At 55.3% G+C, this 461,373-nt stretch carries 438 protein-coding genes, 2 tRNA genes, 3 pseudogenes and 1 other annotated feature (2 of these 444 cut by a window edge); of the genes and pseudogenes, 356 read left to right on the top strand and 87 right to left on the bottom strand.

All coding sequences use genetic code 11. The features are described 5' to 3' along the window. The 3 genes in view from proC to proB are tightly spaced (at most 39 nt apart) and all read right to left on the bottom strand, a layout consistent with a single transcriptional unit that may run on beyond the window. Positions 1-164, bottom strand: the beginning of a protein-coding gene (gene proC / locus BMW84_RS08395) for a pyrroline-5-carboxylate reductase (protein WP_091066574.1). 709 nt of this gene lie to the left of the window's left edge; 164 of the gene's 873 nt are visible here — the first part of the coding sequence; its start codon is at positions 162-164; the stop codon falls past the left edge of the window. A 27-nt stretch (positions 165-191) separates the two neighbouring features. Beyond that, the gene (locus BMW84_RS08390) at positions 192-1,439 is read right to left on the bottom strand and encodes a glutamate-5-semialdehyde dehydrogenase (protein ID WP_091066571.1); all 1,248 of its coding nucleotides are present in this window, start codon (positions 1,437-1,439) and stop codon (positions 192-194) included. Positions 1,440-1,478: 39 nt separating this feature from the next. Continuing rightward, the gene (gene proB, locus BMW84_RS08385; RefSeq protein WP_091066569.1) at positions 1,479-2,582 is read right to left on the bottom strand and encodes a glutamate 5-kinase; all 1,104 of its coding nucleotides are present in this window, start codon (positions 2,580-2,582) and stop codon (positions 1,479-1,481) included. Between the two features lie 471 nt (positions 2,583-3,053). On the opposite strand from proB, the gene BMW84_RS08380 reads away from it, so the two are divergent. After that, positions 3,054-3,251, top strand: a complete 198-nt coding sequence (locus tag BMW84_RS08380) for a hypothetical protein (protein WP_091066567.1) — start codon at positions 3,054-3,056, stop codon at positions 3,249-3,251. An 83-nt stretch (positions 3,252-3,334) separates the two neighbouring features. On the opposite strand, the gene BMW84_RS08375 is transcribed toward BMW84_RS08380, so the two are convergent. Continuing rightward, entirely contained in the window at positions 3,335-4,255 is a 921-nt protein-coding gene (locus tag BMW84_RS08375; RefSeq protein WP_091066563.1) for a LysR family transcriptional regulator, read from the bottom strand. Positions 4,256-4,437: 182 nt separating this feature from the next. Here BMW84_RS08375 and BMW84_RS08370 point away from each other — a divergent pair, with 182 nt between their 5' ends. Then, positions 4,438-4,857: a hypothetical protein gene (locus BMW84_RS08370; protein ID WP_091066560.1), complete on the top strand. Its 420-nt coding sequence runs from the start codon at positions 4,438-4,440 to the stop codon at positions 4,855-4,857. 229 nt (positions 4,858-5,086) lie between these two features. On the opposite strand, the gene BMW84_RS08365 is transcribed toward BMW84_RS08370, so the two are convergent. Then, positions 5,087-5,317, bottom strand: a complete 231-nt coding sequence (locus tag BMW84_RS08365) for a YuzF family protein (RefSeq protein WP_091068187.1) — start codon at positions 5,315-5,317, stop codon at positions 5,087-5,089. A gap of 250 nt (positions 5,318-5,567) precedes the next feature. Here BMW84_RS08365 and leuC point away from each other — a divergent pair, with 250 nt between their 5' ends. The 16 genes from leuC to BMW84_RS08285 all read left to right on the top strand — a co-directional run bounded on the left by leuC (position 5,568) and on the right by BMW84_RS08285 (position 28,520). After that, positions 5,568-6,992, top strand: coding sequence for a 3-isopropylmalate dehydratase large subunit (gene leuC, locus BMW84_RS08360; RefSeq protein WP_091066557.1), 1,425 nt, complete (start codon positions 5,568-5,570; stop codon positions 6,990-6,992). Between the two features lie 38 nt (positions 6,993-7,030). After that, positions 7,031-7,633, top strand: coding sequence for a 3-isopropylmalate dehydratase small subunit (gene leuD / locus BMW84_RS08355; protein WP_091066556.1), 603 nt, complete (start codon positions 7,031-7,033; stop codon positions 7,631-7,633). Positions 7,634-7,803: 170 nt separating this feature from the next. After that, a complete protein-coding gene (locus BMW84_RS08350; protein ID WP_091066553.1) occupies positions 7,804-9,348 on the top strand; it encodes an N-acetylmuramoyl-L-alanine amidase family protein in 1,545 nt (514 codons plus the stop codon). A gap of 119 nt (positions 9,349-9,467) precedes the next feature. Then, positions 9,468-10,883: an N-acetylmuramoyl-L-alanine amidase family protein gene (locus BMW84_RS08345; RefSeq protein WP_091066551.1), complete on the top strand. Its 1,416-nt coding sequence runs from the start codon at positions 9,468-9,470 to the stop codon at positions 10,881-10,883. Between the two features lie 164 nt (positions 10,884-11,047). After that, complete coding sequence (locus BMW84_RS08340; protein ID WP_091066548.1) at positions 11,048-11,683, top strand: GerMN domain-containing protein; 636 nt, start codon at positions 11,048-11,050, stop codon at positions 11,681-11,683. A 176-nt stretch (positions 11,684-11,859) separates the two neighbouring features. Beyond that, on the top strand, positions 11,860-14,604 hold the full coding sequence (locus tag BMW84_RS08335; RefSeq protein WP_091066545.1) for an S-layer homology domain-containing protein: 2,745 nt from the start codon (positions 11,860-11,862) through the stop codon (positions 14,602-14,604). A 95-nt stretch (positions 14,605-14,699) separates the two neighbouring features. After that, entirely contained in the window at positions 14,700-15,377 is a 678-nt protein-coding gene (nth, locus tag BMW84_RS08330; protein ID WP_091066542.1) for an endonuclease III, read from the top strand. A gap of 248 nt (positions 15,378-15,625) precedes the next feature. Beyond that, positions 15,626-15,892, top strand: coding sequence for an NAD/NADP transhydrogenase alpha subunit (locus BMW84_RS08325; RefSeq protein WP_091066540.1), 267 nt, complete (start codon positions 15,626-15,628; stop codon positions 15,890-15,892). Between the two features lie 180 nt (positions 15,893-16,072). After that, positions 16,073-19,747 carry a dynamin family protein gene (locus BMW84_RS08320; RefSeq protein WP_091066537.1) on the top strand — a complete coding sequence of 1,225 codons (3,675 nt, stop codon included), beginning with the start codon at positions 16,073-16,075 and terminating at the stop codon, positions 19,745-19,747. A gap of 358 nt (positions 19,748-20,105) precedes the next feature. Continuing rightward, complete coding sequence (gene purT / locus BMW84_RS08315) at positions 20,106-21,296, top strand: formate-dependent phosphoribosylglycinamide formyltransferase (RefSeq protein ID WP_091066536.1); 1,191 nt, start codon at positions 20,106-20,108, stop codon at positions 21,294-21,296. After that, positions 21,286-21,750 (top strand): GNAT family N-acetyltransferase, encoded by a 465-nt coding sequence (locus BMW84_RS08310; RefSeq protein ID WP_091066533.1) that lies wholly within the window; start codon positions 21,286-21,288, stop codon positions 21,748-21,750. The genes purT and BMW84_RS08310 overlap by 11 nt, the downstream gene beginning before the upstream one ends. Before the next feature lie 107 nt (positions 21,751-21,857). Beyond that, positions 21,858-23,507 carry a response regulator gene (locus tag BMW84_RS08305; protein ID WP_091066531.1) on the top strand — a complete coding sequence of 550 codons (1,650 nt, stop codon included), beginning with the start codon at positions 21,858-21,860 and terminating at the stop codon, positions 23,505-23,507. Positions 23,508-23,510: 3 nt separating this feature from the next. Continuing rightward, on the top strand, positions 23,511-25,340 hold the full coding sequence (locus BMW84_RS08300) for a sensor histidine kinase (protein ID WP_091066529.1): 1,830 nt from the start codon (positions 23,511-23,513) through the stop codon (positions 25,338-25,340). Beyond that, positions 25,337-26,359, top strand: coding sequence for a substrate-binding domain-containing protein (locus BMW84_RS08295; RefSeq protein WP_254772897.1), 1,023 nt, complete (start codon positions 25,337-25,339; stop codon positions 26,357-26,359). Before BMW84_RS08300 ends, BMW84_RS08295 begins: the two co-directional genes overlap by 4 nt. 230 nt (positions 26,360-26,589) lie before the next feature. After that, positions 26,590-27,642, top strand: a complete 1,053-nt coding sequence (locus tag BMW84_RS08290) for a galactose ABC transporter substrate-binding protein (protein ID WP_091066526.1) — start codon at positions 26,590-26,592, stop codon at positions 27,640-27,642. 89 nt (positions 27,643-27,731) lie between these two features. Then, positions 27,732-28,520 carry a TetR/AcrR family transcriptional regulator gene (locus tag BMW84_RS08285; RefSeq protein ID WP_091066524.1) on the top strand — a complete coding sequence of 263 codons (789 nt, stop codon included), beginning with the start codon at positions 27,732-27,734 and terminating at the stop codon, positions 28,518-28,520. 59 nt (positions 28,521-28,579) lie between these two features. Here the strand turns inward: BMW84_RS08285 and BMW84_RS08280 are convergent, their stop codons facing one another. Together BMW84_RS08280 and BMW84_RS08275 are read right to left on the bottom strand one after the other, a co-directional pair. Continuing rightward, on the bottom strand, positions 28,580-29,365 hold the full coding sequence (locus BMW84_RS08280) for an ABC transporter permease (RefSeq protein ID WP_091066522.1): 786 nt from the start codon (positions 29,363-29,365) through the stop codon (positions 28,580-28,582). Next, entirely contained in the window at positions 29,362-30,249 is an 888-nt protein-coding gene (locus BMW84_RS08275) for an ATP-binding cassette domain-containing protein (protein ID WP_091066519.1), read from the bottom strand. Before BMW84_RS08275 ends, BMW84_RS08280 begins: the two co-directional genes overlap by 4 nt. Positions 30,250-30,491: 242 nt before the next feature. Here BMW84_RS08275 and BMW84_RS08270 point away from each other — a divergent pair, with 242 nt between their 5' ends. The 8 genes from BMW84_RS08270 (at position 30,492) to BMW84_RS08235 (ending at position 41,738) form a co-directional block, all read left to right on the top strand. Further along, the gene (locus tag BMW84_RS08270; RefSeq protein WP_091066516.1) at positions 30,492-32,453 is read left to right on the top strand and encodes a WG repeat-containing protein; all 1,962 of its coding nucleotides are present in this window, start codon (positions 30,492-30,494) and stop codon (positions 32,451-32,453) included. Between the two features lie 259 nt (positions 32,454-32,712). Next, positions 32,713-33,453 (top strand): CAP domain-containing protein, encoded by a 741-nt coding sequence (locus tag BMW84_RS08265; RefSeq protein WP_091066514.1) that lies wholly within the window; start codon positions 32,713-32,715, stop codon positions 33,451-33,453. 182 nt (positions 33,454-33,635) lie between these two features. Next, positions 33,636-34,457: a GDSL-type esterase/lipase family protein gene (locus BMW84_RS08260; RefSeq protein ID WP_091066511.1), complete on the top strand. Its 822-nt coding sequence runs from the start codon at positions 33,636-33,638 to the stop codon at positions 34,455-34,457. A 30-nt stretch (positions 34,458-34,487) separates the two neighbouring features. Further along, positions 34,488-35,465 (top strand): ABC transporter ATP-binding protein, encoded by a 978-nt coding sequence (locus BMW84_RS08255; RefSeq protein ID WP_091066508.1) that lies wholly within the window; start codon positions 34,488-34,490, stop codon positions 35,463-35,465. Continuing rightward, positions 35,458-36,447 (top strand): ABC transporter permease subunit, encoded by a 990-nt coding sequence (locus BMW84_RS08250; RefSeq protein WP_091066506.1) that lies wholly within the window; start codon positions 35,458-35,460, stop codon positions 36,445-36,447. Before BMW84_RS08255 ends, BMW84_RS08250 begins: the two co-directional genes overlap by 8 nt. Positions 36,448-36,640: 193 nt before the next feature. Further along, positions 36,641-38,623: a DNA topoisomerase IV subunit B gene (gene parE / locus BMW84_RS08245; RefSeq protein WP_091066503.1), complete on the top strand. Its 1,983-nt coding sequence runs from the start codon at positions 36,641-36,643 to the stop codon at positions 38,621-38,623. A 63-nt stretch (positions 38,624-38,686) separates the two neighbouring features. Further along, complete coding sequence (gyrA, locus tag BMW84_RS08240; RefSeq protein ID WP_091066500.1) at positions 38,687-41,128, top strand: DNA gyrase subunit A; 2,442 nt, start codon at positions 38,687-38,689, stop codon at positions 41,126-41,128. A gap of 178 nt (positions 41,129-41,306) precedes the next feature. Beyond that, complete coding sequence (locus tag BMW84_RS08235; RefSeq protein WP_091066498.1) at positions 41,307-41,738, top strand: MarR family winged helix-turn-helix transcriptional regulator; 432 nt, start codon at positions 41,307-41,309, stop codon at positions 41,736-41,738. Between the two features lie 87 nt (positions 41,739-41,825). Here the strand turns inward: BMW84_RS08235 and BMW84_RS08230 are convergent, their stop codons facing one another. Then, positions 41,826-42,407, bottom strand: coding sequence for a YitT family protein (locus BMW84_RS08230; protein ID WP_368086710.1), 582 nt, complete (start codon positions 42,405-42,407; stop codon positions 41,826-41,828). Between the two features lie 78 nt (positions 42,408-42,485). Further along, a complete protein-coding gene (locus BMW84_RS08225; RefSeq protein ID WP_091066495.1) occupies positions 42,486-43,364 on the bottom strand; it encodes a helix-turn-helix transcriptional regulator in 879 nt (292 codons plus the stop codon). A gap of 137 nt (positions 43,365-43,501) precedes the next feature. Here BMW84_RS08225 and BMW84_RS08220 point away from each other — a divergent pair, with 137 nt between their 5' ends. Further along, on the top strand, positions 43,502-45,469 hold the full coding sequence (locus BMW84_RS08220) for a glycoside hydrolase family 127 protein (RefSeq protein ID WP_091066493.1): 1,968 nt from the start codon (positions 43,502-43,504) through the stop codon (positions 45,467-45,469). Between the two features lie 727 nt (positions 45,470-46,196). Beyond that, positions 46,197-46,928, top strand: coding sequence for a ZIP family metal transporter (locus tag BMW84_RS08210; RefSeq protein WP_091066488.1), 732 nt, complete (start codon positions 46,197-46,199; stop codon positions 46,926-46,928). A gap of 164 nt (positions 46,929-47,092) precedes the next feature. Here BMW84_RS08210 and BMW84_RS08205 read toward each other — a convergent pair whose 3' ends face one another. Together BMW84_RS08205 and BMW84_RS08200 are read right to left on the bottom strand one after the other, a co-directional pair. Further along, entirely contained in the window at positions 47,093-49,528 is a 2,436-nt protein-coding gene (locus BMW84_RS08205) for a glycoside hydrolase family 94 protein (protein ID WP_091066485.1), read from the bottom strand. A gap of 138 nt (positions 49,529-49,666) precedes the next feature. Then, complete coding sequence (locus BMW84_RS08200; RefSeq protein WP_091066482.1) at positions 49,667-50,728, bottom strand: LacI family DNA-binding transcriptional regulator; 1,062 nt, start codon at positions 50,726-50,728, stop codon at positions 49,667-49,669. Between the two features lie 143 nt (positions 50,729-50,871). Between BMW84_RS08200 and BMW84_RS08195 the strand changes: the two genes are divergently transcribed. From BMW84_RS08195 to BMW84_RS08170, 6 genes and pseudogenes are all read left to right on the top strand, one after another. Further along, positions 50,872-51,321: an ASCH domain-containing protein gene (locus BMW84_RS08195; protein ID WP_091066480.1), complete on the top strand. Its 450-nt coding sequence runs from the start codon at positions 50,872-50,874 to the stop codon at positions 51,319-51,321. Positions 51,322-51,353: 32 nt separating this feature from the next. After that, the gene (locus tag BMW84_RS08190; RefSeq protein WP_091068180.1) at positions 51,354-52,268 is read left to right on the top strand and encodes a helix-turn-helix transcriptional regulator; all 915 of its coding nucleotides are present in this window, start codon (positions 51,354-51,356) and stop codon (positions 52,266-52,268) included. Positions 52,269-52,342: 74 nt separating this feature from the next. Further along, positions 52,343-52,873, top strand: coding sequence for a DinB family protein (locus BMW84_RS08185; protein WP_091066478.1), 531 nt, complete (start codon positions 52,343-52,345; stop codon positions 52,871-52,873). Continuing rightward, entirely contained in the window at positions 52,860-53,459 is a 600-nt protein-coding gene (locus tag BMW84_RS08180) for a YdeI/OmpD-associated family protein (protein WP_091066476.1), read from the top strand. The genes BMW84_RS08185 and BMW84_RS08180 overlap by 14 nt, the downstream gene beginning before the upstream one ends. 73 nt (positions 53,460-53,532) lie before the next feature. Further along, positions 53,533-54,269, top strand: a pseudogene (locus BMW84_RS08175) (tRNA(His) guanylyltransferase Thg1 family protein). Positions 54,270-54,271: 2 nt separating this feature from the next. Then, a complete protein-coding gene (locus BMW84_RS08170) occupies positions 54,272-54,715 on the top strand; it encodes an ATP-binding protein (protein WP_091066474.1) in 444 nt (147 codons plus the stop codon). A 95-nt stretch (positions 54,716-54,810) separates the two neighbouring features. Here the strand turns inward: BMW84_RS08170 and BMW84_RS08165 are convergent, their stop codons facing one another. Beyond that, entirely contained in the window at positions 54,811-55,179 is a 369-nt protein-coding gene (locus BMW84_RS08165) for a helix-turn-helix domain-containing protein (RefSeq protein ID WP_091066472.1), read from the bottom strand. A gap of 196 nt (positions 55,180-55,375) precedes the next feature. Here BMW84_RS08165 and BMW84_RS24730 point away from each other — a divergent pair, with 196 nt between their 5' ends. The 8 genes from BMW84_RS24730 to BMW84_RS08140 all read left to right on the top strand — a co-directional run bounded on the left by BMW84_RS24730 (position 55,376) and on the right by BMW84_RS08140 (position 60,342). Next, positions 55,376-56,086 (top strand): hypothetical protein, encoded by a 711-nt coding sequence (locus BMW84_RS24730; RefSeq protein WP_175498707.1) that lies wholly within the window; start codon positions 55,376-55,378, stop codon positions 56,084-56,086. Then, on the top strand, positions 56,034-56,573 hold the full coding sequence (locus tag BMW84_RS08160; RefSeq protein ID WP_175498706.1) for an accessory gene regulator B family protein: 540 nt from the start codon (positions 56,034-56,036) through the stop codon (positions 56,571-56,573). Before BMW84_RS24730 ends, BMW84_RS08160 begins: the two co-directional genes overlap by 53 nt. Next, positions 56,570-56,701, top strand: a complete 132-nt coding sequence (locus BMW84_RS25145) for a hypothetical protein (protein ID WP_302848090.1) — start codon at positions 56,570-56,572, stop codon at positions 56,699-56,701. The genes BMW84_RS08160 and BMW84_RS25145 overlap by 4 nt, the downstream gene beginning before the upstream one ends. 78 nt (positions 56,702-56,779) lie before the next feature. Beyond that, entirely contained in the window at positions 56,780-57,424 is a 645-nt protein-coding gene (locus BMW84_RS08155; protein ID WP_175498705.1) for a hypothetical protein, read from the top strand. Between the two features lie 393 nt (positions 57,425-57,817). Next, entirely contained in the window at positions 57,818-57,979 is a 162-nt protein-coding gene (locus tag BMW84_RS24725) for a hypothetical protein (protein ID WP_175498704.1), read from the top strand. A 107-nt stretch (positions 57,980-58,086) separates the two neighbouring features. Further along, complete coding sequence (locus tag BMW84_RS08150) at positions 58,087-59,646, top strand: glycosyltransferase family 39 protein (protein WP_091066464.1); 1,560 nt, start codon at positions 58,087-58,089, stop codon at positions 59,644-59,646. Positions 59,647-59,677: 31 nt separating this feature from the next. Then, entirely contained in the window at positions 59,678-59,914 is a 237-nt protein-coding gene (locus BMW84_RS08145) for a hypothetical protein (RefSeq protein ID WP_091066461.1), read from the top strand. Positions 59,915-60,090: 176 nt separating this feature from the next. Next, entirely contained in the window at positions 60,091-60,342 is a 252-nt protein-coding gene (locus tag BMW84_RS08140; protein ID WP_091066459.1) for a YolD-like family protein, read from the top strand. Between the two features lie 79 nt (positions 60,343-60,421). Here BMW84_RS08140 and BMW84_RS08135 read toward each other — a convergent pair. The 3 genes from BMW84_RS08135 to BMW84_RS08125 form a co-directional block, all read right to left on the bottom strand. Continuing rightward, a tRNA-Val gene (locus BMW84_RS08135) sits at positions 60,422-60,493 on the bottom strand. 275 nt (positions 60,494-60,768) lie between these two features. Beyond that, positions 60,769-62,052: an ammonium transporter gene (locus BMW84_RS08130; protein ID WP_091066457.1), complete on the bottom strand. Its 1,284-nt coding sequence runs from the start codon at positions 62,050-62,052 to the stop codon at positions 60,769-60,771. 138 nt (positions 62,053-62,190) lie between these two features. Continuing rightward, positions 62,191-62,538, bottom strand: coding sequence for a P-II family nitrogen regulator (locus tag BMW84_RS08125; protein ID WP_091066455.1), 348 nt, complete (start codon positions 62,536-62,538; stop codon positions 62,191-62,193). Positions 62,539-62,882: 344 nt separating this feature from the next. Between BMW84_RS08125 and BMW84_RS08120 the strand changes: the two genes are divergently transcribed. From BMW84_RS08120 to BMW84_RS08090, 7 genes are all read left to right on the top strand, one after another. After that, on the top strand, positions 62,883-63,407 hold the full coding sequence (locus BMW84_RS08120) for a cupin domain-containing protein (RefSeq protein ID WP_091066453.1): 525 nt from the start codon (positions 62,883-62,885) through the stop codon (positions 63,405-63,407). 266 nt (positions 63,408-63,673) lie between these two features. After that, on the top strand, positions 63,674-64,759 hold the full coding sequence (locus BMW84_RS08115) for a site-2 protease family protein (RefSeq protein WP_254772896.1): 1,086 nt from the start codon (positions 63,674-63,676) through the stop codon (positions 64,757-64,759). An 89-nt stretch (positions 64,760-64,848) separates the two neighbouring features. Then, the gene (locus tag BMW84_RS08110) at positions 64,849-65,061 is read left to right on the top strand and encodes a hypothetical protein (protein ID WP_091066449.1); all 213 of its coding nucleotides are present in this window, start codon (positions 64,849-64,851) and stop codon (positions 65,059-65,061) included. Between the two features lie 112 nt (positions 65,062-65,173). Then, positions 65,174-65,626 (top strand): GNAT family N-acetyltransferase, encoded by a 453-nt coding sequence (locus tag BMW84_RS08105; protein ID WP_091066446.1) that lies wholly within the window; start codon positions 65,174-65,176, stop codon positions 65,624-65,626. Between the two features lie 67 nt (positions 65,627-65,693). Next, positions 65,694-65,936, top strand: a complete 243-nt coding sequence (locus BMW84_RS08100; protein WP_091068177.1) for a DUF3892 domain-containing protein — start codon at positions 65,694-65,696, stop codon at positions 65,934-65,936. 189 nt (positions 65,937-66,125) lie between these two features. Next, on the top strand, positions 66,126-66,668 hold the full coding sequence (locus BMW84_RS08095; RefSeq protein ID WP_091066443.1) for a copper amine oxidase: 543 nt from the start codon (positions 66,126-66,128) through the stop codon (positions 66,666-66,668). A gap of 104 nt (positions 66,669-66,772) precedes the next feature. Continuing rightward, positions 66,773-67,096, top strand: coding sequence for a DUF1292 domain-containing protein (locus tag BMW84_RS08090; RefSeq protein WP_091066439.1), 324 nt, complete (start codon positions 66,773-66,775; stop codon positions 67,094-67,096). Positions 67,097-67,190: 94 nt separating this feature from the next. Here BMW84_RS08090 and BMW84_RS08085 read toward each other — a convergent pair whose 3' ends face one another. Next, positions 67,191-68,666, bottom strand: coding sequence for an aminotransferase class I/II-fold pyridoxal phosphate-dependent enzyme (locus BMW84_RS08085; protein WP_091066437.1), 1,476 nt, complete (start codon positions 68,664-68,666; stop codon positions 67,191-67,193). An 89-nt stretch (positions 68,667-68,755) separates the two neighbouring features. Between BMW84_RS08085 and BMW84_RS08080 the strand changes: the two genes are divergently transcribed. From BMW84_RS08080 to BMW84_RS08065, 4 genes are all read left to right on the top strand, one after another. Further along, the gene (locus tag BMW84_RS08080; protein WP_091066434.1) at positions 68,756-70,048 is read left to right on the top strand and encodes an MFS transporter; all 1,293 of its coding nucleotides are present in this window, start codon (positions 68,756-68,758) and stop codon (positions 70,046-70,048) included. A gap of 265 nt (positions 70,049-70,313) precedes the next feature. Next, a complete protein-coding gene (locus BMW84_RS08075) occupies positions 70,314-70,910 on the top strand; it encodes a hypothetical protein (protein WP_091066432.1) in 597 nt (198 codons plus the stop codon). A 344-nt stretch (positions 70,911-71,254) separates the two neighbouring features. After that, positions 71,255-72,667 carry an NADP-dependent phosphogluconate dehydrogenase gene (gene gndA, locus BMW84_RS08070; protein WP_091068175.1) on the top strand — a complete coding sequence of 471 codons (1,413 nt, stop codon included), beginning with the start codon at positions 71,255-71,257 and terminating at the stop codon, positions 72,665-72,667. A gap of 153 nt (positions 72,668-72,820) precedes the next feature. Next, complete coding sequence (locus tag BMW84_RS08065; RefSeq protein ID WP_091066429.1) at positions 72,821-73,339, top strand: shikimate kinase; 519 nt, start codon at positions 72,821-72,823, stop codon at positions 73,337-73,339. Between the two features lie 15 nt (positions 73,340-73,354). Here BMW84_RS08065 and BMW84_RS08060 read toward each other — a convergent pair whose 3' ends face one another. Further along, the gene (locus BMW84_RS08060; RefSeq protein ID WP_091066427.1) at positions 73,355-73,663 is read right to left on the bottom strand and encodes a rhodanese-like domain-containing protein; all 309 of its coding nucleotides are present in this window, start codon (positions 73,661-73,663) and stop codon (positions 73,355-73,357) included. A 115-nt stretch (positions 73,664-73,778) separates the two neighbouring features. Here BMW84_RS08060 and aroA point away from each other — a divergent pair, with 115 nt between their 5' ends. The 6 genes from aroA to BMW84_RS08030 all read left to right on the top strand — a co-directional run bounded on the left by aroA (position 73,779) and on the right by BMW84_RS08030 (position 81,594). Then, entirely contained in the window at positions 73,779-75,071 is a 1,293-nt protein-coding gene (gene aroA / locus BMW84_RS08055) for a 3-phosphoshikimate 1-carboxyvinyltransferase (protein WP_091066425.1), read from the top strand. Positions 75,072-75,103: 32 nt separating this feature from the next. Then, the gene (locus BMW84_RS08050; RefSeq protein ID WP_091066423.1) at positions 75,104-75,538 is read left to right on the top strand and encodes a CoA-binding protein; all 435 of its coding nucleotides are present in this window, start codon (positions 75,104-75,106) and stop codon (positions 75,536-75,538) included. Between the two features lie 271 nt (positions 75,539-75,809). Beyond that, positions 75,810-77,696 (top strand): glucose PTS transporter subunit IIA, encoded by a 1,887-nt coding sequence (locus tag BMW84_RS08045; RefSeq protein WP_091066420.1) that lies wholly within the window; start codon positions 75,810-75,812, stop codon positions 77,694-77,696. Beyond that, complete coding sequence (gene ptsP, locus BMW84_RS08040; protein ID WP_091066418.1) at positions 77,693-79,459, top strand: phosphoenolpyruvate--protein phosphotransferase; 1,767 nt, start codon at positions 77,693-77,695, stop codon at positions 79,457-79,459. The genes BMW84_RS08045 and ptsP overlap by 4 nt, the downstream gene beginning before the upstream one ends. 174 nt (positions 79,460-79,633) lie before the next feature. After that, a complete protein-coding gene (locus tag BMW84_RS08035; protein WP_091066416.1) occupies positions 79,634-80,173 on the top strand; it encodes a sigma-70 family RNA polymerase sigma factor in 540 nt (179 codons plus the stop codon). Beyond that, positions 80,170-81,594, top strand: a complete 1,425-nt coding sequence (locus BMW84_RS08030) for a DUF4179 domain-containing protein (RefSeq protein WP_091066414.1) — start codon at positions 80,170-80,172, stop codon at positions 81,592-81,594. Before BMW84_RS08035 ends, BMW84_RS08030 begins: the two co-directional genes overlap by 4 nt. A 210-nt stretch (positions 81,595-81,804) precedes the next feature. Here the strand turns inward: BMW84_RS08030 and BMW84_RS08025 are convergent, their stop codons facing one another. Next, complete coding sequence (locus BMW84_RS08025; protein WP_091066412.1) at positions 81,805-82,329, bottom strand: type 1 glutamine amidotransferase domain-containing protein; 525 nt, start codon at positions 82,327-82,329, stop codon at positions 81,805-81,807. Positions 82,330-82,518: 189 nt separating this feature from the next. Here BMW84_RS08025 and BMW84_RS08020 point away from each other — a divergent pair, with 189 nt between their 5' ends. The 3 genes from BMW84_RS08020 to BMW84_RS08010 all read left to right on the top strand — a co-directional run bounded on the left by BMW84_RS08020 (position 82,519) and on the right by BMW84_RS08010 (position 85,032). Further along, positions 82,519-82,965 carry a hypothetical protein gene (locus BMW84_RS08020; protein WP_091066409.1) on the top strand — a complete coding sequence of 149 codons (447 nt, stop codon included), beginning with the start codon at positions 82,519-82,521 and terminating at the stop codon, positions 82,963-82,965. Positions 82,966-83,252: 287 nt separating this feature from the next. After that, entirely contained in the window at positions 83,253-84,263 is a 1,011-nt protein-coding gene (gene ccpA, locus BMW84_RS08015) for a catabolite control protein A (protein ID WP_091066406.1), read from the top strand. 64 nt (positions 84,264-84,327) lie between these two features. Further along, positions 84,328-85,032 carry a 5'-methylthioadenosine/adenosylhomocysteine nucleosidase gene (locus tag BMW84_RS08010; RefSeq protein WP_091066403.1) on the top strand — a complete coding sequence of 235 codons (705 nt, stop codon included), beginning with the start codon at positions 84,328-84,330 and terminating at the stop codon, positions 85,030-85,032. 2 nt (positions 85,033-85,034) lie between these two features. On the opposite strand, the gene BMW84_RS08005 is transcribed toward BMW84_RS08010, so the two are convergent. Then, entirely contained in the window at positions 85,035-85,667 is a 633-nt protein-coding gene (locus tag BMW84_RS08005) for a GNAT family N-acetyltransferase (protein ID WP_091066402.1), read from the bottom strand. A 279-nt stretch (positions 85,668-85,946) separates the two neighbouring features. On the opposite strand from BMW84_RS08005, the gene acsA reads away from it, so the two are divergent. Beyond that, on the top strand, positions 85,947-87,671 hold the full coding sequence (acsA, locus tag BMW84_RS08000) for an acetate--CoA ligase (protein ID WP_091066399.1): 1,725 nt from the start codon (positions 85,947-85,949) through the stop codon (positions 87,669-87,671). Positions 87,672-87,764: 93 nt separating this feature from the next. Here the strand turns inward: acsA and BMW84_RS07995 are convergent, their stop codons facing one another. After that, positions 87,765-90,716 carry a transglycosylase domain-containing protein gene (locus BMW84_RS07995; RefSeq protein ID WP_139209598.1) on the bottom strand — a complete coding sequence of 984 codons (2,952 nt, stop codon included), beginning with the start codon at positions 90,714-90,716 and terminating at the stop codon, positions 87,765-87,767. Between the two features lie 135 nt (positions 90,717-90,851). Continuing rightward, positions 90,852-91,095 (top strand) — a binding site (T-box leader). Positions 91,096-91,191: 96 nt separating this feature from the next. Between BMW84_RS07995 and tyrS the strand changes: the two genes are divergently transcribed. Next, a complete protein-coding gene (gene tyrS, locus BMW84_RS07990; protein ID WP_091066398.1) occupies positions 91,192-92,445 on the top strand; it encodes a tyrosine--tRNA ligase in 1,254 nt (417 codons plus the stop codon). A gap of 175 nt (positions 92,446-92,620) precedes the next feature. Here the strand turns inward: tyrS and rpsD are convergent, their stop codons facing one another. After that, positions 92,621-93,220: a 30S ribosomal protein S4 gene (rpsD, locus tag BMW84_RS07985; RefSeq protein ID WP_091066395.1), complete on the bottom strand. Its 600-nt coding sequence runs from the start codon at positions 93,218-93,220 to the stop codon at positions 92,621-92,623. Positions 93,221-93,609: 389 nt separating this feature from the next. On the opposite strand from rpsD, the gene BMW84_RS07980 reads away from it, so the two are divergent. From BMW84_RS07980 to BMW84_RS07960, 5 genes are all read left to right on the top strand, one after another. After that, positions 93,610-95,628: a sensor domain-containing diguanylate cyclase gene (locus tag BMW84_RS07980; protein WP_091066392.1), complete on the top strand. Its 2,019-nt coding sequence runs from the start codon at positions 93,610-93,612 to the stop codon at positions 95,626-95,628. A gap of 125 nt (positions 95,629-95,753) precedes the next feature. Further along, positions 95,754-96,596: a hypothetical protein gene (locus BMW84_RS07975; RefSeq protein WP_139209597.1), complete on the top strand. Its 843-nt coding sequence runs from the start codon at positions 95,754-95,756 to the stop codon at positions 96,594-96,596. A 76-nt stretch (positions 96,597-96,672) separates the two neighbouring features. Continuing rightward, on the top strand, positions 96,673-97,788 hold the full coding sequence (locus tag BMW84_RS07970) for an aminopeptidase (protein WP_091066389.1): 1,116 nt from the start codon (positions 96,673-96,675) through the stop codon (positions 97,786-97,788). Positions 97,789-97,893: 105 nt separating this feature from the next. After that, entirely contained in the window at positions 97,894-98,142 is a 249-nt protein-coding gene (locus BMW84_RS07965) for an HPr family phosphocarrier protein (RefSeq protein WP_091066387.1), read from the top strand. 161 nt (positions 98,143-98,303) lie between these two features. After that, on the top strand, positions 98,304-98,606 hold the full coding sequence (locus tag BMW84_RS07960) for an Fpa/YlaN family protein (protein ID WP_091066384.1): 303 nt from the start codon (positions 98,304-98,306) through the stop codon (positions 98,604-98,606). Between the two features lie 98 nt (positions 98,607-98,704). Here BMW84_RS07960 and cax read toward each other — a convergent pair whose 3' ends face one another. Beyond that, on the bottom strand, positions 98,705-99,775 hold the full coding sequence (gene cax, locus BMW84_RS07955) for a calcium/proton exchanger (RefSeq protein ID WP_091066382.1): 1,071 nt from the start codon (positions 99,773-99,775) through the stop codon (positions 98,705-98,707). Between the two features lie 155 nt (positions 99,776-99,930). On the opposite strand from cax, the gene BMW84_RS07950 reads away from it, so the two are divergent. Next, positions 99,931-100,296 carry an Asp23/Gls24 family envelope stress response protein gene (locus tag BMW84_RS07950; protein ID WP_091066379.1) on the top strand — a complete coding sequence of 122 codons (366 nt, stop codon included), beginning with the start codon at positions 99,931-99,933 and terminating at the stop codon, positions 100,294-100,296. A gap of 124 nt (positions 100,297-100,420) precedes the next feature. On the opposite strand, the gene ftsW is transcribed toward BMW84_RS07950, so the two are convergent. Together ftsW and BMW84_RS07940 are read right to left on the bottom strand one after the other, a co-directional pair. After that, complete coding sequence (ftsW, locus tag BMW84_RS07945; RefSeq protein ID WP_091066377.1) at positions 100,421-101,668, bottom strand: putative lipid II flippase FtsW; 1,248 nt, start codon at positions 101,666-101,668, stop codon at positions 100,421-100,423. Then, positions 101,665-102,012 (bottom strand): YugN family protein, encoded by a 348-nt coding sequence (locus tag BMW84_RS07940; RefSeq protein WP_091066375.1) that lies wholly within the window; start codon positions 102,010-102,012, stop codon positions 101,665-101,667. The genes ftsW and BMW84_RS07940 overlap by 4 nt, the downstream gene beginning before the upstream one ends. Positions 102,013-102,230: 218 nt before the next feature. Here BMW84_RS07940 and BMW84_RS07935 point away from each other — a divergent pair, with 218 nt between their 5' ends. The 13 genes from BMW84_RS07935 to BMW84_RS07875 all read left to right on the top strand — a co-directional run bounded on the left by BMW84_RS07935 (position 102,231) and on the right by BMW84_RS07875 (position 115,164). Continuing rightward, a complete protein-coding gene (locus BMW84_RS07935) occupies positions 102,231-103,376 on the top strand; it encodes a M20 family metallopeptidase (RefSeq protein ID WP_254772895.1) in 1,146 nt (381 codons plus the stop codon). Between the two features lie 61 nt (positions 103,377-103,437). Continuing rightward, positions 103,438-103,866, top strand: a complete 429-nt coding sequence (locus BMW84_RS07930; RefSeq protein ID WP_091066371.1) for a CBS domain-containing protein — start codon at positions 103,438-103,440, stop codon at positions 103,864-103,866. A 102-nt stretch (positions 103,867-103,968) separates the two neighbouring features. Further along, positions 103,969-105,660, top strand: coding sequence for a DNA repair helicase XPB (locus BMW84_RS07925; RefSeq protein ID WP_091066369.1), 1,692 nt, complete (start codon positions 103,969-103,971; stop codon positions 105,658-105,660). Next, positions 105,657-107,765 carry a helicase-associated domain-containing protein gene (locus tag BMW84_RS07920; RefSeq protein WP_091066367.1) on the top strand — a complete coding sequence of 703 codons (2,109 nt, stop codon included), beginning with the start codon at positions 105,657-105,659 and terminating at the stop codon, positions 107,763-107,765. Before BMW84_RS07925 ends, BMW84_RS07920 begins: the two co-directional genes overlap by 4 nt. 94 nt (positions 107,766-107,859) lie before the next feature. Further along, positions 107,860-108,300: a YlbF/YmcA family competence regulator gene (locus tag BMW84_RS07915; protein WP_091066364.1), complete on the top strand. Its 441-nt coding sequence runs from the start codon at positions 107,860-107,862 to the stop codon at positions 108,298-108,300. A 39-nt stretch (positions 108,301-108,339) separates the two neighbouring features. Further along, positions 108,340-108,603, top strand: a complete 264-nt coding sequence (locus BMW84_RS07910) for a YlbG family protein (protein WP_091066362.1) — start codon at positions 108,340-108,342, stop codon at positions 108,601-108,603. A 229-nt stretch (positions 108,604-108,832) separates the two neighbouring features. Then, a complete protein-coding gene (locus BMW84_RS07905; RefSeq protein WP_091066359.1) occupies positions 108,833-109,741 on the top strand; it encodes an EAL domain-containing protein in 909 nt (302 codons plus the stop codon). Then, positions 109,722-110,699 carry a GGDEF domain-containing protein gene (locus BMW84_RS07900; protein WP_091066357.1) on the top strand — a complete coding sequence of 326 codons (978 nt, stop codon included), beginning with the start codon at positions 109,722-109,724 and terminating at the stop codon, positions 110,697-110,699. Before BMW84_RS07905 ends, BMW84_RS07900 begins: the two co-directional genes overlap by 20 nt. A gap of 128 nt (positions 110,700-110,827) precedes the next feature. Further along, complete coding sequence (locus BMW84_RS07895) at positions 110,828-111,265, top strand: hypothetical protein (protein ID WP_091066355.1); 438 nt, start codon at positions 110,828-110,830, stop codon at positions 111,263-111,265. 76 nt (positions 111,266-111,341) lie between these two features. Continuing rightward, a complete protein-coding gene (locus BMW84_RS07890) occupies positions 111,342-112,259 on the top strand; it encodes a LysR family transcriptional regulator (protein WP_091066353.1) in 918 nt (305 codons plus the stop codon). Then, on the top strand, positions 112,249-112,851 hold the full coding sequence (locus BMW84_RS07885; RefSeq protein WP_091066350.1) for a GNAT family N-acetyltransferase: 603 nt from the start codon (positions 112,249-112,251) through the stop codon (positions 112,849-112,851). The genes BMW84_RS07890 and BMW84_RS07885 overlap by 11 nt, the downstream gene beginning before the upstream one ends. After that, entirely contained in the window at positions 112,838-113,707 is an 870-nt protein-coding gene (locus BMW84_RS07880; RefSeq protein WP_091066347.1) for a PHP domain-containing protein, read from the top strand. The genes BMW84_RS07885 and BMW84_RS07880 overlap by 14 nt, the downstream gene beginning before the upstream one ends. A 914-nt stretch (positions 113,708-114,621) precedes the next feature. Further along, positions 114,622-115,164, top strand: a complete 543-nt coding sequence (locus BMW84_RS07875; protein ID WP_175498703.1) for a GNAT family N-acetyltransferase — start codon at positions 114,622-114,624, stop codon at positions 115,162-115,164. A 391-nt stretch (positions 115,165-115,555) separates the two neighbouring features. Here the strand turns inward: BMW84_RS07875 and BMW84_RS07870 are convergent, their stop codons facing one another. Then, positions 115,556-117,418: an Rqc2 family fibronectin-binding protein gene (locus BMW84_RS07870; protein ID WP_091066343.1), complete on the bottom strand. Its 1,863-nt coding sequence runs from the start codon at positions 117,416-117,418 to the stop codon at positions 115,556-115,558. A 189-nt stretch (positions 117,419-117,607) separates the two neighbouring features. Between BMW84_RS07870 and BMW84_RS07865 the strand changes: the two genes are divergently transcribed. Beyond that, a complete protein-coding gene (locus BMW84_RS07865) occupies positions 117,608-120,430 on the top strand; it encodes a calcium-translocating P-type ATPase, SERCA-type (protein WP_091066338.1) in 2,823 nt (940 codons plus the stop codon). Positions 120,431-120,521: 91 nt separating this feature from the next. Continuing rightward, positions 120,522-121,358, top strand: coding sequence for a diaminopimelate epimerase (gene dapF, locus BMW84_RS07860; RefSeq protein WP_091066336.1), 837 nt, complete (start codon positions 120,522-120,524; stop codon positions 121,356-121,358). 127 nt (positions 121,359-121,485) lie between these two features. Here dapF and BMW84_RS07855 read toward each other — a convergent pair whose 3' ends face one another. Continuing rightward, complete coding sequence (locus BMW84_RS07855; protein ID WP_091066334.1) at positions 121,486-122,325, bottom strand: GNAT family N-acetyltransferase; 840 nt, start codon at positions 122,323-122,325, stop codon at positions 121,486-121,488. A 61-nt stretch (positions 122,326-122,386) separates the two neighbouring features. Further along, positions 122,387-122,668: a GNAT family N-acetyltransferase gene (locus tag BMW84_RS07850; protein ID WP_091066332.1), complete on the bottom strand. Its 282-nt coding sequence runs from the start codon at positions 122,666-122,668 to the stop codon at positions 122,387-122,389. 288 nt (positions 122,669-122,956) lie between these two features. Here BMW84_RS07850 and BMW84_RS07845 point away from each other — a divergent pair, with 288 nt between their 5' ends. From BMW84_RS07845 to BMW84_RS07825, 5 genes are all read left to right on the top strand, one after another. Further along, a complete protein-coding gene (locus BMW84_RS07845) occupies positions 122,957-123,577 on the top strand; it encodes a 50S ribosomal protein L25 (protein ID WP_091066330.1) in 621 nt (206 codons plus the stop codon). A 627-nt stretch (positions 123,578-124,204) separates the two neighbouring features. Then, a complete protein-coding gene (locus BMW84_RS07840) occupies positions 124,205-124,822 on the top strand; it encodes a DUF4004 family protein (protein ID WP_091066327.1) in 618 nt (205 codons plus the stop codon). Positions 124,823-124,869: 47 nt separating this feature from the next. After that, a complete protein-coding gene (locus BMW84_RS07835) occupies positions 124,870-125,556 on the top strand; it encodes a hypothetical protein (RefSeq protein WP_091066324.1) in 687 nt (228 codons plus the stop codon). After that, the gene (locus BMW84_RS07830; RefSeq protein ID WP_091066322.1) at positions 125,549-126,217 is read left to right on the top strand and encodes a hypothetical protein; all 669 of its coding nucleotides are present in this window, start codon (positions 125,549-125,551) and stop codon (positions 126,215-126,217) included. Before BMW84_RS07835 ends, BMW84_RS07830 begins: the two co-directional genes overlap by 8 nt. Positions 126,218-126,245: 28 nt before the next feature. Continuing rightward, positions 126,246-127,799, top strand: coding sequence for an MDR family MFS transporter (locus tag BMW84_RS07825; RefSeq protein ID WP_091066319.1), 1,554 nt, complete (start codon positions 126,246-126,248; stop codon positions 127,797-127,799). 129 nt (positions 127,800-127,928) lie between these two features. On the opposite strand, the gene BMW84_RS07820 is transcribed toward BMW84_RS07825, so the two are convergent. From BMW84_RS07820 to BMW84_RS07810, 3 genes are all read right to left on the bottom strand, one after another. Further along, positions 127,929-128,555, bottom strand: a complete 627-nt coding sequence (locus tag BMW84_RS07820; protein WP_091066317.1) for a GyrI-like domain-containing protein — start codon at positions 128,553-128,555, stop codon at positions 127,929-127,931. Further along, a complete protein-coding gene (locus BMW84_RS07815) occupies positions 128,552-129,052 on the bottom strand; it encodes a YbaK/EbsC family protein (protein ID WP_091066315.1) in 501 nt (166 codons plus the stop codon). Before BMW84_RS07815 ends, BMW84_RS07820 begins: the two co-directional genes overlap by 4 nt. Before the next feature lie 159 nt (positions 129,053-129,211). Beyond that, complete coding sequence (locus BMW84_RS07810) at positions 129,212-129,634, bottom strand: MarR family winged helix-turn-helix transcriptional regulator (protein ID WP_254772894.1); 423 nt, start codon at positions 129,632-129,634, stop codon at positions 129,212-129,214. A 175-nt stretch (positions 129,635-129,809) separates the two neighbouring features. Here BMW84_RS07810 and BMW84_RS07805 point away from each other — a divergent pair, with 175 nt between their 5' ends. Next, positions 129,810-131,270, top strand: coding sequence for an MFS transporter (locus BMW84_RS07805; protein WP_091066311.1), 1,461 nt, complete (start codon positions 129,810-129,812; stop codon positions 131,268-131,270). Positions 131,271-131,348: 78 nt separating this feature from the next. Here the strand turns inward: BMW84_RS07805 and BMW84_RS07800 are convergent, their stop codons facing one another. Beyond that, positions 131,349-132,707: a PFL family protein gene (locus BMW84_RS07800; RefSeq protein WP_091066308.1), complete on the bottom strand. Its 1,359-nt coding sequence runs from the start codon at positions 132,705-132,707 to the stop codon at positions 131,349-131,351. A gap of 16 nt (positions 132,708-132,723) precedes the next feature. Further along, complete coding sequence (locus BMW84_RS07795; RefSeq protein WP_091066306.1) at positions 132,724-132,993, bottom strand: ACT domain-containing protein; 270 nt, start codon at positions 132,991-132,993, stop codon at positions 132,724-132,726. A 222-nt stretch (positions 132,994-133,215) separates the two neighbouring features. Between BMW84_RS07795 and BMW84_RS07790 the strand changes: the two genes are divergently transcribed. The 4 genes from BMW84_RS07790 to BMW84_RS07775 all read left to right on the top strand — a co-directional run bounded on the left by BMW84_RS07790 (position 133,216) and on the right by BMW84_RS07775 (position 139,594). Then, the gene (locus tag BMW84_RS07790; protein WP_091066303.1) at positions 133,216-134,847 is read left to right on the top strand and encodes a diguanylate cyclase; all 1,632 of its coding nucleotides are present in this window, start codon (positions 133,216-133,218) and stop codon (positions 134,845-134,847) included. Positions 134,848-134,887: 40 nt separating this feature from the next. Then, complete coding sequence (locus tag BMW84_RS07785; RefSeq protein WP_091066300.1) at positions 134,888-135,268, top strand: response regulator transcription factor; 381 nt, start codon at positions 134,888-134,890, stop codon at positions 135,266-135,268. Continuing rightward, on the top strand, positions 135,246-138,494 hold the full coding sequence (locus BMW84_RS07780; protein ID WP_139209596.1) for an ATP-binding protein: 3,249 nt from the start codon (positions 135,246-135,248) through the stop codon (positions 138,492-138,494). Before BMW84_RS07785 ends, BMW84_RS07780 begins: the two co-directional genes overlap by 23 nt. 125 nt (positions 138,495-138,619) lie before the next feature. Next, positions 138,620-139,594 (top strand): aldo/keto reductase, encoded by a 975-nt coding sequence (locus BMW84_RS07775; RefSeq protein WP_091066296.1) that lies wholly within the window; start codon positions 138,620-138,622, stop codon positions 139,592-139,594. Between the two features lie 158 nt (positions 139,595-139,752). Here the strand turns inward: BMW84_RS07775 and BMW84_RS07770 are convergent, their stop codons facing one another. Next, on the bottom strand, positions 139,753-140,436 hold the full coding sequence (locus BMW84_RS07770; protein WP_091066294.1) for a DUF421 domain-containing protein: 684 nt from the start codon (positions 140,434-140,436) through the stop codon (positions 139,753-139,755). Positions 140,437-140,739: 303 nt separating this feature from the next. On the opposite strand from BMW84_RS07770, the gene BMW84_RS07765 reads away from it, so the two are divergent. The 7 genes from BMW84_RS07765 (at position 140,740) to BMW84_RS07735 (ending at position 149,712) form a co-directional block, all read left to right on the top strand. Next, the gene (locus BMW84_RS07765) at positions 140,740-142,626 is read left to right on the top strand and encodes an assimilatory sulfite reductase (NADPH) flavoprotein subunit (RefSeq protein ID WP_091066292.1); all 1,887 of its coding nucleotides are present in this window, start codon (positions 140,740-140,742) and stop codon (positions 142,624-142,626) included. A 34-nt stretch (positions 142,627-142,660) separates the two neighbouring features. Continuing rightward, entirely contained in the window at positions 142,661-144,379 is a 1,719-nt protein-coding gene (gene cysI / locus BMW84_RS07760; RefSeq protein ID WP_091068173.1) for an assimilatory sulfite reductase (NADPH) hemoprotein subunit, read from the top strand. Positions 144,380-144,595: 216 nt separating this feature from the next. Further along, on the top strand, positions 144,596-145,342 hold the full coding sequence (gene map / locus BMW84_RS07755) for a type I methionyl aminopeptidase (protein ID WP_091066289.1): 747 nt from the start codon (positions 144,596-144,598) through the stop codon (positions 145,340-145,342). 176 nt (positions 145,343-145,518) lie between these two features. Then, positions 145,519-146,946, top strand: a complete 1,428-nt coding sequence (locus tag BMW84_RS07750; RefSeq protein WP_091066287.1) for a PAS domain S-box protein — start codon at positions 145,519-145,521, stop codon at positions 146,944-146,946. 42 nt (positions 146,947-146,988) lie between these two features. Next, a complete protein-coding gene (locus BMW84_RS07745; RefSeq protein WP_091066285.1) occupies positions 146,989-147,426 on the top strand; it encodes an ATP-binding protein in 438 nt (145 codons plus the stop codon). Beyond that, a complete protein-coding gene (locus BMW84_RS07740) occupies positions 147,423-149,432 on the top strand; it encodes a methyl-accepting chemotaxis protein (RefSeq protein WP_091066282.1) in 2,010 nt (669 codons plus the stop codon). Before BMW84_RS07745 ends, BMW84_RS07740 begins: the two co-directional genes overlap by 4 nt. 1 nt (position 149,433) lies before the next feature. Continuing rightward, positions 149,434-149,712: an STAS domain-containing protein gene (locus BMW84_RS07735; protein ID WP_217646119.1), complete on the top strand. Its 279-nt coding sequence runs from the start codon at positions 149,434-149,436 to the stop codon at positions 149,710-149,712. A 66-nt stretch (positions 149,713-149,778) separates the two neighbouring features. Here BMW84_RS07735 and BMW84_RS07730 read toward each other — a convergent pair whose 3' ends face one another. Together BMW84_RS07730 and BMW84_RS07725 are read right to left on the bottom strand one after the other, a co-directional pair. Continuing rightward, on the bottom strand, positions 149,779-150,183 hold the full coding sequence (locus tag BMW84_RS07730) for a CBS domain-containing protein (protein ID WP_091066280.1): 405 nt from the start codon (positions 150,181-150,183) through the stop codon (positions 149,779-149,781). Between the two features lie 170 nt (positions 150,184-150,353). Continuing rightward, positions 150,354-150,764, bottom strand: a complete 411-nt coding sequence (locus BMW84_RS07725; protein ID WP_091066277.1) for a VOC family protein — start codon at positions 150,762-150,764, stop codon at positions 150,354-150,356. A 140-nt stretch (positions 150,765-150,904) separates the two neighbouring features. Here BMW84_RS07725 and BMW84_RS07720 point away from each other — a divergent pair, with 140 nt between their 5' ends. Both BMW84_RS07720 and BMW84_RS07715 read left to right on the top strand, forming a co-directional pair. Continuing rightward, positions 150,905-151,381: a heme-degrading domain-containing protein gene (locus BMW84_RS07720; RefSeq protein ID WP_091066276.1), complete on the top strand. Its 477-nt coding sequence runs from the start codon at positions 150,905-150,907 to the stop codon at positions 151,379-151,381. Positions 151,382-151,511: 130 nt separating this feature from the next. Further along, positions 151,512-156,944, top strand: coding sequence for a diguanylate cyclase (locus tag BMW84_RS07715; RefSeq protein ID WP_091066273.1), 5,433 nt, complete (start codon positions 151,512-151,514; stop codon positions 156,942-156,944). Between the two features lie 176 nt (positions 156,945-157,120). On the opposite strand, the gene BMW84_RS07710 is transcribed toward BMW84_RS07715, so the two are convergent. From BMW84_RS07710 to BMW84_RS07700, 3 genes are all read right to left on the bottom strand, one after another. Then, positions 157,121-158,413, bottom strand: a complete 1,293-nt coding sequence (locus BMW84_RS07710) for an MFS transporter (RefSeq protein WP_091066271.1) — start codon at positions 158,411-158,413, stop codon at positions 157,121-157,123. Then, complete coding sequence (locus BMW84_RS07705) at positions 158,388-159,080, bottom strand: ArsR/SmtB family transcription factor (RefSeq protein WP_091066269.1); 693 nt, start codon at positions 159,078-159,080, stop codon at positions 158,388-158,390. The genes BMW84_RS07710 and BMW84_RS07705 overlap by 26 nt, the downstream gene beginning before the upstream one ends. A 176-nt stretch (positions 159,081-159,256) precedes the next feature. Then, a complete protein-coding gene (locus BMW84_RS07700; protein WP_091066265.1) occupies positions 159,257-160,294 on the bottom strand; it encodes an asparaginase in 1,038 nt (345 codons plus the stop codon). A gap of 169 nt (positions 160,295-160,463) precedes the next feature. Here BMW84_RS07700 and BMW84_RS07695 point away from each other — a divergent pair, with 169 nt between their 5' ends. The 5 genes from BMW84_RS07695 (at position 160,464) to BMW84_RS24720 (ending at position 165,562) form a co-directional block, all read left to right on the top strand. Further along, a complete protein-coding gene (locus tag BMW84_RS07695; RefSeq protein ID WP_091066262.1) occupies positions 160,464-161,570 on the top strand; it encodes a sugar ABC transporter substrate-binding protein in 1,107 nt (368 codons plus the stop codon). 92 nt (positions 161,571-161,662) lie between these two features. Next, positions 161,663-163,180, top strand: coding sequence for a sugar ABC transporter ATP-binding protein (locus tag BMW84_RS07690; protein ID WP_091066259.1), 1,518 nt, complete (start codon positions 161,663-161,665; stop codon positions 163,178-163,180). A gap of 11 nt (positions 163,181-163,191) precedes the next feature. Next, complete coding sequence (locus BMW84_RS07685; protein WP_091066256.1) at positions 163,192-164,367, top strand: sugar ABC transporter permease; 1,176 nt, start codon at positions 163,192-163,194, stop codon at positions 164,365-164,367. 162 nt (positions 164,368-164,529) lie between these two features. Next, positions 164,530-165,324, top strand: coding sequence for a class I SAM-dependent methyltransferase (locus BMW84_RS07680; RefSeq protein WP_091066254.1), 795 nt, complete (start codon positions 164,530-164,532; stop codon positions 165,322-165,324). Between the two features lie 67 nt (positions 165,325-165,391). Next, positions 165,392-165,562 carry a hypothetical protein gene (locus BMW84_RS24720; protein WP_175498702.1) on the top strand — a complete coding sequence of 57 codons (171 nt, stop codon included), beginning with the start codon at positions 165,392-165,394 and terminating at the stop codon, positions 165,560-165,562. Positions 165,563-165,661: 99 nt separating this feature from the next. Here the strand turns inward: BMW84_RS24720 and BMW84_RS07675 are convergent, their stop codons facing one another. Continuing rightward, positions 165,662-166,342 carry a Crp/Fnr family transcriptional regulator gene (locus BMW84_RS07675; RefSeq protein ID WP_091066251.1) on the bottom strand — a complete coding sequence of 227 codons (681 nt, stop codon included), beginning with the start codon at positions 166,340-166,342 and terminating at the stop codon, positions 165,662-165,664. Between the two features lie 131 nt (positions 166,343-166,473). Between BMW84_RS07675 and BMW84_RS07670 the strand changes: the two genes are divergently transcribed. The 12 genes from BMW84_RS07670 (at position 166,474) to BMW84_RS07615 (ending at position 175,449) form a co-directional block, all read left to right on the top strand. After that, a complete protein-coding gene (locus BMW84_RS07670; protein WP_091066249.1) occupies positions 166,474-166,932 on the top strand; it encodes an OsmC family protein in 459 nt (152 codons plus the stop codon). Between the two features lie 74 nt (positions 166,933-167,006). Further along, positions 167,007-167,471: a hypothetical protein gene (locus BMW84_RS07665; protein WP_091066246.1), complete on the top strand. Its 465-nt coding sequence runs from the start codon at positions 167,007-167,009 to the stop codon at positions 167,469-167,471. A gap of 159 nt (positions 167,472-167,630) precedes the next feature. After that, positions 167,631-168,197 carry a polymer-forming cytoskeletal protein gene (locus BMW84_RS07660; RefSeq protein WP_091066244.1) on the top strand — a complete coding sequence of 189 codons (567 nt, stop codon included), beginning with the start codon at positions 167,631-167,633 and terminating at the stop codon, positions 168,195-168,197. Between the two features lie 212 nt (positions 168,198-168,409). After that, a complete protein-coding gene (locus tag BMW84_RS07655; protein WP_091066241.1) occupies positions 168,410-168,760 on the top strand; it encodes a GntR family transcriptional regulator in 351 nt (116 codons plus the stop codon). 3 nt (positions 168,761-168,763) lie between these two features. After that, complete coding sequence (locus tag BMW84_RS07650; RefSeq protein WP_091066238.1) at positions 168,764-169,660, top strand: ABC transporter ATP-binding protein; 897 nt, start codon at positions 168,764-168,766, stop codon at positions 169,658-169,660. Further along, complete coding sequence (locus tag BMW84_RS07645) at positions 169,657-170,337, top strand: hypothetical protein (RefSeq protein ID WP_091066236.1); 681 nt, start codon at positions 169,657-169,659, stop codon at positions 170,335-170,337. The genes BMW84_RS07650 and BMW84_RS07645 overlap by 4 nt, the downstream gene beginning before the upstream one ends. 236 nt (positions 170,338-170,573) lie before the next feature. Beyond that, on the top strand, positions 170,574-171,125 hold the full coding sequence (locus BMW84_RS07640) for a polymer-forming cytoskeletal protein (RefSeq protein WP_091066233.1): 552 nt from the start codon (positions 170,574-170,576) through the stop codon (positions 171,123-171,125). Between the two features lie 146 nt (positions 171,126-171,271). Continuing rightward, on the top strand, positions 171,272-172,153 hold the full coding sequence (locus tag BMW84_RS07635) for an AraC family transcriptional regulator (protein WP_091066231.1): 882 nt from the start codon (positions 171,272-171,274) through the stop codon (positions 172,151-172,153). 165 nt (positions 172,154-172,318) lie between these two features. Further along, positions 172,319-172,765, top strand: a complete 447-nt coding sequence (locus tag BMW84_RS07630) for a DinB family protein (RefSeq protein WP_091068169.1) — start codon at positions 172,319-172,321, stop codon at positions 172,763-172,765. After that, positions 172,765-173,595, top strand: coding sequence for a helix-turn-helix domain-containing protein (locus BMW84_RS07625; protein ID WP_091066228.1), 831 nt, complete (start codon positions 172,765-172,767; stop codon positions 173,593-173,595). Before BMW84_RS07630 ends, BMW84_RS07625 begins: the two co-directional genes overlap by 1 nt. Before the next feature lie 97 nt (positions 173,596-173,692). After that, positions 173,693-174,880, top strand: coding sequence for a multidrug efflux MFS transporter (locus tag BMW84_RS07620; protein ID WP_368086709.1), 1,188 nt, complete (start codon positions 173,693-173,695; stop codon positions 174,878-174,880). Next, positions 174,868-175,449: a hydrolase gene (locus BMW84_RS07615; RefSeq protein ID WP_091066222.1), complete on the top strand. Its 582-nt coding sequence runs from the start codon at positions 174,868-174,870 to the stop codon at positions 175,447-175,449. Before BMW84_RS07620 ends, BMW84_RS07615 begins: the two co-directional genes overlap by 13 nt. Before the next feature lie 16 nt (positions 175,450-175,465). Here BMW84_RS07615 and BMW84_RS07610 read toward each other — a convergent pair whose 3' ends face one another. Then, the gene (locus BMW84_RS07610) at positions 175,466-175,705 is read right to left on the bottom strand and encodes a hypothetical protein (RefSeq protein WP_091066219.1); all 240 of its coding nucleotides are present in this window, start codon (positions 175,703-175,705) and stop codon (positions 175,466-175,468) included. Positions 175,706-175,796: 91 nt separating this feature from the next. Here BMW84_RS07610 and BMW84_RS07605 point away from each other — a divergent pair, with 91 nt between their 5' ends. From BMW84_RS07605 to BMW84_RS07595, 3 genes are all read left to right on the top strand, one after another. After that, on the top strand, positions 175,797-176,780 hold the full coding sequence (locus BMW84_RS07605; RefSeq protein ID WP_091066217.1) for an aldo/keto reductase: 984 nt from the start codon (positions 175,797-175,799) through the stop codon (positions 176,778-176,780). Between the two features lie 159 nt (positions 176,781-176,939). After that, positions 176,940-177,779 (top strand): DegV family protein, encoded by an 840-nt coding sequence (locus BMW84_RS07600; RefSeq protein ID WP_091066215.1) that lies wholly within the window; start codon positions 176,940-176,942, stop codon positions 177,777-177,779. Positions 177,780-177,860: 81 nt separating this feature from the next. After that, positions 177,861-178,223 carry a hypothetical protein gene (locus tag BMW84_RS07595; RefSeq protein WP_091066213.1) on the top strand — a complete coding sequence of 121 codons (363 nt, stop codon included), beginning with the start codon at positions 177,861-177,863 and terminating at the stop codon, positions 178,221-178,223. A 138-nt stretch (positions 178,224-178,361) separates the two neighbouring features. Here the strand turns inward: BMW84_RS07595 and BMW84_RS07590 are convergent, their stop codons facing one another. The 3 genes from BMW84_RS07590 to BMW84_RS07580 form a co-directional block, all read right to left on the bottom strand. Further along, positions 178,362-178,649: a YxcD family protein gene (locus BMW84_RS07590; protein WP_091066210.1), complete on the bottom strand. Its 288-nt coding sequence runs from the start codon at positions 178,647-178,649 to the stop codon at positions 178,362-178,364. Further along, the gene (locus BMW84_RS07585) at positions 178,649-179,092 is read right to left on the bottom strand and encodes a hypothetical protein (RefSeq protein ID WP_091066209.1); all 444 of its coding nucleotides are present in this window, start codon (positions 179,090-179,092) and stop codon (positions 178,649-178,651) included. The genes BMW84_RS07590 and BMW84_RS07585 overlap by 1 nt, the downstream gene beginning before the upstream one ends. Before the next feature lie 151 nt (positions 179,093-179,243). After that, a complete protein-coding gene (locus tag BMW84_RS07580; protein WP_091066206.1) occupies positions 179,244-179,822 on the bottom strand; it encodes a beta-class carbonic anhydrase in 579 nt (192 codons plus the stop codon). Positions 179,823-180,126: 304 nt separating this feature from the next. Between BMW84_RS07580 and BMW84_RS07575 the strand changes: the two genes are divergently transcribed. The 10 genes from BMW84_RS07575 (at position 180,127) to BMW84_RS07535 (ending at position 187,156) form a co-directional block, all read left to right on the top strand. Continuing rightward, positions 180,127-181,641, top strand: a complete 1,515-nt coding sequence (locus BMW84_RS07575) for a carboxypeptidase M32 (RefSeq protein ID WP_091066205.1) — start codon at positions 180,127-180,129, stop codon at positions 181,639-181,641. Positions 181,642-181,676: 35 nt separating this feature from the next. After that, a complete protein-coding gene (locus BMW84_RS07570; protein ID WP_091066202.1) occupies positions 181,677-182,324 on the top strand; it encodes a PAQR family membrane homeostasis protein TrhA in 648 nt (215 codons plus the stop codon). A gap of 114 nt (positions 182,325-182,438) precedes the next feature. After that, positions 182,439-182,795 (top strand): putative DNA-binding protein, encoded by a 357-nt coding sequence (locus tag BMW84_RS07565; protein WP_091066200.1) that lies wholly within the window; start codon positions 182,439-182,441, stop codon positions 182,793-182,795. 20 nt (positions 182,796-182,815) lie between these two features. Beyond that, positions 182,816-184,204, top strand: a complete 1,389-nt coding sequence (ffh, locus tag BMW84_RS07560; protein WP_091066198.1) for a signal recognition particle protein — start codon at positions 182,816-182,818, stop codon at positions 184,202-184,204. 265 nt (positions 184,205-184,469) lie between these two features. Beyond that, a complete protein-coding gene (rpsP, locus tag BMW84_RS07555) occupies positions 184,470-184,742 on the top strand; it encodes a 30S ribosomal protein S16 (protein ID WP_091066196.1) in 273 nt (90 codons plus the stop codon). A gap of 23 nt (positions 184,743-184,765) precedes the next feature. Further along, a complete protein-coding gene (locus tag BMW84_RS07550; RefSeq protein WP_091066193.1) occupies positions 184,766-184,996 on the top strand; it encodes a KH domain-containing protein in 231 nt (76 codons plus the stop codon). 104 nt (positions 184,997-185,100) lie between these two features. Then, positions 185,101-185,625, top strand: coding sequence for a ribosome maturation factor RimM (gene rimM / locus BMW84_RS07545; RefSeq protein ID WP_091066190.1), 525 nt, complete (start codon positions 185,101-185,103; stop codon positions 185,623-185,625). After that, on the top strand, positions 185,625-186,371 hold the full coding sequence (gene trmD / locus BMW84_RS07540) for a tRNA (guanosine(37)-N1)-methyltransferase TrmD (RefSeq protein ID WP_091068166.1): 747 nt from the start codon (positions 185,625-185,627) through the stop codon (positions 186,369-186,371). Before rimM ends, trmD begins: the two co-directional genes overlap by 1 nt. Positions 186,372-186,600: 229 nt before the next feature. Continuing rightward, on the top strand, positions 186,601-186,729 hold the full coding sequence (locus tag BMW84_RS25140) for a hypothetical protein (RefSeq protein WP_302848089.1): 129 nt from the start codon (positions 186,601-186,603) through the stop codon (positions 186,727-186,729). 348 nt (positions 186,730-187,077) lie between these two features. Next, positions 187,078-187,156 (top strand) — tRNA-Pro (locus BMW84_RS07535). Between the two features lie 60 nt (positions 187,157-187,216). Here the strand turns inward: BMW84_RS07535 and BMW84_RS07530 are convergent. Continuing rightward, positions 187,217-187,429 (bottom strand): hypothetical protein, encoded by a 213-nt coding sequence (locus tag BMW84_RS07530; RefSeq protein WP_091066188.1) that lies wholly within the window; start codon positions 187,427-187,429, stop codon positions 187,217-187,219. 218 nt (positions 187,430-187,647) lie between these two features. Here BMW84_RS07530 and BMW84_RS07525 point away from each other — a divergent pair, with 218 nt between their 5' ends. Beyond that, positions 187,648-187,899 carry a hypothetical protein gene (locus BMW84_RS07525; RefSeq protein ID WP_091066186.1) on the top strand — a complete coding sequence of 84 codons (252 nt, stop codon included), beginning with the start codon at positions 187,648-187,650 and terminating at the stop codon, positions 187,897-187,899. A 74-nt stretch (positions 187,900-187,973) separates the two neighbouring features. Here BMW84_RS07525 and BMW84_RS07520 read toward each other — a convergent pair whose 3' ends face one another. Further along, positions 187,974-188,915 (bottom strand): DUF4097 family beta strand repeat-containing protein, encoded by a 942-nt coding sequence (locus BMW84_RS07520; RefSeq protein ID WP_091066183.1) that lies wholly within the window; start codon positions 188,913-188,915, stop codon positions 187,974-187,976. Positions 188,916-189,555: 640 nt separating this feature from the next. Here BMW84_RS07520 and rplS point away from each other — a divergent pair. The 9 genes from rplS (at position 189,556) to BMW84_RS07470 (ending at position 197,838) form a co-directional block, all read left to right on the top strand. Continuing rightward, a complete protein-coding gene (gene rplS, locus BMW84_RS07510) occupies positions 189,556-189,900 on the top strand; it encodes a 50S ribosomal protein L19 (RefSeq protein WP_019910375.1) in 345 nt (114 codons plus the stop codon). Positions 189,901-190,106: 206 nt separating this feature from the next. Continuing rightward, positions 190,107-190,727: a signal peptidase I gene (lepB, locus tag BMW84_RS07505; protein WP_091066179.1), complete on the top strand. Its 621-nt coding sequence runs from the start codon at positions 190,107-190,109 to the stop codon at positions 190,725-190,727. 37 nt (positions 190,728-190,764) lie between these two features. Further along, positions 190,765-191,625: a ribosome biogenesis GTPase YlqF gene (gene ylqF / locus BMW84_RS07500; protein ID WP_091066176.1), complete on the top strand. Its 861-nt coding sequence runs from the start codon at positions 190,765-190,767 to the stop codon at positions 191,623-191,625. A gap of 175 nt (positions 191,626-191,800) precedes the next feature. Beyond that, positions 191,801-192,412, top strand: coding sequence for a ribonuclease HII (locus BMW84_RS07495; RefSeq protein WP_091068165.1), 612 nt, complete (start codon positions 191,801-191,803; stop codon positions 192,410-192,412). 81 nt (positions 192,413-192,493) lie between these two features. Continuing rightward, complete coding sequence (locus BMW84_RS07490; RefSeq protein ID WP_091066174.1) at positions 192,494-194,767, top strand: hypothetical protein; 2,274 nt, start codon at positions 192,494-192,496, stop codon at positions 194,765-194,767. Next, complete coding sequence (locus BMW84_RS07485) at positions 194,764-195,081, top strand: EscU/YscU/HrcU family type III secretion system export apparatus switch protein (protein WP_254772893.1); 318 nt, start codon at positions 194,764-194,766, stop codon at positions 195,079-195,081. Before BMW84_RS07490 ends, BMW84_RS07485 begins: the two co-directional genes overlap by 4 nt. Beyond that, positions 195,078-195,464, top strand: coding sequence for a YraN family protein (locus tag BMW84_RS07480; RefSeq protein WP_091066173.1), 387 nt, complete (start codon positions 195,078-195,080; stop codon positions 195,462-195,464). Before BMW84_RS07485 ends, BMW84_RS07480 begins: the two co-directional genes overlap by 4 nt. 154 nt (positions 195,465-195,618) lie before the next feature. Next, entirely contained in the window at positions 195,619-196,029 is a 411-nt protein-coding gene (locus tag BMW84_RS07475; RefSeq protein ID WP_091066171.1) for a hypothetical protein, read from the top strand. A gap of 147 nt (positions 196,030-196,176) precedes the next feature. Next, a complete protein-coding gene (locus BMW84_RS07470; RefSeq protein WP_091066168.1) occupies positions 196,177-197,838 on the top strand; it encodes a YifB family Mg chelatase-like AAA ATPase in 1,662 nt (553 codons plus the stop codon). Between the two features lie 235 nt (positions 197,839-198,073). Here BMW84_RS07470 and BMW84_RS07465 read toward each other — a convergent pair whose 3' ends face one another. Then, positions 198,074-198,502: an organic hydroperoxide resistance protein gene (locus tag BMW84_RS07465; RefSeq protein ID WP_091066166.1), complete on the bottom strand. Its 429-nt coding sequence runs from the start codon at positions 198,500-198,502 to the stop codon at positions 198,074-198,076. A 140-nt stretch (positions 198,503-198,642) separates the two neighbouring features. Between BMW84_RS07465 and BMW84_RS07460 the strand changes: the two genes are divergently transcribed. From BMW84_RS07460 to BMW84_RS06980, 98 genes and pseudogenes are all read left to right on the top strand, one after another. Continuing rightward, entirely contained in the window at positions 198,643-199,110 is a 468-nt protein-coding gene (locus BMW84_RS07460) for a MarR family winged helix-turn-helix transcriptional regulator (protein ID WP_091066164.1), read from the top strand. 263 nt (positions 199,111-199,373) lie between these two features. Further along, positions 199,374-200,531, top strand: coding sequence for an ADP-forming succinate--CoA ligase subunit beta (gene sucC, locus BMW84_RS07455; protein ID WP_091066162.1), 1,158 nt, complete (start codon positions 199,374-199,376; stop codon positions 200,529-200,531). Positions 200,532-200,564: 33 nt separating this feature from the next. Beyond that, positions 200,565-201,494, top strand: coding sequence for a succinate--CoA ligase subunit alpha (sucD, locus tag BMW84_RS07450; protein ID WP_091066159.1), 930 nt, complete (start codon positions 200,565-200,567; stop codon positions 201,492-201,494). A 200-nt stretch (positions 201,495-201,694) separates the two neighbouring features. Beyond that, entirely contained in the window at positions 201,695-202,813 is a 1,119-nt protein-coding gene (gene dprA / locus BMW84_RS07445) for a DNA-processing protein DprA (RefSeq protein WP_091066157.1), read from the top strand. Between the two features lie 57 nt (positions 202,814-202,870). Further along, positions 202,871-204,967 carry a type I DNA topoisomerase gene (gene topA / locus BMW84_RS07440; protein WP_091066155.1) on the top strand — a complete coding sequence of 699 codons (2,097 nt, stop codon included), beginning with the start codon at positions 202,871-202,873 and terminating at the stop codon, positions 204,965-204,967. Positions 204,968-204,985: 18 nt separating this feature from the next. Then, the gene (gene trmFO, locus BMW84_RS07435; RefSeq protein ID WP_091066152.1) at positions 204,986-206,320 is read left to right on the top strand and encodes an FADH(2)-oxidizing methylenetetrahydrofolate--tRNA-(uracil(54)-C(5))-methyltransferase TrmFO; all 1,335 of its coding nucleotides are present in this window, start codon (positions 204,986-204,988) and stop codon (positions 206,318-206,320) included. Between the two features lie 21 nt (positions 206,321-206,341). Further along, positions 206,342-206,884 (top strand): ATP-dependent protease subunit HslV, encoded by a 543-nt coding sequence (gene hslV / locus BMW84_RS07430; protein ID WP_091066149.1) that lies wholly within the window; start codon positions 206,342-206,344, stop codon positions 206,882-206,884. 35 nt (positions 206,885-206,919) lie between these two features. Further along, on the top strand, positions 206,920-208,317 hold the full coding sequence (hslU, locus tag BMW84_RS07425) for an ATP-dependent protease ATPase subunit HslU (protein ID WP_091066147.1): 1,398 nt from the start codon (positions 206,920-206,922) through the stop codon (positions 208,315-208,317). Positions 208,318-208,696: 379 nt separating this feature from the next. Further along, positions 208,697-209,104 carry a flagellar basal body rod protein FlgB gene (gene flgB, locus BMW84_RS07420; protein ID WP_091066144.1) on the top strand — a complete coding sequence of 136 codons (408 nt, stop codon included), beginning with the start codon at positions 208,697-208,699 and terminating at the stop codon, positions 209,102-209,104. A 6-nt stretch (positions 209,105-209,110) separates the two neighbouring features. Next, complete coding sequence (gene flgC, locus BMW84_RS07415) at positions 209,111-209,557, top strand: flagellar basal body rod protein FlgC (RefSeq protein WP_091066142.1); 447 nt, start codon at positions 209,111-209,113, stop codon at positions 209,555-209,557. Positions 209,558-209,586: 29 nt separating this feature from the next. After that, complete coding sequence (gene fliE / locus BMW84_RS07410) at positions 209,587-209,895, top strand: flagellar hook-basal body complex protein FliE (RefSeq protein ID WP_091066140.1); 309 nt, start codon at positions 209,587-209,589, stop codon at positions 209,893-209,895. A gap of 34 nt (positions 209,896-209,929) precedes the next feature. After that, on the top strand, positions 209,930-211,519 hold the full coding sequence (fliF, locus tag BMW84_RS07405) for a flagellar basal-body MS-ring/collar protein FliF (RefSeq protein WP_091066137.1): 1,590 nt from the start codon (positions 209,930-209,932) through the stop codon (positions 211,517-211,519). Between the two features lie 4 nt (positions 211,520-211,523). Then, positions 211,524-212,543, top strand: a complete 1,020-nt coding sequence (fliG, locus tag BMW84_RS07400) for a flagellar motor switch protein FliG (protein WP_091066135.1) — start codon at positions 211,524-211,526, stop codon at positions 212,541-212,543. Further along, positions 212,536-213,384 (top strand): FliH/SctL family protein, encoded by an 849-nt coding sequence (locus tag BMW84_RS07395; RefSeq protein WP_091066133.1) that lies wholly within the window; start codon positions 212,536-212,538, stop codon positions 213,382-213,384. Before fliG ends, BMW84_RS07395 begins: the two co-directional genes overlap by 8 nt. After that, a complete protein-coding gene (gene fliI / locus BMW84_RS07390) occupies positions 213,377-214,690 on the top strand; it encodes a flagellar protein export ATPase FliI (RefSeq protein WP_254772892.1) in 1,314 nt (437 codons plus the stop codon). Before BMW84_RS07395 ends, fliI begins: the two co-directional genes overlap by 8 nt. A 6-nt stretch (positions 214,691-214,696) precedes the next feature. Continuing rightward, complete coding sequence (fliJ, locus tag BMW84_RS07385) at positions 214,697-215,140, top strand: flagellar export protein FliJ (RefSeq protein ID WP_091066128.1); 444 nt, start codon at positions 214,697-214,699, stop codon at positions 215,138-215,140. A gap of 17 nt (positions 215,141-215,157) precedes the next feature. Next, the gene (locus tag BMW84_RS07380; protein WP_091066125.1) at positions 215,158-216,102 is read left to right on the top strand and encodes a MotE family protein; all 945 of its coding nucleotides are present in this window, start codon (positions 215,158-215,160) and stop codon (positions 216,100-216,102) included. Between the two features lie 23 nt (positions 216,103-216,125). Beyond that, positions 216,126-217,616: a flagellar hook-length control protein FliK gene (locus BMW84_RS07375; protein ID WP_091066124.1), complete on the top strand. Its 1,491-nt coding sequence runs from the start codon at positions 216,126-216,128 to the stop codon at positions 217,614-217,616. 28 nt (positions 217,617-217,644) lie between these two features. After that, positions 217,645-218,103, top strand: coding sequence for a flagellar hook assembly protein FlgD (gene flgD / locus BMW84_RS07370; protein WP_091066121.1), 459 nt, complete (start codon positions 217,645-217,647; stop codon positions 218,101-218,103). Continuing rightward, positions 218,100-218,489 (top strand): TIGR02530 family flagellar biosynthesis protein, encoded by a 390-nt coding sequence (locus BMW84_RS07365; protein WP_091066120.1) that lies wholly within the window; start codon positions 218,100-218,102, stop codon positions 218,487-218,489. Before flgD ends, BMW84_RS07365 begins: the two co-directional genes overlap by 4 nt. A 122-nt stretch (positions 218,490-218,611) precedes the next feature. Continuing rightward, on the top strand, positions 218,612-219,430 hold the full coding sequence (flgG, locus tag BMW84_RS07360; protein ID WP_091066117.1) for a flagellar basal body rod protein FlgG: 819 nt from the start codon (positions 218,612-218,614) through the stop codon (positions 219,428-219,430). Between the two features lie 118 nt (positions 219,431-219,548). Further along, a complete protein-coding gene (locus BMW84_RS07355) occupies positions 219,549-219,773 on the top strand; it encodes a flagellar FlbD family protein (protein WP_091066115.1) in 225 nt (74 codons plus the stop codon). Next, positions 219,770-220,237, top strand: a complete 468-nt coding sequence (locus tag BMW84_RS07350) for a flagellar basal body-associated FliL family protein (protein WP_091066112.1) — start codon at positions 219,770-219,772, stop codon at positions 220,235-220,237. Before BMW84_RS07355 ends, BMW84_RS07350 begins: the two co-directional genes overlap by 4 nt. Before the next feature lie 37 nt (positions 220,238-220,274). Beyond that, positions 220,275-221,273, top strand: a complete 999-nt coding sequence (fliM, locus tag BMW84_RS07345; RefSeq protein ID WP_091066109.1) for a flagellar motor switch protein FliM — start codon at positions 220,275-220,277, stop codon at positions 221,271-221,273. Continuing rightward, positions 221,263-222,576 (top strand): flagellar motor switch phosphatase FliY, encoded by a 1,314-nt coding sequence (gene fliY, locus BMW84_RS07340; protein ID WP_091066107.1) that lies wholly within the window; start codon positions 221,263-221,265, stop codon positions 222,574-222,576. The genes fliM and fliY overlap by 11 nt, the downstream gene beginning before the upstream one ends. Positions 222,577-222,603: 27 nt before the next feature. Further along, positions 222,604-222,969 (top strand): response regulator, encoded by a 366-nt coding sequence (locus tag BMW84_RS07335; protein ID WP_090713483.1) that lies wholly within the window; start codon positions 222,604-222,606, stop codon positions 222,967-222,969. A gap of 7 nt (positions 222,970-222,976) precedes the next feature. Next, positions 222,977-223,513: a flagellar biosynthetic protein FliO gene (locus tag BMW84_RS07330; RefSeq protein WP_254772891.1), complete on the top strand. Its 537-nt coding sequence runs from the start codon at positions 222,977-222,979 to the stop codon at positions 223,511-223,513. Next, a complete protein-coding gene (fliP, locus tag BMW84_RS07325; RefSeq protein WP_091066104.1) occupies positions 223,510-224,277 on the top strand; it encodes a flagellar type III secretion system pore protein FliP in 768 nt (255 codons plus the stop codon). The genes BMW84_RS07330 and fliP overlap by 4 nt, the downstream gene beginning before the upstream one ends. A 19-nt stretch (positions 224,278-224,296) precedes the next feature. Beyond that, a complete protein-coding gene (gene fliQ, locus BMW84_RS07320) occupies positions 224,297-224,566 on the top strand; it encodes a flagellar biosynthesis protein FliQ (RefSeq protein WP_091066101.1) in 270 nt (89 codons plus the stop codon). Between the two features lie 10 nt (positions 224,567-224,576). Further along, on the top strand, positions 224,577-225,362 hold the full coding sequence (fliR, locus tag BMW84_RS07315) for a flagellar biosynthetic protein FliR (protein WP_091066099.1): 786 nt from the start codon (positions 224,577-224,579) through the stop codon (positions 225,360-225,362). A 22-nt stretch (positions 225,363-225,384) separates the two neighbouring features. Beyond that, on the top strand, positions 225,385-226,479 hold the full coding sequence (gene flhB / locus BMW84_RS07310; protein WP_091066097.1) for a flagellar biosynthesis protein FlhB: 1,095 nt from the start codon (positions 225,385-225,387) through the stop codon (positions 226,477-226,479). 21 nt (positions 226,480-226,500) lie between these two features. Beyond that, on the top strand, positions 226,501-228,534 hold the full coding sequence (gene flhA, locus BMW84_RS07305) for a flagellar biosynthesis protein FlhA (protein ID WP_091066095.1): 2,034 nt from the start codon (positions 226,501-226,503) through the stop codon (positions 228,532-228,534). Next, the gene (flhF, locus tag BMW84_RS07300; protein ID WP_091066092.1) at positions 228,531-229,976 is read left to right on the top strand and encodes a flagellar biosynthesis GTPase FlhF; all 1,446 of its coding nucleotides are present in this window, start codon (positions 228,531-228,533) and stop codon (positions 229,974-229,976) included. Before flhA ends, flhF begins: the two co-directional genes overlap by 4 nt. Beyond that, positions 229,977-230,855, top strand: a complete 879-nt coding sequence (locus BMW84_RS07295; RefSeq protein ID WP_091066090.1) for a MinD/ParA family protein — start codon at positions 229,977-229,979, stop codon at positions 230,853-230,855. It abuts the gene before it with no gap. A 37-nt stretch (positions 230,856-230,892) separates the two neighbouring features. Beyond that, on the top strand, positions 230,893-232,302 hold the full coding sequence (locus BMW84_RS07290; RefSeq protein ID WP_091066087.1) for a protein-glutamate methylesterase/protein-glutamine glutaminase: 1,410 nt from the start codon (positions 230,893-230,895) through the stop codon (positions 232,300-232,302). A gap of 34 nt (positions 232,303-232,336) precedes the next feature. Then, complete coding sequence (locus BMW84_RS07285) at positions 232,337-234,400, top strand: chemotaxis protein CheA (RefSeq protein WP_091066083.1); 2,064 nt, start codon at positions 232,337-232,339, stop codon at positions 234,398-234,400. A 27-nt stretch (positions 234,401-234,427) separates the two neighbouring features. After that, complete coding sequence (locus BMW84_RS07280; RefSeq protein WP_091066081.1) at positions 234,428-234,889, top strand: chemotaxis protein CheW; 462 nt, start codon at positions 234,428-234,430, stop codon at positions 234,887-234,889. Between the two features lie 3 nt (positions 234,890-234,892). Next, entirely contained in the window at positions 234,893-235,519 is a 627-nt protein-coding gene (locus tag BMW84_RS07275) for a chemotaxis protein CheC (protein ID WP_091066078.1), read from the top strand. Continuing rightward, positions 235,512-236,009 carry a chemotaxis protein CheD gene (locus BMW84_RS07270; RefSeq protein ID WP_091066077.1) on the top strand — a complete coding sequence of 166 codons (498 nt, stop codon included), beginning with the start codon at positions 235,512-235,514 and terminating at the stop codon, positions 236,007-236,009. Before BMW84_RS07275 ends, BMW84_RS07270 begins: the two co-directional genes overlap by 8 nt. 2 nt (positions 236,010-236,011) lie before the next feature. Further along, positions 236,012-236,425: a hypothetical protein gene (locus BMW84_RS07265; RefSeq protein ID WP_091066074.1), complete on the top strand. Its 414-nt coding sequence runs from the start codon at positions 236,012-236,014 to the stop codon at positions 236,423-236,425. Positions 236,426-236,532: 107 nt separating this feature from the next. Next, on the top strand, positions 236,533-237,291 hold the full coding sequence (locus BMW84_RS07260) for a FliA/WhiG family RNA polymerase sigma factor (protein ID WP_254772949.1): 759 nt from the start codon (positions 236,533-236,535) through the stop codon (positions 237,289-237,291). Between the two features lie 30 nt (positions 237,292-237,321). Next, complete coding sequence (locus tag BMW84_RS07255; protein ID WP_091066070.1) at positions 237,322-238,725, top strand: DUF342 domain-containing protein; 1,404 nt, start codon at positions 237,322-237,324, stop codon at positions 238,723-238,725. 75 nt (positions 238,726-238,800) lie between these two features. Then, the gene (locus BMW84_RS07250; RefSeq protein ID WP_091066067.1) at positions 238,801-239,112 is read left to right on the top strand and encodes a hypothetical protein; all 312 of its coding nucleotides are present in this window, start codon (positions 238,801-238,803) and stop codon (positions 239,110-239,112) included. 43 nt (positions 239,113-239,155) lie between these two features. Then, the gene (locus BMW84_RS07245; RefSeq protein WP_091066065.1) at positions 239,156-239,722 is read left to right on the top strand and encodes a hypothetical protein; all 567 of its coding nucleotides are present in this window, start codon (positions 239,156-239,158) and stop codon (positions 239,720-239,722) included. After that, complete coding sequence (locus BMW84_RS07240) at positions 239,719-240,330, top strand: hypothetical protein (protein WP_091066063.1); 612 nt, start codon at positions 239,719-239,721, stop codon at positions 240,328-240,330. The genes BMW84_RS07245 and BMW84_RS07240 overlap by 4 nt, the downstream gene beginning before the upstream one ends. A gap of 172 nt (positions 240,331-240,502) precedes the next feature. Then, on the top strand, positions 240,503-241,204 hold the full coding sequence (rpsB, locus tag BMW84_RS07235) for a 30S ribosomal protein S2 (protein WP_091066060.1): 702 nt from the start codon (positions 240,503-240,505) through the stop codon (positions 241,202-241,204). Positions 241,205-241,422: 218 nt separating this feature from the next. Beyond that, positions 241,423-242,073, top strand: coding sequence for a translation elongation factor Ts (tsf, locus tag BMW84_RS07230; RefSeq protein WP_091066059.1), 651 nt, complete (start codon positions 241,423-241,425; stop codon positions 242,071-242,073). Between the two features lie 93 nt (positions 242,074-242,166). Beyond that, a complete protein-coding gene (gene pyrH / locus BMW84_RS07225; RefSeq protein WP_091066056.1) occupies positions 242,167-242,895 on the top strand; it encodes a UMP kinase in 729 nt (242 codons plus the stop codon). Next, positions 242,895-243,449: a ribosome recycling factor gene (gene frr, locus BMW84_RS07220; protein ID WP_091066055.1), complete on the top strand. Its 555-nt coding sequence runs from the start codon at positions 242,895-242,897 to the stop codon at positions 243,447-243,449. The genes pyrH and frr overlap by 1 nt, the downstream gene beginning before the upstream one ends. Before the next feature lie 78 nt (positions 243,450-243,527). Then, entirely contained in the window at positions 243,528-244,298 is a 771-nt protein-coding gene (locus tag BMW84_RS07215; protein WP_091066052.1) for an isoprenyl transferase, read from the top strand. Positions 244,299-244,316: 18 nt separating this feature from the next. Then, positions 244,317-245,120: a phosphatidate cytidylyltransferase gene (locus tag BMW84_RS07210; RefSeq protein ID WP_091066050.1), complete on the top strand. Its 804-nt coding sequence runs from the start codon at positions 244,317-244,319 to the stop codon at positions 245,118-245,120. A gap of 30 nt (positions 245,121-245,150) precedes the next feature. Further along, a complete protein-coding gene (locus BMW84_RS07205; protein WP_091066048.1) occupies positions 245,151-246,290 on the top strand; it encodes a 1-deoxy-D-xylulose-5-phosphate reductoisomerase in 1,140 nt (379 codons plus the stop codon). Between the two features lie 146 nt (positions 246,291-246,436). Next, positions 246,437-247,711, top strand: coding sequence for an RIP metalloprotease RseP (gene rseP, locus BMW84_RS07200; protein WP_091066046.1), 1,275 nt, complete (start codon positions 246,437-246,439; stop codon positions 247,709-247,711). A gap of 51 nt (positions 247,712-247,762) precedes the next feature. Then, positions 247,763-249,211 (top strand): proline--tRNA ligase, encoded by a 1,449-nt coding sequence (proS, locus tag BMW84_RS07195; protein ID WP_091066044.1) that lies wholly within the window; start codon positions 247,763-247,765, stop codon positions 249,209-249,211. 351 nt (positions 249,212-249,562) lie between these two features. After that, on the top strand, positions 249,563-253,894 hold the full coding sequence (locus BMW84_RS07190; RefSeq protein WP_091066042.1) for a PolC-type DNA polymerase III: 4,332 nt from the start codon (positions 249,563-249,565) through the stop codon (positions 253,892-253,894). Positions 253,895-254,189: 295 nt separating this feature from the next. After that, positions 254,190-254,657, top strand: coding sequence for a ribosome maturation factor RimP (gene rimP / locus BMW84_RS07185; protein ID WP_091066040.1), 468 nt, complete (start codon positions 254,190-254,192; stop codon positions 254,655-254,657). Between the two features lie 26 nt (positions 254,658-254,683). Next, positions 254,684-255,781, top strand: a complete 1,098-nt coding sequence (gene nusA, locus BMW84_RS07180; RefSeq protein WP_091066037.1) for a transcription termination factor NusA — start codon at positions 254,684-254,686, stop codon at positions 255,779-255,781. Positions 255,782-255,807: 26 nt separating this feature from the next. Continuing rightward, positions 255,808-256,122, top strand: coding sequence for an RNase P modulator RnpM (locus BMW84_RS07175; protein ID WP_302848088.1), 315 nt, complete (start codon positions 255,808-255,810; stop codon positions 256,120-256,122). Next, a pseudogene (locus tag BMW84_RS07170) lies at positions 256,115-256,433 on the top strand (YlxQ family RNA-binding protein); the annotation flags it as partial. The gene BMW84_RS07175 and the pseudogene BMW84_RS07170, both read left to right, overlap by 8 nt. Then, positions 256,431-259,121, top strand: a complete 2,691-nt coding sequence (gene infB, locus BMW84_RS07165; protein WP_175498763.1) for a translation initiation factor IF-2 — start codon at positions 256,431-256,433, stop codon at positions 259,119-259,121. The pseudogene BMW84_RS07170 and the gene infB, both read left to right, overlap by 3 nt. Before the next feature lie 18 nt (positions 259,122-259,139). Next, entirely contained in the window at positions 259,140-259,493 is a 354-nt protein-coding gene (gene rbfA / locus BMW84_RS07160) for a 30S ribosome-binding factor RbfA (protein ID WP_091066033.1), read from the top strand. Positions 259,494-259,509: 16 nt separating this feature from the next. Then, the gene (locus tag BMW84_RS07155) at positions 259,510-260,487 is read left to right on the top strand and encodes a DHH family phosphoesterase (protein WP_091066031.1); all 978 of its coding nucleotides are present in this window, start codon (positions 259,510-259,512) and stop codon (positions 260,485-260,487) included. Further along, complete coding sequence (gene truB, locus BMW84_RS07150; protein WP_091066028.1) at positions 260,484-261,401, top strand: tRNA pseudouridine(55) synthase TruB; 918 nt, start codon at positions 260,484-260,486, stop codon at positions 261,399-261,401. The genes BMW84_RS07155 and truB overlap by 4 nt, the downstream gene beginning before the upstream one ends. A 31-nt stretch (positions 261,402-261,432) precedes the next feature. Then, entirely contained in the window at positions 261,433-262,380 is a 948-nt protein-coding gene (locus BMW84_RS07145; protein WP_091066025.1) for a bifunctional riboflavin kinase/FAD synthetase, read from the top strand. A gap of 150 nt (positions 262,381-262,530) precedes the next feature. Next, the gene (gene rpsO / locus BMW84_RS07140) at positions 262,531-262,800 is read left to right on the top strand and encodes a 30S ribosomal protein S15 (RefSeq protein WP_091066023.1); all 270 of its coding nucleotides are present in this window, start codon (positions 262,531-262,533) and stop codon (positions 262,798-262,800) included. 216 nt (positions 262,801-263,016) lie between these two features. Continuing rightward, positions 263,017-265,119, top strand: a complete 2,103-nt coding sequence (pnp, locus tag BMW84_RS07135; RefSeq protein WP_091066021.1) for a polyribonucleotide nucleotidyltransferase — start codon at positions 263,017-263,019, stop codon at positions 265,117-265,119. A 192-nt stretch (positions 265,120-265,311) separates the two neighbouring features. Continuing rightward, positions 265,312-266,298, top strand: coding sequence for a polysaccharide deacetylase family protein (locus tag BMW84_RS07130; protein WP_091066019.1), 987 nt, complete (start codon positions 265,312-265,314; stop codon positions 266,296-266,298). 76 nt (positions 266,299-266,374) lie between these two features. Beyond that, entirely contained in the window at positions 266,375-267,643 is a 1,269-nt protein-coding gene (locus tag BMW84_RS07125) for a M16 family metallopeptidase (protein ID WP_091066015.1), read from the top strand. Beyond that, positions 267,615-268,064 (top strand): dUTP diphosphatase, encoded by a 450-nt coding sequence (dut, locus tag BMW84_RS07120; RefSeq protein ID WP_175498762.1) that lies wholly within the window; start codon positions 267,615-267,617, stop codon positions 268,062-268,064. Before BMW84_RS07125 ends, dut begins: the two co-directional genes overlap by 29 nt. Before the next feature lie 234 nt (positions 268,065-268,298). Beyond that, the gene (gene dpsA, locus BMW84_RS07115; protein WP_091066009.1) at positions 268,299-269,195 is read left to right on the top strand and encodes a dipicolinate synthase subunit DpsA; all 897 of its coding nucleotides are present in this window, start codon (positions 268,299-268,301) and stop codon (positions 269,193-269,195) included. Beyond that, positions 269,196-269,792 (top strand): dipicolinate synthase subunit B, encoded by a 597-nt coding sequence (locus BMW84_RS07110; RefSeq protein WP_091066006.1) that lies wholly within the window; start codon positions 269,196-269,198, stop codon positions 269,790-269,792. A 101-nt stretch (positions 269,793-269,893) separates the two neighbouring features. Beyond that, entirely contained in the window at positions 269,894-271,114 is a 1,221-nt protein-coding gene (dapG, locus tag BMW84_RS07105; protein ID WP_091066004.1) for an aspartate kinase, read from the top strand. Between the two features lie 16 nt (positions 271,115-271,130). Then, positions 271,131-272,006 (top strand): 4-hydroxy-tetrahydrodipicolinate synthase, encoded by an 876-nt coding sequence (gene dapA / locus BMW84_RS07100; RefSeq protein ID WP_091066002.1) that lies wholly within the window; start codon positions 271,131-271,133, stop codon positions 272,004-272,006. Positions 272,007-272,495: 489 nt separating this feature from the next. Then, a complete protein-coding gene (locus BMW84_RS07095) occupies positions 272,496-274,175 on the top strand; it encodes a ribonuclease J (protein ID WP_091065999.1) in 1,680 nt (559 codons plus the stop codon). A 207-nt stretch (positions 274,176-274,382) separates the two neighbouring features. After that, positions 274,383-275,159: a ClpP family protease gene (locus BMW84_RS07090; protein ID WP_302848087.1), complete on the top strand. Its 777-nt coding sequence runs from the start codon at positions 274,383-274,385 to the stop codon at positions 275,157-275,159. Continuing rightward, the gene (locus BMW84_RS07085) at positions 275,156-275,371 is read left to right on the top strand and encodes a YlzJ-like family protein (RefSeq protein WP_091065998.1); all 216 of its coding nucleotides are present in this window, start codon (positions 275,156-275,158) and stop codon (positions 275,369-275,371) included. Before BMW84_RS07090 ends, BMW84_RS07085 begins: the two co-directional genes overlap by 4 nt. A gap of 91 nt (positions 275,372-275,462) precedes the next feature. Beyond that, entirely contained in the window at positions 275,463-278,174 is a 2,712-nt protein-coding gene (locus BMW84_RS07080) for an FtsK/SpoIIIE family DNA translocase (RefSeq protein WP_091065996.1), read from the top strand. Between the two features lie 193 nt (positions 278,175-278,367). Next, positions 278,368-279,213 carry a spore cortex-lytic enzyme gene (gene sleB / locus BMW84_RS07075; protein WP_091065993.1) on the top strand — a complete coding sequence of 282 codons (846 nt, stop codon included), beginning with the start codon at positions 278,368-278,370 and terminating at the stop codon, positions 279,211-279,213. 149 nt (positions 279,214-279,362) lie between these two features. Then, complete coding sequence (locus tag BMW84_RS07070) at positions 279,363-280,643, top strand: EF-P 5-aminopentanol modification-associated protein YfmF (RefSeq protein ID WP_091065991.1); 1,281 nt, start codon at positions 279,363-279,365, stop codon at positions 280,641-280,643. A gap of 2 nt (positions 280,644-280,645) precedes the next feature. After that, the gene (locus tag BMW84_RS07065; protein ID WP_091065988.1) at positions 280,646-281,926 is read left to right on the top strand and encodes an EF-P 5-aminopentanol modification-associated protein YfmH; all 1,281 of its coding nucleotides are present in this window, start codon (positions 280,646-280,648) and stop codon (positions 281,924-281,926) included. After that, positions 281,926-282,693, top strand: coding sequence for an elongation factor P 5-aminopentanone reductase (gene fabG, locus BMW84_RS07060; RefSeq protein WP_091065985.1), 768 nt, complete (start codon positions 281,926-281,928; stop codon positions 282,691-282,693). Before BMW84_RS07065 ends, fabG begins: the two co-directional genes overlap by 1 nt. Positions 282,694-282,793: 100 nt before the next feature. Further along, positions 282,794-283,054: a DUF3243 domain-containing protein gene (locus tag BMW84_RS07055; RefSeq protein WP_091065982.1), complete on the top strand. Its 261-nt coding sequence runs from the start codon at positions 282,794-282,796 to the stop codon at positions 283,052-283,054. A gap of 282 nt (positions 283,055-283,336) precedes the next feature. Beyond that, positions 283,337-284,104: a DUF3388 domain-containing protein gene (locus BMW84_RS07050; RefSeq protein WP_091065979.1), complete on the top strand. Its 768-nt coding sequence runs from the start codon at positions 283,337-283,339 to the stop codon at positions 284,102-284,104. A gap of 29 nt (positions 284,105-284,133) precedes the next feature. After that, on the top strand, positions 284,134-285,054 hold the full coding sequence (locus BMW84_RS07045; protein WP_091065976.1) for a helix-turn-helix domain-containing protein: 921 nt from the start codon (positions 284,134-284,136) through the stop codon (positions 285,052-285,054). Positions 285,055-285,136: 82 nt separating this feature from the next. Next, a complete protein-coding gene (locus BMW84_RS24715) occupies positions 285,137-285,298 on the top strand; it encodes a hypothetical protein (protein WP_175498701.1) in 162 nt (53 codons plus the stop codon). Positions 285,299-285,485: 187 nt separating this feature from the next. Further along, positions 285,486-285,977, top strand: coding sequence for a YajQ family cyclic di-GMP-binding protein (locus BMW84_RS07040; RefSeq protein ID WP_091065974.1), 492 nt, complete (start codon positions 285,486-285,488; stop codon positions 285,975-285,977). Positions 285,978-286,029: 52 nt separating this feature from the next. After that, positions 286,030-286,617 carry a CDP-diacylglycerol--glycerol-3-phosphate 3-phosphatidyltransferase gene (gene pgsA, locus BMW84_RS07035; protein ID WP_091065971.1) on the top strand — a complete coding sequence of 196 codons (588 nt, stop codon included), beginning with the start codon at positions 286,030-286,032 and terminating at the stop codon, positions 286,615-286,617. Positions 286,618-286,658: 41 nt separating this feature from the next. After that, the gene (locus BMW84_RS07030; protein ID WP_091065968.1) at positions 286,659-287,948 is read left to right on the top strand and encodes a competence/damage-inducible protein A; all 1,290 of its coding nucleotides are present in this window, start codon (positions 286,659-286,661) and stop codon (positions 287,946-287,948) included. A 319-nt stretch (positions 287,949-288,267) separates the two neighbouring features. Continuing rightward, positions 288,268-289,332, top strand: coding sequence for a recombinase RecA (gene recA / locus BMW84_RS07025; RefSeq protein WP_091065965.1), 1,065 nt, complete (start codon positions 288,268-288,270; stop codon positions 289,330-289,332). Positions 289,333-289,456: 124 nt separating this feature from the next. Continuing rightward, positions 289,457-290,197 carry a regulatory protein RecX gene (locus BMW84_RS07020; RefSeq protein ID WP_091065962.1) on the top strand — a complete coding sequence of 247 codons (741 nt, stop codon included), beginning with the start codon at positions 289,457-289,459 and terminating at the stop codon, positions 290,195-290,197. 296 nt (positions 290,198-290,493) lie between these two features. Next, a complete protein-coding gene (rny, locus tag BMW84_RS07015; RefSeq protein ID WP_091065960.1) occupies positions 290,494-292,035 on the top strand; it encodes a ribonuclease Y in 1,542 nt (513 codons plus the stop codon). Positions 292,036-292,105: 70 nt separating this feature from the next. After that, a complete protein-coding gene (locus BMW84_RS07010; RefSeq protein ID WP_091068153.1) occupies positions 292,106-292,900 on the top strand; it encodes a TIGR00282 family metallophosphoesterase in 795 nt (264 codons plus the stop codon). Positions 292,901-293,099: 199 nt separating this feature from the next. Continuing rightward, on the top strand, positions 293,100-293,360 hold the full coding sequence (locus tag BMW84_RS07005; RefSeq protein WP_068723905.1) for a stage V sporulation protein S: 261 nt from the start codon (positions 293,100-293,102) through the stop codon (positions 293,358-293,360). A 156-nt stretch (positions 293,361-293,516) separates the two neighbouring features. Further along, the gene (locus BMW84_RS07000; protein WP_091065958.1) at positions 293,517-294,473 is read left to right on the top strand and encodes a dipeptidase; all 957 of its coding nucleotides are present in this window, start codon (positions 293,517-293,519) and stop codon (positions 294,471-294,473) included. A 186-nt stretch (positions 294,474-294,659) separates the two neighbouring features. Beyond that, entirely contained in the window at positions 294,660-295,232 is a 573-nt protein-coding gene (gene pduL, locus BMW84_RS06995) for a phosphate propanoyltransferase (RefSeq protein WP_091065955.1), read from the top strand. A gap of 196 nt (positions 295,233-295,428) precedes the next feature. Continuing rightward, a complete protein-coding gene (locus BMW84_RS06990) occupies positions 295,429-296,217 on the top strand; it encodes a Nif3-like dinuclear metal center hexameric protein (RefSeq protein ID WP_254772890.1) in 789 nt (262 codons plus the stop codon). A 23-nt stretch (positions 296,218-296,240) separates the two neighbouring features. Continuing rightward, positions 296,241-298,331 carry an alpha-glucuronidase family glycosyl hydrolase gene (locus BMW84_RS06985; protein ID WP_254772889.1) on the top strand — a complete coding sequence of 697 codons (2,091 nt, stop codon included), beginning with the start codon at positions 296,241-296,243 and terminating at the stop codon, positions 298,329-298,331. 197 nt (positions 298,332-298,528) lie between these two features. After that, entirely contained in the window at positions 298,529-299,716 is a 1,188-nt protein-coding gene (locus BMW84_RS06980) for a winged helix-turn-helix domain-containing protein (protein ID WP_091065950.1), read from the top strand. Between the two features lie 121 nt (positions 299,717-299,837). Here BMW84_RS06980 and dapA (BMW84_RS06975) read toward each other — a convergent pair whose 3' ends face one another. Beyond that, positions 299,838-300,728, bottom strand: coding sequence for a 4-hydroxy-tetrahydrodipicolinate synthase (gene dapA / locus BMW84_RS06975; RefSeq protein ID WP_091065948.1), 891 nt, complete (start codon positions 300,726-300,728; stop codon positions 299,838-299,840). A gap of 164 nt (positions 300,729-300,892) precedes the next feature. Between dapA (BMW84_RS06975) and BMW84_RS06970 the strand changes: the two genes are divergently transcribed. Next, positions 300,893-301,789: a LysR family transcriptional regulator gene (locus BMW84_RS06970; RefSeq protein ID WP_091065944.1), complete on the top strand. Its 897-nt coding sequence runs from the start codon at positions 300,893-300,895 to the stop codon at positions 301,787-301,789. Between the two features lie 26 nt (positions 301,790-301,815). Here BMW84_RS06970 and BMW84_RS06965 read toward each other — a convergent pair whose 3' ends face one another. Further along, complete coding sequence (locus BMW84_RS06965; protein ID WP_139209594.1) at positions 301,816-302,700, bottom strand: glycosyltransferase family 2 protein; 885 nt, start codon at positions 302,698-302,700, stop codon at positions 301,816-301,818. Positions 302,701-302,858: 158 nt separating this feature from the next. On the opposite strand from BMW84_RS06965, the gene BMW84_RS06960 reads away from it, so the two are divergent. The 3 genes from BMW84_RS06960 to BMW84_RS06950 all read left to right on the top strand — a co-directional run bounded on the left by BMW84_RS06960 (position 302,859) and on the right by BMW84_RS06950 (position 306,138). Then, a complete protein-coding gene (locus BMW84_RS06960; RefSeq protein WP_091065940.1) occupies positions 302,859-303,497 on the top strand; it encodes a DUF1796 family putative cysteine peptidase in 639 nt (212 codons plus the stop codon). Between the two features lie 113 nt (positions 303,498-303,610). Beyond that, positions 303,611-305,488: a molecular chaperone HtpG gene (htpG, locus tag BMW84_RS06955; protein WP_091065937.1), complete on the top strand. Its 1,878-nt coding sequence runs from the start codon at positions 303,611-303,613 to the stop codon at positions 305,486-305,488. Between the two features lie 83 nt (positions 305,489-305,571). After that, positions 305,572-306,138 (top strand): dihydrofolate reductase family protein, encoded by a 567-nt coding sequence (locus BMW84_RS06950; protein WP_091068147.1) that lies wholly within the window; start codon positions 305,572-305,574, stop codon positions 306,136-306,138. A 108-nt stretch (positions 306,139-306,246) separates the two neighbouring features. Here BMW84_RS06950 and BMW84_RS06945 read toward each other — a convergent pair. The 5 genes and pseudogenes from BMW84_RS06945 to BMW84_RS06925 form a co-directional block, all read right to left on the bottom strand. After that, positions 306,247-306,585 (bottom strand): annotated as a pseudogene (locus tag BMW84_RS06945) (type II toxin-antitoxin system death-on-curing family toxin); the annotation flags it as partial. Positions 306,586-306,617: 32 nt separating this feature from the next. Next, positions 306,618-307,469, bottom strand: coding sequence for an AraC family transcriptional regulator (locus tag BMW84_RS06940; RefSeq protein WP_175498700.1), 852 nt, complete (start codon positions 307,467-307,469; stop codon positions 306,618-306,620). After that, a complete protein-coding gene (locus BMW84_RS06935) occupies positions 307,456-308,010 on the bottom strand; it encodes a GyrI-like domain-containing protein (RefSeq protein ID WP_175498699.1) in 555 nt (184 codons plus the stop codon). The genes BMW84_RS06940 and BMW84_RS06935 overlap by 14 nt, the downstream gene beginning before the upstream one ends. Before the next feature lie 118 nt (positions 308,011-308,128). Continuing rightward, entirely contained in the window at positions 308,129-309,844 is a 1,716-nt protein-coding gene (locus BMW84_RS06930; RefSeq protein WP_091065927.1) for an ABC1 kinase family protein, read from the bottom strand. Beyond that, complete coding sequence (locus BMW84_RS06925) at positions 309,841-310,179, bottom strand: AbrB/MazE/SpoVT family DNA-binding domain-containing protein (RefSeq protein ID WP_254772888.1); 339 nt, start codon at positions 310,177-310,179, stop codon at positions 309,841-309,843. Before BMW84_RS06925 ends, BMW84_RS06930 begins: the two co-directional genes overlap by 4 nt. A 157-nt stretch (positions 310,180-310,336) precedes the next feature. Here BMW84_RS06925 and BMW84_RS06920 point away from each other — a divergent pair, with 157 nt between their 5' ends. The 3 genes from BMW84_RS06920 to BMW84_RS06905 all read left to right on the top strand — a co-directional run bounded on the left by BMW84_RS06920 (position 310,337) and on the right by BMW84_RS06905 (position 312,117). Further along, on the top strand, positions 310,337-310,792 hold the full coding sequence (locus BMW84_RS06920; RefSeq protein WP_091065921.1) for a VOC family protein: 456 nt from the start codon (positions 310,337-310,339) through the stop codon (positions 310,790-310,792). Between the two features lie 133 nt (positions 310,793-310,925). Beyond that, the gene (locus tag BMW84_RS06915; RefSeq protein WP_091065919.1) at positions 310,926-311,249 is read left to right on the top strand and encodes a hypothetical protein; all 324 of its coding nucleotides are present in this window, start codon (positions 310,926-310,928) and stop codon (positions 311,247-311,249) included. A gap of 304 nt (positions 311,250-311,553) precedes the next feature. Then, complete coding sequence (locus BMW84_RS06905; RefSeq protein ID WP_091065915.1) at positions 311,554-312,117, top strand: GNAT family N-acetyltransferase; 564 nt, start codon at positions 311,554-311,556, stop codon at positions 312,115-312,117. On the opposite strand, the gene BMW84_RS06900 is transcribed toward BMW84_RS06905, so the two are convergent. Together BMW84_RS06900 and BMW84_RS06895 are read right to left on the bottom strand one after the other, a co-directional pair. Beyond that, positions 312,114-312,884 carry a DUF6544 family protein gene (locus BMW84_RS06900; RefSeq protein WP_091065913.1) on the bottom strand — a complete coding sequence of 257 codons (771 nt, stop codon included), beginning with the start codon at positions 312,882-312,884 and terminating at the stop codon, positions 312,114-312,116. The two genes, BMW84_RS06905 and BMW84_RS06900, sit on opposite strands and share 4 nt — an antisense overlap. Before the next feature lie 4 nt (positions 312,885-312,888). Then, the gene (locus tag BMW84_RS06895) at positions 312,889-313,365 is read right to left on the bottom strand and encodes a MarR family winged helix-turn-helix transcriptional regulator (protein ID WP_254772887.1); all 477 of its coding nucleotides are present in this window, start codon (positions 313,363-313,365) and stop codon (positions 312,889-312,891) included. Between the two features lie 159 nt (positions 313,366-313,524). Between BMW84_RS06895 and BMW84_RS06890 the strand changes: the two genes are divergently transcribed. Together BMW84_RS06890 and BMW84_RS06885 are read left to right on the top strand one after the other, a co-directional pair. Further along, the gene (locus tag BMW84_RS06890) at positions 313,525-313,980 is read left to right on the top strand and encodes a DUF3888 domain-containing protein (RefSeq protein ID WP_091065911.1); all 456 of its coding nucleotides are present in this window, start codon (positions 313,525-313,527) and stop codon (positions 313,978-313,980) included. Positions 313,981-314,037: 57 nt separating this feature from the next. Beyond that, entirely contained in the window at positions 314,038-314,769 is a 732-nt protein-coding gene (locus tag BMW84_RS06885) for an MOSC domain-containing protein (RefSeq protein ID WP_254772886.1), read from the top strand. A gap of 75 nt (positions 314,770-314,844) precedes the next feature. Here the strand turns inward: BMW84_RS06885 and BMW84_RS06880 are convergent, their stop codons facing one another. Further along, positions 314,845-315,705: a lipase family protein gene (locus BMW84_RS06880; protein ID WP_091065907.1), complete on the bottom strand. Its 861-nt coding sequence runs from the start codon at positions 315,703-315,705 to the stop codon at positions 314,845-314,847. Positions 315,706-315,757: 52 nt separating this feature from the next. After that, positions 315,758-316,639 carry a LysR family transcriptional regulator gene (locus tag BMW84_RS06875; RefSeq protein ID WP_091065904.1) on the bottom strand — a complete coding sequence of 294 codons (882 nt, stop codon included), beginning with the start codon at positions 316,637-316,639 and terminating at the stop codon, positions 315,758-315,760. A 147-nt stretch (positions 316,640-316,786) separates the two neighbouring features. Between BMW84_RS06875 and BMW84_RS06870 the strand changes: the two genes are divergently transcribed. Together BMW84_RS06870 and BMW84_RS06865 are read left to right on the top strand one after the other, a co-directional pair. Then, positions 316,787-318,553 (top strand): ABC transporter ATP-binding protein, encoded by a 1,767-nt coding sequence (locus BMW84_RS06870; RefSeq protein ID WP_091068143.1) that lies wholly within the window; start codon positions 316,787-316,789, stop codon positions 318,551-318,553. Next, positions 318,550-320,289, top strand: a complete 1,740-nt coding sequence (locus BMW84_RS06865; protein WP_091065902.1) for an ABC transporter ATP-binding protein — start codon at positions 318,550-318,552, stop codon at positions 320,287-320,289. The genes BMW84_RS06870 and BMW84_RS06865 overlap by 4 nt, the downstream gene beginning before the upstream one ends. Positions 320,290-320,306: 17 nt before the next feature. Here the strand turns inward: BMW84_RS06865 and BMW84_RS06860 are convergent, their stop codons facing one another. Then, the gene (locus BMW84_RS06860; protein WP_091065899.1) at positions 320,307-320,891 is read right to left on the bottom strand and encodes a LysE family transporter; all 585 of its coding nucleotides are present in this window, start codon (positions 320,889-320,891) and stop codon (positions 320,307-320,309) included. Between the two features lie 125 nt (positions 320,892-321,016). Between BMW84_RS06860 and BMW84_RS06855 the strand changes: the two genes are divergently transcribed. From BMW84_RS06855 to ybaK, 4 genes are all read left to right on the top strand, one after another. After that, complete coding sequence (locus BMW84_RS06855) at positions 321,017-321,571, top strand: helix-turn-helix domain-containing protein (protein ID WP_091065897.1); 555 nt, start codon at positions 321,017-321,019, stop codon at positions 321,569-321,571. Positions 321,572-321,658: 87 nt separating this feature from the next. Next, positions 321,659-322,750: a copper amine oxidase N-terminal domain-containing protein gene (locus tag BMW84_RS06850; RefSeq protein ID WP_091065894.1), complete on the top strand. Its 1,092-nt coding sequence runs from the start codon at positions 321,659-321,661 to the stop codon at positions 322,748-322,750. Then, positions 322,750-322,881 (top strand): hypothetical protein, encoded by a 132-nt coding sequence (locus BMW84_RS25135; RefSeq protein WP_302848086.1) that lies wholly within the window; start codon positions 322,750-322,752, stop codon positions 322,879-322,881. Before BMW84_RS06850 ends, BMW84_RS25135 begins: the two co-directional genes overlap by 1 nt. A gap of 30 nt (positions 322,882-322,911) precedes the next feature. After that, a complete protein-coding gene (ybaK, locus tag BMW84_RS06845; protein WP_091065892.1) occupies positions 322,912-323,388 on the top strand; it encodes a Cys-tRNA(Pro) deacylase in 477 nt (158 codons plus the stop codon). A 66-nt stretch (positions 323,389-323,454) separates the two neighbouring features. On the opposite strand, the gene BMW84_RS06840 is transcribed toward ybaK, so the two are convergent. Together BMW84_RS06840 and BMW84_RS06835 are read right to left on the bottom strand one after the other, a co-directional pair. After that, entirely contained in the window at positions 323,455-324,132 is a 678-nt protein-coding gene (locus BMW84_RS06840; RefSeq protein WP_175498698.1) for a YdcF family protein, read from the bottom strand. A 135-nt stretch (positions 324,133-324,267) separates the two neighbouring features. Next, the gene (locus BMW84_RS06835) at positions 324,268-324,600 is read right to left on the bottom strand and encodes a winged helix-turn-helix transcriptional regulator (RefSeq protein ID WP_091065887.1); all 333 of its coding nucleotides are present in this window, start codon (positions 324,598-324,600) and stop codon (positions 324,268-324,270) included. 210 nt (positions 324,601-324,810) lie between these two features. Between BMW84_RS06835 and zwf the strand changes: the two genes are divergently transcribed. From zwf to BMW84_RS06780, 11 genes are all read left to right on the top strand, one after another. After that, entirely contained in the window at positions 324,811-326,349 is a 1,539-nt protein-coding gene (zwf, locus tag BMW84_RS06830) for a glucose-6-phosphate dehydrogenase (RefSeq protein ID WP_091068142.1), read from the top strand. 67 nt (positions 326,350-326,416) lie between these two features. Further along, entirely contained in the window at positions 326,417-327,310 is an 894-nt protein-coding gene (gene gnd, locus BMW84_RS06825) for a phosphogluconate dehydrogenase (NAD(+)-dependent, decarboxylating) (RefSeq protein ID WP_091065885.1), read from the top strand. A 310-nt stretch (positions 327,311-327,620) separates the two neighbouring features. Further along, positions 327,621-329,204: a tRNA (N6-isopentenyl adenosine(37)-C2)-methylthiotransferase MiaB gene (gene miaB, locus BMW84_RS06820; protein ID WP_091065882.1), complete on the top strand. Its 1,584-nt coding sequence runs from the start codon at positions 327,621-327,623 to the stop codon at positions 329,202-329,204. Between the two features lie 30 nt (positions 329,205-329,234). Then, a complete protein-coding gene (locus tag BMW84_RS06815) occupies positions 329,235-329,687 on the top strand; it encodes a YlbF/YmcA family competence regulator (RefSeq protein WP_091065880.1) in 453 nt (150 codons plus the stop codon). Positions 329,688-329,827: 140 nt separating this feature from the next. Next, positions 329,828-330,601: an NUDIX domain-containing protein gene (locus BMW84_RS06810; RefSeq protein WP_175498761.1), complete on the top strand. Its 774-nt coding sequence runs from the start codon at positions 329,828-329,830 to the stop codon at positions 330,599-330,601. A gap of 18 nt (positions 330,602-330,619) precedes the next feature. Then, positions 330,620-331,162, top strand: a complete 543-nt coding sequence (locus BMW84_RS06805) for a cysteine hydrolase family protein (RefSeq protein ID WP_091065874.1) — start codon at positions 330,620-330,622, stop codon at positions 331,160-331,162. 52 nt (positions 331,163-331,214) lie between these two features. Next, the gene (locus BMW84_RS06800) at positions 331,215-332,681 is read left to right on the top strand and encodes a nicotinate phosphoribosyltransferase (RefSeq protein ID WP_091065872.1); all 1,467 of its coding nucleotides are present in this window, start codon (positions 331,215-331,217) and stop codon (positions 332,679-332,681) included. Between the two features lie 460 nt (positions 332,682-333,141). Next, positions 333,142-334,152, top strand: coding sequence for a 2-oxoacid:acceptor oxidoreductase family protein (locus BMW84_RS06795; RefSeq protein WP_091065870.1), 1,011 nt, complete (start codon positions 333,142-333,144; stop codon positions 334,150-334,152). Between the two features lie 28 nt (positions 334,153-334,180). After that, positions 334,181-336,487, top strand: coding sequence for a thiamine pyrophosphate-dependent enzyme (locus tag BMW84_RS06790; RefSeq protein ID WP_091065867.1), 2,307 nt, complete (start codon positions 334,181-334,183; stop codon positions 336,485-336,487). Positions 336,488-336,993: 506 nt separating this feature from the next. Next, a complete protein-coding gene (locus tag BMW84_RS06785) occupies positions 336,994-338,019 on the top strand; it encodes an ROK family transcriptional regulator (protein WP_091065866.1) in 1,026 nt (341 codons plus the stop codon). 14 nt (positions 338,020-338,033) lie between these two features. After that, a complete protein-coding gene (locus BMW84_RS06780) occupies positions 338,034-339,230 on the top strand; it encodes an MFS transporter (protein ID WP_091065863.1) in 1,197 nt (398 codons plus the stop codon). Positions 339,231-339,299: 69 nt separating this feature from the next. Here the strand turns inward: BMW84_RS06780 and BMW84_RS06775 are convergent, their stop codons facing one another. Then, positions 339,300-339,824: a MogA/MoaB family molybdenum cofactor biosynthesis protein gene (locus BMW84_RS06775; protein ID WP_091068139.1), complete on the bottom strand. Its 525-nt coding sequence runs from the start codon at positions 339,822-339,824 to the stop codon at positions 339,300-339,302. A 151-nt stretch (positions 339,825-339,975) separates the two neighbouring features. On the opposite strand from BMW84_RS06775, the gene BMW84_RS06770 reads away from it, so the two are divergent. The 3 genes from BMW84_RS06770 to BMW84_RS06760 all read left to right on the top strand — a co-directional run bounded on the left by BMW84_RS06770 (position 339,976) and on the right by BMW84_RS06760 (position 342,176). Further along, positions 339,976-341,049, top strand: a complete 1,074-nt coding sequence (locus tag BMW84_RS06770; RefSeq protein ID WP_091065861.1) for a CobW family GTP-binding protein — start codon at positions 339,976-339,978, stop codon at positions 341,047-341,049. 83 nt (positions 341,050-341,132) lie between these two features. After that, positions 341,133-341,480 (top strand): four-helix bundle copper-binding protein, encoded by a 348-nt coding sequence (locus tag BMW84_RS06765; RefSeq protein ID WP_091065857.1) that lies wholly within the window; start codon positions 341,133-341,135, stop codon positions 341,478-341,480. Between the two features lie 231 nt (positions 341,481-341,711). Then, positions 341,712-342,176: a hypothetical protein gene (locus tag BMW84_RS06760; RefSeq protein ID WP_091065855.1), complete on the top strand. Its 465-nt coding sequence runs from the start codon at positions 341,712-341,714 to the stop codon at positions 342,174-342,176. A gap of 100 nt (positions 342,177-342,276) precedes the next feature. On the opposite strand, the gene BMW84_RS06755 is transcribed toward BMW84_RS06760, so the two are convergent. Both BMW84_RS06755 and BMW84_RS06750 read right to left on the bottom strand, forming a co-directional pair. Then, entirely contained in the window at positions 342,277-344,361 is a 2,085-nt protein-coding gene (locus BMW84_RS06755; protein WP_091065852.1) for an ABC transporter ATP-binding protein, read from the bottom strand. A gap of 11 nt (positions 344,362-344,372) precedes the next feature. Further along, positions 344,373-346,118 carry an ABC transporter ATP-binding protein gene (locus tag BMW84_RS06750; protein ID WP_091065849.1) on the bottom strand — a complete coding sequence of 582 codons (1,746 nt, stop codon included), beginning with the start codon at positions 346,116-346,118 and terminating at the stop codon, positions 344,373-344,375. Between the two features lie 468 nt (positions 346,119-346,586). Here BMW84_RS06750 and BMW84_RS06745 point away from each other — a divergent pair, with 468 nt between their 5' ends. Continuing rightward, on the top strand, positions 346,587-346,904 hold the full coding sequence (locus BMW84_RS06745) for a HesB/YadR/YfhF family protein (protein WP_091065846.1): 318 nt from the start codon (positions 346,587-346,589) through the stop codon (positions 346,902-346,904). 118 nt (positions 346,905-347,022) lie between these two features. Here the strand turns inward: BMW84_RS06745 and BMW84_RS06740 are convergent, their stop codons facing one another. From BMW84_RS06740 to BMW84_RS06730, 3 genes are all read right to left on the bottom strand, one after another. Next, positions 347,023-347,538, bottom strand: a complete 516-nt coding sequence (locus tag BMW84_RS06740) for an ADP-heptose synthase (RefSeq protein ID WP_091065844.1) — start codon at positions 347,536-347,538, stop codon at positions 347,023-347,025. A 106-nt stretch (positions 347,539-347,644) separates the two neighbouring features. Next, complete coding sequence (locus BMW84_RS06735; protein WP_091065841.1) at positions 347,645-348,088, bottom strand: DUF441 domain-containing protein; 444 nt, start codon at positions 348,086-348,088, stop codon at positions 347,645-347,647. A gap of 31 nt (positions 348,089-348,119) precedes the next feature. Beyond that, on the bottom strand, positions 348,120-349,097 hold the full coding sequence (locus BMW84_RS06730; protein WP_091068137.1) for a YpdA family putative bacillithiol disulfide reductase: 978 nt from the start codon (positions 349,095-349,097) through the stop codon (positions 348,120-348,122). Positions 349,098-349,242: 145 nt separating this feature from the next. On the opposite strand from BMW84_RS06730, the gene BMW84_RS06725 reads away from it, so the two are divergent. The 5 genes from BMW84_RS06725 to rsgA (BMW84_RS06710) all read left to right on the top strand — a co-directional run bounded on the left by BMW84_RS06725 (position 349,243) and on the right by rsgA (BMW84_RS06710) (position 352,757). After that, complete coding sequence (locus BMW84_RS06725) at positions 349,243-349,839, top strand: DUF2087 domain-containing protein (protein WP_091065839.1); 597 nt, start codon at positions 349,243-349,245, stop codon at positions 349,837-349,839. 120 nt (positions 349,840-349,959) lie between these two features. After that, positions 349,960-350,415, top strand: a complete 456-nt coding sequence (locus BMW84_RS06720; protein WP_091065838.1) for a DUF3939 domain-containing protein — start codon at positions 349,960-349,962, stop codon at positions 350,413-350,415. A 99-nt stretch (positions 350,416-350,514) separates the two neighbouring features. Then, positions 350,515-351,186, top strand: coding sequence for an HAD family hydrolase (locus BMW84_RS06715; protein ID WP_091065835.1), 672 nt, complete (start codon positions 350,515-350,517; stop codon positions 351,184-351,186). A gap of 258 nt (positions 351,187-351,444) precedes the next feature. Next, on the top strand, positions 351,445-351,672 hold the full coding sequence (locus tag BMW84_RS24435; RefSeq protein WP_139209593.1) for a hypothetical protein: 228 nt from the start codon (positions 351,445-351,447) through the stop codon (positions 351,670-351,672). Then, complete coding sequence (gene rsgA / locus BMW84_RS06710; RefSeq protein WP_091065832.1) at positions 351,669-352,757, top strand: ribosome small subunit-dependent GTPase A; 1,089 nt, start codon at positions 351,669-351,671, stop codon at positions 352,755-352,757. The genes BMW84_RS24435 and rsgA (BMW84_RS06710) overlap by 4 nt, the downstream gene beginning before the upstream one ends. A gap of 331 nt (positions 352,758-353,088) precedes the next feature. On the opposite strand, the gene BMW84_RS06705 is transcribed toward rsgA (BMW84_RS06710), so the two are convergent. After that, complete coding sequence (locus tag BMW84_RS06705; RefSeq protein ID WP_091065831.1) at positions 353,089-353,715, bottom strand: FMN-dependent NADH-azoreductase; 627 nt, start codon at positions 353,713-353,715, stop codon at positions 353,089-353,091. Positions 353,716-353,991: 276 nt separating this feature from the next. On the opposite strand from BMW84_RS06705, the gene BMW84_RS24710 reads away from it, so the two are divergent. Continuing rightward, positions 353,992-354,162 (top strand): hypothetical protein, encoded by a 171-nt coding sequence (locus tag BMW84_RS24710; protein WP_175498617.1) that lies wholly within the window; start codon positions 353,992-353,994, stop codon positions 354,160-354,162. Between the two features lie 45 nt (positions 354,163-354,207). Here BMW84_RS24710 and BMW84_RS06700 read toward each other — a convergent pair whose 3' ends face one another. Beyond that, positions 354,208-354,447, bottom strand: a complete 240-nt coding sequence (locus tag BMW84_RS06700; protein WP_091065828.1) for a hypothetical protein — start codon at positions 354,445-354,447, stop codon at positions 354,208-354,210. A gap of 156 nt (positions 354,448-354,603) precedes the next feature. Here BMW84_RS06700 and BMW84_RS06695 point away from each other — a divergent pair, with 156 nt between their 5' ends. Next, entirely contained in the window at positions 354,604-355,275 is a 672-nt protein-coding gene (locus tag BMW84_RS06695) for a hypothetical protein (RefSeq protein WP_091065825.1), read from the top strand. On the opposite strand, the gene BMW84_RS06690 is transcribed toward BMW84_RS06695, so the two are convergent. Continuing rightward, on the bottom strand, positions 355,262-356,989 hold the full coding sequence (locus BMW84_RS06690; protein ID WP_091065822.1) for an alpha-amylase family glycosyl hydrolase: 1,728 nt from the start codon (positions 356,987-356,989) through the stop codon (positions 355,262-355,264). The genes BMW84_RS06695 and BMW84_RS06690 overlap by 14 nt on opposite strands. 378 nt (positions 356,990-357,367) lie before the next feature. Here BMW84_RS06690 and BMW84_RS06685 point away from each other — a divergent pair, with 378 nt between their 5' ends. The 12 genes from BMW84_RS06685 to BMW84_RS06625 all read left to right on the top strand — a co-directional run bounded on the left by BMW84_RS06685 (position 357,368) and on the right by BMW84_RS06625 (position 374,798). Then, the gene (locus BMW84_RS06685) at positions 357,368-358,390 is read left to right on the top strand and encodes an ABC transporter substrate-binding protein (protein ID WP_091065819.1); all 1,023 of its coding nucleotides are present in this window, start codon (positions 357,368-357,370) and stop codon (positions 358,388-358,390) included. A gap of 11 nt (positions 358,391-358,401) precedes the next feature. Beyond that, positions 358,402-359,181, top strand: a complete 780-nt coding sequence (locus BMW84_RS06680; RefSeq protein ID WP_091068134.1) for an ABC transporter ATP-binding protein — start codon at positions 358,402-358,404, stop codon at positions 359,179-359,181. Then, positions 359,178-360,014 (top strand): ABC transporter permease, encoded by an 837-nt coding sequence (locus BMW84_RS06675; RefSeq protein ID WP_254772885.1) that lies wholly within the window; start codon positions 359,178-359,180, stop codon positions 360,012-360,014. Before BMW84_RS06680 ends, BMW84_RS06675 begins: the two co-directional genes overlap by 4 nt. Positions 360,015-360,107: 93 nt before the next feature. Beyond that, a complete protein-coding gene (locus BMW84_RS06670; RefSeq protein WP_091065816.1) occupies positions 360,108-361,100 on the top strand; it encodes an aromatic acid exporter family protein in 993 nt (330 codons plus the stop codon). Positions 361,101-361,240: 140 nt separating this feature from the next. Further along, entirely contained in the window at positions 361,241-362,260 is a 1,020-nt protein-coding gene (locus tag BMW84_RS06665; protein ID WP_091065814.1) for an HD-GYP domain-containing protein, read from the top strand. A gap of 260 nt (positions 362,261-362,520) precedes the next feature. Further along, positions 362,521-363,078, top strand: coding sequence for an outer spore coat protein CotE (locus BMW84_RS06660; RefSeq protein WP_091065812.1), 558 nt, complete (start codon positions 362,521-362,523; stop codon positions 363,076-363,078). 963 nt (positions 363,079-364,041) lie between these two features. Beyond that, on the top strand, positions 364,042-364,923 hold the full coding sequence (locus BMW84_RS24705) for a putative amidoligase domain-containing protein (RefSeq protein WP_175498697.1): 882 nt from the start codon (positions 364,042-364,044) through the stop codon (positions 364,921-364,923). A 1,264-nt stretch (positions 364,924-366,187) separates the two neighbouring features. Next, positions 366,188-368,986: a DNA mismatch repair protein MutS gene (gene mutS / locus BMW84_RS06645; protein WP_091065806.1), complete on the top strand. Its 2,799-nt coding sequence runs from the start codon at positions 366,188-366,190 to the stop codon at positions 368,984-368,986. 745 nt (positions 368,987-369,731) lie between these two features. Further along, a complete protein-coding gene (mutL, locus tag BMW84_RS06640) occupies positions 369,732-371,828 on the top strand; it encodes a DNA mismatch repair endonuclease MutL (RefSeq protein ID WP_091065803.1) in 2,097 nt (698 codons plus the stop codon). Positions 371,829-371,856: 28 nt separating this feature from the next. Continuing rightward, positions 371,857-372,636 carry a class I SAM-dependent methyltransferase gene (locus BMW84_RS06635; RefSeq protein ID WP_091065801.1) on the top strand — a complete coding sequence of 260 codons (780 nt, stop codon included), beginning with the start codon at positions 371,857-371,859 and terminating at the stop codon, positions 372,634-372,636. After that, on the top strand, positions 372,626-373,585 hold the full coding sequence (miaA, locus tag BMW84_RS06630) for a tRNA (adenosine(37)-N6)-dimethylallyltransferase MiaA (protein ID WP_091065799.1): 960 nt from the start codon (positions 372,626-372,628) through the stop codon (positions 373,583-373,585). The genes BMW84_RS06635 and miaA overlap by 11 nt, the downstream gene beginning before the upstream one ends. A gap of 433 nt (positions 373,586-374,018) precedes the next feature. Next, on the top strand, positions 374,019-374,798 hold the full coding sequence (locus tag BMW84_RS06625; RefSeq protein ID WP_091065797.1) for a class I SAM-dependent methyltransferase: 780 nt from the start codon (positions 374,019-374,021) through the stop codon (positions 374,796-374,798). A 2-nt stretch (positions 374,799-374,800) separates the two neighbouring features. On the opposite strand, the gene chrA is transcribed toward BMW84_RS06625, so the two are convergent. Beyond that, positions 374,801-376,018: a chromate efflux transporter gene (gene chrA / locus BMW84_RS06620; protein ID WP_254772946.1), complete on the bottom strand. Its 1,218-nt coding sequence runs from the start codon at positions 376,016-376,018 to the stop codon at positions 374,801-374,803. A gap of 40 nt (positions 376,019-376,058) precedes the next feature. After that, complete coding sequence (locus BMW84_RS06615; RefSeq protein ID WP_091065793.1) at positions 376,059-376,997, bottom strand: VanZ family protein; 939 nt, start codon at positions 376,995-376,997, stop codon at positions 376,059-376,061. Between the two features lie 162 nt (positions 376,998-377,159). On the opposite strand from BMW84_RS06615, the gene BMW84_RS06610 reads away from it, so the two are divergent. Genes BMW84_RS06610 through BMW84_RS06595 form a run of 4 tightly spaced genes read left to right on the top strand, consistent with a single transcriptional unit; the run spans position 377,160 to position 379,578 of the window. After that, the gene (locus tag BMW84_RS06610; protein WP_091065792.1) at positions 377,160-377,501 is read left to right on the top strand and encodes an ArsR/SmtB family transcription factor; all 342 of its coding nucleotides are present in this window, start codon (positions 377,160-377,162) and stop codon (positions 377,499-377,501) included. Between the two features lie 54 nt (positions 377,502-377,555). Next, positions 377,556-378,614, top strand: coding sequence for an ACR3 family arsenite efflux transporter (gene arsB, locus BMW84_RS06605; RefSeq protein ID WP_091065789.1), 1,059 nt, complete (start codon positions 377,556-377,558; stop codon positions 378,612-378,614). A gap of 36 nt (positions 378,615-378,650) precedes the next feature. After that, on the top strand, positions 378,651-379,070 hold the full coding sequence (gene arsC / locus BMW84_RS06600; protein ID WP_091065786.1) for an arsenate reductase (thioredoxin): 420 nt from the start codon (positions 378,651-378,653) through the stop codon (positions 379,068-379,070). Beyond that, positions 379,024-379,578: a protein-tyrosine phosphatase family protein gene (locus BMW84_RS06595; RefSeq protein ID WP_139209592.1), complete on the top strand. Its 555-nt coding sequence runs from the start codon at positions 379,024-379,026 to the stop codon at positions 379,576-379,578. Before arsC ends, BMW84_RS06595 begins: the two co-directional genes overlap by 47 nt. Before the next feature lie 6 nt (positions 379,579-379,584). Here BMW84_RS06595 and BMW84_RS06590 read toward each other — a convergent pair whose 3' ends face one another. From BMW84_RS06590 to BMW84_RS06575, 4 genes are all read right to left on the bottom strand, one after another. Then, on the bottom strand, positions 379,585-380,079 hold the full coding sequence (locus tag BMW84_RS06590; RefSeq protein WP_091065783.1) for an arsinothricin resistance N-acetyltransferase ArsN1 family A: 495 nt from the start codon (positions 380,077-380,079) through the stop codon (positions 379,585-379,587). A 21-nt stretch (positions 380,080-380,100) separates the two neighbouring features. Further along, positions 380,101-380,904: an arsenite methyltransferase gene (locus tag BMW84_RS06585; RefSeq protein ID WP_091065782.1), complete on the bottom strand. Its 804-nt coding sequence runs from the start codon at positions 380,902-380,904 to the stop codon at positions 380,101-380,103. Positions 380,905-380,932: 28 nt separating this feature from the next. After that, on the bottom strand, positions 380,933-381,385 hold the full coding sequence (locus BMW84_RS06580) for a MarR family winged helix-turn-helix transcriptional regulator (protein WP_091065779.1): 453 nt from the start codon (positions 381,383-381,385) through the stop codon (positions 380,933-380,935). Positions 381,386-381,659: 274 nt separating this feature from the next. Continuing rightward, positions 381,660-382,325, bottom strand: a complete 666-nt coding sequence (locus BMW84_RS06575; protein WP_091065775.1) for an SOS response-associated peptidase — start codon at positions 382,323-382,325, stop codon at positions 381,660-381,662. Between the two features lie 156 nt (positions 382,326-382,481). Between BMW84_RS06575 and BMW84_RS06570 the strand changes: the two genes are divergently transcribed. Genes BMW84_RS06570 through BMW84_RS06560 form a run of 3 tightly spaced genes read left to right on the top strand, consistent with a single transcriptional unit; the run spans position 382,482 to position 384,404 of the window. Then, positions 382,482-382,679 carry a hypothetical protein gene (locus tag BMW84_RS06570; RefSeq protein ID WP_091065774.1) on the top strand — a complete coding sequence of 66 codons (198 nt, stop codon included), beginning with the start codon at positions 382,482-382,484 and terminating at the stop codon, positions 382,677-382,679. Next, on the top strand, positions 382,672-383,928 hold the full coding sequence (locus BMW84_RS06565) for a DNA polymerase IV (RefSeq protein ID WP_091065771.1): 1,257 nt from the start codon (positions 382,672-382,674) through the stop codon (positions 383,926-383,928). Before BMW84_RS06570 ends, BMW84_RS06565 begins: the two co-directional genes overlap by 8 nt. 35 nt (positions 383,929-383,963) lie before the next feature. After that, positions 383,964-384,404: a YhjD family protein gene (locus tag BMW84_RS06560; protein ID WP_254772884.1), complete on the top strand. Its 441-nt coding sequence runs from the start codon at positions 383,964-383,966 to the stop codon at positions 384,402-384,404. A gap of 103 nt (positions 384,405-384,507) precedes the next feature. On the opposite strand, the gene BMW84_RS06555 is transcribed toward BMW84_RS06560, so the two are convergent. Further along, positions 384,508-386,613 carry a peptidoglycan D,D-transpeptidase FtsI family protein gene (locus tag BMW84_RS06555; RefSeq protein ID WP_254772883.1) on the bottom strand — a complete coding sequence of 702 codons (2,106 nt, stop codon included), beginning with the start codon at positions 386,611-386,613 and terminating at the stop codon, positions 384,508-384,510. A gap of 252 nt (positions 386,614-386,865) precedes the next feature. Between BMW84_RS06555 and BMW84_RS06550 the strand changes: the two genes are divergently transcribed. After that, positions 386,866-387,492 carry a TetR/AcrR family transcriptional regulator gene (locus BMW84_RS06550; RefSeq protein WP_091065766.1) on the top strand — a complete coding sequence of 209 codons (627 nt, stop codon included), beginning with the start codon at positions 386,866-386,868 and terminating at the stop codon, positions 387,490-387,492. Between the two features lie 28 nt (positions 387,493-387,520). Further along, entirely contained in the window at positions 387,521-389,020 is a 1,500-nt protein-coding gene (locus BMW84_RS06545; protein ID WP_091065762.1) for a DHA2 family efflux MFS transporter permease subunit, read from the top strand. A 78-nt stretch (positions 389,021-389,098) separates the two neighbouring features. Here the strand turns inward: BMW84_RS06545 and BMW84_RS06540 are convergent, their stop codons facing one another. Next, on the bottom strand, positions 389,099-389,899 hold the full coding sequence (locus tag BMW84_RS06540) for a class I SAM-dependent methyltransferase (protein WP_254772882.1): 801 nt from the start codon (positions 389,897-389,899) through the stop codon (positions 389,099-389,101). A gap of 612 nt (positions 389,900-390,511) precedes the next feature. Here BMW84_RS06540 and BMW84_RS06535 point away from each other — a divergent pair. Beyond that, the gene (locus tag BMW84_RS06535) at positions 390,512-391,102 is read left to right on the top strand and encodes a hypothetical protein (protein WP_091065760.1); all 591 of its coding nucleotides are present in this window, start codon (positions 390,512-390,514) and stop codon (positions 391,100-391,102) included. Between the two features lie 37 nt (positions 391,103-391,139). Here the strand turns inward: BMW84_RS06535 and BMW84_RS06530 are convergent, their stop codons facing one another. Further along, on the bottom strand, positions 391,140-391,757 hold the full coding sequence (locus BMW84_RS06530) for a nitroreductase family protein (protein WP_091065757.1): 618 nt from the start codon (positions 391,755-391,757) through the stop codon (positions 391,140-391,142). Between the two features lie 316 nt (positions 391,758-392,073). Here BMW84_RS06530 and BMW84_RS06525 point away from each other — a divergent pair, with 316 nt between their 5' ends. The 12 genes from BMW84_RS06525 (at position 392,074) to BMW84_RS06470 (ending at position 403,850) form a co-directional block, all read left to right on the top strand. Then, positions 392,074-392,496 (top strand): helical membrane plugin domain-containing protein, encoded by a 423-nt coding sequence (locus tag BMW84_RS06525; protein WP_091065755.1) that lies wholly within the window; start codon positions 392,074-392,076, stop codon positions 392,494-392,496. Positions 392,497-392,536: 40 nt separating this feature from the next. After that, positions 392,537-393,715 carry an NAD(P)/FAD-dependent oxidoreductase gene (locus tag BMW84_RS06520; protein WP_091065752.1) on the top strand — a complete coding sequence of 393 codons (1,179 nt, stop codon included), beginning with the start codon at positions 392,537-392,539 and terminating at the stop codon, positions 393,713-393,715. 123 nt (positions 393,716-393,838) lie between these two features. After that, positions 393,839-394,468 (top strand): SGNH/GDSL hydrolase family protein, encoded by a 630-nt coding sequence (locus BMW84_RS06515; RefSeq protein WP_091065751.1) that lies wholly within the window; start codon positions 393,839-393,841, stop codon positions 394,466-394,468. A gap of 127 nt (positions 394,469-394,595) precedes the next feature. Beyond that, complete coding sequence (locus BMW84_RS06510) at positions 394,596-395,399, top strand: AAC(3) family N-acetyltransferase (protein ID WP_091065748.1); 804 nt, start codon at positions 394,596-394,598, stop codon at positions 395,397-395,399. Between the two features lie 71 nt (positions 395,400-395,470). Continuing rightward, a complete protein-coding gene (locus tag BMW84_RS06505) occupies positions 395,471-396,475 on the top strand; it encodes a hypothetical protein (protein ID WP_091065745.1) in 1,005 nt (334 codons plus the stop codon). Positions 396,476-396,478: 3 nt separating this feature from the next. After that, positions 396,479-397,225, top strand: coding sequence for a type I methionyl aminopeptidase (gene map, locus BMW84_RS06500; protein WP_091065743.1), 747 nt, complete (start codon positions 396,479-396,481; stop codon positions 397,223-397,225). Positions 397,226-397,315: 90 nt separating this feature from the next. Beyond that, on the top strand, positions 397,316-397,738 hold the full coding sequence (locus BMW84_RS06495; protein ID WP_091065741.1) for an Rrf2 family transcriptional regulator: 423 nt from the start codon (positions 397,316-397,318) through the stop codon (positions 397,736-397,738). Between the two features lie 416 nt (positions 397,739-398,154). Beyond that, a complete protein-coding gene (locus BMW84_RS06490) occupies positions 398,155-399,036 on the top strand; it encodes a beta-1,6-N-acetylglucosaminyltransferase (RefSeq protein ID WP_175498696.1) in 882 nt (293 codons plus the stop codon). A gap of 29 nt (positions 399,037-399,065) precedes the next feature. Next, positions 399,066-399,701 (top strand): NAD(P)-dependent oxidoreductase, encoded by a 636-nt coding sequence (locus tag BMW84_RS06485; protein WP_091065735.1) that lies wholly within the window; start codon positions 399,066-399,068, stop codon positions 399,699-399,701. 249 nt (positions 399,702-399,950) lie between these two features. Then, entirely contained in the window at positions 399,951-401,195 is a 1,245-nt protein-coding gene (locus BMW84_RS06480) for a cation:proton antiporter (RefSeq protein WP_091065733.1), read from the top strand. A 127-nt stretch (positions 401,196-401,322) separates the two neighbouring features. Further along, positions 401,323-403,341 carry a Na+/H+ antiporter gene (locus BMW84_RS06475; protein WP_091065731.1) on the top strand — a complete coding sequence of 673 codons (2,019 nt, stop codon included), beginning with the start codon at positions 401,323-401,325 and terminating at the stop codon, positions 403,339-403,341. A 2-nt stretch (positions 403,342-403,343) separates the two neighbouring features. Further along, on the top strand, positions 403,344-403,850 hold the full coding sequence (locus BMW84_RS06470; RefSeq protein WP_091065728.1) for a GNAT family N-acetyltransferase: 507 nt from the start codon (positions 403,344-403,346) through the stop codon (positions 403,848-403,850). 66 nt (positions 403,851-403,916) lie between these two features. Here the strand turns inward: BMW84_RS06470 and BMW84_RS06465 are convergent, their stop codons facing one another. From BMW84_RS06465 to BMW84_RS06450, 4 genes are all read right to left on the bottom strand, one after another. After that, the gene (locus tag BMW84_RS06465; protein ID WP_091065726.1) at positions 403,917-404,342 is read right to left on the bottom strand and encodes a threonine/serine exporter family protein; all 426 of its coding nucleotides are present in this window, start codon (positions 404,340-404,342) and stop codon (positions 403,917-403,919) included. Between the two features lie 34 nt (positions 404,343-404,376). After that, positions 404,377-405,159, bottom strand: a complete 783-nt coding sequence (locus BMW84_RS06460) for a threonine/serine exporter family protein (RefSeq protein ID WP_302848085.1) — start codon at positions 405,157-405,159, stop codon at positions 404,377-404,379. A 171-nt stretch (positions 405,160-405,330) separates the two neighbouring features. After that, the gene (locus BMW84_RS06455; protein WP_091065724.1) at positions 405,331-406,080 is read right to left on the bottom strand and encodes an RluA family pseudouridine synthase; all 750 of its coding nucleotides are present in this window, start codon (positions 406,078-406,080) and stop codon (positions 405,331-405,333) included. A 2-nt stretch (positions 406,081-406,082) separates the two neighbouring features. Next, positions 406,083-406,946, bottom strand: a complete 864-nt coding sequence (locus BMW84_RS06450; RefSeq protein WP_091065722.1) for a class I SAM-dependent methyltransferase — start codon at positions 406,944-406,946, stop codon at positions 406,083-406,085. 177 nt (positions 406,947-407,123) lie between these two features. Here BMW84_RS06450 and BMW84_RS06445 point away from each other — a divergent pair, with 177 nt between their 5' ends. The 5 genes from BMW84_RS06445 to BMW84_RS06425 all read left to right on the top strand — a co-directional run bounded on the left by BMW84_RS06445 (position 407,124) and on the right by BMW84_RS06425 (position 412,375). After that, positions 407,124-407,576 carry a flavodoxin gene (locus BMW84_RS06445; protein ID WP_091065719.1) on the top strand — a complete coding sequence of 151 codons (453 nt, stop codon included), beginning with the start codon at positions 407,124-407,126 and terminating at the stop codon, positions 407,574-407,576. A 2-nt stretch (positions 407,577-407,578) separates the two neighbouring features. Next, positions 407,579-408,298 carry a hypothetical protein gene (locus BMW84_RS06440; RefSeq protein ID WP_091065718.1) on the top strand — a complete coding sequence of 240 codons (720 nt, stop codon included), beginning with the start codon at positions 407,579-407,581 and terminating at the stop codon, positions 408,296-408,298. A gap of 119 nt (positions 408,299-408,417) precedes the next feature. Further along, a complete protein-coding gene (locus tag BMW84_RS06435; protein WP_091065716.1) occupies positions 408,418-410,055 on the top strand; it encodes a spore germination protein in 1,638 nt (545 codons plus the stop codon). Continuing rightward, complete coding sequence (locus BMW84_RS06430) at positions 410,045-411,256, top strand: Ger(x)C family spore germination protein (RefSeq protein WP_175498695.1); 1,212 nt, start codon at positions 410,045-410,047, stop codon at positions 411,254-411,256. Before BMW84_RS06435 ends, BMW84_RS06430 begins: the two co-directional genes overlap by 11 nt. Before the next feature lie 18 nt (positions 411,257-411,274). After that, on the top strand, positions 411,275-412,375 hold the full coding sequence (locus BMW84_RS06425) for a GerAB/ArcD/ProY family transporter (protein ID WP_091065710.1): 1,101 nt from the start codon (positions 411,275-411,277) through the stop codon (positions 412,373-412,375). Here BMW84_RS06425 and BMW84_RS06420 read toward each other — a convergent pair. After that, positions 412,348-412,605, bottom strand: a complete 258-nt coding sequence (locus BMW84_RS06420) for a hypothetical protein (protein WP_091065707.1) — start codon at positions 412,603-412,605, stop codon at positions 412,348-412,350. The genes BMW84_RS06425 and BMW84_RS06420 overlap by 28 nt on opposite strands. A 165-nt stretch (positions 412,606-412,770) precedes the next feature. On the opposite strand from BMW84_RS06420, the gene BMW84_RS06415 reads away from it, so the two are divergent. The 16 genes from BMW84_RS06415 (at position 412,771) to spoVM (ending at position 430,005) form a co-directional block, all read left to right on the top strand. Further along, positions 412,771-414,642: a bifunctional homocysteine S-methyltransferase/methylenetetrahydrofolate reductase gene (locus tag BMW84_RS06415; protein ID WP_091065704.1), complete on the top strand. Its 1,872-nt coding sequence runs from the start codon at positions 412,771-412,773 to the stop codon at positions 414,640-414,642. A gap of 38 nt (positions 414,643-414,680) precedes the next feature. Further along, a complete protein-coding gene (locus BMW84_RS06410) occupies positions 414,681-415,577 on the top strand; it encodes a YicC/YloC family endoribonuclease (RefSeq protein WP_091065701.1) in 897 nt (298 codons plus the stop codon). A gap of 46 nt (positions 415,578-415,623) precedes the next feature. After that, the gene (remA, locus tag BMW84_RS06405; protein WP_006209218.1) at positions 415,624-415,884 is read left to right on the top strand and encodes an extracellular matrix/biofilm regulator RemA; all 261 of its coding nucleotides are present in this window, start codon (positions 415,624-415,626) and stop codon (positions 415,882-415,884) included. A gap of 18 nt (positions 415,885-415,902) precedes the next feature. Beyond that, the gene (gene gmk, locus BMW84_RS06400; RefSeq protein ID WP_091065699.1) at positions 415,903-416,472 is read left to right on the top strand and encodes a guanylate kinase; all 570 of its coding nucleotides are present in this window, start codon (positions 415,903-415,905) and stop codon (positions 416,470-416,472) included. 24 nt (positions 416,473-416,496) lie between these two features. Continuing rightward, positions 416,497-416,697 carry a DNA-directed RNA polymerase subunit omega gene (gene rpoZ, locus BMW84_RS06395; protein WP_091065694.1) on the top strand — a complete coding sequence of 67 codons (201 nt, stop codon included), beginning with the start codon at positions 416,497-416,499 and terminating at the stop codon, positions 416,695-416,697. Between the two features lie 194 nt (positions 416,698-416,891). Further along, on the top strand, positions 416,892-418,124 hold the full coding sequence (gene coaBC / locus BMW84_RS06390; protein WP_091065692.1) for a bifunctional phosphopantothenoylcysteine decarboxylase/phosphopantothenate--cysteine ligase CoaBC: 1,233 nt from the start codon (positions 416,892-416,894) through the stop codon (positions 418,122-418,124). Beyond that, positions 418,124-420,652: a primosomal protein N' gene (priA, locus tag BMW84_RS06385; protein WP_091065690.1), complete on the top strand. Its 2,529-nt coding sequence runs from the start codon at positions 418,124-418,126 to the stop codon at positions 420,650-420,652. The genes coaBC and priA overlap by 1 nt, the downstream gene beginning before the upstream one ends. A 504-nt stretch (positions 420,653-421,156) precedes the next feature. Further along, entirely contained in the window at positions 421,157-421,642 is a 486-nt protein-coding gene (def, locus tag BMW84_RS06380) for a peptide deformylase (RefSeq protein WP_091065687.1), read from the top strand. Positions 421,643-421,646: 4 nt separating this feature from the next. Next, positions 421,647-422,582: a methionyl-tRNA formyltransferase gene (gene fmt / locus BMW84_RS06375; protein ID WP_091065685.1), complete on the top strand. Its 936-nt coding sequence runs from the start codon at positions 421,647-421,649 to the stop codon at positions 422,580-422,582. After that, on the top strand, positions 422,579-423,955 hold the full coding sequence (gene rsmB / locus BMW84_RS06370; RefSeq protein ID WP_091065682.1) for a 16S rRNA (cytosine(967)-C(5))-methyltransferase RsmB: 1,377 nt from the start codon (positions 422,579-422,581) through the stop codon (positions 423,953-423,955). The genes fmt and rsmB overlap by 4 nt, the downstream gene beginning before the upstream one ends. Before the next feature lie 160 nt (positions 423,956-424,115). Then, the gene (gene rlmN / locus BMW84_RS06365) at positions 424,116-425,156 is read left to right on the top strand and encodes a dual-specificity RNA methyltransferase RlmN (protein ID WP_217646118.1); all 1,041 of its coding nucleotides are present in this window, start codon (positions 424,116-424,118) and stop codon (positions 425,154-425,156) included. A gap of 6 nt (positions 425,157-425,162) precedes the next feature. Further along, positions 425,163-425,939 (top strand): Stp1/IreP family PP2C-type Ser/Thr phosphatase, encoded by a 777-nt coding sequence (locus BMW84_RS06360; RefSeq protein ID WP_091065678.1) that lies wholly within the window; start codon positions 425,163-425,165, stop codon positions 425,937-425,939. After that, positions 425,936-428,113, top strand: a complete 2,178-nt coding sequence (gene pknB / locus BMW84_RS06355) for a Stk1 family PASTA domain-containing Ser/Thr kinase (protein ID WP_091065675.1) — start codon at positions 425,936-425,938, stop codon at positions 428,111-428,113. The genes BMW84_RS06360 and pknB overlap by 4 nt, the downstream gene beginning before the upstream one ends. A gap of 53 nt (positions 428,114-428,166) precedes the next feature. Then, positions 428,167-429,075, top strand: coding sequence for a ribosome small subunit-dependent GTPase A (gene rsgA, locus BMW84_RS06350; RefSeq protein WP_091065673.1), 909 nt, complete (start codon positions 428,167-428,169; stop codon positions 429,073-429,075). A 3-nt stretch (positions 429,076-429,078) separates the two neighbouring features. After that, positions 429,079-429,747, top strand: coding sequence for a ribulose-phosphate 3-epimerase (rpe, locus tag BMW84_RS06345; RefSeq protein WP_091065670.1), 669 nt, complete (start codon positions 429,079-429,081; stop codon positions 429,745-429,747). A gap of 177 nt (positions 429,748-429,924) precedes the next feature. Beyond that, positions 429,925-430,005, top strand: coding sequence for a stage V sporulation protein SpoVM (gene spoVM, locus BMW84_RS06340; protein WP_006675261.1), 81 nt, complete (start codon positions 429,925-429,927; stop codon positions 430,003-430,005). 100 nt (positions 430,006-430,105) lie between these two features. Here spoVM and rpmB read toward each other — a convergent pair whose 3' ends face one another. Continuing rightward, complete coding sequence (rpmB, locus tag BMW84_RS06335) at positions 430,106-430,294, bottom strand: 50S ribosomal protein L28 (protein ID WP_091065669.1); 189 nt, start codon at positions 430,292-430,294, stop codon at positions 430,106-430,108. A gap of 191 nt (positions 430,295-430,485) precedes the next feature. Here rpmB and BMW84_RS06330 point away from each other — a divergent pair, with 191 nt between their 5' ends. The 6 genes from BMW84_RS06330 to BMW84_RS06305 all read left to right on the top strand — a co-directional run bounded on the left by BMW84_RS06330 (position 430,486) and on the right by BMW84_RS06305 (position 439,043). Beyond that, positions 430,486-432,270, top strand: coding sequence for a DAK2 domain-containing protein (locus BMW84_RS06330; RefSeq protein ID WP_091065666.1), 1,785 nt, complete (start codon positions 430,486-430,488; stop codon positions 432,268-432,270). A gap of 29 nt (positions 432,271-432,299) precedes the next feature. Then, entirely contained in the window at positions 432,300-433,160 is an 861-nt protein-coding gene (locus tag BMW84_RS06325) for a DegV family protein (RefSeq protein WP_091065664.1), read from the top strand. Positions 433,161-433,176: 16 nt separating this feature from the next. Beyond that, positions 433,177-435,225 (top strand): ATP-dependent DNA helicase RecG, encoded by a 2,049-nt coding sequence (recG, locus tag BMW84_RS06320; protein ID WP_175498694.1) that lies wholly within the window; start codon positions 433,177-433,179, stop codon positions 435,223-435,225. Between the two features lie 65 nt (positions 435,226-435,290). Continuing rightward, positions 435,291-435,578 (top strand): stage VI sporulation protein F, encoded by a 288-nt coding sequence (locus BMW84_RS06315; protein ID WP_091065659.1) that lies wholly within the window; start codon positions 435,291-435,293, stop codon positions 435,576-435,578. A gap of 227 nt (positions 435,579-435,805) precedes the next feature. Next, entirely contained in the window at positions 435,806-436,210 is a 405-nt protein-coding gene (locus BMW84_RS06310) for a DUF2500 domain-containing protein (RefSeq protein WP_091065658.1), read from the top strand. A gap of 100 nt (positions 436,211-436,310) precedes the next feature. Beyond that, positions 436,311-439,043, top strand: coding sequence for a calcium-translocating P-type ATPase, SERCA-type (locus tag BMW84_RS06305; protein ID WP_368086708.1), 2,733 nt, complete (start codon positions 436,311-436,313; stop codon positions 439,041-439,043). A 66-nt stretch (positions 439,044-439,109) separates the two neighbouring features. On the opposite strand, the gene BMW84_RS06300 is transcribed toward BMW84_RS06305, so the two are convergent. After that, entirely contained in the window at positions 439,110-440,036 is a 927-nt protein-coding gene (locus BMW84_RS06300) for a C40 family peptidase (RefSeq protein ID WP_091065655.1), read from the bottom strand. A gap of 329 nt (positions 440,037-440,365) precedes the next feature. Between BMW84_RS06300 and BMW84_RS06295 the strand changes: the two genes are divergently transcribed. From BMW84_RS06295 to BMW84_RS06260, 8 genes are all read left to right on the top strand, one after another. Then, the gene (locus BMW84_RS06295) at positions 440,366-441,439 is read left to right on the top strand and encodes an ABC transporter substrate-binding protein (protein WP_091065654.1); all 1,074 of its coding nucleotides are present in this window, start codon (positions 440,366-440,368) and stop codon (positions 441,437-441,439) included. Between the two features lie 67 nt (positions 441,440-441,506). Then, a complete protein-coding gene (locus tag BMW84_RS06290) occupies positions 441,507-442,436 on the top strand; it encodes an ABC transporter permease (protein WP_091065651.1) in 930 nt (309 codons plus the stop codon). Next, a complete protein-coding gene (locus BMW84_RS06285; protein ID WP_091065649.1) occupies positions 442,420-443,214 on the top strand; it encodes an ABC transporter ATP-binding protein in 795 nt (264 codons plus the stop codon). Before BMW84_RS06290 ends, BMW84_RS06285 begins: the two co-directional genes overlap by 17 nt. A 256-nt stretch (positions 443,215-443,470) precedes the next feature. Then, entirely contained in the window at positions 443,471-444,196 is a 726-nt protein-coding gene (locus BMW84_RS06280; RefSeq protein ID WP_254772881.1) for an MgtC/SapB family protein, read from the top strand. Between the two features lie 84 nt (positions 444,197-444,280). Next, positions 444,281-445,270: an aldose 1-epimerase gene (locus BMW84_RS06275; protein WP_091065646.1), complete on the top strand. Its 990-nt coding sequence runs from the start codon at positions 444,281-444,283 to the stop codon at positions 445,268-445,270. Between the two features lie 93 nt (positions 445,271-445,363). Continuing rightward, a complete protein-coding gene (locus BMW84_RS06270) occupies positions 445,364-447,172 on the top strand; it encodes an LTA synthase family protein (RefSeq protein ID WP_139209589.1) in 1,809 nt (602 codons plus the stop codon). A gap of 48 nt (positions 447,173-447,220) precedes the next feature. After that, positions 447,221-447,850, top strand: coding sequence for a TraX family protein (locus BMW84_RS06265; protein WP_368086714.1), 630 nt, complete (start codon positions 447,221-447,223; stop codon positions 447,848-447,850). A gap of 86 nt (positions 447,851-447,936) precedes the next feature. Beyond that, positions 447,937-449,448 (top strand): copper amine oxidase N-terminal domain-containing protein, encoded by a 1,512-nt coding sequence (locus BMW84_RS06260; protein WP_091065642.1) that lies wholly within the window; start codon positions 447,937-447,939, stop codon positions 449,446-449,448. Positions 449,449-449,530: 82 nt separating this feature from the next. Here BMW84_RS06260 and BMW84_RS06255 read toward each other — a convergent pair whose 3' ends face one another. After that, positions 449,531-450,928, bottom strand: a complete 1,398-nt coding sequence (locus BMW84_RS06255) for a metallophosphoesterase (RefSeq protein WP_091065640.1) — start codon at positions 450,926-450,928, stop codon at positions 449,531-449,533. Between the two features lie 225 nt (positions 450,929-451,153). On the opposite strand from BMW84_RS06255, the gene BMW84_RS06250 reads away from it, so the two are divergent. The 8 genes from BMW84_RS06250 (at position 451,154) to mmsB (ending at position 460,533) form a co-directional block, all read left to right on the top strand. After that, a complete protein-coding gene (locus BMW84_RS06250) occupies positions 451,154-451,759 on the top strand; it encodes a nitroreductase family protein (RefSeq protein ID WP_091065637.1) in 606 nt (201 codons plus the stop codon). Positions 451,760-451,827: 68 nt separating this feature from the next. Then, positions 451,828-452,022, top strand: a complete 195-nt coding sequence (locus tag BMW84_RS06245; RefSeq protein WP_091065636.1) for a DUF2188 domain-containing protein — start codon at positions 451,828-451,830, stop codon at positions 452,020-452,022. 172 nt (positions 452,023-452,194) lie between these two features. Continuing rightward, positions 452,195-453,208, top strand: coding sequence for a substrate-binding domain-containing protein (locus tag BMW84_RS06240; protein ID WP_091065633.1), 1,014 nt, complete (start codon positions 452,195-452,197; stop codon positions 453,206-453,208). Positions 453,209-453,264: 56 nt separating this feature from the next. After that, positions 453,265-455,088: a cache domain-containing sensor histidine kinase gene (locus tag BMW84_RS06235; protein WP_091068116.1), complete on the top strand. Its 1,824-nt coding sequence runs from the start codon at positions 453,265-453,267 to the stop codon at positions 455,086-455,088. A gap of 21 nt (positions 455,089-455,109) precedes the next feature. Then, complete coding sequence (locus BMW84_RS06230; protein ID WP_091065630.1) at positions 455,110-456,339, top strand: response regulator; 1,230 nt, start codon at positions 455,110-455,112, stop codon at positions 456,337-456,339. Between the two features lie 305 nt (positions 456,340-456,644). Further along, positions 456,645-457,751 (top strand): multiple monosaccharide ABC transporter substrate-binding protein, encoded by a 1,107-nt coding sequence (chvE, locus tag BMW84_RS06225; protein ID WP_091065628.1) that lies wholly within the window; start codon positions 456,645-456,647, stop codon positions 457,749-457,751. An 83-nt stretch (positions 457,752-457,834) separates the two neighbouring features. Beyond that, positions 457,835-459,364, top strand: a complete 1,530-nt coding sequence (gene mmsA / locus BMW84_RS06220; RefSeq protein WP_091068115.1) for a multiple monosaccharide ABC transporter ATP-binding protein — start codon at positions 457,835-457,837, stop codon at positions 459,362-459,364. Positions 459,365-459,369: 5 nt separating this feature from the next. Continuing rightward, positions 459,370-460,533, top strand: coding sequence for a multiple monosaccharide ABC transporter permease (gene mmsB, locus BMW84_RS06215; RefSeq protein WP_091065625.1), 1,164 nt, complete (start codon positions 459,370-459,372; stop codon positions 460,531-460,533). Positions 460,534-460,628: 95 nt separating this feature from the next. On the opposite strand, the gene BMW84_RS06210 is transcribed toward mmsB, so the two are convergent. Further along, positions 460,629-461,373, bottom strand: partial view of a peptidylprolyl isomerase gene (locus tag BMW84_RS06210; protein WP_091065622.1) — the 3' portion only. It continues 473 nt past the right edge of the window; the window shows 745 of its 1,218 coding nt (coding positions 474-1,218); its start codon lies off the right edge, out of view — the gene reads right to left on this strand; its stop codon occupies positions 460,629-460,631.

Genomic DNA, 461,373 nt, shown 5'->3' with positions numbered 1-461,373 from the left:
AGCTCGGCAAGCCGTTCGCTGCCGCTGCGGTTCAGCATGATGATATTTCCGGAAGAGACAACGCTGCGGGCGATCATGCCGCGCACGATGGCTTCAGCCATGGAGCCTGCGCCGTAAAAAACAATCGGATGATTAAGAAGCGGAATGGAAGGCTGCTGACACATGAATGAGAATCCCCCTTGGACTGGATCTTAGCCCCGGATTTGTCCGGTGCCTCGGATGATATATTTGCTGGATGTCAGCGCAGGCAGTCCCATCGGACCGCGGGCATGCAGCTTTTGGGTACTGATGCCGATTTCGGCGCCGAACCCGAACTCGAAGCCGTCGGTAAAGCGGGTAGAAGCATTGTGGTACACGGCGGCGGCATCGACTTCCTGAAGGAAGCGTGCGGCATGTTCAACCGTTTCTGTAACGATGCATTCGGAATGCTTGGTGCCGAATTTGGCGATATGCGCCAGGGCTTCGTCCAGGCCGCCGACGATTTTGACGTTCAGGATATAGTCGTTATATTCGGTGGCATAATCCTTCTCCGTTGCTGGCAGCGCCCATGGGATCAGGGCGACGGTCTCTGCGCAGCCCCGTAGCTCGACATTGGCTAAGCGGAAAGCTTCGGCCAGCGCTTGCAAATGCAATGCCGCGTACCCGCGATGGACGAGGAGCGTCTCCATCGAGTTGCAGACGGACGGACGCTGAACCTTGGCGTTCAGACTGATGTTCTGCGCCATTTCCGGATCAGCCGTAGCGTCCAGATAAGTATGGCATATGCCCGCACCCGTTTCAATGACGGGCACGGTGGCGTTCATGACGACATTCTGGATCAAGGAAGCGCCGCCGCGCGGGATAATGACGTCCAGCAGTCCGTTCAGCTTCAGCATTTCATCGACCGAGGAGCGGTTCGGATCTTCGATCAATTGCAAGGCATTCGCCGGAATCGCCGTACGCGCCAGCGCGCTGTGCAGCACTTCGACAATTTTGCGGTTCGAGGACAGGGCGGAGGAGCCGCCGCGGAGCACCACCGCGTTTCCGGTTTTCAGGCAGAGTCCTGCGGCATCGACCGTAACGTTCGGACGCGCTTCGTAAATGATGCCGATGACGCCGAGCGGTACGCGGACCTTGTCGATCGACAAACCGTTCGGCCGCTCAAACGATTCCAGGCTGTCGCCGACCGGATCGGGTAGAACGGCGATTTGCCGCAGCCCTTCCGCAATGCCGTCGATTCGCGCCGGGTTCAGCGCCAGCCGGTCGAGCAGCGACTCCGGCGTGCCGCCGAGCCGTCCGCGCTCCAGATCCTCGGCATTGGCAGCGATGATGGCATCCGCTTCGGCGCGGAGCGCATCCGCCATAACCAGAAGCGCCTCGTTTTTTTGGCCTGTCGTCAGATTGGCCAGAATCCCCGTCGTTTCTTTGGCCGCCTTTGTTTTGTTCACTACTTCGCTCATGCCTGTTCCTCCTCTAAAGTAATGTTCCCGATATCATGTTCAGCGCAGCGTAATCCATTCGTCGCGGTGGATGACCTCCAGCCGGTGTACCTCGCCGAGCTTCGGCACAATCTCCCGGCTGGGCAAGCCTTGGATGGCCCGGAGCTGGGCATCGTCATAGTTGACGATGCCTCTGCCGAGCAGCCGGGCATCGGGGCCGAGCACTTCCACGACGTCGCCGGAGTGGAAGCTGCCTTCGATCCGCTTGACGCCGACCGGCAGCAGGCTATGGCCCCCGTGCAGCAGGGCCTCCACCGCGCCGTCGTCCACGTAAAGCGAGCCGAGCGGCGTCGACATAAAGCCGAGCCACTGCTTCTTGACCGGCAGCGAGGAGAGGGTGGTGGCAAAGTAGGTGCCTTTGCCGCCGCCTCCGGCCGCGAGCTGCAGGTCGCCGGGTTCGGTAGCCCGGCCGACGAAGACGGGCACACCGCCGCGGGTGGCGATTTTGGCGGCGTCGATCTTCGAGCGCATGCCGCCCGTGCCGACGCTGGAGCCTGCGCCGCCGGCGATGGCGTAAATCTCCGGCGTAATCTCCGCTACATGCTGGTAGCGGACCGCATCCGGAGATTTGCGGGGATCGGCGCTGTACAGGCCGTCCATATCGGTCAGGACGAGCAGATGCGACGCCTTGACCAGATTGGCGACCAGCGCCGACAAGGTATCGTTGTCGCCGAATTTCAATTCGTCGACCGAAACGGTGTCGTTTTCGTTAAAGACCGGAATGGCGCCTTGGCGCAGCAGTTCTTCGACGGTCATTACGGCGTTGTTCATCGCCCGGCGGCTGCAAAAGTCCGTCCGGGTGAGCAGGATTTGCGCTGTGGCGATGCCGTGGCGCGCGAAAGCTTCCTGGTAGGCGCGCATCAGCAGCACTTGACCGACGGCCGCGGCCGCCTGCTTCTCGTGCAGCAGCTTAGGCCGCGCGGCGTAGCCGATGCCGCGGAAACCTGCGGCGACGGCGCCGGAGGTGACCAGCAGCACCTCGCTGCCGCCTTGCCGCAATGCAGCAATTTCTGCGGCGAAAAAAGCCACAGCCTCCAGATTAAGTCCGCCTTCGGGGCCGGTCAGCGAGCTGCTGCCGATTTTGACCACGATGCGAGTTGTCATTAGCTTCACTTCCCTCAAAAGTTAAATCGAAACAGGCTGAAAATGCAAAAAAGCTCCCATCCTTAGACAGAGCAAAGGACGAAAGCTGATTAACTTCCGCGGTACCACCTTCATTGATGAGGGTTCATCCGACTTCATTCTCGTAACGGGAGCTTCCGTCCTGCATCGGCAGGCCGCTCGGGGGTAGGATTCAGAAATGACAACCGCGGTAAATTCTCTCAGCCTGCCGGAATTTACTCTCTGCTCACGGATAGAGGCATATTCTTACTGGTCCCGTCTGCACGTTTCGCTATTTGACAACTAGAATACCATGGAGCGATCGGCTTTGCAAAGGAGGAGCCCGCTATTTTTTTTATGGAATTTTTTTGTGGAATTTGTTTTGGTTTTTTTCGTCCGAAATTTCATCCATCCTGTTTATCCCGCTGGCGAACGGGTAATAACGGTTAATCTGTTGCCAGGAGGTGCTTACACTTGGGTAAAAAGGGTAATGTCCAGCAGGAACAGAATCAGAATGTCCAAGCGGCCGCCGAGTTCCAGAACAACGCGATCCGCGACTTTGTCGAAGAGAAAGCCGGAGTTTTCAGAACCAAGGGAACCGTGGACGAGAGTACGGCCCGTTTGCCGGACGACCAGAACCGTATGATCACCCAGCATAATTTGCGGAAATAAAATATACGATAGATGCTGGCAAAGCCCGTTCGTATCCCTGTAGGGAGCGGACGGGCTTTTTCACATTTACTTATGGCGGCTGATCAGCGCGCTTCCCCGGCGGAGAGGGCGGCGATCGTCGTTTTGAATGTTTCGATAAACGCGTTGGCCGCCTTCGACAGATAACGCCCGCGGCGGTAAGCGATGACAAGCGTCCGGCTGGGCACCGGCTCGGCCAGCGGCAAATACACCGGTACGAATTCGCTCCGCGGCGCCCGGGCGATAAAATGCGGCGTAAGCGTCACGCCCATCCCTGTGGCCACCAGCGACTGCACCGTCTCCATATTGTTGCTCTCAAAAACGATACGCGGCACAAACCCCGCTTCCCGGCATAAATCCATCGTCATTTTGCGGAAGCCCTGTCCCTCTTTCAGGACGATGAACGGCTCATCCTTCAGTTCCGCCAGGGAAGTGCGGATACCGGTGCCGAAACGCGCCGCCAGGGGATGCTCCGGCGGTACCGCCAGGTCGATCCGCTCATCGCCGAGTACTTCGTAGCTCAAATTCGGAATTTCCAGCGGCAGCGACAGCAGGCTGAGATCGGTCTGGCCGCTGGCGGTCAGCTTTTCCAGATTCATCGATGAATCTTCCAGTAACGTGATTTCAACGTCCGCATAATTCTTCTTGAACGCCGGCAGGACATGCGGCAGCAGATGCGCTCCTGTAATCGGCATACTGCCGACGACTACCCTGCCCGTGCGGAGCTGGGAGATGTCGGCCATCTCCTGGCGCAGCATTTCTACCGCGCTCATAATGACGCCCGCCTGTTCGATGAACTTTTGCCCGGCATAGGTCAGCTCGACCGAACTTGTATTCCGCTGAAACAACATTACCCCAAGCTCCTGCTCCAGCTTCGAGAGCTGCTGGCTGAGCGACGGCTGGGCGATATGCAGCTTGTCCGCCGCGCGGGAAAAGTTTCGTTCTGCGGCAATCTGCAGCGCATATTGCAGTTGTCTGAGTTCCATAACCATCCTCCAACAATTGGTGTTCTTATAATTATAACCTATCAGGAAGAGAAGTTGCATAGGAGAAGGCGCAATCAACAGGGAGCCGAAAATGGTGATATTTTATATCGAACAGCCATCCATACCGAATGGTTCGGAAGTTCATAGAATAGAGCAGGAAGATGAAGGGAGAGGATTTGGACATGGCATTGCCTATTCTGAGTTATGATGCGCGAGTAGTCAGCCCGGTGACGAACGGCCTCGATTTGCCGGTACCCAATAACGGCGGAGGGATGGAGATTGCAACGGCCGCGTTATACCTCGACCCTGCCGATCCCGCTTCCCGCAACAACCGCGTCGAACTGGAGGGCACCATCGGCATCCGGCTGGAAGGCCCGGGCAATATCCGGCTGCTGGTGCGAATCTGGCGTGCGGGTACAGAAATCTATTACAGCCTGGTTACCAATCTGCTGGACAATTATGTCCTGCTGAATGTCTCTTTTGCCGAATCCGCCCCGCCCGGGCTGCAAAACTACCAGCTGATTATCGAAAATCAAACCCCGGACACCACGGCTTTTGTAGCCGGTCCCGTGGTATTTACGGCAATTGCCATCGGCAAATAAGCCAGGGCAAGCGCGTCCGGCCATGTCTGAATGCGGAGAAAGAGAAGGTGAATCATATGCCTTTTGCAATCGATTCAGGTATTATCGTCAATTCTTGAATTCGCCCTAGGCCGCACGGCTGGATGCCGGAGATTTTAACAGCTTTATCTTTGATGTAGCCTGATCGGTTGGAAGGATAAACCGCCACTTTCTGTGGCGGTTTATTTGTGCAAAAGCTCATACTTAAAACTTATTCAGGCATGATCCACACAATTTCACTAATGCGAACAAAGAATTTTGCGCCTCTGGTATCCAATACAACATGGTCCGGCTTAACATCCGCCACACAGCCGCTAATCCCGCCACGAGTGGTTTCAATCAATACACGCTTACCCTTTACGGACATCAAGGTCTCAACGACATAGGGATCAATAGGATAGACCATAACAGCTTGCGGCATTTGTTGCTGGATTGGATACATATGATTGTTCAGCACATTGTTTCCTCCTAAATGGGAATACATCATCCTATGCGGATGCCTAGCCGTTGTTCTGGGCGGGTAGATGATTTTATCAGGCTCAATAGCTCGTCTCACTGATAGGTACAAACTATAAACGCTATAGAAATCATATCTTGGAATTATAACGTGACGGGTGATATATTTAGATCATTCAAGAGAGACTCCACGCTCTCGGCCAGGAACGATTCTATTTTTATTATGAGGTGAAACCATGGGCAACAAGACAATGTTTGAGAAGATTTGGGAAAATCATGTGATCCACAGCGAAGAAGGCAAACCGAGCATCATTTACATCGACCTCCACCTTGTACATGAAGTGACGTCGCCGCAAGCCTTCGAAGGCCTTCGTCTCAGCGGCCGCAAAGTGCGCCGTCCGGAACTGACCTTTGCCACGATGGACCACAACGTACCGACGAAAGACCGCTTCAACATCAAGGACCCGATCTCCAAGCAGCAAATCGACACGCTGTCCAAGAACTGCGCCGATTTCGGCGTAAGGCTGTTTGACCTGAACGATATCGACCAGGGCGTCGTACACGTTATGGGACCTGAAATCGGATTGACGCATCCGGGAAAAACGATTGTCTGCGGCGACAGCCACACGTCCACGCACGGCGCTTTCGGCGCTTTGGCATTCGGGATCGGAACAAGCGAAGTGGAGCATGTGCTCGCGACCCAGTGTCTTCAGCAGTCCAAAGCCAAAACGATGGAAGTCCGTTTTACCGGCAAACGCAATCCGGGCGTAACGGCCAAAGACATGATCCTCGGCGTCATCGCCAAATACGGCACCGACTTCGCTACAGGATATGTTATTGAATATACCGGCGAAGCAATCCGCGAGCTGTCGATGGAAGAGCGCATGACCGTGTGCAATATGTCCATCGAGGGCGGAGCCAGAGCCGGCCTGATCGCTCCGGACGAAACGACGTTCAATTACCTGCGCGGACGCCAATACGTACCGCAAGGCGCAGCGTTTGACGCTGCCGTTGAATCGTGGAAAGCGCTGGTCAGCGACGAAGGCGCTGAGTACGACACTGTAGTGGAGTTCGACGTCGAAACGCTCATCCCGCAAGTGACCTGGGGCACCAGCCCGGGCATGGGTACCGACATCTCCGCGTCCGTGCCGAATCCGGCTGATTTTACAACCGAAAATGAACGCAAAGCCGCCGAAAAGGCGATCGAGTATATGGGACTCGTTCCGGGCACGCCAATGTCCGAGATCGGCATCGATTACGTATTTATCGGCTCCTGCACGAACGGCCGGATCGAAGATCTGCGCGCCGCCGCCCAGGTTGCCAAAGGCCACAAGGTTTCCGACAAAGTAACGGCAATCGTTGTGCCGGGCTCCGGACGCGTGAAGCTGCAGGCTGAAAAAGAAGGCCTGGACAAAGTCTTCACCGAAGCGGGCTTCGAATGGCGCGATGCGGGCTGCAGCATGTGCCTGGCCATGAACCCTGACGTTCTGCAACCGGGACAACGCTGCGCTTCGACATCGAACCGTAACTTTGAAGGCCGTCAAGGACGGGGCGGACGCACGCATCTCGTTTCTCCGGCAATGGCTGCCGCAGCGGCCATCAAAGGCAGATTCACCGATGTGCGCGACTGGAACTACAAAACCGAAGCCGTAAATTCCTAATACTATAATCGAGCGTTTAAGAGCGGGAGGATAAATCAATGGAAGCTTTCAAAAAAATAACCGGCATCGTCGCACCGGTGGACCGGGTCAATGTCGATACGGATGCCATCATTCCTAAGCAGTTTCTGAAACGGATCGAACGGACCGGTTTCGGGCAATTCCTGTTCTACGAATGGCGTTTTGATGAAGCGGGCAACGACAATCCGGCTTTTGAAATGAACAAGCCGCGTTATCAGGGCGCTTCAGTGCTCATTTCCCGGGCCAACTTCGGCTGCGGCTCCTCGCGTGAGCATGCGCCTTGGGCAATTATGGATTACGGCTTCAAGGTCGTTATTGCTCCATCTTTTGCCGATATTTTCTATAACAACTGCTTCAAGAACGGCATCCTGCCGATCAAGCTGTCGGAAGAGCAGGTGGACGATCTGTTCAACCGCACGGCTGCACAAGAGGGCTATGAACTGACCGTCGATCTGGAAAATAATACACTCAGCGACGGCAACGGGCTGCAGATCAAGTTCCAGCTTGACGAGCACCGCAGACAGTTCCTGCTGCTCGGCCTTGATGATATCGGTTTGACGCTGCAGCATGACGATGAAATTGCCGCTTATGAAGAGCGTCACGCCGCCAAGTTGTTCGGCTAAAGCAAACCTTTCATATTTTACACAAAACTTCTATTTCCGCCTGTCGGAAATAGAAGTTTTTTTGCTATAATCGAGATAATCGCAAAGGGAAAAGGCAACTTTTGGTGTTTTCTGTCGTCTATCATTTATCTATGCTTTTTTCTATCATTTGCCAAAGAGGAGAGGAAAGGATGAGAAGTGCCGGAATACGGGTGTTACTGCTGTTGTTGCTGCCGCTGTTATTGCTGACCTTCACCGGCCATGAGGCCGCTGCCGCCGGGAACGGCACCGGCCGCATTGTAATGGACAACCAGGAGCTGGCTTTGCCTCAGGGCGTCAGTCTCGAAAACGTGAATGGAAGCGTTATGATTCCGATCCGGGTGGTTGTCGAGAATTTGGGTTTTAAAGTGTCCTGGGAACAGACGACGCGCAAAGTCACCGTCCAGCAGGACAACAAGAGCGTCCAGCTTGCGGTCGGCAGCATGACTGCCCAGGCGGACGGTGTCGCACTGACGTTAAATGCCGCACCTAAGCAGACGGGCGGAACCGTGCTTGTTCCGATCCGGTTTGTGAGCGAGCAATTCGGACTTAAAGTCGGCTGGGACAACAGCGATAAGACGGTTTATCTTACCGGCGGTCTGCCAACGCCGACGCCTCTTCCTTCTCCGGCCTCCTCTCCGCAGCCAACCCCAACGCCGTCAAATGCGGCGGGAGAAGGCGAAGGCAGCCTGTCCGGCAGCGCGACGAGCACCCCTTCGGCTTCACCGGGAACGGTTCAGAGGCCAGAAATTAAAGGTGCTGTCTTCAGCGGAAACCAGTTGATTATTGCAGCAAGCAGCGGTGCTAAGCCGGTTGTTAGCCGAATGAGCTCGCCTGATCGCATCGTGATCGATTTTGTCGGTGCGGCATTTGCGGCTGATTTCGGAAATACCGCGCAGGGAACCGGAAGCCTCCAAACCTCCGGACCTTCAATCATTCCGCAAGGAAAGCTTGATGTCACCGGCTATCCGCTGGTGAGCGAAATACGCTATGCCTTGTTCAGCAACAGTCCCTCCACGGTGCGTTTTGTCATCCAGACGGTCGGCAACCAGCCGTACACGCTCAGCACGGATGACAGCACGGGATTAATCACCGTCGATTTGAATGCAGTACAGGGCGGCATACCAGCAACCGGAGGCTTGAACGGCAAACCGGTCGTTGTCATCGATGCGGGACACGGCGGATCGCAGCCGGGCGCAATCAGCCTGACGGGTAAGCAAGAAAAGGATCTTAACCTGGCCGTAGCCTTGAAAGTCGGGGCGATTCTACAGCAGGAGCAGCAGGTAAATGTGGTCTTCACCCGCACGACCGACATTACGCTCGGTCTTCAGGATCGCGTGAATATTGCCCAAGCGGCCCAGGCCAATGTATTTGTCTCGATCCATGCCAATTCGCTGGCCGAAAATGCGGCGAACCGCAGCAAAATCAACGGCAGCGAGACGTATTACACGCGCAGCGACAGTCTGCCGCTGGCACAGATCATGCATAAGCATCTGGTCGCCGGAACGGGCTTTAAAGATAACGGTGTGCGGAGCCAGAGCCTGCATGTCACCCGGGAGACGACGATGCCGGCGGTACTCCTTGAATTGGGCTATTTAACGAATGCCGCCAATGAAGCGGCGCTGTATACCGATGCCTTCCAGAACAAGCTGGCGCAGGAAATCGCGGCCGGAATTAAGGAGTTTCTTGGCCTTTAATGGAATAAAATCGCAACTTTTAAGGAATTCAGGCGTCTAAACAATGTCGCAGGCTGTCCAAGGCCCTATCATCACGAACGCCAGACATTGGCGGAATACTAGATTCTTAGAGGTGAAGAATGAAGAAATTTGCTTTTATGTTTTTGCTGCTGATCTTTGTTCTGGTATTGCCGGAACATGGACATGCAGCCGCCGGAGCGAACAAAATCGTTCTGGACGGCCAGGAACTGACCGCGGGGCAGGATGTGCCCGTGGAGAACGTAAATGGCTCTGTCATGGTCCCCCTAAGAATGATTGCCGAGAACCTTGGGTACAAGGTCACCTGGAATCAGCAGAACAAAATCGTCCGGATCGAAAATTCGGGCAAGACCATTGAGCTGGTGGTCGACAAAACGACAGCCTCGGTTAACGACCAAACCGTGATCTTGGCGAACGCCCCGCTGCTGCGCGGCGGCACGACGATCGTGCCGATCCGCTTTATCAGCGAGCAGTTCGGTTTGAAGGTCGACTGGGACAATACCCAGAAGGTCGTAAATATCATTACCCCGGAGAGCACGGGCGGTAACACCGGCACGGGCGGAAGTTCCGGCGGCCAGCCGGCAGTCGATCCCGGATCGATCGCCAAGGTCAACGGCATCAGCTTCAACGAAAACCGGCTGACGATTGCACTGGACGGGAATGTAACGCCGAAAGTATCGAAATTGGGAACGGATCGTATTATCATTGATCTGCCCTATGCGACCTTCTCCGACGTGTTCGGAACGGGGCAGGAGCTAGATCCGAACCTGAATGGCAAGATGACCATAACGGATTACCCGGATGTCAGTGGAGTGAGATATTCGCTGTTCAGTACCACGCCTTATACCGTCCGTTTTGTCATCGATTTAAATCAGCCCAAGGATTACAGCGTTGAAGTGTCGGGCGATGCCTCCAAGCTGATCGTCGTCGATTTGAATGCCCAAAGCTCCGGTGACACCTCAACGCAGCCTGGAAACAACGGCCGCAAGCTGGTCGTACTAGATGCAGGGCACGGGGCGAAGGATTCCGGCGCCATCGGCGTTACCGGCAAGCTGGAGAAGAATTTTAATCTGGCTGTAATTCTGAAAGCGGCCGAGCTGCTCAAGAAAGAGAACAAAGTGGATGTGGTGCTGACCCGCAGCGACGATACGTTCCTGGAACTCAAGGACCGGGCGGGAATGGCTAACAACCTGAAAGCGGATCTCTTCATTTCGGTACATGCAAACAGCAGCAATTCAGCGGCCGCGAGCGGTTCCGAAACGTATTACCAGCGCGATTCAAGCATCCCTTTAGCGAAGGTGATGCACAAATATTTGGTTCAGGCAACCGGTCTCAGCGACCGCGGCGTACGTTACGGCAACTTCCATGTTATCCGGGAGACGACCATGCCGGCGGTGCTGCTGGAGGTCGGATATTTAAGCAATAAAGGCGACGAGGCGAAGTTGTTCACCGAAGCGCTTCAGAACAAAGTGGCAGCAGGAATTGTCAGCGGCATCAAAGAATATCTCGGATTATAACAGCAGCCAAGCGGCAGGAAAAAGCCGCAAAGCCGGTTTTATCAGCCCGCTACCAAGGAGTTGGCTCCCGCGTCCGCGGGGGGATATCGGCCCGGGTTTTGCGCCGGGACAAGCCGAACTTTGCCTTTTTTCTGCCCGTATTCATCTAGAGGGGGTAATTGTTGATGTATAAAAAACTGACTATTGTCGGCCTGTCGGCGCTGCTGCTTCTTGTCGTTGCAGGCTGCGGCAATAAACCGGAGGCCGCCCCGGCGGCAAACGCCGGCGCGGCCGGCAGCGAAACGGTTACCGGCGCAGGAGGCAATAACGCCAGCGCGGCGAATGCCGAAGCAACGGCGTCGCCTACGGCGAGCGCGGACACGGCGGCGCCAACCGCCGCGCCGACGCCGGAAGCAAAGCAAAGCCAGACGATCGATGTGTATTATACCGATCCGGAGCAATCGGATCTCGTAGCCGCCAAGGCGGAGATCAGCTTTGCGGACGATACAGAGAAATACACCGCAGCATATCAGGCGCTGCAGACCAGCACATCCGAGCAGCAGGTTCCGCTGTGGAGCAAAATCGAGCTGCTGAAGCTTGACTTCAAGGACGGGCAAGTCACGTTGAACATTCATAAGCCGGATGAAGCGCAGCTCGGCGCCGGCGGCGAAGCGCTGGCGATCAGCGCACTGGCCAAAACCTTCTTCCAGTTCGATGACGTGAAGTCGCTGGACGTTCTGGTGGACGGCGAGCAAGTGGAGAGCTTGATGGGGCATGTGGACCTTGAGCATCCGATGACCAGAGACAACAGCGGACTTTAATCCATCCGCCGTAAGCAAGATAGACCCTGCCAGACGCGAACGGATGGATGTTTGCGTAGGGCGGGGTCCGGTTTTCTTTAAAGCCGTTTTCCGCTTCCTGGCAGGAATACACCGGATAAACGGCGAATATATGTTTGTACACATTTATATGGAACATTAGAGAGGGGAACAATCCATTGTCCGGTCAAAAAAAATCGTTTAAAGCCTACTCGTCAATGACGGCTTCCGCCGTTCTTGCCGCTTCGATGGTGCTTGGCGGCGCGGGAGCCGCGTTTGCAGCGGATACAACCACAGTCGCAGCTACTACCACAACGACGCAAACCAGCACAACGGCCGCGGCTGCAGCAGGCACGTTCGGCGATGTGAAATCGGGCGCCTGGTATGAGAAGCACGTATACAAACTCGCGGCGCAAGGCATCGTAATCGGCAACAACGGCCTGTTCCGCCCCGGAGATTCCGTAACCCAGCAGGAGGCCGTTCTGATGGCTCTGCGGTTCATGAAGCTTCAAGACAAGGCAAGCAACGCGACGGGCGTCGTTTTGCCGACCAATTTTCAAGTGAACAATTACTATAAAAATTACGTCATTCTGGCATTCCAGCAAGGTCTGCTGGATAAAACGACCGAAATGGCCGCCGATAACCTCAAAACCTCCTGGGGGGACCGCAAAGCTTCGCGCGAATGGATCGCCCAGCTCCTGGTACGGGCATTGGGCAAAAGCGCCGACGCCGCTGCCGTAGCCAGTGAACCGACCGGGTTCGCGGATGACGAGAAAGTATCGGCGAACAAACGGGGTTATGTCAACGCCGCCGTCGATCTGGGATTGGCCAACGGCCTGGACGGCAACCGCTTCGATCCGCAGGGCGCCGTTACCCGTGCGCAGCTTGCCACGTTTTTCAGCCGGGCTGAAGCACAAACAACTACGGTTTATGATAATTCGGTGAGCGGCATTGTCACCTCGCTGAAGGATGGCAAATTGTCGGTCTACAACAATGTATCGACTGCCGTTTACACGCTGGGAGCCGGAACGGGTTATTTCACCTCGGCATCGGATAGCAAGATTACGCTTGCTGACCTTAAACTCTACACCAAAGTCACGGTAATCGGATCTTCAGGCAATGCCGTTTACGTTGAAGTGACCGACCCTACAGTTCAAGCGGAGAGCAAGGAAGGCGTGTTTGCCAAGCTGACCTCCGGCGTGATCTGGCTGGATTCCTCCAATGGCTATGACCAATACAGCTATGATGCAAACACGGAATTTGTAGACGTGAATGGCAATGCCATTACAGCGTCCTCGATTACGGCTGGCAGCAAATTGACCTTGCTCCGCGAAACGTACAGCGGCGCGCACAAGGTGCTGAAGGTTCAAGTCACTTCCGGGGTCGTCAACAAAACAGCGACGGGGACCATTCAAGCGATTGACCTGACAGCTAAAACGATTACGTTCAAAAATGCCGACGGCACCGTCGAAACCTTCAAATGGGAGGATGGCTCCTCTTTGTTCAGCTCGCAAAATGCTAAGCTGCTTCCATCGGAGCTGAAAGTGAATTATGGCGTCAAGTATACAATCAAAAACAACTTGATTCTCTCGGTGGAAGTGACCTCGGCCGTAGAACGTACGGTGCAGGGAACGATTACCGAGCTGACCAGTTCCAGCGTTGTTTACAAAAAAACCGACGGCACCAAGGAAGCCAAGGTGCTAGCGGCGAATCCGGTGATTGCGATCTCCGGCATAACCGCTCCGGCGTTGACCGATTTGGTTGCAGACGCTACCGGCGGTGATATCGTGCAGCTGACGCTGAACTCCAGCGACCAAGTCACCAAAATCGAAGTGCTCAGCCGGCAGATCGAGCAATATGCAGGCGCCGTTATCAGCAGCTACACTTCTAAAACCCAGCTGCTGACCTTTACAGACAGCAGCGGCAAACCGCATGTCGTGCTGCTGGATTCGAATACCAAGCTGCTTTTTGATGGTACAACGGCTGTTACGCTGGCGTCACTCAGTACCAGACTTTACGAAAATGTCAGAGTCAATGTGGTCTCCATCGGGCAGCGGACCTTGTCCCTGGAGCTTACAACGAAGTACAGCGGCACGCTGTCCGCAGTGAATACTACAAGCCGAACGATTAGCATCAAGCTGAGCAGCGGCCAGACGGTTACGTTGCCGATGCCGGCAGTCATTGATCTGTACGGCAAATCCGGAGCCACGATCGCAGACATCGCGTTGAATACTCCGGTAACTGCAATGCTGACCAGCAGTCAGGATTCCATCTCGGTATTAAAAGCGGCAAGCGCCGTACAGCTGCTTGTAACGTCGGTCAACAGCTCGAACGGCAAGATCGTTGTCAGCGGTGCTTCCGGCAGCACCGAGTTCTATGCGTCCGGAGTGCCGATCACTAATGAAGCGGGACAAACGCTGACCGTTACGGATCTGAAAGCCGGAGATTACATCAATGTCAAATTCGACGGCAGCAACCCGTCGGCTATCCAAATCGTGAAGGTTACGCTGGGCCAAGTGACGGCGGTGGACGCCAACGCCGGTACACTTACCGTTAAAGATTATGCTGGAGCGGTTCAGACGATTTCGGTCAGCAGCAGCGGCGTACGCATTATTCGCGATGGCGTCACTTCTACGGGACTGGCCGGGCTTACGGCAGGAGACCGTGCGGATGTCCGTAAGGATGCAGACGGCGTGATCACCGTTCGCGTATTGACCAAAGCCAGCCGGACGCTTTCCCGTATCGATGACGGCGTGCTGACTGTCAAACGGGCAAACCTGACCGAGAACAACCAGTTCCCAATGGCAAACAACGTATATATTCATCAAGGTGACACGACATTACCCGTGCAATCTCTCAAAGAAAATGATAATATTATGTTGTATTTCAACAATAACGTCGTTATTGAAGTCGTGAAACAATAAGGACTGAGGCTGTTTTTCCAAGTGTTACACCGTCTTGATGCGGGGTTAACCTGCATCAGGACGTTTTTTTTGAACTTACCGTGGAGGGGAACGTTATGAAAGCCGCAGCGGTCCGCCACATTCTGGACACGATGGGCGGAATGTTTCCCGATGCGCATTGCGAGCTCAACCACAGCAATGCCTTTGAGCTGACGATCGCCGTGCTGTTGTCCGCCCAATGTACGGACGCAACCGTAAATAAGGTAACCGAGGATCTGTTCCGCAAATACAAGACTCCCCGAGATTATTTGTCCGTTCCTTTGGAGGAGCTGGAGGGAGACATCCGGAGAATTGGCCTGTTCCGCAACAAGGCGAAGCATATCCAGAGTATGTGCGCGATTCTCGTTGAACAGTATGGCGGCGAAGTGCCGCAGTCGCATGACTTGCTCGTAACGCTTCCGGGAGTCGGCCGCAAAACGGCGAATGTCGTGGTCTCCAACGCGTTCGGGGTTCCGGCGATCGCCGTAGATACCCATGTGGAGCGGGTGGCCAAAAGACTCGGTTTTGCCGGCGCAGACGACTCTGTGCTGGAAGTGGAGAAAAAGCTGATGAAGGCCGTCCCCCGCGAAGAGTGGACGCTGACGCATCACCGGCTCATTTTCTTCGGCAGGTATCATTGCAAGGCGCAGAATCCGCAGTGCCAAGTATGCCCTTTGCTGGACGTTTGCAAGGAAGGCAAAAAACGTATGAAAACGTCGACGATCAGGAAAGCTAGTGAACAAAAGAACAAATAAAAACTATATTAGTTAAATTAAAAGTATTTACAGCGAAAGGATTGCAGGAGAAGTTTGGAAGTGTAGGAGCGTATGCGATCGCCTTTGTCTACGGATTTAACCGTGCCAGTGGTACAATAAGTGGTACAATATAAGAAATCAGTAGACAACAGCGGCTGGAAGTCCAAACATTCTCCGGAGTGACATTAAAGCTGTTAATTGAATTTTGATTAAACCTAATATAGAGACGAAGAAGAGGATGGGATGAGATGAAGTGCATTTCTGTTTACACGGACAATTTTGAGGCGTTCTCCGATATTTTCGACCGCGTGGTGGACAACCCGCTGCAAGAAAACGAAGAGCAGGAAGTGGAAGGCATCACGATCAGCCACTCCGGCGATGTTCCCGAGCATTACCTGGAGCGCATGGCGCAGAAGCCTGAAGTGGTCGTCATGAAGGACAAGTCCCGCGGTCTGACCATTCTGCAGCATGGCAAAGTGTTTGAAATCTTGCTGCCTGTACTGGAAACAGCGTAAGCGATAGCCTTACATTTTACAGACCCCAAAGATGTTTTCTTTGCCATTCCACAGGAACTGGCGGAGAAGACATCTTTTTTTGTCAAAATAGACAATGTTTTTTACTTTTGAATTAAGATATATTTATTTTAATTACATAATTCGCAGGAACTTGTACATGTTACGGCGGAGGTGGAATGGATGAATATGAAGCCAATAGAAGCATTGTCCCTTAGACACCGTTCTTTAGGCGGACTCCAAGCGCTGTTGCAGCGCTGGAATCAGCAGGGAGCGGAGCAGGTTATTCAGGATTTGTCCGTTAAAGAGGCGTCGGGCGAGTTGACTCTGGCCTTTTGCGGGCATTTTTCTGCAGGCAAGTCCAGTATGATCAATGAGCTATGCGGTAGCCGGGTGCTGCCGTCGGGGCCTGTTCCGACCAGCAGCAACGTTGTTTCCATCCGCAGCGGCCAGCCCCGCATCTTGCTGCACCCCCAAGGCGGCGCTCAACCGCAGGAGCTGCATACGGCTTCGCCGGAAGCGGCGGCGCAGCGGTTGCAGGCCTATTGCCGCAGTGGCGAGGACTATGCCGCCATCGATATTTGGGCCCCGATTCCACTGCTTGGCACGAGCGGGGTGCTTATGGATACCCCGGGCGTCGATTCTACCGACGACGGACACCGGGCGGCCACCCATTCGGCGCTGCATCTGGCCGATGTGGTCTTCTATGTCATGGACTATAATCATGTCCAGTCCGAGAACAACCTGGCTTTCGCCAAGACGCTCAGCGATTGGGGCAAGCCGCTGTATCTGATTATCAACCAGATTGACAAGCACCGCGAGGACGAGATTCCGATCCGCGAATACCGGCGCCAAGTGGAAAGCGCTTTCGATGCCTGGGGCGTTCGTACCACAGGCATTCTGTATACCTCTCTGAAGCATAAGGATCATCCGCTGAACCAGTGGGATACGCTGCTGCAAATAATTTCGCAGCTATTGAAGATTAAAGATGAGCTCCTGCAGTTCAGCATCTCTGCTTCGGCCTATCATATGGGAGATGCGGTGCTCGCGGAGATCGACGGCGAAAGCCGGGACGAGCGGGAGGCTTGGCAGGAAGCCAGTGGAGGCGAGAGCGAAGCGGTTCTGGAACAGAAGCTGCGCAGCTTGAACGAAGAGCAGGCGCTGCTCGGTGAGATGCCGGAGCAGGCCCGGGCCGGGCTGCGCGGCGCGCTGGATGCGCTGCTCGGCTCCGGCAACCTGATGCCCGCCGACGTGCGCGAGGCGGCGGGCGCCTATATTGAAAGCCGGAGCCCGGGCTTCCGCGGCGGCTTGTTCGCGACCGCGGCCAAACGCGAGAAGGAGCGGGAGAAGCGGTTAGCGGCCTGGCACCGTCTGCAGCAACGGGAGATCGAGGCGCAGCTGGAGTGGCATCTGCTGGCCGCAGTCCGCCAGTGGGCGGAAGGGCTGGAGCTGTGGGAGGAAGGCGCCGAGCAGGCGCTGAAGGCCGGCCTTCCGGTGTACACGCCGGAGCTGCTGGCCGCCGCCGTCAAGCCGGAGACCGGAGGGACCGGCGATGCGCTGCTCAACTTCTGCCGGATGCTCGCGGCCGAGATCAAGGCCGCGTATCGGCGCGCCGCGCTGGCCTTCGGCGATACGCTGCTTGCGCAGCAGCTGCCGCCGCTCCTCGCGGCGCGCGGAGCGGAGCTGGCGCAGCGCGAAGCGGCGCTCCGCCTGCAGGCCGGCGCCGCCGCTGCGCTGGCCGCCGCCGCGCGGGCCGCAGCCGCCCGCGCGCAAGAGCTCGCGGCGCAGCTGCCGCCGCGGCTCGCGCTCGCCCCCGGGCGGCTGCCGGGGGCGGGGGACCCGCCCGATGCGGCGGCTGCAAGAGCCGCATCCCAGGCCCGGCCGCCGCAAGCGGCAGCGGCCGGAAGCGCCGCCCCCGGCTGGGGGGCGGCAGCATCGCCGGCGGGCGGACGCCGCCGGCTGGGCGAAGCCGCCGCGGTGCTGCAAGCCGCGGCGGAAACGCTGCGCGGCGAGCCGGCGATGGCGTCGGCCGCGCGCAGCTTGGCGGCCCGGGCGGAGTCGCTGGCCGCCGGGCGGTTTACGCTGGCGCTGTTCGGGGCGTTCAGCGCCGGCAAATCCTCCTTCGCCAACGCCTTGCTCGGCGAAGAAGTGCTGCCCGTGTCGCCGCATCCCGCCACGGCCGCCGTGGGCCGGATTCTGGCCCCCGAGGGCGAATATGCGCACGGCATGGCGGTCGTGCGCCTGAAATCCCGCGAGGAGGCATGGGAAGATATTGTCCACGCGTTCGGCGTACTGCAGCTGCCTGAGCCGCAGCCGCAGACCTGGATCGGGGCCGCCGAATCGCTGGCGACGGCGCACACGCATCCTTCGGCGCTGCCGCATGCCGGATTTCTGCGCGCCGCGGCCAGGGGCTGGGCGGAAGCCGAGCCGCAGCTTGGCACGGTGCAAACGGTAGGCTTGGCCGAATACCGGCGTTATGCAGCGGAGGAGTCGGTGTCCTGTTACGTGCAGGGCATCGACCTGTATTACGACTGCCCGCTCACCGCCGCAGGCATCGTGCTCGTCGATACCCCGGGCGCCGATTCGCTGCATGCGCGCCATACCGGGGTCACCTTCGGCTATATGAAAAACGCCGATGCGATCTGCTTCGTCACCTACTATAACCATGCCTTCTCCAAAGCGGACCGCAGCCTGCTGGCGCAGCTTGGACGGATCAAGGACAGCTTTACGCTGGATAAAATGTTCTTTGTCGTCAACGCCTCCGACCTGGCGGCGGACGAAGCCGAATTGGCCGAGGTAACCGGCCATGTGGCGTCCAATCTGCGGGCAAACGGCCTGCCGAATCCGCGGATTTTTCCGCTCTCCAGCCTGCTTGGCCTGCAGGGCAAAACGCAAAATGACCGCGGACGCTACGAAGCCTCCCGGCTGGGCGCCTTCGAATCGGCGTTGGCAGAATATGCCGGCGGCGAGCTGCCGCGTCTGGCGTTGGCCTCCGCCAAGGAAAGTCTCGACTCCGCAGTGCAGCGGGCCGAAGAGTGGCGGCAGCTGGCGCTTATGGAAGGGGACCGCCGGCTGGAGGAGGAGCGCCGCTTCCAGGCCAAGCGAAGCCGCGCGGAGTTGCGGCTGGCTGCGCTGCCGCAGGACGATCGCCCGCAGCGCGAACTGCGGCGGGAAGGCGAAGAGCTGCTGTACCATGTGCGGCAGCGGATCGGCTTTGCGCTCGGCCGTTTCTTCCAGGAGTCGTTCCATCCGTCGCTATTGCGCGAGGAGAACGGCAAGCTGAAAGAGGCGTTCACCGCCTGCGGCCGCGAACTGGAGCGCTCCATCCAGCGCGAGCTGGAGCAGGAGTGGTGGGCGACGACGCTGCGGCTGGAAGCCGCCGGCCGGCGGTTTGCGGACACCGCCGCCGCTTCGGCGGCGGCGGAGCTCGACATTCCGCTCCGCGAGCTGGGCCTGCAAGCCGGAGCGGAGCAGCGCTGGCCGGTCCCGGATTCGCTCTCCGGGCGGCTGGAGCCTGTGGACTGGGCAGGGCTGTGGAGCCACTTCAAATCGCCGCGCCACTTCTTTGAAGGCCAAGGCCGTGCCGACCTGCGCGCCGAAGCGGAGCCGCTGCTTAAGGAGGCTGTCGCCATAGCCTCGAGTGTGCAGGAGGAAGCGTTGCTCGCCTTCTACGCCGCAAGCTTGCGCACTGCGCTGGCCGATGCCGCAAGCCGCCTGCACGAAGCATTGGCCGAAGAGGAGGAAGCGCTGAATGCCCTCGCGAAGGGAGGTGAAGCTGCGCAGCACTGGCAGACGCTCGCCGCGGAGCTGCGGCGGCAGGAGCAGGAGTTTCAGAACATGATGAATTTGGAAGTGTGAAGTTTGTAGGAAATTGTCGGAATATACTTGCATTCTCACGTTTGATGGAAGAAAATAAGAGAGCACTGAAAATTTCCATCGAAATTGCCTTGATTTGCAGAAAAATTTGTATGGCAACGTTGATTTAGCTATCTGATTAACTTTTTATTGTCTATAGAAGGCGGAGGGTCGGGGGGATTCTGGAGAAACAGAGTGCTCGCCTTTAAAGCCCGATTTCAACCTTGAAACTTTCTTAATTAGAAATCGGGCTTTAACAGCGATCGGAAGAACCCTCCGAACCCGTAGCAGCCGTAATAGACGAGTTATTCATCTTTAGAGCCGTTTACTCAAATTCGCGAAAAAGAGGTTGGATTACACGATGTGGGGAGCTCCTGAATCAGCCCATAGCCGCAAGCTGCTGCTCCTGGGCAGCGGGGAATTGGGCAAGGAAGTTATTATCGAAGCCGCGCGTTTCGGTCTGGAGACCGTGGCCGTAGATCGTTACGAAGGCGCTCCGGCGATGGCTGTGGCCCATCGCTCGTATGTGATCGATATGCTGGATGCAGCAGCGCTGAAAGACCTGATCCGCAAGGAACGGCCGGACTATATCGTGCCGGAGATTGAAGCCATTGCCACCCAGGCGCTGGTGGAGCTGGAGGCCGAGGGCTATAACGTCGTTCCGACGGCGCGCGCGGCGCGTCTGACCATGGACCGCGAGGGTATCCGGCGGCTGGCTGCGGAAGAGCTGGGACTGCCGACGGCAAAATATCAATTTGCCGACAGCCTGGAAGAATTGCGCCAAGTTATTGACGAGCTGGGTACGCCTTGCGTAATCAAGCCGATTATGAGCTCATCCGGCAAAGGCCAAAGCGTCTGCAAGACGCCGGAGGATGCCGAAGCCTGCTGGAATACCGCCTTGGAAGGCGCGCGGGCCAAGGGCACACGCGTTATAGTTGAAGCTTTTGTCACCTTTGAGAGTGAAATTACCTTGCTTACGGTGCGTTCGGCCAGCGGAACGGTATTCTGCCCGCCGATCGGCCATATCCAGAAAGACGGCGACTATGTGGAATCCTGGCAGCCGCATCCGATGAGCGCTCAGCAGCTCGCGGAAGCCGAAGCCATTGCCCGCAGCGTCACGGAACGGTTGGGCGGCTTCGGGATTTTCGGCGTCGAACTGTTTTTGACCAAAGACGGTGTGCTCTTCAGCGAAGTGTCGCCAAGGCCGCATGATACCGGCATGGTGACGATGGTTACGCAGGATCTGTCGGAGTTTGCGCTGCATGTGCGCGCCATTCTCGGATTTCCCATTGAAGGCGTTACGCTGTTGACTCCGGGAGCGTCGGCGACGCTCAAGGCCGAAACGGCGGGACAAGCCTTTGTCGTATCCGGAATCGCGGAAGCCCTGGCCCTGCCGCGGACGCAGGTACGGGTATTCGGCAAACCGGAAGTTCGTCCGGGACGGCGGATGGCGGTAGCACTGAGTGCGGCGGAGAATGTCAATCAGGCGAGGGCGGCGGCCAAGCAGGCGGCGTCCATGCTAAAAGTGGAGGTTAAAGGTGATGAACAGTAGTACTCAGGAGCAGGTACTGCAAATCCGCAAATGCGGAATGCGTGATCTGGAGCAGGTTACGGCGCTTTTGCGGGAATTCGGCTATCCGACAACACCCGGCGTAATGAAGGAAAGAATGGAAACGATGGAGCAGGACCCGTATCATTGCACACTGGTTGCGGAGCTTGACAACGAAGTCGTGGGAATGATTGGCCTCCGGCAGGTGAAATCCTATCATAAGGATGCAGAGAGCAAAACGGAAATCACCTCGCTGATCGTCGCGGAGGAACTGAGAGGGAACGGTTTGGGCAAACGCCTCGTCGGCGCAGCGGAAAGCTGGGCCCGGGAAAAAGGCTGCTGCCAGCTGTATTTGCGCAGCGGCAACCGGATCGAACGGGCGCCGGCGCATGCTTTTTACCGGCATATCGGCTTCGAAAAGAAACCGGGTTATCTGTTTAACAAACCGCTCTTGTAGATTGCATTCATAACCGATCATTCCATCCCGTGACAATGGGATGGTTTTTTTTTGCTGGCGCGGCTAGAATGAAGAAGTACGAATCGAAGGGCAAAGAGGGATAAACCATGTATAAACTGTTGCTGGTGGAAGATGAAGAAGACGTAAGGGAAGGCATTGCCCAGCAGATCGATTGGGCACGCCACGGATTTGAAATCGTGGACCAGGCGGAGAACGGCCGCGAAGCCGCGGAGATGATCGACCGCCTCCAGCCGGATGTCGTCGTGACCGATATCCAGATGCCGTTCATGAACGGACTGCAGCTGTCCGAATGGATCCGCAGCCGTCATCCGAATACCAAGATCATCATCCTGACCGGATATGATGAATTCGAATACGCCCAAAAGGCGATTAAACTGCATATTGACGAATATATTTTGAAACCGTTTTCCTCGCAGGAGCTGGTGGATGTGCTGCTCAAGGTGCGTGGCGCGATCGAAGCTGAAATCGCCGAGAAGGAAAACGTGTTCGTGCTGAGCGAGCATTACCGCAAAAGCCTGCCGGTGCTGCGGGAGCAGTTCCTATCCTCGCTCGTTTCCCGCCGCCTCCGCCCGGTAGAGATTGCCGCAAAAAGCCGCGAATACGGCATCGACCTGTCAGGCTCGCTGTTCCAGTCTTCGGTGATCGGCATCGACCATATCCGGACGGGCGAAGAAACGCTGCTTGCCGGTAGTGCTCCGGTATCCTTGCGGGATACGGGCGATTTGAATCTGCAGTTGTTTGCCGTCCTGAATATTGCCGAGGAAATATGCCTTAAACACGGCTTCGGTAAAGTGTTCATTCATCGGGACGACGTCGTGCTTCTGTCGCAGACCGCAGAAAAAGACGAGAGCGCCATCGCCGTCAAAACGCTGGAGGTGCTTGAGGAAATCCGCCAGAATGTGCGCCATTTCCTCAAGCTGACCGTAACGGCGGGGGCCGGCGCGGTGTGCCCGTCGCCGTCGCATTTGTCCAGCTCTTTCGCCGACGCACTGCAGGCGCTGGATTACCGGCTCATCCTCGGCAACGACCGGGTCATCTGGATCGAGGACGTCGAGTCGCGGTCGGGCCAGACGCTTGTATTTGACGAGTTGACCCAGCAGTCGCTGATCCGCACCCTCAAGCTGGGCACGCTGCCGGAGCTGAAGACCGTGGTGGACGAGCTGTTCGGCGGTCTGGATGCCGGGCATGTGTCGGCGCAGGACTATCAGATTTTTCTGCTGGAGATCGTGACATCTATCCTGCGGGTTGCCAAGGAATCGGGCAGCGAAGCCGCCGACTTTATCGGCACGGGCATGTCCGCGCTGAGCGAGATTTACCGCTTCAACAACATGGGCGAAGCAAAGGCATGGATCATAGAAATTTGCGGCAGGCTGATGGACACGATCGCGTCGGAACGGCAGTCGAGCTACCGGGTGCTGATCGAGGACGCCAAGGAGTACATCCGCAGCCATTATGAAGAGGCGGACATTTCCATCGGCAAGGTATGCCAGCATCTGCACATCAGCACCGGGTATTTCAGCAGCATTTTTAAAAAAGAAATGAAGATGACCTTTGTCAGCTACCTGCTGCAAATCCGGCTGGAAGCGGCCAAGGAGCTGCTGCGCTCCACGGAACTGAAGGCATTCGAAATCGCCGAAAAAATCGGTTTTTCCGATCCGAACTATTTCAGCTTCTGCTTCCGCAAAAAATACGGCCAATCTCCCAAAGAGTACAAGAACAGCTCCCGGGGAGGCTAGGTCATGAATAAGCCAAAGACGTCGATCTTTCCGCTGCGTCCCGGGTCGCGGACCGGGCGTGGGCTGCGGCTGTCGTCCAAGCTGCGGAGCATCCAGGTGATCATTACGCTGACGTTCACCGCCGTAACGGTACTGGTCGCCGTCATCGTCAGCTTTATGCTGTACAATAAATTCTCCAGGACGGCGGAGGAGAACGCCAGCCTCAACATGCAGCAGATCATTGAGCAGGTCAACCAGAATCTCGGACTATACGTAAAAGGGATGGGCAATATATTCGAGAGGGCCGCAGATCAGATTAGCTCCAGCGCTTCCATCGATTCGGAGCTGCTGAGTGAGCGGATGAACACGCTGATGAGCAGCCGGGAGGATCTCGTGTCCGCGGCGGTGTTCACGCCGGAGGGCAAATTCGTCGTCGGCACGCCGGGCCTCTCCATGCGTCTGAACACCCAGCTGGAGAATCAAAGCTGGTTTACCTCGGCCGTCAAATCGGAGGACATCTCCTATTCGGCGCCGCATATCCAGAATCTGTTCAAAGGCCGTTACACGTGGGTCGTTTCGGTCAGCAAAATGGTCAAGTACCGGGAAGCCGGTTCGCTGAAAAACGGCATTCTGCTGCTCGATTTCAACTTCAGGACCATTGACGAGCTGAGCCGGCAGGTCAAGCTGGGCAAACGCGGCTACGCGTATATATTGGACTCTATGGGCAATATCGTATACCATCCGCAGCAGCAGTTGATCTATGCCGGGCTGAAATACGAAAACGTCGAGCCGGTTCTGGAATACGCTTACCGCAGTTATCTCGACGATTCGACGGGAGAGAAGCGGTTTATTACGGTACGCACGCTCGCCCAGACCGGATGGAAAATCGTCGGCGTCGCCTATTACGACGAGGTCGTGACGACCAAACAGGATTTGAACCGCTTCCTGATCTGGTTTCTGGCCGTCGTGCTGCTCTGCGTCATCGCGGTTTCCGTGTATTTGTCTTGGCTGATCGCAAGCCCGATTCGCAAGCTGGAACGGACGGTGAAGCTGGTCGGGGAAGGGGATCTCAACACCCCGATCAACGTCAGCGGCGCCTATGAGGTGGAGCAGCTGTCGAAGCGCTTCAACCTGATGCTGCAGCGCATCCGCCAGCTGATGGACCAGATCATCTATGAGCAGGAATCCCAGCGCAAGGGCGAGCTTGAAGTGCTGCAGTCGCAGATAAATCCGCACTTCCTGTACAATACGCTCAATTCCGTCATCCGGCTGGCCGAACGCGGCAAAAACGACGAGGTGATCACGATGATCCAGTCGTTGTCGAAATTTTTCCGCATCAGCTTAAGCAAAGGCAAAAATTTTATCACGGTGCAGGAAGAGTTGGACCATATCCGCCATTACCTGGTTATCCAGAGCTTCCGCTTCAAAAATAAGTTCCGCTACGAAATCAAGGCGCAGGACGAAGTGCTGCAGTACCAGACGATCAAGCTGATCCTCCAGCCGATCGTGGAGAACGCCCTGTACCACGGTATCGAAATGCTGCCGGACGAAGGATTTGTCTCGATTACCGCGGAGCTGGTGCAGGGCATCATCGTCATTAAGGTCAGCGATAACGGCATCGGCATGTCCCGTGAGACGCTCTCCACGATTCTCAGCGGCGGGGTCAAAAACGGCGGCGGCTCCGGCGTGGGCGTACGCAATGTGAACGAACGCATCGGCCTGTATTACGGCCGGGAGTTTGGGCTGGCTTTTGAAAGCGAGCTGGAGGAGGGTACGACGGTCACGATTATGTTCCCGGCCGCCCGGCCGCCCGAACCGCCGGAGGAACAGAAGGAGGAGGACGCGACATCATGAGAACGAAACGATTCTGGCTGACCCTGCTGATGTGCGCCCTGCTCTGGCTCACTGTCACCTCCTGCATTTACACTTCGCCGAAGTATATCGACACGGATAAGACGCGAAACGTACATCTGATCGTCAAAATGAACCAGGGCGACTACTGGAATACGCTGAGGCTCGGAGCGGAGGCGGCGGCCCGCGAATTCAATGTCAACCTGACGTTCAAAGCGCCGGATACCGAGAGCGATATCGACGGGCAAATCGCCATGGTCGAGGATTCGATCAAGGAGAAGGCGGATGTCATCATTCTTGCGGCCAGCAGCTATATGGGGCTTGCCCAGGTTGTCGACCAGGCGGCTTATTCGAAAATACCGGTCATTTCGGTGGATGCCGAGGTCGGTTCCGCGCGGGTCCGGACCTATATCGGCTCGAACGGTTATGAGGCCGGGCAAAAATCGGCGGAACGCCTGATCGGGCTGCTCGGAGGATACGGCGAAATCGGCATTATCAATTTTACCAATTCTTCGCAAAGCGGCACGCCGGGGTTGTCAAGCGGAATCGATTACGGCGCACGCGATGCGGATGAGCGGGAAAAGGGCTTTTTGAACTATGCCGCCCGGTTTCCCGACGTCAAAGTCGTACAGATCTCCTATACCACATCCAACATTACCGATGCCGAGCAGCTGACCCGTGAAATGCTGACGAACCATCCTGGTATCCGGGGGATCGCCACCTTGAATGAAATTGCTTCGCAGGGCGCGGCCGAAGTGCTGGAGAGCCAAGGGCTGCATAAGATCAAGATGGTTGCCTTCGACAGCTCGCCTTCGATGATGGAGCTGCTGCAGAACGGCACCGTTCAGGCGACCGTCATCCAGAATCCGTTCAGCAACGGTTATCTCGCCGTGAAATGCGCCGTGGAAGCCATTGAGGGCATTTCCGTACCCGAACGGGTAGATACCGGGACAAAACTGATCGATCTGGACAATATGCTGTGGCCGGAAAATCAGAAGCTGCTGTTTCCGTTCGTACGCTGAACGGGCAGACTGAGGAGAATTTTGCTAGTTTTCCGCAGCAATTTGGATTCGCAGCCGGCAAGCGGTGAGGCATAATACAATTACCCCACAAAATGGAGCCTTGGCTTCGAAGCTTAATCAGGTACTTTGCGGGGACTCCGGAAATATATAAATTCTATAATGTTAAGAAAGAGCACCGCGGCTTCCGGAACGAAGGCGGACGCTGCAACAGAATTATCCCGTGGAGGTTCATGACGATGAAGACAATCGCCAGCATTCTGGCTGCCGGCATCCTGCTGGGCGCCGGGTTATCCGGCTGCGGCGGCAACGCTTCAAACGCCGGCAACGACAATCCGGATAATCCCGGCGCCGCCATTCCCAAGGTTGGGGTCGCCATTTACAATTTTGACGATACGTTTATGAACATCGAACGCAAAGCGATCGATAAGGAAGCGAAGAGCATTGCCAAGGCGGAAATCGTCGACAGCAAAAACTCCCAGCTGCTCCAGAACGAAAAGGTCGATCAGTTCATCGAGAAAAAATACGACAGCATGCTGATCAATCCCGTGGACCGCACGGCTTCCGGCATGATTATCGATAAGGCGATCACGGCGGACATTCCCGTCGTCTTCCTCAACCGCCAGCCGCTGCCCGAGGATATGAAGAAATGGGATAAGGTTTATTATGTCGGTGCCAAAGCCGAGGAATCCGGCACGATGTCCGGGCAATTGCTCGCCGACTATTGGAAAAGCCATCCGGAAGCCGATAAGAACGGCGACGGCGTCCTTCAATACGCGATGCTCAAAGGGGAACCCGGCCATCAGGATGCCGAGCTGCGCACGACCTATTCCATTCAGGCTATCGAAGATGCCGGAATCAAGGTCGAGAAGCTGGCCGAGGATACGGCCATGTGGAACCGGGAGAAGGGCAAGGAGAAAATGGCCTCGTTCCTGGAGGTCCATGGCGACAATATCGAAGCGGTGCTGGCCAACAATGACGATATGGCCTTAGGCGCGATCGAGGCGCTCAAGGCAGCCGGATACTTCAAGCACGGCAAATACATGCCGGTGGTCAGCGTCGACGCCACCGCGCCGGCGGTGAAGGCGCTCAAGGAAGGCACCATGCTCGGCACGGTGCTGAACGACGCCGTCGCCCAGGGCAAAGCCGCTATTCGTCTCGGCGCGGTGCTGGCCCGGGGCGAAAAGCCGACCAGGGAGAATGTAGGTTATGAGATTACGGACGGCCAGTATATCTGGATTCCTAACCAAAAAGTAACGAAGGAAAATATGGAGACTACCAAATGAGGCCTTACCCCCCGGGTTTGGACGCCTCGCCGTGCTGTGTTATACTGTTTATTGTATAAACAATTGTTGTCTCCAGGAGGAACAGACGGATGGGTAAGGAAGAAACGGCGGATAGAGAAGTGATTGGCAAGCTGCCGCCGGGGGCCGCAATCAGCTGGGGGCTGGTCAAACCTCCCAAGCGGGGGCCAAAACGGGAAATGAGTATCCAGCAGATTGTCGCCGCTGCGGTTGACCTTGCCGACAAGGAAGGGCTTGGCGCGGTATCCATGAACCGTGTAGCGGCCGAACTGGGATATACGGCGATGTCGCTGTACCGGTACATTCCGAGCAAAAACGATCTCCTTTTACTTATGCAGGAAGCGGTGTGCACCTTTGAGGTTCCGGCAGAACGGGAGCAGCCGGACTGGCGCCAGGATCTGCGGGATTATGTTGCGTTCGTGGTAGATACATTCGTGAGCCATCCTTGGTTTGGGGATGTCCCGATTAGCAGCATCCCCATCACACCCAATAATCTGGATTACGTGGATTGGGTGATGCGGACGCTGCGCGATTTTCCGCTAAACGACTTTGAGAAGATGTCCATTCTGCTGCTGCTGAGCAGCTACGCGCGGGCGGTCGGCATCATTCAGCGGGATATGCGCCGCGCGCTGGCAGCGGGGACAAGCTCCGAGGAATTTATGGGCGCGGATTACGGCGAAGCCTTGAAGCAGCTCGTTAAGCCCGACCGGTATCCGAATCTGTACCCGATGATCATGTCGGGAATTTACACCGGCGAGATGGAAATGGACAATCCGGTCCCGGACGACTTTGATTTTGGGCTGGAGCGCATTCTTGATGGGATTGAGGCTTATTTGGCGGCCAGACAAGGCCGGCCATAAGCAAACAGGACCCGGCAGGTCAAAAATGACTGCCGGGTCCTGTTATTTTATGCGGCGATTTACCGCCGGCCCGCTTTTCGCCGGAAGGTCCTCAGGCTCCAAAGCGCGGAGACAAAAACAATCAGCAGGCACCAGCCGGCAGCCGGCCATACTTGATGATGCAGGTCGCCCCCGGTCAGCAAGCCGCGGACGGACTCGATCACAGGGGTGACCGGCTGATGTCTGGCAATGCCTTGCAGCCATGTAGGCATCGAATCAATCTTGACGAAAGCGCTGGACAGGTACGGAAGAAACAGCAGGACGAATCCGTAGCTGCTGGCCGCAGCAGGATTGGCAGCCGCAAGGCCGATGGCGGCAAACAGGCAGGTAAAGGCAAGAATGAACAGGGCGATGATGCCCAGCGCTTCGGCCCATTCCTGGAAACCGGCGGACGGCCTGAAGCCGACCGTAAAAGCCACTCCGATGACGATGCCGGTCGCGAACAGGTTGCGGACAACGCCGGCAACGATATGTCCTGTAATGACGCTCAGACTGGAGATCGGCATCGTCCGGAAACGGTCGATGATCCCGTTGGTCATGTCGGTCGCGACATCGACGCCGGTGCTCGTCGACCCGAAGCCTGCGCAGAGCAGGATGATTCCCGGCACTACATAATTGACGTAGTGTCCGTCCGGCGACAGCGCACCGCCAAAAACATACGTGAAGAGGAGCATCAGCATTACAGGCAGCATAACGGCCATTATCATGGCTTCGGTATTGCGGATGCTGTGCCGCAGGCTACGGACGATAAAGGTGAACTGGGTCACGGCCAGGGAAGCCGCTTTGGGGCTGGCGGAAGAAATCATACGGATACGCCTTCTTTCGTTCGGGTAGTCAATGCCATAAATACGTCATCCAGGTTCGGACGGCGGAGTCCGATCCGCGTTCCGGCGGGAACAGTGGGCAGCAAAGAGGCCAGCGTCCGGTGCACGTCCGCAATATCGCCGGTGGTGGGAATCCGCAGGAACACCTCGTCGTCTTCATCCCGCAGCTCAATGGTCTCGATGCCTACGCGGGACTTAAGCTCTTCGGCCGTGCCTTCGGCTACAATCGTCCCGTTCGCGATCACCGCGATGCGGTCGGCCAGTTCATCCGCCTCTTCCAGATACTGTGTCGTGAGAAACACGGTAATGCCTTCCCGCTTCAGTCCGAGCACCATATTCCAAAGCTCCCGGCGGCTGTGGGTATCAAGGCCCGTAGTCGGCTCATCCAGAAACAGTACTTTCCGGTTCACCGATAAGCTAATGGCCAAGTCCAGACGGCGGCGCATGCCTCCGGAATAAGTCTTGACGCGTTTGCCGGCATGTTCCTCGAGACCGAACAGCCGCAGCAGCTCCGCGGTGCGAACGCGGGATTCCGACGCGGTAAGCCCGTTTAACCGGCAGATCATCCGCAGATTCTCCTCGGCGGTCAATACCTCATCCACGGCTGCGAATTGGCCGGTAAGGCTGATGTTGTATTTCACCTTTTCCTTTTCGGAGGAAAGATCGTAACCTGCAATGCAGATCGATCCGCAGTCCGGGGAGATCAGCGTCGAAAGAATATGGATCAGCGTCGTTTTTCCTGCACCGTTTGGACCAAGCAAGGCAAAAATACTGCCGGCAGGCACCTTGAAGCTGACGCCTTCCAGCACCTTCTGGGCGCCGAAGCTTTTATGCAGCCCCTCCACTTCTACCGCATAATGGTTCATGGCAAACACATCCTTTTAATAAATGGTATATTATATAAACAGTTTATTATGGAAACAGTATATAACGTAAACATATAAACGTGCAATCTCTTTTTGCTCGGCGCCAGGATTAAAACCTCCAATGGTGGCTTTTTTTGCAGCGGCCTGTGGGGGATATCCAAATTTCCCGCTGCCGGGCTACACCCTTTTGCCCAGAATCACATATCCTGTAGGCAAATGCCTGGATAAAAGGGGAGAGTAAGTTGCTGAGGATTAGGCTGAATGAACTGGCGCAGGACAACGACAACGGCCTCGTGCAGACGGAAGTGTGGAAATGGGACGGCATCGGATGGAACGAGCAAATCGCCCAGCAGGAGCAGGAGTTTCTTCGTGCGGACGAAGAACCTTTTGTCACGCTGCCCGCGGAAGCCGGACTGTACCGCGTCGACATTTGCAAACGGCCGCTGGAGACCCTGTATCTGCTGCATGAGAGCGAAGAAACCGGCCTGCGGGCGGAGGTGCTGCATCCCGCACCGTTCCGGACGAAGGATGGCACCTTTTGGGGCTACATCGACAACGAAGGACGTACGGCCATCGAACCGCGGTATGATTATGCCGAAGAGTTCCAGAAGAACGGCCTGGCCATCGTCAACCGCGGCAACGGCAGCGGCCTGATCGACAACAGGGGCAAGGAAGTCGTCAAGCCGGTATACAGCGCGATTATGCCGTTTTCGGAGGGCCGAGCGGTCGCTTCCGATGCCAAAGGCTACACCTTGATCGATGAAAAAGGAAAACCCGTCACCTCGGCGCGTTACGAGTATTTGAACTCGCTGCATGAAGGCCGAGCCGCATTTACGAAGCCGGGAAGCAGCGGTCCCCAGCTATACGGTTACGTCAACGCGCAAGGCAAAGAAGTAATTCCAGCCGTCTATTTGGACGCCGGCGACTTCAAGAACGGGGAAGCATTGGTCAAAATCAAGGAAGGCGAATACGCGCTGATCGACACGGGCGGCAAGGTGAAACATACGTACAATCACGCGTTCGTCGGTTCGCCCGGCGACGGCTTGCTCGCTTATCAGGAGACGGACAACGGCAAATACGGTTACTTGCGCATCGACGGCAGCGTGGCCATCGAGCCGCAGTTTACGATGGCGTTGCCCTTTTCCGAAGGCCGGGCGGTTGTGAACACGGCTGCGGATTACGGCAATGCGTTCGGATTGATCAACGAACAAGGCAAATGGGTGATTCCGCCGAATTATTACGAAGTGTCGCAGCTCGGCGAGCACCGCGTCGCGCTGGGAACGCCGCTGGATGCCTCGGCGCCTTACCGCGGTTCAAGATATGTCGTTGCCGACGGGGATACGGGCCGAATTCTGAACGATCATCCGCTTTTGGCTGTCAACCACTATGACCAGGGATTCGCTTCCGTGTCGGATGCCAAAGATACGTACTTCATCGATAAATCCGGCAAAAAAGCGGCGGCGCTGCCCCTTACGCTGCCCGGAGCGGGAACGCTTTCCTTCAGCGGCAGCCTGATCCGTGCGGACATTGACCAGCGCACGGCGTACTATGACCGCAGAGGCAAGCAGGTATGGAGCGAGAACACGGTCATCCCGCTCCGTCCGCCTTACTCCGTGCTAGAGAAGAAATACAAGCCGAACAAGGATTACTTGGTGTATTATCCCGTAATCGAGGGCATTTCGCTTCCGGCTGTGGCCGGGGAAGTCAACAACAAGCTGCGCAAGCTGTCGCATGCCGATGCGGAGAGCAGCCTGGCGTCGCCGGATGCCAGCTACACCGGAGATTTTTCTATCGAATTTTTCCGCAAAAATCTGCTTGTGCTGGAACTGGTAGGCTATAATTATCCTTTTGGTGCGGCGCATGGCATGCCAACGAAGGTATATCCGCATATCAACCTGAAGAACGGCAGGTTTTATACGCTGTCCGACCTGTTTAAGCCCGGCAGCAAATATGTGGAGAAACTCAGCGACATCGTCGGCAAGCAGATCGCAAATGACCCGCAGTACAGTTACGTTTTCCCGGATACTTATAAAGGAATTAGAGCGGATCAGCCGTTTTATGTGGATGGGGAAGCGCTGTACCTTTATTTCGAACCTTATGAAATCGCGCCGTATGCGGCAGGCTTCCCGACATTCCGCATTCCTTACGCCGAGATTATGGGCCTGATTTCGACGGAAGGCGAGTTCTGGCAATCGTTCCACTGATCCCGGCAGTTGTGGCCTGCCGATCATCTCTATAGAGCCGATTAAGGCTGCCGGCCTCTGGACCGGCGGTCTTTCTTTTGGCATGAATCCTCAGAGATGGTTAAAATTTGTGGCATCTTTGTGGCTTCAAGGAATTGGCAGTACCACAGGAACCGAATTGTGTTACAATGACGTAGGAACAGATTACAACTTTGTAACTACTACGCCGCTAGCCGTACCCGGCAGCCAGAACATACATCATGACTAAGGAGATGGCAGAATGAAAAATACGATGATGAACAAACTTTTGGGTGGAAGCATCGCCGCCGTTATGGCGCTGGGCATTTCTCTTCCATCGCATACCCAAGCCGCATCGGCTACGGAGACAACCGTGACGAGCGTCAATCTTGCGCAGTTCCTTCAAGCCCTTCAGCAATATAACTTCAACGGTCTCACGTTTACCTATACAGGTGCCGCCCCGACAACGACCAAACCGGCTGCAACGCCGGCGCCGGCAGTAACCGCCAAACCGGTTGCCACTGCGAAACCGGTCGTTACGGTTAAACCAACAGCTACACCTGCGCCTGCTGCAACGGCCAAAACTGCTGCAACGCCGGCAGCGACCGCTGCACCGGCTGCAGGAAGCTCCACCGCAACCTTCGAGCAGCAGATCGTTTCGCTGGTCAACAAGGAACGTGCCGCCGCAGGCCTCAAGCCTGTCGCCGGATTGGACAGCCTCAACAAAGTGGCCGAAGCGAAAGCGACCGATATGCGGGCCAACAACTATTTTTCGCATACGTCTCCGACTTACGGATCGCCGTTTGACATGATGGCTTCGTTCGGCATTACGTACCGCGCGGCCGGCGAGAACATCGCCATGGGCCAGAAGACGCCTCAGGAAGTGATGACCGCCTGGATGAACAGCGCCGGACACCGCGCGAACATCCTGAGCCCGAACTTCAATTACATCGGCGTCGGCTTTGACAACAACTACTGGGTACAGGAATTCATCGGTAAATAATGGATTGCAGCATGATAAGATCGACCGTTCTCCGGCGCTGCCGGGGGACGGTTTTTTATTTGGGACCGACGCTTGGCGCACATTTGCAAATTGTAAAGGGAACATTTATGTTTATCTACATAGTTAAGAAGTTTGTAAAAAGTGGAACAATGATGGGTAGAACGGCAGACGGAGGGATAGCCTTGAACAATGCCAAATGGATATGGCGCAGCGTATGGATCGTCTCCATTGCGGCGACGCTTGTTTTGATAACCGGTTTTGTGTATGCGGTAAACGATGTACTGTACCCGAAAGGGGAGGCGCTGGCGGGTGTTTTGCCCCAAGCGACCGAAGCTCCGGCGCCGGAAGACGGCACCCTCCGCATCGTAGCGTTGGGCGATTCGCTGGCCAAGGGAACCGGCGACAATTCCGGCAAGGGATTTGCCAAACGCACGGTCGACCGGCTGACGTCGGGCGGCGCCAAAGCGGAGCTGATCGGCAATATGGGCATCAACGGCCTAACGACGGCCGGGCTGCAAACGAAGCTGAAGGAAGAGGGCATTGAGTATGCGGTGAAGCAGGCGAACGTCGTGCTTGTCTCGATCGGCGGGAATGATCTGTTCCGGGGCTCAGAGCTGCTGAACGGTGCCAATGCCGCTCCGGAGGAAGGAATGGAGGAGATCACGCCCGAGTCGCTTCTGGCGGCCCTGCCGGAGGCGCCGAAACGGCTGGACGGCATTCTGGAGCGTATCGCCGGTCTAAATCCAAAGGCGAAAATATATTATGTCGGATTGTATAATCCGTTTGGCGACTTGGAGAAACTGCTGACCCCGGGCAATCAGGCGGTAACGGCATGGAACAACGCGGCGATGGACCTGATCAACAAACATCCGAATATGACGCTCGTTCCGACCTTCGATTTGTTCAGCGGGCATTTGGACAGTTATTTGTATACCGATCACTTTCATCCGAACGGCGACGGTTATGAACGGATCAGCGAGCGGATCGTGCAGGCCATCCGGTAATTTTTTGGTGAGAAAGCGGGGAGCTGGACTATGAACATAAGACATCATCAGGCGGGCAATGTAGTGTTGTCCGTGGAGGGCGTCCGCAAAAAAATCGGCCGCAAATGGATCATCGATAATGTAAGCTTCGACGTCAAGGAGGGGGAAATCTTCGGTTTCCTCGGGCCGAACGGCGCTGGAAAAACAACGACCATCCGCATGCTGGTGGATCTGATCCGCCCCAGTGCGGGCATCATCAAGGTCTGCGGCTATAACGTCAACCGCGATCCGGAGCATGCGCTGCGTTATGTGGGCTCCATCGTGGAAAATCCCGAAGTGTATTCGTATTTGACCGGCTGGGAGAATTTGCAGCATTTCGCGAACATGCAACCCGGCGTCGGCCCGGACCGTATCGCCGAGGTGGCGGAAATTGTGCGGCTGGATCAGCGCATCCACGATAAGGTCAGCACGTATTCGCTGGGCATGCGCCAGCGGCTCGGCATCGCGCAAGCACTGCTCGGGCGCCCAAAGCTGCTGATTCTCGACGAGCCGACGAACGGGCTGGATCCGAAAGGCATCAAGGAGCTGCGCGAGTTTATCCGCCGGCTCGCCGGGGAAGGCATGGCCGTATTCGTCTCCAGCCATCTGCTGAGCGAAATTCAGCTGCTCTGCGACCGGGTGGCCATCATCAGCAAAGGCCGCGTTCTGGCGGTCGGGGGCGTGGAGGAACTGGTTTCGCGCAACGCACCCTATGTCGTTTGGGAGCTTGAACCTTATGAGCAGGCGGTGTCGCGGCTGAGCGGAATTCCCGGCATCCAGGTGCTTGAGGAGGAGCAGGTCACGCTGGACGATACGGTTACGGCGGGCATGGGCGAACATGCTTTGATCACTTCCATGGCCTTGGAGCGGATACCGGATATCGTCTCGGAACTGGTCGCCGCCGGCCTGGAAGTCCAGGCCGTGCATAAAATCAATCCTACACTGGAACAGCTATTCTTGAAGCTCACGGAAGGTGAAACCATTGATTAACATCCTGCCGCTTGTCCGCAACGAGTGCCTAAAGATCATTAAGAAAAAGCGTTTTTACGTCATCCTGCTCATTCTGGCCGTTCTGGTGCCGATGTTCACGTATGCACAGATGCGTATCTCCGAACGCAGCCGGGAGAAGTTCCATTCCGATTGGCGGCTTGAAATCCAGCAGCAGATCAGTGATAATCAAAATTCCCTGAGCAGCGACCGGATTCCCGAGGAATGGAAGACGTACCGGAAAATTTTCGTCCAGCAGCTGCAATATTATTTGAAGCATAACGTCAACCCGAACGAACCGAGCGGCGTGACGTTCACCCGCGAATTTCTCGACAATTCGGTGAACCTCTTTATTCCGCTGTTGATCATGGCGGTTGCTTCCGACCTGGTATCGGGAGAAAGGACGAGCGGAACGATCAAAATGCTGCTGACCCGGCCGGTCAAACGCTGGAAAGTGCTGCTCAGCAAGCTGGCGGCGCTGCTGATGTTCGTATCGCTGATCGTGCTGGCCGTATTCGTGATGTGCTACCTGATATCCGGACTTGCCTTCGGCTATAAAGGCTTTAATATACCGGTTTTTACCGGCTTCCAGATCAACGGGGAAAATGTGGACATGTCCGCCGTCCATTCCGTGCCGCAGTGGAAGTATCTGCTGATGCAGGGCGGCCTTGTCTGGTTCGTCAGCGTCATTGTCGCCGTGTTGGCCTTTATGGTCTCCGTGCTGGTGCGCAGCACCGCGGCCAGCATCGTCGTCATGATGGCCGCGCTGATCGCCGGCTCCATCCTGAGCAACATGGCATCGGCGTGGACCACGGCCAAATACCTCTTCATGGTCAATTTGGAATTGACCGATTATCTGGCGGGTACTCCGGCCCCTATCCAGGGCATGTCGCTGCCTTTTTCCCTGTCCGTTCTGGGCATCTGGGGCGTGCTTGCGATAATCATTTCATTCGCCGTCTTTACGAGAAGGGATATTTTGAATTAGAATGTACAAAGTGAACGAAACGTTTGTTTGCATTTTTTAGCGGTTTAAGCTGATCATCGAATGCGGAGATATGCGTAGGGGGAACAGCAAAGGGGAAGTCCAAACATTCCCTGCAGCTGCGACCGGCCTGATTCTCCGATTGCTGTGGTTCAGTTTATCCCGTTTTGATTGAGCAAAAAAAGGAGGAGCATGAATGCTCGAACAGATCGATATGTTTGCAAATGTCTCCGGTGACGGCAAGGGAGCCCAGTCCGGATACGATGCTGACGACATTCAGGTACTCGAGGGGCTCGTCGCGGTCCGCAAGCGCCCCGGTATGTATATAGGCAGTACAAGCTCATCCGGGCTGCATCATCTCGTATGGGAGATCGTGGACAATGCGGTGGATGAACATTTGGCCAAATTTTGCAACAAAATCGATATTACGCTGCGCAAGGACGGTTCGGTTACCGTCATCGACAACGGCCGGGGCATCCCGACGGGGATGCACAAGACGGGCATTCCGACGCCGCAGGTCGTATTCACGATGCTGCATGCCGGGGGCAAATTCGGGGGCGCAGGCTACAAAAAGTCCGGCGGTCTGCACGGCGTAGGGGCCTCGGTCACCAATGCGCTGTCCGAATGGCTGGAGGTCGAGATTTACCGCGAAGGTAAAATCCATCGCCAGCGCTACGAATATTGGGTGGACAAAAACGGCAAGGAGCATGTCGGCGAGCCGGTAACCGGGCTGGAAGTGCTGGGCAATACGAATAAAACCGGTTCGAAGATCACCTTCAAGCCGGATATTCGCGTGTTCTCGGGCGGCATCTCCCTGAGCTACGACGTCCTTGCGGAGCGGGTGCAGGAAATCGCGTTTCTGAACTCGGGGCTGCGTATCGTTCTGACCGACGAGCGCAACGGAAGACAGGACGAGTTTTTCTACGAAGGCGGCGCCAGCCAGTTCGTTCAGTTCCTGAACGAGGGCAAGGACGTGCTGCATGACGTTGTCCATTTCAGTGCCGAAAAAGACGATATCGAGGTTGAGGTGGCGCTCCAGTACAATGCCGGATACACCGAAACGCTGGCCTCTTTCGTCAATTCGATTCCGACGCGCAGCGGCGGTACCCACGAGACCGGGTTCAAGACGGCGTATACCCGCGTCATGAACGATTACGCCCGCCGGACGCAACTGCTGAAGGAGAAAGACAAAAATCTCGAAGGCAACGATCTGCGCGAAGGCATGATGGCAGTCATCAGCGTCAAAATGTCCGAGGTTGAATTCGTCGGCCAGACGAAGGACCAGCTCGGCAGCGCTTCGGCGCGCAGCGCGGTCGATTCCATTGTCGCTGAGCAGATCGCCCGTTTCCTGGAGGAGAATCCGCAGGTGGGCCAAAGCCTGCTGAAGAAATCCATCCAGGCAGCCAAAGCCCGCGAAGCGGCCCGCAAGGCACGGGACGAGATCCGTAGCGGTAAGAAACGCAGCGAGAGCTCGAACCTCGGCGGCAAGCTGTCGCCGGCGCAGTCCAAGGACGTGACGCGTACCGAGCTGTTCATCGTCGAAGGCGATTCCGCCGGCGGCTCGGCCAAGCAGGGCCGCGACTCCAAGCTGCAGGCGATTTTGCCGCTGAAGGGCAAGCCGATGAATCCAGAGAAAGCCAAGCTGCTCGACATTCTGAAGAACGATGAATACAAAGCGATTATTTCGGCGATCGGCGCCGGCATCGGTTCCGATTTTACGGTGGAAGACAGCAATTATTCCAAAATCATAATCATGACGGATGCCGACACGGACGGTGCGCATATCCAGGTGCTGCTGTTGACCTTCTTTTACCGGTACATGAAGCCGCTGCTTGACGCAGGCAAAGTGTTTATCGCCCAGCCGCCGCTGTACAAGCTGACGCGTAAATCGGGCAAGCTCGAGACGGTGCGCTATGCGTGGAGCGATGAAGAACTGCAGAATTACCTCAAGGAATTCGGCAAAAATTTCGAGCTGCAGCGCTACAAGGGACTTGGGGAGATGAACCCCGAGCAGCTCTGGGAAACGACCATGAATCCGGAAACACGGACGCTGCTGCAGGTGCAGATCGAAGACGCAGCCAAGGCGGAGCGCCGGGTGTCCACGCTGATGGGCGACAAGGTGGATCCGCGCAAGCGCTGGATCGTGGAGAACGTCGATTTTACCGAAATCGCGGAGTAACGGCGGATTAGCGGCGCAATCCCGGTCATGCCCAAGAGATTGCGATTATAGGAGTGAGCGAACGTGAGCAGTTTATCAGAACAATTTAGTCCGGCTTTTCTGGAAGAGGTCGTCGGCGACCGCTTTGGCCGGTATTCCAAATACATTATTCAGGACCGGGCGATTCCCGACGTGCGCGACGGGCTGAAGCCTGTGCAGCGGCGCATTCTGTACGCGATGTACGATTCGGGCAATACGCCGGACAAGCCTTACCGCAAGTCGGCGAAGACCGTCGGCGACGTTATGGGTAACTATCACCCCCACGGCGATGCTTCAATTTACGACGGGATGGTGCGGATGGCCCAACCTTGGAAAATGGGGCATGTGCTCGTCGACGGCCATGGCAACTGGGGTTCGATGGACGACGATCCGGCGGCGGCAATGCGCTATACGGAAGCCCGCCTGTCGAATATCGCGATGGAGATGATGCGCGACATCGAGAAGCGCACCGTCCTGTTCAAGGACAATTTCGACAACACGGCCAAGGAGCCGGTCGTCGTTCCCTCAAGATACCCGAATCTGCTCGTCAACGGGGCATCCGGCATTTCTGCGGGTTTTGCCACGGAGATTCCGCCGCATAACCTGCGCGAGGTCATCGACGCCTGCATCGCCGTGATGCAAAAGCCGGATATTCCGCTGGAAGAGATCATGACCTTTATCAAGGGACCGGATTTCCCTACCGGGGGTACAATCATGGGCGGGGACGGCATTCTTGAAGCGTACCGCACGGGCAAAGGCCGCATCTATCTGCGCTCCAAAGCCGAGATTGAGAACTTACGCGGCGGCAAGCAGCAGATCGTCATTACCGAGGTGCCGTTCCAGGTCGTGAAATCGCGCCTCGTGACTGCGATGGAGAATATCCGTCTGGAGAAAAAAATCGAGGGCATCGCCGAAGTCCGCGACGAAAGCGGCCGCGACGGCCTGCGGATCGTCGTAGAGCTGAAGAAGGAAGCGGATGCCCAGGGCGTGCTGACCTATCTGCTCAAAAAAACCGATCTTCAGGTCACATACAACCTGAACATGGTGGCCATCGTCAACAAAGCCCCGCAGCAGCTGGGCTTGAAGCCGATTCTTGAAGCATACATCGCGCATCAGCGCGAGGTCGTGACCCACCGCACCCAGTTTGACCTGGAGCGGGCAGAGGACCGGGCCCATGTTCTGGAGGGACTGGTCAAGGCGCTGAACATTCTGGATGAAGTGATCGCTGCGATCAAGGCCTCGAAGAACCGCCAGGATGCGCAGAACAATCTCGTCTGGATGTTCGGCTTCAGCGAACGACAGGCCGATTCGATTTTGACCCTGCAGCTCTACCGTTTGACCAACCTCGAGATCCATTCGCTCCAAAAGGAGCTGGATGAGACACAGGCGCGCATAAATACGCTGCGCGGCATTCTGGAGAGCGACAAGAAGCTCGTAGCAGTGATCCGCAAGGAGCTGCTGGAGATTCGGGACAAATACGGCATCGAACGCCGCTCGCAGATCCAGGGCGAGGTGGAGGAGCTGAAGGTGAGCCTGGAAGTGCTCGTCAACGCGGAGGACGTACTGGTGACTTTGTCCGCGGACGGCTACATCAAGCGGACGGGGATGTTGTCCTTTACCCGCTCCGGCGGGGAACGCCAGACTTCCGGCGTCAAGGAAGGCGACCACATCGTCAAGCTGCTGGAGCTGAATACGAGAGACAGCCTGCTGGTCTTTACCCGCAAAGGCCAATATTTCCTGCTGCCGGTCCATCAGATTCCGGATTTCAAATGGAAGGACCCCGGCACGGCGATCGTCAATGTGATCGGCCTCGCCAAAGGCGACGGCATCGTCAGCCTGCTGCCGGTTAACAATTTGGAAGAGTCTCAAGCCAGCCTGGTATTCTTGACCCGCAAAGGCCAAGTGAAACGGACCGAGCTCAAAGAGTATTCGACCACCCGTTCCGGTGCGATAGCAGCCTGCAAAGTTGCTGAAGGCGATGAAATTATCAGCGTTACCCTCAGTCATAACGACAAAGACCTTGTGCTGATTACCAGCGAAGGCATGAGCATCCGGTTCCGCGAAAATGAAGTGAATCCGATGGGCCGCGTCGCCAGCGGTGTACGGGGCATCCAACTGCGCGAAGGCGACGAGGTGATTGCCGGCTTCTTCGTTGCCGAGGACGAGGGCGAAATCCTCGTCATCTCCGACCTTGGTTACGGCAAGCGGACGCTATTGCTCGATTACCCGTCGCAAAGCCGCGGCGGCAAGGGCATGCAGACCTTCGAGTTCAAGGAAGGCAAGCGGGTGCGTCCGAACGGCAGCCGCCTGACCGGCGCATTCTACTGCCGCGAGGCGCTGGAGTTAACCGCGATTACCCAAAGCGGGCTTGTACACACCTTCACTTCGGAAGCTGCGCCCCTTGGCGAGCGCAAGTCTATCGGCAAGGCGCTTGTACCAGTGGAGAAGAAAGACGAGATTATCAGTTTGTTCCCGGCGATACAATAATTCATTTGCATTATCATCGAACGGTGTGTTGCCTGCTCTCCGGAGCCGGCGACGCGCCGTTTTTTTAATTCCATGAACTTTTCTTTTTCGTTTTGCAGGAAATGGAAGTTTTTTCGCGAAAATGTAGAGAGGATGAAATCGTGATGTTCATTTTTGGCAAGGAAAGGAAGGAAGAAGTGTGCACTCCGTTGAATTCAGTAAAATTTGGCAGAAACTATTGAAGGAATATAAGCTTCACATGGAAAGCAAGCTGGCTCCGACATTGACGGATTCCCAATTGACGGTTCTTGAATTGCTGCAGGAACGCGATGCAATGAAGCCTTCCGACCTCGCTCCGCATCTGGCGACGAGTCCCGCTGCCGTGACCATGCTGCTGGACCGGATGGAGAAGCATGGATTGATCGCCCGTGAACGCGATGAAGCCGACCGCCGCATCGTCTGGATCAGCATTACGGATAACGGAAAACGGGAAACCGAGCGCGGCCTGAAGATCCGCAGCGACTTTTTTGCCGAAGCCCTCGATCCGATCTCTTCGCATAATCAGCAGCTGCTGCTCTATTTGATGGGCAAGCTGGCGGTGGCGCCTGCTGCCGAAGGAACGACCTCATAATCTTCTACATAGGAGCAGGATTAAAATAACCAGCACGACCGGCATACGCACCGGTGGCTGGTTATTTTTTGCCGGATCTGAACGTTCTCAAGATTCCAGCGTACATAACCCCGTTGCCACGCCGCCCGCCGCGATCGTCAGAATGGAATGAAAAAAGGTCTCCTTCGAGATCAGCACGCCCCCCGCCCCGATGATAACGGCATCCGTCGCGAAAATAATCAATCCCATATTAACCGGAACGTAACGCCGGATCAGCCTGGCGAGCAAATCGGTTCCGCCGGTGCTGGCCTTGAAGCGGAGCATGATGCCGAGGCCGCTGCCCATCAAGAAGCCGCCGATGATTGCACTCGAGATCGACCCCAGCTCGATGTAATAGAGAAAGTAATATTGCAGCGGACCCAGCGCTTCGATGCAGAAGGATGAGACGATTAGGCCAAGGACGCTGCTGTAGAACACCTCGCGCGCTTTATACCATGCCAGGGCAAAGATCGGGAGACTGCAGAGAATGACAGCCTGGCCGATTTTGGCGCCGGTCATGTAATTCAGAATGAGCGCGATGCCGATGATGCCCCCGTCCAAGATCTTATAAGGAACCAGAAAGAAGTTCGTTCCCGCCCCGATCAGCAGGCTTCCAAGCATGATGACGAGCAGTTTGCCAGACAGTCGCATATCCAACATCTCCATGAATAAGGCATGTCTTCATTTATATGCTAGTCCAGTCCAAAAAATGGCAGGCGATTCCTAATTTTACGTTCCTCGCGAGAACTGTTTGCGGAATTGCAGCGGCGAAATGCCGGCCTTGGCGGTAAAACGCCGCGAGAAGTAGGCGATGCTCTCAAACCCGGTGCGTTCGGCGACGGCGGACACGGGCAGCTCGGTTTTGAGCAGCAGCAGCTTGGCCTGCTCCAGCCGGTAGTCGGTCAAGTATTCCATCGGTGTCACGCCGTAGACCCGCTTCATGCATCTTGCCAGATAGTTGTAGTGAAAATGCAGTGCCTCCGCCAGCCGGCTGTTGGTCAGCGCTTCGTCATAATGGGCCCGCAGGTAAGCTTCGGTTTGTTCGGCCAACTCGACCGTATGGCTTCCGGTCTGATCCCGGCGGGCGAGATCCATCATCCGCAGCATTTCCTCGAAGATCCGTTGCTGCTGCCAGACGGCGCTGGAACGCCGGCCCTGGTGCAGTTGAAGCAGGAGCTCACTTTGTCCGCCGCCTTCGGGCGAGGCTGGAAGGACACCGGCCTTCGGCACACGGATCGTATACGGATGGGTGAAAAAGCGGCGGAGATGCCCTTCACGGTTCATATGCCGGGCATCCCCCTCCGCTTCAAACCATTCGCCGACGGTGTGGAAATGGACCCAGACGAAAACCGTCTCCTCCTCGCAGGGCTTGACTGCATAATGATCGCGGTCGGGCAGCAGCAGCAAGGTGTCGCCGGCCCTCAGCGCCCATTCCCTGCCGGCTTCGCCGATGAACAGGCATCCACGCTCCACGAGGAGCAGGTCGAAGAAGCCGAGGCTGTCGCGGTCCGGATGCTGATCGCCCGGCTGGTATACGGTCCGGCCGCAATCCAAAAAATAAGGGAACGGCGGGGCGGCCAGATGGACATACGCCGGATTGCCATTCAAGAGGAGCACCTCCAAAAGTGTTAATTTTCAGTGTGAAATAATACAAAAAATCAGTTGTCTTTCCTGATGTTATTTCTCCATTCTAGCCGATATAATTGCAATTGAAAAGAAACGGAGCCAACGGGAGGACACTAAAAATGGTCAAAAATGCAAGCGCCGCCCCAAAAACGGCAAGCCTGAAATCCGTCATTCGCGACAATTTCTGGGATCAATATATTAAGCTGGTGCAGGATGTGGTTATTCCCTACCAGTATGAAGCGCTGCATGACCGGGTTCCGGATGCCGAGCCGAGCCATGCGATCGCCAACTTCGAAATCGCGGCAGGACGCCGGAGCGGGGAATTCCACGGCTGGGTGTTCCAGGACAGCGATGTTGCGAAATGGCTGGAGGCGGTGGCCTATTCGCTCCGCATCAAACCGGATCCCGAGCTGGAGCGGCAAGCGGATGAAATGATTGACCTTGTCGGCGAAGCCCAGCAGCCTGACGGATATTTGAACACGTATTTTACGATCAAGGAACCGGGCAAACGCTGGACCAATCTGGCCGATTGCCATGAGCTGTACGTCGCCGGGCATTTTATCGAAGCTGCCGTCGCTTATTATGAGGCCACCGGCAAGGACAAGCTGCTGAACATTATGATCAAGATGGTTGATTATGTATCCGAGGTCTTCGGGCCGGAGGAAGGTAAGCTGAAGGGCTATGACGGCCATCAGGAGATCGAGCTGGCGCTGGTGAAGCTGTACCGCCTGACCGGCGAAGAACGTTATCTGGAGCTGGCCCGTTTCTTTATCGACCAGCGCGGGCAGCAGCCGAACTTTCTCTATGAGGAATGGGAGCGGCGCGGCCGTTTGACGCACTGGAGTCCGAATCCGACCTCAAGCTTTGATCTGCGTTATCTTCAAGCCCATGTGCCGGTAACCGAGCAGACCGAAGCATCCGGCCATTCCGTCCGTGCCGTATACATGTATACCGCCATGGCGGACCTGGCTGCTTTATATCATGACAATGCCCTGCGTGAAGCCTGCGAACGCTTGTGGAACAACACGACCGAAAAACAGATGTACATCACGGGCGGCATCGGCTCTACCCATCACGGCGAAGCGTTCACCTTCGATTATGATCTGCCGAACGATACGGGCTATGCGGAGACCTGCGCTTCGATCGGGCTGATCTTTTTCGCGCGGCGCATGCTGGAGCTGACCCCGGATGCCCGGTATGCGGAAGTAATGGAACGGGCACTGTACAACAATGTGCTTGGTTCCATGGCCCAGGATGGCAAACATTATTTCTACGTGAACCCGCTGGAGGTCTGGCCGCAAGCCTGCCGTCACAATCCGGGCAAACATCACGTGAAGTCTGAACGCCAAGGCTGGTTCGGCTGCGCCTGCTGTCCGCCGAATGTGGCCCGCCTGCTGACCTCGCTGAACGAATACCTCTATACGGTGCATGGCGATGTCTTGTACGTGAATCTGTTCATCGGCAGCGAGACTAAGGCCCGGCTGGGCGGCGTCGATACGGTGATTGTCCAGCACAGCAACTACCCTTGGGAAGGCAAAGTGTCGCTTGAGATCCGCCCGGAAGCTACTTGTGAATTCGGCATCGCATTGCGCATGCCGGCATGGAGCGAAGGTTTTGCACTGAAAGTTAACGGCGAAGCACTCGAAGTCGCTGGACATATTGAGCAAGGATATGTAGTTATCCGCCGCACCTGGAAGGCCGGCGATGTGATCGAAGCAATGATGCCCATGACGACGCACCGTGTCTACGCGCATCCAAGCCTGCGCGCAGATGCCCACAAGACGGCCATCCAGCGCGGCCCACTGGTGTACTGCCTGGAGGAAGCCGATAACGGCGAGCCGCTCAGCTCGATTGCCTTGAAGGAAGAAGCAGCCTTCAACGAGTCATTCGATCCGTCCCTGCTTGGCGGCGCGATCGTCATCGAAAGCGAAGGCCTACGGACGGATGAAGCCGCGTGGAACGGCGGCTTGTACGCCAAGGCGAAAGCGCCGCTCCGGCCGGTCAAAGTGACAGCGGTGCCGTATTACCTGTGGGGCAACCGCGGCAGCGGCGAGATGAGCGTTTGGGTGCCAGAAGCGAAGGCGTAAAGAGGTAAGGGGAGCATGGAGCGGGGGAGCTGGCTCTTGGAGGAGCACCGGACGAGAAGCCAGTGGCGAGCGGCTTTTGCGTGGATCAGGGCCGTAGAGGCTCGGAAAGGGGACCCCTTCTGCATATCGCTCGGCTCCCGACCGCAGCGCTCCACTCATCGCCAGCTCGTGACCGCACAGGCTCGGGGAGACAGCGCTACCGTATTTCGCGCGGCTTTTGGCCACAGGCTCCGCTCATCGCCCGGAAGACGCGGCGCTCCGATCCCGTTCGTGTGTAACGGACCTGAGCGCCTTTATTTCCGCAAAAATCGCTTATTTCCCGCTGTAACGGACTCCAGCGCCTTTATTATGGATATGTGGCCTATTTTATAGCCTCATATCCAAAAATAACGGCGCTTAGGTCCGTTATCCTGGAAAAAAGGCGATTTTCAGCTAAATAGCGCCTCCTGTGTCCGTTAGGCCAGCAGCGGCTCATCCAAGCACATGTTTTTTGCGCAGCATGAGGTTTGAAGTGCGATGCATGAACCAGATGGAGGTAGCCTTCGAAAATGCTTAATTTTAAAGCTCACACGGTTAGTTTCAAAGCTCACGTATAGTTAGTCTCAATACTTACAGTTTGAGCGAATGGGTCTTCGGGTTGACGTAGACATTTTGGCAGGACCTGTCCTGTTTTTCCGCTTCGCGCATAGGATGAACCAATAAGGTTTGTTGAAGCGGGGAGGAAATGATGAATACGGCGATAATGGGAAGTCTGGCGACTGTCCTGTGCACGGCATTCGGGGCGATCCCGGCCACATGGTTCACCCGGATGTCGCACCGGGCCAAAGATATTTTGCTCGCTTTTACGGCCGGCATTATGGTCTCTGCTTCTACGTACGGGCTGATTCCGTCCGCTTTGAAGCTGTCCAATCTGTTCGTGTTATCCGCCGGCGTTCTGGCAGGAACTGCTGTATTGCTGCTGATGGAGCTTTTTGTGCCGCATGAGGATCCCCGCCACGGTGCCGCAGAGGCCGCCTTGCCGTCCGGCTCGGCTTTCTTTCTGCTCGCTATGGCCCTGCACAATCTGCCTGAAGGCCTTTCGGTAGGGGTCAGTTACGGAAGCTCCAGTCAGCAGCTTGGGGCTATCGTTGCGCTCAGCATCGGGCTGCAGAATATACCCGAAGGTTTTCTGACGGCATTGTTTCTGATAACCCGGGGGATGGGAAAAAAACAAGCGATGGGCTGGACCGCCCTGACCGGCGCGGTGGAGTGGGTCTTTTGCGGAATCGGCTACGCATTTACGGACGGATTTGCCGCGGTCGTTCCCTACGGCCTGGCGTTTGCGGCAGGAGCGATGTTGTTCGTGGTGTACAAAGAGCTGATTCCGGAAAGTCACGGGGACGGGAACGAGCGGGCATCTACATTGGCGTTCATCGTCGGGCTTTTGTTCATGATCGGCATGACGCATGTATTGAAATAGCGATAAAAAAGCAGAGGTCCGCATCTTGAACATGCGAACCTCTGCTTTTTGGTTTGAAAAGGGTACTGCCGCGCTGCAGGGCGCCTCACGCGGCAGTTTTTTGCAAAGGGCCTGATCCATCTTCTAAGTCCAGACCTCACTTTGCGGGCCAAAACTTAATTAACTTAACCCAATTCTACAACGACTTGGTGCACGGCGCCGTCGCCCACAGGAGCGATAACGTTGCCTTCCACTTTGTTGCCGTCCAGCGTCAGGCTGGCCACGCCTTTGGAGACATGGTTCGGGTTCTTGATTTCGATAACGTACGTGTCGCCGCGGAAGACGCGGGTAATTGTAAAGCCATCCCATGCAGCCGGGATACAAGGATCTACCTTCAGGCCGCCGAAGTCAGGCTGAATGCCGAGGATCGCTTGCGTAATCGCTACATAGTTCCATGCGGCTGTACCGGTCAGCCAGGAGTTTTTCGCTTCGCCGTGGCGTACTGCATCTTTGCCGGCGATCATTTGCGAGTAGACGTATGGTTCCATGCGGTGCACTTCGCTGATGTCTTCGAGGTACGCCGGAGCGATCTTGGAGTACACTTCGAAGGCTCTGTCGCCGTGGCCCAGAACGGTTTCACCGATCATGATCCATGGATTGTTGTGGCAGAAGATACCCGCGTTTTCTTTGTAGCCTGGAGGATAAGTGGAGATTTCGCCCAGGTTCAGGTAGTACTTGGAATACGGCGGCTGTTGCAGCACGATGCCGTATTTGGTGTCCAGACGTTCAGCTACGGAAGTCAACGCTTTGGCAGCTTGACCGCCTTCCACGCCGATGCCGGCCATGACGCAGATGCCTTGCGGCTCGATGAAGATTTGGCCTTCTTCGTTCTCTTTGCTGCCGATCTTGTCGCCGTAATGGTCGTAAGCGCGCAGGAACCAGTCGCCGTCGAAGCCGTGGGTCAGCGTGATTTGGCGCATGTTTTCAATCTTCGCTTCCGCGTCAACCGCTACGTCGCTCAGACCGCGCATGCGGCAGATTTCGGCATAATCCGGTCCAACGAAGACGAACAGACCCGCGATAAACACGGATTCGGCTACGCGGCCTTCGATGTTGGCGGTCGTTTGGAACGATTCGCCCGGCTCGGTGGAGAAACAGTTCAGGTTGAGGCAGTCGTTCCAGTCGGCGCGGCCGATCAGCGGCAGGCCATGCGGTCCGAGATTATTCGTGACATGCTCGAAGGAACGTTTCAAGTGTTCAAACAGCGTAGCGGTGTTGTCCGGGTTGCTGTCGAACGGCACTTGCTCGTCCAGGATCGACATGTCGCCGGTTTCCTTGATGTAAGCAGCCGTACCGAGGATCAGCCAGAGCGGATCGTCATTGAAGCCGGTGCCGACTTCGTTGTTGCCTTTTTTGGTCAGCGGCTGATATTGGTGGTACGCGCTGCCGTCTTCGAATTGGGTTGCGGCGATGTCCAGGATACGCTCTTTGGCGCGTTCCGGAATTTGATGCACAAAGCCGAGCAAATCCTGGTTGGAGTCGCGGAAGCCCATGCCGCGGCCGATGCCGGATTCGAAGTAGGAAGCGGAGCGGGACATGTTGAACGTAACCATGCATTGGTATGGATTCCAGATGTTAACCATCCGGTTCAGCTTGTCGTCGCCGCTGTTGATTTGGTATTTGGACAGCAGGTTATCCCAGTGCGCTGCAAGTTTAGCCAGAGCCGCGTCGACTTGCTCGTCGGTCGCGAAATCCGCGATCACGGACAGAGCGCGTGTTTTGTTGATGACGTTCAGGGATTCCCATTTCTCTTCTTCCGGATTTTCGATGTAGCCGAGTACGAAGATGAAGCTTTGTTCTTCGCCTGGAGCCAGGTCGATATTCAGGGCGTGGGAGCCGATCGGCGACCAGCCGCTGGCAACAGAGTTAGCCGCTTCACCGGAAGCGACAACCGTCGGGTTGTCCAGGCCGTTGTACATGCCCAGGAACGTATCGCGGTCCGTATCGAAGCCGGCGATGTCTTTGTTGACCGAATAGAACGCATAGTGGTTTCTGCGCTCGCGGTATTCGGTTTTGTGGTAGATTACGGAATTCTCCACTTCAACCTCGCCGCAGCTCAGAAGGCGTTGGAAGTTGGTCATGTCATCTTGTGCGTTCCACAAGCAGAATTCGGCGAAGGAGAACAGTTTCACCGATTTTTGCGCGGTGCCTGTATTTTTCACGGTCAGGCGGTGAACTTCGGCATTGTAGCCCATTGGAACAAAAGCAAGCTGGTTCACGGAAATTCCGTTGCGCTCGCCGGTAATGGACGTGTAGCCCAGGCCGTGGCGGCATTCGTAGAAATCCAGGTCGCGTTTGACCGGCATCCAGCCCGGTGTCCAGAAATCGCCGTCGTCATGCAGGTAGTAGTAACGTCCGCCATTGTCGAGCGGGATATTGTTGTACCGGTAACGGGTCAATCTTCTGAGGCGGGCGTCGCGGTAGAAGGTGTAACCGCCGGCAGTATTGGAGATCAGGCCGAAAAATTGCTCATTGCCGAGATAGTTAATCCACGGATATGGGGTTTTTGGCGTGTTGATGACGTACTCTTTGCGAAGGTCGTCAAAATTTCCGAATTTCATGAGAGAAAAGTCTCCTTTCAATTGTGAACGCGCGTTTATGGATTTGAATAAAAAATTCCCCGGGGCCTAGGGAGGTACTCCGGTTTCATCCGGAAAGAGAATAGCATTTTGCCCGGCTATGCTCTTTCGGTGGAACCCTTACTGCTCCGGCTTCGGCGGCTGGCAGGAATCCCTGAGCACTAGCCGTGCCGGAAAGCTGATTGTGCTGAAGGTCGGCTGCTGCGAATCGCACAGCTCGATGATCTTCTCGACGGCAGCCTTGGACATCTCATAGATCGGCAGTCTTACGGACGTGAGCTTCGGATGAATGCGGGAAGCAAGCTGCACATCGTCGAAGCCCACGATGGACATTTCCTCCGGGACCGAGATGCCGAACTCCGAGAACGCTTCCATGGCGGAAATAGCCATATCGTCGTTGGCGGAGAAAAAGGCGGTGGGCAGCGGGAGGCCGGAGGCCAGCAGCTGCTTGACTTCAGCATATGCTGCTTCCTTAAGGAAGTCTCCCTTGAGGATGTATTCCTCTTTCGGCGCAAGACCGTGGCGTTTTAAAGTATCCACATAGGCGCTATAGCGTTCCCGTCCGGAATAGGTGTTCATGCGTCCGCAGATCATGCCAATTTCGGTGTGGCCGAGGCCGATCAGGTATTCGATGGCTTCGACTGTACCGTCATAATCCTTGGAGTTGACAATGGCCAGATGATTGCGGTCCAGATGCTCCGACATAATCTCCGAAATGTCGTAATCGATCAGCACGAGTGGTGCTTCGAGACCGACCATCTCCCGGACGATATCGATATCCTTCTGGGTACCGACGATGATGCCGCCGTCGATGCGCTTTTGCAGAAACGCCTGCTTGACCTTCGGGAAATCATCGGGAGAGTACACCGTATGAATCAGTACGTAACAGCCGCGGGCATTCGCCGTGTCAACGACGGCATCGACGAAAGGCGCAAAATAGTTGTTCTGATAAATCCGGGTCGTATTCTCTTTCTCGTTCATGCTGACGGCAAAAAGTCCGATCGTATCCGTCTTCTTGCCGGCTAGCGCCCGGGCAAAGCTGTTCGGCTCGTATTGATGCTGCTCGATGATCTTCAGCACCTTGGCCCGGGTTTCCTCAGGGACATTGGAATAATTGTTGATCACGCGGGAGACCGTGCTTCGGGACACCCCGGCGAGTCTGGCGATATCTTCGCTGCGCATAAATTGCCCCCTTAATAAACGCGCGTTTATGAGCCTATTTTAAAATAGATTCCGGAGGAAAGCAATGGCTTTGCACAATAATCTTTGCCGATATACTATTAAAACAATAGTTTGTAAAAACGACCGCTTAGGAGAATCTTTACATGCGATGCATTACGATACGCCAGCCCTGGGCGACGCTGGTCGCTCTGGGAGAGAAGCATTACGAAACACGCAGCTGGGCCACCCGGTATCGCGGCGATCTGGCGATCCATGCCGGAAAAGGCCTTGACCGCAAAGCTTGCCTAGCAGAGCCTGTGCGCAGCATACTCGCCAAACACCGATATCATGCGGACAATCTGCCGAGAGGTGCGGTGGTGGCTGTAGTTACACTTGTCGACTGCTGGACGGCTGAAGCCGGAAGTTCCGGCGAAGGGGCTGTGCTGCGCAAGGAAGCCCTATCCGAAAGCAGACCGTTATCGGTTCAGGAACAAGCCTTCGGCGATTTCGCCCCCGGCCGAAAGGCATGGGAGCTTGCCGGGGTCCGCCCGCTGCAGGCGCCGGTCCCGGCAAATGGACGGCTTGGACTCTGGGAGTGGGAGCCCGTCCTTTAATGATTCTAATCGAAGCAGGCGGGGGGATAAGTATGAAACTGGAACGTTTGATTTCCATCATTTATAAGCTGCTGAATCACGAGGTATTGCCGGCCTCCGCGCTCGCGGAAGAATTCCAGGTCTCTCCGCGGACGATTTACCGGGATATCGACGCGATTTGCGCGGCAGGTTTTCCCGTGGTCTCTTATCAGGGGACGAAGGGCGGGTTCGGCATGATCGAAGGGTACAAAATGGATAAAAGCCTGCTTCGCTCCTACGATGTCGATGCGTTGATCACCGTGCTTCACGGCCTTTCGACCGTGTTTGACGATGACCAGGCATTGGGTACCATTGAACGGCTGCAAACCGTCGGCCCCGAACGGCATACGCCGAACCTATCGGTCAACTTCACGACTCGGCGAAACGATCCAGAAGCGCTGCGCCTTCTGCGTACGGGCATCACGGAACAGAGGATTATCCGGTTTGATTACGTCAATGCCAACAACGAGCGGACGACCCGAGAGCTGGAGCCGGTCCGGCTGGATTTTAAGTACAGCAACTGGTATGTGTACGGCTTTTGCCGAGCCCGCCGGGAATACCGGGAGTTCCGGCTGTCGCGGATGCTGAATCTGAAGCTTACCGCCGGATTTTTTGCAGCACATAACGTATCCCGGGAAAATCCGGCCAACAGCTTCGATGTTCAGACGTCGATGGAGGAAGTGGTCATCCGGGCCCGTCCGGAGGCGCTTTCGGAGGTGCTGGACCACTTTCACCTGAGCGAAAAGCAGTTTCACGAAGACGGAAGCTTAACGCTGCGGATTCTCGTAAGCCAGCCGCTTGAAGCCAAATGGCTGTGGGCGATCCTGCTCAGCTTCGGCAGCGGGGCGGAGGTGCTGGAGCCGCCGGCGCTTCGGGGCATTCTTAGGGAACAACTGCAAAAGGCGCTTCAGCAATATAAGGAAGTATGACGGTCTGTTGTCATACTTCTTTTTTTATGATGGAGACAGATCACACACATCAGAAATGAAAGGAGAAGATGAACATGAGTTATCCCGCTGAAATGTACCGTTATCACGACTGGGCCAACCAAACTTTATTGAACCGCATTCAGGAGCTTCCCGTTTCCGTGCTGGGCCAGGAAGTAAACAGCTCGTTTCCTACGCTGGCGCATGCCTTGAGTCATATCTATGCAGTCGATAAACTGTGGTATATGGTCTTGACCGGCACCGGCATGCCGGAGGCGCTGCAGGCCACGTATCCGCTGAACGGACAAATTGTTCCTACTGTTGAAGAGTATCGGCGTCGTTTTGCGGAGCTGGCCGGTGAATTTGAAGTTTGGTTCCGCGAACCCCGGGATCTGGAGCAGACGATCGTGCTGAATAATCCTTATGCCGGCGTGCGCAATACCCGCTTGGCCGAGATTGTGCTGCATCTGGTGAATCACGGAACGTACCACCGGGGGAATGTGTCGACGATGCTGCGCCAGCTTGGCCATGCGTCGACCATGACGGACTATATCTTCTATTTATATCAGGCGGGAGAGGCGCAGTTTCCACAGCATGAAGTACGATAACGAACCGCTGCTTGTGGCCCAGTCCAGGGAAGAACTAAGATCGTGGCTTATAACTAATAGCACGGTCGAGCGCGCCTGCTGGGTTTCTGTCAGCATCACTCCGCAGCCCAGAACGCTGCTCTACCTGGATGCGGTCGAAGAAGCATTGTGTTTCGGATGGATCGACGGGATCAAGAAAAAGCTTCACGACGGGGTTTTGTCGCAGCGGCTGTCACCCAGAGCTCCCGGAAGTTCATGGACCGAGCTGAATAAGGAGCGCGTCCGTAGGCTTCAGCGGCTGGGGTTAATGCGTGATGAAGGAAGAAGGGTGCTCCCCGATCTGGGGGAAGCATCATTCCAAATCGATCCGGGGATTGAGCAGGCGCTGCGGGAGGACCGCGAGGTATACGAGAATTTCATGGCTTTTCCGGCGCTTTACCGGCGGGTACGGATCGACACCATCCAGAGCGCCAAGAAGCAGCTGGAGGTATTCAGGAGCAGACTGGAGAAGCTGATTGCCTGCACGAAGGCAAATAAACTGTACGGGCAATGGAATGACGGGGGCCGATTGTTGCCAGCGCTCGAACCGTGGGAGAGATTCTGTTGATTACCTTTTCCAATATCTCTTATAATTGGATAAGCCGTAATGGCGGAATCTCACGGATAGTAGAGGGGCAGATATGAAAAAAGACGATTTTGGCAACCGGATGAAGGGTTACGAAAATATTTTCAGGCAATCTTTGCCTGAGCGGATGCCGGTCATCATCCGGATCGACGGCTCGCATTTCCATAGCTATACACGCGGTATGGTTAAGCCATTCGACGAAAGCTGATCCAGGCTTTCTGGAAGACATGCATCTACCTGGCGCAAAACATTATGGGCTGCAAGTTGGTTTACCATCAAAGCGATGAGATATCCATACTCCTCACCAACTATGACAAATTGACGACACAATCGTGGTTCGACAATAATCTCCAGAAGATGGTTTCGATCTCTGCGTCCATGGCTACGGCCAAATTCAATGAGATCGTCAGGGAGGTTTATCCCGGCAAACCGCTTGCAACGTTCGACAGCCGGGCATGGGTGCTTCCACAGGATGAAGTGACAAATTATTTCTTGTGGAGACAGCAGGATGCCTCCAAGAACAGTGTTTCTATGGTTGCGCAGGCGCATTTTCCCCATAAGGAGCTTCAAGGCTTGGATAGCAAACGGCTTCAGGATAAGTTGTTTCTGGAGAAAGGGATAAACTGGAACGACCTACCTGTCTGGCAAAAGAGAGGGGCCTGCATCATCAAGCAATCCTATACCAAGGGAGAAGCAGTGCGGAGCAAATGGGATGTCGATGATCATATCCCTGTGTTTAGCCAAAACAGAGAATATATTAACCAACATGTCTATCTTTCAAAGGGCGAATAAACATGGAATGTATCATTTTGACCGGCATCCAAGCCTCCGGAAAGTCGACATTTTGTAAAGAAAGGTTTTACAACACGCATATGCGGATCAATCTGGATCTGCTGAGGACCCGGCATCGCGAGAATGTATTTCTTGAAGCCTCGTTTCGTACCAGCATGTCTTTTGTAGTGGACAACACGAATCCTACAGTAGAGGAACGAAAGAAATATATTGATCTGGCCCGGAAATACAATTATAAAATCATTGGATACTACTTCGAACCCAATTATGAACTATCGTATGAACGGAACGAGCGTAGACAAGGTAAAGAAAAGGTTCGCGAGGCGGGCCTCAAGAGTACTTTGAAAAAACTGCAAATGCCTGCTTACGCTGAGGGTTACGATGAACTTTATATTGTAAGATCTACTCAAGACAGATTTGACATCGAAGCATTGCCTAATGAATGAAAAAAGAGCATCTTATACTGCGTTCCGACAGTAAACGTCCGGACATCAAAAAAGCCTTGAAGAATCAAGGCTTTTTTGGTGTGCGCTGTGTGCGCTCAGTCTTTTTCCGATTTCTTCATGTCCCAGAACATGCCTTCCAGCACCCGGCTGATCCGCTCCCGGTCATCGTCGTCGATGGGGACGCCGTCAAACATGATCGGCAGCGGCTGGTCCAGGAGCACTTTGAAATCGAGCCTGTCTTTATCCGTGGCCCAGTCCGGAACAAATTCATCGGAAGTAATATAATCAAGGGGAATATCGAAATAATCGGCAATTTTTTGCAGTGCCGCCACTTGCGGATCTTTCGTCCGCCCGTTCAGAATTTGGGTGAGTGTCGTATAAGGGACGCCGCTTACCTTGGATAGCTTGTATCGGGTAAGCTTATTCTCATTCATAAGAGCCATGATATTATCGGATATGCTCATCTGTCACCTTCATTCATTGTCAATGATTTATCACTCAATGGAGATAATATAACTCAATCACGTTAGGGTGTCAAGAAATCGCGGGACAGTACGCAAATTTTATGCAACTTTCCAAAAAAATTAACCCTATAAAATTCAGCTTTATTCTATAATTAGATTTGAAGATTTTAATATTTGTTGGATGGTGGCTAAAGGAATGGATAATGTGATTTTTATTGGTATCGGGGTAATTGACGCGTTTGCAGTGTTGACGCTGATACTGAAGCTTTTCATGCTTCCCGTGGGAGAGTACCGCAATAAACTGCTTATTTTCGCAACTTTTATTTCCCTGTTTTCGTTTACAATGCGTATGGTGCTGGGTATCCCGGCGTTTGACCTGCCTCTGCAGTATGTTCTTTTTGTTTTGTTTTACCGTTTCGTTATGCAGATTAAAGTCCATATTGCCACGTTTATCGCCGGGGCCGGAATCAATGCCTACGCGATTATACAATTGTCTGTCTATTATCTCTACGTATGGTCCGGGATAACGCATACCAAGATTTTAAGCGAGAACGTAGGATTGCAGGTGTACATTGTACAAGCCACCGCAATTCTTGTCACGCTGCTTATCTCTTTCGCGCTCAGCAAACTGGGGTACGGGTTCTCGTTCATTATTGTGCCGCCGCATGACTTCCTGAGAAAAGAAAATTATTTCTCGAACAAAAATCTGGCGATGATCGCCACAAGCACAATATCGTTATTCACTGTATTTGTAATGATGGTGCTGCTTTATGCCGCTGAACCTTTGGGTCTCTTGGCAGCTGCGGCCGTTGCGTTTGGGCTGTCATTTTATTTTTCCAGATGGAGTGACAAGGATGACACTAGAAAAGCTGTCGAGGCATATCGCGCTAAAAATAAAGCAGTATGATCCCGACGGTCCGGGATCCGTCGAAGTTCTCGAATACGGGATCGGCCTGAAGCTGAACCTCTACGCCGGCATATTGTTGACGGTTCTGTTCGGTGTACTATTCAGCGATGTTCTTAGCGCCTTGCTGGCGCTGGGAGCGTTTATTGCCCTGCGAAAATTTTCCGGCGGCGTTCATTTGCCGATTACAGTTTGTTCGATCGTGACCGGATTAGGCGCCGCAATCCTTCCGTTGATTGGCGTAGACGGCAACATGCGCTTGATCCTTGATACCGCGACCATCGCCGCGCTATTGGCGTTTGCTCCCCATCATTTCGAAGTTGTGTACCGGGCACGCGAGGAGAACGTCATGCTCGCCAAATTGACGGCTATCGGGCTGGTGCTTCTCAATCTATTGTGGATTCAGTCATCGATCATCTCGATGGCTTTTGCAATCCAGGCAGTTCTGATCCTGCCCATTTTCCCCAAGAAAGGAGGTGTACCCTCATGAAGAAGCTCGCCCGCTTTCTGGCGGAACGGATCGATAAGTCCGCGCGCAAATCCGTCGGCACCAATAAAACCATTATCGGGAGCCTTAAGGTTCCGGCCGAACTCATTCCGGTTAAAAAGAGCGAATAGGTTATGAAGGAGCCGAGGAAAATCGCTGCACTGAAGGTTGGCGGGGATGGGCCGCATTATTTCTATGAGCCTCATCTTATGAACATCGAAATGTGGAGGCCGAAGAGCAACTACAACATTCCAATCTTTTACACCTTGCAGGGGACGTATACCGTTCCCACCACGCTGGAGGAATGTGCGGTTGTTTTTCGGTCCTTCGCATCCCTTGATGGCCCCGCCCTGGTTAATATGTCGAATATCAATAGCTTCAGCCCGGGGAGCTTTGGGGGCATTGCCTATTTTAAGGACGGTTCCGGCAGTACTGGCGTCAATAAGAAAAATGCCGATATGTGGGATCAGATCGTCGCTATGCATACGGCGGAGGAAAACCATTTGCATGTCATAGCCGAAGCGATTCTTGAGGGTAGAGGCCTGAGTGAGGGGCTTTTCTTGCCGGAGAAAGAGATTTTATTGCTTGATCTATGGGAGCCGAAAAGCAACTATAAAGTTCCAAGGTTTAATACCCAAAACGGGTTGTATTCCGTAGCCCTGACACTAGGATCTTGTAAAGAAGCCTTTCCCTATTTGTTTCCGGCACACAGCGGAAGCTTGATCAACCTGGAGCTCGTGGAGAGGATCGACAAGGAAATCTTCGGATTTAAAGTCCGTTATAAAAATACAGACTACAGCTCGGATGTTTCCGCCGCCAAAGGAAAATACTTAAAAAAGAACTTCGGATTATAGCTCTCTGCATTGGATGCAGGGGGCTATATCATTTTATGGAGATAAAGTCAAGATAAATCTATACTAGGTAGCCAGAAGAACTTTAAACGTCAATATTCGACAAAATCACCCTGGGACCAAATGGTATAATTAGGACAAGCAGGAGGGGAAAGGGTTAAAAGTTCCCTGAATCATTTTTGGGGCAGTGAGGTGATGTTTCATCCTTAAAGCATCGGCAAAAACAAACAACGGCACGCCCTGGCCGGCGCACCGTTGATTAAAAGCTGGTTAATGCGTTCAATCTTTACTTTACCATATTTTTCGGCAAAACATACCTGATTCTATAAAGTTTATTTTCCGTTGACATTGCGTTAACGATCCGCGGAGCAGGGTATGGAGTGAGGAGGAAATATAATGGAATCATCCTATACAATCACTTATAACGGCACGCCTTTGAGCAAGCGTTACATAGAGCTTCAGATAAAGTCGACGCTGCTCATCAAGCAAATTAAACTGCCGGCTTTGGTCAAAGTGATTACACCGACCGTATTGATGCAATTTGTCATTCATGAATAGTGAATTAAGATCATCGGAGACGATGATCTTTTTTTTGTGGGCTTTCATCGGATTTTCAGCTAGGGCAAGTATAATGCCTCCATAAGATTGCCTTAAGGAGGTTATTCATGGGAAAAGGAATTCAAAAGGGCTTGTATCTCCTGCTGGCCTTCTTTATCGCGCTGTTTATCGCATCCTCCTTTTTTATCAGGGCGAAATATGTTTATTTCGTGTATGGCGACACGCCGGTGCTGGAGAAGCAGCAGCCCTTAATCTTCATTCTGTTGATCATTGCCGTCCTTGCGCTAAGCGTTATCCTGTTTATGCTAAGCCGGAAGTTAAACGAGTATAGCGGGAAAATCGTTATCCCGGCGGTGCTGTTCCTATCTTGCGCCATTCAGGTGGCGATCATATTCCTGTTTACCCGGTTGCCTACGGACGACTCCGAGACGGTGCTGTCGTTGGCCAGGAGCATGCTGTACAATCATGACTATTCGACCTTCGAAACCACGGGTTACCTGCATATGTTTCCGTTTAATTATTCGATTGTCCTGTATTTGAAAACATTGCTCCAGCTGTTCCCGGATAATTATCTCGTGATCAAAGGCTTTAATATCCTGTTCTCGCTGGTCACGACGCTGACGGCGTATCTGTTGTACAAGGAGCTGAACCGGGGAGACAAAGGGAACGACTACGGCGTTCTGGTCATGGCCGCAACCTATGTGCCGTCCTTGTTTATGAGCAATTTCATTTATAATGATGTGATTGCGACTTCGTTTCTGACCAGCGCGCTATATTTCGCCGTACGGTTTCTCCGTACAAGGGCCATTAAGGATATCGCGATCGCGGCCGTATTGCTTGCAGCCGGGTACTATTTCAGAAGCACCGGCGTTATTATGCTGATCGCTATCGTTCTAAGCTTGCTCTTTCGAATCCGGTCCCTTGGCGTGAAAAAAACGCTGATTGCCATCGGCGTTACCGGGCTGTTGTTCAATGTGCCGAACTGGACGCAAAATATCGCGCTGCAGGCTTCGCATATCGTGGACGAGCCGGTGACGGCCAACTCCGCTCCGGTATACATGTGGCTGAACATGGGGATCAACCAGGAGACGTTCGGGTTCTGGGACAACCGCCAGAGCTACAGCATCTACCAAAACGATGCCCAGTATAATAAAGCCGAGAGTACGGAGCTGTTCAAGGCGTCGATCCGCAGCAAGCTTTCCGGGGCGTCAGCCGGGGACTTGGTCAAAATGTATTATAAGAAGCTGATTTGGACCTGGACGGAAGGGACCTACCAGATGGAACGCTACGGCATCGGCAATGACGGCTCCTCCTCCAGCGGCGGGGGCCGGATGAACTTCGTGATGGATCGCTATATGTATGCAACCTTTGCCACGGATTTATTCAGCGGCGGCTCCGGCTACCGGATCGGTCTGATTTGGCTGGTATACACGTTCAATATCGTCATGTATGCCTGCATTCTGGTAAGGCTGGTCGGCAGCATCCGTGCCAAACGTTACACGGAGACACCGCTCATTCTGGTCATGCTCGGCTTCATCAGCTTCTATCTGCTCTGGGAGATTAAATCGCGGTACATTTACCCGGTTTATCCGCTCATCCTTGTGTTGTCTTACCTGGGCTTTAAAGACGCATACAGCTATACCATGAAAAAATTCGTCGGCCGCTAATCCTATTGAACCGGAAAGAGGTGATCCACACATGCGGATCAAGCGATATACCCTCATTGGAATCCTGCTTTTGCTCGTTTGTTCCGTCCTGCTTGTCTCCTGCGATGCCATTACCGCCCAAAAGATTACGGATACCGGCTCCGGCTCAGGGGGGAACGGGCGTCCGGGTTTTGGGGGCGGCCAGGGCATGCAGGGCGGGTGGGGAGGCCAAGGCGGCTTTGGCACAGACGGGGGCCAAGGCGGCACGCGGCCGAACGGCAGGCGGTGAGTCTGGGGGCGGGGATCGATTCTTCTATAATAGGAAGAATCGATCCCCTGCTTTTTTTTAACAGAAGAAACTTTAATCATTTCGGTTCCCATTCCATCACAAAACTTCTATAATATAATTTTAGGCCAAACTTCCATTGAATAGAGAGTCACCAATAAGACAGCGAGGGATAACTGATGGCAAAAAATAAAGTACCAAAGCGACCCACCAGAGATGAGTTTGTGCTTGAGGAATTAGGGAACCAGCTAACGGAAGCGTACCAAGAAGAATCTATTGTGCTGCTTAATGTATGGGGCTGGGAAGAGGCCTGCAGAGGCCAAATCATACATATGGATTCTAGAACGGGGAGAGTCCATGTAAGAAATGATGAAGAAATCTTAAAGATCCCCTTCATGGACATTATGGATATCAACTATCCGCGGGATTAGCGGGGGCAATAAACAGGAAATAAGATCATAAAAAAAGCAAAAACCCTTATAAAATAAGGGTTTTTGCTTTTAAATCATATAGGACGGATGGGGTTCGAACCCATGACCCCTACCCTGTCAAGATAGTGCTCTCCCGCTGAGCTACCGTCCTGCAACGAAATTTATAATACCACAGGAGGTCAGGTGAGCGCAATGTTTTTTTTCTGATACCTGTTACCGCTCGACTCAATTTGTTCAGCGGTTCTGTTATCAAGAACTTCCGATTCCGTAAAGATTCATCAGACAAGGAACCTGAGCCTACAATGAAGCGCTTATCTTGAAGCAGATGCACACTCTCACCCGCATAACAAAAAGAAACCTCGCTTTAGAAAGGGTGGCCGTACTCCATTTTCTAAAGTGAGGTTTCTTAATTGTACTTGCAATCAGCTAATTATCCGAACCGGTTCTAAGGAGCAATGCTTCATCCAGTCCTGGCTGATCGCTGAACCGTTCCAGCTCGTTATATGCAGGGATACCGTGCATAGCCATATCCAAGCCTTCTTCCTCCTCAGAGGCACTGACCCGCAGACCAACGGTTTTGTGAATCAGCTTGGCCGCAGCGTAGCTCATAACAAAGCCCCATACCATGACCACGATTACACCAAGCAGCTGAACACCCAGCTGATGAAACTGTCCTGTGGTGAACAAGCCTTCCTGTCGATCAAAAAGCCCCACAGCCAGCGTACCAAATGCTCCGTTGATTCCGTGTACCGCAACCGCTCCGACAGGGTCATCCACCTGCAGCTTATCGATGGCAAGCGTCCCCCAAATTACCAGTATACCGGCAATCAGGCCAATGAGAATGGCTGAGTAGGGAGTTATAAACGCACAGCCAGCTGTAATTGCGACCAGACCGGCCAGTGCGCCGTTCATGGTCATGCTCGGATCCGCTTTGCCAAAACGGAACATCGTGTAGACCATGGCGGAAGTCCCTCCGGCAGCAGCAGCCAGCATCGTATTCAGGGCAATCACGGAAAGGCTGAGATCTGCAGCATTCAAGGTGCTTCCGGCATTAAAGCCAAACCAGCCGAACCATAGGATAAAGGTACCTGCTGATGCTAGCGGAATATTACTCGGTGCAAACACGTTTACGCTGCCATCGGTGTTGAATCTTCCGCGGCGCGGACCCAGAACTTTAGCGAAGGCAAATGCGGCTGCTCCCCCAAGGGCATGTATGGCGGCCGACCCGGCGAAATCCTTCATACCTAGTCCGGCAAGCCAGCCATTCGGGTTCCAGACCCAGTGTCCGGAGACCGGGTACAATATCGCTGCCACAAAAAAGGCGATGAGGATATAAGCTTTAAAGGACATCCGCTCAGCTACCGCACCGGAGATAATCGAGATGGCTGCGATGGCAAAGCCGATCTGAAATAATACGTAAGCTGATAATGGGAGATTTAAATCTATAGGCAGAGACTGGGAAGCCCCCCAAAAATTAAAGCTAATGATTCCGGCAAAATCTTTTCCGAACATAATTCCAAAGCCAATCAGGAAAAACGCCAGAACACCGACTGTAAGATCCACAAAAATCTTCATGGTGACATTCACCGCGTTCTTCGTTCGCACTAAACCTGCTTCGAGCAGGCTAAAGCCGCCCTCCATAAACAAAACCATAGCAGCAGCAAGCACTACCCAAACCGTATTTAATGCTATATCCGTTCCGGCGTTCATGATGTTACCCTCCCTGTCACTTTTACAACATAGTAATGATATAAGGAGAGTGTGGAGAATGTCAACTTCAAATGTTATGTTAGCTTACATAGATTTGGGTTAAAATCGCCTGGCGATTTGCACTTTTTAATAGATGGGTTATTTTAAATCGTCGATCGTATCATCGGTTTTGCCAGTTCGGATATTGTACATTTCAAGGAGGGGCAGTACGAAAATTTTGCCGTCTCCCATTTCTCCGGTCTGGGCGGTAGCAATAATGGTCTTAATCGTTTCTTCGACTTTATGGTCGGAAACAACGATTTCTAGCTTTATTTTGTAGTGCAAATTGACAGTATATGATTTTCCTCTATACACTCCCGTTGTGTTTTTTTGCTGGCCGCGCCCTTGGGCCTGGGTAACCGTAAATCCGGTGACTTGAATTGTACGGAGTGCATCGATGACTTCTCTTAGTTTCTCGGGGCGAATAATTGCTTCAACTTTTTTCATATGAATCCTCCACAATCAGTGTTCTGATAAGTGAATTGTACCACAAGATTTGCACTCATAGGTATTTCGAAAAAGGTGACTTTAGCAATGAGAAGCGTTAAAAATTTTTCTTGGCAGCGCTATCAACAGAGCTGAATTTTGAGTGAAATTGGTGCACGGTGACGCTAACGCGCAGTATAAAATGAATAAATTTCTTGGCCAACATTCCCCCCATCATCTACAAGACAGTTGGGGAGGCAAAAAAGAGCGCAAGAACTTTTTATCACAGTATAAATGATTTTTCCCATTACAAAATATTCCCAACTTATATATGGTACTATTATCTGGATGCAGGAGGGATAACCATGCCAAAAGTATTTCGAATGGAAGAATTGAACATGAAGCCGCGGTTGTCGCCGGTTCCCGAATTTGCCTGGCATACGACCCGGGGCTTATCGGAGCTCGCCGGTGCGAAGCAGCTGTTGTTTGAAATCCGCTCGCTTGACCCGGGTAAATATTCGTACCCCTACCATTTTCACCGGAGCGCCGAAGAGTTGTTCGTTATTTTGTCGGGTCACGCCATGCTGCGGACGCCTGCGGGCTTGCAGGAAGTGAAGACGGGCGATACGGTCTTTTTCGAGTGCGGGGCGGACGGGGCGCATCAATTATATAATCATACGTCTGAGCCGTGCTGCTATGTGGATCTGCGGACGACGTTTGGGATTGACGTGGCGGAATATCCGGATTCGGGGAAAATCAATATTTTGCCGTACGAAGAGCTGTACCAGGCGAAGGACAGGGCCGACTACTATCTTGGCGAAGACCGCACGGCGGAAATTTGGCGGCAGCTGCTGGGTGATGCAAAGACGGAAGGCCAGGAACAAGAATGACAGGAGGCAAACGGAGAAGCAATGCAAAGCAATGAGATGATTGTAGAGATGCATGATCAAGGAGTACCGGGCGCCATTTTGCGGTAACCTACCCGCAGATTTATCCGCATCTGATCGCGAAAGCCAGAGAATGGCTGTCCCATAGCGATGAAGCGGCGCTGCCAAGGCCGTAGGATTTTGAATGTTCCGGGCAACGGGCTGAAACGAAACATGTACTCCGGGCGTAGAAACCGATTATTAGTTAAAGGTAAAGGGGTTTGATGCGATTGGCTGGGAAAGAGCAGAGCGACTCAAAAAATATCAAGAAGGGAACCTGGACGTGGCTCGGCGGAGTTGCGGCAATGCTGCTGGTGAAGGGAAAAGCGATTTTAGCCCTGCTGAAGCTAAGCAAAATCGCCAGCCCGTTCATTTCCATGCTGATCTCCATCTGGGCTTATACCCTGATTTATCCTTGGCAGTTCGCGATCGGTTTCGTGCTGCTGCTGCTTATTCATGAGACGGGCCATGTCATCGCCGCCAAAAGAATCGGGCTGCCGGTAAGCGCCCCGTTGTTCGTTCCTTTCATGGGCGCGCTGATTACGATGAAAAAGCAGCCTCTTGACGCCAAGCAGGAGGCTTATCTGGCCTTCGGCGGCCCGCTGCTGGGTTCGCTTGGCGCCGCGGCCTGCTTTGCGCTGGGGTATGTGCTGGACAGCCCGCTGCTGTATTCGCTGGCGTACATCGGGTTTCTGCTCAACCTGATCAATCTTCTGCCGATTCATCCGCTAGACGGCGGCCGGATTGTTACGGCGGTGTCGCGCTGGCTGTGGCTGGTCGGTTTGATTGGCGGCCTGGCAGTGATCATCTACATGCAATCGGTGCTGTTTTTCATCATCTGGGTATTGTTTGCTTACGACTTGTACGGCAAGTACGTCAAACGGAGAAAAAACAGCAAGCTCAACTCCGTTACGTTCAACTTTACCATTCCGGCGGATTCCCTGCGCGAGCAGGGGTACTTCATTCCGGGTCCGGATCACCGGCGGGAGCTTCCTTTTACAACCTACTCTAACCTGGAACGGCAGCAAATCCTCGAGATTCATTGGGATAGCCTGAATTACAGCGGCACGGCGGCGCTTCCAGTTCAGTGCCTGGTTGAGAAGGTGGAGGTTAAGGGCGTCGATCAGCTTGAAACCTATAACGGTTTTCAGCTCAAGGCCCGCTGCGAAGTGCATTTCAAGTTGTATGAGAACGATAAATATTACGATGTGCCTGCAGGTACGCGCTGGAGATACGGCGTGGCGTACTTTGCGCTGGCCAGCATTCTAGGGGGCATGATCTATCTGGTTCATGTCGTCGGGAATATCAATGTATAATCTTTCCTCCGTTTAGGAAAAAGCCGATTCGTCAAAGATGGTATTGTCACAGGCAATTCCGCACCGATCGGTAGTACAGGAGGGATCACATGCATCAGAAATGGGTACGACGGGGATTGGCCGGCATGCTGCTGATGAGTCTTGCCGGATGTTCCGCTGAAAGCGAGGCCCCGGCGGATTCGGAAATTTGGGATCGCGGCACGGGCAAAAGTCTGGATGGCGGTGCTTATGGGCCGCTGTCGCCGGTCATGAGCGACGTGTACGACCGTTCGATACCGGCTGAAGTATATTCGCTGGACTGAGGAAATGGAGCGCCGCTGAGCCTTAAGGTTCTGCACCGCTGTACAGCGCCGGCGGTTTTTCTGTATAATAGGACATCTATGGTAGTTGAACACAGGGAGGGACCTATTGCAGATGGCGGCAGAAATCGTGCATGTAAAAAACGAAGAACAGCTTCAGCTGGGGCTGGATATCCGAAAAAAAGTGTTTGTAGAAGAGCAAAAGGTGCCGGAAACCGAAGAAATTGACGAATACGATGTAATCGGCGACCACTCGCATCACATTTTGCTGATGGAAGACGGCTTGCCGGTTGCGACCGGGCGCCTGATTTATTACAAAGCCGGCACCGCCAAAATGCAGCGGATCGCCGTGTCCAAGGAATACCGCACCAAAGGATACGGCAGGGTGCTGCTGCTGGCGATGGAAGAGCTGGCCCGGGAGCTGGGGCTGGAATCGTCCATACTCGACGCTCAGTGTCAGGCGGAACCTTTCTATAAGAAGCTGGGTTATGAAGTAATCTCCGAAGCGCCGTTTTACGACGCGGGCATTTTGCATGTGCGTATGCAGAAGCCGCTAACGGCCCACTAGGTTTCAGCGTATATTCCTTTTAAGTAGGAGCCATCCTATGCAGGATGGATTCCTAACCGAAGGAGAGATGGCGAAGATGGAGCAGGAACGCGAACGTTTTATCGCCGCGCAGCGGAACAATGACGGAGATTTGATCCGGTTCAGAACATCGGCCGGACGGGAGCTGGACTACGGGCAGGCGCTTCAGGAGGTTCAAGCCGGCCGGATTGCCGGAGTGAACGCGTTTAAAGCCAAGGACGGGCAGCTGCATATCCGCGGCGACGCCGACGGAGATCCTACGAATAATCTCTCGGAATTGCCGCAATTCTAAGAGGGCTACAATCGCATAGACGGAACAAGCCGGATCACTCGCCTCGAAGGCGCTGGGCTCCGGTTTTTTTGTATTTTTCCCGAATCCGGTTTCGAAAAGAATTGTAAAAATTAGCTTCAAAGCGCCGCAACTTGTGGCAACATTGGTAGTATATATTAACAGCATGAATTATTTGGAGGGTCTTTGGCGATGAGATGGAAAAAAATAGCGATCTGTGTAGCTGTATTCTCCTTGATGGGCAGCTCATTTTTGTACGCGGATGCGGTAAGCCAAAAAATCAGAGTATGGAGCAACGGCAAGGAAATTGCCGACGGCGGATATTTAATGGACGGAAAGGCTTATATCCCGGCGAGAGAAGCGGGGGGAATCGTCAGTTGGGACGGCTCGGGTAAAGTGACGATTTTGAAGCCGAACGTACAAATTGTATTGTTCAGCGACGGTAAGGTGTTTGGCAACGTGAATATCGGCAAGCTGAAGATCAAGGTGCTGGCCCAGGTGGACAGCCTTACCGATGATGTGGCGGCGGTTAAAGTAGCGGTTACCGACCCTTCGGGCAATACGAAGGACATTTCCGAGGATACCAATGGTTCGTCCAAAGAGGATTTTTGGTTCTCGACGCCCGAGTTTACGTATGACTTCAAAGACGCAGGGAAATATCATGTCGGTTTCTATATGAAAACATCCAAAAGCGACTATACGCTGGTCGCCGATAAAGTGATTACCGCACGTTGATTCAGCATGGATTCCCCCGCTTTATTTGCATAAATTGACCTGAGCCAAGCAACCGTGTTACGATACCTGTTGTAGGATAATTCAACTTAAAGCGAGGTATTTCAATGAGCGATCACAAACATGAGCATGGCCATGAACATGGTGAAGCATGCGGTTGCGGACATGATCACGACCATGAGCACGAGGAGTTTGTGCTGACTCTGACCAACGAGCAGGGCGAAGATGTGGAAATGGTGCTGGTAGAAACGTTTGACGTCGGCGAGAAATTGTACGCGCTGTTGCTCGAACGCGAGAATCCGGAAGCGGACGGCATTATTTTGCGCATGGAAGAAGAAAACGAAGAAATGGTGCTTTACAATATCGAAGACGAAGCAGAATGGAACGCCGTAGAAGCCGCTTATAACGAGCTTCTGGCGCAACAAGAATAGATTCTTTTCCGGTTATTGCCGGCTGCAAACAAACAGTCCCATCCTCCACGTCCGTGGATCATGGGACTGTTTTTGATTGCATAAAAAAAGCCGATCAGGAGATCGGCTTGGCTTCGACAACAACTTTGACGAAGTTGATGCTGCGGTCCTCGGGCCCTTTTACCGGGAGGCCGATTTCCACGTGGTCACGGATATAATCGATATTATCCTGGGTGATGACTTCGCCCGGCAGCAGGATCGGAATCCCTGGCGGATACACGTAAATGAACTCGGCGATGATGTAGCCTGCGGATTCGCGGAACGGTACCACCTGCGTATCGGCATAGAAGGCGTCTCGCGGGATTAAGGCGAGCTGCGGAATTTCCGGCACCTGCACCTTAAGTTCATAAATTTCGCCTTTGCTGTAGTGGATCGCCGAGAGCACGCGCATGGCTGAAATCAGCTTATCTACCGATTCCTGGGTATCCCCAGGCGTAATCAGGCAAAGAATGTTATACATATCGCTAAGTTCGACTTCGATGTTGTACTTGTCGCGCAGCCAGTTTTCGGTCTCGTAACCGGTGATGCCGAGATGGCGTACGTGAATGTTCAGCTTGGTCGGATCGAGGTTGTAGGTCGCTTCCGTGCCGATAATTTCCCGGCCGAAGCTGTACAGGCCGTCGATGGCGTTGATTTGCTCGCGGGCGTAGTTGGACAAGGCGATCGTCCGCTCGGCCATTTCATGACCGTGCAGCGCCAGATTGCGTCTGGAGGTGTCCAGCGAAGCCAGCAAAATATATGATGTCGATGTGGTTGTCAGCATACTGAGGATCGTTTGCACCCGCTGCGGGTTTACAAGGCCGGTTTTGGCGTTAACGTTAAGTACCGAGCTTTGGGTCATGGACCCGCCCAGCTTGTGAACGCTGGTTGCCGCCATGTCTGCGCCGGCTTCCATAGCCGACACCGGCAAATCCTCGTGAAAATGAATCAGCACTCCATGTGCTTCGTCCACCAATACGGGAACTCCGTAGCTGTGGGCCAGATCGACGATCGAACGAAGGTCGGCGCATACGCCGAAATACGTCGGATTGATGACAAGGACTCCTTTGGCATCCGGATGGCGCTTCAGCGCCTTTTCCAGCGAACTGGTGGTAATGCCGTGGTCTATCCCAAGATTCTCATCCCGTACGGGTGAGATAAAAACAGGCTTCGCTCCGGAGAAAATAATGGCCGACATCACGGATTTGTGAATGTTGCGCGGCACAATGATTTTGTCTCCTTCCGAGCAGACAGAGAGGATCATTGTCATGATGGCATTGCTCGTGCCTTGTACGCTAAAATACGTATAGTCGGCACCGAAAGCCCTCGCGGCCAGCCTTTGCGCTTCAAGAATTACCCCGTTGGGTTGATGAAGATCGTCAAGCGGCGCGATATTGATCAAATCTATGGATAGAGCGTTATCGCCGATAAACTCACGGAATTCGGCATCGGTTCCTAGCCCCTTCTTATGCCCGGGAATGTGAAACTGTACAGGGTTTCCGGCGGCATGCTTTTTAAGAGCGGTGAAGAGGGGAGTGCAATTCTGATCCATTTAATGCTGTCACAACCTTTCGTGAAGAGTTTTTTTCAAGCAAGCATCAGTATAACAAATCAATCACCATATTACTAGGATGTGATATTATGTCGGGAAAAATCGCTCAGCGGATGCATATTAGCCTGGCCTCCCCGTTTATTGTCGAAATGTGGATCATTATTTTTTTGGTCGAATTCGTAAAAGGTTCCTTGCTTGTCGCCCTACTGCCCGTCTATATGGAAAATCATCTGGGCCTCTCGGTAACGGTCGTCGGCCTGTCGTTTGCACTGCAGTATCTCGGCGATAACCTGTTCCGCGGCCCGTTCGGCTGGGTGATGGAGCGCATCGGTTACCGCTGGACAATGGCCGGGGCCCTGATGCTGATCCTTGTAGCTGTAGGCATCATAATCTATGCCGAAAATCCGGTTTCGTTATCTGCGGCCTGCCTGATTCTCGGCATCGGCACCTCGCCGCTGTGGCCGTGCACGATGACCGGCATTACGGAGCTTGCCGGCTCCACGCAAAGCGGCAGCAGCGGCGCGGCGATGGGCGCGGTGGAGATGGCCTCCCTGGCCGGTACCGGCATCGGTCCGATCGTCGTTAACTTTATGATGGACCACGACGGGCAAAATTACCGCGCGGCCTTTCTGGTACTTATGGCCTGTGCTGCACTCGTCACCGCGGTTTCGATGCTGCTGCCGTCGCGGATCGGCAGCGAGGCGCCCCACGCGGTGGTGCGCGGCAACGAGCCGGCGCATGCGGAAGGGCGCAGGCTCAGTCCCTGGGCGAGCCTCAAACGGACGGCCCGCCAGATCCGCGGCTCCCTGACGGTGAGCCGGTGGTTGTTTCCGGCTCTCTTCCTGCAGGCGTTCGCGATCGGACTGATGACGCCGGTCGTGACGCTGTTTGCCCGCAATGAGCTGCACGTGACGCCGATCCAGTTTAACCTGCTGCTGATCGCCGGCGGCGGCATCACCGTGCTGACGCTGATCCCGGCCGGCAAGCTGGTCGACCGGATCGGCACGAAGACGTTCCTGAACATCGGCTTCCTGCTAGGCGCGGGTTCGCTGGCCTTTTTCTCGCAGGTGCGGCAGCTTCCGCTTGTCTTTATCGCCGTTGCGCTCGTCGGCATTAGCTATGCGCTGATTCTGCCCGCTTGGAACGCTTTTGTTGCCAAGCAGGTGCCGAAAGGCGAGCGGGGCACGGTCTGGGGGCTGTTCCTGACGCTGCAAGGCTCAGGGATGGTATTCGGCCCGATTCTTTCCGGCCGCCTGTGGGATTCGGTCAGCCACAGCGCGCCGTTTATCGCCAGCGGAACGGTGATGGTACTGCTGTTCGGCTTGCATCTGCTGATCGTCAAGCGGACCGGAGATAAGCAAAAACGGCACGGGGCGGCGTAAGCTCCTCTGTGCCGGTAAATATTTTATGGAATGGACAGGCGGCGCAGCGCATATTTTTCCGTAAAGCAGGCGTTTGGAATGCGCAGAACGCGGGTAAAAATAGTCAATAAACCAAGTTACCGCTACATAAACTGAAGTATAAAATAAGAGTAAAGCGAACGTATAATCAGAAGGCTTTGACGGTGGACGGCGGTCTGTTTTTTTCAGGTGTGGGCTTAACCAAGCAGGCTTTGCCAAAGGCAGGGTCACCCGAGGGGGGAGTGCCATGAACAAAAACGACGAAGTGGAATATTGCAATCTCGAGCTGCGATTTGACAGACATCACATTCAGGAATTGATCAAGGATCTGATTAAAGATGGCTATTCCCTTTACTGGAGCGAAAATGAGGAGCTGTTTCTGATCTCGGTGCGTACCGGACGCAAGCTCGTCAAACTCCGGTTTCAGCGAATCAAGGAAGGCTACAAGCTGGTGGGCGACTATATGATCCGCGACGCGCGGCTTTCCGAGTGGATGGAGAAGCTGATCGGGGATATGCGGGGCCACGCCGTCGTCAAGCGGTTCCGCGACCGCCAAATTATCATCGAAAATATTCTGTTCGGCGAAGTCATTCGCCTTGTCGAAATTTCCGGCTACCAGCAGCGCGTGCTGTATCAGAAAGGGCCTTTGCTGACCGATCAGGAGCTCAGTAAGCTGTTCTACTCCGGGGAGGGCGAAGAGCGGATCCGGCGCTGCCGGATTGAGGTCGACGAGCAGCTTGACCGGCTGAATGAGGCGCTGCGGAGCAAGGACAAGAGGCTGGAAGCGGATTGCCGCACGAAGCTAACGGCGCTGACCTGGGAGCTGAATTTGCTGGAATGGTGAATACTTCCCGTAACCTGATGCTTTGGCGGCTTCGAAGCTTTGTCAGATCCTTCGCGGGGATCCCCGATAAATAAATGCATACGCCCGGCTTTCGTTAGAGCATCCCGGAGTTCCGGGGTGCTCTAAACTTTTGAATTCCAAGCGAATTACAGGGGGTTCACTTCTGCCCGCAAAAACGTTAATATAGTCATTGTGAGCAATATCCTGAAACCACAGGGATTTTGTCAATAAAATTGATCTCTTAATCGCAGCGATAATTTTGCTGAATCTGACAAAGGGTGGTATTCTTATTCTGCGAAGATCGGTTTTACAAAAATATATGGAAGCAAAGGATGGAGGACCAGATGGCTAAACAACAAATCGGCGTTATCGGCTTGGCAGTCATGGGCAAAAACTTGGCTCTGAACATCGAGAGCAAAGGATTTACGGTGTCGGTGTTCAACCGTTCCCCGGAGAAGACACATGAGCTTCTTAAAGAAGCGGAAGGCAAAAACCTTACAGGCGCGTTCACCATCGAAGAATTCGTGCAATCCCTGGAAACGCCGCGCAAAATTCTGATCATGGTTCAAGCGGGTAAAGCAACCGACGCAACGATCGAATCGCTGCTGCCTCACCTGGATCAAGGCGATATCATCATCGACGGCGGCAATGCTTATTTCCCTGACACGGTACGCCGCAGCAAATACCTCGAGGAGCGCGGTTTCCGTTTTGTCGGAACTGGCGTATCCGGCGGGGAAGAAGGCGCACTGAAGGGTCCTTCCATCATGCCTGGCGGCCAAGAAAGCGCCTATCAGCTGGTTGAACCGATCCTGACGGCCATTTCCGCAAAAGTGAACGGCGAACCTTGCTGTACATATATCGGACCGGACGGCGCCGGACATTATGTCAAAATGGTGCATAACGGTATCGAATACGGCGACATGCAGCTGATCTGCGAAGCTTACCAACTGCTCAAAGACGTTCTCGGCGTCGGCGCCGAAGAACTGCATCAAATCTTCAGCGACTGGAACAGCGGGGAGCTGGACAGCTACCTGATCGAAATCACGAAGGATATCTTCGCGGTATATGATGAAGAAACCGGCAAACCGATGGTTGACGTGATCCTTGACTCCGCCGGCCAAAAAGGCACCGGCAAATGGACAAGCCAAAGCTCGCTCGACCTGGGCGTACCGCTGTCCATGATCACCGAATCCGTCTTCTCCCGCTTCCTCTCGGCCATGAAAGAAGAACGCGTGGAAGCCAGCAAAGTGCTGAGCGGCCCGGCTGCCGAACCTTTCCAAGGCGACAAAGCCGAGTTTATCGAGAACGTGCGCAAAGCGCTGTTCGCCAGTAAAATCGTGTCCTACGCCCAAGGCTTCGCCCAACTCCGCGTAGCGTCCGACGAATACGGCTGGAACCTGAAATACGGCAACCTGGCCAAAATCTGGCGCGGCGGCTGCATTATCCGTTCCCGCTTCCTGCAAAACATCACCGATGCTTACGAAAACAATCCGGAACTGAAAAACCTGCTTCTGGATCCGTTCTTCAAAAACATCATGGATACCTATCAATCCGCATGGCGTAAAGTGGTATCCGCCGCCGTGGCCCAAGGGGTTCCGGTTCCGGGCTTCTCCAGCGCGCTGGCGTACTACGACAGCTACCGTACGGAGCGCCTGCCGGCCAACCTGCTGCAAGCGCAGCGCGACTATTTCGGCGCGCACACCTTCCAGCGTGTAGACAAAGAAGGCGTGTTCCACCACAACTGGATCGGCGAATAATCGCCGCATTCGGATAAGCCTATGAACCGCCGCCCGTTAAGCCCGCTTCCCGCGGAGCTTCACGGGCGGTTTTGCTTGGCGCAAGCTTTTCAAGGAATCACACCCTGTGTTATGATATGACAAAACTCGCGGGCAGAAGGGTAGGGTTCGTCTTTGAAACGGGAGAAGGACAGAAAAAGCATTATCCTCGTCGGCATGATGGCAACCGGCAAATCGACGGTCGGCGTGCTGCTGGCGGAAGCGCTGGGCTATGAGCTGGTGGATCTGGACCGGGTCATCGTAGAGCGGGAAGGAAAAAGCATTGCCGAGCTGTTCGCCGAAGGCGGAGAAAGCCATTTCCGGAGGATCGAGAAGGAAGCGTTGGAACGCGAGCTGCAGGGGGAAGGTAAAATCATCTCCACCGGAGGCGGAGCGGTGCTGGCACCGGGAAACGCGGAGTTGATGCTGGAAGGCGGTTATGTGGTTGCCTTGACGGCCACGGAGGAAGCTATCCTGGAACGGGTCAGCGGAGATAAAAACCGTCCGCTGCTGGCCGGAAACGCGCAAGAACGGGTACGTACTATAATGGAAGAGCGCCGGGACGCATACCGGTTCGCCCATTGCACCGTGGATACGACGGCGCTGGATGCGGCGGAAGTGTCCCGACATATTTTAATGCATTACCGCGGTTGAGCTTTTAAGCGGGAGCTATTCATCCGCCGTTTCATACCAGTCGATCATGCCGCCGCTTAGGTTGGCGCTGCGGAAGCCGAGCTGCTGCAGATATTCGCAGACCCGCTGGCTGCGGGCGCCGGAACGGCAAATAAAGATGATCTCTTGATCGTGCGGAAGTTCTTCTGCGCGCTGCGGGATTTGTCCCATCGGAAGATGCTGCGCTCCGGGTATCATGCCAAGCGCAACTTCTTCGTCTTCGCGGACATCGATCAGGACGGGCTTATCGCCGGATGCCAGGCGCTGCCGCAGCTCTGCTGCCGTAATTTGGGGGATATCGTTCACTTTGCTTATACCTCTTTTCTTCAGAAGAATGGTTTTATGATACACAGACGGAGAATGCCGTGTCAAACCGGCTCCCGCATCGCATACTACACTACATATAAGGAGAGCTTACATTATGGATGTTATTGTTCGGCCGACGCTAAACCTGCAAGGCGAGATTGGAGCCTTGTCCTCCAAAAACTACACGACACGCTATTTGCTGGTCGCTGCCCTGTCCGAGGGCACAAGCACCATTTATTACCCGGCCCATAGCGAGGACAGCGACGCTATCCGCCGCTGCATTGCCGATCTTGGCGCCGAATTGACGGAGGACGACGAGAAAATCGTCATCCGCGGCTTCGGCCGCCATCCGCGCGACGTCGCCGAGCTGAACGTCGGCAACGCCGGGGCTGTGCTGCGCTTCCTGATGGGCGTGGCCGCGCTTAGCTCGGAGATCACGTTCGTGAACACGTATCCCGATTCGCTCGGCAAACGCCCGCATGATGATCTGATCCAGGCGCTGGGTCAACTTGGCGTACAGGTCGAGCATCATAATGGCCGGCTTCCGATCACGATCCGCGGCGGCAAGCCGAAGGGCGGAAAGATCAGCGTATCCGGCGCGGTTAGCTCGCAGTATCTCAGCGCACTGCTGTTCCTTGCGCCGCTGCTGGAAGAGGACAGCGAGATTACCGTTCTCGACGACCTTAAATCCAAAGTCGTGATCGGGCAGACACTGGAGGTGCTGGAGCAGGCGGGCATCGTGATTCATGCCGCGGACGACTACATGTCCTTTAAAGTGCCGGGCCGTCAAGCTTATGCCGCCAAGGAATACACGGTGCAGGGCGATTACCCGGGTTCCGCAGCGGTGCTTGCTGCGGCTGCAGTTACGCAATCGGACGTGAAGATCCACCGGCTGGCCGAACGCAGCAAGCAGGGCGAACGCGCCATCGTCGATGTGCTGAAGATGATGGAGGTTCCGCTCACCCATGAGAACGGAACGGTGCATGTGCTCGGCAACGGCAGGCTGAAGGCCGTGGAGTTCGACGGCGACGCAGCGACCGATGCGGTGCTGGCGATGGTGGCGGCGGCCGTGTTTGCCGAAGGAACCTCGCGGTTCTATAATGTAGAGAACCTGCGCTACAAGGAATGCGACCGGATTACCGATTACCTGGCCGAATTAACACGTGCCGGCGCCAAAGTAGAGGAGCGCCGGGACGAAATCATTGTCCATGGTACGCCGGAAGGCGTTGAAGGCGGCGTGACGATCAACGCCCATTATGACCACCGGGTCATCATGGCTTTGACCGTCGTCGGGCTTCGCGCCCGCCAGCCGCTGCGGATCAAGGACGCCCATCATGTGGCCAAATCGTATCCGCAGTATTTCGACCACCTGCGCGCGCTTGGCGCGGATGTGGAGTGGGTACAATAATTGAAGTAAGGCAGAGGAAAGGAGCGATGATCATGAGCTTTGAAAATCCGGACCGCGACAAGATCGGCGACATTCTTGCAAATGCGGGCAACATCGCCGTTGTGGGGCTGTCCGACAAATCGGACCGCACCTCCTATATGGTAGCTTACGCCATGCAAAGCCGGGGCTACCGCATAATCCCGGTGAATCCCACCGTGGACGGCGAGATTCTTGGCGAGAAATGCTATCACACGCTGGCCGAAATCCCCGAACCGGTGGATATCGTCAACGTGTTCCGGCGCAGCGAATTTTGCGCCGAGGTGGCCAAGGAAGCCGCCGAGATCGGCGCGAACGTGTTGTGGCTGCAGCAGGGCATCATCAGCCAGGAGGCTGCCGACATCGCAGCTGCAAACGGCATGATCGCAATCATGGACCGCTGCATTAAGGTCGAGGAAGCCATTACGCAGCACGGGCGGAGCCGGGCGTAATAAATACTTTTCCATGCGGCAATAAATTGCTTACTATAAAGCTTACCAAATATCGCAGTGGCGAAAAGCGCCCTGGATCCGTTACGGAAGATTCTTCCGATTGGATGCGGGGCGTTTTTATTGCGCCGGATTTTATTTTTCGCCGGACAAAGTCCCGTTTCATTGCACAAAATACAACGGGACGGGAGGAGTCGCTGCAAGGCGCATAATCTTTTGACAAAACCAGCCCGAGCGCTTACCATTCAATATAGAATGAAAGGAGAGTGTCGCCTTGAATTGGCTCGGATCTTTGCAGCAGCTCGGCAGGGCCGTCATGCTTCCGACGATGGTACTTCCGGCTGCAGCGATTTTGCTCAGTCTGGGCAGCCTGCCTTGGGACTCATGGGGACTTTCTTCGGTATCTGAAGTGACCACTTACGCAGGGCAGGGAATCTTTTATTTCATGCCTTATTTGTTTGCGGTCGGCGTGGCCTGGGGGCTGTCCAATCAGGCGGGGCCGGCCGGTCTCGCAGCACTTGCGGGAATGTTCACTTACGACCGGATCGTCACGAACATGGGCAGCGGAACGGTACAGCCGGCAACGCTGATCGGCGTAATCCTGGGGATTGTCGCCGGCGTGGCGCATAACCGGTTTAAAAATATCAAGCTTCCGGAGGCGATCCAGTTTTTTGGCGGGTCGCGTTTTGTCTTGCTGTTTATGGGGCTGTTTTCGGCCCTCTTTGCCTGGGTCATGCTGGGCGTGTCCCCGCTGGTACAGGATGTGCTGGACCTCTTATACAAGGACATCCAGCATTCCGGCGGCTACGGCGTGTTCGTGTACGGCGTACTCTACAGGTTACTGACGGCTTTCGGGCTGCATCATATTTTGAACAACGTTTTCTGGTTTCAGCTCGGCACCTTTACGACGCCGGACGGCAGCACGGTGGTGCAGGGCGATTTGCCGCGTTTTTTTGCCGGCGATCCAACGGCGGGCGTCTTTATGGCCGGGCTTTACCCGATCATGATGTTCGCGCTGCCGGCGATTGCGTTTGCGATCATCCAGGAGGCGCGCGAGGACCTGAAGCCGAAGATCAAAAAAACCTTTGTGCGCGCGGCGTTGGTCTGTTTTCTGACCGGCGTGTCGGAGCAGATCGAATTTGCCTTTTTGTTCGCTTCGCCGTATCTGTTTGCGCTGCATGTGGTCATGTCGGGCCTTGCCATGGTGCTGACGTATGCGCTGGGCATTCATCACGGCTTTTCGTATTCTGCGGGGGCCATCGACTTTTTCCTCAACCTGCATTTGTCGCAGCGTGCGTGGCTGCTGATTCCGATCGGAATCGGATATTTCGTCATTTACTACAACATCTTCAGGTGGGCGATCCGCCGCTTCCAGATCCCGACGCCGGGGCGTGAGGAAGGCTCGGAGCTCGGTGACTGGGCGGGCAACATACCGTACCAGGCTCCGCTTATTCTTGAGGCGCTGGGCGGCAAAGAAAATATCGTGCAGGTCCAGGCCTGCATCACGCGTCTAAGATTAACGGTGCACAATGACCGATATATAGATACGGGAGCTTTAAAAGGCCTTGGCTCTGCAGGCATCATCAAGCTGGGCGGTGGTAACGTTCAGGTTGTATTCGGCACATATTCGGAGCTGATCCGCGAGGAGATCAACAAGCTGCTGCTCCGCGATCTGCCGCAGGTGCTGTTCAGTTCCCCGATTCAGGGCCGGATGATGCCGATCGAGGAAGTGCCGGACCATATTTTTGCCGCGAAGCTGGTGGGGGACGGCGTCGCTTTCGTGCCGGACAAAGGCGAGCTCGTCTCGCCGGTATTCGGCAAAGTGATGCATGTGTATCCGACGATGCATGCCGTAGGCATTTCCACGCCGGAAGGGCTGGAGGTACTGATGCATATCGGCATTGATACCTCTCAGCTCAAAGGGCCGTTCGAGGCCCTGGTGCAGGAAGGGGACAGTGTGGAGCCCGGGCAATTGCTCGTCCGCTTCGATCTGGGGTATTTGCGGGAGCATGCCGCTTCGCTGGCGACCCCGATGGTCATCACCAATCCGGACCGGGTGAAATCGTGGAGCTACGCTCCGTTCAAGAATGTGAAAAAGGGACAGTCATCCGTCATGTCTGTCGTGTTACATGAAAGCAATGTTGGAGGGATTGAATCATGATTCAAGGCATTGGCGCTGCAGCAGGTGTTGCCATCGGGAAGGCCTTTGTCTTGCCGAACTGGGAGTGGAGCATGCCGGATACGCAGGTGAATCCTGTGGATCTGGCCAAAGAGTTCGAACGGCTGTATGAGGGCATCCGCACCTCGAAGGACGAAATCGAATTTATCAAAAAAGAATTCCGGGAAGTCGTTGGCGTCGAGGAGTCGAGCATTTTTGACGCGCATCTCGCCATTCTGGACGATCCGGTGTTTATGAGCGAAATCCGCGGCATCATCGAACGGCAGTACAAGGCGGCCGAGGTAGCCGTCAAGGAAGCGATCGACCATTTCGTCGCCATGTTCGATTTGCTCGACGATGAATATATGAAGGAACGGGCGGTCGACATCAAAGATGTCGGCAACCGGCTGCTCAAGCATCTGCTGGGGGCGCCGGAAGTGACGCTTCCCGCCGATACGCAGCCGTACGTGCTGGTGGCCAAAGAGCTTTCGCCGTCGCAGCTGGCCCATCTCAATCCCACCTATGTGCTGGGGATCCTTACGATGATGGGCGGCAAAACCTCCCATGCCTCCATTATGGCCCGCGCGCTCGGCATTCCGCTCATTGCAGGATTGGAGAACAAGTTGAGCACGCCGATCCAGACCGGTGACATGATCGTGATGGACGGGGAGACCGGAACGGTGCATATCCAACCGGATGAACTGACGCTGAAGGATTATTCATCCCGGCGGGCCAAGCAGCAGCGCAAAAAAGAACAGCTTGAGCTGCTGGCTACCGTTCAGGCGATTACCAAGGATGGCGTGCCGCTGCGCCTGCTCGGCAATATCAGCTCGGTCAAAGAGCTGGAGTTGGCGCTTAAATACGGCGCAGAAGGCGTCGGTCTGTTCCGGACCGAGTTCCTGTACATGGACCGCAGCAGTTTTCCGACGGAAGACGAGCAGTTCGAAGTTTACAAGCATGTCGCGGAAAAAGTCGGAACGAGCAGCGTCGTCATTCGCACCTTGGATATCGGGGGAGACAAGCATCTGGATTATTTCCAGCTGCCGGAGGAGCAGAACCCGTTCCTGGGGTATCGGGCGATTCGCATCAGCCTGGACCGCACGGATATGTTCAAGACGCAGATGGCTGCAATCCTGCGGGCCAGCCACTACGGCAGTGTTAAAATCATGTTCCCGATGATCTCATCGGTGGAAGAAGTACAGGCAGCCAAAGCGCTGCTCGCCGAAGTGAAAGCGGAGCTCGATGCCCGGAACGTTCCGTACAACCGGGAGATCCCGGTTGGCATTATGGTGGAGGTTCCGGCAGCCGTCATGATCGTGGATCTGCTTGCCGAAGAAGTCGACTTCTTCAGTATTGGCACCAACGATCTGGTGCAATATGTGCTGGCGGTCGACCGGATGAACGAGCAGATCGCCCACATGTACCATCCGTACCATCCGGCCGTGCTTCGGATGATCCGGATGACCGTCGAAGCCGCCCGGAATGCCGGTATCGGCGTCAGCGTCTGCGGCGAGCTTGCCGCGGACGAACGGTCGCTTCCACTGTGGCTGGAGATGGGGGTCAGCGACCTCAGCATGTCGCCGCAGGCGCTGCTGAAGGTAAAACACCGCATCTTGAATACAGCGGCTGCAGAGGCGAAGGAAGCCGCCAAGGCATGCTTCCGCTACCGGACGAGCGAACAGACGGAGGAGCAGCTCACCGCCTTTTCGCAGCGTTCCGGCGTAACGCTCGGAAAAGGCAAGGAAGCAAAGGAGAAGACTTCCTGAGCCGATCCGGCACCAAAACGGATGAACGATGCACAGCAGACTTGAAGGCCCGGCGGATTCGCCGGGCTTTTTTATGCGCAGCAAATATTTTATTAAAAAAAGGAAAACCGTTTGCCGGCGTACAAAGTCTATATAATAGAGCTTTCGCAAGGCTAGGGGGGATGGACGGTTGTGATGCCAATCAATAACGAATGGAAATGGAGCCAGAGACAAGCGTTGCAAAACAATGAAGAGGCGGCATTTCTGGAACGCGTATCCGCGCAAAAACGGGTGCTGTACGGCATTGCCTACAGCTACCTCCGCAATGAAGCCGATGCGCTGGAAGCGCTCCAGGAGGCGACCTGCCGGGCTTGGCAGCACCGGAAGCGGCTGAAGGATCAGGAACGGTTCGATCCGTGGGTGATCCGCATCCTGATCAACTGCTGCCACGACGAACTGAAACGGCGCAAACGCACGGCAGTTGCGGCCCTGCCGGCCGATGATACAGTAATGGAGATGCAGAGCGGGCGCAATCTCGATCTGGAGCAGGCGCTGGATCAGGTAAAGCTGAAGTACCGGCAGGTGCTGGTCCTCAAATATTACCGGGACATGACGCTTACGGAAATTGCCAAAGTGCTGGATAAACCGGAAGGCACCATTAAGACCTGGCTTCACAAAGGCCTGGGACAGCTTCGGGGGAAAATGAAGGATGAAAGGGGGGGGGCTGAACGATGATTGAAGCGGAGGAAAAACGGCTGAGCGGTTATTTTGCCGAACTGGCGGATACAGCGGACAAGGTTCCGGAATACCGGCTGGACGCTGCGCTTGCGGGCGGGATGGAGCGGGCGCAGCGCAAAAGCCGGGGCTGGCGTCGAAGCTATGCGGCAGTGGCTTTTGCCGTGATGGCGCTGCTGATTGCAGCGTCCTTGCTCTGGCGGGGCGGAGCTGAACCGGTAACAACAACAGCCAAGGACTGGGGAGCGCTTGAAGTCTACCGGCCGCTGGTCGGTAACAATCTGACCATCCGCTCCGCCCTGGATGCCGGGATGGTGCAGGAGATGGATGTGTCTTCGCCCGTTGTGAAAGGGATGCAGCTTACGGTCAACGGAGTGATTGCCGACCGCCGGGGGATTATTCTGCTGTACTCGCTAAACAACGAGGAAGGCCGCAATATGTTCGCTGGCAGCTTTGAGCTGAAGGACAAGGCAAATTCGTTGACCCCGCTGAGCAGTAGTAATTACAGTAATTTTAGCCCCAGTTCCGAAAGCCATAGGGCCGGCGAACCCGGAAGGCATTACGAAAGCAAACTGATCCCTTGGAAAAGCGAACTGAAGCAGCTTCCAGACATTCTGTATTGTACTCTTACTCTGGTCGAGATGGGGGCCGAATCGGAAGCCGGCGGAGGGATTGCCAAACTGAACGTTGCGCTTGATTTAAGAAAGGATGCCGATTATTCCAGAGGCAGCCTCCTGACTACAGGCGAAACTTTTATCATCAAAGGACAAAAAATCACGCTGGAGAACGTGTATGCCGGTCCGACCGGCATTTATATGACTCAAGTGAAGGATCGGACCAATACGATGCGGATCTTCTCGCTCTATAATCCTTCGCTCTGGCTTGGTCAGGGGAAATGGGCTACGGCTTTAGGGGAGTCCGGGGGCTATTCTCTGACCAACAGAGGGGAGACTGTCATCTATCATACGGACAATATGCGCGGCGATGAGCCGCTGATCTTCCGCACGGAAGGCATGGTTGCCATTGCGCTGGACAACGACGAGCTCATTATAGATATTGATAAAGGACAAGTGATAGAAGCGCCGGATAAACGCATTACTGTCACGAAAGTGGAGACGGATAAGGGAGAGATGGCAGTCGATGTCTTGTTCCCGCTCCATAGAACGGAGGAGGGCGTTATAAGGGGGCCTGTCCTAAATCAAAATTATTCCGACGGAGACGGCAGTGGTCATTTGCTTGGCTTCGGGGTGCAAATCGTAAAAGATCCGACGAGCAACTTCGAGTATATTCAGGAAAACGATTCGGATTTCTTGAAAGTAAGGATTCACAATCTGGAGCCCAATCTCCCGCAGCCGCTGACCTTCCGTTTCGAGTACTACCCGAATCTGATCAAGGAAAAGGTGATCGCCAAGCTCAGATAGAGCACTCTTTAGCTCAAATTAAAAAGCCCTGCAGCGCCATTCGTGGCGATGCAGGGCTTCTCTCTGTCATTCGAAGCAGACCGGGGGAGTTACCCGCGTCCCTAAGCTGCCTGTAATGGTAAGTCACAATCTACTGCTGTCCGCAGAATTTCCAGCGGAATGCTATCGATGTTCCCGTAGATCTGTCGCTTCTCTGTCCCACCGGCGCGCTTATTCCCCGGCCAGCGCGTCGCAGAACGCTTTGCCGTACGGGGGAAGATCCGGCGGACGGCGGGCGGAGATGATGTGCCCGTCCGTGACGACCGGCTCATCCTTCCAGATCGCCCCGGCGTTCTCCATATCGTCGCGGATGCCCGGTGTGGAGGTGACGGTGGCGCCGTTTAAGATTTTTGCCGAGATCAGCACCCAGCCGGCGTGGCAGATTTGCCCGATCGGCTTTTTCGCTGCGTCGAAATCCTGAACCAGCTTCAGCACGGCGCCGTAGCGGCGGATTTTATCGGGCGCCCAGCCGCCAGGGACAAGGATGCCGTCGTAATCGGCTGCATTCAGATCGTCCCAGGAATATTCGGCAACAGCCGGAACACCGTATTTACCTACATAGGTTTTTCCTTTTTCCAGTCCGGCCAGATGTACCTCGGCCCCTTCTTCACGAACCCGGTACACCGGATACCAGAGCTCCAAATCCTCGAATTCATCGTCAACGAGTGCGATGACCTTTTTACCGGTCAGTCTCATGTTTTGCCGCCCCTTTCGGAAGTTTATCCCGTTCATTCTATCAAATTTGAAATATGAAGTCATCTTTCGCATGGAAATCCATAGATGTTTTGCCAAATAAAACACCATATGCCTAGCGGAAGGAATTTGCGGAGGCCAAGTCGAAATAGTATGCAAAACGAGCAATTATCACTTTTTTTGAGGTGCGGGATGTATAAAGAATGGATTACCCACAAAAGTTGCGGCTGCGGCGGCATCATGACCATACATATGCATACGTTGTTCTACCACGCAAAGACCAAGATCAAACATGTCCCCGTCTACACCTGCAGCATTTGCTCGAGGTATGAGACACTGCCTGTCATCAAGGACAACCTCGCGGCGCTGATCGGCCGCCTGGACGCTTCCTTTGCGGGCCAGAACATTTCGTTTGCCAAACACAATGAATGGGCGAACGTTCTGAAGGAAGCCTTTGCCGCGTGCCCTGTGAATACGGAGCTGGATCATGCCGAGGAAGTCATCCGTTCGGCTGTTCAGGGGCGCATCGATTTACTGCTGGATATGTACCGGCTGGCCCGGGAAATGGGCGACGCGGCGTGGATGGAAGAGACGGAGGAGCGGCTTGCCCAGTTAACCATTTATCCGGCGCACCGGTGACATCAGTTTTCCATTTACGACAATAGTGCAAGAATAATGAAAAATTTTCAGAAACATTGGATTTTTCACGCACTTTTTGTTACCATAAGAAAAGAAAGAGTTTTCAGTTTTTTTCATGGGGAAGAAGCACTAGTATACGTGTCCAATGGATGGTAATGCAGCATTTTCTGGTTTTGAAAGAAAATTTGAAAGGAAAATGAAGCGTTATCATTGCACAAAAGTACAAAGTGTCGTATCATAATTTTAATTAGTCGAACGATAAAATTTATCGCAATGGAGAGAGTAATTTGACGGTAACCATTTACGATGTAGCTCGAGAAGCAGGCGTATCTATGGCAACGGTGTCACGGGTTGTGAACAACAATCCCAACGTGAAACCGCAGACCCGCAAGAAGGTATTTGAAGCGATTGAACGTTTGGGATATCGTCCCAATGCCGTGGCGAGAGGTCTCGCCAGCAAGAAAACGACAACCGTCGGGGTCGTCATCCCGGATATCTCAAACTCGATTTTTGCGGAAATTGCCCGTGGGATTGAAGATATCGCCAACATGTATCATTACAACATCATCCTGTGCAACGCCGACAAACGCAAGGAAAAGGAAATTCGCGTCATTAACACTTTGCTTGAGAAGCAAGTGGACGGGTTGCTCTTCATGGGCGGCACGGTAACGGAAGAACATATCCAGGCCTTCCAGACGTCTGCGGTTCCGATCGTGCTTTGCGCGACGCGCGACGAGAAAGGCACTTATCCTTCGGTGGACATCGATCACGAAGCAGCGGCTTTCGACGCCGTCAACACGCTGATCCGTCACGGTCACCGCGAAATCGCCATGATCAGCGGCACGCTGCAGGATCCGGCGAACGGTTATGCCCGCTTCCAAGGCTACAAGCGCGCGCTTGAAACTGCAGGAATCGAATATCAGGAAGATTTGGTCCGCATCGGTAACTATCGTTACGAATCCGGTGTAGAAGCAATGAAATATTTCCTCGGCCTGAAGAAACGTCCAACGGCAGTATTTGCCGCTACGGACGAAATGGCAATCGGTGCCATTCACAGCATTCAGGACGAAGGACTGAAAGTACCGGACGATTTCTCCATTATCAGCGTAGACAACATCCGTATGGCTTCAATGGTTCGTCCGCTGCTTACGACAGTGGCCCAGCCGATGTATGATCTTGGGGCGGTTGCGATGCGTCTTCTGACCAAGCTGATGAAGAAAGAAGCTGTGGAGAATCCGCGGGTTATCCTGCCGCATGAGACAATTCTGCGGTTGTCCGTGAATCATTTGAACAAATAAAACGCGAGATACCATTATCCGCAAGAAGCTCCTTCGGGAGCTTTTTGCATGTCCGGGAGGAAATATGAAAGAAGTTATCGGATTAATCGGCGCGATGGATGAGGAGATTCGTCTGCTGCTGGAGAGTATGGAAGAGCGTACGCTTACTGAAAAAGCCGGCATCCGTTATTATACGGGAACGGTATTCGGCCAGCCGGCCGTGCTCTGCAAATGCGGGGTGGGCAAAGTCAATGCGGCGGTGACGACTCAAGTCCTGATCGATCATTTCGGGGTGAGCGCCGTACTGTTTACCGGTGTCGCCGGTGCGGTGCATCCGAAGCTGGAGATCGGGGATATCGTCATCTCCTCGCACTGCATCCAGCATGATATGGACGCGACGGCTCTCGGATACGCAAAAGGAGAAATTCCATATCAAGTGGTGTCAAAATTCCCGGCAGATGGACGGCTGATCGCCTTGGCCGAGCAGGCATGCCGCGAGCTGGACCGGAATTACATTACCGGAATCGTGTTATCCGGCGACCAATTCGTCGCCAGCAAAGAAACGGTGGCAAAGCTTCGCATAGAGTTGGACGGCGCTTGCGCCGAAATGGAGGGGGCCGCTTTGGCTCAGGTCTGCAATATGAATGCCGTGCCTTATATCGTCATACGTTCCATGTCGGATAAAGCCGACGGGTCGGCCCATGTCAATTTCCGCGAGTTTACCGAGGCGGCTTCGGCGCGTTCCCATGCGATTCTGGAGCATATGCTAAGAGCCATGCCGGCGCTGTAGGTTCAATACATAAAACGCTGCCGGAAACGTACGCGGTCGAAGGTCTCCTGAGAGGAGAGCGGCACTTCCCGGCCGATCCTCACCATTAAGCAATTCGCCGGATGGGAGCAAATCTCCGGATCGTCGGTCGCGTACCATACCATATCCACCGTCTTCATTAATTTCTCCATCATTAGCCGGTATCCCCACACATCCAGCCCGCTGCCCTTCAAATCCCAGTGCCAGTAATATTCCGTCGTAAATACAATGCAATTCTCCAATTGCTGCTTGTCAAAAGCGTGCAGCAGCAGCAGCCGGCCGATTCCGCTGCCCCGGTAGGCATCCGCCACCTCGATGGCCCCCAGCTCGATCAAATCCTTCATTCCGCCCTGCGACCACAGCTCCAGCTCATCGGGATAATGGAAAGTCACATAACCCACAAGCATATCGTCTTGAATGGCGGCAATCACCCGTCCTTCCGGCAGCGCGGAGATGCCGATGAGCGCCTGAAGCTGCTCCTGCGGCTTGCGGAACGCATCGAGCTGCGGGTGCATCCGCATGCTGCGCAGCGTCTCTGGCGGAAGCGGTCCGCATACCTCTATCGGCAGGCCGTCATGCAGAACGGTGCGGGTGAGGTTGACTTTGCGATGCTCCATGAAAGAGCTCCTTCCCGATTGTTTATTAATATCAGACAAGTATAAACTTCAAAGCTGTGACATCCTGATATTTCAAGAAAAACTACCGCTAAAGCGGGAATGGGCGACATCTCTGAAGGGGCTTCCATAGGAGATTTTCTTATTATGGAATGTAATCGCTTCCTATGTTATACTGTCTTAGACACAAAATATTCACATTTTATCCGTTAACGGCATTGTTTATCGTAGCAGCTTCTCGTTCTTCAAGCTTAAAACAAAGTGGTAGGGGAGGCAAGAACAATGGGGCAAGTCCACAGCGAAATCCTGCCTGGACGCGTAAACGGCACCAATATGGGTGAATACGGGCGGGCAGTACAGAATTTCCGGTGGAAGGATGTTGAGAGCGCTTTCTCTTGGCATCACACCGGCAAAGTGAATATGGCGCATGAAGCGGTGGACCGCCACGTCGCGGAGGGGCGGGGAGGACATACGGCGCTTATTTACAGCGATACCCTGCGGGAAGAACGGATCACCTTTGCCGAACTCCGGGAGCGCTCCAACCGCTTCGGCAACGTGCTGCGGGACCTCGGCATCGCCAAGGGCGACCGGGTGTTTATCTTTATGCCCCGGCAGCCGGAGCTGTACGTCAGCCTGCTGGGCATCCTCAAAATCGGCGCGGTCGCAGGACCGCTCTTCGAGGCTTTTATGGAAACTGCGGTCAAGGACCGGCTGTCCGACAGCGGCGCCGTAGCCCTCATTACGACTCCGGAGCTGTTGCCCCGGGTCCGGCGCGAGGAGCTGCCTGAGCTTCGCCACATCATCGTGGTGGGCGGCGCAGGCAGTCCGGAGCAAGGTTTTATCGGCTATGAAGAGGCGACGGCCGCCGCTTCTGCCGAGCTGGAGCCGGAATGGCTCGGCCTCGACGATGGACTTATCATGCACTATACTTCGGGCTCCACCGGCAAGCCGAAAGGCGTTTATCATGTGCAGCGCGCGATGATCCAGCATTATTACTCAGGACGGGTCGTTCTGGATCTGCGGCCGGATGATGTGTATTGGTGCACCGCAGATCCCGGATGGGTTACGGGCACCTCTTACGGCATCTTTGCGCCTTGGCTGAACGGTGTGACGAACGTCGTCCGCGGCGGGCGCTTCAGCCCCCGGGATTGGTACGAGACCATCGAAAAAAATAAAGTCACGGTATGGTACAGCGCGCCGACCGCTTTCCGCATGCTGATGGGCGCCGGCCCGGGCGCCCTGGATGGGGTTGACCTTGGCAGCCTGCGGCATGTACTCTCGGTCGGGGAGCCGTTGAATCCTGAGGTGGTACGCTTCGGCGACAAGGTATACCGCCAGCGCATCCACGACACCTGGTGGATGACAGAGACCGGCGCACAGCTGATCTGCAATTATCCGGGGATGGACATCAAACCCGGTTCCATGGGCCGCCCGCTGCCCGGCATTGAAGCGGCGATACTGGATGACCGTGGAAACCGCCTGCCCCCTTACACGATGGGCAATCTCGCCATTCGGGCGCCGTGGCCATCGATGATGGGCGCCATCTGGAACAACGCTGCGAAATACGAGGAGTACTTCCGTATTCCGGGCTGGTACATGTCCGGAGATTCAGCGTATATGGACGAAGACGGATACTTCTGGTTCCAGGGGCGGATCGACGATGTCATCAACACCTCCGGGGAACGGATCGGGCCGTTCGAAGTGGAGAGCAAGCTGGTGGAGCATCCGGCGGTTGCCGAAGCCGGCGTGATCGGCAAACCCGATGTCGTCCGCGGCGAGATCATCAAAGCTTTTATATCGCTTCGTGACGGATATTTGCCTTCGTCGGAGCTTAAGGAGGAGATCGCCGCTTTCGTCAAAGCGGGACTATCCTCTCACGCAGCTCCGAGGGAAATCGAATTTAAAGAGAAGCTGCCCAAAACCCGCTCCGGCAAAATCATGCGCCGTGTGCTCAAAGCCTGGGAGCTGAACCTGCCGGCCGGCGATTTGTCCACGATCGAGGATTGATCCCCGTGTTAGGACTGACCGTTGACATGCGAAAAACCCCGTTCCCTGACACTCCCAGGGAACGGGGTTTTTGTTGTGCTTGGACGCCGCTTGTTAATGCGGCGTGTTGCCGGTGCCGGCATTGCTGCCGCCGGCATTAGCGCCGCCGGCGTTCCCGGCGTTGCCGCCACCGCCTGCGTTTGTGTTTACGCTGCCCGTAGGCACATCCTCGCCGCCCGGCTGCACGATGATCATTCCGGGATCATTCGGGTCTCCCGGAACGCCGTTGTCCGGCGTTGGTTCCAGTCCCGGCGTTTCTTCCGGCGTCGGGGTGGTTTCCGGCGTCGGCGTAGCGCCCGCCACGTGGCCTGAAGCTGTCTCGTGGCCACCTACATCGACAGCGGTGACATAGAACGCGGCATTCAGATTGGCCGGCGTTCCGGCTTTAAATACCGTACCCTCGCCGGTTGAAAGAACGGCGACCTTCTGGAAGGACGTCCCGTCCAGCGAACGGTAGAGCCGGTAGCCCACGACATCCGGTGATCCGCTCGGCGTAAAGGTAACAACGGCTTTGCCGGTATCGTAAGATACCTTAACATTTCCTGGTCCAGCCGGCGGCGTACCGTCATCGACCCGCGGATCGACTTCGGTCGGGAAGTCGGTTTTGGCGTCTTCCGGCATGTAGTACGCCAGCGGTTCATGATCCGTGTCTTTCATTTGCGCAAAGGCCGCGGTCAGCTCCGTCATCAGCTCCTGAATCGGCTTCTCGCGTTTGACGACGATTTTTTCCTTCAGGAAATCATCCGGTGTTCCTTCGAGCGGAAGGTAATTGACGCCGTTATACGTAATGTATTTGGCTTTGGCAATGCCGTCGTCGCTTTCGGTCGGTACGTATTTTGCATTGAAAAGATCGGTAGTGAACTTGTCGGTCATTTCGGTCGGCAGCTTGCCGCTGTAAGCCGAAACCGTCTTTTTCACGATGCCCTCCGGCTGGGCGAATTCCTTCGTAGTAAACAGCTCCGGTTTTTTATCGATCACGGCGTTCATCACTTTGGTCCACAACGTCTGTGCCTGGCGTTTTTGAGCGTCGCCCTTGAGCGTATTGATCTGCTCCTTGTAGCCGACCCACATGCCAAGCGTCACATCCGGTGAATACCCCATAAACCAGACGTCGCCGTAATTCTGCGTAGATCCGGTTTTGCCGACGATCGGCACATCCTTGAAGTGCTTGTAGTTCCGTCTGACCGTACTGGCCGTGCCATCGGTAATGACGGTCCGCAGCATGTCGGTCATCAGATAAGCGGTTTGCTGGGAAAAGACCTGCTCCGGGTTCACCTTATGCTGATAGATGATTTTCCCTTGGGCGTCGACGATTTTCTCGATCATGTAGGCATCGTTAAAGGCGCCTTGGTTACCGATGGCCGAGTAAGCGTTGGCCAGTTCTTCGACCGTTACCCCGCGCCGCAGCCCCCCGATAACCCCTGTCGTTGCCTGATAGTCGTCATCCTGAATCGTAGTGATGCCCAGCTTCTTGGCAAATGCCCAGGCATTGTCGATGCCGACCTTGTAGTTAAACAGCTTCAGCGCCGGCAGGTTGAGCGACCAGTTCAGCGCATAGCGGGCAGTTACCAGGCCCTGATAGCGGTTATTGGCGTTTTTCGGAATATGGAAGCCTTTGGAATAATCCTTCAGCAGGATCGGCGCATCATCAAGAATGCCGGCCGGCTGGATCAACCCCGCTTCCAGCGCCGGCAGATAAGCCGCAATCGGCTTCATCGTCGAGCCCGGCTGGCGGATCATCTGCGTCGCATAGTTCATCTGTTCGATATTGAAGTCGCGGCCTTCGATCATTCCGAGAATCGCCCCGGTTTTGTTGTTGATCATCATGCCTGCGGTTTGTTCCACGCCCCGCGTCTCATCGTCCTTCGTAAAGTTGGACTTGTCTTCCGAGATGCTGTGCATGGCGCTGTATACCTTCTTGTCGATCGTGGTATACACGCGGTAGCCGCCGGTCATCAGCTGCTGGCGCGCTTCCTCCAGAAGCACGGCATGGTCAGCCGAATCATCCTGTACGACCGCTCCGCCGTTGCCTTCATTCAGCGAGAGCAGAATTTCCGCGGCTTTGCGCTCCGTCTCCAGCATCAGATAAGGGAAGGTGGCGTAGGCCTTCTTGGTATACGGTGCGAGCGAGCCCTTGATGTCAAAGGCCAGCGCTTCGTTGTACTGCGCTTCCGTAATCTTGTTCTCTTCCAGCATCCGGCGGAGCACAAGGTGCTGGCGGTCGATGGCCCGTTTAAAAGCAGCTTCATTGAACTCGCCGACGCCGTTGAACGCGGAATAGGAGGATGGAAGCTGCGGCAGACCGGCCAGGTAGGCGGCCTGAGCGATGCTCAGCTTGTCGAGATCATCGATTCCAAAAATCCCTTTGGCCGCGGCCTTGATGCCGAACACCTGATACCCGTTGGACCCGTTGCCGAAAGGTACTTTGTTCAGATAAGCGGTGATGATCTCCTGCTTGGACAAAAAACGCTCCAGCCGCAGGGAGAGCAAAATTTCTTTGATTTTACGGTCTTCCGTACGGTCCAGGTTCAGAAACACCCGTCTGGCCAGCTGCTGGGTCAGCGTACTGCCCCCGGTCTGAACGGATTCGTTAAGCAGTTTCTGCTTGACCGCACGCATCGTGCTGCTGAAATCGACTCCTTTATGATTGTAAAAATTATTGTCCTCAATTGCGAGTACGGCATCGATCACAAGCTGCGGGATGTCGTTAAATTCAATGAGCCGGCGGTCCTCTTCGGTACGAAGCTGGCCGATCGGCTGACCGTCGCTGAAGTAAGCGAATCCGGTTATGGCGTTCTGGCTGACCTGCTGCTGAATCAGTTCTTCGGACCGGACCGGCTCATCTCTGACTATGGAAGTCACGTAGCCGGCCACGGCGCCTCCGGCAAAGAGCAGCCCCAGCACGCCGAGTATAAACAGCCATTTGATGACCGAGCCGGTACGCCTCAGCCATGATCTGCGGGGCCGGCGCGGTTTGTCGGTCTTCTTCTTGTTATCCTCAACCATCGACGATAATCCTCCTTTTGACGGAACTATTATAGCACAAATTGGTGATTTTGAATGCGTATTCGCTTGCATGGTTGTCCACGGGATTTGACAGGGAAAAACTTCCTGTGCTATAACTTAGTTCAACCGAATATCACAAAGGCTTTGAAGGACATCAGTAGAAGGGATTCCATGTGTTGCAGAGAGCCGGTGGATGGTGCGAACCGGCAGCAGGCCCCTTTGAATTACAGTCTGGAGCTGTACGGAGGAACACCCGGCGCACAGGGCCGCGGTTCAGTAGTCCGTGACCGGGCCCGGCCCGTTATGACAATGAAGTGAAGGATGCCTTAAGCGGGGTCCTTAATTAGGGTGGTACCGCGAGTCTCTTCTCGTCCCTTTGGACGAGAAGAGACTTTTTTTTGCGTTCACGGACCTGTGCTCCGGGATCAAACTGGCTAAAATAATGTGAACAATCAGAATATAGGGGGATTAAAGCATGAAGTGGGAAGAACTAACAGTCTCCCAGCAGCGGGAAGTCGAACGCCAGATGGCGGTAATCGGGCGCGGCGCGTTCGAGATCATTCCGGCTGAAGACATGAGGGTCAAAGTGATGAAATCCGTCGTGACCGGCGTACCGCTGAACATCAAGCTCGGGCTGGATCCATCCGCGCCGGACATCCATGTGGGACATACGGTTGTCCTTCACAAGCTGCGCCAGTTCCAGGAGTTCGGCCATCAGGTGCAGCTCGTCATCGGCGACTTCACTGGACGGATCGGCGATCCGACGGGCAAATCCGAGACCCGCAAGCAGCTAAGCGAGGAAGATGTGCAGCGCAATGCCGAAACCTACAAGAAACAGATTTACAAAGTTCTTGATCCGGTGAAGACCAAGGTATTTTACAACGCCGACTGGTTAAGCCCGATGACCTTTGCGGAAGTGGTTAACCTGGCCGCCAAAGTTACCGTCGCCAGGATGATGGAACGCGACGACTTCTCCAAACGCTTCAGCAGCGGGCAGGCGATCAGCATCCATGAGTTCTTTTACCCGCTGATGCAGGGCATGGACTCGGTCGCGCTAAAAACCGACGTCGAGCTGGGCGGCACCGACCAAACCTTCAACGTACTGATGGGCCGCACCCTGCAGAAGGAGTACGGCGCCGAACCGCAGGCGGTCATGCTGATGCCGTTGCTGGAAGGGCTGGACGGCGTCAACAAAATGAGCAAAAGTCTCGGCAATTACATCGGCATTGATGAAGCGCCGAATGATATTTACGGCAAAGCGATGTCGGTTCCGGACGAGCTGATGATCAAATACTACGAGATGGTGACGGATATCAGCAACGAGGCGTTGGCGGAATTGAAAGAGGGGCTGGCGACCGGCGCCGTTCATCCGCGCGATGCCAAGATGCGCCTGGCCTACACCTTCGTGCGGATGTACCATGGGGATGAGGCTGCGGAAGCGGCGCAGCAGCATTTCGTGACCGTCTTTCAGCAGCGGGGGCTGCCGGATGACATCGAGACGGTGGCTATCCCGGCTGCGGAGCTGAACGGCGGCACCATCAAGCTGGTGCGGCTCCTGACGCTGCTGGGCTTTGCCGCCACCAACGGCGAAGCGAAACGAAGCATCCAGCAGGGCGCCGTCAAGCTGAACGAAGTGAAGCTTGAAGACCCGAACGGCGAATTCATGCCGCAGGAAGGTGATATCGTCCAGGTCGGCAAACGCAAATTTGCCAAGCTGGCTTTGTCTTGAACCGGGCATACCCAGGGACGCGCTTTTGGATAAAAGCATGATAAAAGGCATACGAGCCGGCTTTACATCGGCCCGCATGCCTTTATTCTTTTTCCTTTCTGATTTGAGGGGAAAAGGGACGCAAAAAAACGTCCGGAATCTCCGGACGTTTTTTGCATCGCGCTCGCGCGAAATCTTAACGGTTGTAGAATTCGACGATTTGTTTTTCGTCGATGTCTTGGGACAGCTCGGAACGCTCAGGCAAACGGATGAATTTGCCTTCGAAGGAAGCGTCGGAGTATTCCAGGTAAGCTGGAAGATGATTGCGGCCTTCCAAAGCTTCTTTGATGGATTTCATGCTGCGGCTTCTTTCGCGAAGACCGATTACGTCACCAATGCTTACGCGGTAGGAAGCGATATCGACTTTTTTACCGTTAACGGTAACATGTCCATGGGATACCAGCTGACGTGCGCCGGCACGGGAGTTAGCGAAGCCCAGACGGTATACGAGGTTGTCCAGACGGCTTTCCAGCAGGAACATGAAGTTTTCGCCCGCAATACCTTGAAGCTTTTGAGCTTTCGAGAAGAGCGTGCGGAATTGTTTTTCACCCAAGCCGTACATGTGGCGCAGTTTTTGTTTCTCCATAAGCTGCATGCCGTAGTTGCTGAGTTTTCTGCGTTGGTTAGCGCCGTGTTGTCCTGGAGGGAAAGGGCGTTTCAGGTCTTTGCCGTTGCCGCTCAGGGAAATGCCCAGACGACGGCTGAGTTTGAATTTAGGTCCGGTGTAACGTGCCATGTTATAGTAGACTCCTTTTAAATGAAATTCATGGTAGGGCTCTATTTGCGCCGCAACTCGTATCCGTGAAAGCATCTTAGGGTTTCACACTGCCAGGGAAGTTCAGCCGCTGCCCCGGCAGTAACGAGATGCGTGAGGGTGACACAACGTTACGCCCAAGTAAGACTTGTTACAGTCTTGTTCAACAATAAATATTATATGAAACCAAAGATGAAAGTCAAGCGTAACTTCTTACAAGTAGCCGAAACTACACAATTAGTCCTTTAGTCCTAAAAAAACATCCCGGTTTGGCGGAAAAAATAATGCATTACAGCAGGAAAGGGAGTAAAATATAGCTAATTAGTTGTTACGGCGTTTTTTTAATCTGAGGTGCGAAGGGGATCCTTTTTATGCTGAATCAGGAGGCATACGGGCAGCAAGAATGCCGTATGCTGTTTCAGGACACCATCCAGGTAAGACAAGGTTCCTCCGATCCCGCCGCATGGCTCGGTGATACGGATATACTTTCACATGACTTTCCATTTGCCGACGTCTTGATCGCCGAGAGCTTCGCGGAGTGGCACAAGACTGCGGTTCCTCCGTTTGCGGAGGGATGGAGCTTCGGGGCGCTGAATTTCGAGGGCCGGTGGATCGTTCCTTTACATACGAACAGCGAAGATACCGTCGGCGGCGAAGCAATGAACGCAGGGCTTTGGACGGAAGCGGTGCAGACAAGCCTTATGACCGGCGAAATCGGTTCGGTGACGGACGAAACCACGGAACCGGAGCAGGCGCTGCTGGTACTTCCGGCACGCACGCGCGGCATAGGCGAGATCTTTGCACTGCTGGCCTGTGCGATGCCTCTGGAACAGGAGCGGCAAGGCGGCCGCTTTGCGCTGGAAGCGATGGCCATGCATTTTCGCACCTGCTTTTACCGGCGGTTCGAGCATCTTTTAGTCTCGGATCTGGCCGGTGTGCACCAGCATGCCGAGCGGGAGAGCAACCGACGGTCGCTGCTGTTCCAGATCGTATCGCGCATGCACGACAACATCGATGTCAGTGCGGTGCTGAGCGAGGTGCTCGACAGCATTTCCGCGATGTATCCTGAAGCGCGTCTTGAGCTGTTTATGTCCCAGGACCACCGCAGCACCCATCCGCAGATCAAGCCGCTGGCGATGCGCTGGGGCGCGGAGGATGTCTGTACGAAGGCGTTCAAGGACGGGCGCATTGCGGTAAATGCCGGATGCGATGACCAAAGCTATGTGGAGATCGGCCTGCCGCTGGGCGGCAAGCAGGGCATTTACGGCGTCTTTCATATGATAGTGGACAGCCTGGCGTTCCCTGAGATCGATCTGGGCTTCCTGACGATGGTGGCGGAAACAGCCGGTACCGCATTCGAGAATGCGAAGCTGTACGAACGTTCCAACCAGCTGATCCGTGAACTGCGCATGAGCAACGAGCTGACCCAGCGGCTCAACCAAAGCCTGCGGCTCGGGGATATTTTTCAATATGCCTTTGAAGAGCTGCTGGAGATGTTTTCGGCGGATTACTGCTGCATTATGCATATGAATGAGGAAAAAGGCGGGCTTGAAGTCATCGCCTGTAATTATTTCCCGCTGCTAAATGAGATTCTTGAGGCGGGCACCGGACTGGGCGGGACGGTCTACATGACCGGCGAGCCGATCATAGTGGGCGATTATACCGGAACGCCGGCCACTTCCTCCCGGCTGATGGAAGCTACCCGCTGCCAGTCGGTGATTGCCACGCCGCTGAATGTCGGCGGAGAGGTCCGCGGCGCCATTATGCTGGCGCATAAAGACCCGCATTTCTTCTCCTTCGACAGCTTCCGGCTGCTGCAGGCGATGGCGGGGCATATCGGACTGGCCGTGAACAATGCCCGCCTGCATGCCGAGGTACGCTATTTGGCGAACCGGGACAGCCTTACCGGACTGTACGCCCGCCATTATCTCGACGAGGAGATCAAGGAACGGCAGTCCAAAGATTTCTGCGGTTCGCTGATCGTCGTGGATATCGACCAGTTCAAGATGGTGAACGATACGTACGGTCATCAGCGCGGGGACAAGATTCTGAAACAGGTGAGCGAGGTTGTCAAAACCTCGATCCGCCACGGCGATATCGCTGCCAGATGGGGCGGCGAAGAGTTGGCGGTGTATCTGCCGCAGCTTGGCGTGCAGCAAGCCGAACGGGTGGCCGAACGCATCCGCAAGCGGGTGATGGGCGAGACGGAGCCGCGCGTCACGGTCTCCTGCGGCGTCGCGGAATGGGGCTGGACCGATGAACGGGTCAGCGTGGAATCGCTCTTCTACCGGGCGGACATGGCGCTCTACGAGGCAAAGCACAGCGGCCGCAACCTGGTTGTGGTCGACAAAAAAAACACAGACGGCAATTCAAAGAATCCTACCGCTTAAGCCAGCGACGGGATTCTTATTTTTTTGGACGAACTGACCGACAGCGTATAAGCGCCGAACGCCGGGAAAGCCTAAAGGTATTCTTAGGCATTGATTTTACCTTATAGGGAAAGGCGGGCGATGCAATGAAGCGGTCCATTAAAGGGAGGAAGACAGTTACGGGAATAGCAGTGCTCACGCTGCTTAGCGTGTTCGGCAGCGGCTGCGGTACGTTCGCAGACAAGCCTGCCGGCGAAGATCTGGGTCTGGCGCTGGCAGGGATGGACGGATCGGACGGAGTCACCTTCGAAGGTTCGGCGCTGCTGATGCTGGGCAGCCAGGCGGTGCCACATACCTCGCTGTATTACGGCGGGAAAATGGTGGATCACAGCAAGGTCAGCCTGCATTCCCTGCTGCCTGACAAGTCCGGCCTCTCGCAAGCGGCTTCGCAGGCCGGGCAGCAGATGCTGGAGCATGAGGGGGCTTCGGCCCCGTATTACTCGCAGCTGGAGAAGAAGGACGGGCAATGGGCCGTACTGACGAGCGAGCCTGCCGCCGGCATAGTGAACCCGCTGCCATCCCTGAACCCGGTAAAGCAGCTGGAGGAACTGGAGAACCTGGAGAAAACGGTCACTGAAGAGCCGGGCTATTCCCGGACCAGCCGGGTGCTGCGGATCGAGCTGTCGCCCGCCGCAGCAAAGCAGCAGCTGACCGATGAGCTTGAGCGGGAAATGGCCGCGCTGCGCCCGGCTGCCGGCAAAGGTGGCGGAGAGGAAGCGTTAACTGCATTTTGGGAGCAGAAGGAGCAGGAACTGAAGGCAAAGCTGGCCGGAACAAATGTGAAATCCGTGTACAAGCTGACCATCGACGCCAAACGCAATTTGCCGCGCCAGCTCAACTGGACGCGTACCGTACAAGATGAAGACGGGGCAGGTGCGCCAGGCGGGGAGACTTTTGTGAACGAGGTCAAATTTTACGGCTACCGCTAAATTCTCGCTTTTTGGGAATATGGCGTGCTACAATAATGCGGATGCTTTATTTTCACCCAGAGGAAGGAAGAGAGAGATGAAAGACCCAAGAATCCAGAAGCTCGCCGCGAACCTTGTCAATTACTCCGTCAATGTTCAGCCGGGCGAAAACGTGCTGGTCGAAATGATCGGCAGCGAAAGAGATTTGATTAAAGCGGTAGTCGAGGAAGTCGGTAAAGCCGGCGGCCGTGCCTTCATTCAATTGACGGACCGCACCGTGCTCAGCAGCATGCTTAAAACCGCCACGCCGGAAGGCCTGAAAGCATGGGCGGACATCGACTTGAACCGCATGAAGCAGATGGACTGCTATATCGGCATCCGCGCCGGTGAAAATGTCAACGATCTGGCTGACGTGCCGGAAGACAAAATGAAGCTCTACAATTCCCTTTACTCCCATGTCGTACATAGCGAACAGCGCGTCAAACATACGAAATGGGTTGTATTGCGGTACCCGAACGCAAGCATGGCGCAGCTCGCCAATACGTCGACGGAGGCGTTCGAGGACTTCTACTTCGCCGTCTGCAACCTCGACTACGCTAAGATGGACAAAGCGCAGGACGCGCTGGCCGATCTGATGCGCAAGACGGATAAAGTCCGGATTACCGGAAAAGGCACAGACCTCTCCTTCTCGATCAAGGGCATCGGCGCCGAAAAATGCTCGGGCCAAAAAAATATTCCCGACGGCGAAGTGTTCAGCGCGCCCGTGCGCGACTCCGTCAACGGAACGATCAGCTACAATGCGGCAACGCTCTATAACGGCATTACGTTCGAGAACATCAAATTCCGCTTTGAGAACGGCAAAATCGTCGAAGCGACCAGCAATGATACGGATCGCCTGAACGATATTCTGAATTCCGACGAGGGCGCCCGTTATATCGGCGAATTCGCGATCGGATTCAACCCGTACATTCTGCATCCGATGAAGGACATTTTGTTCGACGAAAAAATCGCCGGCAGCCTGCACTTCACCCCGGGGCAAGCTTATGAAGAGACGGACAACGGCAACCGCTCGTCGATCCATTGGGATCTCGTGCTGATCCAGCGTCCGGAATACGGCGGCGGCGAAATTTACTTCGACGACGTGCTGATCCGCAAAGACGGGATTTTCGTATTGCCGGAGCTTGAAGGTCTAAACCCCGAAAATCTGAAATAAGTTTTTAAGCATAGAAACATCTTGCGCAGGAAAGCGGATTCAAGGTATCATGGAATTGGTTGTATATACCTATAATGGTTATAATCAAGTTGCGGAGGGATTCCTATGTCCAGTAACAACAATGCGGCAATCGTGGAAATTGCACAAACAGCCAGCCAATTTAACTCTTCTATCGTTCTCCAAGCAGACAACAAGTACATCGACGTGAAAAGCATCCTCGGTTTGTTTACGACCCTGGTATCCAGCCAAAGCTATGAGCTTCATGTTCACGGTTCCGATGCGGAAGAAGCCAAGAAAGCGATGAGCGAAGTATTCACCAAGCATGGTTTGAACTTTACTGTAATTCCAGACTAGTCGATCCATTCGCGAAAGACGCTCTGCCAGCCCGGCGGGGCGTCTTTTCGTGTACATAGAAGGCCTCAAACAAACTGGATTCTTGTATTAGGGGCGAATTTCGACTAATATTAGATCAATGGCATTCGCGCAGTAACTTTTGGACATGGGGGGGATCATGCATGACTTCATCGGATTTGCAGGAACAGCTTAATCTTAAAGCGATCAATCTTCTTCAAGAAGATGCCGATAAAATTCAGAAGCTAATCGAAGTACAGATGGAAAATCTGGCGACCCGTTACTGCCCTCTCTATGAGGAAGTGCTGGATACCCAGATGTACGGCTTCTCCAAGGAGATCGATTTTGCAGTCCGAGCCGGGCTTCTGCCGGAGCCTACGGGCAAGCAGATGCTAAGCGAACTGGAGCGCAATCTGGCTGTACTTTATGAGGCTCTGAACAAAAAGGCCAAAGAACGTGAAGTGTAACCGGTTTTGCCGCTGAAAAACAAAACGCACATGACGACCGTGAGGCCGGAACATGTGCGTTTTTTGGTATGCAGAAAAACGTAGGCACGCGGGTTAAACTAGACGAGATAGAAGGAGACGCCGAGGATCAGATAGACAACCAGCAGCAGCAGGCCTTCGTACCAGTTGGTCGCCCCGTCCTGAATGATCGATTTGGCGATAAACACGGATACGGCGATAGCGACCATCTCAATCGTGGTAAATACGATATCCATGGTGGAACCCGTAAAATAGCTGACGAATATCAGCACCGGCGCGACGAACAGCGCGATCTGCAGGCTGCTGCCGACCGCGATTTCCACGGCGGCGCCGATTTTGTTCTTCATCGCCAGCATAACGGCGGCGCTATGCTCGGCGGCGTTACCGATAATCGCTACGAGGAAGGCGCCGACAAACAGCTCGCTGAAGCCGAAGTCTTCCGTGAAGGTCTCAAGCGTTCCGACCAGCCATTCGCTGACGAAAGCGACCATGACGGTGGCCAATACCAGATACAGGACCGAGCGGCCCTTTGACCAGGCCGGCGCATGCTCGTTCGGCAGCTCTTCCTCTTTGTCGTCGGTGACGTCGGCCAAATATTTTTTGTGCGTAATCATGGAGAAGAACAGCCAGGCGATATAGGCGACAATCAGCAGGCCGGCGACGCAAAGGCTGAGCACATCCGTATCCTGCTCCGTAATCGAATGCGTGTTGAAGAACATCGCAGGCACGAACAGGGCGATTACGGCCACGATCATCAGTGAGCCGTTCATTCCGGCCAGCGTGACGTTCAGCCGCTGCACCTTGAACTTTACGCCACCTGCAAAGATGCTGAGGCCCAGGACGAGCAGCAGGTTGCCGATAATGGAGCCGGTAAGCGAGGCCTTGACCATATCGAACAATCCTTCCTTGACGAGGAAAATCGCAATGATCAGCTCGGCCGCGTTGCCGAAGGTCGCATTCAGGAAGCCGCCCAGCCGCTGTCCCGCGTAATGGGCCACGCTTTCGGTCGCCCTGCCGAGAAAGCCGGCGACGAAGATGACGGAAATGGCGGAGAGCACGAACTGAAGCGTGGGATTGAAGCCCGCGTAATGTCCGATGGCGCTAAGGAGAAAAGTAATGATCAGCAGCGCCGGAGATATCCATTTTTTCAAGTGAGGCACACTCCAGTCTCAGATATGTAGTTCAAATCATATTTCAATATACCCAAATTTCTTCCAAGTGTAAACGCTCCTTGTGCGGAAGTCATTTGCTTTTTGGACCGCTTTCGAATTACAATAATTGATAATGATTGTAGGGGGGATATGGCATGGCGGAACAACTTCAATTGGAATTAGGGAACATTCGAATCTCGGATGATGTCGTCTCGAAGATTGCCGGATTGGCGGCGCTTGAGACCCCGGGAATCGCAGCCATGTCCGGCGGCCTGTCGGAAGGCTGGGCGAAACGGCTGAGCGGCAAAAACGTGCAGAAGGGCGTTACCGTCGAAGTCGGCCAACTGGAAGCGGCTGTCGATTTGCGCATCATTGTGCTGTATGAAACGCCGATCCACGAAGTTTGCCGGATGCTGCAGCAGAACGTGCGGGAAGCGGTCGAAAGCATGACCGGCCTGCGCATCGTTGAAGTCAACGTCAAGGTCGAAGGCGTGGCCTTCAAGAACGACGAAATTTCATAAGGCTGCGGAGCCGAATGTAAGCGCAACGTTTGGCGGAGCGCTTCAGCAAAAAAAGGGCAGTCCGGGGAAATTCCCGGACTGCCCTTTTTGCAGGTGCAGGAGAAGGAGAGGCTGGCGGCCGCCGTCAGCCTTGTGCCTGATAGCGGCGGACGGTAGTGACCGATTTGGTCACTTCTTCCTTGACCGGACGGTTGCTCTCCCGGGAAATGCTGAGCATGATGCCCATGGACAGCATGGTTACCAGCAGAGAGGATCCCCCGTAGCTGATAAACGGCAGCGTAACCCCGGTCAGCGGAATCGTTTTGGTGACGCCGCCGATGTTGACGAAGGCCTGGATCGCAATCAGACCCATGCAGCCGATGCCTACAAGCGTCCCGAACGGATCGGGACAGCGTAGCGCGATCAGAATGCCCCGCCAGATAAAATACAAATACAGCATCAGAAAAATGGCGGTACCGACAAAACCGAGCTCTTCGCCGATGACGGCAAAGATAAAGTCGGTGTACGGGTAAGGCAGATAGCTCAGCTTCTGCACGCTTTGCCCGAAGCCCGCCCCGTGCGTTCCGCCTTCGCCGATGGCGATCAGCGATTGAATGATATTATAGCCCTGATCGGACGTATCCTCGAACGGATTCAGGAACGCTTCGATCCGGCCCATCCGGTAATCGGATTCGTCGCTGGCTTTGGCATCGGAATGGGACAGAGAGTCGAGCGCCGTCTTGGGTCCAAGCACGATGGCGATACCGAGCAGCACCAGGGCAAGGGAGCCGAGAATATGCTTCATGCTGGCGCCGCCGGCATAGATGACGAGGCCGCTGGTGGCGATCAGGATCAGGCAGGACCCGAGGTCCGGCTGCAGCAGGATCAGTCCGCCGACGATGCCGACAATGACGGTGACAGGGATAAAGCCGGTTCGCAGGTCGCGGAGCCGTTCTCCTTTTTTGGTAATGAGCGCAGACAGATAAAGTATGATCGATATTTTGGCAAGCTCCGTCGGCTGTATGCCGAGTTTACCGATGCTCATCCAGCTTTTGGCGCCGTTGATGCTTTCGGTGGTCACGACAAAGAGCAGCAGGAACAGCGTAATAAAAAAGATCGGCACGTACCATTTTTTGAATTTGCTGTAATGGATGTTCATAACGACGAACATCACGAAACAGCCTAGCCCGACCCAGATGGCCTGCCGTTTGGCGAAATACAGCGGGTCATGGCTGAATTTTTTGCTGGCGAGCGTCAGGCCCGAGCTGGCGCTGAACACCATGACGAGGCCGAAGCCGACGAGCAGAAGCGTGAGAATCAGCAGCTGGAAATCGGGCGTGCCCCGTCCGGGCACGCCGGTTTTGGACTTTGTTGTTTCTTTAACCTTGTTCAAGCTTCCAGCAGCTCCTTAAGTTGCAATATCCGCTTGTCCGCGAGTTCTAGCACGGCGGCGGGAACCGGCGATTCATACTCCAGCCCGTGGGGGAACGTCGCTCTGCCCAAGTAAACGGCTTCAATGGCAAGTACGGCATCCGGCTTCTCCAGCTTGCCGGAAACGGCGCGCGTATTGATCCGGAGGAAGTATTCCCCGCCGCTGCCTTGGTCGTCGATCTTGGAGTCGTATGTAGCCCGGTAATATTCCCATTGCCAGCGGATGAATCCGGCTTTGGACGCACTTTCGTCCAGATAAAGAAGGTCGCTTTCAAGTCCGATCAGGCCCGTGTTCTCAAGTATCATCGCGCACAAATCCCCCTTATTCATTATGATGGTTCTGAAGTGAGGTTCTCCGTGGTTCCTTCTCATGATAGTATGTTTGACAGGGTTGCGCAAGGGTAGGGAAGGCCTAGAGAAGGCCACATTTCGGCTTATTTCTGCTACAATAAGAGAAATCAGCGTTTTGGAAGAAAGGACTGGAAGGTATGGAGAGGTTAACGGCCGAGGAGCTCTTTCCGGAGATGGTCAAATGGCGCCGCCATTTGCACCGGCATCCGGAGCTGTCTTATCAGGAAAAGGAGACGTCCGCATTTGTGGCAGGCCTGCTGGAGGGCTTCGGCATTGAGGTCCGGCGCAGCGGAGCCGGTTACGGACTGACCGGGATTATCAAAGGCACCCGGCCGGGGAAAACGGTGGTACTGCGCGCGGATATGGATGCGCTGGCGATTGCCGAAGAGAACACCCATGATTATGTGTCGCAAAACCAAGGGGTCATGCATGCCTGCGGGCATGACGGGCACACGGCAATTCTGCTGGCCGTTGCCGCCTACTATAGCGCCCGACGGGACGAGCTCCGAGGGGAGCTGCGTTTCCTGTTCCAGCCCGCCGAAGAGGTATGCCCGGGAGGTGCCCAAGGTATGATCGGCGAAGGCGTGCTGGAGGGGGCCGATGCGGTGTACGGCCTGCATCTTTGGTCGCCGCTGCCGCTTGGCACGCTCGGCAGCGCCCCGGGTCCGCTGATGGCATCGGCCGATGAGTTCTTCATTGACATTACCGGCAAAGGCGGGCACGGCGGCATGCCGCATCGCGGCGTAGACAGCATCGTTGCGGCGTCGGCGCTTGTGCTGCAGCTTCAGACCATTGTGAGCCGCAATGTCGACCCGCTCCGGCCGGCGGTCGTCAGCATCGGCACGATCCAGGGCGGCACGGCGCAGAATGTCATCGCCGAACGCTGCCGGATAACCGGCACAGTCCGCGCTTTCGACGAGGAGACGCGGTACCTGATCCGCGGCCGGATCGAGGCGCTTTCGGCACAGGTGGCCGCCGCTTACGGCGCAGAGGCGAACGTCGACTATTTAATGGGGTATCCGCCGCTCGTCAACCATGCCGCAGAATTCCGGCGGTTCCTTCGCGTGGCGCCGGACGCGCTGGGCAGCGGGGTCCAGGCGATCGAGATGGAAAAGCTGATGCCGGCGGAGGATTTCGCTTATTATCTTCAGCAGCTTCCCGGCTGTTTTGTCTTTGTCGGTGCGGGCAATCCGGAGAAGGAAGCAACGTACCCGCATCATCACAGCCGCTTTGAGATCGACGAGGACGCGCTGCTGCACGGAGCCAAGCTGTTGATCGGGCTGGCCGATTCGTGCCTGAGTGAAACTTCCCGGGAATAAAATATCGCCTTTCGGGAGAACCTACCGGACAACATGTCATCCTTGAATGGAGGGTTCTTCCTTGCAGACTGTCAAAGGAGTGATGACCGCGAATCCGGCGGCTGTCACTTTGCTGGACAATATTTATGAAATTGCCGTTCTGATGAAAAAGCATGACACTGGATTCATTCCGGTGGTGGAATCGCTGGACAATTTCCGTCTGATCGGCGTCGTTACGGACCGCGACCTCGTGCTGCGCGGGTATGCGGACAAGCACTCCGGTTCGACCGCGGTCGAGACGGTCATGACCAAAAACGTCGTTTCGGTTGCCGAAACCGCCAGTGTCGACGAAGCCGCCGAACTGATGCGGCGGCATCAGATCCGCCGTCTGCCCGTGACCCGGGACGGCAAGCTGCTTGGCATCGTCTCGCTGGGCGATCTCGCCGTTTCACCGCCTTTCGCGGATGAAGCGGGCGAGGCGCTGCGCGGGATTTCGGACCATGTGCACTAAACGCAAAAAGAAAAGCTCATCACCGCCATCGGCGGGGATGAGCTTTTCTTGCTGCCCTGCACGGCATTGAATCGAGCAGAATCTACGAAGGAGGGAACACCCATGAACGAAAGCGGAGCCTGCATTCTCCGGAAGGACGGGACGGTGCTGCTGGAATGCGCCCATCCCGGCTTCGCGGAAGCGCGCACGCTGCTGGCCGGCTGCGCCGAGCTGCTGAAAAGCCTGCCCGCGTACCATACGTACCGCATTACGCCGCTTTCGCTCTGGAACGCCGCCGCGGCGGGACACGGCGGAGAGGCGATACTCGCCGGCCTCCGCCGGATCGCCCGCTTCGGCGTGTCCCCGGAGCTGGAGGCGCAGATCCGCCTCCAGGCCGGGCGGTACGGGCGGCTGCGGCTGCACGGCGCAGCCGCCGATCCTGCAGCGCGGATCACGCTGCAGGCGGACCACGCGGCGCTGCTCGACGAGCTCGAGCAGCAGCCCGCGCTTGCGGCGCTCGGCCTGCGCCGCACCGGGGCGTCGGCTGCGGAAGCGCCGGCGCAACTTCGGGGCCAGCTGAAGCAGGAGCTGGCCCGCCTGGGGTACCCGGTAGTGGACGAAGCCGGCTACCGGGAAGGACAAGCGCTGAGCGTGGTCTGGCGGGGCGGCAGCGCCTCCGGCGGCCCCGGGGCTTTCGCTCTGCGCGACTATCAGGCGGAAGCGCTCCGCCTGTTTCAGGGCATCGGGGGCAGCGGCGTCGTCGTGCTGCCCTGCGGGGCCGGCAAGACGGTCGTCGGGCTTGCCGTGCTGGAGAAGCTTCAATGCGAGACGCTGATCCTGACGTCAAGCAGCACCTCGGTGGCCCAGTGGCGCGCAGAGCTGCTGGCCCGGACCGAGCTGGCGCCGGAGGAGATCGGCGAATACACGGGCACTTCGCGCGAGGTTAAGCCGGTGACGGTGGCGACCTACCAGATGCTGACGCACCGCAGCAGCAAAACCGGGCCCTTTGCGCACATGCGCCTTTTTAACGAGCGCAACTGGGGGCTCATCATCTACGACGAGGTGCATCTGCTGCCCGCCCCGGTCTTCCGGGCAACGGCGGAGATCCAGGCGACACGCCGTCTCGGGCTGACCGCGACGCTGGTCCGGGAGGACGGCCGCGAAGGCGACGTCTTCTCGCTGATCGGCCCGAAATGCTATGAGCTCCCGTGGAAAACGCTGGAGTCGGCGGGCTGGATTGCCGGCGTCGAATGCACCGAGCTGACGGTGCCGATGGATGCGGCGCTGCGCGGCCGGTACCGCACCGCCGGGGCGAAGGAGCAGTTCCGCCTGGCTTCGGTCAATCCGGCGAAGACGGAAGCGGCGGCCCGGCTGGTCGCGGCGCATCCGGGCGCGGCGGTGCTGGTCATCGGGCAATACCTGGACCAGCTGGAGCAGCTGGCAGCCCGGCTCGGCGCGCCGCTCATTACCGGCAAGACGCCGCACAAGACACGGGTGGAACGGTTTACGGACTTCAATGAAGGCCGGCTGCGGGTGCTGGTTGTGTCCAAGGTGGCGAACTTTGCCGTCAATCTGCCGGACGCTTCGGTAGCAATCGAGGTGTCGGGCGCTTTTGGGTCGCGCCAGGAGGAGGCGCAGCGGCTGGGCCGCATCCTGCGGCCGAAGAACGGCGAGAACAAGGCTTATTTCTATACGCTGGTATCGGAGGACAGCCGGGAGCAGGAATTTGCGCTGCACCGCCGTTTGTTTCTGACCGAGCAGGGCTATGACTATAAAATCGAACCGGCGGAGCCGGAGAAGGAGGCCACCTTGTGAGCAAGCTTACCGCGGAAGCGCGGGCGGTGCTGGAGCGGATCTGCGCGGCGTATGCGGCACAGCCGTTCCCGGCGGACAAAGCCGCGGAGCTGCGGCCGCCGGCGCTCTGCCGCGCCGAGCAGCGCCTGGCGCTGGCCGAACTAATGGCCGAGGGGCTGCTGGAGCTGCGGCGGCGCATCTGGGGCGAGGAGCTGTACCAGATTCCCGAAGCGCGGTTCGCCGGAGTGCAGCATGCCTTTGCGTTTGCCTCCGTTAAGCCTGCGGCGCAGCCGGAGGAAGAAATTGTGCCGGAGGAATTAGCAACTGGGCCGGGACTGGCCGGCGAGCTGTTCCGCGCGTTGGTCTATACAGCGCAAGAAGGTCTGCCGCTGACGGCCAAAGGTGTCATCCGGCAGAAGAATCTCGCCGGCCTCGCCGGCGCGCTGACGCTGCGCGGCCTGCCCGGTCCGGAGCTGCTGCCGTTCAGCGCGGAGCCGGAAGCCGCAGCGCTGCTGATGGTGGATCTGCTGCTGGCGCTCGGGCTGCTTGTACGCCAGGAGGACGCTTATGTCCTGGAGCCCGGGGCGCTTTCCGGCTGGCTTGAACTGGACGAGACGCAAATGGCCGGCGTGTTGTACCGGCTAATCCTGGGCCGCTACGGCGCATCCGACCCCGGCGCCCAGCATTTCCGCTATCTGATCGCGGCGGAAGCCTATCCGGTCGGCGACTGGTTTCCTGTAGCCGAACCTTTGCGAAGGCTCCGGGACCGCGGCTTTGCGCCGAATGCGGAGCCGGGGGCGGTTGCCGCAGCGGCGGAGGCGTGGCTGCGCCTGCTCGCCGGCTTCGGCTGGTGCCGGCTGGGGCGCTCGCCGGAAGGCGGGCTCTGCTTCCGCTGGCGCGAACCGAAGCCGGCGGTATCGGAGGCAAATGCGCATGAGGCTGCGGTGCGGCCGCCATCGCTAGGAGCGGCAGAAGCGAACCCGGCTGAGGGCATAAATGAGGTTACCGGTTGCGTACGGGTGGTGGCCGCCGAAAATGTCCGTGCCACAGAAGCTGTATTGACCACGCAAACTGCCCGGACCCACGATAGCGCCGACGCCGGTTTGACCGCCCAAAGCGCTCAAACCGCCCAGATGCAATATAGTGCCGACGCCGAGCAGACCGCCCCAAGCGCCCATACGCCCCAACCCGCCCGGACCATCCCACCCACTCTGCTCGTGCAGCCGGATCTTGAGGTGCTTGTTCCGCCAGGCACGGGGTTCGCCGTGCGCTGGAAGCTGGCGCAGCTGGCGGAGCCGCTGCATACCGAAGAGCTCTGGAGCTTCCGGCTGTCCCGGGCGCGGCTGGAGCAAAGCGCCGGCAAAGGGCTGGACCCGGAAGCGCTGATCCGCTGGCTCGCGGAGCACGCGGAAGGCGGATTGCCGGCGCAGGCCAGTCAGGCGCTGGCCTTGTGGGCCCGCGCCGCCGGCCGGACCGAGCTGGCGGAGACGCTGCTCCTGACCTGCCGCGGGGAGGCGGACGGCGACGACATCGCCGCCCATCCGCGCCTGCAGGGCCATGTGAGCCGCATTGCGCCGTGCTATTTCATCGTCCGGCGCGAGTCGGCCGCGCTCGTCCGCAAGGAGCTGGCGGCCGCCGGGCTTGCCGCAGCGGCTGCAGACCCGGGCCGGGCGGCAGCATCCGCCGGCCCGGACATCCTGTGGCCGGCGGACGCTGAGGCGCAGTTCCCGCCGGAGCCTTCGCGGCCGGGCTACCGAGTGCCCGGAGACACTGCGGAGCGCGGCCTGGCAGCCCGCGCGGTTCCGCAGCTGCAGCTCCCGCCGGCCGTGCCGGAGCCGGCGGAGCTTTTTCCCGGCAAGGAGCGTGTGCCGCAGATGTGGCTGAAGGAAATGCGCGAATACCACGCATCCACAGCGCAGCAGGTGATGGAGCAGGCGGCCGAATGGGGCGTGAAGGTAACGGTGACCCGGGGCGGCCGGACCTTTGATTTTATTCCTGAAATCGTCAGCCGCCATCCTTGGAAGGTCTGCGGCAGCTGTATTGATCCGGAAGGAGGAACGGAACCGGCCGAGCTGCACAGCGGCGAATGGCAGCAAATGCGGCTGCGGATTCCGGACCGGGCTTGAAATTCCTCTTCTGCAAACGCGTTATGTTATGTTATGATTAAAAAGTCTACGACATCAGGTTGTAGAACATTAACGCAGAAGCGAGTTGAAGTTCATGAGCGTAGCGGAGATGAATACGGTAGATATGGCCGAAGTGCTGACATACGCCTATGAACTGGGCGACATGATCAACCAGTCGGCCGAAGTTTCGGATTATTTATACTGGAAGGGCCGGGTTGATGCCAATCCGGAGATCCAGGCCAAGATAAAGAAGCTCCAGAGCAAAAAGGATTTGTTCGAGGAGACCCAGCGTTTCGGGCATTTCCATCCGAACTACCACGCCGCGAAGGCTGAGGTCGAAGCGGTAGAGAAGGAACTGGAGCAATTTGAGGAAGTCGCCCGCTTCAAGCAAGCGGAGAACCGGCTGGATGATATTCTGCACTCCATGTCTGAGCTGATCGCATATTCGGTCTCGGACAGCATCAAGGTGCCGAGCAACGATCCGAACCCGAAGGGCGGCGGATGCGGCAGCGGCGGAAGTTGCTCCTGCGGCTAAGCCGGACGGAACGGGAGAGAAGAAAGGCGGCTAAAAGGTATGTTTGCTGAACGGACAGGATATATCGTGTGGGTAAGCGACGTCAAGGCGGCGCGGAACCTGGAGAAATACGGAACGCTGCATTACGTATCCCGGAAAATGCATTACGCGGTGATGTACGTCAATGCGGACCGCGCCGAGGAAGTCATGAAAAACGTCCGGCGCTTGTCCTATGTGCGCAAAATCGAACGTTCGTACCGCAACGAGCTGAAGACGGAATACGCCAGCAGCGGACCGGACAAGTCCCGTTATTTCGGGCTATAAAAAGCAATTTATTTGCATGAGGCAGACGCCGGCAGGCTGCAGCTCCCTTGGGACAAGCAGCGGAGCCACGGCGTCTGCTTTTTTTATTTTGCCGGTGCCGAAGAGAAATTCCGCAGAAAAAAGTTCCTCGTCCAGGTTGGGAGCGCCCCCATTTAATCCCGGGTTAATACTTTCCCCTTATACTGACAGAGAGTGACAAAATTCACGTAATCGTATGCGGGTGATAACCATGGGCAACAGAGGGGCAAAGTTTGGCGCTGCGGCGCTGATTCCCCAGTATCTGCAACATTTGCAAGGCCGGATGAAAGAGGGGCTGAAGGAGCTCGGACAGCTCTCGGCCGTTTTGCACATTATGGAAAAAGGGCTGCTGGATACGTATTTTCAACCGATCCTCCAGCTGCGTACCGGCGAAACCGTGGGGCATGAGGCGCTGAACCGGCCGCCAAGCTCCGCGCTTTTTCCCACGACCGAGCATTTTTATGAATTTGTCGGACGGACGGAACAGATGTATAAATTCGAACAGTATTGCCGCCGGATGTCGCTGAACCGGTATGTGGAGCGGCTGCCGGAAGCGAGTGAAACGTCAAACGCTTTGATTTTCATCAATGTGCATCCCGGTGTGCTTGACGATGTCAGGCATAAAAGCGGTGAGACGCTGGCGCTCCTGAAGACGCTGGGCTTATCTCCGGAACGAATCGTGTTTGAACTGACAGAACGCCAGGCGGTCCAGGATTACGTCGGTTTTGAGAAAATCCTTTCGTATTACCGCCATCAAGGCTTCCGGATCGCCGTGGACGATGCCGGATCAGGATACAACAGCCTGAAGACGCTTGTGTATTTGAAACCGGAGTTTATCAAACTGGACAAGTCGCTCATCCGGGGAATCCATGACAGCCGGGAGCAGCAGGAGCTGCTGGAACTGGTCCGGGATTATGCGGAGCGCTCATCGACCCGCGTCATCGCCGAAGGGATTGAAACCGCGGACGAGCTCCTGTTTTTACAACGGGCGGGAATCGAATACGGTCAGGGTTATGGTCTTGGCCGGCCCGCTCATGCTCCGGTGTCCGGTATGTTTCCGCCGGGCGTTCTAATGGTTCCATTTAGAGGGGGCTTCAAGCATGTTTCTTCAGATCGGTGAAATTGCGGAGCAGATTCCGGAAATTTCGCCTCATAGCAAGTGTGAATACGTCGAGCAAATTTTTAAAAGCCATCCGCAGCTGCAGGGCGTCGCCGTGACGGAAAACGGAATTCCGACGGCGCTGATCATGCGGGTCCGTTTTTACCAGCAAATCGGTACGCTGTACGGCTATACGCTGTATATGGGGCGGCCGGTTTCGCTGATCATGGACCAAAAGCCGCTGGTGGTGGATTACAAGACCCCGATTACCGAGGTCAGCAAGCTGGCGATGAACCGCAGCGAGGAAAATCTGTACGACTACGTCATCGTCACGCATGAAGACAAGCTGTTCGGCGCGGTCAGCGTCCGGGATTTGCTGCTCAATTTTGCGGAAATCCAAGCGGTGGCGGCAAGCTTCCTTAACCCGCTCACAGGACTTCCGGGCAATCTCAGCATCAATGAATGGATGGTCAAGTCGATGCTTCAGGAGCAGTTCAGCGTCCTGTATATCGATCTGGACCATTTCAAGGCCTATAACGACACGTATGGGTTTAAAGAAGGCGACCGGATGATCCAAGCGACCGCAGAGATCTTAAAGCATTCGGCGCTGAAGCTGGGCGGTTTTCTCGGGCATATCGGCGGGGACGATTTTATCATCTGCATCAATCACTATCTCTATGAAGAATGCTGCAAATCGATTATCGAAGCGTTTGACCAGACGCTGTCTACGTTCTACCATGAGAGCCATCTGGCACAGCGGTTTGTACTGGCCGAGAACCGCTCCGGCGTCGTGGAGGAAATTCCGCTGGTTTCGATCTCCATTGCCGTGGTGACGAACCGGCACCGGCGTTTCGATTCCATCGAGGACCTGTCGAGCGAATCGGCGCGCCTGAAGAAAAAGTGCAAAAGCATCAAAGGCAGCAGTTATGTGGACGATGCCGACCGGACGGCGCTGCGCGCGGTGGAGTATCCGCAATAAAGGCAAGAGACGGAAAATACAGCAAGGCGAAGGGATCCGGGGCGGACGAGCTTGAACAACCCGCCGACATGCGGTAAGATGGACAACAATACAAGCATGCAAGACCCTTTCGTTGGAGTGTGATAATCATGCATGGAAAAGGGACGGAATGGTGGAGCGGGCATGAGCCCTTCCACATCATGCTTAACGATCTCAGCGTGGCCGACATCGTGATTACCGACCATGCCAGAAGCAGGTACGAAAGCCGGATCCACCGCGCCGACGGCACTGCCGGAGAACTGGGCGCGTGGCTGTGGCAGAACCTCAAGCTGGGCCGCGTCAAACCGTATTTGCAGAGCAAATACAACGCCTACCTGATTGACGGCGATACGGTGGTGATTGCCGAATTCAAACGGCTGGAAGGCGTCGCCTCCCTTTCGGGCAACCCGCTGCATGTCATGTACGTTGTCTCGTTTCTCGGCCAGTTATCGGCGACGCCGCAGCTGCGCGATCTGCAGAACTACTACTCTAGACTGCGCAACAGCCGCCGGATGAAGCTGATCAAAAAGCGGCGCAAACGGAAATAACGGCGGTCAAGAAGGCATGCGGCCATTGTGGCGGGCATGTCCTTTTTCTGTCTGCCGCCCCAAGGGAGAATTGCGAATGAATTTTCACCAGCTACATATTTTTTATACCGTATCGCAGCGGGGCAGCTTCTCGGCGGCGGCCCAGACGCTGCATATGACCCAGCCGGCGGTTACGATGCAGGTGCAGGCGCTGGAGGATTATTTCGGCACGAAGCTGTTTGACCGGTCCTCCAAAAAAATCGCGTTGTCCGAAGCTGGCCAGGCGCTGCTGCCGTTCGCCCTGCGGAGCATCCAGCTCATGCGCGATACGGATCAGGCCATGTCGGCGTTCACGCATATGCTGGAAGGCCGGCTGCAGCTCGGCGCGAGCCTGACGATCGGGGAGTACATTCTGCCTCGGCTGCTGGGACCGTTCGGCAAAGCTTACCCGCATATCTCCATCATGATGAAGGTCATCAACACGACGCAGATCATGGAGGAGATCCTGAAGCATCAGCTGACCTTCGGGCTGATCGAAGCGCCGATCCGCCATCCGGAGCTGGAGACGGAGCCGGTGATGGACGATGAGCTGAAGCTGATCGTACCGGGGGATCATCCGCTGGCGTTGCGCGAGGCGGTCTCGCTTGAAGAGGCGCTCGCCTATCCGTTTGTGCTCCGTGAACGGGGCTCCGGCACGCGCCAGGTGATGGAGGAAGAGCTGATCGCCAAAGGATTCGACCCCGGCGCGATGAATATCATTATGGAGCTGGGAAGCACGGGCGCGGTGAAGTCGGCGGTGGAAGCGGGCCTCGGGCTGACGATCATCTCTTCTTCCTCGATCAAGCATGAGGCCGCACTCGGGCTGTTGAAGATCGTTCCGTTGACGGACGCCTCGTTTAAACGGCAGTTTTATGCCGTCCGGCTGAAGGATTCGCTGCTGCCGATTTCGGCGGTTACCTTTTTGACGTATTTGCGCGAGCATTCCATTCCGAAGGAGATGCCTGATGAAAGTTGAAATGAGGGGAGACCGGGTCACTCTGCGCGATATGCGCGAGGACGATATGCGGCGGTTGTATTACTACGAATATGAAGCGGAGGACCGTGAGCATCTGTTGTGGAACGGGCCGTACGGGGAACAGGAAGAGCTTACGTTTGAGGAATTTACGGAAAGGTATGCGGGCCATGTGGTACCTATAGACAGCGACCAGCCGCGCCGCAGCCTAATGATCGAGATCGATGGGGAACTCAAGGGGCGGGTGTCCCGGTATTGGGTGTCGCAGGAGACCAACTGGTTTGAAATTGGCATCGTGATCTACGATTCCCGGTATTGGTCGGGCGGTTACGGCACCGAGGCGTTCCGGATGTGGATGAAGTATTTGTTCGATTCGCTGGATACGGTTCGGCTCGGCATTGGAACCTGGTCGGGGAACGACCGGATGATGCGGCTCGCCGCCAAATGCGGCATGACCCTGGAAGCGCGGGTACGCAAGGCGCGGATCGTGCGCGGCGACTATTACGATGCCATTAAAATGGGCATACTCCGCGAAGAGTGGGATGCTCTGGAATTTTCGCGCAGAGAGGACGGTTACGGCAATGACAGAGGATAAGCAACGCGAAGGCTTCTGTGACTTACATACGCATACGCTGGCATCGGACGGCAAGCAGCCGCCAAGGGACAATGTACGGCTCGCCTCGGAGCGCGGGCTGGCTGCGGTGGCCATCACCGATCACGACACCGTGGGCGGTATCGCCGAGGCGCTTGAAGCCGGTGACGCCTATGGTATCGCCGTGGTGCCCGGCGTGGAGATCAGTACGCGGGCCGGGGGGAAGGAAATCCACGTTCTTGGCTATTACGTGGATATTCATGACGAGCTCTTCCTGTCCCGGCTGGCCGCGCAGCGGGATACGCGCAACGAGCGCAACGAGGCGATCATCGCCAACCTGCGGGCGCTGGGCATCGACATTACGCTGGAGCGCGTCACGGCCGGCATCGGGCGGGAACTGAAGCAGGATGAGACTGTCGGCCGGCCGCATATTGCCGACGAGCTGGTGCGGCTCGGCGCGGCGACGGACATGCGCGACGCGTTCGACAAGTACCTGGCCGAAGGCGCGCCTGCTTTTGCTGCGGCGCCGCGCATCGCGCCGGAAACGGCCTGCGCGTGGATCGTGGAAGCGGGCGGCGCGCCGGTGCTGGCGCATCCGGGGATTTACGGCGACGACGGGCTCGTCCGGGAGATTCTCTCGCGCGGCGGCTTTTCCGGCATCGAAGCATACCACTCGGACCATTCGCCGGAGGATGCCGCCCGTTACGCCGCCCTGGCGGCGGAATATGGGCTGCTCGTCACCGGCGGGTCGGACTTTCACGGCGCGCGGCAGGGCGTCGTGTTCCACGGCGAGCTCGGCAGCGTGACTGTGCCGGCTGCCGTGCTGCCACAGCTTCGCGAAGCGGCGAAGCGGCAATAAGGCGAGCTTGGCGGAGCGGTGAGCCAGGCGGAATAGAGCGATGAGCCAGTGTAGCGAAACAGTAAGCAGTGCGGCGAAGCAGTGCGCGACGGAGCTGTGAGGCAGTGCGCGGCGGAGTTGAGAGCTAGTGCGTAGCGAAGCTGTGAGCCAGTGCGTGGCGGAGCTGTGAGGCAGGGCGTTTTCGCCGGGAACCGGCGAGGTTTTAAGCCCCCATGCAAATGCAGAGAACTGCATTTGCATGGGGCTTTTTTTTGGCTGATGCACCCATCATGGTGAGGTGTCCTGCAAGAAGTTTCCGTTAGGGTGGGCTGAGTCTAGCACTCCGCAAACGCATGGTTGGGGTTGTGGGCGAGTTGGCCCCACTAACGGACATAAGAGACGTTATTTTGCAGCATCGGCAGTATTGCGGAGTGTAACGGACCCAGGAGACCTTATTTGGCTCCAAGAGTATGAATATGCTGGGTTTTTAAGTAATAAGGTCTCTCAGGTCCGTTAGTTGGGGAAATGATTGGGTTCGAGTGAAATAACGGCGCTAGTGTCCGTAAGAATCGCGTCGAAAAGGGAATCGGTAGCAATCGGTGGCAATGGCAATAGTGACGGTAAGTCTCGCGGTGAAACAGGCGGCGGAGCAAAGGGTACGCAACGGCACGAGTGCCCGTAAAATTCGCAGTGGAATGAGCGGCTGGGGCAAATAGGCGTGGCAACGGTACGGCGAGTACATCGTAACAGCACACTCGGACGCGGGGTGTAACTTCGTTCATTGCCATTTTCAGGAACGGATCCTAAGCTTGTTTTGACTACACCGGCAAGGCCGGAGAAAGGGTGAGCGGACATGAAGCAAAAATCTGTCGTGAACTTGGCCGAATTATGGAGGGTAACCACGCGATAGCCCTCCGACTAAAATGGAGGTAAACATGTTTATTCAAAATAACGAACTCACGATCCGGAACGCCACGCCGGAGGATGCAGCGCTGCTGTGCGGGTGGTGGAATGACGGGGCGGTAATGGCCCATGCCGGTTATCCGGATGGGATTGGCACGACGGAAGAAGAGGTCATCAAGCGGCTGAAGGAAGATCGCGACGACATGCACCGGAGGCTGATCACCGAGGCCGAAGGCCGCCCGATCGGCGAAATGAATTACCGCAGTGTCGGGGGCGGAACGGCTGAAGTCGGAATCAAAATCTGCGAAGGGTCCATGCAAAATCAAGGATACGGTTCAAAGCTGCTGGGAATGCTGTTCCGGGCGCTTTTTTCACAACAGGGCTACCGAAAGATCATTCTCGATACCCGTCTTGAGAACAAAAGAGCGCAGCATGTGTACGAGAAATTGGGTTTTACCAAACTTCGGGTGCGTACGGAGAATTGGAACGGTGCCGATGGCGGGGGGCCAGTGTTTATCGATTATGAGCTGGTTCCCGAGCATTTCATCGATCCTGCCGCAAACTCCCGGTTTTGAATGAAAAACAGCACACAAAAACACGTCCGGACCGGACGTGTTTTTAGTTTGCCCAGAAGGGGGCGGAAATGGACCGCCGGCCCCCTGTACTCTCCGGAGGTTACCGGAGCCGGGCCCTTGTGCCGCCCGGAAAATTCCCGCATGTAATCTGCGCCCCTTCGGAAGGACTTTCGTTCTGGAACGGCGCGCGGCCGAGGGTCCCCGTTCAATCCCAGTGGGCTGTTCAGGGATTGCCGTCGCCAAGCTGGCGCTTTCTCAAAGTTCAGCCGCACCTGTACTAATGCTTGAAGCCGTGCCGCACGCTATGCCTCACACTATAATGCACGCCATGCCCAGTGCCAAGCCACACGGCATGCTGCATGCACCGCTTCGCAAGGGAGCAGGCGGCTGCTCAGTTTTTCAGCGTATTCGGCAGCTGCTTGATCCGCTCTTCGTCCGGGGTGACGAACAGCGTTCTCTGGTGGTCGTAGATGACAAAACCCGGCTTTGCCCCGCTCGGCTTGCGGACATAGCGGATCAGGGTGCAATCCACGGGGACACTGCTCGAATGTTTGGCCTGGCTGAAGTAAGCGGCGAGCTGCGCGGCTTCCTCCAGGGTCGCATCGCCAAAGGCCTCGCTGCGGATGACCACGTGGGATCCGGGAATATCCTTTGTATGCAGCCATGTGTCGTTTGGCGCGGCGAGACGGTTGGTGACGTATTCGTTTTGCAGGTTGTTTTTGCCCACATAGATTTCGATGCCCTCCGAGGAGGTGAACACCTGAAGCGTGGGCTTGGTGTTCTTTTTCTTCTTTTTGCCCTTTTTGCTGCGGTCGCGCAGGTAGCCCTGGCCGATCAGCTCCTCGCGGATCTCCTCGATGTCGTTTAGGGAAGCGTCGTTCAGCTGCTGAAGCAAGGTCTCCACATAGGCGATTTCCTCATGGGTTTTTGTCAGCTGCTGGTCGATGACCTGCAGGCTGTTTTTGTATTTGTTGTAGCGCTTGAAATAGCGCTGGGCGTTGTCCGACGGATTCAGGAGCGGGTCGAGCGGAATGGTGATTTCCGCCTGATCCTCGTCATAGTAGTTGACGAGCCGTGCTTCCTTGTCGCCCTTTTTGACGGCATACAGCGAAGCAAAAAGCAGTTCGCCCCAAATGCGGTATTGCTCAGCGTCTTCGGCTTCCTCCAGGTCCTTTTGCAGGTTGGAGAGCTTTTTGATGTTCTTGGCCCGTTCATTGCTTAAAAAACGGATCAGGTCGGCGGTCCGCTGCTTGACGGTGTCCCGCTCGGCCTTATCGCCGTAGAAATCCTCCATGCAGGCGCTGATCGAGCCGTATTGCTTCGTGAGTCCGCCTTCTTCAGCCTGCGTGAGCGGTACGGCCGAGAAGACCGCTTTGCCTTTGGCGTTTGTGCCGATGAACGGCGAATATTGGTCCTCGCGTACGGGCGCGAGCACCTCGTCGAACGCGGCCCACAGCCGCGCCGCGAACTCCGCCGGAGCAGTATGGTCCGGGCCGGAGCGCCAGCAGCGGCCTGCGATCTCCCCGGCGATCAGCGGGCTGATGCCGCTGAAGGCATGGACGAGCCAGCCGCGCGGATCGGCCGACGGGGCGGGACCGCCCGAGCCGTCCGGCTTGGCGCCGCCCGCCAGAAGCGCAAGATCGCCTTCGATGATCTCGTCCGGCTCCTCCGGCGGCAGCAGCGCGGCTTCTTCCGCCGCAGCCGCCAGCGCGAGGAAGGCCTCGCGACCGGTGGTCAGCGGATCGAGCTTATGCTGCTGCGGCGGCGCAGTGTACTCCGCGCCGGGCATGACGATCCGGTAGCTGCTGATCGACGGCGTTACATGGTGAATGCCGTCAATGATGGTGCCGCTGGCGAGATCGGTAAGGATGATGTTGCTGTGGCGGCCCATCAGCTCGACGATGATTTTTTTCGCGGAAACATCGCCTAGTTCGTCCCGTGTCCGTACGGTCAGGTGGATGATCCGCTCCATGCCGACCTGTTCAATGCTTTCGATGACGCCGCCTTCGCAGTATTTGCGCATCAGCATGCAGAACATTGGGGCCTCCGCCGGATTGAGCGAATTGCGCTCGCTTAAGTGCAGCCGGGGATAGGTCGGGTTAGCCGACAGCAGCAGCTTTCCGCCGCCGCCCGCGCCGCGCAGAATAAAGATGAGATCGTGATCGTTAGGCTGATATATTTTGCCGATGCGCGCTCCGATGAAGCTCTGGAGTTCGTGCACGACCGCTCGGGTTACAATGCCGTCAAGTGCCATGATAAGAGTTCTCCTGTCGCATGATGATAAGTGATCTTCTCTATGATGCCATACTCCGCCCATCTGCGCAAAAGGAGAAGCGGACAGGGTGATATTTCGGGACGACCCTGAATACACATGGACATGAACAGGTGGAAAAGCTGTGCGCCGCCGGAAGTCAAGAAACGACCGGGAGGGGAAAGAAAATTCATGGAAACAAAAAGTTGGCACCGGCTCGGTGCAGAGGAACTGCAGCAAAAGTTCGGCGTCCGTCCGGAGTCGGGCCTGAGCGGGCAGGAGGCCGCGGACAGGCTTGCCGAGAGCGGGCCTAACGAGCTGTCCGAGGGCAAAGCGATCTCGCCGTTTACCCTTTTGCTGAACCAGTTCAAGGATTTTATGGTACTGGTGCTGATGGGGGCGACGCTGGTGTCCGGCCTGCTGGGTGAATATCTGGATGCCGTCACGATTATCGCCATTATTATTCTCAATGGGGTACTGGGCTTCGTGCAGGAATTCCGCGCCGAACGCTCGTTGCGGGCGCTGAAGCAGCTGTCCGCCCCGTCGGCCAAGGTGCTGCGCGGAGGCAAACAGGAGACGGTGCCCGCCAGGCTGCTCGTTCCCGGCGATATCGTCCTGCTGGAGAGCGGCGACCGCGTGCCTGCGGACGTCCGCTGGCTCGAATGCAGCGCGCTTTATGCGGAGGAATCCGCGCTTACGGGCGAATCGCTGCCGGTCTCGAAGCATGCGGAGCCGATTCAGGCGGAGGATATACCGCTCGGCGACCAGAAAAATATCGGCTTCATGGGCACGATGGTCACCCGCGGGACAGGCAAGGCCATCGTCATCCGTACAGGGATGGCCACGGAGATGGGGAAAATCGCCGATCTCATTCAGAACACCGAATCGCAGGAAACGCCGCTGCAGCACCGGCTTGAGCAGCTGGGCAAAATTCTCATTTACCTGTCGCTGGCGCTCACCATCGTTGTCGTACTCGCCGGCATCCTGCACGGCCAGCCGGCCGTCTCGATGTTCCTGGCAGGGGTCAGCCTTGCGGTGGCGGCCATTCCCGAAGGGCTCCCGGCGATCGTCACCATTGCGCTGGCGCTCGGCGTGCAGCGGATGATCAAACGCAAAGCGATCGTCCGCAAGCTCCCCTCGGTCGAAACGCTGGGCTGCGCCTCGGTCATCTGCTCCGACAAGACCGGAACGCTGACGCAGAACAAAATGACCGTTACGAAAATGTGGACCGGCGGCCGCAGCCTGGACGTAACCGGCGAAGGTTATGCGCCGGTCGGCCAGATCCTCGACAAGGGCAAGGCGGTCGATCTGAAGCATGACCAGAGCCTGCGCCGCATGCTGCAGGTGGGGGCGCTGTGCAACAACGCCGAGATTGTGGAGACGTATCCTGCGGATAGCCGGGGCAAGCGCAAGGGCAAGGAGAAGGTCGGCGATACCGACAAAGGCGCCGGGGTCCAGCCGGTCTGGGAGCTGAAAGGCGATCCGACCGAAGGCGCGCTGGTTGCATTGTCCGCCAAAATGGGCCTGACCGCTCAGTCGCTCGCGGTAACCTACAGCCGGGAGCGGGAATTTCCGTTCGATTCCGAACGGAAGCTGATGTCGGTCCTGGTCAGCCACCCCGGTGGCCGGATGATCTGCACGAAGGGCGCGCCCGACGTGCTGCTGAATAACTGCGCCTACATGCTGTGGGAGGGCGGGGTCGTGCCTTGCACGCCGACGCTGCGCCAGAAAGTGCTGGAGGCGAACGAAGCGATGGCATCCGGCGCGCTGCGCGTGCTGGGGATGGCCTACCGGGAGCTGCGCTCTGGCGAAGAGGCGGGCAGCGAGAAGGAAGCGGAAAGCCAACTGGTCTTTGTCGGACTGGCCGGCATGATCGATCCGCCGCGCCGCGAGGTACGCGATGCGATCAGCGTGACGCGCCGCGCGGGCATCAAGACGGTGATGATTACCGGCGACCATGGCACGACGGCCGAAGCAATCGCCCATCAGCTCGGCATTCTGCAGCGCGGCGGCACGGTCTTGACCGGCAGCCAGCTCACCCGGATGAGCGACGACGAACTCGACAAAGTGTCGGACAACGTCGCCGTTTATGCTCGGGTGTCGCCGGAGCATAAGCTGCGGATCGTCAAATCGTTGCAGCGCCGGGGCCATGTCGTGGCGATGACCGGCGACGGCGTCAACGATGCGCCGGCGATCAAGGCGGCGGACATCGGCATCTCGATGGGCATCACCGGCACCGATGTCACGAAGGAGGCGTCTGCGCTGGTGCTGGGCGACGACAACTTTTCGACGATCGTTGCGGCGATTGAGGAAGGCCGGAATATCTATGAGAATATCCGCAAATTCATCCGTTACCTTCTGGCTTCCAACGTCGGTGAGATTCTGACCATGTTCTTCGCCATGCTGCTCGGCCTGCCGCTGCCGCTCGTGCCGATCCAGATTCTATGGGTCAATCTCGTGACCGACGGTCTCCCGGCAATGGCGCTCGGCGTGGATCAGCCGGAGAAGGACCTGATGGAGCATAAGCCGCGCGGCGCCAAAGAGAATATTTTCGCCCGCCGGCTCGGCTGGAAAATCATCAGCCGCGGCCTGCTGATCGGCGTCTGCACGCTGGCCGCCTTCTGGCTGACGCTGCGCGTCGACCCGGGCAGTCCGCAGCAGCTAATCCTGGCCCAGTCCGTGGCGTTCGCAACGCTCGTCATGGCTCAGCTCATCCATGTGTTTGACTGCCGCAGCTCGCGCTCGATCTTTTACCGCAATCCGCTGCAGAACAAATACCTGGTGCTGGCCGTGCTGTCCTCCGTGCTGCTGATGCTTGCGGTTATGTATATCCCGGTGCTGCAGCCTGTGTTCAAAACCGTGCCGCTGGGCTTGCGCGAATGGTGCCTCGTCTTCGTCATGGCCGGCATTCCTACCTTCCTGATGGGAGCCGGCAGCGTATGGGGCGGCCAGAAGAGCCGCCGCCGGGGCGGCAGCAGCCGTCCGGTGATGAAAAGTACAAAATTTTCGGCATAAAATCAATAGCGCTGTCCCACTCTGTAAGGTATGCTAGTTTCACGGGCGTTACCGAATTGGAACTATCTTAATCTTTGGGAGTGGACCATTAATGGAATTTACGAAAATGCACGGCCTTGGCAATGATTTTATCGTGGTATTCGGCGAACAGGAACTGCCGGCTAATGCCTCTGAGCTTGCGATCCATCTCTGCAACCGGTTCTTCGGCATCGGCGCAGACGGTCTGGTCTATATTTTGCCTTCGGACCGCGGCGACTATATGATGCGCATCATCAACTCGGACGGTTCGGAAGCCGAGCAATGCGGCAATGCGATCCGCTGCGTCTCCAAATACGTGTATGAGCACGGGCTGGTGGATTCCGAGGAAATCGTTATTGTCACGATTGGTGCGGGCGAGCAGAAGGTGAAACTGAAGGTACAGGACGGCGTCGCCCTAAGCGTGACGGTCGATATGGGAGAGCCGGTGCTGGCAGGTCCGCAGATTCCGGTGGCCATCGATGCCGAGCCGGTCGTCGATCAAGCAATTGAAGCGGACGGTTCGACATTCCGTTTCACCGCCGTATCCATGGGCAACCCGCACTGCGTCATTTATGTGGACGATGCGGCAGCCTTCGATCTGGCGACCTGGGGGCCGCAGCTGGAAGTGCATCCGCTGTTCCCGAAAAAAGTGAACGTCGAGTTCGCCACCGTGCGGGACCGCGGCCATGTCGACATGCGTGTCTGGGAACGGGGTGCGGGTCCGACCCTGGCCTGCGGTACCGGCGCCTGCGCCACTCTGGTCTCTTCGGTGCTGAACGGTTTGACCGACCGCTCGGCGGTCATCAGCCTGAAAGGCGGCGACCTGTTTATCGAATGGAACGAAGCCGACAATCATGTCTATATGACCGGCCCGGCCCAGGTCGTCTATACCGGAACGGTGAATATCTAAATCACTAGTTAATATGTGCTTCAAAAAAGCCCTCAATCTCCGCCGGTTTAGCCCGGCAGAGTTGAGGGCTTTTTTAATGCTTGATGGATAACAGGTCCTGCGGAACCGCCTCGCTGCGAGGAATCGTTTATCCCGTGTAACGGTAATAGTCCTGCTGGCCCTGAACGGCAAAGCCGCAGCTTTCATACAGCTTGAGCGCGTTCGGATTGTCCAGCGCCACTTCCAGGTGCACGCTGTTGCCGTTCCGATGCTCGCGTTCAATGGTCTGCAGGAGCGCGGAGCGTCCGATGCCCCGGCCGCGGAGCTGCGAATCCACCACAAAGCCGTAGATCCAGGTCTCTTTGTCTTCGGTGGATAACCGCAGCTTACCGGCCGGGTTGCCGGCAGATTCGATCAGGATATACTCTTCATCGGTGCCGGATAAGTGCAGGGCATACAGCGCAGCCGCATGTTCCTCCGAATCGCCGAAGCCTTCACAGTCCATCCGGATCATAAAAGGAATTTCTTCCGGGCTTGCCGGGCGAAGCACGACATCGCTTCGCAAGGCGCCGGCGTCCGGCAGGATGCCGTTCCATTTCATCTGGAATTCCGAATGATTGAACGCAAGCGGCAGCGTCTTCAGAAAAGCGGCCGCGGAAGCCGAGTTCGCCGGTGCGTTCAGCAGCACGGTTCCGGGTTTGCTGCGTTCGATGATCGTCAGCGCGCGTTTCCACAGTCCGGTAAAGATCCCCCGGCGGCGGAAGCCCGGCCGGACCATGCCGCAAACCTCCAAATCGCTTGTGATGCCGTACAGGCCGATAAAGCCGACCAGCCGCTCGTCTTCATACGTGACCAGCCACTCCGCGCCGCCTTCTTCGGGCTTCCGGCGCAGCATGTCCCAATTCAATTTCAGGGAGATACCCTCATATTGCTCGCAGCGCTGCTGCAATTCTTCAATTTCCTGCAATGTGTCGTTTGTCGTAGTCAACCCGTTTCCTCCTCCATATCAATCCCAAATCCGGAAACGGGAGCCGGCCATTATCCGGTCCTCAGTTTCCGCTCAGTACATCCGCGTAGTCCTTGTGCTTCTCGAATTGATGAGCGGCATAAGGGCATTGCGGCACGATTTTCACGTTGTCTTGACGCGCCTTGTCCACCACGGCTTTCACCAGCTGTTCGCCGGCGCCTTGTCCGCGCAGGTCTTCGGATACGAAAGTGCGGTCAATGGTCAACGTACCGGTCGATGCATCGGTTTTGTAGGTAATTTCGGCAAGAGCTTTGCTTTCGCCAGGAATATAAAAACGTCCTTCTTCATGTTTGAGTTGGCTCATTGTACTTCACTCCTATCGGTCGTAATGCCCTTAATCTACTACCTTGAACTGGAAAAAGCAAGATCGCTGCGTCCAACTGGAAAAATGCGGAGATGCCTTTGCTGATTGCCCGCCGCTGTACTTGGTTAATAAAAAGAATGGCAACCTGCAGCATCTGCAGCATGGTCCAACGAATCAAGCTAAGGCTTCCGTCGCAACATTTGCCGCGTGGATCATTTACGCGTGATTCCTTAAGATGAATGATGGATTGGAAGTCCAGCAATAACAAACTTTTAGGGAGGGTTCATCATGGAAAACACAGTACGATTGACTGAAAGAACAGGCAAGGCGGCGGCTGAACGGCGCCGCGGGTTTGTGCCGGTTGTCGTTTACGGTGCGGGTTCTGAGACGAAATCCTACGCCGCGGACGTCAAGGCCCTGAATGAAATTCTCGGCCGCAACCCGCGGGCGATCCTGAAAGTGACGCTGCCGGGCTCGGGCACGGCCAATGCCGTCATCCAGGAAGCGCAGCGCAAGCCGCTGTCCCGCGAGCTGCTGCATATCGATCTGCACAAAATTGATATGAAATCCGAGCTGGACACCAAAGTGGCGCTGCACTTTGTCGGCGACAGCGCTGGGGTAAGAGCAGGCGGCATTCAGCAGGTTGAGCTGTACGAGCTGGATATCCGCACACTGCCGGACAAGCTCAAGCCGTCCCTTGAAGTGGACATCAGCGGCCTGGAGATCGGCGGCCAGCTGCATGTATCCGATCTGCCGCCGCAGGAAGGCTGGACGATTCTGACACCGGAGGATACGCTGATCGTACGCATTGCGACGCCGGCAGTCTACGAGGAGCCGGAAACCGAAGAAGCCGCCGCGCCGCAGGAGGAAGTCGCTGCCGCTGCGGAAAGCGAGCCGGAAGGCGAATAATCATTCTATTTGGTTACGGATCGATGCGTGTACACCTTCAAGATGCCAGGCCCTAAGCGGGCCTGCGCTTGAAGGTGTTTTTGCGTTGCCGAAAATTTACCCGAGTCCCGTGACAAGGTTCAGGAGCCCGCGGCGATCCATTGGTACTTGGCGCGAAACTTTTGAACTAACGGACATGAGCGCCGTTATTTGTGAAATAACGGGTTATTTCCCGCTGTAACGGACCTCAGAGACGTTATTGTCATCAAATAAGCCGAAAAGAGGCGGTTTGATCAAGAATAACGGCGCTCATGTCCGTAAGATTTCAAAACACAGGATTTTTCGCGAAATAAGGGCTCCTGGGTCCGTTACATCCTGGAGCTCACCTACATCTGCCCACGTTCGCCCATCGCTTACCCGGCACTCTTCAACATCTTCCTCACGACTGCATGTGCAGTTAGCCCTGGCCCCATATTTTATTATTCGCGATCCGCCTCCAACGGGCAGATTTCCTTTCGCCGACCGAGTGCAAATCCGTCTCCAGGCGGAGGAGCGCAGCGGCCGTGTCGCTTACAATAGGAACAGCCGGGCAAACCTTCTTTACAACGTAACAGTGTTATGTTACGATGACGCCGAGGAGTGATGGCGATGGAGGAAGAATGGATCTCCAAGAAGGATTTGCTGGATCAGACCGGAATATCGTACGGACAGCTATACCGCTGGAAGCGCAAGCAGCTGATTCCCGAGGAGTGGTTTATCCGGAAATCAACGTTTACGGGACAGGAAACCTTTTTTCCGAAAGAACGGATATTGAGCCGGATTCACAATATTTTGCATATGAAGGATGATCTCTCGCTCGATGAACTGGCCGGCAAGCTGGCGGACACCTCGGCATTTTACAAGCTGACGTTTACGCGGGAAAATCTAATGGAACGTAACATTGTTTCGGGAGTGACGCTCGATCGGTTCGCGAAGGACATAGGGACGTTTGCTTTCGGGCAGGTCATCAATTTGTTCGCTGCGGAGGTGCTGCTGGGCAAAGGACAACTCAATTTGGAGGAAGCCGGGCAGATGCTGCAAACGCTGAACACGCATACGCCATCCTATGGCGACAAGGATTGGGAGCTGCGCTTCGTCCGCAAGATGGGCATCGGTTTTTTCATCATTGGTCCGTCCGGAGCCGAGCTGGGGTTCGACGAAAGCGTCCGCGTGGTAGTCCGCGTAAGCCTCGCCGAGCTGCTGGAACAATTAAAGGGCAAGCTGTAACCGATGCATTACCCCGGTGATTTTACTCAGGTATAGGAGGGATTTCAATGAATCAACAGGTACTTCCGGACTTGCGGCTCAGCGGCGTTAACGGTGCGGCCGGCGGGGTCTACGGAAATGTCGTTCTCGAAGGTGTCAGCAAGATCCACGGCGATGTTAAAACCAAAACGTTCCGGGTGGACGGGATGCTCACACTGGAAGGCGGACTGGTTGCGGAAACGGTGGACGGCAACGGCAAGCTGAAGGTGAACGGCGCGCTGCAGAGCTTCTCGTTATCGCTTGACGGAATGCTCACGATTGGCGGCAAGCTGGAAGGCGAAAGCTGCACCGTAAACGGTGGTCTTACCGTTAAGGCCGACAGCGAGGTGGAGCGGTTTACCGGCGAAGGCTTTTTCAAGGTAGAGGGGCTGCTCAGCGCCGGCACGCTCGATTTCAACATGCAGGGCCAATGCAAGGCACAGGAGATCGGGGTAGAGAACCTGAAGGTCCGGCAAAGCGGCTCGAAGGTATGGGGCAAGCTGTTCGGCGGCGTGATCCCGATGCTCAAGGCGGAGCTTGTTACCGATTCGATTGAAGGCAACCAGCTTGATCTGGAGTATACCCAGGCGAAGGTTGTCCGAGGGGACGTGGTCATTCTAGGCCCGGGCTGCCACATCGGACTGGTAGAATATGGCACGCGGCTGTCGGTACATCCCGACGCTGTCGTCGAAAGGGAGATGAAACGCGGTGAATGAATCATTATCTCGGCCGTCTTTAAAGGTTCTGGGCAATTCCACGTCTTCGGGCGGAACATTCGGGAATGTGAGGGTTACAGGCGAATGCAAGTTTCTGGGCGATGTCGATTGCCTCTCCCTCCATTTGACGGGGGAAATTGAAGTTACCGGCACGTTAACCGCGGGACAGCTGAAAACGACGGGGGAATGCGAGGTAGCGGGCCGGATCCAAGCGAAGTCGCTGCGCGGCCAAGGCCAGATCCATGCCCGGCAAAACATCGCCGTCGAAGACGTCAAATACAGCGGCGGAATCATGGTCCAGGGCGACTGCGAAGCCGAAACGCTCCAGTTGAACGGGGCGCTCGAAGTGGGAGGTTTGCTGAACGCGGGCCGCATCGAGCTGACGCTGTTCGGTCCCGGGAAGGCTGCGGAGGTTGGCGGAGGCACAATTATCATCAAGCCGAGCAAAACGAAATCACTGGTGCCCAAATTGGCCAAAGACCTCATCTTTACGGCAAACCAGATCGAAGGCGATATTGTGGAGCTGCAAAATACAAAAGCGCAGCGGGTGCGCGGCGGCAGTGTGACCATCGGAGCGGGCTGTGAAATCGGTACGGTCGAATACCGCAATAACCTGGATATTCATAAAAATGCGACGGTCCTGAGGCAGATCAAAATCTGAGCCGGGTGACCGAAATAGGAGTGGAATCATGAATACGGCAATCAACAAACCGAAACCGAAAACGCCCCATTTGGGCATTGTCCTCGCCGGCCTGCTGCTGGGGATCTTGATGGCATCGATGGATAATACCATTGTCGCTACGGCAATGGGCAACATCGTGGCCGAGTTGGGTGGAATGGACCAGTTCGTCTGGGTCACATCGGCTTATCTGGTCGCGGAGATGGCAGGGATGCCGATTTTCGGCAAGCTGTCGGATATGTACGGGCGCAAACGTTTTTTTGTCTTCGGCATTATTGTCTTTATGGGCGGCTCCGCGCTTTGCGGAACGGCGGACACCATTACGCAGCTGGCGATTTACCGGGCCATACAGGGCATCGGGGGCGGCGCGCTGGTACCGATCGCTTTTTCGATCATGTTCGATGCTGTCCCGGTAGAAATGCGCGGAAAGCTGGGCGGCGCGTTCGGGGCGGTATTTGGCCTGTCGAGTATTTTTGGACCCCTGCTTGGCGCTTACATTACCGACCATATCGCCTGGGAATGGGTGTTTTATATCAACCTGCCGCTCGGCGTGATCGCGTTTATTATGGTAGTCGGCTTCTATAAAGAATCGGTGGAGCATTCCAGACAGCCGATTGATTGGCTGGGGGCGGGCACGCTGCTCGGCGCGGTAGTCAGCCTGATGTTCGCGCTGGAGCTCGGGGGCAAAAAATACGCCTGGGATTCGTGGGTCATCTTGACACTGTTCGGTGCATTTGCCGTTCTGACGGTTTTGTTCCTGTGGGCTGAGACACGGGCGAAGGAGCCGATTATTTCGTTCGATTTATTCCGAAAAAGATTGTATGCGACCAGCGTGCTGACCGCTTTGTTCAGCGGGGCCGCGTTTATCGTCGCTTCGGTATATATTCCGATCTTCATTCAGGGCGTGCTCGGCGGCTCCGCCACCAATTCCGGGCTTGTCCTTCTGCCGATGATGCTTGGCTCGGTAGTGACGGCCTCGACGGCCGGATTCCTGATGGCCAAACTCCGTTACCGCACGCTGATGCTTCCGACTCTGGCACTGCTGGTCGTGGGAACGGCACTCGTGACCACATTGTCGCCGGATTCGACCCGGCTGCTCGTGACCTTGTACATGATCCTGATCGGGCTTGGGATCGGGGCTTCGTTCTCGGTGCTCAGCACTGCAGCAATCCACGGCTTGACCGCGCAGCAGCGCGGCGCGGCGAGCGCAACCATGAACTTCGTGCGGTCCCTCGGCATGACGATCGGAATTACGGTCTTCGGCATCCTCCAAAGCCATTATTTCAGCGCCAAGCTGGCTGAGCTGTTCGCAGGCAATCCCGGCGGCGGAAGCAGCGCGGGCGGCCTCGACTTCGGCGATCCACATGCATTGCTGTCGCCGGAGACGAGAGCGCAAATTCCGCCGGAAGTCCTCGGAAACATCACGGACGGCTTGTCCTATTCCATCGTCCATACGTTTGCCTGGGCCATTCTTCCCGCCGCGCTCGCGCTAGCGGCCGCAAGCCTGATGGGCCGCGAAAAAATGGACCCCGCCGCAGGCGGCGAGGTCTCCTCGGGGCATTAACCCATACGGCTGAGCCGTAAGCCGCAGCGGATAACCGCAGGTGACTTAAGGCTGCGGATGACTAAGATGGTTACGGGCGAGTGCAGGGGACTGCAGATAGCATCCGTTTGGGCCGGCGTCATCCGCAGACTATTCCTGCTTGGCCGCGCGGAAGCGCAGCACGGTCCGCAGCTTGTCCGGCGCCGTCTTGCGCGCGTCGCTGATATAAATCTCCCGGTGGGTGAGGGAGAGCCGGCGGAGTCCCTGCTCCCGGCAATACGACTCCATCCGCGCAAAGCTTTCCGGCTCCGTGTCATACGGGCCGGTATGCAGCATCTGCACGCTGAGACCGTCTTCGGATTCCCCGAAGACGGTTTTTTGCAGCAGGGGATGGGGTTTGCTGCGCTTTACCATCTCCATGACCTCGGCCGCCAGCTCGGGCGTGGCAAAATCGGGTTGGCGGATCATCAGCGTATATATGAGCTCGTTTTTATCGAGCGTATCCTGGCCGCGTCCTTTTTCAGTCAAGTCCCAAATGCCCTCCAGCGGGAACACCGTATAGTCGTAATACCCCTCGGGAACGATCCCTTTCTTCGGCAGCATTTTGACTGCATAAGCCAGAGAATACAGCACTCCGACCGCCTCCGCGAATTCATCCCCGTTCGGATTACCCCGGCCTTCCAGCATAAAATAGCGGTATCCCGGCACGATAAGGACGGACGGCTTCCCTGCCGGCAGGTACAGCGCTTTGTCCTGCTTTTTCCACTCGTATTTCATTGGGCAGCCTCCAGCTCTTCCGGTTCTTCCCAATCTTTGCAGACATCGACCCAGGAGACGCCGCCGGAATAGCGCATTAGCTCGTCGCAGGTCAGTTCGATCGCGGAATTGGTGCTGCCGCAGGCGGGGAACAGCGTGTCGAACCGCTGCATCGAACGATCAAGGTACACCTCAAGCTCGTGAACCAGGCCAAACGGGCAGACGCCGCCGATCTCATGGCCGGTCTGAGCAAGCACCTCCTCCGGCGACAGCATCCGCGGCTTGAACCCGAAGGCTTCGCGGAATTTTTTGTTGTCGATGCGGGCATCCCCGGCGGTAACGATCAGCAGGGCTTGTTCGGCTTGTCCGCGGAAGGACAGCGTTTTGGCGATGCGCGCGGGAATGACGCCGATAGTGGCGGCCGCCAATTCTACCGTGGCGCTGGACGTATCGAATTCAAGGACGTCGTGCTCGCGGCCGTACTCACGGAAATGGGCTTTCACGTTGGCGATGGACATGGCGAATTCTCCCTTTCTGAAACAAGGTTATTTCCAAATTATTTTCATTTTACCGTGTTTTAACCTGCCGGTATAGCGCATGCCGGGCATCTCCGCAAAAAAACCGGCTGTGCCTCCGAAGAGACGCAGCCGGTTACCGGCATAAAGGCTATAGTTAGTTCACACATTTTCGACATTTTGCCTGACTTTCTGCAGCAGCGCGATCAGTTGGGCATATTCCTCTTCGGTGAGTCCCGTGGACAGCCTGATATTCAGATCATCGAGGACGGACTGAAGGGTCGGCTTGAAGGCAATGGCTTTGGCCGTTGGATAGAGCAGTGAGGAACGCCGGTCGGCGGGATCGGGCCTGCGTTCGATATACCCCGCTTCCTCCAAATGTTTAACCGAGCGGGCAGTGGTTGCTTTATCGAATTTGGTCTCGACGGTCATCTGATCCTGGGTGATGCCTGGAGTATTCAGAATGAGCTTGAGAAAAGTATGCTGGCCGCCGCTGCCGATGCCGTAGGGCAATAGATCGCGGACAAGCACTTTTTGACTCTGGCGGTGAAGATAAGAGATCAGTTTGCCAATCGGTACGCTCAAGGAAGACACCTCTTTAAAATGCTCGGATGCGGAAAGGCGGCACAGGCATAGGACCGCTTCCTGAGCTAAATTTAACATAAAGTGGTTGCATGCGCAACTAAATTGCAGTACACTGATTAAGTTCATTAGTTGCAACTGCAACTATTCGCAATCCTAAAAACAAGCAGGTGATCCCATGAGTTCGATCAGCATTACATATCAGGATGACGCGGTGATCCAGAAGAACCGCTGGCTGATTCTTGTTGTGCTTAATCTATTTACGTTTATGTCCACGCTGGACGGAAGCATCGTCAACAATGCGCTGCCGGTGCTGGTTAGACAGCTGGGGCTGCCGATGGCCCAGGTGGAATGGGTGACGACAGGATATCTGATGGCGATCTGCGCCGCGATCCTGTTCTTTGGAAGACTCGGCGATATCGCCGGGAAGATCCGCATTTTCAAAATGGGCATGATCGTCTTCACCGTCGGCTCGCTGCTGTGCGGCTTCAGCGGAACGCTGCCGCTGCTGATTGCCTCGCGGGTCATTCAGGCAGTCGGCGCTTCGATGACCATGGCGAACAGCCAGGGCATCGTTACCGACATCTTCCCGGCGACGGAGCGCGGCAAGGCGCTCGGGCTGATCGGCACCTTCGTATCGCTGGGCAGCATCGCCGGTCCAAGTCTCGGCGGAATTATCGTGTCGTCGCTCGGCTGGGAGTACATCTTCTGGGTGAACGTGCCAATCGGCCTGATCGCCATCACCCTCGGCTGGCGCATGCTGCCGAAGGATCTGATCCGCGTGAAGTCCACAATCGATGCACCGGGAACGGGCTTGTTCATGGTGTTCATCATCTGCCTGATTGCCGGGCTGCTGCTCGGCCAGCAGCTGGGGTACGGCGATGCCCGGATTATAGCGGCGCTCGTCGTTGCGGCCGTCGCGTTTATCGCTTTCCTGGTCGTCGAGAAACGGCGGGCGCAGCCGCTCCTGCAGCTCTCGCTGTTCCGCAATTCGCTGTTTTCGCTGAGTATCTTTTGCGCTTTTCTCGTCTTCGTCGCCAACTTCTGCTTTAACATTATCGCGCCGTTCTATGCGCAGAACCTTTTGAACCTGTCGCCGTCAAACGCCGGTTTCCTGCTCATGCTGTTCCCGATCATGATGGTGGTCATCGCGCCGCTCAGCGGGGCGCTGTCCGACAAGATCGGCTCCGAGCTGCTGACCTTTGCCGGCCTACTCGTCATGGTGGTGGCGCAGCTCGGCATGGCGCGGCTGCATGCCGGCAGCTCGGTGACGCTCGTCGGCGTATGGATTGCGCTGCTCGGCGTCGGCAGCGGCCTGTTCCAGTCGCCGAACAACTCGCTCGTCATGTCGAAGGTGCCGCGGACGCAGCTCGGTTCCGCCGGCAGCGTCAACTCGCTCGTCCGCAACATCGGCATGGTGGTCGGCATCACCGTCGCCACGACCGTGCTGTTCCATGTGATGAGCAGCAAGGCCGGACACCGGGTCACCGACATGGTTCCGGGACGGCCCGACATCTTCCTCGCGGGCATGCATGTCGTCTTTATCACGTCCTCTTCGATCTGCCTCGTGTCGGCGGTTCTGACCGGCTGGCGCATGCTGTCCGCGCTGCGCAAGAAGCGGAGCGTAAGCGCCGAGTAGTCACTCTGCAGCACAAAAACAGCCGGACCGGGGTTGAACCCCTTGGTCCGGCTGTTTTAACGTGGCGGCATAAATCCGCTAGTTCTTGAAGCTGTGGATCGGCGCGGGAATCCGGCCGCCGCGATTTACGAAGCCGGCGCAGTCGAAGCCGTTGACGGCCATAACCGGCGCGTAGCCCAGCAGCCCGCCGAATTCAACCATCTCGCCGACTTCCTTGCCGATGACCGGGATGACGCGCACGGCGGTCGTTTTGTTGTTGACCATGCCGATGGCCGCTTCGTCGGCGATAATGCCGGAGATCGTTTCCTTGCTGGTGCTGCCCGGAATGGCGATCATGTCGAGGCCGACCGAGCAGACGCAGGTCATTGCTTCCAGCTTCTCCAGCGTCAGCGCGCCGCGCTGTACCGCCTGGATCATGCCGTGATCCTCGCTCACCGGGATGAATGCTCCGCTCAAACCGCCGACGTAGGAGGAGGCCATGACGCCGCCTTTTTTGACGTTGTCATTGAGGATCGCAAGCGCTGCGGTCGTTCCCGGCGCGCCGGCTTCCTGCAGGCCCATCACCTGGAAGATTTCGGCAATGGAATCGCCGATCAGCGGTGTCGGGGCAAGCGAGAGGTCGATAATGCCGAACGGCACGTTCAGCCGCTTAGACGCTTCCTGAGCGACCAGCTGTCCGACGCGCGTTACCTTGAACGCGGTCCGTTTGATGGTCTCGCACAGCGTCTCGAAGTCCTGGCCCTTGACCTCCTCCAGCGCCCGTTTGATGACGCCCGGCCCGCTGACGCCGACGTTGATGACAAGTTCGCGTTCACCAACGCCGTGGAAGGCGCCGGCCATAAACGGGTTGTCCTCGACGGCGTTGCAGAACACGACCAGCTTGGCGCAGCCGATAGAGTCGCGGTCTTTCGTGCGTTCGGCGGTCTGCAGGATAATGTCGCCCATAAGCTTCACGGCATCCATATTGATGCCGCTGCGCGAGGAGCCGACGTTCACCGAGGAGCAGACCCGCTCCGTCACCGCCAGCGCTTCGGGGATGCTGTCGATCAGAATGCGGTCGCCTTTGGTGCAGCCCTTCTGCACAAGCGCGGAATAACCGCCGATAAAGTTGACGCCGACCTCCTTGGCCGCCCGGTCCAGCGTTTCCGCGACGGGGACATAAGTGTCGGTGTGCACCGCGCCGGCGGCAATGGAAATCGGCGTCACCGAGATCCGCTTGTTCACGATCGGAACGCCGAACTGGCGCTCGAGATCCTCGCCGGTTTTTACCAGCTTCTCCGCGGCACGGGTGATCTTGTCATAAACATTTTGATTAAAGACTTTCATTTCGGTGTGTGAACAATCCATCAGGCTGATGCCCATGGTGATGGTGCGGACGTCCAGGTTCATCTCCCGGATCATATTGTTCGTTTCTTGCACTTCCACTCTTGAAATCATCGCTCAAGCCGCCTTTCTATATCCGGTGCATGATGTTGAAGATATCTTCGTGCTGGAGCTTGATCTCGACGCCGATCTCTTCGCCGACATGCTGCAGATCCTCCACGATCTCCTCAAACGATTTGCTTGGACGGGAAATGTCCACGATCATCATCATGTTGAAATAGTCCTGAACAATGGTTTGCGAAATGTCGAGAATGTTCAGATTGTGCTCGGCCAGATAGGTGCATACCTTGGCAATAATGCCGACTTTGTCCTTACCCAGTACGGTAATGATCCCCTTCAATGAAATATCCTCCCTAATATGATCTTTATTGGCTCATCGCCGCTTTAACGGAATGAATGGCTTGAAGGTTATTATGTCAAATGTTAACACAAGCTTCAACCAAACGTTTTTTGTCAGCGTGATTAAAGTTTTCATCTTGCATGAGGCTATAGTAAAATAACTATGCGGTATTTAACATGATTAAATGACTACGGATCCGATCTTACAATTGAAGGAGCAACCATGAAAACAAAGAAATACAGGGATTTGGTGGAGCAGCGTACCCGGCAGACCCTTGTCAGCTGGTCCTTGCAGGAGACGGTGCCGGAGAAGGAGATCTACCGCTTTCTGCATAACCTCAGAGGTACGGCGGGGACCGTTGGTCTTGACAAAGTGGAAGGCTTTGCCGCGGGCGCACTGCTCACTTTTTCTGACAGCAGCGAGCGGGAGTGGAGTGAAGCGGAATGGGGCAACCATTTGTACCCGGTGCTGAAGCTGTTTGTCCACACGGAGCCGGATGGAACGGCCCTTACGCCGCTGGGCGAGTTTACCGTGCAGGGCGGCGTCAAGCAGCAGTATGAAATCCTGCTCATCGACGACGACGTGGAGCTGGTAGCGTTTCTGCGGGAATCGCTGGAGAAGCAGGCCTACTATGTCAGCATCGCGCTCTCCGCGGAACGCGGACTGAAGCTGTTTTATGAAAGCAAGCCGGATATGATTCTGCTGGACATCCTGCTGCCCGACCTCAGCGGCATCGATGTGCTCCGGCAGATTATCGATAAAGCGAAAAAAGAGCGGATTCCGATCATAATCATCAGCGGCGAGCATGCGAAGGACGTCCAGCTGTATGCCTATTCGCTCGGCGTAATGGATTATGTGCAAAAACCCGTCGATATCGACCTGTTCCTGATGCTGATCAAAAACCGCTTCGAATTGAAGCGCGAATGGCAAAAGACGACAGTCGTCGATGAGCTTACCGGGGCATACAACCGTAAATTCTTTAACCAGACGCTGAAACGGCTCGTGCATGATTTCAACCGCAGCGGGCGGATATTCTCCGTGGCGCTGCTGGACCTGGATCATTTCAAGCAGGTTAACGATACGTACGGGCATTTGATGGGGGACGAGGTGCTGCAGGCCTTCGCCATGCATGTGCAGCGCAGCATCCGGGTCGAGGATACATTCTGCCGCTTCGGGGGCGAGGAATTCGCCCTGTTTATGCCGAACACATCTGCGGAATCCGCGACGATTCTGCTCCAGCGCATCCATGAGCGTTTTGCGGCCAACCGGTTTAAAGCCAAAAACGAACCATTTTCGGTCACCTTCTCCTGCGGAATCACCGAAATCCGGGAAACGCAGAACAATCCGGAGCTCCTGATCGATGAAGCCGACAAGGCGCTCTACTTCAGCAAAAATTCCGGCCGCAACCGAACGACCCTGTACAGCGAGCAGCTGCCGGAAAGCCGGGGCGAATCGTTGCTCAGCGTCATCATCGTCGATGACGATCCGCTGATCCGCGGCATTGTGACGCAGCACTTCAACGCGTGGCAGCCGGAAGACATCGCGAGGGTGAAGGTGACCAGCTACACCAGCGGCAGGAATTTTTTGCAGGCGCCATGGTATTCGCCCGACGAGCGGTACGTCATTTTGCTGGACGGGATTATGCCGGACCTGGACGGGCTGGAGGTGCTGGAACAGATCCGCCGCGGGTATCCGGAGGACAACGTGCTCGTCATTATGCTGACTGGACGAAACGACCAGCGCGACATTATCCATGCTCTGCAGTTAGGTGCGGACGATTATGTCATCAAGCCGTTTCATATGCCGGAGCTGTTCAGCCGGATTGAGCGGCTCGCTCACAGATTTTTAGTTTAACCCGATAATAAAATATAGCGTGCGGAAAGTGAGAGGACATATGCAAAAAGTATTGGTGGCAGACGATGAAGATGTACTGCGCATGCTGATCGAGGATACGCTGGAGGATCTGGAGGACGTAGAGATTCATACCGCGGAGAACGGCCGCGAGGCGCTGGAGAAACTGAACGGCTGCGATTATGATTTGGCCATTCTGGATTACATGATGCCTGAAATGACAGGGATTGAAGTGCTCGAGCGGCTGGACGAGTCCAAGAAGATGAACATACCGATCATGATGTTAACCGCAAAAGCGCAGGAAATGGATCGCAGCAGAGCCAAGGAAGCGGGGGCGAGGTATTTTATGCCGAAGCCGTTCAGTCCGCTCGAGCTGCTGCAGGTCGTGGAGGGCATTCTGAGTGAAAAGAAGAAAATTGTCTGATGTAAGCATCAAAACGAAATATTCGCGGATCATTTTCAGCCTGCTTGTTCTTGTCATTCTGATCGGCGTAGGTTTGTTCGCCTACATTAATTCCGAGCAGCGGCGGCTGGACAATGAACGTGAGATGCTGCAGCAGAAAGCGGAGACCGTCGATAAGCTGGCGGAGTCGCTAAATGATGTGCTGTTCCGCGGGCGCGGCTATATTGCCTTCAAAAGCGACTCCGAGCTGCAGCAGCTCTACGCCGCGCTGGATCAACTGGATGTGGACACCGCAGCCTACGGCTTGTTGAACCTGTCCCGGGAGGAAGCGGAGTACAGGGACGAACTCACCAGCTTTGCCGCCAAATACCGGAATGAGCTCTTGCCGCAGGTGATCGGTCTGGTGCAGAGCAGCGACGAAGAAGGCATCCTGAAATTTTCGCAGGCCGGAAATACGGATGCGGTCAACAGTATTTTGGCTTATACGCAGCAGTTCCGGAAAGATACGCTCGAGCAGGTGAATGGGATCACCGCCGATTCGATCCGTGAAGCGAACCTGCTGTCGGTCGTCGCTTTTTCCATAAGCGCAGTGCTGCTGCTCATCTTTACATTTTTGATCTGGCGGATTCTGCAGATCCTGATCGGCCCGATCCTGAAGCTGGAGGAAGCGAGCAACTCGCTGGCCGCCGGCGAAGCGGTGCTGCTCGGCAACCTGGACAAACGGGATGAGATCGGCCGCCTGTACGAGGCGTTCCTGAACATGGCCCGCAACATCCAGGATAAGGAAGAAGAGCTGACGATGCAGAACGAGGAGCTGGTTGCCCAGCAGGACGAATTGCAGGATCAGCAGTTCCGGCTGGAGCGTTCCCTCAGCGAAATCGAAAGCATGATGAAGGCGCTCGACCAGTCTTCGGCGGTTGCGACCTTTTCCAATATGGGCGTGTTTACGCATGTCAATGATAATTTTATCGATTATACCGGCTACACGGGTTCGGAGATCCTCGGCAATACCTACCGGCTGCTTTCGATCCAGAACTTCTCTGAGGAGCAGATTCGGGAGATCGGGCGCAGACTGTCCACCGGCGGCGTATGGAGCAACGAGGTCGAAGTGAAGACCAAGGACGGTGCCGCCGTCTGGATGCATATGAGCATGATGCCGTATCTGAACGATGAAGGCCAAGTCTATAAGTACATTTTGATTGCGAACAATATCTCATACCTTAAACAAGTGCAGCGCGAACTCGCGGCAACGCTGGTGCAGACCGAACAGACCAAAATTATGCTGGAGCGCAGCAACCAATTGAATCATGACATTACTTATACCCTCGACAAGCAGGAGTTTGCGGAGAAATTCATTGCGTTCATGAACAAACAGTATCAGTTTGACTCCACCATGTTCTTTTTCGTGAAGGACCGGACTTTCTTCTCCAAAGGCGTGCCGCAAGAGAACCTTGACCGGTATCTCCGCAGCGAAAACGGCAACATGCTGTACCGTATGCAAACCGAACGCTCCTATATCACCAAACGTCTTGCTTCGGAAAGGGAGCAGGGCATCGCGCCGGAAGGTACTTACGCTTATGACTATTATTCTTCCGTGTTGAACGGGGAAGGCGAAATTCTGGCCGTGTTTGCCGCAACCCGCATCGGCCAATCCTACAGCGAGGAGGAGACCGATGAAATCCGCGGACTGATGAACCGTGTTGCACTTGCGATCGAACGCCTGCAGATGTACCAGGAGATCGAGGATGGGCGCAAGCTGAACCGCGATATCGTCAACAACGTCAACGAGGGCATCCAGTTCGTGCAGTCCGACGGCCGGATGCTGCATATCAACAAGGCGCTCAGCCAAATGTTCGATTTCGGCGAACGGGACGAAGGCGAGGAGCTGCCTAAGGAAGAGTGGCTGGAGCATTTCCTGGAGCATTCCAACGAAAGCCTGGAGCTGCGGCAGTTTTATGGCCAGATGTTGTCCACGGCGACCTCGGAGTCGGGTACGTTGAAATATTCGCTCGGCAAAGACAACAAGCGCCATATCGACGTATACGCCATTCCGGTGTACCGCCGGGAAGTCCGTTTCGGCACGCTGTTCGTACACCGCGACATTACCCGGGAATTCGAGCTGGACCTGATGAAATCGGAGCTTGTCAGTACCGTCAGCCATGAACTGCGTACGCCGCTGTCCAGCGTGCTCGGCTTTACCGAGCTGCTGCTGGCCAAGACGATGAAGCCGGAGAAGCAGCTGAAGTATCTGGAGACCATTCACCGGGAGGCGAAACGCCTGACCGATCTTATCAACGATTTCCTGGACCTGCAGCGCATGGAATCCGGAACCCAGACATACAACTCGGAACGGGTGAATCTCAGCGAGCTGGTGCTCGGCGTCATCGATCAGTTCAAAATGAGCAGTACGACGCATCATATTCTGCTGGCGGACGAAGCGCAAAACGCCAAGGTTGAAATCGACCGCGACAAGATCGTGCAGGTGCTGACCAATCTGCTCAGCAATGCGATCAAATTTTCGCCGGGACAAAATGAAGTCAACGTGCAGCTTTACAATGAGGGCAGCCGCATTGTCGTCGAGGTGCAGGACCACGGGCTCGGCATTCCGAAGGAGCAGATTGGCCAATTGTTCCAGAAGTTCCGGCGGGTGGACAACAGCGCCTCCAAGCGGATCGGCGGAACAGGTCTGGGCCTTGCGATCTGCAAGGAAATTATGGACAAGCAAAAAGGTACCATCGGCATCGAATCCGTGGAAGGCGAAGGCACCGTCGTGCGCTTTACCCTGCCGGTCGAATATACCGAGGGCAGCCGGCATGAAGACGAGCCCCAGCGCACCGGCGCCGACAAGGAACTCAAACCGGAAGTCATGATCGTGGAGGACGATTACAGCCTTTCGCTGCTGCTGTCCGAGGAGCTCAAAGGCAAAGGCTTCCGCGTTACGCATCATTACCATCCCGTGCAGGCGTTCGAGCAGGCGGTCAAAACGCCGTTCGTGGCTATCGTCGTCGACCTGATGCTCGGCGAAGAGCTCGACGGCTGGGATTTGATCCGCATGCTCAAGGACGATCCACGGACCGAGAATATTCCGATCGTGATTTCCTCGGCGCTCGACAAGGGGGACAAGGAGCTGATGGAGTCGGTGCGCAACTACCTGACCAAACCGTATCCGCCCGGCGAGCTGACCACAGCGCTTCAGCAGATCGTGGCGGCGAGATCGGCGAACGGGGACGTGCTGTTTCCCGAATAACGGAGAAGCCGGGCCGGCGCATTTGCCTTTTTTTCTGATGAAAAAACTTGCCTTACACTGCACTCTAAGGTCTATAGTGATGTTGAATGCAACAACAATCACTAGGCTCAAAGGGAGGAATTGCAGTGAAATACAGTTATTTGGGCAAATCCGGACTGAAGGTAAGCCGGCTGTGTCTCGGCACGATGAACTTTGGTCCCGAAACGGAAGAAAAAGAAGCGTTCAAAATTATGGATGCTGCATTGGATGCGGGAATCAACTTTTTTGATACCGCGAACGTCTACGGCGGAACGGATCACCGCGGCTGGACGGAAGAAATTATCGGCCGCTGGTTCAAGCTGGGCGGCGGACGCCGCGAGAAGGTCGTGCTGGCTACGAAGGTCCATAACGACATGCTTGACGCCAATGACGGACCGAACTCGGGGAACGGATTGTCTGCCTACAAAATCCGCCGCCATTTCGAGGGCTCGCTGAAACGGCTGCAGACGGATCATGTCGAGCTGTACCAGATGCACCATATTGACCGCAACGTATCCTGGGACGAGCTGTGGGGCGCGTTCGAAGGCCTCGTTGGCCAAGGCAAAGCCGACTATATCGGCTCCAGCAATTTCGCCGGCTGGCACATCGCCCACGCGCAAGCGGCGGCGAAAGCGCGCCATTTCCTCGGTCTGGTCTCCGAGCAGCATTTGTACAACCTGCTCGAGCGCACGCCGGAGCTGGAAGTGTTGCCTGCATCGCAGGAGCTGGGACTGGGCGTTATTCCGTGGAGCCCGCTGGCCGGCGGCCTGCTTGGCCGCAACGCCCTGGCGAAATCGGGCGTGCGCAGCGCGCGTTCCGGCAAGCTGGAACAGCACCGCAGCCAGCTGGAGCAGTTCTCGGCGCTCTGCAAGGAGCTGGGGGAGCATGAAGATCAGGTGGCGCTGGCTTGGCTGCTGACGAATCCGGCGGTAACCGCACCGATCATCGGGCCAAGAACGCTGGAACAGTTCGAGGATTCCCTGCGGGTCGTTGAAATCGAGCTGGATGCGGAAACGCTCAAGAAGCTGGATGAAATCTTCCCGGGACCGGGACGTCCGGCGCCGGAAGCTTACGCCTGGTAAAACGGAGTACATGCTGCTGTTAGCGGCGGAATGCTGCGGGTTTTAAATTTAAAATATGCATGAAAAGAAAAACCTCCCCTGATTCGACCTTATCCGCTAAAGAAGCGGCGTTGGTCCGATTTAGGGGGAGGTTTTCTAGTATTATGACGCCCCGCGGTTCAATGGGAAACGGAGCTGATCACCGCAAGCTTTCCTTCTTCGTCAACCTCGGCGTAGGCGATGGTGCGCGAATCGGGATAGCCGAGCCGCAGGAGCTCTTCGTCAAGCCAAGAGGAATCCATGCCAAGCTGGCTCAAGGCCTCCCGCTGGACGATGCCGTCTTCGATGATCCCGAGCGGGAGCCGCTTCGGCTTGGCGGTCAGCGACATATCCTCGCGGGTGGCCGCTTCGTACTGCGGCTTTTTCATGATGCTGAGCGAACCGTTCGTCTCATATATCGCATAGGCAACTTCGCTTACATTAAAGGTGTCTTTGGCGCGCAGCATCATGCGCAGCTGGTCGAAGTCGAGCGAATTTTTGCGCAGTTTGGCCAGGTCGATCTTCCCGTCGCGGATCAGAATCTCCGGCTCGCCTTCCAGCGGCTTGCGCAGCACGGGGAAATGCTGGGTCAATTTCTCGAACAGGACCGACAGCACGGTCCAGACGGCGAGCGCGAAGATCAGCTGCAGCACGGAGTGCTCCTTCTCATAGATGGTATTGCCGACGAGATCGCCCAAAATGACGGCAGATATAAAATCGAACGGGGTAAGGGCGGATATTTCTTTTTTGCCGAGGAGCCGGGCCATCGCCCATAACCCGATGAAGCCGGCCAGCAGCTTGAATAGAATCGATTCATACTCCATGAGGTTCCCTCCTGCTTTGTGGTAAACAATCTATCATTGTTTAACCAGCGGGCCGGGGGCTGTAAACAGTAATGAAAATGTATCAGAATATTTAATGAAACTCATTATTTTTGATAATGTTCCGCATGAAATCGGGGTTATTTACCCCGAATAAAGAGGTTTTTGTTAAAAATATGATTTTATATCCCAATATTAGAATTATATGTATATTTATGCTTCGTTGATGGATTGCCTCAAGTATGATAGCCTGAGTTTATTATCTTTCGAAGAGAGTCAGATTTGACGTTTAAGGAGAGGTCGAAATTGCCGCAACTACAAGTAAGTAACAGTCCTTTCAACGAAGGTCAAGTCGAGCTGCTGAACCGGCTGCTGCCGACGCTGACCGTGACGCAGCTTCATTGGCTGGGCGGCTACCTGTCCGCTGTAGCGCTCAGCGGAGCGGGCTCCGCTGCTGCCGGAGTACCGGCTGTCGCAGTTGCTGCAGGCAGCGCGGCAGCGCAAACCGAAGGGCCGGCGGCGACGCCGGCTCAGCCGGTCCCCGCAGTATCCGCCGCTTCCCGTGAGGTCACCGTCCTGTTCGGCTCCCAGACCGGCAACTGCCAGCGCCTGGCGAAGACCCTGTCCTCCAAGCTGCAGGAGCAAGGTTATGAGGTAACGGTGCAGGCCATGAATGCCTTTAAGCCGAATGCCCTGAAGAAGACCGAAAATCTGCTGCTGCTGGTCAGCACGCATGGCGAAGGCGAACCGCCGGATAACGCCAAATCGTTCCATGATTTCCTGCACAGCAAACGGGCGCCGGAGCTGAACCACCTGCGTTTTGCGGTACTGGGGCTGGGCGATACCTCTTATGAATATTTCTGCCAGACGGGTAAGGACTTCGATCTCCGGCTGGAGCAGCTCGGCGGGCAGCGCCTGGCGCCGCGGGTGGACTGCGATCTGGACTACGACGAGCCTGCGGGGCAGTGGTTCCGCGCGGTGGGCGAAGCGCTTGCGGGAGACGGTGCCGCAGCCGCAGGTTTACCGGCGGCTTTGCCGGCAGCCGAAGCTGCAGCGGAGTCCTCGGCCTATGACCGGAACCATCCGTTTCGCGCCGAAGTTTTGGAGAATCTGAACCTGAACGGACGCGGCTCGGACCGGGAGACACGGCATCTGGAGCTGTCGCTGGCCGGTTCGGGGCTGTCCTTCGAGCCGGGCGATTCGCTGGGCGTCTACCCGGAGAATCATCCGCAGCTCGTGGACGAGATTATTGCTGCCCTGGGCTGGAATCCGGAAGAAAACGTGCCGCTGAATAAAAAAGGCGATACTGGACCGCTGCGTGAAGCACTGCTCAAACATTACGAGATTACGGTGCTGACCAAACCGCTCCTGGAGCAGGCGGCCGGATTGTCCGGCAACGCAGGGCTTGCTGCGCTGCTGGCTCCCGAACGCAAGCAGGAACTGAAGGACTATATTCACGGCCGCGACCTGCTGGACCTGGTCACCGATTTCGGCCCATGGAATACGGCTCCGGCGCAATTTGTCGGCATCCTGCGCAAGTTGCCGGCCCGCCTGTATTCGATTTCCAGCAGCTATAACGCGAACCCTGAGGAAGTGCATTTTACCGTCCGGGCCGTGCGTTACGAAGCCCACGGCCGCGACCGCTACGGGGTGTGCTCCGTGCATTGTGCGGAGCGCGTGCAGCCCGGCGATACGCTGCCGGTGTATATCCAAAGCAACCCGAACTTTAAGCTTCCGGCGAATCCGGACGTTCCGGTCATCATGATCGGTCCGGGCACCGGCGTGGCGCCGTTCCGCTCCTTCCTGGAAGAACGGGAAGAGCAGGGAGCCGAAGGTAAAACATGGCTGTTCTACGGCGACCGCCATTTCGTCACCGACTTCCTATACCAGACCGACTGGCAGCGCATGCTGAAGGACGGCGTGCTGAGCAAGCTGGACGTCGCTTTCTCCCGGGACACGGAGGAGAAGGTTTATGTACAGCATCGTTTGCTGCAGCGCAGCGCCGAGGTGTTCAGCTGGCTGCAGGAAGGCGCGCATGTGTATGTGTGCGGCGACGAAAAGCATATGGCCCATGACGTGCATGCCGCGCTGCTCACCGTGATTGAAGAGGAAGGCGGCCTCAGCCCGGAAGCGGCTGCGGCATACCTGGAGAATATGCAGCTGGAGCAGCGTTACCAGCGGGACGTGTATTAAGGCAGAATGCGGAAGGAGACCACCAGCGATGGCAATGGATGAACAGACAGTCAAACCGGTCGGCGGACCGCCGAGCGATGTTGAACATATTAAACAGCGCAGTAAGTACCTTCGAGGCGAGCTCGTGGAGTTCCTCGGTGACCCGATTACCGGCGGCTTGCCGGAAGACGAGAACCGGCTGCTCAAATTCCACGGCAGCTACATGCAGGACGACCGGGACCTGCGCAGCGAGCGCGAGCGTTCCAAACTGGAGCCGGCTTACCAATTCATGCTGCGCGTCGTGGCGCCGGGCGGCGTGGCTTCGGCGGCACAATGGCTGGTCATGGACGAGCTGGCGCATAAATACGGCAACGGCACGCTGCGTCTGACGACGCGCCAGGCTTTTCAAATGCACGGCGTGCTGAAATGGAACCTGAAAAAAACGATCAAAACCATCAACGATACGCTCATGACCACGCTCGCGGCCTGCGGCGACGTCAACCGCAACGTGATGAGCGGTCCGAACCCGCTGCAATCGGAAATTCATGCCGAAGTGTATGAATGGGCGCGCAAGATCAGCGATCACCTCGCGCCGCGCACGCCGGCTTACCATGAAATCTGGCTGGACGGAGAGAAGGTCTTGGACAGTCTGGACGGCGTGGAAGTGGAGCCGATCTACGGACCGGTCTATCTGCCGCGCAAATTCAAAATTGCACTGGCGGTTCCGCCGTCCAACGACGTGGACGTGTTCTCACAGGATTTGGGCTTTATCGCGATTCTGGAGAACGGCAAGCTGGCTGGCTTCAATGTGACGGCGGGCGGGGGCATGGGGATGACCCATGGCGACAAAAACACGTATCCGCAGCTCGGCCGCATCATCGGCTTCTGCCGGCCGGAACAGCTCATCGACGTCGCAGAGAAGACGGTAACGATCCAGCGCGACTACGGCAACCGTTCCGTACGTAAAAATGCACGGTTCAAATATACGATCGACCGCCACGGGCTGGAGTGGTTCAAAGGCGAGCTGCACCGCAGACTCGGCTGGGCGCTGGAGGAGCCGCGCGCCTACCATTTCGATCATAACGGCGACCGTTACGGCTGGGTCAAAGGCTACGACGGCAAATGGAATCTGACCGTCTACATCCAGAGCGGCCGGATTCAGGACCGGGAGGGGTATCCGCTCATGACCGGCCTGCGCGAAATTGCCAAGGTCCATACCGGCGATTTCCGGCTGACGCCGAACCAGAACCTGGTGATCGCCGGAGTGAGCAGCGCCAAGAAACGGAGGATCAGCGAGCTTGCTGCGCAATACGGGTTGACGGACGGCGCGCATCATTCCGCGCTGCGCCGCAGCGCCTTGTCCTGCGTCGCGCTGCCAACCTGCGGGCTGGCGATGGCGGAAGCGGAGCGGTATCTGCCGCTGCTGCTCGACAAGCTGGAGGGCGTCATCGACGAGGCGGGTCTGCGCGACGAAGAGATCGTCATTCGCATGACCGGCTGCCCGAACGGCTGCGCCAGACCGGCGCTTGGCGAGATTTCCTTTATCGGCAAGGCGCCGGGCCGCTACAATATGTACCTCGGCGCAGGTTTTGCCGGAGACCGGCTGAACAAAATCTACAAGGAAAACATTGACGAAAAAGAGATTCTGGAGACGCTTGAACCGATTCTCCACCGTTATGCCAAGGAGCGGAACACCGGGGAGCATTTCGGCGATTTCGTCATCCGCGCCGGGTATGTCGAAGCGGTAGCTGACGGGCTTCAATTCCATAATTAAGGCACGCCTATATGACCTCTGTCTACGCGCCATGCGGAGACAGGGGTCTTTTTCACCAGAAATTCAGGTTCAATTCGGATATTGAATATCGCTGCGGAAGAATGCATTTGGATTTCCGGCGGTTTTCTTACATAATATAAAGGGAGAGCAATCCATACCAAACAGGAACAGCCATTATGACGAAGTAATGCGTTCTGTACAGAAGAGGCGAAGACAATGATTATTTTGAAGACCATGGAAGAAATCGAAAAAATGCGCGCCGCGGGCAAAATACTGGCCGAATGCCACCGGCAAATCGCCAAGCTGCTGAAACCCGGGATTACCACCTGGGAAATCGACGAGTTCGCGGAGAAGTTCATCCGTTCCCAAGGCGCGACGCCCGAGCAAAAAGGCTACCATGGCTACCCTTACGCAACCTGCGCATCGGTGAACGACGTTATCTGCCACGGCTTCCCGAAAAAAGAAGCGCTGAAAGACGGCGACATCGTCACGATCGATATGGTTGTGAATTTGGGCGGCTGGCTGGCGGATTCGGCCTGGTCCTACGGCATCGGAAATATCAGCGATGAAGCGCAGCGGCTTCTCGATACAACGAAGGAATCGCTCTATAAAGGCATTGAACAGGCAGTGGCCGGCAACCGGATCGGCGATGTCGCCCACGCGGTTCAAGTGTATGCCGAAACGGCCGGATTTTCCGTCGTGCGTGATTTTATCGGGCACGGCATCGGCTCGGAGATGCATGAAGCACCGGAAGTGCCGCATTACGGCCCGGCCGGAAAAGGACCGCGGATCAAGGAGGGCATGGTGTTCACCATAGAACCGATGCTCAATACCGGCAGTTACCGCGCCAAAGTTGACGCGGACGGCTGGACGGCGCGGACCATTGACGGCGGTTTGTCGGCCCAATATGAGCATACCATTGCGATTACGCCGCAAGGGACCATTATATTGACGGAGCAATAAACCGGCTGCAGCATGCCGCTGCCCGGCGAATGTGCAAATATTGCGCATATTCGCCGGGTTTTTTTATTGTTTTTATGTCTGTTTATGTAAAGCTGTGTCGGATTTCACGGTAAAAATACCCATTGTTGTTTATAATGATTTGAATTTCATCTTGTTTGAGAATAGAGGATGGGTCAATGGCTACAAAAGCAGTGCAGTGCAAAAATGAGGTTCGCATGCCGACCCCCGCGATGTGCATGGAGCATTATAGCTGCGTGTATGACAACAACTTCCTGATTACAGTCCTTGTCGATCCGACCAGCGGTGAAATCGTTGACGTCAATAAGGCTGCCGCCGATTTTTACGGTTATCCGCTCCGCGATTTCCGCAAGCTGTCAATCCGGGATTTGCAGGTGAAGGACGACGGGGAACGCTTCTTTCTGGAGCAGGCGATGCCGGGCGGGTTATTTCAGGGCAACCGGGTGTTTATCGATAAACACCGGCTGGCATCCGGCCGGATTATGGACGTCGAAATTCACACCGGAATGATTCCCATGCTGGGCAGATTGTGTATTTATACCGTTATTTTCGATATCAGCGAACGGATCCGAACGGAGCGGAAGCTGCGCGAAAGCGAAGAGGGCTACCGGGATCTGGTGGAGCTGTGTCCGGAAGCGATTTTGGTCTATGGCGGCGGAACGATCCGTTTCGCCAACCAGCAGGCGGAGCAGCTATTCGGCTATAGCCGGGGGGAGCTAATCGGCCGGAGCATTGAAGATTTCTTTGCGGAAGTACCGCTCAGCAGCAGCGAACTGGGCAAATTCAAGACCCTCAGCCACGAGAAAGGCAGCTTCCGGGTCGAGCAGCGTTTTATCCGGCAGGATCAACGAATGTTCGAACTGGAAATTTCGGGCGCCCCGATCGTATACGAGGAGCACCTGGCGGTACAGCTGGTGCTGCGGGATATCACCGACGCCAAAAAGGGAATCAAGCAGGCTGCCCTGCTTCAGGAGCATCGACATACGGTAGCTTTTCCGCTCGAGCGCTGCGCGGCACTGGAGAAGCTGTATTTGCCGGCGGAGACGCTCAGCGGCGATTTCTTTATTTTTCACAAAATAAGCGAGAACGTCGTCATAGGCATGATCGGCGATGTGACGGGCAAAGGCATTTCGGCGGCACTTGGCATTTCCGCTTTGCGCGTGCTGTTTCTGGACAGCCTCAGCCATTCCGGCGAGCCGATGCACATCGTGCAGGACCTGAACCGGCGCACGCTGCGGCATATGGATGAGGATTATATCGCCGGCTGCTGCTTCCGCCTTGATTTTGCCGCGAAAGAGCTGACTGCGGTCGGCGCCGGGATCAACCAGTTCCGGTATGCGCCGGCCGGCGCAACGGGTTCAACGGTAACGGTTAAAGGCGCGCCGCTGGGCATGTTCGAAAACAGTGAATTCCAGGAGCAGCGGATTACGTTTAAGACGGGCGACCGGTTTTGTTTTTACAGCGACGGCATGGAGCTATTATTCGGCCCTGAAGAGCTTTCGGGTTCGGGCAAAGACCTGCAGGCCCGGCTGATGGAGGCCTCACTGCAGGACGATTGCACCTGGCTTGGTCTGACAATCTTATAGAGAGCCTGGCAGCGACCGATTTGAATAAGGTAGGGTGTGAGTATGGGAGAAGTTCAAAAAGAGGTGCTGCTCTTCGGGATGGAAGGTGCGCTGGCGGTCATTGACCGGATTATATCCGAGCTGCAGCTGGAGGATTACGCGTTCGATATCAGACTCATCCTGATGGAGGCGGTGACCAATGCTTATTATCACGGCAATCTCGGGAATGCCACCAAACCGATCTATATTCGTTATTCGCTGCGGGATCGGCTGCTCCGACTGCAAGTGGAGGATTGCGGCTGCTCCATCGGCTTTACGATTCCGGAAGACATTGAGCGCGATCGGCTGCTTGATGACAGCGGCAGGGGATTGTTCCTGATCCGCTGCTATTCCGACCATGTGGAGATGCAGGGCAACACCATGATTATCAGCAAGAACGTCGGTCCGATTTTTTCCGTTCAGGATGACGTTTCCTTCAATGCAAAGGAGAGAACAATTTGAAACTTAGTTTAAAAATAAAAATCAGCATTCTGCTGTTTCTGATCATCAGCGTGCCGCTTGCCGCCTCAGGTGTCATCTCGTACCGTTTATCCTCAGACGCGCTGCAGAAGACGATCGAAGAGGAATTGACGACAACGACGTCATCTGCCGCGCGGTTTGTCGATAACGATTTGACGGCGGTGGGCAATTATCTGAACATTGCCAGCCAGAACAAGACGCTTGCGCAATTCGCGGCTGATCCTTCCCTTGATTCGGCTAGAACCGATGCCTATGCGTACCTTAGTGGACTCCAGAAGTCCAATGCGAGCCTGATGGAGACTATCGTCATCACCGATAAAAGCGGCAAAGCGCTGCTTACGAACAGCTCCGATTCGCCGGACCTGAATCTCAGCGACCGTGAATATTTCCAGACGGCGCTCAAAGGCGAGGCTTCGGTGAGCGGTGTGCTCACTTCCCGGGATACGGGTCACAACGTTGTGGCCATCGCCCAGCCGCTAAAACTGGACGGGACCACCTCCGGCGTCATTGTGGCCACCATTCTGTTTGACACGATATCCAAACCGGTTGCCGATATTCGAACCGGCGACAGCGGGTACGCTTATATGATCGACCGGACCGGCTTGATCGTCTACCATCCGGATCAGAGCAAAATCCTGAAGGAAAATATTGACGGTAACAGCAATAAAGAATTAAACGCGCTGGTGCAGCAGATGAAAGCCGGGGAGACCTCGCACGGATTTTATACTTATGAGGGCGTCTATAAATACGTCTCGTTCCAGCCTGCGGGACAATGGGTTGTTGCTTCGACGGCCAATTATAAAGAATATATGGCTCCGGCGACCGACATCCGCAACACAACGCTGCTGATTGTCATCATCTTTATTGCGGTCGCCCTGGTGGCGGGGTATTTCTTCACAAACCGCAGCATTTTGAAGCCCGTCAAGCAGCTCGGAAAAGCGATGTCGCTTGCCGGGGACGGCGATTTGACCGTGCATACCTCTATCCATTCGGGCGATGAGCTGCAGGTGCTCAGCGAATCGTTCAATACCATGATCGACAAGCAGAATGCGGTCATTCAAAAGGTGCGGCGGGGTTCGGAGTCCTTGACTGCGATGTCGGAGGAAATGGCGGCTTCTTCCGAGGAAATCAGCGCTTCCATCGAAGATATCAGCGCCAGCACACAGGAGATCGCCGCCGGCGCGGAGAATAGTAATCAGTCGGTCGTTAACGCCTCCCAGGTGCTCGTGCAGTTGTCCAGCCTCGTGCAAATGGCGCAGAACAAAGCAGCGGCCACTTCAGGGAACGCCGATTTGACGTATCAGGCGGCCATGGAAGGCCGTGACCGCGTTACGGACACGGTGCGGGCGATGGATACCATCAACAGCAGTACCCGTGAAACGGAAGCGGGGCTGATGACGGTGAGCGAGCTGTCGGGCCAGGTGACGACGATTATCGGCACAATCAATGCGATCGCTAAGCAGACCAATCTGCTGGCGCTTAACGCAGCCATTGAAGCTGCGCGTGCCGGGGAACACGGCCGGGGCTTCAGCGTCGTCGCCGGCGAGGTGCGCAAACTTTCAGAGGAAACCAACAAGCAGGCAAACGAAATTTCCGTACTGGTCGGCAACATGGTCGGGCGCATCGGTGAAGCGGTCGCTTCCATGCAGGGCGCTGCAGCTGCAGTAGAGAGCGGCGTGCAGATCGTCAGCGATACCGACCGCGCATTTGTTCACATTATTGAAGCGGTCGAGCAGATTACGCGGAACGTCAAGGAAATTCTCGATATCACCAAAGACGAGGTGGCGACTTCCGATCAGATCATCAAGCTGATTGATTCCATGGGCACGATTTCCGAGCAGGCGGCATCGAACAGCGAAGCGGTATCGAGCGCAACGGAAGAGCAGGCAGCCACCGTCAACAACTTTGTCGTCACGGCACAGGAGGTCAGCGCCATGGCAAACGAACTGGAACTGCTTGTTGAGAAATTCATAGTCAGGGGGGAATAACGTGAACGAGATTGTGATTGAAATGCCGGCCATATTTTCGGTTCAGGAGGCAGGGGATTTCCGCGAAGAGATCCGCGAGTGGATTCAACAGGGGCAGTACCGTTTTCTGCTGGATTTCCGTTCCTGCAGCTTTATCGACAGCACCGGACTCGGCGTCATCGTCAGTTCGTATAAGAAATGCGTTGAGAACGGGGGCGGCATCCGCCTTGGGACGCTGAACGCCAATGTGCGCAATATTTTTGAATTAACCCGGCTGACCAGCGTATTTGAAATCATTTGATTCCCTAGCGTAACGCGAACGGCTGCATTTCCCGCGTCGGAAGATGCAGCCGTTTTTCTGGCATTTTTAATCGGTAATATTGCGCGTATAGTATTCGATGATATCCTTGCGGCGGATAATGCCGAGAAAGACGCCCGTATCATCCACCACCGGCACAAAGTTCTGGTCTGCGGCCAGCGTCAGCATATCTTCCATTTCGGCATGAATCTCGACGCTTTCATTGTGCACGTGGCGCTGGATGGCTTCCACCGTAAGCTGATGCAGATTGCCGAAATCCAGGCCCGGCGTATTCTTGAGCTTCCATAGCAGATCGCCTTCCGACAGGGTTCCGACATATTTGCCGGCTCCGTCAATGATCGGAATGGCGGAATAATAATGATGTTCGAGCACGTCGAGCGCGTCCTGCATCGTAACGTCGGAGGTGATGTACGACACCTGGTCCTTCGGCAGCAAAAAAGCGGAAATTTCCATAGGGTAGCTCCTTTACAGTGGAATGCCAAACGTACTTCTATTAAAACATAAATTTTTATGTAAGCGCATAAAAATGTTCCTCTGACGCAAAAACAGGGTAAAGAATCACCGTAGCCGGAAATTCTGTACCCTGTGTTTTTATTAGATCCGGTTGTTTTCTCCGGGATGGATCAGTCGCAGCTTAGCTGCCATTCAATGCCGAATTTATCCCGCAGGCTGCCGTAACAGTTGCTCCAGAATGTCTTTTGCAGCTCCATGTTTACCTTGCCGCCGTCGCTGAGTTTAGCGAACCAGGTCTTGATACTCTCTTCGTCGGGGCTTGTGACGGTCAGGCTGATATTGTTTCCCTGGGTAAACGGCATTCCCGGAAACGTATCGGAGAACATCAGCACGCCGCCGGCAGCCTCCAGCCTGGCATGCATGATCCGGTTTTTGGCTTCCTCGGGCAGCGGAAAAGACGGGTCCTGGGGCGAATCCCCAAACGTCATCATTTGCGGCGTTTCCGTTTCGAATACTTTTGCATAGAACTCCACTGCTTCACGGGTGTTGCCGTCAAAATTCAAGTACACATTAATCGCCACACGCTTCACTCCTCCGGAAATTTAGGCTGGCATTTTCACGGCTATTGTAGCATATGCCTGTCCATTTACCAAAAACATAGACAAGCGGAGGAAGGATTCAATATACTGTAACCAATCGGTCACTAGGGAGTGTTACTTCAATGGATGATTATACGCCTTTACTCGAACAGCTGCTGCAGCAGGAACAGGAACTGCAATTCAGCAAGTTCAGCAACGAAACCGCCTTACAGCTGGGTTTGGCCATCCTGGAACGGGCGCGCAAGCTCGACAAAAAAATTACGGTCGATATCCGGCTGAACGGACAGCTGCTGTTCCTGGCCAAAATGGACGGCAACGGGCCGGAAAACGACCGCTGGATCACCCGGAAAATCAATACGGTTCAGCATTTCGGCCATAGTTCTTATTATATGCATGTACTGTATAAATCATGGAATACGACGCTTCAGGATAACGCTTTTGTGGATCCGCTGCATTACGCGGCCGAGGGCGGAAGCTTTCCGCTTCTGGTCCGCGGAGTCGGAGCAGTGGGCACCATTACCGTATCGGGCCTTACCGGGGTGGAAGATCATGAAATGGTTGTCAATGCGCTGGAGCCATTGCTCAGGGGCGAATCCTGATTGCGCAGCGGACAAGCCGGCGGACAACCGCTTGTATCGGGCATCGCTTCGGCGGTGCCTGATTTTCGGTCTACATACATAAGTAAAAGTATTAGAAACGGTAGGACTATTTGCAAAAGGTGGAGTGGCGATGATCGCTTTTGACAACTATCAGATCCTGGAGACCATTTCCGATAATCCGCTGAAGGCGGTCTACCGCTGCAGGACCGCTGAAGGAATGACGGTGATCCTCAAGGTGCTCCGGGCGGAGTTGGCCTCTCCCGAGACGGTGATCCGCTTTAAGCAGGAATACAGGCTGCTGCAGGAGCTAGGCGAAGCTTTGAATGGCGGCGTCATTACACCGATATCGCTGGAAGAACAAAACGGCTATTATCTTATGGTGCTGCAGGATATCCACGGCCGTTCCCTGAAGCACATTCTGGCGGAAGAGAAGCCGGATGCAGAGACACTCCTGCGGTTGGCCGTTCGTCTGGTCGACATTCTCGGAGCCATCCACGAACGTGATATCATTCACAAGGATATAAAGCCGGCCAACATTATTTGGAACCGGCATGACGATATCGTGCAAATCATTGATTTTGATCTCGCGGTCAAGCTGTCCAAGAAGAAACGCGAGCATCAAAGCACGGGCGTGCTTGAAGGCAGCCTTAGTTACATTTCTCCCGAACAGACGGGCCGGATGAACCGCGACATTGATTACCGCAGCGATTATTATTCGTTCGGAGCGGTCCTTTACGAGATGATGACCGGCCAGCGCCCGTTTCCGGCAGCGGGCATGACCGAGCAGATTTATGCGATCATCGCCAAAGAACCGGTTCCGCCGGACCGTCTGACCGGGGGGAAAGTGCCTGGGCCATTATCGGCAGTAATTATGAAGCTGCTGGAAAAGTCGGCCGATGACCGGTACCGCAGCGCTTACGGCATCCGGGCCGATCTGCAGAAATGCCTGTACCCGGGCGAGCCGTTCGAGCTGGCGGCCGAGGACCGGCTGTATGCGTTCCGGCTGCCCCAGCAGCTGTATGGCCGGGAAGCCGAGGCGAAGCGCCTGCTTCAGGCATTCCGGGCAAACCGCGCGTTCGCGGAGCGGTTGATGCTGGTCTCGGGCGAAGCCGGGGTCGGCAAGACCGCTTTTGTACGCGAGATGCACCGGTATGTCGGCACGGATAAGGGGCTGTTTGCCGAGGGCAAATTTGAGCAGTATACCCGGAACATGCCGCTCGGCGCGCTGATCCAGGCATTCCGCAGGCTGCTCGGCGAACTGGCGGCCAGCGGCGAGGATCCGGAAGCCGGCGCCGAGGAGCTGCGGGAATCCGTAGCGGCGTCACTCGGCGGGAACGCCGGGTTATTAACCGGGCTGATTCCGGAGCTGGGCGAGTGGCTGGGACTGGAGCCTCAGCTTGAGCGGCAGCCGCTTAACCCGGCGGAGGAGGCCAACCGGTTCTATTTGACGCTGACGCGTCTGATCGAAGGCCTGACCGGCGGCGTGCGTCCGCTGATGTTGTTCCTCGATGATATCCACTGGGCGGACGGCTCAACGCTGCAGCTTGTGCAGAGGCTTGCGCAGGACTCCAGCTTGCACGGCTTGTTTATCGTGCTGGCCTACCGCGGCAGCGAGCTTGCGGAGAATGCTGCAGCGGAAGCGGCAATCGCTGTCCTGCAGTCGGCCGGGGCCGGCTCCATTGAGCTGAAGGCGTTGACGGCCGAAGACGTCCGCCAGTATGTCGCCGACATCGTTTACCGTGAGCCGGACGAAGTGCGCGAGCTGGCAGATCTGGTTTATCGGCGGACCCAAGGCAACGCCCTGTACCTAGGTGAATTCATGAAGCTGCTGCAGGAACGCGATGTGCTGGAATTCAACGAGCTGGAGGGAGCATGGATTTGGCGGCTCGACGACATCGCCGCTCTTCCGGCCAGTGACAATGTCGTGCATTTTCTGATGGACAAGCTTGGCCGTCTGCCGGAGCATGTGCGCAGTCTGCTGGTTATGGGCGCGGCACTCGGCGGCGTATTCGAGCGTAATCTGCTTGCCATCATCTCGCAGGAACCGGCAGAGCGGATCGAGGCTGCCCTGCAGCGGGCGATGGATGAAGAAATTATCGTCGGGCTGGAAACGCATCTGCCGGAAGGCGCGGGTCAACATGATCCGGCGGAGCAAGAAACGGCGATGCTGTATACCCGCTTTAAGTTTGTCCATGACCGCATCCAGCAGGCATTCTATCAAATGTACGATCCGCAGCGGATCAAGGCGCTGCACCTGACCATTGGCCGCCGGCTTCTTGCCGGGCTGAAGGAGGAAGCCCAAGCCGAGCGGCTGGTAGAGATCGCTTCACACTTTAACCATGGCGCGGAGCAGCTTCACGGCGAGGAAGAGAGAGAAGCGCTGGTGCGGATGAACCTGCAGGCGGCGGAACAGGCCAAAGCCGCATTCGGGTACGATTCCGCCTATGCGCTACTTCGCTCAGCCATCCGCCTGCTGCCGGCGGACATCTGGCATGCCGATGGGGAATTGGCCGCGAAGCTGCACACACTGTATGCCGAATGCGCCTACCTGAACCATCGTCTGCTTGAAGGCGATGAAGCTTGCGCCGAACTCCTTCGCCGTTCCGGCGATAAGCCGCAGCGTGCGGGCATTTATGAAATGCAGGCTACGCATTACATGTACCTCGGGATGATGCAGGAGGCCATAACGGCCGGCCGCAATGGATTACGCGAGCTTGGGGTATCCGTGCCGCAGAAGGTGACCATGGTCGCCGTCCTGAAAGAGCTGGTCAAAGTCAAAGCCGCGCTGCGCGGCAGGAACGTCAAAGCGATCCTCAATGCGCCGGAGATGGCTGATCCCGAACTGAAGCGGGTCATGCGTCTCCTGATCAATTTTATTCCGCCCGCGTTTATTTCCGGAGAAACCGCGCTGTTTGGTTTTGTCGTGCTCAAGAAGGTCGGTTTGTCGCTGAAGCATGGCATTTCGCCGGAATCGGCGCTGGCTTTTATCGGCTATGCGATGCTGCTCTCCGGATTTGGCGATGTAAAGGGAGCCTATGAATTCGGCCGCCTTGGCGTGACCATCAATGACAAATTTGGCGACCGCCAGTGGCGCAGCGCTTCCCGGGTGCTGTACACCCTGTTCAGCCATGTTTGGACCGAGCCGTGGTCTTCCCTGAAGGATTGGTTTGGCTCGGCGCTGACCTCCGGGCTCCAGAACGGGGATTTGCTGTATTTGGCCCATGCGGCGTACTATATCCATTTGTGGAATCCGGAAATGGAGATCGCTGCTTTTCTCCAGGAAAGCGACCGGATGATCGGCCTGATCGGGCAGACCAAATATAAGGAAGCGCTGGCGACCGCCAAACTTGCCCGGCAGTATCACCGGGGACTGGCCGGATTGTTAACGGATTCTCTCTCTTTCGATGGAGAGGACTTCAGCGAACAGGCTTATCTGGAAGAGCTGGAGGCAGCCAATTATTATTCCGGTGTCGCGATTTTCCATATCCACAAAATGAAGCAGTTTTTTGCGTATGAACGTTATCATGAAGCGCAAGAGCATCTTGCCAGAGCAAACGGCGTCATCGGCACACTCGCGGGGTCGGCATTTATGGAGGAATATTCTCTGTATGCCTTTCTGAATATGGCCGGCGGTTATGAGTCTATGGGCTTCGCCGCCCGCAGGCGTGCGCGGGCGAAGATGCGCAAGGAGCTGGGCCGGGTGCGCAAATGGGCTGCCCATGCCCCCGGGACGTTCCGCCAGCATGAACTGCTGATGCGGGCGGAATGGGCGAGAATCGGCGGCAAAGCCGATGATGCCGGCCGCTTGTACCAGCAGGCGATCGCGGCTTGCGAAGAAAGCGGGTTTGTCCGGTACAAGGCGCTGGCTCATGAGCTTGCGGCGAAATTTTATGCCGGCCGGGGAATGGAAGGCTACGCAGCCTACCTGCTGAAGCAGTCGATATATTATTATTCGGTATGGGGAGCCAAAGCGAAGGTTCGTTTCCTGCGCGAACACTATCCGCAGTTGACCGGCGTATCCGAATACAAAGTCGCGGCGTCCGGACGCTCGCTTTCGGATCACAGCGAAAGCATCGACCTGCAATCCGTCATGCAGGCTTCCCAGGCGATCTCCAAAGAAATCGAGCTGGATCAACTGCTTGCCGCGCTGATGGAGATTGTGATCAAGACCGCCGGAGCACAGCGGGGCTGCATTCGCATGACTGCAGCCGCCGGATTGGCGGTGGAGGGCGAATACCGGCCGGAGGAGGATAAAATCGCCGTCACGATGCATCACTCCCGGGAGGTTGCCCGCTTGCCGATGACCTTGATCCGGCGGGTGGAGGCGGACGGACAAACCGTTGTGCTGAACGATGCCTACGCAGAACTGGATTTGGCGAATGATCCTTATATCGCGGAAGAACAGCCCAAATCCGTGATCTGCATGCCGCTGATCAACCAGAACAAGACGGTTGCCGTCATCTATCTGGAGAATAATCTGCTGCGCGGGGCATTTACCGAGGAACGGATCAAGGTGATTAACCTGCTGTCGCGCGAAATGGTATTCTCGCTGGAGAACGCCAGCCTGTATTCCGAACTGGAGCGTTCCGAGGAGAAATACCGCGCGCTTGTGCACCACATGCAGGACGGCATTTTTATCTCACAGGACCAAAAATGCAAATACGTGAATCAAATGCTGGCCGACATGCTGGGCTACGGGCTGGAAGAGATGATCGGCATGCCGTTTGATACGTTTTTAAGCCCGGATGAACGTTCCAAAGTGATGGGGTATTACGCCGACCGGCTGAATGGTATCGAAGCACCGCAGGAATACGAAACCCGGCTGCTGCATAAGAACGGCCAGCGGGAGATTATCGTTATTCATAAGGTGACGATGACCACGTTCCAGAATCGTCCGGCAATACAGGGCACGGTGAAGGATATAACCCTGCGGAAGCAGGCGGAAGAAGAGCTGCGCAAGCATAAGGAGCATCTGGAAGATCTGGTAGCGGAACGGACAAGGGAGCTGGAGCTGAACAATCAGGAGCTGAACCGTTACATTCACCTGATCGAGCGGATTTCCATTACGGATGAGCTGACCGGCCTTTACAACCGGCGTTATTTCAATCAGACTTTCCGCGAGCAGGTAAGCAAAGCGAAGCTAAATAACAGCTATCTCGGTTATCTCATGATGGATATCGACGATTTCAAAAAATACAACGATACGTATGGCCACTACGAAGGCGATAATGTGCTGCGCCGTGTGGGAACCGTATTGCATGCGCTGGCCGCCGCAGGCGATGCCATTGCCTTCCGCCTGGGCGGGGAAGAGTTCGGGATTCTTGCGCCGGGCTACGGTCCGCAGCAAGCCGCCGCTCTGGCCGAGACGATTCGCCAAGGTATCGAGGCGCTGCAGATCGAACACAAGCAGAGCGCAGGAGTCGGCCGGGTGACGATGTCGATCGGCGTTGCCGCCGTTCAGGTCGGCAGCTTCAGCGAAGAGGATATTTACAAGCTGGGCGATGACGCGCTCTACCGGTCAAAGACGCAGGGCCGAAACCGCGTTACATTGAGCGGGGAATAGGGTGAGAACGGAGCTGCGGGCTGTTTCCCGGATTTCGGCCGCTTAAGAATTGGAAGATGGCGTTAGATTGGAGTGCCCGGAGCGCCGCTGCGGAGAGCGCTGTTCTCCAGCGTATCAACGAAAAAGCTGTCCCGTTACCGCTTCGCGGTTACGGGACAGCTTTTTGTTTGCAGCAATCAATTTCTAGTTTTCGGGGAGTACGGCCAGAACAGAATCGGGAGCAGCAATACAGCAAGAACGCTGCCTCCAAGGGAAAGCGCCGCATAACTGGAGTGGGCAACGACCATGCCTGATACTGCTCCTCCGGTAGCGCCGGCCAGCGCAATCAGAACATCGACCGAACCTTGAACCTTAGCCCTGTTCTGGGGCGTGGTAGCGTCGATGATCAGTGCCGTACCGCTGATCAGGCCGAAGTTCCAGCCCAGTCCCAGAAGAGACAGGGCCACGATCAGCATGGTCATGGAATCGGCAGGCGCCAGCGCAGCGGCGACTCCCGACAACAGCAGCGTGAAGCCCGCGGCCGCGGCCATACGCTTACGCCCGATTTTATCCACGAGCATTCCCGTAACCAGTGAAGGCAGGTACATCGAGCCGATGTGGAAGCCGATAACGAGACCGACTTCGCCCAGTCCATGCCCGTGATGCTTCATATGTACCGGAGTCATTGTCATAATGGCAACCATCACGATTTGCGTCATCACCATGACGGCTATCCCGGTAAAAAGCCCCCTCCTATCCACGGCGGAGGCCAGCGTCCGCCCGGGTGCTGTGCCGGCTTCCGTTGAACGGCCGGCGAAAGCCTTCGCCATGATCAACGGGTCCGGCCGCAGAAACACGAGCAGCACCATTCCTGCGACAAAGTAGGCTGCCGCCGCGAGAATGAACGGACCAGCAAGACTCGGGATGTCCAACGACTTGGCGAAATCGCCGGTAAGATTGACCAGATTCGGGCCGGCGACGGCGCCGAACGTGGTGAAGACCATCGCCATGCTCGCTGCGGTGGCCCGCTCTTTCGGTATGGCCAAATCAGTTCCCGCGTAGCGGGCCTGCAGATTGGTCGCTGATCCCGCGCCGTAAACAAAAAGCGATACGAGCAGCAGCACGATGCTGTTCAGCACGGCCGCGGCAATAACGCCGATGGCGCCTACGCTGCCGGCGATAAAACCGGCGCCCAACCCGAGGCGCCTTCCGTGCTTCTGGGAGGAGCGGCCGACGAGCAGGGCGGCCAGCGCCGAGCCCAAAGTAAACAGGGCCGTCGGCACGCCCGTAACATTATCCGTGCCGAGCATATCCTGCGCCAGCAGAGCACCGACGGTAATACCGGCGGCAAGGCCGGCACCCCCGAATATTTGGGAGAAGATGACGGTAACCAGCGTACGCCGGAACAGCTTACGTTGTTCCTCCGGAGAGGCTGCATAACGGCTGATCATCATTTCCTGCTGCTTATTTACTGTCTGCAAGGACCCCATTCGAAGCCTCCTTTGATTGTGCAGTCATGAATTCGTACCAGTCATGAACGCTTTTATCGAAATGCGCGGCTTCAAACCCCCGGGAGTTCAGCAGTTCGGCGGCCTGGGCTGCCATCAGGCAATACGGGCCGCGGCAGTAAGCCACGATCCGGGTTTTCCGCGGCAATGTGGCCAGCCGATCCGCCAATTCCCGGATCGGGATGGAGACGGCGCCAGGAATATGACCTGCTTCATATTCATCCTTCGGACGCACGTCGAGCAGCACAACTTCCCCGGAATCCAGCCGTTCCTTAAGCTCCTCCAGTGTAACACCTTCGACTTCCGAGAGTGGGCCCATAAATTGCTCCTTGATATGCCGGACCTCAATCAGCTGCTTTTCCGACAGCCCGTATAAGGAGGCCAGAAAGCGAAGCACTGCCGGATCGGCCAATTCGTAGAAAACAAAATTTCCCTGCTTGCGGGAATCGACCAGTTTAGCGGCATGCAGGGTCTGAAGATGCTGGGAGACGTTGGCGATAGACATGCCTGTCATCCGGGAAAGACTCTCCACTGATTTGGGTCCCTGGATCAGAATATCCAGGATCTCCAGGCGTTTTGGGCTGGACAGGCATTTGCCGATGCGGGAAAACTCGGCAAACAGCCCATCTTTGAACGTTCTGTCATCCAAATACATTCACCTCAACTATTCAATTGATTTATTGAATAGGTTAACTTTAGAGGATATCTTCTAGTCTGTCAATCCCTGGGCAGGAACCGGATACTCTGCCCGGCGGCAAACAAAAATCCCGCAGCCCTGCCGGCGGACGGCCGAAAGGGCTGCGGGATGCTTTATTTGGGGCGAACTTAGTATTCGTTAAACATGGCGCCGATTTCGTGGTATTCCGTTGTTTGCGTCAGCGCGAGTGACAGCAGGATTCGCGCCTTCTGCGGCACGAGGCTGTTGCAGGGAATCGAGTTGGCGGATAAATCGATGTATGAGTCCTTGAGCGTAATCCCGCTGGAAATGCGGGAGCAGCGCACAACCGGAATGTTGTTGTTCTTCAGGTTGCCGACTTTGTCGATCCACGGCTTGCTGTAGATTCCGCCGCCTGCGCCGGCGATGACGATGCCCTTCGAAATGGTGGCGAGATAATCGAGGATGCCGGGATCGGCATCCACATGGAAATACGCTACAGAGACCACGGGCAGCGACTGCAGGCCGGCGATATTAAATTGCGCGGCGGTCGTATGCTTTTTCAGGGAACGGGTATAGAAGTAAGCATGTTCGTCGCGCATGTAGCCGAGACAGCCGAAATCGCGCTCGTCAAAGGCATTTGCCTTAAAGGTATTCACCTTTTGCACATCCCTGCCGCTGTAGATGCCTTCGGCAAATACAACCATCACCCCTTGTCCGTAAGCTTCCGGATTCGCGGCCAGTGCAACCGACTGGAACAGATTCAGCGGACCGTCGGCACTGATTGCGGTCGCCGGGCGCATGGAGCCCGTAATAATGACCGGTTTATCGGTTTTGAGCACCAGGTTGAGGAAATACGAGGTTTCGTCCAGCGTATCCGTCCCATGGGTAATCACGAAGCCGTGAATGTCCGGGCGCTGGGCAAGCGTGTTGATCAGCGTCGCCAGTGTAAGCCAGTGCTCGCTTGTGATGTCCGCGCTGCACAGATTGCTGACCTGAACGCCGGCGCAGTTGGCGACCCGTTCGAGATGTGGCACGCTGTCCAGCAGGTCCTGGATCGGCAGGGCGCCCGGTTCATAATTCAGTGTATTGTGCGCTTCGCCGCTGCCTGCAATCGTTCCGCCCGTAGCGAGAATCACGACGTTGTTCAGCTGGGGATTGTAGAAGCTGGAAGCGGTAAAGTTGATCTCTGGTATTGGGATAATCATGGATGAGCTCCTTTCCGTGCATCTTGCTACATCAGTATAACGCAATTTTGCATGTGAGGATATTCAAGAAACAAAGGAGAATTTTCTATTCAGGTAAAACCGGGCGGATGATAACATCAGGGTGTAAGCAAAACAATAGATTCGCCAACTTACAGGAGGGGTTTAGAAAATGAAAAAAGCATTGAAAGCGATTCCTTTCATGCTAGTCACCGTAATGCTGATGGTTCTGGTATCCGCTTGCGGTAACAGCGGCAGCGGAAGCAAAGTGGATGTGGGCATCGTATTGCCGACCAAAGACGAACCGCGTTGGGTACAAGACGAAGCACGCTTCACAGACGCGATCAAAGGAACCGATTACAAGGCCGAAATCCTGTTCAGCCAAGGTTCTTCCGCTAAAGAAAAAGAAAACGTTGACGCGCTGATCGCCAAAGGCATCAAAGTCCTGATCATCTGCCCTCAAGACGGCGACGCGGCTGCAGCCGCTGCTGACGCAGCCAAAAAAGCCGGCGTAAAAGTGATCTCCTATGACCGCCTGATCACCAACACGGATGCCGTTAACTACTATGTAACTTTCGACAGCGTGGCTGTAGGCGCTGCTCAAGCCCAATACCTCGTTGATCATGCCAAAGGCAACGGCCAACCGCTGTACCTGTATGCCGGCGCTGCAACGGACAACAACGCATTCCTGTTCTTCCAAGGCGCATGGCAAGTGCTGCAACCAAAAATCGCTGACGGCACGTTCAAAATTGCGAACTCCAGCGAAGCTGTAGCTCTGCAAGACTCTGCTGAACTGTCCCGCGAACAAATGAGTAAAATCGTATCCCAAGTAACAACCAACTGGGATGCCAACGAAGCTAAGAACAAAGCGCAAACGCACTTGACTGCAGCTGCTGCCGACATGAAAGGCGACGTAGCAATCCTGGCACCAAACGACGGTACTGCTCGTTCCATCGCCGACGTATTCGCTTCCGACTCTGCAATCAAGAGCTATGTAATCTCCGGTCAAGACGCTGAAAAAGCATCCATTCAGTACATCATCGACGGCAAACAATCGATGACCGTGTTCAAAGATGTTCGTACCCTGGTTAAAGACTCCATGGATATGGCCCTGACCATCCTGGACGGCAAAGACCCGCAAACAACCGGCTCGTATAACAACGGAAGCGTTGATGTACCTGCAAAACAAACGCCTGTTATCGTTGTAGACAAAGAAAACGTACAAAAGGAACTCATCGATTCCAAATACTACGAAGCGAGCGAATTCACAGGTCTGTAAACCAACAACAATCATAACGCAGCCGGGATAGTGATAGCGCCCTATCGCTATCCCTCTGCTACTATGACTTGTCTGGAGAAGGAGTACTAGAGATGACGAATCCATACATTTTAGAAATGCAAGGCATCTCCAAGGAATTCACCGGCGTCAAGGCGCTCTCCAACGTGAATTTCAAGGTGAACAAAGGCGAAATCCACTGTCTCGTCGGCGAGAATGGAGCCGGCAAATCCACGCTGATGAAAGTGCTCAGCGGTGTTTATCCGCATGGTACCTATTCCGGCGATATCGTGTTCGAAGGGAATGTACAGGCGTTTACGCGGATTAGCGATTCCGTAAAAACGGGGATCGCGATCATTTATCAGGAGCTGGCGCTCTTCCCGGATCTTTCGGTGTATGAGAATATTTTTGCCGGCAACGAAGTCAAGAAGGGCTCGATGGTCGACTGGAACCAGACGATTATTAAAGCTCAGGAAATGCTGAAAAAGGTAAAACTGGACGTCAATCCGGAAACGCTGATCAAAGATTTGGGCGTCGGCAAGCAGCAGCTCGTCGAAATCGCCAAAGCGCTCAGCAAAGATGTGAAGCTGCTGATTCTGGACGAACCGACCGCGGCGCTGAACGAAGACGACAGCGACAACCTGCTGGAGCTGCTCCGCGAACTGAAAAAAGAAGGCATCACTTCGATCATGATTTCCCACAAGCTGAAAGAAGTCATTGCCATTGCCGATCATGTCACCGTCCTGCGCGACGGACGTACGATCTGCACCCTCGCCGCCGAAGAAGTAACGGAAGCGGTGATTATCAAGAATATGGTAGGCCGTGAAATCGACGACATTTATCCGAAACGCAGCAACCGCCAGTTTGGCGAAAAAGTGCTGGAAGTCGAAAACTGGACAGCGTATGATCCGGGACTTGGCCGTGAAGTGGTCAAAAATGTGAATTTCAATGTCCGTAAAGGTGAAATTGTAGGCATTGCGGGCCTGATGGGCTCGGGACGGACCGAATTTGCACAAAGCATTTTCGGCAATCCCAAAGGCTACAAAATAAGCGGCGAGCTGAAAGTGAAAGGCGAGCGCACAACCTTAAAGACGCCTAAAGATGCAATCAACGCGGGAATCGCCTACGTAACGGAAGACCGAAAAGGCGACGGCTTATTCCTGATTCAGGATATCAAGCAAAATATCTCGGTCGCCAACCTGGGCGGCGTATCCTCGCGCGGGATGATCAATCTCAACGAGGAAGTCAAGGTTGCGAACGAGTACAAAAAATCAATGAACATCAAAGCTCCGTCTGTGGAGCAAATCGTCGGCAACCTGAGCGGGGGCAACCAGCAGAAGGTATCGCTCGGCAAATGGCTGTTCGTCGGCCCGTCGCTCCTCATCCTGGATGAGCCGACCCGGGGGATTGACGTCGGCGCGAAATTCGAAATCTACACGATCATGAACAAGCTGATCAGTGAAGGCCTCAGCATTATCATGATTTCCTCGGAACTTCCGGAAGTGCTGGGCATGAGCGACAGGCTGTATGTCATGGCCGAAGGTAAGATCAAGGGTGAGCTTCTGATCGAAGAAGCCGATCAAGAAAAAATAATGAAACTTGCTACGCAATAGGAGGAAGACCTGTGAAACTACTAAATGAAGCAAAGTCGCTCGTCAAAGTCAATATTCGGGATTATGGCATGTACATCGCCTTGTTTGTCATCATGCTGACCTTCTCGATTCTTACCGACGGATTGTTCATGTCCTCGCGGAATATCAGTAACCTGATCGATGCCACCGGTTATATCGCCGTATTGGCCGTCGGGATGACCCTGGTCATTGTCATTCGCCATATCGACTTGTCCGTCGGCTTCGCGGCCGGATTTATGGGCGCCATTGCAGCGATTATGCTTACGCAATGGGGTGCTCCATTCTATATTACCATTCCGGTGATCTTGATCCTGGGTATCGTAATCGGACTCTTCAACAGCTTCCTAGTTGCGAATCTCGGCATTCCGGCTTTCGTTTCTTCCCTGGCAGCGATGCTGATCTTCAGAGGCGCGCTGCTGCTGGTAACTGAAAAAACAGGCACCATCATCATCAAAGACGAACACTTTAACGCTATCGGCAACGGCTTCCTTCCGGCGATTGCGCATGTCGGCGGTTTGAACCTGCTGTCCCTGATTCTCGGGGCAATTGTCATCGTGCTCTTCATCTACTTCGAATTCTCTAAACGCAGAAACAAACAAAAGTATAACTTTGAAGTCATCTCCGGCGGCATGTTTGCCCTGAAGCTTGTATTCGTATCGGCTATCATTGCTTACGTAACTTGGATTCTCGCAGGTTATAACGGCTTCTCCTGGACGGTCGTCATCGTCATGATCGTGGTGGTTATCTACCACATCCTTACATCCTCTACCGTGATCGGCCGCCACATTTATGCGGTGGGCAGTAACCCGGAAGCGGCTAACCTGAGCGGTATCAGCGTTAAAAAGATCACCTATTTCGTATTCTGCTCCATGGGTCTCTTGTCTGCACTGTCCGGTATCCTGTTCACTTCCCGTCTGCAATCCGCAACAACGACAGCAGGTACACTGTTCGAGCTTGATGCGATCGCAGCTGCTTATGTCGGCGGCGTATCCGCAGCGGGCGGCGTCGGCAAAGTAACCGGTTCGATCATCGGTGCGGTCGTCATGGCTTCGCTCTCCAGCGGCATGAACCTGATGGGCGTTGGCATTTCCTATCAATACATGATCCGCGGCGGCGTGCTGGCGGCAGCGGTTATCTTCGACGTCATTACCCGTAAACAAAGAGCTTAGTGGCAATATCAGAACAATGCTTTACAATAAAAACCGGGAGCGGCTTTGCCGCTTTCGGTTTTTTTTCGCGGAAAGAAAAGCTTACCCGAGAGAAAGCTCACATCCTGCTGCCCGGAACGCCGCTATAATGAACAAAATATATTTGGAAAGGAAAAGTATGCCATGAGCGGAATTGTAGAGTACTACGAGCAGTATGACGAGGATGTGAGACTGACGACGGACCCGGCGCGGAATTTGGAATTTCTGACGACGGTACGTTTTTTGGAGCAGCATCTGCCGGCCGGGTCCCGTATCCTGGATCTGGGCGCAGGGGCAGGAATCTACACCTTTCATTTTGCAGACCGGGGCCACAAGGTGTGTGCAGCCGATCTTACGCCGAAACATATCCGGTGGATTCAGGAACGGGTGGACGAAGAAGGGTATACGAACATTGAGGCGAGGGTGGCCAACGCGCTGGATCTTTCCGGCTATGCGGACGATAGTTTTGACGCGGTGCTGTGCCTGGGGCCGATGTACCATCTGCTGGATCCGGAGGACCAGCGGACCTGCATCTGCGAATCGCTGCGTGTCCTGAAGCCGGGCGGAGTGATTGCCGTGGCATACGTCAACCGGCTGTTTATTTTTCCCCACCTCGCGAACATCAGCGACAATTATCTCGAAGATACATGGGTGCGACGCATCGCGGAGGAGAAGCAGATCTCCTCTGCGGATGACGATTGCTTCTGGACGGACGCTTACTTCCACACGCCGGACGAAATCGAAGCGCTTCTCGCTGCGTTTGAAGTGACAAAGCTGGTTCACGCAGGGAGCGACGGCGTCGGTATTCTTCTGCGCAATCGGCTGAACGGATTATCCGATGCGCAGTTCGCGGTATGGAAGGATTATCATTTCCGGACCTGTACCGAACCTTCGATCCTGGGCATCAGCAATCATGGACTGTATTTGGGCCGAAAATGAGGTATAAAACCTTCGCCGGTTGTGCAAAATAATGGGAAATACCCCAACTGGCAAAGGAGCGATGGCGGTGGAAACTTCGATGGGTTCAGACGATGTAATCAACCGGATTCGGGAGATTCAAACCACGGGCGGCAATTTGAACAAAAAGCAGATTAAGCAGCATGAGCCTGAACTGATGCGCAGCGCGTTGTATTATTTTCCAAGCTGGGAGCATGCATTGAAGAACGCGGAGCAATAATCGGAGCAAGCGAATAAAGAAATGGCGTCAAGGAGCTTTCGAGTCCTTGGCGCCATTTTTATTGACGATAACGGTTGTTAAAAATCCGATGAAGGCGGGTCAGGAGACGTATGCCTGGGCAGCAAGCGTATCGATGGCCACGGATTTGCGTCCGGTACGCAGCACCCTTTCTTCGGCCAGCTCATGGACGGCGACGGTGACCGATTCACGGGTGGCTCCGATCATATGGCCGATTTCCTGGTGGCTGAGCGGCAGCTCGATCCGCAAATACCCGTCTTCGGGCACGCCGAATTCCTCAGAGAGATGGAGCAGCAGGAAGATGACCTTTTCTTTGACCGTACCCAGCGCCATCTTCTCCAGCATTTTGTTCTTCAGATTCAGGTTGTCGCTCAAGATTCGCATGACGCGCTTCATCATCTCCGGCCGGCCGGCGATAAAGGCTTCAAATTGTTCGCTGCTGATCGAGCAGACCAAGGTGTCCTCCAGCGTCTCGACATAGACCCCCTCCGTACCGAGCGAAAAAGATTCGACCTCCCCGAAGGTGCTTCCCTTGCCTAGTATCCCGACCGTGAACTGTTTGCCTTCAGCATTGATAATATAAAGCCGCAACGCGCCTTCTTTAACAAAATAAAGTCCGGTCCGGTGCATGTCCGGCGATTGGATAATCGTGTTTTTGCGGAAGCGGGTATGGCGGGTGCCTTCGTCGATCACGGCCATGTCCGATGCTTCGACGCGGTCAAACAGCTTGATTTGCGATAAATACCATATTTTATTGATCATTACGTTCACTCCCGGGCAATCGGCCTCCGCCGTTTTGTAAGATATTTCACATTGACTGGAGTAGCTGTCTTACAGAACGGCTTTCCAATGAATTCTATAATTAGCTTATCAAAACAAGGGAGGCCAAAACAATGGCGAATATCAAATTGGTAGCAACAAGCACAACGGAGGGACTCACTTCGACAGTCAAAGCAGGCACTCAGCAATTCTATATTGACGAACCGCTCAGCCAGGGCGGGGGCAATAGGGGTCCGAACCCGCTGCAGGCGCTGCTGGGCGCGCTGATCGGCTGCGAGAATGTCATCGCCCGTACCGTGGCAAAGGAAACCGGCTTTGATCTGCAGGGAATCAGCTTCAAAGCGGCGGGCGAACTCGACCTGCGCGGCTTGGCGGGAGACACGGATGTCCGTACTTACTTCGACAACGTAGAAGTCCGTGTGGAGGTGGTGACCACCGAAACGGAAGCGCGTATTCTGGAGCTGCAGCAAGAAACCGACCGCCGCTGCCCGATCTTCGGAACGCTGAAAGCGGCGGGCGTACGGATGAATCCGGTGTGGACGAAAGCCGAACCGGCTGTGCAAATATCATAACCGGAAATGTCCGCAGCACGCTAAAATAGGGGGATAAAGCCAAGGAACAAAGTCTAAAGCGAGGAGGACTGCCTGTGCTTCATCCCCTGAGCCTGTGGATTCCGTTACTGATTTTGCTGCCCAATCTGGCATTCCTCAAGCTGCAGCCGCGCAATATGCCGCAGCCGGCCCGGCCGCCGAACCGGGTGCTTCAAGCGGCGGAGATGGCCGGCCGGTTCGGAACGATGGCCGTTCCGCTTTTTTTCAAGATGGACACGGGCGACCTTTACGCGTTTCTGGCGCTGCAGGGCATGATTTTGTCGCTGGCCTTGTATTATGCCGGCTGGCTGCGCTATATCCGCCAAAACCGGGATTACAACTGGCTGTACGCCCCGATGTTCGGCATTCCGGTGCCGATGGCCGTAAGCCCGGTGCTGTACGTGCTCTTTGCGGCAGCAGTGCTGCATTCTCCGTTATACCTGCTCTTTGGCGCATTGCTGGGGATCGGCCATTTGCCGCTCAGTTATGCAGCGTACCGGGAGACCCAAAACCGCGGCTAAACAGCTGCGGTTTTTTTATAGCTGACACGCCGTGTATGAAATTTGTGTGACTGGGACTGAAAGTAAATCATACAAATGTGAATTTAATCACATTAGGATAGCTGCTTACCTATTTATAATGACTAATGCAACATAAACATATATAAAGGGGAAATCACTGTGAAATTCTACAAAGTAATGCTTGTTGCCGGTATGTCTGCTGCCCTGTTGTCCGGATGCGGCTCCAATAACAATAACGATGCTGCCAATAACGCTGCTATTGCAACGGCTACTGCCGCTGCGACTGCCGAAGCTCCGGATGCGGTAACAACGGCCTCCATCGTTAACCAAGCCGATGCCTTCACTTCCGCTGTCAGCGATAAAGGCAACTGGATCGTGGCAATCCTGAACGACCTGACCCTCGACAAGGATGTTGTCGTTGCCGGCGAATTCCATGACAAGGGCAAAGCGGAAAACGATATTTACCGTAAACTCGCGCTGTACGCTCAAGACGCCGACCGCAATATCACGGCCACTTACACCTTGACGGTTCCTAACATGACCGTACAAAGCGAAAACTTCCGCATTCAAGGCGGAACGGTAAAAGGCGACGTTACCGTAGAAGCCAACGGCTTTAACCTGTACAAAGACGCTAAGATCGACGGCAACCTGCATTTTGCCAATGCCGACGTTCAAGCTACTGCTAAAATCGAAGGTACGGTTACGGGTACAACTGACGTAAAATAAGCGGATTACCTACCGCGTTATTCGTTTCATAGCAAGCAGAACCCGCTGTTCCTGGCATATAAGCCGGGGATAGCGGTTTTTTTGTGCATCAGCCGGGGAGATCCTCCCTTGACGGAGGAGTGTTTATGTTGTATGGTTAGCTACATAAGTAATTAACCACATAACTAACAAACAATACAGAACATGAATCGAGGTGAGGACCATTGTCACTCATGAATGACAGCCAGCCGATTTTTCTGCAAATCGCGGAGAAAGTCGAAAATGACATCGTTGAAGGCATTCTTGAGGAGGAATCCCAGGTGCCCTCCACCAACCAGTTTGCCGCTTTTTTTCAGATCAATCCGGCAACGGCGGCTAAAGGGGTCAATTTGCTCGTTGACCAAGGCATTTTGTACAAAAAGAGGGGGATTGGCATGTTCGTAGTATCGGGAGCGAGGCAGAAGCTGGTCGAGAAACGCAAGGAGCAGTTTTACGAGCAGTATGTGGTGGCGATGATCCGGGAAGCGAAGAAGCTTGGCATCACGACGGCGCAATTAAGCGAAATGATCAAACGGGGGGAATGAAGGATGAACACGGTTGCGGCATTTACGGAGGTCTCCAAAAGCTTTGGTTCGTTTACGGCGGTGGACCGGGTCAGCTTTGCCCTGGAAGAGAACAAAATCTACGGCCTGCTTGGGCGCAACGGGGCCGGGAAAACAACGATCATGCATCTGCTGACGGCGCAGCAGTTTGCCACAGGCGGGGACATCCGCGTCTTTGGCGAAGCGCCGTACGAGAACAGCAAGGTGCTGCAACAATTGTGCTTTATCAAGGAAAGCCAGCGTTTTCCCGACCATTTTTCGGTGAGAGATGTGCTGAAGCTGGCGCCGTCTTTTTACCCGCACTGGGACGCCGCGTTTGCGGATTCACTGGTGAGCGAATTTAATTTACCGCTGAAACGCAGGATGAAAAAGCTGTCCCGCGGGATGCTTTCAGCAGTCTGCATTATCATCGGTCTGGCCAGTCGGGCGCCGCTGACGCTGTTTGACGAACCTTATCTGGGACTGGACGCAGTGGCTCGCCAGCTGTTCTATACCCGGCTGCTGGAGGACTACAGCCTGAATCCGCGTACCATCGTGTTATCCACGCATCTGATTGACGAGGTAAGCCAGCTGCTCGAACATGTCATCGTCATCGACAAAGGGCGGGTTATTCTCGATGAGGAGAGCGAAGAACTGCGCGGCGCGGCGTTTACCGTGACCGGACCTGCAGACAAGATAGAGCGTTTGGCTTCCGGAAAAAGAGTGCTGCGCCGCGAGTCGTTCGCCGGGCAAAGCTCGGCGACGCTGATGGGCGGCTGGACGCAGCGGGAGCGGGAGGCGGCTTCAGGCGAGGGGCTGACGCTGACGCCTGTATCGCTGCAGCAGTTAGTCGTAGGCTTGACCGGGGCGGATACAGCAATAAAAACGGGGGTGGGGTTATGAACCGGACGGCAGGCGTCATTCGTACTTTTTATACCGATAAGACCAATTGTTTCTTTGTTCCATATATGATTCTCTTGAGCAGTTTCCTGGTGAATCTGGTCGTCAGTTTCTTTATGGATGAAGGGTATTATACGGGCGGGATCAGCTCGATCCATATTTTTATGTTCGTCCTCGGCATTTTATTTTCGGTACAAAGCTTCCCGCTGGTGCTCGGCTTCGGCGCCCGGCGCAAAGATTTTTTTGCCGGCACCGTGCTCGCATTCCTAATGCTAAGCGTAGTCAACTCATTGCTGCTGGTCGTCCTCGGTGCGATTGAACAGGCGAGCGGCGGCTGGGGCCAAGAGCTTCATTTTTTCCATTTGCCTTATATGAACGACGGCAATGTGCTGGTTCAGTTCTGGGTGCAGCTGACGCTTATGACACATCTGTTCTTTAGCGGATTTGTCATCGCTGCGGTATACCGCCGCTTCGGCCGCATCGGTGTCTGGCTCCTGTCGCTGCTGCTGTTTGTGGCAGGTACGGTAGGCGTCCTGCTGCTGACGTATTACGAAGCATGGACGAAGGTATGGAACTGGTTCGACGGCTACACGGCAGGCGAAGCTGCTTCGCTGTTGTGGGTGCTGACCTTGCTCTATTTGGGCATCGCGTATCTCTTGTTCCGCAGAACGACGGTATAGACCGGCGTACAGTAAGAGTTGTTACTTTTGGATCATATTTCGAAAAAAGGCCGTAATTCCTTGAGGATTGCGGTCCTTTTTTCGTACTTTTAGCCTCTTTATTATTTGATTTCCCCGGAAATGGTCATAAATTAAACTTTGTGAATGCTGTCACAATATTGTGAAAATTGTCACTATTAATATTGCAAATTTTAATATATGATATTCTTGTAAAAAGAAATAGGGGGAATTAACCAATGAAATTTGTTAAAGTGCTTATGGTAGCAGGAATCTCGGCAGCATTGCTCGCGGGTTGCGGATCGAACAACAACAACGCAAATAACGCAGCGGCTCCGGCAGCAACCAACGCCGAGCAAACCGACGCGGTAACCACGGCTTCCATCGTCAACCAAGTGGATGCTTTCAAATCGGCCGTCAGCGACAAAGGCAACTGGATCGTGGCGATCCTGAACGATCTGACTGTACCGGACGAAGTCGTTGTAGCCGGCGAGTTCCATGACAAAGGCAAAGCGGAAAATGCGATCTACCGCAAATTGGCCCTGTATGCCCAAGACGCCGATCACAATGTTACGGCAACTTACACGCTGACCGTTCCTAAGTTCACCGTACAAAGCGAAAACTTCCGCGTGCAAGGCGGCACCGTCAAAGGTGATGTCTACGTTGAAGCCAACGGCTTTAACCTTTACAAGGACGCCAAAATCGACGGCAACCTGTACTTCGCCAGCGAAGACGTTAAAGCTACCGCTAAAATCGAAGGCACCGTTACCGGCGCGACCGAAGTGAAATAATAAATCCATGATCTTATAATGAATCCCGCAGACCTTAAGGTCTGCGGGATTTTTATGTCCTCCCTCCGATAATTCCGGTGCTGCAATTGACGGGCCATCCCGAATACATTTTGTTATCCTGATAAAGAAAGGAGGCGTGATGCTTCATGAATCCGCTGGAGGGCATGAACCTGGCGCTTAGCTATATTGAACAGCATTTGCAGGATGAGATTAACTTTAGGGAAGTGGCAAAGCGAGCCGGCTGCTCGGAATACCATTTCAAACGGATGTTTTCGTTTTTGGCTGGCATTCCGCTCTCGGAATATATCCGGCGCAGACGCCTTACGCTGGCCGGATTTGAGCTGCAGCAGACCGAAACGCGCATTATCGACATTGCCATGGATTACGGGTATGGCTCGCCGGATGCGTTCGCAAAGGCGTTCCAGCAGTTTCATGGTGTAACGCCTTCCGAAGCGCGGGCCAAAGGACAGCCGCTGAAGGCTTACCCCCGCGTGACTTTCCAATTAACCGTCAGGGGAGGAAACGAGATGAATTACCGGATCGTGGAGAAGGAAGCGTTCAATATTGTCGGATTGTATAAAAGGGTTCCGATTATTTTTAACGGGGTGAATCCGGAGATCGCCGCGATGTGGCAAAGCCTGAATCCGGAAACGATCGCGCTGCTGAAAGGGCAGGCCGACACCGAGCCGGCAGGAATGATCAGCGCCTCGGTTAATTTTTCCGAGGAACGCATGGAAGAGAAGGGAGAGCTGGATCATTATATCGGCGTGGCCACGACACAGCGAGGACCGGAACACCTGGCACAGCTCGAAGTGAACGCCGGAACCTGGGCCGTGTTCGAAGCGGTCGGGCCATTCCCGGCGGCGCTGCAGGAAGTGTGGGGCCGGATTTACTCCGAGTGGTTCCCTTCCTCCAGTTATGAGCAGGCCGAAGGGCCGGAAATGTTATGGAATGAAGGAAAGGACACTTCCGTTCCGGATTACCGCAGCGAAATCTGGATTCCCGTCCGGCCAAGGGAGGGGCGCTGATTTGCCGCACACCGCGATTTTCCGCTATCCTGTATAATAGAAGAAAATCAGGTTTGCCCTGGGCGAACCGAACGATGGAGGTCTTTAACGTTGGTCGATTACGCCACGCTATACCGCATTACCGATTTGGAAGGATATACGCCGCATGTCAGCCGGCTGATCTCGATGATGAATTATGCCCGGCACACGACCCTGGATGCCGTCAAAGGCTTGACGGCGGAGCAGCTCGACTACTTGCCGACGCCGCAAAGCAACTCGATCGGCATGCTGCTGATGCATTTTGCCGCTGTGGATTATTTTTACCGCGTCTTCACGTTTGAAGAACGGGAACCGGACGAGGAAGAACTCGAGCGCTGGGGTCCGGCTCTGGATCTGGGGGATACGGGACGTGCTGCCATCAAAGGCCATGATCTGGATTTCTACGTGAAGCTGCTGGAGGAGACCCGCGCCGAAACGCTGGAGCGGTTCAAGACGGTGGACGATGAATGGCTGCACCGGGAAATGCCGTTCTGGGGCAAACAGCCGGCCAATCATTACTTTATGTGGTTCCATGTGTTCGAGGACGAGATCAATCACCGGGGTCAGATCCGGATCATGAAGAAGCAGCTTTAATGAAACTGAAGGACCTGCATTTCCATATTCACTACTGCAACGGGAAAAAGTATCGGAATTCCGCAGTCCGTCCAGGCAAAATCAGCCGCACACTCCAGCATCACGAACTGGTCTTCGTGGATGGCGGCAGCGGCAGCCTCATGATCGGCGGCAAGATTTTTCCGGTAAAAGAAGGCATGCTCTATTATATCCCGGCCGGCGTTCCGCATATCTTTGATAAGGAGTTCGGGGCGGCGAACAATTTTTTGACCGTGCATTTCAGCTATGCCCGCGTCGTGTACGGCGAAACGAGCTGGCAGCTGCTTGAAACACGTGAGCCGCTGCTCTTTCCGCCGGCGGAAGAGCTGAAGGATTATTACCAGATCAGCGAAGCCTTCAGCAGGCTGGTGGAGTGCTGGAACGCCAAAATGCCCGGCTACGAGTTCCTGAGCCGCACGCTGCTTCAGCAATTGCTGGCCGCCATTTACCAGAATCTCCGCAAACGGAACCGCAACTACGCCACTTCGCTCAAAGTAGAAAAAATCATCGGCTACATGCAGCAGCATGTGGACGGCCGGGTGACGTTGACCGAACTGTCGGAGCTGGTGCAGCTGTCGCCGGCTTATGTGTCGCGGGCGTTCAAAGAAGCTACGGGGGAGTCCGCCACGGCTTTCTTCAACCGGATGAAAATCGACCGGGCGAAGGAAATGCTTCTGGAAGGCGGACAACGGGTCAAAGAGGTTGCGCGGGCGCTGGGCTTTAGCGACGAGTTTTATTTCAGCCGGCTGTTCAAACAAACCGAAGGCATCAGCCCGACGGAATTTCAGAGCAAAAATGTCCATGGAGTTTAGAATCGTGCATGTTAAAAAGCCCTTCCCGCTGCTAAGATGATCAAGGATCACAAGCAGAAGGAAGGGCTATTTTGTCATGCCGGTATGGAGAAGAAACTTGATTGTCTGTTGGTTCGGGATGTTCGTCACCGGGGTGGGAATGAGCCAGATCGCGCCGATCCTGCCGCTCTACATCAAGGAGCTGGGTGTCCAGGACACCAATGCGGTAGCCAGGTACGCCGGCCTGGCCTTCGGCATCACCTTTATTATCTCGGCGCTGTTCTCGCCGGTCTGGGGCATGGCCGCCGACAAGGTCGGCCGCAAGCCGATGCTGCTGCGTGCGAGCCTCGGGATGGCACTTGTCATCGGCGCAATGGGTTTTGCGCAGAGTGTGCATATGCTGGTCGGCCTGCGCTTGCTGCAAGGGGTGATCACCGGTTACGGCACGGCCTGCACGACGCTGATTGCCACGCAAACGGATAAGGAGCATGCGGGCTTTGCGCTCGGCACGTTATCGACAGCCAATGTTGCCGGTTCGCTGCTCGGCCCGACGATCGGCGCGTTTATCGCCGAGAACGTCGGCCTGCGGGATTCGTTTTTTCTGACCGGGGCGCTGATGCTGATCGCTTTCTTTACGACGCTGCTGTTCGTGAAAGAGACGTTTGAACGCAAGGACCGCAAGGTCATGCGCTTCAAGGAGGTGTGGAGCGCGGTGCCGGAGAAAAGCCTGACGCTTACGCTGTTTGCCGCATTTTTCATGCTGACTGCAGCGATGTATTCCGTCGAGCCGATCATTACGGTGTATATTTCCCGGCTCACCGAAAACGCCGGACATGTCGCGCTGCTCGCCGGGCTTACATTCTCTGCTTCAGGATTGGCAAACATTATTTCGGCGCCAAGGCTGGGCAAGCTGTCCGACAAGATCGGCTCGCACCGGATCATCCTGGTGGCGCTGCTGGCCGCGGGGCTGCTGTTTATTCCGCAGGCGTTCGTCACCCGCCCCTGGCAGCTGATGGTATTGCGCTTTCTGCTGGGGCTGGCGGCGGGAGGATTGAATCCATCGGTCAACACGCTTATCAAAAAAATCACCCCCGACTTTTTGACCGGCCGGATGTTCGGCTTCAGCATGTCGGCGGCGTATCTCGGCGTTTTCGGCGGCTCGGTATTGGGCGGCCAAATGGCCGGCTGGCTCGGGTTCCGCTCCGTCTTTTTCACGACGGCCCTGTTATTGCTGGGGAATGCCGTGTGGGTATATTACAAGGTGTATAAAAAATTGAACAAGGAGCGAGAAGTATGGAACATTTAAGCTTGAATGCCGCCAAGACGGCGCTGGTTGTCATTGATTTGCAGCAGGGGATTGTTCCGGGAACGCGGGCGCCGCACTCGAGTGCGCAGGTGGTGGAGAAGACGAAGCATATGGCGGAGGCGTTGACGGAAAAAGGAGGTTTCGTCGTGCTCGTGAAGGTCTCGACGGTGGACGGCCGCGACATGCTGAAGCCGAAGACCGACGCTGCGCCAACGCCCCCGCAGCTGCCTGAAGACTGGGATGTTCTGGTCCCTGAACTGGCGGATCTGCCGGGCGCGCATGTCGTCGTCAAACGGCAGTGGGGCGCATTTTTCGGAACGGATCTCGATCTTCAGCTCCGCCGCCGCGGCATCGACACCATCATCCTGTGCGGCATTTCCACAAGCATCGGCGTAGATACGACGGCGCGGGAAGCGTACCATCATGGCTACCATCAAGTTTTTGCCGAGGATGCCATGACGGCGGGTACTGAAGCAGAGCATACTTATGTCGTGAACACGATTTTCCCGCGGATCGGCAAGGTGCGGAGCAGTGCTGCAATTATTGAGGCGCTGCATGCCAGAGCTTAAATAGGCCGGCAATGAGTCATTCCGAATATTTTCGAATCCATTTTTCCTGCCAAGCGGGATAATCATCCGGCTGCAATTCCTCCAGCGTTTTGCCGTCCAGCGACCAATACCCGCCGTCCAGCTGTTCGTCATGGGGAAAAGAGTTGCCGCCAACCGGTTTGCCGCCGACCATGTATATCATGAGATCCACGTGTCCGCCTTTGACCAGCGGATGATCCTTCACGACATATTTTTCGACTTCGACAGTAAACGGCATATGGGATGTTGCATTTTGGAATGAAAACCGGCTGATTTTAGGTTTCGCCGGACGTTGTGCTAGAATGAGTGGACAAGGAGGCGGTAAACTCATGATTACACGAAAGCTCGGAGGAAAGCTGGAGGTTTCGGCGCTGGGTCTCGGTTGTATGGGCATGTCCGATTTTTACGCCGGCCGTGATGAAGCGGAGTCGCTCCGTACCATCGACCGCGCCCTGGCGCTGGGCGTCACGTTCTTCGATACGGCCGATATGTACGGCGTGGGACGGAACGAAGAATTGGTCGGCAGAGCGCTGCGGGGACGGCGCAACGAGGTCGTGATCGCCACGAAATTCGGCAATGTCCGTTCGGCGGACGGCGCCATGCTCGGCATCAACGGCCGGGCAGAATATGTCAAGGCAGCTTGCGATGCCAGCCTAAAGCGCCTCGGCGTCGATCACATTGATCTGTATTACCAGCACCGGGTGGACCCGAATACGCCGATCGAAGAAACGGTGGGTGCCATGTCCGAGCTGGTACAGGCGGGCAAGGTACGTTTTATCGGTTTGTCCGAAGCCGGACCCGGCACGATCCGCCGGGCGCATGCGGTTCATCCCGTCACAGCGCTGCAAACCGAATATTCGCTGTGGAGCCGGGATGTAGAGGATGAAATCCTGCCGCTTTGCCGGGAGCTCGGCATCGGATTTGTACCGTATAGTCCGCTGGGCCGCGGGTTTCTGACCGGCAGCATCCAGACCTTTGAAGACTTGGCGCCGGATGATTACCGCCGGAACTCTCCGAGGTTTCAGGGCGATAATTTCGCCAAGAACCTGCAGCTCGTGAAGAAGATCGAGGAGATTGCCGCGGAAAAAGGCTGCGGGTCCTCGCAGCTGGCGCTGGCCTGGCTGCTGGCCCAAGGTGAGGATATCGTTCCGATTCCGGGAACGAAGCGCACGAAATATTTGGAGGAAAATGTCGGCGCGCTGAATATCACCCTGTCGGACCAAGATCTGCGCCGGATTGATGAGACGGCTCCGCAGGGAGCGGCGTATGGCGGGCGGTATCCGGAAGCCGGCATGAAGAACCTGAATATCTAGATTTGGCAGAGATTTGTTCCTGAAAACAGCCCTTTTACAGGGCTGTTTTTTCGTTATTCGGGAGAAGCATAAAACCTGGATTTTGACAAGTTATAAAGAGTACTATTGTTTTGCGGGTAACGGGCTACAATAGAGTAGAATCGAAAGGAGTGCATCACGATGCCCATCAAGATTATTACGGACAGCGGGTCCGACTTGCCCCTTGAATATATGGAAAAATACAATGTAACCATCGTCCATCTTCCGGTTCATTTCCAGGATGAACGCATGCCTGAAGATACGGATGCCGAAACCTTTTATGCCAAAATGTGCGCGTGCAAGGAGCTGCCGACGACCGCCAGTCCAAGTCCCCAGGTGTTCCTGGAGAAATATGCGGAGGTTGAAGCGGGAACGGATATCCTGGTGCTTAGCATGTCCTCCAATATCAGCAGCACGTACCAGGCCGCCCGAATCGCCAAAGAAATGTACGAAGAAGAAGGACATCCGAACGTTGTGGAAGTCATCGACACCAAAAATTTCTCCGGCGGTTTGTCGCTGATCGTCGCTAAAGCGGCCAAATGGGCGGAGGAAGGCATCGGCCTTGAGGAGCTGGTTGAGCGGGTTCACCGGCAAATTGATGAGGTGAACGCCTATTTTACGCTTGATACGCTTGAAAACGTGATCAAAGGCGGCCGCCTGAGCCGGGTATCCGGAGCTGTTGCATCGGTACTGAACATCAAGCTGCTGCTGAAGATCAGCGACGAAGGCACGGTAGAGGTGGTCGAGAAGACCCGCGGGCTTCCGAAGGCGTTATGCCACTTGCTCGCCAAGCTCGATCATAAGCACTACGATTACGACAAGGCGGTCATCGCCATCGTCCACAGCAATTGCGAGAAGCTCGCGCTTGAGATCAAAGAACGGATTCTGGAGAAGCATCCGTTCCGCGAGATCGTATTTTCCAGCATGGGGCCGGTCATGGGTACCTATGCCGGCGTCGGCGGCATCGGCGTCGCATTTTAAGGAATCCCGTGTCTAGGCTAATCACCACCGGATAGGCATCTGCATAGAATGGAGCAAAACCGACAACGGAGGTTAGCCCAGATGCCGAATATTCAAGACAGCCGGTCCTCGGCAGTCGTTTATCAGGCCGATCCTACGGCCGTCCAGCATGTGCACGGAATCCGCGAGACGCTGCATCAAAGCTGCAAGAACTATCTGAATCACCCGGTCAAAGTCCAGGACATTTTCGGCATGACGCATGAAGGAATGCTGGCCGGGATGGATGCCACCCACTTGTACCTTTTGGTCACCATTGATCAGGAAGCGGCACGCGGTTTTTTCAGCCCTTACCCGGGCTTCGGACCGCCGCGTCCGCGTCCGCCTTATCCGTACCCGTATCCAAACCCGGGGCAAGCAATCCTGCCTTTGGTGCTGTTCAATCTGCTGACGATTTCGCTGCTGTAACGTAAGCTCGGCCGCAACGCACAAAAAACCGTCCAATCGGCATGGCCGATATCGGACGGTTTTTTTGTTAATTTTATAGAATAAGGTCCCCGCAAAGTACCAGACTATGTGTGATAGCCTCGCTTTGTGGGGGCTGCTTTACGCCGCGATCACTGCGGTAATCTCTTCATCCAGTTCCAGGCGGACGCTTTCAGGGAAAGCGCGCACGCCGTATTCGCTGTAAGCGTAGCGGAGAATCGCTTCGATCAGGTTCGACTCCACAAGATACTGGCTGCGGCCCTGCACCCACACTTCCGCTGTGTAGCCGGTGTCTTCATCCCAGCTCAGCTCGACCTGAACTTCCTGAACCCGGACTGACTTGCGCTCGGCGATATGCAGGCAAACGGCATTGATAATTTCATCCATGCTCAGCACGAGGGGATTCATCAATAACGTCCTTCCTCTCCCGGACGGTTGCGGCGCTGGCTGCGGCGGCGGAAGAAGGATAATACCAGCATCGCGATGAGATAGATGGCCAGCAGATTCACCGCGAAACCGAGCAGGTTGCCGAAGGCACCCATGCCGCCGAAGAAGCCGCCGAACAGCATGCCGGCGAGGCCGCCGATCATCATGCCTTTCATAAAGCTGCCCCCGCTGAAGAAACCGCGCTTTGTCGTACCGGCTGCGCCGCTTGTTGCCGAGGCCGTGCCTTTGGTGCTGTCGCTTTTCGTGACGCTATCGGTCGTTGCTTTTTTCGGTGTGGTGGAATAACTGCGGGCGCCGGATTTAAAGCCGCCGGCTCCGCGCCGCGCATCGGCCAAATCGGGGACCACGGTCGCAAATAACAGGGTAAAAGCCATGACAATCATCATTAATCGTTTCAGTTTCATTGAGTATGAATACCCTCCTGGTTGTATTGGCGGCGAAGGCCGCCGGATATAAGCGGTAATACGCGGCTTGTCCAGGAAGGTTTCAATTTTTAAATATATATGTTTAAACAAAAAAAACGCGCGGGCCCGAGACCCGCGCAAACAGCAGTTATTAGAGAGTTGCCTTAATCTCCGCGTATCCGTCCGCGACAAGCTTAAGCGCTCCGGTTGCCGGATCGATCACCATGCCGTGAATCGGGACATTGGGAGGAAGAAGGGGATGGCGCTTAATCAGCTCCACAGTCTGAATTACCCCGTCTTCCACATTGTCAAACCCGCGCAGCCACTTTGTCAGCTTGATGCCCGAATTTTCGAGCGTGGACAGCACTTCTTCGGATACGCCGCGTTCTTTGATCGAATTGATCATCCGCTCGGCGTTCAGGGAGGCCATGCCGCATTCGTAGTGGCCGACGACGATGACTTCCTCCGCATCCAGTTCGTAGAGAGCAACCATCACGCTCCGCATGACGGAACCGAACGGCTGGGAGATGACAGCGCCGGCGTTTTTAATGATTTTAACGTCGCCGTTCTTGAAGTTCATCGCCTTGGGCAGCAGTTCCACCAGCCGCGTATCCATACAGGTGATGATCAGCATTTTCTTGTCGGGGAAGCGGCTGGTCAAATAGGCTTCATATTCTTTGTTCTCGACGAAGGTTTTGTTGAATTCTAAAATTTTCGTAATTTGACTCATGATCACTGCTTCCTCCTTGGATAACAAACTATTTTGTTTATAATATTTCAAATTCGTACTTTTTGCTCTGCATCTGATTATACGATTCATCATGAACTAGCGTCAATTCCCGGTGTCTTTCCCCGGCGAAGCCTGACGTTTATAACTTTTTTGCCCCGGGCTAAAGTAGTATCCTTTTAATGAATCCTTTATTTGCGCGGATATAACTTGATGGCCTGCTCTGCTGCAGGGGCATTTGATTCTGAGTTTTCAAAAAAGTATCATCAAGAAGAATGGATAAATCTACGAAAGCAGGTGGATTCTAGTGGAGCAATCAGTCAAAGATCAATGGGATAAATTTAAGGCACTGCTCGTCAAAATCAGGGGATACCAGGAGGCGATCCAGCTTCTGCACTGGGACATGCGAACCGGCGCGCCGCGCAAGGGCATAGGTCAGCGTTCGGAAACGGTCGGCATGCTGAGCGGCGAAGCGTTCAAGCTGGAGACCTCGGATCAGATGGGCGAATTCACCGAATGGTTCAGCCGTCCGGAAGTACGGAGCCAATTGAGCGACGCCGAGAATAAGTTGGTTGAGGACTGCCGTAAGGAATATAACCGCAATAAGAGCATTCCGCAGGAAAAATTCGAAGAATACGCTGTGCTCAGTGCCGAAGCCCAATCTGTCTGGGAGGAAGCAAAGCATAATGACGATTTTACTTCGTTTGAGCCGTATTTGACCCGGATCGTCGGACTGAAGCAGGAATTCGTCGATTACTGGAAGCCAGAGGGCTCCCGTTATGATCTGCTGCTGGATATGTACGAGCCGGGATTTACCGCCGAAAAAATCGACGCCATCTTCGACCGGCTGCGCAGCCGCCTCGTTCCGCTGGTGGAAGCGATCAATGCGTCGCCGAACAAGCCGGATACCGGGTTTCTCAGCCAGATTTATGCCAAAGAACAGCAGGAGAAATTTGGCCTCTACATGCTGGAGCAGATGGGCTTTGATTTCGAAGCCGGCCGGCTCGACGAAAGCGTGCATCCGTTTGCGACCGGGCTGAATCTCGGCGATGTCCGCATCACGACCCACTATATTCTGGACAACATGCCAAGCGCGGTATTCAGCTCGCTGCATGAAGGCGGACACGCCCTGTATGAGCAAAATATCGATCCGGCCTTTGCCGGCACGCCGCTGGCCCAAGGCGCTTCGATGGGCATCCATGAATCGCAGTCCAGACTGTGGGAGAACATGATCGGCCGCAGCCGGGGCTTCTGGCAGCATTATTATGGTAGCCTGCAGCAGCATTTCCCGGAACAGCTGGCCGAAGTCGACGCCGAGCAATTTTACCGGGCGATCAATAACGTAAGCCAGTCGTTCATCCGTACCGAAGCCGACGAGCTCACCTATAACCTTCATATTATTATCCGCTACGAAATCGAAAAGATGATATTCAATGAAGGGCTGGAAGTGAAGGATCTGCCGAAGGTGTGGAATGCGAAATACCAGGAATACCTCGGCATTACGCCGCCGACGGATGCGCTGGGCGTGCTGCAGGACGTGCACTGGTCGGGCGGGGACTTCGGTTATTTTGCCTCCTACTCGCTTGGAAATATGTATGCCGCCCAATTCCTGAATACCCTCAAGAAGGAACTGCCGCTGGAGGAGCTGATCGCCGAAGGCAATCTTCTTCCGATTAAAGAATGGCTCAAAGAGAAGATCCACCGCTACGGCCAGTCGCTGACCCCTGGGCAAATCGTCGAGAAGGTGACCGGAGAGCCGCTGAACCCGGATTATCTCGCCGATTATCTAGAAGCGAAATACAAGGAACTGTACCAGCTTTGATTTAAAAATACTTAACGAAACGGAAGGAGTATCCCATGACCAATACGCATACATTCAGCCGAAAGGAAGAGGTCGCCAATGCGGTGACACATGGAATCGGAACAGCCCTGAGCGTCGTTGCGCTGGTCCTGCTCGTCGTGTTTGCCAGTCTCAAGGGGACGGCGTGGCATGTAGTCAGTTTCTCGATCTACGGAACGACGATGCTGCTCCTGTATCTTAACTCCACCTTGCTGCACAGCTTGCGCGAAGGCAGGGCCAAGGATCTGTTCGAGATTTTCGACCATTCGTCAATCTACTTGTTTATCGCCGGAACGTATACACCGTTTATGCTGGTAGCGATCCGCGGACCGCTCGGCTGGAGTCTGTTCGGGGTCATATGGGGCATCGCACTGTTCGGGATGTTGTTTAAGGCTTTTTTCGTCAAAAGGTTTCTGTTCATTTCTACGATCTTCTACATCGCCATGGGCTGGCTGATCGTCATCGCCTGGCATCCGCTGACGGCGGTTGTGGCGAGCGGAGGAATGACGCTGCTCGTTGCCGGGGGTATTCTGTATACGCTGGGCACGATCTTTTATGTGTGGCGCGGGTTCCCGTTCCACCATGCGGTATGGCATACCTTCGTGCTCGCCGGCAGCGTAACGCACTTCTTTGCGGTCCTGATTTACCTGCTGCCGATCCGCTAAAACACACAAGAAAGATGACAAGCAAAAATGCTTGACATCTTTCTTTGTTTTCGGTATGATAAGGGACGTTGTGAAGCTGTAAAGTGTTTTTCCTTGACGAAGGGAGTGCCCTTGATGAGTCAGGAGAATCGGCTCGAGAAAACGAACCGGATCAACTTACTATTCGCCTTTTATGAACGGTTGCTTACCGATAAGCAGCAGACGTTCCTTAAATATTATTTCCACGACGACTTCTCGCTCGGCGAGATCGCCGCGGAATTCGAAATCAGCCGCCAGGCGGTGTACGAACATATTAAGCGCGCAGAACAGGTGCTTGAGAATTATGAAGAGAAGCTCGGCCTGCTGGCCAAGCATGAGAACCGGAACCGGTATTTGGAGGAGCTGCGCAGCCTGCAGAACGGCGAGATGCTGCCCGAGCCCTACAAGCGGCAGTTTACGGAGCTGGTGGACCGGCTGCAGAAGCTGGAGTAGCATGAAGGGAGAAACCCTATATGGCATTTGAAGGTTTGACCGGAAGATTGCAGAATGTCTTTAGCAAGCTGCGCGGCAAAGGCAAGGTGTCTGAAGAAGACGTCACCGAAGCGATGCGCGAAGTGCGGCTGGCCCTCCTGGAAGCCGACGTCAATTTTAAAGTGGTCAAGGATTTTGTCGCCAAGGTCAAAGAAAAGGCTGTCGGCACGGAAGTCATGAACAGCTTTACGCCCGGCATGGTCATCATCGACATCGTTAACAAGGAATTGACCGAGCTGATGGGCGGCAGCCAGGCCAAGCTGGCCAAGTCGAACAAGCCGCCGACCGTCATCATGATGGCGGGTCTGCAGGGTGCCGGTAAAACGACCACCTCGGGCAAGCTGGCTAAATTGCTGCAAAAGGGCAACCATCGCCCATTGCTCGTAGCCGGCGACATTTACCGCCCGGCGGCGATCAAGCAGCTGCAGGTGCTCGGCGAGCAAATCAAGGTTCCCGTCTTTACGCTCGGAGACAAGACGAGCCCGGTAGAGATCGCCAGACAAAGTATCGAGCACGCCAAAGAGAACAACCTCGATTATGTCATTATCGATACGGCAGGCCGCCTGCATATTGACGAAGAATTGATGGAAGAGCTGAAGCAGATTCATCAGGTTGTAAAGCCGGATGAAGTGCTGCTGGTCGTGGACGCCATGACCGGTCAAGACGCGGTCAACGTCGCGGACAGCTTCAACAAACAGCTTGAGCTGACCGGCGTCGTGCTGACGAAGCTCGACGGCGACACTCGCGGCGGTGCGGCATTGTCCGTTAAAGCCGTAACCGGCTGCCCGATCAAATTCGCTGCGCTCGGCGAAAAGATCGACGCGCTGGAGCCGTTTCATCCGGAACGGATGGCTTCGCGGATTCTCGGCATGGGCGACATGCTCTCCCTGATCGAGAAAGCTCAGGCAACCATCGACGCCGACAAAGCGAAGGAAATGGAGCGCAAAATGCGCAACGCCGAATTTACCTTCGACGATTTTCTGGAGCAAATGGAACAGGTCAAGAAGCTTGGACCGATCGACCAGATCCTCGATATGCTGCCCGGCATGAACAAAGCCAAGGGCATCAAGGACATGAAGGTGGACGACAAGCAGATGGGCCGCGTGGAAGCCATTGTGCATTCCATGACCAAAGCGGAGAAGGCCCAGCCCGAAATCATTAACCACAACCGCCGCAAGCGGATTGCCGCCGGCAGCGGAACGAACATCGCCGAGGTTAACCGCCTCATCAAGCAGTTCGATGAAATGCGGAAGATGATGAAGCAGTTCTCCGGTATGATGGGTGGCGGAGGCAAGGGCGGCAAGAAAAACGCCATGAAGCAGCTCAAGGCCCTTGGCGGCAAAGGAATGAAGTTCCCGCCGTTCCGTTAATTAGGATAATCAGTTATGCTTTTTCCGATCTTTCCCGTAGCCAGGTCCGGCTGCATTCCAGCGTGTCCCTTCAGGGACGAAAGCGCTCCTTGCACTACCAGGCTCTAAGTCCCCTTCGGCCGCTCCCCAGACACCTTAAAAACGGGTGTCCAGAGGGCGGAGCCCTTGGGGCCCTCCCTTTGGAAGGGAGGGTTTGGGAGGGATCGAAAAAAGGTTTGTATAAACTCTTCTAATCTTTCGATACTTTTTTAAGGAGGTGAATTTCGTGGCAGTACGTATTCGTCTGAAAAGAATGGGTGCACATAAAGCGCCTTTCTATCGTGTAGTGGTTTCCGATTCCCGGTCCCCTCGTGATGGTCGTTTCATCGAGGAAATCGGTTACTATAACCCGGTTGAACAACCGGCAGTAGTAAAGATCGATGAGGAAAAAGCTCTTAAATGGCTTCAAACAGGTGCGCAAGCATCTGATACCGTACGCAACCTGCTTTCCAAAGCTGGCGTAATGAAGAAGTTCCATGAGCTGAAGCAACAGAAATAAATGACTGATTGCGAGGGTCCTCTATGGAAGAATTAGTTGGAGTTATTGCTAAGGCTTTAGTGGATCATCCCGAGGATGTGACGGTGCGGACGGTGGAGAAAGATCACCTGATTGTATATGAGCTTTCCGTACATCCTGATGATGTAGGCAAGGTTATCGGCAAACAGGGGCGGATCGCCAAAGCTTTCCGCACAGTTGTCACGTCGGCAGCAGTCAAGAGCGATAAACGCGTTACCGTGGATATTTTATCTTAAAGGATGCGCGCAAGAAGGGGCAGGGATCGTATATCCCGGCTCCTTTTTGTTCAAATAGATATGTATACGGCCGGGTTGGCCGGCACCGCAAAGGAGTGGATCAGATGACGCAAGAATTAACCGTGGGCAAGCTCGTCAACACGCACGGCATCCGCGGGGAGGTTAAAATTTTATCGCATACCGACTTTCCGGAGGTGCGGTTTGCCAAGGGCAGCAAGCTGCTGATTGTACCGGCGGATGGAAGTCCAAAGTTTGAAGTGACCGTGGAATCGGCACGGGAGCAAAAAGGGATGTATGTTGTCCGGCTGATGGGCTATGACAACATCAACCAGGTTGAGAAATACAAAGGCAGCATGCTGACGGTACCGGCCGAAGATCTTGTGGACTTGCCGGAAGATGAATTTTACTTCCATCAAATCGTCGGCTGCCAGGTGTTCACCGATGAAGATGCAGAGCATCCGCTCGGCACGATTACCGAAATCCTCCAACCGGGCGCAAATGACGTGTGGGTGGTTAAGCCGGCCAAAGGCGCGGAAATTTTGATTCCGGTGATTAAAGACGTGGTACTGAACGTAGACATTCCGGCGAAAAAAATTACGGTGCACCTGATGGAAGGGCTGCTGCCATGATGCGGATCGACGTGCTGACGCTTTTTCCCGAAATGTGCGAAGGCGTCTTCGGCACCAGCATTGTCGGCAAAGCCCGAGAGAAGGGGATCGTTTCCTTGAATGCGGTCAATTTCCGCGATTTTTCCGGCAATAAGCATGGCAGCGTAGATGATACGCCGTACGGCGGGGGCGGGGGGATGGTGCTGAAGCCCGATCCGATCTTTGCCGCGGTGGAGCATGTGCTGGAAGAAGCCGAGAACGGAGAACGGCCGCCGCGGATCATTCTGATGTGCCCGCAGGGCAAGCCGTACACCCAGCGCATTGCCGAAGAACTTGCCCGCGAAGAGCATTTGATCTTCATCTGCGGCCATTACGAAGGCTATGACGAACGGATTCGTGAGCATCTGGTAACCGACGAGCTATCTATCGGCGATTATGTGCTGACCGGGGGCGAGCTGCCGGCACTCACTGTTATTGATTCGGTCGTACGCCTGCAGCCGGGTGCGCTGGGCAATGAGACCTCAGCCGTGACCGATTCGTTCAGCACCGGGCTGCTCGAATATCCGCATTATACGCGTCCGGTAGAGTTCCGCGGCTGGAAAGTGCCCGATATTCTACTCAGCGGTCATCATGCCAACATTGAAGACTGGCGGCGCGAGCAGGCATTGAAGCGTACGCTGACACGCCGTCCGGATCTGCTGGACAGCGCTAACCTTACCGACAAGGACCGGCGGATGTTGGAGCGTTTGCGTAAGGAGCAACTGTAGCTTGTTAAATATGTAGGTCGAATAGAAATGGCGTCTTGTTAACGTATCGTACGTTGGGAAGGCGTTTTTTTGTGCAGGCAGACGGACACAGAAGGTTCACAGGTGAATCGGGTAGAATCCTGCGTCAATGGTGGAATACGGGGGTAATAATTAAAGCTGCCTTCGTGCCGCTGCCCTTGATTAAGCTGCCCAGACATTACAATTTATGAAGTGAAGGGAATGAACTGAAGTGAAGACGGATACGCCTAAAGAGTATCAGACCGGAACAGACACGTCCCGGAAGGAAGCGGAGCCGCTCCGCACTGTAAGTGACATCATCGATTATTATAGAAACCGCGACGACGGCTTTAAGGCATAAGACTGCTTTGGGCCACCGTTAAAATGAAAAAAGACCGTCCGAAGACGGTCTTTCTACCCGTGGCGCTATTTGTTGCTGTGATCCGTATCCCGCGCCGCCATGGCAAAATGATTAGCCGATGGCCCGGGTAAGGGATACGTTCAACATTTCATTACAGATGTGAACGCACCTCCTTTCCTTGTGCCTAGAGTATAGCACAGCCTTTTGCGGAAATCTATAAAATTTTAATATTTTTCGCAACTTTTCTGAACCGGAAAATGAATGAAGACACGCCGCTTAGATATTTTGAGGAATGTGCACGCAGAAATAAACATAGTTATGTAGTGGCCGTCAATTATTTTCGCGTTGTCGGGGTATAGCGCAGCCTGGTAGCGCGCACCCTTGGGGTGGGTGAGGCCGTGGGTTCGAATCCCGCTACTCCGATCCAATAAAAAACCGCTTCCACACCGAGTCTCTCGGAGTGGAAGCGGTTTTGTTGTTGCGGGGGTTATAGCGGATTGGATTGGTTTCTCGGTTGCGAATCTTTGTCTTTACGAGTCAGCATCATAATACCGGTTCCCAGCGAGTAGAGGCCGATTAAGGCGAAAACAACTACTACCCATACATAATTTTGCACCGTGTAGATCATCGCCGCGAACATCACGAAAATGGCGATGCGGAGAATACCTTCATTGATAAATGGTCTACTGGATGCACTCATGGCCATGGCCTCCTATATGATCGATTTAAGCTTCCATCGATACGTAAATGTTTTGATATTTGTAACATTATTATAAACCTTTTTCGCGCGAAAAGACACATAAAATTCACAAGTTAATTATTTCACAGCTGCCCGATTTTCCTCCGGGGACGATTGCCGTTACCGGCTTATCCCCTGGTTCATAAAATACAGCAACACGAATAAGGGAGGGTTCATCTGTGGAAGCTTATTATAACTGCCTTCGTTGCAAAAACAAGCGGGTGCGCATTATGACCAGAGACGGCAACCGTTATGAAGGCGTCGTTGTCGATGTCGATGCCAACAATGTTTATTTACGCGTAAAAAATAGAGACAAAGCCAAAACCTCCGCCTTCTATCCGCCGGGAGCATATTACGGCGGTTTTTACGGCTACGGCAGCGAAATTCTTACACTGAGTCTGTTCACGCTGCTTGCTATTGCCCTGATCTGATTGCCGTTCATCGATAGAAAATGCAAACAGGGTTATCCGGAACCGCCGGATAACCCTGTTTTTTGTGAGGAATATTATTGCACAGAGATAGAGCCCACCTGTGAATTTAGCTCGATGAGCGGGCCGCCCCCGTTAACATCCTGTGTTCCTTTAGCCGTCCCGGAAATGCGTCCCAACTCGCTGGAGGCTTTTAACGTGTAGCTTAATTCAGGAGCCATCTCGGCCGAAATACTGCCGACATTGGTTTTCGCCTTTAGGGAGGCGTTTTTGTCAATGCCCCGCATGTCTAAGGCTATTTTTCCGGTATTGGAGACGATACGGGAGTTCCCGGTGATAACCGCCTCCTGCAGCGTGATGTTTCCGACATTGTCGGTGATGTCGAAGGTACCGCTAAGACCGCGCAGTTCGACCGACCCGACGTTATTGCTCAGCGTAAATGCCGTAACCTGATCTGGAACTTGAATTTCATAGGTTATCGTGAAATTCGAATCACCGGTTTGTTTATTCACCCATTTCCAGAGATCCGCATTCGGACTGCTTTGGGGGTGTACGGAGATTTGCGATTCATTGCCGTTACTTTTAATGAAAATACGGGCTTCGTCTACCCAATTCTGCTTAGGGTCCGGCTCGTGATCCGTAATGATGGCCTTAACCAGCAGCTGGTCACCGCTTCCCGCTACCACCTTGATTCCGCCTGCCGGGTTATCTACGGTAAGCTTTGTGACTGAACCAATTGCCGCCGATGAGGACAATTCCGTCTGCACGCCATCCGCCATGGCCTGGTCCGCCAATTGTATAGCCGAATCTGTTACTGCCTGCTGGGCATCGGCGGCAACGCCGTCAATCGTTTCTTTGATGGCGTCACCGAAGCTGCGATCCTCGTTTTCGTTGCCGATGGCCTGCTCCAGCTGTTGGTCCGCCGCTTCTTTTCCCGGCAGCTCGCGACAGCCGGCCAATAATAAAAAGGATAGGACTGCCGCTGCGGCTACGATAGAAGTCGTATGCTTATCTCTCAAGGTTTCATCCTCCAAACCCGTAAAATCGGAATTATGTATAATAAAATTATACGACATGGTAAATACTAGAAGAAGCGTCCCGGGGCGGGTTGTCGGCTGGACTAAAGTCCAGGATACCTAAGCCGCTCACTATAATTTAGTGAAGGATTATGGTAAAATAAGCGTACGATTTTGACCGAGAGAGCAAAGGAAGCGGGTGGGCCAAATGCAGATTGCGGCAAGTATAATGGTGTTGCTATTGGCGGCGGCAGGCGGTTATTATGCACTCAGCAGCCGGCGCAAGGGGGAAGCTTCTTCCCGGCCCGGAACTCCAAGCAATGTGATTCCGATGGATAGACACCGCAAGGCGAAACAGCATGCAGCGGAGCAGCAGTGCTCCTCATGCCGGAAGAAGAACGGAAAGTTAATTTTTTATGCCCAGGATAATGGAAGCGTTGTCGGATTATGCAAGGAATGCCGTGCCAAAGCGAAGAAACGGGATATGATGCCACTATAGCCTAAAAATATCTTGTCTTTGTTTCTTTTTTATGCTATCATAAATTCTGTTGTGTGGAATACGGTGGTCCTCTGTGGATAATGAGGGAGAGCAACGGCTCTCCGGAAGAGACATGAACACCTGTACGGAAGGAGGAAGTCCTTAATGAATATCCTACAAGCTATTACTCAAGAGCAACTTCGTAAAGATATCCCTAGTTTTCGTCCTGGGGACACTTTGAAGGTGCACGTAAAAGTTATTGAAGGAACTCGTGAGCGTATCCAGCTGTTCGAAGGCGTTGTAATCAAACGTCGCGGCGGCGGAATCAGTGAGACTTTTACGGTTCGTAAAATTTCTTACGGTGTTGGTGTGGAAAGAACATTCCCGATCAACTCGCCTAAAATCGAGAAAATCGAAGTGGCTCGCCGTGGTAAAGTGCGTCGTGCGAAGCTCTACTATCTTCGTGACCTTCGCGGTAAAGCTGCAAGAATTAAAGAAATCCGTCGCTAATAAAGCGGCAAAGGGAAGGGGCTTGAGTTCAAGCCCCTTTCGTTTATCGAAAGGCTCCGATAGGAGTTTTTCTTTTGCCTAAGGACCAGCTTCTCCGAAAAGGCCTCCTGACGGAGTAATCGTGGGGGACTTTTCGGAGGAGCTTTTTTTCATATGAGAAGTGAGCATTCGATAAAGGTTGAGGCCTAGAGAGAGGACGGTGAACCATGCAGCAGGATATGCAGCAAGGAGAAGGCGAAATCGTAGAAGAGAACGGCAAACGCCCCAAGAAGCAGAAAAACGAAGCGCTCGAGTGGATCAAGGCGATTGTTATTGCGCTTGTTCTGGTCATTCTGATCCGCTGGCTTTTGTTCAAACCGTTTATTGTGGACGGACCTTCCATGCAGCCTAATTTTCATACCGGCGAGCGTGTGATCGTCAACGAAATTTTGTATGATTTCCGCGCCCCGCATAAAGGGGAAGTCATTGTGTTCCATGTTCCGTCGGAGGGACGGGATTTCATCAAACGCGTAATTGCCGTGGCCGGCGATACGGTGAAGGTTGAAGGCGATGTGGTGACCGTCAACGGCGAACCGATCGATGAACCCTACATCAAAGATGCGGTGGATGCGGCGCATAACAACAACGCCCTTTACAATAACAAAGATTTCCCGAACGAGGACTTTCCGGACGGAACCGTTCCCGAAGGACATATTTTTGTCATGGGCGACAACCGCTCGGACAGCACGGACAGCCGGATGATCGGCTATGTGCCGCTTAGCGACATCGTCGGACGCGCGGACCTGATTTTCTGGCCAATGGACGACATCAAAGTCATCAATCATTAGAATGTAAGCCATAATAATCAAAGGAGGTGACGGCCACATGACCATTCAATGGTTTCCGGGTCATATGACGAAAGCACGACGGCAAATCGAAGACAAATTGAAGCTGATTGACGTGGCGATCGAGCTGCTCGATTCCCGCCTGCCGCTTTCCAGTCGCAATCCGATGATTGACGATATTTTACGCGATAAGCCAAGGCTCATTATTCTCAATAAAAGCGATTTGGCCGATCCCGAGGCAACGCGCAAATGGCTTGCCTACTTCAAAGCGGAGGGGCATCTGGCCCATCCTGTAGACGCGGCGACAGGTACGGGGATTAAAGACATTCCCGGGCAAGTGCGGCTGCTGCTGAAGGAGAAGATCGACCGGCAAATCGCCAAAGGCATGAAACCCCGTCCAATGCGTGCGCTGATTGTCGGTATTCCCAATGTCGGCAAATCCACGCTGATTAACCGGATGGCCGGCAAAAACATTGCCGCAACCGGCGACCGTCCCGGGGTAACCAAAGGCCAGCAGTGGATCAAAACGGGCGGTGATTTAGAGCTGCTCGATACACCGGGCATTTTGTGGCCGAAGTTCGAGGATCAGGACGTCGGCTACCGGCTGGCGATCACGGGCGCGATCCGCGAGGAGATCCTGAACGTGGAGGACATCGCTTTTTATGCGGTAAAATATCTGCTAAAGGATTACGGGGCGCGCTTCCAGGAACGCTTTGGCATCGACAAGCTGCCAACCGATATCGAAAATCCGGACGAGATTATCGCCGTCATGGAAGCCGTCGGACGCAAACGCGGCTGCCTGATTAGCGGCGGACGGGTCGATCTGGAAAAAGCCTCGCGCACCCTGCTCCATGAGCTGCGGGCCGGCAAGCTCGGAACGTTTACGCTGGAAACGCCGTAACCGAATACGCTTATGCAGGAATGGAAGAGCCATCCGAATGACGGGTGGCTCTTTTTTGCGTTCGAGAAAAAGCAGAGGCTCCTTGAGACAGCATATTCCGGATGCCCCTATGGCCTACTTATGTTAAGCTGGTAGAAGCGATAGTTTAGGAGGAAGTAATGTGAGCACATTGGATATGTTGTTATATGAAAAAGAATGCTGGGAGCGGTCTTACCGGCGCATTGCCGGCGTAGACGAGGTCGGCCGGGGTTGTTTGTTTGGCGATGTGGTGGCCGCGGCGGTCATTTTGCCGGAAGGCCTTATTATAGATGGAGTCGATGACTCTAAGAAATTGTCTGCCAAAAAACGGGACGCCTTGTACGAGCAGATTATGGAACAGGCGCTTGCTGTAGGCATCGGATTTGTGGATTCGGCACTGATCGACGAGATCAACATTAAGCAGGCTTCCAGGCTGGCGATGCGAAAAGCGGTGGAAAGCTTAGCCGAAACTCCGGATTACATGCTGGTCGATGCCGAGAAAGTGGATTTGCCGCTTCCGCAAAAGGCAATCATAAAAGGGGATGCAAACAGCCAATCGATTGCCGCCGCATCGATCGTTGCCAAGGTAACACGCGACCGGCTCTGTGAAGGTGCATGGCAGGAGCTGTATCCGGATTACGGTATTAACATACATAAAGGCTATGCCACCAAGCTGCACCGCGAGCAGCTGGTTGCCCTCGGCCCGACGCCGATGCACCGGCGCAGCTTTATCGGGAAGATTCTCGCCGAACAACAGACGTTATTTTAGTTATATTATAGAGATTTACGAAGCAGGCCGGTTTGTCGATATAAAGAGTACGGTGAAATATGCGAAGGGAGGCGGCCTTGAATGAATATCGGATCGATTGTCCGCGGTTTGCTCGGCGACAGTAAGGCGGGAGAAGCGAAGTCCGTGGAGCTGAAAGAAGGACAGGTGGTGCGCGGCGTCGTGCTCAGCGTGTCCGATTCCGGCCATGAAGCGGTGGTGCAAATCCAGGGCACGCCGGTAAAGGCTGAGCTGGAAACGCCGCTTCAAGCCGGCCAAACGTTAAACTTACAGGTGGGAGCCCCCGGTCAAAACGGTCTGCCTGTCTTGAAGGCGGTCGCCGGAGATGGCGTGCTTTCTTCGCCGCAAAATATGGGAGAAGCGCTTAAGTCGCTTGGATTGACGGAAGCGAAGGGCGGCTATGACATTGTCCGGGCAATGGTTACCGGCGGACTTGGGTTGAATAAGGAAACTGCGGATACGCTGGCCAGCGTGCTCAGCGCCAAACCGGCGAATGTGAGTACCGAGGAATGGCTCGGGGCAGCGGTTTTATCGTTAAAACGCGGGCTTCCGGTAACGCCAGAGTCGGTCAAGGGCCTGCAGCAGGCCGTGTTTGGGCCGAAGCTGCATGACCTGCTGGCCAAACTGGAGGCCGAGGTCGCCGTATGGGCACAGCTGGACGCAGCCGGAGAAGGCGAAGCTCTGCCTTCCGCCGGACGTGCTGCAGCAGGTGCTTCCGGCTCCGCAGGACAGCCGTCCGGAGCCGGAAGTTCGGGTTCCGGCGCCCAGGCAGCCGGAACTCCGGCCACGCCGGCTGCCGGTCCGGGTACCGGAACGGCGCAGGAGACCGCAAATGGCGCGGGAACCGCCAAGGCGGCTGTGCAGGCGGCAGGGCCGGGCAACGGAACGGCCACTGGCGGTGGCGCAGCGGCAGAGCTTTTGGCCGGGGCGGATGCGGACCGGGCGCTGCAATCGGAAGAGGGAGCGCCGGAGGCAAAAGGAGCAGCTGCCGGAACTGGCGCTGCGGGAATAAATGCGGATGAAGGCGGAGAAGCTTCAGCCCGACCGGCCGGGACAGTCGGAGGTGCCGCCGCGGGTGCGGCAGCAGGAGCTACGGCCAGCGAAACTGGTGCCCCCGGCATGAACGCCAACGGGGCAGGAACTGCTGCTGGAAGTGAAATTAGTGCAGCAGGTGCAAAAAATGCGGGAGCAACCGGAGCGGGTGCAGCAGGAGCGGGTAATACCGAAGCAGGCCGCATAGCGACAGGCGAAGCGAGCCATGCAGGTGCAACCGGAGCAGATGCAGCTGGAGCCGGTGGAACCGCCCCCCGGGGGAGCAGCGCCGGGCTGGGCGGAACGCCGGCTGCTGCAGGCCCTGGCGCTGCAGCCAATGGCGGCGGGGCCGCGGACACGGACGCGGCCTCTCCAGGTGCGGCGGCCGGGAATTCCGCCGCCGCAGAAGCCGCGGCGCGGACGGTACCCGCGCCGCCTTCAGGCACCGCCCTGCTCGCGAAGCTGCAGGGCGTACTGACCGAGCTGCGCGGCACGCTGCCGCAGCTCGGCAAAGCGCCCGCCGCTGCGCAGGCGGGCGACACTGCCCCGCCCGAGGCGGCGGGGCAAGGGCAGGCCCGCGCGGACGCTGCGCCGCGCGGGGACAGCCCGGCTGCGGCAGCGCAGCAGCCGGTGGCCGCGCCCGCACGCGACGTCGACGCGTGGGTGGGGCGCGTGCTCAAGCTGCTCGGTGCGGAGCACGAGCAGCAGGCCGTGCGCGGCGGCGGGGCAGCCGCCGCGGGAAAAGCGGCCGGCGCGGACGATGCCGGCACGCTGAAGGGCACGCTGCTGCAGCTGGCCGGCAGCAGCGAAGTGCCGCCCGCGGTGAAGGAAGCCGCGGGCCAGCTGGTGCAGCAGCTGACCGGCCAGCAGCTGCTGCTCAACACCGACCGCACCGCGCCGTTCGCGCAGGTGACGCTTTTCCTGCCGCTAAAGGGCGAGGATGGACGGGAGACGGCTTCCGTCCAAATCCAGTCGCGGCGCGGCCGCAAGGGCGAGCTGGATGCCGGCAACTGCCGGCTGTGGTTTGACCTTGACATGAAACAGCTGGGGCGTACGCTCGTCGACGTGCAGGTGGTGGACCGGATCGTAAGCCTTAAATTGCATAATGACGAACCTTGGGTGCAGGAGCTGCTGGAAGGCCGGCGCGAGGAGATCCGCAGCGCCGTGGAGTCCATTGGCTACCAGCTATCGGGCCTGCGGACCGAGCCGCTCCCGGCTCCGGCGGCACAGGACGCTTCGGAGACGGCCGGCAAGCTTGCGGATTATGTGCCGGATGCATACAAAGGAGTCGATTACCGCATATGAATGAGGATGCCCGGGAACAAGCAAACGATGAAATGGCCAAGCGCATGAAAAAGGCGGTTGCGCTCAAATATACGCCGGGCCAAAGCGAGGCGCCGGTCGTCGTCGCCAAGGGACAAGGCGCGGTGGCTGAGGCGATTTTACAGAAAGCCAAAGACAACGGGGTAGCCGTCCAGGAGGATGCCGCCTTGGTGGAGGTATTGTCCAAACTGGATCTGGACCAGCAAATTCCGCCGGAACTGTACCAGCTGGTGGCAGAAATTTTGAGCTATGTCTACCAAAGCGACCGTGCCGCAGGGGAGCGGATGAACCGGTGACGGGGCGTCCGCCGCAAGCCCGGTTGAACCGGAAACAAAAAGGAGCGGCTGCCGAACAAGCGGCGGTACACTATTTGCTGTCTAGGGGATACCGGATTGTTGCCCGCAACTGGCGCTGCCGCAGCGGCGAGCTGGATGTTGTAGCGGAACGGGAGGGTACACTCGTGTTTGTGGAAGTGCGCAGCCGCAGCGGCCATGGCGCTCAGGGAACCCCCGAAGAATCGGTGGATATGCGCAAAATCCGTCAGGTTCGCGCGACGGCGGAAGTATACATACATCAGGTCGGCACGGCAGGCCGGACGGTCTCTTTTGACGTGATTGCCGTGCAGTTGGGGGAGGGTGCAGAGGTCGTTTCGCTCAACCACATCCGCGGCGCCTTTTAGAACGGAGAACGCAGGCGCCGCGCGGGAAGTCTGTCATTTGCCGACGGCTAAAGGTTCCTTTTGTGGCGTGGGTCATTCCTCAAGTGAAGTGGGTAAACAAGTATTAAGATTTTACAGTTTGCTATTTATTTGTCACCATGAGGAGGCTGTCACCGTGAGGAATCAACCGTCCGATCTTCAGATCAGTTTTGCATGCCAGCATTGCGGGCAGCACATTAACGTTCATATGGGCGATGAGCCTTTGACGGTTGTATGCTGCGACAACTGCAACAAATCCTTTACGGTCATGCGTCCGGCCATCGCCGAGGAGATCTTGATCGATTGGGAAAAGGAAGCGTTGTTCCAGAAAATCCGCGCTGAGCAATCCATCAGCAGCAATAATAGCCTGCTTTCGCTCGTCATCCGGGTCATCGAGCTGCTGACCTGGCGCGATCGGGGAAACGGGCAGGTCGAAGCCATCAAAGAGATGCGGGAGTGGCTGATCCGCAATGAGGAAGCGCCGCCGCTCGCCGAGCTTATCCGCAGCGATCCGAACCGGCGGATCCGGCGTGACCGAAGGCAATGATTTCTTCTCCCATAGATTTATATTGCCAGTTCGCTGTCAGCCTTTTATACTGGTAACAACGGATTATAGGAAAAATGAGGAAGCACCCTTTTTCTTGGAATCGCACGCTTTACGGCGTGTATTTCGGAAGAAGAGGTGTTTTTTTTGATGTACGGAAAAATGTACAGTGCCTGCCTGTACGGAATCGAAGGCGTCATGATCGGCGTGGAGATCGATCTAGCGAACGGCCTTCCCCAGACCAGCATTATCGGATTGCCGGATTCGGCGGTCCGCGAAGCGGTGGAGCGGGTCCGCGCCGCGGTCAAAAACTGCGGCTACCGTTATCCGCAGCAGCGGGTCACCGTCAATCTGGCTCCTGCGGATTTGCGCAAGGAAGGGTCGGCCTTCGACCTGGCCATTGCGATTGGAATCCTGACGACAAGCGGCCAACTGCATATGCCGGCCGCCGGGCAGCTGCTGCTGATCGGCGAACTGGCGCTTGACGGCAGCCTGCGCCCGGTAACCGGTGTGCTGCCGATGGTCGCGGCTGCACGGCGCGCGGGCTTCGAGGCCGTGCTCGTTCCCTCCGAGAACGCAGCGGAGGCGGCGTTGATCGACGGAATAAAGGTTTACGCGCTGGAGCATTTGCGCGGACTGGCCGATCCGCAGCAGCCCGGCGGGAGAGAAGCCGCAGGGATGGATCAAGTTTCGGCTTATCCGCCGCTGCCTTTTCCGGTTACTGTGAGCGACGGCGGCGGTGACCGGCCGCCTGTCGCTGCTGTACCGCTGGAGCAACTGCGGTACCATCCCGCACGGGTGACGACGAGCGGACAGGCTGCGGATGGAGAGGCGCTGCAAGAAGATTATGCCGATGTACTGGGGCAAAATCATGTCAAACGGGCACTGACGATTGCCGCAGCCGGGATGCACAATATCATCCTTACCGGACCGCCGGGCACCGGCAAGACCATGCTGATTAAGCGGCTGCCGACAATCATGCCGCCCTTGCGCGACAGCGAAGCATTGGAAGTAACGCAAATCTTCAGCGCAGCAGGCAAACTGGAGGGCGGACGCTCCGGACTGTTGCGCACCCGGCCGTTCCGTTCGCCGCATCATACGATCTCGGCGGCGGGGTTGATCGGGGGAGGCGGCGTCCCGCGTCCGGGCGAAGTCAGCCTGGCACATCGCGGCATTCTGTTTCTTGACGAACTGCCGGAGTTCTCCCGCAGCGTGCTTGAGGTGCTGCGGCAGCCGCTGGAGGACGGCGTCGTGACGATCAGCCGTGCCCGCGCGGCATTTACATATCCCGCAAGCTTCCTTCTTGCGTGTTCGATGAATCCGTGTCCTTGCGGATTTCTCGGCGCCGGGCTTCCCCAGCGCTGCACCTGCAGCCCTGCACTCATCGCCCGGTACAGGTCGCGCATCTCCGGGCCGCTGCTTGACCGGATCGACATGCAGGTGGATGTGCCGCGCCCGGCGGATTGGGGGCGCAATGCAGGTCCCCCGCGGGCCTCGGCCGAGATGCGCGGGGAAGTGCTGCAGGCGCAGGCGATCCAAAATGAGCGGTACAAACATCTTTCGTTTTCATGGAACAGCGAACTGTCCGGAGCCGCGCTGCGGCGGTTTGCGAAGTTGGACGTCCAGAGTGCCGCGCTGCTTCATGGCATTTTGGACGGCCTTGGACTCAGCATGCGTTCGCATGACCGGATCATCAAGCTGGCCCGGACGATTGCCGACCTGGAAGCCTCGCCGGCCATTACCCCGGCGCATTTGGCGGAGGCGGTGCAATACCGCAACCTGGATCGGCAAATTACGCTGGAGGAATCGTAACTAGCCGCTGAGAGTTCGCATTACGCTCCGGATGAGATGGGATTGAATGGGATAACAATAAAAGATGACAGGCAGGCGATAAGAGGGCAAGCCATGTAGATGTTCATCAGTCCCGGATCTTGCGTGTTTGTGCAAGGTTCGTCTAGTGAACGCTGCAAGTACAGCAGAGCAGGCCGCCGGATCGTCCGGCGGCCTGCTGATTGGTTGCTATTTCTTTTTCTATGCGTGGCGTGAATTACAGAACATTCAATTCCACATGGATGTTGCCGCTGGTAGCCCGGGAGTAAGGACATACGCTGTGCGCCGTTTCCACCAGTTGAACAGCGGTTTCGCGATCTACGCCTTTCACCAAGACGTCGAGTTTGACGGCCAAGGCGAACCCGCCGTCGTCGGCTACGCCGAAGCTGACATGTGCAGTAACTTCGCTGCCTTCGATTTTGATGCGCTTCTGGTTCGCAACCAGATTCAGCGCGCTGTCGAAGCAAGCGGAATAGCCTGCCGCAAAGAGCTGCTCGGGATTGGTGCCTTCGCCGCCGGCGCCGCCCATTTCTCGCGGGGTGCTGAGCGAGGCGCTGAATTTCGGCGCTTCGGATTCTACGCGTCCGGCTCTGCCGCCTACCGCTTTTGCAGTTGTTTCGTACATTTTCTTTTGAATGGTTAACATGTTTTATCCGCTCCCAACAAAATATATTTTACACAATTTAATTTAACACAAAATAAAAGATAGTCAACAAATTTTTTGCTATTATCATGAAAATGCAATTCAATTGTGATAAACTAATGGCAGAAGGCAGGTGAAGAACAATGCAGAAAGTACCTCCGCAAGAATTGATGCTGGAGAACCAGCTGTGTTTTACCATTTACGCATGTTCCCGGGAGTTCACGAAGCTGTACCAACCTCATTTGGACAAAATCGGACTGACCTACTCCCAGTACTTAGTGATGATCGTTCTTTGGGAGAAGGGACAGTGTACAGTTAAGGAAATCGGCGAAGCGCTGTTCCTGGATTCCGGGACCCTGACGCCGCTCCTCAAACGGCTGCAAGCGGCCGGACTGATTCTCCGCGAACGTTCGGCACAGGATGAACGCAAGGTATTGATTTCGCTGACCGACAAGGGCTGGGAGCTGCAAAACGAAGCTGTCTGCATTCCCGGAAGAATGGCCGAAGGCGCCAAACTGACTGCGGAAGAATTTGTAGGTTTTCTCGGTCAGTTCAAAGAGCTGCTCTCGCGGATTCACGAAGCGAATTCCAATCCAAATAAATGCGATTGATAATCGTGTCAATATAATCGTTCGCAATTCGGCATGAAATCAAGCGAAAATGTATGTACAAATCATGAATATTTTTAAGGAAAGCGTTTTTAAATCATGTTACAATATTCTGGGTTTCCTATTCTGACATATAGCTAATATAGGTGCAGATGAACCGGGTATTGTAGTTTTTACCGGTCTGGACCCGGCTTTGGACAATCAAACGGAAAGCGGAAGGCCGCAGGCTGAATGCGGTCTGCCGCGAATTTTAGGAGGCTTCCGGTATGAATATCCACGAGTATCAGGGAAAAGAAGTACTTAAGAAGTACGGCGTCGCCGTACCGAACGGAAAAGTAGCTTATACAGTGGAGGAAGCGGTAGAAGCTGCGGCGACGCTGGGTACGCCGGTAACGGTGGTGAAAGCGCAGATTCATGCAGGCGGCCGCGGGAAAGCCGGAGGCGTTAAAGTGGCGAAATCGCCCGATGAGGTGCGGCGTTATGCCGGGGAGATTCTCGGGAAAACGCTGGTCACCCATCAGACCGGACCGGAAGGAAAGGTCGTCAAACGGCTGCTCATTGAAGAGGGCTGCCAGATCGTGAAGGAATATTACATCGGTCTCGTCGTGGATCGCGGCAGCGGTCGCGTCGTCATGATGGCCTCCGAAGAGGGCGGCACGGAGATCGAAGAAGTGGCTGCGGAGCATCCGGAGAAGATTTTTAAGGAAATCATCGATCCGGTCACCGGTCTGCAGACCTTTCAGGCCCGCAAGCTGGCGTATAACATCGGCATTCCGTCAGAGCTGGTAAATAAAGCGGTCAAGTTCATGCAAGCGCTGTATTTGGCTTTTGTGGATAAGGATTGCTCGATCGCTGAGATCAACCCGCTGGTTGTGACCGGAGACGGCAATGTACTGGCGCTGGATGCCAAGCTGAACTTCGATTCCAATGCGCTGTTCCGCCACAAGGACATCTTGGAACTGCGGGACCTTGACGAAGAAGACGAAAAAGAAATCGAAGCGTCCAAATTCGATCTTAGTTATATCGCGCTGGATGGCAATATCGGCTGTATGGTCAACGGCGCTGGTCTGGCGATGGCGACGATGGATATCATCAAATATTATGGGGGCGAACCGGCTAACTTCCTCGATGTCGGCGGCGGCGCGACGAAGGAGAAAGTGACGGAAGCCTTTAAAATCATATTGTCCGACGAAAAAGTGAAGGGCATCTTCGTCAACATTTTCGGTGGCATTATGCGCTGCGACGTCATCGCGGAAGGCGTTGTCGCCGCGGCGCGGGAGCTGGGTCTGACCAAACCGCTCGTCGTGCGGCTGGAAGGCACCAATGTAGCGCTCGGCAAGCAGATCTTGGCCGGGTCGGGACTGAATATTGTGGCGGCCGATTCGATGGCGGACGGCGCCCGTAAAATTGTGGCTCTGGTGTAATTCGACAAACTAAGTGAGGATGTGACGGATAATATGAGCATTCTTGTAGATAAACATACGAAGGTCATCACCCAAGGCATTACGGGCGCGACAGGTCTGTTCCATACCAAAGGGGCCCTCGATTATGGCACTCAAATGGTCGGCGGCGTCACGCCGGGCAAAGGCGGAACCTTTGTGAATATTACGCTGGAAAACGGAAGCGAAGCAAGCCTGCCGGTCTTTGATACCGTTGTTGCGGCCAAAGCGGCCACGGGTGCTACAGCGAGCGTGATCTATGTTCCGCCGGCGTTTGCGGCGGATTCCATTATGGAAGCGGTGGATGCCGAGCTGGATCTCGTGATCTGCATTACCGAGGGCATTCCGGTGCTGGATATGGTCAAAGTATCGCGGTATATGGAAGGCCGCAAAACCGTATTGATCGGACCGAACTGTCCGGGCGTCATTACACCGGGCGAATGCAAAATCGGCATCATGCCGGGCTATATTCATATGCCGGGATATGTGGGCGTCGTATCGCGCAGCGGAACTCTCACGTATGAGGCGGTGCATCAGCTTACGGCCCGCGGCATCGGGCAGTCTACGGCGGTCGGTATCGGCGGCGATCCGGTCAAGGGCTCCGAATTTATCGATATCCTGAAGCTGTTTAATGAGGATCCCGGCACGAAAGCCGTCGTGATGATCGGCGAAATCGGCGGAACGGCGGAAGAGGAAGCGGCGCTGTGGATCAAAGAGAATATGACGAAGCCGGTCGTCGGTTTCATCGGCGGGGTGACGGCGCCTCCGGGCAAACGGATGGGCCATGCCGGTGCGATCATTTCCGGAGGGAAAGGCACCGCCAGCGAGAAAATCGCCGTGCTGGAGGCTTGCGGGATCAAGGTCGCGCCTACACCGGCCGAGATGGGCTCCACGCTGGTAGAGGTACTGGAGGAGCGCGGCATTCTGAACGCTTTTACCAGTCACTGATACTTTTAAACTAGAGTTAAATTCTTATATGAATCTGCAAAGGTAAGCAACCTTTGATTCCCGCAAGCGGGGATTAAGGGTTGCTTTTTTTTGACCGCGCGCGTCAGAAAATGCCGGTTCACCCGCTGCGGACTTGCATTTCCGGCGCCGTTACCACAAAATAGGGAAGGCTAACCCCTTCCGCATGGGAGAGAGGGTTCATGGAAGAAAGAGAACTGTTATTTGGATTGCATGAGCAACAGGGGATCGGCTGGAAAAGCATCGACAAGATTCGCACCAAGGGAATGCTGACGGATGATGTCTTCAAGTACGAGGCGCAGGATTGGCGGCTTGCCGGATTATCCGAGAAAATGTCGCAGCAGCTCGCCGGTACCTTTACGGCTGACTGGATCGCTAAGCGCCGTCTTTTAATGGAAGAAAGCCGGATTCAGATGGTGACGGTGCTCGATAAGGATTATCCGGTACGCCTGAAAGAGCTGCCCCAGCCGCCATGGGTGCTCTATTACCGCGGAAGGCTGGAGCTGGCTTCGGCGCCTTCGATCGCCATGGTCGGCACGCGGATGCCCACCGCTTACGGGCGAAAAGTTGGGGAGATGCTTGCTGCAGAGCTCAGCGGACAAGGATTTGCCGTTGTCAGCGGCCTCGCCCGCGGCATTGACCGTGCTTGCCACGAGGCGGCGCTCGCCGGCATCGGAGGGACAGTCGCCATTGTCGCTACGGGGCTCGACAAGGTGTATCCGCCGGAGAACCGCGAGCTGGAGCGGGAGATCGCCCGCAAGGGGCTGGTGATCAGCGAATACCCGATCGGCACGGCCAGCCATCCGGGGCTGTTTCCGCAGCGCAACCGGATTATCGCCGGGCTGGCGCTTGGCACGGTAGTTGTCGAAGCGGACAGCCAGAGCGGCTCGCTGATTACCGCAGACATTGCGCTGGACGCCAGCAGGGATATTTTTGCCGTACCCGGACCGATTACATCGCCGAAAAGCCGGGGGACGCTGGAGTTGATCAAGCAAGGGGCGAAGCTGGTCACCTGCACTGGCGATATCACTGAGGAATATGCCGGTTTTATAGCCGAAATGGGGCCGGAAACGGTATCCCGGCAGGGTGTGAAATCCGGCCTGCAGGAGGGTTTTACCGAAAAGAATTTGACAAGCAACGAGTCTCACCTATACCATATACTGCATCAAGGGCCGTTTACGCTGGATGAACTTCTGGAAAGAACAGGATGGGATTTTGGACTTTTACATTCAGTTCTGTTATCTTTAATCATAAAAAAAGCGGCAACGCAATTACCGGGCGCTATTTATAAGGTGATTTAATGAAGTAATTTCATATAGAGCTAGAGCGGCTAGCATAATTTTTAGGAGGAAGAGCCTATGGCGGATGCATTGGTGATTGTTGAATCGCCGGCCAAAGCGAAAACAATCGGGAAATATTTGGGGAGTAAATATATTGTGAAGGCCTCCATGGGCCATATTCGTGATTTGCCGAAAAGCCAAATGGGCGTGGAAGAGGAAAATGGCTTCAGTCCGAAATATATTACGATCCGCGGCAAAGGTTCAATTCTGAAAGAGCTGAAGGACGCCAGCAAAAAAGTCAAAAAAGTGTATCTGGCGGCTGACCCGGACCGCGAAGGCGAAGCCATTGCCTGGCATCTGGCGCATGCGCTGGATTTGGACGATACGCAGGAGTGCCGCGTCGTATTCAACGAAATTACGAAGCAAGCGGTCAAGGATGCTTTTAAGACACCGCGCAAAATCAATATGGATTTGGTCAACGCGCAGCAGGCCCGGCGGATTCTAGACCGTCTCGTCGGCTACAAAATCAGCCCTTTATTATGGAAGAAAGTCAAAAAGGGCCTGTCCGCCGGACGCGTGCAGTCGGTTGCCGTCAAGATTATTATGGACCGGGAGAACGAGATTTCCGCTTTCGTTCCAACCGAGTATTGGAGCATTACGGCCAAGCTCGCGATCCGCGATACGGCATTCGAAGCCAAATTCCACAAGCTGAACGGTGAAAAGAAAGAGCTGGCCCGCGAAGAGGACGTCCAGGAAGTGCTTGCGGCTATCAAAGGTCAGACGTTCAAAGTCAGCGAAGTCAAGGAAAAGGAACGCCAACGTCATCCGTCCGCGCCGTTTACGACAAGCTCCCTGCAGCAGGAAGCTGCGCGCAAGCTCGGTTTCCGGGCAGCCAAAACCATGTCGGTGGCACAGCAGCTGTACGAAGGCGTGGAGCTTGGCAAAGAAGGCACGGTCGGTTTGATTACCTACATGCGTACCGATTCCACCCGCTTGTCGACGACTGCGCAGGATGAAGCCAAAGAACTGATCTTAACCAAATACGGTGAAAAATATGTGCCTGAGACCCCTCGCCAATATTCCAAAAAAGCGGCAGGCGCCCAGGACGCGCATGAAGCGATTCGTCCAACCTCGGCTCACCGCGAGCCCGAGCTGATCAAGGAATTCATGAGCCGCGACCAATTCAGACTGTATAAGCTGATCTGGGACCGCTTTATTTCCAGCCAGATGTCTTCTGCTCAGCTGGATACGCTGTCGGTGGATATCGCGGCAGGTACTGCCATTTTCCGTGCAGTCGGTTCGAAGATCGCCTTTCCGGGCTTTATGAAGGTGTATGTGGAGGGCAACGACGACGGCACCACGGATGAAGAGAAGTTTCTGCCGCCGCTTACTTCCGGTGATAAGCTCAGCAAACAGGAGATCGAGCCGAAGCAGCATTTCACGCAGCCGCCTCCGCGTTATACGGAAGCCCGGCTGGTGAAAACGATGGAGGAACTGGGCATCGGGCGTCCGAGTACGTATGCGCCGACACTGGAGACGATCCAGAAGCGCGGATATGTGGCGATTGAAGAGAAAAAGTTCATGCCGACCGAATTAGGCGAGCTGATCATCGAGCAGATGGAGCAGTTTTTCCCTGAAATACTCGATGTCGAATTCACCGCGCATATGGAAGGCGACCTTGACCATGTGGAGGAAGGCGCCGAGGATTGGGTGAAGGTGCTGAGTGATTTTTATAAATCGTTTAAAGTGCGGCTGGACTTTGCCGAAGAGGAAATGAAGGAGATCGAAATCGAAGACGAGGTCTCCGACGAGGTTTGCGAAAAATGCGGAAAGCCGATGGTTTACAAGCTGGGCCGGTTCGGCAAATTCCTGGCCTGCTCCGGCTTCCCGGATTGCCGCAACACGAAGCCGATCGTTAAGGACATCGGCGTAACCTGCCCGAAATGCCATGAAGGCAAAGTGGTGGAACGCCGCAGCAAGAAGGGACGCGTCTTTTACGGCTGCGACCAGTACCCGGGCTGCGATTTTGTATCATGGGACCGCCCGTCAAGCAAACCTTGCCCGGCATGCGGTTCATGGATGATCGAAAAGCGCAATAAACAGGGAGCGAAGCTGCAATGCACTTCCTGCGACCATACGGAAGAAATACTCGACAACGAAGAAATCGCAGAATAACCGCTGCAACAGGGGGAAATGACATTGACTGAACCAAAAGTAACGGTAATCGGCGCGGGGCTGGCCGGGAGCGAAGCGGCTTACCAAATCGCTTCCCGCGGCGTGCCGGTCCGGTTATATGAAATGCGCCCGGTGGTAAAAACGCCGGCGCATCATACCGATAAATTTGCCGAGCTGGTATGCAGCAACTCGCTGCGCGCCAACGGGCTGGGCAATGCCGTAGGCGTGTTGAAGGAAGAAATGCGCCGCCTCGGCTCGCTGGTGCTCGGCGCAGCAGACCGTCATGCCGTGCCGGCGGGCGGAGCGCTCGCCGTGGACCGCGACGGCTTCTCCGGCGAAATTACAAGCACGCTGCATGAGCATCCGCTCGTGGAAGTCATAAATGAAGAACTGACGCATATACCGGAGGATGGGATCGTTGTCATTGCCACCGGGCCGCTCACTTCGCCGGGCCTCTCGGCAGAGATTAAAGCTCTGCTCGGCGAAGAATATTTCTACTTCTATGATGCGGCGGCACCGATCGTCGAGAAGGAATCGATCGATATGAGCAAGGTGTACCTGGCATCCCGGTACGACAAGGGCGAAGCGGCCTATCTGAACTGTCCGATGACGGAAGAGGAATTCGACCGGTTCTACGACGCGCTGATTACCGCTGAGACGGCGGCGCTCAAAGAATTCGAGAAAGAGATTTATTTTGAAGGCTGCATGCCGATCGAGATCATGATGAAGCGCGGCAAGCAGACGGCGTTGTTCGGCCCGATGAAGCCGGTAGGCCTCGTCAATCCGCATACGGGCAAGCTCCCCTATGCCGTAGTGCAGCTCCGTCAGGACAATGCGGCGGGCACGCTGTACAACCTGGTCGGCTTCCAGACCCATCTGAAGTGGGGGGAGCAGAAACGTGTCTTCTCCATGATTCCCGGACTGGAGAACGCGGAGTATGTCCGCTACGGTGTCATGCACCGCAACACGTTCATTAATTCGCCGAAGTTGCTCCATCCGACATATCAGCTCAAGGGCAACGAGCGGCTGTTCTTCGCCGGCCAAATGACCGGGGTCGAAGGGTACGTGGAATCGGCTGCTTCCGGCCTGATCGCCGGCATCAATGCGGCGCGTGCTGCGCTGGGCGAAGAAGGTCTCGTCTTCCCCGAGGATACGGTTCTGGGAAGCATGCCGGCATATATTACGTCCGCAGATCCGGCACATTTTCAGCCGATGAACGCGAATTTCGGCTTGTTGCCGAAGCCGGAACGCAAGATCAAGAACAAGAAAGAGAAAAACGAGCAACTGGCTTACCGCGCTTTGGATGCCCTTAAAGCATTTGCAGCGGAGAACGCGCTTGAGCATCAGGAATAAAATTTTAGGAGGTATGTGAGCATGCTACCGAGTTTTCACGCGACGACCATCTGCGCCATCAGACATAACGGCCAGGCAGCCATCGCCGGGGATGGACAGGTTACCTTCGGCGAAAGCGTCATTATGAAGACAACGGCCCGCAAGGTCCGCCGTCTCTACAGAGGGCAAGTGATTGCCGGTTTTGCCGGATCGGTCGCGGATGCAATCACGCTGTTCGAGAAATTTGAAGGCAAGCTGGAGGAGCATCACGGCAACCTGCAGCGTGCGGCGGTCGAGTTGGCCAAGGATTGGCGGTCGGACCGGGTGCTGCGCAAGCTGGAGGCGCTGATGATTGTGGTGGACAAGGAAGGCATGCTGCTGATCTCCGGCAACGGCGAAATCATTGAGCCGGACGACGAAGTACTGGCCATCGGCTCCGGCGGCAATTTCGCGCTTGCGTCCGGCCGGGCGCTGAAGCGGCACGCTTCGCAGCTCACCGCGGCGGAGATGGCCCGGGAAGCGCTGCAGATAGCCTCGGAGATCTGTGTATATACCAACTCCAATATCATTGTTGAGCAGTTATAAGCCTTCAGCGGCTGAATCAGAGGGAGGAAGTCATAATGGTGAATCAATCGCTTACGCCCCGCCAAATTGTTGCTGAGCTGGACAAATATATCGTCGGACAAAAGCAGGCCAAAAAATCGGTGGCCGTTGCCCTCCGCAACCGGTACCGCCGCAGCCTGTTATCCGAGGATTTGCGCGACGAGGTCGTTCCGAAAAACATCCTCATGATTGGTCCGACCGGCGTCGGTAAAACGGAAATTGCCCGCCGGCTCGCCAAACTGGTCAATGCGCCGTTCATTAAAGTGGAGGCAACCAAGTTTACCGAGGTGGGTTATGTCGGCCGCGATGTGGAGTCCATGGTCCGTGATCTGGTGGAAACCGCGATTCGCATGGTGAAGCTGGAGCGCACCGAGAAGGTCAAGGATAAAGCCGAAGAAATGGCCAACGAACGGATCGTTGCCATCCTCGCCCCATCTGCCGCCAAAAGCAAATCGCAGCGCAATCCGTTCGAGATGATCTTCGGCGGCAATTCCGGCTCTGATACGGCAAAGGAAGAACCGGAAGATACCAGTCTAGGGGATCGCCGCCGCAACATCAAGTTTAAGCTGCTGGCCGGTCAACTGGAGGAGGACGTAATCGAGATCGACGTGGAGGATACGACGCCGACGATGCTCGATATGTTTGCCGGACAGGGCAACGACCAGATGGGCATGAATATGCAGGAAATGTTCGGCAGCCTGCTGCCGAAGCGGACGAAGAAGCGCAAGCTTCCGATCAAGGAAGCGCGCAAGGTGCTGATTCAGGACGAAGCCGCCAAGCTGATCGACATGGATGACGTCATTCAGGAATCGGTCGCCCGTGCGGAGCAGTCCGGTATTATTTTCATCGACGAGATTGATAAAGTGGCCAGTTCGGGCAAAGGCTCCGGACCGGATGTCTCCCGTGAAGGCGTCCAGCGCGATATTTTGCCGATTGTTGAAGGCTCGACCGTCATGACCAAATATGGTCCAGTGAAAACGGACTATGTGCTTTTTATCGCCGCCGGCGCTTTCCACATCGCCAAACCTTCCGATTTGATTCCTGAGCTGCAGGGCCGTTTTCCGATTCGCGTGGAACTGAGCAGCCTGTCGCTGGAAGACTTTGTGTCCATCCTCACCGAGCCGCAAAATGCGCTGACCAAGCAGTATGTGCATTTGCTGCAAACCGAAAATCTGGAGATTCAGTTCCAGAAGGAAGCGATTATCGAAATCGCCAAAATTGCGGCAACCGTCAACCAGAATACGGAGAATATCGGCGCACGCCGGCTGCACACCATTCTCGAGAAGCTGCTGGAGGATCTTTCCTTTGAAGCCCCGGAATTGACGCTCGACACGATGGTTATCACGCCCGAGTACGTTCGTGAAAAACTGGCAGGAATTGCACAGGACCGTGATTTAAGTCAGTATATCCTGTAAACTGACAAGAAGTGATTTCTTGTAAAAATGGGTATTCAGATGGAGTGCGTTTTGAATTTTTGTAAAAATGGCGAATAATATACCTCAATATGGAAAAACACCGTGGATTGTACACCTGAAAACGTGTGCAAACACGGTGTTTTTGCGATAAGCCCTCTCTTTTCAGAAAAGATAGGGCTTATTTCTTATTGTAATAATATACAAATTCTAAGAGAATCAATGTATATGAGATTGACTGTAAGTCATAACAATCGACATTCTTCGACTATATTTCGACACTTAGCTTTAAATTTTTAGCTTTTATTGTCGAATCTAGCAGGAATACGGGAAAAGTTGTTGAATTCTTTTCATTATGGAAGGTTTTGAAGGGAGGATGTCCATGGGTTTGCTGAATGGTGTCAGTTTTCAACGTTTGCAGGCTGGTATGTCCGCTGCAACGACAAGACAAGAAGTTTTGGCGAATAATGTCGCCAACAATGACACGCCGAATTTTAAGCGTTCCGATGTGGCGTTTGAAAGCATTTTACAAGAGCAGGAAAAAGGGCTGAAGCCGACGCTCAAGGCAAAGGTATCGGATGCACGCCATTTTCAATTCGGTACGGGCGGCGCAGTCCCGTCGGCAGTCATCAGTACGGACGAGTCGACCTCGATGAACAATAACGACAATAATGTGGATATTGACCGGGAGATGGCGCTGAGCGCCGAAAACCAATTGAGATATAACTCCTATATCCAACAGATCAACAGTCAAATTTCCATGATGCGCACGGTGGTCGAAGGGAGGTAATGAGAAATGAACTTTGGTAGCAGCTTTGGAATCAGCGCCTCCGCGTTAACGGCACAGCGGCTGCGGATGGACGTCATTTCCTCCAACATCGCCAACGCCGAAACGACACGGGCTTCCGTGGTTGACGGGAAAGCGGTGCCTTACCGCCGGAAGCTCGTGGTGATGGAATCCGCCGAGAACAACAGTTTTTCGAATATTCTGAACGCTAAGATGAACGGCAGCACCGAAGGCGTCAAGGTCCAATCGATTATCGAGGACTCTTCACCGCTGAAGCCGGTGTATAACCCAAGCCATCCTGATGCGGACGCGGACGGTTATGTATATATGCCGAACGTGGATATCACGAAGGAAATGGTGGACATGCTGTCGGCATCCCGTTCCTATGAAGCAAACGTCACGATGCTGAATGCGTCGAAGGCGATGGTCAGCAAGGCGCTCGAGATCGGAAAATAATTTTTGAATAGAGACTCGGAGGGAATTCATTGATACAGAATTTGAATGTTGTTTCCGCAGCCGTCAAGCCGCTGGCCATGAAGACAGCCGCCGAAGATACGTCGGCCGTTGCCAATTCGGAACAAAGCTTCGGCTCTTATTTGGAGAATGCGCTGAACCAGGTGGCCACCCAGGAAGAGCAGGCGAAGGATATGAGCAATAAATTTGTTTTGGGAGAGGTCAACATCGATGAGGCGATGATTTCCTCCCAGCAGGCGCTACTCAGTTTGCAGCTGACTACACAAGTCCGAAACAAAGTGATTGAAGCCTATCAGGAAATTATGAGAACTCAAATCTAAATAATCCTAGCTTAGTTTCGGATGGGGTGACACTGTGAATGAAAGATTTGCCCAGTACCGGGAGAAGTTGACCCAGTATTGGAACAGATTCAGCGGCAAACAAAAAATATTATTTTTTTCGACTCTCGCCATCATCATAATTGTGCTGGTCGTCATCTCGACGCGGCTGTCTAAAACCGAATACGAGGTTGCCTTTCAGGATCTGGACAGCACGGATGCGGCAGGGGTCATGAATTATCTCGACTCGGCCGGCGTTTCCTACCGTCTCAGCACGGACGGAAGCAGCATCTCCGTACCCAGCACGGAAGCGGCGCGCATTAAAGTCGATATCGGATCGCAGGGGATTGTTCAGGGCGGTTCCATCGGCTATAAAGTCTTCGATGAATCTTCATCGATGATCGGCACGACGGATAATGAATTTAATGTGAAGTACAACAATGCATTAAACGGTGAGGTTCAGCAGCTGCTCAGACGGATGCAAGGGGTTAAGGATGCGAAGGTACTCATTAACTTGCCCAAGGAAACCGTTTTTGCCTCCCAAGAGGATCAGGAGAAGGCTTCGGCATCGGTCGTGCTGACGTTTGATCCCGGATTTCGGCCCACCCAGAATAATATCGACGGATACTTCAATCTTGTGAAGACCGCCGTCCCGAATTTGCCGATAGATAACATTACAATCGCTAATGACGAAGTCGAATTGATGCCGTCGGAGCGCGGCGGGCAAACCGGCGTATCCAGTCAAGTGGAAGAAAACTTCGCCCTCCAGAAAAAATTTGAGGAAGAAGTCAAGAAGAACGTAAAGCAGTTCCTCAGCACGCTTACCGGGCCTGACAAAGTCGACGTACTCGTCTTCTCGAAGCTTAATTTTGACAAAGAGAGCCGGAAAGAAGATCTTGTGACTCCGGTCGACACGGAAAACATGAAGGGGATTGAAATCAGCTCGCAGATTATCAGCAACACGTATTCGGGACAAGGAAATACAAGCGGGGGTGTTGCGGGTACTGGTTCGCAGGATGTGGCGGGTTACCCAAGCGATACAAACACCGGGACTTCCAGTTCCGAAGAAACCTCGGAAACGAGAAACTATGAAGTCAACCGCATCACCAAGGATATTATCGCAAGCCCATATACTGTTAAAGATTTAACCATTAATGTTGCCGTTGAACCACCGGACGGACAAAATTCTTTGGATAATGCAACTTCTTCCGCCATTCAGAACATTCTCGTCAACATTGTGCGGGCGTCTCTGGCGGATTCCGGGGTCCAATATACAGATGCCGATCTGGCGAAAAAAGTTTCGGTGTACTCGCAGCAGTTCGGAAGTACAGCCGCGGCTGCCGGAAGCAGCGGAATGCCATCCTGGATGATCTGGGCGATCGGCGCAGGCGCGCTTCTTCTCGGCGCAGGCGGCGGATACATCATTTACCGCAGCCGCAAGAACAAGCAGGACGAAGAACTCGAAGATGACATTCCGTTGCAGGTGCCGACCGAATTCCCTTCGATTAACCTAGAAAGCGTGACAAATGAAAGTCAGGTCCGCAAGCAGCTGGAAAGTCTGGCGAAGAAGAAGCCTGACGAGTTTGTGAATCTGCTGCGTACATGGCTCGCAGATGAACAGAGGTGAGTAAATGGCAAAGGCTAGCAGTCAGCAGGTGCTTAGCGGCCGCCAGAAAGCGGCGATCCTGTTAATTACACTAGGGCCTGAAGTATCGGCGCAAATTTTCAAGCATTTGAGAGATGAAGAAATTGAACAGCTGACGCTCGAAATTGCCAACGTCCGCAAGGTGGACAGTGTGGAGAAAGAGTCGATCATGTCCGAATTTCACCAAATCTGCCTGGCTCAGGAATACATCTCCCAAGGCGGCATCAATTATGCCAAAGAGATTCTGGAGAAGGCGCTCGGTTCCACCAAAGCGATGGAGGTCATCAACCGCCTGACGGCAACGCTGCAGGTGAGACCTTTCGACTTTGCCCGCAAGGCGGATCCGAATCAGATTCTCAACTTTATCCAGAACGAAAACGTCCAGACGATCGCGCTTGTATTGTCTTACCTGCAATTTGAACAGGCGGCGGCGATTCTTTCATCTCTGCCGCAGGAAAAACAGGCCGAGGTTGCCCGCAGAATTGCGATTATGGACAGCACCTCTCCTGAGGTTGTCACGCAGATTGAACGGGTACTGGAGCAGAAGCTATCCGCTACCGTCACGCAGGACTACACGAATGCGGGCGGTATCGAATCGATCGTTCAGATTTTGAACGGGGTCGACCGGGGGACGGAACGGACGATTCTCGATTCCCTGGAGATCCAGGATCCCGAATTGGCCGAAGAAATCAAGAAGCGGATGTTCGTCTTCGAAGATATCGTCAATGTGGACAACCGTTCGATCCAGCTCATTATCCGCCACATCGAGAACGCGGACCTGCAGTTGGCCCTCAAGGTGGCGAGCGAGGAAGTACGAGACGTTATTTTCCGCAATATGTCGAAGCGGATGGCCGATACCTTCCGCGAAGAGATGGAGTATATGGGACCTGTGCGGCTTCGTGACGTTGAGGAAGCCCAGACCCGAATTGTAGGCACGATCCGCAGACTCGAAGAGTCGGGTGAGATCATCATCGCCCGCGGTGGAGGAGATGACATCATTGTCTAGGCTGATCAAGCATTCCGAATATGTTCCGGTTGACGTACTCAAACGGCTGGAACTGGCCCGGCAGCACGCCGGGCTTGCAGAAACGGCGGCGGCCGACGAACCGGCTGCGGAACAACCCATTCTTGATCCGCTCGGGGAAGAAGCGGAAAAGGCCCGGAGGCAAATGCTGAAGGACGCCAAGGAGTTTGCCGAAGAGCAGGTGCGGAATGCTTCCCGGGAAGCCGAGGAGATCGTCGCCTCAGCCAAGGCGGAAGCCGACGAATGGTGGCGGCAGCAGCGGGAACAGGACGAGCATCTGTCCGAAGCGGTAAAGGCCGAGGCGTTCCAGCAGGGTTATCAGGAGGGCGTGGCTCAGGCGGAACGGGACATGGCTGAAAGGCTGGCGGCAATGATGGAAGAAGCGCGCGGCGTTTTGCAGGAAGCCTTCCGGGCCCGTGACAACATCATCCAGGAAGCCGAACCGTTTCTCGTGGACTTAAGCTGCAGCATAGCCGAGAAAATCGTGGACAAGCAATTGACGGTGGAACCGGAATTCGCAATCGAACTGATTCGCAAGAATCTTGCCCGCAAACGCGAACAAGGAGTCATTTCGCTTTGTGTCTCCCCGGCACAATTCGCGTTTGTGAACGCTGCGCGGGAGGAGCTGGCTTTGGCCGTCGATTCGCAGGCCGAGCTGCAGATTTTGCCGGATTCAACTGTGAAGGACCACGGTTGTGTGATCCGCTCGAATTTCGGGAGCATCGATGCCCGGATCGACACCCAATTGGCGGAGATCAAGAAAGAGCTGATTCGCATCGCACTGGATACCGAGGACTTCAGAAATGGGGAAGAGAATGCTTGATACACTCCGTTACAAAGAGCAGCTCCGCAATTTTGATCCCGTCCGTATCAACGGCAAGGTCACCCAGGTTATCGGCCTGATGGTGGAATCCGAAGGGCCGGACGCCAGTATCGGGGATGTGTGCTACATCTATCCTTCCAAGGGCAGCAAGCCGCTGCAGGCGGAGGTGGTCGGCTTTCGCGACAACAAGGTCCTGTTAATGCCTCTTGGAGAGCTGCAGGCGATCGGCCCGGGCTGCGATGTCGTGGGAACCGGCAAGCCGCTCAGCGTGCAGGTCGGCTCGGAGCTGCTCGGCAAAGTCCTCGACGGCTTGGGACAGCCGCTGGACGGCTCGCTCATTCCGGCGCGGATGCCGCACAGCTCTACTTTCAACATTCCGTCGAATCCGCTGAACCGGCCGCGCGTGCATGAACCGATCAGCATCGGCGTCCGGGCAATCGACGGACTCCTGACCATCGGGAAGGGCCAGCGCGTCGGCATCTTCGCCGGATCGGGCGTCGGCAAGAGCACGCTGATGGGCATGATTGCCCGCAACACCTCGGCCGATGTCAATGTGATCGCGCTGATCGGCGAACGCGGCCGCGAGGTGCTCGACTTTATCGAGCGCGACCTCGGTCCCGAAGGGCTGCAGCGTTCCGTCGTCGTGGTTGCCACCTCGGACCAGCCGGCGCTGATCCGGATCAAAGGCGCGCTGATCGCGACGACGATTGCCGAGTATTTCCGCGATCGCGGGCTGAATGTAATGCTGATGATGGATTCCGTGACGCGTTATGCGATGGCGCAGCGCGAAGTGGGGCTGGCCGTTGGCGAGCCGCCGGCGATGCGGGGTTATACGCCGTCCGTTTTCGCCAGCTTGCCCAAGCTGCTGGAGCGGGCAGGTACCGGTCCGACTGGCTCGATCACCGCATTCTACACGGTGCTGGTCGACGGCGACGACATGAACGAGCCGATTGCCGATGCGGTGCGCGGCATCCTGGACGGTCACATCGTGCTGAACCGGAACATCGCGAACAAAGGACATTTTCCCGCGATCGACGTGCTTGCCAGCATCAGCCGGGTCATGAAGGATATCGCGCCGGAAGAGCAGATTGCTGCGGCGGAGAATGTTAAACGGTTAATGGCCGTGTATAAGGATTCGGAGGATTTGATTAACATCGGCGCTTATCAGCGCGGTTCCAATGCCCAGATCGACGAGTCGATCCAACATATCGACAGCATCTGGCAGTTCACCCGGCAGAGAGTCAATGAAAAGGTAACGCTATCCGAAGTGCAGCAAGCTTTAATCTCACAGTTCTCAAGGAGTTGATCTGGATTGAGGTTTCATTATACCTTCCAAAAAGTGGTGGATCTGAAAGGTAACGAGCGGACGCAGGCGGAGTGGATGCTGTCCAGTGCCCTCGGCGAGCTTCAGGCCCAGGAGAAAAGCCTTGATGAACTGCTGAGCCAGCGTTACGAGATGGTGCTGGCACTACAGAGTGCAGCCCAGCAAGCGACGCCGATGGCAAAAATTCGTGAAATGCAGGATTACGTGGAGTACCTGGATTCATGCATCGCACGCAAGCATTCCGACATTAACCTGGCCCATCAGGAAGTGCAGCATAAGCAGGACCAGCTCAATACCAAAATGCTGGACGAAAAAGTATGGCTTAAGGCCAAGGATAAGGCCCAGGCGATTTTTCAACACAATATGAATTTACGGGAACAAAACGAACTGGATGAAATGGCAACTGTCCGCTTCGCGATGAAATCCCTCTGACCCGGGAGGCTTCGTTTGTGGCTAACGATCAATTGGAACTGGAAAATGAGGAGTCGGCAAGCAAGTTTGAGCGTTTTTTGTTTTTAATGATCCCGATTATTTTTACTCTTGTGCTGCTCGGCGTGCTGTTGACCCTTTTTAATATGGATATCCGCAATAATGTGTTTGAAGTACTGAACAAGATTCCGGGCATTGAACGGCTTGTGCCTGATCCCGAGACGGAAACCAGCGGCAATGCCGCAACCGAAACCGGGACGGCGGAGGAGCAGCAGGCGGAAAGCTCGGAGAGTACGATCAAGGCGCTGAAAGATCAGCTGGCCAAAAGCAATGAACAGCTGAAGCAGGCGGCCGATGATCAAACGGCCCAGACGGCACAGATTGCTGCACTGCAAAAACAGGTCGATGAGATGAAGGCGCAGGAGGAAGCGGCCGCAAGCGCCGAACCGACCGTAGATCCGTACGAGAAAAGCGTGACCGACCTCGCCAAGCTGTACGCCGGCATGAAGGCCTCCAAAGCGGCCCCGATCCTGGAAAATATGACAACCGAAGAGATGGCGCAAATCTTCAGTCATATGAACAATGAGAGCAAAACGGCGATTCTTGAAAAAATGGATCCGAAAAAAGCCGCTGATGTCTCCGTGAAGCTAAAGGAAGCGACCGATTCAACCGATATGGCTATTGCAGCCCTTCAATCGCGGCTCAAACAGGAGCAGACGGCAACGACGTCTACTACGACCACTTCCGGGTTGGGTCAGGACAAGCTTAGCCAGACATTCACAAGCATGCCTGCGGCGGATGCCGCTACGCTGCTCAGCTCGATGTACAGCGTAAGTCCGGACAAGGTGATTACGATCCTTAGTTCGGTAAGCGACAGCGTACGTTCTTCGATCCTCAGCGAAATGACGAAGACGGACAGCGCACTGTCCGCCAAAATTGTCAATCGGCTGATGGGCGGCAAATAACTCTTGAAAGGAGGTGAAAACATATGAGTTTAGTGATTCCATCCTTTTCCGGCGGGAATATGCAACCGACTGCTTCCACGGCTTCGGCAGGAACGGCATCGTCACCAACCTTCGTATTTGCGCAGACACTTCAGCAGACACTCGGTACGCAAACGGCAAATGGTTCATCCCAGCCGCTTACTGCAAATCTGGCCAGCCTGCTGCAAGGACTTCTCGGCAACGCCGGCGCTAGCGGAGATACGGGGACCCCAAGCGGCGAAGCCCAAACAGGAAAGGTGCTTGACCAGCTGGTAAAGGATTTGGGACAACTGGATGACAACATTGCCAGCGATCCCGCACTGCTTGCTGCATTGCAAAACTGGCTGCTGCAGGTGAACGCCCTGCTATCGGGACCTAATGATGCGTCGGTACAGACGACGGCTGAGGACGGTTCAAACGGTTTGTCACTCCTTGCACAGCAGCCAGCAACACTGCGGTTTGCGGTACAGGACGAACTTACCCGGTTGGTGAACATGCTTCAACAGACCTCGGCAGAGGGCCAATCCGACATCCTGGCCAAAGGGACTGCGCTGTTAGGCGACTTTACGGCAATCCTGGCGGAGAATGCAGACGAAGCATCCAAGCTTAAGGTGAAAGGCACAGCGGCTCCACAGACTGCGGCTACAGCAACGCAACCTGCCGCGGGCGTCGTTAATACGGCTGCACAAACCGGAGCAACCGCAAAAACATCCGCTGCTCCGCTGACGTTTACTTTTGCGTCTCAGGCGGCGAATACCGCTGACTCGGGAAATGCTGATTCCGGAGGCGGACAGCAAGGACAAGCCATTGCCCAAACGGGAGCAACCGTTGACACCCATGCAGCACAGGCGGCGGACAAAGCCAAAGAGCTGAAAACTTCCGGCGAATTGAGTGACGAACCTTCCGCAGCTACGGACCAGGCCAAAGGCAGCGATGTAGTAACCGCAGGCCAGCTTGCTTTAAAAAGCGGAATTGAAATGCCGCTGAAGGCTGAGCACAAGCAGGTACATGTCCAGCAATTTGCCCAAGAAATGAACTCCTTTATTTCCGGCAAGCTGGATATCGTTCAGAAAGGCGGCGTGGCCGAAGCGACAATGACGCTGTTTCCCGATAATCTCGGTCAAGTGGACGTGAAGATTACGATGCAAAACGGCCATTTGGTCGCCCAGTTCCTGACGGAGCATTCGGGAGCGAAAGATCTTTTGGAGCAGCAAATGAACCAGCTGCGTTCCGCCCTTGTGTCCCAGGGTCTGCAGGTAGAGAAGCTGGAGGTCGCACAAAGCAGCGGCAGCCAAGCGATGTTCTCGCAGTTTACCGGCCAGCAAGGCAAGCAATCCGGTTCGGGCCAGCAACAGGAGCGTCGTTCGAAAGCGCGCGATGAAGGCCAGGGTGATGCAGTACTGGCAGCTGAATTAACCGGCGAGTGGAACGAATGGGTGCGCAGCGCTCAGCAAAGCGACAGCAGCCAAGGCGGGAATTTCTCGGCCAAGGCTTAATTTGACAGTCAAGGCGAGGTGAAACATTATGGCAAGTACCACACCTATTTCAACCAGTGATTCATGGAACTACACGGCGCCGGATCCCACCAAAAAGACAACCGGGAGCTCGACGCTCGGTAAAGACCAGTTCCTTAAAATCCTGATCACCCAGCTTCAGAATCAGGATCCGATGCAGCCGATGGAGGATAAGGAATTTATCGCCCAGATGGCCCAGTTTACATCGGTGGAGCAGCTGATGAACATTTCCACCCAGCTCACCGCTATGAACCAGTCACTCGGTTCGGTTTCCGGCCTGATCGGCAAGACCGTCTCATGGACAGATGCCGACACGGAGCTTCCGAAATCGGGGATCGTCGATTCCATCGTTGTCAGCAACGGTTCGCAGTATGCCGTGGTCGGCGATGACCGGATTTTGTTGACCGACATTACCCAAATTCAAAATGCGACCGGGGATGACGGCAAGGAGAGCGGGGCGAAATCATGAGCGATCGGCTGACGATCGGACAACTGTATCCCGCAAGTTTGGCGAAAGGCGCATTAACCCGGACGCAAACCGCGAAAACGTCTGCCACCGGATCCGAGACGACAAGCTTCGAAAGCATGCTGCAAAAGAACATGCTGAAATTCAGCAATCATGCAGCGAAGCGGCTTGAACAGCGGGGGATCGAGCTGGGCAGCAGGCAAATCGACGAAATTTCGTCGGCGGTAGACAAAGCCGCAGCTAAAGGCAGCAAGGAATCGCTTATCTTAATGAAGGATATGGCCTTGATTGTCAGCGTGCCGAACCGCACCGTGGTAACGGCGATGGATGGAAGTTCGATGAAGGATAACGTATTTACGCAGATTGACAGTGCTGTCATTATTTCATAACCGGCTGGTCCTGACGGAATGCCGGAGCGGCTGCCGACCGACTGAAGCGGCCGCATTCCCAATGTTTCATTCCTATAAAGCGAGAAAGAACAAACAAATCCACGATCCGGGAGGACAATTAAATGCTTAGATCTATGTATTCAGGGGTTTCGGGTATGCGCGGTTTTCAAACCAAGCTGGACGTCATCGGTAATAACATTGCGAACGTTAATACCATTGGCTTCAAATCCGGCCGCGTGATGTTCAAGGATATTATGAGCCAGACGGTTTCCGGCGTAACGGCGCCGGTCGACGGCGGCCAAGGCGGTGTCAATGCCAAGCAGATCGGTCTCGGCGTCAGCGTCGGTTCGGTGGACACGATGCATCTTGCAGGCAGCGCGATGACGACCAACAACCCGACCGACCTGAGAATCGACGGCGACGGATTTTTCCTCGTCAAACTGTCTGACGCCCAGGAGACGCCGTTCCTGACCCGTGCCGGCGACTTCCATGTCGACTCGAGCCGCAACCTGTTGACTTCTGACGGCCTGCATGTGCTTAGCTCCGACGGCGAGCCTATCCAGCTCGGCGAAGACGTAACGGCCTTCTCGATTTCCTCCGACGGCACCATCGTGCAAACAATGGCCGACGGAACAACCGAGCCCGGCGTGCAAATCGGCGTGGCGAAAGTCAGCAATCCGCAAGGCTTGGAGAAAATCGGCGGCAACCTGTACCGCATGACGCTTAACGCCAATGCCGACGGCGCGCTGGAGCCGACAACGGCGAACAACGCGGAAGTGGGAACAGGCTCCATCGTAGCCGGCCAGCTGGAAATGTCCAACGTTGACCTGACCAGCGAATTTACGGAAATGATCGTAACCCAGCGCGGGTTCCAGGCTAATTCCCGGATTATTACAACCTCCGACGAAGTTCTGCAGGAAGTAGTTAACCTGAAACGGTAATTTAGTGTAACGACAATCTTCAACATGCTGTATAATATTTACGTTTCTGCATTGGCAACATGCGCGATGCAAGCCGGGGGGAGGACTCCTCCCCCTATTTATGCAAGGGGGCCTTTTCATGATATCGCTCACTAGACTTAATGGTTCGCCGATGTGGCTTAATGCCCTGCTGGTAGAAATGGTAGAAGAAAACCCGGATACGTATGTAACGCTAGTAACAGGCAAGAGACTGATCGTGCTGGAAAAGGCCGATGAAGTCATCGAGAAAATCAAGAATTATAACAGGGACATAGGCACACATGCTGCCACCATTAAAGTCCAATCTATGGAGGAGCTTTCATGAAAAAGATGCTGCCGTGGCTCATTACGATTTTACTGGCGATCACTCTCATCGTAGTAGCCGCATTTTTACTGATGGATCAAATTTTTCCAAAAGACACCAACAATGCAAATACGGCTGTCCAAAATGTTGAGACCAAAAGCCTGAGCGCCGATGAAATTGTCGAATTGACGGCAGAAATCACCGATATCAAAACTAATCTTGCCGATCCCGAGTATCTCGTTTCGATAAAATTGGCTTTTCAGCTGGATTCAGCCAAGGCCAAAGAAGAGTTTGAAAAGATCAAGGAAATCAAAATTAAGCCGCTTATTATTAAAATGCTTGCCGACACCAAACCGAATGAGCTGAACGGCGCTTCCGGCAAAGATCAGTTCAGCGCGAAACTGGTGAACATCATCAATAAAACGCTGACGGAAGGCAAGCTGACGGATGTTGAGTTTACGGATTATATCCTGACTACTTTGTAATGCGTAACGGGTAATTCTTTGTTGGGGGGTGATTGAAGTGGTTGATGTACTATCACAAAACGAAATCGATGCTCTGCTAGCCGCGCTTTCATCCGGTGAAATGGACGCTGACGAACTAAAAAAAGAAGAAACGCAGAAGAAAGTCCGATCTTATGATTTCAAACGGGCCGTGCGGTTTTCCAAGGACCACATTCGCAGCCTTACACGAATTCACGAAAACTTTGCACGCTACTTAACTACATATTTTTCCGCCCAATTGCGCACCTTCGTGCAAATCAATGTCGTTCAAGTAGAGCAGCTCCCTTATGACGAGTTTATCCGATCCATCCCCAAGATGACGATCCTGAATATTTTCGAAGCCGAGCCGCTTGTCGGCCGAATGGTGATGGAGGTGCATCCGAATATCGCCTTTGCCATGCTGGACCGGCTGCTGGGAGGATTCGGCGCCGCACCGTCCAAGATCACCTCACTAACCGAAATCGAAACGACGATCATGGAGCGGATTTTCAGCAGATGTTTTGAAAGCCTCCAGGAGGCATGGAAGACGGTGATCGATATTCAGCCCCGGATGGAGGGTTTGGAGACCAATCCGCAGTTTATGCAGATTGTGTCGCCGAATGAAACCATCGCCCTGATCTCCTTGAGCACCAAAATCGGCGATACCACCGGGATGATCAACCTATGTATACCCCATGTCGTATTGGAGCCGTTCATGTCTCGCCTATCGGTGCACCAATGGTTTGTTTCCGAGAAGAAAATGCGGGACGAAGTCGAGCTGGAAGCCATTAAATCCCGGGTAAGCAAAGCGCAGCTTCCGATTGTGGCCGAGCTTGGCGAATCGAAATTATCGATTTCCGAATTTCTGGGACTAGGCGTCGGCGATGTGATTTCGCTGAACAAGACCGTGGATACGGGTCTGGCGATCAAGGTAGGGGACAAACTGAAGTTCATTGGCAGTCCCGGAATGGTTAAAGACCGGGTGGCTGTGCAGATAGACGAGATTGTCAGCGAAGGAGTTGAAGAGTTTGACGAGTAAAGACTATTTATCCCAGGAAGAGATCGATGCTCTTCTCAGGCAATCGGCCGAAGGCGCAATTGCGCCGGCAGCAAAGACGGTTAACGATTTTCTGACTCCGTTTGAACAGGATGCCCTGGGGGAAATCGGGAATATCACCTTCGGCAGTGCGGCAACTGCCCTTTCCACGCTGCTCGGAAAAAAAGTGGACATTACGACTCCTCGAGTCTCCATAATTACCCGCGGGGAGTTCGAGGAAGCTTTTCCTAAACCGCATGTGGCGGTTCACGTTCAGTATGTGGACGGCTTTCAAGGCATCAACTCGCTGGTGATCAAAATCCGCGATGCGCAGGTCATTGCCGACCTGATGCTAGGCGGCGTCGGAGAACCGAAGGAAGAGGAATTAAACGAGATTCATATCAGCGCAGTACAGGAAGCGATGAATCAGATGATGGGCTCGTCGGCGACGTCGATGTCAACCATTTTTAACCGGTTCGTCAATATCTCGCCGCCCGGCATCGACATTCTCAATATGTCCAGCGGCGAAGGCGTAGGAAGCCTTCCCGACGATGAGACGCTGATCCAGATTTCGTTCCGTCTCAAGATCGGCGAGCTGATCGATTCGACGATTATGCAGCTCCTGCCGGTCCAATTTGCCAAAGGTATGGTCACCATGCTGTTGGGTGATGTAGAGCAGGCTGAGCCGGAAGCGGCCGTTGCCGCCGCGCCGCCTGCACCATCTGCGCCTGCACCATCTGCGCCTGCACCATCCGCACCTCCGGCGGCAGCACAGCCGCCAATGCAGGAAGCTCCGCCGCAAGCGGCACAGCCGCCTTATCCGCCGATGGGGATGCCGCCTTATCCGGGAATGCCGGAGGGAGGATATTATTACCCGCCGTACGGAATGCCGCCATACGGAATGCCAATGCAAGGAATGCCTTACGGCCAGCCGCAACCGCAGCCGAATCCGGCGCCGCAGCAGCAAATGCCGCCGAACCGCAACGTCAATGTACAGCCGGTACAGTTCGGCAACCTGAACGCCGGCGCTTTCGGGAATATTGATGAAAATAATTTGAATTTACTGATGGACATTCCCCTGAGAGTCACCGTAGAATTAGGAAGGACCCAGAAGCAGATTAAAGATATTCTGGAGATGTCGCAGGGCTCGATCATCGAATTGGACAAACTCGCCGGCGAACCGGTGGACATCCTGGTCAACAACAAGCTGATCGCCAAAGGCGAAGTCGTCGTTATCGACGAAAACTTCGGCGTTCGCGTGACGGATATCGTCAGCCAGTGGGACCGCATTCAAAAATTACAATAAAGCATATTTAGGGAGGATTTTTTAAAAATGGCTAACCGAATTCTAATCGTGGACGATGCAGCATTTATGAGAATGATGATCCGTGACATTTTGTCGAAAAACGGATTTGAAGTAGTGGGTGAAGCTCAGGACGGGGCGCAGGCAATCGAGAAATTCAAGGAGCTGCGTCCGGATTTGATCACGATGGATATCACCATGCCAGAAATGGACGGAATCGCCGCCCTGAAAGAAATTAAAAAAGTGGATGCCAACGCCAAGGTAATCATGTGTTCCGCCATGGGTCAGCAGGCTATGGTTATTGACGCCATCCAGGCCGGCGCCAAAGATTTTATCGTAAAACCGTTCCAAGCGGACCGCGTAATCGAAGCGATCAACAAAACGCTGGGCGTATAAGCATCCTATGACGCCGTTTATGCCGGTCACCGAACCGCTGGGGACGACCAACCCGCTGATGAACTTGCTGAATGTCATCCTGGTTTTGGCGGTTATCGTGATATTAATCGTGCTGCTGATCCGTTTTCTGGGACGCCGCAATCAGATTATGCTGAGTGGACGTTCCATCCGCACGCTTGGCGCACTAGGTCTCGGCCCGAACAAATCCGTGCAGGTTATTGAAATCGGAGGCAGCATTTATTTGATCGGGGTGGGAGAAAACGTCACGATTCTCGACAAAATTACCGATTCGGCCGAGGTTGCCCTAGTCATCTCTGCCTTCGAGGATCAGGCAACGTCGGATAACGGTTTTCTGGCCCGCTTTGCCGGCAAGATCCGCACGAGGCTGCGCGGTGAACCGATATCCCAGGATATCGAGTTGAATGAAACATCCTCCTTCTATGAGACATTGCAATCCAAGCTGGCGCTTGCGCCTGAACGGAAAGAGAAGATGGACAACCTTCTCCGGGACGATGAGCTGAAGGACGATTCGAGGGATTTATGAAAAAAAAGCTGATACTTTCGCTTGCGCTGCTCATTTTTTCCAGTTTCCTGGTATTGCACAGCGCCCATGCCGACCCGATTCCGAACATTGATATTCAGATTGGCAACAACGACAACGGGACCGGCGGCGGAACAAGTTCAATCTCGATCCTGCTACTGACTACCGTACTTAGCGTGGCGCCTGCGTTTCTGATGCTGATGACCAGCTTTACACGGATCGTCATCGTACTTGGCTTTGTACGCACGTCGCTGGGGACGCAGCAAATGCCGCCGAACCAGGTGTTGGTCGGACTGGCACTGTTCTTGACTTTATTCATCATGACCCCGACGCTGTCCCAGGTGAACCAAACGGCGCTGCAGCCTTACTTGAAGGGCGAACTCACCCAAACGGAAGCGCTGAACAAAGCCGCAGAGCCGATGAAAGAGTTTATGTTTAAACAGACCAGCACGAAGGATTTACTGCTGTTTATGAACTATACCGGCAATAATGCTTCCGTAAAACCGGCTACCTACAAGGATATTCCGCTTACGGTGATGGTACCGGCTTTTGCCATCGGCGAAATGAAAAAGGCGTTTATGATGGGATTCATGATCTTTATTCCGTTTTTGGTCATTGATATCGTGGTTTCAAGCACGCTGATGGCCATGGGGATGATGATGTTGCCTCCGGTCATGATCTCGCTTCCGTTTAAAATATTGCTGTTCGTGCTTGTGGACGGCTGGTATCTGGTCGTCAAGTCGCTATTGCTAAGCTTCAACACCTGACGTTTGAGGAGGCATAAGGATGAATACGGAGTTTGTCATCGGACTTGCTGGACAAGCCGTCTATCTGGTTCTGGAAACAAGCGCTCCGATGCTGATTCTGGGTCTCGTGGTAGGTCTCATCGTCAGTATTTTTCAGGCGACGACGCAGATTCAGGAACAGACGCTGGCTTTTGTGCCCAAAATCGTAGCGGTTTTGCTGGCGCTCTTGCTGTTCGGCCCTTGGATCATCACGAAGCTGGTCGATTTTACCGGCCAAATTTTGGGCAGTCTCTATATGTATATCGGTTGAGTGAGTGAATATGGAGATACTGTTGCAAAGTTTTCCTGTCTTCCTGTTGATTTTTTGTCGAATAACATCTTTTTTTGTTGTCGTTCCTGTCTTTTCCTCGCCGAGCGTTCCGCCGACCTTTAAAATCGGCATTTCGTTTTTTGTTTCGATGGTCGTATTCAGCGCCAGTGCAACGCACCCCGTTGTACCGCAAGATTTGACGATCATCCTGCTCATGATCAGAGAAGTGCTGATCGGCCTGATGCTCGGATTTATCGGGTATCTGATGTTTATGACGATCCAGACCGCAGGTTCGTTTATCGATATTCAAATCGGATTCGGGATCGCCAACGTCATCGATCCGATGACCGGAGCATCCGCGCCGCTTCTCGGCAACTTTAAATACATGGTGGCACTGGTGCTGTTTCTGATTATGAATGGTCACCATTATTTGCTGGATGCCATTATTTACAGTTACCGCTGGCTGCCGCTCGACAACGATGTGTTTGTCAAAATGATGGACGGAAGCCTGTCCGAGTTTCTGATCCGCACGTTTGCGCAATCATTCATGCTGGCGTTCCAAATGTCGGCACCGATGGTCACCGCGCTTTTTCTGACGGATGTGGGATTGGCATTTCTGGCAAGAACGGCTCCGCAGTATAACGTCTTTGTAATCGGGGTGCCGCTCAAAATCATTGTGGGTCTTGGACTGCTGATCCTGCTGATGCCGAGTCTGGGTGTGCTGTTTCAGAATCTGTTCAACATCATGTTCGAGTCCATGCACAATCTGCTCGAGGTTGCGGGAAAAAGTCCTTAGCGCATGGTAAGGAGAGAGGGCTATGCCGAAGAACAAGCGCTACAAGCTAAATCTGCAGTATTTCGGCGGCGATAAAACGGAAAAAGCGACACCGAAAAAACGGCAGGATGCCCGCAAAAAAGGCCAGGTTGCCAAAAGCCAGGACCTGTCCGGCTCAGTGGTGCTGCTCGCAGCGGTGATAAGCCTTGTGGCTTTCGGGGGCTTCATGAAAGAGCGTTTTATGAAGCTGTTCACGGATGTGCTGCAAAATCGCATGACGATGAGCGTAACGCCGGAGAACATTACGAAGATGTTTAACCAATATGGGCTGCAGATCCTGCTTTTGCTTGCACCGCTGATGGTGATCACCTTTGTTTTGGCGATCGTCGCGAATGTAGCCCAAGTAGGGTTTATGGCGACCGGTCAAGGTGTTACGCCGAAGTTCAGCAAAATTAACCCGATCAAGGGGTTCAAAAATATTTTTTCCATGCGCTCCTTCGTGGAGTTTCTCAAATCGATTTTGAAGCTTGTAATTATCGCTTACCTGGTTTATAGCACGCTGTGGGGGCAAAAACAAAATTTTGCATCCCTCTCCCATGTGAGTGCGGAGGCTACTTTCCGGTTCGCGGCCAAAATGACGGTCAATCTCGGCATCAAAATCGGGGCGGCGCTGTTCATAATGGCCGTTCTTGATTACATGTATCAACGGTATGAGCATGAAAAAAGCCTGAAGATGTCCAAACAGGAAATCAAGGACGAATACAAGAAAATGGAAGGCGATCCGCTGATTAAAGGGAAAATCCGGGAACGGCAGCGCCGCATGGCGATGCAGCGGATGATGAGTGAAGTGCCCAAAGCCGATGTCATCATCACGAACCCGACGCACTTTGCGGTCGCGCTGAAATATGACGGCTCCAAAATGGAGGCCCCGCAGATTATCGCTAAAGGCCAGGATTATGTGGCACTGCGCATCCGGGAGCTGGCCAAGGAGCATGGGGTTGTAACGATGGAAAACAAGCCGCTGGCGCGGGCGCTGTTCCAGCGGACGGAGATCGGGGATGTCGTGCCCGCGGATCTGTTCCAGGCAGTGGCCGAGGTGCTGGCCTATGTATACAAACTTAGAGGCAAGCGTAGATAAGCCGGGGGGAGGTCTAGGACCATGCAAACGAAAAATTTAACTGTACTGCTTGGCGTAATCGGCATCGTGCTGATGATGATCCTGCCCATCCCGGCTTGGCTATTGGATGTTCTGCTCATTGTCAATATTTCCATTGCACTGACGATCATCCTGGTGGCGATGAATACGAAAGATCCGCTGCAATTTTCGATCTTTCCTTCACTGCTGCTGATCACGACGCTCTTTCGCCTGGCCCTTAACATTTCGACGACAAAGCTGATTCTTTCCAACGGCCATGCCGGGGAAGTAGTTGCGACCTTCGGAAGCTGGATTGCCCGGGGACAAATCGCGATCGGCTTTATCGTCTTTCTTATTCTTGTGGTCGTTCAGTTTATCGTTATCACCAAAGGCTCCGAGCGCGTAGCGGAAGTCGGCGCGCGCTTTACGCTCGATGCGATGCCCGGCAAACAGATGAGTATCGACGCCGATCTCAATGCCGGCATGATCAATGAACAGCAGGCCCGGGAACGCCGGCGCAACGTGGAACGCGAAGCGGACTTCTTCGGGGCAATGGACGGGGCGAGTAAATTCGTCAAAGGGGATGCCATTGCCAGCATTATCATCCTGCTGATCAACCTGATCGGCGGCTTCATCATCGGCGTGGCGATTCACGGCACGCCGTTCCAGGAAGCCATCTCGAAGTATTCGGTACTTACGATCGGCGACGGTCTGGTCAGCCAGATCCCGGCACTTCTAATCTCCACGGCGTCGGGCCTCATTGTTACCCGCGCGTCCTCGGATGGAAATTTGGCGGATGATCTGACCGGTCAGCTCTTGTCCTATCCGAAAATGCTGTATATCGTAGCCGCCACGGTTATGTTTCTAGGACTTTTTACCCCGATTCATATCATTACCACCCTCCCGCTCGCTGTGCTGATGGCTTATGCCGGCTACGCGATGAGCCGGAACCTCGACAAGAAACAGCTTGCTGAAGAGCAGCTTGTCGAAGAAAAGCAGATTGAGGAAGTGCGCAGTCCGGAAAGCGTCATTAACCTGCTGACCGTTGATCCGATCGAATTCGAATTTGGTTACGGGCTAATCCCACTGGCGGACACAAGCCAGGGCGGCGATTTGCTCGACCGGATCATCATGATCAGACGACAATGTGCCCTTGAAATGGGCCTCGTTGTCCCGGTTATTCGCATTCGCGACAATATTCAGCTAAAACCGAATGAATATGTCATAAAAATTAAAGGGAATTCTGTCGGCGGCGGTGAATTATTACTTAATCACTATTTGGCGATGAGTCCGGGGTACGATGACGACTCCATTCACGGGATCGAAACGGTCGAGCCTTCCTTCGGGCTTCCGGCACTCTGGATCGACGAAGCGACGAAGGAACGCGCCGAGCTCTCGGGCTATACCGTCGTCGATCCGCCATCCGTCGTTGCCACCCATCTCACCGAGCTGATCAAACGCCATGGCCATGAACTTTTAGGCCGTCAGGAGACGAAACAGCTTGTGGACAATCTCAAAGAGCATTACCCTGTGCTGGCGGACGAGCTTATCCCGTCCGTGCTCACGATCGGGGATGTCCAGAAAGTGCTCGGCAAGCTGCTGCGCGAGAAGATTTCCATCCGCGATTTAGTGACGATTTTCGAGACGTTGGCCGATTACGGGACCTATACAAAGGATCCGGATATTTTGACCGAATATGTTCGTCAGGCGCTGTCGCGCCAGATTACCCAGCAGTTCTCCCAGTCCGGAGAGACGTTGCGCGTCATTACCGTCGGCCCGAACCTGGAGAAAAAGATTACCGAAAGTGTTCAGCAGACGGAGCAGGGCAGCTATCTGGCGCTTGATCCAGTCTCGACGCAGACGGTGTATCAGCGGCTTTCGGAGCAAATCAACCGTTTGCTGCAATCCGGCCAGCAGCCGATTGTATTGACCTCGCCGACCATCCGCATGTATTTGCGGCAGGTCATTGAACGCACGATGCAAGACATTCCCGTATTGTCGTACAGCGAGCTGGAGCCGAATATTGAAATTCAAAGCGTTGGGGTGGTGAATTTATGAGAGTAAAGCGTTATGTGGTCGATACGATGCCTGACGCGATGCATTCCATCCGCAGCGAGCTTGGCAGCGACGCCGTCATTCTGAGCACCAAGGAGATTAGCGTAGGCGGTTTTCTCGGTTTATTCAAAAAGAAAAAGATAGAGGTTGTCGCAGCGGTTGAGAACGCGCAGAAGCCGGCCCGGGATAAAAGCCCGGAGCGGCCTGCCGCAGCCGCACCGCTGAATGTGCCGCGCAGCGCGGTGCCGCAGGCTTACCAGAAAGCGGTCTCTGCCTCGGCTCCGGCCGCCGCGCCGGAACGCCAGGCTGCGCATAGGCCCGAGCGGGAACAGGCGCGGTCTTTTGCCGAAATTGCAGCCGCCCTGTCGGAGAGTCTCGAGGCTTCCGGAAGCGGAGGCTCGGTTGCTGTCTTGTCTGCCGCTCCGCCGCAAACCTCGGAAGCGGAAGCGCCGCTGATTGCGCCTCTGCTGCGGAAGGAGGAAACACCGCCAGTGCCCAAAGAAGAGACGGTCTCCGACCTGTATCAATCTCTGGGGGCAGAGCTGGATTTAAAGACGGAAGCCGCGCTCGATAACGACGTGCTCCGGGAAATCCGCGAGATGAAACAGTGGATGGAACGGATTGCCCGCTATTCGACGGGGGGAGCCGATCTGCCGGATGTCTTGTCCGATCTCAAGGCCAGGCTACTGGATCAGGAGACCGACGCCGTTCTTGTCGATGAATGGATCGGCAAGGTGTACGACCGCTGGAGCAGCGAAGGCCGGACCTGGCAGCAGGAACGGTTTGCCGAATGCCTGCGGGAGGAAATTTCCGGATTTTTGGACGGGCGGACCATACACGGTATCGCGGCGGACACCCGGATCGTCTATATTGCCGGCCCTACCGGCGTCGGTAAAACGACAACCATCGCCAAACTGGCGGCGGAACAGCTTTTCCGGCATGGCCGCAGGGTGGGGATGATTACTTCGGATACCTACCGTATCTCTGCGGTGGAGCAGCTTCGAACGTATGCGGCAATCCTGAATATCCCGCTTGAGGTGGTACAATCTCCCGGTGATATGCAGCGCGCGATGTTCCGGCTGGAGAGCTGCGATCTGGTGCTAATGGATACCGCGGGCCGCAACTACCGCAATGAAATGCTGGTTGCCGAGCTGCAGAGCCTGCTGGCCAAGGAACTGAAGAGCGAAACCTTCCTGGTGCTCAGCATGACCTCGAAATCCCGGGATATGAAGACGATCACCGAGCATTTCAGCCGCTATCCGCTCGATAAGGTGATTTTCACCAAGGTGGACGAAACGGGCAGCTTCGGCCCGATGTTCAACGTGTTGAATGATTTTCCGCTGAAGCTATCCTATTTGACCAACGGGCAGAATGTTCCCGATGACCTGCTTCCGGCGACGAGCGAACATGTCTGCAGCCTGCTTTTGGGAACGGGAGGCGCTTAAATGATGGATCAGGCGCAATCCTTGAGACAGCTGGTATCGAGCCAGGAATCCGGGCGTCCGAAAAGCGAAGGAACGGCTGCCAGAATCATTACGGTGTGCAGCGGCAAGGGCGGCGTCGGGAAATCCAATTTCACGCTCAACTTTTCGCTCGCGCTGAAGGCAATGGGCAAAAAGGTTCTGCTGTTTGACGCGGATATCGGGATGGCCAATATCGATGTGCTGATGGGGGTATCGCCGGAGTACAATCTGTACCATCTTCTCAAGCGGGAAGTGGATATCAGCCGGGTCATTCATACCGGTCCGAATGCGCTGCCGTTTATCGCCGGCGGTTCGGGAATGGATGAACTGTTCTCGTTGTCCGAATCCGACCTGAATTATTTTACGGCGCAAATCGGGCAGATCGCCGATTCGATGGATTTTATTCTCTTTGATACCGGCGCCGGGCTGTCCAAGGAAACGATGAAATTCATTTCTTCCGCCGACGATTGCCTGGTCGTTACGACGCCGGAGCCTACGGCGATTACCGACGCTTATGCGCTGATGAAAGTGGTGCATAATGCGCATCCGTCGGTCACTTTTAAACTAATCGTCAACCAAGCGGGGGATGAACGCGAGGCACGCGCCACCAGCGACAAAATCCGTATGACGGCAAACCGTTTTCTACAGTTGGATATTTCTTTTCTCGGCTATATCACGAGCGATTCGCATGTAGTGCAGGCAGTCAAGCAACAGGTTCCATTCTCTCTGGCTTTTCCGAACAGTGCGGCAGCCAAGGATGTGCACAGGCTCGCACTGAGTTATTTGGCCGCCGATCCGGCGGACACAACCCCGTTACAAGGCATCAGGGGATTTATCAGCAAGTGGTTGAAACGGAAATAGAAATGTTCTGAATTTAAGGAACAGAGGTGGAATTAACATGAAACCCTATAGAGTTCTGGTGGTTGATGATTCCGCATTTATGCGTAAGATCATATCTGACTTGATTGAAAAAGACCCGGGATTCCAGGTAGCCGGAACCGCGGTTAATGGCCGCGAAGCCATCGAGAAGGTGGCGGAGCTGCTGCCGGATCTTGTGACGATGGACGTGGAAATGCCGGAGATGAACGGCCTTGAGGCACTCAAGATCATCATGGACCGGCATCCGCTGCCGGTGATTATGCTCTCCGGGATTAACGAAGAAGGCATGAAGGAGACAATCATGGCCCTCGAATGGGGAGCCTTCGATTTTATCCGCAAGCCTTCCATCGGCAGCTCGCAGGATATCATCGCCGTCGGCGAATCGCTGCGCGAGCAGATGAAGGAAGCAATGCTCGCCCGGAAGCGGCGCGAGGAACGCGCTTCCTTCCAGGCCGAGGCGGCGGCAACCGCTTCGCCGCCGGAACCTGCGCAGCAGACGCCGCAGGCGCCCGCTGCGCAAGAGCAGCCTGCGGCGTCGAGCAAGCCGCCGCAGGCGCCGGTGCTGCCGCCGCAGACGCGCCGGCAGCCGGACGGCAAAGCGAAGCCGTCCGGCGGAAGCGCCGCCGGCAAGGCGGCGCCCGGGCCGCTGCAAGGCCAGCGGCCCACGTCTCCGGCGCCGGGCCGGGCGCGGAGCGGCCCGGCGGAGGCGCCTGCGGCCCCGGCTGCGGATAAGTCCCGCAGCCAGGTCAAACCGCCGGCCGCGCGTCCGGCCAAGCCGTCGCTCGCCGAACCGCCGGCGGCGCAGGTACCGGCTTCGCCGCCGGCTGCGTCCCGCAGGGCCAGTGGCAAAGGGCTGCAGAAGCTCGTCGCCGTCGGCTGCTCGACAGGAGGACCGCGCGCGCTGAAAGCGCTGCTGGAGAACATTCCGGGCGATTTTCCGGCGCCGATCGTCATTGTGCAGCATATGCCGCCGAACTTCACCAAATCGCTGGCCCAGCGCCTGAACACGTTCAGCCCGCTGGCGGTGGATGAAGCCGTGCACGGTACGGTGCTGAAGGTCGGCGCGGCGTATATCGCCCCAGGCGGCTTCCATATGAAGGTGGTACCGGCCGGCGACGGCGAATACAAGATCGAGCTTACGAAGGAAGACGCGCGCAACGGCCATCGCCCTTCCGTCGACACCATGTTTGAATCGTTGCTTCCGCTGACCGGGCTGGAACGCCATGCGGTCATTATGACCGGAATGGGCAGCGACGGTGCGCGGATGATGAAATCGCTCTATGACTCGGGAGTGACCTCGACCTTTGCCGAAAGCGAAGAGACATGCGTCGTATACGGCATGCCGAGGTCTGCGGTAGAATTGCAGTGCGTGAGATATATCCTGCCTTTGCAAGAGATAGCTCCCAGATTAGTACAAGCTGTAAAATAAAGGAAAAGCGAACATGAAGGGGAGGTGCTCGTTAATGGACATGAACCAATATTTATCCATGTTTATTGATGAGTCGAATGATCATCTGCAGTCGTTGAATGAAAGCATGATGGGGCTGGAAGCAAATCCGGAGGATCTGAGCATTGTCCAGGTCATCTTCCGCTCAGCGCATACCCTAAAGGGGATGGCGGCTACGATGGGCTTTGAGGATTTGGCTTCGCTTACGCACCAGATGGAAAATGTACTGGATCTCGTTCGCAATAACAAGCTGCGGATGCAGGACTTTATTTTTGACACCCTGTTCAAAAGTTTGGACGCTCTGGAATCCATGGTTCAGGATATTACAGGCGGAGGCGAAGGCAAAGCCGACGTTTCCGCCATCGTAGCCTCCCTGCAAGCCATCGTCCGCGGAGAAATTCCTTCCGCAGCCGGAGCGGCCCCTGCCGCAGCCGAAGCGCCGGCCGCCCAGACTCCGGTATATCTCGATGAATTTCAGTATTCCGTCCTGGAGCAATCCATTCAAGAAGGCCATCAGGTGATGTACCTCGACGTGGCGCTCCGCAAGGATTGCCAGCTCAAAGCGGTGCGCGCCTACATGGTGTTCGATTTGCTTGAACGTTCAGGCGAAATCGTCAAATCCTTCCCTTCGGTTCAGGATATCGAGCAGGAGAAGTTTGATACCGGCTTTTCCCTCTATTACATAACACAAAAAGAGGCGGCTGAAATCCAGGCCATGGTTCTGAATGTGTCGGAGATCGAGAAGGTAACCGCGGTCGCGCTGGATGCGGAGACGCTGCATCAAATGGCCGTCGCGCCTGCGGCGGCAACGGCGGAAGCCCCGGCACAGCCGAAGGCGGAGGAGAAACCCGCTGCAGCGGCCCCTGCGGCTGCGCAAGCTCCCGCCAAAGATGAATCTGCCAAAGCAACTCCGGCCAGAACGGGCGCGCCTTCTCGGACCATCCGCGTCGACATCGAGCGGCTGGATGTGCTGATGAACCTGTTCAGCGAGCTGCTGATCGACCGGGTCCGCCTGGAGCAGCTGGCTTCCGAAGTGCAAAACACCGATCTGACTGAAACCGTCGAGCATATGGGACGGGTCAGCGGCGATCTGCAGAATATCGTCATGAAGCTACGGATGGTACCGGTCGATAACGTGTTTAACCGCTTCCCACGTATGATCCGCGACCTTGCCAAATCGCTCGACAAAAAGATCGACTTGGTGATTACCGGCGCCGAGACCGAGCTTGACCGTACCGTCATTGACGAAATCGGCGATCCGCTGGTGCATCTGCTGCGCAATGCAGTCGACCACGGTGTGGAGCCAGTGCAGGACCGGCTGGCAGCCGGCAAATCGGAGACCGGCACCATCCAGCTCCGTGCATTCCACAGCGGCAACCATGTTTTCATTGAAATAGAGGACGACGGCGCCGGCATCGATCCGAAAAAGATTCTGAAGTCTGCCATCAAAAAGGGCATCCTGACCCAAGAGCAGGCCGCAGGTTATTCCGACGAGAAAGCCCGTCAACTGCTGTTCGCGCCGGGCTTCAGCACCGCCGAGGTTATCTCTGATATTTCCGGCCGCGGGGTAGGCCTGGATGTCGTCAAATCGAAGATTAATTCGCTGGGCGGCAACGTTACGATCTATTCCACACTCGGCAAAGGCACCAACTTCTCGGTTCAGCTTCCGCTCACGCTGTCGATTATTGCCGCCATGCTGGTACGGATGGGGTCCGAGAAATATGCCATTCCGTTGTCTTCCATCGTCGAGACTTCCATCATCAAGCATTCCCAGATCAAGACGATTCACGGCAACAAGATGGTGGAATTCCGGGGAAGCCATATTCCGCTCGTCTCCCTCAGTAAAATTTTCGCCATCGCCGATTACGACGAGAGCACGGAAGAAGAGACTGAGATCGTGGTCGTACGCAAAGGCGACCGGATGATCGCGCTTGCGGTGCAGGACTTCATCGGTCAAAGCGAAATTGTGATCAAGAATCTCGGCAAATATTTGCCGGAGATCCAAGGCATTTCCGGCGCGACGATTCTAGGCGACGGCCAAGTCGCGCTCATTATCGATCCGAACGCATTTTTCAAATAATCAGGTATATCAGGGAGGTTTCTTTCCATGGCTGAAGATATCAAAGTGATCGTATTTAAGCTGGGTACCGAGGAATACGGCATTGAAGTGGACAAAGTGCAAACGATCGAGCGCATGATGCCGATCACCCGGGTTCCCAAAACTTATGCTTTCATTAAAGGCGTCATCAATCTGCGCGGCGTCGTCATTCCGGTAATCGACCTTCGCGGCCGGTTTAATCTCGAGGAAGCGGATCACACAGATCAGACTCGAATTATTATTGTAAATGTCAACGAGATGGAAGTCGGCTTTATCGTCGATTCGGCCAATGACGTCATCGATCTGAACCGGGACTCCATCGATACTCCGCCCGATGTGGTCGGTGGCATCAAAGCGAAATATCTGGACGGCGTGGCCAAGATCGGCGAAGACCGCCTGCTGATCATGCTCAATCTCCCCGAGGTCCTGAACAAAAACGAAATCGTGCAATTGGAAAGTTTAGAGGGCTAGGCCGTGGAGCTGTTTAAAAATTCCAAGGATTTCAAAATGGATGTGCTCAAGGAGGTCGGCAATATCGGCGCCGGCAACGCCGCAACGGCGTTGTCGCAGCTGCTGAACAAGCCGATCGACATGGCAGTACCTAAAGTGCAATTGCTCAGCTTTGAAGAAATTACCGAGAAAGTGGGCGGCGCGGAAGAGCTGGTCTATGCAGTGTTTCTCCGCGTCGAAGGCGAAGCGCCAGGTAACCTCTTTTTCATTCTGACGCCGGACGCCGCCGTCAACCTGCTGAAGCGGGTGGCCGGACTGGAAATTTCCGGAGAAAGCGAGCTTGGGGAGATGGAACTGTCGGCCTTGAACGAGATCGGCAACATTTTAGCCGGATCCTATCTGTCTTCGCTTGCCGATTTCACTTCACTGTCGATGTACCCTACGGTACCTGCGCTGGCCATGGACATGGCGGGCGCAATCCTCGGTTACGGCCTGCTGCAATTCGGACAGATGGGCGACGATGCGCTGCTGATTGACACCACGTTCCTGGAAGGGAAGGACGAAATTGAAGGTCAATTTTTCCTGATTCCCGATCCGGAGTCGTTCCCGAAAATTTTCCAATCCTTAGGAGTGCCGTTCGATAATGACTGAAGAGCAAAGCATCATTAAAGTGGGAATGGCAGATCTGAATGCAGCCTGCGAGGGCAATATTATCCGTACAACCGGTCTTGGCTCCTGCGTCGGGCTTACGCTGTTCGACCCCGGGAAAAAGCTGGCCGGCATGGCGCATGTTATGCTCCCTTCATCCGAAATTGCCCGCGAAGGCCAGCTCAATATCGCCAAGTTCGCCGATACGGCCGTGCCTGAACTGTTATCCAGACTGCTTGCCCTTGGGGCGGTACGTTCCCGGCTCGTCGCCAAGATGGCGGGAGGCTCGCAAATGTTTGCTTTTGCCGGAGGAAACGACACCATGAGAATCGGACCCCGAAACGTGGAGTCCTGCAAACTTGCGCTTGACAGCCTGAATATCCCGCTGATTGCGGAAGATACCGGGGGGAATTATGGCCGTACCATTGAAATTGACTGTAATACCGGCGTCCTGCACATCCGCAGCGTCCAAAAAGGCACAAGGGAAATCTAATCATGAGTAAAAAAATCATGCAGAACGCCATCATCGGCTTGATCGGTTTTTTGTTTACCTTTCTAACGAATTATGGGCATAATCTTCTTAGGACAAGCTTGTTTCGGGGGATCTTTGGTTTTATTCTCTGGTTTGTGCTGGCATTTCTGCTGAGATGGGTACTAGGTTATATCATGAATCTTTCGTCGGCAACGAACGCCTCCGAGCTTTCGGGGAGAGACCACGAAGCTCTTGGCGGGAATCTGGATGTACGCACGCCGGATGAAGACGAAGAATTAATCAATCTACTGAAACCGAAACCGGCTGAGGAGCAGGGAGGCGGCGAAGGATTTACACCGCTGAATCCTCCCAAGCTGGTTACGCTTAAAGATCCTGAAGAATTGGCCAAGGCCGTTCGTCACCTGAAAGAAGAATAAGCGGCTTTTGGCGGCAGGGGGCAGTATCCCTCCCCGGTAAAGTCCGCTGAAACCACTTTGGGGAGGGTGAGATCCGTTTGAACGAGCACAAAGTTACTCCATCTGAAATCGACGCGCTTTGGGAACAGTGGAAGGAACACGGCGTTCCCGAAGCCAAAAAGAAATTAATCGAAAATTACCTGCACATCGTCGATTATGTATCGAGCCGGCTCGCGGTCGGATTGCCTAAGAACGTCTCGAAAGACGATCTGGCCAGCAATGGAGTGATGGGGCTGATCGACGCCATCGAGAAGTTTGACTATAAGCGGGGACTGCAATTTCAGACTTATGCCTCATGGCGCGTCCGCGGCGCTATCCTTGATTCCCTCCGTCAGAGCGATTGGGTGCCCCGTTCGGTGCGCGAGAAGGCAAAGAAGATCGAGGATGCCTATCAGGTTTTGGAGCAGCAATACTTAAGGACGGTCACCGATGAAGAAATGAGCCAGTACTTGAATGTATCGGAATCGGAATTTCAAACGATGCTGCAGGATGTGGCCGTGATGTCCCTATGCTCCCTGGAAGACCCTATACGCGAAGAAGAATCAGAAACGCGGATGTCCATCCTGGTGGACGATAAAGCCAAAAACCCCGATCGGAAAGTAAACGAGTTTTATTTGCGCGAGACCCTTACAAAAGGCATTGAGAAATTGACCGTGAAAGAACGGACCGTCGTGTCCCTTTTATATTATGAGGATTTATCCTTGAGCGAAATCGCCGAGGTGATGTCTCTATCGCCTTCACGCATTTCACAGCTTCATTCAAAAGCTATTTTGCGTTTGAGGGGGACACTTGAAAAAAGCCGCGACCTCCTCATGCAGAATGATTAACCGGACGAACGGTGACAAGGGGGAGCCAAATTGATCGGCCACTATGCTTTGCATCAATATCTGAGTATTACGTTTTCAGACGACAAGGGAATCGCTTATCTCCAGTTTACTAAAAAAGACGAAAACTTCTCTTGCTCTGTAGAGGATCTCGAAGCTTTCCTGCACAATCAGGAGGTTCGTTACGGGATCGAACGCGATATCGTGCAGCGGATCAGCACGAATCCGGAAGAGTATTTTTTCAGTAAAGTTCCGATTGCCATCGGTGACCCTGCTGTAAACGGCACGGATGGACGGGTTGAGATGGCGATGGATCTGGAGGAGCACCGTAAGCCCCTAGTCAAAGAAGATGGAAGCGTGGATTACAAAGATTTGGTGCGCTTAAACAATGTGCTGAAAGGACAGCTTATCGCCAAGGTGATACCCCCACAACCTGGTAAAAGCGGCAGAACAGTCACAGGCGAAGAAATGCCTTTTAAAGCAGGGCGGGAAGCCCGGTTCAAAATCGGAAAAAACGTCGTCGTTGACCAGGACGAATCTTCCATGTACGCGGCGATCGACGGATTGGTTACGCTGACCGACAAAGGGAAGGTTAACGTATTCCCCGTATATGAGGTCAATGGAGACGTGGACTACAGCACCGGAAATATCGACTTCGTCGGCACCGTCGTTATCCGCGGCAATGTGCTGACCGGCTTCACGGTACGTTCGGCAGGCGATATCCGTATCGTCGGCGGCGTGGAAGGGGCCGAACTGTACGCCGGAGGTTCGATTGAAATTTCCGGGGGGATCATCGGCTATAATAAAGGTCTTGTCAGTGCGGGCAAAAACGTAAAAGTCTCCTTCATTCAGGACGGCAACGTGGTAGCCGGCGAGGACATCATCGTTTCTCAGAGCATTATGCATTCCAATATCCGCGCAGGCCAAAATGTGCTGTGCAACGGAGCCAAAGGTTTGATCGTGGGCGGAGTGGTACAGGCCGGCGAAAAGGTGTCGGCACGGACGATCGGCAATACCATGTCGACCGCTACCGCAATCGAAGTTGGCGTTGTACCCGAACTGCGCAATGAAATCAACGAACTTCGCCAGGAGCTTCGACTGCTTCTCGAGAACGAGGATAAAACCAATAAGGCGCTTTATTTGCTGAACCAGCTGGCTACCGGCGGGCAGCTTCCGCCGGACAAAGCGGCGCTGCGGATCAAGCTGAATGCGACCAAGCAGCAGCATATGCGTGACGAGAAGCGCGTTAAAGAACGGGTGCTTGAGATTGAACGGATGCTGGAGGATACGGGACGGGCTAAAGTGGAAGTCGTCAAAACGATATACGGCGGCTCCAAGATTGTCATCGGCCGTTATACCCGTTTCATTAAAGATCCGATTGAACGGATCGTTTTTATGTACAGCGAAGGCGATATCACGATTTCGCCTTATGTATAAGCAGGCCGGCAGCGGAAAGCGGCCGGCCATTCTTTATTCCGCATTAGATTAGCCTTGAGAAGGGAGGCGGGCACGATGAGCCTGAAACCGGTAGAGCTGCAAATCGCCGTACCGCGCACAACCGAAGCGACCAAAGTTCAGCATGAGCTTCAGCACCGTTCAGCGCTGGACCAGCAGCAACTGGCGGGTCAAAACGTCAAGCTGGTTCAGGAGGCGGCTCAGCGCAGCGGGGAGGTGGATGAATCCGCGGATGCGGCGCTCCGGAACGACGGCAGCCGCGGCGGCCAGGGGGACAAGGAAGCGTCTTCCCGCAAGAAACAGCCGAAGGAAGAGCTCCGCGAAGCGGAGCATCCTTATAAGGGACACCGGATTGATTTCAGCTTGTGACGTTTCCTCCCATTTCTTATTTTGAACAAAAGGAGATAACGCTTTGCAACCATGGGTTTATATTGTACTGCTCGGTGCGGCGGCATTGCTCTATGCACTGAGACTTCCTTCGCGAAGCAAAGAGGATCCGGCCGAACGGCGAAGCCTAAAAGAAACGGAAGCGGCGCTGGAGCTGTACATGTCGGATATCGAACGCGAAAATACGGAGCTGCTGCAGCTGGTTGCCGGCATTAAGCAGCAGTCGCAGAGCAACCGGGCGGCTACGCAGGAGGAGATTGCGATTCTGCGCCAGCAGATTGAAGATCTTAAGCAAAACGCAGCCAAGCTGGAAGCCCGCATCACTGCAGATGAGCAGGGACTGGCACAGCTGTCGGCGGCCGTCGCCAAAGCTTCGACGGTTCAGGCGGCGCCATCCGCGGAAAGGGATGCCACGCCCGGGCCTGTTCCTGCGCCGAAGCCGCCGGTCAGCTCCATTAAGCTGCGTTATCCGCGGCTGTTCGAGCTTCATGAGGAAGGCAAATCGATTGATGCCATCGCCAAGATGGCCGGACTGCAGCGCGGTGAGGTACAGCTGATTCTACAGCTTGCGAAGCAGGAGGAATCGCTATGAAGAACCGCAGCTTTTGGCTGGGCCTCGGCACAGGCCTGATTGCCGGCGCTGTTCTGCTGCAGCTGATGCTGGCGGGCGGAGCGGCGCCGCTGTCCAAGGAAGAGCTGCAGCGCCAGGCCGCGCGGCTCGGCCTGACGGTGACCGGCCCGGCGGCTACGGAGGCACCCGCCGGGGAGGCGGACGGCGCTACGCCGGCGCCGTCCGGACAGCCGCCTGCGGAGGCTAGTCCGCAGGCATCCGCCACCGCCGCGCCATCGCCGGCAGCTTCCCCGGCGGCCGAGCCCAGCGCCGCCGCGTCACCGGCTGCGCCTTCCGCGCCGGCACAGCCTGCGGCGAGTGCCGGCACGGTAACCCCGGCGAAGCCGCCCGCGGCGCCGGCCACGCCGGACCCTGCCGCCGGTACGGTATCTGTACGGATACCGTACGGCTCCACCTTGACGGAAACGGCCCGCATCCTGGACGAGGCCGGACTTATAGACGGCACCGAGGCATTCCTGTCGGCGGCCCAGGACCGAAAAGTGAATAAGATCATCCAATACGGCAGCTATAGTTTTCCAAAAGACGCTACGATCAACGACATGATCGACCGGTTGATTACGATAAAATAAGTTTATATGAATCGTTGCATCCCTTATTCGATTATGGTATAGTAATTGACGGTGTTAAAACACACGCCGGTTGATTTCGACAAGGGGTGCTTTCTTCCGAAGAAAGTCTTGGCGAAAGATGACGCCCGGCGGAGGGAACACACAAATAACCAATACTAGGAGGTGTGTGAAGATGGCAGTAATCTCCATGAAACAGCTTCTCGAAGCTGGGGTACACTTCGGTCACCAAACCCGTCGCTGGAACCCTAAGATGGATCGTTATATCTTCACCGAAAGAAACGGAATTTACATTATTGACCTGCAAAAGACGGTTAAAAAAGTAGAGGAAGCTTACAACTTTGTGAAAAGCGTAGCAGCCGAAGGCGGCACGATCCTTTTCGTAGGTACAAAGAAACAAGCCCAAGACTCCGTTAAAGAAGAAGCCGAACGTTCCGGCATGTACTTCATTAACCAACGTTGGCTCGGCGGCACGCTGACCAACTTCTCGACGATCCAAAAACGGATCGACCGTTTGAAAAAACTTGAGCTGTGGGAAGAAGACGGCACATTCCAAGTGCTGCCTAAGAAAGAAGTTATCCTTCTCCGCAAAGAGAAAGATCGTCTGGAAAAATTCCTCGGCGGTATCAAGAACATGAAGGGTCTGCCAAGCGCATTGTTCATCATCGATCCGCGTAAAGAGCGCATCGCTGTTGCCGAAGCTCGCAAATTGGGTATCCCAATCGTAGCTATCGTTGACACCAACTGCGATCCGGACGAAATCGACTATGTTATTCCGGGCAATGACGACGCAATCCGCGCCGTTAAGCTCCTGACTGGCAAAATGGCCGACGCCGTTGTAGAAGCTCACCAAGGTGAAGACACAACTACAGCTTAAGATTTCCCGATGAATCGTTAAACCAGAAATTAAATGAAAAGGGTGGTTGGCAGGTGGATAACCTCTCACTGCCCTTTTTTTAAGATTAAGATAAGTTTGAATTATGGAGTCCCCGCAAAGGACCTGGCTCAGCATAGAGTCAAAGCCCCGCTTTGTGGGGGTGTTTTAGGATAAAGGGTCTTCTTTAGGACAACGACTATTATGTGGAGGGAATAACAATGGCAGTAGATGCAAAATCCGTAAAAGAACTTCGTGAAAGAACAGGCGCAGGCATGCTGGATTGCAAAAAAGCGCTGGAAGAAGCAAACGGCGACATCACTAAAGCCGCAGAACTTCTGCGTGAGAAAGGCCTTTCCGCTGCAGCGAACAAAGCTGGCCGCGTAGCTACCGAAGGCGTTGTAGAATCTTACATCCACGCTGGCGGACGTATCGGCGTTCTGGTTGAAATCAACTGCGAAACCGACTTCGTCGGCAAAACCGACGCATTCAAAGAATTCGCGCGCGACATCGCTATGCAAATCGCAGCGGCTAGCCCGCGTTATGTGCGCCGCGAAGAAGTTCCGGTAGAAGAAGTGGAAAAGGAAAAAGAAATCCTGAAAGCTCAAGCTCTGAACGAAGGCAAGCCTGAAAAAATCGTTGAAAAAATGGTTGAAGGCCGCATCTCGAAATTCTACGAAGAATTCTGCCTGCTTGAGCAAAGCTTCGTGAAAGACCAAGACAAAACAATCTCCCAATTGCTGAACGAAAAAATCAGCACCATCGGAGAAAATATCTCCATCCGCCGTTTCGTGCGTTACGAGCTGGGCGAAGGTTTGGAAAAGAAAGTCGACAACTTCGTTGAAGAAGTTATGGCGCAAGTCAACAAATAAGATTGCTTGATTAATTGAATACATGGCGAGCAACAAAAGAGCGGAACACGAAGTGCAGTGTTCCGTCTTTTGTAGAAAGTGAGGGTATACAAAGTGGAACAGCCGGTATTTAAGAGAGTGGTCCTGAAGGTCAGCGGAGAATCGCTGGCGGGACAGAATGGATATGGCATCGATGCCGATACGATTATATCCATCGCGGAGCAGGTCAAAGAAGTCGTCGAACTTGGCGTTCAAGTAGCGATCGTATGCGGCGGCGGCAACATTTGGCGCGGCATCGCCGGAAGCGCAAGCGGGATTGACCGCGCGACGGCCGACTATATGGGCATGCTTGCGACCGTAATGAACTCGCTGGCGCTGCAGGATGCTTTGGAACAAATCGACGTTCCGACGCGGGTACAAACCTCGATTTCGATGCAGCAGATCGCCGAGCCTTACATTCGCCGGCGCGCCATCCGTCACTTGGAGAAAGGGCGGGTCGTTATCTTTGCCGCCGGAACGGGCAATCCGTTCTTCTCGACGGATACGACGGCAGCGCTGCGCGCAGCCGAAATTGAAGCGGAAGTTATTTTGATGGCGAAGAACAAAGTGGACGGCGTCTATTCCGCCGATCCGTTCAAAGACAGCACCGCTGTCAAATACGAGCAATTGACCTACATGGAGGTTCTGAACAAAAACCTCGGCGTCATGGATTCAACGGCTTCCTCTTTGTGCATGGACAATAATATACCGCTCATTGTGTTTGCCATTACGGAACAGGGCAACATCAAACGCGTCGTTCTCGGTGAGAGAATCGGGACTATTGTTAAAGGGAGTGTAGACTAATGCCACAATCGGTCAAAAAAAATGCCGCTGAGCGTATGGAAAAAGCAATCGGCGCACTTAAACGCGACCTTGCTACGCTGCGGGCCGGACGCGCATCCACTGCGCTGCTCGACCGAATTCAAGTCGAATATTACGGAGCACCTACGCCGGTCAATCAATTGGCGAACATCAGCACGCCGGACTCGCGGACCTTGCTGATCCAGCCTTGGGACAGATCGTCGCTTTCCGATATTGAACGGGCGATTATGAAATCCGATCTCGGGCTCACGCCGGCCAACGACGGAACCATTATCCGTCTCAGCATTCCGCCGCTTACCGAAGAGCGCCGGAGTGAACTGGTCAAGCTGACGAAGAAATTCGGAGAAGAAGCGAAGGTTGCGATCCGCAATATCCGCCGCGATGCCAACGACGACATCAAAAAGATGGAGAAAAACGGCATCTCGGAAGATGAATCGCGCGGACACCAGGAAGATATTCAGAAATCAACGGATAAGTTCATAGCCGAAGTCGAAAAAGTGCTCTTGTCCAAAGAAAAAGAGATTATGGAAGTATAATGATAATCAAGAGACTTCAGGCCCCTCCGTTTAAGGTGGGGTTTGTCTCTTTCTGATGATAGCTTGGAGGAAACGGAAATGATCAAACGGATTCAAGCTTGGCTGAGCCGTAACGACAGGCAGCCAAAGCCGGTCGAGATTTCACCGGACAACATCCCTCGGCATGTGGCTATTATCATGGACGGAAATGGGCGCTGGGCTAAACGCCGCGGACTGCCGCGGATTGTGGGCCATCAGAACGGAATGAAGGCGGTAAAACGTGCCACCATCGCAGCCAGCGATCTGGGCGTCGAATATTTGACGATGTATGCTTTTTCCACGGAAAACTGGAAGCGCCCCAAAGACGAGGTCGATTTCCTGATGCGTTTGCCCGTCGATTTTCTGGCGCTCGAGCTGGACGAACTCATTGAAAACAATGTCAGAGTCCGCGTTATGGGCGGAACGGATGCCCTGCCGGATCATACCCGCGGCGCGATGGAAGAAGCGGTGGCTCGGACGAAGCATAATACCGGCCTCGTGCTCAACTTTGCCCTCAATTACGGCAGCCGCAAGGAGATCGAAGAAGCGATGCGCAGCATCGGCGAGGATATTGCAGCTGGCCGCCTCACGGCGGGTGACATCAGCTCGGAGTTGATTGACAGCCGGCTGATGTCCGGCGGATTACCGGATCCCGACCTGCTGATTCGCACAAGCGGGGAAATGCGGATCAGTAATTTTATGCTCTGGCAGATTGCCTACAGCGAGCTGTGGTTTACGGATATATATTGGCCTGAATTTGACAAGAGTCATCTGCATCAGGCGGTAGCGGAGTATCAGAACCGCACGCGCCGGTACGGCGGACTGAAGTAGCGACAGGAGAGGAAGCCTTTGAAGCAGCGTTTGATTACCGGTGTATTTGCCGGGGCTGTATTTTTGGGCCTGTGCGCTTTGGGCGGCTGGCCGTATCAATTAATGCTCGCCGCAATGGCGCTTATCGGGCTGTATGAGTTTGTGAAAATGACCGGCGCACAGCCGTTAGGCGGTACAGCCATACTCGGATACCTGTCCGTGCTTGGTTTTATGATTCCTTGGGACTTGCTTGAGGTTAAGACCTGGCTGTCCTGGGAACAGGGTTTTTGGCTGATTCTGCTGGCTTTTCTGCTAGTTACGGTGTTCAGCAGAAACAAACATGATATAAAGACCGTTGCGCTGCTGTTTACCGGCGTTATATACATAGGAATGGGCTTCTCTTACATGGGCATCGCCCGTTCGGCCGGCGACGGCCATGGCCTGTTCTGGACCTTCCTGCTGCTGTGCTGCATTTGGGGCAGCGATGCCGGTGCTTATTTCGTCGGCCGCGCTATAGGCCGGAATAAATTATGGCCGGCCATCAGCCCGAACAAAACCATTGAAGGTGCCGCAGGCGGCGTATTGATCGCCGTTGTGATCGCATTGCTGTTCGCCTTCGCCGGATCGGATACGTTAAGCATGGGCAGAGCACTGCTGATCGGCTTGTCCTGTGCGGTCATGGGGCAGCTTGGAGATCTTGTTCAGTCCGCCTACAAGCGGGTTTACGATATCAAGGATTCCGGTTCGCTGCTTCCCGGCCATGGCGGTATTTTGGACCGCTGTGACAGCTGGATTATCGTCTTCCCGTTCGTGCATATCGTCCTGCTCATGCCCTACTACTAAAACTAATAATGACAGGGGACTGTGTCATCCATGAAAAAGATTAGCATTCTGGGTTCGACCGGCTCCATCGGCACGCAAACGCTGGACGTTGTAGCGATGCACCCCGAAGCGTTTGAAGTGGACGGTCTGGCGGCCGGCAGCAACACTGCGCTGCTGCTGGAGCAGGTGGGCCGCTTCCACCCTCGGCGCGTCTCCGTTGCAACGGCCAAACTTGCGGACGAGCTCCGTCCGCTTTTGCCGCCCGGTGTGGAGCTGTATCACGGGGATGAGGGCCTGGTCGAAATCGCAGCCGGAGGCGAGGCTCACACGGTTGTAACGGCGGTGGTAGGAAGTGTAGGTCTGCGTTCGACACTGGCCGCGATTGAAGCGGGCCGGCACATCGGACTGGCCAACAAGGAGACCTTAGTCACTGCCGGCCATCTGGTGACGGCAAGTGCGGCGCGCAAGGGCGTGCGCCTGCTGCCCGTAGACAGTGAGCATTCGGCCATCTTCCAGTGCCTGAACGGGGAAAACCAAGCAGATATCCACTCCATCACGGTGACGGCATCGGGCGGTTCCTTCCGCGATTATACCCGCGATCAGCTGCAAGGCGTCACCGTCGAAGACGCGCTGCGCCATCCCAACTGGAGCATGGGCGCCAAAATCACCATTGATTCCGCAACCATGGTCAACAAAGGCCTTGAAGTGATCGAAGCTCACTGGTTATTCGGACTTCCGTACGAGCAGATTAATGTGCTGCTGCATCCGGAAAGCATCATCCATTCGTATGTGGAGTTCCGCGACAGCAGCGTTGTGGCTCAGCTCGGAACGCCGGATATGCGCGTTCCGATCCAGTATGCGCTGACATATCCCGACCGCTGGTCTTCGCCGGCCAAACGGTTGTCGCTGGCCGAGATCGGCAAGCTGACCTTCCGTGAAATGGATATGGTGCGATACCCGCTGCTGAAGCTCGCCATCGAATGCGGCAAGCTGGGCGGCACGGCAACCACGGCGTTCAACGCCGCCAATGAGATCGCCGTAGCCCGTTTTTTGCGCGGAGAAATTCCGTTCCTGCATATCGAAAGCATCATTGAAGAATGTTTGCAGCGCCACGTCAATACCGCAGCTCCGGATTTGCAGCAGATCGAGGATTGCGACCGGTCTACGCGCGAACGGGCTGCCCGGATATAGCAAGACGAGGGGGCCGCTGGAGGCTTTACCTGATTCACCCTGAAAAAAGGCCGGAGGCTTGTGATTCTCTTGTGCGGGGTCTTGGAATAATGATAAATTAAGAGGACATACTTCGGTCTTACACCTTAAGGGGGGAATGGTTACGAATGGAAATGGTCAGAGTAGTATTTTTGACGGTGCTGATGTTCTTCGTTCTGGTGACTGTCCATGAATGGGGACATTATTACTTCGCCAAACGCGCCGGCATTTTGGTACGGGAATTTGCGATCGGTTTCGGTCCGAAACTGTTTTCTTATAAACGCGGTGAAACCCAGTTCACGCTTCGTTTGCTGCCTTTCGGCGGTTATGCCCGCATGGCCGGAGAAGATCCCGAAATTATCGAGATCAACGCCGGGCAGACGATTGCCGTGCGGCAGGGTCAGGACAATAAAGTAAAATCGATATATCTCGATGCTCTCGATACGCGCCGTAATGTCATCCGCGGCGAAGTGCAGCATATCGACCTGGAGGACGAGCTGGTGATCCGGCTTGATGTGGACGGGGAAGTGACGGTTTATGACGTGCATCCGCAGGCGATGTTGATCAAAGGCGGGCAACAGACGCAGATCGCGCCGCGCGACCGCCAGTTTGGCAGCAAATCGGTCGGCGCGCGCGCCATTGCGATTTTTGCCGGCCCGGTCATGAACTTTATCCTGGCCTTTGTGCTGTTCGCGCTCCACTTGCAAATGGCGGGAATCGTGGTGGAGAACCCGACGTACGTGAAGATCGGCGATGTCAGCAAAGGCATGCCGGCGGAGGAAGCGGGACTTCAAAAAGGCGACATCGTCGTCTCCATCGACGGAGAACCGATCGGCGGCGATTATCAGAAGATGATTGCCCTGACCTCGGCATCCAAAGGCAAGGAAATGAAGTGGGTACTCAAACGCGGCGGCGAGACGATCGATGTTGCGATGGTTCCGCGCAGCATGGAAGGTGAAGAAGGCGGGAAAGTCGGCATCACCACTGAGCTGCAGACGCGCAAAGCCGGTTTCGGCGAGACGATTACCCGTTCGGGAACGGCGATGGTCGACACGACCAAAGCGATTTTTCTCGGCTTCAAACAGCTGATCAACAAATTCAATATGAACGATATTTCCGGTCCGGTGGGCACGTTCCAGATGACGGGACAGATTGCCCAGCAGGGCATCCAATATTTAACGTATTGGGCGGCGATTCTCAGCCTGTATCTCGGCATTTTCAACCTGCTGCCGATTCCGGCGCTGGACGGAAGCCGGCTCGTGTTCCTCGGCGTCGAGGCGCTGCGCGGCAAGCCGGTGGATCCGAGCCGTGAAGGCATGGTGCATTTCGTCGGGTTCGCACTGCTGTTCCTCGTGATGATTGCCGTCACGTATAATGATATTTTGCGCCTGATCAGCGGTTAAAGGATACCGGGTTTATTTTGAGTGGGGTTAACATAGGAGGAGTTGCACGTCATGGCAAAGGAAAAACAATTTGTAACGGAGATTACGCCGCAAAGCGAAGATTTCTCCCGTTGGTATATTGATGTCATTAAAAAAGGCGATCTGATGGACTATTCTCCGGTACGCGGCTGCATCGTGTTCAAACCGGAGGGCTATGAAATCTGGGAGCATATCCAGGAAGAGATGAACCGCCGCCTGAAAGCTACGGGACACCGCAACGCTTACTTCCCGGTGTTCATTCCGGAAAGCTTTTTCCAGAAGGAGAAAGAGCATGTCGAAGGCTTCAATCCGGAGCTGCCTTGGGTAACGGAAGCGGGCGGCGACGTTCTGGAAGAAAGACTTGCCGTGCGCCCAACCTCCGAAACGATGTTCGGCCACATGTATTCGAAATGGATCCAGTCCTACCGCGACCTGCCTGTGCTGATCAACCAATGGGCCAATGTGGTCCGCTGGGAGAAGCGCACGCTGCCGTTCATTCGCACGACGGAATTCCTCTGGCAGGAAGGCCATACGGCCCATGAGAACGAGCAGGAAGCGCGCGAAGAAACAATGCGCATGCTGGAGAACTACCGCGATTTCGTGGAGAGCTATCTGGCGATTCCGGTGGTAACCGGGCAAAAAACTCCATCCGAACGTTTTGCCGGCGCGGTGGATACGTATTCGATCGAAGCGATGATGAAGGACGGACGCGCCGTACAGGCGGCGACCTCCCACTATCTCGGCACCAAGTTCGCCGTAGCGTTCGATATCCAATACCTGAGCCGGGAGAACGTGCTGGAGTATGTCCATACGACATCCTGGGGTTCCACGACGCGGCTGATCGGCTCGCTGATCATGGTGCACGGCGATGACCGCGGTCTGGCGCTGCCGCCGAAGGTCGCTCCGACGCAAGTAATTATGATCCCGATAGGCCCGCCGAAGACGCGCGATGCGGTCATCGCTCGTACGGACGAGCTGTTCCAGCAGTTAAAGAACGCCGGCGTGCGCGTGCGCGTCGACGACCGGGCGGATGTGACCCCGGGCTGGAAATTCAACGAATATGAAATGCGCGGCGTGCCGGTTCGTCTGGAGCTGGGACCGCGCGATATGGAAAATGGCGTCTGCGTGCTTGTTTCCCGGATTACCGGCGAGAAAAAGATCGTGCAACAGGATCAGCTCGTGGAGGAAGTTCAAGCGATGCTCGAGCAGGTGCATCAGGAAATGTACGAACGTGCGCTGAAATTCCGCGAGGATCATTTTTACTCCGTCGATTCGATGGATGAAATGCGTGCCTCCATGGAAGAAAAACGCGGCTTCGCCCTGGCCGGCTGGTGCGGTTCGGAGGAATGCGAAACAAAAGTCAAGGAAGAAACGGGAGCGGGCAGCCGCAATATTCCTTTCAAACCGTTTGAAACAAAATCCACCTGCATCTGCTGCGGCAAGCCGGCGGCGCATACCGTCGTATTCGCCAAGGCCTACTAAACCCGGGCTCAGCATAAGGGATTATACAGCAATACCATTGCAGCTTCTGGCGAGCGGAGACGGCGGGATGACATGACCGGCGCATCCGCCGCCGGAAGCTGTCTTGCACTTATTGGGTAATGACAGAACGGGTTAAAAAAGGTTAAAGTCAAAGCTGAGGTAACGAAGGACATTTGGAGCTGGAGGAGCGTGAGCGTTCGCCTTTGATTTCGGATTTCATCCATAAATCATAATCAGTGGAAATCCGAAATCAACAGCGACCGAAAGCCCAAATGATCCGTAGTTACAGCAGCGGTCGGACTTATGACCGGATCTGGTTTTTCAAGTTTTAAGTGAAACGGGTGGGGAAGCATGGACAATAACATGGAGAGAAGAAAAAGGTTCGAACTGCTGATGAAGCAGGGCGAAATTCCGCCGTCGCTCGCTGATCCCTATTTTCTGGACGGATATATCGAGCGCGTCGAGATCAGCCGCGGCAACCGCGACTGGCATATCGTCATCGCCAAGGAGACTTTGGTTCCGGCTCCGATGTACCGCACTTTCTGTCTGCGTATGCGCGAGAAGCTGCAGCATATCGCTAAGGTCAGCTTTCTCTTTCAATATAGCGAAAAAGTAAACCGTGCAGAGCTGGTGCAGGAATACTGGAGCATGTTCCTCGAATGGGTGCACCGGGAGATTCCTTCCGTCAACGGATGGCTCACCCGTTCCAGCCAGGAGCTGCAAGGCAATGTGCTGCTGCTGACGATGACCGATTCCCTGTCGCTGGAATTAGCCCGCAAAAAAGGGATCGACAGCGCGATCAGCACCTTTTACAGCCGTTACTTCGGTTTGACGCTTAGCGTCAAGGTGCAGATGGCGGAGGATGAATCGGCGGCCGCCGGGCATGTCGAGGAATTCCAGCAGAAGCTCCAGGAAGAGCAGCGCCAAATCGTCGAGCAGATGATGACCGCGGTCGAGACGGAACCTCCGGCAGTTGTAGAGGATGAATCAGGCGAGCCGATCCGTCTGCAAATCGGCTATGACATTAAGGAGCCGGCGGTGCCAATTCTGCAGATTCAGGACGAAGAAAAGAAAATTACGATTCAAGGCGCTATTTTTGGCCTGGAGAGCAAGGAGCTGCGCAACGGTAACACCTTGTTTACGTATTGCCTAACCGATTTTACCGACTCGCTGCAGATCAAGATGTTCGCCAAGACGAAGGAAGATCTCAAGATCATGTCGCTGCTCGCCAACGGCAAGTGGGTCCGGGCACGCGGCAAAGTGGAATACGACCGTTTTATGCAGGTTCCGGAGCTTGTGATGATTCCGTCTGACCTGTCCGAAGTATCCGCGCCTCCTGCCCGCAAGGACAACGCGCCGGTCAAACGCGTCGAGTTCCATTTGCATAGCACGATGAGCGCGATGGACGCGGTAACGCCGATTGATGCCTACATCAAAACAGCGGCCAAGTGGGGCCATCCGGCCATTGCCGTCACCGACCATGGCGTCGTGCAGAGTTTTCCGGAAGCGAACCATGCCGCCCACAAAAATAAAATCAAAATGCTCTACGGCGTCGAGGCCAATGTCGTGAACGACTCAGTGAACATTGTGGAGAACCCGCAGCCGCTGGACCTCAAGACTGCGACATTCGTCGTTTTCGATATTGAAACCACCGGCCTGTCGATCTCCCGCAACAAAATTACGGAGCTTGCTGCCGTCAAAATGTGCGAAGGCAAGGAACTGGACCGGTATTCATCGCTCGTCAATCCGCACGAGAAAATTCCGTATCATATCCAGCAGCTGACGAATATCACCGATGAAATGGTCAAGGATGCGCCTGATCTGGAGCCGGTACTCCGTAAGTTTGTCGAGTTCGTTGGCGACAGTGTCATCGTGGCCCATAATGCGCGATTCGATATGGGGTTCATCCAGGCTTCATTAAAAAATCTCGGCATGCCGCTGTTGACTAATCCGTATCTCGATACGGTGGAGCTGGCGCGCCTGATCCATCCGAATATGAAGAATCACCGGCTGAACACGCTGGCCGACAAATATAAAGTGCTGCTCGAAAGCCATCACCGGGCGGTGGACGATACGGTCGCCCTCGGCGGTATTTTGAACGGCCTCCTGAACGATGCCGAGAAGATCAAGAATATTACCCGCCTGGAACGGCTGAACGATTATGTGGGCAAGGATTTATCCAATACCCGTCCGTTCCACTGCGGCATTTATGCGCTGAATCCGGTCGGCAAAAAGAACCTGTACAAGCTGATCTCCATGTCCCACACCGAATACTACAACCGCGTGCCGTGCATTCCGAAGTCCAAGCTGGAGGCGCACCGCGACGGCCTGCTGATCATCTCCGGCTGCGAACGCGGCGAGTTCTTTGAGACGGTCCTGAACAAAACGGTCGAGGAAGCGATGGACGTCGCCGAATTCTACGATGTTCTGGAGATCCAGCCACTGACGATGTACATGCATCTCGTCGATAAAGGTTTCGTTGCTACCCCCGAGGATTTGCGGAATGTGGTACGGCGGATCTGCGAAATCGGCGAGCAGCTGAACAAGCCGGTTATCGCTACCGGCAACGTGCATTACCTGGACCCGCGCGACAAGATGTTCCGCGACATCACGATTCACGGCATCACCGGCTTCAGTCCGCTCAAGGACCAGAACAAACCGGACGCCCACTTCCGGACGACGGATGAAATGCTGGAGGAATTCGCATTCCTCGGCCCGGAAAAAGCGCTGGAGGTCGTCGTCACCAACACGGTGGCGCTCGCCGACCGCTTCGAAGAATACGAGCTTTTCCCGGACAAGCTGTTCACCCCGAACATCGAGGGCGCGGACGAAGAGATCCGCGAGACCTGCTACCGCACCGCCAAAGAAATCTACGGCGAGGAATTGCCGGAAGTAGTAGTTGCCCGTTTGGAGAAGGAACTGGGACCGATCATTAAATACGGCTTTTCGGCAAACTATCTGATCTCGGAACGGCTCGTTAAAAAATCTAACCGCGACGGGTATCTCGTCGGTTCGCGGGGTTCCGTTGGCTCGTCCGTCGTGGCTACCTTCCTCGGTATTTCCGAGGTCAACCCGCTGCCGGCGCATTATATCTGCAAAAATCCCGAATGCCGGCACAGCGAATGGTTCCTCGACGGCAGCGTGCCGAGCGGGTTCGACCTGCCGGACAAGAATTGTCCGGACTGCGGAAAAACAATGAAGGGCGAAGGCCAGGACATTCCGTTTGAGACGTTCCTCGGCTTCAAAGGGGACAAGGTTCCCGATATCGACCTTAACTTTTCCGGGGCATACCAGCCGCAGGCCCATAATTTCACCAAGACCATGTTCGGGGAAGACAACGTGTTCCGCGCCGGCACGATCGGCACGGTCGCCGAGAAAACCGCGTTCGGTTTTGCCAAAAAATACGAAGAGCATCACCAGAAACGCTGGCGCGGCGCGGAAGTGAGCCGTCTTGCGGCCGGCTGTACCGGCGTCAAACGCAGCACCGGCCAGCATCCCGGCGGCATCGTCGTCGTTCCGGATTATATTGACGTCGAAGATATTACACCGGTGCAATTTCCGGCCGACGACGTGAACGCCGAGTGGAAGACCACCCATTTTGATTATCACGCATTTGACGCGAACCTGCTCAAGCTCGATATTCTGGGACACGATGATCCGACGATGATGCGGATGCTGCAGGATCTGACCGGCGTTGACCCGACAACGATTCCAATGAACGATCCGAAGGTCATGAGCATGTTCAGCTCGACCGAGGCGCTCGGCGTCACACCGGATCGGATCCGCACCCCGGTCGCCACCTACGGCGTTCCGGAGATGGGCACCAAATTCGTCCGCCAGATGCTGATCGAATCGAAGCCGTCGAGCTTTGCCGACCTTCTGCAGATTTCGGGCCTCTCACATGGTACGGGCGTATGGCTCGGCAACGCGCAGGAGCTGATTAAGAACAACACCTGCAACATCAAGACAGTAATCGGTTGCCGTGACGATATCATGCTTTATCTCATTTACAAAGCCGGCATGGATGCCAGCCTTGCGTTTAAAATTACCGAAAGCGTCCGTAAAGGCAAGGGTTTGTCCGACGAATGGATCGAAGAAATGAAACGCTGCAAGGTGCCGCAATGGTACATCGATTCCTGCCTGAAGATCCAGTACATGTTCCCGAAGGCGCATGCCGCCGCTTACGTCATTTCGGCCGTGCGTACCGCTTACTTCAAACTGTATTATCCGATCGAATATTATGCGACATACTTCTCCGTCCGCGCGGCGGATTTCGATATCGAGTTATGCTGTAAGGGGTACGACGCGATCCACAAGGAGATCGTCGACATCGAGCAGAAAGGCTTCTCGGCCCTGCCGAAAGAGAAGGCGATGCTGCCGATCCTGGAGATGGCGCTGGAGATGACCGCCCGCGGTTTTACCTTCAAGAACATCGACCTGTACCGCTCGGACGCAACGAATTTTATCGTCGACGGTACAAGCCTCATTCCTCCGTTCTCGGCGCTTGCCGGCATCGGGGAGAGCGCGGCAATCAATATCGCCGCCGCCAAGGATGCGGGAGAGTTCCTCTCCATCGAGGATTTCCAGCAGAAATCGAAGGCCAGTAAAACGGTGATCGAGCTGCTGACCGGCATGGGCTGCTTCCGTGGTTTGCCGGAGAGCAACCAGCTGTCGTTATTTTAAACAGCCCCACAAAGTGAGGTATTAGCACGAAGCATAATCAGGTACTTTGCGGGGGCCCCGAAAAGCCGTAAATCCGAAAAATCAGGGCATAGCATCGTCCGGACGCCTCGAAGTTCCCGAAGCAATGCCCCGCTGGAAACAAGGCCAGTCAAGTGCCAGCACTTGTCAGTCCTGATGCACTATGGTATAATTTTTTTTGGTAATAATGAGATAAGTCCGTTGTGTAAAGAGTGGGGAAACCCACTCTTTATCTTTGGTATATAGCAAAAGACAAGTTCGTGGAGGTTAGTATCTTTTGAGCACACCCAAATCCAAGATCAAACAAACGGTAGAGCAGATGCTCGGGCCCTACCTCGAAGAGAATGGTTTCGAGCTGGTGGACGTCGAATACGTGAAGGAAGGCTCCAACTGGTTTTTGCGCATTTTCGTTGATAAAGAAGGCGGCATCGACATTGACGATTGCGGTATGATCAGCGAATATTTCAGCCAGAAGCTGGATGAGCACGACCCGATTCCCGAGGCGTATTTCCTTGAGGTATCTTCACCCGGCGCCGAGCGCCCGCTCAAGAAACCTGCGGATGTGGCCAAAGCGGTGGGCAAGGACGTATTTGTAACGACTTATGAGCCGATCCAGGGAGTAAAGGAATTTGAAGGCCGTTTGCTCTCTTTCGACGGCGAGGAGCTGCTCATCTCCGCAGGCAAAAAAGAACATGTTGTGCCGTATGCCAAAGTCGCCAGCGCGAGATTGGCCATTATTTTTTAATGTTTTGAAAGGGGGACCGGAATTTCATGAGTATGGATTTTATCGAAGCTATGAATGAACTGGAAAGAGAAAAAGGCATCAGCAAGGATGTGCTGTTTGAAGCCATCGAAGCCGCGCTGATTTCCAGTTATAAACGCAATTTCAACGCCGCGCAAAACGTTCGTGTCGACATGAACCGTAACACCGGCGTCATCAAAGTATTTGCCCGCAAGCAGATCGTCGAAGAGGTTCTGGATTCCCGGACTGAAATTTCCCTTCCGGCAGCGAGAGAGATCAATCCGCATTTTCAAATCGACGATATCGCTGAGCTTGAAGTGACGCCGCGCGATTTCGGCCGGATTGCTGCACAGACTGCCAAACAGGTGGTCACCCAGCGCATCCGCGAAGCGGAACGGGGACTGATCTACAATGCCTTTATCGATAAGGAAGAGGATATTGTAACCGGTCTGGTACAACGCCAGGACACGCGCAACATCTACGTCGACCTTGGCAAGATCGAGGCGGTGCTGCCGCTGAGCGAGCTTATGCCGGGCGAGAAATTCAAGCAAAGCGAGCGGATCAAGGCTTATATTACCAAAGTGGAGAACACGACCAAGGGTCCGCAAATCATGCTGTCCCGCAGCCATCCGGGCCTCCTGAAGCGTCTGTTCGAGCTGGAAGTGCCGGAAATTTTCGACGGTGTCGTTGAGATCCGTTCGGTGGCCCGCGAAGCCGGTTTCCGTTCCAAGATTGCCGTGTATTCCCGCAACACTGAAGTGGATCCGGTCGGTTCTTGCGTGGGGCCGCGCGGTACCCGCGTACAGACGATCGTAACCGAACTGCGCGGCGAGAAAATCGATATCGTGCGTTTCTCGGAGAATGTGCAGGAATACGTTGCGAACGCGCTAAGCCCGTCGAAGGTGCTGGAAGTTCAAGTGTTTGAAGCGGAAAAAATGGCCCGGGTCATCGTGCCGGATTATCAGCTGTCGCTGGCAATCGGCATCAAGGGGCAAAACGCCCGCCTGGCCGCCAAGCTGACCGGCTGGAAAATCGACATCAAGAGTGAGACCCAGGCGGAGCAGGAGTACGGCAGACCTAAAACTTACGATGATGAAATGCATCAGGATTCCGTCTCCATCGATTAATTAACCTGTTGTCAGGGGGGGCGATGATGATGAAGAAAGAGCGCAAGGTTCCGCTGCGCAAATGCGTGGCGAGCCAGGAAATGATGCCGAAGAAAGAGCTGATCCGTGTCGTGCGGACGCCGGAAGGCGAAGTCATGATTGACCTCACCGGTAAAAAATCCGGCAGAGGCGCTTATATTTGCGGCAAGCTCGAGTATTTTAAACTGGCGCAAAAAAATAAAGCTCTTGACCGTGCGCTGAAATGCCAGGTCAGCCCGGAAATTTACGCCCAGCTGATCCGGGACTTCACCAGCGTGGAAGAGCAGTTTTTGGCGGCAAAGGACAGTGAGGCGGATGAATAAGGCACTGTCCCATCTGGGGCTGGCGATGCGGGCCGGCAAAGTCGTTACCGGCGACGAAGCTGTGCTCAAGGCGATCCGCTCCGGCGAAGCGAAGCTGGTCATTTTGGCCGCCGACGCTTCGGATAATACCCAAAAAAAGTTTCGCGACAAATGCGGGACTTACGATATTCCACTGGCAATCGTTTTTCACCGGGATGAACTCGGGGCAAGTATTGGCAAAGATCAGCGCGTGGCGCTGGCCGTTACGGATAAAGGATTCGCAGAAATGATCTCCAGAGGTCTAGGAGATACTGTCGGAGGTGGAGCTATTGACAAAGGAAGACAATAAAGACAAGCTGCGCGTGTATGAATACGCCAAATCGTTGAACATGACGAGCAAAGAAATTATTACGATTTTGAAGCGTCTGAATGTTCCGGTGAATAATCATATGAGTGTCATGGAAAACGGCGCCGTGGGTAAAGTGGAGCAGTTCTTCAAGGATATCAAATCAAACGCAGCCGCAAAGCGGGCCGGCGGAAACGCCCCAGCCCGTCCGGCCGTCAGCGCAACCACCACCGCGGAGCAACCGCAACAAGGTCAGAACACAAATAAAAATCAACCGGAAAAGCAGGTAGGTATGAACAGTAACCATAACAATAACTCATCGACAACGTCACAAAGGCCCCAAAGCGGACAAGATTCCCGCAGAAGCTCCACCGGAACCTCACAGAATTCCCGCCCGCAGCAATCGGGTACAGGCGGCAGCCGTCCGCAAGGCGGCAATCGTCCGCAAAATTCCGGCGGCGGCAACCGCCCGCAATACAGCGGCAACCGTCCGCAGGGACAAGGCGGATCGTCTGAAGGACGTCCGCAAGGACAGGGCGGCGCCCCACGCGGCGACCGTCCGCAAGGCCAAGGCGGCGCACCGCGTCCGCAAGGCCAAGGCGGAGCCCCACGCGGCGACCGTCCGCAGGGACAAGGCGGATTCGGCGGCAGCCGTCCGCAAGGCCAAGGCGGCGCACCACGCCAGGACAGCCGTCCGGCAAGCGCTCCGTCCGGCGGCAACGATTTTTCCCGCGGCGGCAGCAGCACCAGCGGCGGCGGTGATCGTAACCGCAAGACAAACAACGGCAGAGCCAGCAACAACAACCAAAAGCGGTTTGAAGATGGTAAAGGCGGCGGCAATTTCCGCGGCGGCAACAACCGCGGGGGCAAAAACCGCGGCAGAAATTCAGCTCCGGTGGAACGCCGCGAGAAGATCGACAACACGCCGAAGAAGATTATCGTCCGCGGCAACATGACCGTCGGCGAAACCGCCAAACTGCTGCATAAGGATGCTTCCGAAGTTATCAAGAAGCTGATCCTAATGGGCGTCATGGCTACGATTAACCAGGAACTGGACATCGAAACGATCCAACTGCTCGCCGGCGAGTTCGGCGTGGAAGTGGAAGTGAAGATTCCGGTTGACGAAGATACCTTCGAGAACATCGAAGAAAACGACTCCGCGGAAGATCTGAAGCCGCGTCCACCGGTCGTAACGATCATGGGTCACGTCGACCATGGTAAAACAACGCTGCTCGACGCCATCCGTTCCACGAACGTGACCGGCGGCGAAGCCGGCGGCATCACGCAGCATATCGGTGCGTACCAGGTTGAAATCAACCAGAAGAAGATCACGTTCCTCGATACTCCGGGTCACGAAGCGTTTACCGCGATGCGTGCCCGCGGTGCGCAGGTTACTGATATTACGATCATCGTAGTGGCGGCCGACGACGGCGTCATGCCGCAAACGGTGGAAGCAATCAACCATGCGAAGGCCGCCGGCCTGCCGATCATTGTTGCCGTCAACAAAATCGACAAACCGGGTGCCGATCCTGACCGCGTGAAGCAAGAGCTGACCAATTATGAGCTCGTTCCGGAAGAGTGGGGCGGCGACACCATTTTCGTTAACCTTTCCGCGAAGCAACGCATCAATCTGGATGAACTCCTGGAGATGATCCTGCTCGTTGCCGAAGTGAACGAATATAAAGCAAATCCGGACAAACGCGCCCGCGGTACGGTCGTCGAAGCCGAACTCGACAAGAGCAGAGGTCCGGTAGCCCGTATCCTCGTACAGAACGGTACGCTGAAGGTCGGCGACGCATTTGTAGCCGGCAACTGCTTCGGCCGCGTTCGGGCGATGGTCAACGACAAGGGCCGCAAGATTAAGGAAGCGGGTCCTTCCACGCCGGTGGAAATTACCGGTTTGACGGAAGTGCCGCAAGCCGGCGATCCGTTTATTGTCTTCGAAGACGAGCGGAAAGCCCGCGCGATCGCTGACAGACGTTCGATCTCCCAGCGTCAGTCCGAGCTGAACACGAATACCCGCGTCACGCTGGATGATCTGTTCAAGCACATCAAGGACGGCGAAATCAAGGATCTGAACGTGATCATCAAAGGCGACGTGCAAGGTTCCGTCGAAGCGCTCAAAGGCTCGCTGGCTAAGATCGAGGTTGAAGGCGTCCGCGTCAAAATCATCCACAGCGGCGCCGGAGCGATTACCGAATCCGATATTACGCTCGCTGCAGCTTCCAATGCAATCGTCATCGGCTTTAACGTCCGTCCGGACGCACAGACGAAAGCGACTGCCGAGCAGGAGAAAGTGGATGTGCGTCTGCACAACATCATCTACAACGTCATTGAAGAGATCGAAAGCGCAATGAAAGGGATGCTTGAGCCCGTTTATAAAGAGAACATTATCGGCCATGCCGAAGTGCGTAATGTCATCAAAATCAGCAAGGTCGGCAACATCGCCGGTTGTATGGTTATCGACGGCAAAATTACGCGCAATAGCGAAATGCGCTTGATCCGTGGCGGAATCGTTGTGTTTGAGGGCAAAGTGGATACCCTGAAGCGCTTCAAGGACGATGTCAAAGAAGTAGCGCAAGGTTATGAATGCGGCATTTCTTTGGAACGCTATAATGACGTCCAAGAGGGCGACATTATCGAAGCGTTCATCATGGAAAAGGTAGAGCGCTAAGCGAAGAGGTGAATGCAAATGTCTAAAATCAGAGCCGGACGGGTTGGCGAGCAGATCAAAAAAGAGCTGAGCCAGCTGATCCAAAGCGGTCTCAAGGATCCGCGCGTCGGATTCGTTACCGTTACCGGAGTTGATGTAACGAACGATCTGTCGCTGGCCAAGGTATATCTCAGCGTCTTTGGCGATGCGGAGCAGGTGAACGGTTCGCTGAAGGCGATCGAGAAAGCGAACGGCTTCCTCCGTTCGGAACTCGGCAAGGCGATCCGCCTGCGCCATACCCCTGAGCTGGTGTTCAAGATTGATGAATCCGTCGCGTACGGCAGTCATATCGAGAAGCTGCTCGGGGAAATCGGCAAACACGAAGAGAGCTAAATAAAGGAGACGGCGAATGCAGAGCTATGAACAAAGTCTCCAGCAGACCCGTGAGTTTCTGCTGGATCATGACGATTATTTAGTAGTGTCGCATGTTCAGCCGGACGGAGATGCAGTCAGCTCCACCCTAGCGGTGGGCTGGCTTCTCTCATGTCTGGGCAAAAAATTTACGATGCTGAACGAAGGTCCGATTCCGCAGCGGATGAGATATTTGTGGCATGCGGATCAAATCGTCAATTTGGCCGACGGCGAATTGACGCGTACATATGACCGCGTCATATGCGTCGATTGCGCAGACTTTCAGCGCGTGGGCCTCACTCAGCGTTATTTCGCACCCGATGCCCTTATTGCAAATATCGACCATCATCCGACCAATAACGGATACGGGGCGGTTACGCTGATCAAACCGGATGCGGCGGCGACTGCGGAAATTTTGTTCGACCTGCTGAAGACGTTTCAGGTACAGTGGGATATCGATGTGGCAACAGCCCTGTATACCGGGCTGTTGACGGATACCGGCGGTTTCCGGTATACGAATACTTCACCGAAAGTGATGGCTGCGGTATCGGAGCTGCTGGCGCTTGGCGTGAACGGTCCGGAACTGGCGGAGACACTGCTGGAGGAGATGACGCTGGCACAGGTGAAGGTGCTCAATCGGGCGCTGAACACGCTGCAGCTCAGTTCTGATGGCGATATCGCCTGGGTGTATGTAACACCGCAGGATATGGAGGAGTGCGGTGCGGCCAATGAGGATCTCGAGGGCATCGTCAATTATCCGCGCAATATCCGCGGCGTGGAAGTGGGTATGCTGTTCAAGGTGATTACCGAGCGGTCGGTGAAGGTCAGCCTGCGCTCTGCCGGCAAGGTCGATGTGGCCGAGCTGGCCCAGGTGTTCGGCGGCGGGGGCCATACCCGCGCTGCCGGTGCGCGAATCGATATGACGCTGGAAGAAGCGATTCCGCGCGTGCTGGAGGAGGTACGCAAACGCCTATGAGCGAACTGAGCGGCGTACTTGCCGTATTCAAGCCGGCAGGCTTTACCTCCCATGATGTCGTCGCCAAGGCGCGGCGGATTATCGGAATGAAACGGATCGGCCATGCGGGCACACTCGATCCCCAGGTGACCGGCGTGCTTCCGCTTTGTCTTGGCCGGGCCACGCGGATTGTCGAGTATATTCAGGAATTGCCCAAGGAATATATTGCAACCGTAAGGCTGGGCTTATCCACCGATACCGAGGATATCACCGGCACCGTGCTTGAACAGCTTGACGAAGTGAAAGTATCGGAAGCTGATGTCCGTCGGGTGCTGGATTCGTTCACTGGCGTCATCTCCCAGGTTCCGCCGATGTATTCGGCGGTCAAGGTGGACGGCAAGCGGCTGTACGAGCTGGCCCGGGCGGGAAAAACCGTGGAACGCAAAAGCCGCGAAGTGGAGATTTACGAGCTGGAGGCGACCGAGCTGAACCTCAATCAGCCGCATCCCGAGATTACCTTCCGGGTGCGCTGTTCCAAAGGAACCTATATCCGCACGCTGTGCGTCGATATCGGCCAGGCTTTGGCCGTGCCTGCGGTGATGGTGAAGTTGACGCGCACAATGTCGGCCGGCATCCCGGTTAGCCGCTGCCTGACATTGGAGCAGATTGCCGAGCACCGCGAAGCGGGAACACTGCAGTCTGTACTGATCCCGGCCGACGAGGCCATTTCGCATTTGCCCCGCCATATCGTCACGGAAGAGAAGGTACGGGCGGCGATTTCCGGCCAGCGGCTGTCCAGCCGCCTGGTGGCGCCGGAAGTCAAAGTCAGCGGCCATCTCCGGCTGTATGCGCCGGGCGGCGATTTCCTCGGTATTTTTGAACGCGATGAAGACGGGGCCATTGCTCCCGTCAAAGTGTTTGCGCAGAATGATTGACTTTATTTGTGAATTGTAGGTGAGAAGCAGCGTGAAAACCGTTACCTTAAATTATCCGATAACGCCGGAAGCGGCCAAGGAGTGGGGGCAGCCGCAGGTTGCCGCCCTGGGTCAATTCGACGGACTGCACCGCGGGCATGCCGCAGTGATCGCTTCCGCCGTTGCTGAAGCCCGCCGCCTGGGCGTGCCGGCAGCCGTCATCACCTTTCATCCCCATCCGAAGGATGTGATGGGCAAGGGCGATTATGAAGGTTATTTGACCCCGCTGCAGGACAAGCAGGAGATTTTGGCCGGGATGGGCGTCGATCTATTATATATCATTGAATTTAACGAGCAGCTCTCCCGGGTGAGTCCGCACGATTTCGTCACGGGGATGATTTTTCCGCTTGAACTGGCGACTGCCGTCGTCGGCTTTGATTTCCGCTTCGGTTACAAGGGCGAAGGCGATGCCGAGATGCTGCGCGAGCTGGGCAGCGGGCGGATGGAGGTCATCACTACACCGCCGTTTCTGATCGGCGGGGAGAAAGTCAGCAGCTCGGGCATCCGCAAAAGCCTGCTCTCCGGTGATTTGGCGCTGGCGAATAGCTGGTTCGGCCGTCCGTATCATCTGTGCGGTACCGTCGTGGACGGAGAGAAGCGCGGCCGGACGATCGGTTTTCCAACGGCGAACCTTCGCCTGGCAGACCGCTACGTCGTTCCCGCGAAAGGCGTTTACGCGGTAAAGGCTTACGACGGGGAGACCGCGCTGACCGGAGTGATGAATGTCGGTGTTAAGCCAACTTTTCATGACGGATCAATCCAGCCGAGCTTCGAAGTACATCTGTTCGACTTCGCGCAGGATATTTACGGACATGATCTTAAGGTGGAGCTCATCTCCTTTATTCGCCCCGAACGCAAGTTTGAGTCTGTCGGCGCGCTGATTGCGCAGATCGGCGAGGACGCGGAAACGGCGAAACGGCTGCTTGCGCAGCTGCATTAACCTGTGCTGGACATGCCATTTACTTTTGTTGCTATAGATGCTATACTGATAAACGTTGCTGGCATGACAGCACCATAACCTTGGCTTGGTTGCCCGTTCTCACCGACGGCTACGAGGCTAACGGCGATTATTATGAAGGAGGTGAACAGGATGGCATTGACTCAAGAGCGTAAACACCAATTGATCGACGAGCACAAAACTCATGAATCCGATACCGGATCCCCTGAGGTGCAAGTTGCTATCCTTACGGAAAATATCGTTAACTTGACCAACCACTTGCGTACGCACAAGAAGGATCATCATTCCCGCCGCGGACTGCTGAAAATGGTTGGACAACGTCGTAAGCTGCTGGCGTACCTGAAGAACAAGGACGTTCAACGTTACAGCGCCCTGATTGAAAAACTGGGATTGCGTCGTTAATTTTCCATAAGACTACTACCCTTAAAGCAGCCTGGTTGTATACCGTATGTCCTTTTCGGAGCGACAACGGGACAGCCGGGTTGCTTTTTGAAAATTTAGGGAAAACTTTGGTAACAAGCAAGTAGATAGGATTCGCGATAAACGGCTATATTACCTTTCATCCGGAAGGACAAGCCGTTTTTGCTTGAGATCATAGAAACAATAAGGAGGGATTTTATGGAACAACGTGTAGAAATGCTGCTGGGCGGACGACCGCTCGTGCTGGAAACCGGCCGTTTGGCGAAGCAGGCGAATGCGGCAGTGATGGTCCGTTATGGCGATACTGCGGTTTTGTGTACGGTTACAGCCTCCAGTGAACCTAAGGATCTGGACTTTTTTCCGTTAACCGTCAACTATGAGGAAAGATTATACGCCGTCGGCAAAATCCCGGGCGGCTTCATCAAACGGGAAGGCAGACCGAGTGAAAAAGCGATTCTGTCCAGCCGTCTGACCGACCGTCCGATTCGTCCGCTCTTTCCGGAAGGATTCCGCAATGACGTGCAGGTGCTGAACCTGGTCATGAGCGTGGATCAGGATTGCTCGCCGGAAATTGCCGCAATGATCGGCACTTCCGCTGCGCTGAGCATCTCCGACGTGCCGTTTGACGGCCCGATTGGCGGTGTGAACGTTGGACGGATCAACGGCGAGTTCATCATTAACCCGACGATCGCCCAGCAGGAAATCAGCGATATGTTCGTGGTGGTTGCCGGAACGAAGGATGCCATCATGATGGTGGAAGCCGAAGCCAATGAAGTGCCGGAAGAAGCGATGCTGGAAGCCATTATGTTCGGCCACGAAGAAATCAAGAACATTGTGGCGACGATCGAAGAACTGGTGAAAATCGCCGGCAAAGTGAAGATGGAAGTCAAACTGCATGCGGTTAATGCCGAAGTGAACGCAGAGGTCCGCGCTTTTGCGTCTGAACGTCTCGTAGAAGCGGTTAAAATTGCCGAGAAGCATGCCCGTCAGGAAGCCATCGACGTTGTCAACAATGAGACGGTCGCGTATTTCGCTGAGAAATACATAGAATCGCCTGAATTGCTGAAGGATGTTAAGGAAGTACTGCATGACATCGTTAAAGAAGAAGTCAGACGACTGATCACTCATGATAAAGTGCGTCCGGACGGCCGTAAACTTGATGAGATCCGCCCGATCGACTGCGACACGAACTTGCTTCCGCGAACCCACGGCTCCGGCTTGTTCACCCGCGGACAAACCCAGGCGCTCAGCGTCTGTACGCTTGGCGCGCTCGGCGATGTGCAGATCCTCGACGGAATCGACCTGGCTGAAACCAAACGCTTCATGCATCATTACAACTTCCCGCCGTTCAGCGTAGGGGAAGCGCGTCCGCTCCGGGCACCGGGCCGCCGCGAAATCGGGCACGGAGCGCTCGGCGAGCGTGCGTTGTCCAAGGTAATTCCTAGCGAAGCGGATTTCCCGTATACCATCCGTCTCGTATCCGAAGTTATTGAATCGAACGGTTCGACCTCGCAGGCAAGCATCTGCGCCAGCACCCTGGCAATGATGGATGCAGGCGTACCGATCAAAGCGCCGGTTGCCGGCGTGGCGATGGGCCTGATCAAGGACGGCGAACATGTATCGATCCTTACGGATATTCAAGGCATGGAAGACCATCTGGGCGACATGGACTTTAAAGTTGCCGGTACCGCCGAAGGCGTAACCGCCATCCAAATGGATATCAAAATTGCGGGCATCGACCGCAGCATTCTGCAGGATGCGCTCAAACAAGCCAAAGAAGGCCGGATGTTCATTCTCGGCAAGATGATGGAAGCCATCTCTGCGCCAAGAGAAAGCCTTTCGAAATATGCGCCTAAGATCATCATTATCAACATTAACCCGGACAAAATCCGCGACGTTATCGGCGCCGGCGGCAAAATCATCAACAAAATCATTGATGAAACCGGCGTGAAGATCGATATCGAGCAGGACGGACGCGTCTTCATCAGTTCTTCCGACGAAGCGATGATCCAGAAAGCCAAAGGCATCATCGAAGGCATCGTCAAGGAAGTCCAAGTAGGCGAGATCTATGTCGGTACGGTTCGCCGGATCGAAAAGTTCGGCGCTTTCGTTGAGCTGATTCCGGGCAAAGACGGCCTGGTGCATATTTCCCAGCTGTCCACGGAGCGCGTAGCCAAAGTGGAAGACGTGGTCGCCATCGGTGACACCATCACCGTCAAGGTAACCGAAATCGACCAGCAAGGTCGGGTCAACCTGTCCCGCAAAGCCGTGCTGACTTCGGAGAGCGGCGCGAAGGCATAAGCCGGCGTTCCCTATCCTACAATTAAAGACGACCTGTCCGCGGACAGGAGCAAAGAGACAGAAGCGTATGCTTTTCTGTCTTTTTTTATTGTGAGCTCCCGAATATTTCTGCCCGAAGATTCATAGGCTTTGGACAAAGCGTCCCCCGTTGTAAAAGCGGGGAGTCGGTGCATCCCGGGGAGGAAGGGCGTTATGAGAACGGATAAAGCGGCGGTGGTACTGGCCTGTATGGCCATCGTCGTCGGCATTGGAAGCACGGTCGGTCCAGTGAAGGACATGCTGCAGGCGATGAAGCCGCAGCCGGCTGCTGCCGTATGGGGCATGGTTCCGAAAGCGGAGAAAAAGAATCTGCGTGCGAGTATCGAAAACGAGGCAGCCAAGCTGAATGCTGCGCCTGTCGATGCCGTCGTAGACCGGGTCTGGAAGGCGATTCCGGGCTACAATGGTATGGAGGTAGATGTAGAAGCGACTTACCGGGAAACGCTGCTGCGTGGCAGTACAGACGCCATACAATGGGTAACCCGGCAAATTCCGGCGAAGATTACGCTGGATGATCTCGGGGCACAGCCGATTTACCGGGGCAATCCGGCTAAGCCGATGGTCTCGCTGATGATTAACGTGGCTTGGGGCAATGAATATATCGTGCCGATGCTGGACGTGCTGGATCAGGAGAAGGTGAAGGCGACTTTTTTTCTGGACGGCAGCTGGCTGAGCAAAAACAAGGCACTGGCCGAAGAAATTCAAAAGCGCGGGCACGAGCTGGAAAATCATGCGTATACCCACCCCAACATGAGCACCCTCAGCAAGGCGCGGGCGACGGCAGAGATTAGCAAGACGCAGAAGCTGCTCAAAGACAGCCTTGGCGTAGAAAACCGCTGGTTTGCGCCGCCATCGGGCGATTTTGACCAGGAGACGGTGGAGATTGCCGCTTCGCTCGGTCTCAAAACCGTGCTCTGGACACTCGATACCGTCGACTGGACCCATCCTTCGCCAAGCTCGATCGTCGCGAAGATCGGCTCCAAGGTCGAGCCGGGCAGCCTTATTCTCATGCATCCGACGCGTTCGTCCTCCGTCGCGCTGAAGGGCATGATCGATGCAATCCGGGCCAAAGGCCTGACGCTGGGTACGGTAAGCGAGACGCTGTCGCCGGAGCGCGTGCTCCCGGTGAAGGTTGAGTGAAACGTGTAATTCTGTTACGATAAAAAGCACGAGTCGTTGTTCAGAACATAGCTATCGACGCCAGGAGGACTTGAATTTGGAAAAAACAGTATTGTCGAACGGTTTAAGGGTGGTTACGGAAAAAATTCCGACCGGCCGATCCGTATCCTTCGGAATCTGGGTCAAAACCGGCTCCCGCAATGAGACCCCGGGGAACAACGGGATTTCGCATTTTATCGAACATATGCTGTTCAAAGGAACGGACCGGTTCAGCGCCAAAGAAATCGCCGAACAGTTCGATGCGGTCGGCGGCAACGTAAATGCGTTTACAGCCAAAGAATACACCTGCTATTACGCCAAGGTTCTCGATGAGCATCTGCCGATTGCCGTAGATGTGCTGGCGGATATGTTTTTCCGTTCCCAGTTTGATCCCGAAGAGCTGTCCAAGGAGAAAAACGTCATTCTCGAAGAAATCGCCATGTGCGAGGATACGCCGGATGACCTGGTCCATGATCTCATGTGCGCGGCCGCTTACGGGGAGCATCCGCTGGCCTATTCGATCCTAGGCCTCAAGGAACGCCTGCAGGAGATGACCCCTGACGATCTTCGCGGATATATGAAGCGCCGGTATACCATTGAGAATACGGTCATTAGCGTGGCGGGAAATATCGACGACGGCCTGATCGGACTGCTGGAGAAGCATTTCGGTTCCTTTAACGTGCATGGCGCCGACGATGCGCTGACCGCTCCGGATTTTCACGGCGATCTGCTGTTCCACCGCAAAAAAACCGAGCAAAACCATATCTGCATCTCGCTTCCGGGCGTAGAGAGCGGCGGAGCGCTGCAGTATCCGATGGTACTGCTGAACAACGCGTTCGGCGGCGGCATGAGCTCCCGGCTGTTCCAGGAAATCCGCGAAAAGCGCGGGCTGGCCTATTCCGTATATTCTTACCACAGCTCACAGGCGGACAGCGGCCTGTTCACGGTATATGCCGGTACTGCTCCGAAACAGACGAAGGAAGTCACCGAACTCGTGAAGGAAATGCTTTACGAGCTGGCCGTGAAAGGGATCAGCGAAGATGAGCTGCGCAAAGGCAAGGAGCAGATGAAGGGCAGCCTCATTCTCAGTCTGGAAAGTACAAGCAGCCGGATGAACCGGATCGGAAAAAACGAGCTGATGCTCGGCAGGCATGATACACTGGACGATATGATCACCAAAATCGCGAAAGTGACGATGGAGGATATGAACCGGCTGCTGGATCATATGTTTGCCCATCCGCTGGCGGTGGCGATGGTCGGTTCCACCGATAAAGCGATAGCCAATGTTAGGAGAGATGATCTTGTCTTATTGCGTTCAACTGTATAAACTTCCGGGCAACGAGGATGTCCTTGCACCCCGCAAAATGTCGGAGCAGGCCTCCGGTTATGATCTGCACGCGGCGGTAGAAGACGAAGTGCTACTGGCGCCTGGCGAGCGCGCGCTGATCCCAACGGGAATTGCGCTGGCCATGCCGGACGGCCTGGAGGCGCAAATCCGCCCGCGCAGCGGACTGGCCTTCAAGCACGGCATTACCTGCCTCAACACACCGGGAACGATCGACGCGGATTACCGCGGGGAGATCAAGGTACTGCTGATCAATTTGGGGCAGGAGCCTTTTGCCATCGCCCGGAACGAGCGGATCGCCCAGATGGTGTTCCAGGCGGTACCGTCCGTAACCCTCACGCAAGTCGAGGGGCTTGACGAGACGGTGCGGGGCGCCGGCGGTTTCGGTCATACGGGGAAATAGGTAAGGCCATCCATCCGAACCACTACATGATTTAGATAAAAGCTTGTGGAATGCCGAAAGGCATAATCCGCAAGCTTTTTTTTGCATAGAGGAGCTGTTTGCCATGTTCTCGGCCCTAGATTTTGCACAGCTTCGCCACAGCTCAATAATTCGCCTCCGCTTTCACCCATCTCCGTGCCCCGGCATAAGATGCTCTATATTCGATTGTGGCTTTTGGAAAGGAGCGTCATCCCTATGCTTACTGGCATCAGGATCGTGTTCCTGGGCGGGGACGCGAGACAGCTGGAAGTGATACGAAAATGCGTGGAAATGGATGCGACGGTAAGCGCCGCCGGGTTCGACAAATGGGAAACGCCTTGCCCTGGCGCGAACCTGGAACAACTTTCACCGGAGTTGCTAGGCAGTGCCGACGTTCTGGTGCTGCCGACGGTCGGCTGCGACGATGAAGGCAATATCAATGCGATTTTTTCATCGGTACGGCTGCAGCTGACGGAAGAGCTGGTTGCCGCGCTGCCGCCGCGCGCTGCGGTTTATACCGGAATGGCCAAAGGTTATCTGCGCAGCCTATGCGCCAAATACTCCCTTAAACTGGTTGAATTGCTGAACCGGGACGACGTGGCCATCTACAACTCCATCCCGACGGCGGAAGGCGCGCTGGTGATGGCGATTCAGAATACGGATTTTACCGTCCACGGCTCTACCTCCATGGTGCTCGGTATGGGACGGACCGGTTTTACGATGGCCAGGGCGCTGCAAGGATTGGGCTCTACCGTCAAGGTGGGCGTACGCAAGCAGGAGCATTTTGCCAGGGCGGAGGAGATGGGCTGGAAGCCGTTTATGACCGGAGAGCTGCCGGCGCAGGTCCAGGACGTCGATCTCCTGTTCAATACCATTCCAAGCCTGATTATCACCGCGCAGGTGCTGCAGCGTCTGCCGAAACATTGCCTCATTATTGATCTGGCCTCCGCGCCGGGCGGCTGCGACTTCCGTTATGCGGAGAGACGCGGCATCAAGGCGATGCTGGCTCCCGGCCTCCCGGGAATCGTCGCCCCGAAAAGCGCGGGAATCATTATGGCCAATGCGCTGATACAGTCAATTACGGATGAGATCACTAGCAGGGGGGACGAATAAATGGATTGGCACGGAAAAACGGTAGGTTATGCGATTACCGGCTCGCATTGCACCTTTGCGGAGGTCATGCCCCAAATCCAGCGTTTTATGGACGGCGGCGCCAAGGTGGTGCCGATCGTCTCGGCCTCGGTGCTGAACACGGACACCCGGTTCGGCACTTCGCAAAATTGGTTAAAACAGTTGAAAGATATAACAGGTAATGATATCATTTCTACAATTGTTGAAGCGGAACCGCTGGGGCCTTCCAAGCTGTTGGATGTGCTCACCATCGCTCCCTGCACAGGGAATACGACAAGTAAGCTGGCGAGCGCCATGACGGACAGTCCGGTACTGATGGCCGCCAAAGCGCAAATGCGCAACGGCCGTCCGATCGTGCTTGCGATCTCCACCAACGACGGCCTCGGACTGAATGCCGCCAATATCGCGAAACTGCTTGTAACGAAGAACATGTATTTCGTTCCGTTCGGGCAGGACAGCCCGCACGGCAAGCCGAATTCGCTTGTCGCGCGGATGGAGCTGATCCCCGAGACCTGTTACGCAGCCCTGCAGGGCAATCAATTGCAGCCGATGATTATCGAACGTTTCCATTCGGCCTAAACCACTGCCGGGCGGAACCGCTCTTCATAGGTTTATCCCAACGCCGTCCTCACCCCTGGGGGCGGTTCAACTTGCTTATTGATGTAATGGAGGAATTATTGATGGGTATTTTGGTGCAAAAATTCGGCGGTACGTCGATGTCCACCCCGGCTGCCCGGGAGCATGTCATCCGCCATATCAAACGGGAGCTGGCCGCCGGTTTTAGCCTGGTCGTCGTCGTATCCGCCATGGGGCGCAAAGGCGAGCCGTACGCTACGGATACGCTGCTTGACATGGCCGTACAGAACGGGAACGCGCTTCCGGACCGGGAGAAGGATCTGCTCATGAGCTGTGGAGAGATCATCTCCGCAACGACGCTCTGCGGCCTTCTGGAGCAGGAGGACATTCGCGCAACGGTGCTTACCGGGGCACAGGCAGGCTTTCTTACCGATAACAACTTCGGCAACGCGAGAATTCTCGACGTGCGGACCGACCGCATTCTAAGAGAGCTGCGCGAGAATAAAGTAGTTATAGTCACCGGGTTCCAGGGACAAACGGAAACCGGGGATTTCACGACGCTGGGACGCGGCGGCAGCGACACTTCCGCTACCGCGCTTGGTGCGGCGCTGCGCGCCGAGATGGTCGATATCTATACCGACGTCGACGGCATTCTGACGGCTGATCCCCGCATTGTCGAGGATGCCAAGCAGCTGTCGCAGGTCAGCTATACAGAGATTTGCAATATGGCCTACCAGGGTGCGAAGGTCATCCATCCGCGCGCCGTGGAGATTGCCATGCAGGCGCAAATTCCGGTTCGCGTTCGTTCCACGTTCTCGGATGCGCACGGCACGCTCGTCGCCCAGCCGGAAGGCTTCAGCGACGTGCAGAACGGCATTGTGGACCGCTTTGTTACGGGCGTCGCCTATGTCAACAATATCACGCAAATCGCAGTAGAATGCCCGGACGGCAACGGAACCGGCGTACAGCTGCAGATCTTCAAGAGCATGGCGGATAACGGCATCAGCGTCGACTTTATCAGCGTGACACCGGCGGAAGTGCTGTACACGGTGAATGACGATAAGTCGGAGCAGGCGATCGCCGCGCTCCAGGAGCTGGGACTGCGTCCGCGCAGCTTGTCCGGCTGCGCCAAGGTTTCGGTCATCGGAGGCGGCATCAACGGTGTTCCGGGCATTATGGCCCGCATCGTCGAAGCGCTGACCGCCGAGAAAATTCAGATTCTTCAGTCCGCGGACTCCAATACAACCATCTGGGTACTCGTCAAGAAAGAGGATATGGTGCAGTCGCTTCGTGCGCTGCATGCCAAGTTTGAATTGCACCGCTGACAAGGAGGAATTCAAAGTGGATTTCGGAAGACTGATTACCGCGATGGTCACTCCCTTTCACGGGGATGGCGAGATCAACTGGGAAGCGACTTCGAGGCTGGTGGATTATCTAATCGAAGAGCAGAAATCCGAAGCCCTCGTCGTCTGCGGAACAACTGGCGAATCGCCCACGCTGAGCGATGAAGAGAAGCTGAAGCTGTTTGCGCATGTACTGAATCAGGCGGCCGGCCGCTGCAAGGTGATTGCGGGTACCGGTACGAACAGCACGAGCCACTCCATCCATCTGACCCGGGAAGCCGAAAAAATCGGCGTCGACGGTGTGTTGCTGGTGGTGCCTTATTACAACAAACCAAATCAGGAAGGGCTTTACCGGCATTTCGCGGCGATTGCCGAAGCCACGAGCCTGCCCTGCATTCTGTATAACATTCCCGGCCGGACCGGCGTCAGCATGAGCGCGAAGACGACGCTGCGGCTGGCGGAAATACCGAATATCGTCGCCACAAAGGAATGCGCCTCGGTCGACCAGATCACGCTGATTGTCTCCGGCTGTCCAGTCGACTTCCATGTCTATTCCGGCGACGATTCCGCAGGTCTGGCGGCGTTAGCCGTCGGCGGCCATGGCATCATCAGCGTAGCGAGCCATATCGTCGGCGCACGCATGCAAGAGATGATCGGGGCGTATGCTTCCGGGCAGGTCACCAGAGCCGGTGCGCTGCACCGCGAGCTTTTTCCCGTCTTCAAGGGACTGTTCGAATGTCCGCAGCCGCTGCCGAATCCGTCGGCGGTCAAATATGCGCTTGCCCTCAGAGGCCATAATGTCGGCACCGTCCGGCTGCCGCTGGTGGCGCCAAGCCCGGAGGAAGCGGCTTTTATCGAAGCGCTGCTGCAGTAGCCGACAGCGCAAGCGGCAACCGGAAATTCCGTCTGGAATTTCCGGTTTTTTTTATACCTTTTTCGGAAATAAACGCCCCCCGGCTAGGGGAAAATAGCCTCACGAAGAGCTTGACTTGTCTTTTGGCAAAAAAATCATGTATAATGTTCTCAAGTGACTGGGTGCGGTTAAATTAAATATGCGGTAATCTTCCGGCAATGTTAATTTTACATTGTAAAACAGGATAGGTCCTACTACAGGTCTGTGTTATTGCTGCTAATTATCGCGTAAGGCGTGCGACGCTGAAGTTGAACGGCGTTTGTTCCGCTATAGCTTGATCATCGGATTCGGAGATACATTGGCAGCGGTGCAAGAATGGAATGGAAATTTCTTGTATATTAAGGAAGCGTCCGACATTTATGGAGAAGTGTTCAGCGCCGCTAATTTGTGAAGCTCATGGTTTGCAAAATAAAAGTATGACGTCCAACATTATAGGAGGGTTAGATTCATTTGTCCAAAAAAAACAACAACGATAAACTGCTCATTTTTGCATTGGGCGGTGTCGGCGAAATCGGAAAAAACATGTATGTCGTCCAATACGGCAACGACATCGTCGTCGTGGACTCGGGACTGAAGTTCCCGGAAGAGGATATGCTCGGTATCGATATTGTCATTCCCGACATCTCGTATTTGACGGAGAACCGCGACAAGGTTAAAGGCATTTTCCTTACCCATGGCCACGAGGACCATATCGGCGGATTGCCTTATGTGCTGAAGAACCTGAACGTTCCGGTATACGGAACAAGACTTACGCTCGGACTCGTTGAGAACAAGCTGAAAGAAGCGAACCTGCTCGGCGAAACCAAACGCATCCTGATTCATGAAGATTCGGAAATTGAAGTCGGCACCTCGATGCGCGTGACTTTTTTTCGCACCAACCACAGCATTCCCGACTCCGTCGGCGTCTGCATCGAAACGCCTGAAGGCAATGTCGTTCATACCGGGGACTTTAAATTCGACCACACTCCGGTCAACGATCAATTTGCCAACCTGCACCGCATGGCCGAAATCGGGCAAAAAGGCGTACTGGCACTCATGTCGGACAGCACCAATGCCGAGAAACCGGGTTTTACCCCGTCGGAGAAAAATGTCGGCGTCGTACTGGAGGATATTTTCCGCAAAGCCGAACAACGCGTAGTCGTTGCTACTTTTGCTTCGAACGTTCACCGGATTCAACAGGTGGTCAACGCCGCCGAATCAACCGGCCGCAAGATTACCGTTATCGGCCGCAGCATGGTTAACGTCGTGACGATCGCTTCCGAACTCGGGTACCTGCATGTACCGGACGGCATGTTGATTGAACCGGAGGAAATGAACCGCATGGCCGCCAACCGCGTAGTCGTGCTTTGCACAGGCAGCCAGGGCGAGCCGATGTCCGCGCTTACGCGCATGGCCCGCTCCAGCCACCGCAAAGTGGATATTTTGCCGGGTGACACGGTCATTATCGCGGCGACTCCGGTACCGGGCAACGAGAAATACGTCGGCCGTACCATCGATGAGCTGTTCCGCCTCGGCGCTAACGTAATCTATTCCGGATCGAATTCCGGCGTACACGTATCGGGCCACGGCAGCCAGGAAGAGCTGAAGCTGATGCTGAATCTGATGAAGCCGAAATATTTCCTGCCAATCCACGGCGAGTTCCGTATGCAGCGCAAACACGCGCTTCTGGCCGAATCCGTCGGCGTGGACCCGGATAATATCTTCATCACCGAAATCGGCGAAATCGTTGAAATTCAAGGCGGCGCGGCCCGTAAAGCCGGTAAAGTCACAGCCGGCAACGTGCTGATCGACGGCCTTGGCGTCGGCGACGTCGGCAACATCGTGCTCCGCGACCGCAAGCTGCTGTCCCAGGACGGCATTCTCGTTGTGGTGGTTACGCTCAGCAAGCAGAACGGATCCATCGTCTCCGGTCCGGATATCATCTCCCGTGGTTTTGTGTATGTCCGCGAATCCGAAGGGCTGCTGGACGAAGCAAACCGCATCGTATCCAGTACGCTGCAACGCCTCATGAGCGAGAAGGTCAATGAATGGGCTTCGCTCAAGACCAGCGTGAAAGACTCGCTCGGCCGGTTCCTGTATGAACAGACCCGCCGTAGACCGATGATCCTGCCGATCATCATGGAAGTATAATGAGCTTTCCGTTTCAACGAAACGGATGAATAGACCCCGCACTCCGGAAATATTGGACGGTTTCCAGGAGTGCGGGGTTTTTTTGTATTCATGGGGCCTAGCCTGTAGCATCATCTCCTTGCATAAGGAAGTCCTGTGGAATGTCATACTAACAGGAGCTTTAATTGCGGCTTGCGAGTATTTACTACCCGAAAGGAAGAGGCAGCTATGGATACGTTTGAGGATATCCGCTTGACCGGCGAGGAAGGCACGCCGGACGTGATCAAACCGGAGACTGCGGGAGAGGGGCTGGAGGGCCAGGCTGCTGCGGTGAAGGAGTATGGCCAAACTACCGTTCCCGCCAGTGACCCGGATATTTTTTGCATGACAATCATCGGACAGATCGAAGGGCATTTTGTGCTTCCTCCCCATAATAAAACGACGAAATACGAGCATATTATCCCCCAGCTGGTCGCGGCTGAGCAGAGCAAAGGCATTAAGGGGTTGCTCATTATCCTGAATACGGTAGGCGGCGATGTTGAAGCCGGATTGGCCATTGCGGAGATGATCGCTTCCCTCTCCAAGCCGACGGTTACGGTTGTTATCGGCGGGGGTCACAGTATTGGCGTGCCGATCGCCGTTGCCGCCAGCCATTCGATTATCGCCGAAAGCGCAACGATGACGATTCATCCGATCCGGATGAACGGGCTGGTCATTGGCGTTCCCCAAACCTTCGAATATATGGAACGGATGCAGGAGCGGATGGTCAAGTTCGTGACTTCGCATTCCCGGATCTCGGAGCAGCAGTTCAAGGACCTTATGTTCAAAACCGGAGAGTTGAACCGGGATATCGGGACCGCGGTCGGCGGTTACGATGCGGTGAAGTACGGGCTCATGGACGAGGTAGGAGGAATCGGAGTGGCGATGCAGCGCCTGAACGCGCTGATCGCGAAGGCGAGCCCTGTTCTTCCTGTGAATGGCGCGCCCGGAGGTCTGACCCAATGACCACGCTATATACCGTGCTTTCAATGGAGGAGGTTTTTGCCGGAACGATCCAGATCCAGTCCGCTACGACAGAGGTCAGCTACGGAGGAATGCTGCTTCAGGTGGAGCCGATCGGCGGCGGAGAGGCCCGTATCGTCCGGCTCCTCGATTGTCCGCTGGCGGCTTATCTAGATCCGGCGTATGCACCGGGAGCGGTGATTCGGCTTGCCTGAGGGCGCCGAACGCCGCTTTTTTTTCGACAAAAAGAGAACATAGGTACGCCACGCCATTATATGGTATAATGTTGTTCCGGGGGTGGCAGAAGTGGCTAAACGCAAAAGAAAGAAGAAAAAAGCGCTGCTCGGCAGCGTTTTGAAATATGAAATTTACGGCATTCTGCTGATAACCGTATCCGTCATCGCGTTATCGGGCGAGGCCGCAGTCGGCCGCTCGCTGTCCAGCATGGCGGCTTATTTGCTTGGACGGTTTTATTTTGTGCTGCCGCTGGTCGGCATTTTCTTCGGGCTGCTCGTTATGATTCACCGGCGGTGGCCCAATAAATGGAGCAGTCGCCATACGGGATTGCTGATGCTCGTAATGTCCATGTGCCTGATGAGCACCATTTCGGCGATGGAGCATAAGCTCGGTCCGCTGTCGATGCTGCAGCCGGGCAATGTTCTGGCCCAAATACATAATGATCTGTCGGGATCGCTGGCCCCCGGCGCCAATGACGGCGGAGCCTACCTGCTCGGCAGGGACATCAGCGGCGGCTACATCGGCGCGCTGGAATATGCCGCGCTGCTGTGGCTGTTCGGCAGCCTCGGCGCCAAGCTGATCATGATCGTCATGCTGGCGATCAGCTTTATGCTGGTGACGAACCTCTCCTATGTGGAATTGTTCGCCCTGCTGCGCAAACGTGCGGTCAAGCTTGCGCATGACCTGCGCAAGCGCGCGGGCAGCCGGCCGGCTGCGGTTCCGGCCGCGGCCAAGCGCTCGTCCCGGAGCGCGTCCGTGCCATCGGCAGCGAGAGCGGCTGCCGATGATGCAGACGACGACGAGGAGGACGAGCTGCCGGAGTCCCGGCCGCCGCAGTTCCTGAAGCGGATCGGCGGCTGGTTTGCCGGCCCGGCGCAGCGGCCGGCCGAAACCGGCGACGACGGCGCGGACGAGTCCGCCGGCGTTGCCCCGGCAGTGCAGCGCGGGGAACGTCCCGCGCTTGCGGTACACGGCGGCGGCCTAAACGGGAACGCCGCGCCGGAGCCGCGCGAGTCCGAGCCGGGGGAACCGGCGGACGAGGCACTGGAGGAAGAGCCGGTGATTCCAATCATCCGCGACTTCTTCGAGCATATCCGCCACGAAGGGCTCAGCGACGAGGAACGCGAGGAGTGGAGCGGTTTTTCGCCGACGGCACGGAGCGGCGGAACGGCGGCTGCGATGGCCGCCGTTCCGCCAGACGGCGCGATGCATGCAGGCGCAGCCGGTGCGGTGGCCGGGAAAGCGGCGGCTTTGGCCGCTGCGGGGGAAGGCGGAAGCGAGGTTGCGGACGTGGCGCTGAGCGGCTTGCTCTCCGGTGGCGAAGGAGGCGCGGAGGCGCCGCTTCCGCCGCCGCCGAAGCCGTACAAGCTGCCGTCGTTCCGCCTGTTGTCGAAGCCGAGCGGAAACGGCAAAGCCGGCGACCAGAACGACTACATGCAGACCGCCCGTAAGCTGGAGGCGACGCTGGAGAGCTTCGGGGTACGCGCGAAGGTGCTGGAAGTGGTCCGGGGACCGGCCGTTACAAGGTACGAGATCCAGCCGGATATCGGCGTGAAGGTCAGCCGGATCGTCAATTTGACCGATGATATCGCGCTGGCGCTTGCGGCCAAGGATATCCGCATGGAAGCGCCGATACCGGGTAAATCGGCCATCGGCATCGAAGTGCCGAATCCCGAGGTGTCGGTAGTCACGATGCGCGAGGTCATGGAGACACAAGTGTTCCAGGATGCCGAATCCCGGCTGTCCATTGCCCTCGGCCGCGATATTTCCGGCCAGACGATCATCGGCAATCTCGCCAAAATGCCCCATTTGCTGGTAGCCGGCGCAACCGGGTCGGGTAAATCGGTCTGCATTAACGGCATTATTACAAGCATCCTGTACAAAGCGAAGCCGAATGAAGTCAAATTCCTCATGGTCGACCCGAAGATGGTCGAGTTGAATGTATATAACGGCATTCCGCATCTGCTGGCGCCTGTCGTCACCGATCCGAAACGCGCCAGCCTGGCACTGAAGAAGATCGTCGTTGAGATGGAAAAGCGCTACGAGCTATTCTCCAAATCGGGTACGCGGAACGTGGAAGGCTACAACAATCTGATGAAAGACAATCCGGCGGCGATATTGCCGTATATCGTCGTGATCGTGGACGAGTTGGCGGATCTCATGATGGTGGCTGCGAACGACGTCGAGGACGCGATTTGCCGGCTCGCGCAGATGGCGCGGGCGGCAGGTATCCATCTGATTATCGCCACCCAGCGGCCGTCGGTCGACGTCATCACTGGCTTGATCAAAGCCAATGTGCCGTCGCGTATCGCTTTCGGCGTATCCTCCAACGTCGACTCCCGCACCATTCTTGACATGCCCGGTGCCGAGAAGCTGCTCGGCCGCGGCGACATGTTGTTCCTGCCGATGGGCGCTTCCAAGCCGATCCGCGTACAGGGCGCATTCCTGAGCGATCAGGAAGTGGAGAACGTCGTCCGCTATGTGAGCAGTCAAGGCGAAGCCGATTACGACGAGTCGCTCGTACCTGAAGTGGACGAGTCGGTCCAGGAGGACCAGGACCCGCAGGACGAGCTGTACGATCAAGCTGTCCAGATCGTGCTGGAGGCAAAGCAGGCTTCGGTCTCGCTGCTGCAGCGCCGGATGCGCGTCGGGTATACCCGGGCCGCCCGGTTGATCGACGCGATGGAAGCACGCGGCATCATCGGCCCTTACGAGGGCAGCAAACCGCGCGACGTCCTGATGTCATTGGAACAATATCAGCACAGCAAGATCAGCTCGTAAATAAGCGAAGGCGCCCCATACCATGGGGCGCCTTTTTTTGGTTATGGCTCTGGAATATTACTGCTGACTTGTTATGCATTTCATACATCCCGCGCAGCGCCCGGAGCGATTAATGCATAGGAAGCTCTGCCTGTCGTCATACTAACCGTAGCCGTTCATGATGAACCTTAGGAGAAAGGTAGAGCGAACTTACATGAAAAAGCATAAGCGATGGTTTTTTGCCGTATTGACATTAACGCTTGCCGCTGCGCCGTTTACGGGCATGCTGCTGCCGGACAGCCGCGGTAATGCCCAGGCTGCCGTGTCGCCGCAGTCCGCCGCCGAAGCAGAAGAGGCGCTCCCCGCTTTCGGAACGACCCCGCTGAAGCTTGGGGCTTCGGGGCAGGATGTATATGAGCTTCAAGGGAGATTGAAGTATCTCGGGTACTATGACGGTAAGATCGACAGCCAGTTCGGCTCGAAAACCAAAAACGCCGTCACTTGGTTTCAGTGGAAATTCGGGATCAAATCGGATGGCGTGGTCGGGGCGAAAACGAAGCTGAAGCTGTACAACGCGACCAAGGACTGGAAGCCGACGGAGCCGAAGACAGGAACATCATCGAACCAGACCGCCGCGAAAAACAATACAAACAATGCGGCCGATTCGGGCAATGCCGAATTAAGCTCGGGCAATACGATGGGGCTGTCCGATAACGACCTCAAAATCATGGCCAATGCCGTATACGGCGAATCCCGCGGCGAGCCGTTCGAAGGACAGGTGGCGGTCGCCGCCGTAATCTTGAACCGGGTTAAATCGCCGAGCTTCCCGAATACGCCGTCCGGCGTGATTTTTCAACCGGGAGCCTTTACGGCCGTCGCCGACGGACAGATTTATCTGGAGCCGAATGAACAAGCCCGCAAAGCGGTTCAGCAGGCCTTGAACGGCTGGGACCCGACCGGCGGCTGCATCTATTACTTTAATCCGAAAACGGCAACCTCCAAATGGATCTGGAGCCGTCCGCAGGTGAAGACCATCGGGCAGCATATCTTCTGCATGTAGCTGCCGCGCTGCCGTTATAGCCTTGTTTTACGCGAAGCAACCGGGCCCAGCGCCTTCGGTTGCTTCCTTACTTTGGAATGGTTTAGAATGGATATTACTTCATACACTTGATGTATAGCTTTCATTTACGCCGTAAAGGAGTTTTGGACTTGACCAATCACGGATTTCAACATGGCAGCGCCGCCGGCCTGCGCATACACGTTTTGCCGACCAAAGCGTTCAAAACGTTTGCCATTTCGCTTTATGCTGGCGTGCCGCTTGACGAGAAGACTGTAACCCGCACGGCGCTCGCCCCGTTCGTCCTCCGCAGAGGAACGGCGAGCTACCCGGAAACGACGATGTTCCGCGAGCGTTTGGAGGAGCTGTACGGCGCGGGGTTCGGTTTTGATATCTACAAAAGAGGCGATTACCAGATCGTCCAATTCCGCATGGACACGATCAACGATTCGTTTGTGCAAAGCAAGGAAAGCCTGCTGGGGGAATCCTTCGCCTTCCTGGGCGAGGTGCTGACCAAGCCGCTGCTGGAGAACGGCAGCTTCCGTGCATCTTACGTGGCGACGGAGCGCGAAACGGTGCGCAAGAAGCTGGAAGCCATTGTGAACGACAAAATCCGTTATGCCGCAGAACGCTGCATCGAAGAAATGTGCGCCGGCGAGCCTTACCGTCTGCATCCGCTGGGCCAGCGGGCCGATCTCGAGGCCATCAGTCCGCAGGTGCTTACAGAATCGTACCAATCGTGGCTGAACGACGCGATTCTCGACCTGTATGTCGTAGGCGATACGACGGCGGAAGAAGTGCAGAAGCTGGTGGAGCGCCATTTTGCCGCAAGCCGTACGGCCAACGGAGAATATGCCACAAATACCCCTGCCGTGCATGTTAAAGAAGTAAAGACGATAGAGGAGCGTCTGGACGTCAACCAGGGCAAACTCAACATGGGGCTGCGCACCACGATCACCTACAAGGACAGCCGGTATGCGGCAGCGCTGATGTACAACGGCATCCTCGGCGGCTATCCGCATTCGAAGCTGTTCGTCAATGTACGCGAAAAAGAAAGCTTGGCTTACTACGCCTCCTCCCGCTACGACGGGCATAAAGGCATCGGCACCATTCAGTCGGGCATCGAAATCCAGAACTACGGCAAAGCCGTCGACATTATCAAACAGCAGCTCGATGAGCTGAAAGCCGGGAATATCAGCGATTTGGAACTGCAGCAGACGAAAGCAATGATCCGCAATCTGCTCTCCGAGATCCAGGATTCGGCGTTTGAGCTCATCTCGTATGATTTTAACCGTCAAATCTCCGGCAAGGACCGTTCCGCGCAGGAGCTGATCGCCGAGGTGGAAGCCATCGGGGCACAGGAGGTCAAAGCTGCGGCGGAGACCTTTGAGCTGGATACGGTTTATTTCCTGACAGGGCAGAAGGAGGAATAGCGGTGGAACAAAAAACGTACGAAAGACTTCAGGAGACGCTGTACCACGAGGTTATGGACAACGGGCTGCAGGTGTATGTGCTGCCAAAACCCGGTTTCCGAAAGACCTACGCTACCTTTGCGACTAAATATGGCTCCGTCGATAATCATTTCAAGGTTGCCGGAGGCGAAGAGACAACGGTTCCCGACGGAATCGCCCATTTTCTGGAGCATAAAATGTTCGAGGAGCCGGAAGGCGATATTTTTGCCACGTTTGCCGCGAACGGCGCCTCGGCCAATGCATTCACCAGCTTTGACCAGACCGTGTATCTGTTCTCCGCAACGGAGAATGTCGAGACTAATCTCAGCACGCTTGTCGACTTTGTGCAGCGCCCGTATTTTACCGATGAGAATGTGGAGAAGGAAAAGGGCATTATCGGCCAGGAAATCAACATGTACGCCGACAATCCGGACTGGCGGGTCTATTTCGGCCTGATCGAAGCGATGTACGCCAAACATCCGGTGCATATTGACATCGCGGGCACTGTCGAGTCGATCTCCACCATTACGAAGGAAACCCTGTATACCTGCTACAATTCCTTTTACCATCCCAGCAACATGCTGCTCTTCATCGTCGGCGGCGTGGAGCCGGAAAAAGTGTTTGAATTGATCCGGACCAATCAAGGCGCGAAATCATACGGCAAACAAGGCGACATTGAACGGATTTTCGAGCCGGAGCCGGCTGAAGTCGCGATCAAACGCAAGGAGAGCAAGCTGGCGGTGTCCATGCCGAAATGCCTTTTCGGGTTCAAAGAGAAAACAACCGGCCTTACGGGAGAAGCCGGCGTGCGCCGCGATCTGACCACCCGGCTGATGCTGGACCTCTTGCTGGGCAGCAGCACCGCGCTGTACCAGAAGCTGTACGACGAGGAACTGATCTCCGACAGCTTCGGCAGTGAATTCAATAGTTCTCCGCAGTATGCGTTCTCGGCGATCGGCGGTGACACGAAGGACCCGGATCTGCTTTTGAAACGCGTGAAGGAAGAAGTGGATCTACTGCTGGCCAGCGGATTTGCGGAGAAGGATTTCGAACGGGCGCGGAAAAAGAAGATCGGCGGCTACCTGCGCATGCTGAACTCGCCGGAGAGCATCGCCCACGAATTCACCCGTTACCAGTTCCGCGGCGGCGACTTGTTCGCCGTGCTTCCGCTGTATGAATCGATTACGCTGGATGAGGTCAACGTACGCCTCCGTGATCATGTAGACTGGGAACAGCTGGCGGTATCGGTCGTGGTGAGTCCTTGATGCAAAAAGCGGGAGAGAGCGGGAAACCGCTGAACGAAATGACGGTTCTGATTACCGGAGGCAGCGGGGGAATCGGCGGCGCGATCGCCGAACGTTTTGCTTCCGTCGGCATGAATATCATCATTCATTATATGCGCTCGCATGAAGCGGCCAACGACGTTGCCCGCCGCTGCATGGCGCTGGGTGCCAAGGTGCTGACCGTGGCCGCGGATATCCGCGACCGCGGCCAGCTGCTGCGCATGGCGGAGCGGCTGGAGCAGGCCGGCATGCTGCCGGACATTCTCGTAAACAATGCCGGCGTGGCCCATTACGGCATGCTGGCGGATGTCACCGAGGAGGAATGGGACGACCTAATGGCCGTCAATCTGAAGGGGACATTTCTGTGCAGCCAGATCTTTATGCCGGGGATGATCTCCCGGCGGTTTGGCCGGATCATCAACGTCTCTTCGGTCTGGGGCATATCCGGCGCTTCCTGCGAAGTGGCGTATTCCGCCAGCAAAGGCGGCGTCAACGCCTTTACCAAGGCGCTGGCCAAGGAGCTGGCGCCCTCGGGGGTCACGGTGAATGCCGTAGCGCCCGGAGCCGTACAGACGGCGATGCTGAACAATCTGCAGGAGGACGAAATGCGGATGCTCAAGGAAGAAATTCCGGTCGGGCGTCTTGCTTCGCCGGAAGAGATTTCTTCGCTCGTGTATTTTCTCGCCCTTCCCGAATCGGGTTATATCACCGGCCAAGTCATTAGTCCAAATGGCGGATGGATTACCTGAATCGGGGCTGGAGAATAGCTCCAGCATAAGACCTTTCGTGTTTACGCATATTAGTACTGTTGCTTTTATAAACTCGCTTTACTCCAAGGAGGGTTTTAAGATGTCAACAGAATCCGTAGTAAAAGACTTTGATTCCTGGAAAAGTTTCCTGGGCAAACGGGTCATCCAAGCCGAAAAAATGGGGATGAGCGACGAAACCATTTCGAAGCTGGCTTTTGAAATCGGGGAATTTCTCGACCAGAAAGTCGATCCGGGCAACTATTCCAACCGGGCGATCAAAGAGCTATGGGATTGCGGAACCGATGCAGAGAAGCAAACCATTGCTTCCCTCATGGTCAAGCTGGCGAAGAAAAACGCATAGCCGGTTGCGGAGAGCTCCCTTTACGGGAGCTTTTCTGCAATTAATGCGCCAGTGACCTTGCCTTTAATACCTATTTTTTATATCATTAACATGATCCTTGATTCAGGGCGCCTTGTCAGAGGCGGTCTGGCAAAGGCATCGCAGCAAGACCCCGGTTTTACGGGGTTAAGTTATTAAGATATTTTTCTCGCTCAAACGCTTTGCGTCTCTTGGGACGCCGGGGCGTTTATGCTTATGTCCGGCCGAATTTCGGGTAATCTTGGAAGCAAACGAGGTGCACAGGTGGAATACAAACAATGGTACATGGAGTACAAGATACATAAGAATAGACCCGGGCTGCTCGGCGATATCGCCTCCATGCTCGGGATGCTGGAAGTCAATATACTGACGATCAACGGGGTAGAAGGCAAGACGCGCGGCATGCTTTTGGAGACGAACGACGACGAGAAGATCAAGCTGATGGGCGAAATGCTGCGCAAGGTGGACAATATCACGGTCACCGCTCTGCGTACGCCGCGGCTGGTCGACAAGCTGGCGGTCCGGCATGGACGGTATATTGACCGCGATTCGGATGACCGCAAAACCTTCCGCTTCACCCGGGATGAGTTGGGTCTTCTGGTGGATTTTCTTGGCGAACTGTTTAAGCGTGATGGGAATCAGGTAATAGGACTTCGGGGCATGCCGCGCGTCGGCAAAACGGAGTCGATTATTGCGGGAAGCGTCTGCGCGATGAAGCGCTGGACGTTTGTTTCGTCGACGCTGCTGCGCCAGACGGTCCGGAGCCAGCTGGCCGAGGACGAAATGAACCCGAACAACATTTTCATCATCGACGGCATTGTCAGCACGATCCGCTCGAACGAGAAGCATTACAACCTGCTTCAGCAGGTTATGGAAATGCCGAGTACGAAGGTTATCGAGCATCCCGATATTTTTGTGCGGGAATCCGGGTATACCTATGATGATTTCGATATCATCGTCGAGCTTCGCAATACCCCTAACGAGGAAATCGTGTACGAGTCGTTTACGACAAGCTACAGTGATGATCTATAAATAAACTGCAATTATCAGGAGGTGATGGCATGTCGGAACTGGGCCGGCATTTGAAAGAGGCGCGCCTGCAAAAGGGAATGAGCCTTGACGATGTCCAGGAAGTCACGAAAATTCGCAAAAAGTATTTAGAAGCCATCGAGGCGGGCGATTATAAGGTGCTGCCAGGAAGCTTTTATGTGCGGGCGTTCATCAAAACGTATGCGGAAGCTGTCGGCGTTAATCCCGAGGAGCTGATGGAAGAGCACGGCAACGTTCCGGCGGCAGCCCCGGCGGATACCACGATGGAGACGGTCATTCAGAAACGCAGCCGGAAGCCGGAACGGGAACGCAATTCGCGCTGGCTGTCTACCCTTCTCATGTGGACCTTCCCCGTGCTCATTCTTGTCGTTATTTATTGGTATGCCTCCAACGCGATGGATAAGGGCAATTCCGAGCAGACGGACAATGCCAGCGTAACGAACGAGCAGCAGGATCCGGCCAAAGCAACGGCCTCCCCGACCGCGGAAGGCGGCGGAGTCGCTACAGCAACAGCAACGCCTGAACCTACGCTTGCCCCGACGCCGTCCCCGTCGCCGTCGGCTTTGCCGGTTACGGTCACCCAGGACCACAAATCGGGCAAAACCACCGTGTTCAAAGTAACGGCCTCGGCGGGAAGCCAGGTCCAGGTTGAGATCGATGCCACCGGCGTAAGCTGGCTGGAAGTCTATAAAGGTGAGAATTCATCGGGCGAGAAGCTGAGCTTCGGCAACACCGCTGCGGGCGATCATCTGAGCTTTACGCTCGATGCGGCAGGGCTGTACATCAAATCGGGGTACTCCCCGGCTACCGCCATCACCGTTGCCGGACAAGCCATTACCGATGGCAAAACTTCATCGCGGCTGCTGCTGCAGCTTGATGACGGAACTGGTACGGCGACGGCCACCGATGCAGCCGGAAATTCGGGGGAATAGGGCAATCATGTATAACCTTTTGCTTTTGGGAGAACCTAGAAATGATTTACAGTTCTTACGCCAAAGCGAGGTGTATTCTCTCATGACTGTCAGCTGGATCGTTACTGGGCTGGGAATTATCGTCAGCCTCCTCGGATATTATTTGACACCGGGAGCCTGGGGCTACGGAATCCTTGGTTTTGGGCTTGCGCATGTCGTGCTGGGGATTCTGGATATGTTCCGGGCTCCTGCACGCAGCCGGTAAGCCATGCGCGGCAAACGTCTCCCGGGAACACCGGGAGATGTGCCTACGCATAAGTCCATACGGATGCAACGAGGCTCCACCATTCGTGGGGCTGTTTTTTTATGATAAGCCTCTTCCATAAATTAGACGGGGCGTTACTTTTCTCATATAATAGGAGCAGTAAAATGTTAGCAAAGGACGTGGAACAATGAGTTCGGAAAGTTCATTCGACATCGTATCCAAAATGGATATGCAGGAGTTGACCAATGCCGTCCACCAGACGGAGAAGGAGATCGAGAACCGGTTCGACTTCAAAAACAGCAAAAGTAACCTCAAACTGGAAAAAGACGCGCTGATCATCCAGTCGGATGACGAATACAAGCTGAATGCCGTCATCGATATTTTGCAGTCGAAAATGGTGAAACGCGGCATAACTTTGAAGAATATGGATTTCGGGAAAATCGAACCAGCATCACTAGGCTCGGTGAGGCAGCGTCTCGGGCTCAAGCAGGGCATCGACCAGGAGAACGCCAAAAAAATCAACGTGCTGATCCGCGATTCGAAGCTTAAAGTCAAAAGCCAGATCCAGGGCGACCAGATCCGCGTGACCGGAAAAAACCGCGACGATTTGCAGTCTATCATCCAGCTTTTGCGTAAAGCCGATCTACCGCTCGATCTGCAGTTTATGAACTTTAAATAATAGAACATGGTGGATTTTTGGATTCGTTTAAAGGATCAGGGGAGGAACTTCAGTGAATTTACCCAACCGCATAACGCTTGCGCGTATATGTCTCATTCCGATTATGATGATTTTTTTGCTTGTCGATTTCAATTTTTATCCTGAACCGATCCACTGGGGCTCTTTTCAGCTATCGGTGAATCATTTGATCGCAGCAATCATTTTCTTGCTTGCAGCCAGCACGGACGGCATCGACGGCTACATTGCCCGAAAATACAACATGGTAACCAACCTCGGCAAACTGCTTGACCCGCTGGCGGACAAGCTGCTCGTGTCGGCGGTGCTGATCTCGCTGGTGGAGCTGGGACGCTGCGATTCCTGGATCGCCATCGTCATCATCAGCCGTGAATTCGCCGTAACCGGGCTGCGCCAGGTGGCACTGCTTGAAGGCAAAGTGGTTGCTGCCAGCAAGTGGGGCAAAATTAAAACGGTCGTGCAGATCGTTGCGATTTCCCTGCTGCTCCTGAACAATTTTCCGTTCCAGTTCATCAGCATTCCGCTGGACGATATCGCGATCTGGGCTGCGGCGCTGATCACGATTTATTCGGGAGTCGACTATTTCGTCAAAAACAAGGAGCTGCTTGAGCTTCACAACGCGTAAGACGGTTCCTTGTACATACTCAGCATGAAGGAGGGTCAGCTATGAATGCGGAAATTATTGCTGTAGGCACCGAGCTGCTGCTCGGTCAAATCGTAAATACAAACAGCCAGTTTTTATCGACGGAGCTGGCGGCTCTCGGGATCGACGTTTATTTTCAAACCGTGGTCGGCGACAACAACGGCCGCTTGCAGCAGGCGATCGAAATCGCCCGAAGCCGTGCGGATATCATCCTGTTTACCGGCGGCATCGGGCCTACCGAAGACGATCTGACCAAAGAGGGGCTTGCCGCCGCCTTGGGCCGCCAGATTCACATCGACCAGATGGCGATGGACCATGTGCAGCGTTTCTTTGACGACCGGAAGATCGTCATGACCGAAAACAACCGCAAGCAGGCCTTGATGCTGGACGGGGCGACGCCGCTGCCAAACGAGATCGGCCTGGCGGTCGGCGCCGCGCTGGAGCAGGACGGCAAATTCTACATTGTGCTGCCCGGCCCGCCGCGCGAAATGAAGCCGATGTTTACGGATAAAGCGAAGCCGTGGCTGCTGCAGCACGCGCTAACGAATGAAATGCCGATCTATTCCAAAATGCTCAAATTCGCCGGCATCGGCGAATCGCTGCTGGAAGACAAGCTGATCGACCTGATCCGCACCCAGACCGACCCGACCATCGCCCCGTATGCAAAGGAAGGCGAAGTGACGGTGCGCATCTCCACCAAGGCTCCTTCCGAACGCGATGCCATGGTGAAGCTGGATGCGCTGGAGAAGAAAATTCAAGGCATATTGCCTGAGCATATGTACGCCAACATCGACGTGCCGCTGGAGCAGCTGATCGTCGACTGGATGGCGGATGCCGGACTGACGCTCAGCGCCGCCGAAAGCTGCACCGGAGGACTGCTGATGGAGAGCATCACCAACATTCCCGGTAGCGCGTCCATGTTCGCCGGCGGCATCGTCTGCTATTCCAATGACCTGAAGAAAAAGCTGCTGAACGTGCCCGCCGCGATGCTGGAAGGCCCGGAGGCGGTCGGTGCGGTCAGCCGGGAAGTGGCAGAAGTGCTCGCCGATCAGGTCCGCATGATCGCGGACAGCGATTTTGGCCTTTCCGTAACCGGCGTTGCCGGACCGGGCTACTCCGAACGCAAGCCGGTCGGGCTGGTGTTCGTGGGACTGGCCGAACGCGGACGGAAGACCGAAGTCTACGAGCTTAATCTGAAGGGCACGCGCGAGAACATCCGGCTGCGTACCGTCAAGGCGCTGCTGTACCGCCTCTGGCGCAGGCTGGAAGAACGCAAGGTGGAGACGCCGCTGGAAGGCTCGGCCTTGCAATAACGTTTTTGGCCGGTATATAATTGAATCATACGGAAGAACCGTGGCATGTACATCTTGCTGCGGTTTTTTGTTTTATATGTGAGATGGGGCTGACCCGTTACATAAATGCCGCCCATGCCGTCTACGCTGCCCTCCTCATTATTTTTTAAATGTCCGGCGGTACGGTTCCTTCCTGATTATGGTTGCGGGAGGGGGTTTACAATATAAGGGAGAAGATTCTCTCCCACTGAAAAAAACGAATGTATGTTCGAAAAAAAGCTTGGCAAGGCCCGGAAAACACGTTATTATAATACTATAAACAGTGAAGGAAGTGGTCGGATTGTCAGATCGTCGTGCAGCGCTGGATATGGCGCTTCGTCAAATAGAAAAACAATTTGGTAAAGGTTCGATTATGAAGCTGGGCGAATCTACCCACATGAAGGTAGAGGTCGTTCCAAGCGGCGCCTTGGCCCTTGATATTGCTCTGGGAATCGGCGGACTTCCTAAAGGCCGCATTATCGAAGTATATGGACCGGAATCTTCCGGTAAGACAACAGTGGCCCTGCATGCCATCGCAGAAGTGCAAAAGGTTGGCGGACAAGCCGCATTTATCGATGCGGAGCATGCGCTCGATCCTAAATACGCCCAGGCACTGGGCGTAAATATCGACGAATTGCTGCTGTCCCAGCCGGATACCGGCGAGCAGGCGCTGGAAATCGCCGAAGCGCTCGTACGCAGCGGCGCAGTGGACATCATCGTCGTCGACTCTGTAGCGGCACTGGTGCCGAAGGCGGAAATCGAAGGCGAAATGGGCGATTCCCATGTCGGCTTGCAAGCGCGTCTGATGTCGCAGGCGCTGCGGAAACTGTCCGGCGCCATCAACAAATCCAACACGATTGCCATCTTCATTAACCAGCTTCGTGAGAAGATCGGCGTGATGTTCGGCAATCCGGAAACGACGCCGGGCGGCCGCGCGCTTAAATTCTACTCTTCGGTGCGTCTTGATGTACGGCGGGTAGAGAGCATCAAGATGGGCAATGATGTGGTAGGTAACCGTACCCGGATCAAAGTTGTCAAGAACAAGGTAGCACCTCCGTTCAAGCAAGCCGACGTCGACATCATGTACGGTGAAGGGATCTCGAGAGAGGGCAGCCTTGTCGATATGGGAACAGACATGGATATCATCAACAAGAGCGGTGCTTGGTATTCCTATGAAGGCGAACGTCTCGGCCAAGGCCGCGAGAATGCCAAGCAATTCCTGAAGGAGCATCAGGACATTGCTCTGATCATCGAGAACAAGATCCGTGAAGCCAGCAATCTGTCCACGATTGTTGCGGCGCCAAGCGAATCCGAAATTGCTGCGGAGAAGGAAGAAGAAGAGAATCTGCTGCTCGAAATTGAATAATTTCTGCCGCGCTATCGCGGAGAGAATGAAATAGTATATGGTTTCGGGCGCCCTGGTAACAGCATCCAGGGCGCCTTTTCGCCTATAAAGAGAATATTTAACTTGAGAGAGGGGAGGCCAACGTATGGTCATTCAATTGAATCCGGAGCCGGAAGAGGAACCCGGCGAGCTGTTAGGCGATTTCCCTGACGGAGAGCAACTGACGATCACCCGGGTGGAGCGTGAAAAGAAGGGTCAACGTTACCTGATCTATTTTGGGGAGCATAAACTGTCGGTTCATGAAGATGTGATGATTAAATACCGGATGCTTACCGGCGGCGTTTTCCTGAAGGCAGATTTACAGGAAATTGTCATTGCCGATGAGCGCCAGCGTGCGTACGTGGAAGGGCTGCGCTACCTGGAACGGAAGCCGAGAACCTCTACGGAGATGGTCCGCCGTTTACGGGAGAAGGAAATCGGAGAGACTATAATAACCGAAGTTGTGCAGCGGCTGACGGAAGAACGTTTTCTCGACGATCCGCTGTATGCGCGGCAATGGGCGGAGCAACGGTTGAACAGCCAGCGCAAAGGCAAGCTGTGGATCCGCCAGGAGCTGCGGGAGAAAGGCATCGACAAATCGCTGATTGCGGACGCGCTGGAGGAAATTACACCGGAGCAGGAGCTGGAAAACGCACTGGCGACGGCGCGCAAGAAATGGAACATGCTCAGCGGTGAACCGTACGATAAACGCCGCAAGACCGGCGCGTTCCTGATGCGGCGGGGATTCGGTGGCGAAACGGTGCGGCAGGTGCTGAATATTTTGCGCGAAGAAACCGATTCGGGAGACGACATCGATGAGATGTACTTTCCAGACGGATTCTCTTGACTTTGGAACGAAGATCGACTCTCTTGACAATGTCTTTTTATAAATAATAAAATATAACATGAATCGGCATGAACCATGAGTCCTTTTTCCTTCCCAAAAAGATGATTCCAATCATTCGATTCGCGTACACTTATCTGACATGTAAGCGCCGGTATGGCGGGCAGTATGCTTTTCGCAGCACTTGCAGAAAGGCAATCGGTGTATTACCGTTTTTTTCTATGGTGATGAACGGATAGTTTAACAACTGCACAAAACCCAAGGAATACCTTGGAGGAACCAACGAGGAGGTGAATCAGATGCAATCCTGGATCTGGGTCATTATCGTTCTCGTTGTAGCTGCAATTTTCTTTGGATTCGGTTATTTTATTCGTAAATCCCTTGCAGAAGCTAAAATTTCCAGCGCCGAGAAAGAAGCCCTCGTCATCGTGGAGAACGCGAAGAAAGAGGCTGAGGCGCTGAAGAAGGAAACGGTACTCGAGGCTAAGGATGAAGTCCACAGAATCCGTACCGAGGCCGAGAAGGAAACTCGTGAACGTCGGAATGAGATTCAACGGCAAGAGAGACGTTTGCTGCAAAAGGAAGAATCACTGGATAAAAAAATGGAATCGCTCGAACGAAAAGAAGAGCAAGTAGCTAACAAAGAGAAACGAATTGACGAAACCCAGCAACAAATCGACGTAATTTACAAGAATCAGGTTAGCGAACTGGAGCGCATCTCGAATCTGAGCATCGATGATGCTCGCAGCATCATCCTCAGCAACGTGGAGCAGGAAGTTCGCCACGAAACCGCGCAGATGATCAAAGACATCGAACAGCAGGCGAAAGAGGAAGCGGACAAGAAGGCCCGCGAAATCATCACGCTGGCGATTCAGCGCTGTGCGGCGGACCATGTAGCGGAAACGACCGTATCGGTTGTCACGCTGCCGAACGAAGAAATGAAGGGACGGATTATCGGCCGCGAAGGCCGCAACATCCGCGCTCTCGAAACGTTGACCGGGATCGATCTGATTATCGACGATACGCCGGAAGCGGTGATCCTGTCGGGCTTCGATCCGATTCGCCGCGAAGTGGCACGGACGGCACTGGAGAAACTGGTGGCCGACGGTCGTATCCATCCGGCACGTATCGAGGAAATGGTCGAGAAATCCCGCAAAGAAGTGGATGAACGGATCCGCGAGTACGGCGAACAGGCAACCTTCGAGGTTGGCGTTCACGGTCTGCATCCGGATCTCATCAAAATTTTGGGCCGCTTGAAATTCCGTACGAGCTATGGTCAAAATGTGCTTAAGCACTCTATGGAAGTCGCTTATTTGAGCGGACTGATGGCCGGTGAGCTTGGGGAAGACATCGTGCTTGCAAAACGTGCCGGATTGCTTCATGACATCGGCAAGGCGCTGGACCACGAAGTGGAAGGTTCGCATGTGGAGATCGGCGTCGAGCTGGCGAAGAAGTACAAGGAACATCCGGTCGTGATCAACAGTATCGCATCCCACCATGGCGACGTCGAAGCGACTTCGGTCATCGCTATGCTGGTCGGTGCAGCCGACGCCTTGTCGGCGGCACGTCCGGGCGCGCGGCGCGAAACGCTGGAAACGTATATTAAACGTCTGGAGAAACTCGAAGAAATCTCCGAGTCCTTCGAAGGCGTCGAGAAGTCGTATGCGATTCAGGCGGGCCGCGAAGTGCGCGTCATGGTACAGCCGGAGAAGATCGACGATGCGGAAGCCTTCCGTCTGGCCCGCGACATTACGAAGATGATCGAGAGCGAGCTGGATTATCCGGGTCATATCAAGGTCACCGTCATTCGCGAGACACGGGCGGTAGAATACGCGAAATAATCAGGAAATCGGCCCCCTTCCGGGGCCTTTTTCTTTGCAGAACAGAGAAGCAGGTCAGGAGGCGGACACCATCAAAGTTTTATTTATCGGCGACATCGTCGGCAATACGGGTAGAAAAGCGCTGCGCGAAATGCTGCCGTCGCTCAAAAGCAAATATCAGCCGCATATCATCATTGCCAACGGAGAGAACGCTGCCGCAGGGCGGGGCATCACGTCCGCCATCGCCAACGAGTTTTTCAACTGGGGCGTGCACGGCATTACGATGGGCAACCACACGTGGGACAACAAAGATATCTTTGAATTTATCGATGACGAGCCGCGGCTGATCCGGCCGGCGAATTTCCCTCCAGGCACGCCGGGCCGGGGATACACGATCATTAAAGCAAACGGCAAGCAGCTGGGGATCGTGAATCTGCAGGGCCGCACGTTTTTGCCGGCGATCGACGATCCGTTCCGCATTGGCGAAGAAATCGTCGACGAGCTGAGACAGAAGACGAAATGCATTCTCGTTGATTTTCATGCCGAAGCAACCTCCGAAAAAATCGCGATGGGGTATTTTATGGACGGGCAAGCGTCGATCGTGGTTGGCACGCATACACATGTGCAAAGCAATGACGAAGTGATTTTACCCGGAGGAACCGCGTATTTAACCGATGCAGGCATGGTTGGTTCAAGAGAGGGAATTTTGGGTATGGAAAAGGATGCGGTTCTTTATAAATTCACAACCCAATTGCCGTCCCGTTTTGTCGTGGATGAAGGGAAATGGCAGCTGCACGGGTTATTCGCAGAGCTTGACGAAGCAACAGGCAAAGCCACGCGGGTAGAGAAAATCCGTATGCGTGAAGATGAATGGGTGATGAGCTAAAGCAGGAAGATTTTCGCAGGAGTTTCGGAAAAGTTCGCTAAATTTGGGTAAAGCGTGATATTTTTCATATCGAAAAACAACATCTTTTGTACTATTTTCTCCGTAGTGGCTCGTAAAAAGAAGGAATTATTTCTTCTCTCGCGAATAACATCTACAGTAGTGGAAGAACACCATCATTTTCCCAGGGGAGGTACTTACTATGGATGTCTTAAAAGTATCAGCCAAATCCAATCCGAATTCCGTTGCCGGCGCACTAGCAGGTGTTCTTCGTGAACGTGGGTCAGCCGAACTGCAAGCCATAGGCGCCGGGGCGCTCAATCAAGCGGTGAAAGCCGTTGCCATTGCCCGGGGATTTGTCGCTCCGAGCGGCGTCGATCTGGTCTGCATTCCGGCGTTTACCGACATCGTTATCGATGGGGAAGACCGCACAGCCATCAAGCTGATCGTAGAGCCAAGATAATAGAAAGAAACGAAATAGAAACCTGTTTACCTTGGTAAACAGGTTTTTTTGTCGTTATGGCGATTTTACGGGACGCGGGCGTATACATACATAGTAAAGTGCAAACCGCCATGGCGGCGGACGGGAGCAGAGGAACGGAAAAGGAGGATCACGGCCATGAAAGAGGCTCAAAGACTGAAAATCGCGGATTTCCATTGCGATGCGCTTAGTAAGCTGCAGACCGTGCCGGGAATCGATTTTGCCGACGATAAGCGGCTGGAAGTGACCGGTGAGCGGCTGGCTGCGGGGAATGTGGCTTTGCAGGTGTTTGCCGTTTATTTGTCCGCAGACATGGGGCGGCCTTCGTTTGAACGGATTTTGGGACAGCTATCCTTATTCCGGAAAAAAGTGGCTGCTTCAAGCCATATCGAATGGCTGCGCTGGAAGGAAGAAGCAGCTGCGTCGCCGACCGGCAGAATACAGGGGCTTTTGTCGCTGGAAGGAGCGGACGGACTCGAAGGGAATTTGCAGTATGCAGAGTGGCTGTTCGAGCTGGGGGTGCGGTTCATCGGGCTGACCTGGAATTATGCGAACTGGGCGGCGGACGGCGTGCTGGAATCGCGGAACGGCGGATTTACGGAAAAAGGCAAAGCGCTCGTCGACTGGTGCAACGATAGCGGAATGCTGCTGGATGTCTCGCATCTGGCGCCGGCAGGCTTCTGGGAGCTGGCGGAACGGAGTGTCCGGCCGTTTATCGCATCGCATTCCAACTGCCGGGCAGTGTGTGACCACCCGCGCAATCTGAGCAACGAGCAGATCCAGGCGATAATTGCCATGGGCGGGCGGATGGGTCTGACGTTTTATCCTCCGTTTGTGCGAGCAGGCGGATCGGCAGCGATGGCGGATTTGCTCCGGCATGTCGAGCATGTATGCGCGTTGGGCGGATCCAGGCATCTAATGTTCGGCTCCGACTTCGACGGTGTGGATGCCTGGACAAAAGGTCTGGAGCATCCGGGCAAATACCCGGAGCTGGCTGATTTGCTGCTGCGGCATTATCCGGAGGCGGAGGTGCGCGGCTGGCTGTATGATAATGCGCTTAACTTTCTGGCGGCATATTTACCTGCAAAACCATAGCGCTGAAAGATATGGCGGAAATATTGCCAAAACGTGGCGATCCCATGACAATCCAGCAATCCATGCATAAAATGTCGAAAAACGGGCTTTCAGAGGGCGGTGAGCCTTTTTCTTTTCGGGTAATTAGATGTATAATGGTCAATGGCTTGTACAGATACTAGAGAAAATACAAGGAGTGACAATTTCATGAGCAAGATTGTACCCGTAGGTGTGTCGGCCCGACATATTCACCTTACGCAAGAGCATGTGGAGGCGCTGTTTGGCGCAGGTTATCAACTGACTGAATTCAAACCGCTGTCCCAACCTGGACAATTTGCAGCCAATGAGCAAGTGGCCGTAATCGGCACCAAAAGCAAATTCGACAAAGTCAGAATCCTCGGCCCGGTCCGTCCGGAATCGCAAGTGGAAATTTCCCGTACGGATGCTTTCGCCCTTGGCGTAAAAGCCCCTGTCCGTGAATCCGGCCATATCGAAGGCACCCCTGGCATTACCCTGAAAGGTCCGGCTGGCGAAGTTGAACTGCAAACTGGCGTCATCATCGCAGCCCGTCATATTCATTTCCATACTTCCGAAGCTGAAGCTTGGGGCATCAAGGACAAGCAAATGCTGAAAGTGCGCCTGGGCGGAGAACGCGGCCTGGTACTGGAAAATGTGTTGGCCCGCGTATCCGACAAATTTAAGCTGGATATGCACATCGACACCGACGAAGCGAATGCAGCGAGCGCCAACAACGGCGACAACGCTGAAATTATCGACTAAGATTCGGCATTGCATACTTAAAAACGGTAAAAGCGGGGGAGCGATCCTCCGCTTTTTTTGCCGTTATCGATTTTGGGTTATAATCATTTCGATATTTTTACAGTGAAATCTATACTTTTTATATTTAATGGCTCCAAAAAGGATGCTATTATGGAAGCGTTATCTTGGAAGATCGAACCGGAAGCGAGGGAACGAGGTGGGAATAACCGTAGATGAGGCGGGAGAAATACTGGCGGCCGGCGTCCCGCTGCCGGAAGATACCGTGGATGGCCTGAAGGCAGGCAGCGGAGAACAGGAACTGAAGGGCATTGCCGTCGCTTTTATGCCGACCCATGCGGTGATTCGGGAAGCGATGCGGCTTGGCGCCAATCTGCTGATTGTCCATGAAGGACTCGGATACCGCCATCGGGACAGGCCGGAGCTGCTGCGGGATGACCCGGTATATTTGTCCAAAATGCAGCTGATCAACGAGACGGGGATAGCCGTGTACCGGCTTCATGATGCGGTGCACCGCTGCAGTCCCGACTTGATCACGGCGGGGCTGGTAACCGCGCTGGGCTGGGAGGAACGGGTCACGGCAACCGCGTCCGAGTATACACTGGCCGAGCTGCCCGGATCGACGCTGCGGGACATCGCGAATCATGTAAAATCCTGCCTCGGGCTTCCGGCCCTTCGCGTCATTGGCCATTTGCCGATGGTTTGCCGCCATATCGCCTTGACGGTAGGCTACCGCGGGGGCGCCGATATCTGCCTTCCGCTTCTGCGGCAGCAGGACCTGCTGATTATCGGAGAAAGTCCGGAATGGGAGACGCCGGAGTATGTGCGGGATGCAGTGCATGAGGGCCATAACAAAGCGTTAATTGTTCTCGGGCATGGGCCGAGCGAGGAGCCGGGCATGAAGCTTTTGGCGGCTTCGTTACCCGCGAAGCTTCCAGGCTATCCGGTGCATTTCATTCCGGCAGAACCATTATTTCAAACGATCTAGGCATTGAAAAAGGAGGTTAACCGGTGGATAATCATGAACTTTTCCCGCGGGAGAGCGGATATCAGGCCTGGCTGGATTACCGCCCGGTGGAGCCGGGGGAGCTCCGAGAGCAATATGCACGTTTCACCCGGATTAGGTTCCATGGAAGGATAGAGCCGAACGGCATTCTGGCTACGGCGGTGGAGGAGCTGCGGCGCGGGTTAACGGCGCTTCTGCAGCGGCCGATTACGGTAGTACATACGGATGCCGAGCCAGGTGATCGCGACAACGCCATTACGCTTGGCATTTTCGGCAATGACCCGGAGACAGACCGGGTATTTCCGGAGGGAGATCCGGAAGCGGACGCCGAAGCTTTTCGGCTTAAATACGATGAAGCTCAGTGCTGTCTCGCCGTCGGCGCGGCCGGAGAGCAGGGGTTGCTCTATGGAGCTTTCCATTTGCTGCGCCTGATAAGCACCCGGCAGGACCTTACCGGCCTGGATGTGGCAGAGACACCGGTCAACCGGCTGCGGATGATCAACCAGTGGGACAATATGGACGGAAGCGTTGAGCGCGGGTATGCGGGGATGTCGATTTTTTACGAGAACGATCGAATCACCGGCAATCTGCAGCGGATCCGCGATTATGCGCGTCTGCTTGCCTCCGTTGGGATTAACGCCATATCCATCAATAATGTCAACGTGCATTACCAAGAGACCAAGCTGATACTGCCGGAGAACCTGCCGGAAGTGGCGGGGCTGGCAGGGATATTCCGCGCATACGGCATTAAGTTGTTCCTGAGCATCAACTACGCCGCGCCGCTGGTGCTGGGCGAATGCGCGACGGCCGACCCGCTGGACCCGGACGTACGGGACTGGTGGCAAGCGGCCGCGGCGGAGATTTACTCCGCCATCCCGGACTTTGGCGGATTCCTCGTCAAGGCGGATTCGGAGAACCGTCCCGGGCCGTTTACGTACGGCCGCAATCATGCCGACGGGGCGAATATGCTGGCCGGAGCGCTTGCACCGTACGGCGGGCTCGTGATCTGGCGCTGCTTCGTATATAACTGCAAGCAGGATTGGCGGGACCGCCTAACAGACCGGGCAAAAGCAGCCTACGACCACTTTATGCCGCTGGACGGACACTTCATGGACAACGTCATTTTGCAGGTGAAAAACGGTCCGATCGACTTTCAGGTCCGCGAGCCGGTGTCGCCGCTTTTGGGTGCGATGGCGAAGACCAACCAGGTGCTGGAATTCCAGATTACCCAGGAGTATACCGGGCAACAGCGCCATGTCTGCTACCTCGTTCCTCAGTGGAAAGAGGTGCTCGATTTTGACACGTTCGTGAAAGGGTCAGGTTCAACGGTACATGCCATAGCAAGCGGCGCGCTGCACGGCAATCTTCATGGCGGGTGGGCGGCAGTGTCGAACATCGGCAATGACGCCAATTGGACCGGGCATCCGTTGGCGCAGGCCAATTTATTCGGGTACGGCCGGCTGGCGTGGAACCCGGGATTGTCGGCGGAGGAGATCGCACTGGAATGGACGCTGCTGACATATGGAGCTTCCCGCACGGCGGTCGCCGCCGTATCGGACATTTTGCTGAACTCATGGTCCGTCTATGAATCTTATACCGCACCGCTTGGCGTCGGCTTTATGGTTAATCCCGATCATCATTACGGGCCAAATGTGGACGGTTATGAATATTCAATGTGGGGAACGTATCATTTTGCCGACTGTCATGGGATCGGCGTGGACCGCACGACCGCGAGCGGGACCGGGTACACTTCCCAGTACGCCAAACCGAATATGGAGATGTACGAATCCCTGGAGACTTGCCCGGACGAGCTGCTGCTCTTTTTCCATCATGTGCCGTATACCCATGTGCTTCACTCCGGCAAAACCGTGATCCAGCATATTTACGATACGCACTTCGCGGGGGCGGAGCGAGCGGCGGGCATGGTTAAGCAGTGGTTGGCGCTGCACGGGGAAGTAGAGCCCGGCTTATACGGGCAGGTGGCGGAACGTCTCGCAGAACAGGCGGAACATGCGGTGGAGTGGCGCGACCGGATTAATACGTATTTTTATCGAAAAAGCGGCATTCCCGACGAGCAGGCACGGAAGATCTATTAACGGTGTCAGGTCAGTCTGGAGCGTGTAAGTCGGGATCTGTAAAGCGGTTTGTTCCTGAGGGAGCAGGCCGCTTCTTTGTGCTGTGATTTGGCGAACGCGATTTGGGAAAAATAGAAAGATCGGCTTGCGCCTGGCGAACGTTTGTTCTAAAATTATAAAGATGGTAACTTGTGCGAGTGCGCGAAGGAGACGAATCAATGGCCGATATAATGCTAAGCAAGTCGGAAGCCCGAACATTTCTGGCGGTGTACCATGGACTGCACGGCGAATACGAGCTTGAAGGCAAGGAAGGGATTATGGCTTATATCCGCAGGGTGGGCTGCATCCAGTACGATCCGCTCAATGTGGTGGGGATGAACGCAGAGCTGGTGCTGCAGTCGCGGATCAAGAATTTCGACCGGCGGATGCTTAGCGAGCTGTTGTATGCCGACCGGCGGCTGATCGATTATTGGGACAAAAATATGGCGATCTTCCCGGTGGAGGATTGGCCATACTTTTACCGGCGGCGTGCGCTGCACCAGGGCTGGTGCGATGCGAATCCGGAAGCGGCGGAGCGGACGCGGGCAGAAATCGAGCTGCGGGGGCCGCTCTGCTCCGGCGATCTGGACGACAACGAGAAGGTGGAATGGGCTTGGGGGCCGACCCGGATGTCCCGGGCTGCGCTGGAAGGAATGTACCACGCGGGGCATCTCGGCGTTCATCACAAATCGGGCACCCGCAAATATTACGATTTGGCATCGCGGCTGTTGCCTGAGGGGGTATACGGGAAACCGGATCCGTTTAAGACGGATGAGGATTTTTATGCTTGGAGTGTACTGCGCCGGATCGGCAGCGTAGGGCTGTTGTGGAACAAGCCGAGCGATGCCTGGCTGGGCATCAACGGGTTAAAGACGGCGCAGCGGATGGCTGCTTTCGCCGCACTGCTGGCGGATGGCGCGATCACCGAGGTGCAGGTGGAAGACTGGCCGCAGCCGCTGTATCTCCGCACCCGGGATTTGGCGGTGCTGGAGCGGTCATTGTCGCTGCGAACCGATACTGCCGCAATCCCATCGCGGGCAAGCGTGCTAGCGCCGCTCGACAACCTGCTCTGGGACCGGAAGCTGATCCTGGAGCTGTTCGGCTTTGAATACCGCTGGGAGGTGTACAAGCCGGTACCGGAGCGGAAATGGGGCTACTATGTGTTGCCGGTGCTTTACGGCGACCGGCTTATCGCCCGGTTCGAGCCGGCGAAGCAGCGGGGTAAGGCGCCGCTGCGCATTCTCAAATGGTGGTGGGAGGAGGATGCTGTCGCCGACGAGGCTACCCGTGCCGCGGTAATCGCGGCGCTGGAGCGCTTTGCTGCGTATTTGGGCACGCATTATGATGCAGCTGAGTTTGTGTGGTGAGAAGGGCGGGCAGCAGCTTGACCCGTGAAAAGCAAAAACAGCGATTCTCCCGCAGGAGAATCGCTGTTCAATTTTTGCAGTTCATGTTCAGGCTACCGTTCTTGCATTCTGCGGCAGGAACCTACGCGCTCAGGCAGTCGCCGGGAAGATAGACGCCCAGTTCGGCGCGCAGCTCGGCGCTGATCGGCATCATCGGCAGGCGAAGCGTATCGGAAGCGATTTCTCCGTTGGCGCTGAGCAGCCATTTCACCGGGGCGGGATTGGACTCCTTGAACAGCAGCTTCATCAGCGGCAGCAGATCGTCGTACAGCTTCTGCGCGGTTTCCGTACGGCCGGCTTTGAAGTGGCTGTAGATGTCCAGGTATTGATTGGTATTGACGTTGGCCGAAGCCAGCATTCCGCCGGCGGCGCCGTGGCCAAGCATCTCGAGGAACTTCACGTCGTCGCCGCATAACACCGGTTTTGCGCCCAGGCGGGTCAGTTCGGAGACGAGCAGCGGCGAACCGGAGCAATCCTTGAGTCCGACGACATTGTCGAGATCAAGAACGGCGCGGGCGGTATCGACCGTCATGCCGACGCCGGTGCGTCCCGGAATGTCATAAGCAATGATCGGCACGCCGACCTCATTCGCCTTGCGGAAATGCTCGATGATGCCTTGCTGGGACGGACGGCTGTAATACGGAACGACGACGAGCACGCCGTCGGCGCCGGCGTTTGCGGCAAGCTCGGTCCGGCGCACGGTGGAACGGGTATCATTCGTTCCCGTGCCGATGACCAGCGGGATGTCTCTGCCTTTGAGCAGCTTTTTCGAAATTTCGGTCAGAAGTTGAACTTCCTCTATGTTGACAGTAGGCGATTCTCCAGTGGTTCCATTAACGACCAGACCATGAATGTTGTTCTTGAGGATGCCGCCCACATACCGCTCGTACGAAGGTATGTCGACGTCTCCGTCCGCCGTAAACGGCGTAACCACGGGAACATAGACTCCATAAATCTGTTGTTCTGTTAACATGAATATCGTCCTCCAAAATGTTGAAGCGCTTTTTATTTACTTTACCATGGAAACATGCATCGGCGTTAGCTATAATAAATGATATGTATCATCAATAATATTGATGTTGAGGCAAACGGCAGATTCCTTGAATCACCGATTCCTGAATATAGCGGGGTGCGATCATGGACTTAACCTATATGCGGACGTTTCGCGAGGTCGCGAAGCGCCAGAGCTTTACGCGGGCGGCCGAAGAGCTGGGCTATGCGCAGTCCAGCGTGACGATGCAGATTCAGAAGATTGAAAAAGAATACGGCGTTCCGCTCATCGAACGGCACGGGCGGGCGCTGCGCCTTACGCCTCCGGGCGAGGAGCTGCTGAAGATGTTTGCGGAGATCCTTGATCTGTACGATCGCTCCAAGGAAACAATCGCCCAGCAGATCGGCGGTACATTGACGATCGGGACCATCGACTCGCTGGCCGCGTTTTATTTGCCTCCGTTTCTCCAGCAGCTGCGTACGCGTTTTCCGGGGCTCAATATCCATCTGCAAACCGAGCAGGAGGCCAATCTGGTCGCCAAAATCCGTGACGGCGAGGTAGACATCGGCCTCATGCTCGACCGCGAAGGCGCGGACAACAACCTGCAGCGTACCATCATCCGCGATGAGCCGCTCGTCCTGGTGGCCCCCGCGAACCATCCGCTGGCTAAGCTTACGCGGGTGACGCTACAGGACCTCAACAACTGCGAGCTGATTGTTTCCGAAGAAAGCTGCATTTACCGCAGCATGTTCGAGAACCTGCTCCGCGAGCATGGCATCGTGTTCCGCATCGGTTTTGAGCTGTCCAACCTGGAGGCGATCAAACGCTGTGTCCGCAACGGCCTAGGCATCGCGCTGCTGCCCAAAATCGTTGCCGAAGAAGAGATCGAGCGCGGCACGCTGACCGAGCTTTCTTTTTCGCATCCGGATATTCACTTTGACCTGCAGCTGCTCATTCACCCCAAGAAGTGGAAGTCGCTGCCGCTGCAATCGCTGATCCAAATGCTGATGACGGATGCCGAGGCGAAGGCGATCGGACTTTGAAGGAGTAGGGAACAGGGATAGGGTATTCAAGACAGAGCTTCGGATACGCTGAAACATTGCGATAATACCGCGTTTAAGGTTTGATGGTCGTATCGTTGCTGCCGCAGATTGCCCTCCAGGATTTTGTGGGCCCATGCCAAACATCGGGTATAGTGATCCGGTTCATTGACCCTGATTCGGAAATAGCAAAAATCCAGGTGCGTCCGGTATTCCTCTGCAGTAGCTTCGATGCCAAGCAGGCGCAGCTGATCTCTGCGGATGTTTTCCGATTGGACCTCCTGTACATCTTGCTTTGTGCTGGATATTTGGTTTGGATGTTGTCTGTACATGAGCAGTACCTCAGGCAAATTCACCACTTGGGTAACGGCGGACAGCCGGTTCCATATTTCATAATCCTCCGCATGGAAATAATAGAGATACCGGATGCCGTGCTGCTCCAATACCGATTTGCGGATCATCACCGTTGGATGCACAAGGGTGCAGTGGAAGAGCTGCCAGCACCGGATGGCCTCATGGCCCATGGGTTTTGTAGTTACGCCGCCTTTACCCAGCAAATAAGCTTGAGAACCGCAAACGCCGCAGTGCTGGTGGACGTCCATAAAGGCTACCTGGCGTTCAAACCGGTGGGGCAAAGCAATATCGTCCCCGTCCATTCGGGCAATATATTCCCCGCTGGATAGATCAATCCCTTGATTCAAAGTCTCGATCAATCCATGGTTGACCGAATGCGCGATGACTCTGATTCGTCTATCATCGAATTTACGGACAATATCCAAGGTTCCGTCTGTGGAGCCGTCGTCCAGAATCAGTAACTCGAAATCGGAATAGGTTTGCGTCAAAATACTGCAGATCGCCTCTTCAACATACGCAGCCATATTATAAACCGGCATAAGAACTGATATTTTAACCAAGTTTGTCACCGCCTTACTGTTTCTGCATTTATGCTACGCGGGAATCCTGCGGTTTGACCTGAATAAGAGACCAGTGTCTTGTATATTGTCCGGATCGTCCAAACCCTTTCCTTATTGAAATAATTAAATAGAGATAAAGGGAAGAGGGGGAATGGGACATGGAGTTCAATCAGATCAAAGGAACCTATGACGTCATTTTTAGTTTAGGGAAAAATTGTCTGGCGGCGGACCAATTGTCGCGTCATATGCTGAGAACCATCGGGGGCGTTCTGGACTGGGTGGAATCGCCGGCCTTGTCCGGGGTGAGCCAGCTTTTGCGGAATGAGTTTGCGCATTATATGGAATTTGCGAATTTGGCGATTACGGGCATTAATGAACATGCCGGCTGCTATATTGTGAGGGATGCCGCGTACCATATCTTTTCTCACCATGATTTCCCGCTGCAGGAGAACGCTCCGGACCAGCTGCTGAGCTACCCGGAGCTTAGAGCGAAGATCGCCCGGCGTGTCCCCCGCTTTCTGGCAACGCTTAGAAGCGCCAACCGGATTTTGTTTATTCGTACCGAAGCAACGATCCACGAAACGGCTGAACTGCTGGAGGTGCTTCGTTCGCTGGTGGCCGGTGAATTTAATGTGCTGGTGATCAATCATGCTCCCGTCAGCGGCATTGTAGAAACCCCCTGGCCTTTTCCGAATGTTTGCGCTCTGCAAATCCCGTTGGTACCAGATGAGTTTCACGATAACGATCATTTATGGAAAAAACTGCTGGAGGGCTTTTCGGTTTCAGCAAGATATTGACATCAAATTCGCGGATATGGTATATAAAAGGAAGTGTTAGCACTCGGGCTTGTGGAGTGCTAATCTTCCGCAACAACATCGAACGCTATATTTGAAAGGAGATTTACATACTCATGGCTAAAAAAGAGTTCAAAGCCGAGTCGAAACGGTTGCTAGAAATGATGATCAACTCGATTTACACCCAGCGGGAGATTTTTCTGCGCGAATTGATCTCCAACGCCAGCGATGCCATCGATAAAATCTATTACAAAGCGCTCGCCGACGACAGTCTGGTGTTCAATAAAGAGGATTATTTCATTAAAATCACCGCCGACAAGGATGCGCGTACCCTGACGATCTCCGATACCGGTATCGGGATGACCCAGGAGGAACTGGAGAACAATCTGGGGATTATCGCGAACAGCGGCTCTTTTGCGTTCAAGAAGGACAACGAAGCCAAGGACGGCCACAACATCATTGGGCAGTTCGGAGTTGGTTTCTATTCCGCGTTTATGGTGGCGGACGATGTAACCGTCATCAGTAAGGCGCTGGGCAGCGACCAGGCTTTCAAATGGGAATCACAAGGCGCGGACGGCTACACCATCGATCCTTGGGAGAAGGATTCGGTCGGCACGGATATTATTTTGAAGATCAAAGCCAACACCGAAGAGGACAGCTACGATGAATTCCTGGAAGAGTACCGCCTCAAATCCATCGTCAAGAAATATTCCGACTTCATCCGCTTCCCGATCAAGATGGACGTCACCAGCTCGAAGCTCAAGGAAGGCACGGAAAGCGAATACGAAAGTGTCGTGGAAGAACAAACGGTCAACAGCATGGTTCCGATCTGGCGCAAGAACAAAAACGAGCTGACCAGCGAGGACTACGATAATTTTTACGCAGAGAAACGCTACGGCTTCGACAAGCCGCTTAAGCATATCCACATCAGCGCAGACGGCGCGGTGGTGTACAACGCGATCCTGTTCATTCCGGAGAACACTCCGTTCGACTACTACACCAAGGAATATGAAAAAGGCCTGGAGCTTTACTCCAACGGCGTGCTGATCATGAACAAATGCGGCGACCTGCTGCCGGATTATTTCAGCTTCGTCAAAGGGATGGTCGATTCCGAGGACCTGTCGCTCAACATCTCCCGCGAGCTGCTGCAGCATGACCGCCAGCTGACCCTGATTGCGAAGAACATCAAGAGCAAAATCAAAAGCCAGCTCCTCAGCCTGCTGAAGGACGAACGCGACAAATACGAGAAGTTCTACAACGCTTTTGGCCGTCAGCTAAAGTTCGGCGTGTACAACGATTACGGCATGGAAAAAGACACTCTGCAGGACCTTCTGATGTTCTATTCTTCCAAAGAGAAGAAGCTGGTGACGCTGGCCGAATACGTGGAGCGGATGCCGGAAGGCCAAAAGTACATCTACTACGCCGCAGGGGAATCCGTCGAACGTCTCGAGAAGCTGCCGCAAACCGAGCTGGTAGCCGACAAGGGGTACGAAATTCTCTATTTCACGGACGACATCGACGAGTTTGCGATCAAGATGATCATGTCCTATAAGGAAAAAGAGTTCAAAAACGTCTCCAGCGGGGACCTCGGTATCGAAGCCGACGAGTCCGAGAAACCTTCGGAAGCCGAAGAGAACGAAAATAAAGGCCTATTCGAAGCGATGCAGGGCATCTTGTCCGGCAAAGTGAAGACGGTCAAAGCGTCCAAACGCCTCAAATCCCATCCGGTCTGCCTCTCCACGGAAGGCGAGCTGACCATCGAGATGGAAAAAATTCTGAAGGCAATGCCGAACAGCCAGGACGTGCAGGCGGATAAAGTGCTGGAGATCAACGTCAACCACGACGTGTTCAAATCGCTTAAAGCCGCTTCCGGCGACCAAGAGAAGCTGGCGCTGTATACCAACCTGCTGTACAATCAGGCGCTGCTGATCGAAGGGCTGCAAGTCAGCGATCCGGTGCAGTTCACGAACGATATTTGCAAGATTATGGTGTAAATAGGTTAGGAGAAGGATGCTCATCGGGGATGGGCATCCTTTTTATCGAATCACAAAAATTCGAAATCGGGGGAGAAACGGACATGAGAAAGCTCGTTTTGTTTATGCATGTGTCGCTGGACGGGTATGCGTCGGATTCGAATGGAGGACTTGATTGGATTCCATATAACGAAGAGTTAGAGAAATATGCCGAGGAAGTCGTATCCGAGGTCGGTGTACCTGTGTATGGGCGTACGACGTATCGGATGATGGAGAGCTATTGGCCCACGATGCTGGACGATCCGAAGGCGTCGAAGCATGATATTGAGCATGCCCAATGGCTCCAGGAGGTTAAGAAAGTCGTCATTTCCGCAACGATGGACAAAGCGGAGTGGAACAATGCGGTGCTGATCAAAGACAATATCGCTGAGGAAATTCATGCACTCAAGGAGCAGCCAGGCAAAGATCTTGTGATCTTCGGCAGCCCCGGAGCAGCAAAGACGCTGCTGGAGCTCGGCCTGATCGACGAATTCTGGCTTACCATTTGTCCGGTCGTCCTGGGCGACGGCAAATCGGCATTCGACGGCAGTGAGAAAATCAAGCTCAAGCTGCTGTCCAGCCGCACGCTCCAGTCGGGCATTATTGCGGCCCGGTACGAGGTGGAGAAGTAGCCGTACTAGGGTTCCGCGATGCTATAAAAGAAATAGCGCCGAGAGATTTTTTGATGACACGCCTAATTTCAAGTGTTGAAAAAGCGACCCCTAAAGGTCGCTTTTGATTTATGCCTTGTCCGAGACACAATGTACCTCAATAATATAGGCTAGTTGTGTAAATTCAAATTTATGATTAACCATATCTACCGTAAAATCTGCAGCTTTTTTCGCATCCATCTCAAAGCTTAAATCATTGAACTTTAAGAAAAGAACAAGCGCCGTAAACGCAGTCCGCTTATTCGCATTGTAAAATGGATGGTTTTGGCCTAACGATTCAAACAATGCGGCTGCTTTTTCAAAAATAGTAGGGTAAGCCTCATCTCCAAAAGCGGAGGATTGGGGCCGAGAGACTGCCGAGTCGAGCAGCCCTGCGTCTTTCACGCCTATTTGCTCGCCAGGACTGTAGCCGGGTTCGGATCACGTTTATAAGCCTTTACCTACAACACCGGCAAATAAATATCAAACGCCGGCTCCGGAGCGTCAGAGTGAGTGCCGTACACTTCAATCGTATCCTGCTCCGCCAGCTCATAGCCGGATCGCGGAAGCCAGGTGCCGTAGATGTGGGCGTAAGTATGCTTGAGCTTACTGATCGAACCTTGGTGGGTAAACACCGCATATTTGGCACTGGGGATGGTTGCGGAAATCATTCCTGCCGGGATCGGGGCATGCTCCGTCGTCTCCATGCAGGTTAAGTATGTAAATGCATCTTCATCCGTCAGCTCCGGCATATATTCGCAGATGCCCAGCCATACGTCGGGCTGAAGAGGTATGCTTATCCCGCCTTTGCACGCATGAAACGCCGACCACAGTTCAGCAATAGCCGGCGATCCGGGCTTGACTGTCTGTGCGATACCGGTGACATGGAATGTTCGGTCAAGTACGATCCGGGGCGGCAGGAGCGAGTCATCCGCGGGATCGATGCGCGAGCACAGGAGGTCAGCTTTTTCAAACAACGGGATATAGCGTGTACGCCTGCGGATATCGCCGGGGGTGGCACCGAATTGGCGTGAGCATGCACGGGTGAAGCTTTCCTGGGAATCGAAACCGTAGTCAAAGGCAATGTCGATAATTCGGTTCCCGGTAGTCAACAGCTCGCTTGCGGCCTCGCTCAGCCTGCGTTTGCGAATATATTCTTTTACCGTCACACCGGTCATCGCCTGAAAAATCCGGTAAAAATGCGTCAACGAAAAAAACGCCTGCCCGGCAATATCCCGGATTTGTAAGGCTTCATCCCGGAGATGCCGCTCAATATAGTCAATGGATTGCTGGATTCGCTCATAATAATTCATGGGAATGCACCTCATCGGAAGGGTGTGCCTCCGTTATACTATGCTTATGGACAACCGGCAACCAAAACTCGCACAACGTTCCGGACGTAGTGCCATCACCCGGCGGATACGCTTCGATCTCCGGCAGCGGGGCATGCACATAAGGCGAACCGGGCAGCCACTGCCCGAAGGCGTACATCTCCGCCTGAATCAAAGCTTCCGGGATCTCGCCGCAATTGCGGAAGATAGCCCAATCGGCGGCGGGCACCGTAAAGCGCTCCAATTCGTTTTCCAAGTCTGCGGGAATTGTTTCGCTTTCGGTAGCGATGTAGAAATAGAAGCTGCGGTCATCCGGGTTTTTCTCGACCCGTGACACGCCAATGGCATGACTGCCGGTTACGCTCTGCGGATGCAAGGCATGAATCGCCCTGAACTGCTCCAATAAGCCGTCTGCGCGGCATGTTTCCCAGAACTGTCCGAACAGTTCATTATTTTGCGAGACCCAAATGTTGCGGCCGATGACCGTAAAGGCGGGTTTGGATTCGATGCGTACCTCAACCATGAACTCAACTCCTGTAAGGGGGATATTCATCAGCATATAAGAGAGGGCTTGCGGCGTTTTGATTTTTTCTACCATGAAAAAAAGGAGAGGGCGGTTAGCCTCCTCCTTCTCCATGCCGTTATTTACGGGATTTAAACTTCGACTTCTCCAATTTACTCTGTTCACGCATGGCCTGCATCTGCCTTGCATGTCTTACTTCACGGCGGTTTCCCCGCGTTCTGAGCTGGCCGAGCATGATGAGCAGCCCCAAAACGCCGAACACATAAGAAACGATGTGATTCACTTCATTCCACAGGTTTGCAGCCGTCAGAAAAAATACCGCGCCAATGATGGTCGCAATGATCCGCTGTGTATTTTTGTTTTGCGTAGTGATCAGTTTTTTCTCAAAGGAACTCGATAACTTTACCCGTAGATTTCCGCTATCCATTTTATCGACTGCAGAAATGAATTTCTTTGTCGTAGGGATGATTCCTTTCAGAAGGTTTTTGCCTTCATTGACCACTTTGGAAATGGCGCTTCCCCGCAGATCGCCGCGCATTACCTCTTCGACATAAGGCTTAGCGGTCCGGATCAAATCAAATTCAGGGTCCAAGCCTAAACAAAGGCCATAAACCGTACCCAGTGCCTTTCCCAAAAATGTTGTGTTTGCCGGTAGCTGAAAGGGCTGGGAATAGAGAAAATCCCGTAACTCTTCAACATTGTCGCCTGACGTCACAAAGTCCAGGTCAAACGTATCGCCGTTGATTTGTTCAAACAATAACGTAAGATTCCTAGCAAACACCTCTAAATCTGCATTCCGTCTTAAAAATTTCAAACGATTCAGGGCATCGATTGCGCCGTGGGCATCTTTTAAATACACAGCCATGACAAGCGCGATCATTTGCGCTTTCATATCCTCTGCAATGCGTCCGACCATTCCAAAATCGATTAAGGCGATGGTGCCGTCAGGCTGCACGAGAACATTTCCCGGATGGGGGTCCGCGTGAAAGAAACCTTCTAAAAGAATCTGTTCGATGAATATTTCCAGCAATGACTTCGCTAAATTTGTCCGATCCACACCCCAGGCGTCAAGCTGGGCAAAATTGTTGATTTTGACGCCCTCCAGAAACTCCATGGTTAACACCTTTGAAGTGGTATAGGGCCAATGAATGCCTGGAACAACGATATCCTCCCGGTGGATAAACTGCAGCTGAAACTGTTCTGCGTTTTGTCCCTCTTTTTGATAATCAAGCTCGTCCATAACGGTGTCATAAAACTCATCATACATTGCATCGAGGTCCATGAAAGCTGCAATTTGAGTCCGGCGCTTTAATAATGAAATCGCAACTTGAATGGATTTCCAGTCAATTTCAATGATGGCTTCGACCCCGGGACGCATCACTTTCACCGCGACTTCTTCTCCTGTCGGCAATGTCGCCCGATGTACCTGTCCTAAAGAAGCCGCTGCGATAGGCGTTGTACCAAACTCGGCAAAAATCTCGTGAATGGATGCTCCGAGTTCACTTTCAACCTTATGTTGAATATCGGAAAAATCCACCGGAGCTACGGAGTCCTGCAGCTTTGATAATTCATCGATGACTTCCTTCGGCAAAACATCCACCTGCGCACTGACGTGCTGACCAAGTTTGATGATTAATCCGCCCATATCCATTGCGGTCTGCGTAAAATACGCTGCCAGTTTTCGGTATAATGCTTTTCGTTTCGCTGCAAGGCGCCGTTCCGGAATAAAATACTTTTGCCTGCCCAGCCACCAGAGATTCCAGGCGAACTTAAAAATCATGCGCATGGTTCTTCTGAAGCGGACATCCTTCATGAGTTGGAGGAATTCGCTCATTCTTTTTCAGCTACCGCAGGTTTTACCTCGGGTTCATTCTCATCCTCTTCAGAAACAGGGCTGCTTTTATCAAAAATGGCTTGGGCCATGCTTTCAAACTTTTTCGAAGCGCTCATAAAGAAATCCGCAAACCGGTTGAACATTTCTGCTTTGACCAGGATTACGGCTCCCTTGCGCTTATTCCCGAAAACGATGAATTTCTCGCCCGGCTTGATATCAAGTTCTTCCCTGGCTTCTCTGGGAATCACGATTTGTCCTCTTTCGCCCATTGAGGTTGTTCCCAGCACTTTGCCATGCCCGAATCCATGGCTGCTTTCTTTTTTTTGATGCATCATCGATCTCTCCTTTGATAAACTATGCGTATAATCGTATGATATTTCATACTAATCATATTATCAAGCGGACCCATTTTTGGTACTTCGGAATAAGCAGGAGATCATATCGAAACTCCGAATTGTAAAAATATAAAGTACAAATAAGGAGATAAAAATTATGGCCGAAAACAAATTACTAAGAATGGACAATGTGGGCATCGTTGTAGAATCCCTTGATAACGCAATCGTTTTTTTTGAGGAGATTGGCCTAAAGCTCGAAGGGCGGGCCACTGTCGAAGGTGAATGGGCAGGGCGCGTAACCGGACTGAGTTCTCAGTACGTAGAAATTGCGATGATGGTTACCCCGGATGGCCACAGCCGGCTAGAACTTTCGCAGTTTGTTGATCCGCCTACGATATCAGATCACCGGACTGCTCCGGTAAACGCGCTCGGCTATCTGCGCGTGATGTTCGCCGTTAAAGACATTGACGAAATGGTATCCAGACTCATCACTAAGCATGGGGCTCAGCTCGTTGGGGAGGTGGTTCAGTACGAGAACTCGTACCGACTCTGCTATATTCGTGGAACCGAAGGACTGCTAGTCGGGTTGGCGGAAGAGCTCGGGAATAAATAAAAAGTAAAAATTTCGACTGGAGCGGAATGCTCGTGCAATTAATTAGTTGTTTAAAGAAGGATTGTGGGTCTGATATGGTGTTAGAAGTGGGCGAAGATTTACATCATTTTTGCGTTTGTTGAGGAGAAATGGAATGAAAAAGAGAGTTAGAAAGAAACTCCATAAGAAATATCTGGTTGATATTGTATATGAAATGAGTATTTCGTCATCGCTTCGAAAGAAACTTTTTAATGGTAGTAATAAATTGACTGTTGACTCAAACAACCTACATGACGTTTTAAGTTATATAAAACAGCGGATTAAACGATATGATTTGCGGTATTATGTTTCAGTTGTTCCGCACTCTGAAACAGTTGGTTGGGAAGATTGGGGAGATGACCAAGTTTACTTCAAATTTGAGTCTGTGGAGTTTCCATACATTAATTTATTTTCGGCCAACAACCCAAATGTAATCTAAGCTTTACATTTTAATGATAAAGAGTAAGTCAGCCAATGAGAGTAACTTCCGTATGATTGTAGATGGGTGGATGGAGTTTATACATGAAGATGATTGTTTATTGAATATTGGGAATTTCTCGATAGATATGAGAAAGATCAAGAAATAAGACTGAAAAATGAATGTTGAATACCTCAGTATATCTATGAACAAATACCTCATTTCAAAGAAAAACAAGAGGTCACGTATTATAAATCTGAGTGGAATGGAAATTACTCTCAAGCAGAGATATTCCTGTGCAGCTGAAAACAAAGGAGACCCCACAATGATCACCTCCTACACCATAACCGAATTTACGCCAGATGATCTTCAGGGAGCGGACCGCGTGTTCGAAGCGGCGATTACCGATGCGTTTATCCAAGAAGGAATCAGCGAGCTGGTCGCCGACTGCCGGCAGGAAATTGCTGCAAAGTCAGCCTTGGCCCGGCAGGCACTCGAAGCTGAAGCAAATGTGTTTTTTCTGGTGGCAAAAGTGGAGGGGCAGGTGGCAGGCACGATTTCGTTCGGCCCCTGCGGCCAGGAGATCCGCGAAATTACCGGACATGCGCTGGATGAAGTTGGGGAGCTTGGCAGCTTGTATATTTTGCCGGAGCATCAAGGGCAGGGAATCGGGTCGGGCCTCATCCGGGCGATGGCGGATGCCTTGCACACCAGAGGGATTGGGCGGTTTTGCCTCGACAGCGGCTACAAACGGGCGCAGAAGCGCTGGCTGCGCAAATTCGGTACGCCTTATACAATTGCAGAGGATTTCTGGGGACCGGAGTCCCCGCATATGATCTGGTTATGTTATGTGGCGGATTATGCGTCCGCTAACCGGCAGTGCGACTAACGATATTCAATCTGAACGTCCCGTCCGTCAAAATAAACAACATCCCCGCTGCCGTAATGCCAGACCGCCTGCAAATGCTTCGGCTGCCGGATACCGGCTGCAAGCTGATAATCTCCCATCTGCGCGGACCAGCGAACCTGCTGTCGCGTACCGTCCATGCCCACGGCAATCCGGTCATCCGTCGAAAAAGAGCGGCAGGTGCCGTCCGGATCAAAGGAGAATATGCCGCAGGCCGAAATGCCGTGAAACGTTATGGACGCTTTGGCGTGGAGATCGTCGATGGGTTCCCAGGTGATATAGCTTTGCAGCGCGGCGGCGGGGAGCAGCATCGTTTCCGATAAAAAAGTGACCAGGCAGGCTTGATCCAGCGCATTGCCCTGTTCGTTCAGCACCGTGAAGATTTTGCCGAACACGCCCCGCATGCTGCCCCGGCCATCAAGGTACGTATCGAGTCCCTGAAACGGAATGCCGTACAGCCTGGAATCGATCAAGGCGATCCGGTCCGGCTGACGGACGGAGTTGACCTGGGTATAGTCAATGCGCAGGACGTTTTTTTTCGGCGCCAGAATAAATGGCACGTTGCGGAAGACCGCCTGCATGGAAGCCATTTTGGGTTGCCCCGTGAAACCTGCGGTTACGTAATAACGGCGGACCGGCGGAGGCAGCGGCGCCCAATCGGCTTCGGTAAATACATCCATGCCAGCCTCCTGCGAACGGTGAAGCGGTTCGGCCAGCTTGCGGAAATCCTTTTTCAACTGAATCAGCATCGGATTACTCCTCTCCTTCAGGCAGGTTGTCATGCTCCATCTGCGCGACATTTCCGGTAAGCTTGTGCAATCCACGGTACAGTGCTCCGGTAAGCTCTGCATCGAAATCCTTGAACAGCGCCTCCATGAAGTGTTCCTCCAGCGTTTGTCTTGCCAAAAAATAACGGTGGCAATGCTCCGTCAGCCGTACGCGCAGCACCCGGGCATCCTGCGGGTCTTTGGCCAGCGCGACAAATCCGCGGTTTTCAAGCAGCTGAAGCATCTTTTTCACGTTTTGCCGGGAGCTGCCGAACAAGGCGGCCAGATCGCTTAATGCCGGAGCGGGAGAGCCGCTTTTCAGAATAACCGCAATGAGCAGCCACTGCTTCATCGTCATGTGTTCATCCAGTTTGTCGCCGAGCACCTGCAGCCGGTTGGCCAGCGTCAGCATTCCGCCGAGAATAAACGCCTGCTGTTCCGGCATCCCCATTGCTTTTTCCAAAGCTAAAACTCCTTTCGGCCTATAAAGGTAACTAGTTACCTAAATAATACGTAACCGGTTGCCCTTTCGTCAATCTTTTTTAACGAACCGGCACATCATCCCGGGGGCACAGGAAATACTAGAAATACCATTCCATTAAAAAGCAGGGGGGAAGCGTATATGCGCAAACGGCGGGGAGCATGGATTCTGATCGTGTTGTCGGTGCTGCTGGTATGGAGCGTGGGGACAGCTGACGCCGCGGCAGCAGGAGGGAGAATCAAGACGTCCCAAGGTGGATGTTGGTATAACGAGGACAAAACCGCGCAAAATAACCGGCTTGTCCTGACGCTGCTTAGTCCGGCCATCCGCCAACAGATCGACAAGTATTACAGCAAGAAGCTGACGGTCATTCCGACCTTTGATCCGTTTATCGGAAGTTCGGTGGAGCGTGTGAAATACCAGCCCTCGGGCATTGACGTTACGGTAACGGTCATTCCGTATGTCGGTCCGCATAACAGCGTGGGCAAAGACCGCATGACATTCCATATTTCCAATCTCGGCAAAGTGACGGCAACCGATTATAAGCATTTGGAAGATTACAAGCTTCCCCCGAATTGGCAATATATTATCAGGTAAGGGTACCAAACCGGTCAGAATCGGTTACAATAAAATCTGTGCTTAAGATGAGGACAGATGGGGGAAGAGTCAGTGACGTTAAGTGTCGGCGTTATCCGTGAAATCAACCGGTATCCGGTCAAATCGTTTGGAGGCGAGCGGCTGGAGACATGCCGGATCGAACCATACGGGCTGGAAGGCGACCGGTTTTGCACTTTTTACGATGAGAGCAAAGAAGGCTGGTGGCGTTATATTACCGCCCGCAATATTCCGAAGATGCTGACCTATCATGCCCGCTACATGGACGGGAAGATCGAAGTGACGGCGGAGGACGGGCGGATGTTTGGATGGGACGAATCCTTGCACGCGGAGATCCAAACGTTAAGCCGGGTGCCGATTACGATGTCGAAGCCGAAGGACCCGCATCCCGAGCATCCTCAGCTGTTATCGGTGGACGGCGCAAGCATTTTACTCGTGACCGATGCCAGTCTGAACCGTTTGGCGGAGCTTTGGGGGAATGAGGTGGATCAGCGGCGGTTTCGCGGCAACTTTGTCGTCGCCCTGTCGGACCCGGCCTTGTTCGAAGGCGACTGGATCGGCCGCAGGCTGCGGATCGGGGAGGTGGAGCTGCAGGTGGACGAATTCTGCGAACGGTGCGTGATGACGACCATGGACCCGGAGACGACCCGCAAAGATCCGGCTGTGCTCAAAATCGTCAACAAGGAAATGAACCTCAAGTTCGGCGTATACGCCTCGGTTGTTCAAACAGGGCAAATCTCGCTCGGGGACGAAGTCGTGCTCGTGGATTAGCGTGACATGAATGGTTGAGGTAAAATGCAAGGCGCTGGTCCGAGAGCGATCGGTCAGCGCCTTTTTGTCATGGATTTATGGATATGGCGCGAACCGGACAGAGATTCGGGTGGCCGTCTGCACGGGCGGCGGTTCGTAGGAGGGCGATGCGGCGGGAAGCGGGCAAAAGCCGGGGTTATCCCGGCACAGCGCCGCCGCATACTCCGGCTCCAGCTTGGCAAGCGCGGCGAAATAGCTGCTGATGACATGGTTCAGGCCCACGGCGCCGTTCTGAAACGGCAAAGAGTCCAGTGCTCTAACATGCCTGTAATAATAGGTTTTGTCCCGTTTGGGCAGCTTGTAAACGGCGGGCGGGGCAAAGGTGACGATGTCGAACGGATTGGCATAGCGGCGGCTGTCGGGAATCGAGCGGGCAAACCATTTGGCAAAGGCATCGTCGCCGACCCGGGGCGATCCGAAGGTATACACGACGATGCGGGCAAAATCCGTGTGCTCCGCGAGATCGGCTGCGCACAGCGTCGCCAGCGCCGCCCCGAGGCTGTGGCCGGTGACGTACAGCGTTTTATCCGGCGGCAACTTACGGACCGCGGCCAGGATGCCTTCCCGCGCCGTGCTGTATATATCCGTGAACCCGCGATGAGTCAGCACCGGCTCGCGGACATATTTAAAACGCTTCTGCGAAGCGATCATATCGGAGAGCCAGTCGTTGGCCGAAACGGTTCCCCGGAAAGCGACGATCACCTCCAGCGGGGATTCGAGCACAAAGCCAAACCGCTCCGGAACGTTGGCGGCGGAGCGGGCCTCAATGACATGCCTTGCCGAAAAACCTTGCGGAACGACAAATTGGCCGTCCGGATCGGCGTATTGCGCATAAGTCTGCGAACAGACCGCCGCAAGATAGATGGCACGCCGGTCAGCGGCGTTGTCGATGCCCATGGATCCCCGCCCCCTTTATAACCTGTGTATGCGGGAGAGCGGGGACTGGTGCCTACACCCGGGAGGATTCGCCCCGGAAGCATTCGATGAATTTCTGCGCCAGCGCGGACAAATATTTATCCTTCATCCAGACGGCGGCGACCCGGGTGCGCAGCGATTCGGCCCGGATTTCTTTGCAGCGCAGATTGTCGCTGCGCATCAGGCCGAAAGCCGATTTCGGCAGGATGCCGATGCCCAGGCCCGCGTTGGCCCAGAGCAGGGTCGTGCGGGCATCGTCGTTCATGCAGAAGACGTCCGGCTCGAAGCCGTGCTCCAGGCAGGTCTCGCGGACGAGCTGCTCGAAGCGGCGGTAGAGGATCAGCGGTTTGCCTTGCAGCTCGCTGAGGTCTATGGAGTCCCCGCCGCCGGTCCAGTCGTCTTCCGCCGTCATGGCGGCAACCATCGGCTCGGCGGGCGTGTACACGCATTCCAGGCTGGCGCCGCTGAAGGGCGTGCGGATGATGCCGATTTCAACGATGCCCTTGCGGAGCAGGTCGATGACGCGGAAGGTGTTGCCTTCATGCAGCTCGAATTTGACGCCGGCATGCAGCTGGTGAAACAGCGTCAGCCGGTCCTGCAGAAGGGCAGCAGCCGACGACGAGACGGTGCCGATGGCAAGCGTGCCCTGCACCCCGCGCGCGTAATCGCCGAGCTCGCGGGCGGTGGAATCCGTCAGCTCGACGATCTGCTCCGCTCTTTCGCGGAGCAGCATGCCGGCTTCCGTCAGCTGGATGCTGCGCGGGCCGCGCTCGACAAGCTTGACGCCAAGCTCCTCCTCCAGCAGCTTTAGCTGCTGGCTAAGCGGCGGCTGGGCCATCTGCAGCCTACGCGCCGCCGAGGTGATCTGGCCTTCCTCGGCAATGGCCAAAAAATATTTTAACTGGCGAATGTCCATTCGATGATCCTCCTGATTTGATATATCCATCTCGTATGGAACGGATATGAAACCAATATTATTAATATGATAACAGATATGACATAATCAAAGCGGGTTTAATTCAAGAACGGTGAACCATTCTTCCAGAGGTAAGGTGATTTGATTGTGTTTAAACTTGCCGTTTACTTAAGGCCCTACAAAAAAGAGGTCATTCTCGGGCCGATCTTCAAACTGCTGGAGGCAATTCTGGAGCTGCTGCTGCCGACCATCGTCGCGCTGATCGTTAACCACGGCATCGGTGAACGCGACAGCGGATACGTGTACCGCATGGGCGGGCTGATGATCCTCATGTCGCTGCTTGGCTTCGGCGCCTCGATGGTTTGCCAGTATTACGCCGCCCGCGCGTCACAGGGCTTCGGCACGCTGCTGCGCAACAAGCTGTTCCGGCATATTTCCGGGTTGTCCTACGCCGAGGTCGATACGTTCGGCACGCCTTCCCTGGTCAACCGGCTGACGAACGACGTCAACCAGCTTCAGCTTGCCGTCGCGATGCTGATTCGCCTCGTGATCCGCGCGCCGTTCATTTGCATCGGCGCAATCATCATGTCGCTCATTCTCGACTTCCGGCTGGCGCTGATCCTGCTGGCGGCCACGCCGGTGTTCGGCATTATTTTGTACTTGATTATCGTGAAAAGCGCCCCGCTTTACCGTAGCTATCAGCGGAAGCTGGACCGCCTCGGCAAGGTGCTGAGCGAAAATTTATCCGGCCTGCGCGTCATTCGCGCCTTTGCCGAAAGCCGCAGGGAGCAGCGCCGCTTCCGCGAAGCGTCGGATGATCTGACGGTTACCGCCATCCGCGTCGGCCGGATCTCCGCGCTGCTCGGCCCGCTGACTACGCTGGTCGTCAACGCGGCGATTATCGCCATTCTGTGGGCGGGCGGCATCCGTATCGACCAAGGGCATTTGTCGCAGGGCGAGATCATCGCCTTCATCAATTACGTGACACAGATTCTGCTTGCGCTGATCGTGGTCTCCAATCTGGTCATTATTTTTACCAAAGCGTCCTCGTCGGCTTCGCGGGTCAATGAGCTGCTAACTGTGGAATCCTCGATTACGGATTCAACCGGAGCAGCCGGCGCGGCGGACTGCCGTGTAAATGTGCAGGCGCAGGCGGGCAGCGCCGATGTTCCGGTTATCGCCTTCAAGCATGTCTCCTTCGGATACAGTGCAACCGGCGAGCTGGCGCTGCAGGATGTGTCGGTCTCCATCCGCCGCGGGGAAACCGTCGGCGTCATCGGCAGCACCGGATCGGGCAAAACGACGTTTGCCAATCTGATCCCGCGCTTCTACGATGCCACGGAGGGCAGCGTCGAGGTGGACGGCGTAGACGTCAGGGACTTGCGCCTGGAGGAGCTGCGGCGCAAGATCGGCGTCGTGCCGCAGAAAGCGCTGCTGTTCACCGGCAGCATCGCCGACAACATCCGCTTCGGCCGGCCGGAGGCGACGGACGAAGAGATTGCCGCCGCCGCCGAAGCGGCACAGGCGGCGGAATTTATCGCCAAGCTGCCGGAAGGCTTGGCGACGCCGGTGGCACGGGGCGGGCAGAATCTGTCCGGCGGCCAGAAGCAGCGCCTGACCATCGCCCGCGCGCTGGCGCTGCGCCCGCCGATCCTCATCCTGGACGACGCCTCGAGCGCGCTCGACTTCGCCACCGATGCCGCCCTGCGCAAGGCGCTGCGCGACTACAGCCGCGAGCTGACCGTGCTGCTAGTCTCGCAGCGGGTCAGCACCGTGCGGCAGGCCGACCGGATCATCGTCATGGACGATGGCCGGATGGCCGGGATCGGCAGCCATGATGAGCTGCTGCGGGATTGCCAGGCCTACCGGGACATTTGCGAGTCCCAGCTGCCCTTAGAGGAGGTGCAGCGATGAGTACAACTCAAACCTGGAGCCGGATTCTCGGCTTTGCCAAGCGGTACCGGAAGTTGGCCTGGACGGCGGCGGTCGCCGCGCTGCTTAGCGTAGCCGCGAGCCTCGCGGGTCCGCTGCTGATCGGGAAAGGCATCGACCAGATGGTGGGCGCGGGGCGCGTCGACTTCGATACGTTGTGGACGCTGCTGCTGATCCTTGGGGCGGTGTATGCCGTGGGCAGCCTGTTCGGCTGGCTGCTGACGTATTACACCAACCAGATCGCCTACAAAACGGTCTTTTCGCTGCGCGAATCGTTGTTCGGCAAGCTGGACCGCCTGCCGCTGAAATACCACGACAACCATTCGCAGGGCGACAGCATCAGCCGCTTCGTCAACGACATGGACGCCGTATCCGACGGCCTGTTGCAGGGCTTCAATACGCTGCTGACCGGCGTAGTCACGATAGCCGGCGCAATCGTCCTGATGTTGTACATCAGTCCGGCAATGACGCTGGTCGTACTGCTGTCCGCGCCGGCGGCTTATTATGTGGCGCGGTTTATTACGACACGTTCCCAGCAGACCTTCCGCGAGCAGGCAAAAGTGCTGGGCGGCTTGAACGGGTATGCCGAAGAAATGATCGGCGGGCAGCGGATCGTGCAGGCCTTCCTGTACGAAGAGCGGGCTTTCGCCGAATTTCAGGCGCATAACGATACACTCTACCGCACGGGGATGAAATCGCAGTTTTACGGTTCGCTGGCGAATCCGACGACCCGCCTGGTGAACAACATCACCTTCTCCGTCATTGCGGTCATCGGGAGCGCGCTGGTTATCGGGGGACATTTTTCCGTCGGCGATCTGTCCAGCTTTCTGATCTTCGCCAATCTGTTCGCCAAACCGTTCAACGAAATTACCGGCGTGCTTACGCAGCTGCAGTCGGCGACTGCATCGGGGCAGCGGATCTTCGCGATCCTCGACCTGCCCGAGGAAACGCCGGATGCGCCGGATGCTCACGTGCTCGGCTTGGAGCAGGGCACCGTGGTGTTCGATAAGGTAAGCTTCGCTTATACGCCGGAGCGGCCGCTGATCCGGAATTTCAGCTTGGAAGTGAAGCCGGGAACCCGGGTGGCCATCGTCGGCCAGACCGGGGCGGGCAAAACGACGCTGGTCAACCTGCTTATGCGGTTCTACGACGTGGACAGCGGAGAGATCCGCATCCATGGGGTGAACATCAAGGACATGACCCGCGACAGCCTGCGCCGCAGCTTCGGCATGGTGCTCCAGGAGACCTGGCTGTTCGGGGGGACGATCCGCGACAATATCGCCTACGGCAAGCCGGATGCCACGGAGGAAGAGGTGATTGCCGCCGCCAAAGCGGCCAACGCGCACAGCTTCATCAAACGGCTGCCGGAAGGCTATGACACGGTGATTGCCGGTGCGGGCGACAACCTGTCCCAGGGCCAGCGGCAGCTGCTGACGATTGCCCGCGTGATGCTGGTCGATCCGCCGATGCTGATTCTGGATGAAGCGACCAGCAGCATCGATACTTTGACCGAAATCCGTATCCAGAAAGCATTCCTGGCGATGATCGCCGGCCGCACGAGCTTTGTCATTGCCCACCGCCTGTCGACGATCCGGGGAGCCGATCTCATCCTGTTCATGAAAGACGGGGATATCGTGGAGAACGGCACGCATGAAGAGCTGCTGAAACGCGGCGGATATTACGCCCGGCTGTATAACAGCCAATTTGATGCCGGCTGATCAGCCGGCTTTTTTGATTACAGGAAAAGCGACGCCGCGCAATACAGCAGCATGACGGCCATCACCGCGTTGACGGCGGAGGCGTATCGGTTGAAAAGGTTACGGAATGCAGCGCCGAAGAAGGCCCAGCACAGCGAACCGGTAAAGCCGATAAAGGCGAGCAGCAGCGCAAACGCAAGCACCACGGGAATGGAAGCGAAATGGGGTAGAATGTAAGAGGACATGGAAGTGATCCCGTAAAGGATCGTTTTCGGATTGACGAACTGCAGGGCCATGCCAGATCCGAAGGCGGGGGCTCCATTGTCTGTGCCAGGGTCGACCAGAGAGCCGCTGCGCAGCGTTTTCCAGGCCATCCGTACGATGTATCCGGCGCCAATGACCAGCATGACGGGCTTAAGCGCGGGGAGAACCATTAGCAGGGTGGCTGAGAATAGCGTGCACAGGCACATCATTACCGAAAAACCGGCCAGAATGCCCAGATTGAACAGGATGGCGCGGCGCAGGCCGTATTTGCCGGAATGGGACATGGACATAATGTTGTTCGGACCGGGCGTATAGGCCGTGATAAAGATGTACGCCAAAAATGCCTGTACATTGAACATGGTAATCTCCCCCAAAACATGTATAATAGGCACTATATCGCACAAGTTGTGCAGTGTTTCGTTTGTGCACTATCATGATATATTCGTGCAGTATATTAGTCAATCTCTTTTTTGGGGGTTTGGATATGGACGTGAATGAAATCGTTGCCCAGAATTTGAAGCTGGCAAGGGAGCGTAAGAAGCTTAGCCTTGATCAGGTGGCGAAGTTAACCGGCGTCAGTAAAAGCATGCTGGGCCAAATTGAACGCGGCGAGGTCAACCCGACGATTACCGTGCTTTGGAAAATCGCGAATGGGCTCAAGGTGTCCTTCACTTCCCTGCTCGACCGCAAAGGCGGAGACGTGGAGGTGACGCGCCAAACCGACATCCGGCCGCTGCTTGAAGATGAAGGACGGTTCATGAATTATCCGGTGTTCACGTATGAGGAAGAGCGGCGTTTTGAAACTTACCACATCGAAATTTTGCCGGGGGGCAGCCGTGCCTCGGAGGCGCATTTGCCGGGGACGGAGGAGTATATCACGCTGTATTCCGGCCGTCTGAACCTGAGAATCGGCGACACGGATTACGAGCTGGCGGCCGGGGATTCCATCCGCTTCAAGTCGAATACGCGGCATCAATACGTCAATCCCGGGGAGGAGACGGCCGTCCTGGGGATGATCATTTACTATGGCATAAATTAGAAAATTACCGCCTTGGCGACGAAACGTTTGCCGCTGTCAGGAGTATGTATTTTTAGCAACCTATATCGTTTTGGGGGAGGAGCGTATATGACTTATTTGCTGAAATCACGTTTTGCAAAGATGCTGCTGGGCGTGGTCCTGATCGCGGCCGGATGGCTCACGGGAGGGACAGCCGCCGTCGTGCATGCCGATTCGCCGGTTACGTCAACGGCGTTTTACGCTGCATATCTGGATGTGCAGCAGGTGGCGGAGGCGGCTGACAACGGTCTGACCTCCGGCGTGGTCGATTTCCTGAAATCCAAGGACACTCCGCTCGATCAGAAGGCAGCGGCGGTCAACGCCCTGTACGCGTCGGACATCGGCTGGTCGGAGCGCGATCAAGCCAATGAATACGCACGGCTGGCGTACGGCAAAAACGTAAGTGCGCTGGACAAGTCCGCGCTTGCGCCGGCGGAGCTGTTTGTCATCGGGTACCTGCAGGTGCTGGATCATTACCTGGAGCCGGACATCAGTCTGATTACGGAGGCAGCGAAGGAGCTGCCCGGCAGCCTTACCGCTGCGCTTATCCAAGCGCTGGCCGCCTCGCAGGTCAACATGGACTGCAGCTGGGCGCTTACCGGACTGGTATTGGCGGATGCCACGTTAACGAAGGATATGCGGCAGGAAGCGGTCGACATCATTACCGATTATATGGCTTTGTACAAGGACTACTCTTGCCAGAACGGCGCCGAACAAACCGAGGCTGCTCTGCTTGCGGGTGACATCATTAAGGATTCCGTGGTGCTGTCTGTCGGTTATCCGCAGGCGCTGGTGAAAGGCAGCCGGGTTTCGATCGATGCCGCCAATTCCACCATTACGCCGCTTGTTCGGAACGGCCGGACGCTCGTCCCCCTGAAATTCGTCGCCGAGCGCTTCGGGGCGGCGGTGTCGTGGAATGCGGCAACCAAACAGGTTACAGTATCCTACAATAAACAAAAGAAAGTGATTCCGGCCGCCTTAACCCGGAACGGGCGGACCTACGTTGCGCTGCGGACGGCAATGGAGCTGTTCGGCAAACAAATGTATTACCGGCAAGGGTTGATCATTATTTCAGATCATCTTGTTCTGGACGCCAAAGATCCGCTGGATCGGCTGGCCGATGAGCGGGTACGGGTTAAGCTGCTGGGAAGCGGCGAATAATGCCGGGAGAAACGCCCCTGCCGGTCACCGGGCTGATCATAATGGGCTGGATCATCATGCACTTTTTATTGATATTTGCGGTGCAGCTAGCGGCGCTTGTCTGTAACAACATCCGCAGAAATCCGCAGTAACGCCAAGTTGAAAGGCAGTTGAGAAGAAAGATGCAAGTCAGCAAAACCAATGCCCTGCGGCTGCTCGAAACCCGCAACATCGGATACGAAGTTCTCCTTTACGACAACGAAGACGGCCAGGTTCACGGAACGGCGGTTGCGGAGAAGGTAGGGCGTCCGGCGGAGCAGGTCTTCAAGACCCTGGTGGCCCATAGCGGGAACAATCTGTACGTCTTTGTCATTCCGGTGGGCGAGGAGCTGGATTTGAAAAAGGCGGCCAAAGCCGCCGGAGAGAAAAAAGTCGAAATGCTGCCGATGAAGGAACTGCTGAAGTGGACCGGGTATGTCCGCGGCGGCTGCTCTCCGGTGGGCATGAAAAAGCTGTACCCGACCTTTATTCACGAGGATGCCGTACTGCTGCCGTTAATGGCGGTCAGCGCCGGCAAAATCGGCATGCAAATGGAGCTGGCGCCGGAGCCGCTCGCGGAGATTACCGGAGCTCAATTTGTCGACCTGATTAAAGAATAGGGTTAGAAATCTAAAAAACCTGAACCTGCGCGGAGAGTCTATCCGTGCGGTTCAGGTTTTTTGGCGTTAATGCAGCTTGGCCGCGAGCCATCCGGCGTATTCTTTTATGGCGATTCCCGTTTTGGACATATCGTTCGGAGAGGGGACCAGCTTGCCGGCCTGAAAGCGGGTTTCGCGGCTCACGGTATAGTCGGTGGGAAAAGCGAGCGGGTCCAGCCCGGCGTTCCGGAATTCTGTCATCGCCCGGGCCATATGGAACGCCGAGGTGACGAGAATCGGATGCCGCCATCCGTGCTCATTCAGTTGTTCCGCCGTATAAACGGCGTTCTGCTCGGTGTTCAGCGAGCGGTTCTCCGCAAGGGTCTGGTCGGCCGGCACGCCCAGCGCTTGAAGCTGGCGGACCGCGATATCGGCTTCGTTGCCGCTGTCTTTGAAGACTTGCCCGCCGGAGAACAGGATCGGCAGTCCGGTCAGCCGGTGCAGCCTCAGCCCGGTCAAAAGCCGGTTCGCGGCCGGTCCCAGCAGATTGCCTTCTCCGTTCAGGTCGGGCGTACCGGAGGTGGCTCCAGCGCCCAGGATGACGATAACATCACCCTTTACCGTTGCAGGCTGCTCATAGGCGCGTTCGAGTCTGCCGATCAGCCGGTCGCTGACCAGTCCGGTCATGGACAGGTAGAGCAGCAGCGTAATGCCTAGCAGGGTCAGCGCCGGACGGCGGCTGCGCCGCCACAGCCATACCGTCATGCCTGCAAGCAGCAGGATGAACAATCCGGGCGGGAGAATAAAGCCGTAGACGAATTTGATGAAATAGATCAGCGGGATCGACCTCCTGTACGTACACCTAACAGAATACCATGCCGCAAACGGCTTTTCATATCCTTACAGCCATTTCATCGCCCACGTTTCAACCGCCCCCAGTGCAGCGCCCAACTCGCGGCCTTTGTCGGTCAGGGCATAAACGGTGCGTACCGGACGTTCGGGAATTACCGAGCGGCGAAGCAGCTCCCAGGTCTCCAGCTCCTTCAGCCGTTCGTTCAGCATCCGCTTGCTCAGATCGGGAATGATCGGATGCAGCTCGCTGAAGCGTTTCGGCCCCTCCATCAGCACATGAATAATCAGATTGACCCATTTTTTCCCGATCAAATGATGAACTTCTTCGACCTTGGCCAGCAGCGGCTTCGGTTCCTGCGGCTGTGTCTGTGCTTGCGCCATCACGATCATCCCTTCAAGGTTATTTTTAATATTCTGCTTACTATAACACAGTGTGAAAATGGTGAAAAGTTCGTGAAAATAATAACTTTTTGTAATTGTCGAAATGAGGTTGACGAAAGGACAGTTACAGTCGTAAGATGGATGAAGAAAAAGTTTGGTGGTAAGGAAAAGTAACCAGATAAATATTATTTAACAACGGGAGGAATGGAAGTGGAATCATTAACTTTTGTGCTGTTCGGCGCAACCGGGGATTTGGCAAAACGAAAAATATATCCTGCTCTTTATAATCTGTTTGCAGACGGCAAGCTTTCCGGTCCCCTCTCGGTGATCGGCCTTGGCAGAAGATCGCTCAGCAATGAAACCTTCCGGAGACAGGTACTTGATTCGCTCCGCACGTTTTCACGCCGCAAGGTAACGGATTCGCAGGAGCTTCAGTCTTTCCTGCAATTTTTTGAATATAGTCCGCTGGATGTCGGGCATCCCGAAGATTACGTCAAGCTGCTGGAGCATGTGTCCCAGCGCGAAGCCGAGCTTGGCCTGAAGCAGAACCGGATGTTTTATTTGTCTGTAGGACCCGAATTTTTCGGGACCATCGCGGGTAATATTCAGGCCAGCGGCCTGGGCGATACGACGGGCTGGAAACGGCTCATCATCGAAAAACCGTTCGGCACCGATCTGCAAACCGCGCGCGAGCTGAATGCCAGCCTGAGCGCCGCGTTTGCCGAAGAGGAAATATACCGGATCGACCATTTCCTCGGCAAGCGGATGGTGCAGAACCTTGAAGTGCTGAAGGCGACCAACCCCGTGCTGCGCGCGTTGTGGCAGAACCGCTACATTTCAAATGTGCAGATTACGGCCAGCGAAACGGTAGGTGTCGAGGAACGGGCCGGTTATTATGACAAGTCCGGCGCGCTGCGTGATATGTTCCAGAATCATATGCTGCAAATTCTGATGATGATGGCTATGCAACTGCCGCAAGGCAGCACGCCGGAGGATGTCCGCAGCAAGAAACGGCATGTCATCCGCTCGGTGCGGCCGCTGATCAAGGAGGAACTCGCCAGCAGTGTCGTGCGCGGGCAGTATGCAGCCGGCGAGCTGCGCGGCATGCCGGTTCCGGCATATACGGCCGAGCCGGGCATTCCCGCGGATTCACAGAACGAAACCTATATCGCTGCCCGGCTGTGGATCGACGATCCGCTCTGGAGCGATGTGCCGTTCTATATCCGTACGGGTAAACGAATGGCAGAGAAGTCAACGCGCATAGTAATCGAATTCAAGGAACCGTTCAATGACGTAAATAATAAAAACCGCAAGAATCTCGATCCGAATCTGCTTGTTATCGACATCGGACCGACTGAAGGCCTCTCGCTGCAGATCAACGCCAAAAATCCGCGCCGCCACGGCGAGCTGGAGCCGGTGAACATCGTGCACGAGGCGGGAAATCCCGATCTGCCTGAAGCTTACGAGAATCTGATCTTTGACGCCGTGCTGGGCGACGCGACATTTTTTGCCCATTGGGACGAAGTGGAGTTGTCCTGGCAATGGGTACAGCCTATAATCGAAGCATCGGCTGAAGGCACGCTGCCGCTTCATCTTTATGCTGCGGGCTCCAACGGCCCTGCGGCGGCGAACGAGCTTTTGGGCGGACATCACTGGTGGCTCGACGCCGACAAGAACGGACAGACCCTCAGCGAACACGCAGAACACAGTGCGGAGGAACAGGCGCGGGCCATCCGGCCGGGGGCGTAATTCCGCTAATCGCAGCAGAAATTGACCTTAGAGTCGGGCATGATTCATTACATTCGGGGGGATATTCATGAAAGTCGGATTAATCGGTCTGGGAAAAATGGGTTTTAATCTTGCGCAAAATTTGCTGGAACACGGCCATGAGGTCGTCGCATACGACGTTAACGCCGCGGCGGTGGCGGAAGTCGCGGCCAAAGGCGCGGAAAGCGCATCGAGTCTGGCTGAGTTGACCGCCAAGCTGGACGGTCGGAAGATCGCCTGGATCATGGTTCCGCATTCGTTTGTCGATTCGGTGATTGCCGAGCTGGCACCGCTGCTTTCGGCGGGCGACATCATCATAGAAGCGGGCAATTCGCATTACAAGGAATCGATCCGCCGCCACGAAGAATTGGCTCAGCAGGGCATTTACTTCCTTGACGCCGGCACGTCCGGCGGGATGGAAGGAGCGCGTTACGGCGCGTGTTACATGGTCGGCGGCGATCCGGAGAGCTGGGAGATCGTCGAACCGCTGTTCCGCGATACCTCCGTGGAGAACGGCTACTTGTTTGCGGGCAAAGCCGGCAGCGGCCATTTTCTTAAAATGGTCCACAACGGGATCGAATACGGCATGATGGCGGCGATCGGCGAAGGCTTCGAGGTGCTGGAAAAAAGCGGCTTCGATTACAACTTCGAGCAGGTGGCGCGCGTCTGGAACAACGGTTCGGTTATCCGTTCCTGGCTGATGGAGCTGGTGGAACGCGCCTTCTCCAAAGATGCGAAGCTGGAAGAGATCAAGGGCGTCATGCATTCCTCGGGCGAAGGGCGCTGGACGCTCGAAACGGCGTTCGACCTGCAGGCCGCTACGCCGGTCATTGCGATGTCGCTGCTAATGCGTTACCGGTCGCTGGAGACCGATACGTTCACGGGCAAAGTCGTTGCAGCGCTGCGCAATGAATTCGGCGGCCACGCGGTCGAAACGAAATAAGCAGGCTGTTGTACGACAAGCCGCTCGTTAAAGGACGGCAACCGTCATCCCCCTGAAGGGGTGGCGGTTTTTTTATTGACAAAATGAGGGTTGCTTGCGCTGCTCCTGGATCTGCATATCGCCGATCTGCTGCCGAAGGGGCAGGGTTCGGCCGCACGCAAAGAAACCTCGGCTTACCGTTGAAGCGCCGGCGATATCGGGCGGCTGACGCTTGCCGTTGTGCAGCGGCTCAGGGATGCTAAAATAGTTTAATAATGCTATAATTTTAAAATGACTGCGTATACAGAGTATAGTTAAGGAAGTGGATTTCATGACGAAGGAGAACCAAAACTCAGCGGACTTAAAATCCGCCAAGGGCAAGGATTACTCCAAATATTTTGACTTTTCGGATGCCAAAGTGTTGTCCGAAGAGGATGGCAAAACTACCTACCGCATTAAAGGAAGAAATATTCAAGTCAACAGCCAGCCGAACTATAAAGAAGGCAAGCGCCGCGGCAAAGCCGAAATCGAAGTGGATTACGGCTTTATGATTCCCGTGGAGATGCAGGAATTCGGGCAAGGCAAAACCTATCATTTGACGACCTACGGCTGCCAGATGAACGAGCATGACACCGAAACAATGAAAGGCCTGCTGGAGCAAATGGGCTATACCGCAGCCGAGGAGCGGAGCGAGGCGGATATCATCCTGCTGAACACCTGCGCGATTCGCGAGAATGCCGAAGACAAGGTGTTCGGGGAACTGGGGCACCTCAAGACCCTCAAGCTGGAGAAGCCGGGCTTGCTGCTCGGCGTGTGCGGTTGCATGTCGCAGGAAGAAGGCGTCGTCAACCGGATCATGTCCACCTACAGCTTTGTCGATATGATCTTTGGCACGCATAATATCCACCGCCTGCCGCAGCTGATCCAGGAAGCGGTCTACAGCAAGGAGCTGGTCGTCGAGGTTTGGTCCAAGGAAGGCGACATCATCGAGAACCTGCCGAAGAAACGGGAAGGTATGCGGGCCTGGGTTAATATTATGTATGGCTGCGACAAGTTCTGCACGTACTGCATCGTGCCGTACACCCGCGGCAAGGAGCGCAGCCGCCGTCCGGAGGACGTCATTGCCGAGGTGCGCGAGCTGGCCCGCCAGGGCTTCAAGGAAGTGACGCTGCTTGGGCAGAACGTCAATGCATACGGCAAGGATTTTACCGATATCGACTACACATTCGGGGATCTGATGGACGACATGCGGAGCATCGACATTCCGCGTATCCGTTTCATGACGTCGCATCCCCGCGATTTTGACGATAGATTGATTGAAGTGCTCGCCAAAGGAGGCAACCTAGCCGAGCATATCCACCTGCCGGTCCAGTCGGGCAGCACGGAAGTGCTTAAACGAATGAGCCGCAAATACACACGCGAATCTTATCTGGAGCTGGCGGGTAAGATCAAAGCCGCCATTCCGAACGCCGTGCTGACCACCGACATCATCGTCGGCTTCCCGGGCGAGACGGAGGAGCAGTTCGAGGAGACGATGTCGCTGGTGCGCGAGGTCGGCTACGATATGGCCTATACCTTCATTTATTCTCCGCGCGAAGGCACGCCGGCGGCCGGCATGGAGGACAATGTTCCGCAAGCGGTCAAAAGCGAACGCCTCAAGCGCCTGAACGCGCTGGTCGCCGAGCAGAGCCGGATCGGCAACGACAATATGCTCGGCGAGCGGGTGGAAGTGCTGGTGGAAGGCGAAAGTAAAAACAATGAGAATGTTCTTTCTGGCCGTACCCGTTCCAACAAACTGGTGCATTTCGAAGGGCCGAAGGAGCTGATCGGCACATTCGTGCAGGTCGAGATTACCGAGACCAAAACCTGGTATATCAAAGGAGACGCCGTGGCGGAAGCCGCTGCCGTAAGTTAATTAAATCTTAGCGAAAAAGGGGCGATAAGAGTGAGTCAGGAACAACCGCGTGTGAACGAATACGGCATGTTGACCCATAATTCCCGTGATTTGATCGTACGGGAGGATATTATGCACAAAGCGAAGGAGCTGGCTTCGCTCATTTCGACCAGCGAGGAAGTCCGTCATTTCCAGCAGGCGGAGCAGAAGATCCAGGGCCATGAGCGGGTGCAATCGCTGATCGCTACGATCAAGAAGAAGCAGAAGGAGATTGTCGCCTTCGAAAGCTTCGGGAACAAAACGATGGTTGCCAAGATCGAAGCGGAAATCGAGGCGCTCCAGGACGAGATCGACGGCATCCCGATTGTAACCGAGTTCCAGCAGAGCCAAAGCGATATCAACTACCTGCTGCAGCTGGTTGTTTCGGTGATCCGCGACACCGTTTCGGAGAAAATCAATGTGGAGGCCGGCACCGACGCGCCGCCGTCCACCTGCGGAGACTAATGCATGCCTGGGGGCGGATCGTGATCCGTCCCCTGCATGTTTATGAGCCGCAGCGCGGAACCTTATTGATTTTGCAAGGAAAGGTCTGATACATTAAAAGATACGAACAGGTTTATTAACGTTGCGGCAAAGGATGATTGATAGTGAACGAGAACGTGGAACAGAACTACAACCCGAAAAAGTACCGTACTCCGGACGGCGTTCCGGCCGACATTGTTATGTTTACCCTGACGAAACGAGAGCGTAAAACCGTCACCAAAACGCTGCCGCTGCGCGAGCTCAAGGTGATGCTGATCCGCCGCAAAAAATGGCCTTGCGCAGGCATGTGGGCGCTGCCGGGCGGCTTTTGCCAGGAGGATGAATCGATTTACGATGCGGCCACCCGCGAGCTCAAGGAAGAGACGGGCGTCGACGGCGGCCATCTGGAATATTTGGGCGTGTACAGCACGCCGGGCCGCGACCCGCGCGGCTGGATTATCAGCCATGCGTTTTTTGCGCTGGTAGAGGAGTGGATGCTGGAGCACCGGCAGGCCTCCGACGATGCCGGCGAGGTCGGGCTGTTCACTTTGCAGGAAGCGCTGGAAGAGCTGGAGTTGGCCTTTGACCACCGCGATATCATTACCGATGCTTACCTGCGGATTCAGCAGCAGATGCTGCAGACGACGATTGCCCGGCAGTTCCTGCCCCGCCACTTTACACTGAGCGAGCTGTATCAGGTGATCCAGACGGTCGTGCCGGAATTCAAGGAACCGAATTTTATCCGCAAAATCACGTCCACCCGCAGCCGCCAGGGCATTCTGAAAGAAGTCCGCGACGAAGCGGGCAATCCGGTCAGTTCGAATCAATATTCGCAGCGGCCGGCCCAGCTCTACATGTTCACCGACCACGAGCCCTTATTGTCAATCTATACCTGATTGGAGGTTGAATCTTCGATGAAAGCACTGATTGTGATTGATTTCACGAATGATTTTATTGACGGAAGCCTGCCTGTCGGCCAGCCCGGCATCGACATCGCCCCGCGGGTGGGCGAGCTGGTTCAAGCGTTTGTGGACAGCGGCGATTATGTCGTCATGGCGGTTGATCTGCATGATGGAGACGATCCGTATCATCCGGAGACGAAACTGTTTCCGCCGCATAATCTGCGGGGCAGCAGGGGACGCGAGCTGTATGGCGAGCTGGCCAAGGTATATGAGGCCAATAAGGATGCCATCTACTGGATGGATAAAACGCGGTACAGCGCTTTTGCCGGAACCGATCTGGAACTGAAACTGCGGGCGCACGGCATCACCGAGCTGCACCTGATCGGGGTGTGCACCGATATTTGCGTGCTGCATACCGCCGTCGATGCGTATAACAGAGGATTTGAACTTATAATACATGAAGATGCGGTAGCGAGCTTTAACCCCGCCGGCCACGAATGGGCACTGGGGCATTTCGCGGGAAATCTTGGCGCCAGCGTCGTTTCCGGGAAATAACAACTACGTAGAAGACGATGTCGCGTTTTTCGGCGCTGAAGGAGATGGGCTCATGAGAAGAGAACTTGCTTTACATACGGACAAATATCAGATCAATATGATGTATGCTCATTGGGTGAACGGAACGCACAAGCGGCGCGCCGTGTTCGAGGCCTATTTCCGCAAGCTGCCGTTCGGCAACGGCTTTGCCGTCTTCGCCGGGCTGGAGCGGATCGTCAATTATATCAGCGACCTGCGCTTTACCGAGGAGGATATCCGCTATCTCTCCGAGCAGGAGGAGAACTATGCGCCGGCTTTTCTGGAAGAATTGCTGCAGTTCCATTTCAAAGGCAATATCCACTCCATGAAGGAAGGGGCGCTGGTGTTTCCGGATGAACCGCTGATCCGCGTGGAAGGCACAATCATGGAAGCCCAGCTCGTCGAGACGGCGATCCTCAACTTTATGAATTACCAGACGCTGATCGCCACCAAGGCCGCCAGAATCAAGCAGGTGGCTCCAAACGATGTTTTGCTGGAATTCGGTACGCGCCGGGCCCAGGAGGGCGATGCGGCGGTATGGGGCGCCCGTGCGGCTTACATCGGCGGCTTCCATGCCACTTCCAACATGCTGGCCGGCAAAATGTTCGGCATTCCCACGAAGGGCACGCATGCCCATTCCTGGGTGCAGAGCTTTGCCAGCGAGCAGGAGGCCTTCGACGCTTATGCCAAAGTCATGCCGGATGGTGTAACGCTGCTAGTCGACACCTTTGATACGCTGCGCAGCGGTGTGCCGCATGCGATTGTTACGGCGAAAAAGATGGAGGCCGAAGGCAAGCGGATGAACGGCATCCGGCTGGACAGCGGCGACCTTGCCTATCTGTCTCGGCAGGCGCGCAAGATGCTGGATGAAGCAGGACTCGACTATGTCAAAATCGTGGCTTCCAACGACCTCGACGAGAATACAATTATGGACTTGAAGCTGCAAGGAGCGGCTGTCGATATCTGGGGCGTCGGTACGCAGCTGATTACCGCGGCGGATCAGCCGTCGCTAGGCGGGGTTTATAAGCTGGTGGAGATCGAGAACGCCCAGGGCAAGATGGTTCCGACCATCAAAATCTCGTCCAATCCGGAGAAGGTGTCCACGCCGGGCAAAAAGGATGTGTTCCGCATCATCGGCGCGAACGGCAAGGCGCTGGCCGACTACATCTGCTTTCCGGAAGAGGAGGAGCCGCGCAGCGGCAAGAAGCTGAAGCTGTTCAACCCGCTGCATCCTTATATGAAGAAATATGTGCGCGGTTATCAGGCGGTCCAGATGCTGGAGCCGGTCTTCCAGAACGGCTTGCAGGTCTACCGGCTGCCGGAGCTCGACGATATTCGCCTGTACAACCAGGAACAGCTCGAGCTGTATTGGCCGGAGTACCTGCGCAAACTGAACCCGGAAGTCTACCGGATCAATATCAGCGAAGAGGTATGGAACCGCAAGCAGCAGCTCTACGCCGAGCATATGCTGCCGGATGAAGCGCTGCACGATGAAGAGTAGCCGTCGGAGAATCTATTGAGAATATGAGGGTATCTATCGCGGGTAAGCGATGGATACCTTTTTTTATAGGGTCTTGAATTCATGGAAAAAACACCCGGGGAAACAGGCACAGACATTTCGCTTCGTGTGATTTTTGTCATGTTTAATGTGATAAATTTAACATCTTAATTTTTAATTTTATTGCTAAATTAAGGTTGAACTCGTTTCCACGGACCATCGGCGATCACGCGGGTTTACACAATTTATTCACAATTTGCCATTTTAGTGATAGGTTATCTTCTATTGAAGTAACGCAGTGCTGTCGCGTATAAAAAATACAATTGAAATCCATAAATTAATGTGATTTCCCGGACGTGGAAAATGAAAGATTTATCACTTCGCGGCAGCGAAAATCAAGTTACAATTTTCAAAAAAGTCAAAAGGATGTTATTCTACTTGACACTAGAAAGGGGTACTGTCGGTGGTACAACTGCCAAAAGTAAATGACCTTGGATTTTTCGAGATCCGTCTCGAATCGATCGGAGGTCTCGGCGCAAACCTTGCCGGAAAGATGCTTGCCGAAGCAGGGGTTATCGGTGCGAATTTGGGCGGCGTCAGCTTCTCGTCTTACGGTTCGGAGAAAAAGGGCTCGCCGGTTAAGGCGCATATCCGTTTCTGCGACCTGGATACGCCGATCCGCGATACGTCGCCGGTCGAACATCCGCATGTCGTCGGCATTTTTCATGAAGCGCTGGCCAAAACCGTCAATGTTACAAGCGGAATTCTCGAGGACAGCACCGTGCTGGTGAACTCGGCCAAAACTCCGGAGGAACTGAAAGAGCTGCTTAAGCTGAAAGCCGGGACCATCGCTGTGATCGATGCGACCAGCATTGCCCTCAAGGAGAAGAACCGGGTAAACATGGCGATGCTTGGCGCATTGTTCCGGCTCTGTCCGTTCCTAGACACCGAAACGATGAAGGGCGTTATCGAGAAGTCGCTCGGTAAAAAATACCCGCAAGCCGTTCAATCCGCCATTACGACGTTCGAACGCGGCTATAATGAAGTTACGTTTTTGCACTTTGATCTGCCGGCCGGCGAAAGCATGCCGGAATATGTCCGTTCCGACATTTCTCCGCTCGGATACGAAACGCAAACCATGGGCGGCACCATCATCAATGCCGGCAGCACGATGCTGAAGAACCTGAGCATTTCCCGCTCGGGAATGCTGCCTACGTATGACATCGAAGCCTGCATCCACTGTGCAGCCTGCGATACCGTTTGTCCGGATCAATGCTTTGTATGGGAAGAGCGGGTAGACCGCAAGGGCCGTCCGCAAATGTTCCTGCTCGGCATCGATTACCAATACTGCAAGGGCTGCCTCAAATGCGTAGGCGCATGCCCGACTTCCGCGCTGGACAGTGCCCGGGAGCAGGAAGGTTATGCCGACAGCCATACGGTACATCATAAATTTGATCTGATCGCCCAGCTGTAACGATCCGGAAGAAAGGTGGAATGAATAAGTGGCTATCGATTATGAAAAAGAACTAGGCTCCGCCAAAGTGGAGCAGAAATTTCTATATGAATCCGGCAACGAAATGGCGGCTTATGCCGCGCACCAGATCAACTACCATGTCATGGGGTATTTCCCGATCTCCCCGTCGACGGAAGTTGCGCAGTTCCTCGACACGATGAAAGCGAACGGCCAGCATGATATCATGCTGATTCCTTCCGACGGCGAGCATAGCTCCGCCGGGATCTGTTACGGCGCCTCCACTGCGGGCGGCCGCGTATTCAACGCAACAAGCGCGCAGGGCTACATGTTCATGCTCGAGCAATTGCCTGTACAAGCAGGTACGCGGATGCCGATGGTCATGAACCTGATCTGCCGTTCGATCTCCGGCCCGCTGAACATTCACGGCGACCACTCGGACTTGTATTTTGCCCTGAACACCGGCTGGCCGATCCTGATGTGCCGCGATCCGCAATCGGTGTACGATATGAATTTGATGGCGCTGAAGCTGGCCGAGCATGCCAAAGTCCGCCTTCCGGTCATGGTCGCATCCGACGGTTACTTTACGTCGCACCAAAAACGCCGTGTGCAGGCTTTCGCGAACCGTGCGGACGTGCAAAAGTTCGTCGGCGAACAGCCGCCGGCAGGCTTCACTGACACGCTGGACCGTAACAATCCGGTAACGGTCGGCCCTTATATGAACGAACCGGACTATATCAACAACCGGTATCAGCAATCCGTGGCGATGTACAATGCCGGCGAGGTATTTGAAGAAATCGCCAAGGAATACGCCGAACTGACCGGCCGCCATTATCCACTGATCGAAAGCTACCGGATGGAAGATGCCGACGTGGCCGTATTCCTGATGAATTCCGCTTCGGAGATCATCAAGGACGTCGTCGACCAGCTCCGCCTGCAAGGCGTCAAAGCCGGCGCGATTTCGCCGAATATGATCCGTCCGTTCCCGCAAAAGCAAATCGCTGAAGCGCTCAAGAATGTCAAAGCCATCACGGTCGGTGACCGCGCCGATTCCGTCGGCGGACATGGCGGCAACATGGTGAACGAAATCAAAGCCGCATTGTTCACTCACGGCAATACCACGACTAAGGTAATCAGCCGGATTTACGGTCTGGGCGGCAAGGATTTCTACGCCGAAGACGGCCATCATTTCTTCCAGCTGGCGATGGACGCCGTTGTCGCGGGCAAGGTGGAGGTTCCGTTCGATTACTACGGCCACAACCCGGGCGAACCGGACAAAGCGCCAAAACGCCTGCTGAAGCCGATGGACTTCGAATCGCTGAAGACCGGCCTGATCACGGTCAACAAAGACGAAACGACTGGCAAGCTGAGCGTGAAGGTTCCGCCGGTACGCAGTCTGATGAAGAAACCAAGACGGTTGTCTCCGGGACATGGCGCATGCCCGGGCTGCGGTATTTTCTCCGGCCTGGAGCTGTTCTTCCGCGGCATCGAGGGCGATATCGTCGCTTTGTATCATACAGGCTGCGCAATGGTAACGACGACCGGGTATCCGTATTCCGCCCATAAATCGACCTTCATCCATAACCTGTTCCAGAACGGTGCCGCTACGCTGTCCGGCGTCGTGGAAATGTTCTGGGAGCGCAAACGCCGCGGCGAGCTGGATCATCTCGGATTGAAAGATGATTTTACGTTCGTCATGGTTACCGGCGACGGCGGCATGGACATCGGCATGGGACCGGCCATCGGCGCTGCACTGCGCGGACACAAGATGATCATTGTCGAATACGATAACGAAGGCTACATGAACACCGGTGCCCAACAATCGTATTCCACGCCGCTCGGACATCGCACCTCGACGTCCAGCATCGGCAAAACCCAACAAGGGAAATCGACCCAGCATAAGGACACGGTGCAAATCATGGCCGCCACGAACATTCCTTATGCGTTCACCGGCTGCGAAGCTTATCCGCAGGATCTGCTGAAAAAAGCTGCCAAAGCCCAATATTATGCGCAAAACGAAGGTCTGGTCTACGGTAAAATCCTGATCGCCTGCCCGCTGAACTGGATGAGCGACGACAAGGAAGGCACGAATATCGTCTCCCTCGCCGTCGAGTCCTGCTTCTTCCCGCTGTATGAAGTGGAGCATGGCATCACGAACCTGACCTATAATCCGGAGCTGAAGGAAAAACGCGTACCGGTGGGCAACTGGCTGAAGACGATGGGCAAAACGCGCCATCTGCTCAAGCCGGAGAACGAGCCTGCGCTGCACAGCTTCGAAGAAGAAGTGGAACGCCGCTGGAGCCGCCTCAAAGCTAAACATGAGCATCCAGACCTGTAAGAAATAAGCCACCCGTCAGCGATGGCGGCATAAAGAGACCGGTAGACGCCGTGGAGTAACCTCCATGCGCGCTGCCGGTCTTTTTTCTATAAATCCTCGCCGTAATGTGCAGGTATTCTTTCACCTTCTGAAAACTGAGGTCCACAGCGGTCAATTCCGGCGTAGCACTGCACAGGCCGGAGGCGATGGTGCCTACGCGCAGCGCTTTATGTATCGGGTAACGCAGCGATGATGACTTCGGCTTAAATCGAAATCCGTCCGCCGTCCGGAGCCATCAGATTGACATGCCGCTCGGTTCCGCGCGGATCGCGCTCATAGATGAATTCAACATGGCGCCAGCGGCGTACAGATTTGCGGAGGCTGGCTGCGGAAAAGCATCCATTTGAATGATGGTATCATAGGAAACGCCGCCGATGACTAGGAAACGACTCATCTCTATCATTCACTCTTAAAAAAGGTATTTATTAAAACACTTTTATAAAGTATTATGAAATGGGGTGAAGACGATGGATAAAATCGGCGGCAACGCCATTGTCATACGGGAGATCAATGTCAACCTGGTGCGGCAGGCGCTCAAGGAACGCGGCAAAGCAACCAAACGGGAGCTGGCCGAAGCGACGGGGCTAAGTCTCGTGACCGCAGCGACGGTGCTGCAGCAGCTGGTAGCACAAGGTGAAGTGAGCGAGGCCGGAATGGTGTCCTCGATGGGCGGCAGACCGGCGCAGCAGTACGCGTACAACGACGAATATGCGCTGGCGCTCATTTTGTTCCCGCTGGAACATGAAGGAAGAAGCCGGCTGCATACCTATGTCGTTACGCAGACCGGGCGCAGGCTGGTGGATACGGCCGTGGATGTCGACCAGGTCGATCTCGAAGGCTTTGAGCATGTCATCGACGGTATGCTGGAGCGGTTCGCTGCCATCCGGGCGATCGGGTTCGGCCTGCCGGGGGCGGAAGTGAACGGCGCAATGGTCGTCTCTGACTACCGGGCGCTGCTGGGGCTGCCGGTGACCGAGCATTTCAAGCAGCGCTACCGACTGCCGGTCATCATCGAAAACGATGTAAACGCGGCGGTCATCGGCTACTGCAGCCGTTTGCCGCATGCAGATTCCGCATCCGTTGTGTATGTGTTTTTCCCTGACCGGTTTCCGCCGGGTGCCGGCATCGTCCTGGACGGGAAACTGTACCGCGGCAGCCGCGGGTTTGCCGGAGAGGTCAGCAACATTCCCCTCGGCATCCCGTGGGGAGAAGCGCTGAATGCCTCGTTCGAGCCGCTGACGGAGGCGATCGCGAAGCTGACCGTTTCGCTGGCCGGGGTACTGAACCCGCAACAGGTCGTATTGTGCGGGAGTTTTTTGCAGGCAGAGCATGTTAAGGAAATCGAGAAACGCTGCGGGGAATGGCTGCCGGACGGCACGGTGCCGGAAATCCGGCTCAGTCCCGATCTTATTGCCGATTATCTCGCAGGAATGATCAAGCTGACGCTGGCAAAGCTGGAGCCTCATTGGCAGCTGACAAAAATTGACGGATAGGCAGGGTTGACTTCATGGCTACCATATTATTGATTATTATTTATTTGGCATTTATCAGTTTAGGACTGCCGGACTCGCTGCTGGGGGCTACCTGGCCGAACATGCGACTTGATTTCGGCGCCCCGGTCGATGCGGCCGGCTATATCTCCATCATTGTCGTTGTCGGCACCATCATCTCCAGTCTGGCCAGCACCGCGGTGCTGAAGCGGCTGGGGACTGGACGGGTCACGTTTATCAGTGTAGCGGTTACAGCGATTTCGCTGCTCGGGTTCTCGTATACGCATTCGCTTATCCTGCTCGGCGCCTTGGCGCTGCCGCTCGGCCTTGGTGCCGGCTCGATCGATGCCGGCCTGAACAATTACGTGGCGACGCATTATAAAGCGCATCATATGAGCTGGCTGCACTGTTTTTGGGGCATCGGTGCAATGACGGGACCGATCATTATGTCCGGCTTTATTTCCGCCGGGGAGTCATGGCGCAAAGGCTTTTTGACGGTGAGCCTGATTCAGTTCGCTTTGGTCGTTGTGCTGTTCCTGTCGCTGCCGCTGTGGAAGCGGGCGGAGAAGAACACGCTGACGACTGCGCATGAGGCGCATCCCGAAGCGGCCGCCCTCATTCCTCCGGCAGACAATGTGATGAAGATCAAAGGCGTCAAGCTGGCGCTGCTGACGTTTCTGTTCTACTGCGGCGTGGAGACAACGCTGGGCCTCTGGGGCAGCAGTTATCTGGTCAACGTCAAAGATATGTCCACCGCCGCCGCTGCCGGTTGGGTTTCACTCTATTACGGCGGCATCACCGCCGGCCGGTTCATCACCGGGTTCGTAACATTCCGCTTCACCAACAAGGCGCTGATCCGCGCCGGACTGCTCATCTCGCTTCTCGGGGGAGTGGTGCTCGCCTTGCCGCTGCCGGACATGTTCGCGCTTGTGGGCTTTATTCTCGTCGGCCTTGGCTGTGCCCCGATTTTCCCGTGTATGCTGCATGAGACGCCGGTTCGTTTCGGCAAAGCGAATTCGCAGAAAATCATGGGCTACCAGATGGCCCTGGCCTATACCGGCAGTGCCATTCTTCCGCCGCTGCTCGGCTGGGTTGCCGCCCGGACCACGTTCATGATTGTGCCGCCGGTTTTGATCGGCTACGTTCTCGTGATGGTGCTTTGTTCGGAAAAAATCAACCGTTTAATGCATTCCGCGGCTTCTAAAGCGTCCTAACCAGCAATCCCCCAAACCCGCTAATCAGCGGGTTTGGGGGATTTGTTATTTTTAGCGTATTTTCTTCAGTTATCCTTCCCGCTTGTAAATCTCCCGCATGACATGGCGAAGCTCCGGCAGGATCAGCCGCTCCATCGCCAGCTTGATCGCGCCAGTGGAACCCGGCATGGAGAAGATAGCGGTATTGCCGATCGTGCCGGCAATGGCCCGGCTCAGAATCGCGGCGGAGCCGATATCTTCGGTAAAGCTGAGCAGGCGGAAAATTTCGCCAAAGCCCGGCAGTGTTTTGTCGAGCAGCGAGGCGACAGCTTCGTATGTGGTGTCCCGGGGCGAAATGCCCGTGCCCCCCGTCAGGAGCACGGCTTCGATGCCGGAATGGAGGGAGCTTTTATAAATCAGCTCGCGCAGGTCTTCATAATCGTCCTTAACGATCGTCCGGCCGCTGACTTCATAGCCGGCTTCTTCCAGCAGCTGCTGGATCAGGGCCCCGCCGGTATCGGTGTCCATCGTCCGGGTATCCGAAACGGTAATGATATAACATTTGACAGTGGAGGGCGCTTCACGCCGGTGTTCATCGACCGATCGCATCCAAATCAACTCCTTGGCTGAGAATATCCGTTCTTTTTCCCATCATAGGCGATGCACGTTCCAAAGACAAGCCGCCGGAGGAAGGCTGCTTCTTGCGGGCCGGGCTGCGTTGTAGTACACTCGCTACCATAACGAAAAATGCAGGGAGAGATGGAAGTTGAAACAAGCATTGCCGGTATACATTTTGTCGGGGTTTCTGGGAAGCGGCAAAACAACGCTGCTGCAGCGGCTGCTCGACCACTGGAAGGGGCTTGGCCTGAAGCCGGCGGTCGTGATGAACGAGCTGGGCGAGGTGAACCTTGACGGACTGCTGGTGGAGCAGTCGGTGCCGATGGCGGAGATGCTGGGCGGCTGTATTTGCTGCTCGATCCGCGGGGATCTCAGCACGGAACTGGCAACGCTGGTGAAAAAAGAGTCGCCGGATGTCGTCGTCATCGAAGCGACAGGGGCGGCGAATCCGCTGGAGATCATCGACGGCGTCACGGAAACGTCGCTGTATCAGCATCTGGAGCTGAAAGGGCTGATCACCGTCGTGGACGCCGCCCATTTGCTGGAGCTGTATCGTTCCCAGCAGGGGGCGACATACCGGCTGATGCAGGAGCAAATCCGCTGCGCGTCGGTGCTGCTGCTGAACAAAACCGACCGCGTAACCCCGGAAGAGGCGGAGGAGCTGACCGCGCTGCTGCGTAAATGGAATGCTTATGCCGAGATCATTCCATCGGTGCGCTGCGAGGTTGAGCCAGCCGGGCTGCTGGACAACCTTGGAGGCATTCATGCCGGAGCGGAGATAGGGGGGGCCGGAGAAACGGAGCCGGCGGACTTAGCCACAGACCTGCAAGAAGACGGAGCAGCGGAGGAGAATGATGCGGCAGCAGCTGATTCCCATCATGGCGGGAACGCTTTTTCTTCCTCCCATGACCACGTGATGGCCTATACGCATTATTTTACCCATCCGGTCGACAGCGTACAGTTTGAGCAGTTTGTGAAAGACCTGCCGAGAGACGTTTACCGGGCAAAAGGGATCGTCAGCTTCAGCGACACGTCCAGCCGGTTTCTGTTCCAATATGCTTACCGGGAAGCGGATTTCATGAAAATTACGCCGCAGGGCGAAGTGCCGGATGTGGCCGTATTCATCGGTGAGCATTTTTCCTCCCGCCAGCTCCGCAACCAGCTGCTGCAATTGGAAGGGCTGGGGCGTACCCTGCCCGGAAAAATCAAACGAAGCCTGTAGCCCGGCCGCTTTGGTTCGTTCCCGGACTTGCAGGTTAATACATAGGCATACCCTATACTCATACCCGCAGGAGGTTAAAGGCTATGACCCGAATTCAATATCAGGAGTGCATCGACGCTTGCATTAAGACTATGAACGCCTGTAACTACAGCTATGTCGCCAGCCTGAAAGAATATGATCTTGCATCGCTGCGCGAGAGCATTCAGCTGGACCGCGAGTGCGCGGAGATCTGTTCTTTCGCCGTTTCAGCTATGACCCGCCAAAGCCCGTTCGTGGTGGATATCTTGCGGCTGTGCGCCGAGATTTGCGAACGCTGCGCCGATGAGAGCGCCAAACATCCGCAAACGCATTGCCGGGAGTGCATCGAGGCCTGCCGCAACGCGGCGATGGCTTGCCGTTTGGTCAGCGGTGCGGTTGAAGTATACGCATAATCAATCTAGCGTGGGCAACAGCCCCCGCGCATTAACAGCCGGATTCACTTCGGGCCTTCCGAAGAGGATCCGGTTTTTTGTCCTATTTTATTTTTGGCCAAGGAGATTTGGGTTTGTCCGGCGAATTAGTTATGATGGAGATCAAAAGAATTATCGCATGGTGCAGATTGCGGGAGGGCACGTCCGCCCGGTTCCGTTATACATAGATGGCATCTTCAACAAGGAGGAACGATGAAGGATACTAAAGTACCGGAGAGTGAACAATCCAAAGAGTTATTCGCTTATTTCGGATTGGCCGTCTACTATTGTCAGGCGCTGGAGCAACAGTTGACCAATCTTCTGCTGCTCACCAAGCTGTCGAACGGACAGACGCTGACCGACGAAGATCTGGCCGAGCTTTATCAGCGTAAGCTTGGCAACTCGTTTGGCCAGCTCATCAAGGAGATTCAGCATCATTTTTCCTTCTCCGAAACGGAGACGAAGGAGCTGCAGGCCGTATGGAAGCAGCGCAACCATATTGTCCATGACTATTTCAAAAAACGCATTCAGGAAACGTTCACACCGGCCGGGCGCGCGCACATGATCCGGGAGCTGAAGCGCTTCAAGAATAAAGCCGCCAGGCTGGAGCTGCGTCTGCAGGCGTATTGCAACGAGCTTTACGCCAAGCTGGAGCTGGAGGAACGGATGGAGCAGTAAGCGGTATACCGCGCTCTATTACGGGGCTTAGAGGTTTTGCGAACCATACTGTAACAAAAGAGCCCCGCCGTTAACCCACGGCGGGGCTCTTTTGCTTCAATTATTGAGGTCTGACCGCCGGCTGCAAAACGCTGCCGGCTCCGGATGATGGCTGCGGAGCCGCTGCTTCCGGACTTGCGCCTGCGCCGAGCTGGAGCTGGTACATCCGGTAGTAACGTCCGCCCAGCGCCATCAACTCGTCGTGGCTGCCTCGCTCGACGATCTCGCCGCGGTGCAGCACGAGAATCTGGTCGGCGCTGCGGATGGTGGAGAGCCGGTGGGCGATGATGAAGGTCGTACGGCCCTTTTTCAGCACCTCGAGCGCCTCCTGGATGATGCTCTCCGTTTCGGTATCGATGTTGGAGGTTGCTTCATCGAGAATCAGGATCGCCGGGTCAAAAGACAGCGCCCGGGCAAACGAGATCAGCTGACGTTGACCGGCCGACAAGGTACTGCCCTTCTCGACAACCGGCTCGTCGAAGCCTTGCGGCAGATGGGCCAGCAGCTTGTCGGCGCCGACTTCGCGGAGCGCGCGCTCTACGCGTTCGCGGGAGATGCGTTCATCCCCGAGGCTGACGTTGGAGGCGATGGTCCCCGTAAAGAGGTACGGGTCCTGCAGCACGATGCCCATATGGCTGCGCAGCCACTGCTTCGGCAAGGAGGTGACTTCCTGGCCGTCGATCGTAATGCTGCCCTTCTGCGGATCGTAGAACCGGAAGAGCAGGTTAATGATCGAGCTTTTACCCGAACCGGTGTGGCCGACGAGGGCGACGGTTTCGCCTGGACGCGCTTCAAAGGAGATGTTTTTCAGGACGAAGTCTTTTTTATAAGCAAAAGATACGTCCTTGAACACTACATTGCCTTTGTAACGCGGCATCGAGCCATCCGTGACCGGTTCCCCCGGTTCGTCCATCAGCTTGAACAGGCGTCCGGCCGATACCATCGAGGTATCGAGGTTGGCGAGCTGGTTGACCATCCCGTTGATCGGGTGGAAAATCCGGCCGAGCACGTCGACGAAGGCGTACAGCACGCCGAGCGAGACAAAGGTCGAGCCGCCCAGGCTGCCGAAGCCGAAATACCACAGCACCATCGCGAAGGAGAGGTTCCGCAGCACTCCGACCAGGTTGTGGGAGGTCAGCGCGTTCAGGTTCAGCATCTTGTTCTGGTATTTTAGATAGTCGTCGTTGAGATGCTCGAACTCCGCTTTGCTCTGCTTTTGGCGGCGGAAAATGCGGATGATCGACATCCCTTGGATGGATTCATTGATAATCGCGTTGATTTCGCTGATCCGCGAACGGAGAATCGTATTGTATTTGGTAGCGATCCGGCGGTACAGCACGATCCAGAGCACGATCACCGGAATAATGAACAAGCTGACCAGTCCGAGCCGGACGTCGAGCAGGAAGAGCGCCACATAGACGCCAAGCACGTTGATGATCCCCGAGCTGAAGTTGGCGAGCACGGCGATGAACAGGTCCTTGATGGCCTCGGTATCGTTGGTGACGCGCGAAACGACTTTACCGGCGGGCAGGTTATCGAAGAAATACACCGGCAGCCGCTGAATATGCGCGTACACGTCGGTACGCAGCTTGCGGATGACCTGGTTGGCCGATGACTGCAGCCAGTACGTTTTGCCGAATTCGGCGAAGATCGAAACGACCAGGAACAAGGCGTACAGCCCGACGAGCTGGTAGATGCCCGGAAGCTCCGGCTTGTAGAAGGCGAACAATTCATTTGTGGCCAGCTTTTCCGCCGGATAGACCGTTTCCTGATCGCCTTTGCGGATATGGACGCTGCCGTCCGTAAAGGTCCGTTCTCCCTCGGTGGCTGCTACGGCCTGGTCGACAAAATAAAAGCTTTTGCCCACTTGCAGGAGGCGGACCTCCTGGCCTTTGGCTTCATCCGCAGCGAAACGGTCGGAACGTTTGTAATAATGCCCCTGATACTCCGCCGCCTCGTCCGCGGATGTGGTTTCGAAGTAAGGTTTTTCAATGGCCAGCATATGATTGTCGATCATCGTTTTGGCGATGAACGGGCCGGCAAGCTCGGCGGCGACGCCGATTGTAAGCAGCAGCAGGGCTGCGATAAAGGTTTTTTTGGCGGTTAAGGCGTATTGCAGCAGGCGTTTGCCTGTACTCTGTGGCACGTTGCCACCCCCTAGTTGGATAGATTATTCTCCACTTGCTGCCGTTCGAATTGTTCGCGGTACCAGCCGTTCAGCTCCAGCAGCTCCTGATGTGTGCCGCGTTCGGTAATCCGTCCGTCGTCGAGGACGACGATCAGATCGGCATGCTCGATGGCCGACAGCCGGTGGGTGGAGATAATGGTTGTTTTGCCGGCGCGCTCCCGGCGGATATTCTCGATAATTTGCGCTTCCGTCCGTGCGTCGACAGCCGAGAGCGCGTCATCCAGCAGGAGGACATCGGGATTCGCGATAAACGCCCGGGAGATCGAGACACGCTGCTTCTGGCCGCCGGAAAGGGAGACGCCGCGTTCGCCGACCAGCGTATCGAGTCCGTCGGACAGTGTGACAAGGTCGTTCTGGAAGGCTGCCGCAGAGATCGCATCCATGATGCGTTCGTCGCTGGCGCCATCATAGCCGAACTGGATGTTCTCGCGTACAGTCTTGGAGAACAGGATTTGTTCCTGCGGCACATAACCCATCCAGCTGTGCAGCTGGTCCAGCGTAATCTGCTCGATCGGCACGCCGGAGATCAGAATATCGCCGTCGCCGGTCGGATATTCATGGAGCAGCTGCTTCAGCAGCGTTGATTTGCCAGCCCCGGTGCGGCCTACGACGCCAAGCGTCTGTCCGGCCTGCAGCGACAAGCTGACCTCGCTCAGATTGTCGACCGTAGAAGAAGGATAACGGAACGTCACATCCTTCAATTCGATCGAGGTCGGCGCGGCAACGGCTACCGGCTGGGCCGCATCGGCCACATCCGGCTTGGCATTCAGCGTTTCGTCGATCCGTTCGAGGGAGGCGCCGCCGCGCTGCATCAGATTGATCAGCTCGCCGATGGCGAACATGGGCCAGACGACCATCCCGAGATACATATTGAAGGAGACGAGGTCTCCGAGCGTGATCTGATTACGGAATACCAGATAAATGCCATAGGTCAGGGCAATGATATAGCTGAGCCCTACGCAGAGCCGGATCGTCGGTTCAAAGAAGGAATCGACTTTGGCCACCGCCATATTTTTACGGTACACATCTTCCGTGATGTCGGCAAAACGTTTCTCGTCATGCCGTTCCTGGACGTAAGCGCGGATCACGCGGACGCCGGATACGGATTCCAGCACCTGGTCGTTCATGTCGCCGAAGGCGTCTTGCGCCAGGCTGTAGCGGTCATGGATCGCTTTGCCGTAGAACACCATCGCAATGGCGATCAGCGGGAGCGGAATAATGGCGGCCAGGGTAAGCTTCCAGCTGACGAGAAAACCCATGGCCAGCAGTACGACGGAGAGGAAGATGGTCGAATCGACCAGCGTCAGCATCCCGAAGCCGACGGTGGTGGAGACGGCGCGGATGTCGTTGGTGGCCCGGGCCATCAAATCGCCTGTGCGGTTACGCTCGAAAAAAGACGGCGTCATTGTCATGAGATGATTCATGAAACGCGAGCGCAGCAGGCGCTCGACGAGGTTGGACCCGCCGAAGAGCTTGTGCATCCATATGTACGTAATCCAGTAGATCGTCAGCAGAAAAAGAAGGATGAGCGAGATATACTTGAACAGGGATGCGGCTGTAACTGTGCCATGAACAATTTCATCAATGGCGTTGCCGAGCAGACGCGGCGGAAGCAGTTCGAGAATGCCTGCTGCAATGAGCAGGAACAGGCCGATGACATAGCGCCTTTTTTCCCGGCGGAAGAACCAGCCGAGGTCGCGGAGAACAGAGAACAATGAAATCCTTCCTTTCATGATGGAAATAAAAACATTCTTGCATAGGGTTGGCAGCATGCAAAAAAGGCATACCACCCAAAAACGGATGATATGCCTGTAATCTACAGCAGCTTATCATGTTCACGGTGCTTGGAGCAGCACCGAACATGGAAGAAACCAGTTCATTGAAAGGTCGGGGTCACGCGTATACGCCGTCCGTTCAAGGAGTCTCCATCACAAGGGCTGCCAGGATATTTGGTTGTATGTAGATATCGGCATAGGCGCGAGGCTTTGCATAATCGTATACCTTAATCACCATGGGTCACCCTTTCTTTAAAGTAATGGTAATAACTTGAAGGTTCTTCGTTATGTTCAGAGTTTATCATCCGCTCCAAACAAATGTCAAATCAAATTTTGAACAAAATCCGAAAAAGAAGTATGATAGAAATCACAGAGAACGGTTTAGCCTGAAGGGAGACGGATAGAATTATGGAGATCAAAATCAGCCCCGAAGCGGCATCCTGGTATAAACGCGAGCTGTCGCTGAAGGCCGGCGACACGATTCGCTTATTCCCGCGTTACAGCTCCGGCGGGGGGCTTCACCCCGGCTTTTCGCTCGGGATCGCCGGCGACCGGCCGGTAACGGCAGGCGCCCAAACCGAGCAGGAGGGGGTACTGTTCTTTATGGAGGAGCAGGATTTATGGTACATGGACGGGCATAACCTAACCATAACCTACTCCGATGCCGAGGATGATATCGAATACGGCTATGAACGCCCGCAGGAAGCGGACAGCGTGAAGAAATAGCGCGGATGTTGCAATCCAAATAGATGTGCATGAAATTAAAGGGTCTTCCCTGCAACCGGATTCCGGCCGCAGAGAAGACCCCTTTTTTGTTGTTGCTGAGACTCCGGAAATATCGTCATTAGTGCGAACTGCGGAAGGATTCTTCCTCCATGGCAAAATCGAAATCGTCGATATCGTAGACTTGCACCGGAACGCCGCCCTCGATGATCCGCTGGATCAGCTCGAACTGGTCGGTCAGGATCGGCGCCTTCTCCCGCTGCGAAGTCAGCAGCAGCTCGGTTTCGATCGGATCGAACTGCTCGCCGTAAGCAGCCGTATCGACGCTGTTGATCACCGTCAGCTGCGCCCGTTCACCGAGCAGGATGCCGGCGCTTTTCGCCCAAGGCACGTTCAGGGCACGGTTGATTTTTTTGGAATTGAGCGGTTCTTCAAAGTAGGCGATCATCTCGCGGATCTTCATTTTCACATGCCGGTCGTCTTCCTCGCGGTTCATCAGCGGTTCGTTGCTGTCCCGCAGCTCGTATAACTCCATGACCGTCGTATACGGAACTATATATTCAACAGGGCTTTGCGGGACGAGAAGCTGGCCGTAAATCGCCATCATGACGGCCTCCGTCACAAATTGTCTGGACATCGTTTTCCTCCTGGATTTCTTGCTTCCGTGCTCGAGGCAGTATTTGACTTTAAAAATATAAAAACACTGCGCGGCGCAAATGTCAACATAGGCGCGCCGCGCCAGTTCACATTCTGCCGATGAGCAGCGAAAGAATGCCGGCGGCGATCAGCGGGCCGACCGGTACGCCCTTGAACAAGGCAACGCCCAGCACGGTTCCGACGAGCAGGCCGGCGACGACGGTAGGCTGGCTGCCCATCAATGCCGCCCCGCGGCCGCCGAGATAGGCGACGAGCATGCCGACGCCGATGGCAAGCAGCGACTTCCAGTTCAGAAACGAAGCCCCGAGCGTCTGAAGCGACAGCTTCCCGCTGGCGACCGGCGTCATCACCCCGATGGTCAGAATCACGATCCCGACCGTCAGGCCGTATTTCTCCAGCCAGGGAAACGCCTGGTGTACGCCGGTTACCCGGAGCAGCAGCAGGCAAACCATGGCGATGGTAATCGGGGAGTTGCTGCTGACCACGCCCAGCGCCGCAAGTCCGAGCAGCAGCAATGAAGTTACATCCATGACGCCGCGACCTCCTTTGCAGAGAAGCAAGTTATTTCGAGCTGCAGATATGTTCGGCAATCAATTTGCCGTGGCCCCGGCCGGTATCGATAAAGACCTCATTGGCGTTACGGCCGGAGGCGATGACCCCCGCGACGTAGAGGCCGGGAATGTTGCTTTGCATCGTGGCGGGATCGAATTTCGGCTTTTCCATTTCGTCATCCATCTCCACGCCCGCCGAGACCAGCAGCTTGCGGCTGGGGCGGAAGCCGGTGAGGGCGAGCACGAAGTCGTTATCCAGTTCCAGCACTCCGCCATTAGCACTGGTCACGATGACCTTGTCTTCGGCAATTTCCGTTACCCGCGATTCCAAATGCAGCGTTATGAGACCCTTCTGAACCATGCTTTCGAAGATCGGCCGCACCCATGGCTTGATATTGTCCGAAATGCTCGCACCCCGGTAAACCATGTCCACCGAAGCGCCGACGCGGAGGAGCTCCAGCGCCGCATCCACCGCGGAATTGCTGCCGCCGATGACGGCGACCTTCATCCCGGTATATGGATGGGCTTCGCCAAAATAATGTGTCACCTTGGGCAATTCCTCGCCGGGAATGCCGATCAGGTTCGGCTGGTCGAAATAGCCGGTGGCAATAACGACATGGGCGGCCTCGCGGCGCAGCTCGTCTCCGCGTTTGTTGCGGGTGTGAACGGCGAAGCCGCCGCCTTCCAGCCGCTCGACGGCCAGCGCTTCCTCGTAAGGGGCAATATCCAGCTTATGCTGCTCCGCAGCCCGGCGATAATAGACCAGCGCCTCGTGGCGGTAAGGTTTGTCGTAAGGCGAGGTGAAAGGCACTTCGCCGATCTCCAGCAGCTGTGCGGTACTGAAAAATTGCATGCCGGTCGGATACAAAAAGATAGAGTGAACGATAAAATGTTTTTCGACGATCAGGCAAGACAGCCCTTTGCGCCGGCATTCAATGGCGGCGGACAGTCCGCATGGTCCTGCTCCGATAATAATGACGTCTAACACGCGGTTCATGACCTCCCTAGGTTATGTAGTTCTTCTAAATGGTACCCCAAAAAACGAAAATGCGCCAATGACCGGGTTGCAATCCAAATAAACGAATGTATAATTAGATATATATCTAATTCAGGAAGGCGAAGGGAATGATCGCATGCAACTGGAGAAAATCGTGAATTACCATAAAGCGCTGGCCGATCCGACGCGGATGCGTATGCTGCTGCTGCTCTCGAAAGGAGAGGTCCACGGGCAGGCGCTGGCCGAGAAGCTGAATTTATCGCAGCCGACGGTGACGCATCATGCCGCCAAGCTGCGGGAGGCCTCGCTGATCCATGAGCGCAGGGAGAAGAACACGGTCTATTTTTCATTGAACCGCGAATTTATCCGTTCCGGCGCGGAAGGATCGCTAAAATTTATCTTCGATAAGGGGGTGGAGGAAATGGAAGAACTATCGGCCGAGAAAAACCTGCGGGAATCGGTGCTGCGCAACTTTTTCGCCAAAGACGGGCGGCTGCGGCAGATTCCGGCCCAGTATAAGAAAAAGCTGATTGCGCTCGAATATATGGTGGAGAAGCTGGAGCAGGGCGTGATGTATACGGAGAAAGAAATCAATGAGTTCATCAAAACGTTCCATGAAGACTTTGCGACCATCCGCCGCGAGTTCATTATGCACCAATTCATGTACCGGGATAACGGGAAATATGAGCTGAACCCGCGGGAAATGTGGACACATTGGGAAAACGTCAAATAAACGTCGAACAAATCAAAATCTTTTGTGACAATTGTTACTTATGCTGTTTAAATGTCCAAAAAAGGAATATCATTATAATGTAAGCGTTATCTGACATATCCTAGAAAGGAGATTATCAGCATGATTTTCAAGCGAAACAAAAGTGCGGCTTCATCTGTTCCTCCTTCGGTCACGTTGCAGCAGGTCAAGCAGGCGATCCGGCAATTTGAACAGGATATGCCAGCAAAGATTACCCGCACGGTATTGATCCGGGAGGACAAGAGCATCGATCTCAGCCGGCTCAAGCGGTATCTTGGCGGCGTGCCTGAACAGAAGTTCTATATGTCGCGTGAAACGTTTGAAATTTTCGAAGAAGCCGACAAGCTGGTTCCGTATTATCTGGATCTGGTTCAGTCGGCGGTAGACAATTATGTAAACGATACCGGAAAGCTTCCGCTCATCGAAGATGCTTGGCTGCCCGAGGTGCATTACCGGCTGCTCGCCACCGAACGTTATTTGAAGGAGACGCCTCCATTCCCGCTGTATATCACGGAGGAGGAAATGATGCTGACGCATCGGCCGGAGCATTTTAACTGAGCAACCAAGAGGTCTTCCTTTTCACGGGCCGCGCATAGTACAATGGGGTTTAATTGATTTTGCGGTCAATGGACCCGAATGTACAAGGAGAGGCCTGCAATGAATGAAACACGTTGTCTGTTGTTTGACCTGGACAATACGCTGATGGACCGGGATGCGACGTTCCGCAGCTTTGCCAGCCAATTTGTAAAAGAGTTATTGAGCCATTTGCCGCAGGAAGCGGCTGAGCAAGCTCTGGAAGAGATGATCGTGCGCGACGCGGACGGCTACCGGGACAAAGACGGTTATTTTGCCGAGCTGAGCGAGGTGCTGCCTTGGAACGAGCCAGTAAGCGCAGCCCAGATCAGGGCTTATTATGACTTGAATTATTTCGGCCATGGTGCGCCGATGCGGCACGCCAAGGAGATTCTCGACTATTGCCGAGGACGCGGCTACACGATGGGCCTTGTTACGAACGGCAAGACGGAGCTTCAATATCGAAAAATCGACCTGCTCGGCATTCGTCCGTATTTTACGGACATTGTCATCTCGGGTGAGGTCGGCATCAGCAAGCCCGATCCGGATATTTACCGCCTTGCGCTGGAACGGCTCGGCGCTGCGGCAACGGAAACGCTGTTTATCGGGGATCATCCCGTAAACGACATTTGGGGCGCGGCGAAAGCGGGAATGCAAACGATATGGCTGAAGCGGAACCATGCCTGGGACCCCAAGCTGGATGTAACGCCCTGGAAGACGATCCGTGAGTTAGATGAGCTGACGGGTTTGATCTAGGTTATATTTTTTCGGCCGCGGGGTTGACAGATGGCTGCGAAGCCCTTTATGATGATATCGGTTATATGATTTTCCTGGTATTTCAAGAAAATTTCGTATGACACCCAATTCTGTATTTCCGAAAGGAGACGAGGTAATTATGACAGTCCATAGCTCTGTTTTTGCTGCAATTGTAATGGTTGTCGATACGCGTCTTCCGGAAACAGCTGCTGCATGCTAGATTAGTCAAGCATTGCAGTATTAGCGGGTAGTTTTTATTTGCCTACTATCAGCCGCCTGGAACCGTATCGTGTTCCGGCGGCTTTTTTGCGCGATTTTTCAGGCTGGGGATGGATGCCCCGGTATATTTTCGCGCATCTTTCCAGCCGCCGGGACAAAGGTTCCCGGCGGTTTTTTGCTGTTTTCGAAAGCTGCGAAGGGAAAAGGCTGAAAAATCAAGATGAAGGCTTATCAACGATAAAAACAAACTTTGGAGGAAACAAATGAATCTCGAACAATACGGCTGGAATGAACATTGGGCCATGAAATGGCAGGCGGCGCAGGCCGCCGGCAAGGAAAAGGAACGGACGCCGGGCCGCATCGTCGGCGACTTCGGCAGCAAATACCGCGTGATGACCGCGGAAGGAGAGGCTTGGGGCGAGCTGGCCGGGAAACTGCGGCACTCGCTCGCGGATTCCGGTGAGTACCCGGCCATCGGCGACTGGGTACAGCTGTCGATGCAGGACGGCGGCGAACATGGCATGATCCATGGCGTGCTGCCGCGCCGCAGCGTGATTTCCCGCAAAGTGGCGGGAAAAACCCAGGAAGAGCAGATCGTGTCCGCCAATGTGGACACGTTGTTCCTGGTCTGCGCCTTGAACGGCGACTTTAACGTGCGCCGGATGGAACGTTATCTGATCATGGCGTGGAACAGCGGCGCGAACCCGGTCATCCTGCTGACCAAAGCGGATTTATGCCAGGACGCACCGCAAAAAATCGCCGAGATGGAGCAGGCCGCGCCTGGCGTTCCGGTGTTTGCGGTCAGCGCGCTGAGGGGCGAAGGCCGGGAGCAGCTGCTGCCGTACATCGGCCACGGCAAGACGGTAGCCCTGACGGGATCGTCGGGCTGCGGTAAATCGACGATGGTCAACTGGCTGAGCGGGGAACAGCTGCAGCTGACGCAGGAGGTGCGCGAGGACGACAGCCGGGGCCGGCATACCACCACGCACCGGGAGCTGTTTGCGCTGCCGGAAGGGGGAATCGTCATCGATACCCCGGGAATGCGGGAGCTCCAGCTCTGGGACGATGACAGCGGCCTGGAGCTGACCTTCCGCGACATCGGCAGCCTGGCCGCCGAGTGCCGGTTCGCCGACTGCCGGCATGAGCAGGAGGAAGGCTGTGCCGTACTGGCCGCCGTGAGGAATGGCGAACTGGAAGAAAAGCGGCTGCTCAACTACCGCAAAACACAGAAGGAGCTGCGCTACCAGAACAGCAAAGAAGCGAAACAGAAGCGCAAGGCGGCAGCCGCTTCCAGAAGCGTCGCGGCCAAGCCGCGCGCGTCCGGCTGGCACCGCGAGCTGGACGAATACTAAAAAAATCCCCGCAAAGTGAAGAGAGAGAGCAGCTTCGCAGCCGATTCAGGTACTTTACGGGGCCCCGACAAGCAGCCCAACATAGTGTGGATTAGCTTCGCATTGGATTAGATACCTCAGATACAAATATATTGCAAAAAAAGGACGTTCCGCTGCCGAAGCCGGCGAGGGAACGTCCTTTTTGCTGCGCTGGCGGCTTGTGCGAGAAGCCGCCGTTGCGCTTTATATAAATAAAAGTCCGGAAAAGATGTTATGGAAAGTAGAATGCCAGGCAAAATCAGTTCGTGCGTGGCCGGGTACGGCTCTTCACCGGACTTTTAACGCGGACGGTTTAGAACGAAGCGGCAGCTTTCTTGGCCAGCTCCAGACCGTTAGCGATAATTTCTTGGGCTTGTTGCGGATTTTGGTTATGGCCTTCGATGATAACTTGAACGGTCTCCTGGAAGCCCCAGAAGTTCAGGTTGCCTTGGATGAAGTTAACGGCCATTTCGGCAGCTGCCGCAGGACCTTCGGAATAAACGCCGCCGCGTGCGTTCAGGATCGCGGCTTTTTTGCCGGTCAACAGGCCAACCGGACCCTCAGCGGTGTATTTGAAGGAAGTACCGGCTTGGTTCAGGTAGTCAATATAGGTGTGCAGAACCGCAGGAACGGTCATGTTCCACAACGGGAACCCGAACACCACTTTGTCCGCAGCTACGAATTGATCCAGATATTTGCGGACCAGCGCTGCGCCGGCAGCTTCTTCCGGTGTAGCTTCGAAGCCTTGGTTGGCTTTGTATACGCCGGTAATCAAAGTGTTGTCATAATAAGGAAGCTGTTCGGCAAACAGGTCAAGCTCGGTAATGGTATCTTCCGGATGGGTTTCCTTGTAGCTTTTCAGGAATTCGTTATACAGCTGCACGCTGACCGCTTGCTCAGCTGGGCGGTTATTGGCTTTTACAAAAAGTACGTTCGACATTATGATTTCTCCTTAAGTATATATTGTTTACTAACTATAAATAATATAGCACTTAGTTTTTTGTTTGTAAATGAGTGTCGATGAAAATAAATGTTTTACCGACAGAAAAACGCTTGAAATTGCATGGCTACCACATGTCCAATTTTCCGGGCAGGATTTTCGGGCTTGTCTCAAGATGTAGTGATGACGGGCTTTTTGCCATCATTCGGGCAGGATTTGGCATTCGTTTAAACGGGAATGGACCCGGTTATATAGGTGGTACCAAGGAGGAAGGAAATGATTTCCTCACTCAAAAAAGGAGCGATTGGCATGTCCATTGACCGGTTTATTATTAAGAAATTGGACGACTGTCAAGAAGAGCGGACGCGCATTAATCTGCTGAAGCTGTTCAAGCTGCGGATTCAAAAAGCGGAGAAGGAAGCGAACAAAAACTACCGGATCAGTTAATCCCAGGTCTCGCCAACTTCCAGGGGCAAAAAAATATCCCTCCGTTTAATAGAGGGATAACGCCAATGTATCGTTTTCGCTATAGCTGTGCAAAATAGCTTCCGAACCTTTGATTTCAATGCTGATCAGAGAATTGAGGCATTTTTGCAAGGCGCTTTTGCCCTTCTGGATTTTAAGATCCAGCGTATTGTTCAGGAGTCGGAGTACCTTTTGCGTAGGTTGCTTATTTTCTGTCGTAAAGTACACGGGTACAAGCTTGTTCTGAAACGTAATGAGCATTCTCATTGAAATCACCTCGCTACAAGTAATTCATGTTACTCATCATACCCTCCATTTCTTAATTTTACCTTAAAATTAGCTTATAATAACATAAAGATTAAGAGAGCCGCGTAAAATAGCCGGTCGGTTTCGCCCTCGGCGGAATGCGGGAAAGGAACGCATGTGAAAAAGAGAATCGGGCCTTCTCTGGCCCAATTACTGTTTCCGGAGTCTGCGGGGAGCGGTGCGAAGCGTTTCGCCGAACTTGGGCTTGCAGAGGACGCCGAACGCGTCTGCCGGCTGAAATTCAGCGAAGGAAATGAGCATACCGATATTTGCCTGCAAATCCATACGGATTATGTGCGGCTTGTCAGCCTGCTGGATTCTGACCCGTATACATATACACTAAAAGATCCCGCAGCGGTGAAGCGGGCTTGTTATACGCTGTTTGGCTGTAAGGAAGATGCCGTGCCGGCGAAGCCGTCGGGTGCAGGCCTGCTGTTGTCAAGAGTCCGCTTTGCCGAGCTCGAAGCGGCCGCACACAAGCATACGCTTCTATATCTGGCCGAGCAGCTGCGTGCGGAAACGGGCGATCTGGTCAGCTCCGCCCACTTGGCCAATGCGCTGAAATATCAGACTTGCAGAGGCGAACTGCATTTTTACGGCTATGGAGAAAATGGCTGGGAGCCAAGCCGGGCTTCGTATATCGAGAACGGCAATGGCGGCTGGCTGCTGCGCATCAGCGGCAACCCGGCGGAGGATTGGATGATCGCTATTCCTGCCGAGAAGCCGCATGTGTGCGCCGCTTTATATGCGTGGACCGCTTTCCATACCCCGGTGCTTACTGCAGAATAGCCGTGGTGTACGGCGGCAACGTGAGGCTGGTGCCTGCAAGTTTTGCACCGGATGGTACGGACTCAAGCAGCTTGGTGTACATGGAGCCGTCGCCGCCGGCATGCAGCATGACCGTCTGCGCCGTACCGGTCAAATTATGCACCACCAGCGCTTTGCTATCCGCAGTCATCCGCTCGTAGGACATGACGCCTGCGTTGCCGGACGCGTAGTCTTTGATTCCGCCGTCTTTTAGCGCGGGCAAGCCGGCGCGCAAGGCGATCAGCTCGCGGTACCTGGACAATAACGAGCCAGAATCCTTTAATTGGCTATCTACGTTTGCCGAGGCATTATTTTTGTTGTTGGTATCCGCTTCCCAGGCCGTCTGGCCGGCAGCTTTGGCGTCTGCGCTCCAGCGCATCGGCTCGCGGATGCCTTCATCCGGCTTTACGCCCAGCATCCCGATCTCTTCGCCATAGTAGATGAACGGATTGCCAGGCAGCGTCAGCAGCATCGCCGCAGCCATGGCGGCATGGTCGGGATTGTCCTCCAGCTGGCTCATGACGCGGTTCTGGTCATGGTTGGTTAGGAAGATGGCATCCGAGAAGCTGCCGCCGGAGACCTGCGAATACAGCTTGTATGTGCGCTCCAGCGTGAACGCAACGCCGCTGTCTTTTTCCGTCTTCGCGGAATTCACCAGCGATTCGGCCAGCCCGAAGTTGAACCCCGAATTAAACGCATGATCGAGATAGGCGCCGACGGAAACGGCCGAATTCTCCCACACTTCGCCTACGATATACGCCTGCGGATTGACCTCATTCATCGCTGTACGGAATTCCTGCCACCAGGTTACGTTTTTCGTAGTGGTCTCGGTGCTTTTGTCCGTCAGCAGATCCTCGTAAATATGCTTCGCCGCATCCAGGCGGAAGCCGTCAAGGCCTTGTTTCAGCCAGAATTTGCCGATATCCTTCATTTCCGCGCGGACATCCGGATTGTCGAAGTTGAGATCCGGCATGCCGTCCCAGAAAATGCCCATATAATGGCTGCCGAGCAGGGAATGCCACGGGCTGCCGCTGCCGGCGGCGCTGGTTCCGCTTAGGGCCCGGTTCTGGTCCTCGGCCCAGATGTACCAGTCCCGGTGCTCGCCTTGCGGATTTTTAGCCGAATCGATAAACCACGGATGCGCTTTGGAAGTGTGGTTGACGACAAGATCCATAATCACCTTGATGCCGCGTTTATGCGCTTCATTGATCAGCTCCTGCATATCTTCCAGGGTGCCGTAATCCGGATTGATGCTGCGGTAGTCCGTCACATCGTAGCCGTGATAACTAGGCGAGGGGTTAACCGGCATCAGCCAGATTCCTTCGACGCCCAGATCGTCGGTTGTGGCCGGGTTGCCGTCGTTCAAATAATCGAGTTTCTCCGTAACGCCGCGCAGATCGCCGATGCCGTCGCCATCCGAATCATTGAAGGAACGGACGAAAATTTCATAATAAACATTGCCATGCTGCTCTTGGGCGGCGCCGGCGCTTTGGGCCGTCTGCGTCCCGCCGGTGGGCGGCGGTGCCGGGGATGCTGTCGCTGATGTCTCGGCGTTTTGATTCGCTGCCGGGGATGCTGACGGCGCGGCGTCGCCGTCTTTGCCGCCGGAGCAGCCGGCAAGCACCGCTGCCGTCAGACCTGCGGCCAGCATCGCACGCGATAGCCGGCGGGCCGTATGTAATCGTTTTGCATTCATGGAACCATTCCTCCGCTTTATGAAGTGGTTGTTTTCTTTAGCTACTTGGTAAGCGCTTTATTGTTATCTTAGTGGATTATCGCGCTTTGGTAAAACGTTTGCACAACGCATTATGGTGCTCATTTGGTCAAATCCAATGATTTATGCAGTTCTGGTAATATCAATCTACTGAATGCTTCCGTTTACACCGGTTTATGGCCGAATATTATGATGGTGTACGGTATGCTGGACTGATTTTCGGAAATGGCGGCCAATTTTGCCCATACTCCTCCGGAAATTCCGTGCAAACGATGTAAACCGGGCGAATTAACCATCGGCTGGGCTTTTGCATATGCTGATGCAAGGGACCCAAAACCCGGTAAGAAAGGAGAATGGACAATGAAAGCAAGGAGTAAGCTGGCAATCTGCTTCATGATGTTCGCCTTGTGTTTTTCGGTGCTTGCCGGCTGCGGCGGCAAATCGGAAAATGTGAAGGTTAAGATCGGCGAAGTCACCCGTTCCGTGTTCTATGCGCCCGAATATGTGGCGTTGTCGCAAAATTTCTTTAAGGATGAAGGCTTGGATGTAGAGCTCCAGACGATACCGGGCGGCGACAAAACGATGACCGCGCTGCTTTCCGGAGCGATCGACGTGGCGCTGGTCGGCTCGGAAACCTCGATTTATGTATACCAGCAGGGGACGGAAGATCCGGTCATCAACTTTGCACAGTTGACCCAGCGGGACGGCACATTCCTGTTTGCGCGACATCCGGAAGGCAGCTTTTCCTGGGATCAGGTAAAAGGCTCGACGTTTCTCGGACAGCGCAAGGGCGGAATGCCGCAGATGGCCGGCGCGTTTACGCTGGAGCAAAAGGGAATTGATGCTGCAAAGGATCTGACCCTGATTCAAAATATCGATTTTGCCAACATTCCCGGCGCCTTCGCTTCCGGCACGGGCGATTTCGTACAGCTCTTCGAGCCGCAGGCATCGATCTTCGAAAACGAAGGCCGCGGCAAGGTGGTCGCCTCGTTCGGACAGGAAAGCGGACTGCTGCCGTATACCGTCTTCATGTCAAAATCCAGCTTCATCGATAAAAACAGCGACACGGTGCAAAAATTCACCAATGCGATCCAGCGCGCGCAGCTCTGGGTGAAGGAGCATTCACCGGAAGAGATCACGGAAGCCGTACTCCCCTATTTTGAGAAGATTGACCCGGCAATCGTGACTTCCTCCATCAAACGCTATAAGGAAGCGGACGCTTACGCCGTGAATCCGGTCGTGGACGACAGCGAATGGAACAATCTGCTCGACGTGATCGAATACGCCGGAGAATTGAAACAGCGCGTGCCTGCGGACCAAATCGTCAACAACAGCTTTGCGGAAAAAGCGGAGCGTAGCATTACGTCCGCGGACGCGAAATAGCGGTGGCCGGCATGGAGCCGCTCGTACAGCTGCGCGATGTGACGCACGCCTATTTGGGCGACCGCGAAGCCTCTTTGGCCATTGAAAATCTGAACCTCGAGGTCCGGCAGGGAGAATTCGTCAGTCTGGTGGGGCCAAGCGGCTGCGGCAAAACGACGCTGCTCTCCATCATCGCCGGCCTGCTGCGGCCTTCCCGCGGGGAAGTGCGCGTGGACGGCAAAATCATCTCGGGCCCGTCGCCGGAAGTGGGGTACATGCTGCAGCAGGATTATCTGTTTCCGTGGCGGACCATTCTGGATAATGCGCTCCTCGGGCTGGAGCTGACGGGGGCGCTGACACCGGAAGCGCGGGACAACGTGCTGGAGCTGCTGAAGGACATGGGGCTGGCGGGAAAAGAGCAGGCGTATCCGGCCCAGTTATCCGGCGGCATGCGCCAGCGGGTCGCGCTCGTCCGCACGCTCGCGACCGATCCGGACCTTCTGCTGCTGGATGAGCCGTTCTCCGCGCTGGATTACCAGATCAAGCTGCAGCTGGAGGATCTTGTGGCCGAAACGCTGCGCCGCCGCGGCAAAACGGCGATTCTCGTCACCCATGATCTCTCCGAAGCGATCGCGGTCAGCGGCAGGGTGGTCGTGCTGCAGCGCAACCCGGGCCGCATCCGCAAGATTTTCGAGGTGCCTGCGGAAATCCGGGATACGCCGCCGCTGTATGCGCGCGACCTGCCCGGTTTTGCCGGACTGTTTCATGAAGTGTGGAAGGAAATGGAGCTTGCGGGGAGGGATGATGCGTGAAACCGGAGCAATCTGCGGATGTGGCAGCCTCCCGTACAGCCTGGCTGAAAGAGAAACACCACGAATACCGGAAAAAGCAGCAGCGCTGGCACCTGCGTGTCGCGGCGGTACGGGGCAGCCTGCTGCTGCTGTTCTTCATCCTGTGGGAAGCCGGCGCCCGGCTGGGCTGGTTTGACGAGCTGCTCTTCAGTTACCCGACCAAGGTGTTCCGGCAGATCGGCGGCGATATTGCCAGCGGCCGGCTCTGGCCGCATCTGGGAATGACCGTCGGCGAGACGGCCGTCGGTTTCGTGCTCGGCACGCTGCTCGGCACGCTGCTCGCCGTCCTCATCTGGTGGTCGCCGTTTTTGTCCGCCGTGCTCGATCCCTATATGGTCGTCTTCAACAGCATGCCGAAAGTCGCGCTTGGCCCGATCTTCATCGTAATGTTCGGTGCGGGATTTACGGCCATCGTTGTGACCACCTTGTCGATCACGGTCATTATTACAACGCTTGTCGTCTACAACAGCTTCCGCAGCGTGGACGCGAATCTGGTGAAGGTGGTCCGGTCGTTCGGCGCCTCCAAAGGCCAGGAATTTGCCAAGGTCATTTTGCCGGCTTCTTTTCCCGCAATCGTCTCCACGCTGAAGGTCAATGTCGGAATGTCCTGGGTCGGCGTCATCGTCGGCGAATTTCTCGTAGCCAAAACGGGGCTCGGGTATTTGATCATCTACGGCTTCCAGGTCTTCAATTTTACGCTCGTGATGTCGAGCCTTCTTATTATCGCGGTGGTGGCGACGGCGATGTATCAGCTGGTCGTCTATCTGGAGAAGCTGATATTGTCTAAGCGATGAGCATAATGTCATATTGTGTCTACCCGGAAAATCCTGTACCATGTTTATAGCTTTTTCAGAAACAGGAACAATCGTTTGAAACGGGGTACGGACATGGGTTTTCGGATTATCAAAACGGCGGCGGCAACGCTCCTGGCGGTATTGCTCGCCTCCGCTGCACAAATTTCAGGCGCGCAAAGCGCGGGCCTGCTCGCCATTCTCGGCGTGGAAACGACGCGTAAAAGGAGTCTCCGAACGATTACCGCCCGCTTTTTGGCATCGCTCGTGGGGCTCCTCGTCGGTTGCACGTTATTCGCCCTCTTGGGCTTTCATTATCCGGTGCTGGCTCTGTTCGTGCTTCTGGGCTTTCCGCTCATCGTAAAATCGGGCTATAAGGAAGGCAACGTCACCAGCTCGGTGTCGGTGTTCCGCATTTTCGGACAAGGCAACCTGCACCTGCACACGCTGTACCAGCAGGTACTGCTGCTCATCATCGGCTTAGGTTCGGCGGGACTGGTCAACCTGATTTATATGCCGGGCACCGGCGGGCTCATCTCGGGGATCCGCAAGGAAGTCGACGGCTACTTCTCGATCATTTTCCGGCAAATGGCCCATACGCTGCGCGATCCGGGGTATGTATGGGACGGGCAGGAGCTGATCGGCGTCAGTGCGACTATCCAGCGCGGCTTGACGGCGGCGAACCGGGAGATGGAGAATCATGTCATTCATCCCGATGAAGCGTGGAACGTCTATTTTTATATGCGCAAAGAGCAATTCGAATCAATCCAGAATATGATGCAGCTGCTATCGCAGGTGTACCAGCACCTGCCCCATGGCGACATGGTTGCCGATCTGTTCGACCAGCTTAGCGAAGACGTGCTTGCCGAGTCGTATACCGGCCGGACGGAGAAGCTGCTCGAAGGGGTAGAGAACGAATTCAGCCAAATGGATCTGCCGCAGACGCGCGAAGAATTCGAAGTCCGCTCCGCGATTCTGCAGCTGTGCCGCGAGCTCGCGCTGTATCTCAAGATCGCCAAGCGCCACAAGGTTCCGGTTCAGGTCAAGGCGGACAAGCAGCTCTTCCGGATGGGCCGCCGGGATTCGTGAATTAGCGCAATTATTTGATTGATCTTCACAAATTTGACTAAAATCACGATAAGATAGGTATGAACCATGGAAGGTTTTGAATAAAACAAGCAGCCGGTTCGCCTTCTATGCGATGAGCGGCTGCCAGGCAGGAGAGGACTATGAACAACAATGATCAATATATCGGGAAACAGCTCGTAGCCAACCTCTTTAACCGCAATGGCGTATTTGTCCTTCCCGCGAACACGCTGCTCAGCTCGGAGCACATCCGGCTCATCGGCCAGCACAAGATCGAACTGGAGCCGCATGACGTCGTTCAGGTCGACAACGCCTCGTTCTATCATCTCGCTGTGGATGAATGCACGGCCGCAATGGAACGGATTTTCGAGGACGTCCGTTACAATAAAAGCAAACGGCTGCCGATGATCGAGCTGCGCAACGAAGTTCTTCCTTTTATTCAGCAGGTCAGCGAACGGGCCGATTTTTACGGCATTATGTCTGCGCTGCAGACCAAAGACGATTATACATACAGGCACAACGTCGCCGTCGGCATCCTGTCCACGCTGCTGGGCAAATGGCTGAAGCTGAAGCCGGAGGAGCTGGGCATGCTGACCGTAGCGGCCACGCTGCACGATATCGGAAAGGTTATGATTCCGGTGGAGCTGCTGACCAAAGACGGACCGCTGGATGAAGAAGAAATGGCGTTGATGAAAAAGCATACGACCTACGGCTACGAGCTGATCCGAGACACGGTGGGAACAAACCATCTGCAGGCGCTGGTCGCGCTGCAGCATCACGAACGAATGGACGGCAGCGGGTATCCGTTCGGCGTCCAGGGCCACCGCATTACCGACTTCAGCAAAATCGTGGCCGTGGCGGATATTTTTCATGCGATGACCTCCGACCGGTTTTACCGTTCGGCTTCGCCTTTATACGAGGTGCTCCGCCAGCTCGACGACTATGCGTTCGGCAAGCTGGACCCGTATATCTGCACGGTGTTCATCCACAAGCTGATGATGTCCATGATCGGCAACGAAGCGGAGCTGACCGACGGGCGCACCGGCAATATCATTATGGTCCTGCCGCATGACCCGCTGCGTCCGCTCGTGAACATCGACGAGGAATTTATCGACCTTAGCCGCGAGCGGAGCCTCGGCATCGTTAGAGTTCTGCCCCAATAGACTGCGCGTTTTATGCAAAGACAGGCACGCCCCCGCATCCGGAATGTTATCCGGGATTTGCGGGGGCGTGCTTTTTTCTCGGCGTGCGCTCATAACGGCGGTGCGGCAGCCATAAATATGTACTATTCCCATTCCAGGGAGCCGGGGCCTGAAGCAGGACCCTCAGGGCTTACCCAAATTTATTTCTACTCTAACAATCAACAAATGCCCAGAACCTGCATACACTTGATAGTGAATGATTGTATGGAGGAGGTTCAAAGATGTCATTAAGTCATAAACGCCAAACAAGGGAGATCATTACGAAAGCCGTTTGCGGCAAAGGCCGTAAGTTCTCCACCGCGACGCATACCGTGACTCCGCCACATCATCCGACGAGTATTCTGGGGGCATGGATCATTAACCACCAATACGAAGCGGTTGCCGCCGGTAACGGAATCGAAGTCATCGGTACTTACGATGTGAACATCTGGTATTCGTACGACAAAAACAAGCAGACGGAAGTGGCCAAAGAAACGGTCTCCTATGTCGAGCTGATCCCGCTGTCGTATCTGGACCCGAGACACCGGGCTTCCACGGTGGAGGTTACTGCGGAGGCGACGCAGGAGCCGAACTGTGTGGAAGCCGGTGTCTCTCCGGGCGGCGGAAGCGTCACGCTGCGCGTCGAACGGGAATTCGAGGCGGAACTGGTGGCTGAAACCAAGGTTCGCGTGTACGTCAGCATCCAAGGCGACGATCCGGAAGACAAAGATTATGATTTCGAAGGGGAAAGCTTCGATTATGATGATCTGGACCCGGACGCTCTGGACGATGAGCTGTAAGAGGGAGTCGCCGCCGCCGCTCGCCGGCAAGTAGGTTATAATCCATTATATGTGGCGAGGGCGGCGGCGAGAGGGCGAATGCCCTCCTTTTTCTTTTTTATAGGAAAAATGGGCGCTACCCAAAGGAGGCGGTTCGGAATGAATGAGGGCTGGGACGGTTACAGCCGTTTGACGCGCACGCAGATCATTGCCCGGCTCCGACGTTCGGGGTTGGAGGTACATAGGGAAGGGCAAGACTTCGGCGAAGCTTCGGAGCGCGGAAGGTCGGAAAACACAAGGGCAGGAAAGCCGCCGACGGAGACAAGCCTGGCGGGGCGGAGAAAAGCGGGAAGAGCCGCGGGGGAAGGCGTGGCTGCGGCTGGTTTGCGCGTGCCGGAGAGGACGGGGAGAATGGCAGAGCGCGGGGCGTCCGCTGTGGAACCCGGGCTGGATGGGAGAAGAGGAACGGAGAAGGGCGAGAGGGCAGCCGGTTTGAGTGTGCCGGAGAGGACGGGGAGGTTGGCGGAGCACGGGGCGTCCGCTGTGGAGCAAAGCCGGAGTGAACGGGGAGTCGTTGGAGAGGGGGAGGGGGCGGCTGGTTCTGCACCTTCGGCAGCTGATCCCGGTGGAGGGGCGAACCGGACCGGCATGTTCCGGCAGCGTTACCGGATCCGGGTCTACGACCTTGCTGTGCTGGAGATGGTGCCGCTGGGCGCGGGCGTTGGGATCGCGGTTCAGGGGGGCGGAGGAGGTGGCCTTCCGGGGTTCGGGACCGGTTTGGGTCTGCCGGGCGTTATCTCTGCATCGGCGACCGGACTTGTAACCGCTAGCGCGGGGCCGACAGCCGGGCCCCCTCGGCTGTACCCCGGAGACCGGCGCGGCGCCTGGGGCACGCGCCTGGAAACCGCCGTCCGAGCGCTGTATAGCCTCGGACTAGACAGCGGCGAGGTCATTCTCGCCGCCTTGGGGGAGCGGCGTTACGCCGTGGAGGCGGTCACGCCGCTGCTTCCGGCGGCGGACGGCTCACCGCCGCCGGAGCCTTACCGCGCCGCCGCCCTGGCGCAGGCGCGGGCGCTGGCCGAAGAGCAGCCGGGTCGGCCCGGGCTGCTCCTCGGCATGGACCCGGAGCTGCTGCTGCTCCGGGAGGAGACGGGCCGCGTCGTGCCGGCGGCCCGGTACTTGCCCATGGACGGCGTCGCCGGCTGCGACGCCGGACCGCCGGGAACGCGCGGCGCGTTCCCGGTGGCCGAGCTGCGCCCGGCGCCGCGGCGTACGCCGCGCGCGCTGCTGGCGCAGCTGCGGTCCGCCGCGGCCGAGGCGGACCGGCTCACCCCCCGCAGCCTCGGCTGGCGCGCGGGGGGAATGCCGCTCCCGGGGTGGCCGCTCGGCGGCCACCTGCACTTCAGCGGCGCCGTGCTGACGGCACCGCTCCTGCGCGCGCTCGACAATTACCTCGCGCTGCCGCTGATGCTGCTCGAGGACGGCCGCGCGGCGGCGCGGCGTCCGCGGTACGGCGTGCTCGGCGATTTCCGCCGTCAGCCGTATGGCGGCTTCGAATACCGGACGCTGCCGAGCTTTATGATCTCCCCGGTCATCGCGGAAGGGGCGGTGCATCTGGCTCACTTGATCGTGAGCCGGTATGAGCACCTGAAGGCCCGTCCGCTCGACCGGGACGACCTGCACGCCGCCTATGCCCGCGGCGACAAAACCCCGCTGCGTCCGGCTTTCGCGCCGCTGGCTGCGCAGCTGCGCGCCCTGCCGGGTTATGACGCCGCCGCACCGTTTATCGAGCCGCTGCTGGCGATGATCGCGGCGGAGCAGACGTGGGATGAATCGCGTAACATCCGCGACGCGTGGCGGGGATGATCTCAGAGCGGCTTAGCTCTACCGGTTAAACAAGAAACTAGCCATTCATAGACGCCCGGGACCGCATTCTCACCATAAGTGAACACCGGGTGCTTCCGCCGCCTGCCCGGCAACTCTCCGTATGAGTTGCCGGGCGGTTTTATGTGATTATTGAAAAAAAACGGTCGTTTGGATAACGTTGCGGACACAGGAGCCGCTATTTTCGGATATTCACTGTATTTCCCAGTCTAACGGACCTGAGGGCTGCTATTTCGCTCAAAATGAATAAATTAGGCCCTAAATGAAAGAATAACGGCGCTGATGTCCGTTAGATATGCGAATAGTCCTGTTTTTCCACAAATAACGCCTCTGATGTCCGTTGGCCTCCGATCCCCGTCTGCACTATCGCGAACCTAGTATCTTCATCGCATACAAAGTCCCCTGAACCAGCGAGTAGTCCTGTTTTTCCACAAATAACGCTTCTGATGTCCGTTAGCCTTCCGGTCCCCGTCTGCACTATCGCGAAGCTAGTATCTTCATCGCATACAATGTCCCCTGAACCAGCGAATAGTCCTGTTTTTCCACAAATAACGCCTCTGATGTCTGTAGCCTTCCGATCCCCGTCTGAGCCGTAACCAGTAAGTGCAAATACGAGAAAGGGTGCGCTGCTCTATTGGAGAGGTAAAATCGGAGTACGAAAGAGGGATATCCGCAAGGGAGGACGTAAAGAAGGAAACGGGGGGAGTTGAGGGAGGCGGGGGAGGGGGCGAAAGAGCGCGAAAAAGTGAGTGCAAGAGAGTACGAGGCCGCCCATGAGAGTTACGGCCAAGGCAGAGAGTTGGTGAAACAAAAGAGGAAGTGCAGTAGTCGGACCGATTGGAGGAACGGGAGAAAGAGTGCCAAAGAAAGAGTACTCAAGAAAAGGTTCAGGAGAGGACGCAATGCGGCCCATGAGAGTTACGGCCAAGGCACAGGGGTGGTGAACCCAAGGGGCGTCTTAGGAGTCGTGCCAGTCTTCAAACCGCAGCTCAATGGGGACCGCGGCAATGTAAAGTCCGGAGCGTAGGAAGGGAGAGTTAGTGCGTAGGAAGGGAAGGTTAGTGCGTAGGAAGGGAATGCCGGTGCGTAGAAAGGTGAGGTCTGTGCGCAGTATGAAAAGAGAGAACAGGTGCATAAACCCCGGGGGCAGGACGCGGGGGAGCAGGACTTCGTCAAGGCCGGTGCCCCCGCCGCTCAACTTTCTGCTATAATAGAGGACAGTATGAGCAAGGCATGGAGGGTAACGATGGCCAAATATACGCCAATGATCGAACAATATTTGAAGGTAAAAGAGGGAGCGAAGGACGCGTTCCTTTTTTTCAGGCTGGGCGATTTTTACGAAATGTTCTTTGAAGACGCGCTGCTCGCGTCCAAGGAGCTTGAAATTACATTAACCGGACGCGAAGGCGGGGGCGACGAGCGCATCCCGATGTGCGGGGTGCCGTACCATGCCGCCGAGGGCTACATCCAGCGTTTGATTGAAAAAGGCTACAAGGTCGCGATTTGCGAGCAGCTCGACGATCCGGCGGTGACCAAAGGCATGGTCCGCCGCGACATCGTCCGGGTCGTGACCCCGGGCACGGTCATGGACGGAAAAATCATCAACGACAAGGCCAATAACTACCTCGTCTGCGTCACCGAAACCGAGGGCATGATGGCGCTGGCCGCCTGCGATTTGACCACAGGCGAGCTGTATGTCACCTCCGTGCTGTCGGGCTCGGAGTGGCTGCGCGACGAGATCGGCATTTATGAGCCGGCGGAAATTATCGGCGACCCAGCGCTGCTGGAGCTGCTGCAGCGGGACAATCCGCTGCCGGCCAAGCCGGTCGTCTATACGCCGTGGGACAAGCGGGAAGAGGAGCTGGCCCGCCGCCAGTTCGGCGAAGCCGTATGGGTGCGTCTGGAGAAGGAGCGCAGCCAGTGCGTCGCGCTGCTGATCTCGTACCTGAGCGAAACGCAGCGACGCTCGCTCGGTCAGCTGAGCCAGATTTCGCCCTATGAACCGGGCAATTATATGATTCTTGATCCGTTTACCCGGCGCAATCTGGAGCTGACCGAAACGGTACGCGAACGCGCCAAGAAGGGCTCGCTGCTCTGGCTGCTCGACCGCACGGAAACGTCGATGGGCGGACGGCTGCTGCGCCGCCGGATCGACAAGCCGCTGCTGTCGCGGACCCTGATCGAACAGCGGCTGGAAGCGGTCGATTATTTGTACAACCAGTTTATCGTCCGCGAGGATTTGCGCACCGCGCTCAAGGAGATTTACGATCTGGAGCGCCTGGTCGGCAGAGTCGCTTACGGCAGCGCCAACGGGCGCGATCTCAATGCGATGAAGCTGTCCCTGGCGCAAATTCCGGCGCTGAAGGAGCTGTGCCTTACCTCCGGTTCGGCCACGCTGCGGGAGATCGGTGCCGCGATGGACGAGTGCGCGGAGATCCGTGACGACATCGAGCGGGCCGTGGTTGAGGACGCTCCGGTATCGATCCGCGACGGCGGCATCATCCGCCCGGGCTACCATGAGCGGCTGGACGAGCTGCATGAAGCGAACAGCAGCGGCAAACGCTGGATCGCGGAGCTGGAGGCGAAGGAGCGTGCGTATACTGGCATCAAGTCGCTGAAGATCGGCTACAACAAAGTGTTCGGCTATTATATAGAAGTAACGCGTTCCAACCTTGCCGCTTTGCCGGAGGGAAGATACGAACGGAAGCAGACGCTGGCCAACGCCGAGCGGTTCGTGACCCCGGAGCTGAAAGAGAAGGAGGCGCTGATCCTCGAAGCCGAGGACAAGATGACCGACCTCGAGTATGCCCTGTTTACCGAGCTGCGCGAGCGGATCGCGGGCCAAATTGCCCGTTTGCAGGGCCTAGCGGAAAAAATCGCCGAAATCGACGTGTACCAATGTCTGGCCGCGGTCAGCGCGGAGCACCGGTTTGTCCGGCCGAAGCTGTCCGACGGCTATGATCTAAAGGTTGAGGGCGGCCGCCATCCGGTGGTGGAAGCCGTGCTGAAGGATGCCGCGTTCATCGAGAACGGCAGCCTGCTCAGCAAGGACGAAGGCAATATATTGCTGATTACCGGCCCGAACATGGCGGGGAAAAGCACCTATATGCGCCAGGTGGCGCTGATTTGTATCCTGGCGCAGATTGGCTGCTTCGTGCCGGCGGCCAGCGCGGAAATTCCGCTGATCGACCGTATTTTTACCCGTATCGGCGCGGCCGACGACTTGATCGGCGGTCAGAGCACCTTTATGGTGGAAATGGCCGACATCCAGGTCATGACGGAAAAAGCGACCGCCCGCAGCCTGATCATCATCGACGAGTTGGGCCGGGGCACCTCGACCAGCGAAGGCATGGCGATCGCCCAGGCGGTCATTGAATATGTGCATGACACGATTGGTTGCAAAGCGCTCGTGTCGACGCATTTTCACGAGCTGGCCCATTTGGAGGACAGCCTGAAGGGGCTACGCAACTACTCCATGGCGGTGCAGGAGAGCGGCGACAAGGTTAACTTCCTCCGTAAGCTCGTTCCCGGCGCGGCCGACAGCAGCTACGGCATTTATTGTGCGCGGCTGGCCGGTTTGCCGGAAGGCATCATTGACCGCGCCTACGGGCTGCTGCAGAGCATCGAGCAGGCTGCGCCCGGCATTGCCGCTTATGCAGCGGTAGCCGTGACGGCCGAAGGGGCTACGGAAGCCGCCGCGCCGCAGGGCTCGGCAGCCCAGGCTATCGCGGCTGCGGCTCCGCAGCGCCAGGCATTGGCGGAGTCCGGCAATCCTGCGGGCTACATCACTCTCGGCGATGCTGCCGGCGATTCCGCGGGGGATCAGCGCGAGGTGGTGCAGCTTTCGATTTTCGGCGAAGAAGAGACGCCGAAGAGCGGCCGCAAAGCCGACGCCGCACGCGCTGCGGCTCCGGCCGAAGCGAAGCCGAATCCGCTGCTGAAGGAGCTGGTCGCGGCCGTGCAGGACGCCGATCTGATGAATATGACGCCGCTGCAGGCGATGGCGCTGCTGAACGACCTGAAGCAGAAGGCTCGGGGGCTGTAGGCTTTTTCCGGTCTCCTGTCTTCGCTTCAACGTTTATAAGCGGACGTAATCGTTCCGCCCTCGCCTTTGTACGAGCCGGAGGAAGCCTGTCAGGCTTGGGACAACCCCTGGATCGGCTGCTGCAGCCGCAGCGTACGGGATCAGTAAGCGGAAGGGTCTGGAACAAGCGGAAGTGGCTGGAGCTAGCGTAAATGATTTGGAACAAGCGAAAGTGGCTGGAGCTAGCCTAAATTGGCTGGGTCCAATGGAAACCAGCGGGCATTTAGCGGAAAAAAAGAGTAGCAGGAACTAGCGGGAACCAACCGGTATTCAGCCAAAAATAAGTTTAGTGGGAAAACCGCCCTCTATTTCGGGTGAAAACGGACGTTTACACGAAATAGTGGGATTTTGTCCCGCTATTTTGGCGCTGCGGCGCTTTTTCCATCACGGGGATGAAAAATAAGGGGAGGAAATCCCGCTATTTTCACGGCCCGGAGTGTTGCCGAAATTAGTGGGAGGTTCTCCTTCTATTTTTCGGAATCCAAGCCGAACGAGCTTCGTCATGCCATAGAGCATCCAAGATAGGTTAGGGCTTTAAGATAGGTTAGGGCTTTAAGATATAACTAGAGCATTAAGAAATAATAGGGCATTTAAGAAATAATAGAACACTTTAGGTATAATAGAGTACTCAAGATAGAATAAGGCTGAGCGTTTTCCATAAACTGCAACGGTTTTATGCCAATACGGATGGGCGGGGTGAGAAACAATGGCTAAAATTCATGTGCTGGACGAACATGTTGCCAACCAGATTGCCGCGGGGGAAGTGGTGGAACGGCCTGCTTCGGTAGTCAAAGAGCTGGTGGAGAACGCCATCGACGCCGGAAGCCGGCGCATCGAGGTGACGGTGGAGGAAGGCGGACTGCAGAGCATCCGCGTGAAGGACAACGGCTCGGGCATCGAAGCGGATGACTGCGAAACGGCGTTTTACCGCCATGCGACGAGCAAAATCACGAGCGGCCGCGATCTGTTCCAGATCACGAGCCTGGGCTTCCGCGGCGAGGCGCTGCCGAGTATCGCGGCGGTGTCCAAGCTGTCGCTGCTGACGTCCGCCGGAGATGACGGCAAGGGCCGCCGGTTGGAGATCGAGGGCGGCAAGCTGATGGTGAACGAGGATGCTACCGCCGGCAAAGGTACGGAGATGGCGGTGAAGGAATTGTTTTTCAACACCCCGGCAAGGCTGAAATATATGAAAAGCGTGCAGACGGAGCTGGGGCACATCTCCGACGCCATGTACCGGATGGCGCTGGCCCATCCCGACATTTCCTTCACGCTGCATCATAACGGCAACCAGCTGCTGCAGACGCTGGGCAACGGCGACCTGCTGCAGGTAATCGCCGCCGTTTACGGTACTTCCGCGGCCAAAGCGATGCTGCCGGTGGACAGCGAAGATCCGGATTACCGGATCTCCGGGTACATCAGCCGGCCGGAGTGGACGCGGTCGAACCGCAACGCGATTACGACGATTGTTGGTGGCCGGTACATTCGCAGCAACGGGCTGAATGCGGCGATTCTGCGCGCGTACCATACGCTGCTGCCGATCAACCGCTACCCATTGCTCGTGCTGAAGCTGGACATGCATCCGTCCCTGGTGGACGTGAACGTCCATCCGGCGAAGCTGGAGGTGCGGTTCAGTAAGGAAACCGAGCTGTACGCTTTTGTCGAGCAGGAGCTGCGCAAGGTGCTGCTCGGCCAAAGCCTGATCCCGCGGCCCAGCCGGGAGCCGATCGGGGGCAAAAGCAGCGGCTCCTTTATCCAGGAGCAGTTCGCCTTTCCAAAGGCCGCTCCCGGCGCTGCCGGAGCGGCGCCCGGGCGGCCGGAAGCTTCGCTTCCCGGCCTGCCCGCGGACCGCGCGGCGCTGACGCCCGCCGCGCCGCAGCAACCGCCGCTCGCCCGCGAGAGCGGCGCGCTTTACGGCGGCGGCGGTGCCTCCGCCGCCTCGGCCCCGTCCGGTGCGCTGCGCCCGGACGGAGCATGGCCGTCCCCGGGAACCGGGACGGCGGAACCCCCGCGCGCGGCCGCCGCAGGCACGGCCGCGCGCGAACCCGGCGCGCGGACAGATGCGCGCGCGCCTTACGGCGCCTACGCCCCGGCGCCGAACGCGCCCGGCGGCGGCAAGCCGTACGCGCCGCCGTATACCCCGCCGCGCAGCTCCGCTCCCGCGCGGGGGCTGTCGGCCGGCGAACTGTACGCGCCGGCCGACAGCGACACCGCTGCGCTGCCGCAGTTCCCGGAGCTGAATTATATCGGCCAGCATCATGGCACGTATATTATCGCCCAGAACGACAGCGGGCTGTATCTGATCGACCAGCATGCCGCCCATGAGCGGATCAACTATGAATTTTACTATGAAAAATTCGGGAAACCGGCGGAAGCGTCGCAGGAGCTGCTGCTGCCGATTACGCTGGAATTTACGCCATCGGAGAGCCGCCAGCTGAGCGAACGGCTGCACTGGTTCGAGCAGGCGGGCGTCTTTCTGGAGCATTTCGGCGGCCAGACCTTCCTGGTCCGCTCCCTGCCGTACTGGTTCCCGGAAGGCGATGAAAAAGCAATCATCGAGGAAATGGCCGAATGGGTGCTCAGCGAGCGGATGATCGACCTCGCCAAGCTGCGCGAGAAGTCCTCGATTCTCTGCTCCTGCAAAGCGTCCATCAAAGCCAACCAGAAGCTGACCGAGCTGGAGGTCGAGGCGCTGCTGTCGCGGCTTGCCGCCTGCCGTCAGCCGTATACGTGTCCGCATGGACGGCCGATCCTGATTTCTTTTTCGGCCTATGATCTGGAAAAGCTGTTCAAACGCGTGATGTAACGGATTTTTAACAGAAAGTGGAGGCATCATGATTATAACGACGGGCTTTGACCCGATACCTGAAATTAAGGAGCGGGCGCAGCGGCTTGCGCAGCATACCGGCTGCGTCTTTGTTCCGCGGGGCAGGCTCTCGATCCCTAAGATGGCGGAGCGGTACGCCGACAATGACATTCTCGTGGTGCTGCAAGAAGCAGTCCGTCTGCATTCGCCGGACACGCCGCCGATGGAATTCCATCCCAGCATGGGCTATGTGCGGGCCAAACGGATTTTGGCCGGACAGCCGGATCCGCTGATGGAGGCCGCCCGGATGCGTCCCGGCGACAGCGTGCTGGACTGCACCGCCGGTCTCGGCAGCGATACGCTGCTGTTTGCCGTGTACGGCGGGGCAGACTCGCGAATTACGGCGCTGGAAAGCTCGCTGCCGCTGTTCGCGCTGCTGAGCGATGGAATGAAGCATTACCGCACCGGCCGGGAAGAAGTCAACGCCGCACTTAGACGCATCGACGTGCTTCACTGCGACCATTTGGCGTATTTGCGCGCCCAGCCTGACAACAGCGTGGACATTATCTATTTCGATCCGATGTTCCGTGTCCCGCTGACCGACTCTTCGGCGATTTCGCCGCTGCGCCAGCATGCCAATCCGGCAGCGCTTGCGGATGAAAGCGTAGCGGAAGCGGTCCGGGTCGCCCGGCGCACAGTGGTGCTGAAAGAAAAAGCCTTGAGCGGCGAATTTGCCCGCCTCGGCTTTACCGAGCTGCTGCGCGGCAGCTCCAAAACATCGTACGGGGTGATTCAAGTTGACAACTGAGAGCAAGCGGGATGTGCTGGTGCTGCTCGGCCCGACCGCGGTCGGCAAAACGAAGCTGAGCCTCGAGCTGGCCAAAGCCTACGGGGCCGAGGTCATTTCCGGCGATTCCATGCAGGTGTACCGGGGGATGGACATCGGCACCGCCAAAATCCGTCCGGAGGAGACCGAGGGCATTCCGCATCATCTGATCGACATCCATGATCCCGAGGATGCCTATTCCGTGGCGGAATTCCAGGAACAGGGCGGACGGCTGATCGAGGAGATCAGCGGGCGCGGCAAGCTGCCGTTTATCGTCGGCGGAACCGGGCTGTACATCGAGTCTTTGTGCTACGGGTTCCGCTTCTCCGAGGCGGTGGCTGACGAGGCGTTCCGCAGCGAGCAGGAAGCTTACGCCGAGGCGCACGGTGCGGAAGCGCTGCATGCCCGCCTTGCGGCAGTGGATCCGGAGAGTGCGGCAAGATTGCATCCGAACGACCGCCGCCGGGTCATCCGCGCGCTGGAGGTGCATCACCAGACGGATACCACGTTGTCCGCTTCCCATGCCGGGCAAAAGAAAGAATCGCCTTACCGGCTGTGCCTCATCGGTCTGACCATGGACCGGCAGGTACTGTACAGCCGGATCGAGGAGCGGATCGACCAGATGCTGGCCGAAGGGCTGGTCGAGGAAGTGCGCGGGCTGTTGGCCAAAGGATATGACCGCAGCCTGGTGTCCATGCAGGGGCTGGGCTACAAGGAAATCGCCGCTTATCTGGAAGGAGAGCTGACGCTGGATGAGGCGGTCACGCTGCTTAAGCGGGACACCCGCCGGTTTGCCAAACGCCAGCTGTCCTGGTTCCGGCACATGAAAGAGATCGAATGGGTCGAGACCGGCGAAGGCCGTAGCTTTGCGGAGATTTTCGCGGAGATTCAAGGCGTCGTCGCCCGGAAGTTGCCCGGAGTTTCACAATAATCATCGGATAAGGATGTGTTCCAAGCGGAGTTCCGCTTGCGGACGCATCTTTTTTTATTTGTGCACCTCCTTCCTGATGCTGCACGGCCGCCAGATTAAAGCCCATGAGCTTACGGACATGAGAGGCGTTATTTTTGGGAAATCGCATCATTTCCCGAATTGCCGGACATCAGCGCCGTTATTTCTGAATTTTAGGCGTTTTTGAAAGCAGCAGGGCGGGAATAACGGCGCTCAGGTCCGTTAATATTTGAAAAAGCTTGTTTTTCGGCAAATAACGGCGCTCATGTCCAGTAGCTTCCCAGGCGGCAAAGGCTGGCATGGAGTGTGAGTGTCGCAAACTTCCTTGACGGATGGGGAGACGGAAGAGGATAATATCCGTGTATATTGAAACGGAGTTTCATTGAATGAAACAAAAACCAATGGAGATGATCGCATGCCTATCGACTTTCACCATGAGGACAACGGAACGACTTATACCGCAAGGGACGCCGACGCATCCTGGATGGATTTCATTCAAAGCCATGTGGAGGTATCCGGCAAAAGGGCGGCGGATATCGGCTGCGGGGGCGGGATTTACACCCGGGCTTTGGTCAAGCTGGGCGCGGCGCAGGTGACGGCGGTGGATTTTTCGGCAGCGATGCTGGCCGGCGCTTCGGCTCTGTGCAGGGATGTGGAGCATGCGGTGTTTCAGCAGGGGGAGGCGTACAATACGGGGCTGGCCGGGGAAGCTTTCGAGCTTGTGCTGGAGAGGGCGCTCATTCACCATGTGGACGATCTGGAACGCTGCTTTCGGGAAGCGAACCGCATCCTGAAGTGCGGCGGAATGCTCATTGTTCAGGACCGGACGCCTCAGGATTGCCTGCTGCCGGGCGACGAGCATCATCTGCGGGGGTATTTTTTCGAAAAATATCCGGAGCTCGCCGCCGCGGAGCGTTCCCGCCGCCATGCCGCGGAGGCCGTGCACGCAGCGCTTGATTCCAGCGGGTTCGCGGCCGTTCGGGAAGTGCAGTTTTGGGAGACGCGGCGCGATTATGCGGATTGGGCAGCCCTGCAGACGGACCTTGCGCAACGGACGGGGCGTTCGATTCTGCATGAATTAACCGACGAGGAGCTGAGCGGGCTGATTGCTTTTATCGGCGGCAAGCTTGAGTCCAGCCCGGCCCCGATAGTCGAGAAAGACCGCTGGACCCTGTGGTTTGCCGTAAAAAGGTAACTTTACCACAACCCGATCAGCATCCCGCCGGCCGCGCCGGCCGCAACAACGGCCCAGGGCGGGATTTTCCAAAAGACGAGCAGCAGAAAGAGGATGGAAGCCAGCGCAAAATCGGCAGGCGCCAGCACTGCCGTTGTCCAAAGCGGATGATACAGCGCCGCGAGCAGGATGCCGACGACGGCTGCGTTGATTCCCATCAGGGCGCCCTGAACCTTGGCGTTTTTTCGTAAAGCGTTCCAGAAAGGCAGCGTGCCTGCGATCAACAGAAAAGCCGGCAGAAAGATCGCGACAGTGGCGATCAAAGCGCCTTGAACCCCGCTGATCATCGCCCCCAGATATCCGGCAAAGGTGAATAAGGGGCCCGGTACGGCCTGGGCCGCGCCGTATCCGGCTAAAAAGTCGGATTTGCTGATCAGTCCCGTCGGGACGACCTCCCGTTCGAGCAGCGGAAGTACGACATGCCCTCCGCCAAACACAAGCGAGCCGGACCGGTAAAAGCTGTCGAATAAAGACAAGGCTTCCGAACCGGCGTATTGGCTCCATACCGGAAGAAGAATCAGCAAGCCGAAGAAGGCCGCCAGACAGAAGAACGCAAACCTGCGGCTGACAGGAACGGATAAATCCGCCGCCGTGGCAGAGGAGCTCTGTTTTCTGTACAGAATCATGCCGGCCAGGCCTGCGGCGACGATGAGCAGAACCTGATTAAACGCTGTTTGCCACAAAAGGGTGGCGGCTGCGGCGATCACGGCAATGGTGGCCCTGTTGCGGTCGGGCGCGAGGTTCCGGCCCATGCTAAAGACCGCCTGGGCAACAATGGCCACGGCGACGATTTTCAGACCGTGGATCCAGCCGGCGCCACTGATATCAAACCCCTGCAGCAGAAAGGCGAAGAGAACCAGGGCGACTGCGGAGGGAAGCGTAAAACCAAGCCAGGCGATCAGCCCGCCAAGCCAGCCGGCGCGGATGATGCCGATCCCGATGCCGACCTGGCTGCTGGCCGGGCCGGGCAAAAATTGACACAGCGCGACCAGATCCGCATAACTTCGTTCATCGATCCATTTGCGGCGGCGGACGTATTCGTTATGAAAATAACCGAGATGGGCAATGGGGCCGCCGAACGACGTAAGCCCCAGTTTCGTTGAGACCGCCCACACTTCAAGCAGCGCCGGCAAGGTGCGCCTTTTCCTTCCGGGATGATGCCCGATTTCAGCTTTGTTAATCTCCACGCGGATTTCCTCCTTGGGGTTCCTATTAATGGACTCAGTTCCAAAAATATTTCATCTTTCTATACCCGACATCCCATATTTTTTCGTTCCCCTCAAGGGTTATCGTAAGCTTACTTCCCGCCTCGATCGGAATCTCAAACATCGCCGGGAACAGTTCCGGATAAAGGCGTTGATCCTCTCCGGAACTGGTCAATACCTCGCGTCCATCGACGGAAACGCGGATGCCTCCAGAATAATCCGTTTGTTCAAGTATCCCGTAATTTAGAGAGAAAATCATTTCCTCTTTACTTGTATACGTGAACGTTTCTGCATTTCCATTTTCGGTCTTGAACATATTATAGCTTGGTTTTATTTCTTGATTGTTAAATTTAAAGCTTTTCGGTTGGATTCCGGTTGATAAGCTTCCGGAGGGGTCCATCAATCCGTTTACAGCTACAAAGGGACCTTCTTCTTTGGTTAACGCTTTATCCGCGATCCCGCACAATTCCCATACCCCTGCTAAAAGAACCACAGAGGAAACGGCGGTGAATATAATATTGCGCCACCCCTTTTTTGAACGAAAACCAAGCTTATACGCGCCAAAACCGACTGCCGCCCCCAATGAGTTTTGAATAGCGTCGTTAATATCAAAGCTGCCGAGAAACGAAAGTGCCTGTACGGTTTCCAGTAGGATAATCGACAAGAAGAACAATGTAAGGAACCGAACAAAATTGATCCGATATAACCATGGAATCAATATGCCAAAAGGGATAAAGGCGATGATATTCCCAACCCCTACAAAATCCATGAGAATAGGATGCAGAAGATCAGACAGGGCTGGCAACTTGAAGAAACTGTCAGGTGAAAAGATAAAGGTGTAGCCTGTGGTATGCCCTGCGGCACCTGTTCTGCCGAAAGCGAGAAACATGAAATATAGAATTAACACGGTATAGAGGATGGTTAGGGTATAAATTATCTTGCGTTGTTTTGTCATGGCTAACTCCATTTCATTGTCGCAGGTATGCACAGAGCATACTTGATAATTAATAAGGTGTCTAACATTATGTATAGAGGATGCGGGGAACATTTAAGAGAATATTAGCTGTTGTTTATATAAGCGTATCATTATATATTTATGTGGCGAGGGGGTCATGGGATGACAGTGAACACAACACCAACTATCGAAGATGTTTCTCAAATTTTGAAACTGCTTGGGGATAAAACCCGGTTGACGGTGATCAAACTCTTGGAGATCCGGGAATGCTGCGTTTGTGAGCTCGTAGAAGTGCTTCAAATTAGCCAGCCGGCTGTAAGTCAGCACCTGCGAAAGTTAAAGGATGCAGGATGGATTAAAGAAAATCGTAAGGGGCAGTGGATCTATTATTCGCTGAACTCGGCGAATGCGCACTGGGAATTGGTGCAGGATTTATTTAAGCATGTCCCTTCCCAAGAACAGGAATTGAAGATGCTGGAGAAGAACGGAATGTGCTGTGAGTAAGAGTTACCTATACCCGCTGATCCCGTGGAATGAAGTTGATAAGGAGAGAATGCCGTGGATCAATCGAAAAAAAGATTGTCATTTCTTGATCGTTACTTAACCCTTTGGATTTTTGCGGCTATGGCTTTAGGGATTATTTTGGGATATTGGGTTCCGGGATTTGCCGAACGACTGTCGGACATGCAAATCGGAACAACATCCGTTCCCATTGCTGTGGGGCTGATTCTAATGATGTATCCCCCACTGGCCAAAGTGAAGTATGAAAAACTGGGCCGGGTATTTAAAGACTGGAAAGTATTATTGCTATCGCTGGTTCAGAACTGGATTATTGGCCCGGTGCTTATGTTTATCCTGGCCATTCTTTTTCTAAGTGATATGCCGGAGTATATGGTTGGCCTGATTATGATCGGGCTGGCTCGATGTATTGCGATGGTTCTTGTTTGGAGCGATTTGGCCAAAGGGGATCCGGAGTATACGGCTGGCCTGGTTGCCTTTAATTCGATTTTTCAAATCGTATTTTACTCTGTGTTCGCCTATGTATTTGTCACGGTTCTGCCTGAATGGTTTGGGGTCCAGGGGGCGGTTGTGAACATTTCCATGGGAGAGATTGCAGAAAGTGTCCTAATCTATCTCGGAATTCCCTTTGCGGCCGGCGTTCTTACCCGCATCATTGCACTGAAAACAAAAGGCGAAGCTTGGTTTGAACAAGCATTCCTCCCTAAAATCGGTCCTCTGACTTTGATCGCCTTGCTCTTTACAATCATCCTGATGTTCTCGTTAAAAGCCGACTTGATGGTGCAGTTGCCCATGGATGTCGTTCGGATTGCAATCCCGATGCTCATTTACTTTGTCATTATGTTCTTCTTATCTTTTTATCTTTCCCGCAAAATCGGAACCGGCTACCCTGTGGCAGCTTCACTTTCTTTTACGGCTGCAAGCAATAATTTTGAGCTGGCCATTGCTGTTGCCATTGGAGTGTTCGGAATTAACTCTGGCGCCGCCTTTGCGGCCGTTATCGGCCCTTTAGTAGAGGTGCCAGTGCTTATTGGGTTGGTGAACGTCGCCTTATGGTTTCAGTGGAAATACTTTGAAAAACTATCCACCGTTTCTTAACGGATCCAGATCATTTAATCAAAGGAGACATTTCAAATGACGAAAAAAACAATCTATTTTCTCTGTACCGGAAACTCTTGCCGCAGCCAAATGGCTGAAGGTTGGGCAAAAAAATGGCTTAGTGATGATTGGAATGTGTATAGCGCAGGGATCGAAGCTCATGGGTTGAATCCGAATGCCGTAAAAGCGATGGCCGAGGTCCACATTGATATTTCCAACCAGACGTCGGATATCATTGATCCGGAACTCTTGAACAACGCCGATTTGGTTGTTACTCTTTGCGGGGATGCTGCCGATAAATGTCCTATTACACCTCCAAGGGTTAAACGCGAACATTGGGGATTTGATGATCCTGCCAAAGCAGCGGGAACCGAGGAAGAGAAATGGGCCGTATTCCAGCGAGTCCGGGATGAAATTGGTGCACGCATCCAGCGTTTTGCGGAAACCGGCGAATAATAATACGGATATGCGGCGGGAGAACCTCTCCCTTCGTTACGAAGCGTTGATTGCAAAGGAGAAGATAATGGTGAAATCGTATCATCGATTGGTTGAGGATAGAATTTATTTTGGCGGCGCTAATGACGTGGAGCAAATGGTGAACGACGAAGGCATTGAAGTGGTGGTAGACCTGCGGGAAGAAGCAGAACACTGCGCATCCACATCGCAAGCGGTGAAATGGATCAAGATTCCTCTGGGCGACCATGCAGAAGAACCTGAGCCGGAACTGTTCCATAGCGCAATTCAAGAAGTGGTCAAGGCGTATCGTGAAGGCAAACGGGTTGCTTTTCACTGCGGAGGCGGAAGGGGCCGCACAGGTGCTGTAGCCGTGGGTACGCTCAAAGAACTGGGGCTGGCTAAAACATTGGAAGAGGCGGAGCAGCAAGCGAAAGCGATTCGTCCGACCATTGCAGTAAAGCCCAATCAATGGGCTTCACTGAAGGCCATTTACGATCGTCATTCCTAGAAAAAATTATAGCAATTTTTCCATAATCATTACATCAACCGGTTTGCCGTCCAGGATGCCTTGATTCTCGAGGACACCAACCTCACGGTAATTCATTTTTCGGTATAAACCTTGCCCCTGACCGTTGAAAGGAAAGGTAAACAGGACGATTTTGTAGAACTCGCTGATCCGGGCTTCCTTTTCCAGCGCATTCAGGAGGAGGGAGCCAACGCCTTGGCCGCGATGCTCTCTATGGATGTAGACCGACAAATCAGCTACACCGCGATACGCACAGCGATGAGAATAAGGGTTTAGGGAGGCCCAGCCGACAATCTGCCCGCGTTCTTCTGCGACTAAAACGGCATGTCGTCCCTGGTGATCCTCAAGCCACTTTTCCATATAGGCGAGATCCTTGGTTTCTTCTTCAAGCGTGGCAATCCGATCTTCGATCCCTTGATTGTAAATGAGCAGAAGGTCTGCCACATCTTCAGTTACTGCCCGCCGAACCGCAATGTCCTGCATCTTTTAGCCCCCCAAGTCGATTTAGCGTCGGACTGCTTTAATTACAGCTGAAACGATATACTCTTCGATGTTTGCACCGGGTACCCAATCTTTAATAAAGGCTTTAGACTCGTCTTTTGGTTCGATGGAGATATCCGAAAAACCGCTTCGACCAAGCATTTCCTGAATCTCCGCAATGGAAGAAGCGCCGGAAATACAGCCGGAGTATAGATCGCTCATGTCATTCTTAATTTCCGATGGTAGTTCGGCGGTTGTTACAATATCGGAAATGGCAATCCGGCCTCCGGGCTTCAGCACACGATAAGCTTCGTCGAATACCTGTTGTTTATCCGGCGAAAGGTTAACGACACAATTAGAAATGATAACATTTACGCTTTGATCAGCGACGGGAAGGTGCTCGATTTCCCCCAGCCTGAATTCAGCATTATGAAATTTCCCCTTGGCGGCATTGGACCGTGCAAGGCTAACCATATCCGGAGTCATATCCACGCCGATAACTTTACCCGAATTCCCCACCTGCCGAGAAGCAAGGAAGCAGTCGAACCCGCCTCCGCTGCCCAAATCCAGCACGTATTCGCCTGGTTTAAGCTCTGCAATGGCTTGCGGATTCCCGCAGCCCAAACCCAGGTTCGCGCCTTCAGGGACGGCATGCAGTTCTTCTGAGGAGTACCCGAGCTTTGCCGATATTTCGTTAAAATCTGCCGGAGTGTCGCAGCAGCTGTCCGTTGCACAGCAGGAATTGGAGAGTTTCGCCGGCTTTACAGCAATTTTTTGATACTTGGCACGAACGTTTTGACGAATTTGATCTTTTGTCGTTTCACTCATGGAAATCACTCCTTTGGATGGTCAATCGTCAGTCGATCTTAACGGGGCGGCAGCAACGGTCGGATTTAGCCATGGCATCGTTCATTAATTGAACGGACCGTATAACCATTTCTCTTTCGAACTCGCTCATGTAGGAAAAGACCTCCTCCAGGTAGCTGTTCATTTGGGAATCGATGGTTGTCGCTACATACTTTCCTTGCACCGTAAGTGAAAGGGTGGAGATTCGCCGGTCGGTAGGATCCGGCGTCTTTTTGATTAAGTCCATTTTGATAAGGGACTGAACCTGACGGCTGAACGTGGTGATGTCTGTCCCAAGCGTCTCGGCAATTTGTTGCATGGAAGGATTATGCTGACGATCGACCTCATACAAGATGTGGCTCTGAACAGGAGTAATGTCACTCCCGCCGATGGTACAGCAATTCTTATTGAGTAGGCCAAAGCGCCGGGTCATGATTTGAAACAGCTCTCGCGCGTTTTCCATTGTGGATCACCTCTGGTATAGTTATAACGCAAATAGTTGCAAAATGCAATAAATAATAATCATCATATTTCCTTTTTATTTGAAAAATACAATAAATAAAGGCTTTTGCAAAGACAAACTCTAATTCAATTGTTGTATAATACAATTATTTTGGATGCAGGTCTATGGAAATCGGAGATTAACCGGCGCGGATTTGGTTGACGGGGCCATTGGGCGGGCCGAAAATTTGCAACAAAAAGAGCAGCTTCTTGCTTGCAGCTGCTCTTTACTCCAATCAGAATCCAAGGGCTTTGATGCAGTCCGGGGAATCGTTTCTGACGTTTCCGACCTCGGCCGACACGGGGTAGACCGTCATCTCCTCCGCCGGATAAGACCGCAGCAGCGGCATCAACCTGCCGGGGTCCTGCAGGGTCCGGTCGAGCCAGATCGCTTCATCTTCCGGCTTCAGGATCACCGGCATCCGGGGATGGATTTCTTTGAACGCCGCGTTTGCTTCCGTCGTAATGATGGCGAAGCTGCTTATCTTTTGCCCGTCTTGCGCGGTCCAGGTGTCATAAATGCCCGCAAAGCTAAATAAGCCCGCCGATTTCAGCAGGATGCGCAGGGGGCGTTTTCCGGTAGCGGCGGCTTCCCATTCATAATAACTGTCCGCGGGGATCAGGCATCTTTTTCGGAGAAAAGGGACGGTGAAGCTTGGCTTCTCGAGCAGGGTTTCCGCCCGTGCATTGATCATTCCCTTAGGTTTGTCCTTCGTCCAGGAAGGAATCAGCCCCCATTTCAGCATCCCCATGCGGTTCGCCTGCCCGTCGCTGATGACCGCCGCAGCCATTTGCGCCGGACTGACGTTGTAGCGGGGCTCATACGACAGATTTACTTGTTCCGGAATATAACGGGCAATCAGTTCTTCCAGCGTAACCGTGATGGTATATCTTCCGCACATTTCGTTTTCCTCCCGCCGGCCGCGTGTATTTACGCACAGTATAAATGATTTTTATCGCAGATGCGAAGGGAAGAATTTTTTACCATTGAATAAAGAACGGATGTTCGCATATAATATGATACAAACAAGTGTTCTCATATCTTGGAGGCGATCGGCATGCATATTCGATTGGGTCAAATCGTCGAAATTGTATATATGGATAAGTCTGGAAAAATAACACAGCGTACAATCAAGGTGCTCGGCATCCGCGACGGCCGCATCCGGGCGACCTGCCTGACGACGGGGGCCCCGCGGGTGTTTCTGCTCTCCTGCATTCTGGCCTGGCAGCCGGCAAAGGAGCAGCGCCATGCCTAAAGAGCGGATGATTTTGCTGTCGGACTGCCAATCCTTTTACGCCAGCGTCGAGAAAGCGGCCCATCCCGAATATCAGGATAAACCCGTGGCCGTGGGCGATCCGACGCGGATGAACGGCATTGTGCTGGCCGCCTGCCCGCTGGCCAAGGCGCAAGGCGTCACGACCGCTTCGCGGGTGGGCGAGGCGAAGACCAAATGCCCGGAGCTTATCGTTATCCGGCCGCGTATGGCCACCTATATTAAAGTATCGCTGCTGATTTCGGAAATATACCAGACCTACACCGATTTGGTGGAGCCGTACAGCATCGACGAACAGTTTCTCGATGTAACCGGCTCGCTTTCCTATTTCCGCGGACTGCCGGAAATCATCCAAAGCATCCAGAATCATGTGCGGCTCTCCACTGGGGTCAACACGCGGGTCGGGATCGGCCCGACCAAAATTTTGGCGAAGATGGCCAATAACCTCGCCAAACGCCGGCCCGATGGCGTCTTCCGGCTGGATGAGGATAATATCGAGCAGGAGCTCTGGCCGCTTCCGGTTCACGAGATGTTTATGGTGGCCGGCCGGATGACCAAAAACTTTTACCGCATGGGCATCACGACGATCGGGGAGATCGCCCGCATGGAGCTGCCGGAGCTGAAGCGGCGGATGCGGATGACCATGGGCAAGCAGAGCGACATCCAGGCGGAATATTACTGGCAGACGGCGCGCGGCATCGACCCGAGCCCGGTCGTGACGGGCATCCGCCATCAGATCAAATCGGTCGGGCACGGCAAGGCGCTGCGCTGGAATCTGTACACCCGGCTGACCGAGATCGAGGTCGTGCTGCTGGAGCTGGTCATCGAGGTATGCCAGCGGGCCCGGAGATACCGGTACATGGGCTCCGTGGTCACGGTGTCGATCGTGGAGACGGACGGGAACCGCTCAAGCAGCTACAGCCGGCAAATGACCCTGCCGCAGCCGTCGTCGCTGACGCATGAAGTGGCGGCCGCGGCCTACCGGCTGTTTACGGAGAACTGGACCGGAATGCCGCTCAGCCGGCTGGCCGTCTCCATCTCGGAGCTGACCGACGACCGGTTCATGCAGCTTACCTTGTTCGACGACCGCGTCCGCGCATACAACAGAGAGCGGGCCATCGACCAGATCAAAACGAGATACGGCAGCAAGGCGCTTCTCCGGGCCTCCTCCTTGCTGGAATCGGGCGTTGCGCTGGAACGGGCCGAGCAGATAGGGGGGCATTACAAGTGAGCAAACTGGACGGAAACGAGAGGTGGAAATCAAAGATGATTATGACCGAACATGTGGAGCAATACGAACAGCAGGACAAGGAAGAAGAACAAGGGGGGAATATGATCACGGTCAAGGAACGCACGATGATCCGGGACCTCATCCTGCTTCCTTTTATCGATACGATGGTCGGCAAGAGCATCGAAGAGATCGAACGGTCGGGCAGCCTGCTTACCCGGACATACGTCATGGCCGGCCGGTGCATCCAGCACCGGATCATGCAGGATACCTACCGGCTGCAGCGCGAGCTGAAGCAGCGGAATATCCGGGTGATCGCGGATGAGCAGGAGGACATCCTGATTTATTACAAAATCTTTTTCCGCGGGTACCAGGAGCGGTTCGGCATGACCCGGGACGTGATGCGTTCCGAGATCAGCCTGCGGCTGACCCGGTACACCTCCGAGCTGGGGGCGTTTTTGAAAGAGTATTTGAAGTGACGGTGTCCCGCCTGCCGCGGGACTGACCCTCACTCTTTGTTGTATATGCCTGGCATATGGCCTTCGCGGAATTTACGGGGGGAGATCCCAAAGTTCGTTTGGCTTACGGCTGCTTCGGCGCTTCCGTTCCCGCAGGGACCGGGGTCTGGACCGGGGCTATGGTTTTCTTCGGCACGCCGTTCAGGCCGTATTCCCAGTCGTAGGCATCGAAAATTTTACGGGCGACCGGAGCGGCGCTGTTCGAGCCGAACCCGCCTTCGGGAATGACCACCGCGACAGCCAGCTTCGGATGCTCCCGAGGCGCGTAAGCGATAAACACGCCGTTGTCGACGGTGTGTTTGCCGTATTTGTCGTAGTAATCCTGCTGGGAGGTCCCGGTCTTGCGGGCGAAATCGTACGGGAAGTCGGCGAAAGCGTCGACCTTACTGCTCATCCCTTTTTTCACTTCTTCCCAATAAGCGTCGTTCATCTTCACCGTGTTCAGCACTTCGCGGCCGAAGGTTTGGACGACGGCCCCCGATGAATCCGTGATTTTGCTGACCAGATGCGGTTTGATCCGTTCGCCTTTATTGGCAAGGGTTGCTGCGTATTGAACCAGCTGGAGCGCGGTGTATCTGCCCTGCTGGCCGAACGAGGCATACACCAGCGCCGCCTGCGGGCTGCCCGCCGCTTCGATGTTCGTATATTCGATCAAGCCGCGGTGTTCGCCGGGCAGGTCGACGCCGGTGGAGACGCCGAGGCCGAATTCCTTCATGTATTTATCCCACACGCCGATGCCGTCCGAGCCGTATTTCAGGTATAACGGTTTGCCCACCATATCTACCATAAACACGTTGGAGGACTGCTGGATGGCCTGGGCCGGGTCCATGCGACCGTAGACGTGGCCGGAGGCGTTGCGTACGCTGGTTTCATGACCGGCTTTGCCGAAATAGGCGATCCCGGTATCCGAATATTTGTCCGTCGTGGTAAAGAGCTTTTCGTTCAGGCCGATCAGCACGCTGAGCGGTTTGATGGTGGAGCCGAGCAGAACGGTCGATTCGAAGTTGTTTTTGGACCGTCCCGAAGTGATCGGAGTAATCGTTCCGTTAAAATAATTGTTCGAGATTTGATCCCAAATCTCCGTAATCGTGCCGTCCATCCATTTGTTCGTGTCGTAATCCGGCATGCTGGCCATGGCGACGACGTGGCCGGTATCGACTTCCATCGCCACTGCATACCCCGTCTGGGCATTGGGATGGAGGTCTCCTTGAACAGGATGCGTATGCAGCCACTGCAGCTGATCCGTAATCGCCTGTTCCGTTTTAAGCTGCACGTTTTTGTTGATGGTCATCCAGATATCTTCGCCTTTAACCGGCGGGACGACGCCTTCTACGTCTTTGGCCATATTTTGCGGATCGACTGAAACGACCATGTACCCGTTTTCGCCGCGCAGCTCCTTCTGGTACTGGCGTTCCAGACCGTCGAAGCCGACATATTCGTCATCCTTGTACATCAGTCCAGGCGGCGTTTCGCTGGCCGGGGTGGTAAGAATCTGCTGATACATATCGAGGCTGTTCGAATTTTTGAAAAGCTTCAAATACCCCACGGTCTGAACGGCGACGGTGCCCGGCGCATAGTTCCGCACGCTCTCTTCGACAACCTGAAGCCCGGGGTATTGATTTTTGTGCTCCATGAAATAAGCGATTTCCTTCGTGGACAATTGTTCTTTGATCCGCCGCGGGGTGTAGCCGTTATATTTGCGGAATTCCAGGTCGAAGGAGTCTTTCACCTCCTGGACGGTCGGTTTATTCGCGGACGGATCGCCGTATTGGTTAAATATCTTCACAAGATCGGCTGCAAGCGCATTGACCTTCGCTTTGGCTTCCGGGGTATATTCCGTAATTCCGGTCACTTTATCTTTTTGCTTCCTGGTATATTCGCCGGTCAAGGTGAAATAGAGCGACTGGGTAGCGGTGGAGTAGGCGATTTTTTCGCCGGCGGCGGCAAGAATCGAGCCCCGCGTAGCCGTCAGCGGAATGACCTTTGTATTTTGATTCGTCTCCACCTCCGTCAGCGTGGCTCCTTCCACGAATTGCAGCATGGCCAGCCGGATGAGGATGACGCAGAAAATAACAAACGTCCCGAAGAAAAACACGTTAATCCGCAAGGAAAGCGCAGGGCCTGGTTTGCCTTCCTTCGGCGGAAGATGAGGCTGGCGGAAAAAGCTCAAGTGGAGTCGCTCCTTTTTTAACACACAAGAATTATAAGGTTCCTCTGAGTCTATGAAATGAGTGCCTTTGGAATTAATTGTATTCCCAAATCAGGTGGAAGCCAATGGCTAAATTGAAAAATCATGCATGGGCGTGGCGGGTCAGGGGGAGATTTGGGGGTTGACATCCGCCCGGTAGGAGAGTAAATTAAGCATGAGTTAAACAGTGTTTAAAACGGTGATTAGTCTGAGCGGAAGGAGGTTAACCGGAAAATGAAACGGGAAGGCGACATTGCAGCCTCTGCAGAAGACAAGGACACGAAGCAAGCGATTCTCGATGCCACCGTGGAGCTGATCCGGGAAGAAGGGTTTTCTTGTGCGACGTTGCGGAGAATTGCCAGTAAAGCGAATATCAACCTGGCGCTTGTGAACTATCACTACGGGTCGAAGGAGAATTTGCTCGGAGATGCCGCGCGGATGCTGGTGTCGACGTTCGACGATGCTTTCGGCGTGATTGAGGATGAGGGCGTAGAGCCGCGGGAGCGGCTGAAGATGTTCTTTATCCGCTATATCTACAAGCTCCAGCAATATCCCGGCCTGGCCCGGCAGATGTTTGATCAGACCCCGAAGATCATGGGCTCACAGGATAAATATGTCCGCTACCGGAAAATGATGAAGATGCAGAAGATCATCAATGCCGTGCGGGAGATTACGCAGGAACCGGATGAAGACAAGATTATGACGATGATCATGCAATTGTACGGCGCCGTGGTGCTTCCGGCGTTTATGCTGCATGTGATGCCGAAGGGCGAGGATGATGACCGCCCGCAATTCAAGCTGCCTTCCATCGAAGAGCAGGTGGATGAGCTGTTCGACCGATATTTTTACAAATACCAATAAAACACAGAGAAATGAGTGGGAGAAAATTATGACTGAATCAGCAAAGGTGACGGGCGCCCCCCAAGAGCAGCCGTTCTCGCTGAAGGCGATTTTGCCGCCGCTGCTCGCGATTGTCGTCGGCATGATTATGGTTATTCTGGATAGTACAGCGGTCAATGTAGCTGTGCCGAATCTGGTGGAATATTTCAAATCGGATTTGAAAACAGTGCAGTGGGCCATTACCGGTTATACGCTGGCGCTGTCGGCGGTTATTCCGCTGGCCGGCTGGATGACGGATAAGTTCGGCTCGAAAAGGGTCTTCCTGACGACCATCACCATGTTCGTTCTGGGCTCCGTATTGTGTTCTCTAGCGCAAACGTCGAGCCAATTGATTATTTTCCGCGTCATTCAAGGTTTGGGCGGCGGGATGGTCGCGCCGATCGGGATGGCGATGGTGTTCAGACTGGCTCCGCCGGAACGCCGCGGCTCCATCATGGGGATGCTGGGCATTCCGATGCTGCTGGCTCCGGCGCTCGGTCCGGTATTATCCGGCTGGCTGGTCGAATATGTGAGCTGGCACTGGATCTTCCTGATCAACCTGCCGATCGGGATTGTCGGCGTCATTATGGGCGCCAGATTTTTGCCGAAGACCGAAACGAAACAAACGCCGCATCTCGATATTGTCGGCATGATTCTCGCGCCGATCGCTTTCGCCAGTCTGGCCTATGGCGTCAACCAGGGCGGGAGCGAAGGCTGGGGCACCTCCGGCGCCGTCTGGGGATTGTCCGTCGGCGGCGTAGCGCTGGTGATCTTCGTGATTGTCGAGCTGATGCAAAAATACCCGCTGCTTGAGCTGCGCGTTTTCCGCTCTTCGGACTTTACCCGCGGCATCATCCTGTCGTGGGTGACGCAGGCCGCGCTGTTCGGCTCCATGCTGTTCACGCCGCTGTACCTGCAGCAGATTCGCCAGTATACGCCGCTGGAGACCGGCCTGATCCTGCTGCCGCAGGCGCTGGCCTCCGGGATCGGCATGCCGATCGGCGGACGGCTGTTTGACAAGATTGGAGCAAGACCGCTGGCTTTCGTCGGTCTGAGCATCATTTCGGGCGGATTGTACCTGCTGTCCGGCATTTCCGCCGATACGACGCTGCCGTTTATCATGATGTGCCTGGCCATGATGGGTCTGGGCATGGGTCTGACCATGATGCCGGTCAACACGCATGTGCTGAACTCCGCGCCGCGCGAGTGGGTCGGACGGGTTACGCCGCTGACGACGGCTGCGCAGCAAGTCGTCGTATCCTTCGCCGTAGCCGGTATGACCGGCTACCTGACGAACCGGATCGCCGCGCATACCGCAGCGGCAGCCGGAAACGGCGGCAATCCGCTGGTTGCAGCGGTTCAGGGCTTTAACGACGTATTCCTGCTCTCCTCCTGCGTAGCAATCGGCGGCATTGTGCTCAGCTTGATTCTGCGCAGACCGAAAGCGGCGGCTTCTGCGCAGAAGCAGGATGACCCGCAGGCGAACGCCGCGATGATGGCGGGGCATTAAGGCCCGCCGGCCTTCACGGCTGCCGATCGGTGCATGAATAAGAAGAGCCATCCCTTGGAGGGTGGCTCTTTTTTTGCATTATTTTACACCGTCCGGGAGGAGCGAAGGCAATTGCGCATCCACCCGGTCCGCAACGATCGTAAAAAATTCAGGAATCCGCGGATTGTCCGGACTTGCGATTTCTTCGAATTTACGGATGTACAAGCCTGCCGATCCTACGGCGGAGATGATCTCCCCGACCGTCCAGCTCCGGCACAATACTTTGCCCAGTCCCGTGCGTTCTTCTTCAGGCAACAGCTTGGCGAACGCGACCTCGTCTTCATAAATGTCCGTGTGGAAATAATTGCCGGTTGGATTTTTTAGATTATAGGTACTAGCCCATGTACGGGCAAAAGGATGAAAGTCGGTCAGCAGAAGCCGGGCTCCCGGGCGCAGCCGGCGCCTGGTGACAGAGAAAAGGGAGGGCAAGTCGGTAAAGTAATGCAGGATTCCAAACTCCATTAATACGATGTCAAACGTCCCGAGCGCTTCCTCATCAGGGATATGGAGCACATCCGAACAGATATAATCCAGCTTTACGCCGGCGGCGGAGCTAACCTCGGCCGCATACCGCCGGTTTTCTTCCGAAAGGTCGACGACCGTGACATCGGCGCCAAGCAAAGCCAAAGCGATCGCCTTTACGCCGTTGGAACCGAGAAGGTTCAGAACCCGTTTGCCTGCAGGATCGCCTATGTATTTCAACCAATGACGCAGATAATGCCTATTACTCTTTTTCAAATCCTCCGCAAGCTCGGCGGGCGTACCGAATTTGTGAAGCCATGCCCGATAGGCCTTCGTTTCCCACGCGATTTTGTTCGCCATGACCCGTTCTTCCTGCATCGCGGCCTCCTGTAAGGATTATTTAAGGTTGGGGGATATTACTAGGCAAACACACATAAACCTCCATGATTGACATTTCGTCAACACGGAGGTTTATGCTCTTTGCACTATACCCATGTTTTTCCCAGACTCCTTATCCTATCCTTTGTTCTCATTCGATAGAAATCGTCTGAGCCGGCAGTAGATTTGCCTATCCTGTGCGTATAAGTCTTCTCTAATCTATTCTCTGGCAACGATTGGAATTCGTCTGGCATTTGAGCTTGAAGAAGCTCTACCATGTCGTTCCGGAACAGATTGAAATCCTTACGTCAGGATCAAAGATATAGTCTCAAGCTCGAGGTTGCACGGCCAAAGATTGCGTTGAAGAGTAAATGCCCCTTCAGGCTTTCCTTCTAGCAGTGTCGATATCCTTGAGTTGATGTCTAAAGTATACCCCGATTCCCGCGATTTGTAAAAGCGCCTATCCTTTAAATTTGGAGAATTTTGCAGAAAAAATCCATTGAAAGCGCTATTATGCTCACGATTTCTTACTTTTTGGACCTTGTCTCAACTCTTGGGGTTGTACGCGTTATAATAGAGAAAAGAATGTAATTGGTGGAAAAGAGGTACACGATGAAACTGTTTCGCATCACCCTGCCGCAGCCTGAAGAGAAACGGCTGCGCAAGTTTTTGGACGACAATTTCGTCAGCCCCGGATTTGCCGGACAGGCGGCTTTGACGCCGGAGGCGGCAGAGGCTCTAAGGCTATTCGAACATGGCATGCAGGACGGAGATTATATAATCGTTGCCGATCAAGAATGGGCATATCTCGGGGATCTGGGCGATTATTTCTTTGATGAAGTCTCGGATGGAGCGGGGGAAGGATTAGGCCACAGGCGGGGAGTAACCTGGCTGAAAAGTGCTGCCCGGACGGCCCTGAATCCGGCTTTGCGGCATTTTCTGGACGACATGGCTCCCGTTGCAGAATACCCCGGGCCGCTGCCTGCGGGACGGATGGACCTGTGGTTTACCGAAGCCGGAACACCCGCGGAGAACCAGGGACCGGGCACAACCGGAGTAATGGTGGACGAAGAGACCGTACGCGAAGCGCTGGCCGTCCTGAAAGCGGCGCTGCGCAGCGAGAATCCCGAGCGCCGGGAACGGGCAGCGATTGCCATTTTACAGTACTGCCGGTACCCGAAAAAAAATAGGGAAGAGCAATAGGCTCTTCCCGTTTTTTTCAAGAGTAAAGCTTGTCCGCTCAATAAAACTCCACGAATTCGTTGACCGGCTTGCGGTAGCCGCGCGGACGGATCTTATGCTGGTTGTCCTTGCCGATGGTTATCAGCATGACCGGCACCAGATGATCCTCCAGGTTCAAGGTCTTTTTGACCGCTTCCGCGTCGAAGCCGATCATCGGGCAGGTGTCCCAGCCCCGGTCCTTGGCGATCAGCATAAACTGCATGGCCGACAGGGAGGCGCTGCGGATCGCTTCATCGCGCTGCAGGCCGTCGTTCCCCTCATACATATTATTGATGCTGTCGACCGTTTCATTAAATTCCGCTTCGCTCATGGCCCCCAGCATTTTCAGGCCGCCGTAGATTTCCGGAGCCTGCAAGTAGGCTTTTTTGTCCCCGAGCACGACGATCACCGCGGAAGCCGTATGTACTTTGTATTGCCCATTGGCGTCTTCGCGGATTTGTTCCTTCAGCTTCTCATCCGTGACGACCGCATAATGCGTATGCTGCAAGTTAAAAGCGGACGGGGCCAGCCGGGACAACAGGAACATCTCTTCTAGCTCTTCGCGGGAAATCGCGACCCCCTCGATAAAATTCATTGCCGATCTGCGCTGCTGCACCAATTCCGTAAATGCCGACATATAAAAACCTCCTATGTAATGTAGAGTTACTCTCATAATACCATCTTGATAAAATAAATGAACTAACTAATTGTTACTCACTTAAAATACAATAGTATTAGGTGGTGTTTCTGTGATTTAATTCACAAAAATCGAATTTTTAATTATTTTGTCGAAAAGACGAATAATATTTAGAAAAGAAGTGATTATAATCACAAAATGAGATTATAAAGAGAAAAGATTGTGACATTTATAACATGATAAGTGCTATAATAATGGAATAGAGCTTGCGCCATCGTATGAAGCAGCTACAGTCCATTGAAAAGGAGAATTCCACATGTCAGAAACCATTACTCAAACCCAACCGGAACAGGCATACAGCCGCGATCAGGTTCTGGATCAGCTGTTGAAGCCCGAGGTTCAAGCCTCGCTTACCGAGCTGATTGAACAGCTTCCGCAAATTACGAAGCTTGTCGGCATGTTAACGAAATCGGCCCAATTTGTACAATCGGTCGCCAGCGATGAAGTGCTGAAGAGCGACACGGTTGGTGCGATCAAAGAAGTGGCCGAACCGGTCGTGCATTCGGTTAAACACCTGGCCGCGAATGTGATCGAAGCGAAGGACCGGGCGGAAACGAGCAACGAGAACATCACCGTATTCGGCTTAATGAAGATGCTCAAAGATCCTCAAGTGCAGAAGATGCTCCGTTTCATGAACGCTTTCCTGCAAGTGTCCGGCGAACGCAGCGCAACGAAATAGCAGCATACAACTTTTATACGTAAGAACGGAGGAACTATAAATGTCAAAACATATCGTCATTCTTGGAGCGGGCTACGGCGGGTTGCTGAGCGCGCTAACCGTGCGCAAATATATAAGCAAGTCCGATGCCAGAGTAACCGTGATCAACCAATACCCGACCCACCAGATCATAACTGAATTGCACCGGCTGGCTGCAGGCAATGTGTCGGAGAAAGCTGTCGCTATGCCGCTGGCGAAGCTGTTTGCCGGCAAGGACATCGATTTGAAGATTGCGAAAGTCAAAACCTTTTCGGTCGATAACAAAAAAGTGGAACTGAGCAACGGCGAGGCGCTGAGCTACGACGCGCTGGTCGTCGGTCTCGGCAGCGTAACCGCTTATTTCGGCATTCCGGGCCTGGAGCAGTACAGCATGGTGCTTAAATCGGCCAATGATGCCAATAAGGTCCACGCGCACATCGAAGAGCGGATCGCCGAATACGCGAAAAGCAAGAATCCCGCGGATGCAACCATTCTGATCGGCGGCGGCGGTCTGACCGGCGTTGAACTGGTCGGCGAGATTGCGGACATGATGCCGCAGCTGACTAAAAAATACGGCGTCGACGCCAAGGAAATCAAGCTGCTGCTCGTCGAAGCCGGTCCGAAAATTCTCCCGGTGCTGCCCGATGCACTGATCGAGCGCGCAACGGCAAGCCTCGAAAAACGCGGCGTGCAGTTCCTGACGGGCCTGGCCGTAACCAATGTCGACCACAATGTGATTCAACTGAAGGACGGACAGAAAGTGATCGCGAATACATTCGTCTGGACCGGCGGCGTGCAGGGTCATCCGCTGGTCGGCGAATCCGGTCTGGAAGTGAACCGCGGCCGTGCCACGGTGAACAACTTCCTGCAATCGGCATCCCATCCGGATGTGTTCGTTGCCGGGGACAGTGCCGTATACTTTGGGCCGGACGGACGTCCGTATCCGCCGACGGCACAGATTGCCTGGCAGATGGGCGAATTGATCGGCTATAACCTTTATGCTTATCTGAACGGCCAGTCGCTGGAGACCTTCAGCCCGGTGAATTCCGGTACGCTGGCCAGCCTGGGCCGCAAGGACGGCGTAGCCATCGTGGGCGGGCACTCCACGCCGCTGCGCGGGCTGCCGGCCACGATGATGAAGGAAGCGAGCAACATCCGTTATCTGAGCCATATCAAGGGTCTGTTCAGCCTGGCCTATTAAGATTAAAGGAATCCCGGCAAGCTTTGGCGCGCCGGGATTTTTTTGTACGCTAACGGATCGCGATTTGTTATAATATGGGCGAGCGAAAACGCTAATTTTTTTGTGTACATAGGAGGATTCGCAATGCCATTTCAACCAAATGACGTGATTTTGTTTCAAGGCGACAGCATTACCGATTGGGGAAGAGACTGGAGCAATCCGGCTTCGCTGGGGACCGGCTACGCGCTGATGACGTCGGCACGGCTCGGGTTTCTGTATCCGGAGCTGAATTTGAAATTCATCAACCGCGGCATCGGCGGCAACCGAATATCGGATTTGCAGGAGCGATGGGATAAGGATTGCCTGGAGCTGAAGCCGACCTGGGTATCCATCTACATCGGCATCAACGATACCTGGCGCTGGTACGATTCCGGCCAGGAGACATCGGCCGCCGAGTTCGAAGCGATGTACCGCGGCCTTATCGAGCGCACCAAACGCGAGCTGGACGCGAAGCTGGTGCTGGTCGAGCCGTTCGTGCTTCCGGTACCCGAGGACCGCAAAGGCTGGCGGGTGGATCTCGATCCGAAAATCCATGTCATCCGCGAGCTTGCGCGCGAATACGGCGCGCCTCTTGTTCCGCTGGACGGCTTGTTTGCCGCCGCTTCGGTCAAGGCGGAGCCGGCGTACTGGGCGTATGACGGCGTGCATCCGACGGAAGCCGGCCACGCCCTGATTACCGATGCCTGGCTGCGGACGGTCGGCGCCATCCGTTAATTTCCGCATACAGCGGACCGCCTTATACTTAACTCAAGGGCAATGTTTTCCCGGTTCACCGGAACAACCCCGCAGCCAGTTGCGGGGTTGTTTTTTTATTCTATTTAGATGAAAGGTGGAGACAAGGATGAACGAAAAGAAGCAGGAAAGAGCGATTTTAACGCAGGAGGATTTGATGAAAGGCTTCCGCGCCTGCGGGGTGGCGAAGGGCCAGCATCTGATCGTGCACGCCTCGCTGTCCAGGCTCGGATTTGTCGTGGGCGGAGCCGAGACGCTGATTCGTGCGCTGCTTGAGCTCGTAGGCGAAGAAGGTACACTGATGATGCCGTCGCAGACGTGGAAAAACCTCGATCCGCAGACAGGCGTCCATTGGGAGGAGCCGGTCGAATGGTGGCCGGTCATCCGGGAGCATTGGCCCGCGTATGACAAGGCGGTTACGCCGGCCATCGGAATGGGCGTTGCGGCGGAGATGCTGCGCTCCTGGCCGGGCGCGCAGCGCTCGGACCATCCGGCACGTTCCTTTGCCGCCGTCGGTAAATATGCGGAGGATTTGACGGCGGATCATGATCTGAGCAATATATTTGGCGACGGGTCGCCGCTGGACCGCTTGTACCGTCTGAACGGTCATGTGCTGCTGATCGGCGTAGGTTATGGCAAAAACACGTCGCTGCACCTGGCCGAAGCCCGGGCGGATTATGCCTCCAAAGCATGGACCGAGGAGAGCAGCGCCATACGGGTGAACGGCAAGCGGCAGTGGGTCACTTACCGGACGATGGCGGTGGATGACAGCGATTTTGCAGAGCTGGGCACTGCGTATGAACAGGCGACAGGCCAGCGCGTGCATACCGTCGGCAATGCCGAAGTTCGGCTGCTCGCGCAGCGGCCGTTTGTGGACTGGGCCGCGGAATGGATGACCCGGAACAGGGTCTGAGTACAATGAATGCCGGATAACGATGGAAAGCAGGTCCCCAGGACTGCTATAATAAAAGGATACATATAGATGTGGAGGTGGAACTTATCCGGCGGCTGCTCCTTATCTTATTTATGGCAGCAATGGTATTGATTCTGGGAGGTTGCCAGAACGGCTTCGGGTATATCAATGCCCGGTGGATTGACGAAATTTCGCTGGACGATACGCCGGTGGGGAGAACGGGGCTGAATTTGCTCTTTACGGACAAAACCTCCGTAAGCCTGTTTGCGGCGGCGATGAATAAAAGCAAACCGATCGGCGGAGAACTGGACTATGATGCCGAATTCAGCATGAGGCTGACCTACGGCGATGGTTACACGCAGGATTACGATCTGTCTCTCGGCAAAGCGAAGGGTCAGCCCGGCTTGCTCGTTGCCGGGAAACATTTTTCCAACGGGTATACGATTCCTGCGGCCCGGGCGGATAAACTGAGGGATCTGATTTACGGCAGCGGTGTTGAGAACAGCGGAGATCCGACAGGCGAAGTGACGGTTGCCGGACCGGTGACCGTGTCGCGCAACGATTTGCACGCGCTGACCGGCAGTCCGCTGTTTCTGAACCTTGAACTGGTCAGCGGCACGTACAGCGAAGACTGGAGCCAGGTGTCGATACTCGCCGGACGCAGTTGGAGCGGCAATTACCGGCTGGCGGTGCTGGATGACCAAGGAAAAAGGCTCAGCAGCTATCCGCTAACCGGCTATCCGGAGCCGCTGCGGTTCGGGGAAATGTTCGCACTGCAGTTCGGTGACTATAACGGCGACGGCGACCCGGATTTTACGATCGGGCAATACGGCTCAAGCAACGGCTCGCTGTTCCGGCTGTACACGCTGCGTAAAGACCATTCCATTGCGCAGCTACCCGTTGCGGGCGCGGCAGACTTGTTTATCAGCACGCCGGATACGTACTCCACGAGACTAGACACTCTACCCGGCGGGTTCAAAACGGAATATTACGACAATTCGCTCGGTCAAGACGTGGAGCATACCTACAAATGGACCGGAACGGTCTTTGAGCGGATGAATAACGGAGGAAACTAAACCATGACAAGCAAAAACGAACGTGATTTAAAAGGGCTGCGCGCGGCAGGGCAGGCGGTCGGCCAGACCATTGCCGAGATGCGGCGCAGCGTGAAGGCAGGGATGACGACCAAGGAGCTGGATGAGATCGGCGCAGCGGTGCTGAAGCGCTTTGGCGCAAAGTCCGCACCTAAGCTGGTGTATAATTTTCCGGGCCACACTTGCATCAGCATCAATGAGGAGGTAGCGCACGGCATTCCCGGCAAGCGGGTGATTCAGGCAGGCGATTTAATCAATATCGACGTGTCTGCCGAACTGGACGGATATTTCGCGGATGCCGGCGTGTCGTTCCAGCTTCCGCCATACGACGAGCGGTTGGTGCGGCTGTGCAGCAGCACGGAAGCGACAATGCTGGCCGTCATTTCCCATCTTCGGGCAGGCATGAAGGTGAACGAAATCGGCCGGATGATGGAAAGCGAAGCGAAACGGCACGGCTATAAGGTCGTGCGGAATTTGTGCAGCCATGGCATCGGCAAATCGCTGCATGAGCAGCCGCATGAGATCCTTCCGTTCTTCGATCCGCGGCAAAATGGCATTCTCAAGGAAGGCCAGGTCATCACCATTGAGCCCTTCTTGTCAACCGGCGCGGTTATCGCCGATCAGCAGAAGGACGGCTGGACGCTGAGCGTCGGCAAAGATAGCCGGGTGGCGCAATACGAACATACGATCATCGTAACCAAAGGCGAGCCGATTATTTTAACCAGCGCCTAACCGGAATTGACAAAGCCGCTTCATGTAACTATGATTGTTGCATCGATAGCGGGCGGCGCATGAGCAAGCGCCAGAGAAGGAGAGATCGGCATGGGCATCAGCTCCCGGTTTGCGGTGGCGATTCATATATTGACTTTGATCGACAGCAACAAGGAGGGGAAAAGCACCTCCGAATGGATAGCGGCCAGCGTCAACACCAACCCGGTAGTCATTCGCCGGATTACCGGAATGCTGCATAAAGCAGGGCTGGTGGAGGTGCGGCCCGGCGTGGCCGGTGCAAAGCTTACGCGGAAGGCCGACGAGATTACGCTGCTCGACATCTACAAGGCCGTGAATCCGGCGGAAGAAGCTTCCCTGTTTGCGGTGCATGAACATCCCAATCCGGATTGTCCGGTAGGTAAAAATATCGCCGGCGCGATCGTTCCCGTTTTTGCTGCGGCTCAATCGGCGATGGAAGATTCCCTTGGAGGAATTACGCTGGGGCAAATAATCAAACAAATGCCGATATGTTAAGCAAACTTTAAGCTGAATTTTATGTTCCTTTCATGTTCATGGGGTATAGTTAAGTCACTCCACCCCCCAGTGGATATGTTTTAACAAAAAACCTGCCGCTCCCGGCGGGTTTTTTGTTATTTAAGCAAACCTTTATTTCTTCTTCATCCGATTTTAAGCTTCGGAAGTTATAGTAATCCCATGACCCCCTTATCATAGACCTTGGCCCCGCCGGACTCCGGCGGGGTCCTTTTTTTTTATTCTGTTGACACCTGCGGAGTGGAGCGCTATACTAATTTCAAACCTGTAACAGATATTGTTACAAGTGAAGTCTATCATCATTCTGAAGACAAACTTCCGCGGTTTGTGACCGTTTCTTGTCCGGCTCCGCCAAATTCGCTATACTAATGGAAAAATATAGCGGAAGGGTGAAACTTTTGCAGGAATTCAAAATGGCATATGTCATTCTGTGTCACAAAAACCCGGAGCAGATCAATCTTCTGATCGATGACTTGACCGATAAGCATGTGGAGTTTTTTCTGCATGTGGATAAAAAAAGCGGCATCGAAGCGCAAATTGTCCATCGCGAGGACGTGCATTTCGTGCGCCGGCCTTCAGAAGTAAGCTGGGGACATTACACCCAGATCGAATGCATCCTCAAATGCTTTGAGCTTGTTGCGGAGCATGGGAATTATAACTATGTCCATATTCTTAGCGGACAGGATTTGCCGCTGGTTTCGAACACGGCGATTGCGGAGTTTTTTAAGGCCAACGAGGGGCAACAATATCTCAAGTACGTGCGTCTTCCGAATGACAAGGAGATGTGGGGCTGCATGTACAGAGTATCCGTGTATTATCCGAAATTTCTGGTCTCGCGATCGCTGCGGACGGCAGAGATCCGCAACCGCTACATGAATCTGGTGATGTCGGTCCCCTTCCTGCAGAGGAGCCTGAAGCATCTGCCCGGCGAGCTGTACAAAGGCTCCAACTGGATGAGTCTCACCGGAGCCTGCATGGCGTATATCCTTGAGTATGTGCGGACATCTCCGGGGTACGTCAAGCATTTCCGGAACTCGTTTTGCGGCGACGAGATTTTTTTTCACAGCATCATTATGAACAGTCCCTACCGGGAGCATGTGGTTAATGAGGTGAAGCGGTACACAGATTGGGATACGGGGCCGGAATATCCGCGCACGCTGCGGTTTGAGGATTACAGTCGGATTCAGGAGCAGGGGGTAGGCTGCTTCTGGGCGCGCAAGTTCGATCTTGAGGTGGACCGGGCCATTATCGAGGAAATTGTAAACATGAAGCTGGCTTAAGCCGGCGACAATAACAGGAGGCAAATCTCATGAATATTGCAGTCATTGGAGCAAGCGGCAAGGCAGGCAGCGAAATCGTCAAGGAAGCGCTAAGCAGAGGCCATCAGGTAACAGCGATCGTACGCGATGCGTCGAAGGTGGAGGGTATGGGAGCCGCAGTTGTTGAAAAAGATATTTTTGCATTGAATGCGGACGACCTGCAAAAATACGATGTTGTGGTTAACGCCTTCGGCGCGCCTTTCGGCCAGGAGCATCAGCATGTCGAAGCCGGCAACGTGCTGATCGAAGCGCTGCGCGGTGTGCCGCAGACGCGCCTGATCGTGGTCGGCGGCGCAGGCAGCCTGTATGTAGACGAGGCCGAAACGCTGCGCGTGGTCGATACCCCCGACTTTCCTGACTTCGTCAAGCCTACGGCACTCAACCAAGGCAAAAACCTGGAGATTCTTCGCGGTACGGAAGGCCTGAAGTGGACCTTTGTCAGCCCGTCGGCCAACTTTGCCGTGGGCGAGCGCAAGGGGACATATGAGAAAGGCAAGGACCGGCTGCTGGTGAACTCCAAAGGCGAAAGCTATGTCAGCTACGCCGATTATGCCATTGCCATCGTGGATGAGATCGAGCATCCGCAGCATATCGGCGAACGTTTTACCGTCGTTTCGGAATCGTAAGCGGAATAAGAAATGCCGCCGAAGGTTAGACTAACGGAAAGATTTTACGGATCGGCGGAACCCGGATTAAGGTTTACAAATTGCAATAGGTACATGTATACTGAGATTACCAATAAATACTGCTTTTCCGGAGGAGCCTGCCAATTTGCGGGCTCTTTCTGCATTTTTGCTGGAGAAGTAATACATACCATGGAGCTCGAAGCGGCCAGGATATACGCGGTTTGCCTTGAATCGAGGGAGGGGTAGAGGATGTTTAATGAGACGTTTATTCAATTGCTTATTCTGTTAGCCGTTTCCATGTTTATCATTGCCATTGCCAAGAAGCTGAATCAGCCTTACTCCATTGCGCTTGTCTTCGTTGGGATTTTGCTGGGAATCAGTCATATTCCCTTTTTGGATGAGGCCGAGGCCTTCATTACCCAATCGCATGTATTTCAGGCCATCGTCATTTCATTATTCCTGCCGATCTTGCTGGGAGATGCTACGCTGAAGCTTCCTTTTTCCCACCTAAGGGAACAAGGGAAGCCGGTCCTCGCGCTGGCCTTCGGCGGAACCCTGCTTTCTTTTTTTGCCGTTGCTGCGGGATCTTATTTCTTCTTGGGCCTTCCACTTGTAGTTGCGTTTACCTTTGCGTCGTTGATGAGTGCAACCGACCCGATCAGCGTAATCTCCATTTTCAAATCGCTGGGAGTACCCAAATCCGTTGTAACCATTATTGAGGGAGAATCATTGTTCAATGATGGGGTCGCGGTTGTCCTGTTTCAGATTTCTTCCGTCTATCTGTTGACTTACATGGATATGGGTTTGGCCGGTATCGGCAGCGGAATCGGATTATTCCTGAAATTTTCGTTAGGCGGCATGGCCATCGGCGCTGTCCTCGGCTATTTGTTCTCGCAGATTATTCGGTTGTATGATGATTACCCGCTGGAAATCGGATTCTCCATGCTGCTGTTCTTTGGAAGTTATTTTATTGCCGAGCATTTTCATGTTTCGGGTGTCATCGCGGTGGTGGTCAGCGGTCTCATTTTTGGCAGCTACGGTTCGAAAATCGGCATGTCCGAAACCACGCAAACCAATATCAATTCCTTCTGGGATGTGGTTACGCTAATCGCGAACTCATTGATTTTCCTGATGATCGGACTTGAAATCAAAAACATCGATTTTACGGATAAATGGCCGGTGATTGCCGGGGCGGTTGCCATAGTCTTGGCAGGGCGGACCCTGGCGCTTTATACGAGTGTGTCGTTTCTGCGCGGGTTTCCCTCCAGCTGGAAGCTGGTATTGAACTGGGGCGGGCTAAAGGGAAGTCTCTCCATCGCGTTAGCTTTAAGCTTGCCGGCTTCATTTGATGGCCGGGAAACGATTTTGGTTCTCACGTTCAGCGTAGTGGTGTTTTCACTGCTGGTTCAAGGATTGACCATCAAGTGGCTGGTTTTGAAGCTGGGGCTTGGTGGCACGCAGCGAAAAAGTCAGCGCATAGACGATGCCGTCTGATCGGAGAAATCCCGAGCAGCCTCCACAAAGACAGCAGAAGAAGGATCTTCTGCTGTCTTTGTGTTTTGCCCGTTTACCATTGTGAGCTATAATAAAGAATACAATTGCAAACGGGAGTTGATTGAATTTGGAGACATTTCTTGCCGTGTTGCTGCTGCTGGGCTTGATTGCGGTATCCAATGTGGTAAACCGCTTTGTCCCGTTTGTACCGGTGCCGCTGATTCAAATCGTACTCGGTATCGTGGCCGCCGTGGTTCCGACGGGCATTCACCTGGAGTTTGAACCGGAGCTCTTTTTTATTCTGTTCATTGCGCCGCTTCTGTTCAACGACGGCAAACGCACGCCCCGGGACGAGCTGTGGAATCTTCGTGCCCCGATTCTGCTGCTGGCCCTCGGGCTGGTCTTCGCAACGGTATTCGTTGCGGGCTACGCCATCCACTGGATGATCCCCTCCATTCCGCTGGCGGCTTCCTTCGCCTTGGCGGCCATTCTCTCGCCGACCGACGCGGTGGCGGTCGGGGCATTGGCCGGGCGGGTGCATCTGCCGGGCAGCATCCATCGTATCCTTGAAGGCGAATCGCTGATGAATGACGCTTCCGGGCTGGTCGCCTTCAAGTTCGCCATCGCGGCGGCGATCACCGGCGCGTTCTCGCTGCCCCAAGCCGCACTTAGCTTTGTGCTGATTGCCGCCGGCGGGCTGCTGGTGGGGGCGGTGCTTTCATTCCTGCTCATCCGGCTCAGCGTATTCATCCGCCGTTTCGGCATGGAAGACGTTACGGTCCATGTGCTGCTGCAAATTTTGACCCCGTTCATCATCTACCTGGTGAGCGAAGAGATCGGAGTATCCGGCATCCTGGCGGTCGTCGCGGGCGGAATCATGTATGCGATCGAGAAGGACCGGGCGGTGTCGCCGCAATATAAGCTGCAGCTCGTTTCGGCGAGCACCTGGTCGGTACTGCTGTTTATTTTGAACGGCCTTGTTTTCCTCATTCTCGGGGTTTCGGTGCCGGAAGTAGCCAAAGTCATTTATTATGACGAATCACTTAATAACTTCATGGTATTCGGGTATGTGCTCGCCATTACCGCATTGCTGATTGTTCTGCGTTTTGCATGGGTCTACGTTTATTCCTACTGGGAATATTGGAAAGGCAGATCCCGCAAAGCGCCGGTGAAATCGCTGCTGATTACTTCGATCTCAGGCGTTCGCGGCGCGGTTACGCTGGCCGGCGCATTCTCCATTCCGCTAGCGATGAGCGACAGCACGCCGTTTCCCGAACGGGATTTGATTATTGCGCTGGCCGCCGGCGTCATCTTGCTGTCGCTCATCATCGCCAGCATCTTCCTGCCGCTGCTTGCCGGGAAAAAGGAGCCTGCCGCTGAACTGGTGGCGGGCGACAGTAAGGAGCTGGCGGCCCGATCCGTCGTGATCGATGCGGGCATGAGCATGCTGAAGGGCCTGATGCTGGAGAATCCGGAAGCGCGCAACCAACCTGCTTTGCTGGAATTTACCGATAAGATCGACAAGCTGTGCCGGCCGAATGCGGACACCGATCCTGCTGCCGAGGAACTGCGCAAGCGCGGCGTGGCGGCAAGGCTCAGCGGCCTGGAGGCCGAGCGCGCGGAGCTGCGGCGTTTGCTGGAGAAGGGAACCATTCCTGCGCCGGTGGCCGTGAAGATGGAAGAAATGCTGGATCACACCGAAGCGGTGTTATGCTCGCGCTTCGATACGCAGGTCAAATTTTCGTTGTCCGAAATTAAACGCGTCTTCTCGGGACTGTTCGCGGGATCCGATACCGCGGAGAGCCGCCAGGCGATACAGAATGCCGAGAGCGCCCGCCAGGCCAAACTGGCCATGTGCCAGGCGGCGATATCAGCCGTCGGCAGCGGTATGAACGAGGAGAACCGAGACGCAGCGCAGCGGGTGATCGAGAAATACGAGCAGCTGGAAATGAAGCTGGCCCAGGGGGAAGGCTGGAGCCGCGACGGCGTCATTGCCGATCCGAAGCTGGAAATGAAGCTGAAGGCGATTCAGGAGCAGCGCGATAAAGTGCAGCAGATGTATCAGGACGGCGCCATCAATCTGCGGATCGCCGGCCGGCTGCGCCGGTTTGTGAATCAGCTGGAGACATCGATCTGGGAGGACTAAGAATGACGGAGAGAGAACAGCCGGTATTTATGGCCTTAGGGGAAGAGCATCTGAAGGAAACGCTCGAAATATATAATTACTATGTACGCAATACAACAGTGTCCTTTCATACCGAGGAGCTAAGCCTGGAGGAGATGCGGCAGTCCGCGCTGAGCGGTGATCCGCGGTTTGCCGCTTATGCCATTATGCAAGGCGGTGCAATGGCGGGGTATGTGCTAATCGCCAAGCATAAAAACAAACAGGCTTACGATACATCCGGCGAAATCAGCATCTACTTAAAGCCGGATTTCAGCGGTCAAGGCATTGGCGGCAAGGCGCTGGCATTTATTGAAGCACAGGCGGCAAAGCAAGGCTTCCATACCCTGGTTGCCACTGTATGCACGGACAATGAGCCCAGCCGCAAGCTCTTTGCGCGCCGCGGCTATGAGCAAAGCGCGTTGTTCCGGGAGATCGGCCGCAAGTTCGGCCGCTGGCTGGACATTGCCAGCTTCCAGAAGATAATTGGATAGGCAGCATGCCGGAGAGCATCGCCGCCGTTCTTAACAGGTACAGCAAAAAAGGCCGTCCGGTATTCGTTACCGGCCGGCCTTTTTGCGGAACATCTGCCCCAGCACCTCGCTGAGCACCAGCCCTGCGGCGATTGCGCCGGACAGAAGCAGGGCCTGAACCGCGAGCTGAATCCCTTGGTTGTTGTCGTTTTCGACGAATTTGCGCATGGCGTCATAGGCAAGCCCGCCGGGAACGAGCGGAATAATACCGCCGACACTGAAGATAATGACGGGCATCTTGAACGAACGCGCAAAAATCTGACTGATGACGCCTACGACCACCGTTGCCGCAAAAGTGGCAATAATCGTGTCCCACCGTTCATCGAGCTCCAGATATAATACCCAGCCGATCATGCCGGCGATGCCGCATTGGATGAGCGTCCGCTTCGGCGCATTGAATAGAATACAGAATGCCGCAGCGGCGAAAAAGCTTGTAATGAGTTGCAGAATCATTGTGTTCGGACCTCTCTCTTTCGCCGGTTCATATTTAAAATAACGACAGCACCAGCCCGATGCCCGTGCCGATCGCGAAGGCGGTCAAAAAGGCGTCGGCGCCTTTGGACAAGCCGGATACGAGATGGCCGGCCATCAAGTCGCGTACCGCGTTGGTAATGAGCAGTCCCGGCACCAGCGGCATGACGGAGCCGATGATGATTTTGTCCATTTCATTGCCTATGCCGAATTTGACGGAGAAAAAGGCGGTCAAACCGATCAGAAATGAAGCGGTGAATTCGGCGAAAAAGCGGACCTGCACCAGCCGGTGCAAATACGTAGCGGCGGCAAAGCCAAGCGCCGAAACGAGCAGGGCCGGCACGGCATCCCACAGGCTTCCCTTAAACATAACTGTAAAGCAGGCGCCCGTAATCGCGGCTGCTATAATTTGCAGCCAGAGCGGATAGGCATGCGCCGCGTCATCCACCGTGTTTAACCGTTCGCGGGCCTCCGCAGCCGTAATCTGCCGTTCGCTTAACCGGCGCGAAATATCGTTGACTTCCGAGACTTTCTCCAGGTCCGTCGTGCGCTCGGCGATGCGGAACAGCTTTACCGGCTCGGTCCGGCTGGTGGTGAACATAATGACGGTCGGCGTGACATAACTGTGCGCGCCGGGAAATCCGAGCGCTGCCGCCATCCGCGACATCGTGTCCTCGACCCGGTATGTTTCCGCGCCGCTCTGCAGCATGATTTTTCCGGCCAGCAGGCAGAGGTCGATGATTTCATGCGCGGCTGTACCCGTGCTGGCGGCTGCGCTTGTGTTGATCGTGCTATCCAACTTGTGCTGATCCTCCCCTGGAATGTGATCTTTCCCCATTGTCGCCTGAGTAGCGGCAAATATCAAGGGGATTTCCACGCAACCATTTGCGCAGATTGAAGAAAAACGGCATTTTCGGGTCGGTGTGCCCGAACATGCCGTTTATGGTTGGAGAGACCACTGCGAACAGCGTTAACGCACCGCCCGCTCCTGTACCTGCTGCGTCCATAAGTTCCACGGATACGCCGCCGGAGGCAGCGAAACCAGCTCGATATCCTCCTTGGTAACCGGATGCGGGCAGCCGAGCAGTGCCGACCAAAGCGCAATCTGCTGGCCGGGCTTGTTGACCGCAGCGCCGTATTTCTGATCGCCGTACAGCGGGCAGCCAATGCCGCTCAGCTGCACGCGGATTTGATGGGAGCGTCCGGTGTGCAGATCGATCTTAAGCAGGCTGTAGCCGTCTGCGCTGCCGAGAACCGTATAATCCAGCACGGCTTCTTTGCCGCCCGGCGTGCCTTTACGGACGATTTTTACCGTATTGGTGTTGCTGTCCTTCAGCAGCGTGTCGACCAGCCGGCCTTCGGCGGCCGGCGGTTGGCCGTGGACCACCGTCAGGTAAATCTTGCGGAAGCTGCGGGTACGGACGTTGTCCGAGAGCCGGGAAGCAGCCTTCGATGTTTTGGCGAAGAGCATTGCTCCGCCGACGGGCCGGTCCAGCCGATGCACCAGCCCGAGATACACATTGCCCGGCTTGTTATAGCGTTCCTTCAGATCCTCTTTCAGCAGGGTCAGCAGATCGGCATCTCCCGAGGCGTCTTCCTGGACGGGAATATTCACCGGTTTGACAACGCCGAGCAGGTGATTGTCCTCATATAGAATGTGAAATGCGGAAGGGGCGCCGCTGCCGCCGGGACCGCGGCTGTCTTCGGAAAACGCAGTCATCCCTACGCCTCCCAGCGGCCCAGAATGCCGCAAGGCAGTGTCATGCCGGAAGTGGTAACCGGCAGGCCGATTTCGCCCGAGGTCAGCTTGCCGCCGTAGCGGTCGCCCATCGTCATGGACAGCATGTTCCGCAGCACCGTCGGCGAGATGCCGGTGGTGTACGAATTGATGAGCATAAAGAGCGGCTTGTCGCTCATGATTTGCATGCAGCTTTCCAGGAACGGATAAAGGTTGGTTTCCAGCTTCCACATTTCGCCGCCCGGACCTCTGCCGTACGAAGGGGGGTCCATAATGATGGCGTCGTATTTGCTGCCCCGGCGCTGTTCGCGTTGTACGAACTTGAAGACGTCATCCGTAATAAAACGGACCGGACGGTCGCCGAGACCAGAAAGCTGGATGTTTTCCTTTGCCCACTGCACCATGCCCTTGGCGGCATCGACATGCACGACGGATGCGCCTGCGCTGGCTGCGGCAACGGTAGCGCCGCCGGTATAGGCAAACAGATTAAGCACCGAAATCGGACGGTTCGCGGACTTGATTTTGTCCATCATCCAGCTCCAGTTGGCCGCTTGTTCGGGGAACAGGCCGGTGTGCTTGAAGTTGGTCGGGCGCAGCTGGAATTTCAGCTTGCCGTAGCCGATCTGCCAATCGGCAGGGATCGGTTTCTTCATTTCCCATTGACCGCCCCCTGAGGAGCTGCGGTGGTAATGGCCATGCACGTCGCGCCATTTGGCGGATTCGTTAGCCAGCGGCCAAATAATCTGCGGGTCCGGACGGCGCAGAATGACGTCGCCCCAACGCTCCAGCTTTTCGCCGCCGCCTGTATCGAGTACTTCATAATCTTTCCATTCGCTTGCGATAAACATCGGTATCCATCCTTCGGAAAATTTCATTTAGCCTTTATTGTACAACATTTCCTGCGCAGGTTACAAAGAAAATGGAGGCAGGAGATGAATATTTTCATTTTTATTGACAATGAGAATCATTATCAAATAATATGGATGTAGCAAGTTCCAAATCAAGGATGCTTGGGAGGGCCGGACATGATGAAAGTTCTGGTGGCGTACGCCAGTTTGACGGGAAATACGGAAGAAATGGCGGAGCTGATCGCCGAAGGGGTGCGCGATGCAGGCAGTGAAGCCGTATTGAAATCCGTAACGGATCTGAGTGCCGTGGAGATAAACGACTATGAAGGCGTTTTGCTTGGCGCCTATACCTGGGGAGACGGGGAATTGCCGGATGAATTCCTGGATTTTTATGAAGAGCTTGACGAAGTGGACTTAAACGCGCGGAAAGCGGCGGCATTCGGCAGCGGCGACACCGGGTATGCCATTTACTGCGGTGCAGTCGACCTGATTGAAGAAAAATTAAAAGAACGCGGCGCCTTGTTGCTGCAGGAAAGCCTCAAAATCGAATACGGCCCGAATGCTGCGGAGAAGGAAGACTGCCGCAATTTCGGCCGCCGTTTTGCCGCGGGTGTCGCGGCGGTATCGTAGCCATGGGCGTTGCGGCAGGGATGACGTCGTCCGGGGACCGTTCTCCTTCCATTCCGTACAGCCGGTTGAATGATTTCCGGATGGAATATATCCTGCAGGGCGGTGTGGAGGAAGCTTGCGGCCAAACTTGCTGCTGCGGTATTCCGCGCTGGAAGCAGCAGGCGCAGTATGCGGTGGGACATACGCTGAACGATTACTACAGTCTTCGACCGGAGGTCCGAAGCTTGACGCCGGTGCAGTTCCTGCTCGAGCGGCGCTGGCCGCCCCATGATAAGGCATTCGATTCCTGGATGCATTATTGGGATGTCAAAACGGCGCTTGCCGACGAGCTGACGCGGTTCGTTGCGGTGAACCACCCCGAAGAAATTCCTGTGATGCGGTATGAGCAGTGGCATGTGCCGGTGCCGGAGCTCGGCCTGGAGCTGGCGATGATTTTTCAGCTGGCCTGGCAGTCGGCGCGGGAAGACCGTTCCCTGAAGCTGCAGAAGCTGATGGTGCACGGGAATGAAGAAGTCATTACCGGTTTTTTGCACATGGCGAATCTGTTCAGCCATAAAGCCTATGGCAAGCCGCCGGAGTCGGTCGAGGTATTCACGCTGCTTGACGGACAGCGGCATTCCTTTGATGGCGCGGCCTTTACCCTCGCGGAGTCGCAGGATTATGTCCGCCTCTTGTCGGTCTTTCTGGATAATGAATCGATTCATGAACCCTTCCATAACTGATTTCTATAGGCCTCGGTGTCCATGCCAAGTGGATCCGAGGTCTTTTTGCGATCCTGGCGGGCCGCATAATGGCAACATCTCCCGCGAATAATAAGGGTTAGCTACGAGGGGGGGATACGATGAGAACCGGAATGAATAAAGGCGCACAGCCGCCAAACACAGGCCATGCAAAGACACCGGCCAGATTAACGTTATCGCTGGAAGAGAGCCTCGCCTCCATTCTTGGCGGACTTGGCGATAGTCCGGATTTGAAGACACGGAGGCTGCGAATCGGGGGAGACCCTTCGGTCGAGGCGGCCATTGTGTATTTCAGCGGTCTTTCTAACTCGGACACCGTCAACCAGTTTATTATCGGCTCGCTGCTCGGCGTTTCTGGAGAAATGGTGGAAGCCGGCCGGATTACCGGGCAAGAGCTGCCGGAGGTTATTCTGGACCGGGCGCTGGAAATCGGCGAAGCCGTGATGGAAGAGAAGTGGAACGATATTGCGTTGGCGCTTCTATGCGGAGACAGCATCATATTGCTCGATGGCCACGATAAGGCGATCATTTGCGAGACCAAGGGCGGGGAGACGCGTGCCGTATCGGAGCCGACCTCGCAGCTTGTAGTGCGCGGACCGAAGGATGCTTTTGTTGAATCCGTCGCCACCAACATTTCGCTCATCCGTAAGCGGATCAAATCGTCCCGGCTTCGGCTGGAATATATGAAAATCGGCAGCGACACCCATACCGACGTCGCCATTGTATATATGAAGGAACTTGCGGGGGAAGAGCTGATTCAGGAAGTGCGCGAACGGCTCGGAAGCATCCGTATCAATGAAGTGCTGGAGTCCGGATACCTGGAGGAATTAATTCAGGACAAGACGTTTACTCCTTTTCCTACGATCTATAATACGGAACGTCCCGATGTTGCATCGGCTAATTTGCTGGAAGGACGCGTCGTCGTTATTGTGGACGGTTCGCCGTTTGTGCTGATTTTGCCCGCCGTGTTCACCCAATATTTCCAATCGCCGGATGATTACGCTTCACGGTTCGATATTGCCGTATTAATGCGGATCGTCCGCTACATCAGCTTTCTGGTCCTGATTCTCGGTCCTTCCGTATATATCGCCATGACGACCTACCATTACGAGATGATTCCCACAACGCTCCTGATCAGCCTGCTGGCCCAGCGGGAGAATGTTCCGTTTCCGGCATTTGTGGAGGCGCTGCTGATGGAGATGGCGTTTGAAATTTTGCGGGAGGCGGGCTTACGCATGCCCCGGGTCATCGGGCAGACGGTGTCGGTGGTTGGGGCGCTGATCCTCGGGCAGGCGGTTGTGGAGGCCGGCATCATCACGCCGATCATGGTTATCGTTGTCGCGCTTACTGGGATTGCCAGCTTTGCGATACCGGCGTATGACATGGCGATTGCCGGCCGCATTATCCGGTTTGCCTTCCTGCTGCTGGCGGGCATGTTCGGTTTTTACGGCGTAATCCTCGGTTTGATCGTGCTGGTGGCCCATATGAACAGCCTGCGCTCCTTCGGGGTCCCCTATTTGTCGCCCTTCGTGCCGATATCCGTCAAAGGCCAGAAGGACACAATTCTCCGCCTGCCGATGTGGATGATGGAATCGCATAAATCGCCGCAGCAGATGAGAGCCGAGCTGCCCGAGTACATGCGGCTTAACACAGGCCACGAGGAAGAGATTGCTCCGCTCATCCGCAGCAACGATGCCAAGAAACCGGTGCGGGAGGATGACAGCGGCCATGAAAAATAAAACGCTCCGATCGTTACGCAAAGCCGTGCTTATTTTTCTGATGCCCCTCTTGCTGAGCGGGTGCTGGGACAGCGTGGAATTGAACCGCCGGGCCATCGTGTCCGGGGTGGCTTTTGACCTGGGCAAGTCAGACATGGAAAAATACGTCGTCTCCTTTCAAGTCATCGTTGCCGATGAAATCTCCGGTCAAAAAACGCGCGGCACCTCCCCCGTAGCTTTGTATACCGGCAAAGGGCGTACGATATTCGAAGCCTTGTCCAATGCTTCCCGCCAGACGGCGCGTTTTTTATCGCTCGGGCATGTCCGGGTACTTGTTGTTTCGGAAGAGCTGGCGCGCCAGGGGATCAGCGATATGCTGGATACGCTCGAGCGGGAGAGCGATGCCCGGCTGACGAGCTTGATGTTCATCTCCAAAGGCCAACCGGCCAAGGACATCTTGTCCACGATGACGGTATTCAGCAAAATTCCGGCCAATGATCTGGTGGAGAAGCTGGAGACAACCTCAAAGCAATACGGCTACAACTACAGAATGGAAGTCGACGATATCATCCGGGGCGTTAAGCTGCCGGGAGGCGGACCGATCATAAACGGGGTGTTCACGCGCGGGAACCGCGGCAAAGCAGATAATAACGATAATCTTAAAACCATCGCTCCGCAAGTTGTGCTCAATGTCAGCGATTTGGCGGCTTTTAAAGGGGATAAAATGGTAGGGTGGCTTAGCGGGAGCGAAGCCTTCGGAACGGTGATCCTGCACAACAAAATCCGCCAGTTTCCGCTCCTTATTCTCCATCCGGGACAGGGATTCATTTCGTTCAACATCTATAAGTCGCAAGTGGGGATACGCGCAATCGCCAAAGTTCCGGAACGGCCGGTCATAAAAATAAAAATATCGCTTCAGGCGGAGTTAAAGGAGTCGCCCAATAATCTGGATTTAACCTCCAGCGTGGTGCTGCAGAAGCTTGCCCGCCAGATTGAGGAAGAAGCACGCAGTCAAGTTCTGGCAGGCATCCAGGCGGCGCGAAAAATGAATAGCGATTTTCTCGGCTTCGGACTTGCGTTGGAACGGGCCAATCCGCGCGGCTGGAAACGGGTCGAGGGCCGCTGGAATGAAATTTTCCAGCATTGCAAAACCGATATCTATATCGATGCTGTCATCCGGCATACCGACATGCGCAGCAATTCGCTCAAAAATAATAAATAGAAGAAACGGAGGTGCTCCATGGGGAAAGTGAAAATCGGAATGATCCAGTTTTTCTGCATCACGCTGCTGTTTGAGCTGGGGACGGCGCTCGTGGTAAACCTGGGGATGGAAGCAGGCAAAGATGCCTGGCTGTCGATTCTGATCGGCGGGCTGGTCGGAATCCTGATCTTTTCGGGATATGCCTACCTGTACCGCCAGTTCCCCGAACTTCCCTTTACCGCTTATACCCGCAAGCTGCTGGGCACATATGTCGGGACCGCGGTGTCGTTACTTTACATCATCCTGTATATCAATCTGGCAGCCCGGGATTTACGGGACGGCAGCAGCATGCTGGCCATGTCCACCATGCACAATACTCCGCTCTTTATCCTCAGCACGTTGATGATTCTTTCCGGCACCTATGTACTTCATAAAGGACTGGAGATATTGACACGTACCTCGCTTGTATTTTCGTTCATGGTGCTTGCCATCGGGCTTATGAGTACGGGGATGCTCATGCTGTCGGGATCGATTAATCTGCATCTGCTTCTGCCGGTGCTGGAGAATGGCCTGGAGCCGGTTCTCCGCTCGGTCGTCCGGCAAAATTACATGTTTCCGTTCGGCGAGATGGTTTGCTTTACGATGCTGATGCCTTACATGTCCGACTCCCGCAAAGGGCCGTGGGTAATCGCTTTGGCCATGCTGGTCTCGGCGGTGACCCTCGCCTTTACGATCGCTTTGAATATCTCCGTGCTGGGCGCCGATATTTCCCGCCGCTCTCCGCTCCCGCTAATGCCGGCGATCAGCAAAATCTCCATTTCCGACTTCATCCAGCGGGTCGACGTATTTGTCGTCATGGTGCTGATTATTGGCGTCTTTTTCAAGATGTCCGTCTTTTTTGCCGCCGCGATGGTCGGAATCTCCGAATTGTTTAAGCTTCCCTACCGGAAGATGCTGTACCCGACCGCTTTGGTCATTCTATTTATCTCCATGCTCGATGCACGCAGCTTTACCGAACATCTCGACGAGGGAGGCAGACTGCTGTATACCGTTTACCCCTTGTTTATGATCGTCATTCCGGCTGTATTAATCGTGATCACCGCGCTGAAAAATCACTTTTCGGCAGCTCGGCGCGGCTGACGTCCCGTGACCCATGTAATGATATCCGGCACGACCAGGCACAGCAGCATAATGAGCGCAACCAGCTTTTCGGCGGGCGTGTAGAGCAGATAGTTGGCGATGTAGCCGATGTTGCTTAGCCCGTATCCGAACAGCCAGTCCCCAAAATAAAGGTAGCCCAGAGACAGCAGGAACAGAAACAGGATGATGATATATTTGCGTACAAGCTGCTTGCGGATTTTTCGCTTCATTAAATAGGCCTCCTTAAATCCTCTCCGGCATAGTATGGAGCGTTTGTCCTGGCCTCATACGGACAAGCGCGGGCGTCTGCGGCTTTTGGACGTGAACGCTTATCAATGCGGAAGTTTTATGTTACATTAGTATGAAACTGATAGAGGGAAGGAGAGGTTCTTACGGTGAAGCCGGATTTGCGCTCTGCTTGGAGCAACAATGTTTTGGTCGGTGACGGAGCCATGGGGACGTTTTTATATCAAAAAGGGTTTCCGGTCGGCATTTCCTATGAAGAGCTTAATCTGATCTCTCCCGGGGTCATTGAAGACGTACATCGCAGCTACATCGAGGCGGGCGCCGTGCTTCTGGAGAGCAATACCTTTTCGGCCAATTATGATAAGCTGTCCAAATACGGCCTCGAATCCAAGGTGGAAGAGATTAACCGAGCCGGCATGCGGATCGCCCGCAGCGCGGCCGGCGAGAACGGTTACGTTGTCGGGGCGGTCGGATCCATCCGGGCCGGCAAACGAGCCAATCTGTCTTCTTCCGAGCTGAAAAAATATTTCGCCGAGCAGCTGTCGGCCCTTCTGCTGGAAGCGCCGGACGGCATCCTGCTGGAGACGTTCTACGACGTGGAGGAGCTTCATCTCGCGGTAAAAGCGGTGCGCAAGCTAAGCGACCTTCCGCTGATCTGCCAGCTCGCCGTGGATGAAACGGCGCGGACGCTGGACGGGCTGACGCTGCCGGAAGCATTCCGGGTTCTGGAGCAGGACGGCGCCGACGTCATCGGCTTCAACTGCCGCACCGGCCCGAACGGCATCAAACGCGCGCTCGGCACCTTAAGCGGCAGCTTGACGCTGCCGGCCTCCGTCTTCCCGAATGCCGGGGTGGCCGATTACGTGGACGGTCAATACCGGTACGGCGCTTCGCCGGAGTACTTCGGGCAGATGGCCCCGGTGTTCGCCGACATGGGCGCCCGAATCATCGGCGGATGCTGCGGTACGACGCCGCAGCACATCGCCGAAATTTCTGCGGCGCTGAAGGATTATATCGTGAAGCCGCTGCCGGAGCCTCAGACCGAAGCGATCCAGCGAATTACGGTGCAGGAGCATTTGGCCGAAGACGGCGGAGAAGAAGGCGCGGAGCCGACGCTGGTCGATCTGGTAAAGCAGCGCCATACCGTGATCGTCGAGCTTGATCCGCCTCGCGATCTTGACATCACCAAGTTCATGCGAGGCGCGGAAGCGCTGCGCAAAGCCGGTGCCGATGCGCTTACGCTGGCCGACAACTCGCTGGCGGTGACGCGGATGAGCAATATGGCGCTCGGCCATCTGGTCCAGGCCAAGACAGGCCTGCGGCCGCTCGTGCATATCGCCTGCCGCGACCGCAACCTGATCGGTACGCAGTCGCATCTCATGGGCTTCGATGCGCTCGGCATAGACCATGTGCTGGCCGTGACCGGAGATCCGGCCCGTTTCGGCGATCTCCCCGGCTCCAGCTCGATCTACGACCTGACGTCGTTCGAGATCATCCGGATGATCCGGCAGCTCAACGACGGCATCGCCTTTTCGGGCAAGCCGCTCAAGCAGAAAGCGAAGTTCGTCATCGGAGCGGCGTTTAATCCGAACGTCAAGCATCTGGACAAAGCGGTGGAGCGGCTGGAAAAGAAGATTAATTCCGGTGCCGATTATATCATGACCCAGCCGGTTTATGATCCGGAGCTGATTGCGAGAATCGCGGCGGCGACGAAGCATTTGAGCGTGCCGATCTTCATCGGGATCATGCCGCTGGCTAGCGGCCGCAATGCCGAGTACCTGCATAACGAGGTGCCGGGCATTCAGCTGTCGGACGAGGTGCGCGGACGGATGTCCGGCCTTGAGGGCGAAGCAGGGCGAGCGGAGGGCGTGAAGATCGCCAAAGAGCTGTTGGACGCGGCGACGGCGCATTTTAACGGCATCTACCTGATGACGCCGTTTATGTTCTATGAGATGAGCGTTCAGCTGCTGGAGCATATTTGGACGAAGCAGGGCCGTAAATTGTCCCCCTTGTTTCGCTAGTAAGAATCAATTACAATAGTGTAATGGATGTGATTCCGTTGTCATTTAGTATGACCGGATACGGTCAATCATCCCTGCAATTCGGCGGTTACAAGATTACATTCGAAGTCAAATCGGTGAACAACCGTTACTGCGAAGTTGTGCTGCGGATGCCCCGGGGTTGGACGGTTTACGAGGATATGCTGCGCCGCAAGGTTCAGCAGCGTGTCAAACGGGGACGGGTAGATGTCATCATCAATCGGGAAATCGCCGAAGAGGCCGCAGCCACTGCGCTGAACCGCTCGGCGGTGCGTTCCTATCTGGAAGCGGCCGAGGCGCTGCGAAGCGAGTTCGGAATTTCCGGCGAGCTGTCTTTGCCGGAGCTGCTGAGCCTTCCCGGTGTGATGGAGCTTAAAGAAGAGGCTGCCGACGGCTTGTCTGCCGCTACTCCGGACGAGTTCTCCGACATGCTGGAGCAAGGCCTGGAAGAAAGCTTGGCCTCTCTCCTTGAGATGAGGGCGCGCGAAGGACAGTATCTGGCCGCGGATATGCTGCGGCGGATCGATCGTCTGCAGGAGCTGCACCGGGGCATGGTCAAGCTGGCTCCGGAGGCTGTGCTGGAATACCGCGAGAAGCTGCGCCAGCGGCTTAGCGGCTTGAGCGACGGGACATTCCCTTTCGACGAGCATAAATTTGGTATGGAAATTGCTATTTTTGCCGACCGCTGCAACATCGATGAAGAGCTGACCCGGCTGCAAAGCCATTTTGGCCAGTGCAGAGCGCTGCTTCAAGGCCGGGAGCCGGCAGGACGCAAGCTGGATTTCCTCGTTCAGGAGATGAACCGGGAGACCAACACCATCGGGATGAAATGCAGTCATCTGACCCTGGTCAATCTGACGCTGGAGATCAAGGCGGAGCTGGAAAAGATCAGGGAGCAAGCGGCGAATTTGGAATAACAATTTGAAGCAAACAAAGTGTACCTATGGGGGGAACAACCGGAACATGGCCATTAAATTAATCAACATCGGCTTTGGAAATATCGTATCGGCCAACCGCATTATTTCCATTGTCAGTCCGGAATCGGCGCCGATCAAACGCATCATTCAGGAAGCAAGAGACCGGCATATGCTGATCGACGCCACCTACGGCCGCCGGACGCGCGCCGTCATCATTACGGACAGCGACCATGTCATCTTGTCCGCGGTCCAGCCGGAAACGGTGGCCCACCGCCTCTCGAGCAAAGATGACGATAACGATGAATAACAACAAATGGAGTGTGCTATGTCAAAAGGATTGCTGATAGTATTATCCGGCCCTTCCGGCGTCGGCAAAGGTACGGTATGTTCCGCGCTTCGCCCGCGTATTCCGCAGCTGGTCTATTCGGTGTCGGCGACGACCCGTTCGCCGCGGGAAGGCGAAGCGGACGGCGTCAACTATTTTTTCAAAAGCAGAGAGCAGTTTGCAGAGATGATTGAAGCCGATCAACTGCTGGAATATGCTGAATATGTAGGCAATTATTACGGGACGCCGCGCGATTTCGTCGATAAGACGCTTGCGGAAGGCAAAGACATTATTCTGGAGATCGAAGTGCAGGGCGCGCTTAAGGTGAAGGAGAAGTTCCCGGAAGGGATTTTCGTATTCCTGCTGCCGCCGTCCATGGATGAGCTGAAGGACCGCATCGTCGGACGCGGCACGGAGCATCCCGATGTCATCAGCCACCGGATGTCTGTGGCTGAGGATGAGATCAGCCTGATCCGCCATTATGATTACGCGGTGGTTAACGATGAGATCGACCTTGCTTGCAAGCGAATAGAAAGCATAATTATCGCCGAACATTGTAAAGTTAGATAAGTAAACTGTGAAGAGGTGTCGTACGTGTTATATCCGTCGATTGATGAAATGATGAACAAAGTCGACAGCAAGTATTCCCTTGTTGTCGCAGCGGCCCGCCGGGCCAGACTGCTCCGCGAAGGCGGAAAGACCGATGTCAAAGCGCCAAGATCGCATAAGCAGGTCGGCGTGGCACTCGAAGAGATCTACGAGGATCGCATCGTCGTCACACGCGGCGAAGAATAGCTTTAAACGACCCGGAAGCCGGCCGGGAAGACGGCGAAGCGCTGTTTTCCCGTATCCGGAAGCCGCGGATGATTTCATAGATTCATATAGCCCGGGCGGGCTGTTGCTGACAACCGGGAGGTTGTTATTTTTTTGGTTACATCCGCATGTTTGCGAGATAAGATGTTCTTAGCAAGGAAAAGGGGGGAATCACCGTGAATCACCTTCAGGGCAAAACGATTATTCTTGGCGTTACGGGCGGCATCGCCGCATACAAAGCCGCGTACTTGACCAGCAGGCTGACGCAAAAAGGGGCGGTCGTCCATGTCATTATGACGGAGTCGGCCAAGCAGTTCATCACCGAGCTGACCTTCCAGTCTTTATCCAAGCAGAGAGTGTACAGCGATACGTTCCAGGAACGCGATCCCGCTTCCATTTCCCATATCGACCTCGCCGGCTCTGCAGACCTGGTGCTGGTCGCGCCGGCTACTGCCAACATGATTGCCAAAATGGCGCACGGCATCGCCGACGACATGCTGTCCACGACGCTGCTCGCCACGACGGCGCCGGTCATGGTGGCTCCTGCGATGAATGTGCATATGTACCGCCATCCCGCGGTTGTCTCCAATATGAACACGCTATACGACCGGGGCGTGCAGTTTATCGAGCCGGGCGACGGCTTGCTGGCCTGCGGTTATGTCGGCAAAGGCCGGCTCGAAGAGCCGGATACGATCGTTTCGGTCGTCGAAGCGTATTTCGCGGGCCAAGCCGCCCCGGAATCGCTTCTGCTTGCCGGTAAAAAAGTGCTGGTAACCGCCGGAGGCACGGTAGAGCGCATCGATCCGGTACGATATATTTCCAACGATTCTTCGGGCAAAATGGGCTTTGCGCTGGCCCGCGCGGCGCGGGCCATGGGCGCCGATGTAACCCTGATTGCGGCCCGTACCGATATTGCTCCGCCACAGGACGCGGATATCGAAGTGGTTCGCGTCGAGTCGGCGCAGCAAATGTACGAGGCCGTCGCCGGCCGGTTCGGCAGCGCCGATGTGCTGGTACAGGCGGCTGCCGTGGCGGATTATCGTCCGAAACAGGCGGCGGAAGCCAAAATCAAAAAGTCGGTCGACAATATGGTGCTTGAGCTGGTGAAAACGACCGACATTCTGGAGACGCTCGGCAAAGCGAAAACAAAGCAATTCGTCATCGGCTTTGCCGCGGAGACGGGGAATACCGAAGGCTATGCACGGGACAAGCTGGTTCGCAAAAACCTCGATCTCATCGTCGCCAACGACGTAACGCTGGCGGGAGCGGGCTTCGGCACGGATACGAATATCGTCTCCGTATATGATGTCGAAGGGCTCGTATTTGATCTGCCGCTGGCGTCGAAAGACGAAGTGGCCCGTAAGGTGCTGGCCGTGGCTGCCGGGCGCCTGAACGGAGTTTTGCAATAATGGATATCGCCAAGGTCATCGTCGATGTTCCCGTGCGCAGCACCGACCGGCCGTTCGATTATTTGATCCCCGCAGCGCTGAAGCTGTGGATTGAGGTGGGCAGCCGCGTGGCCGTTCCGTTTGGCCACCGGACGGTTCAGGGGTTCGTGATTTCGCTGGAATCCGGCGATACCGGTTCTTCTGCAAGCTTGAAACCGGTGCAGGAGGTGCTTGATCTGCTTCCGCCGCTGTCTCCGGAGCTGATTGAGCTGGCCGACTGGATGAGCCAGCGATACGCCTGCCGGAAGATCTCCGCCTTGCAGGCGATGCTTCCGACGGCGCTCAAGGGCAAGGCCGAGCGCTTGATCTCTTTGGGAGAAGGCGAGGACACTCCGGACGGCGGCGATTTGTTGTTTCCGCTGTTTGCGGAAGCCGATCCGGAGGAACAGCGGATCGCCGATTTCGTCCGCCAGGCGGGCGAGGTCAGCATGAAACAGCTGACCAAGACCTTTCCCGGCGCGGCGGAGACGGTGAAGTTCATGCTGCGGCGCGGCGTGTTGACCGAAAGCCAGATGATTAAGGATAAGCTGGGCAAAAAAAAGCTGAAGGCGGTCGAGCTGGCCGTTACGCCGGAAGCTGCGCGCGTTGCGCTCAGCCAGTTTAACGCCCGTTCGGCACGACAAAAGGAAGTGTTGTCATTCCTGATCGACATGGAAGCCCTGCTACCGCTGCCGCTCAAGGATGTGCTTGCTACGCTGCAGGTGACGGCGGGTACGGTTAAAGCGCTCGAAGATAAAGGGTTGGTGGAGCTCAGCGAAGTCGAGGTGTTCCGCGACCCGTACCGGGGACGGAACTTCAAGCCGAGCGCGCCGCTTCCGCTGACGCCCGAGCAGGATGCCGTCTACCGGCGGATCGCCCACACCGTGGATCGTCAGCAGCATGAGGTATTCCTGCTTCATGGCGTAACGGGGAGCGGCAAGACGGAGATTTATTTGCAGACGATCCAGCGCTGCCTCGATTTGGGACGGCAGGCTGTTGTCCTCGTGCCCGAGATTGCGCTTACTCCGCAGATGGTGGAGCGGTTTAAAGGCCGCTTCGGCAGCGAGGTAGCGGTCATGCATAGCCGGCTGTCGGCGGGGGAGCGTTATGACGAGTGGCGAAAAATCCGCGAAGGCAAAGCCAATGTCGCGGTCGGCGCCCGCTCAGCCATCTTCGCCCCGTTCGTCAACCTAGGGCTGATTATCGTCGACGAAGAACATGAATCCTCCTATAAGCAAGAGGAAAATCCGAAATACCACGCCCGCGACGTCGCCGTACACCGGGCTAAGCAGGGGGATGCCGCGGTCATTCTCGGCTCCGCCACTCCGTCGCTGGAGAGTTACTATGCGTCCAAATCGCAGAGCGACGACGATTTCTCGCCGGTGCTGCTTGAAATGCCGAGCCGCGCGCTCGGCAACGCGCTGCCGAAGGTCGAAGTCGTCGACATGCGCGACGAGCTGAAAGCGGGCAACCGGTCCATGTTCAGCCGCAGCCTGCATGCCGGGCTGGAAACAAGGCTTGAGCGCGGCGAGCAGACCGTGCTGCTGCTGAACCGGCGCGGCTTCTCGACATTCGTCATGTGCCGCAGCTGCGGGTATGTCGCCACCTGTCCGGAATGCGACATCTCGCTCACTTACCATAGCCGAAGCGATAACCTCCGCTGCCATTACTGCGGCCATGCCGAAGCATCGCCGCAGGTCTGTCCGGAATGCGGCAGCGAGCATATCCGTTTCTTCGGGACCGGCACGCAGCGGGTAGAAGAAGAGCTCGGCAAGCTGTTTCCGGGCATCCGGGTCATCCGTATGGATGTGGACACGACGACCGAAAAAGGCTCGCATGAGAAGCTGCTGACCCAGTTCCGCGATAAAAAAGCGGATGTGCTGCTCGGCACGCAAATGGTCGCCAAAGGGCTAGATTTTCCCGACGTCACGCTGGTCGGCGTCATAACGGCGGATTCGGCGCTCAATCTGCCCGATTTCCGCGCCGGGGAGAAGACGTTCCAGCTGCTCACGCAGGTGGCCGGACGGGCAGGCCGTCACCAGCTTCCGGGCGAAGTGGTGATCCAGTCATATACGCCGGAGCATTATTCCATCGTGCACGCCGCAGGGCATGATTATAAATCTTTTCTCAGGGAAGAACTGAAACATCGCAAGGCGCTGCATTATCCGCCTTACTGCCGCCTGATCCTGGTCACACTGTCGCATGAACAGCTACCGGCGCTGATCAAGCTGGCGGAGAACTACGCGCTTGAAATTCAGGGAAAAGCAAGGCAGCTGCGCTGGTTTGCCAGCCTCGATAAGCTGACGGAAGATGCGCTCGACCTGCTCGGTCCGGTCGCCTCGCCGTTGCCCCGGCTTAAAGGACGCTACCGCTTCCAGTGCATCATCAAGTGGCGCGGAAGCATCGACGCCGTTGGTCTGGCCAAAAAGGTCGCCGAGGAGCTGGAAGATTCCGCCCGCGATGCCAGCCTGCAGATCAGCATTGACGTTGATCCGCAGATGCTGATGTAACTGCTGTCGGATGCGGATGAAAGAGTTAGTTGGATATTTGGAATAGCTGCTGTTGGCAGCGATTATAAATGGATATTTGGAATAGCTGCTGTAACAAGCAGCTATGATCATTACTATATAAATCAGGGAAAAGAGTAGGGGCGGCGGGAAGGAAACATTGGAGCTGCCTGGAAGTTGTTGTCTTTGATGAATTTCTAGTAGATGGAAGGCGAAGAGAAGCGGAGGGGAAGTTTGGAACGGAGGAGAAAGAGCGTTCGCCTGAAAGCTTTCCAACGGAAAGCTCGCATCGGAAGCATAGGCTGTCTCCGGATTTCAACCGCGATTAGCGGGTTCAATCAGGAAATCTGGAGACAACAGCGACCGGAAGTCCAAACATTCTCGCAGCGCCGACTGATCGCAACATTTAATGGCAATTCATCATTTACAACGGCTACCCGAAAGTCCAACGCCCGAACGAAACCGCGGCTACCCTTTTCCCAGTACCCCAAAGGATGGTGTCCACAAATGGCAATCAGACTGATCGTCAAAGAACCGGATGAGGTGTTGCACAAGACGGCCAAACCGGTGACCAAAATAACGCCAAACGTCCAGAAGCTGCTGGACGATATGGCCGATACGATGTACGACGCGGAAGGCGTCGGCCTTGCTGCGCCGCAGGTAGGCATTTTGAAACGGCTGATCGTCATTCACGCCGACGAGGAGCATGGCCTGATCAAGATGATGAACCCCGAAATCGTCAGCAGCGAAGGTGAACAATTCGGACCGGAAGGCTGCCTCAGCATTCCGGGTCTGAACGGCGATGTGCGCCGTGCGGAAACCGTAACCGTGCGCGGACTGGACCGCGACGGCAATGAAATCACCATTACGGGCAGCGGCTTGCTGGCCCGCGCATTCCAGCACGAGATCGATCATCTCAACGGAGTGCTCTTTACCGATATTGCCGAGAAGGTCTACGACATGAACGTCGACCACGGCGAAGCCGGGGAGTGATGGCATGAAGATCGTATTTATGGGTACGCCTGAATTTGCCGTGCCTTCCCTGAAAATGCTGGTAGCGGAGGGCTACGATGTCGTAGCTGTTCTCACCCAGCCGGACCGGCCGCAGGGCCGGAAAAAAACGCACGTTCCGACGCCGGTGAAACAGGCCGCGCTCGAGCTTGGCCTGCCGGTGCTGCAGCCGGAGCGGCTGCGCCGTCCGGAGGCGGTCGCCGAGCTGGCGGCGTATGCGCCGGATTTGATCGTGACGGCGGCTTACGGGCAAATCCTGCCGAAAGCGGTACTGGATCTGCCGGCGCACGGCTGCGTTAACGTGCACGGCTCGCTTTTGCCGAAATACCGCGGCGGGGCTCCGATTCAGCGCTGCATTATCAACGGAGAATCCGTAACCGGCGTAACGCTGATGTATATGGCGGAAGGCTTGGACACCGGCGACATGATCTCCCGGGTAGAAGTTCCGATTGAAGACGAAGATACATCGGGTACGCTGTTTGCCAAGCTAAGCGTGGCCGGCTGTGAGCTGCTGCGGCAGGAAATGCCGCGGCTGGCCGCCGGCCGGGTAGAAGCGGTGCCGCAAGACGATGCACAAGCGACCTACGCGCCGAACCTGAACCGCGAAGACGAACGCATAGACTGGAACGACAGCTCGCGGAATATTTACAACCGCATCCGCGGCCTTGTGCCGTTCTCCGGCGCGTTTACGCTCTGGAACGGCGAGACATTCAAGGCATGGGCCGCCGTGAAGCCGGAAAGCGATAACGGCGGTGAAGCCGCGCCGGGTACGGTTCTGGCGGTCAGCGCGCAAGGCATCGAGGTGAAAACCGGCGACGGTACGCTGCTTCTGACCGAGGTGCAGCCTGCAGGCAAAAAAGCGATGAGCGCCGGTGACTTCAGCCGCGGCGCGGCGATGAAGCCCGGGACGGTGCTCGGTTGAGCGCCGCAGGCAAGGGCAAGGCGGCGCCGAATACCGCCCGCGAGGCGGCGCTGGATGTGCTGGTGCGCGTCGAGAACCAGGGCGCGTACAGCAATTTGCTGCTGAACAGCACGCTGCAGAAGGCGCAGCTCAGCCGGGAGGACGCGGGACTCGCGACCGAGCTGGTGTACGGAAGCATTTCGCGGATGCTGACGCTGGATTACGTGCTGGGCGATTTTGTCAGCAAAGGGCTGGCGAAGCTGGAGCCATGGGTGCGCAGCTTGCTGCGCCTCAGCCTGTACCAGATCCTGTACCTGGACCGCGTTCCGTCGCATGCCGCAGTGAACGAAGCGGTTAACATCGCCAAACGGCGCGGCCATCAAGGCATATCCGGCATGGTCAACGGCGTGCTCCGCAGCGTGCTGCGCGCCGGGGAACTTCCCCGCTTCAAAGCTGGGCTGAGCCGCGAAGAAGAAATCTCCATCCGCCATTCGCATCCGCTGTGGATGGTTAAAGCGTGGGCGGCCGAATACGGCATCGACGCAGCGGAAGCGATGTGCGCCGCAAACAATGAGCCGCCTGCAGCCAGCGTACGGGTGAACACAACGATGATCAGCCGGGACAAGCTGCTGGAACAGATGCTTGCTCAGGGGCTGGACGCGACGCCGTCGCCGGTCAGCCCTTACGGCATCGTCGTCAAGGGCGGCGGTAATCTTGCTTTGACCTCTTGGTACGAAGACGGTTATCTCTCCGTGCAGGACGAAAGCTCGATGCTCGTCGCTGAAGCGGTCGCGCCGGAGCCGGGCATGTCCGTGCTGGACTGCTGCGCGGCGCCGGGCGGCAAAACCGCCCATATGGCCGAGCTGATGAAAGACGAAGGCAGGATCTATGCGAATGATCTGCATGAGCATAAAGCGAAGCTGATCGCCGAGCAGGCGCAGCGGCTCGGCTTGGACTGCGTCGAGGCCGGCACGGGCGATGCGCTCGAACTGGCGCGGCGTTTCGCGCCGGGCTCGTTCGACCGCATCCTGCTCGACGCGCCGTGCTCCGGGCTTGGCGTCATCCGCCGCAAGCCCGATTTGAAGTGGCGGAAACAGCCGGAGGACGTTTCCGCCATTGCCGGATTGCAGCTGGAGCTGCTGCAATCCGTGTCCGGCCTGCTGAAGCCCGGCGGGGTGCTGGTGTACAGCACCTGCACGACGGAGCAGGCCGAGAATGGCGCCGTTGTCGCGGAGTTTCTCCGCAACAACAGCGGTTTTGCCGCAGCGGAACTTCCGGAAGCGCTGCGGGAACGCCTCTCGCCGCCGGCGCTGGATGCCGGCGGCCTGCAGATTCTGCCGCAGCATTTTGGCAGCGACGGCTTTTTCATCGCCCGGATTCAGCGACTCTCTTAATCTATTCAAGGAAGCTCGGGCCCCCAGCCCGTTGCAGCAATCCCGCCCGCGGGGCCGACGCCCGGCGGGTGTTTCTTTTACCGCCTCTGAATTTTGTGTTAAAATAGGAAGAATGAGAAATAATACGCATATCCTAAAGAAAGAACAGGTGCTAAAACCAATGAAACCTTTAATATATGATTACAATCTGGAAGAGTTGCAGCAGTGGGCCAAAGACAACGGGGAACCCGCATTCCGCGGCGGACAGATTTTCGACTGGCTGTACGTTAAGCGCGTCAATGATTTTGAGTCCATGAGCAACCTCTCCAAAGCGCTGCGCGCCAAACTGGAGGAGCAATTCCGCATTGACGCCTTGAAGGAAATTACGAAGCTGGAATCCAAAGACGGCACCGTTAAGTTCCTGTTTGGCCTGCACGACGACCATGCGATCGAGACGGTCATCATGAAACACAACTACGGCAACAGCGTATGCGTCACGACGCAAGTCGGCTGCCGGATCGGCTGCACATTCTGCGCATCGACGCTGGGCGGGCTCAAACGCGATTTGACGGCGGGCGAAATCGTTGCCCAGGTAGTCCGCTCCCAGCAGATCCTCGACGAACGCGGCGAACGGGTCAGCAGCATCGTCATTATGGGAACCGGCGAACCGTTCGAGAACTACGATGCCACGATGAAGTTTCTGCGCCTCATGATTCACGAGAAAGGCCTGAACATCGGGCAGCGCCACATCACCGTATCGACCAGCGGCATTGTGCCGAGCATTTATAAATTTGCCGATGAAGACACGCAGATTAACCTGGCGATCTCCATCCATGCGCCGAACGATACCTTGCGTTCCAAGCTGATGCCGGTCAACCGCCGGTATCCGTTTGCCGATGTCATCGAGTCGCTGCGTTATTACCAGGCTAAGACGGGTCGCCGCATTTCGTTCGAATATGCGCTGATCGGCGGCGTCAATGATCAGCCCGAGCATGCGAAAGAACTGGCGGACGTACTCAAGACGATGCTGTGCCACGTCAACCTCATCCCTGTCAATCACGTGCCTGAACGCAAATATGTTCGGACTTCCCGCAAAGATATTTTTGAATTTCAACGTATTCTGGCCGATCAGGGCATCAACGTGACCATTCGCCGTGAGCAGGGCCATGATATTGCGGCCGCATGCGGACAGCTGCGCGCCAAACATATGAAGTTGGGGTGAGGATATTTGATCAGAACAGTTCATGCCAGCGACGTTGGCCGTGTGCGCACGGTCAATGAGGATTCGGTCTGGATCGGCGCCACGCGCCACGGTTATACCCTCGGCATTATCGCCGACGGGATGGGCGGACATTTGGCCGGGGATACCGCCAGCCGTCTTGCCTTGGAGAGCATCCGTAAGTCTCTGGACGGCTTGCCGTACGAGCTTCCCGGGGAGGAGCTTGAACGGGCGCTTGCGGATGCGATAGCGGAAGCCAACCGGACGGTGTACAGCGAAGCTTCACGCGACGAAAAATTCTACAATATGGGCACAACCGTCGTGGCGGTGCTGCTCCGGGATGATGCCGGTTTTATCGGCCACGTCGGGGACAGCAGAGCTTACCTGGTAAAGGACGGGGTGGCAACGCAATTAACCGAAGATCATACGCTGGTCAATGAACTGTTCAAAAACGGCCAGCTCAGCGTGGAGGAGTTGGACAATCATCCCCGGCGCAATGTGCTGACCCGTGCGGTCGGCACCGATGCCGAAGTGACGGCAGATATGATGGCCGTCCGGATCGCCACCGGAGAACAGCTGCTGCTGTGCAGTGATGGGCTCAGTAATTTTGTCAGCCTTGAGCATCTGGGCAAGGTGGCGGGCATCCATGAAATTCCCTTAGAGGAACGAGCGGACCGTTTACTTCAACTGGCTTTACTTGCCGGTGGCGGCGATAACATCAGCGTCGCTCTGCTAGAACATCAAGGAGAGGCCGCTGTGCCCGAAACAAAGGAGTGGAATAGATGATCGGTCACGAACTGGGCGGCCGCTACCAAGTCATCGAACGGATCGGAGGAGGCGGCATGGCGCTCGTATACCGGGCCCATGATATTTTGCTGAACCGGAACGTCGCCATAAAAGTGCTTCGCAATCAATTCGTACATGATGAAGAATTTATTCGCAGATTCAGACGGGAAGCGCAATCCGCCGCTTCGTTGTCCCATCCGAACGTAGTCAGCATCTACGACGTCGGGCAAGAAGAAGATATTCATTATATCGTTATGGAATATGTCGAGGGCAAAAACCTGAACGAAATCATCAAGGAGCGCGCCCCGCTGCAGGTGGACGAGGCGGTCCGGATCGCGTCGCAGATCTGCGACGCGCTGGAGCATGCGCATCAGAATCAAATCATCCACCGCGATATCAAACCGCATAACATTTTGATCGGCCGCAACGGCCGGGTGAAAGTAACGGATTTCGGAATCGCCCGGGCGGTTACGTCCACGACAATAACCCAGACGGGCTCGGTAGTCGGTTCGGTGCACTATTTTTCGCCGGAACATGCCAAAGGGGTAACGACAGGGGAGAAGTCGGACCTCTATTCGCTGGGGATCGTGCTGTACCAGATGTTGACCGGCGTACTGCCGTTTTTGGGAGAAAGCCCAATCAGCGTCGCGCTGAAGCATCTTCAGGAGGAGTTTGAAGAGCCGCGCAAGCTGAATCCGCTGATTCCGCAGAGCGTAGAGAACGTAATCCTTCGTTCCATGCGCAAAAATCCGGAAGAACGTTACCAGTCTGCCAAGGAAATGCTCCAGGATCTGGAGACCTGCCTGCTGCCGGAACGGCGGAGCGAAGCCAAGGCTAAGTTTAACGACGATGACGATGAAGCGAAAACGCGCGTCATTCCGGCGATTAAGCCGATTCAGAACGGGCTCGGCAGCCGGGGTTCAGGGGGAGAAGAGCGGATGCGCCGCAGGGAAGAAGGAACGCCGCCGGAGAACAACAAGCGCAAATGGGTGCGTCCGACGCTGCTGATTGGCTTGACTCTGCTATTGCTGTTGGCCATGACCGGCGTGGTGATGTACGTCAAAGCCAAATTCGACGTTAAGGACGTTACGGTGCCGAACGTGGTGAATATGACGTTAGAGGATGCAACCAAGGCGCTTTCCGATGTCGGCCTGATCGTCGAAGATCCGGTCACTCAGGAATACAATCCGAATTTTGCGGAAAATGTAGTTTGGGAGCAGAATAAAAAGCCCGATTCGATCGTTAAGGAAGGCACGCATGTCGCACTTACGGTCAGCACCGCCAAGACGACGTCTACGATGCCGGATCTGTCCACCAAATCGTTTGACGATGCCGTCAAGGAATTGATGGCGATGGGCGTGGCGCAGGAGCGGATTACCCAGGACAGCCGCAACAGCGAGGACTTCCCGGAAGGCCAAGTCATTACGACGGAGCCTGCGGCAAACAGCGAGTTCGATCCGGAAACGGCCACCATCAAAGTGATCGTCAGCAAAGGCAAAGAGAGCATCAAGATGCCGGATCTGCTCGGCAAATCGCAGGATGAAGCCAAACAGATTCTTGAAACGAACGGTCTTGTTTTAGATGCCGTTAAGGAAGAATCCAGTTTCTCTGTCGACAAGGGCAAGGTTACGAAGCAATGGCCTTATGAAAAAGACGATCTTGTCGCACCGGGCGAAAAAATTACGATTACCCTCAGCACAGGATACCCGCCGGAAGCGCTGGAATATACCTTTAACGTTCCGGTAGCGCCAACCAAAGCCGGGGAAAAGAGCAAAATCCGCATCGTATATTCCGATGCCCGCAATGACGGAGCCAATCAGGAGTGGGGGACGCGGACGATTGCGAAAGAGCAGCAGCTCTCCGTGAACCTTGTGCTGGCGCCGAACAAGGATGGTGTCGTTTCGGTGTACCAGGACGGTAATTATCTGGAGACGTACCAGATCTTCTATGCCGATGCGAAGAACGGTACCGTTCCTCAGCCCGAGCCCCCGGTCACCGAGACGCCGGTGCCATCCGTGGAACCGACCGAGCCGCCGGCTACGGACAACCCGGAGGTTACGCCGGCTGATGCCGGCAATGGAGGGAATTCGGGTACAGACCAGACGGGATTTATCATTAAGAATAACGGAAATGGCAAGAAAGATGATCACGCGAAAAAAGGCAAAGGAAACTAAGTGTACGATCTTTTGCCTGGAGGAACCAATTACGGGAGGGTGGATCACGGTGTATGCCTGAAGGAATCATTATCAAGGCGTTAAGCGGATATTATTATGTCAAGCCGGTGAGGGAGAATGGCGAAATCGCCGTCAATGAAGAGGCGGTGCAATGCCGCGGGCGGGGAATTCTCAAGAAGAAGGGCCATACCCCGCTCGTGGGCGACCGGATCATGTACTCCCTGACCGAAAACAACGAGGGAACCGTTGACGAAATTCTGCCTCGCGAGTCGGAGCTGATCCGTCCTCCGGTGGCGAACGTCAAACTCGCGGTGCTGCTGTTTTCCGTCCGCGAGCCTGACATGAACCTGAGCCTGCTTGACAAATTTCTCGTGCATATCGAGCATTCCGGCTTGGACACCTTGATCGTGCTCACCAAGCAGGATCTGGAAGAGGATGAAGGGCGGACTGTGGAACAGGTAAAATCGCTGTACGAGCAGATCGGCTACGAGGTGATGGTCACCAGTTCGCTGACCGGCTCGGGCAGCGACGAGCTTCACAAACGGCTCGCCGGTTCGATCAGCGTCTTCTCCGGCCAGTCCGGCGTTGGCAAGTCCACGCTGCTTAACCGGCTGATCCCCGGCCTTGAACTGGAGACCGGGGAGATCAGCCTGCGGCTGGGCCGCGGCCGCCATACGACCCGGCATGTCGAGCTGCTGGATATCGGCGGCGGCGGTTTTGTCGCCGATACGCCGGGCTTCAGCCAACTGGATTTCCTGGAGCTAGGCGTAGAGGAATTGTCGGTATGCTTCCGCGAATTCTCAGCCTATGCTGAGGAATGCAAATTTCGCGGCTGCAGCCATCTGCATGAGCCGGGCTGCAAGGTCATTGAGGCGAAGGAAGCCGGCGAGATTGCCGAAAGCCGGTACGAGCATTACAAGCAGTTCTACACCGAAATGAAAGAGAAAAAGCGGAGGTACTAAGCCATGATAACGATTGCTCCTTCCATATTGTCTGCCGATTTCGCCGCTCTTGGCGCAGAAGTTCAGCAAGCCGAGGCGGGTGGAGCGGACTGGATTCATGTCGACGTGATGGACGGGCATTTCGTCCCGAATATTACGCTGGGGCCGCCGATTGTCAAGGCGGTGCATCAGCATACGGCGTTGCCGCTGGATGTTCACCTGATGATTGAAGCGCCGGAACGTTATATCCCCGATTTCGCGGCTGCCGGCGCAGCCGTCATTACGGTTCATGCCGAAGCCTGCGTGCACTTGCACCGCACGGTCCATCAGATCAAGGAGCTCGGCCTGCTGGCCGGGGTCGCCATCAATCCGGGAACGCCAGCATCGGCGATCCGCGAAGTGCTGGAGGATGTCGATCTTGTGCTGGTGATGACGGTAAATCCGGGGTTCGGCGGACAAGCTTTTATTCCTTCGACGCTGCGTAAAATCCGCCAGATCCGCGAATGGGCGAACGAAGCCGGACATGTCAAGCTGCGCATCGAAGTGGACGGCGGTATCGCCCGCGAGACGGCGCCGCTGGTGGCCAAGGCGGGGGCGGATGTGCTTGTCGCCGGGAACGCCGTATTTGGCGCCAGCGACCGCAAAGCGGCGATCTCGGCGATCCGTGAAGCCGCGTTGTCGGCGACCCGTTAATCATTTTGGGCTTTTCCTTAAAGGTATAGGTCAAGCCTGCAGTGCATAAATATGGTTACATGAGCAGAAATCTCATGTAGCCTTTTTTTGTTCCCTAAGGGAGGTCTGCAGTTCGAATAAGCTACATTAGGCCGGGAATCTCCTACCGTACGGCATTCATTGATGGGAGGGTAAAGGATGAAATTTTATACGTTTAAGCTTCCGAAGTTTTTGGGAGGATTCGTCAAAGCGATTTTAAACACGTTTCAAAAAAGCTGAGGACCGGCAAAAGAAAAGGAAATGAAAAAAAGCACCTTACATATGTAAAGGGTGCTTTTTGCTTCATATCGAAATTTTATGGAATCCCGGGATTCCAAAATTATACGCGTTCAACCTTGCCGGACTTCAGCGCGCGGGTGCTCACGTATACACGCTTAGGTTTACCGTTCACGAGAATGCGAACCTTCTGAACGTTAACTCCCCAAGAGCGACGATTGCGGTTGTTGGCGTGGGACACATGGTTGCCGCTGCTCGGTTTCTTTCCTGTAACAACACATTTGCGGGACATCAATTACACCTCCTTGTTACTTACACCTGCATAAAACAATACTTAAATATAATATCACAGCAATTTTTGCTTCGTCAACCAATTCAAAAACATTTATTTCTTTAGACTCTTATAGTACAATATAAATTAGTGCATTATGTCCAGTTAATCATAGCATTGATTAGGCATGAAGTTAGGAAGGGGAATCCTCATTGAGTAAGCGTTCTATCAACGGAACAGATTTTACCGCAATGGTACTCGCCGGTGCGGAGAAGCTGCAGCAAAATGCAGAACACGTCAATTCACTGAATGTTTTTCCGGTCCCGGACGGGGACACGGGAACCAATATGAACTTGACGATGACCGCCGGCGCCAATGAACTGAAAAAAAACAACACCCAATCGGTCGGACAATGTGCCGGCGTGCTTTCAAAAGGACTTTTGATGGGCGCGCGGGGCAACTCCGGCGTTATTTTGTCGCAGCTGTTCAGAGGCTTTGGCCGCTACGCCTCCCAATATGAAGAATTAAATGCCCAGCAGTTTGCGGCTGCCCTGCAAACCGGTGTCGATACAGCCTACAAGGCGGTTGTGAAGCCGGTGGAAGGTACGATTCTGACCGTCGCCAAGGAAGCGGCCAGACAAGCTGTTTATTTTGCGCGCCGCACCTCCGACGTGACGGAGCTGATGACCGAAGTGCTGGCTAAAGCCAAGGAAGCGCTGGCGAATACGCCTGAGCTGCTGCCCGTGCTGAAGCAGGTTGGCGTCGTCGATTCCGGCGGTCAGGGTCTGGTATACATCTATGAAGGTTTTCATCAGTATTTGACCGGCGGAGCAGCGAATTTTACGACCGGACAAGCAACGTCTGCGGCGCCTGTACTGACGAAGACTCCAGCGGCTGCGCCTGCATTCAAACCGGAGAGCGTTTCGGCTTCCGTACAGTCTTCCGCTCAATCTCAGCTGCATACCGAAGACATTGAGTTTCTGTACGACATGGAATTCTTCATTAACCGCAAGCTTGGAGAGAACGTGAAAGCGGATTTTGACGAGGAAGCATTTCGGAAAGCGTTGTCAGTCAATGGCGATTCGATTATCGTCATTTCCGACGACGAGACGATCAAAGTGCATGTTCACTCCAAGACGCCGGGCGAGGTGCTGAATCTCGCGCTGCTGTATGGGGAGATTACGCAGATTCATATTTTGAACATGCGCGAACAGCACCGGGAGCTGCTGACAACCGGTATGGACATCGCTGCTATGCCTGAAGTGTTTGCCGAGATTCCGGCGGAAACGGGCAGTGCTGCGGCACCGGCTGAGCCTCCGGCCGACGATCTGGCGCCTTACGGCTTTATTGCGGTATCTTCCGGTGACGGAATTTCGGATATTTTCAAAAGCCTTGGGGTCGACGCCGTCCTGGCGGGCGGACAAACCATGAACCCTAGCACCGAAGATTTCGTTAACGCGATTTCTTCGATTTCGGCCAAACATGTGTATATTCTGCCGAATAACTCCAATATCGTGCTGGCCGCCCAGCAGGCGAAAGAGCTGCTTGAAGGCGAACGCGAAATTACCGTTATTCCAAGCAAGAGCATTCCGCAGGGCATCGCCGCGGCGTTCGCGTTCCAGGAAGACGAAACCGAAAACGTCAATACCAGCAACATGCTGGAGGCGATTTCGCATGTGAAATCCGGGCAGATTACGAATGCGGTACGGGACACCGTCATCGAAGAGCTGGAAATCAAATCCGGCCAATACATCGGCATTTCCAATTCGAAGATTGTTGCTGCCGCTGACGACCTGCTTGACGCGAGCAAGGCGCTGCTCTCCAACATGCTGGAGAACGGCGACGAGATCGTAACCGTATTGACCGGCGCGGATACCGACACGAACGTAACCGATTCGCTCGGCGACTGGCTGGAGCAGAACTATCCGGAAGCGGAAGTCGAAGTTCATGAAGGCGGCCAACCGCTGTACTATTACCTGTTCTCCGTTGAACCATAGACAATCGCATGAATTAGGGGAGGAAGCTTATGAATCGCACCATTATCGTTGCGGACAGCACCTCGGACATCCCGCCGGCTTTGGCCGAAAGCAATCACATTGAAATCATTCCGCTTAAATTAATGTTTGGCGAGGAAACGTTTCTGGATGGAGTGGAAATGACGCCGGAGCAGTTCTATGACCGCCTCCCGCGCGCGCAGCAGCTGCCGACCACGTCGCAGCCGTCGCCGCTTGCGTATATGGAGGTCTACCGCGATATCATGCGGCGTTATCCAGGCAGTCCGGTTTTGTCTTTCCACATCTCCTCCGGCCTAAGCGGCACGTATCAGGCGGCGGTCATGGCCAAGGATATGCTGGAGGAAGAAGGGGCCAACATCACGGTGGTGGACTCGCTTTCCGCATCCTACGGCTTTGGTTTTATGGTGGTTCAAGCCGCCCGCTGGGCCAATGAAGGCAAAGGACCGGAAGAAATCCTTCGCCTGGCGGAAGAGTTACGGCAATCGCGCAAGCTGTATTTCCTCGTGGATACCTTGGAATATTTGCAAAAGGGCGGCCGAATCGGCAAAGCATCCGCGTTTCTCGGGACGCTGTTGAATATCAAGCCGATTCTGTCGATCGACGCGGATGGCATCATTTATGCCGTAGAGAAAGTGAGAGGCCGCAAAAAAGCGGTAGCCCGCATGATCGAGCTGTTCAAAACCGATCTGCCGGGCGTAACTAAAATCAACGTGGCCGTGGGTCATACGGCGGAGCCGGCTTCCGGGGAGGAATTCCTGAAGGAACTCTCCGAACACTTCACCCTGGAAGAGCAGGTGCTGACGAACATTGGCCCTGTCGTCGGCAGTCATGTCGGCAACGGTACTTTAGCCGTATTCATCTGGCCCGCGTAAGTAGGGGATGAGGAAGTTGCCATCACTGGATCAAATCGAAGTGAAACAAATCACTGGCGTGAGCGCGCAAAAGCAAAGCGAGCTTCACGCCTTTGGCGTTTTTACCGTTAAGGATTTGCTGGAATATTATCCGTTCCGTTACGAGGATTTCCGTCCCCGCTCGCTGAGCGAAGCCAAACATGGGGATAAGGTTACCGTCGTCGCCAAAGTCATGGGCATTCCGGTGCTCCAGCGTTTCGGCGGCAAATCGCGCGTCAGCTGCAAGCTGCTGGCCGAACCGTGGATGTTTACCGCCACCTGGTTTAACCAGCATTATGTCCGGGAGCAGCTGGCCGCGGGCCGCGAGATCGTCATTACCGGCAAATGGGACCAGAAGCGCAGCAGCATTACGGTATCGGATTACGAGTTCCCCGATCGCGGCGGCGGCAAGACGGGCACGCTGCAGCCGGTCTATTCGGTCGGAGGCAAAATCACGCAAGGCTGGCTGCGTAAAACGATTCTCCAAGGATTGCAGCAGTACGGCGAGCTGATTCCGGAAATTTTGCCGCAAGCCATTATACGCAAATACGACTTTATGTCCCGCAAACGGGCGATTGCAACCATCCATCAGCCGGAGGACACGCGCGAAGGGCAGCAGGGCCGGCGGCGGATGGTCTACGAAGAACTGTTTCTTTTTCAGCTCAAGGTACAAGCCTTCAGAGTATTGACCCAGAGCCGGCAGGATGGCGTCGTCCATACTGTGGATAATGCCACCGTGCGCCAGTTCGTGCGCAGTCTGCCGTTTGAGCTGACGGACGCGCAAAAGCATGTGGAACTGGAGATTCTGCATGACATGCGTTCGCCGGCGAATATGAACCGGCTGCTTCAGGGCGATGTGGGTTCGGGGAAAACGGTACTGGCTGCCATTGCGCTTTACGCCACCGTAAAATCCGGCTTTCAGGGGGCCTTGATGGTGCCGACCGAAATTCTCGCCGAGCAGCATATGCGCTCGTTGACACGGATGTTCGAGCCGTTCGGGATTACGGTCGGTCTCCTGACCGGCAGCATCACCGGCCGCAAACGTAAAGACCTGCTGGCTTCGCTGCAGATGGGCATGCTCGATATCGTGGTCGGCACCCATGCGCTGATCCAAGAGGACGTGTTCTTCCGAGCGCTGGGATTGGTCGTCACCGACGAGCAGCACCGCTTCGGGGTGAACCAGCGGAGCGTTCTGCGCCGCAAAGGATACAATCCCGACGTGCTGACGATGACGGCGACGCCGATCCCGCGGACGCTGGCGATCACCGTGTTCGGCGACATGGATGTTTCGACGTTGTCCGAACGCCCGAAAGGCCGAATGCCCATCACTACCTATTGGGTGAAGCATAACGCGATGGACCGGGTGCTGAACCTGATCCGGCGGGAGATCGACCAGGGCCGGCAGGCATACCTCATCTGTCCGCTGATCGAGGAATCGGACAAGCTGGACGTGCAGAACGCAATTGATCTGCATGTACAGATGTCCCAGGCGTTTCCCGATTACCGGGTTGGCCTGCTTCACGGAAGGATGACGCCGGGAGAAAAAGATGACGTGATGCGCGCCTTCTATCAGAACGACGTGCAGCTTCTGATTTCGACGACCGTCGTCGAGGTCGGCGTCGATGTCCCGAATGCCACGCTGATGATCATTATGGACGCTGACCGGTTCGGCCTGTCCCAGCTGCACCAGCTGCGCGGGCGGGTGGGCCGGGGCAGCCACGCCTCCTACTGCGTGCTGGTTGCCGATCCAAAGTCGGAGATCGGCAGGGAGCGGATGACGGCGATGACGGAAACGGACGACGGCTTCGAGGTGTCGCGCCGCGACCTGGAGCTGCGCGGACCAGGCGACTTTTTTGGCACGAAGCAGAGCGGACTACCTGAATTCAGACTGGCCGACATGACCGCCGACTTCGCCGTCCTGGAGCAGGCGCGGGATGATGCGGCTGAGCTGCTGCGTGACTCGGCGTTCTGGACATCGGCCGAATATGCGCCGCTGCGCGGTTTTTTACAGCGTGAGCAAATATTCCAGGGCGACATTATCGATTAACCGGAACATGCCGGCCTCCCGGCTCATATACATTGGATGATGGATATCCGGGGAGGTGCTGGAGTTTGGGTTATCAACAATACGGGATCAGCCCGCAGTTCGTGGAGCGGGTCAAAGCAAAGATGAAGAATACAGCGGTCAAGGAACGGATCAAGGGTCTGATTAACGGCGTCACGCGTTCGGAGCTGCAGGATCCGGCCGTTGTCCGCAGGCTGGTGAGGAACGCTGCGGCGATATTGAACGAGAAGCTGTCTTCGGTGCAGGAGGAGCAGATTGTTAAATTTGTGATCGCCCAGAAGATTGATCCGAACAATACGTTCCATCTGATCCGGCTGTGGAACATGTTCAGGTAAGAACGGTAAAAAGCCCTTCACGGAGATGGCGTCAGCCAACCAAACGTGAAGGGCTTTTTATGCGCCGGGGAACGGCTAAGGTCACCGTTTACCGGAATTGTTGTCTGCTTGAGCCCGTGGGAATTTTGACAAAATCATGCATTTTACCGGAACGGCTGGTCTTGGGCTGCGTATTCCAGTAGTAGAACGTAATTTACGCATTGAAACGGGGGGGGGGGGGCATTATTTTGCATCAATGGAGCGGAAGCGGATCGCCCGGCTTCTTCGGAAATCTTTTTCAGACGGTCCCATGGTTTATTCTTCTTGTATTCTTGATTATTGTCGGAACCTTTGCTTATGCGCTGATCCGGGCGGTCTTGTCGTGGATGAAGAACAATGCCAGCCCTCCTGTATCCGTGAACGCGGTTGCAGTGACCAAGCGGGCGGAAGTATACGGAGGATCGATGAATTCGCGGGCCAGAACCGATTATTACGTCACCTTTGAGTTGAATCACGGCGAACGCTTGGAGCTTAAGGTTCCTGACAAGTCGTTCGGCCTTATCGTGGAAGGCGACCAGGGACAATTATCGTATCAGGGCACGCGGTTTAAAGGCTTTGAGCGCAGCTTCTCCGGAGCCCGGAGCTACCGCTAAACCGGAGAACATGGCGCAGGCGCATCATCAGTCTCAGTTTTTGGGTAAAACTGCATGCAAGGGGATATCCTACAACCGAATCCGGGAAGGGGCTGGCGGTTTGAATTCGAAAACAACCAAAAGGTCGGTTACAACATCCATGCCGTTTCATACGATGTCCAAGGACGAGGTGCTGCGTCAGCTGGGAACGAGGGAGGAAGGTCTTAGCCGGGAAGAAGTCTCCGCCAAACTCGCCAAGCATGGCAAAAATCTGCTGCAGGAAAAGAAAAATAAACCGCTACTCCTGAAGCTGCTCGATCAATTTAAAAATGTCATGATCTTTATTTTGCTCGCTGCGGCCGTACTTTCGGGAATTTTGGGCGAATGGACCGATACGGTCATTATTCTGGTCGTTGTCATTCTGAACGCCGTACTTGGCGTGATTCAGGAGAACAAAGCGGAACAGGCGTTGGCGGCGCTGAAAGGCATGTCCTCGCCGATGGCCAAGGTGCGGCGCGATGGACAGGTCGCCCAGGTGAAAAGCGAAGAGCTGGTACCCGGCGATATCGTGCTGCTGGAAGCCGGGAACATGGTGCCGGCGGATGTGCGGCTGCTGTCCGCGGCTTCACTGCAAACCGAAGAAGCCGCGTTGACCGGCGAATCGGTTCCGGCCGATAAGCAGGCCGGCGTGCTGGAAGAGGCCGATCTCGTCATCGGCGACCGGACCAATATGGCGTATATGAGCAGCAACGTCAGTTACGGGCGCGGCGAAGGCGTCGTCACAGCAACCGGGATGGATACCGAAGTCGGGCGGATCGCCGGTTATATCTCCGAAGAGGACGAAGACGTCACGCCGCTGCAGCGGAAGCTGGATGAGCTGGGAAAATACTTCACTTATATCATCCTGGGCGTGTGCGCGGTTATTCTTGCGGTTGGGCTGCTGGAAGGCCGCGGGCTGCTGGATATGGTACTGACCTCGATTTCGCTGGCGGTTGCGGCGATCCCGGAAGGGTTGCCCGCCATCGTAACAATTATTCTGGCACTGGGTGTCCAGCGGATGGCTGCCCGCAAGGCGATTATCCGCAAACTGCCGGCCGTCGAGACGCTGGGCAGCACGGAAATCGTGTGCTCGGACAAAACGGGTACACTGACGCTTAACCGGATGACCGTGGAGCGGCTATTTCTCGATGGAAAAGCCGATGACGCCGCGTCCGGGGTAGCGGAGCTGGCGGGCGGCAATCTGCTGCTGTCGGCAATGGCGCTGTGCAACGATTCTTCCATCGACGAGGCCGGCGGGAAACGGGGAGCACAGGCGGATGCGGAGAAGAAGCCGCCGAAGGCTGCCCGCAGCGGCGCAGTGATTCTTGGCGACCCGACGGAAACGGCGCTCGTCGATTACGCGCTGAGCGTGGGCATCGACAAGCGGGAGCTGGAGCGGCGTTATCCGCGCACCGGCGAGCTGCCTTTTGATTCGGACCGGAAGCTGATGACGACGGTCCACAAGGTAGAGGACGGCTACCGCCTGTTTACCAAGGGCGCGCCGGACGTGCTTCTCCAGCGCTGCACGCGGATTCTCTCCGGCGGCGAGGTCGTACCGCTGGAGGAATCGCACCGGCAGCAGGTTGCCGAAGGCAACAAGGCGCTGGCGGGCGAAGCGCTGCGCGTGCTCGCCTTCGCCTATCGGGACGAGGCGCAGGAGCCGGGGCAGCTGACGAGCGAATCGGCGGAAGCGGAGCTGGTGTTTATCGGGCTGGCCGGGATGATCGACCCGCCCCGAGAAGAAGTCCGCGATGCCGTCGAGGTCTGCCGCCGTGCGGGCATCCGCCCGGTTATGATCACGGGCGATCATCGCGATACCGCCGCAGCCATCGCCAGGCGGCTCGGCATCCTCCGCGATGACCGGGGCGTCCTGACCGGCCGGGAGCTGGACCGGATGGGCGAAGAAGAATTCGCCAGACGGGTCACCGACTTCTCTGTGTACGCCCGCGTCTCGCCGGAGCATAAGGTGCGAATCGTCAAGGCATGGAAAAAGCAAGGCAAAATCGTCGCCATGACCGGAGACGGCGTCAACGATGCCCCGGCGCTGAAGGCGGCGGATATCGGCGTCGGCATGGGCATTACCGGCACGGACGTGGCCAAAGGCGTGTCGGATATGGTGCTGGCGGACGACAATTTTACGACGATCGTCGTCGCCGTCGAGGAAGGGCGCAAGGTCTACAGCAATATCCGCAAAGCGATCCAGTTTCTGCTGTCAGCGAATCTTGGCGAGGTGCTGACGTTGTTCATCGCCACCTTGATCGGCTGGCGAATTCTGGAGCCGATCCACATCCTTTGGATCAATCTGGTGACCGATACGTTGCCGGCGCTGGCACTGGGACTGGAGAAGACGGATACCGACGCGATGTCGAAGAAGCCGCGCAAGGCGAGCAGCAGTATTTTTGCCGGCGGGCTGGGGCCTGCCATTATCTATCAAGGAATCGTGGAAGCGGCTTTAACCTTACTGGTCTACGGCTGGGCGCATCATCATTATAACGAGGGCATAGCGGTAACAATGGCTTTCGCTACTCTGGGGTTGCTTCAGATCACCCATGCTTTCAACGTCCGGTCCAACCGCAAATCGCTGCTGCAAATCGGGGTGGCGACCAACCGTTATCTGCTTGGTGCAGGGGTTATCTCGGCCCTTTTGCTTGTGCTGGTCATCCTGATTCCTGGCCTCAATGACTGGTTTGGCGTTACCCACCTGAATCCGGCACAATGGGGAATCGTCTGTGCGGCAGCTATCGGCATCGTATTGATCGTCGAGGCCGTGAAACTGGTTATGCGCCTTTCCGGCAAAGGGAAGGCATGGGATTGAATAAAGGCCGTTGCCCAAAAAGTCCGCCCCGTCTCCGGAGCGGACTTTGGTATGCGCGGCTAATTTTTAGAGCACGCGTGACATATGCAAGAGGACGGTGCTCCAGTAGCCGGAATCCATATCGCTGATCTGGACGCCGGGATCCCCCCAGGTGTGGATCATTTTGCCTCCGCCGATATAGATGCCTACATGGCCGGGAACGGCATCGCTATCGAAGCGTCCGGGAACGGTGAAGAACAACAGGTCACCCTTTTGCAGCTCGTTGGGCTGAATTCGGGTGCCGACATCGTCCTGCTCGCGGGCCAGCCGCGGCAGTTTAACGCCGAACTTTTTAAAAACATGGCGCGTGAAGGAAGAGCAATCGAACTTCTTCGTTTCTTCATACGGGCCGGTCCCGAAATCGTAAGGCGTGCCGAGGAAGGTTTTGGCGTAATCGATCAGGGCATCGACGTCGACGTTCGACGCGCTTTGAATACGCAGCGTATTCGGTCCGTTAATGCCGTTTGCTGCACGGGGCTGAACCGGATCCTTGGGCGGCGCAATATTGATTTCACCGCTCCCCGGATTCCAGCCGACCTCCGTCTGCAGCAGCTTGGACAGCGCCGCCGGGGTCACATAAATTTGCTTGTTGTGGATTTTGGGCGGATCGACGAGCGTAACCTTTTGCCCCAGCGAAAAAACCTGATTCGAACTAGGCTTCAGCATATACATGACGTCCGTATAACCGATTTTGGCGTATCCGCCGCTGTCGCTGTCGTCTTTCATACGGTACCCGAGCGACTGCACCGCCGGTTTGAGCGGAATCCAGTAGCGGCCGTTTTTGTCTGTAAACGATGATTTTTCATAATAGCTGCCGGTCGCCGTACCGGTCGGCATGATCGCGTTGATCTTCGGTTTGCTGTCCTTGGAATAATTGCCGCAAGCGGAGGCGGAAAGGGTACACGCGGCTAGCAAAGCGGCTGCAATGATTCGGGTATGCCGATAAATCGTCATATCACACTCTCCATTATTCAAACTGTAGGCTCAGTTTGCGCAGGGAGATTTTTTTTATGTGAGAGCGAGTAAAGGCAATCTATGTCAAGCCCGGAATGCCATTTTGTCCGCCTGCGGGGGACATTGTGCGCGAATTGTAAAATCTGGCGCAAACATTAAGGATTGACGGATATTCAGGCTCCATTTAAGATTAGTTTAATAGATTTGCTGTATTTATTGTGGCCGGGATGTCTGCCTGCGCTTTAACGCTTTTATAGGTAAAAGCGTCAATGCTTAACCGCTCACATTGATGCACGCGCTGATACCGTAAACAGAAAAGGGGTAATTCGATGAAGAAGAACATGTGGCTTGCGCTGTGTCTGATCCTCGTACTGGCGATTGCCGGCTGCGGGAACAACAATGGAAATGCAAAAAATGCGGCCTCCGGCGGCAATGCGGCGGGCGAAGCAACCAACGCGCCGGCCAATGGAGGGACGGCCGAGAAAACCTCCTATAAAATTGCGATCTCCCAGTATGTCGAGCATCCGGCGCTGGATGCCACCCGTGAAGGGATTATGGCTGCGCTGAAGGACGCCGGGCTGGTCGAAGGCGAGAACCTGACCGTGGACCTGGAGAATGCCCAGGCCGACCAGGCGAATAACATCTCCGTCGCGCAGAAGATCGCCGGGGATAAAAATGACCTCGTCATCGCCATCGCAACGCCGTCCGCACAGGCGGTCGTCCAGGCGGTAAGCAAGGATACGCCGATCCTGTTCGCAGCGGTTACCGATCCGCTGGACGCAAAGCTGGTTACCGATCTTGAGCATCCGGGCGGCAACGTCTCCGGGGCCTCCGATACAAATCCGGAAGCGATCAACCGGCTGATGCAGTTTATTGCCGAGAACTTCCCGAACGTGAAGAAAGTTGGGCTGGTCATCAATGAAGGCGAGCCGAATGCCGTCGTCATGGCGAACATCGCCCAGGAAGAACTGAGCAAACACGGCATAGAACTCGTGAAGGCGGCGGTTACGAATACTTCCGAAGTCAAACAGGCTGCGGAATCCCTGGTCGGCCGAGTGGATGCCTTCTACCTGACGCTGGACAATACAGTGGTGAGCGCGGTGGATACCATCATCCAAATCGCCAATGACAAGAAGATTCCATTCTTCGCGGCAGACCGCGATACGGTAGAGAAGGGCGCTTTTGCAACAGTGGGCTTCAAATACTACGATCATGGCTACCAACTGGGGCAAATGGCTGTAGACGTGCTCAAGAACGGTAAAAATCCCGGCGACATGAAAGTGACGATGCAGGAGAAGCTGGATCTGATTCTGAACCTGAAAGCCGCGGAAGCGCAGGGCATCGAAGTAACGGACGCCATGAAAGCTGCCGTAACCGATCCGGATACAAATCTCATTCAATAATTATAGACATCATACGGGGCGTTTCTACGTTGAAGCGCCCTTTGCCGCTTGAGGGAGGAAGTTTCTTATGCTGGATTCATTGACCGGCGCGCTGGAGCTGGGCCTGCTGTATGCATTTATGGCTCTGGGCGTCTACATCACTTTTCGTATTCTGGATTTTCCCGATTTGACCGTGGACGGCAGCTTTACCACCGGCGGCGCCATCGCCGCAGTTATGATCACCCATGGCTATTCGGCCTGGCTGGCGACGATTTGTGCGTTGCTTGGCGGGATGCTTGCCGGCATGTGTACGGGCTTGCTGCACACCAAAGGCAAGATCAACGGCCTGCTGTCCGGGATCTTGATGATGATCGCGCTTTATTCGATTAACCTGCGGATCATGGGCAAACCGAATCTTTCGCTGATGGGCGAGGATACGGTATTCACTTCGCTGAAACCGCTGGTCGTCATGCCGTTTGCGGTGATTTTCTTCAAAATCCTGATGGATCTATTCCTGCGCACCGACCTGGGTCTTGCTCTGCGGGCGACCGGGGACAATGCCCGGATGATCCGCAGCTTCGGCGTCAACACGGATACCACAACAATTCTCGGCATCAGCCTGTCCAATGGCCTGGTGGCGCTGTCAGGCGCACTGATCGCGCAGTACAGCAGCTTTGCCGATATCTCAATGGGCATCGGGATGATCGTCATCGGTTTGGCTTCGGTCATTATCGGGGAAGCCATCTTCGGCGCAGGGAGCGTCTTCCGCGCAACGCTGGCTGTGGTACTCGGTTCGATCGTATACCGGATCGTCGTTGCCTCTGCGCTGAGGGTTCCTTGGCTTAACGCTTCGGACCTGAAGCTGATTACGGCGATTATCGTTATTATCGCGCTTGTCTTCCCTTCGATTCAGCGTTATTTCAGACAGAAGAGCACGGCCCGTAAACGGACCGAGGAGCTGGCGCGTCTGGCGCTGAACCGCAAGAAAGGAGGCGCAGATTATGCTGAAACTCGATAATGTCTCCAAACTGTTCAATCCAGGTACGCCGGATGAGAAAATCGCTTTGCTTGGCATCGATCTGGAGCTGAACGCCGGCGATTTCGTGACGGTCATCGGCAGCAACGGCGCAGGCAAATCGACGCTGATGAACATTATCTCGGGCGTGCTGAAACCGGATCTCGGCCAAGCGCGGATCGACGGCAGCAATATCAGCTCGCTGGCGGAATACCAGCGGGCCCGCTGGATCGGCCGTGTCTTCCAGGACCCGATGGCCGGCACCGCCCCGCATATGACCATCGAAGAAAACCTGGCGATGGCGTACCGGAGAGGAGAGGCGCGGGGGCTTTCGTTCGGCGTCAACGCAGCCAAACGGAAGATGTTCAAAGAGCAGCTCAGCAAGTTGGGCATTGGCCTGGAGGACCGTTTGCGGGCCAAAGTCGGCCTGTTGTCCGGCGGGGAGCGCCAAGCGCTTAGCCTGCTGATGGCGACCTTCACCAAGCCGCAGATCCTGCTGCTTGACGAGCACACGGCGGCGCTGGACCCTTCCCGCGCGGAACTGATCACCCGGCTGACCGAATCGATTGTGCGCGAGATGAAGCTCACGACGCTGATGGTAACGCATAATATGGACCAGGCCATCCGCCTGGGTAACCGTCTGATCATGATGGACAAAGGGACGATTATCCTGGATATCGATGAACAGCGGAAGAAGGATTTGACCGTGGAGCGCCTGCTAGGCGAATTCGAAGCGATCAGCGGCCATAAGCTGTCCGACGACCGGATGATATTGGGCTAACCTTTTTACCCTCAAGCAACTGCATCATCTGCTGCTGAATTAGGACCTGTTCAACCGCCTGCGGGCGGTTGACGGGTCTTTTTTTTTGAAGCTCTTTTTTTGACCCGCGGAAATGAATATAGCTGTATAATCAAAGCTGGTCTGCCGGGGCGATTTTGCGAAAAATGATTTTTACGGTCCCGACCCGGGTAAAATGTGCTAAGCAAGCGGCATATTTTCTTGTATACTGTTATTTATCTTGACTGGAGGTGGATTCATGATTCTGAACTTTGATATGCATACCGAATCCATTCTGAAGCTGCTCGTCGCGATGCTGCTCGGACTGTTTATCGGCATTGACCGCCAGCTTAAGCAGAAGCCGCTGGGCATTCGCACGAGCATGGTCATCAGCATCGCAAGCTGCCTAGTGACGCTGGTTTCGATCCATGCGTATGACAAATTCGGCGGCAGCGAACATCCGAACATGGACCCGATGCGCCTGGCGGCTCAGATCGTCAGCGGGATCGGTTTTCTGGGGGCGGGCGTTATTCTCCGCCGCGGCGGCGACGCCATTTCGGGATTGACGTCCGCAGCGCTGATCTGGACGGCTTCCGGCATCGGCATTGCGGTCGGGGCGGGCTTTTATCTGGAGGCGGCTTATGCGGTCGTGCTGTTAATGTTTGCTGTAAATGCCGTTCCGCATCTGATCCGCTGGTTCGGTCCCCAAGTGCTCAACAAACACGAAATTTCCGTGAAAATCATCATGCAGCACGGTTATGTGCTCGGCGATCTAATCGGCCAGATCACAATTTGCCACAGCCCTGAAGCGGGCAGGAAAAGAATGGTCCGCACCGTCCGCAGGCTGAAAATCAAAGACCTGGACGACGGCCGGCAGATGATCGATATGGTGCTGACCACGCCGGAGCGGGATTATGCGACCGAGGTCTATAATGATGTCAAGAAAATTGAGAATGTGATGAGCGTAGAAGTGGAGCAATTGTAAAATAGGTGCGGGAGACTGCCCGAATGTGGTAATCTATCAGGTAGAAAGCATTTTTTGAAACTTTCGAAGGGAGAGTTACAAAGCATGACAATTACTGCTTATGAAGGAACATACGAAGGGGAACCCGCGGTATGGCTGAAAGCGGGCAAATACGAGGCTGCAATCCTGCCGGGGATCGGCGGCAACCTGATCTGCTTCCGTGACACCGAAAACGGTTACAATTTCTTGCATGAGCCAGGTGCGGCCGAAATGGACAGCTTCAAAGCCAACCCGGGCATCCATGGCATTCCCGTATTGTTCCCTCCGAACCGTTATGAGGACGGACAATTTCCGTGGAACGGCAAAACCTATCAATTTCCGGTAAACGAAACGGCGACGGGCAACCACCTGCACGGATTTTTGCACACCGCGGCTTGGGAACTGGTTGAATTCGGCACCACGAAGAGCGAAAGCTTCGTCACCGTAGCCATCACCGTTGATGAGAAGCATCCTTCCTATGAATACCTACCGTTCAAGTACACGGTCAAGCTGCGCTATACCCTTGGCGACGGCGGTTTGACGCAGCATCTGCTGGTACATAACGACGGCGAAGAACAGATGCCATGCCTGCTCGCATTCCATACCGCCGTGAACGCTCCGTTTGCACCGGGCAGCGCTGCCCAGGATTACCGCGTCAAGCTGACGATCGGCAACCGCTGGGAGCTGAGCGAGCGTATGCTGCCGACCGGCAAATTCCAGGAGCTGACCGCAGACGAAATTGCCATGAAGGGCGAAGGGCTGTATCCGTTCTACGCACCGATGGACAACCACTACACGGCTGTTCCGCAAAATGGCCGCAACCGCATGGAGCTGACCGACAGCAAAGCCGGCGTTACGCTCGTTTACGATGTCGGCACTTCGTACAAGCAGTGGATGATCTGGAACAACGGCGCAACGGAAGGCTTCTTTTGCCCGGAACCGCAGATCAACCTCGTCAACGCGCCGAAGGTGGATCTCCCGGCCGATGAGATCGGTTTGTTCGGACTGGAGCCGGGCGAATACTGGGAAGAGACCGCCCGTTTCTACGTAAAATAAGGTTTAGCCTTTAAAAAATGGCGGGGAGCAGGATCAAGCTGCTTCCCGCTTTATTCTACCCGCTTAAGCTTTAGATAGGAGTGAAACCTCGCTTTGTTACATCGAAGACCCGCCAAACGAATTATGCTGTTTCTTTTTTTTATGCTGCTGCTGGGTTTCCTTCTGAATTTCTATATGCAGATGGCGTCGCTGAAGATGGACGCCGCCGGCGTCATCGGCTGGATCGGCGCAGAGCCTTGGCTGTATTTGGCCGGCAGTGCATTTTTCTTCTGTATATTGCTGGCCGCGGCGATGGTGCTGCCCAATATGTATGCAGGCCCTGCCTGCTGCACGGCGCTGCTGGTGGTACTTGGCCTTGCCGATTATAAAAAGCTGGCAACCACCGGCGAGCCGCTGTTTCCCTGGGATCTGATGCTGCTGCATAATGCGGGGGAGATGGGCACGATCACCAAAGGAATGTTGTCTCCGCTTGAGCTTATCGCCGGCGGTTTGGCCGTCATTCTTGGGGTCGGACTCGTGCTGAAGCTTCCCCGCGTCAAGCTGCAGCCGCTGAAGCGGATCTTGCTTGCCGTCACCTCGGCCGCAGTGGCTGCCGGCTTCATGATTACCGTCGGCGGCAACACGGCTTTGGCGCAACGGCTCGATTACGAGAACCTGTTCTGGAACCAGAAGGCCAATTATGCGCAGAACGGTTTCGTATTCGCGTTTGCCGGCAATCTGAAGCAGAAGCTGATGAGCGAGCCGGAGGGCTACAGCCGCCAAGCCATAACGAAGATTGCCGCGGCATACGGCGGGCAGCCGGATCACGCGGCAGCGGCGGTTCCGCCGGAAACGCCGAACATCGTGTTTATGATGGACGAAGCTTTTTTTGATCCGACGAGGCTAACCGCTTACGCTTTCAGCCAGGACCCCCTGAGCTTCATCCACAGCGAACGTTCGAAAACGCCGTCCGGTTATTTGCTTTCGCCCGAATTCGGCGGGAACACGGCCAATGTGGAGTTTGAAGCGCTGACCGGTTTATCCATGTACTTTCTGAACGACGGCTCCATTCCGTACCAGCAGCGGCTGGTCAAAATGGATTCGCTGCCGTCCGTGGTCAGCATCTTGAAGGAGCGGGGCTACCGCACGCTGGCGCTGCACCCGTTTGACGAGACCTTCTATAACCGCAACCGCGTGTATCCGATGCTCGGGTTCGACACATTTACTTCCCAGAAGGATCTGCCGGCTGCCCGGCGGATGACGCCCGGCGGCTATATTTCCGACCAGGCCGCCGTCGATGAGGCGGTGCGGGAGCTGAAAACGTCCGATACGCCGGTATTTCTTCATCTGGTGACGATGCAGAACCATTTTCCATTTACGAAAGGGTTAAACGGGGAGAACACGATAAGAATCACAGGCGTTACATCCGATATGAAGGACGAGCTGGAGACCTACACGCAGGATACCCGGCTGACGGATGCCGCCCTTCGCGATTTGCAGCAGCAGCTGCTTCATCTTGAGCGGCCGACGCTCGTCATCTTCTGGGGCGATCATCTGCCGGCTTTATCCTCCGGCATTTATTCCGCTTCCGGTTGGGATCAGGAGCCGAGGCTGAAGCATGAAACCCAGCTGATGATGCTTGCCAATTATGATATTGGCGACAAGCCGCTTGGCACCCTGAGTCCGGCATTTATCGGGCCAACGGTGTTTGGGTATGCCGGACAAGCGCTGCCTGCATATTACAAAATGCTGGAACAGGTGCGCGCCGAGCTTCCGGGCTTAAGCAAATCGGTGCTGATCGGCGCAAACGGCGAAACCGTCACCGGATTAAGCGAAGTCCAGAAGAAGCTGCTGGACGATTACCGGATGGTGGAGTACGATCTGCTGGAAGGCAAGCAATATGCACGTGATTTGATGTTCTGAACGGGCAGGGGAGGAGAACACCATGCAGTTTATCGCCATGCTGACCACATCGGCTATATCTTTTTTCCCCGGGATTTAGTATGGAGGGAGATTGGCCGGATCGCCTTTCCGCTTTATTGCTACGCGCTTGTGCTCGCCCATCAGCATACGTCATCCCGGAGCCGCCATCTGGTGAGGCTGCTGCTGATTGCGCTGCTCTCGCAGATTCCCTACAATCTGGCGCTGGATCCCGCAGGATGGAATGTCGTGTTTTCGCTGCTTCTTTCGGGCGCCGTACTGCTGCTGCTGGATAAATACCGGTCTCCATGGATTGCCGTCCCGGTTATTCTTGGCGCGCTTGTGCTGATGGACCGGCTGCCTTTTGATTACAATGCTTATGGTCTTCTGCTGGTGCTCATCTTCCGGTATTTACGCCCAAAATGGCTGGTTCCGGCTCATTTTGCGCTGAATCTCATTTTTCTCTTCTATTATGGTTGGCTGGTGCAGTTGCTCAGCATTATTCCGACCATCTTCATTGCCTACACGCCGGCGCTCTGGAGAAAAATCGAAGGCGTCCGGGCACCGCGTCTGCTCTGGAGATCCTTTTACCCGGTGCATCTGACGATTCTTGCCGTTTGGAAGATTCTGCAATTTGGGAATGGGGTATCTATTGATTGGCGGAGCTTAATAAACATATAGACTTTTTACAAACAACATGACATATTAGGGGAAGATTCCGCTTATGGTTAAAAGATGCAACGAATTCACGGAAAAGGAGATGTGCTATGAAAAAATGGAAAACCAGAATGCTGCTGCCGCTGCTCGCCTTAATGCTGATTGCGGCCGGCTGCCAGTCCGTCTTCGGTTTTGACGTCACGAAAGCGCTGCTTGGCGATCTTGAGGTCAAATCGTCGGAATCGAGTCTTACGATGTCGCTGAAAGCCGTGCCTGCTCCGGGAATCAGCGAAGAAGATCAGCAGATCGTCGATCTTATTAATTCTTTATCGCTAACAATTGGCCATTTGAAGCAGCAGGAGAACGGCAACCTTTCGGCTTCGGGCCAAGTCGGATACAAAGGCGCCAATATTCCGTTTTCGCTCTTTATGGATGACAAGGCCATTGTCTTCACCGCAGAGGGGGCCAAACAGCCGTTTGTTTATCCTATCGCCGACTACAGCCAGGCTGCAGGCGTGGAAGGACTGACGCCGGAGCAGGGCAAGGAAATCTCCAAGCTTCTGACCACCTTCATTGTGAAAAATCTTCCGAACCCGTCATCGCTTAGCGTCGCGAATGTAAGCGAATCGGTATACGGCGAGAACTTAAGCCTGACCAAGGTGCATGCCGAGGTGACCGGCGAACAGCTGCCGGGGCTGGCGAAAAGCTTCCTGAAATCGGTCTCCAAGGATACCGAGGGTTTCACGGCACTGCTCAGCGGACTGTACGATTATCTGTATCCGCTGCTTGAACGTACGGGCAACGGTTCCGTGGATCTGGACGAATTTGGTCTGGGCAAGGTTCCGATGAATGACAAAGAAGGCGTCGTAACAGTGGCGCATGACGCCGCCAAGCTGGCCATTGATACGCTCCTGCTGCAGTACGATAGCACTTTAGCCAGCCTGTATGAAGAGGCCCCGGAACTGAAGACGGTTCTCAGTGCGAATACGAAACTTGGCGTCGATCTGTTCGTGGACAGCGGCTTCCATATCCGCAAGCAGAATATCGCATTGAACATTGCGCTGCCGACAAGCGAATCGCTGCCGCTGCAAAGCGTGTCGCTCCAGGCGACGACCCAGGTATGGAACGTTAACGGTCCGGTTACCGCCGACGCGATTGATGCGCACGGGGCGATTGACCTCTCGCAAACATCGCTGACCCCGGGACAAATGCTGCGCAGCTTCGAACCAAATTCCGCGGTTTACGGTATTCTGAAGAACGACTTCGGCATTACGGCCAGATCCGTGGTCATTGCCCCGGATGACGATATTTACTATCCGATCGTGATTCAGGGAACAACGTATGTGCCGCTTCGTTATATCGCCGAGGATCTGGATGCCGCGCTGGCCTGGAATGCCGTCGACCGCTCCATTTCCGTAACCGACGATGTTTACGGCGATAAGGTCGTCTTCAAGATCGGCTCCGACCAGGCGCTTGTGAACGGTATGGCGCTTAAGCTGCCAAGACCGGTGTTTGTCGATGAATACGGCAGCGCCTATGTGCCGCTCCGCTTTATCGCCCAAGCGCTGCATGCCGAAGTGTCGACCGACGAAGACGGTTATCTGTACATCGATCGCCCGTAATCTGTCCAGAGCAAAAAGGAGCTGTCCGATACGGACAGCTCCTTTTTTATGCTTATAGCCTTCACCTTCCAAGTGCCTTATGTCATTGCGGTACGGGCAAAGTCAGTTCCAGCGAAACATTGCTTTTGTTTGTTTTTTCTGTGGACATGCTGCGGATGTAATCGGCCATAAAGCCTTCGCCGGCTTCCTCCCATAACTTATAGCCCGGCAGCGCCTTGATTTCATCGAGGTGCTCGGCAACGGTGCCGGCAAAATAAAAGATGTTAAGCCGGGCCATCACTTCGGCCATGGAAGCTTTTTCCGCCTCGGTGTTGCCGCTGTCCTTCAGCCGTCCCATCGATTTGGCGTAGGATTCCTCGGTGAACTTCTTTTCGGCATAGGCGCGGAAATTCAGCAGGTTCTCATCTTGGCTGCCCTTCGCCTTGGCCCAGCCTTCAACATCCACCGCAGCCGTATGGTAAGTGAAATGATGACTTCCGGCTTCATAGGTCATAGCGCCGTATTGATGCGGATTGACCGCCATCGCGCTTGTGGCGATGTCATACACCGGGAGCAGCTTCGCCGCCGCAGGATCATAGACATCCGGATCGGGATCGCGGCGGATATCCTGCATATGAATATGGCCGGACAATACGAGACCCAGGCCGTCCTTGCGCAGCGCCTTCATCACTTCCTGGGAATTGTTGAGCTTAAAGCCCGATACCGCCAGCGAAGTATGGCTGATCAGGTTATGGTGCATCACCGTGATGACGGAGGCTCCGGCCTGTTTGGCTTGTCCGGCGATTCCCTCCATCCAGACAAGCGTCTCCGGCAGAATGCGGCCGTCGGTCTGCGGGAAGTTATATTTTTCATTATTCATATACTGCGCGCTGTCGATCATAAGCAGCCAAAGGCCCGGGGCGGCTTGTACCGCATAACTGAGGCTTTTGTCGTCGCGCGAAAAAGCTTCGTTGTACCCGTAATCGGCGTACAGCTTGAGAAAGTCCTTGTCGGTTATATGATCGGCAATGACCTGTTTATCGCCTTTAAATGAACGGGCCCACGGATTCAGAATATCGTGGTTCCCCGGAATGACATAGACCTGGGTTCCGTCTTGTTCGAGCTTGGCCAGCTTCTCGACCAGCTTCTTGTGGCTGGCAGCTTCGCCGTTGTTCGTCAGGTCGCCGCTCAGAATCAGAAACTTCGGCTTCTTCAGATCCGCATCGCGGACCAGCGCGTCCATCAGCTCGTCGCTATAGGGGAGCATTTTGCCGTCGCCGCCGTTGACATACGTTTGAAAAGCTTTACCGCCATCCTGCAAGCCCGGGTCCAGATAGTGGGTATCGGTAGCCACCCAGAAGGAGACTTGGCCGGATTCGCCGGCGGAAGCGGTTGGCGCCGGAAGCGCCGCGGCGGGGGCGGAGGGCTGCTTGCAGCCGCCGACAATCATCACGGAGGCCAGGAAAAGGGCGGCGGCCGCCGGACGTAACGAAATTTTCATGAACAGTACCTGCTTTCAGCGTCATTGGTGATCATTGTAGCATTTCTCGGGTATAGAAAATAGTAGGCCGGCGGGGCTGTGCATAGATTTTCGTAAAATTGTGACAATAAGGTCTGAGCGTTATGCAGACTGAAAAAGATTAGAAAATTTAGGTTGCATTTCAGAAATAAAAGTATTAAGATATAGAAAAGTTAGTAACTAAAATAAATGGAGGTAGTTATATTTATGTCTACATCTACACAATTCCTGAACGCCGTCAAAGAAAGACGTTCCGTCTATGCCATCAGCAGCGAATCCACCATTTCGGACAAAGAAATCGTCGAATTGGTTGAAACGGCCGTATTACATAGTCCTACTTCCTTCAACTCCCAAAGCTCGCGTGCGGTTGTACTGCTGGGTGAGCATCATCACAAGCTGTGGGATATCACTGCTGAAACGCTGCGCAAGATCGTGCCGACCGAACAATTCGAAGGCACCGCGCAAAAGCTGGCTTCCTTCAAAGCCGGACACGGCACCGTGCTGTTCTTCGAGGATCAAAATGTCGTAAAACACCTGCAGGAGAACTTCGCGCTGTATGCCGAAAACTTCCCGATCTGGTCCAACCAATCTTCCGGCATCCTGCAATTCGTAGTGTGGACGGCTTTGTCCGAGCAAGGTCTCGGCGCTTCGCTCCAGCACTATAACCCGCTGATCGACGATGAAGTGAAATCGACCTTCGGCCTTCCGGCGGAATGGAAGTTGATCGCTCAAATGCCTTTCGGCAAAGTCGTGACCGAACCGGGCGAAAAGGAATTCCTGCCGATCGAAGACCGTGTAAAAGTATTCCAATAAGCACAGGTGTTTAGATCTGCCGCACCGCGGTAAATAAAGAGTATCATCCCGACCAAGGAGGTAATCTTATGCCGTGGACCAAAGAGGATTATCCCGATTCCTTGAAAAATTTTACCGCCCCGGTGCGCAACAAAGCGATCGAGATCGCCAACGCGCTGCTGGATGACGGGTACGGAGAGGGCAGAGCCATCTCGATCGCCACTGCGCAGGCCAAGGAGTGGGGCGAGCATCACGATAAGCAGATCCGTCTTAAAGGGCATTAGACCGCGAAGCCGCAGGCTCCAGGCCGCATAGCAATCCCCGAAATCAAAAACCGCAGGACTCCGGTATACGGAGCCTGCGGTTTTGCTGTATTTTTCCGCGCTTCCAATCTCGAATTAAACAGGTTATTATGGCTGTAGCTATCCTACCAACATTCCTGAAAGGGGTTACATTGTGAAAAAGCTGTGGCTGGTCTATGTGCTGCTGATCGGCATTTTTCTCGTTTACGTGCTGAACTACAAGCTGCATAGCAGCAATACGGATACTTGGGAGGCCGCGGGACTGCGCGGCAGCATTGAAGATAAATACGTGATGGTTACTTTCCAGCTCGGCATCGATTATTGGAAAAGCGTGCTTAAAGGCTTCGAGGATGCGGCCGAAGAACTCAACGTTTCAGTCGAATATCACGGCTCGACCCGGCATGATGCGGCGGAGCAAATGACCGTGCTGGAGCAGATCATTGCCAAAAAGCCGGCAGGCATCGCCGTCTCGGCGGTCAATTCGAAGCTGCTGACCGAGACGATCAATAAAGCGGTGGACAGCGGAATTCCGGTCGTTTTGTTTGATTCGGGCGCGCCTGACAGCAAGGCGTATTCCTTCCTGGGTACAGACAACTACAAAGCCGGCGTGGAGGCGGCGCGGAAGATGGCGGAGCTTACCGGAGGTAAAGGGGACGTTGCGATTATCACGACGCCGGAGCAGCATAACCACCAGGAGCGCACGGACGGGTTCACGACCACAATCCGCAGCGAGTTCCCGGAAATGAAGCTGGTTGCCGTCAAGGACGGACGCGGCGATCAAGTGGCTTCGCGCGATGCGGCGGAGAAACTGCTCTCGGCGTATCCGCAGCTGGCCGGGATTTTTGCGACGGAATCAAAGGGCGGAATCGGCGTGGCTGAAGCGGTGGAACGGAAGCTTGGCCATGCCTCGGGGCTGAAAATCATCAGCTTCGATACCGATAAAGGCACGCTGGACCTCGTCAAGGAAGGCAAGATTGACGCCACCATGGCCCAGGGAACATGGAATATGGGCTACTGGTCGCTCTTGGAACTGTTTGAGCTGCACCGCGATTTGCAGGAAGACCGGGATGCGTATGCGAACAATAAACCGCTGCCGGTTCCCGACAAGGTGGATACCGGCATCGACATCGTTACCCGGGCAAACGTGGACAATTATTATGCCAGATAGAGCAGCCTTGGGAGGTGCGGCCGGTGCGTAGGGAACGGGCGTTTGACAAACTGAAAATGAACAACATGCCGATCCGGTATAAGCTGATCATTCATTTTCTGCTGATCAGCATTTTGCCGTCGATCGGGCTTGGCCTGCTGATCGGCTGGACCGTGGACCGGAGGGTAGAGCAGCAGAGCAATGAAAACACCATGCAGCTGATCGGCAAGGTGAACACGGCGCTGGAGAACGACGTCGAGAACCTGCAAAAGATAACCTATCTGATCTCCTTCGACCCCGGGGTGCAGGCTTTCCTGAATGGACAGTTGGCGAACGGAGCCGCGCAGGCGCAAACGGTAAACGGCGAGTCGGCCGAATACAATATCCGCAAGTTCCTGCAGGGCTTTACGACGCTCAGTTCGGAGATTGCGGGGATTATGCTGGTCAATCAGAACGGGGATTTCATCAGCAACGAGATGTATACCCGTCCCGGCACCACAGTGACTGCGGAAGCCTGGTATAAGGAAGCGGCGGCGAATAAAGGGATTTTCAAGATCATCGGCCATCCTTACGGGCGCTCCGTCATGTCCCATGTGGATTACAAGGAAAGCGAAATCGTCTCGGCGGTCCGCGCGATCGTCGATCCCGATACCCAGGTGGTTCAAGGCGTGGTGCTGGTCGATTTGAAGCTGCGGGTCATCGCCGAAACGGCCCGGGACGTCACGCTGGGTAAGACGGGATATTTAACCGTAGTCGATGACAGCGGGGAGACCGTCTACGCGCCGAAACATCCGTTCATGGAGACCATTCCCGCGGGGCTCTTCACCGAATCTTCGGGGATTACCTCGGAGCGGGTCGGCGGCCGGGATATCCAGCTTATTTACCGGACGTCGGCGTTTACGGGCTGGACAACGGTGGGCGTTTTTCCGATGGACGAATCGGCCTACGGGGTCCGCGAGATAACCTTCAACGTGGTGACCTTCGTGTTTGTCGTCTGCATGCTGGGGATGACGGCATCATTTTATCTGGCGTATTCGATCTCAAGGCCGATCGGCCAGCTCGCTTCGTTTATGAGCAAAGCGGAGTCGGGAGACCTTACCATCCGCTACTGGGGCAAACGGTCGGATGAAATCGGCCTGCTCGGCAGAAGCTTTAATACCATGCTGGCCCAGATCAGCCGCCTGCTGTCGCTGACGGAGCTGCAGGCCCGCCAGAAGCGGGAAGCAGAGCTGCGCAGCCTGCAGGCGCATATCAAGCCGCATTTTCTGTACAACACGCTGGATACGATCCACTGGATGGCGCGCAACAAAGGAGCGGAAGATATTGCCGAGGTGGTACAGTCGCTCTCCAAGCTGTTCCGGCTGGGCTTAAGCAAAGGCAGCGACATCATTCCGCTCTCGGATGAGCTGGAGCATATCGTCAGCTATCTCAAAATCCAGCATGTCCGTTACCGCAGCAAGCTGACGTATTCGATCGACGCCGAACCGCGGCTGATGGAGCTGTACGTGCTGAAGCTGCTGCTGCAGCCGATGGTGGAGAATGCGATCTATCATGGGATCAAGGAACGGCGCGGCCCCGGTCATCTGAAAATCGAAGTCACGGAGCGCGGCGGCGACTTGTATTTAACGGTCAGCGACGATGGAGCCGGCATTGCGCCGGAGAAGCTGGCACAGCTTAGGCAGCGCCTGGCGTCGGCCGCAACGGGAGCCGGCCATGACGGAACAGAGAATGACCCAGGCACGGCGGAGCAGACGGGAGGATACGGCATCTTGAACGTGCAGGCACGGATCCGGCTGACGTACGGCGAGCCGTACGGCCTCAGCATTGACAGCGAGCCGGGTAAAGGAACGGTCGCCACGATACGGCACCCCATTGTCCGCAATAATAACAAATACCAATAAGCGCGCAAGGGAGGCGTACTCATGGAAAAATGGAAAGTGCTGATCGCCGACGACGAGGAGATCATCCGCGACGGCATCCGGCAGAACGTGGATTGGGAGGCGCTCGGCCTTGCGGTAGCGGCCGAGGCGGAGGATGGCGAAGAGGCGCTGGAGCTCGCGCTTGCTCATGGCATCCACATCGCACTCGTTGATCTGAATATGCCGATCATGCACGGGATCGAGCTGATGAAACGGCTGCGCGAGCAGCTGCCGGAATGCAAAATCATCGTCATCACCGGGCATGACGAATTCTCCTATGCCCAGGAGTCGATCCGTGTGCAGGTGAACGACTATATCCTCAAGCCCGCCGACCCGCAGCAGCTGCACCAGGTGCTTCGGACGGTCCGGGACGAGCTGGAGGCGGAGCGCCGGAAAAGCCAGCATCTGCAGCAGGCGTCCCGGCAGATTCTGAAGAACTTCCCTTTGCTGCGCGAGCGGTTCTGCCAGGAATGGCTGGACGGGAATCTCAGCGGGGAGGAGATCCGCGAGCAGCTGCAATTTCTGCATCTGCCGCAGGAGCGCCCGGAGCTGCTCGCCATCGTCCGCTGGAGGGGCGAAAGCCTGCAGCCCGCTTCGATGGAGAAGGAGCGGCAGCTGTTTCTGTTCGCCATCGAGAATATTTGCGGCGAACTGCTGGAGCCTTATCCCAAGGTGATTTTCCGCGATACCGCGGGGCTGATCGTCATTCTGCTGTGGGATGCCGGCGGAGAACGGGCGCTGGCGGGCATTGAGGCAGCCGTGCGCAGCAACCTTAAAATCGGCGTAGAGCTGGAGTCGCAGCCGGTCGCCGGGCCGCTCACGGAGCTTGGCGAAGCCTACCGTAAATGCCGGGTCGCGCTGGCGAAGGAGCAGCCGCTGTCGCCGCTCGTGCGCCGGGCGAAGCAATATGCGCAGGAGCATTACGGCGACTGCGAGCTGACGCTGGAGTCCATGGCCGCGACTCTGCAGGCATCACCGGTCTATCTCAGCCGGCTGTTCAAACAGGAGCTCGGCGAAGCCTTCGGCACGTATCTGACACAGCTGCGCATCCGCAAAGCGGCGCAGCTGCTGCACGCCACGGAGCAGAGCATCGCCGAAATCGCCGAGCAGGTAGGGTACGAGACCCAGCACTATTTCAGCACGGCCTTTAAGAAGCAGACCGGCGTTTCGCCGCTGCAGTTCCGCAAAGGCGCCCAGCCGGAAGCAGCTTCGGCCGGAGCCGAGAGCGAGTGAGGGTCTCAGCCGTTTTTCAGGCTTCTTCAACTTTCTTCCGGTCGTGCTCGCTCCTCGCCAAGTTCCTTGGTCCGCCTCGCTGCATTTCGCGAAATAGAGTCCGCACCGAAATTCTCAAGCCGCTGCCTTCCGTGCAGCGGCTTATTTAACTTCGCCCATTTATGTAAGCGCTATCTAAAAAGGTTCGATTTTTATAAAAAGAGTAGTTTGAGTGTAAATACGGCAGACGGGGCCGCTTGCTATACTCAATTTGTCGAACGGGAGAGCCGCTCGCCACATAAGAACCTACAGGGGGTAACGCAGGGATGAAGAAATTTCCGCTACTCATGTTAACACTGGCATTCATGCTTCTGATCGCCGCTTGCGGCAACAACACGAATTCGGGCAGCAGCAACGGCAACGGCGGCAACTCGAAAGGCGCAAACGGCAAGGTGGGCATCGCGATGCCGACCAAATCGTCGGAACGCTGGGTGAACGACGGCAACAACATGGTGAAAGAATTCAAAGCGCTGGGCTACGATACCGACCTGCAATATGCGGAAGACGTGGTGGAGAACCAGGTTTCGCAGATCGAGAACATGATTACCAAAGGCGCGAAAGCACTTGTTATCGCTTCCATCGATGGCGAAGCTTTGACGGATGTGCTGCAAAAGGCGCATGACGCCGGCGTAAAAGTCATTGCCTACGACCGCCTGATCAAGAAAAGCGAATATGTCGATTATTACGCAACCTTTGACAACTTTAAGGTAGGCGTGCTGCAAGGCTCGTACATCGAAGAGAAGCTGGGCCTGAAGGACGGCAAAGGCCCGTTCAACATCGAATTGTTCGGCGGTTCCCCGGACGACAACAACGCGTATTTCTTCTTCGACGGCGCGATGTCGATCCTGAAGCCTTATATCGATTCCGGCAAGCTGGTCGTGCGCAGCAAGCAAACCACGATGGAACAAGTGGCAACGCTGCGCTGGGACGGCGCAACCGCACAGTCGCGGATGGATAACCTCTTAAGTGCTAACTATGCCAACGAGAATCTGGATGCAGTCTTGTCTCCTTATGACGGCATCAGTATCGGTATCCTTTCATCCCTCAAAGGCGTTGGCTACGGTTCCGGCGACAAGAAGCTGCCGATCGTGACCGGACAGGACGCCGAGCTCGCTTCCGTGAAATCGATCCTGGCCGGCGAGCAAACGCAAACTGTCTTTAAAGATACCCGCGAGCTGGCGAAAAAAGCGGTGCAAATGACCGAAAGCGTGCTGAAAGGCACCGAAGCGGAAGTCAATGACACCACCACGTATGACAACGGCGTGAAAGTCGTGCCTTCCTACCTGCTGGAGCCGGTATCGGTGGATGCCACCAATGTCGACAAGGTGCTGGTAGACGGCGGCTACTATACCAAAGATCAGCTTGGCGAATAATGCGGCCGGAGGCGGCGGTCCGATTGAGGATTGCCGCCTCCCCTTCGCTGCAAACGGACCAAGGAGAGCAGGGAGTGAATAAAGTGAGCGACGCGATTTTGGAGATGAAAAACATTACGAAAACATTCCCGGGCGTCAAGGCGCTGTCCAATGTCAATCTCAAGGTCAAGGCGGGAGAAATCCACGCCCTGTGCGGCGAGAACGGAGCGGGCAAATCGACGCTGATGAAGGTGCTCAGCGGCGTATACCCGCACGGCACGTACGAAGGGGATATTTTATTCAACGGCGAGGTATGTCAGTTCAAGGACGTTAAAGACAGCGAGCGGCTCGGCATCGTCATCATCCATCAGGAGCTGGCGCTGATTCCGTATCTGTCGATAGCGGAGAATATTTTTCTGGGCAACGAACGGGCTTCGCGCGGGGTTATCAACTGGAACGAAACGACAGTGAGAACGAAGGAATTGCTGGAGACGGTCGGCCTGAAGGAATCGCCCCTGACGGGGGTCTCAAGCATCGGCGTCGGCAAACAGCAGCTCGTGGAGATCGCCAAAGCGCTCTCTAAGGAAGTCAAGCTGCTCATTCTCGACGAACCGACGGCGGCGCTGAATGAGGATGATAGCGAAAACCTGCTTGCTCTGATCCTGGAACTAAAGAAACGGGGCATTGCTTCGATTATCATTTCACATAAATTGAACGAAATCGAAAAGGTTGCGGATTCGGTCACGATCCTTCGGGACGGACAGACGATCAAAACGCTGGATATGAAGCTCGACGCCGTTACCGAAGACGTCATTATCAAAGGCATGGTCGGCCGGGACCTCACAAACCGCTATCCGGAGCGGACGCCGGAGCTGGGCGAGACGATTTTCGAGCTAAAGGACTGGGAAGTGTATCACCCGACGCAGCAAGACCGCAAAATGCTGGACCAAATCAATCTTCATATCCGCCGCGGCGAGGTGGTCGGCATTGCCGGACTCATGGGCGCGGGCCGGACGGAGCTGGCGATGAGCGTATTCGGCAAGTCCTACGGCAAACGCATCAGCGGCAAGGTATACATTCACGGCAAAGCGGTTGACGTCAGCGACATCAACAAAGCGATCGAAAGCGGACTGGCTTATGTCACCGAGGACCGCAAGCAATACGGCTTGGTCCTGATCGACGACATTAAACGCAACATTTCGCTGAGCAATCTGAAGAAGCTGTCCCGCAGGGGTGTCATCAACGAGAACGAAGAAGTGCTCGTGGCCGAAGAGTACCGCAAGAAGCTGAACATCAAGACGCCGAGCATTCTGCAAAAAACCGTTAACCTCAGCGGCGGTAACCAGCAGAAAGTGGTACTCAGCAAGTGGATTTATGCCCAGCCCGACATTCTGATCCTCGATGAACCGACGCGGGGGATCGACGTCGGCGCCAAATACGAGATTTATTCAATCATCAACAAACTGGCTGCGGAAGGTCGGGGCGTACTGATGATCTCGTCCGAGCTGCCGGAAATTCTGGGGATGTGCGACCGGATTTATACGATGTGCGAAGGCCGGATTACCGGCGAAGTCGAGCGGCAGGATGCAACGCAGGAGCTGCTGATGAAATACATGACAAGAAGCAGGGGGTAACACCAATGGGAGCCATAAGCACGATTTTTAAAAAGAACATCCGCCAATACGGCATGATCGTCGCCTTGATCGTCATTTCGATTTTCTTTCAGTTCATGACAGACGGCATTTTGCTCAAGCCGCTGAACGTCACGAACCTGATCCTGCAAAACAGCTATATTCTGGTACTCGCCATCGGGATGGTGCTGGTCATCATCACCGGGCATATCGATCTTTCCGTCGGTTCGGTTGCCGCCTTCATCGGCGCGCTGTCCGCGATCATGATGGTCGATATGCATATGAATCCGGTATTGGCCGTCATTCTTTCGCTGCTGATGGGCGCGCTGGTCGGTGCCTGGCAGGGATTCTGGGTCGCTTATATCAAAATCCCCGCGTTTATCGTTACCCTGGCCGGGATGCTGCTGTTCCGCGGGTTGACGATGATCGTGCTCAATGGACAATCCATTGCACCGTTTCCGAAATCGTTCCAGAAGATCAGCTCCGGTTTTCTTCCGGACTTCGCCGGCAGCAGTTCGCTGAACGTGCTCACGCTCGTCGTCGGCATCGTTTTATCGCTGCTCGTGATTTATCAGGAGATCAGAGCCCGCAGAACATCGGTGAAATACGGCTTCGAACAGTCGAACCGCTGGCTGTCGATCGGCAAAGTTGCCGCTTTGATCATCGTCATCAACCTGTTTACCTATGTGCTTGCGCAATATAACGGGATTCCGAACATTCTGGTCATCCTGATGGTCCTGATTGTCATTTACTCCTTTGTGATGAACCATATGACGATGGGCCGGCATATTTACGCACTGGGCGGCAACGAGAAGGCGGCAGGCCTCTCCGGCGTCAAAACGAAGCGGGTAACCTTCTGGGTATTCGTCAACATGGGCGTGCTTGCCGCCTTGTCCGGTCTGGTGTTCGCCGCGCGTCTCAACTCGGCTACGCCGAAAGCCGGCACGAACTTCGAGCTGGATGCCATTGCGGCCTGCTTTATCGGCGGCGCTTCGGCTTCGGGGGGCATCGGCACCGTAGTGGGCGCCATCATCGGCGGCCTGGTTATGGGGGTCATGAACAACGGGATGTCGCTCGTCGGCCTCGGCGTCGATTGGCAGCAGGGCATTAAAGGGCTGGTGCTGCTGCTTGCTGTAGGCTTCGACATTTATAACAAATCAAAGACTTCATAACAGCTAACGGATTTCATTGAAAAAAACTCCTCCCGGCAATGGCTGCACTGCAGCCATGCCGGGAGGAGTTTTTATAATTGATGCGGGTGAGATGTTTATTTTGTTGCCGGAGCTTCGGAAGCCGTTGGTTCTGCGGAAGCCGCCGGAGCATCGGAAGCCGCTGCGGAAGCTTCAGGCTTGTCCGTCAACGTGTTGGTGATTTTGGAGTTGGTTTTGAGATCGCTCATCCAGGTCGTCGACATTTCGGACACCTTTTGGCTGATCAAGGTTTTCTTGATATCGTCTTTCTTCTCGTCAAGCGTATATTCATGCGCATCCTTGCGGTCGGTTACCTTGATGATATGGTAGCCGTATTCGGTTTTGACCGCGCCGCTCGTTTCGCCGACTTTCAGCTTGAATGCCGCATCGGAGAACTCGGCAACCATGTCGCCGCGTTTGAAGAAGTCCAGGTCGCCGCCTTTGTCTTTCGATCCGGTATCGGCGGATTTTTCTTTGGCTAGCGTTGCAAAGTCAGCGCCGTCTTTCAGTTGCTTGAGAATCGCATCGGCTTCTTCCTTAGTTTGAACGAGGATGTGGGAAGCGCGAACTTCTTCCTCCTGATTGAAAGTAGCTTTGTTGTCGTCATAATATTTCTTGATATCGTCATCTGTAATGGTCGAGACCACTTTTGGTTCGAGAATTTTACGGATTTTCACCTGCAGCGGCATTTGCGCCTTCAGGTCGTCCATGGTCATCGAGCTTTGCGACAGTGCATTGTTCAGCGCTTCTTCGCCGCCGAATTGAGTTTTCAAATCTTCAATCTCCTGATTGATGTCGGCGTCCGTCACGGTTACGCCTGCT

Source organism: Paenibacillus sp. NFR01 (genome assembly GCF_900111565.1).
In the GTDB taxonomy this organism is placed as follows: domain Bacteria; phylum Bacillota; class Bacilli; order Paenibacillales; family Paenibacillaceae; genus Paenibacillus_AQ.
The sequence above is the reverse complement of the archived record's forward strand: the minus strand, read 5'-3'. Positions and strand labels throughout refer to the sequence as shown.

What these genes read in the sequence shown, in the direction of transcription:
- BMW84_RS08390 (WP_091066571.1), bottom strand. Translation starts at nt 1,439, where the DNA reads ATGAGCGAAGTAGTGAACAAAACAAAGGCGGCCAAAGAAACGACGGGG.
- proB (WP_091066569.1), bottom strand. Translation starts at nt 2,582, where the DNA reads ATGACAACTCGCATCGTGGTCAAAATCGGCAGCAGCTCGCTGACCGGC.
- BMW84_RS08375 (WP_091066563.1), bottom strand. Translation starts at nt 4,255, where the DNA reads ATGGAACTCAGACAACTGCAATATGCGCTGCAGATTGCCGCAGAACGA.
- BMW84_RS08370 (WP_091066560.1), top strand. Translation starts at nt 4,438, where the DNA reads ATGGCATTGCCTATTCTGAGTTATGATGCGCGAGTAGTCAGCCCGGTG.
- BMW84_RS08365 (WP_091068187.1), bottom strand. Translation starts at nt 5,317, where the DNA reads ATGTATCCAATCCAGCAACAAATGCCGCAAGCTGTTATGGTCTATCCT.
- leuC (WP_091066557.1), top strand. Translation starts at nt 5,568, where the DNA reads ATGGGCAACAAGACAATGTTTGAGAAGATTTGGGAAAATCATGTGATC.
- leuD (WP_091066556.1), top strand. Translation starts at nt 7,031, where the DNA reads ATGGAAGCTTTCAAAAAAATAACCGGCATCGTCGCACCGGTGGACCGG.
- BMW84_RS08350 (WP_091066553.1), top strand. Translation starts at nt 7,804, where the DNA reads ATGAGAAGTGCCGGAATACGGGTGTTACTGCTGTTGTTGCTGCCGCTG.
- BMW84_RS08345 (WP_091066551.1), top strand. Translation starts at nt 9,468, where the DNA reads ATGAAGAAATTTGCTTTTATGTTTTTGCTGCTGATCTTTGTTCTGGTA.
- BMW84_RS08340 (WP_091066548.1), top strand. Translation starts at nt 11,048, where the DNA reads ATGTATAAAAAACTGACTATTGTCGGCCTGTCGGCGCTGCTGCTTCTT.
- nth (WP_091066542.1), top strand. Translation starts at nt 14,700, where the DNA reads ATGAAAGCCGCAGCGGTCCGCCACATTCTGGACACGATGGGCGGAATG.
- BMW84_RS08325 (WP_091066540.1), top strand. Translation starts at nt 15,626, where the DNA reads ATGAAGTGCATTTCTGTTTACACGGACAATTTTGAGGCGTTCTCCGAT.
- BMW84_RS08320 (WP_091066537.1), top strand. Translation starts at nt 16,073, where the DNA reads ATGAATATGAAGCCAATAGAAGCATTGTCCCTTAGACACCGTTCTTTA.
- purT (WP_091066536.1), top strand. Translation starts at nt 20,106, where the DNA reads ATGTGGGGAGCTCCTGAATCAGCCCATAGCCGCAAGCTGCTGCTCCTG.
- BMW84_RS08310 (WP_091066533.1), top strand. Translation starts at nt 21,286, where the DNA reads ATGAACAGTAGTACTCAGGAGCAGGTACTGCAAATCCGCAAATGCGGA.
- BMW84_RS08305 (WP_091066531.1), top strand. Translation starts at nt 21,858, where the DNA reads ATGTATAAACTGTTGCTGGTGGAAGATGAAGAAGACGTAAGGGAAGGC.
- BMW84_RS08300 (WP_091066529.1), top strand. Translation starts at nt 23,511, where the DNA reads ATGAATAAGCCAAAGACGTCGATCTTTCCGCTGCGTCCCGGGTCGCGG.
- BMW84_RS08295 (WP_254772897.1), top strand. Translation starts at nt 25,337, where the DNA reads ATGAGAACGAAACGATTCTGGCTGACCCTGCTGATGTGCGCCCTGCTC.
- BMW84_RS08290 (WP_091066526.1), top strand. Translation starts at nt 26,590, where the DNA reads ATGACGATGAAGACAATCGCCAGCATTCTGGCTGCCGGCATCCTGCTG.
- BMW84_RS08285 (WP_091066524.1), top strand. Translation starts at nt 27,732, where the DNA reads ATGGGTAAGGAAGAAACGGCGGATAGAGAAGTGATTGGCAAGCTGCCG.
- BMW84_RS08280 (WP_091066522.1), bottom strand. Translation starts at nt 29,365, where the DNA reads ATGATTTCTTCCGCCAGCCCCAAAGCGGCTTCCCTGGCCGTGACCCAG.
- BMW84_RS08275 (WP_091066519.1), bottom strand. Translation starts at nt 30,249, where the DNA reads ATGAACCATTATGCGGTAGAAGTGGAGGGGCTGCATAAAAGCTTCGGC.
- BMW84_RS08265 (WP_091066514.1), top strand. Translation starts at nt 32,713, where the DNA reads ATGAAAAATACGATGATGAACAAACTTTTGGGTGGAAGCATCGCCGCC.
- BMW84_RS08255 (WP_091066508.1), top strand. Translation starts at nt 34,488, where the DNA reads ATGAACATAAGACATCATCAGGCGGGCAATGTAGTGTTGTCCGTGGAG.
- parE (WP_091066503.1), top strand. Translation starts at nt 36,641, where the DNA reads ATGCTCGAACAGATCGATATGTTTGCAAATGTCTCCGGTGACGGCAAG.
- BMW84_RS08230 (WP_368086710.1), bottom strand. Translation starts at nt 42,407, where the DNA reads ATGCGACTGTCTGGCAAACTGCTCGTCATCATGCTTGGAAGCCTGCTG.
- BMW84_RS08220 (WP_091066493.1), top strand. Translation starts at nt 43,502, where the DNA reads ATGGTCAAAAATGCAAGCGCCGCCCCAAAAACGGCAAGCCTGAAATCC.
- BMW84_RS08210 (WP_091066488.1), top strand. Translation starts at nt 46,197, where the DNA reads ATGAATACGGCGATAATGGGAAGTCTGGCGACTGTCCTGTGCACGGCA.
- BMW84_RS08205 (WP_091066485.1), bottom strand. Translation starts at nt 49,528, where the DNA reads ATGAAATTCGGAAATTTTGACGACCTTCGCAAAGAGTACGTCATCAAC.
- BMW84_RS08200 (WP_091066482.1), bottom strand. Translation starts at nt 50,728, where the DNA reads ATGCGCAGCGAAGATATCGCCAGACTCGCCGGGGTGTCCCGAAGCACG.
- BMW84_RS08195 (WP_091066480.1), top strand. Translation starts at nt 50,872, where the DNA reads ATGCGATGCATTACGATACGCCAGCCCTGGGCGACGCTGGTCGCTCTG.
- BMW84_RS08190 (WP_091068180.1), top strand. Translation starts at nt 51,354, where the DNA reads ATGAAACTGGAACGTTTGATTTCCATCATTTATAAGCTGCTGAATCAC.
- BMW84_RS08185 (WP_091066478.1), top strand. Translation starts at nt 52,343, where the DNA reads ATGAGTTATCCCGCTGAAATGTACCGTTATCACGACTGGGCCAACCAA.
- BMW84_RS08180 (WP_091066476.1), top strand. Translation starts at nt 52,860, where the DNA reads ATGAAGTACGATAACGAACCGCTGCTTGTGGCCCAGTCCAGGGAAGAA.
- BMW84_RS08170 (WP_091066474.1), top strand. Translation starts at nt 54,272, where the DNA reads ATGGAATGTATCATTTTGACCGGCATCCAAGCCTCCGGAAAGTCGACA.
- BMW84_RS08165 (WP_091066472.1), bottom strand. Translation starts at nt 55,179, where the DNA reads ATGAGCATATCCGATAATATCATGGCTCTTATGAATGAGAATAAGCTT.
- BMW84_RS24730 (WP_175498707.1), top strand. Translation starts at nt 55,376, where the DNA reads ATGGATAATGTGATTTTTATTGGTATCGGGGTAATTGACGCGTTTGCA.
- BMW84_RS08160 (WP_175498706.1), top strand. Translation starts at nt 56,034, where the DNA reads ATGACACTAGAAAAGCTGTCGAGGCATATCGCGCTAAAAATAAAGCAG.
- BMW84_RS25145 (WP_302848090.1), top strand. Translation starts at nt 56,570, where the DNA reads ATGAAGAAGCTCGCCCGCTTTCTGGCGGAACGGATCGATAAGTCCGCG.
- BMW84_RS08155 (WP_175498705.1), top strand. Translation starts at nt 56,780, where the DNA reads ATGAACATCGAAATGTGGAGGCCGAAGAGCAACTACAACATTCCAATC.
- BMW84_RS24725 (WP_175498704.1), top strand. Translation starts at nt 57,818, where the DNA reads ATGGAATCATCCTATACAATCACTTATAACGGCACGCCTTTGAGCAAG.
- BMW84_RS08150 (WP_091066464.1), top strand. Translation starts at nt 58,087, where the DNA reads ATGGGAAAAGGAATTCAAAAGGGCTTGTATCTCCTGCTGGCCTTCTTT.
- BMW84_RS08145 (WP_091066461.1), top strand. Translation starts at nt 59,678, where the DNA reads ATGCGGATCAAGCGATATACCCTCATTGGAATCCTGCTTTTGCTCGTT.
- BMW84_RS08140 (WP_091066459.1), top strand. Translation starts at nt 60,091, where the DNA reads ATGGCAAAAAATAAAGTACCAAAGCGACCCACCAGAGATGAGTTTGTG.
- BMW84_RS08130 (WP_091066457.1), bottom strand. Translation starts at nt 62,052, where the DNA reads ATGAACGCCGGAACGGATATAGCATTAAATACGGTTTGGGTAGTGCTT.
- BMW84_RS08125 (WP_091066455.1), bottom strand. Translation starts at nt 62,538, where the DNA reads ATGAAAAAAGTTGAAGCAATTATTCGCCCCGAGAAACTAAGAGAAGTC.
- BMW84_RS08120 (WP_091066453.1), top strand. Translation starts at nt 62,883, where the DNA reads ATGCCAAAAGTATTTCGAATGGAAGAATTGAACATGAAGCCGCGGTTG.
- BMW84_RS08110 (WP_091066449.1), top strand. Translation starts at nt 64,849, where the DNA reads ATGCATCAGAAATGGGTACGACGGGGATTGGCCGGCATGCTGCTGATG.
- BMW84_RS08105 (WP_091066446.1), top strand. Translation starts at nt 65,174, where the DNA reads ATGGCGGCAGAAATCGTGCATGTAAAAAACGAAGAACAGCTTCAGCTG.
- BMW84_RS08100 (WP_091068177.1), top strand. Translation starts at nt 65,694, where the DNA reads ATGGCGAAGATGGAGCAGGAACGCGAACGTTTTATCGCCGCGCAGCGG.
- BMW84_RS08095 (WP_091066443.1), top strand. Translation starts at nt 66,126, where the DNA reads ATGAGATGGAAAAAAATAGCGATCTGTGTAGCTGTATTCTCCTTGATG.
- BMW84_RS08090 (WP_091066439.1), top strand. Translation starts at nt 66,773, where the DNA reads ATGAGCGATCACAAACATGAGCATGGCCATGAACATGGTGAAGCATGC.
- BMW84_RS08085 (WP_091066437.1), bottom strand. Translation starts at nt 68,666, where the DNA reads ATGGATCAGAATTGCACTCCCCTCTTCACCGCTCTTAAAAAGCATGCC.
- BMW84_RS08080 (WP_091066434.1), top strand. Translation starts at nt 68,756, where the DNA reads ATGTCGGGAAAAATCGCTCAGCGGATGCATATTAGCCTGGCCTCCCCG.
- BMW84_RS08075 (WP_091066432.1), top strand. Translation starts at nt 70,314, where the DNA reads ATGAACAAAAACGACGAAGTGGAATATTGCAATCTCGAGCTGCGATTT.
- gndA (WP_091068175.1), top strand. Translation starts at nt 71,255, where the DNA reads ATGGCTAAACAACAAATCGGCGTTATCGGCTTGGCAGTCATGGGCAAA.
- aroA (WP_091066425.1), top strand. Translation starts at nt 73,779, where the DNA reads ATGGATGTTATTGTTCGGCCGACGCTAAACCTGCAAGGCGAGATTGGA.
- BMW84_RS08050 (WP_091066423.1), top strand. Translation starts at nt 75,104, where the DNA reads ATGAGCTTTGAAAATCCGGACCGCGACAAGATCGGCGACATTCTTGCA.
- ptsP (WP_091066418.1), top strand. Translation starts at nt 77,693, where the DNA reads ATGATTCAAGGCATTGGCGCTGCAGCAGGTGTTGCCATCGGGAAGGCC.
- BMW84_RS08035 (WP_091066416.1), top strand. Translation starts at nt 79,634, where the DNA reads ATGCCAATCAATAACGAATGGAAATGGAGCCAGAGACAAGCGTTGCAA.
- BMW84_RS08030 (WP_091066414.1), top strand. Translation starts at nt 80,170, where the DNA reads ATGATTGAAGCGGAGGAAAAACGGCTGAGCGGTTATTTTGCCGAACTG.
- BMW84_RS08025 (WP_091066412.1), bottom strand. Translation starts at nt 82,329, where the DNA reads ATGAGACTGACCGGTAAAAAGGTCATCGCACTCGTTGACGATGAATTC.
- BMW84_RS08020 (WP_091066409.1), top strand. Translation starts at nt 82,519, where the DNA reads ATGTATAAAGAATGGATTACCCACAAAAGTTGCGGCTGCGGCGGCATC.
- BMW84_RS08010 (WP_091066403.1), top strand. Translation starts at nt 84,328, where the DNA reads ATGAAAGAAGTTATCGGATTAATCGGCGCGATGGATGAGGAGATTCGT.
- BMW84_RS08005 (WP_091066402.1), bottom strand. Translation starts at nt 85,667, where the DNA reads ATGGAGCATCGCAAAGTCAACCTCACCCGCACCGTTCTGCATGACGGC.
- acsA (WP_091066399.1), top strand. Translation starts at nt 85,947, where the DNA reads ATGGGGCAAGTCCACAGCGAAATCCTGCCTGGACGCGTAAACGGCACC.
- BMW84_RS07995 (WP_139209598.1), bottom strand. Translation starts at nt 90,716, where the DNA reads ATGGTTGAGGATAACAAGAAGAAGACCGACAAACCGCGCCGGCCCCGC.
- tyrS (WP_091066398.1), top strand. Translation starts at nt 91,192, where the DNA reads ATGAAGTGGGAAGAACTAACAGTCTCCCAGCAGCGGGAAGTCGAACGC.
- rpsD (WP_091066395.1), bottom strand. Translation starts at nt 93,220, where the DNA reads ATGGCACGTTACACCGGACCTAAATTCAAACTCAGCCGTCGTCTGGGC.
- BMW84_RS07980 (WP_091066392.1), top strand. Translation starts at nt 93,610, where the DNA reads ATGCTGAATCAGGAGGCATACGGGCAGCAAGAATGCCGTATGCTGTTT.
- BMW84_RS07975 (WP_139209597.1), top strand. Translation starts at nt 95,754, where the DNA reads ATGAAGCGGTCCATTAAAGGGAGGAAGACAGTTACGGGAATAGCAGTG.
- BMW84_RS07970 (WP_091066389.1), top strand. Translation starts at nt 96,673, where the DNA reads ATGAAAGACCCAAGAATCCAGAAGCTCGCCGCGAACCTTGTCAATTAC.
- BMW84_RS07965 (WP_091066387.1), top strand. Translation starts at nt 97,894, where the DNA reads ATGTCCAGTAACAACAATGCGGCAATCGTGGAAATTGCACAAACAGCC.
- BMW84_RS07960 (WP_091066384.1), top strand. Translation starts at nt 98,304, where the DNA reads ATGACTTCATCGGATTTGCAGGAACAGCTTAATCTTAAAGCGATCAAT.
- BMW84_RS07950 (WP_091066379.1), top strand. Translation starts at nt 99,931, where the DNA reads ATGGCGGAACAACTTCAATTGGAATTAGGGAACATTCGAATCTCGGAT.
- BMW84_RS07940 (WP_091066375.1), bottom strand. Translation starts at nt 102,012, where the DNA reads ATGATACTTGAGAACACGGGCCTGATCGGACTTGAAAGCGACCTTCTT.
- BMW84_RS07935 (WP_254772895.1), top strand. Translation starts at nt 102,231, where the DNA reads ATGGTCAAATGGCGCCGCCATTTGCACCGGCATCCGGAGCTGTCTTAT.
- BMW84_RS07925 (WP_091066369.1), top strand. Translation starts at nt 103,969, where the DNA reads ATGAACGAAAGCGGAGCCTGCATTCTCCGGAAGGACGGGACGGTGCTG.
- BMW84_RS07915 (WP_091066364.1), top strand. Translation starts at nt 107,860, where the DNA reads ATGAGCGTAGCGGAGATGAATACGGTAGATATGGCCGAAGTGCTGACA.
- BMW84_RS07910 (WP_091066362.1), top strand. Translation starts at nt 108,340, where the DNA reads ATGTTTGCTGAACGGACAGGATATATCGTGTGGGTAAGCGACGTCAAG.
- BMW84_RS07905 (WP_091066359.1), top strand. Translation starts at nt 108,833, where the DNA reads ATGGGCAACAGAGGGGCAAAGTTTGGCGCTGCGGCGCTGATTCCCCAG.
- BMW84_RS07900 (WP_091066357.1), top strand. Translation starts at nt 109,722, where the DNA reads ATGTTTCTTCAGATCGGTGAAATTGCGGAGCAGATTCCGGAAATTTCG.
- BMW84_RS07895 (WP_091066355.1), top strand. Translation starts at nt 110,828, where the DNA reads ATGCATGGAAAAGGGACGGAATGGTGGAGCGGGCATGAGCCCTTCCAC.
- BMW84_RS07890 (WP_091066353.1), top strand. Translation starts at nt 111,342, where the DNA reads ATGAATTTTCACCAGCTACATATTTTTTATACCGTATCGCAGCGGGGC.
- BMW84_RS07885 (WP_091066350.1), top strand. Translation starts at nt 112,249, where the DNA reads ATGAAAGTTGAAATGAGGGGAGACCGGGTCACTCTGCGCGATATGCGC.
- BMW84_RS07880 (WP_091066347.1), top strand. Translation starts at nt 112,838, where the DNA reads ATGACAGAGGATAAGCAACGCGAAGGCTTCTGTGACTTACATACGCAT.
- BMW84_RS07875 (WP_175498703.1), top strand. Translation starts at nt 114,622, where the DNA reads ATGTTTATTCAAAATAACGAACTCACGATCCGGAACGCCACGCCGGAG.
- BMW84_RS07870 (WP_091066343.1), bottom strand. Translation starts at nt 117,418, where the DNA reads ATGGCACTTGACGGCATTGTAACCCGAGCGGTCGTGCACGAACTCCAG.
- BMW84_RS07865 (WP_091066338.1), top strand. Translation starts at nt 117,608, where the DNA reads ATGGAAACAAAAAGTTGGCACCGGCTCGGTGCAGAGGAACTGCAGCAA.
- dapF (WP_091066336.1), top strand. Translation starts at nt 120,522, where the DNA reads ATGGAATTTACGAAAATGCACGGCCTTGGCAATGATTTTATCGTGGTA.
- BMW84_RS07850 (WP_091066332.1), bottom strand. Translation starts at nt 122,668, where the DNA reads ATGAGCCAACTCAAACATGAAGAAGGACGTTTTTATATTCCTGGCGAA.
- BMW84_RS07845 (WP_091066330.1), top strand. Translation starts at nt 122,957, where the DNA reads ATGGAAAACACAGTACGATTGACTGAAAGAACAGGCAAGGCGGCGGCT.
- BMW84_RS07840 (WP_091066327.1), top strand. Translation starts at nt 124,205, where the DNA reads ATGGAGGAAGAATGGATCTCCAAGAAGGATTTGCTGGATCAGACCGGA.
- BMW84_RS07835 (WP_091066324.1), top strand. Translation starts at nt 124,870, where the DNA reads ATGAATCAACAGGTACTTCCGGACTTGCGGCTCAGCGGCGTTAACGGT.
- BMW84_RS07825 (WP_091066319.1), top strand. Translation starts at nt 126,246, where the DNA reads ATGAATACGGCAATCAACAAACCGAAACCGAAAACGCCCCATTTGGGC.
- BMW84_RS07820 (WP_091066317.1), bottom strand. Translation starts at nt 128,555, where the DNA reads ATGAAATACGAGTGGAAAAAGCAGGACAAAGCGCTGTACCTGCCGGCA.
- BMW84_RS07815 (WP_091066315.1), bottom strand. Translation starts at nt 129,052, where the DNA reads ATGTCCATCGCCAACGTGAAAGCCCATTTCCGTGAGTACGGCCGCGAG.
- BMW84_RS07805 (WP_091066311.1), top strand. Translation starts at nt 129,810, where the DNA reads ATGAGTTCGATCAGCATTACATATCAGGATGACGCGGTGATCCAGAAG.
- BMW84_RS07800 (WP_091066308.1), bottom strand. Translation starts at nt 132,707, where the DNA reads ATGATTTCAAGAGTGGAAGTGCAAGAAACGAACAATATGATCCGGGAG.
- BMW84_RS07790 (WP_091066303.1), top strand. Translation starts at nt 133,216, where the DNA reads ATGAAAACAAAGAAATACAGGGATTTGGTGGAGCAGCGTACCCGGCAG.
- BMW84_RS07785 (WP_091066300.1), top strand. Translation starts at nt 134,888, where the DNA reads ATGCAAAAAGTATTGGTGGCAGACGATGAAGATGTACTGCGCATGCTG.
- BMW84_RS07770 (WP_091066294.1), bottom strand. Translation starts at nt 140,436, where the DNA reads ATGGAGTATGAATCGATTCTATTCAAGCTGCTGGCCGGCTTCATCGGG.
- cysI (WP_091068173.1), top strand. Translation starts at nt 142,661, where the DNA reads ATGGATGAACAGACAGTCAAACCGGTCGGCGGACCGCCGAGCGATGTT.
- map (WP_091066289.1), top strand. Translation starts at nt 144,596, where the DNA reads ATGATTATTTTGAAGACCATGGAAGAAATCGAAAAAATGCGCGCCGCG.
- BMW84_RS07750 (WP_091066287.1), top strand. Translation starts at nt 145,519, where the DNA reads ATGGCTACAAAAGCAGTGCAGTGCAAAAATGAGGTTCGCATGCCGACC.
- BMW84_RS07745 (WP_091066285.1), top strand. Translation starts at nt 146,989, where the DNA reads ATGGGAGAAGTTCAAAAAGAGGTGCTGCTCTTCGGGATGGAAGGTGCG.
- BMW84_RS07730 (WP_091066280.1), bottom strand. Translation starts at nt 150,183, where the DNA reads ATGGAAATTTCCGCTTTTTTGCTGCCGAAGGACCAGGTGTCGTACATC.
- BMW84_RS07720 (WP_091066276.1), top strand. Translation starts at nt 150,905, where the DNA reads ATGGATGATTATACGCCTTTACTCGAACAGCTGCTGCAGCAGGAACAG.
- BMW84_RS07715 (WP_091066273.1), top strand. Translation starts at nt 151,512, where the DNA reads ATGATCGCTTTTGACAACTATCAGATCCTGGAGACCATTTCCGATAAT.
- BMW84_RS07710 (WP_091066271.1), bottom strand. Translation starts at nt 158,413, where the DNA reads ATGGGGTCCTTGCAGACAGTAAATAAGCAGCAGGAAATGATGATCAGC.
- BMW84_RS07700 (WP_091066265.1), bottom strand. Translation starts at nt 160,294, where the DNA reads ATGATTATCCCAATACCAGAGATCAACTTTACCGCTTCCAGCTTCTAC.
- BMW84_RS07695 (WP_091066262.1), top strand. Translation starts at nt 160,464, where the DNA reads ATGAAAAAAGCATTGAAAGCGATTCCTTTCATGCTAGTCACCGTAATG.
- BMW84_RS07690 (WP_091066259.1), top strand. Translation starts at nt 161,663, where the DNA reads ATGACGAATCCATACATTTTAGAAATGCAAGGCATCTCCAAGGAATTC.
- BMW84_RS07680 (WP_091066254.1), top strand. Translation starts at nt 164,530, where the DNA reads ATGAGCGGAATTGTAGAGTACTACGAGCAGTATGACGAGGATGTGAGA.
- BMW84_RS07675 (WP_091066251.1), bottom strand. Translation starts at nt 166,342, where the DNA reads ATGATCAATAAAATATGGTATTTATCGCAAATCAAGCTGTTTGACCGC.
- BMW84_RS07670 (WP_091066249.1), top strand. Translation starts at nt 166,474, where the DNA reads ATGGCGAATATCAAATTGGTAGCAACAAGCACAACGGAGGGACTCACT.
- BMW84_RS07655 (WP_091066241.1), top strand. Translation starts at nt 168,410, where the DNA reads ATGAATGACAGCCAGCCGATTTTTCTGCAAATCGCGGAGAAAGTCGAA.
- BMW84_RS07650 (WP_091066238.1), top strand. Translation starts at nt 168,764, where the DNA reads ATGAACACGGTTGCGGCATTTACGGAGGTCTCCAAAAGCTTTGGTTCG.
- BMW84_RS07645 (WP_091066236.1), top strand. Translation starts at nt 169,657, where the DNA reads ATGAACCGGACGGCAGGCGTCATTCGTACTTTTTATACCGATAAGACC.
- BMW84_RS07640 (WP_091066233.1), top strand. Translation starts at nt 170,574, where the DNA reads ATGAAATTTGTTAAAGTGCTTATGGTAGCAGGAATCTCGGCAGCATTG.
- BMW84_RS07635 (WP_091066231.1), top strand. Translation starts at nt 171,272, where the DNA reads ATGAATCCGCTGGAGGGCATGAACCTGGCGCTTAGCTATATTGAACAG.
- BMW84_RS07630 (WP_091068169.1), top strand. Translation starts at nt 172,319, where the DNA reads ATGATGAATTATGCCCGGCACACGACCCTGGATGCCGTCAAAGGCTTG.
- BMW84_RS07625 (WP_091066228.1), top strand. Translation starts at nt 172,765, where the DNA reads ATGAAACTGAAGGACCTGCATTTCCATATTCACTACTGCAACGGGAAA.
- BMW84_RS07615 (WP_091066222.1), top strand. Translation starts at nt 174,868, where the DNA reads ATGGAACATTTAAGCTTGAATGCCGCCAAGACGGCGCTGGTTGTCATT.
- BMW84_RS07610 (WP_091066219.1), bottom strand. Translation starts at nt 175,705, where the DNA reads ATGCCGTTTACTGTCGAAGTCGAAAAATATGTCGTGAAGGATCATCCG.
- BMW84_RS07605 (WP_091066217.1), top strand. Translation starts at nt 175,797, where the DNA reads ATGATTACACGAAAGCTCGGAGGAAAGCTGGAGGTTTCGGCGCTGGGT.
- BMW84_RS07600 (WP_091066215.1), top strand. Translation starts at nt 176,940, where the DNA reads ATGCCCATCAAGATTATTACGGACAGCGGGTCCGACTTGCCCCTTGAA.
- BMW84_RS07595 (WP_091066213.1), top strand. Translation starts at nt 177,861, where the DNA reads ATGCCGAATATTCAAGACAGCCGGTCCTCGGCAGTCGTTTATCAGGCC.
- BMW84_RS07590 (WP_091066210.1), bottom strand. Translation starts at nt 178,649, where the DNA reads ATGAATCCCCTCGTGCTGAGCATGGATGAAATTATCAATGCCGTTTGC.
- BMW84_RS07585 (WP_091066209.1), bottom strand. Translation starts at nt 179,092, where the DNA reads ATGAAACTGAAACGATTAATGATGATTGTCATGGCTTTTACCCTGTTA.
- BMW84_RS07580 (WP_091066206.1), bottom strand. Translation starts at nt 179,822, where the DNA reads ATGAGTCAAATTACGAAAATTTTAGAATTCAACAAAACCTTCGTCGAG.
- BMW84_RS07570 (WP_091066202.1), top strand. Translation starts at nt 181,677, where the DNA reads ATGACCAATACGCATACATTCAGCCGAAAGGAAGAGGTCGCCAATGCG.
- BMW84_RS07565 (WP_091066200.1), top strand. Translation starts at nt 182,439, where the DNA reads ATGAGTCAGGAGAATCGGCTCGAGAAAACGAACCGGATCAACTTACTA.
- ffh (WP_091066198.1), top strand. Translation starts at nt 182,816, where the DNA reads ATGGCATTTGAAGGTTTGACCGGAAGATTGCAGAATGTCTTTAGCAAG.
- BMW84_RS07550 (WP_091066193.1), top strand. Translation starts at nt 184,766, where the DNA reads ATGGAAGAATTAGTTGGAGTTATTGCTAAGGCTTTAGTGGATCATCCC.
- rimM (WP_091066190.1), top strand. Translation starts at nt 185,101, where the DNA reads ATGACGCAAGAATTAACCGTGGGCAAGCTCGTCAACACGCACGGCATC.
- trmD (WP_091068166.1), top strand. Translation starts at nt 185,625, where the DNA reads ATGCGGATCGACGTGCTGACGCTTTTTCCCGAAATGTGCGAAGGCGTC.
- BMW84_RS07530 (WP_091066188.1), bottom strand. Translation starts at nt 187,429, where the DNA reads ATGAGTGCATCCAGTAGACCATTTATCAATGAAGGTATTCTCCGCATC.
- rplS (WP_019910375.1), top strand. Translation starts at nt 189,556, where the DNA reads ATGAATATCCTACAAGCTATTACTCAAGAGCAACTTCGTAAAGATATC.
- lepB (WP_091066179.1), top strand. Translation starts at nt 190,107, where the DNA reads ATGCAGCAGGATATGCAGCAAGGAGAAGGCGAAATCGTAGAAGAGAAC.
- ylqF (WP_091066176.1), top strand. Translation starts at nt 190,765, where the DNA reads ATGACCATTCAATGGTTTCCGGGTCATATGACGAAAGCACGACGGCAA.
- BMW84_RS07495 (WP_091068165.1), top strand. Translation starts at nt 191,801, where the DNA reads ATGTTGTTATATGAAAAAGAATGCTGGGAGCGGTCTTACCGGCGCATT.
- BMW84_RS07490 (WP_091066174.1), top strand. Translation starts at nt 192,494, where the DNA reads ATGAATATCGGATCGATTGTCCGCGGTTTGCTCGGCGACAGTAAGGCG.
- BMW84_RS07485 (WP_254772893.1), top strand. Translation starts at nt 194,764, where the DNA reads ATGAATGAGGATGCCCGGGAACAAGCAAACGATGAAATGGCCAAGCGC.
- BMW84_RS07470 (WP_091066168.1), top strand. Translation starts at nt 196,177, where the DNA reads ATGTACGGAAAAATGTACAGTGCCTGCCTGTACGGAATCGAAGGCGTC.
- BMW84_RS07465 (WP_091066166.1), bottom strand. Translation starts at nt 198,502, where the DNA reads ATGTTAACCATTCAAAAGAAAATGTACGAAACAACTGCAAAAGCGGTA.
- BMW84_RS07460 (WP_091066164.1), top strand. Translation starts at nt 198,643, where the DNA reads ATGCAGAAAGTACCTCCGCAAGAATTGATGCTGGAGAACCAGCTGTGT.
- sucC (WP_091066162.1), top strand. Translation starts at nt 199,374, where the DNA reads ATGAATATCCACGAGTATCAGGGAAAAGAAGTACTTAAGAAGTACGGC.
- sucD (WP_091066159.1), top strand. Translation starts at nt 200,565, where the DNA reads ATGAGCATTCTTGTAGATAAACATACGAAGGTCATCACCCAAGGCATT.
- dprA (WP_091066157.1), top strand. Translation starts at nt 201,695, where the DNA reads ATGGAAGAAAGAGAACTGTTATTTGGATTGCATGAGCAACAGGGGATC.
- topA (WP_091066155.1), top strand. Translation starts at nt 202,871, where the DNA reads ATGGCGGATGCATTGGTGATTGTTGAATCGCCGGCCAAAGCGAAAACA.
- trmFO (WP_091066152.1), top strand. Translation starts at nt 204,986, where the DNA reads ATGACATTGACTGAACCAAAAGTAACGGTAATCGGCGCGGGGCTGGCC.
- hslV (WP_091066149.1), top strand. Translation starts at nt 206,342, where the DNA reads ATGCTACCGAGTTTTCACGCGACGACCATCTGCGCCATCAGACATAAC.
- hslU (WP_091066147.1), top strand. Translation starts at nt 206,920, where the DNA reads ATGGTGAATCAATCGCTTACGCCCCGCCAAATTGTTGCTGAGCTGGAC.
- flgB (WP_091066144.1), top strand. Translation starts at nt 208,697, where the DNA reads ATGGGTTTGCTGAATGGTGTCAGTTTTCAACGTTTGCAGGCTGGTATG.
- flgC (WP_091066142.1), top strand. Translation starts at nt 209,111, where the DNA reads ATGAACTTTGGTAGCAGCTTTGGAATCAGCGCCTCCGCGTTAACGGCA.
- fliG (WP_091066135.1), top strand. Translation starts at nt 211,524, where the DNA reads ATGGCAAAGGCTAGCAGTCAGCAGGTGCTTAGCGGCCGCCAGAAAGCG.
- fliI (WP_254772892.1), top strand. Translation starts at nt 213,377, where the DNA reads ATGCTTGATACACTCCGTTACAAAGAGCAGCTCCGCAATTTTGATCCC.
- BMW84_RS07375 (WP_091066124.1), top strand. Translation starts at nt 216,126, where the DNA reads ATGAGTTTAGTGATTCCATCCTTTTCCGGCGGGAATATGCAACCGACT.
- flgD (WP_091066121.1), top strand. Translation starts at nt 217,645, where the DNA reads ATGGCAAGTACCACACCTATTTCAACCAGTGATTCATGGAACTACACG.
- BMW84_RS07365 (WP_091066120.1), top strand. Translation starts at nt 218,100, where the DNA reads ATGAGCGATCGGCTGACGATCGGACAACTGTATCCCGCAAGTTTGGCG.
- flgG (WP_091066117.1), top strand. Translation starts at nt 218,612, where the DNA reads ATGCTTAGATCTATGTATTCAGGGGTTTCGGGTATGCGCGGTTTTCAA.
- BMW84_RS07355 (WP_091066115.1), top strand. Translation starts at nt 219,549, where the DNA reads ATGATATCGCTCACTAGACTTAATGGTTCGCCGATGTGGCTTAATGCC.
- BMW84_RS07350 (WP_091066112.1), top strand. Translation starts at nt 219,770, where the DNA reads ATGAAAAAGATGCTGCCGTGGCTCATTACGATTTTACTGGCGATCACT.
- BMW84_RS07335 (WP_090713483.1), top strand. Translation starts at nt 222,604, where the DNA reads ATGGCTAACCGAATTCTAATCGTGGACGATGCAGCATTTATGAGAATG.
- BMW84_RS07330 (WP_254772891.1), top strand. Translation starts at nt 222,977, where the DNA reads ATGACGCCGTTTATGCCGGTCACCGAACCGCTGGGGACGACCAACCCG.
- fliP (WP_091066104.1), top strand. Translation starts at nt 223,510, where the DNA reads ATGAAAAAAAAGCTGATACTTTCGCTTGCGCTGCTCATTTTTTCCAGT.
- fliQ (WP_091066101.1), top strand. Translation starts at nt 224,297, where the DNA reads ATGAATACGGAGTTTGTCATCGGACTTGCTGGACAAGCCGTCTATCTG.
- fliR (WP_091066099.1), top strand. Translation starts at nt 224,577, where the DNA reads ATGGAGATACTGTTGCAAAGTTTTCCTGTCTTCCTGTTGATTTTTTGT.
- flhB (WP_091066097.1), top strand. Translation starts at nt 225,385, where the DNA reads ATGCCGAAGAACAAGCGCTACAAGCTAAATCTGCAGTATTTCGGCGGC.
- flhA (WP_091066095.1), top strand. Translation starts at nt 226,501, where the DNA reads ATGCAAACGAAAAATTTAACTGTACTGCTTGGCGTAATCGGCATCGTG.
- flhF (WP_091066092.1), top strand. Translation starts at nt 228,531, where the DNA reads ATGAGAGTAAAGCGTTATGTGGTCGATACGATGCCTGACGCGATGCAT.
- BMW84_RS07295 (WP_091066090.1), top strand. Translation starts at nt 229,977, where the DNA reads ATGATGGATCAGGCGCAATCCTTGAGACAGCTGGTATCGAGCCAGGAA.
- BMW84_RS07290 (WP_091066087.1), top strand. Translation starts at nt 230,893, where the DNA reads ATGAAACCCTATAGAGTTCTGGTGGTTGATGATTCCGCATTTATGCGT.
- BMW84_RS07285 (WP_091066083.1), top strand. Translation starts at nt 232,337, where the DNA reads ATGGACATGAACCAATATTTATCCATGTTTATTGATGAGTCGAATGAT.
- BMW84_RS07280 (WP_091066081.1), top strand. Translation starts at nt 234,428, where the DNA reads ATGGCTGAAGATATCAAAGTGATCGTATTTAAGCTGGGTACCGAGGAA.
- BMW84_RS07270 (WP_091066077.1), top strand. Translation starts at nt 235,512, where the DNA reads ATGACTGAAGAGCAAAGCATCATTAAAGTGGGAATGGCAGATCTGAAT.
- BMW84_RS07265 (WP_091066074.1), top strand. Translation starts at nt 236,012, where the DNA reads ATGAGTAAAAAAATCATGCAGAACGCCATCATCGGCTTGATCGGTTTT.
- BMW84_RS07250 (WP_091066067.1), top strand. Translation starts at nt 238,801, where the DNA reads ATGAGCCTGAAACCGGTAGAGCTGCAAATCGCCGTACCGCGCACAACC.
- BMW84_RS07240 (WP_091066063.1), top strand. Translation starts at nt 239,719, where the DNA reads ATGAAGAACCGCAGCTTTTGGCTGGGCCTCGGCACAGGCCTGATTGCC.
- rpsB (WP_091066060.1), top strand. Translation starts at nt 240,503, where the DNA reads ATGGCAGTAATCTCCATGAAACAGCTTCTCGAAGCTGGGGTACACTTC.
- tsf (WP_091066059.1), top strand. Translation starts at nt 241,423, where the DNA reads ATGGCAGTAGATGCAAAATCCGTAAAAGAACTTCGTGAAAGAACAGGC.
- frr (WP_091066055.1), top strand. Translation starts at nt 242,895, where the DNA reads ATGCCACAATCGGTCAAAAAAAATGCCGCTGAGCGTATGGAAAAAGCA.
- BMW84_RS07215 (WP_091066052.1), top strand. Translation starts at nt 243,528, where the DNA reads ATGATCAAACGGATTCAAGCTTGGCTGAGCCGTAACGACAGGCAGCCA.
- BMW84_RS07205 (WP_091066048.1), top strand. Translation starts at nt 245,151, where the DNA reads ATGAAAAAGATTAGCATTCTGGGTTCGACCGGCTCCATCGGCACGCAA.
- rseP (WP_091066046.1), top strand. Translation starts at nt 246,437, where the DNA reads ATGGAAATGGTCAGAGTAGTATTTTTGACGGTGCTGATGTTCTTCGTT.
- proS (WP_091066044.1), top strand. Translation starts at nt 247,763, where the DNA reads ATGGCAAAGGAAAAACAATTTGTAACGGAGATTACGCCGCAAAGCGAA.
- BMW84_RS07190 (WP_091066042.1), top strand. Translation starts at nt 249,563, where the DNA reads ATGGACAATAACATGGAGAGAAGAAAAAGGTTCGAACTGCTGATGAAG.
- nusA (WP_091066037.1), top strand. Translation starts at nt 254,684, where the DNA reads ATGAGTATGGATTTTATCGAAGCTATGAATGAACTGGAAAGAGAAAAA.
- BMW84_RS07175 (WP_302848088.1), top strand. Translation starts at nt 255,808, where the DNA reads ATGATGAAGAAAGAGCGCAAGGTTCCGCTGCGCAAATGCGTGGCGAGC.
- rbfA (WP_091066033.1), top strand. Translation starts at nt 259,140, where the DNA reads ATGTCTAAAATCAGAGCCGGACGGGTTGGCGAGCAGATCAAAAAAGAG.
- BMW84_RS07155 (WP_091066031.1), top strand. Translation starts at nt 259,510, where the DNA reads ATGCAGAGCTATGAACAAAGTCTCCAGCAGACCCGTGAGTTTCTGCTG.
- truB (WP_091066028.1), top strand. Translation starts at nt 260,484, where the DNA reads ATGAGCGAACTGAGCGGCGTACTTGCCGTATTCAAGCCGGCAGGCTTT.
- rpsO (WP_091066023.1), top strand. Translation starts at nt 262,531, where the DNA reads ATGGCATTGACTCAAGAGCGTAAACACCAATTGATCGACGAGCACAAA.
- pnp (WP_091066021.1), top strand. Translation starts at nt 263,017, where the DNA reads ATGGAACAACGTGTAGAAATGCTGCTGGGCGGACGACCGCTCGTGCTG.
- BMW84_RS07130 (WP_091066019.1), top strand. Translation starts at nt 265,312, where the DNA reads ATGAGAACGGATAAAGCGGCGGTGGTACTGGCCTGTATGGCCATCGTC.
- dpsA (WP_091066009.1), top strand. Translation starts at nt 268,299, where the DNA reads ATGCTTACTGGCATCAGGATCGTGTTCCTGGGCGGGGACGCGAGACAG.
- BMW84_RS07110 (WP_091066006.1), top strand. Translation starts at nt 269,196, where the DNA reads ATGGATTGGCACGGAAAAACGGTAGGTTATGCGATTACCGGCTCGCAT.
- dapG (WP_091066004.1), top strand. Translation starts at nt 269,894, where the DNA reads ATGGGTATTTTGGTGCAAAAATTCGGCGGTACGTCGATGTCCACCCCG.
- BMW84_RS07090 (WP_302848087.1), top strand. Translation starts at nt 274,383, where the DNA reads ATGGATACGTTTGAGGATATCCGCTTGACCGGCGAGGAAGGCACGCCG.
- BMW84_RS07085 (WP_091065998.1), top strand. Translation starts at nt 275,156, where the DNA reads ATGACCACGCTATATACCGTGCTTTCAATGGAGGAGGTTTTTGCCGGA.
- sleB (WP_091065993.1), top strand. Translation starts at nt 278,368, where the DNA reads ATGAAAAAGCATAAGCGATGGTTTTTTGCCGTATTGACATTAACGCTT.
- fabG (WP_091065985.1), top strand. Translation starts at nt 281,926, where the DNA reads ATGCAAAAAGCGGGAGAGAGCGGGAAACCGCTGAACGAAATGACGGTT.
- BMW84_RS07055 (WP_091065982.1), top strand. Translation starts at nt 282,794, where the DNA reads ATGTCAACAGAATCCGTAGTAAAAGACTTTGATTCCTGGAAAAGTTTC.
- BMW84_RS07045 (WP_091065976.1), top strand. Translation starts at nt 284,134, where the DNA reads ATGTCGGAACTGGGCCGGCATTTGAAAGAGGCGCGCCTGCAAAAGGGA.
- BMW84_RS24715 (WP_175498701.1), top strand. Translation starts at nt 285,137, where the DNA reads ATGACTGTCAGCTGGATCGTTACTGGGCTGGGAATTATCGTCAGCCTC.
- BMW84_RS07040 (WP_091065974.1), top strand. Translation starts at nt 285,486, where the DNA reads ATGAGTTCGGAAAGTTCATTCGACATCGTATCCAAAATGGATATGCAG.
- BMW84_RS07030 (WP_091065968.1), top strand. Translation starts at nt 286,659, where the DNA reads ATGAATGCGGAAATTATTGCTGTAGGCACCGAGCTGCTGCTCGGTCAA.
- BMW84_RS07020 (WP_091065962.1), top strand. Translation starts at nt 289,457, where the DNA reads ATGGTCATTCAATTGAATCCGGAGCCGGAAGAGGAACCCGGCGAGCTG.
- rny (WP_091065960.1), top strand. Translation starts at nt 290,494, where the DNA reads ATGCAATCCTGGATCTGGGTCATTATCGTTCTCGTTGTAGCTGCAATT.
- BMW84_RS07005 (WP_068723905.1), top strand. Translation starts at nt 293,100, where the DNA reads ATGGATGTCTTAAAAGTATCAGCCAAATCCAATCCGAATTCCGTTGCC.
- BMW84_RS07000 (WP_091065958.1), top strand. Translation starts at nt 293,517, where the DNA reads ATGAAAGAGGCTCAAAGACTGAAAATCGCGGATTTCCATTGCGATGCG.
- pduL (WP_091065955.1), top strand. Translation starts at nt 294,660, where the DNA reads ATGAGCAAGATTGTACCCGTAGGTGTGTCGGCCCGACATATTCACCTT.
- BMW84_RS06980 (WP_091065950.1), top strand. Translation starts at nt 298,529, where the DNA reads ATGGCCGATATAATGCTAAGCAAGTCGGAAGCCCGAACATTTCTGGCG.
- dapA (WP_091065948.1), bottom strand. Translation starts at nt 300,728, where the DNA reads ATGTTAACAGAACAACAGATTTATGGAGTCTATGTTCCCGTGGTTACG.
- BMW84_RS06970 (WP_091065944.1), top strand. Translation starts at nt 300,893, where the DNA reads ATGGACTTAACCTATATGCGGACGTTTCGCGAGGTCGCGAAGCGCCAG.
- BMW84_RS06960 (WP_091065940.1), top strand. Translation starts at nt 302,859, where the DNA reads ATGGAGTTCAATCAGATCAAAGGAACCTATGACGTCATTTTTAGTTTA.
- htpG (WP_091065937.1), top strand. Translation starts at nt 303,611, where the DNA reads ATGGCTAAAAAAGAGTTCAAAGCCGAGTCGAAACGGTTGCTAGAAATG.
- BMW84_RS06950 (WP_091068147.1), top strand. Translation starts at nt 305,572, where the DNA reads ATGAGAAAGCTCGTTTTGTTTATGCATGTGTCGCTGGACGGGTATGCG.
- BMW84_RS06940 (WP_175498700.1), bottom strand. Translation starts at nt 307,469, where the DNA reads ATGAATTATTATGAGCGAATCCAGCAATCCATTGACTATATTGAGCGG.
- BMW84_RS06935 (WP_175498699.1), bottom strand. Translation starts at nt 308,010, where the DNA reads ATGGTTGAGGTACGCATCGAATCCAAACCCGCCTTTACGGTCATCGGC.
- BMW84_RS06930 (WP_091065927.1), bottom strand. Translation starts at nt 309,844, where the DNA reads ATGAGCGAATTCCTCCAACTCATGAAGGATGTCCGCTTCAGAAGAACC.
- BMW84_RS06925 (WP_254772888.1), bottom strand. Translation starts at nt 310,179, where the DNA reads ATGATGCATCAAAAAAAAGAAAGCAGCCATGGATTCGGGCATGGCAAA.
- BMW84_RS06920 (WP_091065921.1), top strand. Translation starts at nt 310,337, where the DNA reads ATGGCCGAAAACAAATTACTAAGAATGGACAATGTGGGCATCGTTGTA.
- BMW84_RS06915 (WP_091065919.1), top strand. Translation starts at nt 310,926, where the DNA reads ATGAAAAAGAGAGTTAGAAAGAAACTCCATAAGAAATATCTGGTTGAT.
- BMW84_RS06905 (WP_091065915.1), top strand. Translation starts at nt 311,554, where the DNA reads ATGATCACCTCCTACACCATAACCGAATTTACGCCAGATGATCTTCAG.
- BMW84_RS06900 (WP_091065913.1), bottom strand. Translation starts at nt 312,884, where the DNA reads ATGCTGATTCAGTTGAAAAAGGATTTCCGCAAGCTGGCCGAACCGCTT.
- BMW84_RS06890 (WP_091065911.1), top strand. Translation starts at nt 313,525, where the DNA reads ATGCGCAAACGGCGGGGAGCATGGATTCTGATCGTGTTGTCGGTGCTG.
- BMW84_RS06885 (WP_254772886.1), top strand. Translation starts at nt 314,038, where the DNA reads ATGGGGGAAGAGTCAGTGACGTTAAGTGTCGGCGTTATCCGTGAAATC.
- BMW84_RS06880 (WP_091065907.1), bottom strand. Translation starts at nt 315,705, where the DNA reads ATGGGCATCGACAACGCCGCTGACCGGCGTGCCATCTATCTTGCGGCG.
- BMW84_RS06875 (WP_091065904.1), bottom strand. Translation starts at nt 316,639, where the DNA reads ATGGACATTCGCCAGTTAAAATATTTTTTGGCCATTGCCGAGGAAGGC.
- BMW84_RS06865 (WP_091065902.1), top strand. Translation starts at nt 318,550, where the DNA reads ATGAGTACAACTCAAACCTGGAGCCGGATTCTCGGCTTTGCCAAGCGG.
- BMW84_RS06860 (WP_091065899.1), bottom strand. Translation starts at nt 320,891, where the DNA reads ATGTTCAATGTACAGGCATTTTTGGCGTACATCTTTATCACGGCCTAT.
- BMW84_RS06855 (WP_091065897.1), top strand. Translation starts at nt 321,017, where the DNA reads ATGGACGTGAATGAAATCGTTGCCCAGAATTTGAAGCTGGCAAGGGAG.
- BMW84_RS06850 (WP_091065894.1), top strand. Translation starts at nt 321,659, where the DNA reads ATGACTTATTTGCTGAAATCACGTTTTGCAAAGATGCTGCTGGGCGTG.
- BMW84_RS25135 (WP_302848086.1), top strand. Translation starts at nt 322,750, where the DNA reads ATGCCGGGAGAAACGCCCCTGCCGGTCACCGGGCTGATCATAATGGGC.
- ybaK (WP_091065892.1), top strand. Translation starts at nt 322,912, where the DNA reads ATGCAAGTCAGCAAAACCAATGCCCTGCGGCTGCTCGAAACCCGCAAC.
- BMW84_RS06840 (WP_175498698.1), bottom strand. Translation starts at nt 324,132, where the DNA reads ATGACGGTATGGCTGTGGCGGCGCAGCCGCCGTCCGGCGCTGACCCTG.
- BMW84_RS06835 (WP_091065887.1), bottom strand. Translation starts at nt 324,600, where the DNA reads ATGGCGCAAGCACAGACACAGCCGCAGGAACCGAAGCCGCTGCTGGCC.
- gnd (WP_091065885.1), top strand. Translation starts at nt 326,417, where the DNA reads ATGAAAGTCGGATTAATCGGTCTGGGAAAAATGGGTTTTAATCTTGCG.
- miaB (WP_091065882.1), top strand. Translation starts at nt 327,621, where the DNA reads ATGACGAAGGAGAACCAAAACTCAGCGGACTTAAAATCCGCCAAGGGC.
- BMW84_RS06805 (WP_091065874.1), top strand. Translation starts at nt 330,620, where the DNA reads ATGAAAGCACTGATTGTGATTGATTTCACGAATGATTTTATTGACGGA.
- BMW84_RS06800 (WP_091065872.1), top strand. Translation starts at nt 331,215, where the DNA reads ATGAGAAGAGAACTTGCTTTACATACGGACAAATATCAGATCAATATG.
- BMW84_RS06785 (WP_091065866.1), top strand. Translation starts at nt 336,994, where the DNA reads ATGGATAAAATCGGCGGCAACGCCATTGTCATACGGGAGATCAATGTC.
- BMW84_RS06780 (WP_091065863.1), top strand. Translation starts at nt 338,034, where the DNA reads ATGGCTACCATATTATTGATTATTATTTATTTGGCATTTATCAGTTTA.
- BMW84_RS06765 (WP_091065857.1), top strand. Translation starts at nt 341,133, where the DNA reads ATGACCCGAATTCAATATCAGGAGTGCATCGACGCTTGCATTAAGACT.
- BMW84_RS06760 (WP_091065855.1), top strand. Translation starts at nt 341,712, where the DNA reads ATGAAGGATACTAAAGTACCGGAGAGTGAACAATCCAAAGAGTTATTC.
- BMW84_RS06745 (WP_091065846.1), top strand. Translation starts at nt 346,587, where the DNA reads ATGGAGATCAAAATCAGCCCCGAAGCGGCATCCTGGTATAAACGCGAG.
- BMW84_RS06740 (WP_091065844.1), bottom strand. Translation starts at nt 347,538, where the DNA reads ATGTCCAGACAATTTGTGACGGAGGCCGTCATGATGGCGATTTACGGC.
- BMW84_RS06735 (WP_091065841.1), bottom strand. Translation starts at nt 348,088, where the DNA reads ATGGATGTAACTTCATTGCTGCTGCTCGGACTTGCGGCGCTGGGCGTG.
- BMW84_RS06725 (WP_091065839.1), top strand. Translation starts at nt 349,243, where the DNA reads ATGCAACTGGAGAAAATCGTGAATTACCATAAAGCGCTGGCCGATCCG.
- BMW84_RS06720 (WP_091065838.1), top strand. Translation starts at nt 349,960, where the DNA reads ATGATTTTCAAGCGAAACAAAAGTGCGGCTTCATCTGTTCCTCCTTCG.
- BMW84_RS06715 (WP_091065835.1), top strand. Translation starts at nt 350,515, where the DNA reads ATGAATGAAACACGTTGTCTGTTGTTTGACCTGGACAATACGCTGATG.
- rsgA (WP_091065832.1), top strand. Translation starts at nt 351,669, where the DNA reads ATGAATCTCGAACAATACGGCTGGAATGAACATTGGGCCATGAAATGG.
- BMW84_RS06705 (WP_091065831.1), bottom strand. Translation starts at nt 353,715, where the DNA reads ATGTCGAACGTACTTTTTGTAAAAGCCAATAACCGCCCAGCTGAGCAA.
- BMW84_RS24710 (WP_175498617.1), top strand. Translation starts at nt 353,992, where the DNA reads ATGATTTCCTCACTCAAAAAAGGAGCGATTGGCATGTCCATTGACCGG.
- BMW84_RS06700 (WP_091065828.1), bottom strand. Translation starts at nt 354,447, where the DNA reads ATGAGAATGCTCATTACGTTTCAGAACAAGCTTGTACCCGTGTACTTT.
- BMW84_RS06690 (WP_091065822.1), bottom strand. Translation starts at nt 356,989, where the DNA reads ATGAATGCAAAACGATTACATACGGCCCGCCGGCTATCGCGTGCGATG.
- BMW84_RS06685 (WP_091065819.1), top strand. Translation starts at nt 357,368, where the DNA reads ATGAAAGCAAGGAGTAAGCTGGCAATCTGCTTCATGATGTTCGCCTTG.
- BMW84_RS06680 (WP_091068134.1), top strand. Translation starts at nt 358,402, where the DNA reads ATGGAGCCGCTCGTACAGCTGCGCGATGTGACGCACGCCTATTTGGGC.
- BMW84_RS06670 (WP_091065816.1), top strand. Translation starts at nt 360,108, where the DNA reads ATGGGTTTTCGGATTATCAAAACGGCGGCGGCAACGCTCCTGGCGGTA.
- BMW84_RS06665 (WP_091065814.1), top strand. Translation starts at nt 361,241, where the DNA reads ATGAACAACAATGATCAATATATCGGGAAACAGCTCGTAGCCAACCTC.
- BMW84_RS06660 (WP_091065812.1), top strand. Translation starts at nt 362,521, where the DNA reads ATGTCATTAAGTCATAAACGCCAAACAAGGGAGATCATTACGAAAGCC.
- mutS (WP_091065806.1), top strand. Translation starts at nt 366,188, where the DNA reads ATGGCCAAATATACGCCAATGATCGAACAATATTTGAAGGTAAAAGAG.
- mutL (WP_091065803.1), top strand. Translation starts at nt 369,732, where the DNA reads ATGGCTAAAATTCATGTGCTGGACGAACATGTTGCCAACCAGATTGCC.
- BMW84_RS06635 (WP_091065801.1), top strand. Translation starts at nt 371,857, where the DNA reads ATGATTATAACGACGGGCTTTGACCCGATACCTGAAATTAAGGAGCGG.
- BMW84_RS06625 (WP_091065797.1), top strand. Translation starts at nt 374,019, where the DNA reads ATGCCTATCGACTTTCACCATGAGGACAACGGAACGACTTATACCGCA.
- BMW84_RS06615 (WP_091065793.1), bottom strand. Translation starts at nt 376,997, where the DNA reads ATGACAAAACAACGCAAGATAATTTATACCCTAACCATCCTCTATACC.
- BMW84_RS06610 (WP_091065792.1), top strand. Translation starts at nt 377,160, where the DNA reads ATGACAGTGAACACAACACCAACTATCGAAGATGTTTCTCAAATTTTG.
- arsC (WP_091065786.1), top strand. Translation starts at nt 378,651, where the DNA reads ATGACGAAAAAAACAATCTATTTTCTCTGTACCGGAAACTCTTGCCGC.
- BMW84_RS06595 (WP_139209592.1), top strand. Translation starts at nt 379,024, where the DNA reads ATGAAATTGGTGCACGCATCCAGCGTTTTGCGGAAACCGGCGAATAAT.
- BMW84_RS06590 (WP_091065783.1), bottom strand. Translation starts at nt 380,079, where the DNA reads ATGCAGGACATTGCGGTTCGGCGGGCAGTAACTGAAGATGTGGCAGAC.
- BMW84_RS06585 (WP_091065782.1), bottom strand. Translation starts at nt 380,904, where the DNA reads ATGAGTGAAACGACAAAAGATCAAATTCGTCAAAACGTTCGTGCCAAG.
- BMW84_RS06580 (WP_091065779.1), bottom strand. Translation starts at nt 381,385, where the DNA reads ATGGAAAACGCGCGAGAGCTGTTTCAAATCATGACCCGGCGCTTTGGC.
- BMW84_RS06575 (WP_091065775.1), bottom strand. Translation starts at nt 382,325, where the DNA reads ATGTGCGGAAGATATACCATCACGGTTACGCTGGAAGAACTGATTGCC.
- BMW84_RS06570 (WP_091065774.1), top strand. Translation starts at nt 382,482, where the DNA reads ATGCATATTCGATTGGGTCAAATCGTCGAAATTGTATATATGGATAAG.
- BMW84_RS06565 (WP_091065771.1), top strand. Translation starts at nt 382,672, where the DNA reads ATGCCTAAAGAGCGGATGATTTTGCTGTCGGACTGCCAATCCTTTTAC.
- BMW84_RS06560 (WP_254772884.1), top strand. Translation starts at nt 383,964, where the DNA reads ATGATTATGACCGAACATGTGGAGCAATACGAACAGCAGGACAAGGAA.
- BMW84_RS06550 (WP_091065766.1), top strand. Translation starts at nt 386,866, where the DNA reads ATGAAACGGGAAGGCGACATTGCAGCCTCTGCAGAAGACAAGGACACG.
- BMW84_RS06545 (WP_091065762.1), top strand. Translation starts at nt 387,521, where the DNA reads ATGACTGAATCAGCAAAGGTGACGGGCGCCCCCCAAGAGCAGCCGTTC.
- BMW84_RS06540 (WP_254772882.1), bottom strand. Translation starts at nt 389,899, where the DNA reads ATGCAGGAAGAACGGGTCATGGCGAACAAAATCGCGTGGGAAACGAAG.
- BMW84_RS06535 (WP_091065760.1), top strand. Translation starts at nt 390,512, where the DNA reads ATGAAACTGTTTCGCATCACCCTGCCGCAGCCTGAAGAGAAACGGCTG.
- BMW84_RS06530 (WP_091065757.1), bottom strand. Translation starts at nt 391,757, where the DNA reads ATGTCGGCATTTACGGAATTGGTGCAGCAGCGCAGATCGGCAATGAAT.
- BMW84_RS06525 (WP_091065755.1), top strand. Translation starts at nt 392,074, where the DNA reads ATGTCAGAAACCATTACTCAAACCCAACCGGAACAGGCATACAGCCGC.
- BMW84_RS06520 (WP_091065752.1), top strand. Translation starts at nt 392,537, where the DNA reads ATGTCAAAACATATCGTCATTCTTGGAGCGGGCTACGGCGGGTTGCTG.
- BMW84_RS06515 (WP_091065751.1), top strand. Translation starts at nt 393,839, where the DNA reads ATGCCATTTCAACCAAATGACGTGATTTTGTTTCAAGGCGACAGCATT.
- BMW84_RS06510 (WP_091065748.1), top strand. Translation starts at nt 394,596, where the DNA reads ATGAACGAAAAGAAGCAGGAAAGAGCGATTTTAACGCAGGAGGATTTG.
- map (WP_091065743.1), top strand. Translation starts at nt 396,479, where the DNA reads ATGACAAGCAAAAACGAACGTGATTTAAAAGGGCTGCGCGCGGCAGGG.
- BMW84_RS06495 (WP_091065741.1), top strand. Translation starts at nt 397,316, where the DNA reads ATGGGCATCAGCTCCCGGTTTGCGGTGGCGATTCATATATTGACTTTG.
- BMW84_RS06485 (WP_091065735.1), top strand. Translation starts at nt 399,066, where the DNA reads ATGAATATTGCAGTCATTGGAGCAAGCGGCAAGGCAGGCAGCGAAATC.
- BMW84_RS06480 (WP_091065733.1), top strand. Translation starts at nt 399,951, where the DNA reads ATGTTTAATGAGACGTTTATTCAATTGCTTATTCTGTTAGCCGTTTCC.
- BMW84_RS06470 (WP_091065728.1), top strand. Translation starts at nt 403,344, where the DNA reads ATGACGGAGAGAGAACAGCCGGTATTTATGGCCTTAGGGGAAGAGCAT.
- BMW84_RS06465 (WP_091065726.1), bottom strand. Translation starts at nt 404,342, where the DNA reads ATGATTCTGCAACTCATTACAAGCTTTTTCGCCGCTGCGGCATTCTGT.
- BMW84_RS06455 (WP_091065724.1), bottom strand. Translation starts at nt 406,080, where the DNA reads ATGACTGCGTTTTCCGAAGACAGCCGCGGTCCCGGCGGCAGCGGCGCC.
- BMW84_RS06450 (WP_091065722.1), bottom strand. Translation starts at nt 406,946, where the DNA reads ATGTTTATCGCAAGCGAATGGAAAGATTATGAAGTACTCGATACAGGC.
- BMW84_RS06445 (WP_091065719.1), top strand. Translation starts at nt 407,124, where the DNA reads ATGATGAAAGTTCTGGTGGCGTACGCCAGTTTGACGGGAAATACGGAA.
- BMW84_RS06440 (WP_091065718.1), top strand. Translation starts at nt 407,579, where the DNA reads ATGGGCGTTGCGGCAGGGATGACGTCGTCCGGGGACCGTTCTCCTTCC.
- BMW84_RS06435 (WP_091065716.1), top strand. Translation starts at nt 408,418, where the DNA reads ATGAGAACCGGAATGAATAAAGGCGCACAGCCGCCAAACACAGGCCAT.
- BMW84_RS06430 (WP_175498695.1), top strand. Translation starts at nt 410,045, where the DNA reads ATGAAAAATAAAACGCTCCGATCGTTACGCAAAGCCGTGCTTATTTTT.
- BMW84_RS06425 (WP_091065710.1), top strand. Translation starts at nt 411,275, where the DNA reads ATGGGGAAAGTGAAAATCGGAATGATCCAGTTTTTCTGCATCACGCTG.
- BMW84_RS06420 (WP_091065707.1), bottom strand. Translation starts at nt 412,605, where the DNA reads ATGAAGCGAAAAATCCGCAAGCAGCTTGTACGCAAATATATCATCATC.
- remA (WP_006209218.1), top strand. Translation starts at nt 415,624, where the DNA reads ATGGCCATTAAATTAATCAACATCGGCTTTGGAAATATCGTATCGGCC.
- gmk (WP_091065699.1), top strand. Translation starts at nt 415,903, where the DNA reads ATGTCAAAAGGATTGCTGATAGTATTATCCGGCCCTTCCGGCGTCGGC.
- priA (WP_091065690.1), top strand. Translation starts at nt 418,124, where the DNA reads ATGGATATCGCCAAGGTCATCGTCGATGTTCCCGTGCGCAGCACCGAC.
- def (WP_091065687.1), top strand. Translation starts at nt 421,157, where the DNA reads ATGGCAATCAGACTGATCGTCAAAGAACCGGATGAGGTGTTGCACAAG.
- fmt (WP_091065685.1), top strand. Translation starts at nt 421,647, where the DNA reads ATGAAGATCGTATTTATGGGTACGCCTGAATTTGCCGTGCCTTCCCTG.
- rlmN (WP_217646118.1), top strand. Translation starts at nt 424,116, where the DNA reads ATGAAACCTTTAATATATGATTACAATCTGGAAGAGTTGCAGCAGTGG.
- pknB (WP_091065675.1), top strand. Translation starts at nt 425,936, where the DNA reads ATGATCGGTCACGAACTGGGCGGCCGCTACCAAGTCATCGAACGGATC.
- rsgA (WP_091065673.1), top strand. Translation starts at nt 428,167, where the DNA reads ATGCCTGAAGGAATCATTATCAAGGCGTTAAGCGGATATTATTATGTC.
- rpe (WP_091065670.1), top strand. Translation starts at nt 429,079, where the DNA reads ATGATAACGATTGCTCCTTCCATATTGTCTGCCGATTTCGCCGCTCTT.
- spoVM (WP_006675261.1), top strand. Translation starts at nt 429,925, where the DNA reads ATGAAATTTTATACGTTTAAGCTTCCGAAGTTTTTGGGAGGATTCGTC.
- rpmB (WP_091065669.1), bottom strand. Translation starts at nt 430,294, where the DNA reads ATGTCCCGCAAATGTGTTGTTACAGGAAAGAAACCGAGCAGCGGCAAC.
- BMW84_RS06325 (WP_091065664.1), top strand. Translation starts at nt 432,300, where the DNA reads ATGAATCGCACCATTATCGTTGCGGACAGCACCTCGGACATCCCGCCG.
- BMW84_RS06300 (WP_091065655.1), bottom strand. Translation starts at nt 440,036, where the DNA reads ATGACGATTTATCGGCATACCCGAATCATTGCAGCCGCTTTGCTAGCC.
- BMW84_RS06295 (WP_091065654.1), top strand. Translation starts at nt 440,366, where the DNA reads ATGAAGAAGAACATGTGGCTTGCGCTGTGTCTGATCCTCGTACTGGCG.
- BMW84_RS06290 (WP_091065651.1), top strand. Translation starts at nt 441,507, where the DNA reads ATGCTGGATTCATTGACCGGCGCGCTGGAGCTGGGCCTGCTGTATGCA.
- BMW84_RS06285 (WP_091065649.1), top strand. Translation starts at nt 442,420, where the DNA reads ATGCTGAAACTCGATAATGTCTCCAAACTGTTCAATCCAGGTACGCCG.
- BMW84_RS06280 (WP_254772881.1), top strand. Translation starts at nt 443,471, where the DNA reads ATGATTCTGAACTTTGATATGCATACCGAATCCATTCTGAAGCTGCTC.
- BMW84_RS06275 (WP_091065646.1), top strand. Translation starts at nt 444,281, where the DNA reads ATGACAATTACTGCTTATGAAGGAACATACGAAGGGGAACCCGCGGTA.
- BMW84_RS06260 (WP_091065642.1), top strand. Translation starts at nt 447,937, where the DNA reads ATGAAAAAATGGAAAACCAGAATGCTGCTGCCGCTGCTCGCCTTAATG.
- BMW84_RS06255 (WP_091065640.1), bottom strand. Translation starts at nt 450,928, where the DNA reads ATGAAAATTTCGTTACGTCCGGCGGCCGCCGCCCTTTTCCTGGCCTCC.
- BMW84_RS06250 (WP_091065637.1), top strand. Translation starts at nt 451,154, where the DNA reads ATGTCTACATCTACACAATTCCTGAACGCCGTCAAAGAAAGACGTTCC.
- BMW84_RS06245 (WP_091065636.1), top strand. Translation starts at nt 451,828, where the DNA reads ATGCCGTGGACCAAAGAGGATTATCCCGATTCCTTGAAAAATTTTACC.
- BMW84_RS06235 (WP_091068116.1), top strand. Translation starts at nt 453,265, where the DNA reads ATGAACAACATGCCGATCCGGTATAAGCTGATCATTCATTTTCTGCTG.
- BMW84_RS06230 (WP_091065630.1), top strand. Translation starts at nt 455,110, where the DNA reads ATGGAAAAATGGAAAGTGCTGATCGCCGACGACGAGGAGATCATCCGC.
- chvE (WP_091065628.1), top strand. Translation starts at nt 456,645, where the DNA reads ATGAAGAAATTTCCGCTACTCATGTTAACACTGGCATTCATGCTTCTG.
- mmsB (WP_091065625.1), top strand. Translation starts at nt 459,370, where the DNA reads ATGGGAGCCATAAGCACGATTTTTAAAAAGAACATCCGCCAATACGGC.